328 protein-coding genes, 2 tRNA genes, 1 pseudogene and 2 riboswitches (1 of these 333 cut by a window edge) are annotated in these 347259 nt (G+C 62.2%); of the genes and pseudogenes, 149 read left to right on the top strand and 182 right to left on the bottom strand.

From position 1 onward, the window contains the following. The first annotated feature begins 64 nt into the window (after positions 1-64). Entirely contained in the window at positions 65-1189 is a 1125-nt protein-coding gene (locus ABNU55_RS03000; RefSeq protein WP_348764216.1) for a PQQ-dependent sugar dehydrogenase, read from the top strand. A gap of 45 nt (positions 1190-1234) precedes the next feature. Here ABNU55_RS03000 and ABNU55_RS02995 read toward each other — a convergent pair whose 3' ends face one another. The 4 genes from ABNU55_RS02995 to ABNU55_RS02980 form a co-directional block, all read right to left on the bottom strand. Further along, entirely contained in the window at positions 1235-1966 is a 732-nt protein-coding gene (locus ABNU55_RS02995) for an RluA family pseudouridine synthase (RefSeq protein WP_290751694.1), read from the bottom strand. Between the two features lie 127 nt (positions 1967-2093). Next, on the bottom strand, positions 2094-5201 hold the full coding sequence (locus tag ABNU55_RS02990; protein ID WP_290751696.1) for a TonB-dependent receptor: 3108 nt from the start codon (positions 5199-5201) through the stop codon (positions 2094-2096). A 202-nt stretch (positions 5202-5403) separates the two neighbouring features. Further along, positions 5404-6453, bottom strand: a complete 1050-nt coding sequence (locus ABNU55_RS02985) for a DUF3667 domain-containing protein (RefSeq protein ID WP_290751699.1) — start codon at positions 6451-6453, stop codon at positions 5404-5406. A gap of 30 nt (positions 6454-6483) precedes the next feature. Continuing rightward, complete coding sequence (locus ABNU55_RS02980) at positions 6484-8157, bottom strand: peptide ABC transporter substrate-binding protein (RefSeq protein ID WP_290751701.1); 1674 nt, start codon at positions 8155-8157, stop codon at positions 6484-6486. Positions 8158-8239: 82 nt separating this feature from the next. On the opposite strand from ABNU55_RS02980, the gene ABNU55_RS02975 reads away from it, so the two are divergent. After that, entirely contained in the window at positions 8240-8791 is a 552-nt protein-coding gene (locus ABNU55_RS02975; protein ID WP_290751704.1) for a hypothetical protein, read from the top strand. An 86-nt stretch (positions 8792-8877) separates the two neighbouring features. Here ABNU55_RS02975 and ABNU55_RS02970 read toward each other — a convergent pair whose 3' ends face one another. From ABNU55_RS02970 to ABNU55_RS02960, 3 genes are all read right to left on the bottom strand, one after another. Then, positions 8878-9531 carry a redoxin domain-containing protein gene (locus tag ABNU55_RS02970; RefSeq protein ID WP_290751707.1) on the bottom strand — a complete coding sequence of 218 codons (654 nt, stop codon included), beginning with the start codon at positions 9529-9531 and terminating at the stop codon, positions 8878-8880. A gap of 31 nt (positions 9532-9562) precedes the next feature. Continuing rightward, positions 9563-11698, bottom strand: a complete 2136-nt coding sequence (locus tag ABNU55_RS02965; protein WP_290760427.1) for a thioredoxin family protein — start codon at positions 11696-11698, stop codon at positions 9563-9565. A 188-nt stretch (positions 11699-11886) separates the two neighbouring features. Then, complete coding sequence (locus ABNU55_RS02960; RefSeq protein ID WP_290751711.1) at positions 11887-12714, bottom strand: SapC family protein; 828 nt, start codon at positions 12712-12714, stop codon at positions 11887-11889. Between the two features lie 120 nt (positions 12715-12834). Between ABNU55_RS02960 and ABNU55_RS02955 the strand changes: the two genes are divergently transcribed. The 7 genes from ABNU55_RS02955 (at position 12835) to ABNU55_RS02925 (ending at position 20330) form a co-directional block, all read left to right on the top strand. Next, a complete protein-coding gene (locus ABNU55_RS02955; RefSeq protein WP_290751712.1) occupies positions 12835-14703 on the top strand; it encodes a DUF885 domain-containing protein in 1869 nt (622 codons plus the stop codon). Positions 14704-14899: 196 nt separating this feature from the next. Further along, entirely contained in the window at positions 14900-16048 is a 1149-nt protein-coding gene (nadA, locus tag ABNU55_RS02950) for a quinolinate synthase NadA (RefSeq protein WP_290751714.1), read from the top strand. Between the two features lie 65 nt (positions 16049-16113). After that, on the top strand, positions 16114-16575 hold the full coding sequence (locus ABNU55_RS02945; protein ID WP_290751716.1) for a hypothetical protein: 462 nt from the start codon (positions 16114-16116) through the stop codon (positions 16573-16575). Further along, positions 16572-17042 (top strand): hypothetical protein, encoded by a 471-nt coding sequence (locus ABNU55_RS02940; protein WP_290751719.1) that lies wholly within the window; start codon positions 16572-16574, stop codon positions 17040-17042. Before ABNU55_RS02945 ends, ABNU55_RS02940 begins: the two co-directional genes overlap by 4 nt. 20 nt (positions 17043-17062) lie before the next feature. Then, positions 17063-18607 carry an L-aspartate oxidase gene (locus ABNU55_RS02935; protein ID WP_290751722.1) on the top strand — a complete coding sequence of 515 codons (1545 nt, stop codon included), beginning with the start codon at positions 17063-17065 and terminating at the stop codon, positions 18605-18607. Further along, positions 18607-19458, top strand: a complete 852-nt coding sequence (gene nadC / locus ABNU55_RS02930) for a carboxylating nicotinate-nucleotide diphosphorylase (protein WP_290751724.1) — start codon at positions 18607-18609, stop codon at positions 19456-19458. The genes ABNU55_RS02935 and nadC overlap by 1 nt, the downstream gene beginning before the upstream one ends. Before the next feature lie 62 nt (positions 19459-19520). Next, positions 19521-20330, top strand: a complete 810-nt coding sequence (locus tag ABNU55_RS02925) for an SDR family oxidoreductase (RefSeq protein ID WP_290751726.1) — start codon at positions 19521-19523, stop codon at positions 20328-20330. A 19-nt stretch (positions 20331-20349) separates the two neighbouring features. On the opposite strand, the gene ABNU55_RS02920 is transcribed toward ABNU55_RS02925, so the two are convergent. The 6 genes from ABNU55_RS02920 to ABNU55_RS02895 form a co-directional block, all read right to left on the bottom strand. Further along, positions 20350-21009 carry an O-methyltransferase gene (locus tag ABNU55_RS02920; protein ID WP_290751729.1) on the bottom strand — a complete coding sequence of 220 codons (660 nt, stop codon included), beginning with the start codon at positions 21007-21009 and terminating at the stop codon, positions 20350-20352. 31 nt (positions 21010-21040) lie between these two features. Next, entirely contained in the window at positions 21041-22033 is a 993-nt protein-coding gene (locus ABNU55_RS02915; protein WP_290751731.1) for a cell wall hydrolase, read from the bottom strand. Between the two features lie 360 nt (positions 22034-22393). Continuing rightward, entirely contained in the window at positions 22394-25084 is a 2691-nt protein-coding gene (ppdK, locus tag ABNU55_RS02910) for a pyruvate, phosphate dikinase (RefSeq protein ID WP_290750133.1), read from the bottom strand. A 5-nt stretch (positions 25085-25089) separates the two neighbouring features. Beyond that, on the bottom strand, positions 25090-25485 hold the full coding sequence (locus ABNU55_RS02905; RefSeq protein WP_290750131.1) for a hypothetical protein: 396 nt from the start codon (positions 25483-25485) through the stop codon (positions 25090-25092). Between the two features lie 27 nt (positions 25486-25512). Next, the gene (glyS, locus tag ABNU55_RS02900; RefSeq protein ID WP_290750127.1) at positions 25513-27786 is read right to left on the bottom strand and encodes a glycine--tRNA ligase subunit beta; all 2274 of its coding nucleotides are present in this window, start codon (positions 27784-27786) and stop codon (positions 25513-25515) included. A gap of 53 nt (positions 27787-27839) precedes the next feature. Beyond that, positions 27840-28376, bottom strand: a complete 537-nt coding sequence (locus tag ABNU55_RS02895; RefSeq protein ID WP_290750124.1) for a hypothetical protein — start codon at positions 28374-28376, stop codon at positions 27840-27842. Between the two features lie 169 nt (positions 28377-28545). Between ABNU55_RS02895 and ABNU55_RS02890 the strand changes: the two genes are divergently transcribed. Continuing rightward, the gene (locus tag ABNU55_RS02890) at positions 28546-29361 is read left to right on the top strand and encodes a hypothetical protein (protein WP_290750121.1); all 816 of its coding nucleotides are present in this window, start codon (positions 28546-28548) and stop codon (positions 29359-29361) included. Positions 29362-29370: 9 nt separating this feature from the next. Here ABNU55_RS02890 and ABNU55_RS02885 read toward each other — a convergent pair whose 3' ends face one another. The 3 genes from ABNU55_RS02885 to ABNU55_RS02875 form a co-directional block, all read right to left on the bottom strand. Then, positions 29371-30270: a glycine--tRNA ligase subunit alpha gene (locus ABNU55_RS02885; RefSeq protein ID WP_290750118.1), complete on the bottom strand. Its 900-nt coding sequence runs from the start codon at positions 30268-30270 to the stop codon at positions 29371-29373. 719 nt (positions 30271-30989) lie between these two features. Continuing rightward, complete coding sequence (locus tag ABNU55_RS02880) at positions 30990-31784, bottom strand: methyltransferase (protein ID WP_348764215.1); 795 nt, start codon at positions 31782-31784, stop codon at positions 30990-30992. Continuing rightward, complete coding sequence (locus ABNU55_RS02875; protein WP_290750113.1) at positions 31726-31935, bottom strand: DUF2007 domain-containing protein; 210 nt, start codon at positions 31933-31935, stop codon at positions 31726-31728. Before ABNU55_RS02875 ends, ABNU55_RS02880 begins: the two co-directional genes overlap by 59 nt. Before the next feature lie 101 nt (positions 31936-32036). On the opposite strand from ABNU55_RS02875, the gene ABNU55_RS02870 reads away from it, so the two are divergent. The 5 genes from ABNU55_RS02870 (at position 32037) to ABNU55_RS02850 (ending at position 38855) form a co-directional block, all read left to right on the top strand. Beyond that, complete coding sequence (locus ABNU55_RS02870) at positions 32037-33050, top strand: polyprenyl synthetase family protein (protein WP_290750110.1); 1014 nt, start codon at positions 32037-32039, stop codon at positions 33048-33050. A gap of 103 nt (positions 33051-33153) precedes the next feature. Further along, positions 33154-35118 (top strand): hypothetical protein, encoded by a 1965-nt coding sequence (locus tag ABNU55_RS02865; RefSeq protein WP_290750108.1) that lies wholly within the window; start codon positions 33154-33156, stop codon positions 35116-35118. Positions 35119-35220: 102 nt separating this feature from the next. After that, complete coding sequence (locus ABNU55_RS02860; RefSeq protein WP_290750105.1) at positions 35221-36966, top strand: tetratricopeptide repeat protein; 1746 nt, start codon at positions 35221-35223, stop codon at positions 36964-36966. Next, a complete protein-coding gene (locus ABNU55_RS02855; protein ID WP_290750103.1) occupies positions 36966-37826 on the top strand; it encodes a 4-(cytidine 5'-diphospho)-2-C-methyl-D-erythritol kinase in 861 nt (286 codons plus the stop codon). Before ABNU55_RS02860 ends, ABNU55_RS02855 begins: the two co-directional genes overlap by 1 nt. A 9-nt stretch (positions 37827-37835) precedes the next feature. Then, entirely contained in the window at positions 37836-38855 is a 1020-nt protein-coding gene (locus ABNU55_RS02850; RefSeq protein WP_290750100.1) for a hypothetical protein, read from the top strand. A gap of 544 nt (positions 38856-39399) precedes the next feature. Here ABNU55_RS02850 and ABNU55_RS02845 read toward each other — a convergent pair. Then, a complete protein-coding gene (locus tag ABNU55_RS02845; protein ID WP_290750097.1) occupies positions 39400-41082 on the bottom strand; it encodes an electron transfer flavoprotein-ubiquinone oxidoreductase in 1683 nt (560 codons plus the stop codon). A gap of 98 nt (positions 41083-41180) precedes the next feature. Here ABNU55_RS02845 and ABNU55_RS02840 point away from each other — a divergent pair, with 98 nt between their 5' ends. Beyond that, positions 41181-41975 carry a uracil-DNA glycosylase gene (locus tag ABNU55_RS02840; protein ID WP_290750094.1) on the top strand — a complete coding sequence of 265 codons (795 nt, stop codon included), beginning with the start codon at positions 41181-41183 and terminating at the stop codon, positions 41973-41975. Between the two features lie 173 nt (positions 41976-42148). Here ABNU55_RS02840 and ABNU55_RS02835 read toward each other — a convergent pair whose 3' ends face one another. Continuing rightward, entirely contained in the window at positions 42149-42625 is a 477-nt protein-coding gene (locus ABNU55_RS02835; RefSeq protein WP_290750092.1) for a hemerythrin domain-containing protein, read from the bottom strand. 112 nt (positions 42626-42737) lie between these two features. Here ABNU55_RS02835 and ABNU55_RS02830 point away from each other — a divergent pair, with 112 nt between their 5' ends. From ABNU55_RS02830 to ABNU55_RS02810, 5 genes are all read left to right on the top strand, one after another. Beyond that, positions 42738-43421 carry a TIGR04283 family arsenosugar biosynthesis glycosyltransferase gene (locus ABNU55_RS02830; protein WP_290750089.1) on the top strand — a complete coding sequence of 228 codons (684 nt, stop codon included), beginning with the start codon at positions 42738-42740 and terminating at the stop codon, positions 43419-43421. 2 nt (positions 43422-43423) lie between these two features. Continuing rightward, positions 43424-44035 carry a TIGR04282 family arsenosugar biosynthesis glycosyltransferase gene (locus tag ABNU55_RS02825; protein ID WP_290750086.1) on the top strand — a complete coding sequence of 204 codons (612 nt, stop codon included), beginning with the start codon at positions 43424-43426 and terminating at the stop codon, positions 44033-44035. 78 nt (positions 44036-44113) lie between these two features. Beyond that, complete coding sequence (locus ABNU55_RS02820; protein ID WP_290750084.1) at positions 44114-44527, top strand: BLUF domain-containing protein; 414 nt, start codon at positions 44114-44116, stop codon at positions 44525-44527. Positions 44528-44624: 97 nt separating this feature from the next. After that, positions 44625-45758 (top strand): PA0069 family radical SAM protein, encoded by a 1134-nt coding sequence (locus tag ABNU55_RS02815; protein ID WP_290750081.1) that lies wholly within the window; start codon positions 44625-44627, stop codon positions 45756-45758. Between the two features lie 186 nt (positions 45759-45944). Then, a complete protein-coding gene (locus tag ABNU55_RS02810) occupies positions 45945-47027 on the top strand; it encodes a site-specific DNA-methyltransferase (RefSeq protein WP_290750078.1) in 1083 nt (360 codons plus the stop codon). A 19-nt stretch (positions 47028-47046) separates the two neighbouring features. Here the strand turns inward: ABNU55_RS02810 and ABNU55_RS02805 are convergent, their stop codons facing one another. After that, positions 47047-47646, bottom strand: a complete 600-nt coding sequence (locus ABNU55_RS02805; RefSeq protein ID WP_290750076.1) for a LysE family translocator — start codon at positions 47644-47646, stop codon at positions 47047-47049. Between the two features lie 164 nt (positions 47647-47810). Between ABNU55_RS02805 and ABNU55_RS02800 the strand changes: the two genes are divergently transcribed. After that, positions 47811-49556 carry a cation:proton antiporter gene (locus ABNU55_RS02800; protein ID WP_290750073.1) on the top strand — a complete coding sequence of 582 codons (1746 nt, stop codon included), beginning with the start codon at positions 47811-47813 and terminating at the stop codon, positions 49554-49556. On the opposite strand, the gene ABNU55_RS02795 is transcribed toward ABNU55_RS02800, so the two are convergent. After that, positions 49551-50615, bottom strand: a complete 1065-nt coding sequence (locus ABNU55_RS02795; RefSeq protein ID WP_290750072.1) for an A/G-specific adenine glycosylase — start codon at positions 50613-50615, stop codon at positions 49551-49553. The genes ABNU55_RS02800 and ABNU55_RS02795 overlap by 6 nt on opposite strands. A gap of 19 nt (positions 50616-50634) precedes the next feature. Here ABNU55_RS02795 and ABNU55_RS02790 point away from each other — a divergent pair, with 19 nt between their 5' ends. The 8 genes from ABNU55_RS02790 to ABNU55_RS02755 all read left to right on the top strand — a co-directional run bounded on the left by ABNU55_RS02790 (position 50635) and on the right by ABNU55_RS02755 (position 58410). Continuing rightward, positions 50635-51201: a DciA family protein gene (locus ABNU55_RS02790; protein WP_290750070.1), complete on the top strand. Its 567-nt coding sequence runs from the start codon at positions 50635-50637 to the stop codon at positions 51199-51201. A 44-nt stretch (positions 51202-51245) separates the two neighbouring features. Beyond that, positions 51246-52031 (top strand): thioredoxin domain-containing protein, encoded by a 786-nt coding sequence (locus ABNU55_RS02785; RefSeq protein WP_290750068.1) that lies wholly within the window; start codon positions 51246-51248, stop codon positions 52029-52031. Positions 52032-52058: 27 nt separating this feature from the next. Continuing rightward, positions 52059-55520, top strand: coding sequence for a chromosome segregation protein SMC (gene smc, locus ABNU55_RS02780; protein ID WP_290750065.1), 3462 nt, complete (start codon positions 52059-52061; stop codon positions 55518-55520). 153 nt (positions 55521-55673) lie between these two features. Next, complete coding sequence (locus ABNU55_RS02775) at positions 55674-56033, top strand: AtpZ/AtpI family protein (protein ID WP_290750062.1); 360 nt, start codon at positions 55674-55676, stop codon at positions 56031-56033. 20 nt (positions 56034-56053) lie between these two features. Further along, on the top strand, positions 56054-56812 hold the full coding sequence (locus ABNU55_RS02770) for a FoF1 ATP synthase subunit a (protein ID WP_348764224.1): 759 nt from the start codon (positions 56054-56056) through the stop codon (positions 56810-56812). A gap of 112 nt (positions 56813-56924) precedes the next feature. Further along, positions 56925-57161, top strand: a complete 237-nt coding sequence (locus ABNU55_RS02765) for a F0F1 ATP synthase subunit C (protein WP_018146608.1) — start codon at positions 56925-56927, stop codon at positions 57159-57161. 91 nt (positions 57162-57252) lie between these two features. After that, a complete protein-coding gene (locus ABNU55_RS02760) occupies positions 57253-57801 on the top strand; it encodes a hypothetical protein (protein ID WP_290750049.1) in 549 nt (182 codons plus the stop codon). Between the two features lie 6 nt (positions 57802-57807). Next, on the top strand, positions 57808-58410 hold the full coding sequence (locus tag ABNU55_RS02755; RefSeq protein ID WP_290750048.1) for an ATPase: 603 nt from the start codon (positions 57808-57810) through the stop codon (positions 58408-58410). Between the two features lie 61 nt (positions 58411-58471). Here the strand turns inward: ABNU55_RS02755 and ABNU55_RS02750 are convergent, their stop codons facing one another. Beyond that, entirely contained in the window at positions 58472-58816 is a 345-nt protein-coding gene (locus ABNU55_RS02750; RefSeq protein WP_290750046.1) for a hypothetical protein, read from the bottom strand. 205 nt (positions 58817-59021) lie between these two features. On the opposite strand from ABNU55_RS02750, the gene ABNU55_RS02745 reads away from it, so the two are divergent. Then, positions 59022-60212 (top strand): acyltransferase, encoded by a 1191-nt coding sequence (locus ABNU55_RS02745; protein WP_290750044.1) that lies wholly within the window; start codon positions 59022-59024, stop codon positions 60210-60212. Between the two features lie 35 nt (positions 60213-60247). On the opposite strand, the gene gcvPB is transcribed toward ABNU55_RS02745, so the two are convergent. From gcvPB to ABNU55_RS02715, 6 genes are all read right to left on the bottom strand, one after another. Beyond that, positions 60248-61813, bottom strand: coding sequence for an aminomethyl-transferring glycine dehydrogenase subunit GcvPB (gene gcvPB, locus ABNU55_RS02740; protein ID WP_290750042.1), 1566 nt, complete (start codon positions 61811-61813; stop codon positions 60248-60250). After that, complete coding sequence (locus tag ABNU55_RS02735) at positions 61810-62121, bottom strand: hypothetical protein (RefSeq protein ID WP_290750039.1); 312 nt, start codon at positions 62119-62121, stop codon at positions 61810-61812. The genes gcvPB and ABNU55_RS02735 overlap by 4 nt, the downstream gene beginning before the upstream one ends. Next, positions 62118-63464 (bottom strand): aminomethyl-transferring glycine dehydrogenase subunit GcvPA, encoded by a 1347-nt coding sequence (gcvPA, locus tag ABNU55_RS02730; RefSeq protein ID WP_290750036.1) that lies wholly within the window; start codon positions 63462-63464, stop codon positions 62118-62120. The genes ABNU55_RS02735 and gcvPA overlap by 4 nt, the downstream gene beginning before the upstream one ends. 2 nt (positions 63465-63466) lie before the next feature. After that, entirely contained in the window at positions 63467-63856 is a 390-nt protein-coding gene (gene gcvH / locus ABNU55_RS02725; protein WP_290750033.1) for a glycine cleavage system protein GcvH, read from the bottom strand. A gap of 14 nt (positions 63857-63870) precedes the next feature. Beyond that, positions 63871-65025, bottom strand: a complete 1155-nt coding sequence (gene gcvT / locus ABNU55_RS02720) for a glycine cleavage system aminomethyltransferase GcvT (RefSeq protein ID WP_290750030.1) — start codon at positions 65023-65025, stop codon at positions 63871-63873. 61 nt (positions 65026-65086) lie between these two features. Further along, a riboswitch (glycine riboswitch) is annotated at positions 65087-65189 on the bottom strand. A gap of 3 nt (positions 65190-65192) precedes the next feature. Further along, positions 65193-65288, bottom strand: a riboswitch (glycine riboswitch). Positions 65289-65416: 128 nt separating this feature from the next. Further along, positions 65417-66727 (bottom strand): acyl-CoA dehydrogenase family protein, encoded by a 1311-nt coding sequence (locus ABNU55_RS02715; RefSeq protein ID WP_290750027.1) that lies wholly within the window; start codon positions 66725-66727, stop codon positions 65417-65419. A gap of 239 nt (positions 66728-66966) precedes the next feature. Between ABNU55_RS02715 and ABNU55_RS02710 the strand changes: the two genes are divergently transcribed. Next, the gene (locus ABNU55_RS02710) at positions 66967-67269 is read left to right on the top strand and encodes a hypothetical protein (protein ID WP_290750024.1); all 303 of its coding nucleotides are present in this window, start codon (positions 66967-66969) and stop codon (positions 67267-67269) included. Positions 67270-67358: 89 nt separating this feature from the next. Here the strand turns inward: ABNU55_RS02710 and ABNU55_RS02705 are convergent, their stop codons facing one another. Genes ABNU55_RS02705 through ABNU55_RS02695 form a run of 3 tightly spaced genes read right to left on the bottom strand, consistent with a single transcriptional unit; the run spans position 67359 to position 68735 of the window. Then, on the bottom strand, positions 67359-67763 hold the full coding sequence (locus ABNU55_RS02705) for a VOC family protein (RefSeq protein ID WP_290750021.1): 405 nt from the start codon (positions 67761-67763) through the stop codon (positions 67359-67361). Between the two features lie 57 nt (positions 67764-67820). Then, a complete protein-coding gene (locus tag ABNU55_RS02700; protein WP_290750018.1) occupies positions 67821-68321 on the bottom strand; it encodes a DinB family protein in 501 nt (166 codons plus the stop codon). A 39-nt stretch (positions 68322-68360) separates the two neighbouring features. Further along, positions 68361-68735 (bottom strand): DUF4112 domain-containing protein, encoded by a 375-nt coding sequence (locus tag ABNU55_RS02695; RefSeq protein ID WP_290750015.1) that lies wholly within the window; start codon positions 68733-68735, stop codon positions 68361-68363. 159 nt (positions 68736-68894) lie between these two features. Here ABNU55_RS02695 and ABNU55_RS02690 point away from each other — a divergent pair, with 159 nt between their 5' ends. The 3 genes from ABNU55_RS02690 (at position 68895) to ABNU55_RS02680 (ending at position 71263) form a co-directional block, all read left to right on the top strand. Next, entirely contained in the window at positions 68895-70103 is a 1209-nt protein-coding gene (locus ABNU55_RS02690) for an acetyl-CoA C-acyltransferase (protein WP_290750012.1), read from the top strand. Positions 70104-70145: 42 nt separating this feature from the next. Next, positions 70146-70469 carry a hypothetical protein gene (locus ABNU55_RS02685; RefSeq protein WP_290750010.1) on the top strand — a complete coding sequence of 108 codons (324 nt, stop codon included), beginning with the start codon at positions 70146-70148 and terminating at the stop codon, positions 70467-70469. Positions 70470-70573: 104 nt separating this feature from the next. Continuing rightward, positions 70574-71263 carry a TlpA disulfide reductase family protein gene (locus ABNU55_RS02680; protein ID WP_290750006.1) on the top strand — a complete coding sequence of 230 codons (690 nt, stop codon included), beginning with the start codon at positions 70574-70576 and terminating at the stop codon, positions 71261-71263. On the opposite strand, the gene ABNU55_RS02675 is transcribed toward ABNU55_RS02680, so the two are convergent. Further along, entirely contained in the window at positions 71227-72030 is an 804-nt protein-coding gene (locus ABNU55_RS02675) for a sterol desaturase family protein (RefSeq protein WP_290750004.1), read from the bottom strand. The genes ABNU55_RS02680 and ABNU55_RS02675 overlap by 37 nt on opposite strands. Positions 72031-72217: 187 nt before the next feature. Here ABNU55_RS02675 and ABNU55_RS02670 point away from each other — a divergent pair, with 187 nt between their 5' ends. Next, positions 72218-73486, top strand: coding sequence for a hypothetical protein (locus ABNU55_RS02670; RefSeq protein ID WP_290750001.1), 1269 nt, complete (start codon positions 72218-72220; stop codon positions 73484-73486). 6 nt (positions 73487-73492) lie between these two features. Here the strand turns inward: ABNU55_RS02670 and pbpC are convergent, their stop codons facing one another. Together pbpC and ABNU55_RS02660 are read right to left on the bottom strand one after the other, a co-directional pair. Then, complete coding sequence (gene pbpC, locus ABNU55_RS02665) at positions 73493-75556, bottom strand: penicillin-binding protein 1C (RefSeq protein ID WP_290749998.1); 2064 nt, start codon at positions 75554-75556, stop codon at positions 73493-73495. Continuing rightward, positions 75553-80511 (bottom strand): alpha-2-macroglobulin, encoded by a 4959-nt coding sequence (locus ABNU55_RS02660; RefSeq protein WP_348764214.1) that lies wholly within the window; start codon positions 80509-80511, stop codon positions 75553-75555. The genes pbpC and ABNU55_RS02660 overlap by 4 nt, the downstream gene beginning before the upstream one ends. Before the next feature lie 93 nt (positions 80512-80604). Between ABNU55_RS02660 and ABNU55_RS02655 the strand changes: the two genes are divergently transcribed. Next, positions 80605-81804, top strand: coding sequence for an NAD(P)/FAD-dependent oxidoreductase (locus tag ABNU55_RS02655; RefSeq protein ID WP_348764223.1), 1200 nt, complete (start codon positions 80605-80607; stop codon positions 81802-81804). Positions 81805-81965: 161 nt separating this feature from the next. Next, positions 81966-82325, top strand: a complete 360-nt coding sequence (locus ABNU55_RS02650) for a YbaN family protein (RefSeq protein WP_290758254.1) — start codon at positions 81966-81968, stop codon at positions 82323-82325. On the opposite strand, the gene ABNU55_RS02645 is transcribed toward ABNU55_RS02650, so the two are convergent. The 5 genes from ABNU55_RS02645 to ABNU55_RS02625 are packed head-to-tail and all read right to left on the bottom strand — an operon-like array spanning position 82292 to position 84290. Continuing rightward, positions 82292-82570 carry an HNH endonuclease signature motif containing protein gene (locus tag ABNU55_RS02645; RefSeq protein ID WP_348764213.1) on the bottom strand — a complete coding sequence of 93 codons (279 nt, stop codon included), beginning with the start codon at positions 82568-82570 and terminating at the stop codon, positions 82292-82294. The genes ABNU55_RS02650 and ABNU55_RS02645 overlap by 34 nt on opposite strands. Next, positions 82567-82758: a hypothetical protein gene (locus tag ABNU55_RS02640; RefSeq protein WP_290749986.1), complete on the bottom strand. Its 192-nt coding sequence runs from the start codon at positions 82756-82758 to the stop codon at positions 82567-82569. The genes ABNU55_RS02645 and ABNU55_RS02640 overlap by 4 nt, the downstream gene beginning before the upstream one ends. Positions 82759-82814: 56 nt before the next feature. Further along, a complete protein-coding gene (folD, locus tag ABNU55_RS02635; RefSeq protein ID WP_290749984.1) occupies positions 82815-83702 on the bottom strand; it encodes a bifunctional methylenetetrahydrofolate dehydrogenase/methenyltetrahydrofolate cyclohydrolase FolD in 888 nt (295 codons plus the stop codon). Further along, positions 83695-83982 (bottom strand): DUF167 family protein, encoded by a 288-nt coding sequence (locus ABNU55_RS02630; protein ID WP_290749981.1) that lies wholly within the window; start codon positions 83980-83982, stop codon positions 83695-83697. Before ABNU55_RS02630 ends, folD begins: the two co-directional genes overlap by 8 nt. Next, on the bottom strand, positions 83982-84290 hold the full coding sequence (locus ABNU55_RS02625) for a YggT family protein (protein WP_290749978.1): 309 nt from the start codon (positions 84288-84290) through the stop codon (positions 83982-83984). Before ABNU55_RS02625 ends, ABNU55_RS02630 begins: the two co-directional genes overlap by 1 nt. A gap of 166 nt (positions 84291-84456) precedes the next feature. Here ABNU55_RS02625 and ABNU55_RS02620 point away from each other — a divergent pair, with 166 nt between their 5' ends. After that, a complete protein-coding gene (locus ABNU55_RS02620; protein ID WP_290749975.1) occupies positions 84457-85677 on the top strand; it encodes an MFS transporter in 1221 nt (406 codons plus the stop codon). A 59-nt stretch (positions 85678-85736) separates the two neighbouring features. Further along, on the top strand, positions 85737-86324 hold the full coding sequence (locus ABNU55_RS02615; RefSeq protein ID WP_290749972.1) for a hypothetical protein: 588 nt from the start codon (positions 85737-85739) through the stop codon (positions 86322-86324). Positions 86325-86383: 59 nt separating this feature from the next. On the opposite strand, the gene ABNU55_RS02610 is transcribed toward ABNU55_RS02615, so the two are convergent. After that, entirely contained in the window at positions 86384-86755 is a 372-nt protein-coding gene (locus ABNU55_RS02610) for a VOC family protein (protein WP_290749969.1), read from the bottom strand. 186 nt (positions 86756-86941) lie between these two features. On the opposite strand from ABNU55_RS02610, the gene ABNU55_RS02605 reads away from it, so the two are divergent. Beyond that, the gene (locus tag ABNU55_RS02605) at positions 86942-87190 is read left to right on the top strand and encodes a hypothetical protein (RefSeq protein ID WP_290749967.1); all 249 of its coding nucleotides are present in this window, start codon (positions 86942-86944) and stop codon (positions 87188-87190) included. Here ABNU55_RS02605 and ABNU55_RS02600 read toward each other — a convergent pair whose 3' ends face one another. Beyond that, a complete protein-coding gene (locus ABNU55_RS02600) occupies positions 87191-87964 on the bottom strand; it encodes an SDR family oxidoreductase (protein WP_290749964.1) in 774 nt (257 codons plus the stop codon). 164 nt (positions 87965-88128) lie between these two features. On the opposite strand from ABNU55_RS02600, the gene ABNU55_RS02595 reads away from it, so the two are divergent. Together ABNU55_RS02595 and ABNU55_RS02590 are read left to right on the top strand one after the other, a co-directional pair. Further along, positions 88129-88716, top strand: a complete 588-nt coding sequence (locus tag ABNU55_RS02595) for a histidine kinase dimerization/phospho-acceptor domain-containing protein (RefSeq protein ID WP_348764212.1) — start codon at positions 88129-88131, stop codon at positions 88714-88716. After that, positions 88716-89804 carry a response regulator gene (locus ABNU55_RS02590; RefSeq protein WP_348764211.1) on the top strand — a complete coding sequence of 363 codons (1089 nt, stop codon included), beginning with the start codon at positions 88716-88718 and terminating at the stop codon, positions 89802-89804. Before ABNU55_RS02595 ends, ABNU55_RS02590 begins: the two co-directional genes overlap by 1 nt. Before the next feature lie 4 nt (positions 89805-89808). On the opposite strand, the gene ABNU55_RS02585 is transcribed toward ABNU55_RS02590, so the two are convergent. The 10 genes from ABNU55_RS02585 to ahcY all read right to left on the bottom strand — a co-directional run bounded on the left by ABNU55_RS02585 (position 89809) and on the right by ahcY (position 100858). Next, complete coding sequence (locus ABNU55_RS02585; protein ID WP_290749959.1) at positions 89809-90102, bottom strand: 4a-hydroxytetrahydrobiopterin dehydratase; 294 nt, start codon at positions 90100-90102, stop codon at positions 89809-89811. A gap of 4 nt (positions 90103-90106) precedes the next feature. Continuing rightward, positions 90107-90724, bottom strand: a complete 618-nt coding sequence (locus tag ABNU55_RS02580; protein ID WP_290749957.1) for a hypothetical protein — start codon at positions 90722-90724, stop codon at positions 90107-90109. Further along, positions 90706-91359 (bottom strand): HAD-IA family hydrolase, encoded by a 654-nt coding sequence (locus tag ABNU55_RS02575; RefSeq protein WP_290749954.1) that lies wholly within the window; start codon positions 91357-91359, stop codon positions 90706-90708. The genes ABNU55_RS02580 and ABNU55_RS02575 overlap by 19 nt, the downstream gene beginning before the upstream one ends. Positions 91360-91430: 71 nt before the next feature. Then, positions 91431-93875: a PAS domain-containing sensor histidine kinase gene (locus tag ABNU55_RS02570; protein WP_290749950.1), complete on the bottom strand. Its 2445-nt coding sequence runs from the start codon at positions 93873-93875 to the stop codon at positions 91431-91433. Between the two features lie 99 nt (positions 93876-93974). After that, entirely contained in the window at positions 93975-95672 is a 1698-nt protein-coding gene (locus ABNU55_RS02565; RefSeq protein WP_290749947.1) for a DUF2785 domain-containing protein, read from the bottom strand. Positions 95673-95807: 135 nt separating this feature from the next. After that, the gene (locus ABNU55_RS02560) at positions 95808-96074 is read right to left on the bottom strand and encodes a DksA/TraR family C4-type zinc finger protein (protein ID WP_290749944.1); all 267 of its coding nucleotides are present in this window, start codon (positions 96072-96074) and stop codon (positions 95808-95810) included. A gap of 107 nt (positions 96075-96181) precedes the next feature. Then, positions 96182-96958 (bottom strand): hypothetical protein, encoded by a 777-nt coding sequence (locus ABNU55_RS02555; RefSeq protein WP_290749941.1) that lies wholly within the window; start codon positions 96956-96958, stop codon positions 96182-96184. 54 nt (positions 96959-97012) lie between these two features. Continuing rightward, positions 97013-98053, bottom strand: coding sequence for an SO2930 family diheme c-type cytochrome (locus tag ABNU55_RS02550; protein ID WP_290749938.1), 1041 nt, complete (start codon positions 98051-98053; stop codon positions 97013-97015). Next, positions 98050-99333 (bottom strand): parallel beta-helix domain-containing protein, encoded by a 1284-nt coding sequence (locus ABNU55_RS02545; protein WP_290749935.1) that lies wholly within the window; start codon positions 99331-99333, stop codon positions 98050-98052. Before ABNU55_RS02545 ends, ABNU55_RS02550 begins: the two co-directional genes overlap by 4 nt. 124 nt (positions 99334-99457) lie before the next feature. After that, positions 99458-100858 (bottom strand): adenosylhomocysteinase, encoded by a 1401-nt coding sequence (gene ahcY / locus ABNU55_RS02540; protein WP_348764222.1) that lies wholly within the window; start codon positions 100856-100858, stop codon positions 99458-99460. Positions 100859-101177: 319 nt separating this feature from the next. Between ahcY and ABNU55_RS02535 the strand changes: the two genes are divergently transcribed. From ABNU55_RS02535 to polA, 3 genes are all read left to right on the top strand, one after another. Further along, entirely contained in the window at positions 101178-102050 is an 873-nt protein-coding gene (locus ABNU55_RS02535) for an EamA family transporter (RefSeq protein ID WP_290749929.1), read from the top strand. 94 nt (positions 102051-102144) lie between these two features. Further along, a complete protein-coding gene (locus ABNU55_RS02530; RefSeq protein ID WP_290758229.1) occupies positions 102145-102729 on the top strand; it encodes a hypothetical protein in 585 nt (194 codons plus the stop codon). A gap of 125 nt (positions 102730-102854) precedes the next feature. Next, on the top strand, positions 102855-105647 hold the full coding sequence (gene polA / locus ABNU55_RS02525; protein WP_290753290.1) for a DNA polymerase I: 2793 nt from the start codon (positions 102855-102857) through the stop codon (positions 105645-105647). Here the strand turns inward: polA and ABNU55_RS02520 are convergent. The 3 genes from ABNU55_RS02520 to ABNU55_RS02510 form a co-directional block, all read right to left on the bottom strand. Further along, on the bottom strand, positions 105644-106321 hold the full coding sequence (locus ABNU55_RS02520) for a hypothetical protein (RefSeq protein WP_348764210.1): 678 nt from the start codon (positions 106319-106321) through the stop codon (positions 105644-105646). The genes polA and ABNU55_RS02520 overlap by 4 nt on opposite strands. 437 nt (positions 106322-106758) lie before the next feature. Next, positions 106759-107169, bottom strand: coding sequence for a GFA family protein (locus ABNU55_RS02515; RefSeq protein WP_290753293.1), 411 nt, complete (start codon positions 107167-107169; stop codon positions 106759-106761). 291 nt (positions 107170-107460) lie between these two features. Further along, entirely contained in the window at positions 107461-107868 is a 408-nt protein-coding gene (locus ABNU55_RS02510; protein WP_290753296.1) for a c-type cytochrome, read from the bottom strand. 736 nt (positions 107869-108604) lie between these two features. Between ABNU55_RS02510 and ABNU55_RS02505 the strand changes: the two genes are divergently transcribed. The 4 genes from ABNU55_RS02505 (at position 108605) to ABNU55_RS02490 (ending at position 110692) form a co-directional block, all read left to right on the top strand. Further along, positions 108605-108727 (top strand): hypothetical protein, encoded by a 123-nt coding sequence (locus ABNU55_RS02505; RefSeq protein WP_290753298.1) that lies wholly within the window; start codon positions 108605-108607, stop codon positions 108725-108727. Between the two features lie 84 nt (positions 108728-108811). After that, positions 108812-109495: a hypothetical protein gene (locus ABNU55_RS02500; RefSeq protein ID WP_290753300.1), complete on the top strand. Its 684-nt coding sequence runs from the start codon at positions 108812-108814 to the stop codon at positions 109493-109495. A 38-nt stretch (positions 109496-109533) separates the two neighbouring features. Then, entirely contained in the window at positions 109534-110280 is a 747-nt protein-coding gene (locus tag ABNU55_RS02495) for a VOC family protein (protein ID WP_290753303.1), read from the top strand. A gap of 40 nt (positions 110281-110320) precedes the next feature. Beyond that, complete coding sequence (locus ABNU55_RS02490) at positions 110321-110692, top strand: hypothetical protein (RefSeq protein WP_290753306.1); 372 nt, start codon at positions 110321-110323, stop codon at positions 110690-110692. Here ABNU55_RS02490 and ABNU55_RS02485 read toward each other — a convergent pair whose 3' ends face one another. From ABNU55_RS02485 to ABNU55_RS02465, 5 genes are all read right to left on the bottom strand, one after another. After that, positions 110693-111949: a sensor domain-containing diguanylate cyclase gene (locus tag ABNU55_RS02485; RefSeq protein ID WP_290753307.1), complete on the bottom strand. Its 1257-nt coding sequence runs from the start codon at positions 111947-111949 to the stop codon at positions 110693-110695. A gap of 152 nt (positions 111950-112101) precedes the next feature. Next, complete coding sequence (locus tag ABNU55_RS02480) at positions 112102-113451, bottom strand: sensor domain-containing diguanylate cyclase (protein ID WP_348764209.1); 1350 nt, start codon at positions 113449-113451, stop codon at positions 112102-112104. Between the two features lie 139 nt (positions 113452-113590). Next, on the bottom strand, positions 113591-114361 hold the full coding sequence (locus tag ABNU55_RS02475; protein ID WP_290753311.1) for a phosphatase PAP2 family protein: 771 nt from the start codon (positions 114359-114361) through the stop codon (positions 113591-113593). Between the two features lie 92 nt (positions 114362-114453). Further along, entirely contained in the window at positions 114454-116121 is a 1668-nt protein-coding gene (gene ettA / locus ABNU55_RS02470) for an energy-dependent translational throttle protein EttA (protein WP_290753313.1), read from the bottom strand. Positions 116122-116233: 112 nt separating this feature from the next. Next, complete coding sequence (locus ABNU55_RS02465; RefSeq protein ID WP_290753314.1) at positions 116234-117037, bottom strand: hypothetical protein; 804 nt, start codon at positions 117035-117037, stop codon at positions 116234-116236. Positions 117038-117194: 157 nt separating this feature from the next. Here ABNU55_RS02465 and ABNU55_RS02460 point away from each other — a divergent pair, with 157 nt between their 5' ends. From ABNU55_RS02460 to ABNU55_RS02430, 7 genes are all read left to right on the top strand, one after another. Beyond that, entirely contained in the window at positions 117195-119453 is a 2259-nt protein-coding gene (locus tag ABNU55_RS02460) for a DPP IV N-terminal domain-containing protein (RefSeq protein WP_290753316.1), read from the top strand. 113 nt (positions 119454-119566) lie between these two features. Continuing rightward, complete coding sequence (locus ABNU55_RS02455) at positions 119567-120934, top strand: trehalose-6-phosphate synthase (protein ID WP_290753318.1); 1368 nt, start codon at positions 119567-119569, stop codon at positions 120932-120934. Beyond that, positions 120934-121662, top strand: coding sequence for a trehalose-phosphatase (gene otsB / locus ABNU55_RS02450; RefSeq protein WP_290753320.1), 729 nt, complete (start codon positions 120934-120936; stop codon positions 121660-121662). Before ABNU55_RS02455 ends, otsB begins: the two co-directional genes overlap by 1 nt. Continuing rightward, positions 121659-123428 (top strand): glycoside hydrolase family 15 protein, encoded by a 1770-nt coding sequence (locus ABNU55_RS02445; RefSeq protein ID WP_290753321.1) that lies wholly within the window; start codon positions 121659-121661, stop codon positions 123426-123428. The genes otsB and ABNU55_RS02445 overlap by 4 nt, the downstream gene beginning before the upstream one ends. Positions 123429-123475: 47 nt before the next feature. Further along, a complete protein-coding gene (locus ABNU55_RS02440) occupies positions 123476-123895 on the top strand; it encodes a DUF1330 domain-containing protein (protein WP_290753323.1) in 420 nt (139 codons plus the stop codon). A gap of 41 nt (positions 123896-123936) precedes the next feature. After that, complete coding sequence (locus ABNU55_RS02435) at positions 123937-124668, top strand: HAD family acid phosphatase (RefSeq protein WP_290753325.1); 732 nt, start codon at positions 123937-123939, stop codon at positions 124666-124668. Beyond that, positions 124668-125657: a glutathione S-transferase family protein gene (locus ABNU55_RS02430; protein WP_290753327.1), complete on the top strand. Its 990-nt coding sequence runs from the start codon at positions 124668-124670 to the stop codon at positions 125655-125657. Before ABNU55_RS02435 ends, ABNU55_RS02430 begins: the two co-directional genes overlap by 1 nt. On the opposite strand, the gene ABNU55_RS02425 is transcribed toward ABNU55_RS02430, so the two are convergent. Beyond that, a complete protein-coding gene (locus ABNU55_RS02425; RefSeq protein ID WP_290753329.1) occupies positions 125654-126121 on the bottom strand; it encodes a GAF domain-containing protein in 468 nt (155 codons plus the stop codon). The two genes, ABNU55_RS02430 and ABNU55_RS02425, sit on opposite strands and share 4 nt — an antisense overlap. 146 nt (positions 126122-126267) lie before the next feature. Here ABNU55_RS02425 and ABNU55_RS02420 point away from each other — a divergent pair, with 146 nt between their 5' ends. The 7 genes from ABNU55_RS02420 to ABNU55_RS02390 all read left to right on the top strand — a co-directional run bounded on the left by ABNU55_RS02420 (position 126268) and on the right by ABNU55_RS02390 (position 133298). Further along, entirely contained in the window at positions 126268-127002 is a 735-nt protein-coding gene (locus ABNU55_RS02420) for a hypothetical protein (protein WP_290753331.1), read from the top strand. Further along, positions 126999-128207 carry a DUF4350 domain-containing protein gene (locus ABNU55_RS02415; RefSeq protein WP_290753333.1) on the top strand — a complete coding sequence of 403 codons (1209 nt, stop codon included), beginning with the start codon at positions 126999-127001 and terminating at the stop codon, positions 128205-128207. Before ABNU55_RS02420 ends, ABNU55_RS02415 begins: the two co-directional genes overlap by 4 nt. Beyond that, positions 128197-129153, top strand: a complete 957-nt coding sequence (locus ABNU55_RS02410; RefSeq protein WP_290760458.1) for a MoxR family ATPase — start codon at positions 128197-128199, stop codon at positions 129151-129153. Before ABNU55_RS02415 ends, ABNU55_RS02410 begins: the two co-directional genes overlap by 11 nt. Next, the gene (locus tag ABNU55_RS02405) at positions 129150-130463 is read left to right on the top strand and encodes a DUF58 domain-containing protein (RefSeq protein WP_290747701.1); all 1314 of its coding nucleotides are present in this window, start codon (positions 129150-129152) and stop codon (positions 130461-130463) included. The genes ABNU55_RS02410 and ABNU55_RS02405 overlap by 4 nt, the downstream gene beginning before the upstream one ends. After that, positions 130460-131461: a stage II sporulation protein M gene (locus tag ABNU55_RS02400; RefSeq protein WP_290747702.1), complete on the top strand. Its 1002-nt coding sequence runs from the start codon at positions 130460-130462 to the stop codon at positions 131459-131461. The genes ABNU55_RS02405 and ABNU55_RS02400 overlap by 4 nt, the downstream gene beginning before the upstream one ends. Beyond that, on the top strand, positions 131461-132408 hold the full coding sequence (locus tag ABNU55_RS02395; protein ID WP_290747703.1) for an RDD family protein: 948 nt from the start codon (positions 131461-131463) through the stop codon (positions 132406-132408). The genes ABNU55_RS02400 and ABNU55_RS02395 overlap by 1 nt, the downstream gene beginning before the upstream one ends. 221 nt (positions 132409-132629) lie before the next feature. Then, positions 132630-133298: a Crp/Fnr family transcriptional regulator gene (locus ABNU55_RS02390; protein WP_290747704.1), complete on the top strand. Its 669-nt coding sequence runs from the start codon at positions 132630-132632 to the stop codon at positions 133296-133298. A 3-nt stretch (positions 133299-133301) separates the two neighbouring features. Here the strand turns inward: ABNU55_RS02390 and ABNU55_RS02385 are convergent, their stop codons facing one another. After that, the gene (locus ABNU55_RS02385) at positions 133302-133568 is read right to left on the bottom strand and encodes a hypothetical protein (RefSeq protein ID WP_290747705.1); all 267 of its coding nucleotides are present in this window, start codon (positions 133566-133568) and stop codon (positions 133302-133304) included. Between the two features lie 141 nt (positions 133569-133709). Next, positions 133710-133786, bottom strand: a tRNA-Ile gene (locus ABNU55_RS02380). Between the two features lie 117 nt (positions 133787-133903). Here ABNU55_RS02380 and ABNU55_RS02375 point away from each other — a divergent pair. Further along, the gene (locus ABNU55_RS02375) at positions 133904-134686 is read left to right on the top strand and encodes an SIMPL domain-containing protein (protein WP_290747861.1); all 783 of its coding nucleotides are present in this window, start codon (positions 133904-133906) and stop codon (positions 134684-134686) included. Between the two features lie 91 nt (positions 134687-134777). On the opposite strand, the gene panD is transcribed toward ABNU55_RS02375, so the two are convergent. Continuing rightward, positions 134778-135143, bottom strand: a complete 366-nt coding sequence (panD, locus tag ABNU55_RS02370; RefSeq protein WP_290747864.1) for an aspartate 1-decarboxylase — start codon at positions 135141-135143, stop codon at positions 134778-134780. 261 nt (positions 135144-135404) lie between these two features. Here panD and ABNU55_RS02365 point away from each other — a divergent pair, with 261 nt between their 5' ends. Beyond that, positions 135405-137168: an SLC13 family permease gene (locus tag ABNU55_RS02365; RefSeq protein WP_290747867.1), complete on the top strand. Its 1764-nt coding sequence runs from the start codon at positions 135405-135407 to the stop codon at positions 137166-137168. Between the two features lie 32 nt (positions 137169-137200). Here ABNU55_RS02365 and ABNU55_RS02360 read toward each other — a convergent pair whose 3' ends face one another. The 3 genes from ABNU55_RS02360 to ABNU55_RS02350 form a co-directional block, all read right to left on the bottom strand. After that, positions 137201-138208 (bottom strand): NAD(P)-dependent alcohol dehydrogenase, encoded by a 1008-nt coding sequence (locus ABNU55_RS02360; RefSeq protein WP_290747870.1) that lies wholly within the window; start codon positions 138206-138208, stop codon positions 137201-137203. Between the two features lie 75 nt (positions 138209-138283). After that, a complete protein-coding gene (locus ABNU55_RS02355) occupies positions 138284-138679 on the bottom strand; it encodes a VOC family protein (protein WP_290747873.1) in 396 nt (131 codons plus the stop codon). Between the two features lie 5 nt (positions 138680-138684). Next, a complete protein-coding gene (locus ABNU55_RS02350) occupies positions 138685-139104 on the bottom strand; it encodes a secondary thiamine-phosphate synthase enzyme YjbQ (protein ID WP_290747875.1) in 420 nt (139 codons plus the stop codon). A 170-nt stretch (positions 139105-139274) separates the two neighbouring features. On the opposite strand from ABNU55_RS02350, the gene ABNU55_RS02345 reads away from it, so the two are divergent. Next, positions 139275-140564 carry an O-acetylhomoserine aminocarboxypropyltransferase/cysteine synthase family protein gene (locus ABNU55_RS02345; protein ID WP_290747878.1) on the top strand — a complete coding sequence of 430 codons (1290 nt, stop codon included), beginning with the start codon at positions 139275-139277 and terminating at the stop codon, positions 140562-140564. Between the two features lie 143 nt (positions 140565-140707). Next, the gene (locus ABNU55_RS02340; RefSeq protein WP_290747881.1) at positions 140708-141553 is read left to right on the top strand and encodes a neutral zinc metallopeptidase; all 846 of its coding nucleotides are present in this window, start codon (positions 140708-140710) and stop codon (positions 141551-141553) included. Positions 141554-141572: 19 nt separating this feature from the next. Here the strand turns inward: ABNU55_RS02340 and ABNU55_RS02335 are convergent, their stop codons facing one another. Then, the gene (locus ABNU55_RS02335) at positions 141573-141956 is read right to left on the bottom strand and encodes a hypothetical protein (protein ID WP_290747884.1); all 384 of its coding nucleotides are present in this window, start codon (positions 141954-141956) and stop codon (positions 141573-141575) included. 68 nt (positions 141957-142024) lie between these two features. Then, positions 142025-142822 (bottom strand): transglutaminase family protein, encoded by a 798-nt coding sequence (locus ABNU55_RS02330; RefSeq protein ID WP_290747887.1) that lies wholly within the window; start codon positions 142820-142822, stop codon positions 142025-142027. Between the two features lie 175 nt (positions 142823-142997). Here ABNU55_RS02330 and ABNU55_RS02325 point away from each other — a divergent pair, with 175 nt between their 5' ends. Both ABNU55_RS02325 and ABNU55_RS02320 read left to right on the top strand, forming a co-directional pair. Next, a complete protein-coding gene (locus ABNU55_RS02325) occupies positions 142998-143423 on the top strand; it encodes an organic hydroperoxide resistance protein (protein WP_290747896.1) in 426 nt (141 codons plus the stop codon). A 13-nt stretch (positions 143424-143436) separates the two neighbouring features. Further along, the gene (locus ABNU55_RS02320) at positions 143437-143901 is read left to right on the top strand and encodes a MarR family transcriptional regulator (protein WP_290747898.1); all 465 of its coding nucleotides are present in this window, start codon (positions 143437-143439) and stop codon (positions 143899-143901) included. On the opposite strand, the gene ABNU55_RS02315 is transcribed toward ABNU55_RS02320, so the two are convergent. From ABNU55_RS02315 to ABNU55_RS02300, 4 genes are all read right to left on the bottom strand, one after another. Beyond that, a complete protein-coding gene (locus ABNU55_RS02315) occupies positions 143902-144654 on the bottom strand; it encodes a DUF72 domain-containing protein (protein WP_290747900.1) in 753 nt (250 codons plus the stop codon). It abuts the gene before it with no gap. Positions 144655-144806: 152 nt separating this feature from the next. Further along, complete coding sequence (rpoD, locus tag ABNU55_RS02310) at positions 144807-146771, bottom strand: RNA polymerase sigma factor RpoD (RefSeq protein ID WP_290747902.1); 1965 nt, start codon at positions 146769-146771, stop codon at positions 144807-144809. A gap of 60 nt (positions 146772-146831) precedes the next feature. After that, positions 146832-148649: a DNA primase gene (dnaG, locus tag ABNU55_RS02305; RefSeq protein ID WP_348764208.1), complete on the bottom strand. Its 1818-nt coding sequence runs from the start codon at positions 148647-148649 to the stop codon at positions 146832-146834. Positions 148650-148755: 106 nt separating this feature from the next. Further along, positions 148756-149244, bottom strand: coding sequence for a GatB/YqeY domain-containing protein (locus tag ABNU55_RS02300; RefSeq protein ID WP_290747907.1), 489 nt, complete (start codon positions 149242-149244; stop codon positions 148756-148758). 132 nt (positions 149245-149376) lie between these two features. Here ABNU55_RS02300 and carA point away from each other — a divergent pair, with 132 nt between their 5' ends. Genes carA through ABNU55_RS02285 form a run of 3 tightly spaced genes read left to right on the top strand, consistent with a single transcriptional unit; the run spans position 149377 to position 151994 of the window. Next, positions 149377-150549: a glutamine-hydrolyzing carbamoyl-phosphate synthase small subunit gene (carA, locus tag ABNU55_RS02295; protein ID WP_290747910.1), complete on the top strand. Its 1173-nt coding sequence runs from the start codon at positions 149377-149379 to the stop codon at positions 150547-150549. Between the two features lie 18 nt (positions 150550-150567). Next, a complete protein-coding gene (locus ABNU55_RS02290) occupies positions 150568-151320 on the top strand; it encodes a CPBP family intramembrane glutamic endopeptidase (RefSeq protein WP_290747913.1) in 753 nt (250 codons plus the stop codon). Between the two features lie 32 nt (positions 151321-151352). Continuing rightward, positions 151353-151994, top strand: a complete 642-nt coding sequence (locus ABNU55_RS02285) for a 2OG-Fe(II) oxygenase (RefSeq protein ID WP_290747916.1) — start codon at positions 151353-151355, stop codon at positions 151992-151994. A 31-nt stretch (positions 151995-152025) separates the two neighbouring features. Here the strand turns inward: ABNU55_RS02285 and ABNU55_RS02280 are convergent, their stop codons facing one another. Further along, positions 152026-152931, bottom strand: a complete 906-nt coding sequence (locus ABNU55_RS02280) for a M48 family metallopeptidase (protein WP_290747919.1) — start codon at positions 152929-152931, stop codon at positions 152026-152028. A 160-nt stretch (positions 152932-153091) separates the two neighbouring features. Here ABNU55_RS02280 and ABNU55_RS02275 point away from each other — a divergent pair, with 160 nt between their 5' ends. The 3 genes from ABNU55_RS02275 (at position 153092) to ABNU55_RS02265 (ending at position 154901) form a co-directional block, all read left to right on the top strand. Then, a complete protein-coding gene (locus tag ABNU55_RS02275) occupies positions 153092-153559 on the top strand; it encodes a GFA family protein (protein WP_290747923.1) in 468 nt (155 codons plus the stop codon). Positions 153560-153629: 70 nt separating this feature from the next. Beyond that, positions 153630-154157 carry a paraquat-inducible protein A gene (locus tag ABNU55_RS02270; RefSeq protein ID WP_290747930.1) on the top strand — a complete coding sequence of 176 codons (528 nt, stop codon included), beginning with the start codon at positions 153630-153632 and terminating at the stop codon, positions 154155-154157. Positions 154158-154163: 6 nt separating this feature from the next. Continuing rightward, positions 154164-154901: an MBL fold metallo-hydrolase gene (locus tag ABNU55_RS02265; RefSeq protein WP_290747938.1), complete on the top strand. Its 738-nt coding sequence runs from the start codon at positions 154164-154166 to the stop codon at positions 154899-154901. On the opposite strand, the gene ABNU55_RS02260 is transcribed toward ABNU55_RS02265, so the two are convergent. Continuing rightward, positions 154902-155378, bottom strand: coding sequence for a Gmad2 immunoglobulin-like domain-containing protein (locus ABNU55_RS02260; protein ID WP_290747940.1), 477 nt, complete (start codon positions 155376-155378; stop codon positions 154902-154904). Between the two features lie 99 nt (positions 155379-155477). On the opposite strand from ABNU55_RS02260, the gene ABNU55_RS02255 reads away from it, so the two are divergent. The 10 genes from ABNU55_RS02255 to ABNU55_RS02210 all read left to right on the top strand — a co-directional run bounded on the left by ABNU55_RS02255 (position 155478) and on the right by ABNU55_RS02210 (position 167566). Continuing rightward, entirely contained in the window at positions 155478-156704 is a 1227-nt protein-coding gene (locus ABNU55_RS02255; RefSeq protein ID WP_290747942.1) for an acyl-CoA dehydrogenase family protein, read from the top strand. 140 nt (positions 156705-156844) lie between these two features. Next, the gene (locus tag ABNU55_RS02250; protein ID WP_290747944.1) at positions 156845-158332 is read left to right on the top strand and encodes a pilus assembly protein TadG-related protein; all 1488 of its coding nucleotides are present in this window, start codon (positions 156845-156847) and stop codon (positions 158330-158332) included. 139 nt (positions 158333-158471) lie between these two features. Further along, on the top strand, positions 158472-158810 hold the full coding sequence (locus ABNU55_RS02245; protein ID WP_290747946.1) for a glycine zipper family protein: 339 nt from the start codon (positions 158472-158474) through the stop codon (positions 158808-158810). A 226-nt stretch (positions 158811-159036) separates the two neighbouring features. Beyond that, positions 159037-162315, top strand: coding sequence for a carbamoyl-phosphate synthase large subunit (gene carB, locus ABNU55_RS02240; protein WP_290747949.1), 3279 nt, complete (start codon positions 159037-159039; stop codon positions 162313-162315). 69 nt (positions 162316-162384) lie between these two features. Further along, positions 162385-162858, top strand: a complete 474-nt coding sequence (greA, locus tag ABNU55_RS02235; RefSeq protein ID WP_290757657.1) for a transcription elongation factor GreA — start codon at positions 162385-162387, stop codon at positions 162856-162858. Positions 162859-163005: 147 nt separating this feature from the next. Beyond that, positions 163006-164103: a mitochondrial fission ELM1 family protein gene (locus tag ABNU55_RS02230; RefSeq protein WP_290749461.1), complete on the top strand. Its 1098-nt coding sequence runs from the start codon at positions 163006-163008 to the stop codon at positions 164101-164103. Positions 164104-164181: 78 nt separating this feature from the next. Further along, positions 164182-165105, top strand: coding sequence for a cation diffusion facilitator family transporter (locus tag ABNU55_RS02225; RefSeq protein WP_290749463.1), 924 nt, complete (start codon positions 164182-164184; stop codon positions 165103-165105). A gap of 142 nt (positions 165106-165247) precedes the next feature. Continuing rightward, positions 165248-166216: a thioredoxin-disulfide reductase gene (gene trxB / locus ABNU55_RS02220; protein ID WP_290749466.1), complete on the top strand. Its 969-nt coding sequence runs from the start codon at positions 165248-165250 to the stop codon at positions 166214-166216. Positions 166217-166301: 85 nt separating this feature from the next. Continuing rightward, positions 166302-167408, top strand: a complete 1107-nt coding sequence (locus ABNU55_RS02215) for an NAD(P)/FAD-dependent oxidoreductase (protein ID WP_290749468.1) — start codon at positions 166302-166304, stop codon at positions 167406-167408. A gap of 81 nt (positions 167409-167489) precedes the next feature. Further along, a tRNA-Met gene (locus ABNU55_RS02210) sits at positions 167490-167566 on the top strand. Positions 167567-167814: 248 nt separating this feature from the next. Here the strand turns inward: ABNU55_RS02210 and ABNU55_RS02205 are convergent. From ABNU55_RS02205 to ABNU55_RS02195, 3 genes are read right to left on the bottom strand one after another with little or no spacing between them, the layout of a single operon-like run. Beyond that, entirely contained in the window at positions 167815-169308 is a 1494-nt protein-coding gene (locus ABNU55_RS02205) for a PepSY-associated TM helix domain-containing protein (RefSeq protein ID WP_290749471.1), read from the bottom strand. Between the two features lie 13 nt (positions 169309-169321). Continuing rightward, positions 169322-169909: a hypothetical protein gene (locus ABNU55_RS02200; RefSeq protein ID WP_290749474.1), complete on the bottom strand. Its 588-nt coding sequence runs from the start codon at positions 169907-169909 to the stop codon at positions 169322-169324. 24 nt (positions 169910-169933) lie between these two features. Continuing rightward, positions 169934-172099 carry a TonB-dependent siderophore receptor gene (locus ABNU55_RS02195; protein ID WP_290749477.1) on the bottom strand — a complete coding sequence of 722 codons (2166 nt, stop codon included), beginning with the start codon at positions 172097-172099 and terminating at the stop codon, positions 169934-169936. Between the two features lie 347 nt (positions 172100-172446). Between ABNU55_RS02195 and ABNU55_RS02190 the strand changes: the two genes are divergently transcribed. After that, the gene (locus tag ABNU55_RS02190; protein ID WP_290749479.1) at positions 172447-173289 is read left to right on the top strand and encodes an alpha/beta fold hydrolase; all 843 of its coding nucleotides are present in this window, start codon (positions 172447-172449) and stop codon (positions 173287-173289) included. Here the strand turns inward: ABNU55_RS02190 and ABNU55_RS02185 are convergent, their stop codons facing one another. From ABNU55_RS02185 to ABNU55_RS02165, 5 genes are all read right to left on the bottom strand, one after another. Next, positions 173290-173880: an ATP-dependent Clp protease proteolytic subunit gene (locus tag ABNU55_RS02185; RefSeq protein ID WP_348764207.1), complete on the bottom strand. Its 591-nt coding sequence runs from the start codon at positions 173878-173880 to the stop codon at positions 173290-173292. It lies immediately after the preceding gene. Positions 173881-173952: 72 nt separating this feature from the next. After that, complete coding sequence (locus ABNU55_RS02180; protein ID WP_290754338.1) at positions 173953-175908, bottom strand: hypothetical protein; 1956 nt, start codon at positions 175906-175908, stop codon at positions 173953-173955. A 24-nt stretch (positions 175909-175932) separates the two neighbouring features. Continuing rightward, positions 175933-176460, bottom strand: a complete 528-nt coding sequence (locus ABNU55_RS02175; RefSeq protein WP_290754339.1) for an adenine phosphoribosyltransferase — start codon at positions 176458-176460, stop codon at positions 175933-175935. A gap of 45 nt (positions 176461-176505) precedes the next feature. After that, a complete protein-coding gene (locus tag ABNU55_RS02170; RefSeq protein WP_290754340.1) occupies positions 176506-177501 on the bottom strand; it encodes a hypothetical protein in 996 nt (331 codons plus the stop codon). 163 nt (positions 177502-177664) lie between these two features. After that, on the bottom strand, positions 177665-178537 hold the full coding sequence (locus ABNU55_RS02165; protein WP_290754341.1) for an S-methyl-5'-thioadenosine phosphorylase: 873 nt from the start codon (positions 178535-178537) through the stop codon (positions 177665-177667). A gap of 115 nt (positions 178538-178652) precedes the next feature. Here ABNU55_RS02165 and ABNU55_RS02160 point away from each other — a divergent pair, with 115 nt between their 5' ends. Then, complete coding sequence (locus ABNU55_RS02160) at positions 178653-179453, top strand: DUF1206 domain-containing protein (RefSeq protein WP_290754342.1); 801 nt, start codon at positions 178653-178655, stop codon at positions 179451-179453. Here the strand turns inward: ABNU55_RS02160 and ABNU55_RS02155 are convergent. The 4 genes and pseudogenes from ABNU55_RS02155 to petA all read right to left on the bottom strand — a co-directional run. Beyond that, positions 179450-179782, bottom strand: a pseudogene (locus ABNU55_RS02155) (GNAT family N-acetyltransferase); the annotation flags it as partial. The gene ABNU55_RS02160 and the pseudogene ABNU55_RS02155 sit on opposite strands and share 4 nt — an antisense overlap. Positions 179783-179973: 191 nt before the next feature. Next, positions 179974-181092: a cytochrome c1 gene (locus tag ABNU55_RS02150; protein ID WP_290754343.1), complete on the bottom strand. Its 1119-nt coding sequence runs from the start codon at positions 181090-181092 to the stop codon at positions 179974-179976. Between the two features lie 13 nt (positions 181093-181105). Beyond that, positions 181106-182560, bottom strand: a complete 1455-nt coding sequence (locus ABNU55_RS02145) for a cytochrome b N-terminal domain-containing protein (protein ID WP_290754344.1) — start codon at positions 182558-182560, stop codon at positions 181106-181108. A 21-nt stretch (positions 182561-182581) separates the two neighbouring features. Beyond that, a complete protein-coding gene (petA, locus tag ABNU55_RS02140) occupies positions 182582-183151 on the bottom strand; it encodes a ubiquinol-cytochrome c reductase iron-sulfur subunit (protein WP_290754345.1) in 570 nt (189 codons plus the stop codon). Positions 183152-183426: 275 nt separating this feature from the next. On the opposite strand from petA, the gene hemF reads away from it, so the two are divergent. After that, positions 183427-184311, top strand: coding sequence for an oxygen-dependent coproporphyrinogen oxidase (gene hemF / locus ABNU55_RS02135; RefSeq protein ID WP_290754346.1), 885 nt, complete (start codon positions 183427-183429; stop codon positions 184309-184311). Positions 184312-184342: 31 nt separating this feature from the next. Further along, positions 184343-184840 carry a TspO/MBR family protein gene (locus ABNU55_RS02130; protein ID WP_290754347.1) on the top strand — a complete coding sequence of 166 codons (498 nt, stop codon included), beginning with the start codon at positions 184343-184345 and terminating at the stop codon, positions 184838-184840. Here ABNU55_RS02130 and ABNU55_RS02125 read toward each other — a convergent pair. Genes ABNU55_RS02125 through ABNU55_RS02100 form a run of 6 tightly spaced genes read right to left on the bottom strand, consistent with a single transcriptional unit; the run spans position 184837 to position 188439 of the window. Further along, the gene (locus ABNU55_RS02125; protein ID WP_290754348.1) at positions 184837-185223 is read right to left on the bottom strand and encodes a type II toxin-antitoxin system death-on-curing family toxin; all 387 of its coding nucleotides are present in this window, start codon (positions 185221-185223) and stop codon (positions 184837-184839) included. The two genes, ABNU55_RS02130 and ABNU55_RS02125, sit on opposite strands and share 4 nt — an antisense overlap. Then, positions 185220-185513 carry an AbrB/MazE/SpoVT family DNA-binding domain-containing protein gene (locus tag ABNU55_RS02120; protein ID WP_290754349.1) on the bottom strand — a complete coding sequence of 98 codons (294 nt, stop codon included), beginning with the start codon at positions 185511-185513 and terminating at the stop codon, positions 185220-185222. Before ABNU55_RS02120 ends, ABNU55_RS02125 begins: the two co-directional genes overlap by 4 nt. A 54-nt stretch (positions 185514-185567) precedes the next feature. Beyond that, a complete protein-coding gene (locus ABNU55_RS02115) occupies positions 185568-186764 on the bottom strand; it encodes a CCA tRNA nucleotidyltransferase (RefSeq protein WP_290754350.1) in 1197 nt (398 codons plus the stop codon). Next, on the bottom strand, positions 186761-187213 hold the full coding sequence (locus ABNU55_RS02110; protein ID WP_290754351.1) for a hypothetical protein: 453 nt from the start codon (positions 187211-187213) through the stop codon (positions 186761-186763). The genes ABNU55_RS02115 and ABNU55_RS02110 overlap by 4 nt, the downstream gene beginning before the upstream one ends. Next, the gene (locus ABNU55_RS02105) at positions 187210-187845 is read right to left on the bottom strand and encodes a CoA pyrophosphatase (RefSeq protein WP_290754352.1); all 636 of its coding nucleotides are present in this window, start codon (positions 187843-187845) and stop codon (positions 187210-187212) included. Before ABNU55_RS02105 ends, ABNU55_RS02110 begins: the two co-directional genes overlap by 4 nt. A 6-nt stretch (positions 187846-187851) precedes the next feature. Continuing rightward, the gene (locus ABNU55_RS02100) at positions 187852-188439 is read right to left on the bottom strand and encodes a DUF1285 domain-containing protein (RefSeq protein WP_290754353.1); all 588 of its coding nucleotides are present in this window, start codon (positions 188437-188439) and stop codon (positions 187852-187854) included. A gap of 67 nt (positions 188440-188506) precedes the next feature. Here ABNU55_RS02100 and ABNU55_RS02095 point away from each other — a divergent pair, with 67 nt between their 5' ends. Genes ABNU55_RS02095 through ABNU55_RS02075 form a run of 5 tightly spaced genes read left to right on the top strand, consistent with a single transcriptional unit; the run spans position 188507 to position 195706 of the window. Further along, positions 188507-189496, top strand: coding sequence for a MoxR family ATPase (locus ABNU55_RS02095; RefSeq protein ID WP_290754354.1), 990 nt, complete (start codon positions 188507-188509; stop codon positions 189494-189496). Between the two features lies 1 nt (position 189497). Continuing rightward, on the top strand, positions 189498-189956 hold the full coding sequence (locus ABNU55_RS02090; RefSeq protein ID WP_290754355.1) for a hypothetical protein: 459 nt from the start codon (positions 189498-189500) through the stop codon (positions 189954-189956). Then, positions 189946-190809, top strand: coding sequence for a DUF58 domain-containing protein (locus tag ABNU55_RS02085; protein ID WP_290754356.1), 864 nt, complete (start codon positions 189946-189948; stop codon positions 190807-190809). The genes ABNU55_RS02090 and ABNU55_RS02085 overlap by 11 nt, the downstream gene beginning before the upstream one ends. Further along, entirely contained in the window at positions 190806-193670 is a 2865-nt protein-coding gene (locus ABNU55_RS02080) for a DUF4159 domain-containing protein (RefSeq protein ID WP_348764206.1), read from the top strand. The genes ABNU55_RS02085 and ABNU55_RS02080 overlap by 4 nt, the downstream gene beginning before the upstream one ends. After that, positions 193667-195706 (top strand): hypothetical protein, encoded by a 2040-nt coding sequence (locus tag ABNU55_RS02075; protein WP_348764205.1) that lies wholly within the window; start codon positions 193667-193669, stop codon positions 195704-195706. The genes ABNU55_RS02080 and ABNU55_RS02075 overlap by 4 nt, the downstream gene beginning before the upstream one ends. Positions 195707-195713: 7 nt before the next feature. Here ABNU55_RS02075 and ABNU55_RS02070 read toward each other — a convergent pair whose 3' ends face one another. The 5 genes from ABNU55_RS02070 to ABNU55_RS02050 form a co-directional block, all read right to left on the bottom strand. Next, positions 195714-196910, bottom strand: coding sequence for a reverse transcriptase domain-containing protein (locus ABNU55_RS02070; RefSeq protein WP_290749121.1), 1197 nt, complete (start codon positions 196908-196910; stop codon positions 195714-195716). An 806-nt stretch (positions 196911-197716) separates the two neighbouring features. Further along, the gene (locus ABNU55_RS02065; protein ID WP_290749126.1) at positions 197717-198118 is read right to left on the bottom strand and encodes an arsenate reductase family protein; all 402 of its coding nucleotides are present in this window, start codon (positions 198116-198118) and stop codon (positions 197717-197719) included. Then, positions 198115-199143, bottom strand: coding sequence for an ACR3 family arsenite efflux transporter (gene arsB, locus ABNU55_RS02060; RefSeq protein ID WP_290749128.1), 1029 nt, complete (start codon positions 199141-199143; stop codon positions 198115-198117). The genes ABNU55_RS02065 and arsB overlap by 4 nt, the downstream gene beginning before the upstream one ends. A 9-nt stretch (positions 199144-199152) precedes the next feature. Then, on the bottom strand, positions 199153-199638 hold the full coding sequence (locus tag ABNU55_RS02055; RefSeq protein ID WP_290749130.1) for an ArsI/CadI family heavy metal resistance metalloenzyme: 486 nt from the start codon (positions 199636-199638) through the stop codon (positions 199153-199155). After that, a complete protein-coding gene (locus ABNU55_RS02050) occupies positions 199635-200009 on the bottom strand; it encodes a metalloregulator ArsR/SmtB family transcription factor (RefSeq protein ID WP_290749132.1) in 375 nt (124 codons plus the stop codon). Before ABNU55_RS02050 ends, ABNU55_RS02055 begins: the two co-directional genes overlap by 4 nt. Before the next feature lie 156 nt (positions 200010-200165). Between ABNU55_RS02050 and ABNU55_RS02045 the strand changes: the two genes are divergently transcribed. From ABNU55_RS02045 to ABNU55_RS02035, 3 genes are all read left to right on the top strand, one after another. Continuing rightward, positions 200166-200513 carry a hypothetical protein gene (locus tag ABNU55_RS02045; RefSeq protein ID WP_290749135.1) on the top strand — a complete coding sequence of 116 codons (348 nt, stop codon included), beginning with the start codon at positions 200166-200168 and terminating at the stop codon, positions 200511-200513. Positions 200514-200705: 192 nt separating this feature from the next. Continuing rightward, a complete protein-coding gene (locus ABNU55_RS02040; RefSeq protein ID WP_290749138.1) occupies positions 200706-201494 on the top strand; it encodes a hypothetical protein in 789 nt (262 codons plus the stop codon). A gap of 88 nt (positions 201495-201582) precedes the next feature. Further along, on the top strand, positions 201583-202140 hold the full coding sequence (locus ABNU55_RS02035) for a YetF domain-containing protein (RefSeq protein ID WP_290749141.1): 558 nt from the start codon (positions 201583-201585) through the stop codon (positions 202138-202140). Here ABNU55_RS02035 and ABNU55_RS02030 read toward each other — a convergent pair. The 12 genes from ABNU55_RS02030 to dapB all read right to left on the bottom strand — a co-directional run bounded on the left by ABNU55_RS02030 (position 202137) and on the right by dapB (position 212876). Beyond that, on the bottom strand, positions 202137-202631 hold the full coding sequence (locus ABNU55_RS02030) for an N-acetyltransferase (RefSeq protein ID WP_290749144.1): 495 nt from the start codon (positions 202629-202631) through the stop codon (positions 202137-202139). The two genes, ABNU55_RS02035 and ABNU55_RS02030, sit on opposite strands and share 4 nt — an antisense overlap. 45 nt (positions 202632-202676) lie before the next feature. After that, the gene (locus tag ABNU55_RS02025) at positions 202677-203666 is read right to left on the bottom strand and encodes an alpha/beta hydrolase (protein WP_290749146.1); all 990 of its coding nucleotides are present in this window, start codon (positions 203664-203666) and stop codon (positions 202677-202679) included. 19 nt (positions 203667-203685) lie between these two features. After that, a complete protein-coding gene (locus ABNU55_RS02020) occupies positions 203686-204120 on the bottom strand; it encodes a PaaI family thioesterase (RefSeq protein ID WP_290749148.1) in 435 nt (144 codons plus the stop codon). Between the two features lie 42 nt (positions 204121-204162). Continuing rightward, positions 204163-204906, bottom strand: coding sequence for a CPBP family intramembrane glutamic endopeptidase (locus ABNU55_RS02015; RefSeq protein ID WP_290749150.1), 744 nt, complete (start codon positions 204904-204906; stop codon positions 204163-204165). Positions 204907-204915: 9 nt separating this feature from the next. Next, entirely contained in the window at positions 204916-206271 is a 1356-nt protein-coding gene (locus tag ABNU55_RS02010; RefSeq protein WP_290749152.1) for an AarF/UbiB family protein, read from the bottom strand. Positions 206272-206331: 60 nt separating this feature from the next. Next, positions 206332-206802, bottom strand: a complete 471-nt coding sequence (locus ABNU55_RS02005; RefSeq protein ID WP_290749155.1) for a VOC family protein — start codon at positions 206800-206802, stop codon at positions 206332-206334. Then, entirely contained in the window at positions 206799-207269 is a 471-nt protein-coding gene (locus ABNU55_RS02000) for a hypothetical protein (protein ID WP_290749156.1), read from the bottom strand. Before ABNU55_RS02000 ends, ABNU55_RS02005 begins: the two co-directional genes overlap by 4 nt. A gap of 51 nt (positions 207270-207320) precedes the next feature. After that, positions 207321-208205: a methylated-DNA--[protein]-cysteine S-methyltransferase gene (locus ABNU55_RS01995; protein WP_290749159.1), complete on the bottom strand. Its 885-nt coding sequence runs from the start codon at positions 208203-208205 to the stop codon at positions 207321-207323. A gap of 68 nt (positions 208206-208273) precedes the next feature. Then, a complete protein-coding gene (locus ABNU55_RS01990) occupies positions 208274-208939 on the bottom strand; it encodes an FkbM family methyltransferase (protein WP_290749161.1) in 666 nt (221 codons plus the stop codon). Between the two features lie 126 nt (positions 208940-209065). Continuing rightward, positions 209066-210535, bottom strand: a complete 1470-nt coding sequence (locus tag ABNU55_RS01985) for a sigma-54 dependent transcriptional regulator (protein ID WP_290749164.1) — start codon at positions 210533-210535, stop codon at positions 209066-209068. 173 nt (positions 210536-210708) lie between these two features. Continuing rightward, positions 210709-211959, bottom strand: coding sequence for an acetyl-CoA C-acetyltransferase (locus ABNU55_RS01980; protein WP_290749166.1), 1251 nt, complete (start codon positions 211957-211959; stop codon positions 210709-210711). Between the two features lie 107 nt (positions 211960-212066). Beyond that, positions 212067-212876, bottom strand: coding sequence for a 4-hydroxy-tetrahydrodipicolinate reductase (gene dapB, locus ABNU55_RS01975; RefSeq protein WP_290749169.1), 810 nt, complete (start codon positions 212874-212876; stop codon positions 212067-212069). Positions 212877-213020: 144 nt separating this feature from the next. Here dapB and ABNU55_RS01970 point away from each other — a divergent pair, with 144 nt between their 5' ends. The 3 genes from ABNU55_RS01970 to ABNU55_RS01960 are packed head-to-tail and all read left to right on the top strand — an operon-like array spanning position 213021 to position 216300. Further along, the gene (locus ABNU55_RS01970; RefSeq protein WP_290749172.1) at positions 213021-213524 is read left to right on the top strand and encodes a hypothetical protein; all 504 of its coding nucleotides are present in this window, start codon (positions 213021-213023) and stop codon (positions 213522-213524) included. 53 nt (positions 213525-213577) lie between these two features. Beyond that, positions 213578-214438: a 50S ribosomal protein L11 methyltransferase gene (locus ABNU55_RS01965; protein WP_290749175.1), complete on the top strand. Its 861-nt coding sequence runs from the start codon at positions 213578-213580 to the stop codon at positions 214436-214438. Positions 214439-214482: 44 nt separating this feature from the next. Continuing rightward, positions 214483-216300, top strand: coding sequence for an aminopeptidase P family protein (locus tag ABNU55_RS01960; protein ID WP_290749178.1), 1818 nt, complete (start codon positions 214483-214485; stop codon positions 216298-216300). 17 nt (positions 216301-216317) lie between these two features. Here ABNU55_RS01960 and ligA read toward each other — a convergent pair whose 3' ends face one another. The 3 genes from ligA to ABNU55_RS01945 are packed head-to-tail and all read right to left on the bottom strand — an operon-like array spanning position 216318 to position 220993. Continuing rightward, positions 216318-218423 (bottom strand): NAD-dependent DNA ligase LigA, encoded by a 2106-nt coding sequence (ligA, locus tag ABNU55_RS01955; RefSeq protein ID WP_290749181.1) that lies wholly within the window; start codon positions 218421-218423, stop codon positions 216318-216320. After that, the gene (recN, locus tag ABNU55_RS01950) at positions 218420-220120 is read right to left on the bottom strand and encodes a DNA repair protein RecN (RefSeq protein ID WP_290749184.1); all 1701 of its coding nucleotides are present in this window, start codon (positions 220118-220120) and stop codon (positions 218420-218422) included. Before recN ends, ligA begins: the two co-directional genes overlap by 4 nt. Before the next feature lie 54 nt (positions 220121-220174). Beyond that, the gene (locus ABNU55_RS01945) at positions 220175-220993 is read right to left on the bottom strand and encodes an outer membrane protein assembly factor BamD (protein ID WP_290749186.1); all 819 of its coding nucleotides are present in this window, start codon (positions 220991-220993) and stop codon (positions 220175-220177) included. A 200-nt stretch (positions 220994-221193) separates the two neighbouring features. On the opposite strand from ABNU55_RS01945, the gene ABNU55_RS01940 reads away from it, so the two are divergent. Next, positions 221194-221637: a helix-turn-helix transcriptional regulator gene (locus ABNU55_RS01940; protein ID WP_290749188.1), complete on the top strand. Its 444-nt coding sequence runs from the start codon at positions 221194-221196 to the stop codon at positions 221635-221637. A gap of 40 nt (positions 221638-221677) precedes the next feature. Here the strand turns inward: ABNU55_RS01940 and lpxC are convergent, their stop codons facing one another. The 5 genes from lpxC to ABNU55_RS01915 all read right to left on the bottom strand — a co-directional run bounded on the left by lpxC (position 221678) and on the right by ABNU55_RS01915 (position 227341). Continuing rightward, positions 221678-222592, bottom strand: a complete 915-nt coding sequence (lpxC, locus tag ABNU55_RS01935; RefSeq protein WP_290749190.1) for a UDP-3-O-acyl-N-acetylglucosamine deacetylase — start codon at positions 222590-222592, stop codon at positions 221678-221680. Positions 222593-222731: 139 nt separating this feature from the next. Further along, the gene (ftsZ, locus tag ABNU55_RS01930; protein WP_290749193.1) at positions 222732-224186 is read right to left on the bottom strand and encodes a cell division protein FtsZ; all 1455 of its coding nucleotides are present in this window, start codon (positions 224184-224186) and stop codon (positions 222732-222734) included. Between the two features lie 94 nt (positions 224187-224280). After that, a complete protein-coding gene (gene ftsA, locus ABNU55_RS01925; protein WP_290749196.1) occupies positions 224281-225576 on the bottom strand; it encodes a cell division protein FtsA in 1296 nt (431 codons plus the stop codon). A gap of 2 nt (positions 225577-225578) precedes the next feature. After that, the gene (locus ABNU55_RS01920; RefSeq protein ID WP_348764204.1) at positions 225579-226445 is read right to left on the bottom strand and encodes a cell division protein FtsQ/DivIB; all 867 of its coding nucleotides are present in this window, start codon (positions 226443-226445) and stop codon (positions 225579-225581) included. Then, entirely contained in the window at positions 226433-227341 is a 909-nt protein-coding gene (locus tag ABNU55_RS01915; protein ID WP_290753104.1) for a D-alanine--D-alanine ligase, read from the bottom strand. Before ABNU55_RS01915 ends, ABNU55_RS01920 begins: the two co-directional genes overlap by 13 nt. Positions 227342-227492: 151 nt before the next feature. On the opposite strand from ABNU55_RS01915, the gene ABNU55_RS01910 reads away from it, so the two are divergent. Further along, a complete protein-coding gene (locus tag ABNU55_RS01910) occupies positions 227493-228347 on the top strand; it encodes a formate/nitrite transporter family protein (protein ID WP_290753102.1) in 855 nt (284 codons plus the stop codon). Here ABNU55_RS01910 and murB read toward each other — a convergent pair. Both murB and murC read right to left on the bottom strand, forming a co-directional pair. Further along, positions 228344-229309, bottom strand: a complete 966-nt coding sequence (gene murB, locus ABNU55_RS01905; RefSeq protein WP_290753098.1) for a UDP-N-acetylmuramate dehydrogenase — start codon at positions 229307-229309, stop codon at positions 228344-228346. The genes ABNU55_RS01910 and murB overlap by 4 nt on opposite strands. After that, on the bottom strand, positions 229310-230719 hold the full coding sequence (gene murC / locus ABNU55_RS01900) for a UDP-N-acetylmuramate--L-alanine ligase (protein ID WP_290753095.1): 1410 nt from the start codon (positions 230717-230719) through the stop codon (positions 229310-229312). It lies immediately after the preceding gene. A gap of 177 nt (positions 230720-230896) precedes the next feature. Between murC and ABNU55_RS01895 the strand changes: the two genes are divergently transcribed. Next, positions 230897-231382 (top strand): DUF3291 domain-containing protein, encoded by a 486-nt coding sequence (locus ABNU55_RS01895; RefSeq protein ID WP_290753093.1) that lies wholly within the window; start codon positions 230897-230899, stop codon positions 231380-231382. Here ABNU55_RS01895 and murG read toward each other — a convergent pair. From murG to ABNU55_RS01845, 10 genes are read right to left on the bottom strand one after another with little or no spacing between them, the layout of a single operon-like run. After that, positions 231379-232470, bottom strand: a complete 1092-nt coding sequence (gene murG / locus ABNU55_RS01890) for an undecaprenyldiphospho-muramoylpentapeptide beta-N-acetylglucosaminyltransferase (RefSeq protein WP_290753090.1) — start codon at positions 232468-232470, stop codon at positions 231379-231381. The two genes, ABNU55_RS01895 and murG, sit on opposite strands and share 4 nt — an antisense overlap. After that, positions 232463-233614, bottom strand: a complete 1152-nt coding sequence (ftsW, locus tag ABNU55_RS01885) for a putative lipid II flippase FtsW (RefSeq protein ID WP_290753088.1) — start codon at positions 233612-233614, stop codon at positions 232463-232465. The genes murG and ftsW overlap by 8 nt, the downstream gene beginning before the upstream one ends. Next, positions 233611-235038 (bottom strand): UDP-N-acetylmuramoyl-L-alanine--D-glutamate ligase, encoded by a 1428-nt coding sequence (murD, locus tag ABNU55_RS01880; RefSeq protein ID WP_290753086.1) that lies wholly within the window; start codon positions 235036-235038, stop codon positions 233611-233613. Before murD ends, ftsW begins: the two co-directional genes overlap by 4 nt. Before the next feature lie 10 nt (positions 235039-235048). Further along, positions 235049-236242, bottom strand: a complete 1194-nt coding sequence (mraY, locus tag ABNU55_RS01875) for a phospho-N-acetylmuramoyl-pentapeptide-transferase (protein ID WP_290753082.1) — start codon at positions 236240-236242, stop codon at positions 235049-235051. Then, entirely contained in the window at positions 236232-237725 is a 1494-nt protein-coding gene (gene murF / locus ABNU55_RS01870; RefSeq protein ID WP_290753079.1) for a UDP-N-acetylmuramoyl-tripeptide--D-alanyl-D-alanine ligase, read from the bottom strand. The genes mraY and murF overlap by 11 nt, the downstream gene beginning before the upstream one ends. Beyond that, positions 237722-239158, bottom strand: a complete 1437-nt coding sequence (locus ABNU55_RS01865) for a UDP-N-acetylmuramoyl-L-alanyl-D-glutamate--2,6-diaminopimelate ligase (RefSeq protein WP_290753076.1) — start codon at positions 239156-239158, stop codon at positions 237722-237724. The genes murF and ABNU55_RS01865 overlap by 4 nt, the downstream gene beginning before the upstream one ends. Next, the gene (locus ABNU55_RS01860) at positions 239155-240807 is read right to left on the bottom strand and encodes a penicillin-binding protein 2 (RefSeq protein ID WP_290753074.1); all 1653 of its coding nucleotides are present in this window, start codon (positions 240805-240807) and stop codon (positions 239155-239157) included. Before ABNU55_RS01860 ends, ABNU55_RS01865 begins: the two co-directional genes overlap by 4 nt. Beyond that, positions 240800-241126, bottom strand: coding sequence for a septum formation initiator family protein (locus ABNU55_RS01855; protein ID WP_290753071.1), 327 nt, complete (start codon positions 241124-241126; stop codon positions 240800-240802). Before ABNU55_RS01855 ends, ABNU55_RS01860 begins: the two co-directional genes overlap by 8 nt. After that, positions 241123-242118, bottom strand: coding sequence for a 16S rRNA (cytosine(1402)-N(4))-methyltransferase RsmH (rsmH, locus tag ABNU55_RS01850; RefSeq protein ID WP_290753069.1), 996 nt, complete (start codon positions 242116-242118; stop codon positions 241123-241125). The genes ABNU55_RS01855 and rsmH overlap by 4 nt, the downstream gene beginning before the upstream one ends. Further along, entirely contained in the window at positions 242118-242636 is a 519-nt protein-coding gene (locus ABNU55_RS01845; protein ID WP_290753066.1) for a division/cell wall cluster transcriptional repressor MraZ, read from the bottom strand. The genes rsmH and ABNU55_RS01845 overlap by 1 nt, the downstream gene beginning before the upstream one ends. Positions 242637-242990: 354 nt before the next feature. On the opposite strand from ABNU55_RS01845, the gene ABNU55_RS01840 reads away from it, so the two are divergent. The 8 genes from ABNU55_RS01840 to ABNU55_RS01805 all read left to right on the top strand — a co-directional run bounded on the left by ABNU55_RS01840 (position 242991) and on the right by ABNU55_RS01805 (position 250982). Continuing rightward, a complete protein-coding gene (locus ABNU55_RS01840; RefSeq protein WP_290753063.1) occupies positions 242991-244445 on the top strand; it encodes a TrkH family potassium uptake protein in 1455 nt (484 codons plus the stop codon). Positions 244446-244516: 71 nt separating this feature from the next. Continuing rightward, a complete protein-coding gene (locus ABNU55_RS01835) occupies positions 244517-245803 on the top strand; it encodes a glutamate-5-semialdehyde dehydrogenase (protein ID WP_290753060.1) in 1287 nt (428 codons plus the stop codon). Positions 245804-245818: 15 nt separating this feature from the next. Next, complete coding sequence (gene nadD, locus ABNU55_RS01830; protein WP_348764203.1) at positions 245819-246448, top strand: nicotinate (nicotinamide) nucleotide adenylyltransferase; 630 nt, start codon at positions 245819-245821, stop codon at positions 246446-246448. 116 nt (positions 246449-246564) lie between these two features. Further along, a complete protein-coding gene (gene rsfS, locus ABNU55_RS01825; protein ID WP_290753057.1) occupies positions 246565-246894 on the top strand; it encodes a ribosome silencing factor in 330 nt (109 codons plus the stop codon). A 15-nt stretch (positions 246895-246909) separates the two neighbouring features. Beyond that, positions 246910-247374, top strand: a complete 465-nt coding sequence (gene rlmH / locus ABNU55_RS01820) for a 23S rRNA (pseudouridine(1915)-N(3))-methyltransferase RlmH (RefSeq protein ID WP_290753055.1) — start codon at positions 246910-246912, stop codon at positions 247372-247374. A gap of 65 nt (positions 247375-247439) precedes the next feature. After that, entirely contained in the window at positions 247440-248252 is an 813-nt protein-coding gene (locus tag ABNU55_RS01815; RefSeq protein ID WP_290753052.1) for an SDR family NAD(P)-dependent oxidoreductase, read from the top strand. Positions 248253-248358: 106 nt separating this feature from the next. Then, entirely contained in the window at positions 248359-249093 is a 735-nt protein-coding gene (locus tag ABNU55_RS01810; protein ID WP_348764202.1) for a TorF family putative porin, read from the top strand. A 140-nt stretch (positions 249094-249233) separates the two neighbouring features. Next, a complete protein-coding gene (locus tag ABNU55_RS01805; RefSeq protein ID WP_290753047.1) occupies positions 249234-250982 on the top strand; it encodes a cation:proton antiporter in 1749 nt (582 codons plus the stop codon). 92 nt (positions 250983-251074) lie between these two features. Here the strand turns inward: ABNU55_RS01805 and ABNU55_RS01800 are convergent, their stop codons facing one another. Then, a complete protein-coding gene (locus tag ABNU55_RS01800) occupies positions 251075-251599 on the bottom strand; it encodes a GcrA family cell cycle regulator (protein ID WP_290753045.1) in 525 nt (174 codons plus the stop codon). 229 nt (positions 251600-251828) lie between these two features. Between ABNU55_RS01800 and ABNU55_RS01795 the strand changes: the two genes are divergently transcribed. Together ABNU55_RS01795 and ABNU55_RS01790 are read left to right on the top strand one after the other, a co-directional pair. Next, complete coding sequence (locus tag ABNU55_RS01795) at positions 251829-252668, top strand: ABC transporter permease (protein WP_290753043.1); 840 nt, start codon at positions 251829-251831, stop codon at positions 252666-252668. A 48-nt stretch (positions 252669-252716) separates the two neighbouring features. Then, positions 252717-254546: an ABC-F family ATP-binding cassette domain-containing protein gene (locus ABNU55_RS01790; protein ID WP_290753041.1), complete on the top strand. Its 1830-nt coding sequence runs from the start codon at positions 252717-252719 to the stop codon at positions 254544-254546. A 60-nt stretch (positions 254547-254606) separates the two neighbouring features. Here the strand turns inward: ABNU55_RS01790 and ABNU55_RS01785 are convergent, their stop codons facing one another. Both ABNU55_RS01785 and ABNU55_RS01780 read right to left on the bottom strand, forming a co-directional pair. Beyond that, positions 254607-254741 carry a hypothetical protein gene (locus ABNU55_RS01785; protein WP_290756878.1) on the bottom strand — a complete coding sequence of 45 codons (135 nt, stop codon included), beginning with the start codon at positions 254739-254741 and terminating at the stop codon, positions 254607-254609. A 158-nt stretch (positions 254742-254899) separates the two neighbouring features. Further along, the gene (locus ABNU55_RS01780) at positions 254900-255169 is read right to left on the bottom strand and encodes a hypothetical protein (RefSeq protein ID WP_290756875.1); all 270 of its coding nucleotides are present in this window, start codon (positions 255167-255169) and stop codon (positions 254900-254902) included. A 403-nt stretch (positions 255170-255572) separates the two neighbouring features. Between ABNU55_RS01780 and ABNU55_RS01775 the strand changes: the two genes are divergently transcribed. Continuing rightward, positions 255573-255800: a hypothetical protein gene (locus ABNU55_RS01775; RefSeq protein ID WP_290756873.1), complete on the top strand. Its 228-nt coding sequence runs from the start codon at positions 255573-255575 to the stop codon at positions 255798-255800. Positions 255801-255807: 7 nt separating this feature from the next. Here the strand turns inward: ABNU55_RS01775 and ABNU55_RS01770 are convergent, their stop codons facing one another. Then, complete coding sequence (locus tag ABNU55_RS01770) at positions 255808-256041, bottom strand: BolA family transcriptional regulator (protein ID WP_290755231.1); 234 nt, start codon at positions 256039-256041, stop codon at positions 255808-255810. Positions 256042-256120: 79 nt separating this feature from the next. On the opposite strand from ABNU55_RS01770, the gene ABNU55_RS01765 reads away from it, so the two are divergent. Then, complete coding sequence (locus ABNU55_RS01765) at positions 256121-257095, top strand: M20/M25/M40 family metallo-hydrolase (protein ID WP_290755234.1); 975 nt, start codon at positions 256121-256123, stop codon at positions 257093-257095. Positions 257096-257179: 84 nt separating this feature from the next. On the opposite strand, the gene ABNU55_RS01760 is transcribed toward ABNU55_RS01765, so the two are convergent. Both ABNU55_RS01760 and purL read right to left on the bottom strand, forming a co-directional pair. Beyond that, a complete protein-coding gene (locus ABNU55_RS01760) occupies positions 257180-259054 on the bottom strand; it encodes a M2 family metallopeptidase (RefSeq protein ID WP_290755236.1) in 1875 nt (624 codons plus the stop codon). 294 nt (positions 259055-259348) lie between these two features. After that, positions 259349-261604, bottom strand: a complete 2256-nt coding sequence (gene purL / locus ABNU55_RS01755) for a phosphoribosylformylglycinamidine synthase subunit PurL (RefSeq protein WP_348764221.1) — start codon at positions 261602-261604, stop codon at positions 259349-259351. Positions 261605-261874: 270 nt separating this feature from the next. On the opposite strand from purL, the gene ABNU55_RS01750 reads away from it, so the two are divergent. After that, on the top strand, positions 261875-262498 hold the full coding sequence (locus ABNU55_RS01750; protein WP_290754660.1) for a hypothetical protein: 624 nt from the start codon (positions 261875-261877) through the stop codon (positions 262496-262498). Positions 262499-262597: 99 nt separating this feature from the next. On the opposite strand, the gene ABNU55_RS01745 is transcribed toward ABNU55_RS01750, so the two are convergent. Next, positions 262598-262822, bottom strand: coding sequence for a DUF2945 domain-containing protein (locus ABNU55_RS01745; protein ID WP_290754658.1), 225 nt, complete (start codon positions 262820-262822; stop codon positions 262598-262600). Positions 262823-262994: 172 nt separating this feature from the next. Between ABNU55_RS01745 and ABNU55_RS01740 the strand changes: the two genes are divergently transcribed. After that, the gene (locus ABNU55_RS01740) at positions 262995-264131 is read left to right on the top strand and encodes an FAD-dependent oxidoreductase (RefSeq protein ID WP_290754656.1); all 1137 of its coding nucleotides are present in this window, start codon (positions 262995-262997) and stop codon (positions 264129-264131) included. Between the two features lie 86 nt (positions 264132-264217). Continuing rightward, entirely contained in the window at positions 264218-265339 is a 1122-nt protein-coding gene (locus tag ABNU55_RS01735; RefSeq protein ID WP_290754654.1) for a hypothetical protein, read from the top strand. Between the two features lie 37 nt (positions 265340-265376). On the opposite strand, the gene purQ is transcribed toward ABNU55_RS01735, so the two are convergent. Continuing rightward, the gene (gene purQ, locus ABNU55_RS01730; RefSeq protein ID WP_290754653.1) at positions 265377-266039 is read right to left on the bottom strand and encodes a phosphoribosylformylglycinamidine synthase subunit PurQ; all 663 of its coding nucleotides are present in this window, start codon (positions 266037-266039) and stop codon (positions 265377-265379) included. Positions 266040-266160: 121 nt separating this feature from the next. On the opposite strand from purQ, the gene ABNU55_RS01725 reads away from it, so the two are divergent. The 4 genes from ABNU55_RS01725 (at position 266161) to ABNU55_RS01710 (ending at position 268410) form a co-directional block, all read left to right on the top strand. Continuing rightward, the gene (locus ABNU55_RS01725) at positions 266161-266301 is read left to right on the top strand and encodes an entericidin A/B family lipoprotein (RefSeq protein ID WP_290754652.1); all 141 of its coding nucleotides are present in this window, start codon (positions 266161-266163) and stop codon (positions 266299-266301) included. 84 nt (positions 266302-266385) lie between these two features. Beyond that, on the top strand, positions 266386-267351 hold the full coding sequence (locus ABNU55_RS01720; RefSeq protein WP_290754650.1) for a rhodanese-related sulfurtransferase: 966 nt from the start codon (positions 266386-266388) through the stop codon (positions 267349-267351). Continuing rightward, complete coding sequence (locus ABNU55_RS01715; protein WP_290754648.1) at positions 267344-267745, top strand: GFA family protein; 402 nt, start codon at positions 267344-267346, stop codon at positions 267743-267745. The genes ABNU55_RS01720 and ABNU55_RS01715 overlap by 8 nt, the downstream gene beginning before the upstream one ends. Then, positions 267745-268410, top strand: coding sequence for a glutathione S-transferase (locus ABNU55_RS01710; protein WP_290754647.1), 666 nt, complete (start codon positions 267745-267747; stop codon positions 268408-268410). The genes ABNU55_RS01715 and ABNU55_RS01710 overlap by 1 nt, the downstream gene beginning before the upstream one ends. A gap of 19 nt (positions 268411-268429) precedes the next feature. Here ABNU55_RS01710 and alaS read toward each other — a convergent pair whose 3' ends face one another. Together alaS and recA are read right to left on the bottom strand one after the other, a co-directional pair. Further along, positions 268430-271081, bottom strand: coding sequence for an alanine--tRNA ligase (gene alaS, locus ABNU55_RS01705; protein WP_290754645.1), 2652 nt, complete (start codon positions 271079-271081; stop codon positions 268430-268432). 167 nt (positions 271082-271248) lie between these two features. Continuing rightward, positions 271249-272352, bottom strand: a complete 1104-nt coding sequence (gene recA / locus ABNU55_RS01700) for a recombinase RecA (RefSeq protein WP_348764201.1) — start codon at positions 272350-272352, stop codon at positions 271249-271251. Positions 272353-272535: 183 nt separating this feature from the next. Here recA and ABNU55_RS01695 point away from each other — a divergent pair, with 183 nt between their 5' ends. From ABNU55_RS01695 to ABNU55_RS01675, 5 genes are all read left to right on the top strand, one after another. After that, complete coding sequence (locus ABNU55_RS01695) at positions 272536-273327, top strand: hypothetical protein (RefSeq protein ID WP_348764200.1); 792 nt, start codon at positions 272536-272538, stop codon at positions 273325-273327. A 78-nt stretch (positions 273328-273405) separates the two neighbouring features. Further along, a complete protein-coding gene (locus ABNU55_RS01690) occupies positions 273406-273624 on the top strand; it encodes a DUF2093 domain-containing protein (RefSeq protein ID WP_290748931.1) in 219 nt (72 codons plus the stop codon). Continuing rightward, positions 273621-274517 carry a M23 family metallopeptidase gene (locus tag ABNU55_RS01685; RefSeq protein WP_290748930.1) on the top strand — a complete coding sequence of 299 codons (897 nt, stop codon included), beginning with the start codon at positions 273621-273623 and terminating at the stop codon, positions 274515-274517. Before ABNU55_RS01690 ends, ABNU55_RS01685 begins: the two co-directional genes overlap by 4 nt. Before the next feature lie 14 nt (positions 274518-274531). Next, a complete protein-coding gene (locus tag ABNU55_RS01680; protein WP_290748928.1) occupies positions 274532-275380 on the top strand; it encodes an SDR family oxidoreductase in 849 nt (282 codons plus the stop codon). Between the two features lie 106 nt (positions 275381-275486). Further along, the gene (locus tag ABNU55_RS01675; RefSeq protein WP_290748926.1) at positions 275487-275696 is read left to right on the top strand and encodes a dodecin; all 210 of its coding nucleotides are present in this window, start codon (positions 275487-275489) and stop codon (positions 275694-275696) included. Between the two features lie 34 nt (positions 275697-275730). On the opposite strand, the gene ABNU55_RS01670 is transcribed toward ABNU55_RS01675, so the two are convergent. Beyond that, on the bottom strand, positions 275731-276702 hold the full coding sequence (locus tag ABNU55_RS01670; protein ID WP_290748924.1) for a quinone oxidoreductase: 972 nt from the start codon (positions 276700-276702) through the stop codon (positions 275731-275733). Between the two features lie 52 nt (positions 276703-276754). Here ABNU55_RS01670 and rnhB point away from each other — a divergent pair, with 52 nt between their 5' ends. The 10 genes from rnhB (at position 276755) to ABNU55_RS01620 (ending at position 291044) form a co-directional block, all read left to right on the top strand. Beyond that, entirely contained in the window at positions 276755-277321 is a 567-nt protein-coding gene (gene rnhB / locus ABNU55_RS01665) for a ribonuclease HII (protein ID WP_290748921.1), read from the top strand. Positions 277322-277418: 97 nt separating this feature from the next. After that, complete coding sequence (locus ABNU55_RS01660; protein WP_290748919.1) at positions 277419-279050, top strand: acyl-CoA synthetase; 1632 nt, start codon at positions 277419-277421, stop codon at positions 279048-279050. A gap of 299 nt (positions 279051-279349) precedes the next feature. Continuing rightward, on the top strand, positions 279350-281671 hold the full coding sequence (locus ABNU55_RS01655; RefSeq protein WP_290748917.1) for a TonB-dependent receptor: 2322 nt from the start codon (positions 279350-279352) through the stop codon (positions 281669-281671). Between the two features lie 428 nt (positions 281672-282099). Further along, positions 282100-282609: a hypothetical protein gene (locus tag ABNU55_RS01650; protein WP_290748914.1), complete on the top strand. Its 510-nt coding sequence runs from the start codon at positions 282100-282102 to the stop codon at positions 282607-282609. Between the two features lie 83 nt (positions 282610-282692). Beyond that, positions 282693-283715 carry a UbiA family prenyltransferase gene (locus ABNU55_RS01645; protein WP_290748912.1) on the top strand — a complete coding sequence of 341 codons (1023 nt, stop codon included), beginning with the start codon at positions 282693-282695 and terminating at the stop codon, positions 283713-283715. A 56-nt stretch (positions 283716-283771) separates the two neighbouring features. Next, a complete protein-coding gene (gene ttcA / locus ABNU55_RS01640; protein WP_290748909.1) occupies positions 283772-284650 on the top strand; it encodes a tRNA 2-thiocytidine(32) synthetase TtcA in 879 nt (292 codons plus the stop codon). Between the two features lie 190 nt (positions 284651-284840). Beyond that, positions 284841-287060, top strand: coding sequence for a carbohydrate binding family 9 domain-containing protein (locus ABNU55_RS01635; protein WP_290748907.1), 2220 nt, complete (start codon positions 284841-284843; stop codon positions 287058-287060). Positions 287061-287118: 58 nt separating this feature from the next. Beyond that, positions 287119-288330, top strand: coding sequence for a permease (locus tag ABNU55_RS01630; RefSeq protein WP_290748905.1), 1212 nt, complete (start codon positions 287119-287121; stop codon positions 288328-288330). 162 nt (positions 288331-288492) lie between these two features. Then, a complete protein-coding gene (locus ABNU55_RS01625) occupies positions 288493-290589 on the top strand; it encodes an amidohydrolase family protein (RefSeq protein WP_290748902.1) in 2097 nt (698 codons plus the stop codon). 5 nt (positions 290590-290594) lie between these two features. After that, positions 290595-291044 (top strand): YaiI/YqxD family protein, encoded by a 450-nt coding sequence (locus ABNU55_RS01620; RefSeq protein WP_348764220.1) that lies wholly within the window; start codon positions 290595-290597, stop codon positions 291042-291044. 81 nt (positions 291045-291125) lie between these two features. Here ABNU55_RS01620 and ABNU55_RS01615 read toward each other — a convergent pair whose 3' ends face one another. Together ABNU55_RS01615 and ABNU55_RS01610 are read right to left on the bottom strand one after the other, a co-directional pair. Continuing rightward, positions 291126-291767, bottom strand: coding sequence for a class I SAM-dependent methyltransferase (locus tag ABNU55_RS01615; RefSeq protein ID WP_290748897.1), 642 nt, complete (start codon positions 291765-291767; stop codon positions 291126-291128). A 24-nt stretch (positions 291768-291791) separates the two neighbouring features. Continuing rightward, positions 291792-292949, bottom strand: coding sequence for an alpha-hydroxy acid oxidase (locus ABNU55_RS01610; RefSeq protein ID WP_290748895.1), 1158 nt, complete (start codon positions 292947-292949; stop codon positions 291792-291794). A gap of 145 nt (positions 292950-293094) precedes the next feature. Between ABNU55_RS01610 and ABNU55_RS01605 the strand changes: the two genes are divergently transcribed. Beyond that, positions 293095-293259: a hypothetical protein gene (locus tag ABNU55_RS01605; RefSeq protein ID WP_290748893.1), complete on the top strand. Its 165-nt coding sequence runs from the start codon at positions 293095-293097 to the stop codon at positions 293257-293259. A gap of 80 nt (positions 293260-293339) precedes the next feature. On the opposite strand, the gene ABNU55_RS01600 is transcribed toward ABNU55_RS01605, so the two are convergent. The 15 genes from ABNU55_RS01600 to ABNU55_RS01530 all read right to left on the bottom strand — a co-directional run bounded on the left by ABNU55_RS01600 (position 293340) and on the right by ABNU55_RS01530 (position 310970). Continuing rightward, complete coding sequence (locus tag ABNU55_RS01600) at positions 293340-294827, bottom strand: hypothetical protein (RefSeq protein WP_290748891.1); 1488 nt, start codon at positions 294825-294827, stop codon at positions 293340-293342. Between the two features lie 258 nt (positions 294828-295085). After that, positions 295086-295754 carry an HAD family hydrolase gene (locus ABNU55_RS01595; RefSeq protein WP_290748888.1) on the bottom strand — a complete coding sequence of 223 codons (669 nt, stop codon included), beginning with the start codon at positions 295752-295754 and terminating at the stop codon, positions 295086-295088. Continuing rightward, entirely contained in the window at positions 295755-297638 is a 1884-nt protein-coding gene (mutL, locus tag ABNU55_RS01590; protein WP_290748886.1) for a DNA mismatch repair endonuclease MutL, read from the bottom strand. 165 nt (positions 297639-297803) lie between these two features. After that, positions 297804-299291, bottom strand: a complete 1488-nt coding sequence (locus ABNU55_RS01585; protein ID WP_290748884.1) for a pitrilysin family protein — start codon at positions 299289-299291, stop codon at positions 297804-297806. After that, the gene (locus ABNU55_RS01580; protein ID WP_290748881.1) at positions 299284-300672 is read right to left on the bottom strand and encodes a pitrilysin family protein; all 1389 of its coding nucleotides are present in this window, start codon (positions 300670-300672) and stop codon (positions 299284-299286) included. The genes ABNU55_RS01585 and ABNU55_RS01580 overlap by 8 nt, the downstream gene beginning before the upstream one ends. Before the next feature lie 44 nt (positions 300673-300716). Then, complete coding sequence (locus ABNU55_RS01575) at positions 300717-301214, bottom strand: DUF3035 domain-containing protein (protein WP_290748878.1); 498 nt, start codon at positions 301212-301214, stop codon at positions 300717-300719. 16 nt (positions 301215-301230) lie between these two features. Next, on the bottom strand, positions 301231-301788 hold the full coding sequence (lspA, locus tag ABNU55_RS01570) for a signal peptidase II (RefSeq protein WP_290748876.1): 558 nt from the start codon (positions 301786-301788) through the stop codon (positions 301231-301233). Then, on the bottom strand, positions 301788-304727 hold the full coding sequence (gene ileS / locus ABNU55_RS01565) for an isoleucine--tRNA ligase (RefSeq protein ID WP_290748874.1): 2940 nt from the start codon (positions 304725-304727) through the stop codon (positions 301788-301790). Before ileS ends, lspA begins: the two co-directional genes overlap by 1 nt. Before the next feature lie 209 nt (positions 304728-304936). Continuing rightward, on the bottom strand, positions 304937-305404 hold the full coding sequence (locus tag ABNU55_RS01560) for a YbjN domain-containing protein (RefSeq protein ID WP_348764199.1): 468 nt from the start codon (positions 305402-305404) through the stop codon (positions 304937-304939). 65 nt (positions 305405-305469) lie between these two features. Continuing rightward, positions 305470-306396: a riboflavin biosynthesis protein RibF gene (gene ribF / locus ABNU55_RS01555; RefSeq protein WP_290748871.1), complete on the bottom strand. Its 927-nt coding sequence runs from the start codon at positions 306394-306396 to the stop codon at positions 305470-305472. A gap of 9 nt (positions 306397-306405) precedes the next feature. Next, positions 306406-306837: a MaoC family dehydratase gene (locus ABNU55_RS01550; RefSeq protein ID WP_290748869.1), complete on the bottom strand. Its 432-nt coding sequence runs from the start codon at positions 306835-306837 to the stop codon at positions 306406-306408. A gap of 54 nt (positions 306838-306891) precedes the next feature. Next, a complete protein-coding gene (locus ABNU55_RS01545) occupies positions 306892-307746 on the bottom strand; it encodes a TIGR01459 family HAD-type hydrolase (RefSeq protein ID WP_290748862.1) in 855 nt (284 codons plus the stop codon). A gap of 53 nt (positions 307747-307799) precedes the next feature. Next, on the bottom strand, positions 307800-309026 hold the full coding sequence (locus tag ABNU55_RS01540) for an EAL domain-containing protein (RefSeq protein WP_290748859.1): 1227 nt from the start codon (positions 309024-309026) through the stop codon (positions 307800-307802). Positions 309027-309328: 302 nt separating this feature from the next. Then, the gene (locus ABNU55_RS01535; RefSeq protein WP_290756791.1) at positions 309329-310108 is read right to left on the bottom strand and encodes a hypothetical protein; all 780 of its coding nucleotides are present in this window, start codon (positions 310106-310108) and stop codon (positions 309329-309331) included. A 4-nt stretch (positions 310109-310112) separates the two neighbouring features. Continuing rightward, positions 310113-310970 carry a fumarylacetoacetate hydrolase family protein gene (locus tag ABNU55_RS01530; RefSeq protein ID WP_290756788.1) on the bottom strand — a complete coding sequence of 286 codons (858 nt, stop codon included), beginning with the start codon at positions 310968-310970 and terminating at the stop codon, positions 310113-310115. A 119-nt stretch (positions 310971-311089) separates the two neighbouring features. On the opposite strand from ABNU55_RS01530, the gene ABNU55_RS01525 reads away from it, so the two are divergent. Then, the gene (locus tag ABNU55_RS01525; protein WP_290756785.1) at positions 311090-312751 is read left to right on the top strand and encodes a DUF262 domain-containing HNH endonuclease family protein; all 1662 of its coding nucleotides are present in this window, start codon (positions 311090-311092) and stop codon (positions 312749-312751) included. Between the two features lie 20 nt (positions 312752-312771). Here ABNU55_RS01525 and ABNU55_RS01520 read toward each other — a convergent pair whose 3' ends face one another. Then, positions 312772-313386, bottom strand: a complete 615-nt coding sequence (locus tag ABNU55_RS01520; RefSeq protein ID WP_290756783.1) for a hypothetical protein — start codon at positions 313384-313386, stop codon at positions 312772-312774. Between the two features lie 127 nt (positions 313387-313513). On the opposite strand from ABNU55_RS01520, the gene pip reads away from it, so the two are divergent. Beyond that, on the top strand, positions 313514-314470 hold the full coding sequence (gene pip / locus ABNU55_RS01515) for a prolyl aminopeptidase (RefSeq protein ID WP_290755089.1): 957 nt from the start codon (positions 313514-313516) through the stop codon (positions 314468-314470). 83 nt (positions 314471-314553) lie between these two features. Here the strand turns inward: pip and ABNU55_RS01510 are convergent, their stop codons facing one another. The 9 genes from ABNU55_RS01510 to ABNU55_RS01470 all read right to left on the bottom strand — a co-directional run bounded on the left by ABNU55_RS01510 (position 314554) and on the right by ABNU55_RS01470 (position 325558). Then, positions 314554-315969, bottom strand: coding sequence for a sodium-dependent transporter (locus ABNU55_RS01510; protein WP_290755090.1), 1416 nt, complete (start codon positions 315967-315969; stop codon positions 314554-314556). A gap of 81 nt (positions 315970-316050) precedes the next feature. Then, positions 316051-317223 carry a rod shape-determining protein RodA gene (rodA, locus tag ABNU55_RS01505; RefSeq protein ID WP_290755091.1) on the bottom strand — a complete coding sequence of 391 codons (1173 nt, stop codon included), beginning with the start codon at positions 317221-317223 and terminating at the stop codon, positions 316051-316053. Next, positions 317223-319145, bottom strand: a complete 1923-nt coding sequence (mrdA, locus tag ABNU55_RS01500; protein ID WP_348764198.1) for a penicillin-binding protein 2 — start codon at positions 319143-319145, stop codon at positions 317223-317225. Before mrdA ends, rodA begins: the two co-directional genes overlap by 1 nt. Further along, on the bottom strand, positions 319142-319702 hold the full coding sequence (locus ABNU55_RS01495; protein ID WP_290752799.1) for a hypothetical protein: 561 nt from the start codon (positions 319700-319702) through the stop codon (positions 319142-319144). The genes mrdA and ABNU55_RS01495 overlap by 4 nt, the downstream gene beginning before the upstream one ends. Before the next feature lie 3 nt (positions 319703-319705). Next, complete coding sequence (mreC, locus tag ABNU55_RS01490; protein ID WP_290752796.1) at positions 319706-320629, bottom strand: rod shape-determining protein MreC; 924 nt, start codon at positions 320627-320629, stop codon at positions 319706-319708. 112 nt (positions 320630-320741) lie between these two features. Further along, positions 320742-321782, bottom strand: a complete 1041-nt coding sequence (locus ABNU55_RS01485) for a rod shape-determining protein (protein ID WP_018149535.1) — start codon at positions 321780-321782, stop codon at positions 320742-320744. Between the two features lie 454 nt (positions 321783-322236). Then, positions 322237-323772 (bottom strand): 2-isopropylmalate synthase, encoded by a 1536-nt coding sequence (locus tag ABNU55_RS01480; protein WP_290752791.1) that lies wholly within the window; start codon positions 323770-323772, stop codon positions 322237-322239. Between the two features lie 155 nt (positions 323773-323927). Beyond that, the gene (locus ABNU55_RS01475) at positions 323928-324671 is read right to left on the bottom strand and encodes a VTT domain-containing protein (protein ID WP_290752788.1); all 744 of its coding nucleotides are present in this window, start codon (positions 324669-324671) and stop codon (positions 323928-323930) included. 68 nt (positions 324672-324739) lie between these two features. Further along, positions 324740-325558, bottom strand: coding sequence for a methyltransferase domain-containing protein (locus ABNU55_RS01470; RefSeq protein WP_290752785.1), 819 nt, complete (start codon positions 325556-325558; stop codon positions 324740-324742). A 210-nt stretch (positions 325559-325768) separates the two neighbouring features. Here ABNU55_RS01470 and ABNU55_RS01465 point away from each other — a divergent pair, with 210 nt between their 5' ends. From ABNU55_RS01465 to ABNU55_RS01445, 5 genes are all read left to right on the top strand, one after another. Then, positions 325769-326368, top strand: a complete 600-nt coding sequence (locus ABNU55_RS01465; protein WP_290752784.1) for a hypothetical protein — start codon at positions 325769-325771, stop codon at positions 326366-326368. Positions 326369-326376: 8 nt separating this feature from the next. Next, positions 326377-326778, top strand: a complete 402-nt coding sequence (locus ABNU55_RS01460) for a VOC family protein (protein WP_290756767.1) — start codon at positions 326377-326379, stop codon at positions 326776-326778. Between the two features lie 58 nt (positions 326779-326836). Next, entirely contained in the window at positions 326837-327613 is a 777-nt protein-coding gene (locus ABNU55_RS01455; protein ID WP_290752779.1) for a GGDEF domain-containing protein, read from the top strand. 78 nt (positions 327614-327691) lie between these two features. Continuing rightward, on the top strand, positions 327692-328702 hold the full coding sequence (locus tag ABNU55_RS01450; protein ID WP_290752777.1) for an LLM class flavin-dependent oxidoreductase: 1011 nt from the start codon (positions 327692-327694) through the stop codon (positions 328700-328702). Positions 328703-328766: 64 nt separating this feature from the next. Then, positions 328767-329681: a DMT family transporter gene (locus tag ABNU55_RS01445; protein ID WP_348764197.1), complete on the top strand. Its 915-nt coding sequence runs from the start codon at positions 328767-328769 to the stop codon at positions 329679-329681. A 12-nt stretch (positions 329682-329693) separates the two neighbouring features. Here ABNU55_RS01445 and eda read toward each other — a convergent pair whose 3' ends face one another. The 6 genes from eda to ABNU55_RS01415 form a co-directional block, all read right to left on the bottom strand. Continuing rightward, entirely contained in the window at positions 329694-330335 is a 642-nt protein-coding gene (gene eda, locus ABNU55_RS01440) for a bifunctional 4-hydroxy-2-oxoglutarate aldolase/2-dehydro-3-deoxy-phosphogluconate aldolase (RefSeq protein ID WP_290752772.1), read from the bottom strand. Next, positions 330332-331312, bottom strand: a complete 981-nt coding sequence (locus ABNU55_RS01435) for a glucokinase (protein ID WP_290752769.1) — start codon at positions 331310-331312, stop codon at positions 330332-330334. Before ABNU55_RS01435 ends, eda begins: the two co-directional genes overlap by 4 nt. Next, complete coding sequence (gene edd, locus ABNU55_RS01430; RefSeq protein WP_290752767.1) at positions 331305-333149, bottom strand: phosphogluconate dehydratase; 1845 nt, start codon at positions 333147-333149, stop codon at positions 331305-331307. The genes ABNU55_RS01435 and edd overlap by 8 nt, the downstream gene beginning before the upstream one ends. Further along, a complete protein-coding gene (gene zwf, locus ABNU55_RS01425; RefSeq protein WP_290752764.1) occupies positions 333146-334615 on the bottom strand; it encodes a glucose-6-phosphate dehydrogenase in 1470 nt (489 codons plus the stop codon). Before zwf ends, edd begins: the two co-directional genes overlap by 4 nt. 125 nt (positions 334616-334740) lie before the next feature. Continuing rightward, the gene (locus ABNU55_RS01420; RefSeq protein ID WP_290752762.1) at positions 334741-335199 is read right to left on the bottom strand and encodes a DUF3617 family protein; all 459 of its coding nucleotides are present in this window, start codon (positions 335197-335199) and stop codon (positions 334741-334743) included. A 40-nt stretch (positions 335200-335239) separates the two neighbouring features. Continuing rightward, positions 335240-336250: a phosphatidylglycerol lysyltransferase domain-containing protein gene (locus ABNU55_RS01415; protein ID WP_348764196.1), complete on the bottom strand. Its 1011-nt coding sequence runs from the start codon at positions 336248-336250 to the stop codon at positions 335240-335242. A 217-nt stretch (positions 336251-336467) separates the two neighbouring features. Between ABNU55_RS01415 and ABNU55_RS01410 the strand changes: the two genes are divergently transcribed. Beyond that, positions 336468-336647, top strand: coding sequence for a hypothetical protein (locus tag ABNU55_RS01410; RefSeq protein WP_348764195.1), 180 nt, complete (start codon positions 336468-336470; stop codon positions 336645-336647). Positions 336648-336911: 264 nt separating this feature from the next. Here the strand turns inward: ABNU55_RS01410 and ABNU55_RS01405 are convergent, their stop codons facing one another. From ABNU55_RS01405 to miaA, 6 genes are all read right to left on the bottom strand, one after another. Continuing rightward, positions 336912-337178, bottom strand: a complete 267-nt coding sequence (locus tag ABNU55_RS01405; RefSeq protein ID WP_290752757.1) for a hypothetical protein — start codon at positions 337176-337178, stop codon at positions 336912-336914. A 2-nt stretch (positions 337179-337180) separates the two neighbouring features. Further along, positions 337181-338200 (bottom strand): ketol-acid reductoisomerase, encoded by a 1020-nt coding sequence (ilvC, locus tag ABNU55_RS01400; protein ID WP_290752754.1) that lies wholly within the window; start codon positions 338198-338200, stop codon positions 337181-337183. A 39-nt stretch (positions 338201-338239) separates the two neighbouring features. Beyond that, a complete protein-coding gene (locus tag ABNU55_RS01395) occupies positions 338240-339049 on the bottom strand; it encodes a hypothetical protein (RefSeq protein ID WP_290752751.1) in 810 nt (269 codons plus the stop codon). 14 nt (positions 339050-339063) lie between these two features. Beyond that, complete coding sequence (ilvN, locus tag ABNU55_RS01390) at positions 339064-339615, bottom strand: acetolactate synthase small subunit (protein WP_290752748.1); 552 nt, start codon at positions 339613-339615, stop codon at positions 339064-339066. 147 nt (positions 339616-339762) lie between these two features. Next, positions 339763-341541: an acetolactate synthase 3 large subunit gene (locus tag ABNU55_RS01385; protein WP_290752746.1), complete on the bottom strand. Its 1779-nt coding sequence runs from the start codon at positions 341539-341541 to the stop codon at positions 339763-339765. A gap of 205 nt (positions 341542-341746) precedes the next feature. After that, positions 341747-342661 (bottom strand): tRNA (adenosine(37)-N6)-dimethylallyltransferase MiaA, encoded by a 915-nt coding sequence (miaA, locus tag ABNU55_RS01380; protein ID WP_290752743.1) that lies wholly within the window; start codon positions 342659-342661, stop codon positions 341747-341749. Between the two features lie 66 nt (positions 342662-342727). On the opposite strand from miaA, the gene serB reads away from it, so the two are divergent. Continuing rightward, positions 342728-343657, top strand: coding sequence for a phosphoserine phosphatase SerB (serB, locus tag ABNU55_RS01375; protein ID WP_290752740.1), 930 nt, complete (start codon positions 342728-342730; stop codon positions 343655-343657). Between the two features lie 9 nt (positions 343658-343666). On the opposite strand, the gene ABNU55_RS01370 is transcribed toward serB, so the two are convergent. After that, complete coding sequence (locus ABNU55_RS01370) at positions 343667-344518, bottom strand: prephenate dehydratase (protein WP_290752737.1); 852 nt, start codon at positions 344516-344518, stop codon at positions 343667-343669. A 239-nt stretch (positions 344519-344757) separates the two neighbouring features. On the opposite strand from ABNU55_RS01370, the gene ABNU55_RS01365 reads away from it, so the two are divergent. Continuing rightward, positions 344758-345627, top strand: a complete 870-nt coding sequence (locus tag ABNU55_RS01365; protein ID WP_290752734.1) for a cytochrome c family protein — start codon at positions 344758-344760, stop codon at positions 345625-345627. A gap of 3 nt (positions 345628-345630) precedes the next feature. Here ABNU55_RS01365 and ABNU55_RS01360 read toward each other — a convergent pair whose 3' ends face one another. From ABNU55_RS01360 to ABNU55_RS01350, 3 genes are all read right to left on the bottom strand, one after another. After that, complete coding sequence (locus ABNU55_RS01360) at positions 345631-346467, bottom strand: NlpC/P60 family protein (RefSeq protein ID WP_290752732.1); 837 nt, start codon at positions 346465-346467, stop codon at positions 345631-345633. A 37-nt stretch (positions 346468-346504) separates the two neighbouring features. Beyond that, the gene (locus tag ABNU55_RS01355) at positions 346505-346888 is read right to left on the bottom strand and encodes a MarR family transcriptional regulator (RefSeq protein ID WP_290752729.1); all 384 of its coding nucleotides are present in this window, start codon (positions 346886-346888) and stop codon (positions 346505-346507) included. 118 nt (positions 346889-347006) lie between these two features. Then, positions 347007-347259 carry the 3' portion of a Do family serine endopeptidase gene (locus ABNU55_RS01350; protein WP_290759702.1) on the bottom strand. 1214 nt of this gene lie beyond the right edge of the window, so 253 of the gene's 1467 nt are visible here — the last part of the coding sequence; its start codon lies beyond the right edge, outside the window; it ends in the stop codon at positions 347007-347009.

Genomic DNA, 347259 nt, shown 5'->3' with positions numbered 1-347259 from the left:
TGCAGCCTGAAAGGTTTCACCATGCCCACCCGCATTTCCCGTACACTCCTCGCCGGCTGAGACGATGAGCGTGACCGGCACCAACGGCACCGAACTCACGGCGGAAGTTCTTGAAAGCTTTGACCATGGCTGGGCGATGACCTTCCTGCCGGATGGGCGCGCGCTGGTCAGCGAGCTGACGGGCAGCCTCTGGCTGCTGGACGAGGATGGCTCGAAGATCGCAGAGATCGCCAATGTGCCGGAAACGGAAATGCGCAATCAGGGCGGTCTGGGCGACATCATCATCCACCCGGACTTTGCCAATAACAACACCGTCTTCCTGTCCTATGTCGAGCGCGACGAGGCCGATGACACGCTGAGCGGCGCGGTCGTCGTCAAAGCGACGCTGGAGCTGACCGAAGACGGCGGCAGCCTGAGCGACGTGACCCGCATCTGGGAGCAGTCGCAAAAGCTCAAAGGTAATGGGCATTACAGCCACCGGCTGGCTGTCGCGCCGGATGGCAATCTCATCATCACATCGGGCGAGCGCCAGCATTTCAGCCCGGCGCAGAATATGGACATCAATCTCGGCAAGGTGATCCGTGTGACCACTGATGGCGAGCCGGTGGAAGACAATCCCTTCTATGGCAATGGCGGGATTGCGGACACGATCTGGTCGCTAGGCCATCGCAATATGCTGGGCGTGGCCTTTGACGGCGACGGTCAGCTCTGGGTGCATGAGATGGGACCGAAAGGCGGCGACGAACTCAACCGCATCGTTCGCGGCGAGAATTATGGCTATCCCATCGTGTCGAATGGCGAGCACTATAATGGCAAGCAGTTCTTCGGAAATCATGAGGATTTCCCGATCTATGAGAACCCGGCCATTTCCTGGACGCCGGTCATCAGCCCCGCCGGCCTTATCATCTATGATGGCGACACCTTCGGCGACTGGCAGGGCGATGCCTTTATCGGCGGGCTCTCTTCGCGCGCGCTGATCCGGGTGGAATTTGTCCAGACGCCGCTCGATAATCAGGGCTCAGGCGGCGAGTCGAGCACGATGGAAACCACCGCCAATGAGGCCGAGCGCTATGAGTGGGACAAGCGTATCCGCGAGGTCGAGCAAGGCCCGGACGGCGCCATCTATGTTATCGAGGACAAGGAAGGCGGACGTCTTCTGAGGCTGACGCCCGCAGCCGCAAGCGAATAGACCTGGGCCCCGAAAATTCGCGGGTCGAATGAGAGGCCGCCCGGTTCAGATGGACAGGGCGGCCTCTTCTGCTTTGTGGACGAAGTCCGCCGGGGGCCGCGCTTCCAGGCTCAGGGCGCTGCCATCAGGATGGGTGATATCGAGCCGGGCGGCATGCAGCATCAGCCGGTCTGCCGAGAGCTTTCCGGAACCGTAGATCCTGTCGCCCAGGATCGGACAGCCGAGGGCGGCCATATGGGCGCGGATCTGGTGCATGCGGCCGGTAACTGGTCGCGCCTCGACCAGGGCCGCGCCTTCGCCGCGCGAGAGGATACGCCACTGCGTCTCTGCGCTAAGCGCGCCCTTCTGGCCGGGGCTTGCCGGGATCATCTTTTCGCGCCCGCCGCAGTCTGAAGGCACTTTCAGAAGGGCTTCGGTACAGGCGCCTTCATCAGTGGTGGGCAGCTGGCCGGACACGAGAGCGAGGTAGGTCTTGCGGGCATGGCGGCCTGAAAACTGCGCCGAGAGATGGGCTGCGGCAGGCTTGGTGCGCGCAACGACAAGGACGCCGGACGTGCCGGAATCGATGCGGTGAACGAGGCGCGGGCGTTTGCCATTGGATTTTGCAAAGGCCCAGAGAAGGAAATCGAGCGACTTGCCGCGCCCGCCGGCAATCTGGACGGCGAGGCCCGGCGGCTTGTTGAAAGCGAGGACATCAGCATCCTCATGAATGAGCAGGCTGTGCACATAGGCGCGGTCTTCATCGGAGATATTCGGGATGGGCGTGTTTCTGGCCATGGCCCGCTCTTAGCGCGCCCGGCCCCGTCCGGGCAATTGACCTTCGGCGGCAAAGACGAAGGGCAAAAGAAAAGGGCGGCCCGAGAGCCGCCCTTCCCTGATTTCGTTTTCGGAGTTTCCGAAGGACCTAGAAGTCCACCGTGGCGCCGAAGAAGACGTAACGACCCATCGCGTCGTACACTTGCGGGTAGGTGTTACCGTTACCCGGTGCGGTACCGACGACCGACGACAGCGGCGGATCTTCGTCCGTGACGTTGTTGACGCCAGCGCGGACCGACATGTTGTCGAGCAGCTGATAGCGGCCGGCAAGGTCGAAGTAGCTCTGGCTGTCGAGCGTCCCGTTGATGCCCGAACCGTCGGTGCCATCAAGCGTGACTTCGTCGTAATAGCGCCAGGTACCGGTCAGCGAGTAGGCGTCGAGGCCCCAGGTCACGCTGGCCTTGTGGCGCCATTCCGGGTTTGCACCCGAACCGAAGTTGGACTGGCAACGGCCGCCGTAGAGACCGGCACAGTCGAACTTGCCGCCGACTTCAACGTCCGGAAGCGGTTGCACTTCCAGGCTTTCAAGCCAGGTGCCGACAAAGTCGAAGTTGAACATACCGACCGTACCAGCGTCGTAGACGTAGTTGGCCAGAAGATCGATACCGCTGGTGGAGATTTCACCGGTGTTGATGTTGGTCGCGGTGATGTAACCGGTCTGGTTGGCCCAGAGCGTACCACCGTTACCGCGGTTGACGAGCGAGCAGAAGAACTCGTCACCGGACAGGGCACACTGGTCGAGTGCGAGTTCCTGCGGCACCGTGTTGATGTAGTCCTCAACCGTGATGTCGAAGTAGTCGACAGACACCGTCAGGTTGTCGATGAAACGCGGGGTCGCAACGAAACCGTAGGTGAAGGTGTCAGAGGATTCCGGCTCAAGCGACGGGTTACCACCGGTCAGCGTGTTGAACTGACCAGCCGGGTTATCGATGATGTTGCCGTACTGAGCAGCGGTCACGCCGGTGTTGGCACACTGGGTTGCCGTGTACTCAGGATTGGAGCCGGCACAAGGATCGAACAGACCGTTGTCACCTGCCGTGAGATCGAACAGGCCGATGCTCTGCGCTGCGAAACGCTCGAAGACGTTCGCGGCACGAACGGCACGCTGGTAGGACCCGCGGAAGCGGATGTCCGTGGACGGCGCGTAGTCGATACCGATCTTGTAGGAGTCGGAGTCAACTTCGTCGTAGTAGGACTTACGATACGCAGCGTCGAAACCGAGGGTCTCGATGCCCGGACGACCCTGGATGAGCGGGACGTTGATCTCGCCGAAGAGGTCGACAACGTTTTGCGAACCGCTGATGCCCGTGGTCGGACCACCTTGACCAGCACCGTCGCCCGTCAGGAACGGAACGTCCGGATTGGAGTCGATGGTGTCGCGGCGGTACTCAGCACCGAAGGCCCAGCCTGGTGCGTCGGTAGCCATCGGGCTCTGGAGACCCCAGTCGCCGAAGGAACCGAACAGACGGCCGTTGATGACGGTCTGGGTGGTTTCACCGTCACGCAGCAGCGGGATGGTCACGTAATCGAAAGCACCATTGGTAACCGGCTGGCCGGAATAGATGTCCAGCGGGATACATGACGGATCGTCATTGGTCGGATCGTCGTCGACATTGACGTTACAGACCGTTTCGCCGGTGTCCGGATCGGTGACGGCATAGAGTGCCTTCTGGATACGGCTGATCGACAGGTCGTTATTGTAGACTTCCGAACGATGGACGTTGGCGAAGCTTGCCGACACGTCGTAGCCAACCGAGGTGCCCTCGAGATCGCCACGGACGCCAAGCACACCGCGCCACGTGGTGTGACGGATGTCATTGTTCCGCGGGCCGGCTTCGACAGCGCGGCGCAGCGAGAGAACGTTCGGCACGATGGCATCAGCAGCCAGGGCCTCACGGTCAGGCTCGCCGTCGAAAACCGGGTTGCCATCTTCGTCGGTATCAACCGCGCCGTCTGCGATCGCGCCGCAGAGGAAGTCGACCTGCTGAGCCGACAGGAACGGGTTGTCACAGTTGATGCCACCGGCATCGCCATTCACGCCCAGACCGAAGACGCCCGAAGGAGCGATCTGCGAGTTGGTGCGGTTGTCCATGAACATGAGCTCGGAATAAGCTTCGATGTTGTCCGCGATGTCATAGCGAGCGAACACGCCGAAGTTATAGCGCTCGTTCGGACGCTGGAAGTGGTTGAACGGGTTGAAGTTGAACGTGTCGGTTACGTTGTTCCGGTCGATGAACTCACCCGAGCCGTCCGGATTGACGCGTGCGGTGCCGTTCCCGTTCGGGAAGACATAGTCGCCATCAAGGTTCAGCAGGTTGGTGAATTCGTTCGTGGACGAACCCGAGCAGGTGAACTCAGAACCGCCATTACGGGTACCGAGGGCACACTGCGAGTAGTCGCGGTCGCCCTGCAGGACTTCGTTTGTGTTCTGGTAGCCGGCAAAGCCCATGATGTGGCCACGGCCATTGGCGATCTCGCCGCCGAACATGGCGGTGACGTCGACAGCTTCGCCATCAACGGTCGAGCCGCTCGGCACGCGGTACTGGCCCGGGTTCAGTGCGGAGAATTCTTCCAGAAGACCCTGCAGCTCACCATCATTGTCGTGCTGGTAGAAGCTGTAGTTGCCGTCGACGCGAACGCCTTCGAAGTCGTCGTTCAGAACGAAGTTGACGACGCCGGAAATAGCGTCCGAACCGTAGGTTGCCGAAGCACCGCCGGTCAGGATGTCAACGCGCTCAACGAGCTGCGACGGAATGAAGTTGATGTCAGCAGCCGGCGTGTTCAGCGAGCCGTAAGGCAGACGGCGGCCGTTGAGCAGGACCAGCGTACGCTCGGAACCAAGACCGCGAAGGTTGACCGAAGCGGTACCGGTTGCGCCGTTGGCGAGGTTCGAGCCCTGAGCGCCGAAAGCCTGCGGAAGCGTGTTGACGATGTCTTCAGCGCGGACGGCGCCGCGGATATCGAACTCTTCCGAGCCGATCTCAGAAACCGGGCTGGTTGCGACAAGGTTGCCGGACTGCGGGATGAGCGAGCCGGTAACGACGACAGTTTCCTGACGCGCTTCAGCATCAGCTGGCGCAGCTTCGACGCGCTCGACGTCATCCTGCGCGAACGCAGGTGCGGCGAACACCGTCATGGCCGCACCGGCGAAAACCGCAGATGTCAGCAGGTGTTTCTTGAGTGTAGTTCCGTTCACAGTTGAACCTCCAGATTAACTCTCATATGCCTGTGGCAATTGGCGACCGCCCCCTCTGAGAACGGTACTGCGACAACTGCTAGCGAAAGAGTTTTCGTCAGGTCAATCAAAAGTGACCGACCCGTCACAATTTTGGCCAAGCAGTGTTGCTTAAATGTCGTAAAGACCTGCTAGTAGGCTGCGCCGCTTTTCTTTGGCCTGTTCAGACCGAAAGTATGGAGACGAGCAGGATGATCGTCATCAGCGCCACAAGACAGATCGCCCAGAAAAGGACGAGCAGCAGCATGCGCAGGAAGCTGCTGAGATAGCCTGATCCATAGGCACCGCGCAGGCTGAACAGCACATAGACAGGAATGATCAGCATATACAGGCTGGCGAGCCAGCTGCCAGCCCATATCGAAAGCACGATGACGAGCGTCGTCGTCAGATACATCCAGCTGTGAAGATGCAGCGCGTGGATCGCGTGATCATAGATATAGATACGCCGGCGCCAGGCATAGATGAGGGAAAGGGCGAGAACCGTCATCGGCACCAGCAGAAGGCTCAACCGGGGCGCCCAGGACTGAAGCGCCATGAAAAAGAGACGGGGGTTGTCGATGACCCGGCCGATGGCTTCGTCGGCCTGCTTTCCAAGACCGGACTGGACAGCGACCTCGCCGTTCTCAGCAATGCCCGCAGTGGGCTCATCCCGCACCGGCTGCCCGACCTCCGACACACCGGCACCCGAGTTCTCGCGCGCGCGGACACTGCCGAGCAATTCCTGGAGATCTTCGTCCTCCACCGTCTCGTCGCCCGCAAAATACTCGATCAGGGCTGTGCGTTCCGCCGGGCTTAGCCCCCGGCCGCCAGACGTCTGAAACTCTGCATTATCAAGGAGTCCCGACGATCCAACAAAGGCGAAAAGCACAAAATAGAAGAGCAGACTGGACAGAAGGAAGAGGCGGAAGGGGGGCACATAGCGGGCGCGTTTGCCTTCGCTATAGTCCCGGCTGAGGCGACCGGGCCGGAACATGAGCAGGGGCAGCGTGCGCGCGATACGCCCGTCCAGCGCGAGGCTGTCGGAGACCGATTCGGCAACGAGGGCGTAGAAGGGACGGTGGAAGCTGGCGGCAAGCTGGCCGCAGCGCGGACAATGACGTTGCTCGACCAGTTCCCCGCAATTGCGGCAGGGCTGGCCCTTGAGGTCGGCATTGCCGCCCGGCGAAAGCGCGCCCACCGAAGCAAGCCCGGCCGCCTCCATTTCGTCGCTCATCTCGCCAGCCCCCTTCAGACCCGCCGCGTCCTATTCCTCGTCGGCCTCGGCGCCGGCGTCTGCCTCTACGGACGGCTCAAGACCCGGCCGGCACAGCCAGCGCGAAAGGTGATCGTTCTGGGCATTCTCGGCCCAGCCGGTCAGCTCCGGATCGACGAGATTCTTCGTCACCTGTATCCACATCGGCGTGATCGGGTAGTCCTCGAGCATCATCTTCTCGGCGCGGGCAAAGATTTCGGCCCGGGCATCAAGATCGCGGGTGCGGCTCGCCTCTTCCAGAAGCGCGTCATATTCCGGGTTGGAGTAGCGGCCATAGTTCTGCTGGCCGGTGTCCGATTCGAGCAGGTAGAGGAAGTTGACCGGGTCGTCGAAGTCCGCAACCCAGGCCCCGTCCGCGACCTCGAAATCGGACTGGCGCAGGCGCGCATAGAGCACCTTGGTGTCCTGGCGCAGGATCTGCGCATTCACCCAGGGCGCAATCTCGTTCCAGTTGGCCTGTGCCACGGGCGCCGCCTTGGGATTGTCGTCCGTGGAGCGGTGGATGAACTCAAAGCTCAGCGGATTGTCCGGCCCATATCCAGCCTCTTCCAGCAGGGCGCGCGCCTCTGCCAGACGCTCCTCACGCTGCATGCCGGCAAAGTCGACTTCCGGACGCTCGGTATTGTAATTGCTCATCTTTGGCGGAACGAAGGAATAGGCCGCGACGAAGCCGGGGGTCAGCACCCGGTCGACAATGAAGTCACGGTCGAGCGCGAGGGCGAGGGCCTTGCGGACCCGTACATCATCGAAGGGCGGCTGGCTGGAATTGAAGGTCCAGTAGGTGGTGATCAGGCCCGGCGTCGTGCGCACCCAGCCTGGAAATTTAGCCTCAAGCTCCTCGGTGCGTCCGCCATCGAACCCGTTATTGATGTCGAGTTCGCCCGATTCGATCCGGCGCTCGACGGCCGCGGCATCCTCGATCTCGAAATAGGCGACCCGGTCGAAGCAAAGCTCATCGGCTTCGTAATAAAGCGGGTTCTTCTCGGCGACGAGCTGATCCCCGGTGCGCCAGTAGGCGAGCTTGTAGGGGCCGTTCACCTCAATGTTCTCCGGCTGGATCCAGGCCTCGCCATACTGTTCGACAATATGTTTCGGGACCGGATAGGTGGTGTAGTGGGTCAACAGGCCTAGAAGGTAGGGAGCCGGCTCTTCCAGCGTGATCTCGAACGTATGGTCATCAATGGCGCGCACACCGAGCTCTTCCGGCGGCAGCTCACCGGCATTCACCTCAGCGGCGTTCTTCACAATGTAGAGAAGCGAGGAATATTGCGAGGCGATGGCCGGGTCCTGGATGCGGCGGAAGGCATAGACAAAGTCGTCTGCCGTCACGGGCTCACCATCGGACCACTGGGAATCGCGCAGTTTGAAGGTCCAGGTCAGGCCGTCCTCGCTGGTCTCCCAGCTGGTCGCGACCCCGGGGATAACTTCACGGTCCGGCGTAATGGTCATCAGGCCGACAATCATGTCGGAAATGACGATGTTTTCCCACTTGGCCGAGGAGCGGTGCGGGTCGAGCGTGTCGACCTTGGCGGAGATGCCGCGGCGCAGGACAGCGGCTTCCTCGCCATTTGCGTCATTGCCGCCGCCACCACCGCCGCACGCGGCGACAGCAAGAACAAGGCTGGCCGCACCGGCGGCGAGAAGAGTACGCTTGAATGATTTCATCGTCTGAATTCCATGACTTTCCATGATGTCGTGTCTCGCTTTAGTGTTCCAGACCCGTGCGGACTTGGAAAGAGAGCGCGGCATGTCTGAGCAGGAGATGAACAGGATGAAGCACGTATTGCCAGCAATGGCCATTTTCACCGCAATGGCAGCCCCTGCCCTGGCCCAGGCGCCGGACGAAGCGCCTGTCTCCACCGCGACCGTCTATGCCTGCGCGGACATCGAAAGCGATACCGACCGCCTCGCCTGCTATGACAGCGCCGTTGGCCGTCTGAAATCTGCTGAAGAGTCGGGCGACGCCGTTGTCGTGACCCGGAGAGAGGTCGAGGAAGTCAGGCGCGACTCCTTCGGCTTTTCCATTCCGAGCCTGCCGGGGCTTGCCTCTTCGGTCTTCGGCAAGGACGAAAAGATCGACGAGGTCACCTATCCAATCGCCTCGGTCCAATCGACTGCGCGCGGCAAGTTCTATGTCACGCTGGAAAACGGGCAGGTCTGGCAGCAGATCGACAACAAGTCGGTCTACTATTCCGCCAAGCGCGGCGTCGAAAACGCGACCATCAAGTCGGCAGCCCTTGGCAGCTATATGATGAAGTTTGACGACGGTGTCCTGTTCCGCGTCGAACGGGTAAAATAGACGCGCCCGCGACGGCCATCATTACAGCAAGAGAAAGCCCCCGCAGAGCGAGTCTGCGGGGGCTTTTTCATGATGTCTGAGGCTGGCTACTTATACTTCACCGAGCAGCCATAGGGTTTTGCCCATGTCGTCTGGACCGGCTCTCCGGCGGCCATCGCATCAAGCGCGGCGGTGACATAGTTCTCGGCCTCATCAATATCGGCGACCCGCGCTGACGGAATGGAATCGATGGCGCCCGCATAGGCGATGTCCCTGTCAGGCTCGATCACGAACATGTGCGGCGTGGTCTTGGCCTCATAGAGTTGGCCGATATCGCCTGAAGGATCGAGAATGACATGGGTCGGGCTTGCATCGCGCCCGGCATTGATCTCTTCCGCGCGCGGCCCGTCGACATGGCCCTGCTTGCCGGGCGCCGACGAAATGATCTGAAGCCAGACAATATCTTCCTCGCCCGCACGGGCCTGGAGCGACTGCATGTTCTTCGGCGGGTCGGAATAGTGTTTCTGCACGAAAGGACAGCCATCATTGGTCCATTCCAGAATGACCGTCTGGCCTTCGAAATCGGAGAGGGAAACGGTCTCTCCGCTTGTCGTGGTGCCGGTAAAGTCTGGCGCCTCCATTCCCGGTTCAGCCGCAGGCGAGGCGGAGGCCGAGAAAGCGATGAGCGCGCCGGCGCTCAGCGCGACAGCCGCGGCCATGCCGGAGGCCAGTCCCAGATTTCGGCGGGTGAGGGTCTGCATGACAAGGGTCCTTTCCGGGGGTGAGGGAGAGTCAGAAGGCGGCGAGTTTCTGTTTCATCATGGACGGGCTGAGCAGGGTCGGCAGGACTTCCGGCTCGCTTTCGCCCGGTCCATAGAGAAGATACATCGGCACGCCCGGACTTCCACGACGTTTAAGCTCATCGGAAATCTGCTCATCCGGACGGGTGAAATCGGCGATCAGGAAACTGACATTGGCATCGGCCATCGCCTCAAGCACCTCCGGCTTGGTGAGCGTGGTGCGCTTGTTGACCTGACATGTCGCACACCAGGAGGCGGTAAAGTCGACGAAGACCCCGCGCCCCTGTGACACGAGTTCGTCCACACGCTCTGGCGACCACGGCTCTGGCTGGAGGCTCGCATAGGAGGTCATCGTGCCTTCCTTGGGCGCATCCTGAAGACCGGCCGATACCGGCCAGACGATCCCGAGGACCGCCAGGACCGCACCGAGCGTCATGACGCCTGCACGAAGACGCCCGCCCGCGACGCTGAGCAGCCAGACCCCGAAAGCGAGGATCACGGCGCCGAACGCCGTTGCCCCTGCGGCCGGATGATTGCCGAGCACGGTCACAAGCCAGGCCGCCGTCAGGAACATCGGGAAAGCGAAGGCCTGTTTCAGCCGCTCCATCCACAAGCCGGGCTTGGGTAGCGCGCTGTGCAGGCCCGGCACGAAGCTGAGGACGAGGAAAGGCAGCGCAAGCCCGAAGCCGAGCGTCAGGAAGACCAGCATGACGATGGGCCAGGGCTCGTTCATGACGGCGCCAAGCGCGCCGACAAGAAAGGGGCCGACGCAAGGAGCGCCGACAACCGCCGCCAGCACGCCGGTAAAGAACGCGCCCGCACTGCCCTGCTTTGCGGCAAGACCAGAGCCGACATTCTGCATCGAGGTGCCGAGATTAAAGACGCCAAGCAGCCAGAGACCGATCAGCACCATGACCAGCGCGAGCGCGGCCACCACGGAAGGGTACTGAAGCTGGAAGCCGAGGCTGACGAATTGTCCGGCGGCGCGCAGGGCGATGAAGACGAGACCGGTCGCCGCAAAGCTCAACAGGACACCGGCGGTGTACCAAATGCCATGCTTGCGAAGCTCGCTGCGCTCCCCGCTCGCGGCGGCCTGCACCATGCCGATGGCCTTGATCGAAAGGACCGGCAGGACGCAGGGCATCAGGTTGAGGATGAGGCCGCCAAGCAGCGCCGAACCGATCAGGATAAAGAAATTGAGGCCCGGCCCGCCTGCTCCGCCACTGGCCGCATCGCCGCTTGCGCCAGCGCTGGCGCTGCCAGCGGAACTACTGACGCCGCTTGTGCCGGCAATCACGTCGCCGCGGCTGGCCGATATGCGGACGGCGACCGGGGGATCGCTGCCTGTCGCAACGCGGATCACGCCGGACAGGGCTTCAGGCGGCTCTCCGCGGCCGGGCGTCAGCTCCAGCGTCAGTCCATTCTCGCCGAAGGTCGCCGGCTGGTCGGCAGCATGGATGATATCATGTGTGTCGGGAAAGAAGCGGGCATTGCCGGAGAGGCCCGCCAGCTCTCCGCCAGCAGCTGACAAGACCCATGCCTCACCGTCTGGGGTCAGGCGTGTCTCGCCTTCGAAGAGCGGGGGCACCTGAGACAAGGCTTCTGCGATGCGTTCGGCGTTTTCGCGGTCCGGCTGCTGGCTCTCGCCAATCTCCAGCGCGGTCGACACGTCGACAGATTCGGGAATGCAGATGTCCTTGCAGATCAGGTAATCGATGGTGGCGCTGAGCCGGACCGGCCCGTCAGACGATTGCGGCATCTCCACTGGAAACGGCAACACGACCCGGTCGCTATAGCCGTAATCCATGATTTCGCCTTCAACGACGGGGATCAGCTCCGGCAGCGGCCAGTCGATCTCGCCAATAGCCCCTTCATCGACACCGATATCCTCATCCCAGAAAGCGGCCGGCGGGATGCCCGCATCGCCCGCATTCTTCCAGTAGATGTGCCACTCATCATCCATCTGGAAGCTGAGGCCGAACCACACGGTCTCACCGGGGGTCGCCACCTCGCGCTCAGAAATGAGATCGACACGGGCATGACCACCATCGACCGGCTGGGCGAAAGCACTGAACGCCGGCATGAGAGCCATGGCGGCGCTGAGAAGTCCTGCAGGAAATTTCATCATCTCGGCAAATTTAGCATTTTCTTCCAAGTGTGTAAGCCGCGAGCCCGTGAAACTGCATGAGACGTGGCGTCCCTCTCGCAATTGTGATCCGGCCAGCTCCCTCCAGTGGCGGCGCTAATACGAAAACGGCCAGATCCCCGATGCGAGGACCTGGCCGCTTCTTGAATGCGAATTCTCGCGAGGTGCGACTAGATCTGCAGGCTCGGGCCGTCCGAACCGCCTTGCGGCTGCTGGACCGCATCGGAGGATTGCTGGCGCATGGCGCGGTTGATGACGCGCGACCAGTTAAGCAGCGAGATCGAGTGCGCCGTGCAGGCGCCGAGCATGCCGTTGCGCTGCATTTCGCAGAGCTTCTCATCAGGCAGCTGTTTCACCTTCTCTTCGTCGATGGCCCAGTATTTGGCGAGAACCTGCGGCTCACCGACATTGTTGCCCTTCTGGTCGCGTGGCTGGAAGCTCGCCGTGCGTTCAGCGAAGAGGCCGAGCTTGTCGATGTCCTTGACGAATTCGGCTGTCTGACGGCGCTGGCGTTCAAATTCCTGGCAGAACTGCATGGCGTTCTGGGTGAAGTCGGACGGCTGGCCATTCTCGAAGAAGGGAATTTCCGGCTTGTTGGTGACCATCGGCGCATCGCGGTCGACGCAGAGCAGAAGACGGTCTTCCTTGGAATCATTTGCGAAGACGAAGGGATAACGGCGGGCAAAGGCCGGGACATAGAAGTCCGGATCGACGGTGCCATCTTTCTTGACGAAGAGATTCTCATCCTGACGCAGGCCCATGGCCCCGATCGGCATCTTGTCGGACCCGACAAAGATCACCGGATAGGAGGTCGCCGCCAGACCAAATTCCTGAACAGTCAGAGGCACAGCATGTGCCTTGCCAAGGAACGAGAATGGCTTTTCGATCTGCTTGAGGCCGAGACCGGCATGCTTCTCTGCCGAAAGCGGCTGCGGGTTGGAATAGAAAAGCACTTGCCCGCTCAGTTGAGAGGGCTGGGCCGACTGAGAATTTGCCACGGGAACACTCCATTGATTGACCGGCGCGGTTTACCGGATAAGCCAGAAGCTCACAACAGCCGAGCAGCTATTCGGCTGGGGGCCTATCCCCTGTCTTTTCCGAGCAGATTATCGCGCCTTATGACACTTCCCGAACCGCTTGCAAGACTGCGACCAATCCTGTGTCTGCTTGGCCTTGGACTGCTGGCTTCATGCGGGCCGGCCGTCAATGAGGACGGCATTGCCCGGCGCACCGTCCGCGACATCAACAGTGTGTTTGATGATACGGCACGCGCCGAACTTGCCCTCTCCCCGGAAACGGCGACGCGTCTCGGGCTTGAGGAAGACGCGCTGCGCCAGACATTCAACGATGTGCTGGATGACCGCTCGCAGGCCCGCTTCGAACGCACCCGCCTGTTGCGTATCGAACTTCTCAACCGGCTCTCCTCGACACCCGATATACCCCAGGACAGCCAGCTTGCCCGGCACCTTGAGATCGCGCGCGAGCAATATGAAGCCCTCACAGAGCTGGAGGCCTATGGCTTCGGACGTTATGGTCTGGGGGTCGCGCGCCCCTATGCCGTCGATCAGCTCAGCGGCGCATGGGTCGATGTGCCGGACCTGCTGATCTCAAGCCAGCCGCTGCGCTCCCACAAGGACGCCGAGGACTATCTCGACCGTCTCGCTGCCCTGCCCGACGCGATTGCGGACGAGAAACGCCGCCTTCTGTCGGATGCAGACAGCGGGATCCTGCCGCCACGGCGCGTGCTCGAAGCGCTTGAGCGGCAGTTGCGCACTTTCGTCAGCCAGCCGGTCCAGACACATCCGCTGATCCAGACGTTCGGGAATGTCGTGGGCGGGCTCGATCCGAGCAAAGGGCGGCCGGCCAATGAGTACCGTCAAGCGGCTGCTCGCCTGATGCTGGACGAGGTCATACCCGCTTATCTGGACTTTGCCGATACGGTCCATCGTCTGCAGCTGGGCGCCCCAGTCACGGCCGGCCTCTCGGCCTTGCCCGATGGGGAAGACTATTATCTTGACCTGCTCGCCTTCTATACACGCTCCGATATCGATCCCGATTTCCTGCATGAGGAAGGACTTCAGGCGGTTGCGCAGATCGAAGCGGAAATCGATGCGCAGTTCGAAGCCCTCGGCTTTTCAGGCGGCACCGTGGCCCAACGCCTGGCTTATCTGGCAGAGCTGCCCGAAGAGACGCCCGCGCTGACGGCCGAGACCCGGCCCGTCCTGCTCAAGCGGCTGCGCGCTCTCGTCGCCAAGGCGAATGACGCCCTGCCCGAAATCGTGAAAGACGCCCCGCAGGCCAGTCTTGTCGTGACGCGTATGCCGGCCTTTGAAGAGGCGACCTTTGCCGGAGCGTCCTATGTTGCGGCAACAGCAGACGGCTCCAGTCCGGGCCTCTTCCAGATCAATCTCGGCGATGATGAGACCTGGCCGGCTTTCACCCTGCCCACGCTGGTCTATCATGAAGGCGTGCCGGGCCATCACCTCGAAAGCACGATTACCGCCCAGCAGACGCGCAATCCGCTTTTGCGCCAGATGATCTGGGACGCCTCCTATGGGGAAGGCTGGGCGACCTATGCCGAAGACCTTGCCGACAGCGCCGGGCTTTATGGCGACGATCCGCTGGGCCGCATCGGCTATCTTCAGTCGATCCTTTTCCGGGCCGCCCGCCTCGTGGTCGATACCGGGCTTCACGCGCGTGGCTGGTCCTATGACCGCGCGGTGGACTATCTGGTCGAGACAACCGGCCAGCCCAGGCGCGCCATGGAGGAGGAAGTGCTGCGCTACATGGTCTGGCCGGGCCAGGCCGCGTCCTACTTTACGGGGCGCCGGCGCATTCTGGACATTCGCACACGGGCTGAAGCGATCCTTGGCGAGCGTTTTGACGAGGCGGCCTTCAATGCCGTCATCCTGGCTGGCGGCCCCCGTCCGCTTCATCTTGTCGAGGCCGATGTCGAGGCCTGGTATGGCGAGCTCCTGAGCGACTAGCCCTGCGCCGTTTTGTCTTAAAACCGACATAAGTCTTGCAAGCCCGGAACGTGTCGCCTAAATCGGCTTTTGCTCACCCTGCCTATAAGGGCGGGCAAGGCGTGATTTCCTTCCTTTCTTTCGCAGAAAGACTTGAAATCGCGCCTTTGGACACCCAAGTAATGCTCATATTGAGCAAAAGCGTGGAGGACACGATATGGCCAGACTGATCGATTCCGGACCGGGTTGCCCGACTCCGACGCCGCTTCGAGCGCAAAACGCTGCCGAAGCGCGTGGCCTGTCCTATACAGATGAGGTCAAAGCAGAGACCGAAGCGCTCTATCCGCTTGTGTCGGATTTCATCACGCCGATGGAGTGGCCGGCGATTGCGCCTCTGGTGGCTGAGATCAACCGCCTCAAAAAGGCGAAGAACGCGGTCATCCTTGCCCATAATTACATGACTCCGGACATCTTCCGTCTGGTTGGCGATTTTCGCGGCGACTCCCTGCAGCTCGCCCGCGAAGCGGCAAGTGTCGATGCCGATGTGATCGTCCAGGCAGGCGTGCACTTCATGGCCGAGACCTCCAAGATTCTCGCGCCTGAGAAGACCGTTCTCATTCCGAGCCTGGAGGCCGGCTGTTCGCTGGCGGCCTCCATCACTGGCCCGGATGTCCGCCTGATCAAGGAACGCTATCCCGACTATCCGATCGTCACCTATGTGAACACGACCGCCGACGTGAAGGCCGAGTGCCACATTACCTGTACAAGCTCCAACGCGGCGCAGGTTGTCGAGGCGATTGCGAAAGAGTGGAACACCGACACCGTCATCCTGGTGCCGGACCAGTATCTTGCGAAAAACGTCGCCGCCCAGACCGACATCCGCATCATCACATGGCCGGGCGCCTGCGAGGTGCATGAACTGTTCAGCGCAGACGATGTCAGCCAGCTGCGCGAAGCCCATCCGGGCGTCGTGATCCTGGCCCACCCCGAATGCCCGCCGGACGTCCTCGAGGCAGCCGACTTCGCCGGGTCCACTTCGGCGCTCGCGAGCTATGTCCAGGACAACAGCCCGAACAAGGTGGTCCTGCTGACAGAGTGCTCGATGAGCGACAATGTGGCAGCGGAGAATCCGGGCGTGGACTTTGTCCGGCCCTGCAATCTCTGCCCGCACATGAAGCGGATCACGCTGGAGAACATCCTCGACTGCCTGACCGAGATGAAACATGAGGTCGAAATCGACGAGGAGACCCGTGTGAAGGCCAAGGCGGCCATCGATGCCATGCTGGCCTTGCCGAAGACGGAAAAGCCGCTGGCCTTCGAAACCGGACTTGCCCCACGTGAAATCGAGGTGATTTCCGCATCCTGATGCTTGAAACTGGACGCCTGCCGGGCTTTGCTGTGGACAGGGTCAGATTCAGCCAGGGACATCGCATGCTGAGACGCGCCAGCCTCGCTCTCCTGACGGCCGCCCTTCTGGCCGTCACGCCTGCAATGGCGCAGGACGCTCCGGAGAGCGATCCCGGCGACATTCTTGGCAACTGGACGTTTCAGACCAAACCCTATCGCGATGGCGAATGCATCATGTCCGGCACGGCCCGCCTTACCCCCCATCCCGAAGAAGGGCTGTATAATTGCGAACTCACCGCCATTGAGGTCTGCTCGATGTGGGGGCGGTCCGTGGTTGTGCAGAGCTGCAAGGCGCGCCGGTTCGGCAATCAGGTCTCGATCCGGTCCGAAATCGAGCAGTTTCTGGAATCAAAGGCCGAAGGTCTGCTCTATGTGCCAGACAATTTTGCCCTGACCATCCAGAACGCGAAACGCATGTATGGATCACTCGTCTCGGCGGCGACTGCGCCGGTTGAATTCCGGCGGTCCGAAGAAGGTATTTCATGAGCGGGTTGCGCGTCTTCGTGGCTGCTGCGGCAGGACTTGCGCTCACCTCGGCGCCTGCATCGGCAAGGCAGGACGATGCAGCAGAGGCAGCAGAGGCAGCGCCAGATATCGCCGGCAACTGGATGTTCGAAGCCGACCTTCGCCAGGCCTGCAGCTTTGGCGGTCAGGCCCGGCTGATGCCCACCGACACGCCCGGCACCTATGATTGCGAGCTGACCGCAAGACAGCACTGCCCGACCATCGACACGACCTATGTCGTCGCCCAGAGCTGCACCGTCAGCGTCGAGGGCGAAGACATCATGGTCCGATCCCGTATAGAGACCTTCCTGGAAGGAGAGCCAACTGCCTTCTACACGCCGGACAGTTTCCAGCTTCGTCTCGACAGCCCCTCGCTCATGAGCGGGCTGCTGCTGGGCGCCGACATCTATGAAGCCGAATGGCGGCGCGCGGACGGGGCCATTTCATGAGCTGGGCGCGGACCTGAACCATGGCTTCACCGACCTCTCTGAAAGCCGGACCCCCGACCGGTGACCGCGATATTCTGATCGTGGGCGCCGGGCTGGCCGGCCTGTTCCTGGCCTTGAGGCTTGCCCCGCGCAAATGCACCGTCATCGCCCCGGCGCCGCTCGGCGAAGCAGCCTCTTCCGCCTGGGCGCAAGGCGGGCTGGCCGCCGCGCTGGATCCGCTCGACACCGCCGAGGCGCACGCAAAGGACACGGTGGTCGCAGGCGCTGGACTGGTGGATCCCGTCATTGCCCGCCTCATCGCGGAAGAAGGCCCCTCCCGCGTCCTTGACCTCATCGAACTGGGTGTCCCCTTCGACCGCACGCCGGAAGGCGCCTTGTCGCTGTCGCTCGAGGCGGCGCATTCTGTCCCGCGGGTCGCACGCGTCGCGGGCGATCTGGCCGGCAAGGCCATCATGGGCGCGCTGACCACAGCCGTACAGGCAAACCGCCATATTGAACTGGTTGAACCCTTCCGGGCCGTTGGCTTGCTGCAGGACGACAATGGCCGGGTGGCGGGCGTTGTCTCGCGCGACGAAAAAGGCCGTCTGCACCCGATGACGGCGCGCGAGACCATCTTCTGTACCGGCGGCTCTGGCGGACTTTTCCGGGTAACGACGAACCCGCCGCAATCGCGCGGCGATGCGCTTGCAATGGCCTGGTCGGCCGGCGCGCTGCTCGCCGATACCGAATTTGTCCAGTTCCATCCGACCGCCATGGATGTCGGCCTAGATCCTGCTCCGCTGGCGACAGAAGCCCTGCGGGGCGAAGGCGCGGTCCTGCGTGACAGGTCAGGTGAGCTTTTCATGGCGCGCTACCATGAAAAGGCCGAGCTTGCCCCGCGCGACGAGGTTGCCCGCGCCATCGACAGCGAGATCAAGGCCGGTCGGGGCGCCTTTCTGGACGCGACAGAAGCGGTTGGCAGCGAATTTCCCGCCCATTTCCCGACAGTGTTTGCCGCCTGCATGGCAGCGGGCATAGACCCGCGCACTGAACCCATCCCCGTCGCGCCGGCCGCGCACTATCATATGGGCGGTGTCGTGGCCGATACCTGGGGCCGCGCCACGCTGGACGGGCTGTCGGTTTGCGGCGAATGCGCCTCGACCGGGGCGCACGGGGCCAACCGGCTTGCCTCCAATTCGCTCCTGGAGGCGGTCGTTTTTTCTCACCGGATCGCTGAGCGCCTGAAGGAAGGTGAGCTTGGGCAGCCCGGCCCCTCCCAAGCGACTGTTCCCGAAGAGCTGAGCGATGACAGCCTGCTGGAGCTGCGCCGTGACATGGCCGACAATTGCGGCGTCGTGCGCAGCGGCGAGGGTCTGAAAGGGCTTCTCACCCGGCTGGACGCCCGTATCGAAAATGAAGGGCGCGCGCATGCGTTGATCGCCGCGCAGCTTATCGCCTCTGCCGCATTTGCCCGCGAGGAAAGCCGCGGCGGGCATTTCCGCACCGACTTTCCCGAGCGCCGCGATCCTGCGGAACGCTCATTCCTTAAAGCTGCCGGTTCGTCCGTCTTCAGGGAGCCTATCTGATGCCGCCGCCCCCGCCATTGCCCGACCTCATCCTCGACCCCATCGTCCGCCTGGCCCTGACCGAGGATCTTGGACGCGCAGGTGACCTGACCACCGATGCCACGATCGCACCGGGCACGCAGATGCGGGCCGAAATCCGGGCCCGAAAGGCAGGCATCCTCGCCGGGATGGACGCGGCGGCCTATGCGCTGAAACTGGTCGACCCGGCTGTTGAGCTGGACGTGCATATCAATGATGGCGGCAAGCTGGCGCCGGGCGCGGCAATTGCGGCCCTGTCCGGGCCGGCCCGCTCTATCCTGACGGCAGAGCGGACCATGCTGAACTTCCTCGGCCGGCTGTCGGGCATCGCCACGCTGACCGGGGAATTTGTGGAAAAGGTCTCCGGCACGGACGCCACCATTGTCTGCACGCGAAAAACCACGCCGGGCCACCGCGCGGTGGAAAAGCGCGCCGTCCGCTGCGGCGGCGGCACCTCGCACCGCTATGGCCTCGATGACGCGATCCTGATCAAGGACAATCATATCGCCGCCTGCGGTTCTATTTCAGAAGCGCTGAAACGTGCGCACGCCTATGCCGGCCATCTTCGCATGATCGAGATCGAGGTCGATACGCTGGAGCAGCTTGAAGAGGCCCTGCCCCACAAGCCGCATGCCGTTCTCCTGGACAATATGGATACCGGCACGCTGAAAAAGGCCGTCGCCATGATCGATGGCACCTGCAAGGCCGAAGCATCCGGCGGCGTGAACCTCGAGACCGTCGCCGGGATCGCCGCCACGGGTGTCGACTATATCTCTGTCGGCGCGCTCACTCACTCTGCGTCAAACCTTGACGTCGGCCTCGACGTGGCCTGAGTTACACGCTTCGAACGTCGGCCTGAATTTATAAGAGCCTGCACCCCGGGGAGGAGCGTTCCATGAGCAAGTCGATAGGCCGCAAAAGTATTTTCGTAACCGGGGCCGCATCTGGAATCGGCAAGGCAACGGCGAAGCTATTCGCTGACCGCAGCTGGTTTGTCGGCCTTTACGACATTGACGAGACGGGCCTCAAAACCCTTGTTCAGGAAATCGGCGAAGAAAACTGTGTCTGGAAAAAGCTGGATGTGCGGTCCCGCGAAGACTGGGCCGCCGGTATGGAGCATTTTTCTGAAGCCACAGGCGGCAAGCTGGACGTACTGTTCAACAATGCCGGCATTGCCCGTCATGGCTGGTTCGAAGCTATCTCTGGCGAAGACAATGACCTGATGGTCGATATTAACGTTAAAGGCGTGCTGAATGGCGTTGGTGCGGCGCTGCCCCTTCTTCGCAACACGACAGGCGCCCGCATCGTAAACACGGCATCGGCGGCAGGCGTCGTCGGCGGACCGCAAATGGCTGTGTATTCAGCAACGAAGTTCGCCGTTCGCGGCCTGACGGAAGCGCTGGATGTCGAGTTTTCAAACATGGGCATTCGCGTGACAAGCCTGATGCCATGGCTGATCGATACGCCGATCCTCGACATGTTCTCTGGCGACCGGACCAACGCCAAAGTAAGCGATGAGCTACGCGACCAGGGCCAGGACGTCTATCCGGTCGAGCTTGCCGCAGAGCGCGCCTGGGATGCCGCCCATGGCGAAGAAGTTCACTATATGGCCGGTAAGCGCGCCCAGCAGGCAAAGTTTGCCCAGCGCTTCATCCCGGGCCGGCTGCGCCGTCAGCTTATCAAGAGTTTGCCGCCGCGCGCCTGATACCTGCCTTACCGGCAGATCAGTCCTTCACGCGAGCGATGGCAAGGCCATCATGGCCCTTGATGCCGACCTGCTGGAGCACGATGGCTTCAAGATCCGCATCGCTTGCGAGCGCCTGATTGAAGGCTGCCGCACCAATCGCATTCGGATCGACTTTGGACGGGTCCAGCACGGCGCCCTCGCGCACAACATTGTCTGCAACGATGAGCCCGCCCGGACGCAACAGGCGTTTGGCCTGTTTCAGATAAGCCGGATAGCCGTCCTTGTTGGCGTCGAGAAAGACAAGATCGAAGCTCGGCTCCAGCGCCCGCATTTCATCGAGCGCCTTGCCCTCAATTACCTCGCAGCGAGCCTGCAGCCCAGCATCCTTGATCGTCTCGCGGGCGATGGCGGCGTGGTCAGGCTCCAGCTCGATCGTCAGGAGTTCGCCATCCTCAGGAAGTGCGCGCCCCAGCCAGACGGTCGAATAGCCGCCCAGCGTCCCGACCTCCAGCACACGCCGCGCGCCGATCATCTTAGCCAGAAGATAGATCAGCTTGCCCTGTCCGGGAGAGACCTGGATTTCCGGCAGACCGGCGCGACGGGCGCGCTCCACGGCGCGATTGAGCACCGCGTCATCTGCGGCAAACAGGCTGTTGATATAGGTATCTACAGCCTCGAAAAGCTGGGTCTCGGACATGCAGGGGCCTTTCTTCGCTTTGAAGGGAAGCTTAAGGCGCCGGGCTTAGCACATTTAGTGACTTCGCGTTGAGATCCTGTGTGCTGTCCGCCTCCAGGGTCATGATCGAGGCATCGCCGACCTCTTCCTGCGAATTCTCGCTGGCGATGCGGGCCCGTTCGGCCGCTTTCGCGCTCGCCCACTCGGCGCCGCGCGGGAAGCGGTAGAAGATATGTGTCCCGATGCGCGATGTCTGGATCAGCCCGGCATTCCAGACCGGATTGACATAAGTCGCGTGATAGTGGGTCGCTCCGCCCGTGCGCGGTTCATCAAGGTTCAGGAAGACGTGCGCAGCGACAGATTTCGCCGCTTCCCAACGCGATCCCCGCGGGCTACGCGCCATGGCGCCGTCGCAGGTGAAGGTAAACTGGCAGCCTGTGGTGCGCGTGGCGCCCTGATAGACCACGCCGCAGGCCGAATTCGGATAGCGATGATCGCGCACGCGGTTCATGATGACTTCTGCGACAGCGATCTGCCCTTCGGCCGATTCAGAACGGGCCTCGTAATAGACCGCCTCGGCGAGGCATTTCATCTGGCCGCTCATATCCTCGGCACGCTTCAGGTGCGAGGGATCAAAACTCTTCATCCCGGCCAGCACGGCGGCATCACGCTCCAGACCGCCATAGCGGGTCAGCGCGGACTCCGGGTCGCGCTCGAGCGAGTATTCAACATTGCGCAGCCATTCATGCTGCATGACGGCTGGCGCGGACGGGTCACGGCGAACGGCTTCGCCGCCATCCTGTGCCTCTGCGAAACGCAGGGTCTGCTCGCGGAAGTCGGCTTCTTCCTCTTTCTGCGTATTGGCGGAGGAGATTGCAGGCAGCGCGAAGGTCAGCCCCATGGCGCAGGCGGTCACAAGGGCCGCGCGCGAGACTGCGGAACGCTGTTCGGAATCGCTTTTGGCCAGCCACCAGCGGCGCACACGATTGCGAAGCGATGTGTTCGCAATGAAGTGCGAACTTTGTCTTCTGGTCTTGAGTGACATTACTGTCCCCTGTTCAACCCGGCTCAATTTATACAGGCCGCAAGATTCAGGCTTAATTGTGCCTTTTGCGACCGGCATCAGTGCCCATCAACTCCGGCACCGATATTGGACGACGGGCGGCTATATCAACGATTAGCTGTCACACAAGACTTACATTTCCGTTAGAGGCGGAACCAATCTGCCGCCGCTTTGTTGAGATACGTTGGCCAACGGATCGGAAAACGGCGTGATTTCAGCCGTTTCCGAGCGCCGTTCAGGAATATCTCGTATTTGCCGGGAAAATACACTGTTGCTGGGAAAACACAGTTCCTCGCACACGCTTTGCGTGTGCACCTTCCCTGCTTACGCACCCGATTCGGGTCAGGCCTGCTCTTTTCCAAGGGCCGCATGCGCTGCTGCCAGCCGCGCAATTGGCACGCGGTAAGGCGAACAGGACACATAATCGAGCCCGATTGAATCGCAGAACATGACCGAAGCGGGATCGCCGCCATGCTCGCCGCAGATGCCGAGCTTGATGTCAGGCCGGGTCTTGCGTCCGCGCTCCGTGGCGATCTGGACAAGTTCACCGACACCGGTCTGGTCCAGCGTGACGAATGGATCCTTCTCATAGATGCCCTGCTCCTCATAGGCCTTGAGGAAGCGCGTTGCATCATCACGGGAGATGCCCAGGGTCGTCTGCGTCAGGTCATTCGTCCCGAAAGAGAAGAAGGCCGCCGATTCCGCGATCTTGCCGGCCTGCAGCGCAGCGCGCGGCAACTCGATCATCGTGCCCACGAGGTATTCAAGCTCTACGCCCGTCTCCTTGAAGACTGCCTGCGCCTCGGCGTCGACCTTGGCCTTCAGGATGTCGAGCTCTTTCTTTGTGGCAACCAGCGGGATCATGATCTCGGGCACCGGTTTGTAGCCGCTTTCCTTGGAAACCTCGACTGCGGCCTCGAAAATCGCGCGCGCCTGCATCTCATAGATCTCAGGATAGGTGATCCCGAGACGGCAGCCGCGATGGCCGAGCATCGGATTGCTCTCATGCAGCTCATCGGCCTGGCGCTTCAGCGTCTCGACACTGACACCGGCAGATTTGGCAACTTCGGCCATTTCCTCTTCCGAATGCGGCAGGAATTCGTGCAGCGGCGGGTCCAGCAGGCGGATCGTGCAGGGCCGGTCCTCCATGATGCGGAAAATCTCGGCAAAGTCGCCGCGCTGCATGGGCAGAAGTTTCGCAAGCGCCGCCTCACGGCCCTTCTTGTTTTCCGCCAGGATCATGGACCGGACGACCGGGATACGCTCGGCATCGAAGAACATGTGCTCTGTGCGGCAGAGTCCAATGCCTTCCGCGCCAAACTTCTTCGCCGTTTCGACATCTGCCGGGGTCTCGGCATTTGTGCGCACCTTGAGGCGGCGCGCGCGGTCTGCCCATTCCATCAGCTTGCCGAAGTCGCCGGACAGGTCCGGCTGGACCATGTCGATGGCGCCGGCGAGAACTTCGCCCTCTGCGCCATCAATGGTGACGACATCGCCTTTCTTGAACTCACGACCGCCTGAACGGAAGACGCCCTTGGCCGCGTCGATCTGCAGCCCGCCTGCCCCGCAGACGCAGGGACGGCCCATGCCACGGGCGACCACGGCGGCGTGCGAGGTCATGCCGCCGCGCGCGGTCACGATGGCGCGGGCCGCGTGCATACCGTGAATGTCTTCCGGTGAGGTCTCGACCCGCATCAGGATGACGTCTTCACCCTTCTCGGCGAGTTCGGCAGCCTCATCGGAATCGAAGACAACCTTGCCGACAGCCGCGCCGGGGCTGGCTGGCAGACCTTTGACGATCACGTCGCGCTTGGCGTCCGGCGCGATGGTCGGGTGAAGCAGCTGGTCGAGCTGGCCCGGCATAAGGCGCAGGACCGCTTCTTCCTCATTGATCAGCTTTTCCTCGGCCATGTCGACGGCGATCTTGAGCGCCGCGGCAGCGGTCCGCTTACCATTGCGGGTCTGCAGCATGTAGAGCTTGTTGTCCTCGACCGTGAACTCAATGTCCTGCATGTCACGGTAATGCGCTTCCAGCGTATCGGCGACCTCCACCAGCTCCTCATAGACTTTCGGCATCGCCTCTTCGAGCGGGGCCTCGTCAGAGCCGAGCGCGTCAGCGCGTGAGCGGGAAATCGGCGCCGGCGTGCGAATGCCAGCCACCACGTCCTCGCCCTGCGCATTGATCAGGAACTCACCATAGAAGGTCTTCTCGCCGGTCGACGGGTCGCGGGTAAAGGCAACGCCGGTCGCCGAGGTGTCGCCCATATTGCCGAACACCATGGACTGCACGTTTACGGCCGTGCCCCATTCGGCCGGGATGTCATTGAGCTTGCGATAGAGGATCGCGCGGTCATTCATCCAGGAGCCGAACACCGCCGTGATCGCGCCCCAGAGCTGTTCGCGCGGATCGTCCGGGAAAGGCTTGCCGAGCTGCTTCTTCACCGCCGCCTTGTACTGGACGATGATCTCTTTCCAGTCATCGGCCGACAGGTCGGTGTCGAGATTGTAGTCGTAGCGCTCTTTATAGTCGTCCAGGATGTGCTCGAACGTGTCATGCTTCAGGCCGAGCACGACATTGCAGTACATCTGGATGAAGCGGCGATAGCTGTCATAGGCAAAGCGCTCACCGGCTTTCTTGGCGAGGCCCTGAACGGTGACCTCGGAGAGGCCGAGATTGAGGACCGTATCCATCATGCCGGGCATGGAGGCGCGGGCGCCTGAGCGCACAGAGACCAGAAGCGGATTGTCCGCATCGCCAAAGACCTTGCCGGTCTCTTTCTCGACCTTGTCGAGGGCGGCATTCACTTCTGCCTCAAGCCCCTCTGGATAGGTCTCGCCATTGTCATAATAGGCGGTGCACACAGCCGTCGTGATCGTGAAGCCGGGGGGAACCGGAAGGCCAAGCGTTGCCATCTCGGCAAGGTTGGCCCCCTTGCCGCCGAGAAGGTTCTTCATCCTGGTATTGCCGTCGGCTGAACCTCCACCGAAGGAATAGACCCATTTTTCCTTCGACTGCTGAGCGGTGTCACCCATGATGCTTACTCTCCACACTCTTTGTTCTCTTCCGCCAGGCCCTCGGCCAGGCGCGCGGCTTCCTCTGTAAGGCGATACCGCCCCGGTTCAAAGGATACCAGTAATTTTAATTGCGGCAGTCTGACGCCAAGCTCCTCGACATCGTCCAGCCGCGACGGTGTCACGCCGAACCGGCGCGCCGCTGATGGGTCGAGTACCTTATCCCTGATTGCCTTCAACCTGAAGTCCTGTACCCCAAACCGGCTATAAAGGTCGCAAACCCAGGCGCGGTCGCGGTCTGAAATGGCCTCGGGGCTGCGCCCCTGGGCGTCAAAAATGGCGCGTGCATGGTTTGAAGGCATGTTGATGAGGCAGTAGATAACGAACACGATCACGCCGACAATGAAGACGATGATGATCATGGGTTAAGTGTCTTCCTGCCTCTGGGCTTAGCCTGCAATCTTTGAAAAATCGGCCACGCGCGAGAGCGCGGCCCGAATCGATGTGAGCAATCGGAGGCGGTTTGCGCGAAGCTTTTCATCCTCAGCATTGACCTGCACACCCTCAAAGAACGCATCGACAGGCCCGCGAAGTTCCGCGAGCGCGGCCATGGCCGCCTCGAAATCCTCAGCCTCCAGCGCCGCGTCGGCGCGCGATACGGCCGTCTCGATAGCGGTATGGAGCGCGCGTTCCTCGTCCTGCTCGAACAGCGACGGATCGACATCGCCTTCAATGGCGGCGCCATCCTTCTTCTCTTCGGCTTTCAGGATATTCGCCGCGCGCTTGTAGCCCGCGAGCAGGTTCGCCCCGTCTTCGGTCTCAAGGAAAGCGGCCAGCGCCTCGACCCGTTTGACGATGAGGACGAGGTCATCTTCGCCCAGCGCGAAGACCGCATCGATGAGGTCATGGCGCGCGCCCTGGTCGCGGAGGTATTGTTTGAGGCGGTCGGCGAAGAAAGCGAGGAGGTCGTCGGCGCGAGAAAATGCTAACTCTAGTTCTGGCCGCATATTTCGGTCGAATGCATGCCACTCAAAGAACTGTTTAATCTCGCTGCTATTCACGAAGCGTACTCGAGTTTGGAATTTCGCCAACGTCCGCGCAAATCTGGCCTCGTCGAACTCGCGGCCTTCCGGTAGCTCGTACTCAAACGGACCATTCTCATAAAGCGCCCGCAGATACTCAAAAATCCCGTGCACGCTAGGAGGCATGATCGCAAATTCTTCATCGAGTATTTCGAGCAGTTTTAGCCGAACCCCATTCTCCAGAATGATCCGCACCACACCCAGCGCCGCCCTGCGCAGCGCAAACGGGTCTTTCGACCCTGTCGGCTTCTCATCAATCGCCCAGAAGCCGACCAGCGTGTCGAGCTTGTCGGCCAGCGCGACAGCAATGGCGACCGGCTCGGTCGGCACGGCGTCGGAGGGCCCCTGCGGCTTATAATGTCCGGCAATGGCGGTCGCGACAGCGTCTGTCTCGCCTTGCGCGCGCGCATAGTAGCCGCCCATCACGCCTTGCAGCTCAGGGAATTCCCCCACCATGCCGGAGACGAGGTCCGCCTTCGCAAGGCGCGCCGCGCGTTCGGCCATGTCCGGATCGGCACCCACAGGCTCAGCAAGCTCCCGCGCCAGTGCGGCGACGCGCTCCACCTTGTCGGCAATCGTGCCCAGCTCTTTCTTGAAGTCGATGGTCTTGAGCTTGTCGGCCATCTTCTCCAGCGGCGTCGCCTTGTCCTGCTCCCAGAAGAAGCGCGCATCATCGAGACGGGCTGAGAGGACGCGGGCATTGCCGGCGGCAATCGCTTTGCCGCCATCGCTGGCTTCGATATTGGCGACCACCACAAAGTTCGGCGCAAGCTCTCCGGTCTTCGGGTCGCGCACGGCGAAATATTTCTGGTGCGTGCGCATGGAGAGCTGCACGACTTCCGGCGGCAGGGACAGGAAGGCCGGGTCCATCTCGCCCAGGATGACGACCGGCCATTCGGCAAGGCCCGTCACTTCGTCCAGAAGACCCTTGTCCTCAACCAGTTCGAGGCCCGCCTGCGCGCATACCATCTGCGCCTGTTCCTCGATGAGCAGCCGGCGGTCCTCGCGTGAAAGGGCAACGAAGCCCTTTTCCTGCAGCATCTCTTTATAGTCTGCAAAGGAGGTGAGCTTGAACGGCCCGCGCCCATGGACGCGGTGGCCTTCGGTCTCACTGCCGGATTTCAGGCCATCGATTTCAAATTCGACCGTCTTGCCATCGAAGACGCAGAGGATGCGTTGTAGCGGGCGCACCCAGCGAAGCTCTCCGCGCCCCCAGCGCATGGATTTTGGCCAGTGAAAGCCGCGCACGATCTCTGGCACAAGGCCTGCAATGATGTCTTCCAGCGGACGGCCCGGGATTTCGCGCACGGCGACATAAAAATCGCCTTTCTTCGGGTCGCTCCGCACCTCTGCCTGATCGATCGAGGTGAGACCGGCCCCGCGCAGGAATCCCTCGATCGCCTTTTCCGGCGCATCGACCTTCGGACCCTTCTTCTCTTCGCTGACATCGGCAGACTTTTCAGGCAGTCCGGAAATCGCGACCGTCAGACGTCGCGGGCCGGACAAGGCGACCACATCGCCGTATTCAACGCCCGCCTCAGCAAGGCCCTTTGTCAGCGCATCGCGCAAATCGCCCTCGGCTTTCGCCTGCATGCGGGCGGGGATTTCTTCACAAAAGAGTTCGAGGAGGAGTTCAGCCATGAGCGGATGTCAATTCGAGCAAAAGGATTTGAAGGCGTGGATGGCGCAGACGATCAGACGCCGCAACTGCCCTTTACCCGCATTCTTTCAGTTTCTGCAGGTTCTGTGATCGCCATCGTGCCTTCGTAATCTGTGTGTTCAGGCCCGCTATCGGTCGCCTTGAGGCGGAATTCAACAAGAATGCCGCGATTTGTGGAGCGGTAGTGCCAGGTCTCGATCCCCTCATCATTCGTCGAGAGGTCGGCCTGCTGGAAGGTCAGCACGTCTTCATTGATCTTGATCTGCCCCTCTGGCGGGGCGCCCTCCATCTCGCGCAGGAAGACAAACCGCCATGTGGCCGGGTCGTCATAGGTGAAGGTGTGAGACGCCTGCATGAAGGTGCAATAGGCGTCGGTTTGCGGCGCATGCATGACGCCGATCTGCAGCGCCTGCGGATTGGTATCCGCGACCTTTTCCGGGTCCGGCGTCGGCGCGTCGGCACTCTGGCGCAGCTCATTGCCTGCCGGCTCGCCGGTCGTCTTGTCAGGCGAGCAGCCGGCAAGCAGCAGGCCAGCCAGAAGGCTTCCACAAACGAAATAAGCCGGCTTCATTCTGTACGCTCCTGTTTCATTCCAGCCCATTTTTCCTGCGCGCCGCGCGCATCGGCAAGGTTTGGGACGCAGATGCGCCTTTCGGCCCGGCATGTCGTGGCCGGGTGACTCGTCCGGGCTAGATGCGATATTCCGACTGGCAAGGCAAATCATGACAGAAACGGACGATATGACCGCTTCAACAGCTTCGCACAGAGCCCTTCTTACCGCTTTCACCCTGGCCCTCGCCTGTCCGCCGCTGGCCGCACTGGCAGAGGAGTCAGAGACGGAGGTTCCGGTCATAGAGACCTGTGGCGGCTACCGGCTGGAAGCGGAGATAAGCGATCCCGCAAAGCGGGAAGATCCAGACCTCATCAAAGCCGTCGGCGAGACACTCAGCCGCCGCGTTGCCAGCCTGGACAAGCTGCTGGCCCGCACTGAAGTAACTGACGCTGGCCATTTCCGGATCGAGATTCCGGGCGAGCAGGACATCGACCGCCTCAAGACATGGCTGGCGCAGCCGGGCGACACGGCCTTTTACCGCATTCTCGCAGACGGGGAGCAGGAGACGGCCAGCGAGGCAAGCGGCCTGACCCTTCCGGCCACGCATAATCCACCGGCCGAATACCGTCTCGACCCAGACCCCATCCTGACAGGAAGCGAGATCAAAAGCGCGGACGTCACATGGGACCGTACAAACCAGCCATCTGTCCTGCTGGCCCTGGATGAGGAGGGCACACGCCTTCTGGCGGAATTCACCGGCTCGCATGTCGGAGAGCAGCTGGCGATTGCGGTCAATGGCAAAGTGGTCTCAGCACCGCTTGTTCACGCCCCCATCACTGAAGGACGCCTCATGATCGGCGGTCAGCCCAGCCTGGCCGAGACCCGCGAGCTGGCCCTTGATCTGGATGCCGGTGTGCTGCCCGCGGAGATCGATTATCTGAACACGCAGACCTATGAGCGTGCCGATGACGCCCCGGCCGCGATGTGTGACCTCATCGACTGAGGGATACGCTTACGCGGCGCGCTCTGCTTCCATTTCGGCCCATTTTTCGGCTGCACCGCGTGCAAGGTCGCGCACGCGGGCGATGAAGGCCTGACGCTCTGTCGGCGAGATGGCGCCGCGCGCATCGATCAGGTTGAAGACGTGGCTGGCCTTCAGGGCAAAATCATAGGCTGGCAGCGGCTTGCCCGCCTCGCGCAGGGCGGTGGACTGTTTCTCGCAGCCTGCAAACCAGGTCTGCAGCATTTCGACATCGGCCAGCTCGAAATTGAAGGCCGACTGCTCGATCTCGTTCTGCAGGAAGACGTCGCCATAGGAGAGCGGCGTTTCCGAAGCCGGGTCGTTGAAAGGCAGGTCGTAGACATTGTCGACGCCGAACACATACATGGCGAGGCGTTCGAGGCCATAGGTCAGCTCGCCCGAGACGGGGAAGACATCGAGCCCGCCGACCTGCTGGAAATAGGTGTACTGGCTGACTTCCATGCCGTCGCACCAGACTTCCCAGCCAAGCCCCCAGGCACCGACAGTCGGGTTCTCCCAGTCATCCTCGACAAAGCGGATGTCATGGACGGTCGGGTCGATCCCGATCTCATAGAGGGAATTGAGGTAAAGGTCCTGAAGGTTCGACGGGTTCGGCTTCAGGATGACCTGATACTGATAGTAGTGGCCGAGCCGGTTCGGGTTCTCGCCATAGCGCGCATCGGCCGGGCGGCGCGAGGGCTGCACATAGGCGGCGCGCCAGTCCTTGGGCCCCAGCGCCCGCAGAACTGTGGCCGGGTGAAGCGTGCCTGCGCCGACTTCCATGTCATAGGGCTGCAGAATCGCGCAGCCCTGCCCGGCCCAATAGGCCTGCAGACGCAGGATCAGATCCTGAAAGGAAGCGGGTTTTTCGCGGGCGGTCGCAGCGGTCATGGGGCGCCTAAGTCGGTGGCCAGAATGAAAGGCTTCCGGCCTACTCCCACACGCCTATTTCCGCAACCGTAACCCGCGCCGGGAACTGCGCGGACTTCTGCCATACTTTTCAGCGATAAGGCGGTCGGCCCTGTCCTCTCCCAGCTTGTGATCCATATCTGCGGCGTCCTTCACTGAAATGGCGTGACTGCCAGGCGAGAAGCGACTGGAGGACGCGCCCCTGCCCCGACTGCGCCCAATGATCAGAACCGCAATGAATGTAGAAACCGCGATCAGAAAGATCGCCATCGCCATAATCCAGCTCGACATGGTCACCTCCGGAGACTGTTCGAATGATCTGCACCTGCAAGGTTTATCAATAAGACCGGGTAAACAGGGCTGATACCTATGCTCAGAAAATCATAAAGCAAGCAGGCTACAAGGGATTCGGCGCCTGTCACTCTGGCGACCGCCCAATTGATGCGCTGACGGAAGTCTGGCCTCCACTGCGTGGTTACGCCGAACGCTTAGATTTGCAGGCCTTCGACGCAGAGGGCCTCCAGAAGGATCATGAGCTGCTGGTGAATGGAGCCAAAGTTACCGGCACACTCTCCGGCCCGGCAAAAGTCTTTCAGCAGCAAGACACGATGCTCGACCGGGAGGGTTTCATTGTTATTGGGGATTACTGATGAAATCACCGCATTCCACGTAGAGAATGCTGAGCTTAGATCAGGACGAACTCAACCCCAGTCGAGCCCTGCGTCTGACCGCGCGATCGCCTCAAGCAGCTCTGTGCGCTCGCCGCCCTTTTCCTTGTAGATATTGATCCCGTCCAGAAGGCGCATTGCGCCGGAGCGCAACCCCTTTCTTGCCCGCACGATGACACGCTTTGCATCCGCGCCGGGATAGGAGCGCACGGGCATGACCTCGATCTGGCCGGTGCGGTGTTCGATCAGCGCCAGGATACGCGCCAGTTCGGATGCGCGGTGGATCATGACAAAACGGCCCCGCGGCTTCAGGACGTGCAGCATCTGGCCGATCCAGTCCTTCAGTGGCACGGTTTCCATATAGGCATCCTGCTTGCCCTCACCCGGCGCACTGATAGAGCCGCCGCGAAAGAAGGGCGGGTTGGAAAAGCAGAGATGGAAGCGGTTTTCCATGGCGCGGGGTAGCGCGCCAATGTCCTGAAGCTCTATCGACATGCGCTCGCCAAAGCCGTTGGCCTCAACGCCGAGACGCGCTAGCCCGGCAAGGCGGATATCGCGCTCATAGCCGGTAAAATTCATGCCCTTGAGGCGGTAGGCCGCCGGCAGGAGCGCGCCGCCTGCCCCGCAGCCGAATTCAGCCGCATCGCCAGTCATCGCCGGGTCGAGGGCGGCTGATAGAAGCACGCTGTCGGTGCCGGCCCGAAAGCCCTTTTGCGGCTGGAAAACCTTTACCAGACCGCCAAGAAATGCGTCTTCAGTGACCCCTTCCTCAGCCATCCTGGTCCAGTTCAGCCAGGGCCCGGCGGGCATCGCCTGCATCATCCTCATGCACGACCACCCGGATCGGCACGAGTGGTCCGCGCCCGTCGATATAGGCGGTGTGCTCATCAAGGACGAAAACCTCGATCCCTGCTTCGGACAGAAGATGCCGGATATAGCTCAGCTTGACGGGATCATTGGTGCGGAACACTTCTTCCATGCCAAGTCCCTTCCTCTCATGCGGTCCTGTACCGCAGCGCTGGACCGCGGACCTATTCGTATGCATATGACCTAGTCAATTGAGCTTAGCAGGAAAACCTTGTGACCACACCAGCGACAGCGCGCGAAACGACCTCCGGAAAAACAGTAGTCGACCGGCTTTCAAGCCTACTTGAAGGCGATCTTGCCTCGGTCGAAACCCTGCTGAAGTCGCGCGCAGCCAGCCCGGTCGACGTTATTCCGGACATGTCCGACTATATCGTGTCGGCGGGCGGAAAGCGGCTTCGCCCGATCATCACGCTGGCCGCGGCGCAGGCCGTCGGGGAGACGAACCCCTCCACTCATTCGCTGGCGGCGGCTGTCGAGTTCATCCACACCGCCACCCTGCTGCATGACGATGTCATCGACGAAAGCGACCTTCGCCGCGGGAAACCGGCGGCAAAGTCGGTCTGGGGCAATTCGGCCTCTATCCTCGTCGGCGACTTCCTGTTCGCGCGCGCCTTCACCCTGATGGTCGATACCGGCTCGCTGGAAATTCTCGAGATTCTCTCCAACGCCTCGTCGGTGATCGCTGAGGGCGAGGTGCGCCAGCTCGCGGCGCAGGGCAAGCCCGACCTTCCCACCGAAGACTATCTCGCCATTATCGAGGCGAAGACCGCCGCCCTCTTCGAGGCGGCTGCCCGCGCCGGGGCGATCTCTGGCGGCGGGGCAGACCATGCCGATGCGCTCGCCACCTATGGCAAGAATCTCGGCCTCGCCTTCCAGATCGTGGACGATGTCCTCGACTATGGCGGAACGACCTCCGTGATCGGAAAGGTGGTCGGCGACGATTTCCGGGAAGGCAAGATCACCCTGCCCGTGATTATTGCCCGCCGGCGCGGACGCGCCGAGGATCAGGCCTTCTGGGCACGCGCCTTCGATCTCAGCAAGCAGGAAGAAGGCGATCTGGCCCGCGCCATCCACCTCATCCGAACCACCGGGGCCGCCGAAGCGACCATTGCAGAGGCCGAGGCCTATGTCGGCCTTGCCAAGTCCGCGCTCTCCAGACTGCCCGATACGCAGTGGCGCCACCTCCTGGCAGAACTCGCCGATTTCTGCATCCGCCGCGTCAGCTAGACGCGCGCGGTCCGGACTGAAACGGACTGGCGCCCTTGCTGGACAGGCCGGACACAAACCTTACCCTCTCAAGGGACCAGACCGCCGCCGAAAGGACCGCTTCATGAAACCGCAACTGACTTCTGCTTTCGCCCTGTTCGCGATGGCGCTCACCGGTTGCGAAAGCATGAGCGCAGGTCAGCCTGAGCCCACCCCGCAGATGAGCGATGCCGACCGCGAGGCCGTCAGCGAGCGCAAGAAAGCCATTATCGGTGCGCTGTCGGCTTATGAAGGCGTCTATGATGTCTCCGAAGCCGCAATGGCGACAGCCGTGCTGGACGAGGATGGCGAACCAGTCGGGCTTCTGGCCTATGCATCACCCGTCGAGGCGATCAAGGCTGGCGACATGGCCGCCTTCGTCGCCGCGATGAAGAACACGCTAGTCCGCGACGGCGAGAGCCAACCTTTCGCGGCCGCAATCGCATCCATCGATGCTGCCGCCGCAGGCGACTATGAGACTGCGCTGACACTCGCGGAGACGACAGCCGATGACGAGAACATGGCGCAGCTCGGCGGTTTTCTGGAGGCCTGGTATCTGGCTCTCGACGGCCAGTTCGATGCCGCCATCGATGCGCACCGCGCAGTCGGGTCCAGCCTGCCGGGCCTGACCGGCGACCTGTCGCTGGCTGCCATGCTCGAAGCGGCCGGCCGGGAGGAAGAGGCGCTAGCCGTCTATTCGGCGATCACGCCGTCAAAGATTGAGGCGCCGGAACACGAATTCGATCCGCAATCGATCCTCTATAACCATGTACGTCTCGTTATCTCGCGTCAGGCGCTCCTGCTGCGGCAGATGGGGCGCGTGGATGAGGCCAAGGCGCTCTATTCACGGCTCGCAGACGCCGAGCCCGAGCAATCCGCCAGCTTTGCGGCGGCGATGGAGCAGATCGAGTCCGGCCGTGGTCTGGATGAGGACATGCTGGAAACCGACCAGGCCTTCGCCCGGACCCTGTCGGACTACTCGCTGGCGCTTGCCTATCAGCGGATGATCCGCTCTGCCTTTACCGGCCAGCAGCCGGGCGGCTTTGACGACACGAAAGCCGCATTCGACCAGCTCGCGCTCCTGATCGATCCTGACAATGAATCGCTTCGCCTCTCGGTCGTTGGCGACCTTTACGACGAAACCCTCTTCGAAGCGGCCCTGCATGTCGCCTCTGCCGCGCCCGAGCCGACGGCCGGGCTGAAACTATCTGAAGCCCAGTCCCTGGTCCGTCTGGGAAAGACCGATGCGGCCCGCAGCGCGCTTGCCACAGCGATTGAACTTGCAGAGGAAGACGAGGAGCTTGGCACCTATTCCAACGCCATGCTCATCTATGCGCTGCTCGATGACCGCGAAAAGGCGACAGAACTTGCTGAAAGCACGCCCGGTCTTGCCGAGACGGATGCGGAGAAGGCGGGGGCCCACTCGACCAGCGCGGCCATCTATTCGCAGTTCGGCCAGTTCGATAAAGCCCTCTTCCATGCCCGCGCCGCGCAAGAGCTGGATGACACGCATGAACGCCGCATGGCGCTCGCCAATGCACTGGCCGATGCAGACCAGACCGACGAAGCCCTGAGCCTCATCCGCGAAGAAGCCCTTCGCCGGCCGAATGACCCCTATATGCTGAACACGCTCGGCTATTTCCTGATCGAGAATACCGACCAGTATGCCGAAGCCTTCAAGGTGCTGGCCCGCGCCAACGCGCTTGCCCCGAACGATCCCTATATCGCCGACAGCTATGGCTGGGCCCGCTACCGGCTGGGGGACCTGGAAGGTGCGCGCCGCTATATCGAACAGGCCCAGCGTGCCCTCGCCCCCAATACGCATTGGGAGATCGAGGATCATCTGGGCGACATCTACTGGCATCTCGACCGCAAGGATGAGGCCCGCGAGGCCTGGCAGACCGCCCTCGATGACTATCCGCGCGAGGAGAAACGCCGCGAGCTGGTGGACAAGCTCGAAAACGGCCTTGAGGGCCCGCCGCCTGAGAAACAGCCCCTGCCGGACGTCTCTCTTGGCGACGATACCGAGGTAAACCGTCAGGATATCTGACCGGACCCGAAGGCGCGTTTCACTCAGCTGTGATCGCTATTATCTATGGCAAATCGTGCGTGCGCGGTTATGCTGATCTGTCAGAGTTGATAAAACCACGCCATGATCAAAGCGCGACACTTTACGGCAAGTCTTGCGGGCCTCACGGCCCTGCTTTCGGCATGCACGATGATGCCGCAGGCGGACTCCGCCCTTGCCGGCGAGGCCGCTTTCGCTGAAGCCGATGGTGCCTTCCATTCGCAGGCCGGAGACATGGGCGACTTCCTCATCGCGCGCTATGCCTCACTGACGAATGACCCGGAGGCGGCCGCTGAAAACTATGCCCGCATTGCCCGTATTCATCCGGGCGACCGGTCGATCACCGAGCGGGCGGTCTTCTCGGCGCTCCTCGCCAACGACTTTCCGCTCGCCCTGTCGATATCCTCGCAAGCGGGCAAGTCCGTCCTTGACGAAACCAGCCTGTTGCGGCTGACCCTCGCGGCTGACGCCATCGCCTCGGAAAACTTTCTGGCTGTGAGTGATCTGACCGCGCGCAGCCAGTCCGGACCGTTTCACACCATGGTGCTCGGCTCTCTGGAGGCCTGGGCAGAGTTCGGACTTGGCAATCTTGCCCAGGCCGAGCTGAAGCTGATGGATGCGGCCGGAGAAGATGCCTATCTGCGCGGCATCATGCTCAATTCGCTCGCCTTGATGGAAGTCGCCGGCGGGCAGGATGAGGAAGCGCTTGAAACACTTGAGGTTCTTTCGGCGAATGGCACGCTGATCGCCTCGACCGCGGACACTTATGCCCGCCTTCTGGCAGAAAGGGGCAAACGGGACGCGGCGCGGGATGTCCTTCAGACCTATCTGGAACAGACGGGCCATAATCCACGCATAACAGATGTGCTGGAGCGCCTTGAAGCCGGTGAAGAGCTGGGCATGAAGCGCCTGACCGCGCGGGAAGGCGCCGCACTGGCCATTTACGTGCCGGCGGCCGCCCTCGCCGCCCAGTCCGCCGATGATCTGCCCGGCGTCTATTACTCCATCGCGCTCCACCTCGACCCCGACCTGCAGGCAGCCCGCGCGCTGTTCGCCGATGCGCTCGACCGCTCCGGGCGCAGCGAAGAAGCCATCGCCATGCTGGAAGCCATTCCGGCAAGCTCTCCCTATCATGTCTCCGCGACCGGCCAGCTTGCCTGGGCGCTTTACCGCGCGGGCCGCAAGGACGAGGCGCTCGACCTGGCGCGCCGGACGCTGGAGGGCGAGCCCCAGCGCGACCTCAAGATCCAGATGGCCGACCTTCTGAGTTCGCTCAATCAGGACGAGGAGTCGCTTGTCGTCTTCGATGAGATCATCAGGAGCGACGAAGCCAGCGGCATTGATGACTGGCGCCTCTATTATGCGCGAGGCACACTGCACGAGGCGCTTGGGCGTTGGCCGCAGGCCGAAGAGGATCTCCTCAAGGCCAAGACGCTCAATCCAGACTCCCCGGAAGTGCTGAACCATCTTGGTTATAGCTGGGTCGACCGGGGCCTGCACCTTGAGCGCGGCATGGACCTGATCCGGCAGGCGCTATCGCTTCGCCCCAATAGCGGCGCCATCACCGACAGTCTTGGCTGGGGGTATTACAAGCTTGGCGATTTCGAACGCGCCGTTCACTATCTGGAGCTTGCTGCCGAAATCCAGCCGGACCTTGCGGAGATCATCGACCATCTGGGTGACGCTTACTGGATGACAGGCCGGCGTCTGGAGGCGCGGTTCCAGTGGGAGCGCGCCATTACCCTGCTGGAGGATGAGCAGGACATCCACAGGATCGAACGCAAGATGCTGACCGGGCCGGAAACACAGGCCGCAAGCCGGACGCCCTGATGCTTGCTCCAGCGAAGATCAATCTCTTCCTCCATGTCGGCGGCGTGAAGGAAAATGGCCGCCATGACCTCGACTCCCTGGTCATGTTCGCCGGGCCTGAAGCGTCGGACCGTGTCGAAGCGCGCCGGGCCAGCGAGGCAAGCTTCACTCTGGACGGGCCCTTCTCGGCGCCGGACCTTGCCTCGCCCGAAAATCTCGTGCTGAAAACCATCGCCGCCTGCCAGGCGCGCGGCTTCAAAGTGCCGCCGCTTGCCATCACCCTGTACAAGCACATTCCGGTGGCAGCAGGCCTCGGCGGCGGCTCTGCCGATGCAGGCGCGATGCTGCGCCAGCTGGTCCGGATCGGAACGCTGACCGAGCAGGTCGGCTGGACCTTGTCGACCGGGCTCGGCGGCGACGTGCCGGCGGCCTACACTTCTCAGGCCTGCCGGATGCAGGGCGAAGGTGAGATCATCCGGCGCGTGGCAGATTTGCCGGACCTGCCCACCCTCCTCATCAATCCCCGCCTGCCCTGCCCGACCGGCCCTGTCTTCCAGGCTTTCGATCAGACCGGAACAGGCCCCGGCCTCTCTTCTCTGGACCTGCCAGTGTTTGAGACACCGCCTGAAATGATCGCCTGGCTGCGCACTCACACGCGAAACGACCTTGAAAGCCCCGCCATCGGCCTTGTCCCGCAGATCCGTGACGTCCTTGACAGTCTGGACACCATGACCGGCTGCAGTCTTGCCCGCATGTCTGGTTCAGGGGCGAGCTGTTTTGGCCTGTTCGAAACGCGGCGCGAGATGATGTCGGCCGCCGAAACCCTCAAAGCGCGGCATCCCGGCTGGTGGATAGCTCCCACGCTTCTCAAAGGCGGCTAGTATCGCACCATGGTCCAACTGATTCTTCTCGCCGCGGCTTTCCTCGCAGCTGCGCTTGTTTCCTTTATTGCCTGCCATGTCGTGCGCCGGCTGGGAGTCGTCGATGCGCCGGACGGGGAGCGGAAGTTTCAGGCCGCCCCGGTCCCGCGCCTTGGCGGGCTTGGCATTGCCATCGGCTTTACGCTGGCCGCGCTGGCCACGTCATTTTTCGTACCGCTCTGGCCGGAGGAGAGCGGGCTGTGCGCCGCGCTGCTGATTGCAGGCGCCTTCACGCTGATCGGTCTGGCGGACGATGTGACGAACCTTTTTGCCAGACCGAAACTGACCCTCCTTCTCGCGGCCTGCATCGGTGCGCCGCTGCTTGGCCTCTCGCCTTCAGCGCTGGATACACCTTTCGGCCCGGTGAGCGCGCCCTGGCTGCTTTTTTCCGGCACCGCGCTCTGGCTGCTCGTCTTTTCAAATGCCGCGAACTTCATGGACGGGTCGAACGGGCTCTCCATGGGCTCGCTTGCGATCATGTTTGCCGGGCTTGGCGCAAGCGTAGCGTTCACAGGCGACTCCGGCTTTCCGCCAATCCTGATTGTCATCGCTGGCGCGATCTTCGGATTTCTCATCCACAATATGTCCGGCAAGCTCTATGCGGGTGATGTCGGCGCGCTGGGGGTCGGGGGATTGTTCGGCGTCTTTGCTCTCGTGCCGGACCTACCAGTCTGGACGATTGCGACGCTCGCGCTTCCCTTCCTGGCCGATACGCTTCTGACACTGATCTTGCGGGTCCGGCGCGGCGAAAGCCTGCTGCGGGCGCACCGCGATCACGCCTATCAGGCGCTGATGAAAGCAGGCTGGGGCCACTGGGAGGTCGCCATACTCTGGTGGGGGCTGGCGGCCGCCTGCGCGGCCGCTGCATCAGTCGGCGCGGCCGGTGGCGGCGCCCTGCCCTTCATCGTCTTCTGGTGCCTCGCCCTGTTGCTCAGCGCCGGATGGGTCGCCATCCAGCGACAGGCTGGCCACGTAATCGCGCGCCTCTGAGACATTCAGGCGTTTCGGGGCGACCCAGGGACGGAAGAAGAAGGCGAGAGCCGCGCCGCCGAGAGTGAGAACAGCCCCGGCGGAAAGGGCATAGACCTCCAGAGCGGGCGCAATCAGCCCGCCCGGAACAGCGCCCAGCGCAGCAAGACCGGCCACTACCCCGATTATACCAAGCAGAAATACCGCCCAGCGCGACCCGCCGCCGGTGGCACCGACCGAGACCTTCATCTCAGGTTTGAGAGCGGCCAGCGCATCAAGCGTCTCGCGGTAAAGCGCCAGACACTGCTCACCATTCTCGTCGCCCGCCGGCGCCGTACAGGATATGCGGCGCCTCGTGTTGTCCGCGGCCTTCAGGTCCAGCCAGGTCGTGCGGCTTTGCTGCGCCTCCATCTCAGCGAAATGCGCCTGCTCGACATTGGCAAGGCTGCAGAAAAGCTCGCCATTGCAGGTGAGCATTCCGCTATCGATGGTCCAGTTGTCGCGCTCCCTCAGGAGCGAAGGCTTGAACTCGAAGCTCTTCATGGGGCTTCTCCCTCAAGTGACTCTACATGTTCGGATAGGCAGGCCCACCGCCGCCTTCCGGCGTCGTCCAGTTGATGTTCTGGTTCGGGTCCTTGATATCGCATGTCTTGCAGTGGATGCAGTTCTGCGCGTTGATCTGGAAGCGCGGCTCCTTGCCTTCTTCCTCAACCCACTCATAGACCCCGGCCGGACAATAGCGCGCGGACGGGCCTGCATAGACATCGTGCTCTGACTTCTTCTGAAGCTCCATATCCTTCACGATCAGATGCACCGGCTGGTCTTCAGCATGGTTGGTGTTGGTGAAGGAGACATTGGTCAGCTTGTCGAAGCTGATCTTGCCATCCGGACGCGGATAGTCGATCGGCTTGTGCTTGGAGGCCGGCTCGAGCGCTGCCGCATCGGTCTTGCCGTGGCTGAGCGTGCCGAAGAAGGAGAAACCGCCGAGCAGCTTGGTTGTCCACATCTCGAGACCGCCAAGCAGCGTGCCGAACATGGTACCGGCCTTGGAAAGCAACGGCTTCACATTCCGCACCGCGAACAGCTCCTTGCGGACCGAGGACTTCTCATACGCTTCCTGATAGGCCGTAAGCTCATCGCCCTGACGGCCCTCCTTGATCGCGGCGAAAGCGGCTTCTGCACCCATCATGCCGGTCAGGATGGCGTTGTGGCTGCCCTTGATGCGAGGCACGTTGACGAAACCGGCCGAACAGCCGATCAGCGCACCGCCCGGGAAGGTCAGCTTCGGAAGCGACTGATAGCCGCCTTCAGTGATCGCGCGCGCGCCATAGCCGACGCGCTTGCCGCCCTCGATGAATTTCAGGATGTCCGGATGGTGCTTCCAGCGCTGCAGCTCCTGATACGGAGAGAGGTACGGATTCTTGTAATTGAGGTGCACAACGAAGCCGAGCGAGACAAAGGGCTCGCCGCCATCGCGGAAATGATAGAGGAAGCTGCCGCCGCCAGTCTTGTCGTCGAGCGGCCAGCCGAGCGTGTGCTGAACGTAGCCTTCCTGGAAATTCTCTTCCGGCACCGACCAGAGCTCTTTCAGGCCAATGCCGTATTTCTGCGGGTCGCGGTCTTTCGAGAGATCAAATTTCTGGATCAGCTGCTTCGACAGCGAGCCACGCGCGCCTTCGGCGAAGAAGACATATTTGCCGAGAAGCTCCATGCCCGGCTCATAGTCAGGCTTGTGGCTGCCATCAGCGGCAATGCCCATGACCCCCGCGACAACGCCTTTCACTTCACCATTATCGCCATAGACGATGTCGGATGCGGCAAAGCCCGGGAAAACATTGATGCCGAGATTTTCAGCTTCCTGGCCCAGCCAGCGGGTCACATTGGCAAGCGAGCCGGTATAGTTGCCATGGTTCTTCATATAGCCCGGCATCGGAAGCCAGGAGATATCCATGGAGCCTTTGGGGCCAAGCCAGATGAACTTGTCACCGGTGACTTCGGTCTTCAGCGGTGCGTCATCGCGTTCGCGCCAGTCGGGGATCAGCGCGTCGAGACCCGATGGGTCCACCACAACGCCGGACAGGATGTGCGCGCCAATCTCGCCGCCTTTTTCCAGCACGACGACTTCAAGCTCTTCGCCCGCTTCATTGGCCAGCTGTTTCGCCCGGATCGCAGCTGACAGGCCTGCAGGCCCACCGCCAACGATCACCAGATCGAATTCCATGGATTCGCGTTCCACCGCTTCGCTCATATCTTGTCTCTCCCGGCTGAGGCCACGTGTGATAGCCCGCTTTGTACATAGTCACAGTCCGGTCTACAGTCGATTTGCCAGAATTCCAAAGGGTCTCGATGTCTCAGCCGGAACAAATTCAGGCGCTTAAGGCGCTCCGCGACTGGTGGGCGGAGATGGGGGTCGATGCCGACGAGGCCGAAATCCGCGCCCTGACCAAGGCCGCCCGCACCTCTGTCGGCCCGGCCGCGCCGCCGCAGACCGCGCGCCGTCCCCGGGCAATCCCGAAAGAAAAGCGCCATGAAGACTGGGTCGAAGAGGCCAGAAACCTTGCCCGTGCCGCCGCCACGATGGCCGATCTCAAAGCCGCCATCGAAGGCTTCGACGGTTGCCTGTTGAAGGAAGCGGCACGCAATGCGGCCTGTTATGACGGGGTGGAAGGCGCGCCAGTCATGGTCATCGGTGAAGGGCCCGGCGCAGAAGAGGACAAGCAGGGCAAGCCCTTTGTCGGGCGCGCCGGACAGCTCCTCGACCGGATGCTGGCGGCGATTGGCCTCTCTCGCGCCACCAATGTCTTCATCACCAATGTCAATTACTGGCGCCCGCCGGGAAATCGCAATCCGACTGACGACGAACTCGCGCTCTGCCGTCCTTTCGTCGATCGGATGGTGGAGATCGGCCAGCCGAAACTCATCATCGCGGCAGGCGGTGTGTCTGCGAAATCGCTTCTGAATGCCTCAATCGGGATCATGAAACTGCGCGGCACCGAACAGATGCTTGAAACACCTGGCGGCTATTCAGCCCCGCTCTTCCCCATCTTCCACCCGGCCTTCCTGCTGCGCCGCCCGGAAGAAAAAAGCCGCGCCTGGCGGGATCTCTTGCAGATTCAGGAAAGGCTGGAAGGGCTCAGCTGACCGGCACGCGTCGGGAAATTTCTTCCGCACATAGAAAAACCCCGGAGCGTGAGGGAGGGGAGGGGTACGCTCCGGGGTCTTTTGGAGAGGAAAAGCGTGAGGGGGAGGGAACGCTTCAGCCTCTTTGATGGACGTTCGCTGGATGTGCGGTCCAGCTTCCTTTGGTGTCCACTCTACTCTTCGAGCTTCTCTTCGGCTTTCTCCTCGACAAGCTCGATCTCGTCGTCCTTACGCTTCTTGAACGCAGCTCCCAGCTTTTCGTTCCCGTCCTTGCCGACAGTTTCCTTGGCGACCGGGAAGACGTCGTTTTCTTCTTCTTCCATATGGTGCTCATAGCGCTCTTTCAGCTGCTTGAACTTGGTCAGCCAGCCCGGGGACGACATGTCGGTGTCGTTGAGTTCTTCCATGAGATCGTCGAGCTCCTTGTGCTCGGCGACGGAGTGGCGCCCTTCCGGCTGGCCCTCCTCGGTGGCGATCAGCTTGGAATAGAATGTCTCTTCCTCGGCTGCGGCGTGCGCGCTGACATCATGGTAGAACTTGTCCCAGACGTCGCGGCGCATCTCATTGTCGCCGCTCGTGCTGACGATGAGGTCGAGCATCTTGCGGTGCTTGTCGTGGTCTTTCTTGAGTGTTTCGTAGATCGTGGACATAAGGGTCCTTCCTTCGCGTTTCGAACACTGTTTAAACGCCTTTGTACACGGCCCGTTCCGCCGGGTCCGGCGCGCCATGGCGCGACAATCTGAACCTTGTCGAGATCCGCCTATGCCTGCGCCTCTATCAGTCATCATCCCCACCCTGAATGCCGGCGAAGACCTGCCCGCCTGCCTGGCCGCCCTGATGCCCGGCGCCGAAAGCGGGCTTGTCCGTGAAGTCATCATTGCCGATGGCGGATCAGAGGACGCAACGCCCGCCATCGCAGACTCCGCAGGCGCAGACGTCATTGAGGGGCCCGCGGGCCGGGCCAAGCAGCTGATTTCAGGCGCCTCCAGAGCGCGCGGGGACTGGCTGCTCTTCCTGCATGCCGATACCGTCCTCAGCCGGGACTGGGCAGAACGCGTGCGCGATCATATTGCCGACAGGCCCGGTAAGGCCGCTGTCTTCACGCTCGCCTTCCGGTCCGACCATCCGATGGCAAGCCGTGTCGCAAGACGTGCCAATCAGCGCGCCCGCTTCCTCGCTTTGCCCTATGGCGATCAGGGCCTGCTCATCTCCCGCAAGCTCTATGACGAGACCGGCGGCTATGAGGACCTGCCCCTGCTGGAGGATGTGCGCCTTGTTCAGGCCGTCGGCCGCAAGCGTCTTTCCATCCTGTCGGCGCAGGCCCGCACGTCTGCAGCCAAGTATGAGCGTGATGGCTGGCGCCGGCGCAGCTGGAAGAATGCCTGGATCATTACAAGATATCTGTTGGGCGCCAGCCCCGCATCGCTTGCCAGATCCTATCGCTGACCATGCACAGACCGACCCTGCTTATCCTGACCAAGCCCCCGCAAATGGGCGTCTCCAAGACGCGGCTGGCCGCAGATGCCGGCCGGGTGACGGCGCGGCGTCTGTCACGGGCGATGACAGCCCATACGATGCGTCAGGCCGCTCATCCTGCATGGCGCACCCGCCTCCTGATCGCCCCCGCCAGTGAAACGGAGAAGACACTTGGAGGCCTCTGGCCGTCCCAGTTTGAGCGCCGGGCCCAGTCCGGCCGCGGGCTGGGCGAACGTCTGACCCATGGCATGATGGACGCCCCGCCCGGCCCCGTCATCTTCATCGGGACAGACGCGCCCGGCCTGACGAAAAGCCTGCTTCTTGACGCTGTACGCCAATTGCGGCGCAGCGATGCCGTGTTCGGACCTGCCCGGGATGGCGGTTTCTGGCTGTTCGGCCTCAGCCACAGATTGCGATCTCCAGGTGTTTTCGAAGCTGTGCGCTGGTCCAGTCCGCACGCCATGGAAGATGTGTGGAGTAATCTGCCGCCACACGCCAAGGTTTCGCTCCTCCCTGATCTTGTGGACATAGACACATGGCGTGACTGGCAACTGTATAAAAAACAGTGCAGAACCCGTTTCTGAACACAGATATTGATACAAGTTATCGACGTGCAGTGTCGAATGGCTCCATGTCCCCGTCCCGAACAAGAAGGGTCCGTCATGTTCAAACTCGCCTATGTCAGCGTTGCGACGCGCACGTTGTCCTCAGTCGACCTCCAGAACATCCTCGAAACTGCCATTACCTCCAATCGCGATGCCGATATTACCGGCATCCTCCTCTTCAATGGCACGAATTTCATGCAGGTTCTCGAAGGCCCTCAGGAAGAGGTCGAGAAGATCTTTGCCAAGATCTGCGATGATGACCGCCATCGCAATGTTGTGGTCATCTACCGCGAAAAGACGGGCGCGCGTGAGTTCGAGGAAGCGCCCATGCTGCTGCAGATCGTCCCCGCCTCTCATGGCGTGGCGCCGGATGGCATGACGATTACCAAGGACATCGCCCTCTTCCTGCCATCGACGCTGGCACGCCACTTCCGCACTATCCTCGAAAGCTTCGACACAAAGGGCGGCTAGACCCTAGACCGCGCGGCGCGCCATTCCCTGTGGATCGCTGCTTTTCCACGCGCTAACTGTTCTTGTTTTGTTCCGGTCTTCATGCTTTCTTCGAAATATGAGGCTGAACCAGAAACTTCCATCCAAGGGCCGCGTCACCCTGCTTGATGTGTCGACCGCCGCCGAGCGGCCGGAGCATCGCGGGCGTGGTGCGATCTCCAACCAGACCGGCCGTTTCGAACGTGAAACCCGCGACCCCTTCGATGATGGCTGGGGCACTGTGGAGGAGTCAGCGGCGCGGCTTCGCACGTCGCTGACCCGGGAAGCCGCCAGAACCATCATCACCTATAATCGCTCGCCCGATATTTCCTTTGACCGCACGATCAATCCCTATCGCGGCTGTGAGCATGGCTGCGTCTATTGTTTCGCCCGGCCTACCCACGCCTATCACGGCCTGTCGGCGGGGCTGGATTTCGAAAGCCGGCTTTTCTTCAAGCCGGACGGCCCGGCGTTGCTCAGGAAGGAACTATCGAGACCCTCCTATGTCCCGCGCCCGATCGCCCTTGGCATGAATACAGACGCCTATCAGCCAGTCGAACGTCAGCTGAAACTGACCCGGGCATTCCTTGAAGTCCTGTCAGAGCACAATCATCCCGTGACGCTGCTGACCAAGTCGGCGCTCATCCAGCGCGACATCGATATCCTGGCGCCCATGGCAGAAAAGGGACTTGCCCGTGTGGGTGTCTCGCTGACCTCACTGGACCCACGTCTTTCGCGCCTGATGGAGCCGCGCGCCGCCGCGCCCTATCGCCGGCTTCAGACAATCTCAGCGCTTGCCGATGCGGGCCTGCCTGTCATCGCCATGACGGCCCCCATCATCCCAGCCCTCAATGAGCCGGAGATGGAAGACCTTCTTGAGGCATCCGCCGAGCACGGCGCCGTGAGTGCCGGCTATGTCCTTCTTCGCCTGCCATTTGAGTTGAAGGACATCTTTCATGAATGGCTGGCCGCCCACTATCCCGACAGGGCCGCCAAGGTGATCAATATCCTGCGGGACATGCGCGGCGGCCAGGATTATGATGCCAACTGGTTTGAGCGCGGGCGCGGGCGCGGAGTGCATGCCCGCCTGATCTCTCAACGCTTCAAGAAGACGGCCCGGCGCCTTGGCCTTGATGAGCCCCGGCCCCGCCTTCGCACCGATCTGTTCCGCCCGGCCGAGCCGCCGAACGGGCAGATGAAGCTGGAGTTCTAGTCATGACGGGCTTTCCCGCGCCCGATCGCTGCAAACTTGTCCACAGGCCCTCAGAGCAGTTATTACGGAAGCGAAACGACGTTTCGGGCAACGATCTGCAGCCACCGCGAAACATGTAACGATTGAATAACCAAATTCCTGCGGGATGCGCGCCTGTAACCGAATCGCGCAAGAGGCAAGCAAGGTATGGATCTGGTCCGCAATACGATCATCGAAGGTGAATCTGTCGACGTGCTGTCGCGGCTGCCGGACAAGTCCGTTGACCTCGTCTTCGCCGATCCGCCCTATAATCTGCAGCTTGGCGGCGGGCTGACCCGTCCGGACCAGTCGTCTGTCGCCGGCGTCGATGACGCCTGGGACCAGTTCGACAGTTTCGATGCCTATGACCTCTTCACCCATCAGTGGCTGACTGAATGCCGCCGCGTGCTCAAGGATGATGGCGCGATCTGGGTCATCGGCTCCTATCACAACATCTTCCGGGTGGGCGCCATCCTTCAGGACTCAGGCTTCTGGATCCAGAACGATGTGATCTGGCTGAAATCCAATCCGATGCCGAACTTCAAGGGCACACGCTTCCAGAATGCGCATGAGACGCTGATCTGGGCGGCCAAGAATGAAAAGTCGCGCGTCACTTTCAATTATGACGCGCTCAAGGCCTTCAACGAAGACAAGCAGATGCGCTCCGACTGGACGATCCCGCTCTGTACCGGCGCTGAACGCCTCAAGGACGCCAAGGGCAAGAAAGCCCATCCGACGCAGAAGCCGGAAGCGCTGTTGAAGCGCGTCATCCTGGCCACCACCAATCCCGGCGATGTCATCCTCGACCCCTTCTCCGGCACCGGCACCACAGCGGCCGCCGCAAAGATGCTGGGCCGCGACTATGTCGGGATCGAACAGGACCCGGCCTATATCCGCCTCTCGCGTGCCCGCCTCTCGGCCATTACACCGCTGAATGGCGACGCGCTGGAAACCCAGAAAGGCGCTCGCGCCCTGCCCCGCGTGCCGTTCGGGGCGCTGGTCGAGACAGGCTGGCTGAAACCCGGCGACCGCCTCTGGTCTCCCAAGAAGCGCCATCATGCCCGCATCCGTGTCGATGGCAGCCTGTCCTCCGGCGATGCCACGGGCTCCATCCACCGGCTGGGCGCCCATGTCATGAAACAGCCGGCCTGCAATGGCTGGACCTTCTGGCACTATGAATCGCCCAAGGGTGATCTTGCCCCCATCGACCTTCTGCGCCGCCGCTATCGCCAGGAAATGGGGCTGAACTGAACGCTGTGCACGTTCAGACCTAGGCAAACATCATCCAGACAGCGACCAGCGCAAGCACGCCGCCAAAAAGCCTGTTGAGAAGGTCCGCCCGGGCCTCATCCCTGAACAGCGACGCGATCCGTCCGCCAAGGAGCGTCCAGATCGTGAAGGCAAGCAGATTGTTGAGGGTGAAGACCGTACTGATCCAGCCAACGGCAATGGCATTGCCCGAAGCGGAGCCCGCGTCCAAAAACTGGCTGAACATAAGCGCGATGATCACATAGGCCTTTGGATTGAGCAGCAGCAGGACTGCGCCGCTCCAGATACCGGCCGGACGGGCTTCACCGACGGAGTCCATGGCACTCGCCCGGAACAGTTTCCAGGCGAGGTACAGGACATAGATCGAGCCGGCCCATTTGATGGTCTGAAACAGGACAGGAGAGCGCTGAAGCGTCATCTCAAACCCGAAGCCGATGGCCAGCGTTACCAGCAATGTCGCGATGTGGTAGCCCGCGCTGGCCGGCAGGGTCGCTACCAGACCGAACCGGGCCCCATTGGCGGCAAAGAACATATTGCCCGGCCCCGGACTATAGGCCAGCGGGAACAGAAAGACGATCAAGGCTGCGGTCAGGTCGAGCATCACTTTCCTCCATCGGTTCGGAAAGAGGTTTTGCGCTTCCAGCCCATGCGAGCGACCCGAATCTTGCGATCATCCACCTTCACCTCCACAAAGGCTGACGATCCGCGAAAGCGGCCCTATGGTGGACGCATCACGTTCTAGGCAGACCAAAAGGAGCGCTCGGCATGGGGCATGAAGGCCAGGAAATCTTCCTGAAGGACATGCTCGTCTTTCTGTTCGCCGCTGGCGTCATCGTGCCGGCACTGCGAATGCTGCGCATCCCTGCCGTCGCGGGGTTCCTTATTGCTGGCGTTGTGCTTGGCCCTTATGGCCTTGGCACGCTCGAAGACCTGTGGGCGCCGGTCCAGTTCGTCACAGTCGCAGAGCCGGAAGCGGCCGAACCCTTTGCAGAGCTGGGCATCCTCTTCCTGCTTTTCTTGATCGGCCTGGAGCTCTCCTTTGAAAAGCTCTGGCGCATGCGCCAGGCCGTCTTCGGCACGGGCGCGCTTCAGGCGTTCGCCAGTTCCACCGCCATTGGGACGGGCCTCTGGCTGCTCGGCCTCGAACCTGCCGCCGCCGCCGTGATCGGCCTTGCCCTCGCGCTCTCATCGACGGCCATCGTGATGCAGACGCTGACCACCGAACACCGCGCCACCGGACCGACAGGACGCACCGCTCTTGGTGTCCTCCTTTTTCAGGACATTCTGGTGGCCCCCATCCTAATCCTCATCGGTTTCCTTTCAGCCGAAAGCGGCGACGGAGGGCTGGCAGGCGACGTTCTACGCGCCCTCGGTGAAGGGCTGCTGGCGCTCGTCGTCATTGTTGCCATCGGCCGGTTCGCGGTACGCCCGGCCTTCCGGCTTGCGGCAAAAGCGGGCGGACGCGACTTCCTGATGGCCGTCACCCTCTTTACGGTCATCGGAGCCGCCGTGATTTCGGCGACGGCAGGCCTCTCGGTCGCGCTCGGCGCCTTCCTCGCCGGCCTCCTGCTTGGCGAAACGGAATTCCGTCACCAGACAGAGATCGACCTCGATCCATTCAAGGGACTGCTTCTCGGCATCTTCTTCATGACGGTGGGCATGAGTATCGACCTTGCGGTCGCTCTGGAGCTCGCGCCGCTGGTCCTTGGCGGGCTTGCCAGCCTTATTGCGCTCAAGCTGGTGATTGCCTGGGTAAGTACCCGCCTCTTTGGCGCCTCAGCTGGCGTCGCGACCGAATCTGCCTTTCTTCTCGCTCCGGCGGGCGAATTCGCCTTTGTCGTGATGGCGGCTGCGACGGGGGCGGGCCTGCTCACCACTCAGCTCGCAACACCCGTCACCGTCATTGCCGGGCTCTCCATGCTGCTTATCCCGCTGACCTCCAAGATCGGACAGATGATTGCCGCGCGCTATCAGGAGGCCGACGAGACCGAACACCCGCCGACACAGGATTTCTCCGAACTGGACGGACATGTCATCATTGCCGGCTTCGGACGGGTCGGCCGCACGATTACCCGCATCCTCGATGAGACCAATACAGACCTCGTCATCCTTGAGCGCGATCCCGCCCTCGTGCGTGCAGGACGCCAGGATGGCTGGCAGGTCTCATTCGGGGACGCGGCCCGCCCTGAAATGCTGGAGGCGGCTGGCCTGGACGGCGCGTCCATGGTCGTCATCACCGTGGACGATGCCGACGCTGCGCGCGACATGGTGGCCGCCGTGCGACGGCTTCGCCCGGCCTTGCCCATCCTTGCCCGCGCCCGCGACGCCGAACATGGCCGTGACCTCGAAGCCGCTGGCGCCACCTTCATCATTCCCGACGCCATTGAGGCCGCGCTCCAGCTTTCCGGCCGCGTGCTCAGCGAATTTGGCTATGCCAATGAAACCGTGCGCGACCTTCTCGCCAGCGAGCGCGAGGAAGCCTACCGCCAGGGCACGCGCGAGCCCTCATGACGCGAGTTTCAGCGCCTTCCTGAAAACCGTTGGCAAGGCCGCAGCCACGTCCCCGGCCGACTGGAACTCGATTCCGGTGGGCAGTTCGCTGGGGCTCTCAATCACGAGGACATCCAGCCGAAGCTCAAAATGGGTGAAGACATGTTTCACTCCGCCAATAGAGGTGGCGTCCACCATCGCCCAGTCCGCCCGATCCGGTACGCCGCCCTCACGCCAGTCTGTTGTCGGCAGGCCCAGCATCCCGCCAAGCAGCCCGCTTGAGGGTCTGCGCTCAACTGCCACCTCGTCCTCCCGCCAGATTATATAGACTTCACCAAACCTGACCGGTTTCGCTTTCTTGGCGGGCTTTATGGGGTACTGCTCAGGCACCCCCTCTGCACGTCCCATGCACCACTCATGCACCGGGCAAATCAGGCAATTGGGCCGCTTCGGCGTGCAGACCGTCGCCCCAAGATCCATCAGGGCCTCAGCAAACTCCCCCGGCCGATCCGCCGGAACCAGCGCCCGCACCGTCTCGGCGATCCTGCGCTTTTCGTCCTTCCAGTCACCTTTGGCCGCCAGAAGCCGCGCAAATACCCTGTCGACATTACCATCCACCGCCGCCGCCGGTTCGCCAAAGGCCAGCGCGGCGACCGCACCTGCGGTATAAGGCCCGACACCGGGTAGCTCCCGCAGGCCCGCCTCCGTGCGTGGCCACTCGCCGCGCGCAGTCACCTCACGGGCGCATTTCAGGAGGTTTCGGGCCCGTGCATAATAGCCAAGCCCGGCCCATGCGGCCATCACATCGCTATCCTCAGCCCCGGCAAGAGCTTCAACGCTGGGCCAGGTGCGCGTGAACTTGTCGAAATAGGCCGCCGCATGCGGCACCGTTGTCTGCTGCAGCATGATCTCAGCCAGCCAGACGCGATAGGGGTCCGGCACCACGCCGCGCGCTCGCTCACCCGGGCCGATACGCCAGGGCAAAGTGCGTGCGTGACGCGCATACCAGTCCAGAAGGGCAGCAGGCAGACCCGCAAAGCGCAAGGCTTCGGCAGAATCGGCCTTTTCTCGGTTCGCCATGCAGGGCACAATCGCCATCATGGTTATGAGATCAAGCCTCGATCCGCTGGAAGAAGCGCGCGCCCGCATCCGGCTGCGCCATGCCCGGGCAAAACCCGTCAAACCGATTGCAAAGACGATCGGCACGCTTAGCCAGCGCATCACCCGCGACCGGCTGCCAAAGAAGGGGCCCGCCATCGGGCGGCTTAAACTTGTCTGGGCAGAGATTGTGGGCCCGCAGATCGCCCGCGTCTGCGAACCGGAGAAAATCGGCTCTGGCGGCAAGGGCAAAGGCCGCGTGCTGACCGTGCAGTGTATCCCGGCTGCGGCAACCATGATCCAGCATCAGAGCGAGCTCATCCGCCAGCGTGTCTCGGTCTCGCTCGGCGGCGACATCGCAGAAATTCGCATCAAGCAGGGCCCGCTGAGCCGGCAGGCTGCACCAAAGCCCGTGCGCGCCCTTCGTCCCCTCACATCTGAAGAGCGCGCCTCACTGGAAGCCTCGGTGGCCCGGATCGAGGATCGCAGCCTGCGCGAGGCGGTTTTGGCACTGGGCGAAGCTGTGCTAGCGACAGAAGAGAGAACCCAAGAGCCTGATCGGCGCTGACAGGCCCTGCCAACCTATCCATCTCACAAATACAGGTCATGATGATGAAACTCGTTTCCCGCCGGTCCACCCTTCTGGCTTTTTCCTTCCTGATGATGGCCGCATGCGGCGCGTCAGGCGATGAGACCGCCGAGACAGGCGGCACATCCAGCGCGGCCCTGCAGGAAATTGCGCTCGGCGAAGACGATGCGCCCGTGACGATTATCGAATACGCCTCCTGGACCTGCCCGGCCTGTCTTCAGTTCCACACCGATGTCGTCGGTAATATGAAAGAAGAGTACATCGACACCGGCAAGGTGCGTTACATCTTCCGCGAATTCCCGACAGCGCCCGCGCAGATCTCGGTCGCCGGTTTCGCCGTTGCCCGCTGCGCCGGTGAGGACAAGTATTATGACGTCCTCAACGAACTCTTTTCCCGTCAGACCGCCATTCTCAGCCTTGCACGTCAGGGCGGCCAGGTGAAACAGGCGCTCCAACAGGTCGCCGCCAATCACGGCATCAGCGACCCGGAAGAGTTTGATGCCTGCCTTCAGAACTCCGACATCCGCCGCGCCATTTCGGCCTCTGTTGCTGCCGGCGAGCGCGATGACGTCACCGGGACGCCGACAGTCCTGCTGAACGGCGAAAAGCTGGAAGGTTACGCTTGGCGCCAGTGGCCAGGCATGCAGGAAACGCTGAACGAGGCGCTCGGCGAAGACGCCCCGCAGACAGTCAGCGAAGAGGCTGAAACCCCCGCCATGACTGATGAGGGCGACACGACAGACGAATCCATGAACAGTGACGCAGAGTCCATGGACGAAACCGAAGGTGAGGCTGCTCCGCAGCAATAAGCCTTCCATTCAGATGGGGAGCCTGCATTGCACATTTCAGAACTGCGCATTGCAGGCTTCAAATCCTTTGTCGAACCCCAGGAAGTTCCCATCCATCCGGGCCTGACAGGCATTGTCGGCCCGAATGGCTGCGGCAAGTCCAATTTGCTTGAAGCCCTGCGCTGGGCCATGGGCGCCAATTCCGCCCGCGCCATGCGCGGCGGGGAAATGGACGACCTCATCTTCTCCGGCTCTCAGTCGCGCCCGGCACGTGAGCTGGCTGAAGTCACACTTGTTCTCGACAATTCAGACCGTACCGCGCCGCCGGAATTCAACGCCTCCGACACGCTTGAGATCATGCGCCGGCTGAAACGCGGCGCAGGCTCCACCTACAAACTCAATGGCCGTACGGTTCGCGGCAAGGATATCCAGCTTATCTTTGCCGATGCCTCCACGGGGGCGAACTCGCCCTCTCTGGTGCGCCAGGGCCAGATTTCCGAACTGATCGGCTCCAAGCCCCAGAACCGGCGCCGCATTCTGGAAGAAGCCGCTGGCATTGCCGGCCTCAACACCCGCCGGCATGAGGCAGAACTGAAACTGCGCGCGGCCGAGACCAATCTTGAACGTCTCTCGGAAGTCTCCGCCGAGGTCGAGCGCCAGCTTGAAAGCCTGAAGCGTCAGGCCCGCAAGGCACGCAAGTACAAGGAGCTTTCGGATCGGATTTCCGCGCTCGAAGCCTTCCTCGCCCATCTGCGCTGGCAATCGGCCCTTGAGGCCAGGACGCTGGCCGAAGCGGAACTCAAACGCTGCAGTGAAGCCGTCGAAACGCTGACGCGCGCGTCCGCCGTTGCAGAAACCCGCCGCATCGAAGCGGGCGAGGGCCTCCAGCCGCTGCGCAATGCCGAAGCTGAAATCTCGGGCAAGCTCGGCCAGGCGAAAATCGACCTCGCCCGCCTTGAAACCGAGAGAAAGACCGCTGCCGACTTACTGGCCCGCCATGAAAGCGAGGCGCGCCGGATCATGAGCGATATCGAGCGTGAGCAGGCCCAGAAGGACGAAGCCGAAGGCGCGCTGGCCGAAGCGCACGAAAGCCTCGCTGCCCTGCCGACCGAAGACCCACAAGCCAATGAGGCGCTTGAGGCAGAAGCAAAACAGAAACTCGAACAGGCCCGCCAGGATCTCGCCACCGCGCAGGAACGCGCCGATGATCTGGGCGCCCAGCTTGCTGAAATGAAAGCCGCCCGGCAGGCGGCCGAAGCCAATGCGAACGCACAGCGCCGCCGCAGGGACGCACTCGAGGCCGACGCCAAGCGCCTGCGTGAACAGCTGGGCACGATGCCTGATACGGATGCACTGGCCGAAAGACTGACCGCCGCCGAAAAGACCGAAGAGGCGGCTGAAATCGCGCTGCACGATGCCGAACGCGCGGTCGACGCTGCCGAAGAAGCGCTCAATGAAGCGCGCACGGCCGAAACCGCCGCGCAGGCGCCGCGCGATGAGGCCGACAAGGTTGTACGCACGCTGGAATCGGAAATCGGCGGCCTGAAAAGGCTGCTCCAGCCGGCGTCCGGACCGAAGGCACCCCCGGTCATCGACCGTATCCGCTCCGACGATGGCTATGAAAAGGCGGTCGCCGCCGCGCTTGGCGATGATCTGCAGGCGTCCACACGGTCTGATTCGCCGCTCTACTGGTCGGGCAGCTCGATTGAGACGCCGCAGCTCCCCGAAGGGGCAGAACCGCTTGCAAGCCATGTCGAGGCGCCGGTGGAACTTGCCGTACGCCTGTCGCAATGCGGCGTGGTCGATGCCGGCCTCGGCCCGCGCCTTGCCGCCCATCTGAAACCCGGTCAGCGCCTTGTCTCTGTCGAAGGCCATCTGTGGCGCTGGGACGGTTTCGTGCGCACACCTGACGCCCCTGTGTCAGCCGCAGAACGCCTCGCCCAGCAGGCCCGTCTCGATGCCGCAGAAGCCGAGATCGAACCAGCTCGCGAGCGGCTAGCCACGGCAAAGGCCACCCTCGCTGAAGCGCGCGAGACCCGCGAAACGGCCGAGCGCGACCTGAAGGCGGCCCGCCAGCAGGTTTCTCCCAAGGCGGCGGACCTCAACCGCGCCCGTTCAGCCACAGCAGAAGCCCGTCAGGCCGCAGAGCGCGCCGATGTGAAGCGCGAATCGGCTGCCGAAGCGCTGGCTCGCGTCGAATCGGACCTTCGCGGTGTGGAGGATACGCTCGCTGACATCACGGTCGGCGGAGATCCTGAAGACCTCGCCGCGCGCGAGGAGGAGCTGGCAGCCGCGCGCGAGGCACTTGGCCGGGCACGCGCGGAAGAAACCGAATATCGCGGCCAGCTGGCCGATATCACCCGCAACCGGGAGCAGGCGATTGCGCGGCGCGAAGGACTCGCCCGCGATTTCGAGCGTTGGGAGCGCCGCTTTGCCGCCAGCGAGCAACGCCTGGAAGACCTGCTGGCAAGGCGCCGCGAAGCGGCCGCCGAGGCAGAAGCCGCCCGCGCAAAGCCGGAAGAGATGCAAGGCGATATCGACGCGCTCGCCCAGCGTGTCGAAACCCTCGAAGACGACCGTAAGACAGCCGCCGACGCGCTGGCTGAAAAGGAAGCGAGCCTTCGTGAAAGCGAGACCGAGGCGCGCGACGCCTCCAATGCCGCCGTTGAGGCGCGTGAGGCCCTGGCTGGCGCCAAGGTCCGTGTCGAGAATGCCGAAACACGCCTCACTGACGCGGTCGAAGCAGCCCGCAACCAGTTCCAGCGCGCCCCTGAAGGCCTGATCACGCTTGCAAAAGCAGGGATCGAGGAAGAGGAGCTGGAGACGCTCGACCCCGCTGAAGCCGAGCGCCAGCTCGATTTCATGCGCCGCGACCGCGACCAGCTGGGCGGCGTCAATATGGAAGCCGAGACCGAGGCCGAGGAGCTCGCCGAGCGCCTTGGCACCCAGGCCACCGAGAAAGACGACCTTATCAAGGCCATCGCCCGCCTGCGCGAAGGCGTGACCGCCCTCAATGATGAAGGCCGTGCGCGTCTGCTGGAGGCGTTCGACCGGGTGAACGAGCATTTCAAGGCGCTCTTCACCACGCTTTTCCGGGGCGGTGAGGCAGAGCTTCGTCTTGTCGATGATGAGGACCCGCTGAATGCCGGGCTCGAGATCATGGCACAGCCGCCGGGCAAGCGTCTTGGCACGCTCTCGCTCATGTCGGGCGGGGAGCAGGCGCTGACGGCGACAGCCCTTATCTTCGCCGTCTTCCTGTCGCGCCCGGCCCCGATCTGTGTACTCGATGAGGTCGACGCGCCGCTCGACGACGCCAATGTGGATCGCTACTGCCGTCTTCTCGATGAGATGCGCCGGCGCACGAATACGCGCTTCATCGTCATCACCCACAATCCGGTCACGATGAGCCGGATGGACCGGCTTTTCGGTGTCACCATGCGGGAAAAAGGCGTTTCCAAACTCGTCTCTGTCGATCTGGATGCCGCTGAAGAGCTGGTTGCCGCCGAATAGGCTGATGCGTCAAAAGCGCAGCGCCCGAATAATATATATATTTCAATTATTTGCGCGCGATTTACTCAACTTGACTTGGACACCCCGCTTCAATAGCTTCGCGGCGAGTCAGACGGGCGCGCCCCGTACCCATCCAGCGATCCAGGTAATGTCATGACCGGTCAGGACCCGAACGATCTGGATGAGCGTATCGCAAAGGCGCGCGCGGCCCACGATGCCCGGGAGGCCCGCAAGCGGGAACAGGAAGCACGCAATGACGGATCGGCTTCGGCCGGCGCTCTCGCCCTGCGCTATGGCGCGGAGTTTGGCGCCTCGGTCTTTGTCGGCATCATGCTCGGCCTGTTCATCGACCATGTCTTCCACACGAAGCCATGGGGTCTGCTGACAATGCTGGGATTCGGCCTTGCAGCCGGAATCCTTAATGTTATACGCGCCTATCGCCAGATAACGGCATATGCGGAACTTCAGGGAACGGACCAGACCAAGGGTCCGGAAAACGGGAAACAGGGCTGATGAACCTATCCTTCCACCAGATGGCTGATCCCATGCACCAGTTCGAGGTGCAGAAACTTTTCGACCTGCAGGTTGCAGGCTTCGATCTGTCCTTCACGAACGCAGCCTTCTACATGCTTGTGAGCGTTGCGCTCATCATCATCTTCTTTGGCCTAGCTGCCTCGCGCGGCAAGCTGATCCCGTCGCGCTCGCAGTCGATTGCCGAGATCGGCTATGGCTTCGTTGCCAATATGGTGCGCAGCACGGCAGGCGAGGAAGGCCTGAAATTCTTCCCGTTCGTGTTCACGCTCTTCTTCTTCGTGTTTTTCGCGAACATGATCGGCATGGTGCCGTACGCGTTCACGACAACCAGCCACCTTGTGGTGACAGGCGCGCTCGCCCTGCTCGTCATCTCGATCGTGATCGTCTATGGTCTCTTCAAGAATGGCCTGAAATTCTTCAAGCTTTTCGCCCCGTCGGGCGCCCCGTTCCTCATCTATTTCCTCCTGGTGCCGATTGAGGTCGTGTCCTTTATCGCGCGTCCGATCACGCTTGCCCTTCGTCTTTTTGCGAACATGCTGGCCGGCCACATCATGCTGAAGCTGTTTGCCACCTTCGCCGCGCAGCTCTTTGCCGCCGCGATTGCCGGCACGGCCCTGCTTGGCGTTGTCGGCGTGCTCGCCTTTACAATGGGCGTCGCGCTCAACGCGCTCGAGCTTCTCGTTGCCGGTCTGCAGGCGTACATCTTCGCCATTCTGACCTGCGTCTATCTCAACGATGCGCTCCACCCGTCGCACTAGTTCTTCGCCGGTGCGGCCAAACAAGCCGCGCCTCAACTCTTGACGCGCCCCGCCGAACAGGCTTCACGGGCATCAAATCGAACCAACGCCAATCCCTCAAAGGAGACACGAAATGGAAGGCGATATCGCTCTTGGCCTCAAATATGTTGGCGCAGGCCTCGCAACTCTCGGCATGATCGGCGCCGCGCTTGGTGTGGGCAACATCTTTGCCAGCTTCCTCGACGCTGCCATGCGCAACCCGTCCGCTGCCCCGCAGCAGACCGGTAACCTCTTCATCGGTATGGCCCTTGCTGAAGCTCTCGGCATCCTGGCCTTCCTGGTGTCTGTCCTGATCCTCTTCGTCGTCTAGGCGACAGGAACCGGACCAATCGATATGGACTGGCCCCGCGTGGCAAACACGCAGGGCCAGTCTTCACCATCCAGACTGACAAGGTCGCGCCATGTATTTCCTGTCGCTTGCTGCTCCGGCTGCTCACGGCGAAGCCGCCGGTGGGGCCGCCTTTCCGCCATTTGATCCGTGGCACTTCCCGTCACAGCTCTTCTGGCTGGCCATCCTGTTTGGTGCTCTCTACCTCGCGCTGTCGCGTTTCATCCTGCCCAAACTCGGCGGTGTGATCGAAAGCCGCGAAGACACGATTGCCGACTCTCTGGATGAGGCCGCACGGCTCAACGAGCAGTCGAAAGAAGCCAAGCAGCAACAGGATCTTGCCCTGGCTGAAGCGCGCGCAAAGGCCCGCGAAACCGCTGACAAGGCCCGCGCCAAGGTCGAGGCCGAGATTGCCGCTGAGACCGCCAAGGTCGACGGCGAACTTGCCGAACGCCTCGCAGAAGCCGAATCCCGCATTCAGACCATGCGCACCGAAGCCATGTCGAATGTCGAACAGATCGCGACGAACGCGACCCAGGCCATGCTTGGCCGTCTCGGCATCGCGGTGAACGAGGCTGAGGCCCGCCAGGCCGTCGCCCGCAACACACAGCAGGAGGGCTGATCCACCATGATGAACGGACGTCTCTCACTCATTCTGTCGCTCGCTGCTGCGAGCGCGCCTGTGGCCCTGGCCGCGCCGGCTGAAGAAGGCGGCCATGGCGGCACGACCGGCTTTGGCAATCTCGTCGCGCCTTTCCTGGATCCGGCAACGAACTTCGCCTTCGCCGCTTTTGTCGTCTTCCTTCTCATCGCTTTCTCGATGGGCGCGTTCGGCTACATCACCAAGTCACTGGACGACCGCGCCGCCGGCATCAAGAAACAGCTGGACGAGTCGCGCCAGCTTCGTGAAGAAGCCGCTGCTGCCCTGGCTGAGGCCGAGCGCCGCCAGAAGGAAGCCGATCAGGCCGCCGAGGAAATGATCAAACAGGCCAAGGCCGACGCGAAAATGATGGTCGAGCAGGCCCGCAAGGATCTCGCCGAGAAAGTCGCCCGCCGCGAAGCGCAGGCAGAGGCGCGTATCGCTCGCGCCGAAGCTGAAGCCACGGATGATGTACGCCGCGCCGCCGCCGATGCAGCAACGCGCGCCTCCAAGGACATCGTTGCAGGCTCGTCCAAGGGTGGGGAGCTTTTCTCCGAAGCGCTGGGCGAGATCGAGAAAGCGCTGAACTAGGCGAAAGCGCTATATCGCAAACGGTATAAAGCCCCGCAGTCTTCTGCGGGGCTTTTTCGTTTCAGCGATGCGTCTTCTCACGCCGGAAGACAGCGCGCATCAACCAGGCGGGCGCGAAGCGTTCGAGGCGCGGATTACGGGCGAGCACGCCCTCCATCCAGCGCCGCCCCCAGACCGCGTTCCGGCCGAGGAGGACGACACCGAGGATCGCCAGCGGCAGGCCAATGGGCAGGATCGGCGTGACAATGCCGATCGGTACCGCAATGACGATCAGACAAAGGCCAAGTACCGCGAGACACTGGCGCACAAGATTGCGAAAAAGCCCGGGGACTGCGAACTCGCTTCGAAGGCTGGCGCACTGCCCCGCCTGTGGCTCCATGTCTGGCATATGCTGGACTATGCTCATTCCCATCTCTCTGGCTAGATTCAAGAAAGAAATGGCCTCACGCTTTTAACGTTCCCTTGGGACTGAATTGGCATTTTGTAAGAAACTGCCAAAGTGCGCGTTCGCCACTAGGCGGGTACCGTAACTGCAACTAAGGCTGTATCGGTTGTCCGGTTGGCGGGCTCATCGCCTCGCCTCGTATGTGTACAGAGAACAGAGTTTTCCCTTGAAACTTACCTCTATTCAGTCTCTGCGCGCCCTCGCAGCCCTTCTGGTCCTTGTCTACCATACGCGTGCCCACGAAATCCTTGCCATGGACCAGAACGGCCTGACCGAGCTGCCGCTGATCAATTTCATGATCGACAATGGCTATTCGGGCGTCGACCTCTTCTTCGTCATTTCGGGCTTCATCATGGTCTATGTGACCGGACAGGTCCTGCCACGACCGATGACATCACTGGCTTTCCTGTTCGCCCGCGCCGCCCGCATCTATCCGCTCTGGTGGTTCTTCGCGGGTCTGATGATGGCCTATTTCTACGTAACCTACGGGGTACCGCTCGACCCTGGACGCTCCCTTGGCCAGGGCGATTTCATCCGGGAGAATCCGGTTCAACACCTCTTTCTCTCACTGGCCCTCCTGCCGCAGCCAGCCATTCCGGTCTACGGCCTCGGCTGGACGCTGGTGCATGAGATGCATTTCTATCTCGTCTTCGCGCTCATCATCCTTCTGCCGCGCCGTTTCCTGCCAGCCATCCTGACCGTCTGGGCGATTGGTGTGTTTGCGGGCGCCATGGCCGGCCTCGCCGCACCGCACGCCATCGACTATGTCTCTCTCGCCTTCCACCCGCTTTCGCTGGAATTCATCGGCGGCTGTTTCGCCGGACTTCTGGTGATGAGCGGGCGCCGCTTCAACCCGCCCCTGGTGCTCGGTCTCGCCGCCGCTGTCTTCATCGCCGGGCTCATAATCCAGGGTGAGGTGACGCCCTTCACAATGGTCTGGGGACGTGTCCTCTGGTTCGGACTGCCAGCCATTGCCATCGTCTATGCGCTCGCCTCGATGGAGGCGAATGGCCGCCTGAAGGTGCCGGGCTGGATGGTCACGCTGGGCGACTGGTCCTATGCCATCTATCTCTGTCACATCCTCGTGCTGAGCGTCATCCGGCGCGTTTTCCTGATGCTTGCCGCCCAGCTCGAGGGCACGCCCTATGCGGACTGGTTCACGGTCGGTGCGCCCGGCATTATGGACAATATCCTGTTCTATCTGCTCTGCATCAGCCTCAGCATCCTGACCGCCGGCCTCGTCTTCCGCCTGTTTGAGACGCCGGTCATAAAACTGACCAGCAAGGCACGCCGGCGCCTCTTCCGCGATACGAATGCGCAGCTGAAGCCAGCGCCCGTCAAGGCGGCCATCTGGTAAAAAACGGCCGGGACATCGCCCGGCCGTCTTGCATCTTATTCGGCTGCCACCTTGTCCGGTTCGCTCCAGCGAAGCTCTGGCTTCCGGGCGGCCTGGGTCTCATCGAGCCGCCGCATCGGCGCAAGATAGGGCGCGCCCTTCAAGCTCTCATCGCCAGCCTTCGCCTTCTCCGCAATCGACAGCATGGAGTCGCAGAAGCGGTCGAGCTCGGCCTTGGACTCGGTCTCTGTCGGCTCAATCAGCATGGCGCCATGCACAACCAGCGGGAAGTACATCGTCATCGGGTGGTAGCCCTCATCGATCATCGCCTTGGCAATATCCAGCGTCTCGATACCTTCTGCCGTGAAGGCGTCGGAGAACAGCGCCTCGTGCATGCAATAGCCGTCAAAGGCCGGCGTCATGACGCTCTTGAGGCGTGACTGGATGTAATTGGCGTTGAGCACAGCGTCTTCCGCCGCCTGTTTCAGGCCATCTGCGCCATGGCTCAGCATATAGGTGAGCGCACGGGTGAACATGCCCATCTGGCCGTGGAAGGCGCAGAGGCGGCCGAAGGCGTCCGAGCCCTCATCTGTCCGCTGTTCAACGAGGTGGAAGACGCCGTCTTCCTCAACAACGAATGGCACCGGCGCATAGTCCGCCAGCGCCTCAGAGAGGACGGTAGGTCCTGCGCCCGGCCCGCCGCCACCATGCGGGGTGGAGAAGGTCTTGTGCAGGTTGATGTGCATCGCATCGACGCCAAGATCGCCGGGACGTACCCGGCCGACAATCGCGTTGAAATTCGCCCCATCGCAATAGAAATAGCCGCCCGCCTCATGGATGAGATCGGCAATCTCGCGGATGTCGGTTTCAAACAGGCCGCACGTATTGGGATTGGTCAGCATGATACCGGCAATGTCGGAGCTGTCTTCCAGCTTCGCTTTCAGGTCTTCCATGTCGACGCGGCCGCGTGCATCTGCCTTGATCTCATCGACCTTGAAGCCGCACTGGACCGCCGTCGCCGGATTGGTGCCGTGGGCTGACGCCGGGACCAGCACCCGTGTGCGTGTCTCGATCTCGCCGCGGGCCATAAGGGCCCCGCGGATCGCCATCATGCCGCAGAACTCACCATGCGCGCCGGCCTTCGGGCTCATCGCCACCGCTGGCATGCCGGTCAGCGTCTTCAGCCAGGTGGCCAGCTGATCGATCAGCTCCAGCGCGCCCTGAACGGTGGCCTGGGGCTGCATAGGGTGAATGTCGGCAAAGCCAGGCATCCGCGCGACTTTTTCATTGAGACGCGGATTGTGCTTCATCGTGCACGAGCCGAGCGGGAAGAGGCCAAGATCGATGGCATAGTTCTTCTGGCTGAGGCGCACATAGTGGCGCACGGCTTCAGGCTCTGACAGGCCTGGCAGGCCAACGCTCTGTTTGCGGGTAACCCCGCCCAGACGGTCCATGCCGCCCTTGGGCGCCGGCAGGTCAACGCCGGTCTTTGCCGTCGAACCGGTCTCGAAGATCAGGTCTTCGCGCTGCTGCAGACCGCGCGAGCCGGAGACCGTGTGCACGTCGGAATGAGGGGTCGCCTCGGAGGGCGTGGTCGAACGGCCTTGTGAATTCATGCTCATGCCTGAGCCTCCACGAAATGCTGAGTGTTTGGTCCGAATGTTTCTTTCAGACGCTTGTTGGCGGCGCTGACATGGATCGCGCCGAGCGAGAGGATCTCGCGGCGCAGGTCAGCGTAGAGTTTTTTGAAATCCTCTGGGTGACGCCAGGTCGAAGGATCTTCATAGATCGCCTGGAACTGCGACTTGCGGCGGCCAACCGCCGCCTTGTCCGCGCCCATCCGCACGAAGATTTCCTCAAGAAACGCCTCATAGGCGCGGATAGCCTGCTTATGCTCCCAGGCTTCCTGATGCTGAGGCGCCTCGTTCATGCCAGCACCTTTGTGAGCGCATCGGCATAGGCCTTGATGTCGGCGTCGCTGGTGCACTCGGTGGCGGCGGCGATGATGACATCGTCCATGCCCTTGCCCGGATAAAGACGCGACGCACGCACGCCGCCAACAACGCCAAGCCCATCAAGCTTTTCCAGAACCTCGCCCGCATTGTCCGGAATGCGGAACGCAAACTCATTGAAGAAGCGCGGGGTAAGGATCTCGACCCCGTTCACGCCTTCCAGTGCATCAGCCAGCTGGCAGGCGGCTTCATGATTGAGCTGGGCGAGATGGGTGAAGCCCTTCTCCCCGAGCAGCGTCATGTGGGCGCTGAAGGCCAGCGTGCAGAGGCCTGCATTGGTGCAGATATTCGACGTCGCCTTGTCGCGGCGAATATGCTGTTCCCGCGTCGACAGGGTCAGTACGAAACCGCGCTGGCCGTCGGCATCGACCGTCTCCCCGCAAAGCCGGCCCGGCATCTGACGCATGAGCTTCTTCGAACAGGCGAACAGACCGACATAAGGCCCGCCAAAATTCAGCGGATTACCGATGGACTGGCCTTCGCCTACGGCGATGTCGGCGCCCATTTCGCCAGGCGGCATGGTCATGCCAAGCGCCACAGCCTCTGTGAAGACAGAGACCAGAAGCGCCTTCTTCTCATGCGCGGCATCGGCGACCGGCGTCAGATCGGTGACTGTCCCAAAGACGTTCGGGCTCTGACCGATGACGCAGGCCGTTTCGTCATCCACGGCCTCGCTCAGCGCAAGCTCATCATCGACGCCCGGTTTCAGCTGGACGATCTCGATGCCCTGGGCTTCGCAGACTGTGCGTGTGGCGGCGGCATAGTGCGGATGCAGGCCGCCAGACAGAACCACTTTCTGGCGTCTGGTGACACGGCACGCCATAAGGGCCGCTTCCGCGCATGCCGTCGAGCCGTCATACATGGAGGCATTGGCGACTTCCATCGCCGTAAGGGATGCCACCTGACTCTGGAATTCGTAGAGGGTCTGAAGCGTACCCTGCGCGATTTCTGGCTGGTAGGGGGTATAGGTGGTCAGGAATTCAGAGCGCTGGATGATATGGTCCACCGTCGCCGGCACATGGTGCTTATAGGCACCGCAGCCGACAAAGAATGGGCCCTCGGATGCGGTCCGGTTCTTCGCAGCCAGCCCCGCCATATGGCGTTCGACGGCAAGCTCCCCCTGATGGTCAGGCAGACCTTCGACCGTGCCGCCAAGGCGCGCAGCCTCTGGCACATCGGCATAGAATTCATCGACGGACGCCGCACCGATCGTGGCCAGCATGGCCTTGCGGTCTTCTGGTGTCAGGGGGAGGTAACGCATGATTATTGGCCTTTGCAGAACTCGAGATAGGCATCCTTGTCCATGAGGTTCTTGGTCTCGGCACCATCGGAGAATTTGATGACGCAGAACCAGCCCTCGCTCTCGGGATGCTCATTCACTTTTTCGGGCGCATCGGCGAGGTCACCATTGGTATCGATGATCTCACCTGACAGAGGGGCATAGACGTCGGAAGCGGCCTTGACGCTCTCGACCACAGCCATCTCGTCGCCTTTTTTGAAGGTCTTGCCGACTTCTGGAACCTCGACAAACACGACATCGCCGAGCTGATCGGCAGCAAATTTCGTGATACCAACGGTGGCAAGGTCGCCATGCACCGTCACCCACTCATGGTCTTCGGTGTAGAATGTCGATTGCTGGGTAAAATGCGTCATCTGGCTTGTAGTCCTCAACGTTTATAGTTTGGTTTGACGAATGGCAGGTCGGCGACCTCACCGGCGCGGGCCTTGCCGCGCACCATGAGGTCTATTTTCGTTCCGGCTTTGGCAAGATCGGCGCGCACATAGCCCATGGCGACAGGACCGTCCGTGCTGGGCCCGAACCCGCCAGAGGTCACCATGCCGACCTTCTCACCATCGACATGGATTTCGGTTCCCTCGCGGGCCGGCGCGCGCTCGAGCGGGAGGATACCGACGCGCTTTTCGGCCGGGCCGTCCGCGATCTGTTTCAGGATCCTGTCTGCGCCGGGAAAGTCGGCGCGCTCACGGCGGGACTTCTGGATCACCCATTGCAGGTCCGCTTCGACCGGCGTGCGGCTGGCATCCATGTCGTGCCCATAGAGGCAGAGCCCCGCCTCGAGGCGCAGACTGTCACGTGCGCCAAGGCCGATCGGCTTCACGCGCTCATCGGCCAGCAGGCCCCGCACATAGGCAAGGCCGGTTTCATTGGCCGGCAGCAGGAGCTCAAACCCGTCCTCACCAGTATAGCCGCAACGCGAGACCATATAGCGCTCGCCATCCTTCTGGACGTGCGCACAGCGCATGAAGCTCAATTCGCTGGCTTCCGGAAAGTGTGGAGAGAGAACCGCTTCGGCCTCAGGCCCCTGCAGCGCGACAAGGATGCGGTCATCGGCGGTCTGCAACTCAGCCTCATCGCCCAGTTTCTCGCGGATCAGCGCCCAGTCTTCCTGCTTCACCGCACCGTTTACAACGATGTAGAGCATGCCCGCGAGGTTCTCATCCGGCATGCGTGTAATGATCAGGTCATCGAGAATGCCGCCTTCGTCGTTGAGCAGGACGGTGAGACGCCCCTGCCCCGGCTTCAGCGTCGCGATTGCGCTCGGCACCAGCCGTTCAATCAGTGCGGAAATCTTCTCATGCGCTCCGGGCTCACCCAGACCCTCTTTCAGATACAGAAAGCACGGGCCCATATGTGAGACATCGAACAGGCCGGCATGTTCGCGCGTCCACAGGTGTTCGGGTTTCACACCTTCGAACTGGACGGGCATTTCATAGCCCGCGAACGGCACCATCTTGCCGCCCATCTCTTCATGGATCGCGTGAAGCGGGGTCTTGCGAAGTGTATCGATTGCTTGTTCGGCCATGGCACCCTTTGACAGTTGAAACGGCCATTCGCTCCGGAATATCCGGAGTGTAGGCCGCCCCCGCTGTCTCGGCGCCTGAGAGATTCCGCCAGACGCCCAATGGGCCGGCTTGCTCCTTCGGCGAGGCTTTGGACACGGCAATGCGGGCCCGCCTCTTTCCAGCGTTTAGATCCTTCCCGGTCCTTTTGCCTGAGCGTTTCCGGGGCGGTTGCGCCTTCGGCGGCAGACTAAAAAAACAGCCTGCTCTCTCCCGGGGAGGAGGTTTCTATCCGGCAAACCTATTTCGGTTGCGCCGGTTGGGCAAGCGCCGGACGCGGTCAATCCTTGGGAAATTCCGCCTCCGGCCCTGCTGACAGGCAGGTTGTGCCCGTCTTCTGTCCATCCTGATGATCTAGCGCACCGCGAAATCGAATGGCTCGTTGCGGTTTGCGCCCTTGTTCGGGCCCATGAAGCCAAAGAGGTGGCCGGCGACCTTGCGCATCTGGATCTCTTCTGAGCCTTCCGTGATGCGGTAGCGGCGGTGGTGGCGATAGATATGCTCGAACGGCTTGTGGCGCGAATATCCCATACCGCCATGCACCTGCATCGCCCGGTCGGCCGCATCGCAGCAGAGGCGGTTGGCGTAATAGTTACACATCGAGACCTTGTCGGAGAGATAGATCGCGACGTCCGGCTTGGACATCTGGTCGATCTCCCAGGCTGTCTTGAAGATCAGGAGGCGCAGCATCTCCGCCTGCGTCGCCAGCTCCACCAGCGGGAACTGGATCGCCTGATTGTGCGACAGCGCCTTGCCGAAGGGCTTGCGCTCATTGGCATAGTTGATCGCCTCGGTGATGCAGTACATCGCCGCGCCGACGGAGCTTGCCGCCTGCCGGATTCGGTTCTCGTGAACAAAGTGCTGGGCGAGTGCGAGACCGCCCTCCGGTGGGCCGAACACCGCATCCTCAGGGACCCAGAGGTCCTTGATATAGAAGCGGGCGTGGTCCGTCGGCATGTTGAACGTCCACATATATTCGTCGATCTCGATTGCCGGGTCCTGCGCCGGTGTAATGAGACAGGTAATGCCCTTGGCGTCGCCGTCGTTTCCGCTGGTGCGGCAGAACATCATGATGTGGCTGGCGGCATGCATGCCCGTGATCCACATCTTCGCGCCATTGATCAGCCAGCCATCCTTGCCGTCTTTCTTATGGCGGACGGCGCGCGTTTCCATGTGGGTGGCGTCAGAGCCGTGGTCCGGCTCGGTGAGGCCGAAGCAGGCGCGGAACTCGCCCTTCAGCGCGGCATCGGCAAGGTGTTTCTGATCGGGCCGCGCAAAATCACGCAGCATCAGGATCTGCGGAAAGTTACCGACAATGGAGTGCTCATTCTGCAGGTCGTTGTGCAGGCCAAGTCCCTTGCGGGCGAAATGCTCGCGGATGATCGCCATGCCGAGATTGGTACCGTCCTGGCCGCCAAACTCCTTTGGCAGGGCGTAGCGAAGGTGGCCGGCTTCATCGGCGAGCTTCTTGGCTTCGCGCAGCAGGTTCTCCCATTCCGGCCGTGGCAGCCCATCATTCTCAAAATCGGTCCGCGCCCATTCGCGCCGGTGGTCGAAGAAGCGGATATTGTCGTCCTTGTTCTCCAGCGGCTTGATCTTGTCCTCGATGAACTTGTCGAGGACGACGAGGTAATCGGCAATCTCTTCCGGAATTCTGAAATCCATACTGGCTCTCCCTGAACGATGGTCTGCTTATTAGTTATCTGAACCAAGGATACCGGCCCCGCTGGCCGCATCAATGCGGGCCGTTGCGTCAAGCAGATACGTATTTAACGGGGCTTCATGCCCATGCAGGGAAAATCCGCGCTGCGGTCATCACTGAACAATTGACAAATTATTCAGCACTCATTAGATGAGACCTACAAGACAATAAGACAGCCACGCATCCTAGAAGGTTTCCTCCCATGATCCGCTCTGTAACCCTCTCTGCCGCTTTTGCAGCCATCGCCCTCCCGGCCGCCGCCTCAACTGCCTTCACCGCCAAGCTTGCCACGCCGGCTGAGGCGCAGGACAGCGTTGTCGCCGCCAGCGCGGTCTGGACTTGTGACGGTGAGACCTGCGTGGCCGAACTCAATCGCCGCACCGCCACAGTGCGGACGTGCAAGAAAGTCGCCTCGGAAGTTGGCGAACTCGTCGCCTTTGGCTCAGCCGATGACAGCCTCACAGAGGAAGAAATCGCTGAGTGCAACAGCGCTGCGAAAAACTAAGTAAACTTTCATCTCACTTCTCTGAATAACTCAGCCGTCCTTCAGCCGAAGGGCGGCTTTTTTATTCCGTGATGAGCAAAACGGCCGTTTCAATCTTGGGGAGTCTCAGCCGGCTCCTTCGGTTCCCACAGCTCCACCTTCCGCCCATCCGGGTCCATCAGCCACGCGAACCGGCCATAATCATAGTCCTCACCGGGCTGGACCTGCCGGGCGCCCGCGGCTTCTGCATGGGCCAGGATACCATCGAGATCATCGACCATGAGATTAAACATGACGTCCCGGTTCGACGGGCTGAAATAGCCGCTATCGCCGCTGAAAGGCGAAAAAATAGTCCTCGCACCCTTGGGAAAGCACGCCGCGGACGCGGCATGGGCAAAGCTGAAGCCGCCATATTCTGTTGCCTCGATGCCCAGCACCTCACTGTACCAGGCCTGCGTGACCTCAGGGTCCTCACATAGAAAGAAGACCCCGCCTAAACCGATCACCTTCGCCATTCCCCCTCCCCTCATGACTGCCGGGCACAGGAATATACCTCAAAAGGATCGCAGCTGTTATCCCTCCAGAAGGAAGAGATCGGTATCGTCCGGTTTTGCCCCTGCCGCCGTCAGCATTGCGTGCGCCTGCCCCCGATGATGGGTCTGATGATTGAAGATATGGGTGACGAGGACCCAGACCGGTTTCGTCATCTCCCGTCCAGCCGCGCTGGAATACCAGCTCAGCGTCTTCTCAAGCCTTGCGGGAGTGAGGCTGCTCGCCCACCGGTCAACCGTATCGTCCATGTCCTTGCGGGCCATGACCAGCCCCGCCCAGTCGGGATAGAGGGTCAGCGCCTCATTGCCCTTGCAGCCCGGCTTGTCGCACATGGAGAACCGCGAGAGCCATATCTGGTCGGCCCACAGGATATGCGCCAACGTTTCATGTATGGAGCTGAAGAAGGCGCCCCGATCCTTCAGGCGCTCGCCATCGCTGAGTTTATCGGCCGCGCCATAGAGGCTCTCATTCTGCCAGCGATTGTAACGCGCCATAAGCTGCGCATGGTCCGGCGATATCATTTGCGCCTCCCCCACAGATCCAGACAGCAGGCCTAGCGCCTAGGCCTTGCCACGTCCAACATGTTTGGCGTGTTTCGCCGCATGATTGTCCAGATGCTCCTGAAGCATTCGCGCATTCTTTGCATTGGCCTTGTGCGCAAAGTCGAAAAGGTCGCCGACCAGCGGGATGGCGCCGAGTATCGTATCGACCAGCAGGTTCCAGATCATCTTGAACATCATCCCGCCGGAGGCGCCCTCCTGACGCGCGCGATGTACGATATAGAGCCCCAGTCCGCCGGAAATCGTATCGCCGACACCGGGAACAAGACCAATGATCCCATCCAGACCGAACCGGAAATTCGTGCCGGGCAGCTTGAACTGCGTATCGAGAAGTTTGGCGAGCCGGTCGATATCGGCGCGGTTTCCAGTAGGCATATATGACGTTCCTTTCATGTTCGGAAACTCGCGCCCCAGGCTTCTGTTCCAGCCCGCCGGGGCGTTTGCCAGTCCGCGCTCAATTAATACTAGCCTCCAGGCAACGGCCTCGTTAGGTTGCAGCGCAACAAACCAGAACCTGTCCGGAGGAGACTTATCATGAGAGAAGCAGTCATCGTTTCAACGGCCCGCACGGCCATGACCAAAGCGGGCCGCGGCGCGCTTAACGACACGCACGGCATCAAGATGGCCGGCCATGCGATCAAGGGCGCCATCGAGCGCGCGGGCATCGATGCCGCCGAAGTCGAAGATGTCTTCCTTGGCTCGGCTCAGCCTGAGGGCGCCACTGGCCACAATGTTGCCCGCAATGCTGCCCTCTGGGCCGGCTGCCCGTCCTCGACGGCTGGTGCAACCATCAACCGCTTCTGTTCCTCCGGCCTTCAGGCCATTGCGAACGCGGCCCACACCGTGACCAATGAAGGCGCGCCGGTTGCGATCGGCGGCGGCGTCGAGTCGCTCTCCCTCGTCTCGCGCTCGGGCCACATGAACACCTTCCGCTATACCGAAGAAGAGCTGATGCAGAAGTGGCCGGCGATCTGGATGACCATGATCGAGACCGCTGAAATCGTGGCTGACCGCTACAATGTCTCCCGCGAAGCGCAGGACGAATATTCCGCAGAGAGCCAGCGCCGCACCGCCATCTTCCAGGAAAAGGGCTGGATGGCCGAAGAGATCGTTCCGCTCGAGACGAAGATGAAGCTCGTCAACAAGGAAACCGGCGAAGAGACCTATCAGGATGTCGTCGCCGACCGTGACGACTGTAACCGTCCTGGCACGACCTATGAGACGCTTGCCGGTCTGAAGCCTGTCTTCTCCGGCGGCATGGTCGTCAAGGAAGGCAAATATGTCACCGCTGGTAACGCCTCCCAGCTTTCCGATGGCGCAGCTGCCGTCGTCGTCATGGAAGCGGCCGAAGCGAAGAAGCGCGGCATCGAGCCGCTTGGCCGTTTCGTCGGCTTCAACGTGGCCGGTTGCGATCCGGACGAGATGGGCATCGGCCCGGTCTTTGCCGTTCCTCGCCTGCTGGAGCGTCACGGCCTGAAGGTCGACGATATCGACCTCTGGGAGCTGAACGAAGCCTTCGCCTCGCAGTGCCTTTACAGCCGCGACCGCCTCGGCATCGACCCGGAGAAGTATAACGTCAATGGAGGCTCCATCTCCATCGGCCACCCCTTCGGCATGACCGGTGCACGTTGCACAGGCTCGATGCTGCTCGAAGGGCGCCGCCGTGGTGCAAAATGGGGCGTTGTGACCATGTGTGTCGGTGGCGGCATGGGCGCGGCTGGCCTTTTCGAAATCTATAGCTAAGATACCGATTATCGATAATCTAGCTGATCTGGAGATCTCACCATGAAGAAAACCGCGCTTTTTGCCGGCCTTATCCTTGCTGGTCTTGCGTCTGCAGCCTGTACAAATGGGCAGACGTCACAGCAGGCCACCCTGTCGAACGGACAGAGAGTGGCTGAGATAACGCCGGCTATCAGAGCGGACCTGCGTGCGCAGGGCCTCGACCCCGATGAGGAAGTCTGCAAACGCGACGATGAGATCGGTTCGGTAATTCCGAAACGGACCTGCGCCACCCGCGCCATGTGGGCCGCCCGTTCGGGAGCCAGCCAGCAATATACCAGCGACATCCAGCGGGACGCCCTGCGCACCCGCGCACCTGGAAGCTGATTATCTAAGCTAATCCAACAGTTAAGCCCCGGTCGTCTGGCCGGGGCTTTTTCTTTGCCGGCTGCTCTTTACCTTGTGACCTCGAAGCCAAGGAAAGACCGCTTATGACCCGTGCCCTGCTCGCTGCCAGTTCCATCGCGCTCCTCGCTGCCTGCGGTGGCGGCGCCAATGAAGAGGCGGGCGACAGCGCCACCGGCTTTATCACGCCCGGCGCAAGCGTCCCTGAGACAGCCGAGCGCGGTGATGATGGGGTGCCCCGTGACGATTATGGCCGACCCTATGACTATATGTATCTCGGCCGCGAGATACCGGCCTTCAGCGGCACGATGGTCGCAGGTCCTCTCTTCTCCACGCAGGAGCTTGAGAACCAGTGGACGCTCATTGACGTCTGGGGCCTCTGGTGCGGCGACTGCATGGCAGACGCGCCCTATGTCGAAGAGCTGTGGAATGAAGTCAAAGGCAGCGACGAGCTCGCCTTCCTGTCGATCCATACCCCGCCCAACGCACAGCGCATCGACGAAGCCTATGGCCGATACGGCTCGGTGGAGGCCTATTTTGAGGAAAAGGGCTATTCCTATCCGACCCTGATCGACGAAGACGCCTCGATCCGTGACACGCTGGAGATCGCCTGGACGCCAAGCTATATCCTCGTCGCGCCCGACCTTACCGTTCAGGGGTTCCGCTCAGAACTCGCCGCCGCCAGCTCCGATGATCCGGTACAGGACCTGCTCGACGATATTGCGGCGGTAAAGGCGAACTACGACCCGGACGCCCCGCGCCCCGTCGAGGACTGACGGCCCGGCGATTTGAGCGGCTGCATCAATAGCGGCAGCGGGGCCTGATCCCCCGCGCCGCGCCAGTCCGTCTGGCCGATTGTCATGCCCTCATGCCCAGCGTCCGGTCTTTCCTTATAGAGCCTGAACAGCCTGTCCCAGACCGACAGGCAGAAGCCGAAATTGCGGTTGACCTCATGACGTTCGACCGAATGGTGCACGCGGTGCATGTCCGGTGTCACCACGAGCTTGCGCAGCAGGCTGTCAGCCCGCGGCGAGAGCTTCCAGTTGGCATGATTGAACTGCGCGAAGGCATTCAGCGCCACTTCAAAGATAAAGGCCGCCCAGGCCGGAATGCCAAAGACAAAGACCACCGCGCCCTTCCAGAACAGGGAGACCAGCGTCTCTGCGGGGTGGAAGCGCAGCGCTGTCATCACATCAATATGCGGGTCTGAATGGTGGACCCGGTGCATCCGCCAGAGAAGCGGCACACGGTGCATCAGCACATGCTGGGCCCAGACTGACAGGTCGAGCAAGACAAAAGCGGCCAGCCCGACACCCCACGCCGGTAGCTTCACCAGGTTGAACACCCCAAACCCAAGCCGGTCGGCAAAGAGCGCGACCCCAGCGAGACCTACAGGCAGGACAAGCCTGCCAAGTACAGCGCACACGACAAAGATCGCCGCTTCGCCCGGCCAGCGGTCGCGGCGAGACAGCGCCGGCTGCCTGCGCGGCGCCAGCGTCTCCAGCAGCGCAAGCGAGGCGAACACCGCTGCGAACACGCCCATCCTTATGTAAAGCTCATGGTTCACCCGCCCTATCTGGACGCATGGCCAGCAATAGTGAAGCGCTGGCGGCGTGTGGAACCGGGCAAGGCTGAAGAATTGTGGTCAAGCCGGACAGGATGGCTTTGAACCGCGCCCCATCGGAGCTAGTGTTAGAGGTCCCCCTCCCAGCCTGACGGACGATAGGCCCATGCTTCATCCCTCGACACAGAAACTCATCGACAAGCTCGCCGAAATGACGGCGCTCAAGCAGATCGACTGGGCCGAGGCGCGCGAAGGCGGCGTCATCTACGCCACAGAGGGCTATGCGGTGAAACTGAGTGAAAGCCCGCCGCGCGTAACCCTGACGACCGAAAAGGGCCGCATTCTTGAGGAAGCCTCCGCCAGCGTGCTCAAGGAAACCCCGCATGAGGACCGCGGCACCTATAGCGACCTCATCGTCTCGGTGGTCAAGGAAGCCTCCCGCATCGCCAAGGGCACGGAAGCGGCCATCGACGCCCTGCTGGCCGGGCTGAGCGGGCATGCCACGAATGCCAGCAAGCCTGGAGCCGCGCAACCGCCTGCAGAGAGCGAGACATCTGCCCCGCCGCAATCGCGCGAAGCCGCTACGCCCAACCTCGAGGAAGAGACCCCGCCGGTCGATGCCAGCGTCCCGGAAACGGCTATCATCGAAGACGACATCATGCCGGAAGGCGAGATCACCGGTTTCGACGAGGAAGATGTCGGGGGCGCTGTCGCCCGCCTGGCGGACGAGGTCAATGGCAGAGGGTCCAGCGCTGGCTCTGCCTATCGCAATCTCAGCCAGGGCGATGAAGTCACCGCCTTCTCTGCCGCGTCGGAAACGACGTCCTCGCCCGCCGAAAAGCCCGATGTCTGGGACCGGGCCGGTCCGGATGCGGGCCCTGCGGACATCAGGTCCGAAAACCGGAGGCCTGCCCGCCCCTATGTCCCCTTTGGTCTTGGCGACGCCCAGGTAATCGGCGCCGAGATATCGGACGAGGCCGCAGCCGAGGAGGACACAGAGTCGGAACTCGGCGCCGCCTCCACAGGCATGAGGCTAGGCGCAACCGCGCGCAGCACGACCCGCTACGACTACTCGGAGGACGACACCGTCCCCGGCAGGCCGCCGCCCAGCTTCCCCTTGAGCCTGCGCGGCTTTCGCGCCCGGATTGAGGAAGAGTTCTCCGTATCTGACGAGACCGGACACGGCTTCAAAGCCGCCCCCGTTTCATCTTCAGCCGAGGAGGATGATACAGACCAGCCCGATGAGGTCTCTCCCGCAGACCTCGACGCCGTGTCGCCTCCGGATGAAGAGGCAGGCTCGCAGAGCGCCGACGAAGATCTTTTTGCCGAAGGGGACGCACCAGCCCCGGAGCGCAAGCGCGAGAAACGGAGCGGCAAGGACAGCAAGCCCGAAAAACCGGTCCGGCGCAAATCCCGCTTCAATCCCTGGAGCTGAGGCGCTTTAACTCTCTCCGATCCCGATGACCCGAACCTGCACGCGGCTTTCGCGGCCCGACGCGTCGACAGCGCTGATCGTATAGAAACCCGGCTTCCGAGGTTGCCAGACAGGCAGGCCCGCAGCATCGGTTTCGCACGCCTGCCCGTCGACAAACCAGCTGAGTGTGCCTTCGCCGCGTCCGGCCAGCACGAAGGGCCGCGCCGGGGCACCATTGATCCGTCCCGACCAGAGCTCTGCATCCTTCGGTGGAAACAGGATATGCGGGGCGCGGTCTTCGCCCCTGTCAAATGCAGACAGCGCCCCGTCCGGTTGCTTTGGCACCTGTCTCATCAGGCGCGCGGCAGCATCCCCATCCCCGCCCAGATGATAGGCTGCACGGTCCGCGACCTCATAGAGGATAGGCAGTGCATCACGCCGTCCCGTCGCCCCCGGACGCGGCGCCCCGTCCGCGCGGCCGACCCAGACGACAATCGCATGGTCGCCCGAAACCCCGGCAGCCCAGGCATCGCGGAACCCATAGGAGGTTCCCGTCTTGAAGGCGATCTGGGGGGCATTGGCCGTAAGACGTCCGGGCATGCGTCCCTCAGGGGTCGGCGCACGTCTCAGGATGGAGAGGATCTCGCCCGCGCTTTCCGCTTCCATGAGATGGAAGCCTTTTGCCTCGCGGCTGGCTGCCTCGTCTTCAACGGTCCAGACCAGCGGTTTCGCGCGGCCGCCATCGCCCAGCGCGGCATAGAGCACGCCCAGCTCCCGGGCTGTCAGGCCCGCCCCGCCCAGCGCCAGGGCAAGGCCTGCCTCATTGTCCGCCCCGCCATGAATGCGCGGGGGCGCGCCGGCGAGGGCCAGCGTCGCGGCAAAGCGCTGCGGCCCTATCCGGTCCAGCGCCAGTACCGCCGGCACGTTGAGCGAATGCTGAAGCGCATCGGAAACCCGGACATCGCCCCGGAACATGCGGTCGAAATTGTCTGGCTGATAAGAGGCAAAGCGTTTTGGAAGGTCCGCAATCTTCGTCGATCCATTCGCCTCGCCATCGTCGAAGGCCATGGCATAGATAAAAGGCTTGAGCGTGGACCCCGGTGAGCGCGCCTGCGCCGTCAGGTCCAGCCAGCCGCCAGGCAGATCGCGCGAAGCCGACCCCACCGCCGCGCGCACCCCGCGCGTCGGAATATCGATGACGAGAATGGCGACCTGCGTCTCCCGGCCGAATTCCTTCGCATGCGAGAGCGCCAGCGCTTCCATCTCGGTCTGCAAACGGCTGTCGAGGCTGGAGCGCACATCGCCCCCCTTCCCGCGCGCCGCCCTTTCAGTGGCGTGCCAGGCCCGCACGGGAAAGGCGTAAGCGCCCGTCGGCATTTCACTCATGCGCGCATCCTCGGCGCGGACGGCATCGAGATAGCCGAGCCGTTCGAGTTTGGAGACAATCGCCTTGCGGCCCTTGTCAGCCCCCTCCGGGCGAAGGTCTGGCCGGCGCACTTCCGGGCTCTGCGGCAGCGCAATCAGCAGCGCGATCTGGTCATCCGACAACCGGTCCGGCGCCCGCCCGAAATAGCGCCAGCTTGCCGCCCGTATCCCCTCTATATTGCCGCCATAGGGCGTCAGCGTGAGGTAGAGTTCGAGGATTTCTTCCTTGGAAAGCCGCGCCTCGATCTGATGGGCGCGAAACATCTCGATCAGCTTCGACGCCACCGTACGCGGGCGCGGCTCCAGCAGGCGTGCGGTCTGCATCGTGATGGTTGATCCGCCGGACACCACACGGCCCGCCAGCGCTGAGCTCCACGCCGCCCGCACCATGCCCAGCCAGTCGACCCCGCCATGGCGCCAGAAGCGCTGATCCTCCACTTCCAGAAGTGCCTCGATGAAAACCGGGTCGATCTCATCGAGATCGGCTGCAAAGCGCCAGTAATTGTCGGCTGTCGGGATCGCGCGCAGCGGGTGCCCATCCCGGTCGCTGACCAAGACCGAAACCCCGCTCGCCCGCTCCAGCGGCGGCGGAAACAGCCGGTCGAGCGCGAACAGCACGGCCAGCCCTGCCACGAGGGCAATGGCTGACCGCTTGAGCCAGATCATCTCTGCCCGCCGGTCGCCGCATTCACCGTATCGATGGTGATGCGGCCGGGAGTGGAGCGGGCAAAGACGCTGGGCCTGTACATGTCTTCTGCATTGACGCCCGGCATGACGAACTCGCCCGGCGTCACCGCCCGCACGACATAGGCGAGCCTTACCGGCTCATCGCGCACGTCGATGGCGGCGACGAAGCGGTCATCGCGCGCCTCGGCTGTCTTCGCCTCATCGATCTCCCCGGCCCAGGCAAAGACACCGTCCGTGCCGTCCTCCCGCGCGCCATCGGCGGGTTTCAGGACCGTCTCGATCTCGAACCCGGCCGGCAGAAGATCGGCCACGATAACCGGATTGGTGCGGCGCTGTTCAGGCGTGATCTTTACGGTCACGACAAGCTGGTCACCCTGATCGATACCGGAAAGGTCGACATCCCCGCCCTGAAGCGTCCGGATATTCTTGGTAACGCGAAGGTCCGAGGAGACAGCAGGCGGCGGCGAATCCGGGGCCCCGCGCACCATCACCGTGCGGAACATGGAGGCCCCGTGCGGCCCCAGTGTGAAGCTCACATCGCTCGTCGCCTGATCCGCGCTCAACTGATAGCGCCGGTCATTATTGTTTCCGTTGCCGAGACCCTCAACGATCATGCGATAGTCCTCGCCGCCATCATTCATGGCATTGAGTGCAAGAAGCGCAAACGCCTTTTCCTGGGTGCTGAACTCACTCGGGTCCGGCGCATCCTCTCCCAGCTTCTCGGCCAGACGCGACGCAATCTCGTTAAAGTCCGCTTCTGCGGCCAGCGCGATAACCCCGGCAAGATCGCGCAGCGGCGTCTGATAATAGTCGCCCGTATTCTGATAACCGAGCGCCTCTTCAGCCGCTTCGAAAGCGCTGAAGGCGCGCGAGCGATCCCCCATGAAGGCCAGCGCGGCCCCAAGGTGCGCGCGTGCCAGCGGGCTTTCGATCCGGTTCAGTTCACGATCATGCAGATAGCGCAGACGGCTCATATCGGCCTTGCCGGCCTTCGCGAGCACATAGAGCGCATAGGCCGAGGCCCGCCGCATCAGGCGCGCTTCGGTATCGTTGTGCCACTCGCTCTCCCAGACATTGGTGTCATAGCCATAGGCCCGCCAGGCATCCCCCTGCGCCACCGCCCGCATGGACTCAAAGGCGCGGTCGAGGGAGGCTTGCGGCACTTCATAGCCGGCCTCGCTGGCGCGGTAGACAAAGTCCGTCGTATAGGCGCCAAGCCAGGGCGAGGCATTGCCGTCCCCCTCGCGCCAGAGACCGAACGCGCCTTCCGACGACTGGCGGTTCAGCACGGCGGTGACCGCTTCCTGAATCTGCGTACCGGCCGGTTCCCGCGCGTCCTCATCGGCGCCCATGGCGACAAGCTGCTCTGAATAAAGCAGCGGCATCGCCCGGCTCACCGTCTGTTCGGTACAGCCATAGGGATAGCGCGCCAGTGATGTGTAGAGCGCATTGGCATCGAGCGGCAGCGCCGAGAAGCTCACCGTCACCTCCGCCGTTCCCGGCACATAGCCAGACAGGATGTCATCGGGGATGGACCAGCTGTCGCCCGGCGACATGGTGGCGGTCGAAATCCGCGTGGCCGGAAGCCAGGGCGAGCGCGTCTCGATCTGATAGTTGCGGCTGACGCGGTAGCCTTCAGGCCCCTGCACATCGAGCCGCAGGCTCGAAATCCCTGTCGCGTCGGTGGTGAGCCGCAGGCCCTCATCGGCCCGCTGGCCTGCCGGAATGGTATGCGACAGTTCGCTTGCTGCCACACTAACCGGGTCGGTCGCATCGAGAGAGGCGGTAAAAGTTCCGCCTTCAAGCTCGATATTGTCAATCGAGACGGTCGCGACCGCCTCATCGCCCGGCGCCAGGAAGCGCGGCAGGATCAGCTCTGCCGGCGCTGGATCGCGCACGGTCAGCGGGCGGCTGGCAGAGCCAAGCCCCGTCTGGGACCACACGACCGCCATCAGGCGAAGCTCACCATTGAAGTCCGGCACATCAAAGGTGACCTCTGCGCGCCCGGAGCGCCCGACATCGAGCTTGCCCGAGAACAGCGCCACCGTTTTCGTCGGGACAACGCTCAAGCCTTCCCCGCCCAGCTGGTCGCCGCCTGTGCGCACTTCGGCGGGCAGCCCCATATTGGGGTCCAGAAGGCGTCCATAATCGTCATAGATATCGACACCCAGCGCCTTCTTGCCAAAATAATAGTCCACCGGATCGGGGCTCTGGAATTTGGTGAGCTGCAGGATCCCCTCATCGACAGCCGCCAGCGTCATGTAGACGCCTTCACGCGGCCCATCGCCAATATCGACCCGGATCGTCTGCTCGCGTCGCGGGCGCACAATATCGGGTGCGTCGATCTCCACATCGAACGTGCGGGCATCCATATCGACCGGGATATAACCAACACCCACGGCCCGGCGCGGCTTGGCCTGCAGCACCGGGTCACGCGGCGTGTAGACATTGACGAGCACATAGGCACCCTCGCCCCATTCCTCGGTCACCGGCAGGGTAAACTGCGTGCCTTCGGCAGAGACGTCGCGCGTCTCGACGCGAAGGATCTTGTCGGTGGCGACCACGATCTGCGCCTCGCCATCATAGGGGGCGACAATCGTGACAGCAGCCGGACGGCCCGGCACGATGGTCTGCTCGTCGATCACGACTTCCACCCGGTCCGGCGCTTCGACGCCGTCATCCGAGACAGAGCCGCCCCAGCCAACCTGAAAGGCGGTGCTCGCCTCTGCGCTTCCATCTGCGGCGCTGACGATCAGCTCATGGCGGCCCCATTCCAGACCGTCGACGCTGACCGACTGCGTCGTTCCGTCGGTGTCCACGACACCCTCATTTACCGTCCGCACCGTGCGCGAACGCCGCCAGCGCCACTGCCCGTCCTCGCGGTACCAGTCATAGTGATAGTCGATGGCGATGACCCGCCAGTCGAGCCTGGTATCAAGGACATCCCCGGAATCGCTGAGAGCCGCCAGCTCGAAGCGGGCCGGTCCGCCCTCTTCGGCGCGGCCCTCGAAATCCTTGCGGATACCGAGATATACATCCCGCGGCCGGTAGGGGATGCGCACACTTTCGGTTACCGCGCGTCCACCAGGCTCCATCACACTGACATTCGCATTGAGACGCAGGGGATAGCTGGACTCATCGCCCCGCCCGCCGGGATCAAGGCGCACGGTCGCGCGGCCCGCCCCATCGGTCGTCTGGGGTTCGAACTCGATGATCTCCTCGCGGAACTGTTCGTCGGTACGGCCAAATTCAAAGCCGTCAAACGCCTCGAACGGGCTCGGATCGGTTTCAAGCCGCGCCTGTCCCTCAACCGTCAGGCCCGCGCCTGGCGCGCCATAGAGAAACCGGCTTTCCACCGAAATCAGCCGCGAGCCGCCCGCCGGGATATAGTCATCCTCATCGGCGTCCAGCTCCACTGCGATCCGCTGCGGCACGAAGTCCTCAACCGAGAAACGCAGCGAGCCGGCCTCCGGGGCGCCGTCGATTTCCAGCACGACCCGCCACATGCCGCGCGAAGCGGTCTTTGACAGCTCATAATCCCAGACCAGCGCGCCGCCCTCAGCGGCCGTAAAGCGCATCCGGTCAGCCTCCACACCGTTCGGACGGTACATGACCAGCTGGCCGGCCCGGTCAGAGATCGCCACTCCGCTACGGTCGCGCATCATCGCCGTCAGGTGCACCGTCTCACCGGGCCGGAAAATGCCGCGGTCGGCATAGAGATAGCCGTCGACAGGCCCCGGCGTCGTGCGCCCGCCCGTGCTCATCTCTGACAGGTCAATCGGCGCGCGCGACAGGTCCAGAACGGCAAGGTCGCCCTTCGCTCCGAACGCCATAACCATGCGCGGCGCCGAATTGCCGGTTCCGGCCAGAAGCGGCGCATCAAAGCGCACGCGGCCATTTTCGCCGGTTTCGGATTCGGCCAGCACCTCATTGTTGAACGCCACCAGCTGCACGCGCGTATTGGACAGAACCTCACCATCCTGCAGAGAGCGAAGCGTCACATCGAGACCATTCTCTCCACGATAACCGGTCAGCGCCAGATTGGTCAGCATGATCCAGCGGCGCGCGGACGCGGCCGGACCATCATAATCGCTGAGCTCCCGGGCATCCTGGATCTCGACGAAATACGAGCCGGGCTTCAGCTCTCCAATCACATCCTGCAGCGGGAAGACCGTGGTCACCGGGGCATTGGTGACATTGTCGATATCCATGCTGCCCGACCAGATCTCGGTCGAGACATCGCGCGGGTCTTCCTCACCATAGAGGTATGAATAACGCCCCTGCGCGGCCTCATCGCCCTGGCTGATGGATTTGAAAGCCAGCGCGCGGTCATTGACGCGGTAGACCGTGACATCGACCTCATCGACATTCACCGTCTCAATGGGCAGGCCGTCGGCATTCTCGCGCGGCAGGATGACACCTGCGCCCTTGAACCCGACATAGGCCGGACGGTCCTCAAAGCTGATCTGGACCTCTTCCTCACGCTCGATCCCGGCGCCCTCAACCGAGGGCAGACCTTCAAGGATTGTCGCCGTATAGGATTGGGCAAAATCCAGACCTTCAAGACAAAGTTCGCGCCCCTCCACCGCATAGGCCGGACGTACCTTCGGCTTCATGCGGATATAGGTCGCGTAGTCGATCTCCGGATCCAGCGGCTGGGAGAAGACGAGACAGGCGCGCGGCTGTTCACCGCTGGTATCGGGCGCATAGCGGAAATAGACAAAGCGGCCTTCTTCGGCCTCGGCAAGCGCCTGACGCTCGCGCTCGCGCCGCTCTGCAGCGGCCTGCGCCGAGCGGGAGCGTTCGACCACCTCACCGCCTGCCGTCTCTGGATTAACCGGCGCAGGCGGTTCATCTCCGCCGCCGCAAGCCACCAGCAGCGCGGCAAGCCCCGACACCAGAATTCCCCTCGCTCTCAAGGTCAGCCCTGCCATAACCTGCGTCCTTCTCCTGGTGCGTTCTTCCCTTTACAGGAGTTTGCTATGCCGCGAACAGGGCCAGATTGAGACTTTTTAGGGATTTGGATCCTGTCTGAGGTGATCGACACACTGGTACTTGGCGCAGGCGCGGCCGGGCTTTTCTGCGGCGCGCGCGCGGGTGAGCTCGGCCAGCGCGTCCTTGTCGTGGACCATGCCCGCAAGCCTGCCGAAAAGGTGCGGATCTCCGGGGGCGGGCGCTGCAACTTCACCAATATCGAGACCGGCCCGAACAATTTCGTCTCGCAGAACCCGCATTTCGCCAAATCGGCGCTCGCCCGCTACAGCCCCTGGGACTTCTGCGACCGCGTCGCCAAGGCCGGCCTCACCTGGCACGAAAAGACGCTCGGCCAGCTTTTCTGCGACCAGAGATCTGGCGCCATCATCGACATGCTCGTCGGAGATCTGAAAGCCGCCGGCGGCGAGATGCGGCTGGAGACCCAGATTGGGGAGGTCGAGCATCGGGATGGTCTTTTCCATGTGGCCACAAGCGGCGGCCCGCTGAAGGCACGGACACTCGTCGTCGCCACAGGCGGACTCTCCATCCCGAAAATGGGCGCCAGCGGTCTTGCCTATGATATCGCCCGCAAGTTCGGTCATGACATCGTCCCGACCCGCCCTGCCCTCGTGCCGTTCACCTTTACGGGCGCTTTCAAGGACGCCTTTTCAGAGCTTTCCGGGGTCTCCTGCATGGTCGATGCGAAGGCGGGGAGCGGCCCGGATTTTCACGAAGCCATGCTGTTTACCCATCGCGGCCTTTCCGGCCCCGCCATGCTGCAAGCCTCGACCTACTGGCACGAAAGCGAGCCGGTGGAGATCGATCTCGCGCCGGGCACCACGCTGATGGATGAACTCGCCGAAGACCGCAAAGCCCACCCGAAACAGGCTTTCTCAACCTGGCTGTCGGGCCGCTTTCCCGCCCGGCTTGGCCAGTACATTTCAGGCTGGCCCGGCATGCCTTCAGGCAAACAACTCGCTCAGCTCTCGAAGGCGGAAATGGACGCCGTCGCGACCGCCCTCAAACACTGGAAACCGGTCCCGGCCGGAACCGAAGGCTACCGCACCGCAGAGGTCACAGCAGGGGGCATCGACACAGACGGGCTTTCCTCAAAGACGATGGAAAGCAAGCTGGTGCCCGGCCTCTATTTCATCGGCGAATGCGTCGACGTCACCGGCTGGCTCGGCGGCTATAATTTCCAGTGGGCCTGGGCGAGCGCGGACGCCTGCGCTCGCGCCATCGCTGATAGATAGGCGGCGCACAAAAGCGCGGCCTGCCCAGAAAATCAGCCAGGGCTCGCCCGCAGACATCAGCCATCTACATCCAGCTTGCCCGGGCGCGGCACATCTGGCACCTGCCAGGGAATGCCGCTCACCCGGCCCGCCGCATTCATGAGGAGCGCGAAGACACTGCCATGCTGATCGCCCGTGTCCTCGGATTCCTGCTGCTTGGCCTTGGCGCCATCGGCATCTTCCTGCCGGTCTGGCCGACCACCATATTCTGGATCGGCGCCGCCCTCTGTTTTGCCCGTTCCAGCCCCGCCATGCGCGACTGGATCTACGGGCGCCCCGGCTTTGGCCCGCCCATCCGCAGTTTCATCGAACAGGGCACGCTGTCGCGCAAGTCGAAATCCGGCGCCATTTTCGGCATGGCGCTTGCCAGCGGGATCTCCACAGCGGTGCTCTGGGGCCGCTGGGCCTGGCTGGCGGTCGCGCTTGCGCTGATCGCCTGCGGCATGGCCTATGTGGCTACCCGCCCGTCTGACCCGGCCTGACGCCTGCCCTTACGCTTGTTGCAATCGGCATGGGCCAGCTGGAGATTGTCCGGATTGTCCGGCCCGCCTGCGGCAAGCGGAACTATGTGATCGAAGGTGGGGCGCCGCCGCTTCCAGATTGAGGCGTGCGCCACCGCGAACCGGCTCTGCGGCATCGGCCCGCCGCAAAGCGCGCAACAGCCTGACTGCGCCTCCCAGAGCTGACTGAAAAACTCTGTGTTCGGCGGGCTGATGCTCTGGCTCACTCTATTTCCCGGCTTTTTTCCGCTTTGCGCTTGGCGAGCAGCAGGACCAGCGCGATCACCGCACCGAGGATCGCGACCCCCGCCACGACAACAAAGGCAATACTGGCCGCCAGCATCACGATGACGGCAATCACCGTCAGCATGAAAACCACGCCTGCCCATCCAAGGAATGTCTTCGGCTTTTGCATAGTGTTTCTCCGTGCAACCGCCTTCCAAACGCACAAGGGCGCCAGGGCGTTCGCACCTAGCCGAGGTTTTGCGGAATATCCCAGCCGCGGCGATAACACGCGGCGATCACCGTATTGCGCAGGAGGCAGGCAATCGTCATCGGTCCGACACCGCCCGGCACGGGCGTGATATGACCGGCCACGGCTTCGCAGGACGCAAAGTCCGCATCGCCGACGAGCCGCGTCTTGCCCTTCCCCTTCTCCGGCGCGTCGATGCGGTTGATGCCGACATCGATGAGGACAGCACCCGGCTTCACCCAGTCGCCCTTGACCATTTGCGGGCGCCCCACAGCCGGAACGAGGATGTCGGCCGTCCGGCAGAGCGCCTCAAGGTCCTTGGTCCGTGAATGCGCAATCGTCACGGTGCAGTGCTCTGCAAGGAACAGAAGCGCCGCAGGCTTGCCGACAAGGATGGAGCGGCCAATGACGACGACATTCTTTCCGGAAAGGTCATCCCCCAGGACCGATTTCGCCAGGATGACACAGCCCGTCGGCGTGCAGGGGCGTAGGCCGTCCTTGCCAAGGACCAGCCGACCGGCGCTCGCCTCGGTCAGGCCATCCACATCCTTGGCAGGCGCGATGCATTCAATCGCCTTCTGCTCGTCGAGGCCCTTGGGCAGCGGCAGCTGCAGCAGGATACCATCGACGTCTGCGTCATGGTTGAGATCAGAGATCAGCGCCTCGACCTCGGCCTGTGTCGCGTCGGCGGGCAGGTGATGATGCAGGGAGCGCATGCCTGCCTCTTCAGTCTGGCGTACCTTGTTGCGGACATAGACCTGGCTTGCCGGATCTTCGCCAACCAGCACAACGGCCAGTGCCGGTGCTGCCGGCAGTGTCGCCACCGCAGCGCCGACGCGCGCTCGAACCTGTTCTGCGACCTCTTTTCCGCTGATACGTTCACCCATCGCCCATCCACTCCTCGATCTGGCGCGCCGCGGCGCTGCCGGGTTCGGTCTCGATGTCCACGCCCTTAATCCGGCTCGTTTCGCCGGTCACCACCTTCACGGCAGATTTTGGCAGGCCGAGCGCCTTTGCCAGCAGCTTTTCGACGGCCCGGTTGGCCTTGCCCTTTTCCGGCACGGCGCGCACGCGCATCTTGAGCATGTTGCGGCCGGTCTCATCCGGCATAACGTCCTCGATCCGGTCCGCCGAGGATTTCGGCGTCACGCGGACCGCAAGCCGCATCAGGCCGGCGTCGCAAAGATGAGCTGCGGGAACAGCCAGTCGCGGAAGAACAGGATCAGGAGCGCCAGGATGAAAACCGACAGGTCGAGCTGTCCGAGTGGCGGGATCGTGTTGCGGATCGGGCGCAAAAAGGGCTCAAGCACCGATTCCAGCATGGAATAGATCTGCCTGGCGACCTGGCCATAGGGCGAAAGAACATTGAACATGAACAGCCAGCTCATGATCACATAACCAAACAGCGCGAACAGCAGAAGCGTCAGGATCGGATAGACGAAATACTGATAGAGCGCCACGACGAGTTCGTGCACGGATCTGTTCTCCTTCAAACTGAAGGCCTGACTAATCTGAATGGACCGCGCTCTGCAATACGAAAGCTGCGCCGCTTCACGCAGGGGCAAGCTCGCAATTGCCGGAATGGCGCTTGCAGCTCTGGCGAAACCCCGCCATCTTCAACTCTGACACGAGGCGGGGAATATGCGTCATCAGACCGGTAGCGAGCAGCCGCTCCGCCCCTTGAGCGGCTGGCAGAAAGGCGTCATCGCCTTTTCAAACGTTGCGATGGGCGCCGGTATGACCATCAATTTCGTGGTTGTCGCCCCGCTTGCTCGGGAAGCGGGCCTTACAGAAATCGAAGTCGCTGGCATTCTCACCCTTTCGGCGGCCATCTATGCCCTGATGATCCCGCAATGGGGGCGCTGGGCCGACCGTTTCGGGCGCAAGCGCGTCATGGTCTTTTCCCTGTTCGCGATGGCGGGGTCGAACATGATCTTCCTCTTCGCGCTGCAGGCCGCCCTGGTGGGCATCGTCACAGGACTGTCGACCTTCTTCCTTCTGGTGTTTACGCGCCTCTGGTTCGGCCTTCTCGCGCCCGGGCTCCAACCCGCCGCGATGGCGGCGATGACCGATGCAACAACGAGCGCAACGCGCGCGGGCGGGCTCGGCATGCTGAGCGCCGCCATGGCGCTTGGCTCCATTCTCGGCCCGGCCGGCTCCAGTGTCCTTGCAGAATTCGGCGCCCTCGCCCCGATCTGGGGCTCCATCGTCTTCTGTGCCATTGCCGGGCTCTTCGTCAGCTTTGCGCTGCCTAAATCGCGTGGCAACCGCGACCGCAGCCGCCCGGAACCTTTGCGCATGCGCGATCCGCGCGTGCTGCCGCACCTTCTTTTCCTCCTCTGCTATTTCATCGCCGTGGGCGCGATCCAGCAGACCCTTGCCTGGCTGATGGAAGACCGGTTCGCAATTGCGGAGGCAGAGACCGTGCAGGCTGTCGGAATCGTTTTTTCCTGTATGGCGGTCATGCTCATTACTGTTCAGTTTGGTTACGTACAGCGGGTTCATCCTTCCCCTCGCCGTCTTCTTCCCCTGGGGCTGGGGTTGATCGCCACCGGCTATACCGCCGCCGCGCTGCTCAACAATTTCCCCGCCATGTGCGCTGCCTTCGCCCTCGTGGGCGCGGGCTCTGCCATGTCGGTGCCGGCGGCCAATGCCCTTGGCAGCCTGTCCGTCGAACGTCACGAACAGGGCAGCGCCGCCGCCCTCCTGGCCGCAGCCCCGCCCTCCGGCTTCATCTTCGGTCCGCTTCTCGGCGCCGCGCTTTACACGCTCGACACGCACCTGCCCCTCATCTTCAGCGCGGCCATGATGGTGGTTCTCCTTGCCTACCGGCTCTATCGCGAGACGCGCCGGGCGGCCTGAACTTGCCCGCAGGCTGAACGCGGCTACCTCTAGGGGGGATGACCAAAGGAGATACCGCCATGAAACGTACCCCTATCGCCATTGCCACCTGCTCTGCCGCACTGCTGCTGGCCGCCTGCGGCGGGCCGGACACCGCCGAAGAAACACCCCCGGCAGACGGCGCCATCGAAAGCGAAGGCTCGCTGACCGACGATCCGGCCGTCGGCCTCGAGGAGGCACCCGGCGGCGATATGGAGACCAGCTCCGAAACCGCCGGCATGAGCGACGGCGCGGTCACCGAGAGCGGCATGGACATGCCGGAAGGCGACACCACGATGGATGATCTTCAGGGCAACTGGATTTCCGGCGAGGACGATCGCTCCGAAATGTCGATCATCGATGGCACAGTCACCATGATGTATGATGATGAGTTGCTCAGCACCGAAACGCTCGAACTGGTCGACACCTGCGAGGATGCGCCGGACGAGACCGCCGACATGCCACTCCTCACAATGACGTCGACCGACACGGGCGAGGAGCTCTGCTACGGCATCCTGGAGCTGAATGACGAGACTCTGGAGCTGACATCCTATCCACGTGGCAACACACTGACCTATAGCCGCATGCCCGTCGGCAGTGAGCCGGACATGGACAGCGACACCCAATAGTCCAGACGCCTGTTCAGACGATAGAAAGGCCGGAGGGTGACCCTCCGGCCTTTTCAGGTTCAGCCCATGGTAAAGGCGTTCAGCTTGTTGCCGTCAGGGTCGCGGAAATAGCCGGCATAGAAGCCATCCTCCCCGCGCGGGCCGGGCGCGCCTTCATCGCTGCCGCCATTGGCGAGCGCGATCTCATAGATCCTGTCGACCTGGGCGCGGTCTTTGGCCTGTAGCGCCACCATGGTGCCATTGCCAACCGTGGCCGGCTGGCCATCAAACGGCTTCGTCGCGGCAATCCCCGCCGGACCGTCCATGCTTCCCCAGGCGATATAGGTCTCGAACTCCATCATCCGCCCGGTGCCCATCTCGGCAGCGATGGCGTCATAGAATTTCGCCGCGCGATCGAGGTCATTTGTCCCGAAAGTCACATATCCAATCATCTGTCCCACCTTTCCTGATAAGGCATGGAACATATCATGAACACACGGCGCCCAGCAAGCGCTATTTGGGCCATCTCCTCGGCCATGTCAGGCTCCGAGCCATCTCAACACTACGCACGCCGGTCCGGAACCCTGCCTCTGCCTGCAGGGTTGCAATGCAATGAACCCGGACCTGTGCAGCCCCCAATGACCAATCGTTCAGCGATCAGCTTCCTCATCTGTGGGATGGCACAGGCGGTCCTTTTCGGGATCGGCATGATCGTCGTGCTGGTCACGCCCCTTGCCGGCTACCTCGCCTATTCCATTCCGGTTGTCGTCGTGGGCAGCGCGCTTCTGGCGGCGCTTGTTGCCTGGAAGGTCGCCCCGCTCATGCGGGCCCGCCACCAGCGCCGGCTCGCCCGGGAGAACAAGCTCGGCGAGCCAACGCCGCACTGACTACATCGCCGAGATACCGCCATCCACCTTCAGCTCGATACCGGTGACGAGCTTGCTCTCATCTGAAGCGAGGTAGAGAACCGCATAGGCGATATCGTCAGGCTCTCCCACCTTGCCGAGCGGGATCTGCCTGCCGAGCTTCTTCAGCGCCTCTTCCTCGCCGAACATCTCCTTGGTGTGATCAAGGATCGGCGTGTTGATGAAGACCGGGTGGACCGAATTACAGCGGATCTGCCCGCCCGTCTTGGCGCAGTGGAGCGCAATCGACTTCGACATATGCCGCACCGCCGCCTTGGCCGTATTGTAGGCAATGTAATTCCCGCTCGCGATGATACCGGCAATCGAGGAAATATTGACGATGGAGCCAAGGCCATGCTCACGCATCAGCGGAATCGCGTATTTGCAGCCATGAAAGATCGAATCGACATCGATCTCCTGCACCTTGCGGAACATCTCGTAATTCTCGTCCTCGACAGAGCCGAGTGAGCCGATACCGGCATTATTCACCAGCACATTCAGCCCGCCCATCGCGTCATGGGCCTCTTTGAGGACAGTCTGCCAGCGCTCCGCGTCAGTGACATCGTGCTGCCAGGAGAAGGCCGTCCCCTCACCCAGATCGGCATTGATCGCCCCGGCCACCTTGGCCGCACCGTCGCCATTGATGTCTGTCACCGTCACTTTCGCGCCCTCGCGCGCCAGCATCCAGGCCGTGGCCTCGCCAAGGCCCTGCGCGCCGCCCGTGATGAATGCCTTCTTTCCCTCGACCCGTCCCATATCGGTCCTCCCTCGGTCCTGTTTGCTGATCTCAACTTCTCCAGTTTCAGCTTGCAGCATCGGCGTCAAGCGACGCTCTACCTGTGATTCGTCTGCTGCAACATGAAGGGTTTTTAAATGAATCGGGCCGACAGTCCGGCCGAGAACAAGGGGGAAAGAGTGCCGTGCCGCAGAACAGAGAACTCAGTCTCACACTGGAGCAGCTTCTAGAGGCCGTCGAACGCGTCGACCATGGCGTCGCCATCCACCGCGAGGATTTCAGCCTCGTCTATGTAAATGAAAAGGCGCGCAGCCACTATCCGACCCTGTTCGCCGAACTTGAGAAGGGCACAGAGCCTTTTCAGGCCATGTATGCGTCCGTCCTCGACACGCTTGAGGAGAAAAGCGGATACGATCCCCTTCAACTCGCCACGGATCTTTACCGCAAGATTCTCGCCTGTGAGGATCTCGATATGTGGACACGTTCGGGGCGCCATATCGAGGTCAATTTCTGCCGCCTGCCCGACGGCGGAATCATGAGCCTCAGCGCCGACGTCACCCATCTGCGCGACCGTCAGCGCGAGCTGCGTCATGCCAAACGCGAAGCTCTGGCCGCAAGCGAGGCAAAGTCGGAATTCCTCGCCGCGATGAGCCATGAAATCCGCACGCCGCTCAACGGCATTCTCGGCATGGCCCAGGCGCTCACGGGCCGCCAGATCGGCGCCGATGAGCGTGAAATGTCACGGCAATCCTCGACTGCTCCAAGTCGCTGATGACCCTTCTCAATGACATTCTCGACCTGTCAAAGATCGAGGCGGGCAAGCTCGACATCGCCCCTATCGCCGATGATTTCCGCCACAGGATGAAACGGACCGAGAGCTTCTACCGGCCCAAGGCCGACGAGAAAGGTCTGTTCCTGCGCGTCATCGTCGACAAGTCGGTCCCCTCCATCCTCGAATTCGATCCTGTCCGGTTCCGCCAGTGCATCGACAATCTTGTCTCCAACGCACTGAAATTCACCGCCGAAGGTGGGGTCATCGTTGCGGTTACCTCTGAGCCTGGCGAAACGCCGGATCACCTTCGTCTCAGGATACATGTTTCCGACACCGGGATCGGCATGGATGAGGCGCAGATTGCCCTTCTGTTCGAGAACTTCCAGCAGGCGGATCGTTCAACCACCCGGAATTTTGGCGGCACGGGGCTTGGCCTCGCCATCACGCGTAAACTCGCCCAGATGATGGGCGGGGACGTGTCTGTGGTCAGCAAGCCGGGCAAGGGCTCTATCTTCACACTCTCCTTTAACGTGGGCGTGCCCGAAGCGGCCAAGGCCGGTGCTTCGGCAGAGCTCGGCGCTGATCAGGACTCCGAGCCAAAGGCGCGTGACAACCGCGTTGTCGACTTCCACGGCAAGACAGCACTCATTGTCGATGACAACCGTATCAACCGCCGCGTCGCCCGCCTTTTTGTCGAACCGGTCGGCCTGCGCGTGATAGAGGCAAGCAGCGGAGCCCAGGCTCTCGACCTGTTGGAGAAGGAGCGTATCGACCTCGTTCTTCTGGACATTCACATGCCTCAGATGGACGGCCCTGAAACCCTGAAGCATATCCGCCAGATGGGCGGCGCGTGCGAAACACTACCTGTAATCGCACTGACGGCCGATGCCATGGCCGGCGACAGGGAGCGCTATCTCCGGCTCGGCATGTCTGATTATGTCTCCAAGCCGATTGATGAGCGCCAGCTCATCACGGTCCTCAGCCGGTGCCTGGCGGAGGCGCACTCAGAAAGTGCACCGCACCCAACAGGCGAGGAGAGCGAAGCGCTCGGCGAAATCGACTCTTTTCTCCAGCGTCTCAGCGCCTGAGCGATCAGCTCAGCTTTGCCGCGAACCCGTCCATCTTGCTGGCAAGATCGATATCCTTCTGCGTGACACCGCCGGCGTCATGCGTGGTCAGCGTCACCTCAACCGTATTGTAGACATTGAACCATTCGGGATGGTGGTCGGCCTTCTCGGCCTGGGTCGCGCTCGCGCTCATGAAGGCGAAAGCGGTTGCGAAATCGTCGAACTTGAACGTCTTGGTGATCGCATCGGTGTCGCCATCGGCCGCTTTCCAGCCATCGACCTTTGCCAGCACGTCTTCAACTTTCATCTTGTCAGCCATGTTCTTACTCCTCGCCTGAAACTTCGTGGACATAATAGAGCCAGCGTCCATCCTCGGCGATTGCGGTACGGATGCCGGGATAGCCGCGCCCTTCCCTTATCTGTGCAATCCCTGTCTCCCCGACCAGTTCCTCCAGCCGCGCGCGCTGGCTGAAATTCAGCCGCTCCGGCGTCAGCGCTTCAGGCTCCAGCGCGGCAAGGTCCGGCCAGACATACCAGGTCTCCCCCGCCACGGACTTCGTGCCATATGGCCCGGCCAGAAGCTCTTCCAGGCGAAGGATCGGGTCGAAGCCGGTGCGCCTCAGCAAATCCCAGTGATCGCTATGGGAGGCACCGGCAAAGTTGGAGACAAAGCCGGGCTGGGCCTCGGCAAACGCCGTCAGGCGGCGAAGCGAATTGCTTTCGATAATCTGCTGAAGGCGCGCCATCGTCGACTGCGCTGCCTCGCTGAGCCCCGCCGGTCCCCTGTCCGGGCCTGCATCCGGCATCATGTAGTCGGGCGCTTTTTCGACCTGCAGGTGCACCTCTTCACGCGGCAGCTCATCGCTGCAGCCAGCCACAAGAGCTGCGAGCGCCAGGAGGCCCGCCGCCCTCCAGAAGGGGCCTACGCGGTCAGCTGCCATCCGGTTGCCGACTGAAGGTCTGTCAGAAGCTGATCCTCATTGAGGACCTTGATCGTTGTCATCCCCATGGCGCGGGCCGGTTTGAGATTGATGCCCAGATCGTCGAGATAGACACACTGCTTCGGGTCCACATCCAGCGCCTCGCACATCAGCGCATAAATGCGCGGATCGGGCTTGCGGATACCGAGCTTGGAGCTTTCGATCACCTCGTCGAAGAGGTCGAACACTTTCTGGATTTCGCCCGCACGGCCCTCGTCGGCCTGCATGCCGGCCCCCTTGCCGACAGGCGCATTATTGGTGATGCAGCCGACCTTCACCTTTGCCTTGCAGCGTTTCAGCGCCTCGACCACGCGCGGGCGCAGATTGCCAGACAGCAGGCCGAGAATGTCCTTGCCCGGCACCGAATGGCCAAGCGCTTCGGCCTCTGCGCGGAACAGGGCGTCAAACTCCTCGGCGCTCACCTTGGACTGCTCCAGCTTGGCCCAGGCATTGGTGTCGCCATTCACGGCATTGACGCCCCGGATGAAGTCCTTTGGCAGGCCCTTTTCTTCCTCATAGCGATTGAAGGCTTCGAAGGGAGAGGAGGTGATCACACCGCCAAAGTCCCAGATCACGGCTTGGATATTGTCTGTCATGCGAAAGCTCTAGCTTGCGGTTCGCGAGGTGTCGACCATGCCCTTCGGAGAGATCGGGACTCCGGCGCCGATCATGCGCTCGCGCGCGCGGGCGTGACGTCCCAGTCCGGCTGACGGGTCACGACAGCCTTGACGGGCAGCCAGCAGACCACTTCGGTCCCGCCGCCCGGCACAGACTTGATGCCAACCGAACCGCCATGCAGGTCGACGAAATTCTTCACCAGCGCAAGACCAAGGCCAGCGCCGCGCTGGTCGGATGAGGTAAAGCTGTCAAAGCTCGCCGCCTGACGCTCCACCTCGATGCCCTTGCCATTATCCTTCACCGAGAGGATCGCCATCTGGTCGACCCGGCTCGCAGAAATGGTGACTTCTCCGCCCGGCTCGGTAAAGCGCATGGAATTGGACAACAGATTGAACAGGACCTGCCGGATGCGGCGCTTGTCGGCATGGATGGTGCCCAGCCCATCCTCGATCTCGGCATGGACATGGATCTCGGTATCGGACGCCTTGCCGACGATGAGGTCGACACTCTCCTGCACCACGTCGGCCAGCTTGAAGTCTTCCAGATCGAGATCCATCCGTCCGGCCTCGATCAGGGCGAGGTCGAGGATATTCTCAATCAGCTTGTTGAGATGATCGGAGGCGGTCAGGATGGAATTCACATTGTCCATCTGACGCGAATTTAGTTCACCATTGGTTTCCGACTGAAGAAATTCTGCATATCCCAGGATCGTCGTCAGCGGTGAGCGCAGCTGATAGCTCACATTGCGTACGAATTCGGTCTTCAGACGGTCAGCCGCCTCAAACGCCTCTGCGCGGCCCCGCAGGGCGCCCTCAACCGCCCGCTGCGCCGTCTCGTCGGCAAAGGCGATCAGCGTGTTCCCGTCAGGCAGCGGCTGGGTGATATAATGCAGCGTCGTGCCATCGGTGCGCTGCATCTCGCCTTCAGTCGGCCGGCGCGCGGCCGCGGACGGATCGGTGATATGGCCCTTGATCTCGCTCCACAGCATCCGGTCACTGAAAAGCGGCAGGCAGGCTTCGATCACATCGTCATAATCGGGCGTATTCTTCACATCCTGCGGGTCGAGCGCCCAGAGCGATTCGAAGGCCCGGTTCGAAAGTTTCAGCCGGCCGTCAGACCCGAACACCGCCACCGCCTGGCGCAGACTGTCGAGCGTGGAGGTCTGTGTCTTGATCAGCGCGTTGAATTTCGTCTGCAGGTCAAGCTCACCGGTAATGTCCTTGAACAGGAGCAGCAGGCCGCCCATCGGATGGCGCTGGCGCGTCACCTGCAGCGTGCGCCCGTCGGGCAGCGACCACTTGTCTTCCTCGATGCCGGAAATGTCCTGATAGTGCGCCAGCTCATCGGCGCGCCAGCGGGCATATTCGGCCTGCGCGGGCAGCTTGCGGTCCTGACGCAGCCGGTCCAGCAGCTCGCCATGGGTCGGCGAGTCGAGCAGATAGCCTTCCTCAAGATCCCAGATCGACGAGAAGGCCCGGTTATAGAAAGTCAGCCGCCGGTCCGGCCCGAAGATCGCCACCCCGTCGGCGACATGGTTCAGCGTCTCATCATGCGCCTTCACATGGCGGTTCAGCTCCTCACGGGCGGCTTCCTGTTCGGACACGTCGAACGCCATCGCCCCGGCCCCGCCTGAAAGCGGAAAGCTCAATATGCGCATGGAGCGGCGCTCGCCGTCGACCACCAGATTGCGGATCGCGTCGATGTCGCGACCCTCGGCAATCGTCTTGTGCAGCTGTTCGGACGCCTTGTCATCAAGCTGAAGCTGCTTGTCGAGCGCGTGATCGAGCGACTTGCCATCGACCGCCTCGATATAGGCCTCGTTCGCCCATTGCAGGCGGCCGACGCCGGACACCCGCCAGGCCGGGAAAGGCGACTTGCCCAGCATGTCGAGAAAGGCTGTGGGATCGCGCGCAATGATCTGGCGCGCCTCTTCCAGCTTGCCGCGCGCAGAGCTTTCTTCCAGCCCCTTGATGGTGGAATCGGTGATCCAGACGACGGCCCGCGCACCAGCTGTGCGCCCGTCCGCCTCAAGGAAGCGCCCGGACGGCCCGATCAGCGTCAGCGAGAAAGGCTGGCCATGTTCACGCAGCTCGCGCAGGCGTTCGCGCAGCGTCGTGTCCTTGCCCGCCCCGTCGCGCGCTTCCAGGTCGGCAAGGCCCTCAATGATACGGATCGCCGGATCGTCGGAGACCGCATCGTCGGTAAATTTCAGGAGGCCTGCCAGCGCGACCGGCGAGCCGTGGATTTCCGGCGCCGCGATGTCGTCATCCTCATCCTCCAGCACGTCGCCCTGCCAGACGAGGATCACGCCTGGATGCGCGCCCAGAACAGACTTCAGTTCGGCGAGCCCACTCTCTGCGTCCGCGGCTTTCTCGCGATACTTGCGCGCCGCCCCGCGTGCGCCGTCAGAGGTGCGCAGCGCCCACAGGATAAAGGCCAGCCCCAGCGCCAGCGCGCCGGCCGCGATGATCAGGGAGACGTTCTCAGCGGTCATCCTTACCCTTTACCCGAATCGTGGGGCCCGGAAGGCCCAAGTCCAATCGTTAACCGAATGCCCCGCCCGCGTTAAGTCCGGGTTAATAGCGCGGTAACCTTATGGCACGCTCGCCAACAGCCGCGTCGCGCCGGGTTTCACCGCATCCAGCGCGCCATCCTCCTCTTCGCTCGCGGCAATCAGCAATGCCGAGGCGAAGGCGCGCACATTATGGCGCCGCGCCAATGCCTCCTCTGAGCCGAACGCCGCCTGCCAGCTTTCAAGCGGTGCCGGATCGGCCAGCATGTCCAGCCAGGCTGAAAGCTGCGCCTCATTGAGCAGCCCACGCCGCGTCAGGATGATCAGCGGGCGCGCCAGACGCGCCGGCTCATCGAAGACCAGCGCCGGGGCCTCCTCGGCCATCAGCGCCTCGAAGATGGCCCGCGCCATCACAATGGCCTCGCCCTCGCCGATCTCCTCATTCAGGCTGAGCTGCATGAGAAGGTCTGCGCCATGCGCCAGACCATGGCGCCAGCCTTCGCCCTCTATGAAGCCGCGATAGTCGCGCACCGAACGGACATAAGCGGCGCCTGCCGCCACCAGCATGCGCCGCTCACCCGAGCTCATCCAGGGCGAAATACGGTCCGTGCGCGCCACCTCCGACAGGACAAGCGCCGCGAAGGGTTTCGAAAAACCGTCCGGGTCCGCTGCATCCGCTGCCATCCGCACCAGCAGCTCGCCCTTCAGCGCCCGCAAGGTCTCATCGTCCGCAACGCCGTCGCGCAGGATATGGGCGATCCCCGAATAGGCGACCTCATCGCGCAGGACCGGGTCCGGCTCTCCAAGGCAATTTTCCAGATGCATCAGCCGGGCTGCAATATCGGCGTCCTCCTCCAGCTCGAACCCGCGTGCGCGCCAGGCCAGCAGCTCGTCGCGCGTCCCCTCATCGCGAAGGCAGAGCTGCTCCACCCGGGCGGCCTGTTCCGCCTCGATCGCCGCGCGCAGCAGAACCAGCGGCAGCTCCCGGCCCTTGCCAGCATCGGACGCGGTCCAGAGGCAGTCGGGATTGATGCCAAGGACATAGTCGGTCAGCCAGTTGATCTGCGGGGCGGCGACATCCCCCTCGAACCCGCGCGGCTGGGCATCGCGCGCCTCAACATAGGCGGCCAGATAGCGCGAGGCAGTCGGGATGTAGGACCAGTGCCAGCGCTCCGGTTCATAGCCGGTCTGCCGCCGTCCATCGCGCGCCGAATAGACCTCGCAGAAACCATATTCGGCCGCATGCGCCTTCATCCAGTCATAGACGGGCTTGCCCTCGGGCGTGTCGAACCAGCGATTGTTGAGCGCATTGATATCGAAATCGGTGCCCCAGTGGTGACGCGACGTGCCGGGCATGGAGCTGTAGCGCATGATATGGGTGGCAAGATCGCGCGGCGCTTCGAACGCGCCGCTCTTATAGCGCTCGCGCCATTTGGCCTCCCAGATCCAGCGCTGATGGTTGAAGGAGCGGAAAGCCGAGAGAATGAGCAGTTCCACGCCTTCGCGCGCCGCCGCTGCCCGCATCTTACCAAAGGCCTGCAGCGCTTCAGCCTCGGCATACATGCCGGGATGGCTGGCCCAGCTTTCGGGCACCTCCACCAGAAGCTCACGCGGATCAATGTCACCGCGCAGAAGCTTCGCCTTGTCGGGATAGGCATCGGGTAAGGCGCCGGGCGGATAGGATGGCGCCGGGCGCTCTTCAGGCTCGGCTTCCGCCTCTAACGCTACGCCTGCCTCTGACGCACTGGAAGACAGGTCCTGGGCAACGGCAGCCGACAAGCCAGAGCACCCGGCAGCCGCCGCCAGAAGAAAGCAGATCCGCCGCGAAACCCTATGCATTCGCCTCAAGACATCCCTCATCTACGCGCGTCATCATGCGGGCGAATCGAGGGGCGGGCAAGCAGCCGCCAGACGCTATTTCAGCTGGCTGTCCTTGGAGCCGCGCCGGTTGATGCCACCGCGCATGGCCGCCGCGCCATCGCGCTCCTGCTGGCAGTCGACACAGAACTTCACGCCTGCAATCAGCTTGCGGCGTTTTTCAGGGATCGGCTCACCGCACTCAATGCAATGCGACAGGCTTTCGCCCGCCGGACGGCTGGCCTGTATACGCGCCAGCTCATCGCGGATCGAATCCTCGATCTGGTCGTGCACCGCGCCATCGCGCGACCATCCACCTGCCATGTGAGCCTCCGCTATCTGGGGTTGGTCTTTCAATATAGGAAACGGTGTAGGCGTCAGAAGGTTTCGGTTTCAGTGCTTGTGCCCAAGCGGGCCTGCAAGTTGGCCAGCTATTTTTGGCACTCGCCAAATGTTTCTATCGGCGCCCTATTCAATTCATCCACAGAAGCGGTCCTTACGACCCTATATTTCTCGATGAATTCGAACGCTTCTTTGTTTGAGAACAAGTCCCCACTGTCTGGCCAATCCCCCGATACGTCGATGCCCCGATAGTGATTGAATACGTCTTCATCAGGCATCCAGTAATGTGCCTCAGCGCGGCTTAGATATCCGGCCACCAGACCACTGTCGGTCGTTATCAGCCGCCCATAGCACACAGGTCTGATTTCCCGCATTGCCTGCTCGAAGAATGCTGCAGTCCTGCCCGCCTGCTGCAGCAGGCGACTTTCTTCGGCAGCGTAGAAGTTCAGTGCTTCAAACCTTTCCTCACCCAGGTCGAACTCTCCCGCGCTAAGCACATATTTCATACCCAGAGATGTTCGGTGCACCGCTATGAACGCGCCTTCGGTAATCCGCAGATTATCAGTTGCGAACGCCAGCGACGCACATGCAGAAACACATTTCCCTACGACGACGAGCTGCGTGAGATCCTGATTGTTCAGGGCATTCGCGGCTTGCAGGGCCCAGACATTGTCTCCGCCAGACGATTCGATGTGGATTTCTTCGACGTGGGTCCGAATGGCAAGCTCCACCTCAAAATAGAACTCTTTGTTGATCTCTCCTGACAGATCCACCCTTGAGACCTCTGCCGAAGCAAAACAGGGAAAAACCCACCACAGAAGCATCAGGACCAGGCGGGGGAAACGAACACACAGCGGACGTCTCACTCTTTCTCTCCTTCAGAACAGTCCATCAGTTTCGGGTCGAGCAACCGGCGACGCCTACCCCTTCTCCATCCCGGCAATCCAGGCCCGCACCAGTTCGACGCCGTCCTCATCCACCAGCGCGCGGCCAAGCTCCGGCATGGCGACGCCGGCTTCGGTCGAGGCCATGCGATAGGTCAGGATGGAGCTGTCCGGCGCGCCGGGGGCCACCACATAGATTGCATCGCCAGAGCCCCGGCCCGCCGCAGTTGGATGTTTGCCGATGCCGATCTTGGTCGCATCCGCCACCTCCCAGCCAAGCCACAGGCCGGAATTCGACGCAGAGCCTTCGGCCCGGTGGCAATGGGCGCAATTGATGTCGAGATAGGCGCGCGCCCGCTCGGAGACCGCCATCCCCTCATCTGCAACATCGGCCACCGCCGCGACCTCCTGCGGCACACCCTCCAGCATGCCGCGCTGGACCCAGTCCGAGATCTGGTTCGCGCCATTGGGGCCGGCATGGTTGAGGTTGCGCACCTTCGGCCCGATCGGCGCGATCACAGCCCCAAGCTGATGGCAGGTCTTGCACTGGTTCTGGTTCGGCACGCGATAGTCGATGGAGACCGCCTCCCCCGAAGGATCGATGAAATCAAGGTCCAGCCAGTCGCCCGCCGGGGCATAGCGCGCTTCGGTCTGTTCGGCGTTCCAGACATAGGGATACGCCGTCCAGCCCTCTTCCTTGCGGATAAGCAGCCGCGTCTCGCGGTAGCGCTCCTCCACCTCCGGCGTGCGCATGTCGGGGGCAAAGGCAAATGTCTTCACCAGCACCGTGCCGACCGGGAAATCCAGCACCGCCGCCTCGGTATACCGGGCGGTCTCTCCCGGCGGCAGGAAGACATAGCGGTGCTTGCTCGCATGATCTGAAAAGAGCGGATTGATAAGGTCATAGGCCACCACGCCGGAGGCGGGCTCGCGCGCCGCCACATCGGCAAACAGGCCATAGGCCGCCAGCGTCGCCGCCGGTGCCTCTGCCAGGATCACCTCCATGTCCGGCCCGGCCGCCTCGCGCCCGCAGGCGGCCAGCGCCAGGAAGAGGAGGGCTGAAAGCGCGCGCCTCATTCTGTGTGCGGCAGGCTGACCGGCTCAAGCTCCCCGAACGGGTCGCCGCCCGGGCGGTCCATGCTGGGGGAGACGTTCGCCATGTCGATGGGATAGGTGCCGAGCCCCAGATTCACGAAGCCGACCTCCTCAGCCTCATCCACGACGATATTGGCGCCTTCGGTCTCGCCGCCTTCCCAGCGTGTGACGCCGTCCCAGACAATCTCCGGCAGGCTACCGCCAAGCACCATGGCGAAAGGTGCAAGATCGCCCTGCGGATTGTTTCCGCCCTCGCCATATTCATTGCTGCGCACCACGATGTTGCGCGCCAGCGGATTATAGTCCTCGTCGGAGAAGTCTTCGGAATACGCGGTAATCAGCACCTGCACCGTCTGGTTATTGTCGAAGCGGTTATTCTCCACCACGACCTTGTCATTCGCCATGATGATGACGCCCGTGCCCGACGGCACGCCGGCGACGATATTGCCGGGCGGGGCAAAGTTGCGCGTATTGTTGTCGATAATGTCATTGTCATGGATGCGCGTGGAATTGCCGCCCATCACCGGCAAATCCGGCAGGTCGAAGACAAGGATACCGCCTGCATTGTGGCGCGCGGTATTGCCATAGACATCCGCATGGGCCGAATTCTCGATCTCGATCCCGGCCACATTGTATTCGGCAAGGCTGTCGCGAACGATGATATTGCTCGACTGGCCGACATAGATGCCCGCATCGGAGGCCCCGCGCACGGTTACATCCTCGACCAGCACATCGCTGCTCTCGACCGGATAGACGCCGTAGGCCCCGTTTTCCTCGTCCGGCTCGCCCAGCCATTCCACGGTGAGGTCGCGATAGATGATCCGGTCGGCGCCCTTGGACTTGATGCCGTCGCCCTTTGTCTCCTGGATGGTGAAGTTCGACAGGGTGACATCGTCAGAAGTGACGAGCAGCCCCTCGCCCGATCCGCGCTGACTGGAAAAGTCGAGGATCGTCTCGCCCTCCCCGGCGCCTGTCAGCGTCACGCCATTCACGTCCAGCGACAACCCGTCCGTCATCTCGAACGTGCCGGCCGGCAGTGTGATGGTTGCTCCCTCGCTTGCCTGGATCAGCGCGGTCTGAAGGTCGCTCTGGAAGCTCTCGCTGGCCTGAAGCGTCACATCCCCGGTCTGGCCGGCAGCGCCTTCCGCCATTTCGGCGGGCGGCGAAGCTGCCTCAACCTCTTCAGCCCCGCTCTCCTCTGCCGGCCCGTTACACGCCGCCAGCAAGGCCAGACCCGACATCGCAACCAGGACATTCCGCATGACTTTCCTCCCGTCATTTTATTGACGCGAGTGTCACGTTTTTTCGCGCGTTCGGCAAGCAGCCCCAAAAAAAAGACGCCGGATCTCTCCGGCGCCCTTGATGTTCTTGAGGTCGGTTCAGGACCTAGTAGCGGTAGTGGTCCGGCTTGTACGGGCCTTCCGTCGTCACGCCGATATAGTCGGCCTGCTCGGTCGAGAGCTCGGTGAGGCCAACGCCCAGCTTGTCGAGGTGAAGGCGCGCGACCTTCTCGTCGAGGTGCTTGGGCAGCGTGTAGACATCGTTCTTGTACTCGCCCTCATTCTTGTGAAGGGCGATCTGGGCCAGCGTCTGGTTGGTGAAGGATGCCGACATCACGAAGGACGGGTGGCCCGTCGCATTGCCGAGGTTCACCAGACGGCCTTCCGACAGAAGGATGATGCGCTTACCATCCGGGAAGGTGATCATGTCGACTTGCGGCTTGATATTGTCCCACTGGAAGTTGCGCAGGCCCTCGACCTGAATCTCATTGTCGAAGTGGCCGATATTACAGACGATGGCCATGTCCTTCATCTTGCGCATATGGTCGACGGTAATGATGTCCTTGTTACCGGTCGCCGTGACGAAGATGTCGGCCTTGTCGACATAATAGTCGAGCGTCTGCACATCGAAGCCATCCATGGAGGCCTGCAGCGCGCAGATCGGGTCGACTTCCGACACGGTGACGCGTGCGCCAGAGCCTGCGAGTGAGGCGGCAGAGCCCTTGCCCACATCGCCATAGCCAGCGACGAAAGCCTTCTTGCCGGCCATCATCACATCGGTGCCGCGGCGGATCGCGTCGACCAGCGATTCCTTACAGCCATACTTGTTGTCGAATTTCGACTTGGTGACCGAGTCGTTGACGTTGATCGCCGGGAAAGGCAGCTCGCCCTTCTTGGCCAGCTGATAAAGGCGGTTCACGCCGGTCGTCGTCTCTTCGGACACGCCCTTGATCTCTTTCTTCACCTTGGCAAACCAGCCCGGCGTCTCGGAGATACGCTTCTTGATCTGCTTGAAGAGGGCAATCTCTTCCTCGGACTTCGGATTCTCCAGCAGTGAGGCGTCCTTCTCGGCCTTTTCGCCAAGGATAATGTACATGGTTGCATCGCCGCCATCATCCAGGATGAGGTTGACGAGCTTGCCATCCGGCCACTGGAAGATCTTGTCACAGAACTGCCAGTACTCATCCAGCGTCTCGCCCTTATGGGCGAAGACCGGCGTGCCACTGTCGGCAATCGCGGCGGCGGCATGGTCCTGCGTCGAATAGATGTTGCAGCTTGCCCAGCGCACTTCTGCGCCCAGGGCTTCCAGCGTCTGGATCAGCACAGCGGTCTGGATGGTCATGTGCAGCGAACCGGCAATGCGCGCGCCCTTCAGAGGCTGCTCGGCGCCATACTCTTCGCGCGCCGCCATCAGGCCCGGCATTTCGGTCTCGGCAATCGCGATTTCCTTGCGGCCATATTCGGCCAGGGAGAGATCGGCGACAGCGTAGTCATTAGCCATATCAATGATCCTTTATACGTTTATATGTCCCTGCCGGACTTACCGGAGAGTGGGCGAAAATGCAAGCAAGCCGGCGGCACAAATAGCAAGCGTCCGGGCTCTGGCGCAGCTGGCGGTCGGACTTCACGGCTTGATTTCTTTGACAGGCTCGGGATATCGCCCCCGATATCGACTGAGTGGCAACTAGGGTTCCGGACGGCACGCCGTCGCTGGACCGAGCGTTGCGGAAACCGCGGCGTCCGTGCGCGGCTGCACCCAAGGGATAAAAACCCAGGGGAGGAGACGTCGAGATCAACCGGCGCATTGCGCGCGAATGGAGGTCTCCATGACATTTACCTCGCTCCTCCTCGTCGTCCTCGCAGCCTTCATCCATGCAGGATGGAATCTGCTCGCCAAGCGGGCCGCGCCAGTCGGGCCCGTCTTTGTCTTCGCCTATAATCTCGTCTCGTGCGTCGCCTATGCCCCTTGGGTGGTCATGATCCTCGTCAGGGGCACAATAGACTGGGGGTGGGTAGGCGCCGGCTTCGTCATCCTCAGCGGCCTGATCCATCTCGCCTACAGTCTTTTTCTCCAGCGCGGTTACCAGGTGGCGGACCTCTCGGTGGTTTATCCGGTCGCGCGCGGCACCGGCCCCCTGCTCTCGAGTTTCGGGGCCTTCCTCTTCCTCGGTGAATCGCCAACAGGTCCCGGCCTCGCCGGGCTTGGCCTGGTGATCATCGGCATCGGACTGATCGCGACAGGGGGCAAACTTTCGGCGTTCCGCCGTCCGGGTGGACAGGCGGGCCTTCTATGGGGTGTTCCGACCGGCGGGCTCATCGCCTCCTATACGGTTGTGGATGCCTATGCGGTAAAGGCGCTCGGCATCGCCCCTGTCGTCCTGGACTGGTTTTCGAACCTGTTGCGTTTCTTCCTTCTCCTGCCCCTGGTGGCGGCCAATCCGCGACGCGCGCTCGCCCGGATGAAAGGATACTGGTGGGTCGCTGTCTGTGTCGGCCTGCTCTCACCGCTCTCCTACATACTCGTCCTGGCGGCGCTGACATCGGGGGCACCGCTCAGCCTCGTCGCACCGATGCGCGAGATGTCCATGATGGTCGGGGCACTAATGGGCATGCTGATCCTGCGCGAGGCGGTCGGGCCCTCGCGGCTGACGGGCTGCGCCATACTTGTCGCCGGTGTGATTCTCCTGTCGGTGGCCTGATTTCACGCGGCCGCGCGCCCGCCTCGCGAATTAGTCATGTGGCATTCAGGTAACACTCCCTATATGATAGGGGTTTGATCCCGCTGGAGACGTCATGATCCGATCCATCGCCGCCTGTCTGCTTCTCGCCCTGCCATTTGCCGCGTCCGCGGCCGCACCGGCTGTCCCCGCCGATGATGAGATCGTCCGCCTGCCCGCCTCGGGCGAAGTGCGCTCGCAGGAAGATCGCGAACGCCTGCGTGCCGATCGTCTGAAACCCGGCGGCGGCCTGCTCGCCTCGTTTGACAGCAATGGCGATGGCCGCATCAGCCGCGCGGAACTGAAAACCGGCATCGCCGCCGCCTTCGAAGCAGCAGATGCGAACAGCGACGGGGAACTGACCGCGCTGGAACAGAAGGCCTGGGCAGACAGCCTGCCGACGCGCGACAACTCCCTCGCCAACCCGGTCCGGTTCGACCCCAATCTCGACCGCCGCGTGAGCCTGGCCGAGTTTTCCGCCGTCATCACCAACCTCTGGGCCGACTACCGCGACGATGGCGACCGTGAGCTGCGCGTCGCCTCGCTCAAGGCGCCAAAGGATGAGCGCCGCGAGACGCGTCTTGGCAAGCCGGAGGAATATCGCGGCGCCCTGCCGGGAGAGCCGGCGGCTGACACCGAACCGGAAGAAAGCGACCTCTAGGCGCCCTCCCCCAGCCGGCACGTCCACACCCGCCTTGCACCCCGCACACACTTAGAGCCGTTGCACCTGATACCCGCAGGCGGCTAAACCCTGTGCTGGCCCAGCCGACGCAAGGACACCGCCCCATGCCTACCGCACCGATCACTGAAGACAGCCACCTCTACCTGATCGATGCGAGCGCCTATATCTTCCGCGCCTTCCACGCCCTTCCCCCGCTGAGCCGCGCCTCTGACGGCCTGCCGGTCGGCGCGGTCGCCGGCTTCTGCAACATGCTCTGGAAGCTTCTGGAAGAGCTGAAAGGCGACGAACGCCCCACCCATTTTGCCTGCGTATTCGACAAGGGTAGCTACACGTTCCGCAACGATCTCTATCCCGACTACAAGGCGAACAGGGACGAGCCGCCTGAAGACCTTCGCCCGCAATTCCCGCTGGTGCGCGAAGCCTCCATCGCCTTTGCCTGCCACGCGCTTGAGATTGAAGGCTACGAAGCCGACGACCTCATCGCCACTTATGCCCGCCAGGCCGAGGCCAAGGGCGCGCGCGTCACCATCGTCTCGTCCGATAAGGACCTCATGCAGCTGGTGACGGACAAGATCACCATGCTCGACACAATGAAGAACAAGACGCTCGGGCGCGATGAGGTCTTCGAGAAGTTCGGCGTCGGCCCGGAAAAGGTCGTCGATGTCCAGTCGCTCGCAGGCGACAGCACCGATAACGTCCCCGGCGCCCCCGGCATTGGCGTGAAGACCGCCGCCCAGCTGCTGGACGAATACGGCACCGTCGAGGAGCTTCTCAAACGCGCCGAAGAGATCAAACAGCCCAAGCGCCGCCAGACCCTGATCGAGCACGCCAATCAGGTCCTCATCTCGAAGAAACTCGTCCAGCTCGATGAGAACGTGCCCGTAGAGGTCCCCGTCGAGGACCTTGCCGTCTGCGATCCGGACCCGAAAACCCTCATCGACTTCCTCGAGAAGATGGAGTTCCGCACCATCACCCGCCGCGTGCGCGAAACGTTCGAGGCCGAAGGCGTCATCGAGGAAACCACCGCCGGCGATATCGGCTTCGACCGCGAGGCCTATACCTGCATCCGCGACTTCAAGACGCTCGAGGACTGGATCGCCCGCGCCTATGAGGCCGGCGTCATCGGTGTCGACTGCGAGACCAACAGCCTCGACTGCCAGACCTGCGACCTGGTCGGCATTTCCATCGCCCTCGCGCCGAATGAAGCCGCCTATATCCCGCTCGGCCATATCGATCCGGACCATTCGGGCGGTGACGACATGTTCGACGCCGCCCCGCCGCGCCAGGTCCGCAAGGAGGATGCGCTAAAGGCGCTGAAACCCCTGCTCGAAGACCCCGGCGTCCTGAAAGTCGGCCAGAACTTCAAATACGACCTCACCGTGTTCCAGAGGAACGGCATCGAGGTCACCCCCGTCGATGACACGATGCTGATCTCATTCGCCCTGCATGCCGGCATGCATGGCCATGGCATGGATGAGCTGTCGGAACGCTATTTCAGCCACTCCCCCATCCCGTTCAAGGATGTGTGCGGCAGCGGCCAGAAGCAGATCACCTTTGACCGCGTGCCGCTCGACAAGGCGACCGAATACGCTGCCGAGGATGCCGACGTCACCTTGCGTCTCTGGCAATATCTGAAGCCCTATCTCCACAAGGAGAAGGTCACCACGGTTTACGAGACACTCGACCGCCCGCTGATCCCTGTGCTGGCCGACATGGAACGTCACGGCATCAAGGTGGACCGCGACTTCCTCTCGCGTCTTTCTGCCGACTTCCAGCAGCGCATGGCCGGCTATGAGGACGCCGCCTACAAGGCCGCCGGACAGGAATTCAACATGGGCTCGCCCAAACAGCTGGGCGACATCCTCTTCGGCGAAATGGGCCTTCCCGGCGGCAAAAAGACCAAGACCGGCAACTGGTCGACCGATGCCAGCCAGCTCGAATTCCTCGCCGCGCAGGGCCATGAACTGCCGCAGATCATCCTCGACTGGCGCACCCTCTCAAAGCTGCGCTCGACCTACACAGAGGCCCTGCAGGACGCGATCAACCCGCAGACGAAACGCGTTCACACCTCCTATTCCATGGCGGGCGCGCAGACCGGCCGCCTCTCCTCGACCGACCCGAACCTTCAGAACATCCCGATCCGCACCGAAGAAGGCCGCAAGATCCGCGAAGCCTTCATCGCCGAAGACGGCAATGTCCTCATCAGCGCCGACTACAGCCAGATCGAGCTTCGCCTGCTCGCCCATATCGCAAACATCGACGCGCTGAAGGCCGCCTTCAATGAAGGCCTCGACATTCATGCGATGACGGCCAGCGAGATGTTCGACACCCCCATCGAAGGCATGGACCCGATGGTGCGCCGCCGCGCCAAGGCGATCAATTTCGGCATCATCTACGGCATCTCCGCCTTCGGTCTTGCCAACCAGCTCGGCATCGATCGCGGCGAGGCGTCGGACTATATCAAGGCCTATTTCCAGAAATTCCCCGGCATCCGCAAATACATGGATGAGACGAAGGAATTCGCGAAGGACAATCTCTACGTCCAGACCGCCTTCGGCCGGAAGCTGCACCTGAAAGAGATGAACTCCAAGAACGGCGCCATGCGCGCCTTCTCAGAGCGCCAGGCCATCAACGCCCCCATCCAGGGCTCTGCCGCCGACATCATCAAGCGCGCCATGATCGCCATGCCGGAAGCTTTGGCGAAGAAGAAGCTCGACGCAAAGATGCTGCTACAGGTCCACGACGAACTGGTGTTTGAGTGCCCCGAGGATCAGGCCGAAGACACCATCGCAGTGATCCGGAGAGTGATGCAGAAAGCGCCACTTCCTGCGCTGGATTTGTCCGTGCCGCTAGACGTCGATGCGAACGCAGCGAAGACATGGGCTGAGGCGCACTAACAAAAGGGCCGAGTCTGTCCGTCACTTTCACCTTGTTTTCGGCGCCGGATGCAACCTTTACATCCTCCAAGGTTATCCCAGTCTATTTCAAAGTCAGGATCGCCGTAAAGTTTGCCCACTTCCCAACCACTTTTTCGGATCCATTCTTCAAATCTGGGGAAGTATCGATGATTGGCGGCTTTTCGATGCCCCTGATTCTGATGAACTATTCCGAGCAAGTCTGAAGGCAGCTTTTTGGCTTTCTTCCCAAAATAATAGAAATCTCGACTTATAAGGACATTCTGGCCACTCAGGTCCGTTTTCCGATTCCCATGATCATGCACGCTTCTTCGAAGTCGCGGCTCACTTCCGGAACTAAAGTCGTAAATACAATCGCCAAGACGATCTCGATGATCGGAAGTTTCAAAGTCAGGCAGGCGGGGCCAGGAATTCGACCGGACGAGCCTGTCATAATCACGCAGTGTGACTACACGTTCCACTTTCATAGCATAGACTATTTTGCCTGATAGATCGCCACTTGGGGCCCTCTTAGAGCCTAGGCCTGCGATCCAATCGCCGGGCTTTGCAGTCCTTCGGATTACTGGCTTGCAAATGGCAAGCGTGCAAATACCCCCGAAGGGGTTAGGTGCTGCGCCGTCGTCAACCGGAATTATGTAACTGAACAATGAAGGCATAGTGGCATATTGAGCTGCGGTTCGCCCTTCCGCAAGTTGGGCATCTTTGCCAGCCTAACATCCTCTGCCATTCGGCCACAGCCAGCCCTCGCCCGGCCTGTTTCAGGCGGTCAAGGCTGCCGAAGGCACGGCGCCAGCCGCCCGGCCTTGAGGGCCTGCAACAGGCCGGGCACCTCACTCACATCTCACTCAAAACCCACCCTCTCCGAAGACCCCTGTGAAAACAGGGGTCCATGGTGGACGACATCAACATGGCGTGACGCTGAAAAGGACCATTATGGATACCTGCCTGCGCAGGTATCTGCGGACAGGGTGGTGCATGAGACGCGAGCCTTTCCTCCCGCGTCACACTCGATGCTTGCCAAACCCGCCGCCTGCGCCCGTGATGATGATGGATTTGCCGGTCACATGATTGGTCATGACATCGTCCCCCTGGATCAGGCTGACGGCGCATTCTTCGCAAAGCCCGGAATACTCTCCGGCAGGACCACCCAGTCCTGCTTGCTGTCGCAATAGACCTGCGCGGCGGGTTTGAGGCCGGACGCATCATCCAGTGTGCCGGCCTTGATGGCGATCATGCCGGGTGAGGCCGCAAGCTCTGAAATGATCGGTGACCCGCACGTGTCGCAGAACTTCCGCCACACCTTGTTGCCGCTGTCGCCCTTGTCCTCAAAGGTTTTCAGGTCGCCCTCAATGGTGAGTTGCGCTTCCTTGACGAGGACATTGACCGAAAACGCCGCCCCGCCCTGCTTCTGGCAATTGGTGCAGTGGCAGAGCGCGGTAAACATCGGCTCGCCCTCGATCGCGTAGCGCACCTTGCCGCAAAGGCATCCTCCGGTTTTCGACATCTTCGCTTTCCTCCGTCATCGATTTTCCACCACCATGGAGGGGCAGCCTTGATCGCGTCAACGCAAATCGACTGGGGCTGCAGGGCTGAACCGGCCGGCCGGTGCTTCCCCTTGGCCCGAAAACCCACCCTCCCGAAGACCCCTGTGAAAACAGGGGTCCATGGTGGGCCATCGCATCTAGCGCAACACTGAAAACGACCATCATGGATACCTGCCCTCATCCTGAGCCTGTCGAAGGACGCAGGTATCTGCGGTGAGGTCGCCTGTGACCCCGCCCCAGGAGGCAGCCCCTCATCCCTCTTCGGGCACCTGTACCGTTTCCAGATAGGCGAGCAGCGCGTCGATCTGTTCGGGCTCGAACTCCCATTGCGGCATCTTTGGATGGGCGACCATGATGCCCTCGGCCAGCGGTTCGGCCAGCGCCTCAACTGGATAGTGCCAGGAAATCTGCCTGAACGGCATCGCTTCTGGCTCGGGACTTTCCCCGGTCAGGCCGATGGCATGGCAGCCCGCGCAGAGCGTTTCGGCCATCGCTTCGCCCTGCCCCACAAGCTCGCTCGCAGGGATGGGGGAAGCGGCGTCTTCGGTCGGCGGTGCGGCCAGTTCCGGCGCGGCCATGTCTTCCTGCGTCCCGCAGGCGGCCAGCGGCAACAGACCCAGCCCCAGCACGGCGGACATCCGTCCAAATGTCTTCATCATCCTCTCGTCTCCATTTCTTTCAACGCCCGCCCCATCCTGCGGCGCTGCTCGCCGTCTGTCCATCCGCCTCCCAACGGCTTTGCATCCCGGCGGGCGGCGCGAGGCCTCTCGCACAACCTGTCGTAAATTTCATTCGCGCACGGCCCGCGCACCTCTTGCGCGCCGGGCACACCAGGCAGATATTTGAAGGGCGCGGCGCACAGGCAATTCGCTCTCGCCTGGCGAGCCCCCGCGTGCCTCTGCCCGCCTCGACATGACGTCCCCGCGGTCTCCGGAAGGCAAGCCTTCTGCCTGTTTCCCCGGTGCTCAGACCAGCGCCGGCAGGCAGTTTGAGGAAAGTGAGTGAACATCATGGCCGAACAGAAAAAGAACCAGCCGAGCAAGCCCCAGGCCGGCAAGCCCAGCGCCGCTTCGCCGCAGAAGAAGCCGGGCATTTCGAAAGAGCAGGACCGCTCGCGCAAATAGGCCCTGCCCCGTTGAGATGGATAAAAGCCCCTCTTCCGGCCAGCCGGGAGAGGGGTTTTTACTTGCGTCCGCCGTCATGCTGCCGGCGCACTTGCCCATTGTATTTCACCGCAGGGCGCACGATATATCCGGTACGCCTTTTGCGGCCCACGTCACACTAAAATCCGCAAAGCCTTTCTGGCGCTGCCCCTGCCTGATCGACCATTCCGGTCGCCGGCCTACAGGGGCAAACCGCATCGCTGGCTGCGATACTTGAGAAGTGACCATCCCCATGTCGAAACAACAGAAATCGAACCGCGAAATCCGTAAGCCCAAGAAGGAAAAGCCGAAGACGAATGCGTCTAACCCGTCGGTGAAAACCGGTGTGCAGAACGTCTTCGACCAGCGTAAATAGACGCCGCCTGAAAGGCCTTCCCCCCTCACCGTCGGGGAAGGCTTTTATCCTACACCTGCACCTGCCGTGTACTGTCGCTGCACCATGAGCGACCCTGTAACGGCCCTTTCCCCTCTGATCGCCCGCGTCTGGCCGCGCCTTGTGGCGCTTGTCGCCCGGCTGGCAAAGCTCGCGGCGCAGGCAGGGGCGACGGGGGACCGCGGGCTTCGCCTTCAGGCCTTTCGCCTGCTGCGTCCCGCCGAAGCGCTCGCCCGGCGTATCATCATGCGTCTCGCAGAGGAGATCGATGCCGGCGACCTTCAGGCATTGAGCGCCTCTCCGGCACGCGCGGCCTCGCCCCGCCCGGCCCACAAGGCGGCCTGCAGCTTCTGCCTGTTTGAGCCGGTGCCGACATTTGCCGCCTGTTTCGGCCTATCAAAAGGCCGCGGCCGCTTTCGCGCCGCCCCGCGCATCCTCGACCTCGATGCCCCCTCTCTATCTCCCGCTGCCGCTCCAGCGCCCGCGACCGCCGACACGCTCACCGGCCGGATCGAGGCGCTTCAGCGCGTCCTGGACGCCCCGGACCGCTCGGCCAGACGGCTCGCCCGGCGCATCGCGCGCACGCTCGCCGCGCCTGCCTCTGACCGCCGGATCACACCACTTCGCCCCGGCTGGCCGCCGGGCCTTAGATCGCTCGATACACCCGACTGGCTGAAAGCCGTCCTGCTCGATCTCAACCATGAGCTCCGCTCGCGCCCGCCGCCGGGCATCATGAAAGAAGTGGCTTAGTCACCGGGACCTGTGTTACCCCATCGGGCATGACACGGATGCGCCTTCGCCAGCTCGTTATTGCCGCAGAAAGCCTTGCCACGGCCGACCGTCTCCGCACGGTCCTCGGCCTCGGCAAGCCGTTCGCCGATCCCGGCGTCAAGGAATTCGGCCTCGAAAACGCCGTCTTCGCCATGGGCGATCAATTCATAGAAGTTGTCGCGCCGGTCACGCCGGACGCGCCCGTCCGCCGCTTCCTCGATAAGCATGGCGAGGGCGGCTATATGGCGATCTTCCAGACCGAGGATCTTGAGGGCGCGCGCGCCCGCCTCGACAATGCCGGCATCCGGCGGGTCTGGAATATCGACCTAGACGATATCGCCGCCAGCCATGTCCACCCGGCCGATGTCGGCGCGGCCATCCTGTCGCTGGATGAAGCCCACCCCTGGGACAGCTGGCGCTGGGCCGGGCCGAAGTGGAAGAAACACGCCATAGACGGGCATCTCGGCGGCGCAATCTTTTCCGCGCCCGACCCGCGCGCCCTGGCGGCCCGCTGGTCGGCAGCGCTCGGCCAGCCCGCCTCCACCAGCAAGGGCCAGACCGTCATCCAGCTTGAAGGCGAAGGCCGCATCGTCTTCGAAGAGGGTTCCCATGAAGCTCTCTCCACCTTCTGCATCTCCGTGAACAACGCCATGAAGGCCCTGGAACGGGCCGACAGGCTGGACCTCGCCACCGATGGTGACGGGGTCATCATTGGCGGGGTGCGTTTCGAGCTCAACAATCTGGAAACGGCGGACGCGAAATAGCGCGCGCTCTTTACCAACCCTCCAGCGCAGGAGACACCGGATGGACTGGTTCAACGAACTTTTCGACCTTGCCGCCGTGGCCTCCGGGGCCGGTCTTGGCGGCGGCGTGATCGCCGCACTCGTGGTGACGGCGTTTTCAGGCGCGGTCCTCAAATTCATCATCCGGATCGTGGTCACTGCCATCATTACCGGCGTCGGCTTCTACTATCTGCTCGGCTGGCTCGGCTTTGAAATCGTGCCCCGCGATGAGGTCGCCGCAGCCGCGCCCGCGCCATCGGCCTCTATCTATGCCCGCAGCGAGAGCTTCCTGCCCGAAGGCGATGACGAACTGGCTGGCGCCGCGCCCGCCAGGTCGGAAGAGGAACCGGCCCGGCGCCTCATCGTCTCCTCGCCTTTCCGGCGCGGCGACTGACTATTTGAAGTCCACCTCAAGATGCGTTGGCGTGCGGGACGTCACCCTGCACCGCGCATCAAGGCCATCGGAGCGGATAACAAGCTGGAACCGGTCTGGCACATCCGTCGTCGAGATCATGTTGAGCCCTGCCCCTGCCGGACCGAGCGTGCGGACCGAACAGGCTATCGGAGCCCCGTCACCCTGGAAATCGATCTTCCCTGCCTTAAGCACACGTCGGCGCAGCGCCTTGGTAGCGGCCTCTCCTCCGTTGCCGACCACCACCCTGTCGCGCCCGTCACTCTTGGCCTGATAGAGCGCCGTATCGGCGCAGGTCAGCAGCGTCTCGATATCGCGCGTTCCCGGCTCCAATCCGGCAACCCCCATGCTGCAGGTCACCCCGATTGTATGGCCGCCGAAGTCAAAGCGCAGGTTCGAAATGTCCTTGCGCAGCTTTTCTGCAACGTCGGCTGCACCCTTGAGCGCTGTCTGCGGCAGCAGGACGGCAAATTCCTCACCGCCGAGTCTCGCAAAGAGGTCGCTCTCGCGCATATGCGTCCTCACCGTTTCGCCGACGCGGCTCAGCACCTCATCGCCGGCGGGGTGCCCATAGGTGTCATTGACCGATTTGAAATGGTCGAGGTCGAAGCAGATAACGGAGAGATTCTGGCTGTGCCGGACAGCAAGCGCAACGGCCCGTCGGGCTTCCTCCCGGAAAGCGCGCCGCGAGAAGGCGCCGGTGAGGGTATCAGTCATGGCCTGCTCACGCAGCTCCATATAATCGACTGCAAGATCTGCAAAATCGCTCAACGTCTGCAGATCTTCTTCAGAAAAACGGCGTGGGCGCGAATCGATGGCGCAAAGCGTGCCAACCGCGAAGCCGTTTTCCATCTTGAGCGGCACGCCTGCATAGAAGCGTAGATGCGGGGCGCCGGTCACATGGGGATTGGACGCAAAGCGCGGGTCGCGTGTGGCGTCCTCGACGACCAGCGGCCTGTCAAACATCAGCGTCTTGCGGCAAAACGTGTCGCTCAGCGGAACGCTGAGGCGCTCTGTCCCCTGGGCTGCCTTGTGCCACTGCCGGTGCGCGTCGATGAGCGAGACCATGGCCGCTTCAACCCCAAAAACCCGGCAGACGAGCCCCGCAATCCGGTCAAACGACGCCTCAGGCGGCGTATCCAGCATGTCGAGACAGGCAACCGTTTCCAACCGCCTTGGATCGAAGACCGGGTCTATCTCCCCGCTTGCCGGCGTCAGGTCGGCTGATGCGCTTGCCATGGATCTCCTTCCGGCCGCCAGAGCAGAATGGTCGCTTGGCGCCGCAATTTCCTTTGGGATCGCTATACTATGGGACCATGGTTAGGAGGAGCTTACAACAGCTGTCATTTCCTTCAGTGGCGGGTAACATCGCTTGCCGCCCCAGCCCCCGGCTATTTGAAGTCGACCTCAAGATGCGTTGGCGTGCGCGACGTTACCCTGCACCGCGCATCAAGGCCATCGGAGCGGATAACAAGCTGGAATCGGTCTGGCACATCCGTCGTGCTGGTCATGTCGACCCCCGCGCCATCCGCGCCCAGTGAGCGCACCGTACAGTCGATGGCCGCGGAATTGTGGGCAAAGACCACCTGGCCGGCTTTCAGGACACGCCGGCGGCGCCCGGCATCCGGATCGCTTGAAACGCCAAGCGCCACACAGCAATTGCGCCCGCGCTTCTTGGCCCGGTACATCGCCGCATCCGCCCAGCCCATCAGCTTGGAGAGATCGTGGCGGCGATTACGGTCACGGGCCACGCCGAAGCTTGCCGTCACGCCGACGACCTTGCCCTCAAAGGTGAATCTCAGCTCTGAGACCGCCCGGCGTATTTTTTCCGCCACCAGAAGGGCGCCGCGGCGGCTCGTTTCGGGAAGCAGGACCCCAAATTCCTCACCCCCCACACGTCCGAACAGGTCGCTTTCGCGAAGCAGCGACTGGCAGGCCGCAGCCACCTCGGTCAGAACCTTGTCCCCTGCCTGGTGGCCATATGTATCATTGATGGCCTTGAAGTGGTCGAGGTCGAAACAGATGAGCGACAGGGCGTGACGATGACGCGAGCAGAGCGCGGCGAGGCGCTGGCCTTCGGTCTCGAATGCCCGCCTCGTAAGAACCCCCGTCAGCCCGTCGGAGACGGCCAGCTTTCGCAGGGCAAGATGGTCGGTCAGGACGCGCGCCATGTTCTTGAGCGCGTCGATCTGGTGGGGCTGGACATGCCGGGGCGTGCGGTCAAGAACGGCCAGCGTCCCCACGATCTGTCCGTCCGCGCTGCGTACAGGAAGGCCGAAATAGAAGCGGACGCCATCCTCGCCGCGGACCAGGGGGTGGGTGCTGAAATGACGGTCCGTAAGCGCGTCCGGCACATGCAGCATTTTTCCGGTTTCAACCACCTTGTGGGAAAAGGCGTCCTTGCGGGCAACCTCGATACCGCCAAGCCCGGCCGACGCCTTCGGCCAGCTGCGGTGACCGTCAACGAGCGCGATGATCGCCATATCGACGCTGAACATCCGGCGCATCAGTTCAACGATGTTGTCGAAGAAAGGCTCGTTCGGCGTATCGAGAATATTGAGGTCTTGCAGGGCTTTCAGCCTGTCGGCTTCGCGCTGCGCCTCGACATGCCCCTCCTTGGCCGGAGAAGGCGGTGGCAGCACACCTGGACGTTCGACAAGGGAGTCCTTGGTCTCGGGCGTACGAATAAGAGGCGGCGGCACAGGGGTTCTGCGCATGAGCCGGTTGACGGCCTTAGACATCTTTTTCTCCGTGGGCGCCCCCCAAATTCCGGCACCTCACTCAGCGTTTCAGTCCACCCTCAATCTATGCGATAAATACAACCTCTTTAGATAGTATTACCCTGAAGTAATTTTATTGCAAGAACCATAAACCTTGAGTTTATGGCGTGACTGGCTCCACCTCGATCGTGCCCTGCGGTGTGACATCGAGCGCGTACATGTCGAGGGCGACCTCCAGCGTCACAAAGCCATAGACGCCCCAGATCGCGGCCATCACGATCATGACCAGAGCGAACGACCGCGCGCACCGCCCTTCTCCCGGCAGCTGATCAAATCCCCAGGCCACAAGAAACAGCATCATGCTGGCGAGCAGGACCGCCCCGATCACATCACTTGGCCAGTGCGCGCCGAGATAGACGCGCGAGAAGCCGATCAGCGCGATCAGCAGAACGAAGCCGCCCACCGCCAGTTTCTGCGGCACACCCTTGAGCGCGTGGGCGGCAAAGATGGCCAGCGCGCCATAGATGACGGTGGAGTTCGTCATATGGCCTGACGGGAAGCTGAAGCTCTCCACGCCGGAATAAAGATCCGCCGTCGGCCGCTCCCGGCCTATAAAGGTCTTGATCAGCTTGACGATGATCGGGGTGGAAATGAAAGCGAGCGCACTTAACCCGGCCGCGGCCCAGGCCCGGCGCAAGAGAAGGGCAAGAACGACAGAAATGGCGATCAGGGTCAGCGCCGTCGCATCACCCAGCAGGGTAACCAGGACGACCATCCAGTCGGTTGCCGCGCTGCGGGCAGACTGAACCCAGTCGCTGATGGTGACGTCGATACCAACCAGCATCGCCTCATTGGCGACACTGAAGGCAAGCGCAATAAAGGCGGCGGCCGCAAGGCCGGCGGGAAAGAGGTGGGATCGTGTGTGACGCATACGGACGAATTGGCAGGCCGAACGGATTTTTCAAATCGTGCATGTGCACGCCCCCAAGGGGACGCACCATGTAGCGGCTCGCCAGCCCGGCCCTAGTCGCGCTGGAACTTCTTGAATTTCAGCTTTTTCGGCTCCACTGCTTCCGGGCCAAGGCGGCGTTTCTTGTCTTCCAGATAGGACGAGAAATCCCCCTCGAACCATTCGACATGGCTGTCGCCTTCGAAGGCCAGGATGTGGGTCGCCATACGGTCAAGGAACCAGCGGTCGTGCGAGATGACCACGACGGAGCCCGGAAAGCCATCAAGGCCTTCTTCGAGCGCCTGCAGCGTCTCAACATCAAGGTCGTTGGTCGGTTCGTCCAGCAGGAGGCAGTTGGCACCCTGGCGCAGCATCTTGGCGAGATGCACGCGGTTCCGCTCACCGCCCGAAAGCAGGCCGACCTTCTTCTGCTGGTCGGAGCCCTTGAAGTTGAAGGCGCCTACATAGGCGCGCGAGTTCACTTCGACCCCGCCAAGATCGATGACATCGAGCCCGTCGGAAACCTCTTCCCAGACATTCTTCTTGTCATCGAGCTGGTCACGGCTCTGGTCGACATAGCCGAGCTTCACCGTGTCGCCGACACGGATCGTCCCGGAATCGGGCTCTTCCTTGCCCATGATCATCTTGAACAGGGTGGACTTACCGGCCCCGTTCGGACCGATCACGCCGACAATGCCGCCGGGCGGCAGCTTGAAAGAGAGATCATCGATGAGGAGGTTGTTGCCGAATGCCTTGCGCAGGTCTTCGGCTTCGATGACGATATTGCCAAGACGCGGCCCCGGGGGGATGCGGATCTGCGCGGTCGAGACCTTCTCGCGCTCAGCCTCTGCGGCGCGTTCCTCATAGGCGGAGATACGGGCTTTCGATTTGGCCTGACGGGCCTTCGCGCCGGCACGGACCCATTCAAGTTCCTTGGCGAGCGTGCGCTTCTTGCCGGCGTCCTCGCGCGCTTCCTGCTCCATCCGCTTGGCCTTCTGCTCGACCCAGTCGGAATAGTTGCCCTTGTAAGGCATGCCCCGGCCGCGATCGAGCTCGAGGATCCAGTCGGTAATCTTGTCGAGGAAGTAGCGGTCGTGCGTGACAAGGATCACGCAGCCCGGGAAGTGGATCAGATAGTTCTGCAGCCAGTCCACAGTCTCGGCATCGAGATGGTTGGTCGGTTCGTCCATCAGGATCATGTCGGGCTTCGACAGGAGCAGCTGGCAGATCGCGACCCGGCGGATCTCACCGCCAGAGAGGTTGGTCACGGACGCATCCCCCTCAGGGCAGCCGAGCGCGACCATGGCCATCTCGATCTTGGAATCGATGTCCCACGCGTCGGCCTGGTCGACCTCTTCCTGGAGCGCGGTCATCTCTTCCATCAGCTCATCGGTATATTCCTCACCGAGCTTCATCGAGATTTCGTTGAACTTGTCGAAGATCTGCTTTTCCGGGCACTGCGAGGCGATGTTCTCGAAGACCGTCTTGCTCTCGTCGAGCTTCGGCTCCTGCGGCAGGTAACCGACCTTTACGCCCGGCGCCGGATTGGCCTCACCATTATACTCGGTGTCCTGGCCCGCCATGATGCGCAGCAGGGTCGACTTACCCGCGCCGTTGACGCCGACCACGCCGATCTTGGCATCGGGCAGAAAGGAGAGATGAATGTTCTCGAACACCTTCTTGCCGCCCGGATAGGTCTTGGTCAGGCCCTGCATGTTGTAGACGTATTGTTGACCGGCCATGGGGTGAGAACGCTCGCTGATCTGGAATGGGATTTGGAAACCGCCGATGTAGGCGTTGGGGGGCCTCAAGATCAAGGTGAAAGGTGAGGCCAGGCGCTCAAACCACGGGCGGTCAGTCCATTTTGGCGGACCCGCGCTGCAGACTGATCTGATAAAGACCATCCAGCGCGCCCGCGACCTGATCGGCCAGGGCGGCCACCGCCCGTTCCTGGGCCGTATCCGCCAGCTCGGTGCGGGTGGAGCGGCTGGAGACAGCGCGGCTGACCGAGGATTTGCGGGCATGCCCGGTAAGCGTCGCATAGGGATACCCATTGCGGACATCGAGCAGCAGGCCGCTGGCAGACGCCTCAACATCAACCGTGCGCGTGGGGATCACGAACATGCCGACAATGGTCAGGTCCGCGAGGGAGAGGAGATTGGCCTTGTCCCGTGTGGACGCGCCCACTTCATAGACCAGCACATAATCCAGATGCTGGCGGGCCGCCCCGCGGCGAATATCGGCGAGGATGGCCTGCGTGCGGTCCGTCCCCCTCGCCGCCGGCTTTGATACCATAGAGGCGACCAGGGGACTGACCGGAACAAACTCGCCATATTGCTCACCGACGCCCTCGAGGGCCGCCTGCCAGATCTGCACTTCATCGCCCGGAAGCGCAGTTAGCCCCGACCGTCCGACACGGGCCAGACCGATACGGGCGGGAAATTCGAGATGGGGCTCCACGCTGGCGATCTGGCGAATGTCGGCGTCGACATCCGCATTCGCCGCAGGCGCTCCAGCGGCGGCTGCCCCGCCCCCATAGCCCAGCCGGTCATAGCGGGCGAGGTAGTCGCTGCCCGATGTCCCCTGCAGCGTGGCACTACAGGCGCCAAGGCCAAGGGCGAGCACAGCAGCAAGAGCGGATTTGCGATTGAACGACATTATGTGAACCTCATTAGTTAGTAAGCGCTTGCTCACTATCTCTCCAAATTACCGCCGTCAAGCCGTTTGCGTGTGGCGGCCGCCCGCGCATGCCGTGCATATGCAGAAGAGGCGCCCCGCCTGCTGACACGGCAGAAGAAGGCGCTATGGTCGCGCCATGCGAAATCTGACGACGCTTGCCGCCCTGACCGCCGCGACCCTGTTCGCCCTTTCCGCCAACGCGCAGCCCCAGCCACAGCAGGAGCCCATGCCTTCCAAAGAGCTTACAATCGACCGTCTCTACGCCTCACCCTCGCTGAACGGACCGTCGCCAACGGGCGTGAAGTATGCGCCCGATGGCAAGCGCGTCACCTTCCTGAAGGCGCGCGAGGAGGATTCCAGCCGCTACGATCTCTGGCAGTTCGATGTGGAGACGGGCGAGCAGTCGATGCTGGTCGATTCGACCCTGCTGGAGCCCGAAGAGGTCGAGCTGTCGGAAGAGGAAAAGGCGCTGCGCGAGCGAAAGCGCATCGCCGGGCGCAAGGGGATTGTCGACTATGACTGGGGCACGGCGGACACGATCCTCGTTCCCCTTGGCGGCGACCTTCACCTCGTCACCCTCACCGGTGACGGCCCGCAGACCCGCCAGCTGACCAAGACCGAAGCCTTCGAATATGACGCCCGTGTCTCCCCCAAGGGCCATTATGTGAGCTTCGTGCGCGATGGCGCCGTCTTCGTGATCGACCTTGCAACTGGCGAGGAACGCCAGATCACGCCGGATGCAGAGCCTGACAAGGCGATCTCCTATGGCGTCGCCGAATTCGTGGCGCAGGAAGAAATGAGCCGCTACACCGGCTACTGGTGGAGCCCGGATGAGCGCCACATTGCCTTCACGAAGGTCGATGAAAGCCCGGTAGATGTGATCGAGCGCTTCGATATCGCCGCCGAGAAAACCACCGTCATCGACCAGCGCTATCCGCGTGCCGGGACGGCGAATGCGCTTGTGGACCTCTTCGTCCACGACCTGAAAAGCGGCGAGGACACACGCCTTGCCAGTGTCGGGCCGGACACCTACCTGGCCCGCGTCAACTGGATCTCGGACAGCCTGTGGTTTCAGACCGTCAACCGCGACCAGACCGAAATCCGCTATAACCAGGCGGACGGCGCCCCGTGGGAGGTCACGACGCCAATGGCCGAGTCGCAGGACAGATGGGTCAATCTGTCGAATGACTTTGTCGGCCTTGAAGACGGCATCCTGCTGACGACCGAGGAAAACGGCTACCGCCATATCGCGATCTCTCCGGATGGCAGCGACAGGGGCGAGCTTCGCTTTCTGACCAGCGGCGACTGGGCCGTCGACAGCGTGAAAACGGTCGATAGCACAAACGGCCTCGTCTACTTTACCGGCTACAGGGACACGCCCCTGGAGCAGCACCTCTACTCGGTGCCGCTCGCTGGCGGCGAGCCGGCGCGCATCACAGAGGCCGGCAAGTCCTGGACGGTGAGCATGTCGCCCGACGGGCAGTCTTTTGTGGGGACGTCCTCTTCCCCGACCCAGCCCCCACAGACGGGGCTCTATACCTCTGAGGGCGACCTCATCGCCTGGATCGAAGAGAACGCCCTCGATGAGGGCCACCCCTACTCTCCCTATCTCGCCGATCACGCTGTGCCTGAATTCGGCACGCTGAAGGCAGAGGATGGCCAGACCCTCTATTATTCCATCCTGAAGCCGGCAGACTTCGACCCTTCGAAAACCTATCCGGCCATCGTGGAAGTCTATGGCGGCCCGCACGTCCAGACGGTGGATCGCGACTGGGAAAGCCTGTCGGACCAGTATCTCGCGCGTCAGGGCTATATCGTCTTCCGCCTCGACAATCGCGGTATGGCGAACCGGGGCAAGGCGTTCGAGGATGTCATCTATCGCCAGACCGGGGGGCCCGAAGTTCGCGACCAGCTGCGCGGTGTCGACTGGCTGAAATCCCAGCCCTTCGTGGACGCAGACAGGGTTGCCATCCAGGGCTGGTCCTATGGCGGCTATATGACGCTGATGACCATCTTGCAGGCGCCTGAAGGCACATTCGCCGCGGCGGCGTCTGGCGCGCCGGTCACGGACTGGTCGCTCTACGACACCTTCTACACAGAGCGCTATATGGACACGCCCGAGGACAATGCGGATGGCTATGACAAGTCATCGGTCTTCTATCATCTGGACCGGCTGGACGGAGATCTTCCCCCGCTCCTCCTGATGCATGGGATGGCCGACGACAATGTGACCTTCGACAACTCCACACGGCTGATGGCGAAGATGCAGGAGAAGGGGATCGTCTTCGACCTCATGACCTATCCCGGCCAGCGCCACGGCATCCGCGGGCAGGCGCTGCAGACACATCTGATGAAGACGCGCATGGCGTTTCTGAACCGGGAGCTGAAAGACTGAGCGAAGTGGGCAAGCGCGCGGCGACTGCGCAAAAAGTAACGTGAAATCGAACGATTGGGGTTGATGCGCTTTCCTCCTGCGGCATCTTCAGTTTCGAGAAGGAAGGGTTTTCCATGGGCCGACTGATCGCCATTTCCAACCGGACCGCCGCAGACCCCAGCGCCCGGGCCGGCGGCCTTGCCGTCGCCGTCTGGGAATCGCTGACCTCCACAGGGGGCATGTGGTTCGGCTGGTCGGGCAATATCGTCGAAGAGGTCGGCCCGCCCGACCATATCGAGGATGAGGGCGTCGAATTCGTCGTCACCGACTTCACAGAGGCCGAACATGAGGGCTTCTATCTTCAATATGCCAACCGGGTCATCTGGCCGGTCTTCCACTACCGGGTCGATCTCGCCCATTTCGGCGATACCGATTTCGACGCCTATGCGAGGGTCAACAGGCGGATTGCGGAGATGGTGCTCCCGCATCTCAAAAGCGGCGACAGCGTCTGGGTGCATGACTATCACTTCCTGCTGATGGGCGACTATCTGAGGAAAGGCGGCTGGGACGGGCCGATCGGTTTCTTCCTGCATATCCCTTTCCCCTCGCCGGAAGTCTTCCGGGCCCTGCCCGAACATGAGCAGATCGCCAGGGCGATGTGCGAGTTCGACGTGCTGGGTTTCCAGTCGGAGAATGACCGCTCGAACTTTGTGCAATTTCTCGTTCGCTCATGTGACGCAACCGACGAGGGCGACGGCTGGATCAGTGTCTTTGGCAGACGCATCAGGGCCAATGCCTATCCCATCGGAATCGAGGCAGAGAGTTTCGCCAAAATGTCGATCAGCCAGCGCGCTCAGACGGCCGCGTCGCGCATCGGCAAATTCCTTGGCGGGCGCAAGCTCGTCCTCGGCGTCGACCGGATGGATTACTCAAAGGGCCTGCCGCAGCGATTTGAAGCGGTCGGCAAGATGTTCGACAATTTCCCTTCCACACGTGGACGCGTATCGGTCACCCAGATCGCGCCGCCGTCGCGCTCCAAGGTGGAGGAATATCGTGACCTGCGTACACAGCTCGACGGGCTCGCCGGGCGCATCAATGGCGACTATGGCGACCTCGACTGGATTCCGCTTCGCTATCTTGCCCGCTCCTATGACCGGCGGGAGCTTGCAGGCCTCTACCGCATTGCCGCGGTCTGCCTGGTCACACCGCTCCGGGACGGGATGAACCTCGTTGCGAAGGAATTCGTGATGGCGCAGGACCCTGACGACCCGGGCGTCCTGATCCTGTCGCAGTTTGCAGGCGCCGCCGAGCAGCTTGCCGATACGCTGATCGTCAATCCGCATGACCGCTATCATGTGGCTGAAACCATCTACCGGGCGCTTGAAATGCCTCTGGAAGAACGTCAGGAACGCTGGCAGAAGCTGCGCAAGACCGTCGTCGAGCAGGATATTTCCTGGTGGCGGCAGAAATTCCTCGATGATCTGGACGTCGACACCGCCTGATGCACGCCCCTGCCAACCTGCCCCGACTGACCGACAGGCACGCCCTGTTTCTGGATTTCGACGGAACGCTCGCCCCGATACAGGACGACGCGGACACGGTGCGCCTGCCTGATGGCCTCGCCGATAGTCTGGCCCGTCTTCAGGATTATCTCGGCGGCGCGATCATCATCATCAGCGGGCGCGACATACGCGACCTTTCCTCCCGCGTGCCGGGCTCGCTCTGGCGTGCAGGCGGTCATGGGCTGGAGATCTGCGCGCCGGGCGAAGCGCCAGCCGATGGACAGCTGGAGGCCCCAGCCGGCCTCATGGCTGCGATGGATCAGGCCGTGGAGGGGCTCGAGGGCGTCAGGACCGAACCCAAGGGGCCGGTCGTTGCGGTTCATTACCGCCAGAACCCGGACATCGCCCCTTTGTTGAAGGCCCGGCTCGAGGCCAGTATCGCCGACACGAAGGGCTACAAGCTGCAGGCGGGCAAGATGGTGTTTGAGGCCAAGCCCGGCAGTGCCAATAAGGGCAAGGCGGTCGAAAGCCTGCTCACCCAGGACGCGCTGAAGGACCGTATTCCTGTCATGATCGGTGATGACACGACCGATGAAGACGCCTTCGATGTCGTCAACCGGCTGGGCGGTGTGTCGATAAAGGTGGGCGACGGCGAGACGCGCGCCACCTATCGTCTCTCCAGCCCGCAGGACGTCGCGAGCTGGATCAATGATCAGGGGATTAAATGAGCAATCTCGAACTCGGCATCATCGGCAATGGCACGGTCGCAGGGCTGATCGACGAGCACGGCGAATGTACGTGGCTCTGCCTGCCGCGTTTCGACGGCGAGCCTGTCTTCAACAGTCTGCTCGGCGGGCGCGGCAAGTTCGCGATCACGCTGCAGGGCCACTGCAAGAGCACGCAGCGCTATCAGCGCAATACCGCCGTCATCGAGACAGAGCTGGAAGCCGAGGACGGCTCGGCCATCCGGATTACCGATTACTGCCCGCGCTTCATGGACCGGGGCCGCATGTTCCGGCCCGCCTCCATGGTGCGGCGGATCACACCGCTTCGGGGCATGCCGCGCATCCGCGTGGAGCTGTTCGCCCAGAGCCAGCGCGGCGACTACAACATGGTGACGCGGCGCGGCGTCAATCACATCAAATTCCTCGATGAGAATGCAGGCTTTCGTATCACCACAGACGCGCCGGTCTCCTATGTCATGGATGGGCGAGACTTTGTGCTGGACCGTGAGGCGAGCTTTGTCCTCGGGCCGGATGAGAGCCTCTCGGACCGGGTCGGCGTCGTGGCGCTGGAATGGCTGGAGCGCACAGCCGACCAGTGGATGAGCTGGTCGCGGCGTCTCGCCACCCCGCCGGACTGGCAGGAGGCGGTCATCCGTGCGGCGATTACGCTGAAGCTCTGCGTCTATGAGGAAACCGGCGGCATTGTCGCGGCGCTCACGACATCCATCCCCGAACATGAAGGCTCACAGCGCAACTGGGACTACCGTTTCTGCTGGCTGCGCGACGCCTATTTCACTGTGACGGCGCTGAACCGGCTCTCGGCGGTCGGTACGCTGGAATATTATCTCGCCTATCTGCGCAACACGGTCGCCCATACGCGCGGCGGCCATATCCAGCCGGTCTATGGCATCGCGCTGGAGCATGACCTCACCGAAAGTTTCGCTGGTGCCCTGCCCGGCTATCGCGGCCATGGACCCGTGCGGTTCGGCAATCAGGCCGCCGAGCATATCCAGCACGATGTCTATGGTCATGTGATCCTCGGCGCGAGCCAGGCTTTCTTCGATGACCGCCTGCATGCCAAGGCGGGCGCGCTGGAGTTCGAGCATTTCGAAGGTGTGGGTGAGCGCGCCTATGCAGTCTGGAACACGCCCGATGCCGGGATCTGGGAATTTCGCGGCAAGGCGCACATTCACACATCGTCCGCGATTATGTGCTGGGCAGCCTGTGACCGGCTGGCCCGGATCGCGACCCAGCTCGGCAAGCCGGACCGCGCCGCCTACTGGAACGCCAAGGCCGACGAGATCCGCCAGGGCGTGCTGAAACTCGCCTGGAATGAGGAGCGTCAGGCCTTTACCGGGGCCTTTGGCGAGAACGCGCTCGACGCCTCTGTCCTGCTGATGGCGGAGATCGGCTTTATCGAGGCCAGCGATGAGCGCTTCATCAAGACGGTCGAGCGGATCGATGAGGAGCTGCGCGACGGCTATCACGTCTACCGCTACCGGGTGGAGGATGATTTTGGCCTGCCGCAGACAGCCTTCACGGCCTGCACCTTCTGGCATATCGACGCGCTCGCACGCATCGGCCGGATCGAGGAAGCACGCGCGATGTTCGAGGATGTCCTGGCCCACCGCACAAAGCTCGGGCTCCTGTCGGAGGACATCGACACAGCTTCAGGCGAGCTATGGGGTAACTTCCCCCAGACCTATTCCATGGTCGGCATCATCAACGCAGCCAACCGGCTTAGCCGTGACTGGGATGAGGTTGTCTGAAACGCGCTGATCGGCGACAGTCGCCCCAGAAAAAGGGAGCGAAGAGAATGCCAGCGCTACAACCGAACACAGAGCAGATGACCCGCTTTGCAAAGGATGCGCATGACGGCCCCATCGTCATGATCAACCTTCTGAAATTCAAGGATAAAGCCGAGTACAAGGAAGGCGATCCGGAAGCGAAGGAAGCCCTGACGGGCGAGGAAGCCTATAACCGTTATATTCAGGGTCTGGTCGAACTGAGCAAAGACCCGCAGATCGGTCTGAAGACGATCTATGGCGGCGCAGGCAAGGGCTATCTCATCGGCGGCGGCGAGGAATGGGACCGGGTGCTGGTCGTGCATTACCCCTCCCGCCATCACATGCTGCGCATGATGCGCGATCCGCGCTATCAGAAAGCCCACCGCAACCGCGAGGCAGGCCTTAAATACCAGGAACTGATCGAGACCCACCCGATGGACCAGGCGTAAACCGCCTCATTTCAACACCTCCCCCTCTCAGGACGCCCCCGATGACAATCTCCCCTTTCCTTAAATCCATTTTCGTCGCCGCCGCGCTGGCCGCCTGTACGACCCCGCCGGCCACCACGCCACAGGACAACAGCTTTGCTCTCAGCGAAGGCGTCGACTGGGTCGCCAACAATCCCGAATGGGGCGAGAAGGCCGAAGAGGTCTATGCGCTGGCGACCGACTATGTCGAAGAGGTCGCCAGTGAGCGGCCGGCAAATAGCTGGGCAGTTGTCCTCGACATTGATGAAACCGTTCTCAACAATGTCGACTATCAGATCCGGCGCGAGCGTCTGGGAGAAGGTTATACGCCGGAAAGCTGGAGCAACTGGACTGCGGAGAAGTCGGCCACGCTGGTGCCCGGCGCGAAGGAGTTCATCGAACGCGTCAACGCGCTTGGCGGCCATGTGGCCCTTGTTACCAACCGCGCCGATACCCAGCAGCTCTGGACCGAGGAGAACCTTGCCGCGGTCGGTCTCGAACGCAATGAGGATTTCCGCGTGCTTCTGACCAAGGCCGAGCCAGACGGCGCGTCGGAGAAGGATGCCCGCTATGAGCTGGTGCCCGCCATGCTGGCGGTGCAGGGCTATCCGGATGTCGAGATCGTCGCCTATATCGGCGACAATCGCTATGACCGGCCCATGCCCGTGCGCGAGGAAGACAAGTTCTTCTGCATCGACCAGGGCGGCATGTATGGCACGCCCTGCGCGAAGGACCCGCAGCCGGTGATGAATTGATGACCACGCCATACAAGGTCCACGGCGCGCTCGGCTCGCCCTATTCGATGAAAGTGCGCGCCGCGATGCGCGCCAAGCGCCTGCCCCATGTCTGGGTGCCGATGACCGCTGACATTCGCGGTGATGTGCTCTCAAAGGTAAAGGCGCCGGTCATCCCTGTGATCCAGACGCCGGACGGGCACTGGACCAATGACTCCACGCCTTTCCTGCTGGCGCTTGAGGATGAGGGCCGCGCCCTGCTGCCGCCCGATCCGGTCCAGCGCTTTGCCTGCCTTCTGCTGGAGGACATGGCCGATGAATGGACGATGAAGGCGATGTTCCACTATCGCTGGCACTATGCAGAAGACGCCGAATGGTGCGCCAACTGGCTGATGTATGACAGCCTGCCCCTGGCAGGACGTGAGCAGGTCGAGGAGGCCGCCAGGACGATCCGCGAGCGCCAGATTTCCCGTATGGCGCTGGTCGGCTGCACGCCGGAGACCAAGCCGGTGATCGAAACCTCTTTCAAGCGCGTGACTGGCCACCTTGAAGAAGTGGCGGAAGGCGGCACCCTCTTCCTCTTCGGCAACCGGCCCTCGCTCGCAGACCTTGCCTTCTATGGGCAGGTCAAGGTGATGAGCGTCGATCCGACGCCGATGGCCTTTTTGCGCAAGGACCGGCCTTACTTCTATCGCTGGCTGGACATGGTGGACGATGCGTCCGGCATCGAAGGCGACTGGACAGAGGCGCCCGGCGCACCGGTAAAGGCGCTTCTGGCGGTGGCGGGCGACACCTATCTGCCTTTCCTTGCGGCCAATGAAGAGGCGCTGAACGCGGGTGAGGAAACCTTCAGCCTGGAGCTTGATGGCAAGCCCTATACCCAGGGCGTGTTCAAGTATCAGCTGCGCTGCCTGACGACGCTGCGCGAAGCATGGCGAGACCTGCCGGAAGATGCGCGTGAAACGCTTTCGGCCATGATCGGGCCGAACGCCGATATTCTGAGCGGCTAGGCCGTCAGCAGGATCTCGCAGATCGCTTCCAGCCCGGCCTGATCCACCTCATCGAAGGCATCATGGTCTGTGGAGTCGACATCCAGCACGGCGGCAAGCTTGCCGTCCGCGTCGAAGACAGGAACCACGATCTCCGAATTGGATCGGGAGTCGCACGCGATGTGGCCCGGAAAGGCATGAACGTCGGCGACAAGCTGCGTCTTGCCCTCGGCAGCGCAGGCCCCGCAGACGCCCTTACCGAACGGGATACGCAGACATCCAAGCGTGCCCTGATAGGGTCCGACGACCAGCTCTTCCGGTTTCTGCGGGTCCACGACATAGAAGCCGGTCCAGAAGAAACGCGGGCGGAACGCCTCAGCCAGAAGGCAGGCAGCGGACGCATAGCGCGCCGGGACATAGGTCTCTCCGGCAACCAGGCTTTCGATTTCCTGTTTCAGCTCTGCATAGCGTTCGGCGCGGTCCATTGGCGGTCTCCTTGAGGACAAGACCCCGCATATCGGTGATGCGGACCATAATCTCAATGCCCCATGGACGCCGCGCTGCGGCTCTGAAATAGTCAAATACTTCTGGGGGGCTGGCACATGACGAGACGGCGACAGGAGGCGGTCGATTGAAGTCCATTCTGCTCAGCGCAGCCCTCATCATCGCCTGTCTGGCCGGCGCACCTTCGGGGAACGCGGCCCTCGCGCAGGAGAAGGACTCCGCAAGCAGGACGGACGTCGAAACCCTCGTGGAAGCGCACAGGGCCAATAGCCGTATCCAGACAGAGCGGCCCGATTTCGAGCCCGAGGAAGACGAGGTGCGCGAACCGCGCGACAATTCCTTTATCGAGGCTATCGGCAAATTCTTCGCCCGGCTGTTCCGGGATTTCGGATGGCTGTTCCGCTATCTGATCATTGCGGCCATCGCTGCCGTCATCTGCTATGCCCTCTGGTACATGCTGGGTGGGCTGACCCTGCCAGGCCGCAAGCGGCGGCGGGAGAAGGATGCGGCTGATGTGTCCTATAATGATGACGCCGTCCCGGACCGGGGCCGGGCCGAGGCCCTGCTGGAAGAAGCCGACGCGCTCGCCGCTGACGGGCGTTATGCCGAAGCAGTGCATCTCCTGCTCTTCCGCTCCATCGCCGACCTCAATGCCCGCCGGGAAGGCGGCGTGCCGCAATCGCTGACCGCGCGGGAGATCGAGGCGCTGGGCGACCTGCCGGATCGCGCGCGCAAAGCCCTCTCACCGATCATCCGCCTTGTCGAGAACTCCTTCTTCGGCGGCCGGCCGGTGGACCAGTCAGGCTGGCAGGCCGCACGAAGCTCTTATGAGCAATTTGCCTTCAGGGGGGCGCCTGCATGAGCGAACGCCTCCCACAGACAGCCGCCCCCTTTACCGGGCGCGTGGCCGTCACGCTGATCATTGCCGCACTGCTGTCGCTTGGCGCCGTGCTGGCGCTCATGGGCTGGGCCCCGGAGCTTGCCTCGCGCGACCGGGCGGGCCCCACGCCCTATTCGCCCTCCTCGACGGGCTATTCCGGTCTTGTCGACATGCTGGAGGCGCAGGGACGCGACATCAGCGTTTCACGCCTGCCGCAGACGCTGGAAACGGGCGGGCGGCGGCTGATGATCGTCACGCTCTCTGTTCATGGCCGCAGCGCCGAGCTGAGCGAGATCGGCGAGCCGACCCTCATCGTACTGCCCAAATGGACCTACACCACCAATCCGGCGCGCAAGAACTGGGAGAAGGACGCCGAGCTTGCTTCGGCCGAGCGCGTCATGATCCATCTGCGCGAATTCGACGAGGATGGTGAGATTATCCGGGGCCCCAATCCAGACCGGCTGAACGTCGGCGCGGACCGTTTTCGACCGGATTTCGAAGACCAGATGCAGCTTATAAAAACCGACCGGCTGCGACCTGTGATCGAGGCCGAAGGCGGCGCGCTCCTGGCGAAACACCCCAAGCGGGAAATCTATATCCTCTCCGATCCTGACCTTCTCAATAATTTCGGGCTGGCCCGGCTGGAGAACGCAAAGGCGGGGCTTGGTCTCATCGGGCAAGTGAGCCGGGACGGCACGCAGCCCATCGTCTTCGATGCAACGCTTCACGGCTTCGAGCGCTCGACCAACCTCCTCAAGATATTGCTCGATATCCCGTATCTGGGTGTGACGCTTGTAGCCTTGGCCGCCATGGCACTGATCGGCTGGGCCGCCGCCGTCCGGTTCGGCGCGCCAGAGCGTGAGACCCGCGCGATCAAGGCAGGCAAGCAGGCACTTGCGGACAATTCGGCCGGTCTCATCGCCATGGCCAAGCGCGAGCGGCGAATGGCGCCCGGCTATCTCGCTCTCAGCCGGCGTGCGCTCAGCCGGGAGCTGGGCCTGCCGCGCACCTTGCCGGAAGCGGAGTATCAGGCCCTGCTCGACCGCATGGCCGCTCAGAACGGCATCGAGACAAGTTTTTCAGAGCTTGAGGCAGGTCTTTCCTCGCCCGCAAGCTCCCGCGATGACCTCAGGAACAAGGCCCGCGCCCTCTGGCGCTGGCGCAAGGAGATGACCCATGAGCAATGAGACGGTGCAAGCCCTGGCAGCCCGGATCCGGTCGGAAGTATCCAAAGCCGTGATCGGCCAGTCCGACACGGTGGACCTTATGCTGACGGCGCTGTTTTCGGCTGGCCATATCCTGCTGGAAGGCCCGCCCGGCACAGCAAAGACGCTTCTGACCCAGTGCTTTGCCGCCGCCATCGACCTCGACTTCGGCCGTATCCAGTTTACGCCCGACCTGATGCCGGGCGACGTTCTGGGCACCAACCTCTTCAATTTCCAGACAAATGAGTTCTCGCTGACCAAGGGGCCGATCTTTACCGACATATTGCTGGCCGACGAGATCAACAGGACCCCGCCCAAGACGCAGGCCGCCCTGCTGGAAGCGATGCAGGAGCGCAAGGTCACCATCGATGGCAAGCCGCATTCGCTGAATGACCGCTTCATGGTGATCGCCACCCAGAACCCGATCGAGCAGCAGGGCACTTATCCCCTGCCCGAAGCCCAGCTCGACCGTTTCCTGTTCAAGCACGTCCTCGACTATCCGAGCCGGGAGGAAGAGCTCGCCATCGTGACAGGCCATGGCAACCGGACCGGCATGCGCACAGCTGCCACATTCGGTGTCTCCGCCGTGGTGACGCCCGCAGAGCTGAACGAGGCCGTCGCAAGCGTCGCCAATGTGAAAGTGAAAGAGGATATTGCGGGCTATATCGTCGACGTGGTCCGCGCGACGCGCCAGACCCCCGCACTGGAGACCGGCGCCAGCCCGCGCGCCGCTGCGGCCATCGCGGCGGCCGCCCGCGCCCGTGCCGCGCTGGACGGGCGCGACTTCGTCATTCCCGACGATGTGAAGACGCTCGCACGCCCGGCCCTGCGCCACCGGGTCATCCTGTCACCTGCTGCAGAGATCGAAGGGCGCAGCACTGATGAGACCCTCGCCACTATCATAGACCAGACACCCGCGCCGCGATGATCTCTCCGACCCTGCGTGCTGTTTTCCTGATGCTGGCCGGGCTGCCTGTGCTTGTGGTGATCGCGGTGGCGGCGCCTGAGCTCTGGACGCTCTCGGCTGGATGGATCGCAGGTGTGCTGGGGCTGATGCTGGCCGATACGGCGTTGGTCGCGCGCGCGGCCGATCTCGACATAGAGGTCGATGCGCCGCCGCTTCTCTATATTTCCGGCAGTGACCCGGTGAGCGTGACCTACAGGTTCCGGCGGGGCCCTGTGCCCGGCCAGGTCGAAACCGAGCTTGAGACCAATGACCTGATCGAGCCGCCCCCGCGCAAATGGCTGAAGGGGTTTCGGGACAGAACCCATGTGGCCGACTACGTCCTCACCCCGCTTCGCCGTGGCACCGGGCGGCTGGAGCGGGTCTGGGCACGCTGGAAAGGTCCGCTCGGTCTCGTCACCATCCGCAGGACGTTCACGCCGCAAAAGGAGATGGCCATCACGCCCAATACACGCTGGGTAAAGGATGAGGCGGTGCGGCTTTATCAGCGCGACGCCGATTTCGGCATCAAGATGCAGATTGACCGGGGCGACGGATCCGAATTCGATGCCCTGCGCGAATTCACCGCTGGCATGGACCGGCGCGCCATCGACTGGAAGCATTCAGCCCGTCACAATACGCTGCTGGCAAAGGAATTCCGGACCGAGCGCAACCACAATATCGTCTTTGCCTTCGATACGGGACGGTTGATGAGCGAACCGCTGCGCGGGGTGCCCAAGATCGACCGCGCCATCAATTCGGCGCTTCTTCTGGCCTATGTTTCGCTGCGCTCAGGCGACCGGGCCGGTATATTCGGCTTCGACGCCCGGCCAAGTGTCACCTCAAACCTGCTGACGGGGACAGGCGCCTTTCCGCATGTGCAGAAGCTTGCCGCAGAACTCGACTATTCGGCGGAGGACGCCAATTACACGCTGGCCCTGACCTCACTTGCCGGGCGGCTGGAGCGGCGCTCTCTCATCATCCTGTTTACCGATTTCGTCGACACGATCTCAGCCGAACTAATGCTGGAGAATGTCCGCCGCCTTACCGACAAGCACATCGTCGTCTTCGCCACATTCGAGGACGAGGCGCTGTCTTCCATGATCAACGCCGAACCGGCCGAGCCGGAAGATGTCAGCCGCGCCGTCATTGCCGATACGCTGCTGCAGGAGCGCGAGGTGGTCTTCCGCAAGCTGCAGCGCATGGGCGTCCAGATCATAGAGACGACACCGGAGAAATTCGGCGCCGAGCTGGTCTCGCGCTATCTCGACATCAAGCGGAGGGAGCTCATTTGAACGACCGCGTGATGAAATCCTATCGCTTCCGTGAGGAGCGCGAGGCCGACTGGCGGGCTCTGGACCAGATCGTGACCCGCGCCGAGCGCCGGGGGGTCAAGCGCCTGTCCGATGAAGACATGCTGGCCCTTCCCCGGCTCTATCGCCAGGCGGTGTCCTCGCTATCCATGGCCCGGTCCATTTCACTGGACCAGAACCTCCTGGCCTATCTGGAGACGCTGTGTGCGAGGGCCTATTTCTTCGTCTATGGCACGCGCGCCAGCATGGGCGAGCGGATCGCACAATTCTTTCGCCGCGACTGGCCGGAGGCGGTCTCACGCGCGGCCCTGCCGACGCTGCTTTCGGCCATCTGCCTGATCGGCGGCGCGGTGCTCGCCTTTTTCCTGACCCTGCAGGACCCGGAATGGTTCTGGACGTTCAATGCCGGCGGCGACAGCCGCAATCCGGACGCGAGCTACGCCTATCTGCGCTCCACCCTCTATACCGAGGACACAAATATCGCTGACATGCTGGGCGCCTTTGCCGCCCAGCTCTTTTCCCATAACAGCACGATCGCCGTGATGGCCTTCGCGCTCGGCTTCTGCCTCGGCATTCCGACGGCGGTCCTGCTGGTTTATAATGGCGTCAGCATCGGCAGCTTCTTTGCGGTTTTCTGGGCCAAGGGGCTCGGCGCAGAGATGACCGGCTGGCTGTTCATCCATGGGGTGACGGAGCTTTTCGCGATTATCCTTGCGGGCGCGGCGGGCTTCATGATCGGCGGCGCGGTGGCCTTTCCGGGCCGCAGGACGCGGATGCAGTCCCTTCGCGAGACCGGCAATCATGCAGCCCTCGTCATCATGGGCGCGGTACTCATGCTGTTCGTCGCCGCCCTGATCGAGGGCTTTGGGCGCCAGCTCATCAATAGCGATACGACCCGCTATGTCATCGCCCTGTCCAGCCTCGCCTTCTGGCTGGTCTATTTCTACTGGCCGCGCCGCCAGAAGCCAGGAGCCGGCTGATGGCGCGGCGGCTGAAACCTTCCGAGAATGAGGCTGTGCAGGCCCGGCGCGAGGCACTGCGACGGCGGGAGATGCGCCTCAAGGAACAGGCGCGTCAGGCAAAGCGTATCCGCCCGCTGGTGACGCCGGAGGGCGCCGCGCTGAACCTTCGCATTGCCAGTGCGTCCGAGCGCGCGGGCGCCTTCCTGCTGGATTTCTCGCTGCAGATCATGGCGATGATCATATTCAGCTGGCTGCTCGCCGTCGCTTTTTCCGAAATGGGCTTTCGCGGCTGGCAGGTTGCAGGCTCTATCGCCGCCGTCGTCATCTTCCTGCTGCGGGTGTTCTATTTCGTCTTCTTCGAGATCGGCCGCAAGGCCGCAACGCCGGGCAAGCGGGCACTCGGCCTGCGTGTCGCGGCACGCGATGGCGGGCGCCTGACGGCCAATGCCGTACTGGCCCGAAACTTCATGCGCGAGCTTGAAGTCTTCCTGCCGCTGACGCTGCTGGTGATGGGCGCCGAGGACGATATCAGCAACTGGATCCGGCTGCTGGCGCTGGTCTGGGCCGGCATCTTCGTTTTCTTCCCCCTGTTCAATTCAGAGAAGCTGCGCGTCGGCGACCTGATCGCCGGTACCATGGTCATTCATGCGCCGCGCGTGAAGCTGAAGCGGGACATCACCTCTGTCGATCCGCTGCCCGCGGCCGAAAAACATGCCTTTACGACCGCAGAACTCGACGCCTATGGCATCCATGAACTCCATGTCCTGGAAGACGTGTTGCGCCAGTCGACGCCGGACATCAAGACAAGGGTCGCTGACCGGATCCGCGCCAAGATCGGACGCGACAAAGCTGAAGGCGAGGACGATCTTGCCTTCCTCGAAGCCTATTACGCCGCCCTGCGCGCGCGCCTGGAGCAGCGTATGCTGTTTGGCGAGCGCAAGGCCGACAAGTTCGATACGAGATAAACCGATTGTTCGGGCCTCCGGCTTTTTAGCCGGCCTCGGAACACCTGAAGTTCCGCCGCGTTCGAGCCCGTAGAGCTCGAAAAACTATTGGCGCACGAGCGCCCCACAACCGCAGGAGAAGACCCATCAAGTCCCAGAATGAGGATATATGTGCAGGCGCAGAGTCCTGCATTGCCGCCAAATTGCAAAAGCTCGCGCCGCTGAATGACAGGCAGGTCGCAATGCTGGCATCCTTGGAAAAGGAGCAGGAAGAGGTCAGTGAAGGCGACTTCCTGGCGAAAGAAAACACAAGGCTGGATGAGCTTTTCATCCTGAAAAAAGGCTGGGTGATCGCGACACGCGAAGAAGCAAGCGGGCGCGCTCACATACCCACCGTCTACCATCCCGGCGATGTGATCGGGCTAAGCGATGTGGCTTTTACCCACACCCCAAACACGATCGTCGCCGCCACACAGCTGACCATCTGCCGGTTTCCGCGCGAGAAGCTGACCGACGTGTTGCGCCAGTCGCCGCGCGTGAGCGGGCTTTTCCTTGCGCTCAGCATGATCGACCAGGCGCTGATGAATGACCGCCTGATCGTCAGCCGGCGCACGGACGGGTATCTTCGGCTCGTCCTGTTCCTGCTGCAGACCATGTCGCGCCTGCGCCTGATGGAGCCACGCCTTCATGACCAGTTCTACTGCCCGCTCACGCAGGAGCAGATCGGCGCGGCCACGGGCCTGTCGGGCGTTCATGTCAGCCGGTCTATCAAGAAGCTGCTTGAGCTGAACCTTATCGAGCGGCACAAGCGTTTCTTCCGTTTTGCCGATGAGCCGGGGCTGAACAGTCTTGTTGGCTATGTGGATCGCTATGAGTCTCTCGACCTCAGCTGGCTGCCCGAAGGCGACTGAGACTCAGGCCCTGCCGGGCGCTTCGGGCCTGCTCCGGACCGGATGCCAGAGATAGCGGTACACACCGAACAGGTTGATCCCCAGGAGCACCATGTTCTGGATGGCGAGGGGCGACTCCCCCTCCATCGTGGCCGCCGCGATCCAGGCCGCCGAGGAGATCGAAAACACGATGAAGCCAAAGCCGGAAATCTTGCGCCCTGCATTTATCGACACAAGCAGGGCCGCGGCGATACAGGTCAGAGAGGCAAACCAGTTCAGAAAATCGGTCATATGAGACAGCCGGTCCTTGCGAAGCTACTGTCCAGCAAGTCGCCTGTGCCCCCCCAGGTTCCACATGGCGGCCCCACAACACCAGGAAGCCGACCGCGAGTTTACCTCGATCAGGTCATGAAAATCCGATGGGGGAAGACATGGTGGGCCCGGAGGGACTTGAACCCCCGACCAGACCGTTATGAGCGGTCCGCTCTAACCAACTGAGCTACAGGCCCTTTGCCGCGAGAAGCGCGCTTTTCCAACATGCCGCTGTCACGATGGTGCCGCAATGGCCTAATTGAATGGTGACTGCAAGTCCGGATCTGCCCGGACGCAAAAGGAGACAGATGACCATGAAAATCCCTGCACCCCGCACCCTACTGGCAAGCGGCGCAATGATCGGCCTGGTCGCCGGCGGCGCGGCTATCGCCCAGCAATCGGCCCAGCCTGCACAGATGCCGGGCGAGCACCCCGTCCCGTCAGACCACGCCAATTCGATCCAGCCGGAAACGACGCTGTCGGTCTCAGCCAGCGGAGAGGTTTCGCGCGCGCCGGACATCGCGACGATCACAGCCGGCGTGCAGACCGATGCCGACACGGCCTCTGCCGCCATGAGCCAGAATGCCTCTGCCATGGACGGTGTCTACAACGCGCTGGAAGAGGCCGGTGTGGCGGCGCGCGACATGCAGACCTCCAACCTCTCCCTGCAGCCGCGCTATGACTATTCCAACAATGATGGCCAGCCGCCGCGCGTCACCGGCTACACCGCCAGCAACCAGCTGAGCGTTACCGTTCGCGACCTCGACAATCTTGGCCGGACCATGGACGCCATCGTCCAGCAGGGCGGCAATACGATTTCGGGGCTGCAGTTCAGCCTGGATGATCCGAGCGAGGCACGTAACGAGGCCCGCCGTCAGGCCATCCAGACGGCGGTGAAGCGCGCCAATCTCTATGCGCAGGAGACCGGCTACCGGGTCGCCCGCATCGTCACCATCAATGAGCAGAGCGGCGGCTATCAGGGCCCCCAACCCATGATGATGGCGCGGGCTGAATCGGCAGACACCTCCACGCGCGTTTCCAGCGGTGAAGTGAATTACTCCGTCACCGTCGATGTGACGTTCGAGCTGCGCAAATAGGGCGGCCCGTCCGCCGCGAGGCAACATGTGAAAAGGGCGGATCCGGGTAACCGGGTCCGCCCTTTCTTATTTTCTGGTGGAGGCGCGCCGGTTAGTAGGCTGCGCTTGGCGTCTTCTGTTCATTGGCGTCATCCAGCAGCACAACCGTCGGGGCATGCTGACGGGCCTTTTCCGCGTCAATCGAGGCGAAGGCCGCAATGATCACCTTGTCGCCGACCGAGAAGTGACGCGCCGCCGCGCCGTTCACACCGATCGTGCGCGAGCCGCGCGGCGCTTCGATGGCATAGGTCTGAATGCGGGCGCCATTGGTGACGTTCCAGATATCCACACGCTCATTCGGCAGGATGCCGGAAGCGTCCAGCAGCGCCTGATCGATGGAGACAGAGCCTTCATAATGAAGGTCGCACTGCGTCACCGTTCCGGAATGCAGTTTTGCTTTCAGCATGTTGAGAAGCATGTTCGGTCTCCAATCGCTCTCTACATTTTGCCCTGCACTGATATGGGAATTCCTTCCCCGGCGTAAAGGCAGATGATGCGCCTCAATAATCAGCGCCTTAAAGCATAATGGGTGAAGGCCGTGAAGGGTTTCACGAAAGGGACTTATGAAAATGTGGATGAATACGCTGTAAGTTTGCCACATTCAGCATAGATGATCGAAGCTCGCGTGGCGCATGAGAGGCATGGCCAGCCGCCCGCAGATGTGACCCCTGGAGCTTCAATGATTTCCGCCTACTCCGAATGGATTGCCATCGCGATCATCCTGGTAATGTTCGTCAGCTTCCTGCTGGAACGCCTGCCGCCGGCAGCGACAGCCATTGCCGGCGCGGGCGCATTCCTGCTGCTCGGCATCGTCGGAGAGGAAGGCGCACTTGGCGCGTTTGCCAATAGCGCGCCGATCACCATTGGCGCCATGTTCATTCTGGCCGCAGCCCTGCAGCGCACAGGCGTGCTTGAACATCTCGCCTCACGCATCCTGTCTGTGGCCGACACCTCCCGTATCGGAGCGATCCTGCTCATCGCGGTTGTCGCCATTATCGGCTCTGCCTTCGTCAACAATACGGCCGTGGTCGTCATTCTGGTGCCGGTCGTCATGGCCCTTGCGCAGAAACTGTCGCTCTCAAAGAAGCAGGTGCTCATTCCGCTGTCCTATATCTCTATCCTCGGCGGGACGCTAACGCTCATCGGCACCTCGACCAACCTCATCGTGGCCGGGGTCGCCTATTCCAGGGGGCTGGAGCGGTTCACCATCTTCGAGATCACGGGGATTGGCCTGGTGACGCTGGTTATCGGCCTTCTTCTTCTACTTCTGCTGGGGCGCTGGCTTCTGCCGTCAGACAAGCCCGATGAGGAAGCCGAAGCGCAGCCCCAGACCTTCCTCACCGACGTCTTCCCCAATGAAGGGACAAAGGCGATTGGCGTGACGCCGGATGATCTGCCGGCGCTCAAGGTGAAGGGGGTGCGGCTTGTCTCACAGCGGCGCGGCAACCGGATCCTCTCGCCGGGCGATGAGGACCGCGCCCTTGCCGCCGGAGACCGCCTGACGATCCGGGCGACGCTGGAGGAATTGCTGACCTTTGCCCATAGCGAAGCCTTCAAGACAGGCCTTCGCCTTCGCCGCCACCAAGAGGATGAGCCCAGGGAAGCGCAGGCAACGATCACGCCGACCGATTCCAATATCGGCCGCCCGCTGTCCCAGCTCTCTTACCTGTCGGACTATCAGATCACGGTGCGCGGCCTGGCGCGGCCCGGAAACCAGCCCGGCCCGACACTTGCCAGCTGCCGCATTCGCGCTGGCGACCGGCTTCTTATCGAGGGAAGCGAGGGCACGCTGCGCTCACTTGCCAACTCAACCCCGCTTGTCGTCGAACATGAGGTCGATGCCGTTCCCTTCCGGCGCGGTCATGCCCCCATTGCCATCGGCACACTGGCCAGCGTCATCCTGGCGAGTGCGTTCTTCAGCTTCCCCATTGTGCTCTCGGCCCTGATCGGCGTGGGCGTCGTTTTGGCGACCGGGTGTATCACCGCCAATGATGCATGGCGCTCGCTACAGGCCAATGTGCTGGCCCTGATCGTCGCCATGCTGATTGTCGGACAGGGGCTGGAACAGGCAGGCGCGGTCGACCTTATCGTCTCTGCAGTTTCCCCGCTTCTGATGGCCGCCTCGCCCTTTCTGGTCCTGCTGCTGATCTATGCGCTGACCTCGGTGCTGACGGAGCTGGTCACGAATGCCGCTGTCGCGGTGATCATGACCCCGCTTGTGATCGGGCTTGCCGGCAGCCTCGGCATGGAGCCGCGCGCGCTGGTTCTGGCCGTCATGTTCGGCGCAAGCGCCAGCTTCGCCTCGCCCATCGGCTATCAGACCAACACGATTGTCTACACCGCAGGCGGCTACAAGTTCGCTGACTTCCTGAAGGTCGGCCTGCCGATGAATATCGTGGCAGGCATCGCGTCCTGTACGGCGATCTGGATGTTCTTCCTGTAGCGAAGGCGGCCGGCGAACCGTCAGCTAACCGGCTACCACTCGCAGACGATCTTGCCAAAATGGTCACCGTTCTGCTGGTGACGGAAAGCGTCGCCCAGCGCATCGAGACCGAAGCTGCTGTCGATAACGGGCTCCATACCGCCATGCTCGATAGCGCGGATGAAATCTTCCTGATCGGCGCGCGAGCCCACAATGAGCCCTTCGACGCGCGCCTGCTTCTGCATGAGAAGCGCTGTCGGCACATCCCCGCTGACACCCGTCAGGACGCCGATCAGGGCGATATGGCCCCCGATGCCGACCGCCTTGATCGACTGCGACAGCGTGCCCGCGCCGCCAACCTCGACCACGATATCAGCGCCGCGCCCACCTGTGAGCTTTGTGACCGTCGAGCCCCATTTCTCGTCGCTCTTGTAGTTGATCACATGGTCGGCGCCGAGCTTCTTCACATGTTCGAGCTTCTCATCGGAGGATGAGGTCGAGATGACTTCAGCGCCCATCATCTTGGCGATCTGGACAGCAAAGATGGAGACACCGCCGGTGCCGAGCGTGAGGACGGTGTCCCCCGCCTTGAGGCCGCCATCCACAACAAGCGCGCGCCATGCGGTCAGGCCTGCTGTTGTGATGGTCGCCGCCTGTGCATGGCTCCAGCCCTTTGGCGCCCGGGTAAAGCTTGTTGCCTTTGCCACCACGGCCTCCCGCGCATAGCCGTCGATGCCGTCGCCGGGCGTGCCGGAAAAGTCCGAGACGCGCGCCGGTCCGGCGAGCCAATCCGGGAAGAAGGTAGAGACCACATGGTCGCCTTCCTTGAATTCGTTCACACCTTCGCCAACCGCTTCGATGACGCCTGCCCCGTCGGACATGGGAATACGGCCATCGGCCGGCTTGCTCTGGCCCGAGCAGACAATCAGGTCGTGAAAGTTGAGGGAGGTCGCATGCAGGCGGACACGGATTTCGCCCGCGCCCGGCTGGCCCGGGTCGTTGATGTCAACGAGGTTGAGTTTGTCGAACCCGCCGGGGGCGGCAATCTTGACGGCTTTCATGGCATGTCTCCCTTGGAAAAGGTCTTCGTCCCAGGGAGGTTGGGCCGCGCAGCGGGTGCGACAAGCCCCTGCCCCTCAGTTTTCCTGGATGCGCCAGGGTGGAAAGCGCCGGTTTACCCCTGCTTGATAAAGGCAGATGCGATTGCCCGCCGGATCCTTGAGATAGGCCTCGCGCCAGTTCCAGCTCTGGTCCTGCGGCGCGCTTTTGAACACCAGCCCCGCATTGCGCAAGCGTTCAAACTCGCTGTCGAGGTCCTCCACCTCGAAATAGATCAGAGGCTCGTCACAGCCGCTCCAGCCCTCGACATGATGCAGCGAGAAGGTCGCCGGTTCGCCTCCGTCGCCTGCCGGGCATTCGAACCGGGCATAGCGCGGCGGACTGTCGACAATCTGGATAAGGCCGAGCGCCTTGTAGAAGGCGACACTTCCCGCATAGTCGATGCAGGGAACCGTCACCTGATTGAGACGCATGAGTTTCAGTCTCCTATATGCAACACGACCTGCCGCCGGTGCGGGCGGTCGCGATGTTCGAACAGGTAGAGCCCCTGCCAGGTGCCGAGCATCATGCGTCCATCCTGCACCGGGATGGAAAGTGATGTCTGGCTCAGCGCGGCCTTGATATGGGCGGGCATGTCGTCCGGGCCTTCGGTCCGGTGACGTATCCAGTCCATCGACGGGTCGTCACTATGCGGGACAAGGCGGCGAAAAAAAGCCTGCAGGTCAGCCAGCACATCCGGGTCGGCATTTTCCTGTATAAGCAACGAGCAGGAGGTGTGGCGGACGAAGAGCGTAAGCAGGCCTTCGGCGACGCCGGCCTGCGCAACGAAATCGCGCGCGGCATCGGTGAACTCAAACAGGCCGGGGCCCGTACTCTCGAGGGTCAGGGTCTTGATCATTCACTTACAAGGATAGGTGTTGCAGGCGCCTCTGTCAGCCACAGCGTTTTTATCTCTTCAGCAGGTGGCCCCGCGAGATCCCCCCAGAAAGCATTGGACATTGCCGCCTCCAGTGCAGAAAACGGCCGCGAGGCGCGAAGATGCCGCCATGCAACAGAGGGAACGCCAAGATGACCGACACACCGATGAATGACTTCGAGACGCTGCAGATCCATGCCGGCACTGAGCCGGACCCGGCAACCGGCGCGGTGCAGACACCGATCTACCAGACGACCTCCTATGTCTTCCGCGATGCCGACCATGCCGCCAAACTCTTCGGCCTGCAGGAAGTCGGCTATATCTATTCGCGTCTCACCAATCCGACGGTTGGCGCGCTGCAGAACCGTATGGCAGCGCTCGAAGGCGGCGCTGGCGCAGTTTGCTGTTCGTCCGGTCACGCCGCCCAGATCATGGCGCTCTTCCCGCTCATGATGCCTGGCTGCAACGTGGTCGTGTCCACCCGGCTCTATGGCGGCACGATCACCCAGTTCAGCCAGACCTTCAAACGGTTCGGCTGGTCAGCCCGTTTTGTCGATTTTGACGATACCGACGCGATCAAGGCCGCCATCGACGAGGATACGCGCGCGATCTTCTGTGAGACGATTGCCAATCCCGGCGGCTATGTCACAGACCTCGACGCCATTGCGGAGATTGCCGATGAGGCCGGCCTCCCCCTGATTGTCGACAACACCACGGCCACTGCCTATCTCTGCCGCCCGATTGAGCATGGGGCGACGCTGGTGGTCAGCTCCATGACGAAATACCTGACCGGCAACGGGACCGTCACCGGCGGCGTAGTTGTCGATAGTGGCAAGTTCGACTGGTCGGCCTCTGACAAGTTCCCCTCCCTCTCGCAGCCGGAGCCGGCCTATCACGGCCTGAACTTCCATGAGACCTTCGGGCCGGCAGCCTTCATGTTCCACGGCATTGCGGTCGGTCTTCGCGACCTCGGCATGACACTCAACCCGCAGGCTGCGCATTATACGCTGCTCGGCATCGAGACGCTCTCGCTGCGCATGGCAAAACACGTCGAGAATGCGCAGACCATCGCCGAATGGCTTGAGAAACACCCGGCTGTCGCCGCCGTCACTTATCCGGGCCTCGACTCCTCGCCCTATAAGGAACGTGGGAAACGCATCTGCCCAAAGGGCGCAGGCGCGCTGTTCACGATCAAGCTCAAGGGCGGTTACGAGTCCTGCGTAAAATTCGTCGAGAGCCTGAAGCTTTTCAGCCATGTTGCCAATCTCGGCGATGCGCGGTCGCTGGTCATCCACTCGGCCTCCACCACGCACCGCCAGTTGACAGAGGAGCAGCAGGTCGCCGCTGGCGCCGCGCCGGACGTGGTGCGCCTGTCCATCGGCATCGAAGGCGCGAGCGACCTCATTGCCGACCTCGACCGGGCGCTGAACGCCGCGAGCTGAGGCGTCAGTCCAACGCCGCGACTGACGCCGCCCTTCAGAATTGAAGGATGACGATTGGCGCGGCCGGGTCTAGAGTTTCCGTCGCAACAGCAACAGATACTCAGCCCGGTCCTTTTTGCAGGCGCGGCTAAAAGGAGATCGGCATGAAGTGGAAAGGTGGGCGCCGCGGCGGCAGGGTTGAGGACAGGCGTGGCATGAAGTCGGCGGCCGCTGGCGGGGGGCTTGGCGTGATCGTTCTCGCCCTTGCCGGATATTTCTTCTTCGGCATCGACCCGCAGACCACCCAGCAGATCGCCAGCCAGTTCGGCGGAGCCGGCACGCAAGAGCGCGGCGACGTTGGGACGCCGGAAGATGAGGCGGGCCTGTTCGTGGATGTCGTCGGCTCGAACATCAATGATGTGTGGTCGGGCCTCATGGACGGCTACACGCCGCCGAACACGGTGCTCTACACACAGGGTACCAATACAGGCTGCGGCTATGGTCAGGCCGCCATGGGGCCTTTCTACTGCCCCTCAGACCAGACCGTCTATCTGGACCTCTCCTTCTGGCGCCAGATGGAGACAGAGCTTGGCGCCTCAGGCGCGGACTTCGCCAAGGCCTATGTGATCGGCCACGAATTTGGCCACCATGTGCAGACCCTCACCGGCGCCTCACAAAAAGTGCGGGATGCCCAGCAACGCGCCGGCAGCCAGGCTGAAGCCAATGAATACACCGTGGCGCTGGAACTTCAGGCGGACTGTTATGCCGGTGTCTGGGCCGCCAATGCCTCTGCCGCTTCCGGCGGCAGGGTGGCGCTTGAGGAAGGCGACATCGAGGAAGGCCTGCGCACCGCCAGCGCCATTGGCGACGATGCCCTTCAGCGCCGGGCCGGGCGTAACGTGAACCCGGAGAGCTTCACCCACGGCTCCTCTGCCCAGCGCAAAGAATGGCTGCTGCGCGGCTACCAGACAGGAAATCCCAATAGCTGCGATACGTTCGCCAGCCTGTGAAAGGCGGCCGCTTCGCGGCTCAGTTCGGCGTGAAGAGGCCCTGAATACCGACAATGATGGCGATGACGCCGAAGATGGCGACAAATGTCTGGAACGCGCTGGCGCCTTTGCCGACCGGGTCTGACGTGTCGCGTCCGGCATTCACCCGGTCCATGAGGAGCAGGATGCCCGTGATGAGGCCGACCACCTCATAGTGGAACAGGCGCGGTCCGCTGGTCAGGTGAACGAGGATGAAATAGCCCGCGCAGACAAGCGCAGCGACTGCGACAAGCCAGCCAAAGGGCGCGATTTTAGCCGCACCTTTTGCGAGGCTGCCGCCCGCATCGGGTATTTTGACGAGAAGGCCAATGGCGAGCAGGAAACCGCCAATGATGTTTGCAAGGTCCAGAAGAAGGCTGATCATGGGCGCTATCCTTTCAGCATGAGCTGGAAGGAAAACCACTCAAACCGCGCCAGTGTTCCGGGCCTTCTTTAGGCGGCGTACTCGACCGCTTTCTCGTCCCTGGCCGAAACCGACTGGCTAATGAGCTCGGCCTCTCCAAAAATGGTCATGAAACTGATGTCAGCGGCGTCGCGGCCGCAGATGATACGCACCAGTTTTTCCGGCGGCGCCATGCCTGTCGGATCGACAATATGCCAGTCACCATCGAGCCACACATCCACGACCGCGTGGAAATCCGGCGGGTTGAGGCCCGGTGCATAAGCCGACACCATGCGCGCAGGAATACCGACGGCGCGGCAGAAGCTGATCAGGACATGAGAATAGTCGCGGCAGACGCCAGCGCGCGAGGCGAAGGTGTCGGCGGCAGTCGTCTTGGCATTGCTGGCCCCCGGCGCATAGGTGAAGGCGTTACGGATCCAGTCGATCATCGCAACGACCTGATCGCCGCCATGCAGATGACCGAACTGCGACCAGGCGAAATTCTCAAGCGCGGCCCCGGCCGAATAGTGGCTGGGCATGAGGTAGCCGATCACGCTGGCCGGCAGCCGCGGGCGGCGCGGCACGGAGCGCCCATGCAGCGCGAGTGGTGCGCGGCTGACCTCCACGCTGGCCGTATAGCGGATCGAGACCTCTCCCTCGGCCACCATCCAGTTGCGCCGGTCATTCTGAGTGGCATAGCGCACGTCAAGCAGACGGCTTTGCCCCGTCGAGGAGAGACGCTCTTCTGCCACATACTGGTCGCTGCCCGGTCTTGCGCGCAGCGCGAGCAACACGTCGCATTCCCGCGGGAAGCGGTAGTCGAGTTGAGCGTCGATCGTCACGCGCATGGGAAAGCTCCCTTTCATTGTCGGATGGCCGCTGGCGGCGCGCTGATATATCTTCTGATAACGCAGCTCAACCCCTTAGGGTTTCGACAACTGTACGCAATTGGCTTGACGAAATAAAGTCCGCTTCCTTTATATGTTGTGCACAATTTAATTGCGCACCATAAAGGAGACGACAATGAGTGAACTTTATTCAACGAAAGTAACGGCCACTGGCGGACGCCAGGGCGAAGTGCGGTCCGAAGACGGTATTCTGTCGCTGGATCTGGCTCCGCCGCAGGGACTTGGCGGCCCTGGCGGCAAGACCAATCCCGAGCAGATGTTTGCCGGCGGCTTTGCGGCATGTTTCGGCAATGCCGTCATCCATGCCGCCCGCGCCCAGAAGCTGTCTGTGAAGGACCGTGATGTCGAGGTGATCGGCAAGGTCGGCATCGGGCCGAATGCGTCCGGCGGCTTTGGCCTGTCGGTTGCGCTGGAGACGACGATTGCCGGCCTCTCGCAGAGCGAGGCGGAAGACCTCGTCGAGGCAGCAGAGAAGGTCTGCCCATACTCGAACGCCGTGCGCGGGAATATCAATGTTGCCTATACGGTCAAGACACGGTGATATCGCGACCATCATGACCGACTCACAGCACCCGGACGATCCGCTTCGCCTCGACCGTCAGATCTGTTTTCCGCTCTATGCGGCCTCCAATCTGATCAACAGGCTGTATCGTCCGGTGCTGTCGAAGCTCGGCCTGACCTATCCGCAATATCTCGTCATGCTGGCGCTCTGGGAAAAAGCCCCGCGTACAGTCGGGGCCCTTGGGGAGGCGCTCTATCTCGACAGCGGGACACTGACGCCGCTGCTTAAACGTATGGAACAGGCCGGCCTTATCACCCGTGCCCGCGACCCGGAGGATGAGCGCCGGGTGCAGGTGGAGCTGACGAAAAAAGGCCGCAACCTCAAAGCTGACGCCCTGACAGTCCCTGAGACCCTGACAGAAGGTTTTGAGGGTAACCCAGCTGAGGTGGAGAATTTGCGCGAGAGTGTGCAGGCCCTGGTGGCCACGCTTGCCCGTCACGGCAAGGAGCGCGGCTAGTTAGTCATCCGGCCGGCCTGTGCGCTTGATCAGCTCCAGTGCGGCGAGCGGATCGCGCGCCTTCGCGCCCGAAATGAAGAAGGCATAGACCTCGCGCGACTTTGCCCAGTCCTTCAGCGTGTCGGCCCACTCATCGAGAGCGGAGGGCGCATAACCGGCCTTGTAGGTCTCGCGGCTGTCCTGGAGGCGCGCATAAGCAAAATCCGCCGTCTCCACATCCGGCATCGGCCAGTCCTCGGCGTCGGAATAGACAAGCGCGCAGCCATGCCCCCGCAGCATGTCGGTGAATTCTTCCGTCTTGAACGTGTCATTGCGCACTTCGATGGCGTGGCGCAGGCCCAGCCCATCCTGCTCTTGCGGCAGCGCGGAGAGAAAGGCGGAAAAATAATCGGGATCGAATGTGCGGCTTTCGGGAAACTGCCAGTTGATCGCGCCAAGCCGGTCGCCAAGCTTGGTAACGCCGCCAGAGATAAACCAGTCGACGGCCTCCTTCATGTCATCAGCCGTTTTGCGCGATGTGGTGAAGCGCTGGGCCTTCACCGTAAACTTGAAGCCGTCCGGGGTTTGCTCGGCCCAGTTCTCAAAGACATGCGGCTTCTGGTTGCGATAGAAAGTGGAGTTGATCTCGATCGCCGTCAGCTGGCGCGAGGCATATTCAAGCTGGCGTTTCTTGGCGAGATCATCCGGATAGAAGGTCTCTTCCCACGGCTCATAATTCCAGCCGCCAATACCTATGCGTATGGGGTGGGTCATTGGGCGCTCCGCGATCTCCTGAAGATGAGGCTATCGCAGGACGCCGATGCCGGCGACCTGTTTCTTGCGGTGATTTATTCCTCGAACCAGTCCTCGCGCCCGTGACGGATACTGACATAAAAAAGGCGGCCCGTGAGGCCGCCTTTTCAAACTTAAGTATCCAGGAAGCTCCGCAGCTTCCGGCTTCTGCTCGGGTGCTTCAGCTTGCGCAGCGCCTTTGCCTCGATCTGACGGATGCGTTCGCGGGTCACGCTGAACTGCTGGCCGACTTCTTCGAGTGTGTGGTCGGTGTTCATGCCGATGCCGAAGCGCATGCGCAGGACACGTTCCTCACGCGGGGTGAGCGAGGCGAGCACACGGGTCGTCGTTTCGCGGAGGTTGGACTGGATCGCGCTGTCGACCGGCAGCAGCGCCATCTTGTCCTCGATGAAGTCGCCGAGGTTGGAGTCCTCGTCGTCGCCAATCGGCGTTTCGAGCGAGATCGGCTCCTTGGCAATTTTCAGCACCTTGCGGATCTTTTCCAGCGGCAGGCCGAGCTTCTCGGACAGCTCTTCCGGCGTCGGCTCACGGCCGATTTCGTGCAGCATCTGGCGCTGGCTGCGGACGATCTTGTTGATCGTCTCGATCATGTGCACCGGAATACGGATCGTGCGGGCCTGGTCAGCGATAGACCGGGTAATGGCCTGGCGAATCCACCAGGTGGCATAGGTCGAGAATTTGTAGCCGCGGCGGTATTCGAACTTATCGACCGCCTTCATCAGGCCGATATTGCCCTCCTGGATGAGATCCAGGAATTGCAGGCCGCGATTGGTGTACTTCTTCGCGATGGAAATCACGAGGCGAAGGTTTGCCTCGACCATTTCCTTCTTGGCGACGCGGGCTTCGCGCTCGCCTTTCTGGACGCGCTGAACGATCAGGCGGAAATCATCGATCGGGATACCGATTTCCTGCGAGACGGCGGTGATCTCCTCGCGGATTTCTTCGATCTGCTCGGCCTGGCTTTCGAAGAAGCTTTCCCACTTCTTCTTGGACTTCGACCGGTCGAGCGTCTCTTCCTTCCAGTTCGGATTGAGCTCGTTGCCGAAATAGCTTTCCAGGAATTCCTTGCGCGGCACACCCTTGGCATCGGCGAGACGCATGAGCTTGCCTTCAAGGCCCATCAGCTTCTTGTTGATCGCGTAAAGCTGTTCAACCAGTGCCTCGATACGGGCATTGTTGATGTGCATCGTCTTGAGATTATCGACGATGGACTGGCTGAGCGCGTCATATTCCTCACGCGCCTTTTCGGTGAGCGCCTTGCCTTCAAGGCGGCGCTCGACCAGCCTTTCCTGCAGCTTGCGGTACTGGCCGAAAGCGAGCGCGATTTCATCGAGCTTGCCAAGCACGCCGTCACGAAGTTCAGCCTCCATGGCCGACATGGACATGGCCTGGCCTTCTTCCTCATCCTCGCGCTCTTCGCGGGCAAGGCGTTCCTCGGTCGTTTCGTTCTCGCGCTCTCTGGCCTCGGCTTCTTTTTCTTCCTCGGTCTTCTCGCGCGGTTCCGGCGTCGGGTTTTCCGCGCCATAGGTTGTCTCAAGGTCGATGAGGTCGCGCAGGAGGATGCGCTCATTCATGAGCTCATCGCGCCAGACCATCATGGCCTCGAATGTCAGCGGGCTTTCACAGAGGCCGCGGATCATTGCATCGCGGCCAGCCTCGATACGCTTGGCGATGGCGATCTCGCCCTCACGCGAGAGAAGCTCGACGGCCCCCATTTCGCGCAGATACATGCGGACCGGATCGTCGGTGCGGTCAGAGCCGCGCGCATTGCCCTTCTTGGCAACGGCGCCAGAGCCGGTCTTGGTGACGGCCGTGCTCTTGGACGAGGACTCGACCTCATCCTCATTTTCCACGACCTGGATGCCCATCTCGGACAGGGCCGACATCGTGTCCTCAATCTGGTCGGAGGTCAGCTCATCCGACGGAAGGACATTGTTGAGTTCCTCATGCGTGACATAGCCTTTCGACTTTGCCTGCTTGATGAATTTCTTGATGTTGGAGTCATTGAGATCGAGAACCGGGCGGTCCTCGGTCTCGACTTCACCGCCCTGATTGTCACGCTTCTGGGCTTTCGCCATCTAAATCTCCCGCCTGTCGCAGCTCGCCCTCTGCAACATTCAAACCATTTCTACGGCCGATCAATCCTGATCGGTTTGTTCTGCCGCCTCATTGAGACGCGCCACCCGTGCCTCTCGTTCCGCTACCTCATGGCGCCGGCGACGCCAGTTTTCAGGTGAAGCGGTAACTTCATCCCTTGCCCCCGTAATCTGGGCGCCAGGGTCGTCGCGGGCCACATATTGCTCCAGGGCGATAAGCCATTCCCGTTCCTCTGCTCCATCTGGAGCAATTACAGCTGTTGCGGGATAAGAATTGAGCAAGTCAGCAGCGCGCATTTTTCCTAGCTCATGTAAATGGGTCGCGATCACGCTGCGGTCAACACCTGCGCCTGCGTCAGGCCAGGAAATGATCACGTCCCGCAGCGTTGCCACATCCTCATCGAGAAAGACCGCCATGGAAAGCGTCTCAAACCCGACATCGATCAAGTGGGGAGAGTCGATGGCGCGCACAAGAAGGCCAAGGCCGCGCGTCTTTGCGGGCGCGCTGGTCTGATGGGCGCCCTTTGTGGGCATGTCCGGCCGTCCCGCGCCGCCCCGCGCGCGGCGGCGCATCTGCCAGAGATGGTCATTCTTGCGCGATTTCAGCTCTCGCTCATAGGCCGCGCGCACGCCGGCATGCTGGATCGTGGCAGCCGCCTGCATCAGGCGCGCCTCAAGCCCGGCCTGACGCTCAGGCGTGTCCAGGGGCTCGGCATCGCGCTCACGCCGCCAGAGCACCTCGATAAGCGGCACGGAATTGGCGAGGGCCTGTTTCATGGCTTCGGGGCCGGACTGGCGGATGAGGTCGTCCGGATCCATGCCGCCAGAGAGGAGGCAGAAGAACAGCGTGCGTTCCGGCTGTAGATGCGGGAGCGCCCGCTCAATGGAGCGGTAAGCGGCGCGAAGACCGGCCGCGTCGCCATCAAAGCAGAGGACAGGCTCCGGCCCCGCACGCCAGAGAAGACCGAGCTGGTCTTCGGTGAGCGCCGTGCCCAGCGGGGCAACGGCATGACCGATCCCGGCTTCGGCCATGGCGATGGCATCCATATAACCTTCAGTGACGATCAGCCCGCCCTCATCGGTGCTGCCAAAGGCTTCGCGCGCATCCTTGTAGCGATAGAGGACGCGCCCCTTGTGGAAAAGTTCGGTGTCATTGGAATTGAGATATTTGGGCTTCGCATCCGGCTGCAGACCCCTGCCCCCGAAGGCGATGACCTGGCCGCGCACATCTGTGATCGGGAAGATGACGCGTCCCCGGAAGCGGTCATATGGGTCGCCCCCGCCTTCTTTCACGACGGCAAGACCCGCATCGATGATTTCCTGCATGCCGAAGCTTTCGGCTTTCAGGTGGTCGATGGTCTTGCGCCAGTCATCGGGCGCATAACCCAGGCGGTGGCGTGCCCACGCCGCGGCGCCGAGACCGCGCCCTTCCAGATAGTCGCGCGCCTCTGCCCCCTCGCTGGCCCGCAGGCGGGCTTCAAAGAAGGCGCAGGCCGCCTCACAGCAGGCATAGAGCCGCTTGCGCCGGTCATAGGTCTCTTCGTCCTGCGGCGTGGCCTTTGGCAGCTGCATGCCCGCCTCGTCGGCCAGCTTTTCAACCGCCTCCATGAAGGACAGCCGCTCTGTCTCCATGACAAAGGCGATGACATCGCCGCCAATGCCGGAGGAGAAATCCTTGAAGATACGTTTCTGGTCGTTGACGTAGAAGCTTGGGCTTTTCTCATTGGTGAAAGGTGAGAGGCCCACCCATTCCTTGCCCTGCTTCTTCAGCTTCACCTTGCGCCCGATCACGTCCGAAGGCCGGACACGGGCCTTCAGCTCCTCGACAAAGCCATCGGGTATGCGAATGGATGCTGGCATGAACCAACCATTGTAGCGCTTTTTACCATGGCTGTGCGAGTCACGAGTGAGACCATGCACAGATGACTGGCAGCCTGTGGAATTCTAAAATGTGGTTTGGCCCGACCTAGCAGAGAGCGCGGCGGACGGCCTTGCCGGCGGGGCCCGTCTCGATACGGCCTGGATAGCGGTTCTGCAGCTCTGCCATGCAGCGGCCCATATCCTTGAGCTTGGTCGCCTCAAGATCGTTGACCACGGCGTCTACAGCGTCCTCAAGCGCGTCGCCTTCAAGCGGCTGAGGCAGGAAGGACTGGAGAATTTCCATCTCCTCACGCTCACGCTCGGCATCGGAGATACGGCCCGATTCGTCATATTCGCGCGCCGAAACCTCGCGCTGCGCCACCATGACCTCAAGCAGCTTGCGCACTTCTGCATCCTCGCAGCCGGCACAATTGCCCTGACCGCGGGCTGTCACGTCACGGTCGCGCATGGCACAGGCAACCAGGCGCAGCGTCCGGGCGCGGATACCTTCCGCATCATCGGATTCAGCTGTCTGGAGAGCGGCCAGTATGCGCTCGCGGATCGTGGTAACTGGAGAAACGTCTGTCTGTCCCATACCTGCATCTTTTTACATGGACCTCGAACTTGACGCTCGGGTCGCTGCACGCCTATCTCACGCCGTCGAGGATGAGGTCAGTTGGTGACCGAAATCCTAATGGCGCCCGACAGGACGCGAGGAGATACGCCCATGGCTACCGGAAATCAACCTGAATCACCAGCAACCGGAGCGATCGCGCTGGCAGATGGAACGGTCTTCCTCGGTCACGGTTCCGGCGCTGTGGGCATCGCGGTTGGCGAACTCTGCTTCAACACATCGATTACCGGCTATCAGGAAATCCTGACCGACCCGTCCTATGCAGGCCAGGTCGTGCTGTTCACATTTCCGCATATCGGCAATGTCGGCGCGAACCCGGATGACCACGAGGAGTCCTCGCTGGAGGGCGCGAAAGCCGCGACTGGCGCAGTCTTCCGCGAGCCGATCTCGCCGCCCTCCAACTGGCGCTCGCGCGATCATTTCGATGCATGGCTTGCAAAGAAGAACATCACGGCGGTGTCCAATGTCGACACCCGCGCCCTCACCCGCATCATCCGCGAGGGCGGCATGCCCAAATGCGCCGTCGCCTATGCCCCGGATGGTAATATCGATGTCGATGCGCTGATCGAAGCGGCCCGTGCATGGGAAGGGCTGGAGGCGGCCGACCTCGCCCTCAATGTCGTCAGCGATGCGGCCTATGACAATTCAGAGCGGCTGTGGGACCTCGCCACCGGTTTCACCAATAATGACGCGACCGAGTTTCATGTCGTGGTGCTCGACTATGGCGTGAAGAAGAACATCCTGCGCAATCTCGCCCAAGTGAATGCGCGCGCAACCATTGTGCGCGGCGACACGCCCTTCGACGAGATCATGAAACTCAAGCCCGACGGGGTCGTCCTCTCCAACGGCCCGGGCGACCCGGCCGCCACGATCAATCGGTGCGGTGACACGATCCGCCAGCTCATCGACAGCGGCATCCCGCTGCTCGGCATCTGTCTTGGCCACCAGCTTCTTGCGCTGGCGCTCGGCGCGAAGACGCAGAAGATGCCGCAAGGCCATCATGGGGCGAACCACCCGGTCAAGGATTTCGAGACCGGCAAGGTCGAGATCGTCTCTATGAACCACGGCTTCACGGTGGATACAGCGACGCTGCCCGATGGTGTCGAGGAAAGCCACAGATCCCTGTTTGACGGTACAAATGCAGGGCTTCGTGTGAACGGCAAGCCGATCATCTCGGTTCAGCACCACCCCGAAGCAAGCCCCGGCCCGCAGGACAGTTTCTATCTGTTCGACCGCTTCGCCAGCTTCATGCGTGGCAACACCTAGACCGCGTATGCGCGCTGGATGATTCAAGCCTGGCTGGTCTTTCTTGGCGCCTGCGCCCTAATTGCCCATCAGATCTGGCGTGACCGGCGCACCTTTCCGGCTTTCGAAGCGCTGAGAGATACAGCCAGCCGTCAGCGCGCCTTCCGCAAATGGACGCTCACCTCCTTCATCCGCTACGGCGTGCTTGGGGTCGCAGGGTTGATGCTCATGGATGCGACGCCCGCGCTCTGGCAGTTGCCTGCCAATATGGAAGCAAGCCTTGTCGGCCTGTGCGACGCAACCGGGATCAGCCGTCGCGACATTACCCTCTTCGGGCTTTCCGTGGCCGGGGTCGTAACCCTCGGCATTTTTGCCGGCGGGGCGGCCGGGTTCTTTCTGAAGGCCGGCGACATCCCCCAGCACGGCGTGGGCGCGCTGCTTGCGCGAAACCGGCAGGAAGCCTGGTCGGCCTCGCTCATCTCCATAAATGCCGGCCTGGTTGAGGAAATCTTCTTCCGCGCCATGCTGTTTGTCGCGATCTATCATATTACAGGCAGCGTGCTCACAGGCATGCTCGGCTCGACGGCGCTCTTTGCCGTCGCCCATGCCTATCAGGGCCTGGCGGGCATTCTGTCATCGGGGCTTATCGGCGCCCTCTTCATGGTGATATATGCCGCCACGGGCGCGCTCTGGCTGGTTATCCTGCTGCATGCGCTGCTCGATCTTCGCGGGCTGGTCTTCCTGCCCTGGTCTCTTGGCTGGTTATCGCCTGAGAAGGAAACACTGAGCTGAACGCCACCTCTCCTGTTCTGGACGCGCCTTCCATGGGCGACAACCGTCTGGGCGCCATCGCCGACGATCTTGCCACCCAAGGTTGGAGCTGGCAGCCAGCCCTCATGCCGGAGGCGTTGACCCGTGCCCTGCGCGAGGAACTTGTCGCCCGTGAGGCAGCCGCCGCCCTGGAAGCGGCCGGAATTGGCCGCGAGAGCGACTACCAGGTCGACCGCACCATCCGGCGCACGCGCATCACCTGGTTCGACGGCTCGACACCGGCTCAGCAGGACTTCCAGATGTGGACCGAAGCGCTGCGTGCCTCACTCAATCGCGAGCTGATGCTTGGCCTGTTCGAGATGGAAGTCTGCTTCGCGGTATATCCGCCGGGCGGCTTCTATGAGCGCCACCTCGACAGTTTCGCAGGCGCGCGCAACCGCGTCGTCTCGCTGGTCGCCTATCTCAATGAGGATTGGGACGAGGCCCGCGGCGGCGCGCTCGCCGTCTGGAATGAAGGCGCGGCTGACGGTGCTGACCCGGCGGCGCGGATCGTCCCGCAGCCGGGCGGCGTGATGCTGATGCTGTCGGAAGCGATCCCGCACGAGGTCGAGGTCACCCACGAGACCCGCTATGGCCTGGCCGGCTGGTGGCGCGTCAACCAGTCCGGCATGGACCGTATCGATCCGCTGAGTTAGAGCGCCAGTCTGCTACTTATGCGAGGCGAAGCTATCCCAGGGGCCCGCAATTGGCCTCGTATTTCTCGATATATTCCGGCATCCAGTCGCGAAAATTCTGGGCGCGGGTTTCAGAAGCCGGGTGGGTGGAGAGCCATTCAGGCGGACGCTGACCGCCGCCAAGGCGGCCCATCCGTTCCCAGAGCTCCGGCGCTTCGCGCGGATCGTAGCAGGCGCGCACCAGCAGCTCGAGACCGATCCGGTCGGCTTCGGTCTCATGCTGGCGCGAGAAAGCCATGAGGCCGCCCTGCGCGGCAACGCCCATCGCGCCCAGGACGAGCTGGCGCTGGCCAGGGTCCATGTCCCCGACGCCAGCGCTCGCAGCAACCAGACCAAGCTGCGCAAGCTGGCTCTGACTCATCCGCTTGGCGCCGTGATGAGCCATGGCGTGGCCGATCTCATGGCCCATGACCACGGCCAGCTTGTCGGGGTCCTCAAGGTCGGCCAGCGTGACTTTTCCGTCGAAATTGCCGGTCACATCCATGATGCCGGTATAGACCGCCACATAGCCGCCCGGCAGGCAGAAGGCATTGGGCTGGTCCGACTGGATGACATTATAGGTCCAGGCGAAATCTTCTGAGACCGGTGTAAACTCCCAGCCCTCCTCCAGAAGGTCGCGCTCATACTCTATCGCGGCGCGTTGAAGCCGCTCTCCGATGGCGCGCACCTCGCTGACAATTTCGCGGGCGGCCGCATCCTCGCAATTGTCGAGGCAGAGCACGTTCGCGCGTTCCTGCTGCAGGATCTGCGCATAGGACTGCGCGCCAAGCTCGCTCGCCTGTTCGATGGAGATCGCATTGAATTCGCGCTCTCCGGAGAAGGGATTCACCTCCTGATTGGTGAAGTAGTAGAAGGCGAGCCCCAGAAGGCCCAGCAGGATAATGATGATGCGTCCCAAATGCCTGCCCCGAATTTCTTTGTCGTCCAGTTAGGGTGAACCTAGTTCCAAACCCCCGGCCTTGGAAGCGTCGTCATTTTTGTCGCAAGACGAGCTGGCGGGCAGGCCCAGGCTCGGCTACAGGACTGCCAGGAATGGAGCCGGACAGGAAGCAGACACCATGAAAGACCCCGCCCTCCCCTTGCAGGGTAGCTGCCGCTGCGGCGCTGTGCAGTTTCGCGTCACGGCTCCGCCGATCGCGACCATGGCCTGCCATTGCACCGGCTGCCAGAAAATGTCTGCCAGCGCCTATTCGCTGAGCGCCGCCTTCCCGGTCGAGAGCTTCGAGCTTCTGAGCGGCGAGCCGGTCCTCGGCGGCCTCAAGGGTGAGGAGATCCATCACTATTTCTGCCCGTCCTGCATGAGCTGGATGTATACGCGGCCGGACGCCCTGCCCTATATGGTCAACATTCGCGCCACCATGTTCGATCAGACCGGCTGGTATGCGCCCTTCATCGAGACCTTCACCCGCGAGAAGCTGTCCTTTGCCGAAACCGGCGCGCCGCACAGCTTCGATGAGTTTCCGACAGTGGAAGACATTGAGCGGCTGACGCCTGCCTTTGAGAAGGAAATGGGCCGGTCGGCCTGATCCGGCCCTCGCACCCGTCTCACCTTTGCGGCGTTGACAGGCGGTGATTGTCTGCCAAACCTCGCGGGCAATGACCGACACCACACATCATCAGGCACGCCGCAAGCTGAGCCGTTCGCCGCTGCCCAGCAAGATACTCGACGTCCTCGCCGAATGGGCGCTGTACGCGTCTACCGCGCTCATCATCATGGGCATCTCACAGCCCTCCATCATGAAGCCCAACTATGTGGGCCTGATGATCGAGTACAATCTCTGGGGCCTGGTTGAGACGCTGATCGAGCTCGATCTCTTCTTTCTCGGCATGGTGGTGGTGTTCTTCTCCGGCGTCTTTCCGCTCACCAAGACATTGGTCGCCGCGATAATCTTCCGGCGCGGCGCGCCGCCAAGCCCGAAACTTGCCTGGTGGCTCAACGTGCTCGGCAAATGGTCTATGCTGGATGTCTTCCTCGCCGCGCTCCTCATCGGCCTCTCCCAGACCATGGCCTATGTGGGCTTTCATCCACGCATCGGGCTCTATTATTTCGCCGCCGGTGTGATCCTCAACAACATCTCGACCATGCGCCTGTCCTTTTCACGCTGGAAGCCAGTCGCTACATAGAGACCCATGACAGACCAAGCCCAGAACAAGCCCAAGCTCGAAATCCGCGTCATCCCGACGACGCCGCTGCAGCAGAACACCTCTCTCATCTGGTCGATCGAGAGCAAGGAAGGTGTCTTCGTGGATCCGGGCGGCGATATCGACAAGCTGATGGGCGCGGCAGAGGAGTTCGGCGTGAAGATCGTCGGCGTCTGGCTGACCCATGGCCATATGGACCATGCCGGCGCGGCCGCCGCCGTGAAGGAGCGCACCGGCTGTGAGATCATCGGCCCGCACAAGGATGACCAGTGGCTGCTCGACATGATCGAGGAGTCCGGCAAGCGCTATGGCATCGCCGACGGCAAGAACGTCACGCCGGACCGCTATCTCGATGATGGCGATGTACTGGAGCTTGACGGCGTGAAATTCGGCGTGGCCCATACACCGGGTCACACGCCGGGCCATGTCGTGATCTATAATGAAAGCGGCGCCCTCGCCTTTGTGGGCGATGTGCTGTTCCGCGGCTCGATTGGGCGGACGGATTTTCCGCGCGGCAACCATACGCAGCTGATCGATTCGATCACCTCAAAGCTATGGCCGCTCGGCCCGGAAATCCGCTTCATCCCCGGCCACGGCCCGATGAGCACCTTCGGCCAGGAGCGCCAGGACAATCCCTTCGTCGCGGACTCCCTGACAGGCTATGCCGGCGCGGAAAAACAGGCTGCGAGCGAAATCGACCAGAAACTGTCGAAGCGCTACAGCTAGCTAGTCCTCAGCTGGCAGCAGAACGAGCGGGACCGGATGTTCGGCTGGCACTTTCATGCCGCTCGGATCATCTTCCTGAAAGATCAGCGTCGCCTCTGTCGGTTCCGTCACCTCAAACCTGATCTCGCCTTTGAAGGGCACCTGTTCTTCCGTCATCCAGTCCGATTGAGAGGCGGCATAGGATTCAGCGATCACCGTCCCTGTGCCATCGACAAGGCGGACCGGAAAATCCCCTTCGAAATACCACAGCCCTGACGCGCTGCCGGAAAAGCTGAGCGGCGAGGTGACCTCTGCTCCAGGTTCCAGCTCGTCCAGCGTCAGCTCCATTGAGACATCGCCGCTGGAATCTGCATTGCCACCCGCTTCATCGGGGGGCTGCGGCGCGGTCAATTCACCATCGGAGGCGGCCTGATCCTGCTGGTCTGGCATGTTCGGGGAACAGCCAGCGAGCGCCAATGCAATGAGGTAGCGTTTCATGGTGGACTCTTTCGCTTCCTGATCTGCTTTGGCTCAGCCTTAACACAGCAAAGGGGCAGTCTCCCAGCCTCCTCTGACCTTGGGTCATGGCTGACGCTCGTGCCTGTCTCGTCTATCCTTTCCGGTATGGACCTCAAGACAGACCCCAAGCTTGAAGATTTCCGCGCAGAGGTGCGTGCTTTCTTCGAGAACGAATTTCCCAAGGACATTCTCGCCAAGACGGCGAAGGGCGCCTCCCTTACCACCGAAGAGGTCCGAAAATCGGAACAGGCCCTGGGCGAGAAGGGCTGGCTCGCCGCTGGCTGGCCTGCTGAACATGGTGGCCCCGGCTGGTCTCTTGAGGAGCAATATGTCTTCGATGAGGAGCTGGAGCGCGCAGGTGTGCCGACGGTGACGCCTATGGGCGTCGTCTATGTCGGCCCCATCATCTACACTTTCGGCACCGAGGAGCAGAAGCAGCGCTGGCTGCCCGGCATCCGTGAGGGCCGCGAAGGCTGGGCACAGGGCTATTCAGAGCCTGAAGCGGGCTCCGACCTCGCCTCGCTGCAATTCTCGGCTGTCAAAGAGGGCAACGAATACGTCCTCAACGGCACCAAGATCTGGACCTCAGCGGCCCAGCACGCCGACTGGATCTTCTGCCTCGCCCGCACCGACAATTCCGGCAAGAAGCAGGAAGGCATCAGCTTCATCATCGCGGAGATGGACCGGCCAGGCATCACGGTGACGCCGATCATCACCATTGATGGCAAACATGCCCTCAACCAGGTCCATTTCGACAATGTGCGCGTCCCGGCCGATTATCTCATCGGTGAGGAGGGCAAGGGCTGGACCTATAGCCAGTATCTGCTCGGCCATGAGCGCACCTCCTATGCCCGCATCGGCGGCAAGCGCAAACAGCTCGCCCATATCCGCAAGATCGCCTCTTCGGTGCCCGATGGCGGCAATCATCGTCTCATCGATGACCCTGCCTTTGCCCGCAAGCTGGCCGAAGCCGACCTCGCCGTGGATGGCCTCGAAATGACTGTGCTTCGGGTGCTGTCCGCGGTGAAGGATGGCGGCGCGCCCGGCAAGGAGGCGTCCATCGTGAAGATCCTCGCGACCGAAACGGCCCAGCAGATCACGACGCTCTATCTTGATACGGCAGGCTTCAATGCAGAGCGCGGCTTTACCGATTCGGTCAGCCCGGACTGGCTGGATGGCGGCCTCGCAACCGCCCACGCCGCGCCCGGTGTCTCCACCTATTTCGGCACCCGCGCCCAGTCGATCTATGGCGGGACGAACGAAATCCAGCACAACATCATCGCCAAGCGGGTGCTTGGACTTTAACTTAAATCAATGCGGCAAGATTGATTCAATTTATCTATTTCCGGTAGCGTCGTTTTTAGAGGCCTGTGTGATAAAACAGTATGTACGCAAAGTGCCGACTGTTTTCCCGCAGATTCTGTGCTGCCCGTTCTGGCAGCACAATGCCGGTATTTGCCATCTCCATAATGGCCATCCTGTCGCTTGTCGGCGCCACGCTCGCGCTCGGCATGGACTCCCGTTCGGGCCACCAGGTCCAGCAAGCCGCCGATGCGGCCGCGCTCGGCGGCGCGACAGCCTTTCTCAACACGCAGTCGCCGCGCGCCCAGGATCGGCTTGAAGCTGCCCGCATACAGGCAAAGGCGCTTGCGGCCCGCAATTCGAATTATGAGCTTGCCGATCTCGTTGTGGATGCGGTCTCCGAAGATGCCTTCGGCCAGCATACCCGTCTCGCGGTGGAGCTGCAATTTGAGCCGGTGAACTTCTTCTCCCGCTTTACCGGCAATGCCACCACGGCGCCGATCCGCCGCCGTGCCGTTGCCAGCTCCACCTGGGGCTTTCCGCTTTGCATGCTTGCACTCAATGCCGACAGGGAAAGCGGGCTGGCCATCAAACATATGGCACGGCTCGTCGCCGATGGGTGTATTGTATGGTCCAACGCCGCCGGCAGCGAATCCATGCAGTTCCTGGGCGGCTGGTCCAAAGCCAAGAGTTTCTGCGCAACCGGAACGGCCGACCGTTCCCATCTTGCAAACGTCTCTCCCCTGCCAGACCAGAATTGCAATCCCCTGCCCGATCCGCTCGCAGACTGGACGCCGCCCCGCCCGGATACATGCCAGCCCGATCCGGATTTCGATCCGCCGCTAAGCATAAGACGGTCCGCCGACCGGATTCTCGCAGGCCTCGCGCGGGAGTCCCGCCCAAGCTTCCGGAGAGGCGAGGATGAGGATGAAGGCGCAGGCCCGTTTGGCCATGCCGGAAAGGCAGCCCCTTGCGATACACCTGCCGGCCGTTCGAACCCGCACTGCCCGGCAAACTCCGCCACGGGCGCGGGTCTTCCGGATTTCGACCTTCTCGCCCTGACCGATAATCTGCTTGATGTCCTCTACGCCATGGACCGGCGCTACGACCTTCCGACCGAGAAGCTGACGCCAGGCACCTATTGTGGCCTCGACATCGCCTACGGGCACGTCGAGATGACTCCAGGCACCTATTTCATCAAGGGCGCGCCCATGCAGGTGACGCGCAAGGCCACGGTCACGGCTGAAGGCGTTACACTCATCTTCACCGGACCGGGCGCCTATCTGCGTGTCAGTGACGAGGCCCGCATGACGCTCAAGGCACCGACAGAAGGTGACCTCGCCGGCATCGCGGTCGCCGAACGGCGCAATACGCGCACCAATGGGTTGCCCGTTGCCTCCCGCCTTACCGGAACCGGAAAGCTGAGCATTATCGGCCTCATCTATCTGCCGACGCAGAACTTCTTCATAAGCGGGTCCGGGGCGGGCGATCAGTCCTCTCCCCTGCTCCAGATTGTGGCCAACCGGATCGCGATTCGCGATACCGGACGCCTGCGGATTGACTTCGAGCCGGGCAAGACCGATGTGCCCGTCGCCATCAAACCGGCAAGAATTGCCCGGCTTGTAGAATGAAGACTTACACAACTCTTTGTTGTGCTCTGTTCATCTAAAACAATTTTAACGCAAATACCGTTTTTTCTCGCTTGCGCGCAGGGAACCCCGGGATTTTAACTTCGTTTGAGTTGCCTCAATACAAGAAAAGGGGATTCCCATGAAGACGCTTCTGAAGACCACCGCACTTGCCGCCACCGGCCTCCTGATGGCCGCCTGCACCCAGTCCGGCTATACCGAACGCAACGCCGCTGTTGGCGCAGGTCTGGGTGCCGTTGCAGGCGCCGTTGTGGGTAACAATGTCGGCGACGGCGATGCAGGACGCGGCGCCCTGATCGGCGGCGCACTCGGCGGCGCCGCTGGCGCAGCCAAGGGCTGTACCGAAGCGGGCGACTGCGACATGCCGGGCGTGCGCGACCAGTCCGACGAACAGGACTATGACGGCGACGGCTATGCCGATGCCTATGACCGCTACCCGACCGATCCGCGCCGCTGGTAGTCGCCAGTGGCCCTGATACAGGCTTGAATCAAAAGGCCCCCTGTTCGCAGGGGGCCTTTTTTCTTGGCCGATAAACCTCCGCCGCAGTTCGTTGAAAGTTCCCCTCCGGGGACTTCACCGGACCGTGATAAACAGTTTTGTCGGATTGCGGTCTTGCCCCCTCCCCTCAAGCGCCGCTATAGCGCACCCGTTTGACCAATGGTCATGAAGAAGACGAGGAACCGAGATGCCAAAACGCACCGATCTGAAATCCATCCTCGTTATAGGTGCTGGCCCCATCATTATCGGTCAGGCTTGCGAGTTCGACTATTCCGGTGTCCAGGCGATCAAGGCCCTCAAGGATGAAGGCTACCGGGTCATCCTGGTGAACTCGAACCCCGCCACAATCATGACCGACCCGGACATGGCGGATGCGACCTATGTCGAACCGATCACGCCCTACTTCGTCGAAAAGATCATCGAGCGCGAGAAACCCGACGCGATCCTGCCCACAATGGGCGGCCAGACCGCGCTGAACTGCGCGCTCGACCTCTACAAGGACGGCATCCTTGAGAAATATGGTGTGGAACTTATCGGGGCGCGCGCCGACGCCATCGAGATGGCTGAGGACCGCCGCCTCTTCCGTGAGGCGATGGACCGGATCGGCCTCGAAAACCCGCGCGCCGCCATCGTCGCCGCGCCAGAGATCAAGAACGAGGCCGGCAAGGTCATCGGCTATGACCGGATCGGCGGTCTGCAGCAGGCCATGGACGTGCTTGAGGAAGTGGGCCTGCCAGCCATTATCCGGCCCGCCTATACGCTCGGCGGGACAGGCGGCGGTGTCGCCTATAATATTGAGGAATATGAAGAGATCGTTCGCTCCGGCCTTGCCGCCTCTCCGGTCGCGCAGGTCCTGATCGACGAGAGCCTTCTCGGCTGGAAAGAATTCGAGATGGAGGTTGTCCGCGACAAGGCCGACAACTGCATCATCATCTGCTCGATTGAGAATATCGATCCGATGGGCGTCCACACCGGCGATTCGATCACGGTGGCCCCGGCCCTGACGCTGACCGACAAGGAATACCAGCATATGCGCAACGCCTCGATTGCGGTGCTGCGCGAGATCGGGGTGGAGACGGGCGGCTCCAACGTTCAGTTCGCCGTCAATCCCGACAATGGCCGCCTCGTCGTGATCGAGATGAACCCGCGCGTCTCGCGCTCATCCGCCCTTGCTTCCAAGGCGACAGGCTTTCCCATCGCCAAGATCGCGGCCAAGCTCGCCGTCGGCTATACGCTGGATGAGCTCGACAATGACATTACGGGCGTCACGCCCGCCTCCTTCGAGCCGACCATCGACTATGTGGTCACCAAGATCCCGCGCTTTGCCTTTGAGAAATATCGCGGCTCTGAACCTTTCCTGACGACCGCCATGAAGTCGGTCGGTGAGGCCATGGCCATCGGCCGCAACTTCCAGGAAAGCGTCCAGAAAGCGCTCTGCTCGCTGGAGACAGGCCTCAGCGGCTTTGACGAGCCTGAGGTGACCGGAACCGAAGCGCTTCATTCAGCCCTCGCCCGCCCGACGCCGGACCGTCTGCTGCACGTCGCACAGGCCTTGCGCGAAGGCTTCACTGTTGAAGACATCTACCGCATCACAGGTATCGACCGCTGGTTCCTGCGCCAGATCGCGGCCATCATAGAGACCGAAGCCCACCTTCGCCGCGACGGCCTGCCTGAGGACCGCTACAGCCTGACAGAGCTGAAATCCTCGGGCTTCTCCGATGCGCGGCTTGCAAAGCTCACTGGCCGCTCTGAGGCAGCCGTCCGCACCGCCCGCCATCAGGCCGGCGTGCGCCCTGTCTACAAGCGGATCGACACCTGCGCGGCCGAATTTGCGGCGAAGACGCCCTATCTCTATTCGACCTATGAACACCCGCCCTTTGGCAAGACAGAGGCCGATGACGAGGCGAATGTCTCTGATCGCAACAAGGCCATCATCCTCGGCGGCGGCCCGAACCGTATCGGCCAGGGCATCGAGTTCGACTATTGCTGCTGTCACGCGGCGTTCGCCATGGAAGAGATTGGCATCGAGTCGATCATGGTGAACTGCAACCCGGAAACCGTCTCGACGGACTATGACACATCCGACCGGCTCTATTTCGAACCGCTGACCGAAGAACACGTCACAGAGATCATTGCCAAGGAACAGGGCAAGGGAAAGCTGGAAGGCGTCATTGTCCAGTTCGGCGGTCAGACACCGTTGAAACTCGCGACCCCGCTGCACGACGCTGGTGTCCCGATCCTGGGCACCAGCCCGGTCTCCATCGACCTTGCCGAAGACCGCGAGCGCTTCGCCGCCCTTCTGGACCGGCTCGACATCAAGCAGGCCCCGTCCGCCACCGTGCGGTCAGAAGAAGAAGCCCTCGAAGTGGCCGGCAAGCTCGGCTATCCGATCATGCTGCGCCCCTCTTTCGTGCTGGGCGGGCGCGCGATGGAAATCTGCCGCGACGACGCAGACGTCAAAGCCTTCGCAAAGGAAGCGATGAAGGTCTCTGGCGACCAGTCGCTCTTCCTCGACCGCTACCTTTCCGACGCCATTGAAGTCGACGTAGACGCGCTCTGCGACGAGACGAACGTCCACGTCGCGGGCATCATGGAACATATCGAGGAAGCCGGTGTGCATTCGGGCGACAGCGCCTGCGCCCTGCCCCCCTACACGCTTTCGCAGGATGTCATCCAGCGCCTCTCGGACTCTGCCGCAGCGCTGGCGAGAGAGCTGAAAGTCCGCGGCCTCATCAATATCCAGTTTGCGGTCAAGGATGATGAGATCTTCGTCCTGGAAGCCAACCCCCGCGCCTCGCGGACGGTGCCTTTCGTCGCAAAGGCCGTCGGCGCACCGATTGCCAAGATCGCGGCAAAGGTCATGGCGGGGGCTTCCCTCACTGATTTCGATCTCAGCAAGGCCAAGCCACGCCGCGTGGCGGTCAAGGAAGCGGTCTTCCCGTTCGCCCGCTTCCCGGGTGTGGACCCGGCGCTCGGGCCGGAAATGCGCTCGACCGGCGAAGTCATGGGCTGGGACGACGATTTCGGCGCGGCCTTCCTGAAGTCGCAGATCGCCGTCGATGTCTATCTGCCGCGCGAAGGCTCGGTCTTCATCTCGGTCAAGGACAGCGACAAGCCACTTGTGCTTGAGCCAGCCCGCGAGCTGATCGAAATGGGCTTCAAGCTGATCGCGACCAGCGGCACCGCGACCTATCTCGAAGGTCAGGGCCTGCCGGTGGAACGCATCAACAAGGTGATCGAGGGCCAGCCCCATGTTGTCGACCGTATGATCAACGGGCAGGTCCAGCTCGTCTTCAACACGACCGAAGGCGCCCAGTCGCTGAAGGACTCCGCCTCGATCCGCCGCACAGCCCTGACGCGAAAAATCCCGTACTTCACGACACTTGCTGCCTCACGCGCCTCGGTCCAGGGTATTCGCACCCTTCGTGAACGCGAGCTTGATGTCCGCCCCTTGCAGCAGGCCTGATACATCCCTACTTGACGAAAAACGCGTTTGGACAGACGCTGACACGTTAAACAGACGGTTATCCAGAACATGCAAAGAACACCCATGACCGCCGAAGGCCATGCAGCCCTCGACGCAGAACTCAAGCATTTGAAGTCGGTCGAACGCCCGGCCGTGATCGCTGCCATCTCAGAAGCGCGCGAGCATGGCGACCTGTCGGAGAATGCCGAATACCATGCTGCCAAGGAAAAGCAGAGCTTCATCGAAGGCCGCGTGGCTGAGCTTGAAGACAAGCTCGCGCGTGCCGAAGTGATCGATGTGACCAAGCTGAAAGGCGACAAGGTCGTCTTTGGCGCGACCGTCACACTGATCGATGCAGACACCGAGAAGGAAGTCACCTACCGCATCGTCGGTGAGGATGAGGCTGATATCTCGAAGGGCAAGGTCTCTGTCGGCTCCCCTATCGCGCGCGCGCTCATTGGCAAATCTGTCGGTGACGAGGCCGAAGTCGCCGCCCCCGGCGGCGCCCGCGTCTACGAAATCGAAGCCGTCGAGTTCAAATAGACGAGATTTTCCCTTCTCAGGGATCAAGGCCGGCAGGGTTCGCCCCGTCGGCCTTTTTATTTTCCACAGGAAAGCGCGGATGCATGCCGCCGGGAAAACTGGCAATGTCCGGCTTAACCCTGACCGACGACAGAAGGCGCAAAACCCATGGCTTCCCCGGCCCCATCTGCAAGCACACCGAATGGCCCCTCCATCTGGGGCGTCTCCGATGGGCGGGCGGGAAATGCGGCGCAGGTCCGCGCTGTGATGCGCGCCCTCGCCAGCCCTGGCCGCTGGATGCAGATCGCGCATATCGCCGGTGAAGGCCATCACGAAGCGCCCATCACGCTGAGCCCGCGCGCGCCCTGGACGCTGCTGCCCGGCAGCAACTGGCCCCTTCCCCTGCGGGCCCTCCCGGCAGAAGAGCGCACGCTTTTCCAGCCGCCCTGGCCCGATGTCTGGATCGCCGCAGGCCGGCGCAGCGCGCCCTATACCCGCCTTATCCGGGACCTCTCAGGCGGCAAGACGCTGACTGTGCAGATCCTCGACCCCAAGACAGATCCTGAAAACTTCGACCTCCTTGTTGTGCCTGAACATGACGGCCTCACCGGCGCCAATGTGATCCAGACGGTTGGCTCTCCATCACATTTTGCCCCCGATGACATCGAAGCGGCCGGACAGGCTTTTGCCGACCTTGCCGACGAGGCGGGCCAGTCCTGCATCGTCATACTGGGCGGCGACTCCAGGGCCCACACCTTCACCGAAGAGGCCGCGAACCACCTCGCCAGCCAGCTTGAAACCCTCGCACAGCAGAAATGGCGTCTTCGCATCACCACGTCCCGGCGCACGCCCGTGCCGGTTATCGCGAAGATGCGCGCGCTGGCGGACCGCATCGGCGCGCGCTTCTGGGCGGGGCCGGAGGATGGCGCGAACCCCTATCTCGCCTGGCTGATCTATTCCGATGCCGCCATCGTCACCGAGGACAGCGCCAACATGCTGTCGGATGCCGCCTGGCATGGCTTGCCGGTCCATATCGCACGCCTCAAGGGCTCCAGCCCGAAATTCGACCGGCTGCATGAAAGCCTCATCGCCCGCGGCTGTGCCCGCTGGTTCGAGGGCGAGCTTGACCTCTGGACCTATCCGCCGCTGCGGGAGGCCGCGCGCGTCGCCGATGCCATTGTTGCCCGGCTGCTGGAACGCCATCCCCAGCCCGCAATGAAAGGTGAGCAAGAACAGTCGGTTGTGCTTCCCGACTGGCTGGAATGAGACGTAATCACATTCTCAACTGACTGTTTTTTCTGCACTTTTTCTTGACTTTGCGGCGAACTTCCCGATTTAGGGAGCATGGCACACACCCATTCCCACGGTCATGGCCTCGGCAGTCATGAACACAAGCATCACCATGCGGTGACAGAGACGGCAGATGCGCGCAAGCGGGTCGCCTTCGCCGCCGCGCTGACCTTTGCCTTCATGATCGCGGAAGTCATCGGCGGCGTTGTGTCCGGCTCGCTCGCGCTTCTCGCCGATGCCGCCCATATGCTGACCGATGCCGGCTCGCTGGCGCTTGCCTGGCTCGGCTTCAAGCTCGCCGAACGCCCCGCCGACTCAGCCCGCAGCTTTGGCTGGGCCCGCTTCAAGATCCTCGCCGCCTTCGTGAATGGCATCCTTCTTCTGCTGCTCGCCGCCTGGATCATCTTCGAGGCGATCCAGCGCCTGCTGGACCCTGCCCCTGTTATGGGCGAGATTCTGATGGGCGTCGCCGTGGCGGGCCTTCTCGTCAACATCATCGCCTCTTTCCTCCTGCATGGCGGCGATCAGGAGGACCTGAACCTTCAGGGCGCGCTCTGGCATGTGGCAGGCGACCTTCTGGGGTCGGTGGCCGCCATCGCCGCCGCCTTCGTCATCATGTTTACCGGCTGGATGCCGATTGACCCGCTCCTGTCCATGCTGGTCGCGGGCCTCATCATCTTTGCCGGCGTGCGGATCACGCTGCAGTCGGCCCACATCCTGATCGAGGGCGTGCCCTCCGGGCTCAGCCCCGGCGATATCAAGGCCGACCTTGAGGCCAATCTGCCCGATGCGGCCAAGGTGACCCATATTCACGCCTGGGCCCTGACCGAGCAGAAGCCGCTGGTCACGCTGGAAGTCGTTGCCCGCGACGGCGCCTGCCTCGACACGCTGCGCCGCGAGGTAAAGATGCGCCTTCAGGAGACGTTCGGCGTCGACCATTCGACGGTCGAGGTTCACAAGGCGCCGCACCTCCCCTGAGGGCGTCCCACACCTGCAGCGCACTTCAGGGGCTTTATTCGCGGGCGAAGAATCCCCATACCTGTAAGCCAGAAACGTAAGACCGGCCCAAGGGCTGGCCACACAATTTGCCAGAGAACTGGCCAGAGAACTGGAGCGGGTGATGAGCGAGACAATCCATTCTGAAATCCTGATCGTCGGGTCCGGCCCGGCCGGCTGGACGGCTGCGATCTATGGCGCCCGCGCCCTGCGCGACACCCGCGTCGTCGCCGGTCTGCAGCCGGGCGGCCAGCTCACCATCACGACCGAGGTTGAGAATTATCCGGGCTTTGCCGAGATCCAGGGCCCGGAACTCATGGAAAAGATGCGCGACCATGCCGAGAAGATGGGCGCCAAGGTTTCCGAGGATCACATCGCCGAAGTCGACTTCGAAAGCCGCCCTTTCCGCGCGGTGGGCGAAAGCGGAACGACCTATACGGGCGACGCCGTCATCATCTGTACGGGCGCCCAGGCCAAATGGCTCGGGCTTCCGTCTGAGGAAAAATATCAGGGCTTCGGCGTCTCCGCCTGCGCGACCTGCGACGGCTTTTTCTATCGCGGCAAGGAAGTCATCGTCGTCGGCGGCGGCAATACCGCTGTCGAAGAAGCGCTCTTCCTCACCAATTTTGCCTCCAAGGTCACCGTCGTGCATCGCCGCGACAGTTTCCGCGCCGAGAAAATCCTGCAGGACCGCCTCTTCAAGCACCCCAAGGTCGAGATCCTCTGGGACACGGTACTCGAAGAAGTCATCGGTGAGGATAACCCGCCCGGCGTCACCGGCGCACGCCTCAAGAATGTGAAGACCGGCGAGGAAGAGACCCGCGACGTGCACGGCGTCTTCATCGCGATCGGCCATGCCCCGCAGACCGATCTGTTCAAGGGCAAGGTCGACATGAAGGCCAATGGCTATCTCATCACAGAGGCCGGCACGACGAAGACCAATATTCCGGGCGTCTATGCGGCCGGCGATGTTACCGATGAGACCTACCGCCAGGCGGTCACCGCCGCGGGCATGGGCTGTATGGCCGCGCTTGAAGCTGAACACTGGCTGGAAGAACAGGTCGCCATCAACGAAGCGGTCGCCGCCGAATAGAGCCGGGCACGCCCTGGCCCCTGCCGGAGGTCCCAGCCCGATTTGTCCTGTCGCGCAGGTCCGCGCTTTTCGTTAGGGAATGGGTATGGAGAGGCTGGAAGCAGATCTTGTCGTCATCGGCGCCGGCGTTATCGGTCTGGCGGTTGCGCGTGCCTGCGCCCGCAAGGGGCGCGACGTCATCGTGCTGGAAGCCGAAGACCTCATCGCCAGCCACACCTCGTCCCGCAACTCAGAAGTCATCCATGCGGGGCTCTATTACCCGAAAGACTCGCTGAAAGCCCGCTTCTGCGTCGAAGGGCGCCGCAAGCTCTACGCCTATCTTGAAGACCACGGCGTCACCTACAGGAATTGCGGCAAGCTCGTCGTCGCCCATCCCGATGAAGCCGGCCGCCTGGAAGACATTCTCGCCCGCGCCCGCGAAAACGGCGTCGAGGATCTGAACATCATCCCCGGCGTCGAGGCACGGCGGATGGAGCCTGCGCTTGCCGAAGACATCGACGCGGCCATCCACTCCCCCGTCTCCGGCATTTTCGACAGCCATGGCTATTTCCTGGCCTTGCAGGGAGAGCTGGAAGACGCAGGCGGCATGATCGCCTTCGGCACACCGGTCACAGACGGCGCGCGCACGGCCGGCGGCGTTGAGCTGATCACTGGCGGCGAGAGCCCGTCAAAGATCACCGCGCGCACCGTCATCAATTGCGCCGGCCACCGCGCCATAGAGCTCGCCCGCCTGATCGATGCCGATATCGACCTGCCAGAGCCGCATTATGTCAAAGGCAGCTATTTCAGCATCCTCGGCAAGACGCCTTTCTCGCGCCTCATCTATCCCATGCCGGGGCGCGCCAGCCTTGGCCTGCATCTCACCGTGGACCTCTCCGGGCGCGGACGCCTCGGTCCCGACGCCCAATGGCTGCCGGACGATGCAAAGCCGCCTTTCGACTACCGTGTCGACGCGGCCCGCGCGCCGCTTTTCTATGAGTCGGCCCGCCGCTACTGGCCCGGCCTGCCGGACGGCGCGCTTGCGCCCGACTATGCCGGCGTGCGCCCCAAGATCGTCAAACAGGGCGAGCCCTCCGGCGACTTCATGATCCGCGAGGAGAGCGAACACCTCATCCACCTCATCGGCATAGAGAGCCCCGGCCTCACCTCCTCGCTCGCCATCGCAGATCATGTGGCAGACCTGCTGGATTAGGCGGTTGCGCCGCCCGCGCGCAATGTGTATTCAGCCCGCTTCGGACGGGCCTTGCATCGCCAGGGCCCCCGGCCTGAATGTGGTTGGGTAGCTCAGCTGGTTAGAGCGCATGACTCATAATCATGAGGTCGGGAGTTCAAGTCTCCCTCCAACCACCACTTCATTTGCAGTTCGCCTCCGGCGAAAAAATCGATCCAGTGGATCGATTTTCGCGAATGAAGGCCACGGCAGTGGCATGAACCCGCTTCTTCAATGAAGGCCGCGGCAGAGGCTTTTAGGTTTTGCTTACGTATCAACGCTGCGCGCCGCACACAAAGCCCGCTCAGAGCTGCTCACTTTCCCTCCGATGGGCCTGCAAGCTTCCTCACCCCAGCTTGTTGCGGCGCCGCTGCAGCTAGCTCCCGGCTCAAGGCCGGGATGACGCCAGATGGTGCGGCGATGTTGAACGCGCATCACGCAGCCCCATCAGCGGCCGCCCGACCAGAACCAGCCCCGCCACCACAAAACACGCGCTGACCGCCCAGACATGCGGCCACTGATAGCTCTCTGCGAACCGCACCGCATGCACCCCAACGGCCAGCAGCAGGGACACGCCAAGCCCCAGCCGCATCCAGCGCGCGGTCTTCACTTGGTCCTTCACAGCAAGGCCAAGCGCGCAGAGCGCCAGCGCGCCCAGCCAGAAAATACCTGTCAGGGCCACCATGCCGGCACCCAGCAGGCTGATCGCGAGTGTCGCTGCCAGAAGGGCCGGACTGCCCCAGACAAGGGCCGCCCAGGCCGCCTCGAGCCGGGGCAGCCCGCGCCCGGCCTCTGCCCGTTTCAGGAAATAGATATTCAGCCCCGCTGCCACCGTGATGCAGAGCGCCAGACCGAAGACGAAATAGGCCACCTTCATGGCGAGCCCGCCAAAGTCACCAAAGTGGAGCCTGTAGGTCGACATGGCGATCTGCTTGCCGGCCTCCCCGCTGGTAAAGCCCGAATCGCCGACCAGCGCGCCGCCCGCGTCGAACTCATACATCTCGCCATAGACAAGCCGGTCGGTATGTTCGCCATAGATGGTGGTGTGCTGGCTCGCCGTGCCGGGGTCATGCACGATGGCGAGGAAAGGCGATGCCTCCGGGGCGACCTCTTCCAGCGTGATGAGGGCCGCGCCGACATCGGCAAGCGCTGCCGGGCTCTCGTCGATTTCGCCTTCAGCCCCGAAGATGGCCTCGCTGAGCGCCCGGTTGTCGCCATCAAAACTGGTCTGCGCCAGCACCATCGCCACCACGGCGAAAAGCCCGATCATCGCGCCCGTAATGGCGACAGCGAGCGTGAAGGGCGCGGTCCACACGCTGAGCCGGTTATGAAGATCGGCCTGGACCAGCCGGGCCTGTCCCTTGCGGCGCAGGCGGAAGGCGTCGCGGAAGATGCGCGGATGGGCAAGGAAGCCCGATATCGCCATCGCGACCAGCATCACACCAAGGATGGCCACGACGATCATGCCGAAACTGGTCGGCAGGCTGAGATAATAGTGAAGGTGAATGAGGAAGTCATTCCACGGCGTCTCATACCCGCCGCTCATCTCCCCTGCGGCCGTCGCGGTCTCAAGCCCGTCATCGCCGCCAATGACAAAGCGCTGCCAGTTGTCGCGCGGCAGGTAGAGATAGAGGTGCGTCGTGTCCGGCTGCTGGGCCATGACATTGCGGGCGGCTGTCTGCGCCGCCTCTGGCGAGACGCTGGCGACCGGCGCCTGGACCGGGTTCTCCCACCAGCCGATCTCATCCTCGAACATGGCCACGGTGCCCGACAGGCAGACGATGAACATGAGCGCGCTGATGACCAGCCCCATGACGGAATGCGCCGACAGGGACCGTGCGACACGCACCTTGCTGGATTTTGGCCAGATCGAACTTGCCATGGGACGCGCCTTTCTAGACCGGGATGAACGCGACAGCGAAACCGAGCACCAGTCCGGCGCCCGCATAGAGGGAACGCCGCCCGGCCCTTGGTTCAATCAGTAACAGCGTGGAGACAAGCGCCCAGAGCATCACCGCCGCGATAATGGCGCTTGCCCCGGCTGTGGCAATACTCACCGATGCGGCCCGCAGCGCCTTGAACAGGCCCGCCGATGCCAGCAAGGCGATGATGCCGGCCACAGGTCCGCTCAGCAGGAACGTCCAGACCCCCGAAAGGGCGGCGAGGAGCGGGCTGCGCCTTGCCGCACTGGCATCCGCCGCCCCCTCGCGCACGCGCTGCGCCGACACGGGCGGGGCAATCCCGCGCATCATCGGGACCGCAAAGAAGGCGCACGCACCCGCCATCGCGATCACACAGACCTGCGCAAGCCCTCGGTCGCCATTCGCGATCAGGCCAGCACCCAGCCCGGCCAGAAGGAGACCCCAGCCTGCCAGCACATGAAACGGCCTGCCCGGCTCTCTCCACGCCGCGTAAAGGGCGTAGAGCCCGCCGAGGCTGGCCGCCCCGGCGCTGGCAAGCAGGCTCCATTCAAATGCTGTCATGGCGAGGGCTCCCTGCCTGCCTGGCTAGAAGTCGTAGCTGAGGCTCGCAATCACGGTCCGGCGCAGGCCCGGGAAACAGTCACCCCGCGTCAGACAGCCGGTGAGATAGTCCTCATCGGTCACGTTGCGGGCATTCACCGCGAAGTCCCACTGGTCCCACTCATAGCCGACCATCAGATCGCCCAGCGTATAGTCCGGCGTTGTATAGGAGATGGTGCCATTGTCCGAGACAGTTTCTCCGACATAGCGGATACCGGCGCCGGCCTTGAAGCCTTCCCACGCGCCATCCGGGCGCCACGTCGTCCAGACAGAGGCCTGTTCTTCCGGGATCGCCGCCAGTTGCCGGCCATTCGGGTCCTCTGCATCGATGGTCGAAGCTGCCGCCTGGAAATAGACCTCACCGAATTGCAGCCGCGCTTCGGCCTCAAACCCTTTCAGCTTGGAGACGCCCTGCTGCTGGGCCGCATCCCCCGGCAGGGAGTTCGGATTGGGCAAATTGGAGATCTCGATATCGTAATAGGCCGCCGTGATGAGGCCCGGAATGCCGCGCGGCTCATATTTGAAGCCGGCCTCATACTGGCGCGCTTCTTCGGGATCGAGCTGGTTACCGCTTCTGTCAGTCCCGACCACCGTCTCGAAGCTTTCGGCATAGCTCACATAGGGCGAGAACCCATTGTCGAAGCGGTAGAGCGCGCCAAAGCTGGTGGAGACAGCGTCATCATCCTGGCTGACGGCACCGACCTCATTCTCGACGCTATCGAGCCGCACACCGGCGGTGAAACGCCATTTGCCCACCGCGATCTGGTCGGACACATAGACGCCGAGATCCTCGACCACATTTGCCGGCGTATCGTTGAGCAGCGCATCGAAGACACTCTGGTCGGGATAATTGCCATAGACGGGGTTCTTGAGGTCCAGCACATAACGGAAATCGCCCTGCAGCGCGCCGCCTGCATAGAGGTTTGCCGTATCGCTGTCGGTCTCGACATCCTGATACTGCACACCGGCCAGCAGCTCATGCTCCAGCGCGCCGGTCTCGAATTTGGCCCGCAGGCGCACATCGGCGGCCAGCTGGTCGAACGTATTGTCGCCCTGATAGAAGGTGCGCGGCACGGTCGTGTCGGTAAAGGTCAGCCCCTGCATGGCCGCCGCAGCGGCGAGCGCGGGCTGGGTCTCGAAAATACCATTCAGATACCGGCTCTGCCCTGCCCCGGTAAAGGCTGCCCAGGCCTGATGATAGTCCGCCTCGCCCGAGCGCCAGAGGGCGGTGCCTTCCAGCATCAGATTCTCGTTGAATTCATGCTCGCCCAGCAGGGTCACCTGCTGGCTTTCGGTATTGTAGCGGTTGAAGCCCGGCTCACCCACATAGACTTCCGGGTCGAGATAGCTGCCATCTTCCAGCGGGAAAAGCGTGCCTTCGACCGGAATGAACTGCGCGGCCGTATCGCTGTCTGTGTCCTGCAGGAGGCCGATCAGCGTGAACTTGGTCGCCGGGCTCGCCTGCCAGGAAAGAGACGGCATGAAGACCTTGGTCTCTTCGTCCACCTGATCGATCTGCGTGCCGGTATCGCGATAGAGCGCGACGAGACGATAGGCGAGCTTGCCATCGGTCCCGGCAATCGGGCCGGTCACATCGCCCGCGACCTCATAGCGGTCGAAATTGCCGACCTCGGCGTTCAGCTCACCGCCAAACGTGTCCTTCGGCGTCTTGGAGACATAGTTGACGATACCGCCCGGAGAGCCCTGCCCGTAGAGTACAGAGGCCGGGCCTTTCAGCACCTCGATCTGCTCGACCGTATAGAGGTCAGCGCGGGTCGAGTTGTAGCTGCCGAACAGCTCCTGGATGGAGTCGCGATAGCGCGGCAGTTCCAGGCCCCGTGACTGGGGAAAGTCGCCGCGCGTGGAAAAGCCATAGGGCTCTGCGGTAACGCCCGCCACATAAGTCAGCGCGGAGGCGAGGTTGAGCGCGCCCTTGTCGATGAACATTTCCGATGTTTCGACGGACAGCGTGCGCGCGGTCTCGACAATCGGCGTGTCCGACTTCGTTGCCCCGAATGCCGTCGTGCCGGTGACAATGACTGTCTCCTGACGGTTTTCCGCCTCATCTGCCGCGCCTGTAACCTGCGCTGCCGCCAATGCGGCCGGGCTTGCCGACACGATCAGCGCTGCCACCAGATTCCTGTACCCCATGATCCCTCAACTTTCGAGAATGCGAATGATTATCAATATCGCGCGGCTTATCGGGATGGATTTTGCAAGTCAATCGCAGCCGCAGCATTTTTAGCGGCGACACAGTGGCGAACGTTTCAAAATGGAGCAATCCAGTACGCTGCGTATCAGCTCTGGATGTTTTATAACGAACGCGCTACAGTGTATAAACTTGTAGAGTACCCAGAGTAGAGTGGATCAGGGAGACCAGTTTGGTCTCCCTTTTTCTTTGCTGCACCTGCGAAAGCGGCTCTTGCATCCTCTGGCAAAGTGGCTCCATGATAACAGGGGATCGCAAGCGTCCGCGACAGGATAGGCCAGAAGGTAGAGTGCCAGAGTATAAACCAACCCAGCCGGCCGAATACTGGCACCATGCGGGCGATGCGCATCTGCGTATCCATGTCTGGAATGAGGCCGCAGCTGGCCGCCCGCTCGTCTTCCTGAACGGCATAGGATCGCCGCTGGAGCTGATCCCGCCCTTCGCCGCAGAGTTTCCGGACACCCGGCTCATCGCCATTGAAATGCCGGGCAGTGGCCGCACGCCAGAGACCGACATGGTCTATCCGCCTGCCCTGCTCGCGCGTCTGGTGGTGCAGGCCTGTGCAGGGCTTGGGGCCGATGAGTTTGACCTTATGGGCTTCTCACTCGGCGGCGCGCTGGCCCAGCAGGTTGCGCTTCAATACCGCGCGCAGGTGAAACACCTGATCCTGGCGGCAACATGCAGCGGCTTCACCATGCTCTCGCATGACTGGAGCGATGTGCCCCTCTTCTCTTCGGCCTTCCCTTTCCTCAAACTCTGGAATGATCTGGAGCGCGATCTCAAGAAGCTCCATATTGCGACCGGGCCGGCGACCTTTGCCGCGCCAGACGCCATGTCGCGCCAGCTTCTGGGCTTTGCCGGCTGGTCCAGCCTCGCCTTCCTGCCGCTAATCGGCCAGAAAACGCTGGTTCTCGCGGGCACGCGTGACAGCATCATCGCCCCCTCAAACTCGCTCCAGCTATCGGCCTTCATCCCGAAGGCGCGCCAGGAATGGGTAGAGGATGGCGGACACCTCTTCCCCTTTCTCAAGCCTCAGATCACGGCAAAAAAAATCCGGCCCTTCCTGGGCCGGACCTTGATTGAGCCTGTCGAGCCGCTGGGCGCTGCCCCGACGAGCAACGCCCTGCACTGATCAGGAAATTTCCTTGCGGCTGGTGATGATCTTGCCGACCAGACCATAGGCCACGGCTTCTTCGGCGCTCATCCAGTGATCGCGGTCGGTATCGGCCTTGATCTTTTCCAGCGGCTGGCCGGTGGCTTCAGCAAAGATCTTGTTGAGCCGCTCGCGCATCCGCACGATCTCACGCACCTGGATGTCGATGTCGGACGCCTGTCCGCCAAAGCCGCCGCGCGGTTCATGAAGCAGGAAGCGTGTATTCGGCAGCGAGAAGCGGTTCTCTTTCTTGGCGGCCGCATAGATCAGGGCGCCGGCAGACGCGACCCAGCCAGAGCCAAGGATCTTCACCTCGGCCTGCACGAACTTGATCATGTCGTGGATCATGTCGCCGGATTCCACGTGCCCGCCAGGGGAGGACACGACCAGCAGGATCGGCTTGTCGCTTTCGGAATCGAGCGCCAGCAGGCGCTCGCAGACCCGGCGGGCAAGCTTGTCGTCCACGCCGCCGGTCAGCATGATGGTTCTGGCTTTGAACAGTGCCTCTTCCAGAAAGGCGTTGGGCTCATTCTGCGGCTTCTGTTCGGTCTCATCGTCGAGGCGATACATGACGTCTCCCGTGCATTCAGTCAGGGACCATAGGTGAGGCGCCCCAGCGCTCCGGTCAAGCACCTCACTCACCTATTCGGGCGTGTGCGTGACACTGATCCCGAGTTGTTCGACGATAGCCTCATCATCATTTAACGCGCCCAGTTCATCCATCCTCTCGACAGTGAGCGCCTCGGACGGCTCGACACGGATATCCAGGCTCCCGCCCGGCGTCTCGATATAGGCCGCAAGCGACTCGATCCAGTCGGCCGCCTGTGGGACTTGCGCCTGCACATTGCCTTTCGATGAGCGGACCATTGTGGCGATAAACCTGCGAAGATCTTCGGGCGGCATGCCCGCCAGCGTCGCCCCCCAGCCCTGGTCGGCATGCTGTTCGCCAATCGCGTGAAGATAGCCGAACAGCTTGTCATAACCGCCTTCATCGGACTCATAGAGCCGGGCGCTCACAAAGCTGAAATACTGTTCGAAGAGGTCCTCGAAAGCGGCATCGAACGACCCGGCCTCGTTTGACTCGACCGTTTCTGCCATGGGCTCATAGGGCGGGATCGTGATGTCCAGCCGCGCGATCCGCTCGCCAAATCCCTCCGACTGGCCGGCAAGGCGGAACCGCGTCGCCCCGGTTTCCTTGTCCCAGCTTGCGAGCGCCTGAATATCGACCGGAATATCTGCCAGACCATGCTCATCGAGAAGATCGACAGCTGTTTCGATATCGCTGCGCACGGCCTCGATCTCTTCATCGTCGCCCGATGGCATCAGGCCCAGTGTGAACTGCCCGATCTCTTCGGGCCGGATCATCATGCCCGTCAGATCATAGCTGATCTTTTCAGGCAGGAACCATTCAAACTCCGACGCATCGACGCTTGCGCTTTTGATACGAAGGACATCCGCCTCGTTCATGCGATAGATAAAGCCCGTCACGGTGCCGGAGCCGAGGCTCAAAAGGTCGCGTTCTTCCATGCCGGGAAATTGCGAGCGGACAAGATAGCCAGCGAGCTTGTCGAGCTTCAAATTCCGCCAGACGCTGAAATCGGAGGCGTAGACCTGATCGATGTCGAGCCCGTCCGGATAGGGCCAGTCCTGCGGCTCGTCTGAAGGGGCACGCATCGTCATCCCCTGCGACTGGCTCATGCCGGCATAATAGACCGCGTCGAGATCATAGCCGGAGAGCCCCTCAAGACCGTAAAAGTCGATTGTGTAGGACAGATCCTGATCGACCTCATCACTATTGATGTCGAAAGCCATGGTGAAATTGCTGGCTGTCGCACGCTCCACCTTGATTGAACGTCCAACAGCGATGACCTGCTGGGCAAGCTGGATGGCCTTCAGGCTATCCTTGGCGGACTCGGCGCCTTCGCCCTCCATGTCCCGGTCCAGAAAGCCCATCATCCCGGCAAACTGCGCGTCAGATAGCGGGACATATTCGAAGGGCCGCAGGGACAGCTCGCCGGTCACCGTTCTGTCGACGTTCAGGTCGAACCGCTCGACCCCGAAATCCACCTCACTGGCATCCTCTGCCTCGATCTCTGATTCGAGGACATCAAAGGCGGCGTTCATCGCTCCGGCAGCGCCAAAGGCAGAATAACCATCGGCCTCAAGCCGGTCGAAGACGACGCCCGTCTCGTCCAGCCGCTCCCCGGCAAGGCGCGCCATCAGCAGGTCGTCGTCAAACCCCCAGACACGCGCCTCCTCCATGGCAAGCCCGAAGGCCGGCTCGCTGTTGACGGTAAGACGCAAATTCTCAAACACGGTCGCGCCTGTCGCCTCATCGAAGGATTTCGCGTCCCAGCTCAGCGCCACCAGATCCGGCAGCACACCCTGTATCGCGGAGAGGTCGGCTTCCTCTGCGTCTTCGTCGACATAGCTCGCCGCCTCGAAATCCCTGAGCGATGACAGCGCCCGGTCCCAGCCCGATTGCGATTGTAGGGCCTGTCGGCTTGCTTCATCAGCAGGCGGCGCGTCCTGCTCGCCGCTGCAGGCGGCCACAGAAACCGCCAGAAAAACTGCACTGCCTGCGATAATGGATTTCATGGCTCTGCTTCCTTTCAGAGCGTCTCAGTCTCCCTCGAAAGAGATGAGCGCGTTGACTTCGACCCCCATATTGCGCACCCGGCGCACGCCGCCAAGGTCCGGGAGCTTCACCAGGAAGACAGCCGAAACGATATCGGCCCGTCCCCGGCGCAAAAGCTTGACCCCCGCTTCGGCCGATCCGCCCGTCGCGATAAGGTCATCGACCAGAAGGACCGGCTCGCCTTCTTCAACGCCATCGACATGCATATGCAAGGCGTCCGAACCATATTCCAGTTCATAGCTTTCGCTGAATGTACGGTAGGGCAGCTTGCCGGGCTTGCGAAGCGGCAGGAAGCCGGCGCCCAGCCTGACGGCCATCGCACCGCCAAGGATAAAGCCGCGCGCATCGATACCGGCCACTTTCGAAATCTCGAACCCGTCAAAGGGGGCACAGAGTTTCTCAATCGCCGCAGCGAAAGCATCGGCATCCGCCATCAATGTCGACACGTCCCGGAACATGATTCCCTGGCGTGGATAATCGGGGATCGTTCTGATCTTAGATTTAAAGTCCATTCGAAAGCTCTTATCGTTTTTTGGCGTTTTCGTATCGCCTGATTTTCACCGGCGCCGGGAACGCCGGCGCCGGCTTGGCGCAGAGGATAAGTCGCCCGTCTCATCCTCGCCGGGCACCTCATCGCCGGTTTCCTCATCTGCCTCTGATGAGGCAAAAGGCGCCGGATCGTGCGGATAGGGCGGCTCTTCGCTCGCGGTCGTTTCCTCAGGCCGCGGGTCTAGACCTGGCCTGCCGTCATGGCGAGACGTTTCATCGCTTGGATCGACTTCAGGGCCTTGATCGCCCCCTTTTTGTGCACCGGACTCCACGTCCGTATCGGCGGCGCCGGCCTCAACCTCAGCGTTTCCCTCCCCCGCCGCGTCCCTGGCCTCCTCTTCACTCGCAGCCTCCGGCGGCGGCGAGGTATCCTCATCAAGGGCCGGCATGCTGATCGGGCGCGGCTTGAGCGCCGTACCGCCGTCCTGCAAGGCACGAATGACCGCGTCATGAAGGTCCCGGCCCTCGACCGCCTCGCGGGCAAAGCCGTGCGATGTCAGCCAGCGGTGCACGGCCGAAGCCCGGGGTGAGCGGGCCTTGCGCGGCAGGCGCCCGCCATGCCGGTCCCATAGATAGGCCGTCGCAATCGCATGCACCGCGCTGTCGGTGAGCTCGTCTATCGCCCCGGTCGCATTGCGCCCATGGGCCGCCCGCTCGCGAATCCGCATCCGGTAAACCTCAAGCGACCGATAGGCAGAATGCACGCCCGAAAGCGCCCGCTTGTCGGTTGCCATGGGGTGGGCGATCACCCCGTCCAGCTGGGGATGGGCAAGCGGTACCAGACCCTGCACGCTGCCGGGCACGCCGGCCTTCAGGCGCGCAATCTCCACCAGCACCTGATGCAGATTATGGACGAACTCATAGCCGACACCTGCCAGCGCCACCCCGATCGACATCTTGCGCGCGCGCCGCTCCTGCCAGAGCAGCCAGGCGATCATCAGCGTCGTGACGACAAGCAGGCCAAGCCCGCCGACAAGGAATGTCTCGAGATAGTCTTCGCGCATGTCCGTGTGCCCCCGCCCAGTTAACCCAGGTTAACAAAAGAGCGGCTGAGGCGCGAGCTGGTTCGCGTCTCAAGCGTATTCTGCGCAGCGCCTGGCCGGGCCGGCGGCGAAACACCGCCCGTGCACCGTCAGGACACCGCCCATACACCGTCTATGACCCGCCTCAGAGCACCCGCCCGGCCACCGCGTCCAGCTTGCGCAGAAGATTGGGATCGCGCGCATCCGGCGCAGTAATCAGCGCATAGTCCAGGCAGGTCTCGATCGCCTGCGGAGACGCCGTGCGCGGCACCCCGGAAAGCGCGCGCGCCAGTTCCGCCAGCGCCTTTTTCGCGGCCGCCGTGTTCGACTTCATGATCTCCAGCACATTGGCCACCGAGACCGCCTCGCTGGTGTCATGCCAGCAATCATAATCGGTCACCATCGCCATGGTCGCATAGGGCAGTTCGGCTTCCCGGGCGAGCTTGGCTTCAGGCATATTGGTCATGCCGATGACGTCGCATTCCCACTGGCGATAGAGGAAACTCTCGGCGCGCGAGGAAAATTGCGGGCCTTCCATGGCGAGATAGGTGCCGCTGCGATGCACCGTGACGCCGGCCGCTTCGGCTGCATCGCCCGCGATTTGCGAGAGGCGCTCGCAGACAGGGTCTGCCATGGAAACATGCGCAACCATGCCCGGCCCGAAGAAGCTCTTCTCGCGTGCAAAAGTGCGGTCAATGAACTGGTCCACCATGACAAAGTCGCCCGGCGCATAGCGTTCGCGCAGCGATCCGCAGGCCGAGATGGACAGCACGTCGGTGCAGCCTGCCCGCTTCAGCGCGTCGATATTCGCGCGGTAAGGGACATGGCTCGGCGTCAGCCTGTGGCCCCGTCCGTGGCGCGGCAGAAAGACAAAGCGCACATCGCCGATCCGCCCCGTCACCAGCTCATCCGACGGCTCACCCCATGGCGTTTCGACGTGCCGCGTCTGCCTGTCCTCAAATCCGTCCACCTCATAGAGGCCGGAGCCGCCGATAACGCCGATGACCCATTCACTCATAGTCTCAAACTCCTGACTGTCTGCCTTAGGCTGAAAGCAGTCTGCCCCCTTTAAATCAAGCGCTGTCGCCGGCCCGGCACGGGAACGCATGCGCTGTGCCGCGCGTCATTGCATCATGAGCGCGTCAGACACACCCCGCCCGGTCTCGGGTGCCCTCGCCCGGATCGGCCTCGGCGCACGTGCCTTCGTCTATTTCGCCGTCTGCTTCCTGCTTCTGAAGGGCGCCTTCACGAGTGAGCAGGATGATGGCGCCACACCCGGCGAAGCCTTTCGCATGATCGAGGCCACAATGGGCGGTCGTGTTCTTCTCATGGCCCTTGCGGCCGGCCTCTTTCTCTACGCACTCTGGCGCTACCAGCAGGCCGCCTTCGATACCGACGGACAGGGCAATGACGCAAAAGGCATCCTCGCGCGCCTCGGCATGGTCTCCTCCGGCACCAGCTATGCCCTTGTCGGTTTTGCCGCGGGGGCCGTTGCCATTGACGCCAATGATGGCGGGGGCGGCGGCAAGACAGAGGAGACCGCAAAGTGGCTGATGGAACAGCCCTTCGGCGCCTGGCTTGTCGGGCTTGGCGGCCTCGCCCTGATCGGCATCGGCATTGCCCAGGTCTGGCGCACCCACTCTGACCAGTGGAAGAAAAGCCTCGACCTTTCAGGATGGGTGCAAAAGATCAAACCGGTCATTGAATTCGGTATTGCCGGGCGCGGAATTCTCTTCGGCCTGATCGGCATATTCCTGATCATCGGCGCCTCGAACGCAGACGCATCCGATGTGAAGGGGCTCGCGGCCACACTCGGCTGGATAAGACACCAATCCTTCGGCCTGCCCCTCTTCATCGCGGCGAGCGCGACCATCGGCGCCTATGGCGTCTATTCGGGCGTCCAGTCGCTCCGCCACCGCTTCGCGGACGGTTAGGCCCGCCGGAACCATTTGCGCATGCCCGTTGGTTCAGGTGAACGCGGGTTTGGCGTCGTCAGCATGACATCCCCCGCCAGCGCATAACCGCAGGCGAGATAGTAATCGACCAGCCGGGGCTGATCGGTCCGCACGGCAAGTTGCGCGCCTTCCGCGCCCGCTTCGCGCCCCGCTGCCTCCAGCGCCGTCAGGATCATCCGCCCCAGCCCTGCCTTCTGGCGCTCAGGCAGGACGCCAATCCGCTTTATCTCGATCCAGCGGTTCTTCCCTGATATGGGCGGCGGCACAAAGACGAAGCGGCCCGCCCCAATCGGCTCACCTTCATCCTCAAGGACGACGGCCCCCCTTTAGCGATCTGCGCGGCGACTGTCTCAGGCGTTTCCCTGAACACAGTCGATTCGATGGAAACCCGGCCGGACCAGATCGCCTGCGTCAGCTCATGAATCAAAAGACCATCCGCCAGCCTAGCTGAGCGGATGGTCAATCTGGTTTCCACGATGCTGTCGCGGGGGCCTGCGGCCTAGTGCTCGACGTTCCGCCAGATGCGGTGGAACGAGAACCAGAGCAGGACCGCGAAGATCAGCAGATAGATCATCACGGCAAGACCGGTGGACTTGCGCTGGCTCTGCTTGGGCTCACCGGCCCATTGCAGGAAGTTGGCAACATCCTTCGCCATCTGCTCAACGGTCGCCTCGGTGCCATCCATATAGGTGACGCGGCCATCGGAGAGCTGCGGCGGCATGGCGAGGAAGCCACCCGGAGGGGTATGCCGCGGGTCGCCGCGCCACTGGGCCGTGGTGTCGCCAGACATATACGGGTTGTAGTACTGGCCAACCGGCTGGACGAGTTCGCCCTCATAATGGCCGCCGCCATGGTGAAGCGCCTCAACCGCGGACACATCGATGACCGTCTCGGTCTCGGTGCGGGCCGGGGCAGCCTCTTCGGCATCGGCCGTCTCGGTTTCGCCTTCACCAGCGGCGGTTTCGCCTTCAGCACCGGCCATTTCAGCCGCTTCGGCCTCACCGGCTTCGGCTGCTTCAGCACCGTCGCCTTCCGCCTCGGCTTCGGACTCAGCAGGCTCCACCTCTTCGACAGGAACCTCACGCGTGCTGAAGGCATCCTCTGACGGATAACCGGACAGCAGGCTGTAGATATAGCTGGCGCCGCCATGACGGGCCTTGGTGATCACCGACAGGTCTGGCGGAAGTGCGCCGCCATTGGCCGCGCGGGCCGCTGCCGCATTTGGATAGGGCGACTTGAACGTATCCGAGGTGCGAGCCGGACGATAATCATAATCGCCGACATCATTCGGCTCCGTGCTCAGGATTTCATCCTGGGCCGCGAAGGATTTCACCAGCGGGTTGTTGTTCGCATTCGGATATTCCGGATCGTAGAACGGGCCGCCCGGCTCACCGAGATTACGATAGCTCATAAGGCGCATCGAGTGGCACGAGGAGCAGACCTCGCGATACACCTGATAGCCGCGCTGGACGCTGGCCATATCAAGCTCGCCAACCGGGCCTTCGAAGGCCCAGCCACCTTCAGGCTCGTGCGCATGCAGTGCACCGCCAGCGGCGTGGGCCGACGCAGCGATTGCAGCCGCACCGAGACCAGCAGAGATAAAACGCAGGAATTTCATGTGCTTTGACCTCTTATTCGGCAGGGGCCGGGGCAGCGCGGTCGTGACCGAGCACTGCCTTGTGGATTGAAGCCGGCTCATCCTTCGGATTCTCGCGCAGGCCGAGAAGCGGCAGGATCACCAGGAAGTAGGCGAAATAGTAGAGCGTCAGCAGCTGGGCGAGGTGCACGAAGCGGAAGGCCGGCGCCTTGTCCACTGTCATGGTTGCATCCACACCTTCGGCCATCTTCTGTTCGCGGAATTCGGCAGCAGCCTCATACTCTTCATAGGTCTGGCTCGCCGTGTTGCCATTGGCGTCTTCATAGCTGACGACCAGCTTGTCGGAGCCCATCGGGATGATCGGATCGTCCGGATTGGACGCGCCGCACCAGCCCAGAAGCAGGCCTGCCACGACGAAGCCGAAGAAGAACTGACGGGCCACCGGACGGTAGCGCATCGATTTGACCTTCGACGTGTCCAGCCAAGGCAGGAAGAACAGGATGGCGATCGAGCCGAACATCGCGATGACACCGAGCAGTTTCGCGTCGATCGGACCGATATTGAAGGTGATGGCGCGCAGGATGGCGTAGAAGGGCAGCAGATACCATTCCGGCACAATGTGCGCGGGCGTCACCAGCGGGTTTGCCTCGATATAGTTATCGGCATGACCCAGCACATTCGGCATGTAGAAGACGAAAGCGGCGAAGATGATCAGGAAGACCACGATCGCGAAGCCGTCCTTCACCGTATAATAGGGGTGGAAAGGAACCGTGTCCTGCTTGAGGCCTTCCGGATCCTTGCGGGGCTCGACCCCAGTCGGGTTGTTGTTGCCCGGCACGTGCAGCGCCCAGATGTGAAGGACGACGACACCGGCGATCATGAATGGCAGCAGATAGTGCAGCGAGAAGAAGCGCTGGAGCGTCTGGTTGCCGATGGACGGGCCGCCCATGAGCCAGGCCTTGATGCTGTCGCCAACAACCGGAACGGCACCGATGAGGCCAGTGATCACGTTTGCGCCGTGATAGGACATCTGCCCCCATGGCAGCACATAACCAAGGAAGGCCGTACCCATCATGAGAAGGAAGATGACCACACCGAGAATCCAGAGAATCTCGCGCGGGGCCTTGTAGGAGCCGTAATAGAGGCCGCGGAACATGTGGATGTAGACCGCGAGGAAGAACATCGATGCGCCATTGGCGTGGATGTAGCGGATCAGCCAGCCATAAGGCACATCGCGCATGATCCGCTCGACTGACGCGAACGCGCTATCGACGCTCGCGGTATAGTGCATGGCAAGAACCACACCGGTCAGGATCTGCGTCATCAGGCAGACCGCCAGAATGCCGCCAAACGTGTACCAGTAGTTCAGGTTTTTCGGCGTCGGGAAGTCGACGAAGCTGTCATAGGCCAGCCGGACAACCGGCAGGCGCGAATCGAGCCATTTCGTGAAGCCGGTCTTCGGCTCGTATGTAGAGGCATGTCCGCTCATGGCTTTGTTACGTCCTCTTCCTTAAAGCGAAATGTTAATCACGGCCGGGCTGACCCAGTTATAGTCCGGAACCGGAAGGTTCGCCGGAGCGGGTCCGCGGCGGATGCGGCCTGAGGTGTCGTAGTGCGAGCCATGGCACGGGCAGTACCAGCCGCCAAAGTCACCTGTATTGCCCTGGGCTGGACCGACCGGCACACAGCCGAGGTGGGTACAGCTGCCCGAGGTCACGAGGATGGCGCGGTTGAGCTCACCATTCTGCATCGGCACAAGGCGTTCGTCGTCGGTCTGCGGATCGCGCAGGCTGGACACGTCGACCGCTTCGGCCTCGCGGATTTCCTCAGGCGTACGGTGACGGATGAAGAAAGGTTTGCCGCCGATCAGGACGCGGATTTCTCCGCCCAGCGGCACCTTGGAGACATCAACATCGAGGCTGGATGCCGCCTTGGTGTCACTCGCTGCATTCATCTGATCGATGAAGACATATGCCAGCGCACCCGCGCCAGCCACGGCTGTGGCAGCCGTTGCGATGTGAATGAAATCGCGACGATCCTCGTCGATCGTCTCGTGTGGTGTGGTTTGCGCGTCGCTCACTCTTCCAGTCCTCTGGCCAAGGATTTCTCCGAGATGCATACATTAACGGGGCGGAAAATCATTGCGGCGCAACGCCGCAAACTATGCCTCCCCGCATATATCTGCGCTGCGGTTAGCGCGAGCGCACGGGCTTTGCAAGGCGCACATGTGCGTCAGCCATGCGACGCAGCGGCGCGGGCAGCCGGCCAGAGCAAGGTGCGGCAAAGAGGTTACGCGGCTGGCGGTTTGCGCAAGCGCTCTCTTCCTTTATGCCCGCCCTGCAAGGAAGGTAGCCCATGACCGATACCGAACTCGAATCACGCAAGACCAGGGCCCGGACCTGGTTTGAAGCCCTGCAAGGCGAGATTATCGAAAGCTTCGAAGCCCTCGAGAGGGAAGCCCAGCCCCCGCTCTATAGCGGGGAACCGGCGACTTTCATGCGCACCCCCTGGACGCGCGGCGATGGCAGCGAAGACCTTGGCGGCGGTACGATGGCGATCATGAAGGGCAAGCTCTTCGAGAAAGTCGGCGTCCATGTCTCCTGCGTCTATGGTGACTTTTCCGAAGCCTTCCGCGCGCAGATCCCCGGCGCCGACAAGTCCGGCGGGCGCTTCTGGGCCTCCGGCATCTCGCTCATTGCCCACCTTCGCAATCCGCGCGTGCCCGCCGTACACATGAATACGCGCATGCTGGTGACCAGTGAGAGCTGGTTTGGCGGCGGCGCAGACCTCACCCCGCTCCTGACCTATCAGAGAGAGCCGGACTTTCCCGATACGGTGGATTTCCACGCGGCGCTGAAAGAGGCCTGCGACCGCCATGACCCGGCCTACTATCCGCAGTTCAAACAGCAGTGCGACGAATACTTCCACCTCGCCCACCGCGATGAGCCGCGCGGTACGGGCGGCATCTTCTATGACCGCCACAATACAGGTGACTGGGAGGCCGATTTCGCCTTCACACAGGATGTCGGCCGCGCCTTCCGGAACATCTATCCGCAGCTTGTGCGCCGGCGCATGAAGGAAAGCTGGAATGAGGATGAGCGCGAGGAGCAGCTTGTCCGGCGCGGGCGCTATGTGGAGTTCAACCTCCTCTATGACCGCGGCACGACATTCGGACTGAAGACGGGCGGAAACGTCAATTCCATCCTGTCTTCCATGCCGCCGGTCGTAAAATGGCCGTGACCCGCCCCCAGCGCCCTGTTATGACAGCAAAATGACCGAGACAGAGCATTCCAGCAAGAACAGCCCGTGGCCCATCATCCTGGCGGTGATCGTGCTGACCGTCGCCGTCGCCGCCCTTGGCGGACTGGTCTCCGGCGGCAGTCAGGACCCCTGGTATGCGGCGCTGGACAAGGCGCCCTATAATCCGCCTGACCGGGCCTTCGCCATTGTCTGGCCGATTCTCTACACGCTCATGGCCTTTGGCGCGATCATCGTGCGGCTCAAGGCAAAATCCTTCGCCCGCGCCAGCGCCGCCTTCGGCCTCTTCTTCACGCAGCTTGCGGTGAACCTGTCCTGGAGCTGGGTCTTCTTCGGCTTTCAGTCGCCGCTGATCGCCCTCATCATCATTGCGATCCTGCTGCTTCTGATCGTGCTGATGATTCGCGCCTTCAACCGCCACTCAATCATCGCCGGCATCCTGCAGGTCCCCTACCTCGCCTGGGTCTGCTTCGCGGCCTATCTCAACACCTATATCGTGATCGCGAACTAGACCGGCAGGGCATTGGCGCGCAGCCAGTCGGCATATTCCGCGTGTCCGATCTCACCGGCTGCCAGCATCAGCGTCCATGCCAGACGCTCTGCCATGGGCGCAGTCAGACTGAAGCCGTTTGCCCGCAGGAAGGTAAGACAGGCGACATAGCCGGTCCGCTTGTTGCCATCGACAAATGGGTGGTTCTGGATAATCCCGGCACCGTAGAGCGCACCGAGCATGCACGTGTCGCTCTCACCATAGCCATAGGCATTCAGCGCCCGGGCAAGAGCACTGTCCAGCAACCCTTCATCTCTAAGTCCACGTGCGCCGCCATGCAGCTCCAGCTGTCGGTCATGAACTCGCAAGATGAAGGACTTGTCGAGCCAGCGCGGCTCGCTCATTTGGCAAGCGCGCGCAGGACGGCGCGGTTCTCGGCCATGATCTCTTCAGCCATGTCCATGAGGTCATCTGCTTCACGGTCCACTGCCGCAAGCTCGATCCGGCCATCCTCGGTCTGAACGACATCCACTGTATCGCCCTCTTCCACGCCAAGTGCCATGAGCAGGTCGCGCGGCAGGATCACCCCAAGAGAATTGCCGACCTTCCGGACTTTCATGCTGGCCGACACAGGCGGTGTGATCGGGGCTGCCCCCGTTTCTCTAACGCCCTTATCTTTCTTGCGCTCAACCATCGCGAACCCCGTCGTTGCAACGCAGGTTATAACAAGATCGCGCAAGGCGTGCAATCAGGACCTTTTCGCCATCCGAGACAGCAATTCCTCCCGCTCCGGCTGGAAGTCCTGCTCCATCCACCATTCTTCCAGCGCGCGTAGGACTTTGCCGATCTGAGGCCCTTCAAGGCCCGCCGCCAGCGCATCGTCTCCGCCCACCGGGAATTCAGGCCGCTTCCAGGCGCGGATGGCGAAGAGATGGTCGCGCACATTGTCACCAGAGGTCAGCGCCCGGTCCACGACGGCCTGCTTGCCGTGCCAGTAGAGGGTCCGGCGAAGCTCCGCGCCAGTCATGCCCGGGATTGCCGGCAGATTGTCGGCCGCCCACATGGTCAGGCGGTCTGCCTCTGCATTGGACAGACGCAGACGCTTTGACACAGCCATGACCGATGGTGCGCTACGGTCGATCAGCGCCATCAGCCGCAGCATCGGGTCGGCTCCCACACCCGCCAGCGTCTCGCTCACCCGGAGGTCATGCAGCCCGTCCAGCGTTGTGCATTCCGGCAAGAGAAGGCCCAGCACGCCGCTCTCTGCCATGGCGTTCACCGCCTCGGTCGGGTCCGGTGCGGCCAGTAATTTGCGCAGCTCCTTCCAGATCCGCTCCACCGCGATCTGGTGCAGGCCATCCTTCTGACGCGCGCAGGCAGCCTGGCCTTCAGGGTCGATCCCGGCGCCATACCAGGCATTGAAGCGATAGAAGCGCAGGATACGAAGATAGTCCTCGCGAAGCCGGGTATCGGCGTCACCGATAAAGATGACCCGGCCCGTGGCCGCATCTTCCAGCCCGCCACCTGTCGGATCATGCAGCGTCCCGTCCGGTTCGGCATAGAGCGCGTTCAGACGGAAGTCGCGGCGCGCCGCATCCTCGGCCCAGTCGCGCGTGAAAGCCACAACGGCCCGGCGGCCATCGGTCTCGACGTCCCGGCGCAGCGTGGTGATCTCGAACGGCTTGCTGTTCTCGACCGCCGTGATCGTACCATGCTCGATCCCGGTCGGAATGGCGCGGATACCGGCCGCCTCCAGCGCCGCAACCACCGCTTCGGGCTCCAGCCGTGTCGCAATATCGATGTCGTCCACCGGCTTGCCCATCAGCGCATTGCGCACGCAGCCGCCGACAAAGCGGGCACTCCCGGCCTCTGCGGCTTCAAGCGCAGCGATAACGGCGCGGGTTTCGGGCGCGCCGATCCACTCTGTTGTCTTCAAACTTGTCATTGGGGCTCGGTAATCTCGTTTTCGGGCCCGTCTTCTGCCGGGTCCTCGTCATTGATCCGTGCCTCGGGGTCACGCGGGCCGGGCGCGGTGTTCGGTCCGGCCGGATCACTTCCGCCAAGGCCGCGGGCGCGGCTGCCCGGGTCGCGGTTTGCCGGCAGGCCAAGATCCTCCCGGTGTTTCTCGCAGGGCACCTCGCGCGCCTTCACGATCTGGCCTGTTTCAGGGTCGGTATAGGCCCGCTGGATACAGGTATCGCGCCCGCCCCGGTCAACAAAGATCAGGACGATCCAGGCAAGCACCGCGAGACCAGCACCGACAGCGAACAGGATTGTGATCGGCCACGGCTTGCGGCCTTCCTCAATGGCTTCCTGCCGGGCCAGCCGCCAGACACCATAGGCCAGGAAGGGCAGCAGGAACAGAACGAGCTGGAAGATGATCCGGTAGGTCATGCAGCCTCCTCTCCGGCCTCGTAAAGGCGCTCATATAAACCCCGTATGATCCCGGCCGTCACGCCCCAGATGCGGTGGCCTTCATAGGGCATTTCATAATAGTGGCGCAGCTGCCCCTTCCAGCGTGTCTGCTGGCGCTGGTGATTGGCCGCCTTCATCAGGAAGGAGAGCGGCGTCTCGAAGACGCTGTCCACCTCCACCGGGTCCGGTTGCGGGACAAAGTCTGCCGGCAGCACACCGACCACCGGAACGATGCGAAAGCCTGTCCCGGTAATATAGGGCGCCCCGCGCGCGATCAGGTCGACATTGTCCGGGTCGACGCCCACTTCCTCCTGCGCCTCACGCAGGGCCGCCTCGATCTCGTCGGCATCGACCGGATCGACCTTGCCGCCCGGAAAGGCCACCTGCCCGGCATGGGTCTTCATCGTCTGCGGGCGATGGGTCAGCAGGGTGACAGGGCCCGCCGGGCGCGGAATGATCGGCACCAGAACGGCGGCGCGGCGGATATTTGCAATCCCGTCGGCATCGAGAAACTCGATATCGCCGCCTTCGGACAGGCGCTCCTCACCCTCGACGGGGTCAAGCCGCAGGCGCGCACGCCCCAGAAAGTCTTCGAGATCGACAAATGCCATTCAGATTCAGCCCTCAGCCGGCCCGATATCGAAGAACATGCCGTTCGACCAGACACCGAGGCGGGTTTCATCCTCAGGCGACGGCACGGCCATCTCAGCCAGCTCATAGAAGACAGGCCGCGCCAGCTTTGCCTCCAGACGTCCGCGAACGAGAATATAGGGCGAGGGCTCCAGCGTCTGCGGGTCGGTCTCGATCCGCAAGGGATGGTCCGGCCCTGCAATCGCCACATCGCCGAGATTGGTCACAAAGGCCAGAGTCTGATCCTCGCCTGCCTCACCGGCCCGGTCCACGCGCGTTGCGATGAAAGGCGCATCCTCGACATGGACCACGACTTTTTCATAAGGCGTCACCAGCCAGAACGAGCCGTCCTCATCCTTGCGCAGGATGGTGGAGAACAGTTTCACCAGCTTCTGGCGATTGATTCGCCCGCCCTCATGCCACCAGCTGCCATCGGCGCGGATTTCCATATCGATATCGGCCGAGCGCTCCGGCGACCACTTCTCCACGGGGGGCAGTTTCCGGCCGCTCGGGTCCGGCGCGATCACTTTCAGCAGATCGTCCAGGCTGATTGCAGTGTTTTCATTGGATTTCACGTCGCGCTCCGCCATCATTTTGCCTAGACGTAGGTCTGAACTGGGCCGGAGCAAAGACGGAGACCTCATGGCAGACGATAATGACGCGGTTGTGCAGGAGGCCGAAGCGGCTGGCGAAACGCTGGAAAAGGTCAAAGCCGAGATCGCGAAAGCCGTCTACGGTCAGGACCGCGTGATCGAACTTGCCCTCTCTGCCATCCTTGCTGGCGGTCATGCACTGCTGATCGGCGCGCCCGGCCTTGCCAAGACCCGACTGGTTGAAGCGATGGGCACCGCGCTCGGCATCAACTCCCAGCGCATCCAGTTCACACCGGACCTCATGCCATCGGATATCCTCGGCTCGGAAGTTCTGGACGAAGGATCTACCGGCGAACGCAGCTTCCGCTTTATCAAAGGGCCGATCTTCACCCAGCTTCTGATGGCGGACGAGATCAACCGCGCCTCGCCGCGCACCCAGTCTGCCCTGCTGCAGGCCATGCAGGAACGCCATGTCACCGTCGCGGGCGTGCGTCATGACCTGCCCGCGCCTTTCCATGTCCTCGCCACGCAGAACCCGATCGAGCAGGAAGGCACCTACCCCCTGCCCGAAGCCCAGCTCGACCGTTTCCTTCTCAAGATCGATGTCAGCTATCCCGACCTCGACACCGAGCGCCAGATTCTGGTGCAGACGACCGGCCTCTCCGATACCGCCGTCAATCCGGCCATCAATGGCGAAGAGCTGATGAGCCTTCAGCGCCTCGTCCGCCAGATGCCGGTGGGCGAAAAAGTACTCGCCGCCATCCTTGCGACGGTGCGCGAAGCACGGCCCGAACAAAGCTCTGACGAGCGCGTCAAACGCTATGTCGACTGGGGCCCGTCGCCCCGCGCCGGTCAGGCCCTGATGCTGGCCTGCCGCGCCCGTGCGCTGCTGCGCGGCCGGCTCGCGCCATCGCTCGAAGATGTCGAAGCGCTTGCAGAGCCCTGCCTCGGCCACCGCATGGCCATGCGCTACGACCCGACGGGGCAGGCGCCCACCATGCGCGCGCTCATCGAAGATCTCGCCAGAACGACAGGCTGATATGCAGGCTGCCGCGCCACAGCTTGGCCGTCTGGCCGCAGGCCTGACCCTCGGCGCCATCCTTATGGCGGGCTGCGAGCGCGACCCCGGCATGCCGTCCGGCGATGCGCTTGCCGACTGTTACCGCACCATCCAGCGCGCCCAGCTCGCCCTCGAGGTCGGCGGAACCGGCCTCAGCGCCTCGGATCGCCGGCTTGTGCGCGCTGAACTCGATGCAGCGAATGTCGAGGTCCTTCATGCCTGGTCGACCCGCGAAGGGGTCAATCTCAGCATTGCCAGCATCGAAGAGGAATCAGAAGAGGCGCGCGGCTTTCTTGCCGGGGTCGAGGCCGAAGCAGGCCTTGGCGAACAGGACCGGCTGAGCGAGCGTACGGATGCCTCCGCCGCGCCCACGGCCTGGCGTGCCAAATTCGATGCCGCCCTCACCTGCACTGAAGAGGTGTCTGTCGATGGCGCCTGATGCCCTGAGAGCCGAAGCTGAAGAGGTCGCCCGCAGCCTGCCCGGCCTCAACCTCAAGGCCCGTGCCGCCGACGCTGCCCATCTCGGCGCAGCCGGCCGCAAGCGGGCCGGCACGGGCGAACAGTTCTGGCAGTACCGCCACTATTCGCAGGAAGACACCGCCCAGCGCATCGACTGGCGGCGCTCCGCACGCGGCGACGACGTCTTTGTGCGCGAGACAGAGCTGGAGACCGCGCGGACCATCCTCTTCTGGTGCGATCCGCATCAGGGGTTCGACTGGACCGGCGCGCCCGCCCGGCACACCAAGGCAGATGCCGCGCGCATCATGATGCTCGCCAATGGGCTTCTTCTATCCAAGGCAGGTGAACGGATCGGCGTCCTTGGCAGCGGGCGCAATGCCAGCTTCGGCAAGGCCGCCGCCGACAAGCTGGGCGAAGACCTGACCAATCCCGCCAGCCAGACCTTTCCGCCCCCGCCGCGCGCCCGCGCCATCTTCACCATTGCCAGCGACTTCTACGACCCGGTGGAGGTCTGGCGCGAACGTCTCGCCCCGCTGGCGCGCGCCTCAAAGGAAGGCATCCTTCTGTCCCTTTCGGACCCGATAGAAGAAGACTTCCCCTGGCAGGGACGCGTCCGCTTCTCCCGTCCGGGCGAAGCCATGTCGCGCATCTTCGGCCGGGCCGAAAGCATCCGTGAAACCTATCTTGCCCGCTACCGCGAACAGGCCGCCCGCATGGAAGCGCTCGCCGCCAGTCTCGGCTGGCAATATGTGCGCCACTCCACCGGCAGCGATATCGCGCTAGGCGCCGCCGGTCTGAAACAGGCCTTTGAAACATTCGGGGCGCGCCTGTGACGCTTGGCCCCTTCCTCTTCGGCGCGCCGCTGGCGCTTCTCGGTCTTCTCGCCCTGCCGGTGATCTGGTTCGTCCTGCGCGCGACACCGCCCGCCCCGCAGGACGCCGCCCTGCCATCGCTGCGCCTGCTTGACGATGTCCAGCCAGAGGACGAAACCCCCGCCCGCACGCCCTGGTGGATCCTCCTCCTGCGTCTTCTGGCGGCTGCCGCCATCATTGCCGGCCTTTCCAAGCCGATCTACGCCCCCGGCGCAAAGGCCAGCGGCGAGGCAGGCGGCCCGGTCCTCATCGTCATGGACAATGGCTGGACGAGCGCGCCCCGCTGGAGCGAGATGCGCGCGGCGGCCTCTGGCGCGCTCAACAGCGCCGGGCGCGACACGGCCGCCCATCTTCTGCTGACGGCGCCGCGCAGCCTCAACATGGACCCGGCTCAGCGCCTCTCCCGGACAGAGCTTTCCGCGCGCATCAGCTCGCTTGACCCTCTCTCATGGCCGGTTGACCGGGCGGACGCGCTTGAGCGCCTCGAAGAGTCGGACCTCCAGCCCGGCCGCATTCTCTGGGTCAGCGACGGGCTTCAGTCTGAAGGCGCAGAGGCGTTTGCCGCCGCTCTCGCAGAGCGCGCGCCGCTCAGCGTCTATGCCGCCCCGCCGCGCGGGCCGTTTGCGATCAGCGCGCTCGGCTCGGATGCCAATGGCGCCACTCTCACCCTCCAGCGGGTCAACGTGGACGAGGCCGCCGAGACCTATGTCTCCGCGCTGACACTGGACGGCGCCGCCCTCGCCACCGCAAACGCCAGCTTTGGGGCGGGCGAGACCACCACACTGGCGCGCTTCGACGTGCCCGCTGCCGCGCTCGCCCGTGTGGAGCGTTTTGCCATTACCGGCGTGCCGAGCGCGGGCAGTATCTGGCTCTGGGATTCAGCGGACCGGTCCCGCAGGGTCGGGCTTGTCTCGGGCGAATCCACCTCCCAGCCGCTCCTTTCCGACATGAACTATGTGCGCAAGGCGCTTCAGCCCTTCGCGCATATCACCGATGGCTCGATTGAAGAGCTGATCGCCGCCGATCCGGACGCCATCATCATGACCGATGTCGGCCAGCTCGCCCCAGAGCTTGAAGAGAAGATGGCCACCTGGGTAGAGGATGGCGGCGCGCTCATCCGCTTTGCAGGCCCGCGCCTTGCGGCTCAGGCAGATGCGCTTGTGCCCACGCCGCTGCGCCGCTCCTCGCGCGCTGTTGGCGGCGCGCTGACATGGGAAGAGCCGCAGAGCATCGGCAGCTATCCCGAAACCTCTCCCTTCGCCGGCCTCTCTGCCCCCTCCGACATCAAGATCCGCCAGCAGGTCCTCGCGCGTCCAGACCCGGAGCTTGCGAGCCGCACCTGGGCCCGCCTGCAGGATGGCTCGCCGCTCGTCACTGCCGCCAGCCGTGGTGAGGGCATGCTGGTCCTTTTCCATGTGACGGCAGGCCCGGACTGGTCGGACCTCCCCTATTCCGGCACCTTCGTGGAGATGCTGCGCCGCGCCATCGCCGCAGGGCGCGGAGAAACGGCGCAGGAAACCGAAGGCACCTATACGCCTGACATCGTCGTCAACGGCTTTGGCCGCCTCGTCAGCCCCGGCCCGAACGCCTCGCCGGTCGACGCGGGTGAGTTTGCAGACATCACCCCGACCGAAGCCCACCCGCCGGGTCTCTATCGCGGCCCGTCCGGCACGCGCGCCATCAATGCCGGCAAGGACGCCGCGCCCGCCCTGATGACCAGCTGGCCGGCGGGTACCGAACTCCTCGGCGACGCCGAAGCCCGGACCATGCGTCTCGGCGGCCTTCTCCTCGGGCTCGCAGGCCTTCTCGTCGCGCTTGACCTCATCATCGCGCTTGCCATTGCAGGCCGCCTGCCGCGCCTTGGCCGCAGCAGCGCGGCTGCTGCCCTCATCATCACCGCCCTCGCCGCAGCCCCGCTTGCCCGCGACCCGGCCAGCGCCCAGCAGTTCAACACCCAGCCCGCCCCCAACAGCTACGCCATCGCGCCCAGCTATGGCACGGAAATCCAGCAGACCGGCGAGATCGACAAGGCGATGGAAGCGGCGCTCGACATGCGCCTTGCCTATATCGAGACCGGCAGCGCTGAGGTCGACCGCATCACACGCGCCGGCCTGCGCGGCCTCTCCATGGTGCTGACCCAGCGCACCTCGGTCGAACCGGCCGAACCCCACGCCGTGGACCCGGAAACCGACGCGCTTGATGTCTATCCGATGATCGCGCTCGCCCTGCCAGAGGGCGCCGCGCCGCTCAGCTCCCGCGCCGTCGAACGCCTCAATGACTATCTGCGCAATGGCGGCGCGCTCTTCATCGACACGCGCCGGGGCGGTGATATCGCCGGCAGCGACAGTTTCGCAGACCTCGACCGCGTGCTGCCCGGCCTCGACACCCCGCCCCTCCAGCCTGTCAGCCAGGACCATGTCCTCACCCGCAGCTTCTATCTCATCGACGGTTTCCCCGGTCGCTACCAGAACCGCCAGCTCTGGATCGAGACCTCTGCCGGCGCCGGCCAGCCGGCCAACCGGCGCGGCGACGGTGTCTCCGGCCTCATCATCGGCGATGCCGACTATCTCGCCGCCTGGGCCGTCGATGACAGGGGCCGCCCCCTGCTCAGCGTCGATGGCGGTGACCAGCAGCGCGAAATGGCCAGCCGCTTTGGTGTGAACCTCATCATGTACGTGCTGACCGGCAACTATAAGGAAGACCAGGTCCACCTGCCCGCCCTGCTTGAACGCCTCGGCGAAGGCGGCGAGGACGACGATCAGGACGGCCCGGCCCGCATTGAGGAAATGCTCCAGCGGCCCGAAGGGGTGGAGCCGGAATGATCGAAGCTGGACGCATCTCTTTCGACCCGCTTCTGGGCTGGCCGCTCCTCTGGGCGCTGCTGGCGGTCTGCGCGCTATCCTACATCGCCTATCTGCGCTGGCGCGGCCGCGCCTGGCTCACCCGCGCTGCCGCCCTGACCGCGCTGGCCGCCGCGCTCGCCAACCCCGCCTATGTGCGCGAGGAACGCGACCCGCTGCCCTCGGTCGCCGCCATCGTGGTGGACCGCTCTGAAAGCATGAGCTTTGGCGAGCGCGATGCCATCGCCGACGCCGCGCTTGAGAAACTGCGCGCCGACATGGACGCCGATGAAAGCCTCGAAGTCCGGTTCGCCGAAACCAGCTCCAATGCGGACGGCACCAGCCTCATTGCCTCGCTCGAAGGTCTGATGGCCGATGTCCCGCGCGACCGGATCGCCGGCACCGTCCTTGTCACCGATGGGCAGGTCCATGATGTCCCGGACGACCTGTCCCGCCTTGAACAGCTCGGCCCCATTCACAGCCTGATCACCGGTGACCCCGATAGCGGCGACCGGCGCATCTCGCTCGTGCGCTCGCCCGATTTCGGCATTGTCGGTGAGGAGGCCGAATTCGTTGTGCGCGTCGATGACCCGGCGAGTCCGCAGGCCATTGTCAGCTTTTCCCTGAATGGCGGCGAAACCCGGCAGATCACCGTCGAAACGGGAGCCGACACCCCGCTGCCGGTCGAGATTGAGCGGCGCGGTGACAATATCCTCGTCGTCGAGACCCCGCCCGGCGAGCAGGAGCTGACCCTCGCCAATAACCGCACCGCCGCCACCCTCTCTGGCGTGCGCGACCGCCTGCGCGTCCTCCTCATCACCGGCAAGCCAAACGCGGCGGGCCGGGCCTGGCGCGACCTTCTCAAATCCGACCCGTCCGTCGATCTCGTCCACTTCACCATCCTGCGCCCGCCCTTCAAGACAGACCGCACCCCGCTTGAGGAAATGGCGCTGATCGCTTTCCCGACCGAGGAATTGTTCGAAGGCAAGCTCGATGAGTTCGACCTCATCATCTTCGACCAGTATGAGCGGCGCACCGTCATCACCATGTCCTATCTCGCCAATATGGCGCGCTATGTCGCCGATGGCGGCGCGCTGCTTATCGCGGCGGGCGAGGACTTTGCCGGCCCCGCCAGCCTCGCCAATACGCCGCTCGCCAGCGTGCTGCCTGCCCTGCCCACCGGCCTCATCAATATCGGCGCCTTCACGCCGAAGCTCTCCGACACGGGCCGGCGCCACACCATTACCCAGTCCCTGCCGGACCAGTCCTGGGGCGACTGGGTGCGCTATATTGATGCCGAGGTGGAGGCCGGCGATGTCCTGATGACCGCCCGCAATGACGATCCGCTCCTCGTGGTCGACAGGGTGGGCGAAGGCCGCGTCGCGCAGATCCTCTCGGGCCAGGTCTGGCTCTGGGCGCGCGGCTATGATGGCGGCGGCCCCTTTTCCGAACTGATCCGGCGCACCGTCCACTGGCTGATGAAAGAGCCCGAACTTGAAGAGCGCCAGCTCCTGCTCGAAGCGCAGGGCGACACGATGCGCGCACGCCTGCGCACCCTGTCGGACACCGCCCCGGCGCTGTCTGTGGAGACCCCGGACGGCGAAACCCTCACCCCCCGCTGGACTGAGACCGGCCCGGGCGAGTTCACCGCAGAGCTTGCCATAGACCAGCTCGGCCTTTTCCGCGCAGAGGCGGGCGGCCTCGAAGCCGTCGCCCTCAACGGCCCCGCCAACCCCAAGGAATACGCCTCGCTCGAGGCCACAGGCGAGGTGCTCGCCCCCCTCTCAGCGGCGACCGGCGGCGGCGTCTATGAACTGCCCCGCCCCGGCGCCAGCCCGCCGGACATCCGCCGCGTCGGGCAGAATGCCAACGCCTCCGGCAACAGCTGGATAGGCCTGCGAGAAAGAGGCGCCTATGCCGTCCGCAGCTCCACCTCCATGCCGCTACTGCCGGGACTCCTGGCGGTGCTGGCTATTCTGGCTTTCCTGTTGCTGGCCTGGCGGCGGGAGGGGCAATAGGACCTCACTAAATGCCAAAAAGTCGCAAAAGCGTATCGGCCGAAGCTCTCTTTTCCGCATGTGAAAGCTGCGCGACAATACGCCGACACATGGCCAATTGAAGTTGCTTCAACGTCTTCTCGAATTGGGGCCAGTCGCTGCAGAAGCCATAAGCACCGCGGTAGTTTCGAACTAGATTATTTGCCTTGTTCGCTGAAGTCAGAAGCCAATTTTTTTGCTTTCGAGCATCTCCGAGATCTATCTCACACGCCTCCAGCACTTCGGTTTCAATTCGTTTTCTCGAAGTGGGCGGAATTTCGAACCGAATGGCGCCAGGCCCGGCTCGCACAAGCTTGATCCCCAAGAAGTCAAAATTGTTGCGCGGCCCAATCAATACCGTCTTGGGCTTTTCCTTTGGGGTGCCCATCTCGTGGACTCGAAGCCCACGCTTCGTAACAGCGGCTCGGTAAGCCTGAAAGTGGCTCTCAACTGTGAGCTTGTCTGCACCGAAGAAAAGAAGGTCGTCAACGTATCGATGGAATCCTCCTTCCACTTGCCGATCAACATTTAATAGAAAGAGATAAGAGAAGATCGGAGAAAGAGGCATCCCCTGCCGAATACCGCAGCCCGCTTTTAGACCAGCTTTCTGAAAAATCGCTTTTTCTTCGCCGCTCCTGATAGCTGTTTCACAAGCCAAAGCGCCAAAAAGCAACTCATGAAGTGATCTATGCCGAACCTTGCTCTTTATTACTTCGCGCATTTGAGGTCGGTCTATGGTGTCGAAGTACTTCGAGAGGTCGGCACGGATCACAAAGTCAGTTGGCTTGAGCAGTTTCCTCACCGTTTCGAGGGAGTTCTGAACACCATCCCCAGTCCCTTTCAAAGAACTGAAACTAGAGGGTACTTTCCAGCTTTCTCCGTATTGCTCAGACAGAAATCTGACCAGAACCTTTTGTACAAACCTATCTCGGATCGTCGGCACGTTTATCAGCCGAATTCCGCCGTTCTCCTTTGGAATAGCTATCGGCCTCAGCTTGCTGAACCCAAATGCCTTGAAGCGTACGCGTTCGGATATGTCGGCGACTTGTTGCTCGATTGTATTGGCAAAGTCTGTGCGTGTAATGCCGTCGACACCTGATAGCGTTCGCTTAGGGAACGAAGCCTTGTGTTCTTCCCATGCATCTAAAAGTGATTGTTTGGCGAAGAGACGATCCAGCGTATTCATACTTACCGATTAGCGGAAATTGCGTGTAGCGCTAGGTAAGGTGAGGGGAGCCACAACCCTACTTCGCCAATCCACCGAACAACATGCTCGCGTGTTCGTGACGGGCGCTTGGGCTGCGCGGCCGAAGGAACTGCAGGTCGCCAACTTTCAGATTGGGTGTGAACCCGATCCATGCGAAAGTCCAAGCGAAATTCGACGCCTCCGGCAATCTCAATTTTAGAGCGACTGAAAGCCCAGTTCAATGCCCTCCAAACACGAAGAACAAATCATGAACAAACATTTGCCCGCGCGCAGCCTCGGATGGCCCGCCGTTCTGAAAATTGGTACATGGCCCTCATTTCCATAGCTACACATTGGGCCACCTGACCCACCTTCCTCGTTAGACACAACCCTACTTCGCCAATCCACCGAACAACATGCTCGCGTGTTCGTGACGGGCGCTTGGGCTGCGCGGCCGAAGGAACTGCAGGTCGCCAACTTTCAGATCCGAAGAGAATCCGATTCGCTCGCGGAAGTAGAATACGACGAGGGAGCAAACTCGTCAATGTTCATGTTTCATTCTTTTTGCAGTCATTGCTCACCATTCCTATACCTACCCAGTGGCAAGCGTGGAGACAGCGGGGGTAAAAATCGTAAATCTCCTCCCCAGCCCTCGTCTACATGGAGCTGACCCTTCCGATCATATGGAGCTGTCTGATGCGGGTGCCGGTGCGGCACTGGCGGACGCTGTTTCATTATCTTGGCCGCCTCGACGCGGCCTTTGCCGAAGCGCGGGGCGACAGCCGCACCTTCGTCACCTGTTCACGTCAGGGCGCGAACAGGACCTCGCCGCTCTCATCATAGATTACCCGTCCCGGCAGAACTGGCAGCAGATCGATCGCGCTCGAACTAGGCCTGCAAAGGCGCACGCCGAGCGGAGAACAGACGATTGGGCGGTTCACCAGAACGGGGTGCTGCAGCATCGCCGCCATGATCTTTTCTTCGTCAACAGCCGGGTCCAGCAGGCCGAGCGCTTCGGCGGGCGACTTTGTTTCCCTGAGGGCCGCGCGCGGCGTCAGTCCGGCGGCCGCGAACAGGCCGAGGAGCTGCGGGCGCGTCCACCCCTCTCTGAGATAGTCCACCACTTCAAATGGCTCACCGGTCGCCTCGATCAGGCGGAGCACATTGCGGGAGGTGCCGCAGTCGCGATTGTGGTGAATGACGATCATTCGGCCGCCTCCGCAAACGCCCCCTTCGTCCGGTTGGCGAGCGCGACCAGCGACAGCATGACCGGCACCTCTACCAGGACACCGACAACGGTCGCCAGCGCCGCGCCGGAATTCAGCCCAAAGAGGGAGATCGCGACAGCAACGGCCAGCTCGAAGAAATTCGACGTGCCGATCAGTGCGCAGGGCGCGGCGATGCTGTGCGGCACTTTCAGCGCCCAGGCCGCCCCATAGGCGAGCGCGAACATGCCATAGGACTGGATCAGGATCGGCACGGCGATCAAGGCGATGACCAGAGGCTGAGACAGGATCACCTCGCCCTGAAAGCCAAAGAGCAGCACCACCGTCAGCAGCAGGCCGAGCACGGAGGCCGGTTTCACCCGCTCGATGAATCCATCGACCGCTGCACCCCCGCCCCGTGCCTTTAATAGCTGCCGCGCGGCGATCCCCGCAATCAGCGGCACAACGACATAGAGCGCGACCGACAGGAGCAGCGTTTCCCACGGCACGATGATGTCGGTAACGCCCAGCAAAAACGCCACGATGGGTGCGAAGGCCACCACCATGATCGCGTCATTCACACTGACCTGCACGAGGGTGTAGTTCGGGTCCCCGCGCGTGAGCTGTGACCAGATAAAAACCATGGCCGTGCAGGGCGCCGCGCCCAGCAGGATAAGGCCTGCAATATAACCCTCTGCGTCCGCGTCCGGGATCAGACCTGCAAACACATAACGGAAGAAGAAAACCCCCAGCGCCGCCATGGTGAACGGCTTGATCAGCCAGTTGACCACCAGCGTGATGATGAGGCCTTTCGGCTTTTCACCGGCCCGCGCCAATGATGAAAAATCCACCCCGATCATCATCGGCCAGACCATCGCCCAGATGAGGATCGCGACCGCGAAGTTCACATTGGCATACTCAAAGCCTGCCAGCGCGCCAAAGACGCCGGGGAGCACCTGTCCAAGCGCGATCCCCGCAACAATGGCAAGCGCGACCCAGACCGACAGGTATCGTTCAAAATTGCCCATGGCTTGCGCCTAGCAGCAGGACGCGCTGGCAGACGCAGACGGCTGGGCCGGTGCGCAACACGCCGCCTCTGGCCGCCCGGTGGGCGTCACGGCGAGACGCGCCTCCTCTGCGACCACGCCGCCGCCATAGGAGGCCGCCTCGCCATGGGTTTGGAAAACCTCCCACGGCACGCCCGCCGGATCGGTCACCCAGCTCTTCTCCGAGCGCGCATAGCAGCAGACCGTCTCGCCCTCCTCGAGCACCGGCGCGTCGGCACGCTCGAGACGGCCATAGACCTCCGCGAGCTCCTCACTGTCCTCTACCTGGATGCCGAGATGCTCCACCCCGGCCTTCGCCCCGCGGGCACTGATCGCGAAATTGACCCGCGGATCGTCCAGCATCCACTTGGCATAGTCGTTCTTCACCACGCTTGGCGCGGTCGCAAACAGCGTCTCATAGAAGGGGATGGCGCGGGCAAGGTCATCGACAGCGACATGGATGTGAAGGCGTTTCATGACAGGATTTCTTTCTCCGGGGCACAGCCGGGGCTACAATAGAGAGTTCGTTCAGCAGCAGCCTGCACACTCGTCACGACGCAAGCCTCACCGGCGCAGCAGTCTTCCATCAGGTAGACGATGAGATCGCTCACCCGGTCGAAACTTGCCGAATAGATGATGGACCGCCCCTCGCGCCGGCTTTCAATCAGGCCGGCCTGTGAGAGCAGATTAAGCTGCACCGAAAGCGTGTTGGGCGCGCGGCCGACAGCCTCGGCAATTGCGCCAGCGGCAAGTCCCTCCGGCCCTGCCCGCACCAGCAGGCGGAACACATCGAGACGCCCCTCCTGAGAGAGGGCAGAGAAGGCGTTCAGGGCGTCCACTTTATCCATATTTCAATATTCGTTGAACTGTTGAATAAAGTCAATCCTGTTTTCCGCTTTCGATGGCGCCCCCCTCGCTCCCGCCATTTCCATCCCCCTCCCCCAGCCCTCCGTCTATAACCCCGCCGCATGGAGCTGACCTGGGCGATCATATGGAGCTGTCTGATGCGGGTGCCGGTGCGGCACTGGCGGACGCTGTTTCATTATCTTGGCCGCCTCGACGCGACCTTCGCTGAGGCGCGGGCTGAGGGCCGCCCCTTCGTCAACTGGCACCTGCGCGAGGATGGCGTCATCTGGGTGTCGGACTGGGGCCTCACCGAAGGCGAGCAGGAACGAAGCTGCGCCCTGCCGGTCGCTCTCGATCCCGCGCCCTGGACGCGCGCCGCCCTCGCGCTCGACCCGCCCAGCACCCTGCACCCTGCGTGCACCGCAACTGTCCTTGTCCTGCACCATGGCTGGACGCGCCCTGCTCCATGTCTGGGCACAGCCCCCACCGCGCTCAAGCCGCCCTGACGGCTGCCCCACATCCAGAAAACCGCACCGCCGCGCTCCCTATACCGGAGTCTGCGGCCGCTGGTGCTGGTGCTGGTGAAGCACTGGCGAACTTCGTGCACGGCCAAGCGGGCAAGGATGGCGACATCCGGGTTCCGGCCTAGTATCCTGCCCAGGACGAGCTGAGACGCCGCGAGGGGGGACGCGCCTGACATGAGAGAGATTGCCGACGCCCTGCTGCCCTTACTCGAAGCCGAAGCCAGCAAGGCGGAACGTGGTCCCCGCACCATCTTCATCTCCGGCGCGCAAGGGATCGGTAAATCGACCGCACTGGCACGGGCCCTCAAGAGGCTGAATGTCCCGGCCATCGGCCTCGGCATCGATGATTTCTACCTCCCGAAAACCGCCCGCCAGCGCCTCGCGCGCGATGTCCATCCGCTCTTCGAAACACGCGGCCCGCCCGGCACGCATGACATTCCGCTGCTGACCGACACGCTCTGCCTGCTGCAGGCGGCTGAACCCGGCATGCAGATTGCGCTCCCCCGCTTTTCAAAGCGCGCCGATGACCGGCAGGCAGAACCGCACTGGCTGGCCCTCCCCGCCCGCCCGAAACTCATCCTCCTGGAAGGCTGGCTGATGGGTGTGGCGCCGGACGCCGCCTCGCCGGATGACGTCCCGCTCAACAGGGTGGAAGCCGAAGACACCCAAGGCGACTGGCGCCGCTATCAGGAAGACCAGCTCGTCGGGCCCTATCGCCGCCTCTGGGACATGGCAGACAGCTTCATCCATATCGAGGCGCCGGGTTTTGAAACCGTTCTCGGCTGGCGGCTGGAACAGGAAGCGGCCAATCTCGGCAAGCCACCCGGCACGCTGAGCGCCAATGAAGCCGCATGGGTCGAGCGCTTCATCCAGCACTATGAGCGCCTGACGCGCCGGCTCCTCACGGGGCAGAGGCGGGCCGGCGCCACGATAAAGGTCGGCGCCGGCCGGATGGCCGAATAGACGGCTGGTTTCTCTGCGCGCCGACGGAACGCCGCCGCCCGCCCACCCATTGAGAAGGATAGCCCAAACCCTCACCGGAGCACGCCCCATGGACCCCATCCTCCTCGATCAGGAAAGCGATCTTGTCCGCGTCCTCATCTCCGCGCCGATCATGTACCTCACCATCGTGCTGGCGATCCGGCTCTCGGGAAAACGGGCAACCTCCCAGATGAACAATTTCGACTGGATCGTGACCGTGGCCATCGGCTCTCTTGTCGGCTCCGGCATCGTGCTGAAAGGCGTCACTGTGCTGGAATCGGTGGCGGCCATCATCACGCTTCTGGCGCTGCAATGGGTTCTGACCAAATCAGTGCTCCACAGCAAGCTCCTCTCGAAACTGGTAAAGGCAGAACCTGTCGTCCTCTTGGATAGCGGTGTCTTCGATGAAAAGGCGATGCGGCGCGAACGCGTGACCAAGCGCGAAGTCATGTCGGCTATCCGCCAGCACGGCCTTGTCGATCCCGATCAGGTCCGCTGGGTCATTCTGGAGACGAATGCTGCCTTCAGCGTTGTCCCCAAAGGCGCCAACAGTCAGCATATCCGCGCGCTTGAGGATGTCGACGGCATCGAGACTGTGCCACAGGCAGGCCGCGCCCAGACCTCCTAGGCGCCAGTCACCAGACCTTCAAGGACACTGGCATCCCCGGCCAGATCGCGCACCATGACCCGCGACTGGTCCTGCGGCCCCGGAAAGGTCAGGCGCCCGCGCGGGGTCACGGTAAAGCCGATCCGTCCGAAATAGGCCGGCGCGCCGATAAGCACGGCCGCTGGCCAGCCAGCTGCCTTGCCCGCCTCCAGCGCCGCTTCGGTCAGCTTCAGGCCAAGCTCGCCGCCACGCCAGGCGGGCGAAACGGCGACCGGTCCATAGAACAGCGCCCGGTCGCCCCGCTTGCCGACCTTGAGCGGCCAGACCCTGCAGACGCCCACCACGGTGTCCCCATCGACCACGGCCACGCGGTTCACCTCCGGCACTGAGGCTGAATACTCGCGCAGCCGCTCTGCGGTCTTGGCAAAGTGGCCAGGCCCGAAGGTGCGGTCAAAAAGGTCTTCAATCGCAACCGCATGCAGGGCGGGCGTTTCCGGGACGATATCGATCATGGGGCGGGTGTTTAGGGCGCGTTCGGCCCGGTTGCAAACGCCAAATCAATCACGGTCCGGCCAGACGGCCAGCAGGCTGCGAATGGCCGACACAAAAGCCAGCGGCTGGTCCAGCATCACATGGTGATAGGCCTCCGGCACCGTAATCATCGGAACCGGCGGCTCCTGAAGCGACGACATATAATCTGCGACCCGGTCCGGCACGAGGTCGGACAGCCCGCCGCGCATGAAGACGATCGGGCAGCGAGTGGCGAGCGACGTCAGGTCTACCTCGTTCCACTCCTCCATCAGCGAGTTGAAGATGAAGGGGTCGAACTTCCAGGAATAGCCCGCCTTGCCATCCTCGCCGCTCGTCTCGCGGATGCTGTGGCGCGCGATATAGTCGACGATATAGTGGTTCTCACAGGGCTGAGACGGGGCAAGCCGAAAGCGCGCCAGCGCCGCGTTGAAGTCCTCATAGACGCGGTTCGGCTTTGTCCGGCGCGGCGGGCGCGGGCGCTCCTCACCCGGTGGTTCGATATGGCTGTCGACGATGACGGCGCCGCCAAATTTGTCCCCGCCTTCCCGGATGGTGGTAAAAAGGGAAATGATACCGCCAAAGGAATGGGAGATGATGATGGGCTTTTCAGCATGTGCGAAAAGTCCCGCATGCTCGGCCACCGCGTGCTGCTCGCGGCTGAACAGGGAAAAGGCATAGGCATCTCGCCAGTCGCTGTCGCCCATGCCTGAAAAGGTGGGCGCGACGACGTGATAGTCGCCTGCGAAATAAGGCGCGATGAAGTCCCACCAGCGGCCATGGGCGCCGTTGCCATGGGCCAGAAGAAGGCCGGGCTTGTCCGGGTCGCCCCAGCTTCGATACGCGATGGAGGCGCCTTCGACATCGACGCTGGACGTACGCGCGTCCTGGCGAATGGCCCAGTTGAACCAGTCCGGCGCTGGCGGTTTTTCCCCGCCATACCGGGCAAGCGTCATCTCGTCTTCCGCCGGAACCGGATGAATGTCCTGCGCCTTGCCGGGGTGATTGCCGTCACTCATGAAGCCTGCCTGCCCTGTTCTATCCGCGCCGCTCAATGACCTTGAAAATACCGGTGCCGGTCAGCAGCGTGCGGTCCCCGGTCCAGATGCGGCCCTCCACGGTGTAGAGATTGTTTTCAACCGTCACGATACGGGCATTGCCCTCGACAAACTCGCCATGCTTGGCGCCCGACAGAAAGTCACAGAGAAGCCGGATCGTGACCCACCAGCTATCCTCATCCTTTTCCACCGCCGCGCCCCAGGCCATGTCCGCAAAGGTCATCAGCATGCCGCCATGCGCGTTCATCATGCCATTGGTGTGATGCTCTTCCACACGGAAGGCACGGGTTACACCCTCGGGCTCGCGCTTTTCGAAAAGCGGGCCGACCTGACGGCCAAAGCCCCTGTGCCAGGGCAGAAGCTGGTAGCCTTCGGGAAGATCGAATGTCTGGGAGCGGTCGAGATCATCTGTCATTTGCCGAGCGGTTTGCCGCAAGCCGCAAGCGCCAACAAGGCCTCACCCAGCGGGAGGCGACAGGCTGGCGAGAAAGGTAATCATCCCATTGGCCGCGATGTGGGCGAGAATGGGCACAAGCATGGTCCCGCTTTTCATCCGCAGCCAGGCAAAACCAAGGCCCGCAACGAACACGACCAGCAGCGCCGGCACGCTGTATTGAAGGTGGAGGAATGTAAACGCCGCCGAGGACAGGACCGCCGCCATGATGGGCGGCACACCGCGTGTGAGCATCGCGCCCAGCGCCACACCGCGGAACGTCACTTCTTCAAGGATCGGCGCGAGAACGAGCGCAAAGACGAGATAGGCGATGCCCCAGTTTTCCCGCGCGAAGAAACTCGTATCGACATCGCGCGAATACTCCCAGCCCTGCTCCCCGCCCGCCAGAAGCGCGGCAATGAGGTTGGGTGCGATAAGGATGACCGGGCCAAGCAGGATCGCCGCGACAATCCAGTTCTGGGAAGCCTTCATCGATCCGGCAAAGGCGCCTGCCCCGATCTTCTCGCTCCAGATGCTGAGGATGGCGAAATGGACAAGGTGAATGGCCGCCAGCGCGGTCCAGAGCTGGCCGATACTTTCCGCCGAGCGCTCATCACCATTGATGACCTGGTTGAAGCCTGGCCAGACGAGGCCGATCAGGAACGCCCCGATCACCGGAAACAGGAAAGGTGCGCAAAGCGTCCAGAACGCCGCGGTGAACGGTTCACGGGCCAGGGCGGGCGGCGTATTATAGGGGGCAGTTTCCATTCGCCCCGACTAGACCGTCAGCCCCGCCTTGGAAAGCGCGTCGGACTGGCGCGCTGCGACAGCCGCCTCATCGAAACCTTCAAGACTTTCCTCGAAGAGCTGGTGATAGTTGAGTTCGGCGCCGAGGCGGAGATAGGCCGCGCCAAGTCCGATGGCCGCCCGGTCCATGAAGACAAATTCGCGCGGAATGGTGACCGGGCCCTTTTCCTTGAGCTTCTTGCGCACCTCAAAGGCCTGTTTGCGGCCATACTCGCCGGGCGCGACGCCATCGGCGACGCTGCGGACGCGGTCTTCGAGCAGCGGGCCATAGATGAACTTCGCCCAGATATTGAGGATTTCGACCAGATCCTTGTTGAGATTGCGAAAGCCCCATTTTTCATAGGCGGCGTAGGCGGCGTCGAAATCATCGGCTCGGATGGCGCGGTAGAGATCGACCACACCGCCAACGAAGTTCGGCGGGAAAATGCGGATACAGCCAAAGTCGAGAAGGTTGAGCCCTTCCCCGCCTCTGGTCACCTGATAATTGCCCAGATGCGGATCGCCATGGATCACGGCGTAGCGGGTTACCGGCAGCCACCATGTCCAGAAGAGGCGTTTGGCGATGCCGTTACGCACCTCCTGCGACGCGTCCTGCCACACGTTCAGCGGATCGCCGCTGACCCAGTCCATGGTGAGGAGCCGGTCGGTGGAAAGCTCATCGACGGGCTGCGGAATATGCACGAAATCCTTCGGCTCCAGCATCTCGCGATAGAGATACATGGCCTTGCGTTCGCGCTCATAGTCGAGTTCCTCGCGCAGCCGGTCGGAGATTTCCTCGATGATCTCTTCGGGGTCGATGGAGCCATCGAAGCGGCGGAACATGCCAAGCAGGCTTTTCAGCTGACCGACATCGCTTTCGACCGCACTTGCCATATCGGGATATTGCAGCTTGCAGGCGACTTCGCGCCCATCCGGCAATGTCGCCTTGTGGACCTGGCCGAGCGAGGCTGCATGGGCGGCGTCCTTGCCGAAATCGGAAAACCTGTCCTGCCAGTCTGCGCCGAGTTCGGCGCGCATCCGGCGTTTGACGAAGGCCCAGCCCATGGGCGGAGCCTGCGCCTGGAGCTGGGAAAGCTCATCGGCGTACTCTTCTGGCAGCAGGTCGGGGATCGTGGACAGGATCTGCGCGACCTTCATCAGCGGCCCCTTGGTCTTGCCAAGGGCCGAGGCGAGCGCCCGGGCGGTCTTCTCGTCGCTGTCATCGCCGCCGAAGAACCGGTTCGCTGCAAAGGCCACACCGGCCCCGGAGAGGTTGGAGCCGACCTGTGCGGTCCGCTTCAACCGGGCGCTGAACCTGTTTCGTTCGCGGTCTTTCTCGTCTGTCATACCGAGCGATCTATGTTGGCGCGCAAAGCGAACAACGGTTTATTTTGCCGCGCCAGCCGCCTACCAGGTGCCGATATTCTCGGCGCTCGCCCAAGGCTCTTTCGCCGGCAGAGGATCACCCTTCTGGAGAAGCTCGACCGAAATGCCATCCGGCGAGCGGACAAAGCACATGCGGCCGTCGCGCGGGGGGCGGTTGATCGTCACACCGATCTTCTGGAAGCGCTCGGTCGCGGCATAGATGTCATCGACCTTGTAGGCGAGATGGCCAAAATTGCGGCCACCCTCCAGCTCTTCAGGGTCCCAGTTATGGGTGAGTTCAACCATAGGAAGGCCGGGCGGCAGGCCCGTTTCATTCGGGTCCGGCTGATGGCGGGCAATGTCCTCCGGCGAGGCCAGAAAGATCAGCGTAAAGCGGCCGCCTTCATTATCGACCCGGCGGATTTCCTTCAGCCCAAGCCCGTCACAAAAGAATTTCAGGGCCGCATCGACATCGCTGATGCGGATCATTGTGTGGAGGTATTCGACACTCATTCGCGCTCTCCTTCGAGCCGCCGAATTTCAGATTTGAGCGATGGCGGCGCGTTTCGATAGTAATGGGAGGTCACCGCGTAGAGGAAAAGAACCACGGCGCCCATGACAAAGACAAAGGTCATGAAGACGTTGAACATATAGCCACGCTCCATAGGGCCTGGGACAGAGCCGCCCATGCGCCACATCAGGTCCCAGAGGCTGTTAAACCCCATGACAAGAAGCGGCAGGGCAAGCAGGCTGACCAGCGCTGCACCCCACCGGTAGGAGGCCGCCAGGGGCGCTTCGGTGCGGATGAAGATTTCCTTGAAGTCTTCCTGCGAGACGCGGTCAGAAAGAAGCTTCTTCTCGCGCATGGAGTCGTAGACGGCCTTGGAGAAGGTGGGCAGTTCGCGCCACTTCATCAGGATCCAGATGCCCCACAGCCCCAGCGCGACAAACATCAACGCGTAAAATGTAAGATATCCCATATCTCTTCCATTGGCTGGGCGCTCCGCCGGTCCCGATCGGGCCTGAAGCCTTCAGGCGGCGTGCGCGCGCTCAAATGTCAGCATGGCGCGCTTTCGCGCCACACCCCAATGGTAATTATGCAGCCGCCCATCCGACGCAAGGGCCCGGTGGCAGGGAATGAGCCACGATATCGTGTTCGCACCAATCGCCGTTCCCGCCGCGCGCGCCGCCTTTGGCTGACCGGCCGCTGCGGCCACCTCGCCATAGGTGCGGGTTTCCCCCGCCGGAATGTCCAGCAGGGCGCGCCAGATCTGGCGGCGGAACGGCGTGCCATAGAGCGCGACTGGCACAGGCTCCCCGCCATCGAAGATGCGCCTGGCCCAGATCAGCGCCTCATTATTGTCGAGGCGGATCGACGCGTTGGGATAGCGGTTCGCAAAATCGGCCTTGACCGCCTCCTTGCCATAGCCGGGATGCTCAAAGCCGGATTTCGCATCGGCGCCGTCATCGGCAAAGCCAAGCCCGCAAAGCCCGCGCGGCGAGATGACGAGAATGGCTGTACCGAAAGGCGTGTCGGCCTCGCCCATGACAAGGTCTGCCCCCTCTCCCCCGGATTTGGCTTCGCCGGGGGTGAGGCCCTCATGCGCGATGAAGAGATCATGCAGACGCGACGGGCCGGAAAGGCCGGTCTCAAGCGCCGTATCGAGCACGCTTGCGCCCTGCCGCAGGAGGTCGCCGGCCTCTGCATGGGCCAGCGCGGCCTGATACTGTTTCGGGCTGATGCCCGCCCAGCGGGTAAATTCGCGCTGGAAGTGGTGCGGCGACAGCCCGACCGCGCGGGCACATTCGGAAAGGTCCGGCCAGTCACGCCAGGTATCACCGAGATGCGACAGCGCATCGGCCATACGGGCATAGGCAATCGAACGTTCAGAGAGGGAGGGCAGCGTCTTCGTCATGGCCAGAGTTTGGCGCGGCCGAGGGCACTCTTCCACCCGTTTCTTGCGGCCCGGGCTCCGAAAGCTGTCTAGTCTGTCAGGCGGTCTGAGCCCCGCGGCGACAGGTAGAAGGTATTGCTCTTTCCCCGCGCCCCTTCCTGCAGCCTACCTCCGGCATAGGCCAGACGCCGCCAGCCTTTCCCTGTCAGCCAGGCATCGGCGGCGTCATTATTCTCCAGAAGGATCAGTGGATTGTGTTTTTCCAGCATCTCCTCCCCGCCCTTGAGGACATTTGCCTCAAAGCCCTGAACGTCGATCTTCAGAAAGGCTGGCGCGAAATCAAATGCGTCCAGGCGCTCTGTGACACAGACTGTTTCACGGACGTCGAGATGCGAGGGGTCAAAGCCGGCAACGGTTTCAGCATTCAGCCATCCCGCGGCTTCCTCACGGTCGAACGATGCCAGCCCATCATAGGGAAAATCGCGATAGACAGGCAGATAGAGGACCCGTTCCTCAGCCCTCTCCGACAGGCCGCAATTATGAATGGTGACCGCCGCGCTATTGCCGTAGCGCTGGCGCAGCCTGTCGGCGAGCAGCGTTGAGGGTTCAAAGGAATGGATGGGCAGAGCGGGCTGGTAGAGGCGAATGGCATCGATGCTCTGGCCGCGATTGGCGCCGACATCGATGGCGCACTCTCCGGGGCGGACCTTGAGCCGCGCGAGCACTTCGAAGTCCCGCTCAAAGGGGCGTTTCATGGCTTGGCGCATGAGGCGCTGGGCCCCTGATTTCATGCTGAGCAGAGCCGGAAAGCGTGACTGCAGCGCCCGAAGTTGGGGATAAAGCTTCATGTCTGTCTGTGTCTCAATGACGGATCAACAATATCAGCCGGTCTTCTTGTCGTCGCTATCCAGCTCATATTCGCGGATCTTGCGGTAAAGCGTCGAGCGGCCAATGCCGAGGCGGCGGCTGACTTCCGACATATGGCCCTGATAGAAGTCGATCGCATATTCGATCACATCGCGCTCGATGTCCGAGAGCGGGCGGATTTCGCCCTCCTCATCCTTTATGGCGATGGGGCCGCTTTCACGCGAAGGGGCAACCGCAGGCTCGCCTGTCTCCGGCATGTCATTGGCCGGCGGGGCGCGTTCCGGCACAGGCGGCAGGTCCACCATTTCAGGCATGATGCCGGAAATCTGCGGGAAATCGTGCGGCTGCAGCTCTGTTCCTTCACACAGGATCACAGCGCGGAAGACAGCATTTTCCAGCTGGCGCACATTGCCCGGCCAGTCGAAGGCGCACAGCATCTGCAGCGTTTCCTCGCTGGCATTTTCGATATCGCGGCCTTCAGAGGCGTTGAAGCGCGCGATGAAGTGCTCGACCAGCGCCGGGATATCCTCGCGCCGTTCGCTCAGGGAGGGCATGTCGATGGGGAAGACGTTGAGCCGGTAATAAAGGTCCTCACGAAAGCCGCCGGCCTTCACCTGTTCGGCAAGGTCACGATTGGTCGCCGAGACGATGCGCACATCGACCTTCGTCGGGCGGCGCGAGCCGACCGCGTCGACCTCGCCTTCCTGCAGCGCGCGCAGGAGCTTTACCTGCATGTCGAGCGGCAGCTCGCCGATCTCATCAAGGAAGAGCGTGCCGCCATCGGCCTCAACGAACTTACCGAGCGACTTGGAGACCGCGCCGGTAAAGGCGCCCTTCTCATGGCCGAACAGGATGCTCTCGACCAGATTCTCGGGGATGGCGCCGCAATTGACGGTCACGAACGGCTTGCCCGCGCGGTCGGACGCGCCCTGGATACAGCGGGCGATGACTTCCTTACCCACGCCGCTCTCACCCAGGATAAGGACGGGAATGTCAGAGCTTGCCGCACGCTGGCCAAGACGGACCACCTGGCGCATGGCGGGCGCGTCGGCGATCATGTCGTTGAAGTCCATGCCGCCTTCGGACTTGCGCGTCAGGCGTTTCACTTCGCCGGTCAGCGAAGACATTTTCAGCGCATTGCGGATGGAGACGAGAACGCGTTCAGGATTGGCTGGCTTGACGATGAAGTCGACAGCGCCGGCGCGCATCGCGGTCACAATCGTGTCGATGCCGGAGGTGGCGGTGAGCATGATCACCGGCACATCGGGAATGCGTTCGGACAGTCGCTCCAGCGTCTCGATCCCCGACAGGCCGGGCATGGTGAGGTCCAGCAGGATGACATCGGCGCCCGCTTCCGTCGCGGTGGTAAAGCCGCTCTCTCCGTCCGGCGCCGTGCGGCAGGCAAAACCTGCTTTTTCCACGGCAGCCTGGATCAGCCTGCGCTGGGTTGGATCATCATCGATGACCAGAACCGTCTTTGCCATATCACATCACTCCTGAACGCCTCGCGACCTCTGCTGGGTCATTTTGCTACGGCCCGATATGGCACACAGGTGTGGAGTTATGGTTCAGCAGGCATTTGAAATTTCACGCAAATAAAAACCCCGCCCCGGGAGATCCGGAACGGGGTTCTTCAAGTCTTGTCTATCGAGGGGGACTAGGCGTCCAGACGCTCGATGATGATGGCCGGAGCCATGCCGCCAGCTGCACACATGGTGACGAGACCATATTTGCCGCCCGAACGCTCAAGCTCATCGAGGGCAGTGCCGATCAGGATGGAGCCGGTCGCGCCAATCGGGTGGCCGAGGGCCATGGCGCCGCCATTGATGTTCACTTTTTCGCGGTCAAGCTTGAGGTCGCGGATGAATTTCTCTGCAACGACAGAGAAAGCCTCATTGATCTCATAGACGTCAATATCGTCGGTCGTCATGCCGGCTTTTTCGAGGACTTTCTTTGCCGCCGGAACCGGTGCGTTGAGCATCAGGGTCGGATCGTCGCCCATATTGCAGGTCGCGACGATACGCGCGCGCGGCTTCAGGCCGTGCTTGTCGGCATATTCCTTCGACGTCACGAGGATCGCAGCGGCGCCGTCGACGACACCGGAAGAGTTACCGGCATGATGGACGTGCTGGATGTTGCCCTTGAGCTGCGGGTACTTCTTCTCGATCATGTTGCCATAGGTCAGGCCCTTGTCGTCGACAGGGACATCCCAGAACATGTTGAAGACGGTCTTCAGGTTCGACAGGCTTTCCATCGTCGTGCCCGGACGCGGGAACTCATCCTTGTCGAGGGCGAGCGAGCCGTCACGGTTGTAGACCGGAATGACGGACTTGTCGAAGCGGCCTTCATCCATGGCTTTCTTGGCACGCTCCTGAGAGACCACGGCGAGCTGGTCGACAGCTTCACGGTCAATGCCTTCGAGCGTTGCGATTGCGTCCGCGCAGCAGCCCTGCTGGGATTGCGGGTGCATCTCACGAAGATGCGTGTTGCCAGCGTCCATCATCGGCGGGTTCTTCGGGTCCGCGGTGGAGGCCGTGTAGCTCATCATCTCACAGCCGCCTGCGACGACGCAGTCTTCCATGCCGGACATGATCTGAGCGGCGGCGAGGGAAACGGTCGTGATGCCCGAGCCGCAGAAACGGTCGAGCGTGACACCGGAGGCCTTGACGTCATAGCCTGCGTCGAGGGCAGCCATGCGGCCCATGTCTGCGCCCTGGGCGCCGCGCTGGGAGCTGGTGCCCCAGATGACATCGTCGACCGTGGCGGTGTCGAGATTGTTGCGGTCGCGGATCGCGCCAAGAACGGTCGCGGCGAGATGCTGCGGGTGAAGATGGGCCAGCGAGCCCTTCCCGACCTTGCCAATGCCGCGCGGCGTGCGGACCGCGTCGATGATATATGCTTCAGCCATAGAAATTCCTCCCGAACATGCTGAATTGAGCCTGATAGGAGTAGCTAATCCCCCTTCCGTTTGGGGAAGGCAATCTCTGCCCCAGCGTCAAAGACTGAGGAAGATTTTCAGAGGCCGAGAACATCGTTCATGTCATAGAGGCCGGGCGGCTGGCGGAGCGCCCAGCGCGCGGCGGCAAGCGCACCATGCGCGAAGACCGAGCGGTCGAGCGCAGAATGCGCCAGTGTCAGGACTTCCTTTTCCGAGCCGAACGTCACCTCGTGCTCGCCGATCACCCCGCCGGAGCGGCGCACCGAAAAGCCGATCTTGCCCGCCTCCCGCGCCGCATCCGGGCCGTCATAGGGCGGCTGGCGCAGGGTCTTGAGGTCCGCGCCGCGCCCGGCAGCGGCTGCGTCCCCCAGCATGAGAGCGGTGCCCGATGGCGCATCGACCTTGCGGCGGTGATGGGTTTCCAGCACTTCGATATCCCAGTCCTCGCCGAGACTTTCGGCGGCCCGCTTCGTCAGCGCGCACAGGAGATTGACGCCCAGCGAATAATTGCCGGCCTTGACGATGGAGAGCTCACTGGCGGCTTCCACGATCTCTGATTCTTCGCCCGCGTCGAACCCTGTGGTGCCGATCACAACGGCTTTCACGCCGGCGGCCTTGAGCTGTTTCAATGCCTCAAGCGTCGCGGCCGGGCGCGTGAAATCAATCCAGACATCTGCGCCTTTGGCTGCCTTTGCGACGTCAGCGTGCGGCGTGACATCCCCGGACGCGCCGGGAATGAGCTTTGCCAGCGGTGCGCCAATGGCATCGCTGGCGGGCGCTTCGCTGGCGCCAGTGATTGTGTGACCTGCTTCCAGCGCGGCACTGGCAAGCTGGCGGCCCATGCGGCCGGCAACACCGGCAATGGCGAGTTTCATCTTTGCTGTCATGCCTCGTCCTTAGCGCCAATTGGCCGCCCCTGAACAGACCGCGCGCGCGCAAAAGTTTCCCGGACGGCGGAACCGGGAGCCGCCCAGCAGACTTTTGTGTTAACTATCTGTTTACCTACCATTGCAGCAGCGGGAGGATCAGCGATGCGCTTCATCGATCTTACAGGAGCGGGCTTTGTCGCAGCCCTATTCGTGATGCCAGCGGCTGCGGATGGCTATCGCCACAGCGCGCAAGCCACGAGCTATGGCTATGACCGCCAGACGGCGGCCTCTCCGGCGTGCGTGACCAGCTGCTGCTGCGGATATCAGGTAAGAACCTACACTACCGCGCCTGTCGTACGGCATTACACAAAGACCTATACGCGTCTCGCGCCGCCGGACTGTTATCACACCGGCGATGCAGGCTACGGTTCCTATGCCAGCGGGTATGAGACAGGATCCAGCTACTCAACGAGCCGGGCGACCACCCGGTACGCATATGAAGACAGCTATGATCATGCGGGTGTGGGCACCTATGCCTATGAGGACGGGTATTACGCCGAAGATGATTATGGCGATGCGGGCTATTACAGGCCCTATCCGGCGACGTCCTATGGCGCAGAACTAAGCCTCGACCGCGAAAACCCCTGGAACGGCTATCACCGTTAGGGCTGAACGCGCCCCTACCCGCCTGTGCGCGGCTCTGCTATGGGCGAGCCACCATGTATCAGATTTCCGCAAAAGGCCCGCGCGCGGCCATCGAACCGGCCTGGGACGCCCTGGCCTGGACCGACCCTTCACCAGCAGGCGCTGTCGACGCCAAGGAAGACGGCCGCCACGCCTGGCGCCTCGACGCCTATGCCGAGAGCGAAGAAGATGCCGAAGCCTGCAAGGCCCTCATCATCGAGACCTCGCCGGAGCTGAATGTCGTCATCGAAGCGCTGGAAGACCGCGACTGGGTCACCCTGTCGCTGGAAGGTCTGCCGCCTGTGGAGGCTGGCCGTTTCATCGTTGCCGGCAGCCATGTTCTGGCGAAGTCTGCGCCCGGCAAGACGCCCATCCTGATTGAGGCTGGCCCGGCTTTCGGTACAGGCCATCATGGCACCACGCTTGGCTGCCTCATCGGCCTTGAACATGTTCTGCGCCGGACGCGCCCCAGAAAAGTTCTGGATATCGGGACTGGGTCCGGCCTGCTTGCCATCGCCGCCATCAAGTCTGGCGCCCAGCGCGCCTGGGGCACCGAGATCGATGCAGACAGCGTGCGCGTCGCCAATGAGAACGCCGCCAAGAACCATGTCGCCAACGCCTTCCAGACGTTTGAGACGGGCGGCGGGATGAATGCCACGATCCGCAGCGACGCGCCCTATGACCTTGTCTTCGCCAATATATTGTTCCGACCGCTTGTCGGCCTCGCCCCGGATATCGAGCGGCTGACGGCCCCCGGCGGGCATGTCATCCTGTCGGGTCTGCTGAACCCGCAGGAGCCGCTGGTGCGCAAGGCCTATGGCGACCGGGGCCTGTCGCTGACCAAGCGGGTGCGCAAGGATGGCTGGTCCAGCCTGGTTTTCCGCAAGCCTGGCTGATGCGGCACCTTCCGCTGGGGCGTGTTTCGCACTAATTCTCTAGCATGAGACAGAATTTCGACGTGAAGGGCGGCCCGCAGCTTGGCCGCAAGAATATCCCCCTCCTGCGTGAGGCCATGAAGGCGCAGGGGCTCGACGGGCTCTATATCCCGCATGAGGATGAGTATCAGAACGAATATCTGCCGGCCTGTAATGACCGTCTGGCCTGGGCGACGGGTTTTACCGGCTCTGCCGGCGCCGCGATGGTGTTTCAGGACAGCGCCGTCATCTTTGCCGACGGACGCTATACGCTGCAGGTGCGAGACCAGACCGACCGCGAATTTCTCGAGATAGAGGGTCTGCCGGAACCCGGTCCGTTCGGCTGGCTGGCCAGGCAAAGCCGTAAAGGACAGACGCTCGGCTATGACCCGAGGCTGATGACGCCGAACGACCTGGCGACGCTGGAAGAGAGTGCCAAGAAGGCTGGCGTCACCCTGAAAGCCGTCGAGACCAATCCGATCGATGAAGCCTGGCAAGACCGCCCGCAAGAGCCGGTCGCGCCAGTTGTGCCCCATTCGGTCACCAATGCGGGCGAGGATGCAGAGGCCAAACGCGAGCGGATCGCGGCGGCCCTGAAGGAAGATGGCGCCGACGCCGCGGTGATCACATCGCCGGCCTCTGTGGCCTGGGCGTTCAATATTCGCGGCGGCGATGTCGCCTGCTCGCCCCTGCCGCTCTCGCGCGCCATCCTGAAAGCGGACGGCACAGCCGATCTCTTTCTCGATAGCCGCAAGGCGAGCGACAAGCTGCGCGAGCATCTTGGCAACAGGGTCCGCCTGCGCCCGATGGAAGAGGTGGAGCCGGCGATGGCTGAGCTTGCCGGCCGGACGGTGAGCCTCGACCCTGCCCTCGCCTCGGCCTGGTTCTTTGGCGAGCTGGAAAAAGCCGGCGCGAATATCGTGCGCCAGCGTGACCCGGTCCTGCTGCCCAAGGCCTGCAAGAATGAGACGGAGATTGCAGGCACCGAAGCGGCCCATATCCGCGACGGGGCGGCGCTGACGCGCTTCCTGCACTGGCTGGACACCGACGCCCAGTCCGGCGAGATGACCGAAATTGATGCCGCGCTTAAGCTTGAGAGTTTCCGCGAGCAGCTTGGCGACCTCAATGACCTCTCCTTCGAGACAATTTCAGGGGCCGGCCCGCATGGCGCCCTGCCCCATTACCGCGTCTCATCGGCCTCCAACCTCAAGCTGGAACGGGGCACGCTCTATCTTGTCGATAGTGGCGGACAGTATCTGGACGGGACCACAGATGTGACCCGCACCGTGCCCATCGGCACGCCCTCGGCGGATATGCGCCGGCATTACACGCTGGTCCTCAAGGGACATATTGCGCTCGCCGAAGTGCGCTTTCCGGAAGGCACGACCGGCACCCATCTCGACGTGCTGGCCCGCCACCCCCTCTGGCAGGCGGGTCTCGACTATGACCATGGCACGGGCCATGGGGTCGGGGTCTATCTCGGCGTGCATGAAGGCCCGCAGCGGATCGCGAAACCCTGGAACAGCGTTGCACTGCGCCCCGGCATGATCGTCTCGAACGAGCCGGGCTTCTACCGCGAGGGCCAGTACGGCATCCGGATCGAGAATCTGCAATATGTGACCGAGCCGGCCGAGATCGAAGGCGGCGAGCGCAAGATGCTTGGTTTCCAGAATCTCACCTGGGCGCCGCTGTCACGCGACCTCATCGATCTGGACCTGCTGAGCCCGGCAGAGCTTGCCTGGGTCAATCGCTATCATAACGATGTTCTGGCCAGGATCGGCCCGCTGGTTGAGGGCGAAGTCCTGGACTGGCTGAATGCGCAGTGCGCGCCGCTCAGCCAGTAGGCCGGTAGATCTGATTTTTATTGAAGGCCGGCGAGCTCGAGCCAGTCATCCTCGGTGATGACGCGGACCCCGAGTTCTTCGGCCTTTTTCAGTTTTGAGCCTGCGCCCGGCCCGGCCACAAGGATGTCGGTCTTGCCAGACACAGAGCCGGAGACCTTGGCGCCGAGCGCCGTGGCGCGCGATTTCGCTTCGTCGCGCGTCATCTTTTCGAGGGTACCGGTGAAGACAATTGTCTTGCCGGAAACGGCGCTATCACTGGCGGCCGCCTCGGCCGGTTCAATCTCGATCTCGGCCAGAAGCGCTTTCAACATCTCCTGATTGTGGCTTTCGGCGGCAAAGTCCTTGAGGCTGGTAACCGCCGTCTGGCCGATCCCGTCAATGGAAAGAAGATCGGCTTCGGCAGCCTCGTCGCCGTTCGCGGCCTTTTCCACCACCTGCCAGAAACTCTCCCAGTCGAGATAATAGCGCGCGAGCAGGCCTGAGGTGATCTCGCCGACATGGCGGATGCCGAGGCCGTTGAGGAAACGCTGGAAGGGCGGACGGCGGCGTGCATCTATGGCCTCGAAGAGGTTGCGCGCGGAGGTCTCGCCAAAGCCCTCCCACTCCTTCAGCGGGGGCAGACCCTCTTCTTCGAGCCGCTGTGCCAGGCGGAAGATATCCTGCGGGCCTTGGACGGCGCCTCTGGAATAGAAAAGCTCCACCTGTTTGGCCCCAAGCCCGTCAATATCGAGCGCCTTGCGGGAAACAAAATGCTTCAGCCGTTCGACAGCCTGCGCCGGACAGGTCAGCCCGCCGGTGCAGCGCCGGCGAACATCTTCCTCGCCCTTGTCATCTATTTCCCGGACAGCCGCCGACCCGCATTCGGGGCAGGTTTCGGGCATTTCATATGGCGGCGGACGGTCCTTGTCCGGGTCGACCACGCCCAGCACCTGCGGAATGACATCGCCGGCCCGCTGGATTTCCACCATGTCGCCGGGGCGCACATCGAGGCGGGCGATTTCATCTTCATTATGAAGCGTCGCATTGGAGACAACGACACCGCCCACGGTGACCGGTGTGAGCCGCGCAACCGGCGTCAGCGTGCCGGTGCGCCCGACCTGGATCTCAATTGATTCCAGTTTCGTGACGGCCCGCTCGGCGGGGAATTTGTGGGCGATTGCCCAGCGCGGAAAGCGCGAGACGAAACCTAGCCTTTCCTGCCAGTCGAGCCGGTCGACCTTGTAGACGACCCCGTCAATATCATAGCCCAGCATGGCGCGGCGTTCGGCAAGCTCGCGATAGGCCTCCAGAAGCCCTTCTACCTTGTCGTGCGGCGCGAAGAAGTCATTGGTGACGAACCCCCATTCATTCAGCTTCTCTATCGCTTCGGTCTGGGTTTCGGCGAATTTGCCGGAGGTCTCGCCCCAGGCGTAGGCAAAGAAGCGCAAGGGTCGCGAACGGGTAATCGCGACGTCGAGCTGGCGAAGACTGCCTGCGGCAGCGTTGCGGGGATTGGCGAAGACTTTCTTTCCGGCCTCTTCTTGGCGGGCATTGAGGTCCTTGAAGGCCTCGCCGGTCATATAGACCTCGCCGCGGACTTCGATGCGGGCGGGCCAGTTCTTGCCGTTCAGACGGTCAGGAATGTCCTCAATCGTCCGCGCATTGGCGGTGACATCCTCGCCAGTCTGGCCGTTTCCGCGCGTGGCGGCGCGCACCAGCTGGCCATCTTCATAGAGGATATTGAGCGAGAGCCCGTCGATCTTGGGCTCTGAGGTGATGATAAGGGCCTCATCGCCATCGAGGCCCAGAAATCTGCGGATGCGGGCGGCAAACTCTTCGACGTCTTCATCGGAAAAGGCATTGTCGAGCGACAGCATCGGGATGCCGTGGTCGACCTTGCTGAAGGCGTCCGAAACGTCCGCACCAACCCGGTCGCTGGGACTGTCGGAGCGTTTGAGGTGCGGGAAAGCCGCCTCGATATCCTCATTGCGCTTGCGGAGCCTGTCATAGTCCGCATCACTGAGGTGCGGGGCGTCCTCCTTGTAATAGGCAATGTCGGCAAGACGGATTTCAGTGGCAAGACGGGCAAGCTCCCGGCGTGCTTGCTTTTCAGTGAGCGATCCGGCCGGGGGTTGCGAACTCATACATCTTCAAGAAGCCTTGTTGCTGCGGCCCTTGCCTCTTCGGTCACTGTGCTGCCTGACAGCATGCGGGCGATTTCCTCATGCCGTTCGCTTGCATCTAGCCCGGTGAGACGCGTCTCGCCAAGACCGTTGCGCTTCACACCTGACTTTGACACCAGCCACTGGTTCGAGGCCGAGGCGGCGACCTGCGGACTATGGGTGATGGCGAAGACCTGGCGGCTGTGGGCAAGGCGCGAAAGACGCTCGCCAATCGCCGCCGCCACGGCGCCGCCCACGCCCTGATCGGCCTCATCGAATACGAGAACGGGAACCTGCGTGGTCTCGGCCAGCACGCACTGAAGCGCCAGCGAGAACCGTGCAAGCTCACCGCCCGACGCAATCTGGCGCAACGGTCCGAAGCCCGCGCCCGGATTGGTTTCAACCTCGAACTCGGCCTTTTCACGGCCGGCATGACCGGACTGGCTCTCGGAGATCTCATCGAAGCGGACCTTGACCCGCGTGCGCTCCAGCTTGAGCGGCTTGAGCTCAGTGGCAATCGATGTCTCCAGACGTTTGGCGGCGGCCTTGCGCGCCTTGGTCAGACGGTCCGCGGCCGTGCGCCAGCGCGCCGCAGCGGCTTGCTCATCGGAGCGGGCCTTCTTCAGTGAACCGTCAGGGGCATCGCAAAGCTCGAGCTTCTCACGCGTCTCAGCCCAGAAGGCCGGAAGTTCATCCGCGTCAACGCCGTATTTGCGCGAGGCCGACCGCAGGGCGACGATGCGCTGTTCTGTCTTTTCGAGGGCGTCCGGATCGTGGACGGCGGCAAGCCCGAGACTTTCCAGCGCCGCGCTCGCTTCCCCGGCCTCAATGAGCGCCCGGTCCAGCGCTTCAGCGGCAGCGCGGGCCGCCTTTGAAAGCTCGCTCTCCATTGCATCGAGGCCATCGATGCGAAGGATACGCTCTGCCGACCGGCTGGCCTGCGCCAGCACAGTTTCGACATCCCCTGCCTGGAAAGCCTCAAAGGCTTCGGCTGCGGCTTCTGCAATCTTCTCAGACTGCATCAGGACGCCGCGCTCTGCGCTGAGCCGGTCGAATTCGCCCTTCTCAGGGGCGAGCGTATCCAGTTCCTCGACCGTCTCGACGAGCCAGGCATGATCTTCTTCGGCGCGGGCAAGTTCTGCCTCAAGACCGGCACGAAGGTCGCGCGCTGTCTCATAGGCGTCCCAGGCTGTGCCACAGTCGGCGATCAGGCTTTCATTGCCTGCATAAGTGTCGAGCAGGTCGCGGTGATTAGAAGGTTTCATCAAGGTCGATGCCGCGTGCTGGCCGTGGATTTCCACCAGCAGCTCTCCCAGCTGGGAAAGAAGCGCCGCACTTACCGGCTGATCATTGACAAAAGCGCGGGCCGGGCCCGTCGCTGAGACCACCCGTTTCAGGGTCAGCGTCTCCTCCGGCGAGGCATCGACGCCCGCTTCGGACAGGATCGGCCAGACAGGGCTGTCCGCGCCGAGGGCAAATTCGGCAAGGATGCTCGCCTGGTCGGCGCCCTTGCGCACCAGCTTCTTGGACGCTGTCGCGCCCAGCACGAGGCCGAGGGCATCGAGGATGATGGATTTACCCGCACCGGTTTCCCCGGTCAGGGCGGTGAAGCCATCGGTCGACTCAATATCGAGACGCTCGATGAGCAGGAAGGATCGAATCGAGAGCGCAGTGATCATGCCCTCTCAATACCACCGGAACAAACTGAGAACAAGCCTGTTCTCGCCCTGTTCCTACCAGGGCGTGATCCGGCTGAGCCAGCCTTTGCCCCCGGCTTGCCGCCGGCTGCCATTGGAGCCCTCGATCAGGGCGTAGCTGTTCTCGTACCAGTCGCTGTCGGGATAATTGTACTGGAGGACCGAGGCCGCCGCCACCGCCTGATCGCGCAGGCCGAGAGACAGATAGGCCTCCACCAGCCGGTGCAGCGCTTCGGGGGTGTGCGAGGTCGTATCGAAGTCGTCGATGACGGTCTTGAACCGGTTTACGGCAGCCAGATGCTGGTTATGGCGCAGGTACCAGCGGCCGATCTCCATCTCCTTGCCGGCAAGCTGGTCGCTGACCATGTCGAGCTTCACACGCGCGTCGCGGGCATAGTCGGTGTCGGGAAAACGGCGGACGACGTCATTGAGGGCGTCACGTGCCAGTTCGGTCGTGCGCTGGTCGCGGCCAACGTCGACGATCTGCTGGAAATAGCTGAGCGCGATCAGATGATAGGCATAAGGTGCGCCCTCACCGGCCGGGTTCAGGGAGAGATAACGCTGGGCCGTGGAAATCGCATCGTCGTAACGGCGCGAGCGGAAGGAGGCATAGGCCGACATCAATGTCGCGCGGCGCGCCCATTCCGAATAGGGGTGCTGGCGCTCAACCTCATTGAACAGCTCGATCGCGCTGACATAGTCGCGGCTGTCCATCTCATCGGCCGCAGCGTTGTAGAGGGCCTCGACAGGGCGCTCGACATAGGCCAGCTCGCGTGCCTGACGGTTCGAATTGCAGCCTGCGAGCACAAGGGCGACGGTGAGAACTGAAAGGGAGCTGACAAGCGAGCGCTTCATTACATATACCGGTCTTGAGATCGAACTGCGCCGCACTTTGCCGCTGGAAGCGAGCTTGTAAAGGCATAGGCTACAGGAAGAGGGGCGCGAATTCCTTGTTAGTCTGGTATATTAGACTAACTGAGGTTAAACTTAACGCCTAGCCCGAAAGATTCTCTCGAACCGCCCGAAAAGGCACAAACGCCGAAGAGGCACAAAACATGTCCGTAGATCCGTCAAATTTCACTGCGTCCGAAGTCGACACCATTGTGGGTGAGCGTATTCGCAGACGCCGAATTCTGGCAGGTCTGACGCAGGATCAGCTGGGAGAGGCCCTGGGCGTTTCCTATCAGCAGATCCAGAAATACGAGACGGGCGCCAACCGCGTGAGCGCAGGACGTCTCTATCTGCTCGCCGAGCGGCTAGATGTCTCGCCAGGCTGGTTTTTCGAGGGTCTGAATGATCTTGACGGTGATGATGGCGATGAGGAGCTTCAGTCCTCCTCACGTTTCACCATTGAATGCGTCCGCAGCCTGACCCGGATCAGCGACGAACGGGTTCGCACCTCGGTGCTGAACATGATCCGTGCGCTGGCGGATGCAGATCAGGGCGGCGAGGCGCCAAAACGCGCCGTGTCGAACGGACATCAGCCGCGCGCCGACTAAAGCGAGCAGCTCTCCGGTTTAAATGGGTTAGAGTGGGTGCCTAACCGGCGGCCGAAGCTGCAGGCTGGGCGCTCAGTTGATCGGCATCGCTTTCCCAGCACCAGGCGTCAGTATCCTCAAGCAGAGCGCGCACAAGCTTGTTATTAAGCGCGTGACCGGGCTGGCGGGCTTCATAGACGCCGGCAATCGGCGCACCGGCCAGCATGAGATCGCCCACCGCATCAAGGATCTTGTGACGCACGAACTCATCGCTTGAGCGAAGGCCTTCCGGATTGACGATATTATCGCCATCGAGGACGACCGCATTTTCCAGTGAGCCGCCGCGGGCAAGGCCCATCGATTTCAGTTTCTCAACGTCCTTTGCAAAACCGAAGGTGCGGGCAAACGCGATGTCACGGGCAAACATGCCGGGCAGCATGCGCAGCGCCATCTGCTGGGTGCCGATTGCGCGGCTCTCAAATTCGATCTTTGCATGGATCGACAGATAATCGTCCGGCGCCGGGCTGAGGCTGGCGCGCTTGACACCATCTGACACCTCAACCGTCTCAAGGATACGGATACGGCGACGGAAGGCGCGCTGCTGGCGAAGCCCCGCTGCGAGCATAAGTTCACAATAGACAGCCGAAGAGCCATCCATAATCGGCACTTCGGGGCCATCAATCTCAATGATGAGGTTGTCGACGCCGACACCGGCGCAGGCGGCAAGCAGATGCTCCACCGTCGCGACGGACTGGCCAGCCTCATTGGTCAGCGTGGTGCCGAGCTGGACTTCGGTTACAAAGTCGCCCCGCGCGATAATGTCCTCGCAGCCATCAATATCGGTGCGGCGAAACCGGATCCCCGTTCCGGCCGCGGCCGGCTTCATCACGATGCGCGCACGCGCACCGCTGTGAACACCGACGCCGGCGCACACCACGGGGAAATTGATGGTTTGCTGGTATTGCAGACGGCTCATACGGACCTCTTCTCTCAGGGTCCTAAGAAAAGGATGTCGGGCCAAGATTCAAAACAATGAATATTGCGCATTATTACAATGCGAAAGGGCGCCCGGATGGACGCCCTTCCTTATCCTCGTTTACACGCCTTGTTACTGCCTAGCGGTTAGCAGAGCGGCGGAGAAATGCCGGGATTTCAAGGTCGGCATCATCGAAGGGCGCGGCGTTCGGATAGTCGTCCGGCGAAGACACGATGTCTTCCTCCACGCTTTCCGAACCGGTGTCATTGTCGCCCTGGCCAGCCGATTTGGGCCAGCCGAACAGATTGCCGAACCCGGCCTTGCCGGAGGACGCCGGCTTGGAGGCGGGGCGGCTGAATACGTCGCCTGCGCTGACGCGGTCGTCGCCCTTGGCCGAGTCAAGGTGGGCCGCCGGGAGCTTCCGGCCTGCGAAATCCGGGCGAGGGTCGGCCTCGACCTTGTCATCGTCGTCGAGGTCGCTGATCACGACGCGTGGGCGTTCGATCTCTGCCTCATCCTCGCTCTTGGATTCGGCAGCCGCTGGCGCAGCCTCTTCCTCAAGCGTTTCCGTTTCAACGGCGAGCGGCGACGCAGCGGTCGTGCGCTCTGGCTGAGGTGCGGCAACGTCGTGGTCACTTGCGACCAGGCCGTGCGCGGCATCGATGCCAGCGGCAACGACGGAGACACGCAGCTTGCCTTCAAGCTCCGGATCGAATGTGGAGCCCAGAATGATGTGGGCGTCCGGATCGACTTCCTTGCGGATTTCATTGGCCGCTTCATCGACTTCGAAGAGCGTCATGTCATAGCCGCCCGTGATCGAGATCAGCACGCCGCGGGCGCCTTTCATCGAGACATCGTCGAGGAGCGGGTTGTCGATGGCGGCGCGGGCCGCATCGAGCGCGCGGCTTTCGCCTTCGCTCTCGCCCATGCCCATCATGGCAGCGCCCATACCCTTCATGATTGTGCGCACATCGGCAAAATCGAGATTGATGAGGCCAGGCATGACCATGAGGTCTGTAATCCCGCGGACGCCGGAATAGAGCACATCGTCGGCCATGCGGAAGGCGTCGGCGAAAGTGGTGCGCTCATTGGCAACGCGGAAGAGATTCTGGTTCGGCACGACGATCATGGTGTCGATCGCCTTGCGCATTTCGGTCAGACCATCTTCTGCGATGGTCATGCGGCGGTTGCCTTCAAAGCTGAAAGGCTTGGTGACAACGCCGACGGTCAGGATGCCGCGCTCATGGGCAGCGCGCGCGATGACAGGCGCCGCACCGGTGCCCGTGCCGCCGCCAAGACCGGCAGCGATGAAGACCATGTGCGCGCCCTCAAGGCACTTGCTGATTTCCTCAATGGATTCTTCGGCCGAGGCGGCGCCGACTTCAGGCTTGGCGCCTGCCCCGAGTCCGGCTGTCGTTTCTGGACCAAGCTGGATGCGCGTCTCGCATTTCGAGCGCTCCAGAGCCTGCGCGTCCGTGTTTGCCACGACGAACTCAACCCCCTGAAGGTTCGCCTCGATCATATTGTCGACTGCGTTGCCGCCAGCCCCGCCGACACCGAACACGACGAGCCGCGGCTTGAGTTCCTGAGTCATGAATAGTCCGCCTTTGCCAATCTACCTGTGAGGGTCCATAGGCGCAGACTGCATGCGTCTGACTAAGAGAGGGTTAAGGGATTCTGCCTCGCTGTTAAAAATTTTCATTCAACCAGCGAAAGAGTTTGTTCACCAAACCTGTCTTGCCCGAGGACTCTCCTTGTCCTGATGAACCGCCAGCCCGCGACACATCAATGAAACCCCGTGATTCGTACGATAACAAACCCGCGGCGGTGGAAAAGACCGGACTTGCATGCGTTTCACCAAGAACATCGGCGTCCACCGGCTTGCCGAGGCGGACCGGCTGACCGAGGACGCGCGAGGCGACATCACGCACCCCTGGCATGAGGCTTCCCCCGCCCGTCAGGACGGTGCGGCGGGGCATGATTCTCTTGAGCTCACTCTTTGCGATGAGACCGGCAGCGTACTCAAATGTCTCATCGATCCGGGGGGCAATGAAGGCCGCCAGTTCGCCGCGCGTCATATGGCTGGCGCACAGCCGACCATCGTCGCCAAGACGGGCAACCTCCACCTTTTCAGAGAGGCTCGCGCTCGCAAGGTCGGCATTACCATAAATGGTTTTCATCCGCTCGGCCGCAGCGAAGGTCGTACCAATGCCCTGGGCGAGATCGCCCGTCACCTTTGCGCCGCCGGCGGGAACCACACCCAGCCAGGCCGGCACGCCATTCACGAAGGCGCAGGCCGTTGTCACGCCGGAGCCCATATCGATGCAGATCGCGCCATTCTCGACCTCGTCATCGATCAGCGTCCCTGCCCCGCTGGCGAGCGCCGACGGGATGAGACGGTCGACATTGAGGTGCGCCCGCCCGACGCATTCCACCAGATTGCGCACAAGCGATTGCGGCGCGCTGATCACCGAGAGCAGAACGCTCAGCTTCTGGCCGATCATGCCAATCGGATCGGTAATGCCATCTTGCTCGTCGAGGCGGTAAAGAACCGGATGGGCGGTGAGGATTTCACGCTGGCGTGCGTCGATCTTGCCGAGCGCCTGGGCATGCAGTTTTTTCAGGTCCTTGGACGTGACCTCACGGCCGCCAAGATCATTAAGGGCGCCCACGAATTCGCAGGTGACCCGTGCACCAGTGACACCGAGGACGACTGAATCAATGCGTTCACCGGCCTGGCGCTCTGCGTCCTCCACGGCGAGGCGGATGGAACGCTCCAGCGCTTCCATGTCCGTGATCGAGCCATCCTTGAAGCCGCGCGACTGCTGACGCCCGCCGCCGAGAAAGGAAAAGCCGGCGCGCGCCTGGGGATCATACCGTCCGATCAGACATGTGATCTTGGAGCTGCCGATATCGAGCGATGCAACGGTCTGGCCGATTCGGGCGGCGCGGGAGGGTTTAAGTCTAAGGTCTGCCTTGGCCATGCTCAGCTTTCTGCGGGGACGCCGGCCGCGTCCGTTTCGTCTAGGGGTTCAAGGAATGTGCGTTCCGGCACACGAAGGTCGATCCGGGCGAGCGAGCGCTCGGTCAGGCGCGCCGACCCATCCAGAGCGGCGAGTTCTTTCGCCGCCCGTGCCACACTTGTATCCGGCGGGAGCCGGATGAGGAGACCGTTGCGCAGCCTGATGTCCCAGCGCCGGCGCGAAACGCGCTCTGCGTAGGAAAGGCGTTCGGACACACTGCCAGCCTCCGCCAGAAACCGGAGAAGTGCGGGCACGCCGGCCGGCGCTTCCGCGCCCGAAAGCCGGATGAGGTCCGCATAGTCCTGCGCGGCCAGACCTTCCATGATCTGACCCGTGCCGTCGATGACACGCCAGGCTTCACCATCATGCCAGACAGCCGCCGCACGCGCGGGCGAGGCGTGAATGAGGATCTGGTTCGGCCAGAGGCGATACACCTGCGCGCTGGTGACCTGACCGCTGGAAAGGATACGTCTGCGAATCGTGTGCGGGTCGGCGCGGAACATGTTGTCGCCTGTCTCGATCCCGGCCGTCTGTTGAACGAGGCGAGCGCGGCGCGTGTCCTGCTGCAGGCCGACGATCCGTACGTCCTGCACGGCAAAGCCCAGGCTTGCTGCCGTGCTGTCGACTGCGCCAGAGACCCCTGCGCCGAGCTTCGACATGGAGCCGCCAAGCAGCGCAGCGCCAGCCACGATAACAGCCACGACCAGCACAAGCCCCGTCACGATGGAGGCGGGATCAGCACGCGATGGCTCGACCTGGGGCGGCGGCGGCGCGGTGCGCCGGCGGCCCTGCGGGGCCCGTTTCTGTGTCTTGCCCTTTACCTTCGGCATGAAGCGTCCTCGATCATCCAGCTCACCAGGGCTTCGAAGGTCATGCCTGTATAAGCGGCCTGCTCGGGGACGAGAGAGGTCGGAGTCATTCCTGGCTGGGTATTTGTTTCCAGGATCACGAGCCGGTCCTTCTCCTCGTCAAAACGAAAATCGGACCGCGACACCCCCCGGCATCCGAGGGATTGATGCGCCTTCAGCGCGGCTTCCAGAGCTGCGTTGGTTACCCGCTCCGGAACGTCTGCCGGCACCACGTGACGCGATCCACCTGCAGCGTATTTTGCATCAAAATCGTAAAACTCTCTTAATGTTGTGATCTCGGTTACAGCCAGTGGCCTTTCGCCCAGAACAGCAACGGTTAGCTCCCGGCCCGGAATGTATTCCTCGGCCATGAGATTGTCGCCATAGGCCCAGTCAGCAGAGGTAAGCAGCTGCGAGGGGCCGTTATTGTCCTTGCGCACAAAGACGACACCGAAGCTGGAGCCTTCGTTGACTGGCTTGATAACATAGGGCGGCTCTATCGGGTGGGCGCGCGCCGCCTCTTCACGGGTCACGGCAACGTCCCTGGCGATATCGAGACCGGCCTGGCTGTAGACCGCCTTCGACTTGCGCTTGTCCATCGCAATGGCAGACGCCGTAACACCCGAATGTGTGTAGGGAATGTCGAGGATCTCAAAGAGGCCCTGAACGCAGCCATCCTCGCCCCAGGGGCCATGCAGACCATTAAGGATCACATCCGGCTTTGCCGCCTCGATCTGGCGGGCAAGCTCTCGCGTCGCGTCGATACCGACAGCGTCATAGCCGGCCGCCTTCGCCGCGCGCAGCATCTGTTCGCCCGAGGACAGGGAGACTTCGCGCTCGGAAGACCAGCCTCCATAGACGACAGCAACGCGTTTCATGGCTCACCTCCAGACTGTGAAAGGCCCCGAAGCAGGGCTTGCCAGACACAAACACGTAGCAGGCGAGAAATTAAGGCAGTCCTTCCATAAGCGCGCATCGACTGCAGATGCCCACGCTTGAACATAGCGAACGCTGGCGCGTTCGCTTCTGATGTCCGTAGATGATGCAAAGCCTGTCGAGCACGAAGACGAAGAACACATTACCGAGGAGGAGCGCGAGGAAGCGGCCACGCTGACACGGCTGAAATCGCGCATTGTCTATGAGATTATCCGCCAGGAGGGCCGCGCGGAGCTGTCGCGTCCGCAAAGCTCCATCTGGTGGTCGGGCATCGCGGCGGGACTGGCAATTTCCATGTCGCTGGTGATGGAAGCCTATCTGCGAAAAAGCCTGCCGGACACGGACTGGCGGCCGCTGGTAGAAAATTTCGGTTATGCGGCGGGCTTTCTGCTCGTGATGCTGAGCCGGCTGCAGCTTTTTACCGAGAATACGGTGACAGCTGTTCTGCCCACGCTGGCTGACCCCTGCAGGCGAACTATTCTCGGCACGACCCGGCTATGGGGTACGGTCTTTCTTGCCAATATGGCGGGCACGCTGATCGCGGCGATCTTCTGGACCTATTCCGGCGCCATGTCACAGGATGTCAGCGCTATCGCCCTTGAACTCAGCCTTCATGTTGCCCACTGGGGCCCGGGCGAGACCTTTGTGCGGGCCCTGCCGGCAGGGTTCCTGATCGCCGCGCTCGTCTGGATGATGCCAAGTTCAGAGGGCAGCGAGTTCTGGGTCATCCTCTTCTTTACCTATCTCATCGCGCTGGGAGAATTTGCCCATGTCGTGGTCGGCTCCGCAGAGCTCTTCATGGTGGCTCTCGCCGGTGAACAGGGCATTTTCAAACTGATCGGCGTAAATCTGCTGCCAGCACTGTTCGGCAACATCATCGGCGGGGCTGGTCTGTTTGCCATTCTCGCCTGGGGTCAGGTTCACGAGGAAATGGAAGAGCAGGACTAATCGGCGCGGCGGGGCGCCTGTAGTCGGCCAATCCGGCGGATTTCCCAGCGCAGGTCGACGCCTGTGACGTCAAGGACCCGGGCGCGGACCAGTTCGCCCAGCGCTTCAATGTCTGCCGCGCTCGCTTCGCCTGTATTGATCAGGAAGTTGCAGTGCTTTTCGCTGACCTGCGCGCCGCCGACGCGAAGGCCCCGGCAGCCGGCCGCATCGACCAGTTTCCAGCTTGAGCGCTGGTTCGGTGTGCCGGGGGGGTCGGGATTGGCGAAGGTCGAACCGCCCGTCTTGTCCTTGATCGGCTGTGTCTCAGCCCGCCGGGCCTGATGGTCGGCGATTTCCTGCTCCAGGGCTTGAGGATCGCCGTCGCCCGACCCCGTCAGCAAAAGACCGGTAACGATAATGTCGTCTGGAAAGTTCGAATGGCGGTAGGAAAAGTCCACCTTCGGATCACCATATTGCGCGATCTCAGCCTCGAAACGGACCTTCTCGCCGGACCGGGTGATGCCCTCGATCTGATTGGCGACGTCCTTCAGCTCGCGCCCATAACAGCCGGCATTGGTCCTGACCGCTCCGCCAATGGAGCCAGGAATCCCGGAGAAGAAGGTGAGGCCCGCAATACCGTGCTTTGCCGATGCCTTGGCAACGGCAAGATCGAGCGCGCCTGCACGGGCAAAGAGCGAGTGCGGCCCGATCGGCTCAACGCTGCCCCAATAACCACCCATCAACCTGATCGTCACGCCCTCTACGCCGCCATCTCGGATAATGGAGTTGGAGGCAACGCCCATGAAATGAACGGGCACCTCTTCCGGCAGAGCTTTCAGGAAATCGGCAAGGTCATCCTCGTCCTTGGGCAGGAAAAGGACGTCGGCAGGCCCGCCAACACGAAACCAGGTATAAGGCGCCAATAGCTGGTCGTGGAGGAGCTTGCCACGGACATCGGGAAGGTTATCGCGCCAGCTTGCCATCTAGCCAGCCAGTTTTCCGGCCAGCGCATTCGCATGCACGGTGATATCGCCAGCCCCGAGGCAGACAATCAGGTCTCCCGGACGGGCGATGTCCCGGATCGTGTCCGGCAGGGTATCGAGCGTATCCATGGCGCGCGCATCGGGATGGCCGTTCTCAGCGATAGCCCGGACCAGCGCCTCATGCGTGGCACCCTCAATGGGGTCCTCGCCAGCGGCATAGACCGGGGCGATGAGGGCGATATCCGCGTCATGGAAGCAGCCGGAGAAATCCTTGAAGAGGTCGTGCAGACGTGAATAGCGGTGCGGCTGGGCCACAGCGATGACACGATTGTCGCCCTGCATGGCGCGGGCGGCCTTCAGGACGGCTTCGATCTCTACCGGGTGGTGCCCATAATCATCGATGATCCGGACACCGTTCCATTCACCGGCAGGCGTAAAGCGGCGCTTCACGCCGCCGAAATTGGCAAAGCTCTTGCGGATCTGATCGGGGCTCGCCCCAAGCTCAAGCGCGACGCAGATTGAGGCGAGCGCGTTAGAGACATTGTGGTCCCCCGCCATCGGCAGGCGCACCCCTTCTATCGAGGAGACGCCCCTGCCCAGCCGCTCACGCAGGACGACGTCGAAGGTCACCCCGTCCCGGTCGGAGGAGAGATTGATGGCCCGCACATCGGCCTGGCGGTTGAAACCGTAGGTCAGGATGCGGCGGTCGGAGACGCGCGCCACCATGGAAGAGACTTCCGGATGGTCGGTGCAGAGCACGCCGAACCCGTAGAAGGGGATGTTCTTCACATAGGTGTCGAACGCGTCGCGCAGCGCCTGCATTGAGCCGTAATGCTCCATATGTTCAGGATCCATATTGGTGACAATGGCGATGGTCGCGCGAAGCTTGGTGAAGGTGCCATCGCTCTCATCTGCCTCCAGCACGATCCAGTCGCCCGTGCCCGCCTTCGCATTGGACCCATAGGCGTTGATGATGCCCCCATTGATGACGGTCGGGTCGATACCAGCCCCATCGAGCAGCGCGGCGACCATGGTCGTGGTGGTCGTCTTGCCATGCGTGCCCGCGACGGCAACGGTCCATTTGAGGCGGATGATCTCTGCCAGCATGTCAGCGCGCCGCACAACCGGAATTCCTGATTCGCGCGCGGCAACGACTTCCGGATTGTCGTTCTTGATGGCCGAGGAAATGATCACCGCCCCGGCCCCGATGACATTCTGCGGCTTGTGGCCGATATGAACGGTTGCGCCTTTGGCGCGCAGGCGCTCCACATTGGCGCTCTCTTTTACATCCGAGCCCTGAACCTTGTAGCCGAGATTGATCATGATCTCGGCGATCCCGGACATGCCGATCCCGCCTATACCAACAAGATGGGCCGGACCGAGATCAAAGGGCGAAGGTTTGTTTGGCATTCGGGATGAGACTTCAAAAGGCATGGGACAAAGGGACTTCCGCAGTAGCGTGGGGAGACCAGACTAGGCAAGCACCTGCATGCTGACATGGCTGCGAGGGGGCGATTTAAAGGCAGGGTCGGCTTGCGCCTCTCTCGCGGCCACGCCAGTTATAGCGAGGATGAGGAGAACAGGCTGATGAACATGCATCTCGCTGAACTGAATGTCGGGCGGCTCGTCGCCCCCACGGACGACCCAAGGGTCCGCGAATTCATGGACAATCTCGACATGGTCAACAGCCTCGGCAAGCGCATGCCGGGCTTTGTCTGGATGATGGAAGGCTCCGGTGAACCGGGAACCGGCAACACCGAGGCAAAGATCGGCGGCGACCCTCAATATGTCTCCAATCTCACCGTCTGGAAGGATGTCGAAAGCCTCGAACGTTTTGTCTGGGGCACAGTGCACAAGAAGTTCTATGAACGCCGGGCTGAATGGTTTGAGCTCATGGCGGAAATGCACTTCGTGATGTGGTGGGTGCCCGAAGGCCACGAGCCCACACTGGAGGAAGCCCTTGAGCGCCTGGATCTTCGGCGCAAGCATGGGGATAGTGAAGACGCCTTTGGCTGGGAGTGGCTCAAGCAGGCGACGATGCACCGTACGCATGCCTGCCGTGAGGTCGCCTAGCGCCCGGCGGCCTTCTCTGCGAGGTCCGCAAGGTCGCGCGCGGCGGTCACCGTGCCTGCAGCTTTCGCCCGCTCTGCCCGCTCCTTCAGGCCCGCCTCGTCCTCAAGGCGCACCTTGATCAGTTCGCCCAGCAGATTCGGGTAGAGATTGTCCTCCAGAACGACATCGGCAGCGCCAGCCTCCACCAGCGCTTCTGCATTCGCGGTCTGGTGATCGTCCATAGCGATCTTGAGCGGGATAAGGATGGAGGGGCGTCCGACCGCCGCGATCTCGCTCACCGTGCCCGCACCGGACCGCGCCATGATGAGATGGGCGGCAGCAAGCCGCTCCGGCATGTCGGAAAAGAAAGACTTCAGCTCATGGCGAACGGCGACATTGTCATAAACGGCGCGCACATCATCCAGCTGTTCTTCGCGAACCTGCTGAACGACTTTCAGCCGCGCCCGGAGCGGTGCCGGCAGATGGTTGGCAATGGCAAGCGGAATGATCTCACCCAGGATACGGGCCCCCTGGCTGCCGCCGGTTATGAAGATCGTCAGCTCGCCATCGGTGGGCGGGAATGGCACATCACGCTTGGCCGCAATGGGCGCGCGCACGGGATTGCCGACCGGGGCATGCCGCACTCCGTCTGGCAGACGGTCGAGACGCGGAAAGCCTGAGGCAACCACCTTCGCTTTCGATGCAAACTGGCGGTTCACCCGTCCGAGAACGGCGTTCTGTTCATGGATAAGGATCGGGATCTTGCGCCGGCGCGCCGCGCTGAGCGCCGGGAAGGCCGGATAGCCACCAAAGCCCGCCACAAGAGCCGGTCTGGTCTCCTTCATCGGGCGCGTCGCCCGTGAAATACCACGCCAGATTTTCAGGGCAGCGCCCGGCAAGGTCCAGGGCTTGCGCAGATTCGGGCTGGCCGCACCGACTTCCTGCTTCCAGTCGGCCGGAAATTCACTGGCATAGGAAAGCCCGCGCGCATCGCTGATAAGACCAACCTGCCAGCCGCGCGAACGCATCTCCTCTGCGAAGGCGGCCGCCGGAAACATGTGTCCGCCTGTGCCGCCGGCAGCTATGATGACGAGAGGTTTGTCAGCCATACCGCACCCATGCGGACGAACTCTGTCGCCGGATGAGCGCCAGGGCGAGGCCGAGCGTAAGCGCAATGCCGATCATGGAAGACCCGCCATAGGAAATAAAAGGCAGCGTCATGCCCTTGGGTGGAATGAGGCTGACATTGACCCCGATATTAATCGCCGCCTGCAGCCCGAACAGGGTAAAAAGGCCGGAGGCGGCGGCACGCGGATAGGGATCGCGCACCCGAGAGGCCGCGCGCAGCCCGCGCCAGCAGATATAGCCGAAAAGCCCGATCACCAGGAGCGCAGCCACATAGCCGAATTCCTCGCCAAGCACAGCATAGATGAAGTCGGTATGGGCGTCCGGCAGACTGGTCTTCACCGTCCCCTCGCCCGGCCCGGCGCCCAGGAAGCCCCCGCGCGCAATCGCCTCCGACGCCTTGTCGATCTGGTAGGTGTCATAGTCGGATGGGTTGATGAAGCTGTTCACCCGGTAGCGCACGTGCGGCAGCAGGGCGTATAGCGCGCCGCAGAGTGCGACACCCCCGGCAAAGAAAGCCGCCGCCCAGCGCCAGGGCAGGCCAGAGACAAAGAAGGTAGCGATGAAGGCGGCTGTCAGCAGGGCCGACTGGCCGACATCCGGCTGGAGCAGCAGAAGGCCAAGGATCACGACATAGAAGACCAGAGCGATCACGCCCCATGGCCCGCCAGGATAGAGATTGCGCTGGGCCAGCAGCCAGCCCGTCAGGACGATCAGTGCGGGCTTCACAAATTCCGATGGCTGCAAGGTGAACCCGCCGATCTGCACCCAGCGCTCTGCGCCCTTGGCTTCGTGGCCAACAAGGAGGATCGCGACGAGCAATACGAAAGATCCGGAAAAGATCAGCGCAGAGGCCCGCCGGACCCAGACCTGGCTCAGCATGCTGGAGAGGGTCAGCACGGCCACAGCGCCAGCGGCAAAGACGCAATGGCGCTTCACGAAATGATAGGGGTCGGCGTAACCGAGGCGCTCTGCGGCAGGCGGCCCGGCGGCGAGAGACAGCATGAGGCCAAGCCCCAGAAGCGTCAGCGCGGCGGCAAGGATGGGCCAGTCGACACTGAGGCGCCACTCACTGACCGCTGAACCGGACCGGGGCAGGACCACCGTATTGCCGAGCGACACGCTCATGCCGACTCCTGCATGACAGGCCGAAGTGCGTCACCGCCCAGCGCCTCGACGGCTTCGCGGAACGAGTCGCCACGCGCCTCGAAATCCTTGAACTGGTCAAAGCTCGCGCAGGCAGGCGACAAGAGGATGATCGGATTTTCATCGCCGGAGGCTTTGGCGTCCCGAAACGCATCGGCCACCGCCTTTTCCAGGGTGCCTGTGGTCTCATGCGCCGTCTTGCCGTCCAGCGTCCGGGCAAAATCGTCGGCCGCTTCACCGATCAGATAAGCCTTGGCGACATGATCCATCAGTGGAAGCAGCGGCTCGATACCGCCTTCCTTGGCACGCCCCCCAGCGATCCAGTAGACGCGTGGATAGGCACGAAGAGCCTGTTCGGCGGCCTGCGCATTGGTGGCCTTGGAGTCATTGACGAACCGCACGCCATCAATCTCGCCGACCTGCTCCATACGATGGGCAAGGCCCGGAAAGGTCGTGATGGCGGCGAAAATACGGCCCGGATCAAGACCCAACGCGCGGCAGGCGGCATAGGCAGCCGCCGCATTCTGCCAGTTGTGGCGACCCGGCAGTGTGGCAGACTCGCCAAGGTCACCCACGCGGACCGCATTACTGGCAAGGCTGTCGAACAGTTTGCCATCGATGGCGCTGACGCCCCGGCCGAGCGCGAATTCGGACGACACGCGCGCCAGACGGACATCGCCGCGCCCGGCCAGCTCCATGGCGATGCACTGAGTGTGTTTGTCATCGACCGCCACCACTGCCGTGTCGCCGCGCGTCTGATTATTGAAGATACGTTTCTTGGCCGCGACATAGCCGGACATGTCGCCATGGCGGTCCAGATGGTCAGGCGACATGTTGAGCAGAACCGAAACGTCACAGCGCAGGCTTTTGACAAGGTCGAGCTGGTAGGAGGAAAGCTCCAGCACATAATAGGCATTGGCGTGCAGCGCCGGCAGGTCGAGCACGCCTGTACCGATATTGCCGCCGACATGCACGTCGAGCCCGCACTCCTTCAGGATGTGACCGATAAGGGCGGTGGTCGTGGATTTGCCGTTGGTGCCGGTGATACCGATGACTTTTGGACGCCCCCTTTCCGGCAGGGACTGAACGGCGCGCGCAAAGAGCTCCATATCGCCGACCACCGGGACATTGGTCATCTGCGCCAGGCGGACCAGACGGTGTGGCTGGGGGTGTGTCAGCGGTATTCCGGGCGAAAGGACAAGGGCGGCGAAGTTCTGCCAGTCGCGTTTGTTGAGATCCGACACCGGAATGCCTTCGGCTTCCGCCCTGGCCCGGCTGGCCTCATTGTCATCCCAGGCATGGACCTTTGCCTTACCGGCTTTCAAGGCGCGCGCAGCCGCGAGGCCTGTCCGGCCGAGGCCGTACACCGCAACGTCTCTTCCAGCATATTCGGTAATAGGGATCATCGGGTGCGGGCTACCTCAGCTTCAGCGTGGCAAGGCCCGCGAGGGCGAACAGGACAGACAGGATCCAGAAGCGGACGACGACCTTGGTCTCGGGCCAGTTCTCCTTCTGGAAATGGTGGTGGAGCGGGGCCATCAGGAAGACGCGCTTGCCGGTGCCCGTGAGGCGCTTGGTGACCTTGAACCAGCCCACCTGGATCATGACGGAGAGCGCTTCGATAACGAACAGGCCGCCAATAATCGCAAGGGCGAACTCATGCTTGACGGCGACGGCGACGACGCCGATCAGCCCGCCGAGGCCAAGTGACCCGGTATCGCCCATGAAGACAGTCGCCGGATAGGCGTTGAACCATAGAAAGCCCATCCCTGCCCCGATCATCGCGCCGAGCAGGACACCCATCTCTCCAGCCCCAGGCGTGAACTGGATGCCGAGATAGTCGGCAAAGATGATGTTGCCCGTCAGATAGGCGATGAGCGCATAGGAGGCAGCGGCAAACATCACCGGAACGATGGCAAGGCCATCAAGGCCGTCGGTGAAGTTCACGGCATTGGCCGAGCCGACGATGACGACCATGGCAAAAAGGATGAAGAAGCCGCCGAGCGGGACGAAATAGTCATTCACGAACGGGACGGCGACCCCGCCGGAAAAGCTCTGATCATTCGGGTCGAGGCTGGTCTGAGGCGCTAGCGAGGCAATGTACTGCGCGACGTCGTTGAGTGGGCCCCATTCAGCGTGACCAAGCGGCGTGTTCGCGCCGTGAAGTCCCATGATGAAAGCACCAGCCAGCGCGGCCACGAGAAACTCCACCATCAAGCGGACCTTCGCAGAAACACCCGCGTCGGTCTGCTTGGTCACCTTTGCATAGTCATCGAGGAAACCGAGGAAAGCGAAGGCGACCGTCACGAACAGGACGGTCCAGATGTATGGGTTGCCGAGGTCAGCCCAGAGAAGGGTCGCCAGCAGGAGCCCGATCCAGATGAGGAAGCCGCCCATTGTGGGGGTGCCGCGCTTTTCAAGCTGGGCCTGAAGCGACAGGTCCCGGATCGGCTGGCCCTTGCCCTGACGCTCTCTCAGCTTGGCAATGACCCAGTCGCCGGTGAGCACGGAAAAGAGGAATGCGGTGACGATCGCGCCGCCTGTACGGAACGTCGTGTAGTTGAAAAGACGGAAGAGTCCGTCATCCGCCGCCAGCAGCTCATACAGCATCGCGACCCCCTGCAGCCCCGTTGGAGCCGCTGTCCATCACCTGCCCGTCTGCGGTCTTGCTCCACTGGCGCAACCTGTCTGCGAGCTTGCCCATCCCGGAGGCATTCGAGCCTTTGATCAAGAGGAGATCGCCGTCTTTCAGAGAGTTTTTTACTGTCGAATCCAGCCCGTCAGCCTTCTCAGCCCAGTGCGATTCTATCTGTGATTCGATGACGCCCTGCAGCGGCCGCATTCCTGCGCCCGCCAGGAAGGCGACGGCCGCACCCGTCTCAATCAGAGGTTTTGAGAGCGACATATGTTCTTTTTCGGAGGTCGCGCCGACTTCCAGCATTTCCCCGAGCGCAACCAGCCGCCGCTTTCCCTCTCTTGAGGCAAAACTCTTCAAGGCGGCGCGCATGGATTCCGGGTTGGCATTGTAGGCGTCATCCACGAGGACGAAGGCCCCGCCGCCGGGAATAGCGAGCAATTCCGCTGTTCCGCGCCCGGCCGGCGGGGAATAGCCGGAAAGGTCCAGCGCTGCCTGATAGAGGTCGACGGAGCTGTTGAGGCCCGCGGCCAACAGGGCGCATGCCACATTCTCAGCCCAGTGCTCGCCCACAGCATGGATTTCTACGTCCAGCTTGCAGGTCAGCGTATCGAGCGCGATGTGGCTCATCCCGCCGGCGCTGCCATAGGCCTCGATCCACGATCCCCCGTCACGATTAGGAATCCAGTCCAGCTTTGCGCCATCTCCCTCGTGTCCGAACACAGCAATCGGGGCATTCGGTTTCAGTTCACGCACGCGCTCCACAAGCGTCGGAAGCCATTCATCTGCCGCAGGCAGAACGACAACGCCGTCCGGCTCCATGAGGCCCGCCGCGATATCTGACTTTTCCCGCGCCACACCTTCTATAGAGCCAAGACCCTCGAGGTGAGCGGGAGCGATCTTGGTGATCACGGCGACATGCGGGGCGACCATTTTCGAGCGCGGCGCGATCTCACCCGGCGTCGACATGCCGATCTCGAAGACGGCGAATTCGGTATCGGCCGGCATCCGGGCGAGCGTGAGAGGCACGCCCCAGTGATTGTTGAAACTCTTGACCGACCAGTGCGCCCGGCCGGCGCCGCGGTGGATGCGGGCGATCATTTCCTTCACGCTGGTCTTGCCGACAGAGCCGGTCACGGCGATGCGGACCGCATCCGCCGCCCGTTCGCGGGCATAGATACCGAGCGCCTCAAGCGCCACCATGACATCATCGACGATGATCAGCGGGCCCGTCGCACCCTCCACCTCACGGCTGACCAGCGCGGCACTCGCACCCGCCTCGAAAGCGGCCGGCACAAAATCATGGCCATCACGGACGTCTTTCAGCGCAACGAACAGGTCGCCGCTTGCAAGCGAACGCGTGTCGATGGAGACGCCGCCGGCTTCGAACACGCCAGTCACGCGCCCTCCAGTAGCCTCAGCAATCTCTTCGGACGTCCAGAGCGGCCGGGTCGTCATCCCTTACGCTCCTTCAGCGCTGCAAGCGCTGTATCCTGGTCAGAGAACGGGTGGACCTTGTCACCGACAATCTGGCCGGTCTCATGGCCCTTGCCGGCAATAAGAAGTGTGTCGCCCGCCTTCAGTTCAGCCACGGCATGATGGATGGCTTCGGCGCGGTCGCCGATCTCAAGCGCACCCTTCGCGCCTTCCAGAACCGCCTTGCGGATGTCTGCAGCGTTTTCAGATCGCGGATTGTCGTCCGTAACGATGACCACGTCGGCCTGCTTAACGGCGACTTCGCCCATGATGGGGCGCTTCTTGCGGTCACGATCACCGCCGCAGCCGAAGATCACAAAGAGACGGCCCGCCGTGTGCGGACGCGCCGCACGGATCAGCGTGTCGAGGCCATCCGGCGTGTGCGCATAGTCCACGAATACGCCGGCGCCCGCGTCCGTCTCCCCGACAAATTCCAGCCGGCCCTTGACCGGCTTGAGAGCGGCAAGTCCCTTGCGGATATCATCGAGCGATGCACCGAGCGCCAGCGCAAGGCCTGCAGCCGTGAGCGCATTCAGCGCCTGGAACTCCCCAATGAGCGGAAGGTCGACCTCGGTCTCTTCGCCGCGCCATTTGAGGAAGAGCGTCTGCCCCGTCGCCTTGGGCATCAGTTCACAGATCTTGAGGTCATCGCCGCGCCAGCCCACCGACAAGGGGGTCAGGCCATGCGCCTTCGCGCCCGCCTCAAAAGCGTTTCTTTCCGGGCTGTCGGCATTGATGATGGCCGGGGCGCCCTCAGGCAGGAGCTCTGAAAAGAGCCGCATCTTGGCTGCCCGGTACTCGTCCATGTCGGCGTGATAATCGAGATGGTCCTGCGTCAGATTGGTGAAGGCACCAGCCGACAGCTTCACCGCATCGAGGCGGTACTGGACGAGGCCATGTGAGGATGCCTCCATTGCGCAATGCGTCACGCCCTGGTCGGCAAGCTTGGCAAGCGTCTCATGAATGGCGACGGGGTCCGGCGTGGTGTGGCCAAGATCGATATGCCCCTGAGGCCCGATAGCGCCGAGCGTCCCCATGGAGGCCGCGGTCAGACCGGCGCTTTCCCAGATCTGGCGCAGAAAATCGACAGTCGAGCTTTTGCCATTCGTGCCCGTCACGGCGACAACATGCTGAGGCTGGCGCGCATAGAAAGCCGCCGCAGCCGTCGCGAGCGCAAGGCGCGGTTCCTCGACCTCGATGGCCACAGCGTCGCCAGTATCGGGCAGATCATGCCCGATGATCGCCGCCGCGCCCTTTTCGATGGCCTGTGGAATAAACTCCCGCCCATCGGCGGCCACGCCTTTCAGCGCGGCAAAGACAAAACCCGGCCTGATCTTGCGGCTATCAGCAGAAAGACCGGTCACCTCGACCGTTGCAGGCAGGTTCTTTCCGGGGAACAGGGCAGCGAGGTTCACAGCGCGCCTCTCCTTTCTGCGACAGAGCGTACAAGCGGGTTCTCAAAGCGGTCGGGATCGTCGAAATACGGCTCCACACCCAGCGCAGGCGCGATCCGGTTGATGACCCGCCCGGCAGTCGGCGCTGCATTCCAGGCCGCGGTGCGTCCACGTCCGACAGCCGCCTTGGGAGAATCCAGCACGATCAATACGACATATTGAGGACGGTCGGCGGGAAAGACCGCCGCAAATGAGGCAATATTGGCGCTGTGCGAATAACCGCCAGGGACAGGCTTCTCCGCTGTCCCGGTTTTCCCGGCAACTCTGTAGCCTGCGACTTCGGCCTGTTTGCCCGTGCCCGTCAGCACAGCGTCGCGCAGCATCTGCGTCACCAGAGACGCCGTGGGCGCGGAAACGACGCGGTGCACGTCGCGTGTTTTATCTGGATCGATGATGAGGGTCGGCTCTACGACCTCGCCGCTATTGGCGAACATCGAGAAAGCCCCGGCAAAGGAAAGCGGGGAGACGGCGATACCGTGACCATAGCTGATGGTCGCGGCGTGGATTTCGTCGAAGCGGGAGGGCAGGATGGGATCGGCGCTGCCCGCCAGCTCAACCGGCGAGCGCTCCATCAGCCCGAGACTTTCAAGCGCATCCTGCTGACGGCGCGCGCCAAGCATCATGGCCACCTTGACGGTGCCGATATTGGAGCTCTGGGAAACGATTTCCGCAGGCGAAAGCGGGCCGGGGATATGATGGGAATCGGAGATGCGCCGCCCGGAAATCACGACCGGCTCATCGACATCAAAACTGTCGGATGGGCGGATGGCGCCAGTGTCGATCCCCGCCGCGATGGTGATCGGCTTGAAGACTGACCCCAACTCAAAAACGGAACTCACAGCGCGATTTGTCCGCGCCGGGTCATCGCCCGCCAGTTTGTGGGCCCGGTTCGGATCAATCGGCGGCCAGCTGGCCAGACCAAGCACCTCGCCTTCGCGCGCATCAAGGATGACACCTGCCGCGCCCTCGATCTCATACTCTACAGCGGCAGCCGACAGCTCTGTTTCCAGCATGTGCTGGATGCTTGAATCGATTGTGAGACGCAGGGGCTCGCCGCCGGCGGCGAGCTTTTCATCCTGCGCGAACTCAACCCCGGCGATCCCCTCTCCATCCGTATTGGCATAACCGAGCACATGGCCGGCCAGGGAGCGGCGCGGATAGACGCGGCGGCTCTCCTCACGAAAGCCGAGCCCCTCAAGATTGAGATCAAAAACAGCCTTTCGCTGGCGCGGGGTGAGGCCCCGCCGGATCCAGACAAAGGCGCGGTCATTGTCCGAAAGCCTGGCTGTCAGGGCCTCTGCATCCATGTCGGGAAAAACACTGACAATACCCTTCGCCACCGCGCGCGGATCCCAGATCGCCCGCGGGTCGGCAAACAGGGAATAGACCTGCACGGAGGTCGCCAGCAGGACGCCGTGCCGGTCCACAATATCGGCGCGCGGCACCTTCTCCTCAAAGACGTGCGCGACACCGGTGCCTTCAGAGGCGCCGGCGAGCGAGACCAGCCCCGCCTTGAAGGTGACGGCGGCAAAGCCGAAGCAAAGGACGAGCGAAACAATGCGCGCCCGCAGCGCCGAGCCCTCTGGTCTGTCGAGCGATGCATCAGTCATCCGACACCTCCCCTGCTTCAGGCGGTGCGCTGTCTACGGGGCCAAGAATGTGGGGGAGATCCTCTTCGCGGATGAACTGGTCAGCGCGCGGCGGCGCCATGCCAAGCTCATTGCGGGCATATTCCTCGATCCATTCCTGACGGGAAAGGTGGCTCAGCTCCCCAAGCAGGAGCTTGCGTTCGGACACAGCCTCCTCGATCCGGGATTCAACCCGGTCGATCTCCTCGGCGCTTTCGCGGGCGCCATATTTTGCTCGGTAGAGGCTGAAAACGAGCAGGGCGACAACGCCCAGCCCGACCAGAAAGGCGCGGCGGCTCATGAGGAGACCTCCACGCTTTCAATTGAAGGAAGGTCGAGACCGGTATCGACCGGTTCGCCCCATGCCGGCGCATCTGTGCGGGTCGCAAGACGAAGCCTTGCCGACCGGGCACGGGGATTGGCAGACACTTCGGCCTCGCCCGGCTCTATGGCCTTGCGCTGAACAAGGTTGAAACTCGGCTCGGGCCCCTCTTCGGGCGCGGGCAGGTAGCGTGAGCCTCCGCCCGTCTGGCCAGCCCTTTCTTTCAGGAACTGCTTGACCATCCTGTCCTCCAGCGAATGGAACGTCACGATGGCCAGGCGGCCTCCAGGTTTCAGCAACACCTCGCAGCCATCCAGCGCTCTGGCGAGTTCACCAAGCTCGTCATTGACGAACATCCTGATCGCCTGAAATGATCTGGTGGCCGGATGCGTCCGCGCGCCCCGGCGCCCGCCCATCGCGTCTTCTATATGGCTGGCAAGATCGAGGGTTGTGGTGAATGGAGCCTTAAGACGCCGCTCGCAGACAGACTTTGCAATACGGCGCGACTGGCGCTCTTCACCCAGCCGGAAGAGGATGTTGGCAAGGTCGCGCTCCCCCAGGGTATTAACGACGTCAGCGGCCGTCGGCCCGTTACCGCCCATACGCATGTCGAGCGGCCCATCGCGCATGAAGGAAAAGCCGCGCTCTGCTTCGTCGATCTGAAAGGACGAGACGCCGAGGTCGAGCGTGACCCCGTCAACGCCCTCGTGACCAAGGCCCGCAACCAGCGCCTTCATGTCACCAAAACAGCCAAGCGCTGGCGTGAGGCGGTCAAAACCGGGTTCGGTCGATTGTTCGGCGCGGCGGATTGCGGTCTCATCGCGGTCGATGCCGATCACGCGGCAGTCGGCCGCCTGCAGGATCGCGCGCGTATAACCACCGCCACCCAGCGTGCCGTCAACGATGAGATCGCCATCACGCGGCGCAAGCCCGGCGACCACTTCATTCAGAAGAACGGGAACATGCCCCATCAGTCACCCCCCGCGCCGCCAGCCGGCACGCTGGGCAGGTTGCCTGCATTGAGGGCCTGCTGGAACGGCTCATTGAGCGCATCCTGATTTTCCAGAGCTGTCTGCGCCATCTTCTCATCGAAGGCCTGGAAGCGGTCCGGCTCCCAGATATGGAAGCGGTCGAACGCCCCGGCAAAGACCAGTTTCTTGGTGATGCCGGCGGCCTCCAGAAGGTGGGCGGGCAGCGTGATCCGGCCGGTATCGTCCATCTTGAGATCGGCCGAGCGGGTGAAGATCGCATGCATGAAGGCGCGCCGCTTGGGGTCTGTGGGCGCCATCCGGGCCAGCGTCTGGCGGTAGACGGCCATCAGCTCATCGCCGCCGCCCTCAAGGCATCCCGACCCGTCGAGCGCAGGCCAGACAAAGATGCGTGAGCCGCCACCCAGAGCTGCGCGGAAAGACGCCGGGACGGAGACCCGGCCCTTCGCATCAAGCGCAGTTTCATAGGTAGAGACAAACACCGCGAGAAACCCTTGCACCCATCATCCCGCCATTGGGACAGCTTTAATATGATTTGGGATAGCATGGGCAAGCTAGGGCACCAATGGGCAGAGATGGTGTTTGGCGCCATCCACAAGCGGCCATATTGGGAACATAAAAGGAATAAACCGGAACATGTGACGCGCGATTTGGTCAGCACCCAGCCTAGGGCGTTGAAATATCATCGTTTACAGACCGTTAACTTCTGACGTTTTGCTGACTAATTTTTTTTGCAGCCTTTTTTAACTTTTTCGCAGGCAGGGCGCCTTCCCCTGCGCCCGTGCCCTTCATGGAACCCGCCGATGAAGAAATTCTCCGCGCAGGCCTGCAAACGATGCTAAAGGCACCGCGCGATGCAGATTAGAGCCGTCATCTTCGCAATAGGCATCATGGTCGCCCTGCTGGGCGCGGCCATGATCCCCTCTGCCCTGCTCGACATTGCCGACCAGTCGGACCAATGGCCCATCTTCCTTGTGTCGGCGGCTGTGAGCATTCTGATCGGTTCTGGTCTTGCCGTCCTGTCCGGCGGCGCACCGCCCTCTTCCGGGGCCCGCGAAGCCTTTCTCCTGACGGTCGTGATCTGGATCGCCCTGCCGCTGATCGCGACGATACCGTTCATCAGCTATGGCATGTCCTTTACGGACTCCATGTTCGAGACGGTATCGGGGCTTACGACGACGGGCGCCACCGTGATGACGGGGCTCGATACGACAGCGCGCGGCATCCTTCTCTGGCGGGCTATCCTGCAATGGATCGGCGGTATCGGCATCATTGTGACCGCCATCGTGATCCTGCCGATGCTTCGCGTCGGCGGGATGCAGCTCTTCCAGATCGAGAGCTCTGACATGTCCGGCAAATTCCTGCCGCGTATCACGGAAATTACCGCGCAGACGGGCATCGTCTACCTTGTCATCTCCATGATCTGCGCGATGACCTATGCTTTCTGCGGCATGACGGCCTTTGACGCCATCACCCATTCCATGACGACTATGTCCGCGGGCGGCTTTTCCACCCATGATGCGTCATTCGGCTATTTTGCCGATACGCCTGCCGCCTATGCCGCCACCGTCTTCATGTTCATCGCCGGGCTGCCCTTCAGCCTGCTGACCCTGCTCATCCTCCACGGCAGGTGGCGCCCTTTCGCAAACGACCCCCAGCCCCGGCTCTATTTCTGGCTGGCCGTAGGCTTTGCCACGGTCATCGTGGTCTGGCATGAGGCGGTGGTCGACCCGCCGGTCTTCGACCACATCTTTCACGGCTTCCGGCAGGCTCTGTTCAACATCATCTCGATCATGACGGGGACAGGCTACGCGTCGGCCCCCTATGACACCTGGGGTGGCCCTGCCGCCGTCATCTTCCTTATCGCAACCTTCCTTGGCGGCTGCGCAGGGTCTGCGGCCTGTGGCATCAAGATGTTCAGGCTGGAAATCAGCTTCAAGGCAGTGACCGCCTATGCTGCCCAGATCGTCAGGCCCAACCGTATTGTCCGGGTCCGCTATGCCGGGCGGGTCGTCTCCTCCGACACGCTGCAGTCGGTCATGGTGTTCGTCTTCCTCTACATGGCGACATTCGTGATCGCAGCGGTTCTCCTCTCGCTGACCGGTATGGATACCCTCTCGTCAATCTCGGGCGCGGCAACGAGCATTTCCAATGTGGGCCCCGGGCTTGGCCCGGAGATCGGCCCTTCAAGCACCTTCCAGGGCATTCCCGAGCCGGCGAAATGGGTTTGCCTGACCGCCATGCTGCTTGGCCGCCTCGAATTTGTTTCCGTCTTTACGCTGATGACTGCGCGCTTCTGGCGCGGCTGACGCAAAGGGACCGGCGCGCCGATTGGACAGCCGTCTTGCGCGCACCTTCTGTTTCCGGCACACAGCCTGTCATGAGCCGGATCATGCGTTCTTCTGAAACAAGCCTTGCCGACACCATGCTGGAAATGGGTCAGCGCGCACGTGCGGCATCATCCCGCCTGTCACAGCTTACAGCGGACAGCCGCACCAAGGGTCTCAACGCGATGGCAGATGCGCTGGAAACCTCCAGCGAGGACATTCTGAAATCGAATGCACGTGACATGGAAGGCGCCAGGCAAAAGGGCCTCAGCGAAGCCATGCTCGACCGCCTTCTTCTCACACCGGACCGTATGCGCGCCATGAGCGACGCTGTCCGCAAGATTGCAAACCTGCCTGATCCGGTCGGCGAAACGATTGCAAACTGGCAGGTCCCCTCAGGGCTGGATATTTCGCGCGTGCGCACCCCATTGGGCGTCATCGGCATTGTCTATGAATCCCGGCCCAATGTGACAGCCGATGCCTCGGCACTTTGTCTGCGGTCCGGCAATGCGGCGATCCTGCGCGCCGGCAGCGAAAGTCTCAATTCGGCCCTGGCCATCGCGACGGCGCTGCGTTCAGGACTTAAGGGGGCGGGCCTGCCGGCCGATGCGATCCAGCTGGTCGATACGCGCGAGCGTGAGGCTGTTGGCCATATGCTGTCAGGCCTTGGCGGCAATCTCGACGTGATCGTCCCGCGCGGTGGCAAGGGCCTTGTGGCCCGGGTGCAGCAAGACGCCCGCATCCCGGTCATCGGCCATCTGGAAGGTCTCTGCCACGCCTATGTCGACGCGGACGCCGACCCGGAAAAGGCGGTCAACCTTGTCTACAACGCCAAACTCCGGCGCACGGGTGTGTGCGGGGCACTTGAGACCCTGCTGATAAATTCATCCGTTGCCAGCAAGCTACTGCCAGCGATCGCCGCACCGCTGCGCGACAGTGGCTGCGAGCTGCGCGGCGATGCGGCCGCACGGAAAATCCTGCCGGATATGGAAGCTGCCACAGAAGAAGACTGGCGGACTGAATACCTCGCCCCCATTCTGTCGATAAAGATTGTCGACGGTCTGGACGGCGCCCTGGCCCATATCTCGAACTATGGCACAGGCCATACCGAACTGATTATCACAGAGAACGGGTCCACCGCTGAACGCTTCCTGCGCGAGGTCGATTCCAGCATCGTGCTTCATAATGCCTCCACCCAGTTTGCCGATGGCGGAGAGTTCGGCATGGGCGCGGAAATCGGTATCGCGACTGGCCGGATCCATGCCCGCGGGCCCGTTGGCGCCGAACAGCTGACGACGTTCAAATACGTCGTTCGCGGCCATGGCGAGACCCGCCCTTAAGGGCGCCTGACCTTTGTGAGCAGCCCGACCACCTCTTTCCTTCCGCCCGTGCGGACCTTGCCCCCCTCTCAGACCACCCAGAGGATCGGTCTTTTCGGTGGGTCTTTCGATCCGCCGCACTCAGGCCACCTGCACGTCGCGAAGACAGCAATGAAGCGGCTTGACCTCGACTGGGTGTACTGGCTGCCTGCCCGCGGCAACCCACTCAAGAGCAAACCCGCCGACTTCTATGAGCGCGTGCATGCCGTGCGCGAACTGATTGGCCACAACCCAAAAATGTTCGTCAGCGACTTCGAACACTGGGCCGGGCTTCGCTATACGGTGGACGTCATCAATGGCTTTACCGCCCATTGCCCGCGTGCCCGATTTGTCTGGCTTATGGGGGCCGACAGCCTTCAGAACTTCCATGACTGGAAAGCCTGGCAGTCGGTGGCATCGATGTTACCGCTCTGTGTCGTTTCACGTCCTGACGCCGGCCCGCGCGCCCTGCGCTCGCCCTTTGCCAGGCGGTATGCGGCCAGCAGGCTGAGGGAGAGGGATGCCGGGCTGCTGCCTTTTGCCGAGCCGCCTGCCTGGGTATTCCTGAAGGCGCCATTCGACCCGGCTTCCTCAACGCAGCTGCGCGCACGCGCGCAAAAAGGCTAGAGCCGCTGCAGTGAGCGTGTTATATTCCTTCCGGAATCGGAAAAAAGGATTACGCCCTGCCCTCTTCAAGCCCGCAGCCGTTAAAGGCCGCCAAAGCCAGCGCTGATGACATTCGCGTGATCGCGGATACGGTCATCAACAGTCTCGAAGACGATAAGGCCGAAGACATCATTTCAATTGATCTTCAGGGAAAGTCGTCCCTCGCCGACGTGATGGTTATCGCGTCCGGCCGGTCAGCGCGTCATGTTGCTTCCATTGCGGACCATCTTGCGCAGACCATGAAGGATGCGACGGGCCGGCCAGTCAAGGTCGAAGGCCTGCCGAATGCCGACTGGGTACTGCTCGATATCGGTGACATCATCGTTCACCTTTTCCGTCCGGAAGTGCGCAGCTTCTACAATCTGGAAAAGATCTGGGCTGACGACAGCACGCACGGTCACGCCTGATCGGGCGACGGCTGCATGCGGATTACAATCCTTGCGGTCGGCCACCTCAAAAAAGGCCCTGAGCGCGAGCTTTTCGACGATTATCTTGACCGTTTCCGCAAAGCTGGCCGCCAGCTCGGCTTTCGCAGCGCCGACCTGATCGAGGTCGACTCCTCCGGCGGCCTGGATGCCGAAGCCGACAGGCTGATGGCAAAGGTGCCCGATGGAGCACACGTCATCCGGCTTGATGAGTTCGGCACCCAGCACACCTCCACCGCGTTTTCCAGCATGCTTTCGTCCGCCCGCGATGACGGGCTCTCCGATCTCTGTTTCCTGATTGGCGGGGCCGAGGGATATGGCGACGCCATCCGCACCGCCTTTCCGCAGACAATGGCCTTCGGACCGCAGACCTGGCCCCACAGGCTGGTGCGGGTCATGCTGGCCGAACAGCTCTACCGCGCAGCAAGCCTTGAGGCAGGTCTGCCCTATCACAAGGCCTGATCCTTTATTGACGGCACGGCTCGCGACGGGGCAAGTGACAGTCACAAAAAGGGAAGGACACAGGCATGGCAGAGAAAGACCTGGCAGGGCGCAAGGCTATCGTCACAGGATCGGCAACCGGGCTTGGACGCTCGATTGCGCTTCGTCTCGCGGAACGCGGCGCCGACGTCATCATCAATTGCACACGCAGTATCGACGAGGGCGAAGCGACCGTGGCCGCCTGCAATGAGGCCGGCGCACAGGCTCAGCTTGTGGCGGCGGATGTGTCCACGGAGGAAGGCGCAGCCAAGCTCGCCGAAGCCGCTTCCGCCTGGGGCCGTCTCGACATCCTTGTCAACAATGCCGGCATAACCCGCCACGCACGCGACCACTCGGACCTCGATGCACTCAGCCGCGCGGATTTCATCGACACATATGCAGTCAATGTCGCCGGGCCTTTCCTCGTGATGCAGGCCTGCAAGGAGCTCATGGTAAAGGCCTATGAGCAGACAGGGCGCGCCTCTGCCGCGTTGAATATCTCATCCATCGCGGGGGTAACGGGGATCGGGTCCTCGGTGGCCTATGCGGCCACGAAAGGCGCGCTGAACACGATGACGCTTTCTCTTGCCCGCGCGCTGGCACCGGCCATTCGGGTCAACGCAGTCTGTCCCGGCTTTATCGGCACGCGCTGGTTCAAGAATGAAATGGATGCCGAACAGTATGAGCGTCTTGAGGCGAGTGTTGCAAAATCGACGCCCCTAAATGCCGCGAGCGGGCCGGACGACATCGCTGATTCTGCAGTATTCTTTCTCACAGATGCTTCACGCCACGTCACGGGGGAAACCTTGCTCGTGGATGCTGGCACCCACCTCGGATTCGCGCCGCTTACGGCCAGATAGCATGTTGAATCAGCTCTTTTGACAGGCGATTTTTGCGCCGTCTGCCCGTTTTTCGTGCTGGCACGCAATATTTTGCGGTTACATTTAGTTCACAATAGCTGTGAGCATGGCGCGCCTTCACTTTGGCCCTCGAGATGAGGATGCAAAGGAGGAAGAATTCATGCTCAAATCAATCACACGTTTGGCTGTATTAGGGGCCGCAGCTGCAGCGATGGCCGCTCCGGCTCTTGCCCAGGATGCTGGCGAGTGGAGCGGCAACGTCACGCTCACCTCGAACTATGTCTTCCGCGGCATTACCCAGACCGACGAAGCCCCGATGGTACAGGGCGGTTTCGACTGGGCGAGCGACAGCTTCTATGTCGGGACCTGGGCATCCGGCGTCGACTTCGGTGACGGCACGTCGACAGAAATCGACCTCTATGCCGGCTGGACGCCGACCGTTGGCGTATTCGATCTCGATCTCGGCGTCATTTATTACTGGTATCCGGACGCCCCGGACGATCCAGAGCAGAACTTCTTCGAAGCCTATGCCGGTGCAAGCACCACGCTGGGTGACACGCTTGAAGTGGGCGCATCCGTCGCCTACTCGCCGGAATTCTACTATGAGATTGGCGACGCCTTCTACTATTCCGGCAGCGTCGGTCTGCCGATCAACGAGATCTTCTCAGTCGACGCGACGCTCGGCTATTCCGATTTCGTTGACGCAGGCGGCGACTACACCGACTACTCGCTTGGTCTGACGACCTCGTTCGAAGGCTTCGACCTCGACTTCCGCTTCATCGGAACCGATGATGATGACCTTGATGAGTACTTCGTCGTCTCGGTCAGCCGTTCGCTCTAGGGCGCAAAGAGCTTCTTATCTGCCGGACGTGCACCTTGGGGTGCATGGCGGCCTCAGGACAAGGCCGCCGCTTCCAATCGAAGCGGCGGCCTTTCTTTCGTCGCACAACAAGCCAATATAGTCCCCGAAGGAGGACGGCCATGGCGGATGCCGCAACAGCACCAGTCGACGCACTCATCCCGGCCATGACGCTTCTGGCGGCGGGCGGGGCGGCAGCTCTGGCCTCAAAAGCGCTCAAACTTTCTCCCATCGTGGGGTATCTTGCCGTCGGCATCCTCATCGGGCCGCACGTTTTCGGACTGATTGAGGAAAGCTCGACCACGCACCTTCTGGCAGAGCTCGGCGTGGTGTTCCTGCTGTTCGATATCGGCCTGCACGTCTCCCTGCGGGAGCTTCGCGAAAGCCGGCGCGACCTGATGGGTCTTGCGCCGGCGCACCTGGTTCTGACCAGCGTCCCGTTCACCATCGCGCTCACCATGTTTGGCCTCGACTGGCCCATTGCGCTGGCACTCGGCATCTCTTTTGGTCTCTCTTCTACCGCTGTCGTCTCGCGCGTGATGGTGGAGCGGGGGCTTGGCTCCTGCCCCCTTGGTCGCTCGACCACGCATGTGCTGATCTTTCAGGACATCGTCGCCATCTTCCTGCTGATCTTCGCCAATTCGCTCGGCGGCGACGGGGACGGGATGCAGCTTGCAATGACGCTGGCAAAAGCGGCCGGCGTCGCCATTCTGGCTTTCGGTGTGGCGTTCGCGGCCGGCCACTATCTCATGGGGCCTGTCCTGCGGGGCCTCGCCCAGACGCGCAATCAGGAAGCTTTTACAGCGGTGACCCTGCTGCTCGTGCTGGGGGCTGCCTCGGCCACGGCCTATCTCGGGCTTTCGCTGACACTCGGCGCCTTTCTGGCTGGTCTCGCCGTTTCCGGTACCGCATTCCGCCATCAGGTCCAGATGGAAACAGGGCCTTTCCGGGGGCTGCTCCTTTCCTTTTTCTTCATGTCGGTTGGCCTGTCGGTCGACCTTGGCGTGCTGATCAATCGCTGGCCGATTGTCCTTGCCGTCACACTTGCCATCCTCGTTGTGAAAACGCTGACCGGCTTTGCTGCGGCCCGGCTCAACAAATGGAGCAATCCGGGCAGTATCCAGCTCTCCTTCCTGCTGGCGCAGGGGTCTGAATTCACCCTGGTCGTCCTCTCCATCCTTGTCATGACGACCGACGCCGTTCCGGCCGCCCTGGACACGATCGCCGTGGCCTCCATCGCGCTGTCCCTTGCCATTGCCCCCTTCTGGGCAGCAGGCGGGATGAAGCTGTCGCGCAAGATCGCCAACATGTTCAAGGGACAGACGCGGCCCGTCAACGAGATCACGCCTATCGGGCCGGACAGGCCGGTCATCATCTTCGGCATGACCCCGGCCGGCCGTCTGGCTGCCGATGCGCTGGCCGACCACAATATCCCGCATGTCTGTCTCGATGCCGAACCTGAGCGTTTCGTCTCTGCCATTGCCGACGGCTACAAAGTGTCGTTTGGCAATGCTGCCAATCTGCGTCTGGTGGAAGCGGTCGCCGGGCCCAATCCACGCGCGGTCGTTATCGGTGCCCCGCGCTATGAGGTCTCCCGGGACCTCACCCCCGCCGCCCAGCGCGAATTCCCTGACACGCCCCGCTTTGTCTCGGTCGACAATGAAGCCGACCGCCGCCGCTTCGCAAACCTCGGGATGCGGGCCTGGCTTGCCATGGGTGAACCCAAGGGGATTGAGATGGCAGCCGATATCCTGCGCCAGCTTGGCGTGGAAGAGGAAAAGGTCGCCGACTGGATGTCGCGTGAAGCGGACCTGTTTGAGGTCCAGGAGCCCAAGGATCTGGGTGAGAAGGTCGAGACCGAGGCGGCCTGACCCTGACCGGTTTTCCACACGTCCCAAAAAAAGGCCGGACCCGCGCAAGGCAGGTCCGGCCTTTTTTATTCATGCCTGAAGGCGAACGCGCCCTAGCCAGCGATCTTGCGGGCTTCCTGTTCATCCTCGCGCTTGCGCTCACGCTTGCGTTGGGGCTGGAAGGCGACTTTCGCATGTTCGGCGCAGTAAGGACCGCAATCGGATTTGCGCCCGCAGAAGGCAAATTGCGGGTCGGCCGGATCGCCAATCGGCCATTTGCACATTGAGTCGCGCAGCGTCAGGATTGTCGCCGCTTCCCCGTCGGCCACCGGCGCCGGGGCGAGCGCGGACAGAATTGCCTGCTGATCGGAGCGGCGAATCCGGTTTTCGTCGGTTGGTGATGATGTCTGAGCCTGCACGGTCCCCTCTGTCTGCAGCTGCGGCTTCGGCCGGGCCAGACGCGGCGGGCGTTTCACCGGGCGCGACGGCGTGGCGCGGCCCGACAGACCAAGACGGTGCACCTTGCCGATCACAGCATTCCGGGTCACGCCCCCGAGCTGTTTTGCGATCTGGCTGGCTGAGTGACCTTCTGCCCACAGTTTTTTCAGAACATCGACGCGATCTTCGGTCCAAGACATTGAATGGCCTCCTGGCGTTATGCGACCCTAGATATTGTGACGACAGAAATTCGCCGCCGTGCTGAACACCTAGATATCGTACCGAAGCCGAAACGAAACACAATATGCTGATACGGGTTCTCCACAACCTTTCTATATATAGTATCAGCCTGTGGACAGAACGGAAAAATCCTTGCCAAAGCGTCTTTTAGCTATCGTCATTGCGGGGCCGAGCCCCTAAATAGCGCGCATGAGCGATCAGATTTCTGCAGATGCCCGCCCGCTTCCTGCCCCGCCACGCAATTATGGTGCGATCAACTGGATCGGCCTCTGGACCCTCTACAAGCGTGAGGTGGGCCGGTTCCTGAAAGTCTGGATGCAGACGCTGTTTGCGCCGGTCATCACGACGCTTCTCTTCATGACCGTCTTTAAACTCGCCTTCGGCAATCGCGGTGAGCTGACGGGGGACTTTGCCGGGCTGGATTACAATGCCTTCCTGGCGCCTGGCCTCATCATCATGTCGATGCTCCAGAACGCCTTCCAGAATACGTCTTCCTCCCTGACCATCGCCAAGGTACAGGGTAGCCAGGTCGACTTCCTGATGCCGCCTCTCTCGCCGCTTGAGCTGACGCTTGGATTTATCTTCGGCGCGGTGACCCGCGGTATCATGGTCGGTGTGATCGGCGGGCTCGCCATACACTTCTCAGGGCTTGCAAGTCTCAACATCGCGATGATCTGGCCGATCATCTGGTTCAGCCTGATGGCAACCATCTTCCTTGCCGCGCTGGGCGCGATTGCTGGTATCTGGGCTGAAAAGTTCGACCACCTGGCCGCCATCACCAATTTCGTGATCGTGCCGCTGACCTTCCTGTCCGGCACTTTCTACGACATCAAGGTCCTGGTTGAACCCTTCCAGACGGCTGCGCATTTCGATCCCATCTTCTACCTGATCGACGGCTTCCGGGCAGGTTTCATCGGCGTGTCCAACACGGCCCTCTCCACAGGCGTGATCACCACCGCCGGCTTTACCCTTGCCAGCTGTGTCTGGGTCTGGTGGCTGTTCAGAACAGGCTACAAGCTGAAATCCTGATCAACACCGCTTGACTGGGAGGCCCACCCGGCCACACCTCTCGCCACAATGGCTGACCTTCCGATCCTACGCCTCGCTGATGTCGAGCTCACTTTTGGTGGCACACCGATCTTCACCGGTGTGACCTTCACGCTGGCACGCGGAGAGCGCGCGGCCCTTGTCGGGCGCAATGGCGCGGGCAAATCCACGCTGATGAAACTCATAACGGGAACGCACGCGCCCGATGCCGGAGATCTCTGGCGCCAGCCGGGCGTGGAGGCGGCCACCGTCGAGCAGGAGCCCGACCTTTCTTCCTTCGCCACTGTCCTCGACTATGCAGCCGAGGGCCTCGAAGCGGTCTGGATGGCAGAGGCGGAACTTGGCCTTTTCGGTATCGACCCAGACGCAGACCCTGCGACGCTGTCAGGCGGACAGATTCGCCGCGCGGCGCTGGCGCGTGCTTTTGCCCAGGATCCAGACATCCTGCTCCTGGATGAGCCGACCAACCACCTCGATGTGCCGATGATCGAAACACTCGAGACACGGCTCAAATCCTTCCCCGGCGCCGTACTTCTGGTCAGCCACGACCGGCGTTTTCTTGAAAACGTGACCACGACGACGCTCTGGCTGCGGCAGGGTAAAGTCTGGAAGTCGCCCAAAGGCTATGCCGATTTCGACGAGTGGGCCGCCGGTATCGAAGCTGAAGAGGAAAAACAGCTCCAGCGAATGAAGACCCACCTCAAAGAGGAACAGCACTGGCTGGCCCGGGGTGTGACGGCGCGGCGCAAGCGGAATATGGGCCGCCTCGCCCGCCTGCATGAGCTTCGTGCCCAGCATGCAAAACAGCGCAGCGCCCTCAATGAGGCCAAATCCACCGCTGGCCTCAGCGCCGAGAGCGGCGATAGCCAGAGCCGCAAGGTGCTCGAAGCCTTCGGCATCTCAAAACGCTTCGGCGACACGATTATCGCTGAAGACCTATCGCTGCGCATCCTCAAGGGGGACCGGATCGGCATTGTCGGCCCGAACGGCGTCGGCAAGACGACGCTTTTGAAACTGTTGCTTGGCGAGCTTGAACCCGACAAGGGATCGGTGAAGATCGGCCAGACTCTCTCGGTCACATATCTCGACCAGACCCGCGAGACGCTGAAAGCCGATGATACGCTCTGGGAAGCGCTGACGCCGGCAGGCGGTGACTCCATCATGGTCCAGGGCCAGCCCAAACACGTCGCGGGCTACGCAAAAGACTTTCTGTTTTCGCCTGAACAGCTGCGCCAGCCTGTCTCTGCCCTTTCAGGCGGGGAACGCAACCGGCTGACCCTTGCCATCGCGCTGGCCCAACCGGCCGATGTCCTGGTGCTGGACGAGCCGACCAATGATCTCGACATGCAGACCTTGGACCTGCTTGAGGAGATGCTGAGCGATTATGACGGCACGTTGATCCTCGTCAGCCACGACCGCGCCTTTCTCGACGCGATTGTCACTAGCTGTCTTGTGCCCATGGGCAATGGCCGCTGGGTGGAAACGTCAGGCGGGTGGAGCGATGCGGCCCGACAAGTCCCGTCCCTCTCCAGCCGGACAGCGGCAAAACCCGCCGACAAGGCACAGAAGAAACCGGCAGGCCAGACCTCAAGCCATGCGCCCCAGCGCGAGGCGAAGCTTTCCTTCAAGGACAAGCACCGCCTGAAGGAAGTGGAAGCGGCCATGCCGCGGCTGGGCGCCGAGATCGAGAAGCTGGAAGCCGAACTGTCCGACCCGGAGCTGTTCAATAGCGACCCTGCCCGCTTTTCAAAGATCAGCGACCGGCTCGCGGCCGCGCGGGGCGAACTCGAACAGGCCGAAAGTGACTGGCTTGAGATCGAAGCGCGCAAGGAAGAGCTGGAAAAGGCCAATCAGGCCTAACCATCGCTTAATCCATAGGGCCTAGATTCTGCGCTTATGACGTTCAACATGCGCCATCGCCTATACAATACGGGCCGTCTTTCGGGTCTTGCCGCCCTGGCCTGCCTTCTCTCGGGGCTCGCAGCCGCCGATATCACAATGGCGGCTGACAATGACGGCATCCCGGCCGAAACCGACACCTACCGCGTCGGCCATACCTACCAGTCCATGCGCTCCAGCGGCCTGCAGGCCTGTGCGGCCGCCTGCGCGGAGGATCAACGCTGCGCGGCCTGGTCGATCACACCGCCTACATTCCGCATCGGGCCGAGATGTGAGCTGAAAAGTTCTGCCGGCCAAAGCCAGCCAAGGGCTGGCTATGTCTCGGGGCTGAGCGCGGATGTCGTGGCAACACAGCAGGCAGCCGCCGCGCCGCGAACCAATACCGCGGTGGCTGCTGCGACCTCGCCACCTGTCGAACGCCGGGAGATGGCATCCAGCTCATCCGTGCCGCCGAACGAGGCCGCTGTCAGCCACCTGCTTCCGACACCGGTGGGTCCCTCTGCCGAGCCCGCGCCGCAAACGCCCACACCCATAAGCCGGGCCACGAGACGCCCTGCGCCCGAACCGGGGCAGGTGACATCCACGCCCGCTCCTCGCACCGCTGATACGCCGACGACTGTCAGGCCTTCTCCGGCACCTGCGCCTCGTCAAAGCCGACCGCCTCGCAACCTGACGACCCGGCCCGTGCAACCGCCTGTCGCCGATGCCGTCACAGAAACACGCGGGCCAGCAAGCGCCGCCCAGCCTCAACAAGCGCCAGCAAGAGATGTGACAAGTCGCCCAGCTTCAATGGCGCCGGCCCCATCCACAGCAACACCGCAGACGCAGCCGGACAGACCTGCAGATTCGGCGGCAGCCCCGCAGGCAAACAGCCAGCAAACCGCTCAGCCCACCCTTCCACGTACGCGCCCCCTCCCCTCACGTGCCAATCGCCCGGCCCTGCCCACTCCGCGCGAGCGTGGCGGGCCGGCCTATTCTGTTCAGAAGATGGGTGATTTCCCCGGCGATTATGATGCCACAGCTGGCTATGTCGACGGGCTGCCGGAGAATGCCCGCGTCGAACCCATTCAACGCGACGAGGACGACGCAACCGACCAGAGCGCATCAGACAATGATGGCGAGCGCGAGAGCAGGAATGACGACTGGGAAGGCTATCCGGAATATCCAGATCCGCTGGGCGGCCCGATTGGCAGCGCGGACGAGGACGACGACTAGCGCTTGCCTAGTCGGGGGCGCGCGTCTTCAGCGCGAGGGCATGTAGCTCACCGCCCATTGTGCCCTTCAAGGCAGCATAGACCATCTGGTGCTGACGCACCCGCGGTACGCCCTTGAACTGCGGCGATACGATTTCAGCCTGCCAGTGATCATTGTCACCGGCGAGGTCGGTCAGGACGATCTCCGCCTCCGGAAAAGCATTCTTCAGATAGGTTTCGAGTGTGTCTCGGTCCATCGCCATAGCAGCTCTCCTTTGCCGCTCGCACATGGCGGCCAATCGCCCTATGGTCAAGACAATGCCTGATAGGAGCTCCATGCAGATGATCCGTACTGCCCTGATCGCCGGCCTTTTGCTGGCTGCCTGTTCCAGCCCCGCGACGCAGACGGCACCGGTCTCACCTTCCCCCAGCATCCAGGAGGGCACTTATCCGGCCCAGTACCATGACGCCACACGCGCCAGTGCCGCGCTGGAAACCCTGTCCTCGGACGCGTTTGAAGGCCGCAAGACGGGCGAACCTGGCAATCTGAAGGCGCAGGACTGGATTATCGGCCGGCTTGAGACCTTTGGCGTCGCGCCGCTTCAAAACGGCGACTATCGCGCCGCCTTCGAGACGCCGGATTTTTCCGGGCGGCAGATAGAAGGCACGAACATCCTGGCTGTCATTGATGGACGCCGGGGCCAGGATGCCCCGGTCATCGTGATGTCCGCGCATTACGACCATCTCGGCACAGGTGAGGACGGCATCTATAACGGCACCGATGACAATGCCTCCGGCGTCGTGGCCTTGCTGGAAACCGTCGCCTGGTTTCAGGAGAACCCGCCTGAGAATGACCTGGTCTTTGCCTTCTTCGATGCCGAGGAGCAGGGCCTTGCCGGATCGGCAGAGTTCGTCCGTGATCTTCCAGACGCAATCGCGGGCAGGCTCGCCTTCAACCTGAACCTCGACATGGTCTCGCGAGCCGACAAAGGCGAAATCTTCGCAGTCGGAACGCACCATTATCCCGACTTGATCCCGCTTGTTGACGGGGTGGCCGAGCGCGCGCCTCTCAAGCTGAGCCGGGGTCATGACAGCCCTGAATGGGGCGATCAGGACTGGTCTACCATGTCGGACCATGCCCCTTTCCTGCGGGCCGGGGTCCCGTTCATCTATCTCGGCGTCGAGGACCATGCCGATTATCACAAGGTGAGCGACACCTTCGACAAGGTCGATCCGGAGACGTTCGCAAGGTCGGTCGATACCGTTTTGATGGTCGCGGAAGCCGTGGATGAATATGTCGCCGCCGAGGCGAACTGAAAAGCCACCACCCTCGGCGCCGCTCAGAAAAAAAGCCCCGGACCACACTGGCCCGGGGCTTTTCAGTTCAAGGGGTCAGAGCCGCTAATCCCAGCCGCAGCTACGGCCGGCATTCTGCTCTTCAAGATAGCCCATCAGCGGATCGAAATACTCGATGATCGCGGAGCCATCCATTTCGCGGGTGCCCGTGAAGGTCTCCAGCACATCCGGCCACGGCTCAGATGCCCCCATTTCCATCATCGCATTGAAGCGCGAACCGACTTCCTCATTGCCGTAGATCGAGCAGCGATGCAGCGGGCCTTCCCAGCCAGCCTGCTCGCAGGCAGCCTTATGGAACTGGAACTGCATGATATAGGACAGGAAGTAGCGCAGATACGGCGTATTGCCCGGGATATGGTACTTCGCCCCGGGATCGAAGGCGTCCGCCGGACGCGGCCCCGGCGGGACGATGCCCTGATAGTGGGTCCGCTTGTCCCACCAGGCCTCATTGTAGTCGGCGGGCATCGTTGTCCCGTCCAGAACATCCCACCGCCAGCTATCCACCGTCAGGGCAAAAGGCAGGAAGGCAATCTTGTCGAGCGCGGTATTCATCAGAAGCGAGATGTCGGCCTCTTCACCGGGCACCTGCTCCTCAGTGATCAGACCAATATCAACAAGGTAGGATGGCGTTATCGAGAGCGCGATAAAGTCGCCAATGGCTTCGTGGAAGCCGTCATGGGCGCCGTCCTTGTAAAGATAGTCCACGTCCTTATAGGCGCGCTGGTAGTAATTGTGCCCCAGCTCATGGTGGACCGTGTAGAAGTCCTCGGCATTCACTTCTGTGCACATCTTGATGCGGACATCCTCTTCGTCATCAAGGTCCCAGGCGGATGCATGGCAGACGACCTCCCGGTCATCCGGGCGAACGATCATTGAGCGCTCCCAGAAGGTTTCAGGCAGCGGGGCGAGACCAAGCGAGGTGAAGAAGCCTTCGGCGGTCTCGACCATCCTTATCGGCGTATAGTCTGCCTCAACCAGTTCCTCGGTGAGGTCATAGCCCTGCCCCGGCAGGCCTTCCGGCTGGACGAGCGGATAGATGTTTGACCAGGACTGCGACCACATATTGCCGAGAAGGTCCGCGCGGATCGGACCGTTTGCCGGCTGCACCGCATCGCCATATTCCTCATTGAGTTCGGCGCGGACGTAGCAATGGAGCTGCTCATAAAGCGGCTCGACCTGGCCCCAGAGGCGGTCCACCTCGGCAGCCATTTCCTCCGGTGGCATGTCATATTTAGAGAGCCACATCGTCTTGAGATTATCATAGCCAAGCTCTTGGGCGCCCTCATTGGCGATCTCGACCATGCGGGCGTAATCATCCTTCATCGGCGGGGAGACCGTACGCCAGCCTTCCCACACAACCTTCAACTCTGCCGGGTCGCGGCTAGTCTCAATGATGGTCGAGAGCTGGTCGAGGTTCAGCTCTTCGCCCTTATAGGTGAAAGTGCCGGTGCCATAGGTCGCTTCCAGACCGGTGGTGATCTTCGACAGTTCTTCCGCGGCGCCCTCGCTGGAGGGCGCTGGAATGGTCACGCCCGACTGAAGCCGCTTCATCTTTCGGGCAAGATCGGGCGGCAGGTCGACATCATTGAACTGTTTGGACTCATTGGCGAGCGACACAGCCAAGGTCGTGGCGCGCGCACCGGCTTCGGCCGCCGCCGCATTCGTCTCGTCGGTAATGTTGGTGGCCTGCTCCCAAAAGACCGGGCTCACTTCCTTGGACATCTGGCCAAGCTCTGCATCGGCGCGCTCAAGGAAAGCCCGGGCTTCGGCGACCCTGGTGTTTTCCTTGTCGACGGGATCGCCGGCCATAGGCGAGGCAGGTGCATCAGCCCTGGACGCCTGGCCTGGATCGTTGCTGCAGGCCACGAGCATTGCCGTGCCAAGCGCGATGACGCTGGTTGAAATCAGACTCTTTTTCATCGGGAAACCTCCATGATGAAGGCAGCGAAGCGCTCCCCGCATCAAAGGTCAATGGCCGTAATCGCGGAAGTTAACCCGCAGGATCGGCAGAGCCGAAAAGCTGGAGCCGGAGGGCTAGGCGCGCCAGTGCTCAGAGGGCACTGGCGCGCGGGCGGGAAGAAAGAGGCGTATCGCCATCCATCGACGGATTTCCTCCCCGCACTAAGGGAAATTGCTTAGTGCGTTATGGATAAGAGAATAGTGAAATTTTGTACATTTTTTCAGGGTTGAGATCGTCGCAGCCGGATAAGACCCTCAGCCTTCGCCCTTCATATAGCGCGGCAGCCAGCCTTCATGGGCCTCGCGGAGCGCAGCAAGCGGCAGGCTGGTCGCCTTCCCGGTCCGCGCATCGTGCACCAGGCTGATCTCAGCTTCACCGTTTTCCTGGACATAACCGAGATAGAGGCACTTCACCTTGTCGCCTTCGGCTTCGATGAAATCGAAGACGGGGTCTTCGCTCCCCTTGGCCACGACGACATAGCGCGCCGCGCCCTCGCCAAACAGCAGCGACAGGGCCGGAAAGTCAGCGAACCGTTCGCTGATGTCCATGACGACACCTGCATGGCTGGCAAGCGCGATTTCAGCCAGCGCGCAGCCCACACCGCCATCACTGACATCGTGGACAGCATTGACGAGGCCCTGCTCGATCAGTTTGCGCACAAGCGCGGCATTCGCGGCTTCCTCGGCGAGGTCGATACGCGGTGAGGGACCAAGCGCGTCACCTTTCAGCCCCAGCCATTCGCGCGCATAGAGAGAGGCGTCCATGGCGGCGTTTTCGAAGTTTCCAATCAGGATGAGCGCATCACCCGGCTGCGCGCCCTTCAGGGTCGCGATCTTCGACACATCCTCGATCAGGCCTACACCGCCGACGACGGGCGTTGGCGGAATAGCCTTGCCATCGGTCTCATTATAGAGGCTGACATTGCCCGATACGACAGGGAAATCGAGCCCGCGGCAGGCTTCAGCCATGCCCTCGATGGCCTTCACGATATAGCCCATCGTGGCGGGCTTTTCCGGATTGCCGAAATTGAGATTGTCTGTGATGGCAATGGGCATCGCGCCAACGCTTGAAAGGTTGCGATAGGCCTCTGCCACTACGGCCTTGCCGCCTTCATATGGGTCGGCTGCCACATAATGGGGGTTGCAGTCCGAACAGATCGCCAGCGCCTTGTTCGTGCCATGGATGCGCACAATGGCCGCATCGCCCATACTCTGTGAGCTGTCGATCGTATCGCCCATCACATGGCGGTCATACTGCTCCCAGATCCAGCGTTTCGACGCCATGTCCGGCGAGGACATCAGCTTCAGCAGGACCTCGCCATAGTTCTTTGGCTCCGGGTATTTCGAGATATCGAGGGGCGCACGAACCTTTGGCTCAACCCAGGGACGGTCATAATTTGGCGCATCTTCGGCGAGAGGCGGCACAGGAATATCGCAGACCACCTCACCGAACTGCTTCAGCACCATGCGGCCCGTATCGGTCGTCACGCCAATGACTTCGGCATCGAGGTCGTATTTCTCAAAGATGGCCTTGGCGACATCCTCCTTGCCGGGCTTCAGCACCATGAGCATCCGCTCCTGGCTTTCCGACAGCATGATCTCATAGGCGGTCATGCCGGTTTCGCGCTGAGGCACCTTGTCGAGATCCATCTCGATACCGATGCCGCCCTTGTCGGCCATCTCGACCGATGAAGAGGTGAGACCTGCGGCGCCCATATCCTGAATGGCCTGGATCGCGTCGGTCGCCATCAGTTCGAGGCAGGCCTCGATCAGCAGCTTCTCGGTGAACGGGTCGCCGACCTGGACGGTGGGGCGCTTTTCCTCGTCGCCTTCAGAGAACTCTGCCGAGGCCATGGTCGCGCCATGGATGCCGTCGCGGCCCGTCTTGGAGCCCACATAGAAAATCGGATTGCCGGGCGTGGCGCCGCGCGCATAGAAAATCTTGTCCTGGTCTGCGAGGCCGACCGCCATCGCATTGACGAGGATATTGCCATTATAGCCCTCGTCGAACTGGGTTTCACCCGCAACCGTCGGCACGCCAACGCAATTGCCATAACCGCCAATGCCCGCGACCACGCCAGCGACCAGGCTGCGCGTCTTTGGGTGGTCAGGCGAACCAAAGCGCAGAGCGTTGACCAGCGCAATCGGCCGCGCGCCCATGGTGAACACGTCGCGCAGAATACCACCGACGCCGGTCGCCGCGCCCTGATAGGGTTCGATGTATGACGGGTGGTTGTGCGACTCCATCTTGAAGATGGCTGCCTGCCCGTCGCCAATATCGATGACACCGGCATTCTCACCGGGTCCCTGGATGACGCGGTCATTCTTGGTCGGGAATTTCGACAGGTGCCGGCGCGAGGATTTGTAGGAGCAGTGCTCGGACCACATCACCGAATAGATGCCAAGCTCGACAAGGTTGGGGTTGCGCTCAAGCCGCGTCACCAGCCGGTTCCACTCCTCGGCATTGATGCCGTGGCCGGCTGCGTCAGTTTCGGATTGCTCGGCCTGCATGGCCGCGACGATCCGGGCTCCAAGGTCAGTTGTGTCGGTCAATTTTGGTCGCCAGGTCCTGAATGGGTCTATGAAAAGCTCGATACTGGGCGCACGGCTTCGGGACAATGCACCTTTGCGCGAATTACAGCGTTCAATCCAGTCGTCTTTGCCGGGCACATACAGTGAGTCTGCTGCCGGTCGGCAGGAATTTGCTTCTTTTCGAAACCGATAAGGGGTCGCTGCGTTGGTTCCACGGTTCTTGGATACGTGAAAGAAAGGATACCTTCCATGCGACTGATCCTGCTTGCCCTTCTCCCAGCGGCCCTCGCGGCCTGTGGAGACTCCACCGGCTACAGCAATGAGGACGGCACGATGCCGGCTCCCGGCCCCACAATGGAAGAAGCAGCCGCCGAAGCGGAATCGAATGCAGGCGTTTCGCGCGAAATGCCGGAACCGATGGAAGGCAGCTGGACCACATCAACGGATCGCGGCGACCCGTCTGTCAGCTTCGGCCCTGAAGGCGAAACCCTGCTGACCCTGATCTGCCGTTCCGGCGCCACCGAGGATGAAAGTAACTCCCTCGTCATTCAGCGTGCGCTCAGCGAAAGCGAGGCAGGCGAATCGATCGACTTCCTGACCTCAGCGGGCAATGTCAGCATTGATGCTGTGGCTCTCGAGACGGAAACGCCGATGATTGGCGGCTCGATCGACCCCGCCGCGAATGGTGTTGCGACCCTGATCAATGCGGGCGATGCGATCCGCGTGCGTTCCGGCAGTGACGAGATTGTCGTGCCAGCAGACGACGCCATGAAGACCCTGGTCAGCGATTGCCGTCCGGAACCCGAAGCCCAGCCGGAAGAAGAGGCTGAAGGCGAAGAAGGCGAGACCGCCGAAGAGGAATCCGAGGAATAGGATTTCCCTTCCATATCTCAGTTGAATTGAAAGGCCGGTGCGGGCAGTCCCGCACCGGCCTTTTTACTAGATTGTGTGCCCCGGCGATGAGGCTTCATCTCATGAGGCCTTGCGAAGCTCAGATTGGCCTTTCAGGACCTCGGCATCATCCTGCTCGATCAGATAGGCGGGCTCTTCTTCACTGGCCTCCCGCGTGACCTCCTCCCCCTTGATCTTGACCGTCCGCTTTTGGGTGTAGACCTGCCTGATCGTGCCCGCCCCGGTGCCGTTGCCCCAGTCCCATTCGACCTTGTCACCCACATTATAGCCTTTGCCTTTGGACATCCGCCTGCTCCTTTATCTTTTGCGCCTGACTATGAACCGTGCGCGCGCCGGTCAGTTCCGGTGACCTGAACTAGATTTAAGATGAAACAGGCGGGCCGTATCTTGCCCGCAGAAAAGCGCCCGGGCACTGTCGCGCCCTACGGTCCTGATCCTGGAAAAGAGGAAGTCTTTCATGCGGCGACGCGAATTCGTGAGCGGCCTTGGCCTTGCAACACTCGGCGCCTGTGCCACTGCGCCCTCCGCCAGCCCCGTGCAGGCCTCAGCAGGGCCCGATCCCTATGCGAACTATGTCCCGGTGAACTCAACCATGTCCCGTGTCACGCGGACCGTGGTAGGACTCCGCCCCTATCGCCCCGCCGGCTACCGGCTCGAAACCGAGCGGCTTGGCGACAAGACCGTCATTCACAATTACGGCCATGGCGGCTGTGGAGTCACCATGTCCTGGGGCACAGCCAGCGTGGCCGCCGATGAGGCCAGCGCCACAGGGCAGCGCGATATCGCTGTCCTTGGCTGCGGCGTGCAGGGCCTGACGAGCGCGCTCATCCTTGCCCGGCGGGGGCATAATGTCACGATCTACGCAGAAAACCTGCCACCGCACACCACATCGAACGTGGCCGGCGTCCTTTGGATGCCGACCGGATATTTCGACTACGAACATGTCAGCCGTGAATGGCTCGCCATGAACCGCAAGCTGATCCGCCTCGCCTATTATGGCTTCCTGCCTTATGTGAACCGGCCCGGTTATGGCGTCTACTGGGCCGACCATCACAGTCTCGGGCGCCGCGTCCCGACGGACCGGAAGGAGCTGCCGGGCGGTGACGACATCTACCCGGAGCTGAGGATGTCGACCGAGAACAACTTGTTCGGCTATGCCTATCAGGAACGTTTCAAGGCGATGATCATCGATCCGGACTATTATCTCGACGCCATCCTTCAGGATGCCCAGCTCGCAGGCGCGCGCACTGAACGTGTTCGCTTTGCTTCGGTGGAAGACGTCATGGCACTGGATGAGAAAACCATCGTGAACTGTACTGGGCTCGGCGCCTCTCAGATCTTCGGCGATGAGCAGTTGATGCCGGTGAAGGGCCAGCTCAGCCATCTCCTCCCCCAGCCGGACGTGACCTATTCCTATGTCGCCTCGACCTCGAAGGGCGTCCTCTACATGTTCCCGCGCAAGACCGGTCTGGTCCTTGGCGGCACCCATATCGAGGGAGATGGCAGTATGGAGGTGGACCCTGCACAGGTCACCCGCATGGTCGAGGGGCATGCAGAACTGGCGTCCCGCCTGCGCGCACCAGCTACCGCATGAGCTGTCCGGCCGGGTACGTTTCCTAAACTTCCGCGTGCTATCAGCGTCTCGCCCTCAACTCCGAGAGGGCGAGAGCGGGTAGAAACGTGACCGAGATCAGGCCGATTCAGCCAGAGGACATTCCGGGCCTGATGGGTCTCGTCGCCAGGGTCGATTTTCCCTATCGAAGCCATACCGGCTGGCACTGGGCGCTTTTCGAAAATCCCCAGCAGGCAGGCTTTCCGGCGGGGTTTGTCGCTGTCCGGGACAAGAAGGTCGTCGGCGTCGTTGGCTTTCAGGTCCGGGATTTCATTCATCAGGGTACGCCGGTTCATTGTGCGACGGGTCACACCTTCATCACGGGACCTGAAGGGCGCGGCTGCGGCGGCGCTCTCGCCCTGACCGCGATCAATCATCCTGGCATGGCGGCCGTCTATTCAATCAACAACAATGCAAGGTCCGCCGGCCTCTACAAGAAAATTGGCATGAGGGCCTGGCTTGGCGCAGGGGGCCGACGCCGGATGGAATGGCCCATAAGACCAGCCGCGATGTGGACCGGTATCGGTTTTTCGCGCCTCGCACGCCACCACGACAAGCTCTATGATCTTCTCTCCGCTCGTGAGCGCTTCAGGACACGCGCTGCCACGCTCGCAGATATTGCAGCGGATGTGCTGCCTGCTGAGGAGGTGCTGGGCCTGGAGAATCCGGCTGACGCGGACCTCATCGACCAGTTCGGCAAGGCTGTCTGCGATGCACGAACCACAGCGCCGGTCCGCACCCCCGCTTTCTACGCCTATCAGGCTTCAGATCCTGATGCACCGGGACGGACCGTTCTGCTCGCCGCCCGCGGCGAAGGAAAACTCGCAGGGCTCATGCAGGTCATCCTGACAAAGCCCAATGCGTTCGAGCCCGCTGAGCTGGAAATCACCGATCTTGAGGTGCATCCGGCGGCTGCGCGCGCTGAGACGCTGGCAGATCTTGTCGGCAAGGCCTGCAAACTGGCAAAAACGGCCGGGGCGGCACGCCTGCGGCTTCTATATGCGGGCAGGTTCTCCAGCGATGACCTGAAAAAGACCGGATTCAGGCTGGCCCGCCAATATGGCTACGACCCGGCTCACGCTTCATTTGCCCCCGGCATGGAGGGCTTTGCCGGGAAATGGCAGCCGACAGGCTTTGAAGGAGACTTTCATTTCGCCTTGAGAGTCGCACCGCAAACAAAGCCCGGATAAACCGACGGCACGTTGGGACCTCAGTTCTTGAAAACCGCTAGATGGCGGCAATCAGGCTCTCAAAAATACCGCGCCCGTCACTTCCGCCTTCATGACCGCCAATGGCGCGCTCCGGGTGAGGCATCAGACCAAGGACGCGGCCATTCTCCGAAAGCACGCCTGCGATATCGCGCGCAGAGCCATTAGGGTTGCCGGCATAGCGGAAGGCCACACGGCCTTCGCCTTCCAGCCGGTCCAGCGTGTTTTCATCTGCGACATAATTGCCGTCATGGTGGGCAACGGGGATGGTGACCTCATCGCGGTCGCCATAGGCGCTGGTGAATGCAGAATTGGAGGTCTCGATCCGAAGCGGCTGCGGACGGCAGACAAAATCCAGACCGGCATTGCGAAGAAGGGCGCCCGGCAGCAACTGTGTCTCGGTCAGAACCTGAAAGCCATTGCACACGCCCAGCACATAGCCGCCGCGCTCGGCATGCCGGCGCAGACCCGCAATCACTGGCGAATTCGCGGCCATGGCGCCGCATCTGAGATAATCGCCATAGGAAAACCCGCCGGGCACCACAACGAGGTCTACGTCGTCGGGCAACTCGCCATCCTTGTGCCAGACCATCGCCGGGGCTTCGCCCGTCACTTCTGTCAGGGCGGTCTGGGCGTCGCGGTCGCAATTCGAGCCGGGGAAAACAATCACAGCGCTTTTCATGTGGCCCCAATAACAAGGAGTCGATGGGTTTGGGAACCAATTATGTCGGTGGGATTTAATTAGCGGTCAGGTCGGGAGGTCCGGCCCGACATTGGTGGATTATCCGCAAAAGGAAATCGAAATGAAAAAGATCTCTCTTGCTCTCGCTGCCCTGCTCACGCTCGGCGCTGTCACCGCCTGTAACACCGTCGAAGGTGTTGGCGAAGATGTCCAGGCAACTGGTGACGCGGTCAGCGAAGCTTCCCGCGAAGCCCGCAACTAATCAGATTACGAGTTCAGGCGGCACCCAGCGCCCCTGAACCTCGTTCTGGAAGCTCATGGCCAGCTCTGGCATAAGGAGCCGGTCATGAGCTTTCGCGTATCTGCCTTCTATAAATTCGTGCCTTTCGACGACCCGCAAGCCATTCGCGCGCAGGTGGCCGAGGGCTTTTGCCGTCTTGGCGTGAAAGGGACCGTCCTTGTCGCCGCCGAAGGTCTGAACGGCACCATTGCCGCAGAAGGGGGCGCGCTGGATGAAGCGATGGCCATCCTTCGCGCTCTGCCTGGATGCAGCGACCTTGAGCACAAGGAAAGCCACGCCGACCAGATGCCGTTCTGGCGGCTGAAGGTCAGGCTTAAACGCGAAATCGTCACTATGGGCGTGCCGGGCACCGATCCCAACAGCCTCGTCGGCACCTATGTCGATCCGGAAGACTGGAACGCGCTGATCTCCGATCCGGACACGGTCCTGATCGATACCCGAAATGATTATGAGTACGGCATTGGCACCTTTGAGGGGGCGATAGACCCCGAAACCACCACCTTTCGGGAGTTTCCGGACTGGTTTCGCGATTTCCGCGAAAAACTCCAATCAGAGGGCCGCAAGCCCAGGATCGCCATGTTCTGCACAGGCGGCATTCGCTGTGAGAAAGCGACAAGCTTCGTTAAGTCCGAAGGCATAGATGAAGTGTTCCACCTGAAGGGCGGTATCCTCAAATATCTGGAAACCGTGCCCCAGCCTGACAGCAAGTGGCAGGGCGAGTGTTTCGTCTTCGACCAGCGTGTATCTGTCGGCCACGGGCTTGAGATCGGCAATTACGAGCTTTGTCATGGGTGCAAGCGGCCCGTCAGCGAGGCTGAACGCCTCGATCCGCGCTATGAGGAAGGTATCTGCTGTCCCGCCTGCCACGACACGGTCACCGATGAACAGCGTGCGCGTTTCGCCGAGCGTCAGAAACAGGTCGAGCTGGCAGAGCAGCGCGGCGAAGCGCATATCGGGCGCAAGGGGACCAAATCGGAAATAGGGGCAGGAAAGGGAGCTGGGGATGATTGAGGGAAGCTGCTTGTGCGGGACGGTACGCTACAGGGTGGACGCGCCGGAGGGGCCGATCATTCACTGCCACTGCGAGACATGCCGGAAAGCGCATTCGGCTGCCTTTTCGACGCTGATGCCTGTTCCGCGCAATGCGTTTCAGTGGATCGAAGGCGAGAGCCATCTCGGCAGTTATGAGTCGAGCCCGGGTAAGCTCCGCAAATTCTGCAGCCTCTGCGGCTCTCACCTCGTCGCCGACCGGCCTGACCAACCGGTCATCTTGCTGCGTCTCGGCTGCGTGGACAGCGAAATTGCCGGTCGTCCGCAAGCGAGTATCTGGCGTTCTGATGGTGCGGACTGGTATGATCCAGCAGCATCGATCCCGGAGTTTCCGAAAGGTATCCCTTCTTCCTGATGCCCTCTTCAAGGCTTCCAGTCCTGTACTCTTTCCGCCGCTGCCCCTATGCGATGCGCGCCCGGCTTGCCATTCAGGCGGCCGGTCTTGAATGCCGCCTCCGGGAGGTCGTCCTGCGGGATAAGCCGCAGGAAATGCTCGAGGTTTCGCCCAAGGGGACAGTGCCCGTGCTGATCCTGGAAGACGGCCGCGTCGTGGATGAGAGCCTCGATGTCATGCTTCACGCGCTGGAGGGCAATGACCCGGAGGGCTGGCTCAACCCGGAGGAAGGCACGCGGGATGAGATGCTGGACCTCATCGCCGCCTGCGATGGCCCGTTCAAGCATCATCTCGACCGCTACAAATATGCCAGCCGCTATGAGGAGGAGGGCGCGGTCTCGGAGGACCATCGCAAGGCGGGGTCGGCTTTCCTGGAAACGCTCGACGCGCGTCTTGCGACGCGCGATCAGTTATTTGGCACGCGGGTCTCTCTCGCCGATATGGCGGTCATGCCTTTCATCCGCCAGTTCGCGAACACGGACAGGGACTGGTTCGACGCCTCGCCCTATCCAAACCTCAAGGAATGGCTGGCGGCGCACCTTGCCAGTCCGCGCTTCAAGTCCGTCATGCCCAAATTCGAACAGTGGAAGACGGGCGACACGGAGCCGGTCTTTCCATCTGCCTGATCGGGTCTGCTGGCGGCGTTTAACCGGCGAGTGACTTTCTAACGGCGTCCAGCGCCGCTTCTGCCTTGTCGCCATCGGGGCCGCCAGCCTGGGCCATATCCGGACGCCCGCCGCCGCCCTTGCCGCCGACTTCAGCGGCCGCCACACGAACGAGATCGACAGCCGAGACCTTGTCTGTCAGATCGTCCGTCACACCCACAGCGACAGCTGCCTTGCCTTCATTCACCCCAATGAAGACGGCGATGCCTGAACCAAGCTTGCCCTTGGCCTCATCAACCAGGCCGCGAAGATCCTTGCCGCCCACGCCTTCGGCAACGCGCGCGATCAGCTTGAACCCGCCAATGTCTTCAGGACCGGACGGCGCAGCGCCGCCGCCCCCACCCATGGCGAGCTTGCGCTTCGTCTCGGCCAGTTCGCGTTCAAGATTGCGGCGCTCTTCCATCAGGCTGCCCACCTTGCGGCTGACATCCTTGAGCGGGACCTTGAGCTGGTCTGACAGGTCCAGCGCAACCTGGGCCCGGCCTTTCAGGAAGGCGAGCGCCTCAGCGCCTGTTGCCGCCTCGATCCGGCGTATACCGGCAGAGACACCGCCCTCTGACGTGATCACGAACGCGGCGATGTCGCCTGTGCGGGCCACATGGGTGCCACCGCACAGCTCCACTGAATAGGCCGGTTTTTCCTCATCCAGCGGCCGTCCCATTGAGAGGACACGAACCTCATCGCCATATTTTTCGCCGAAGAGGGCAAGGGCACCGGCCTCAATGGCCTTGTCCGGCGCCATGGTCTGGATCCGCGCCTCGTCATTCTGGCGGATCACCTGGTTTACCTCGTCCTCGATTGCCTCAATTTCGGCACTGCTGAGCGGGCCTCCATGAGAGAAGTCGAACCGCAGGCGGTCCTCTTCGACCAGCGAACCTTTCTGGGTGACATGCGGGCCAAGCACATTGCGAAGCGCGGCATGAAGAAGGTGCGTTGCCGAATGGTTTGCGCGGATACGCTGGCGCCGCGCGGCATTGGCGATCAGCTCGGCCTCATCGCCGGTCTTTATGCTTCCGTCGGTCAGCTCGCCGACATGAACGTGAAGATCGCCGGCGCGCTTCTGAACGTCGCGGACGATGAAACGCGCTCCGGATGCAAAGTGAATCTCGCCATGATCGCCAGCCTGCCCGCCGCTTTCGGCATAGAAGGGTGTACGGTCAAAGACGAGCTGGCAGTCACCGGGGCCAGCCTCGTCCGCAATTTCGCCCGATGTGACAATCGCCTTCAGCGTGCCCTTGTCCTCAGTGCCCGCATAGCCAAGGAAATTGGTTGCGCCGATCTTGTCGCGGACCTTGAACCATACGCCCTCAGACGCGGTATCGCCGGATCCGGACCAGGCATCGCGCGAGGCGGATTTCTGCTCGGCCATCGCCGCATCGAAGCCGGCCTGATCGACGCTCATGCCGCGCCCGCGCAGGATATCGGCCGTAAGGTCCAGCGGGAAGCCATAGGTGTCGTAAAGCCTGAACGCTGTTTCACCGGCAAGCTCGCTGCCTTCGCCAAGGCCTTCGGTGGCGTCATCCAGCAAGGCAAGGCCCCGGCCGAGGGTGCGCTGGAAGCGGGCTTCTTCCTGCTCAAGTGCCGCTTCGATGGCGGGCTGTGCGCGGCCAAGTTCCGGGTAGGCCTCACCCATTTCCTGGGTAAGCGCCCCGACCAGCCGGTGCATCATGGGTTCGCGCGCGCCAAGAATATGGCCGTGGCGCATGGCCCGGCGCATGATGCGCCGCAGGACGTAACCACGCCCTTCATTCGACGGGGTCACACCATCAGCGATCAGGAAGGCGGATGTACGCAGATGGTCCGCAATCACCCTGAACGAAGCGAGGCTGTCGCCTGCCGCTTTCGCCTTGTAGACTTCCTCTTCGGCCGCAATCAGCGACTGGAAAAGATCGATCTCATAATTATTGTGGACGCCCTGAAGAACAGCGGCCATGCGCTCGAGCCCCATGCCGGTATCGATGGAGGGCTTGGGCAGGTCCTTGCGCGTGCCATCGGCCTGCTGCTCATACTGCATGAAGACCAGATTCCAGATCTCGATGAAACGGTCGCCATCTTCATCCGGAGAGCCGGGCGGGCCGCCGGGGATCTTGTCGCCATGGTCAAAGAATATCTCTGAGCACGGCCCACACGGACCGGTGTCGCCCATCGACCAGAAATTGTCGGAGGTCGCGATCGGAATGATCCGGTCGTCGGGAAGACCGGCCACCTTTTTCCAGAGCGCAGCCGCCTCGGTGTCTTCGGAATAGACCGTCACCAGGAGCCGGTCCTTGGAGAGGCCAAACTCCTTCGTCACCAGCTCCCAGGCGAAGGAGATGGCGTCATCCTTGAAATAATCGCCAAACGAGAAATTGCCGAGCATCTCGAAAAATGTGTGGTGCCGGGCCGTATAGCCGACATTGTCGAGATCATTATGCTTGCCGCCGGCGCGCACACATTTCTGTGAACTTGTCGCGCGCGGTGCGAATGGTGTCTCGGCGCCGGTGAAGATATTCTTGAACGGGACCATGCCCGCATTCACGAAAAGCAGGCTCGGGTCATTGTCCGGCACAAGCGGCGCCGAGGCCCGGCGTGCATGACCCTGACGCTCGAAATAGGAAAGAAATGTCTCTCGAAGCTGATTGACGCTTGTCATCGTGTCGTCTGGTCCGTTCCTGCCGCTCGTTCAAAATCCGAGCGCCCGGCCGATACCGGCCGGGCGCCTTACAGGATGGATATAAAGGGTCGGGCGGGACACGCCAAGAAGAAGGCGCTTTCCCGCTTCAGTTCAGCGCAGCCGCGCAGGCTGTTCCCCATGCCGGATCACCCGGCTTCAGCCTGATCGTCGTCTTCCTTGGCCGCAGCCTCTGCTTCTTCCTCTGCAGAGAGCATTTCGCCCGACAGGAGCCCCGACTGACGGCGAATTTCCATCTCGATTTCATTGGCGATATCGGGATTGTCCTTGAGGAATTGTCGGGTCTTCTCGCGGCCCTGGCCAATCCGCTCTTCCTTGTAGGAATACCAGGAACCGGCTTTCTCCACGACTTCACATTTGACGCCAAGGTCGATGAGTTCGCCTGTCTTGGAAATCCCCTCACCATAGAGAATATCGAATTCGACCTGCCGGAAAGGCGGCGCCACCTTGTTCTTGACCACCTTGACCCGGGTCTGGTTGCCGATCGTCTCGTCGCGGTCCTTGATGGCACCGATGCGGCGGATATCGAGACGGACAGAGGCGTAGAATTTCAGGGCGTTCCCGCCGCTGGTGGTTTCCGGGCTGCCGAACATCACACCGATCTTCATACGGATCTGGTTGATGAAGATGACCATACATTTCGACTTGGAGATCGAGGCCGTCAGCTTGCGCAGCGCCTGGCTCATCAGGCGGGCCTGCAGGCCCGGCAGCGAATCGCCCATCTCGCCCTCAATCTCGGCGCGCGGCGTCAGCGCCGCCACGGAATCGATAACCAGCAGATCGACGGCGCCGGAGCGCACCAGCGTGTCGGCAATCTCAAGTGCCTGCTCACCGGTATCGGGCTGGGAAACGAGGAGATCATCAAGATCGACGCCCAGCTTGGCGGCATAGGAGGGATCAAGCGCATGTTCCGCATCAATAAAGGCGCAAACCCCGCCATCCTTCTGCGCTTCAGCGACCGCATGCAGCGACAGCGTCGTCTTGCCGGAGCTTTCAGGCCCGTAAATCTCGACGATCCGGCCCTTGGGCAGGCCGCCGATACCGAGCGCGATGTCGAGGCCCAGCGAGCCGGTCGAGACCGCTTCTATGTCGAGCGCCTTCTGATCGCCCAGCCGCATGACCGAGCCCTTGCCGAAAGAGCGCTCAATATTGGACAGCGCTGTTTCCAGTGCCTTTTGCTTATCCACGCCGGATTCCTTGTCCACGAGTTGCAGATTGCCGCGTTTGGCCATGTTCAGTCTCCTCATATATGGCCTCGCTTTGCAAGGCCGGCGTCTGTGACGGAGCGCAGTCTGTACCACACTTGTTCACGAGAACAAAACAAAAACTTTGAGGCGCATCCAGATGCTTGCCCAAGGCCATGAAACCCGCCTAGTGTCTGGATGAGACCCAAGCAGAGCGGCAGTGCGAGCCATATGACATCGATTCGAGCCCTTCGTCGCGGGCTACTCTCCAGTGCGGGCCTGGCACTCGCCCTCAGCCTTCCGTCGGCGGGCGCCCAGGAGAATGAGGCCCCTCCGACGACGCTGCCCTTCGAGCCGACCGTGCCTTCGGCGCCGCCAGGCTTTGAGCCTGCCCCGTCCAGTCCGGGGGGCCAGGACCAGTCACGCCAGCCATCCCCGCAGCCCGCGCCACCCCCTCCCCCGCCGCCAGGCGACGCGCTTTGCTATGAGGTTGGCCCCTATATCCGCGCGGGCGCATCCGCCGCCCGCTTCGCCGCACTCAGCCCGGCAACCGCTGCGGGCCGCGCGATTGGCAGCTTCGAGGCCGGCGACGCACTGAAAGAACTGGGCGCAGGCCAGTGCGTTGTCGTCATTCCGGGCGCCGAACCTTTCAGTGCGGGCGCACCCTACAATCAGGTCACCTGCACGCTGGCCATCGAACAGTCCGACCAGACCGGCCTTGAGGCCCTCCGCAGCCAGCGCGACCGGCTGACGGACCGTATCGCAGAGTGTCCCGATATGGCCGAATGGACAGCCGAACTCGTCAACACGTCTGGCGAGCGCGAGGACACGCTGACGTCCGATCAGGTTTTCAGCCACCCGGATGTTGAGGTCGAAATGGTCGTCCGGGCCAGTCAGCGGCTGAAATCGGGCCAGTGGCCAGACAATTACATCCGTACGCTGGCGCTCATCCTGCGCACGCCCAATCCCGACCGTCCCGAACCGGAGGCCCTGCCGGAAGACCCCGGGACCGGGCCGGACTGACCGCCCCACCTATATAAGCGACCAGAAAGCTGTAGGTGCGGCCTTTGCAATCGGCGCGCGCGGGACCATTATTGGCCCATGCTTTCCAGAACCGGACCTGCTGGCGGCGAGGCCAGACTCTATTATCTCGACGGCGACATCGAAGTCGTCGAACCCGGCGATTATGTCACCTGCGCGGTGACAGGCCGGAAAATCCCGATTGCGGCCCTGCGCTACTGGAGCGTCGATCTTCAGGAGCCCTATATCGACGCTGCCGCAGCCGCGTCCCGCATGGTTGACGGCAAGACACCCGGATGAGGGCGCTCTGCCTCGCGGGCCTGACGCTGGCGGCGCTGGCCGCAAGTCCCGGCCATGCCAGCGCACAAGCCGCCTCATCCCTTTCCTGCTCGGGTATCGCAAAACAGGGCGGCCTTCTGACATGTACCGGACCGGCAGATGTCCGCATCCGCGTCGCCGGTGAAGACGGCAGCGGCGCGCGCACCGTCCGCAGTGATGAGCGCGGCACCTTCACCGTGGGCCTCACGCGTAAGGAGCCGAGCCCGCTGATCCTGACCGCTACCGAGGCCGGCATCCCCCCGCTTGCCGTTGATATCGCCCCACGCAATGACGATTTCCGCCTTCTGCGTGGGCTGGACTGCGACAAGGTGGATGCGCGCACCGAAGCACAGCTCAAACATGTCGAGGAAAGCTGGCTGAAGAAAAAGGCCGCGTTCGAGACCTTTAATGATGGCCCCGGCGCCAGCGAAGGCTTCATCCGGCCGGCGGAAGGGCGCGCAAGCTCCCCCTTTGGACCGGAACGCAAATATGTCGGCACCGGCGCCGACGGCGAAAGCTGTGAAAAGGTCTCGGTGCATGAGGGCTATGACATCGCTGCGCCCGTCGGCACACCGATAAAGGCGCCCGCCCCCGGAACGGTCATTCTCGCCGACCCGGATCTTTATTATGAAGGCGGAAGCATCTTCCTCGACCACGGCCGCGGCCTCGTCTCGGTCTTCATGCACATGTCGAAGGTGGACGTGGAAGCCGGCGAGCAGGTCGAGGCAGGCGACCCGCTTGGGCTCACCGGAAATACCGGCCGCACGACCGGGCCCCACCTCCACTGGGCGGTGAAGTGGAGAAATCAGGAAACTCAGGAGAGGGATGGGGATTTCTATATAGACCCGGCGCTTCTTTTAGCGCTCGAGCCTTAGACAGGAGATACCTCATGACCCAGACCAAGAATGCCGTCGTGACGGGCGGTGCCTCCGGTATGGGCCTCGAAATGGCCCGCTGCATCATCGAACGCGGCGGCAGGGTCCTTATTGCCGACATGGATGACAAGGCGCTCGCGAAGGCCGCAAAGGACCTTGGCGACAGTGCCGTTACACAGAAAGCCGATGTCTCGAAGCCCGGAGATATCGAGACCCTGGCCGAAAAAGCCTTTGATGAGCTTGTCCATGTCGATCTCGTCTTTGCCAATGCCGGCCTGCAATTCGACGCGCCGGTGATCGAGGCGACGCCTGAAGAGTTCGATCTTCAATATGGGACGAATGTGAAAGGCAGCTGGATGACGGCCCGCGCCTTCGCACGCCGCTGGATCGACCGGAGCGAGGAAGGCCGCATCTGCTTTACCGGGTCGGAACACAGCCTCGGCTTCCAGCATGATGGTGCAGCGCTCTACACGGGCACCAAGCATGCCATCCTTGGCCTCGCCGACGTCATGCGCCGGGAAATGCCTGAAAATGTCGGGGTAAGCGTCTTCTGCCCCGGCCTTGTGAATACAGGCTTCTATGCCAGCCGCGAGAAGGCCGGCCTCGATGAGGACGACGAGGCGCTGAAAGACGGCGAGAAACTCATGTCTATGGGCATGCCCGCGGCCAAGGCAGCGCGCGCGGCCGTCGAAGGCGCCCTGATGGGCGAATGGCTGATCATGACCCATGCGGTCGCCCGCGAGGGCGCAGAGGCGCGCTGGGAAGAGATCGACGATGCGTTCCGCCGGCAGGCGCCGCCCGGCTCCGATGACAGCAATTACAAGGTCCAGGAGCTGAAGAAGCAGATCAGCGCCGGCGGCTGACAGGGCCAGGGGGTCCGCGACGACAGGTCACGAATTTTCGGGTCTTTTCTGGAACATGCCGCGCCGCGCACCAGTTTCTTTCGGCGAAGCCATGAAAGGAAACACTATGTCCACCGATACATTTGCAATGACCAAAGTTGTCGGCACCTCGAAGACCTCAATCGAGGAAGCCATTGATGGCGCCCTGAAGAGCGCCAGCAAGACCATCCGCAACATGGACTGGTTCCACGTCACCGAGACGCGCGGCTATATCGAAGATGGCAAGGTCGCCTATTACCAGGTCTGCATCGAGATCGGCTTCAAATACGAAGGCTAGATCACCCCAGAAATCGATATCCCTTTTGACCGGCTCAAGGCTTCAGCAGCGTTGAGCCGGTTGTCTTTCCGCTTTCGATTGCCCGATGGGCCTCTGCCGCATCTTCAAGATTGAAGGTCTGGCCGATATTCGCCTTCAGCGTCCCGGTTCGAAGCGCGCCGAACAGGGCTGCGGCCCCGCGCTTCAGCCCTGCTTCATCGGCCACGAAATGGAACAGGCCCGGCCGCGTCATCACAAGCGATCCGCGGCGGTTCAGCTCTGTCGGGGCAAGCGGCTCAACAGCGCCCGACGCATTGCCATAGGTCACGAACCAGCCACGGCTCTTCAGGCTGTCGAGCGAGGCCTTGGCAGAATCCTTGCCCACGCTGTCATAAGCGACATCGACGCCCTTATTGTCTGTCAGCGCCCGCACGCGGCTTGCCACGTCTTCATTCGACAGGACAACTTCATCGGCGCCGAGCCCGCGCGCCATGTCTGCCTTTTCCTCACTGGACGTCACCGCGATGACGCGAACACCCATCGACGTTGCCCACGGCAGAAGAAGCGAGCCGACGCCCCCAACCGGCGCCCAGACCAGAGCGGTCTCGCCGGGCTGCGGGCGATAGACTTCAAACAACAGCATCCATGCGGTCAGGCCCTTGAGAAGCACGGCGGCGGCCTCATCCTCGGAAAGCCCTTCGGGCAGCTTCAGCATGCGCGCAGCCGGACCGGTGAAATGCGTCGCATAGGTGCCCTGCCCCAGATAGCAGACGCGGTCGCCAGCTTTCAGATCCTCGACGCCGTCGCCGACGGCCTCAACCGTGCCGGCGCCTTCCTGTCCGGGGGTGAAAGGCAGCTTCGCCGGATAGAGCCCGGTACGGAAATATGTGTCGATGAAGTTCAGGCCGATGGCGCTCTGGCGCACCAGAACCTCGCCCGGGCCGGGGTGGCGGGGCTCCATCTGTGTCTTTTCGAGCACATCCGGGCCGCCAAGTTCCCTAATCTGCACGCAATAGGCATCGCTCATTGGATTTTTCTCCCTGAATCGTGATTCTCTTCTGCTGATGAGGGAGATAGGAATGATCTGCGGCGTTGACGAGGCCGGACGCGGACCGTGGGCCGGCCCGGTGACGGCGGGCGCGGTCATTCTGGACCCTGCCCAGCCGATTGAGGGGCTAACAGATTCCAAGAAGCTGAACGAAGCCCACCGCGAAGCCCTATACCCGGAAATACGCGCCAAGGCGGTGACATTCGGAATCGGCTGGGCAAGCCCGGCAGAGATTGACCGGCTGAACATCCGCGAAGCCACCTTCCTTGCCATGACCCGCGCCATTGCCATCATGGGTCTGGTGCCGGGCGAAATCATCATTGATGGCAACTGTATGCCCAAACACCTGCCCTGCCCGGGCCGGGCCATTGTGAAGGGCGACCTTACCGAGCCTGCCATCTCTGCGGCATCCATCCTCGCCAAGGTCGCGCGTGACCGTGCCATGGTGGAGCTTTGCCATCGCTATCCCGGCTATGGGTTCAGCCAGCACAAGGGCTATGGCACGCCGGGCCATTCGAATGCGCTTCAAGAGCTCGGACCCTGCGGCTGCCATCGCAGGAGTTTCGCGCCTGTAGCCCGCGCCCTGAGCGCCGCCTGAAAACCGCGCCCCCGACGCCACGTAACCCCTCGTGAAGACGCTGGTTTGAGCCTACAAAGGGTCAAAACAAAAATGTTCATCGGAGGAAATAATCGTCATGGGCGACAGCATCTACAATCTGGGTGATCTACTCGACGCCGTCGGCGCCGAGCTCGGGGAAGAACATCCTGCCCTCATCCATGGCGACCGGGTCATAAGCTGGCCTGAAATGACCAGACGCTCGAACAATCTTGCGCGGGCCCTGCGTGAAATGGGCGCCGAGACGGGCGACAAGGCCGGTTTCTATCTGCGTAACCAGCCAGAATATATGGAAGCGCTGGCCGCCTGCTTCAAAGGCCGCTTCACCCATGTGAACGTCAATTATCGCTATCTCGACGATGAGCTGACCTATATTTTTGACAATTCAGACTCCGCCATCGTCTTTTTCGACAGGGAATTTCGCGAGCATGTCGAGCGCGTGCGCGACCGCCTGCCCAAGGTGAAGGTCTGGGTCGAGATTGGCGGCGATGGCGCCGATACACCTGACTTCGCCGTCGGATACGAAAGCCTCGCCACAAAGGGGAATGGCAAGCCGCTCGATATCGAACGCTCCGACGACGACCTCATCTTCCTGTATACAGGCGGCACGACCGGCATGCCGAAGGGCGTGATGTGGAGCCACAAGATCTGGCGCGAAAGCGGGCGCCAGTCGATGATCACGATCTATGGCTACGCCCCCGACACGATGGAGCAGCATCTGGGCTTCGTTCACGAGGTCGGAAGGTTCGGCCGCCAGCTCCCCGCCTGCCCGCTGATGCACGGGACCGGCCTCTTCACCGCCATGGGCGCGATCATTGCCGGCGGCTGCATTGTGACCCTCCAGAACACCAAGACATTTGACGCTGAAGAGCTCTGGGCCACCGTGGACCGGCGCGGCGTGACCGCCATGGCAATTGTGGGCGATGCCTTTGCCAAGCCCATGCTGCGCGTCCTGAATGAAAACCCCGGCAAGTATGACCTGTCTTCGGTCCAGACCATCACCAGTTCGGGCGTGATGTGGTCCATGGAGGTCAAGCGCGGCCTGATCGAACATATGCCGCAGGTCGCCCTGATGGATACTTTCGGCGCGTCTGAAGCTGTCGGCTTCGGCATGTCGGTGACGACGGCCGAAGGCACCCAGCAGACGGCGAGGTTCACTCTTGGGGAGAATTGCAAGGTCTTCACCGAAGACCGGCGCGAGGTGAAACCCGGCTCTGGTGAGCCCGGCTTTATCGCCCGGGGCGGGGCTGTGCCGCTTGGCTATTATAAAGACCCGGAGAAGACCGCGAAGACCTATTGGGAAGTAGATGGCGTGCGCTACGCCGTGCCGGGCGACTGGTGCACGGTTGAGGAAGACGGCACGATCACACTGCTTGGCCGCGGGTCGAACTGTATCAATTCGGCAGGTGAGAAGATCTACCCTGAAGAGGTGGAAGAGGCTCTGAAAAACCACGAAGCGGTACGCGATGCCCTCGTGGTCGGCCTGCCCGACGAGAAGTGGGGCCAGGCCGTGACCGCCGTGGTCGAGCTTAATGACGGCGCCGAGGTCGATCAGGACACGCTGAAAGCCTTCGTGCAGACGCGGCTTGCCCGCTACAAGGCCCCGAAGAGCATCCTGTTCAAACCAAGCCTTGGGCGCGCGCCGAACGGGAAGGCCGATTACAAATCGATCAAGGCCTTCGCCATGGAAAGCCTTGGCGTTTCAGCTTGATGAATCGTATTTGAGGCGGGCTCTACCGCATTATTGCAAGGCTCGCCTCAACTTTCAGGACCGATTTTTCCTCACTCCTTCTACCCGAGCGTGCGGATCGGCCTTATACTGTTGCAGGTTGGCCTCATTTGGCCTTTTTCTAACATCGCTCGTTCCTTGTGCTGGACCGCAGCAGCCGTGTCCAAACCCCATGCAAATTCAAATAGCTGTTTTATTTCCCACCTTATTTAATTGAGGGCGGTCTTCGCATTCCCTCTGCTCGGCCTCGAGGTCTGGTTAACAAGCAGAGGGGCTTTCCCATGAAACTGAAGCAATATGCATTACGCAGCTCGGCTATAGCTGTCGCTTTCCTGCTGCCCGTCGCGCCTTTCGCGGCGTCCGCGCAGGAAGAAACATCCGCAGAAGAGGCGCGCCAGGAGACCGTTTTCATCACGGGCCGGCGGGTTTCCACCACGGATGAGGCCATCGGCCTCGACGAGGCCACCAATACGGTCGCTGTGACGCGCGAAGAGCTGCTCTCGGCGCCATCCGGGATTTCCGGGCTCAAGATGCTTGAGAGCCTGCCGGGCTTCAACGTGCAGACCGACGGCGCGCTCGGGCTTTATGAGTTCGGCAACTCGGTCACGGTCCGCGCCTTCAACCTGCAGCAGATCGGCTTCGTCCTGGACGGCGTGCCGATGGGCCGCTCCGACGCATTCGGGGGCAGTCCGATCTTCCGCTATGTCGACAATGAGAACCTTGGCTCTGTGGTGGCGTCGCCCGGCGCCGGGGACGTCTCGCTGCCAAGCTATGCCTCGCTCGGCCCCATCGTGTCCTATAATACCGTTGCGCCGTCGGATGAGGCTGGCGGCATGATCGCCTACACAATCGGCGACGACAATCTGGAGCGCAGCTTCATCAAGCTTGAAACCGGCGACCTCAACGGCCTCTCTGCCTATATCAGCCGCTCCAAGACAGACAGCGACCTCTGGCGCGGCCCCGGCTCCATCGACCGTGAGCATATTGAAGGCAAGGTGGTGTATGAATTCGACGCCGATACCATCCTGTCGGCGGGCTATGTGGCGAACGAATTCTTCGACTATGACTCCCCGTCCGGCCCGGAGTCCCTGTTCGAGGATGACTATTATTACGGCTACCTTCCAGCCGTTCCAGACAGCTGTATCGATCCCCAGCCGGGCGTCTACGACTATAATGGCGACGGGACGGTCGATGGAGATGATTTCACGCCGGTCTTCACCGACAGCTCGTGTACCCAGTATTATGAGGACCGCATCAATATCCGCCAGGACGCGCTCTACCGGGTCAGTTTTGAAACTGACCTCACTGAAGGGCTCGACTTCAAGGCGACCTATTATTTTGAGGACAAGGACGGCTTCGGCGTTTCGCCCGACAGCTATGGCAACTCGCTCGGCATCTATCTCGACCAGGCGGAGGCCGGCCTCGATGTCGTCTGGCCGCGCGGCGTGCAATATGGCCTGTCGGAAGTCGGCGGCGAGCGCGAAGGCGTGGTGGGCGGCCTCACCTGGGCTGTGGCAAACCACACGGTGGAAGCCGGCGTCTGGTATGAAGACGAAACCTATAACCGCACTCAGCAGCGGCTGAACAAGACCGCCGGCAGCGCCGATGGCGATGTGCTCTTCGATGAGGTGGCCTATTACCGGCGCGACTACACCACCCAGCGTGAGACGGTGCAGCTCTATCTGAAAGACACGATCAGCCTGATGGATGACCGGCTCAATGTCGAAGTCGGCATCAAGAGCCTGCAGGTCGATTATTCGCTGGACGGCTACCGCGACTATAATGACTACGAAATCGATGGAGAGCCCGGCTACGGTCCGCAGAGCATAGATGCGGAATATGAGGACAATTTCCTGCCCATGATCGGGGCGGTTTATGATCTCAATCCGAATGACCAGATCTTTGCGTCCTACTCGCAGAACTATGCCTTGCCGCGCGGCGCCGACGACATTTTCGACAATGCGACCGCAACGCCGCTGCCTGCGCCCGAGGGCGAAGAGTCCGAGAACTTCGAGATCGGCTTGCGCACCAACAGGCCGTCCTTCTATGGCGCAGCCTCGCTCTACTACACGGCATTCGACAACCGTCTTCTGGAGAGCAGTGTCATCAACCCGGCCACCGGCCAGCCGGAAGCCTTCTATATCAATGGCGGCGAGACGACGGCTTACGGCGTTGAACTTTCAGGCGTTTATCAGCCTGATGTCTTCAATGACCAGCTCTACTTCACCGGCAACCTCACCTATAACAAATCCGAGGACGAGGATGGCTTCACACTGGCCGACAGCCCGGAATGGCTGGTCACCGGCGGTCTCACCTATGAGCCGACGACATGGCTGATTGCAAATATCTCCGGCAAGCACACCAGCGAGCGCTATGCCACCTTCACCGAAACCGGTGAAATGGAAGCCTTTACCGTGTTTGACGGCTATCTCGATATCGGTGGACCGAATGATTTCGGTCTGCCGGAAAATGTCGGGCTGCGGCTGAATGTCAGCAATATCTTCGACGAGGAAGTTCCGACTGCCTTCGTCTTTGCCGGCTCGGCTTTCTACCGCCCGCTCAATCCGCGCACATTCCAGGCGACCCTTACCGTTCACTTCTAGGACGGGCTTGTCCCAGACCAGAGAGCAGGCAGCCGGCACAAGCCGCGCTGCCTGTTTTCTTTTGGGCAGGATAAGGGGGATGCGACGCTGTCTGAGACAGGCCGGATTATCCAACCGGACGTAGCGGATCCATCCAGCGCAAAATGGCTCAAAATCACGGTGCATGGACGGTGCACGGGTGGTGCATGGGCGGTGTTTCCGGAGGCCATCTGCCGGTGGCCGGACGTGTCCCCCTCGCCGCCTTTTTGAAAATTTCGTGATCTTGCCGCAAAAGAGACCGGTCGCGCTTGGCAACCGCATCCAATTATCCGACCTTCAGGCCAACCGGTCCATAATTCGACAAGCCGGGGCACCTGCCTCTCACCGGTCAAGTCCGGGCCACTTATGCTCGCCCGTGTTCAGCCCGCCTATCTGAGGAAGCCATCATCATGCATCGCAGTCTGCCCCCGGCTTTCGGTCTTCTTCTGGCCGGTCTCACCCTGGCCGCGGGCTGGACATTCCTCAAGCCGGATAAAGCCGCAGGGCCGGAGGACGGCGTGACCGATCTGCCCGGCGCGCCCACCGCAAAGATCGCCGGTGACCCGGCCCGACCAAGTACCGAAACGGTCACCTATCTCATCGGCGACCGGGCAAGCTTCAATCCCGCCGATCTTGCTTCAGAGCTGACACTCGCCCTCTCACGCGGCAAGCCTGCCGACATTCGCGTGGACACCCATACCGATACTCTGCTTGAGAAGCCCGATAGCCAGGCGATGACCGACCTCTGGGCCGCTGAAGTGGACGAGCTTCTTGTCCTCCTCGGCGCCGACCCGACGATCATCACCACGACCGCGCATGGTGAGACCGATCTTGCTGTCGAGACAGAGGACGGCGTGCGGGAGCCTGCGAACCGGCGCGTGGTGGTGACGGTGGTGTATGGTCAGGGCCCGCCCGGCTGAGCGGCGGTTTGCATGGCAGGCCAGAGTTGATAGAGAGCGTGACCCGTGAAATTGCGCGTAGATTGGGGCGAATTAGCCAAGTCATGTCAAAGTCTGTACTGGTCCTGGACCTTGATGGCACGCTCATTCGCGGCGACATCACCCAGGAACTCCTGATCCTCTGCGCAAGACGGATGCCGCTGCATCTTCCCTATGCAATCTTGCTGCTCATCGTGAACCGGTCGAAGGCCAAGCGCTTCATGTCGGAGCGGTTGCACCAGTATATCGACCCGGCGCTTCTACCCTATGAACCGGCCGTCTTCGACCTTGTGGAAAAATACCGCAAGGACGGTCACAAGATCGGGCTTGTTTCCGGGACAGACGAGATCCTTGTCGAGAAGATCGCCGGCTATCTTGGTCTCGATTTCTTCAAGGGGTCGACGCCGGGTGTGAACCTCACCGCGCACCGCAAGGCGAAATTCCTGACCGACAATTACGGCGAGAACTTCATCTATGCCGGCAATTCGAAAGCCGACTTCGCTGTCTGGAAACTTGCCGAAAAGGGCTATGGCATCAATGCGCCGGGCAAGTCCTATCGCCTGCGCCGTGCGTCGGAAGTCGAGGCCGAAGTCGAACAGCTGGTGAAGAAGCGGGGCGAAATCCGGGCCCTTTTTACGGCGATGCACCCACAGCGCTGGGCGCTGAGCCTTCTGATCTTCCTTGTGCCGCTGATTATGCGGGACCAACTGGCGCCTGATGACTGGCGCCTTCTGGTGGCGGGCCTGATCGCTTTTTCGGTATTTTCCAGCGCGACCTATATTCTGGACGATCTGTTCGACATAGCCGATGACCGCGCGCATCATTCAAAACATGCCCGCCCTCTTGCCAGCGGCGCGCTGAGCATCCGCACCGCGCTGATCTTCATTGCCATCGCCTTCCCGCTATCCATTGCCGGCGCTTTTGCGATTGCGCCCCTGTTTGGAATTGTCACCATCGCCTATGGGCTGCTCGTTACCGCCGCCCTGTCGCGGCTGAAACGCGTGCCGGTTCTCAATATCGTTCTGTTTGCGAGCCTCTTCGTCATGCCAGTCCTGGGCGGCGCCGCAATTGCGGGCGCCCCGTTCTGACCGGCCCTGCGGGGCCCGGGATGACGCTTGAAAGCGAATGTGGCACAAGCGGCGCCATGGCTGACGATGTGATGACGGGGATGGTCCCGCCGCTTTTTGCCGATGTGCCGAAAAGCGTGTCCTTCAAGAAATTGCGCAAGCGGATCGTGCGCAGCGCGCTTCAGGCGGTGGACCAGTATGGCATGGTCGACCGAAGCCGAACGGGCGAGCCGCCGAAATGGCTGGTCTGCCTGTCGGGCGGCAAGGACAGCTATGGGCTGCTGGCGGCGCTGATCGACCTGAAATGGCAGGGCGCGCTTCCGGTGGAGCTGATCGCCTGCAATCTCGATCAGGGCCAGCCGGGCTTTCCGAAACACGTCCTGCCGGAATGGCTGGACAGGGTCGGCGTCAGATACCGGATCGAGACCGAAGACACCTATTCCATCGTGACCGAGAAAGTGCCGGAAAACCGCACCTTCTGTTCGATGTGCTCGCGCCTGCGCCGGGGCATTCTTTACCGGATCGCGCGCGAGGAAGGCTGTGAGGCCATCGTTCTGGGGCATCACCGCGACGATGCGCTTGAGACCTTCATGATGAATCTGGTGCATGGCGGGCGGATGGCGGCGATGCCGCCAAAGCTGCTCAATGATGCGGGCGATCTTTTCGTGCTGCGCCCGCTCATTACCTGCGCCGAGGATGATCTGGCAAAGTTCGCAGAGGCGATGGAATTCCCGATCATCCCCTGCAACCTTTGTGGCTCGCAGGACGGGCTGCAGCGGCAGGCGATGAAGGCGATGCTGGATGAGTGGGAGCGCAAGAAGCCCGGCGTGCGCCAGGTCATGGCGCATGCGCTGGCCACTGTGCGGCCAAGCCATCTGCACGATCCGCGTGTGTTCGACTTTGCGGGCCTCGCCCTTGGCGGCGCCGGCGAGGACGACCCGAACGTGCCGTTCTGATTCCGGCGCCTGATTTGCCCGGAAAATGAGCAAAAGGCCCGGTTTCGAAATCACGGGCGCTCAAACCGGCATCATCCCCCAAACTGCGTGCATGATCCCGCACGCGCCGAATGCCCTTCCAAACGGCTTTCTCTAGGGTCCGCCGGACTGATAAATGCCGGGCCTGCCTGCGCCCGCAGGGGGGACGACCGTGTTCAGAACAGCGGCCTTTGCCGTGATGTGCATGTTTTTTGCCGCGCCAGCTGTGGTGGCGCAGGAGGCATTTGACCGGGATTTCCAGACCTATACACCGCGCGTGACGCCCACCCGTATCGATAGCGCGGACGCGCCGGTGATCGATGGCAAGCTGGACGATGATGCCTGGGCCAAGGCGACGGTTCTGACGGAATTCTACCAGGTCGAACCGGAGATTGCCTATCCCGACGTGGAGACCCGGGTCTATCTCGCCCATGACGAGAACAATCTCTATGTCGGCGTCTATGCCTATGACGATGAGGTGGAGAATATCTTCGCCACCATCCTGGAGCGCGATGGCCAGGTCTGGCGCGATGACATGCTGCGCTTCTATATCGACCCGTTCGACACAGGCATCAGCGGCTTCGGCTTTGACGTGAATGCCCTTGGCGCGCGCGCCGAACGCCTCGTCCAGGCCAATCGCCCGCCCGTCGATGAATGGGATACGATCTGGGATTCGGCCGGGCAGATCGTCGAGGATGGCTGGACCGCCGAACTGGTCATTCCCTTCCGGTCGCTGAGCTTCGACCCCGGCGGAGATGGCTGGGGCCTGATGATCACACGCGAGCGCTCTCACAAGGCGCAGGAAATCCGCTGGGCGGCGATCGACCAGTCGGTCAACAAGTTCGGCTTTTCACGGGCCGGTCGACTTGAAGGCATTACCGACATCAATCGCGGTCATGGTCTCGACGTCCAGCTCCAGGCCGGCGTCACCGCCAATCGGGACTGGACTGAGCCGCGCGATGACGATGTCCGCCTCGAGCCGAGCGCCAATATCGCCTACAAGATCACGCCAAGCATGACCGGGCTGCTGACGCTCAATACCGATTTCTCGGACACGCCGCTCGATGCCCGCCAGATCAATACCGGCCGGTTCTCGCTCTTCTTTCCGGAGACCCGCGACTTCTTCCTGCAGGATGCCGCCTTCTTCGAGTTTGGTGGACAGACCTTCACACGCGGCTCCCAGTCGGTGCGCGCGATGTCCAATGTCCCGAATGGTCAGCCCTTCTTTTCACGGCGCATCGGTATCGTGAACGGCGAACGGGTGAAGATCCGCGGCGGTCTGAAGCTCAGCGGTGAAGCGGGCGGCTTCGAGATCGGCGCGCTGACCGCCCGGACGGGCGAGGCGCAGGGCATCGACTCCCAGACGCTTTCGGTTGCCCGAATTGCGACAGACCTTGGCCGCCAGCACCGTGTCGGGATTATTGCCACCCATGGCGACCCGACAGGGCGCACCGACAATACGGTCGCTGGGGTCGACTATCTCTACCAGACGCCGTCCTTTCTGGGGGGCAGCCGGATGCAGACGGACGTCTATTATCTCCTCTCCTCATCCTCGACCCGCGGGGATGACAGCTCCTTCGGGTTCAGGAGCGATTACCAGGGCGATGCGCTCGCCGGGGGTATTGAATTCCGTCAGATCGGCGATGATTTTGCCCCGGCCCTTGGCTTTGTGAACCGGGCGGGCACGCGCAACTATTCGGCCGCGATCAACCGTCGCCTGCGCCAGGGGCCGGACTGGATGCGCTGGTGGCAGTTTGGCACGCGCCACGAGTATATTACCGACCTCGACGGGCGCATGGAGACACGGCGCAATGAGCTTGTGGCCGGGCTCCAGACCCGCTGGACCGACGATCTGACGCTCTCACTGTCGGACGAACGCCAGGTCATCTTCACGCCGTTTTCCCTGCCGGGCGGTCTGGTGGTGCCGGTGGGGTCCTATGACAATGACGGGGCTACGCTGACCTTCCAGTCTTCCCTGACGCGGCCCTATGGCACGAAACTGGAGCTCAGCCATCAGGACTTCTATGGCGGGGACTCGACCAAATTCGCGAGCGATTTTCTCTACCGGCCCAATGCGCGGATCGACCTTCGTGCGTCCTATTCCATCGAGGCGATTTCGGTGCCGGCGGGCGATGTCGATGTGCAGATCGGCTCGGTCAACACGGTGTTCAATCTGAGCCCGGACCTCTCCATCTCGACGCAGACGCAATATGACAACATCTCCCACAGCCTCTCCTTCTTCGGCCGGGTCAACTGGGAGCTGAGGCCGCAGACCGAGCTTTTCATAGGGCTCGGCCATGGCGCGATCATCGAGGGAGACGACTTCCGCAGCAATTTCCGCTCAGTCCAGACGAGCGCGATCATCCGGCTGGGGAATACATTCAGGTTTTGAGGAACTTGCGGCACGTGCCGCCCATTTGCTCCGAAGAGCAAGGCTGGAGGCTGCCCCCATGAACGAGTTCCTGACGACCTGGCATGAGGCCGCGGTGACGAGCGCCGGCCTGTTCTGGATGGCGCTATGGGCGTTCGGGCTCGGCTATCTCATTTCCTCGATGATCCAGGTCTTCGTGACGCGGGAGCGGATGAAGCAGACCATGGGCGGTGAGGGCCCCAAGCCCATCGCGCTCGGCACGTTTTTCGGTTTCATTTCAAGCTCCTGCTCCTTCGCGGCACTGGCGACCACGCGCTCGCTCTTTGCCAAGGGGGCAGGCTTTGTCGCCTCGCTCGCCTTCCTGCTGGCCTCAACCAATCTCGTCATTGAGCTCGGGATCATTATCGCGGTCTTCCTCGGCTGGCAGTTTGTTGTGGGCGAATATGTGGGCGGTATCCTGCTCATCCTGTTCACCTGGATGATCGTGCGTCTGACCGGCGCGTTTGGCCTTGCCGAGAAGGCCCGTGAGCGGGCGCGCGAGGCCGAAGGGTCACAGGAAGAGGGCGAGGTCCCCAACTGGAAGAAACTGATCCAGAGCCGGGAAGGCTGGCGCAAGGTGTCCCACCGCTATGTCATGGAATGGGGCATGGTTTGGAAGGATGTGACGGTCGGGTTCACCGTGGCGGGGATCATCGCCGCCTTTGTGCCGCGCGCCTTTTTCGAGACGCTATTCATCGGGTCCGGCTCTGACGATCCGGCCTTCTGGCAGGTGCTGGCCCAGACCATTGTCGGGCCTCTGGCGGCGTTCTTCACCTTTATCGGCTCAATGGGGAATATTCCGCTGGCCGCGGTCCTCTTCTCGAACGGCGTCGCCTTTGCGGGCATCATGGCCTTCATCTTCTCAGACCTGATCGTCCTGCCCGTGCTGCGCATCCAGGCGAAATTCTATGGCTGGCCGATGGCGCTCTATATCATGGGCGTTTTCCTGATCGCGCTGGTCGGGACGGCGCTGGTCCTGCACTACGCCCTGAGCGCGATGGGCCTCCTGCCGGACCCCTCCGGCGTTCAGGCGGTGACCGACCGGGAGTTCTTCAAGGTCGACTATACGCTGTTCCTGAATCTGGCTTTCCTGGCACTGTCGGGTGTCTTCCTCTGGTGGAAGGGCGTGACGGCAGGCTTCGGAAATCCGGTGGGCGAAGGCGCGACGGAGAAAATCCTCTTCGTTCTGGCTGTGATTGCCTATCTCTGGCTGGCAGGTGGACTGGTCATAGCGCCTATGCTGGCGGGTTAGAGGCCTGCCCAGCCCAGCCGAGATACAGCGTTGGCGACTGCACTGCGCCGACGGGTCCGGGCTATAGAAAATTCAGAGCCAATCCATGGCGCTGCCCTCGCTTTCTGGTAGCCGATCTGCTTTGATGGGGGCTTGTTGAGTTGGGCAGGAGGATACTTCCAGATGACGTATAGATGGCTGGCCGCACTAGGCCTCGTGGCGCTTGGCGCGTGTTCGAACCCCTCAGGCGGGGACGCGGGCGAGGCGCCCGAAGAGGCGGCGAACGAGACCCCGGCGGCGGAGAGCCAGTCTGTCTATACGATCCTGACCAGCGGCACGAAGATCGGCGACATGGTTGTCGACCGGGCGGGCAATGAGATCACGGTCGATTATGAGTACCGCAATAATGGCCGCGGCCCGACCATGGCCGAGGAAATCACGCTGAACGAGGACGGTGTCCCGGTCGCCTGGAGCGTGAAGGGCAATACGACCTTCGGCAATGCCGTCGATGAGAGCTATTCGGTCACAGACGGGACGGCGAACTGGACCGATTCCACGGGCACGGGCGACGCCGCGATCGACCAGCCGAGCGTCTATATCGCCCAGTCGGGCACGCCCTATGCGCTGGCCGTCTATGCAGGCGCCCTGCTCGGCGATGACGACATGTCGATGCCGGCGCTTCCCGCGGGCACGCTCAGCATGGAGGAGCTGGAGAGCTTCGAGATCGAAGGGGCGGACGGCGCGCTGGATGCGACCGCCTATGCGCTGATCGGGCCGGAACTCGACCCGACCTATTTCCTGATGGATGCAGACGGCGAGGAGTATCTCGCCCTGATGACGCCGGAATTCCTGATCGTGAAGGAAGGCCTGGAGGGCAATGACGAGATGTTGCGCCAGAAGGCAGTCGATTATTCGACGCAGCGTTTCGAGGATCTGCAGGCCGAATATGCCCACAATTTCGACGGGCCGGTGCGGATCACCAATGTGCGCGTCTATGAGCCGGAAACGATGGCGCTGAGCGAGCCGTCCTCGGTCCTGGTCGAGGATGACCGGATCACGGCCATCGAAGCAGCCGATGCCAGCGGCGAGGGCGAATATGTCATCGATGGCGAAGGCGGGACGCTCATCCCCGGCCTTTCCGACATGCATGGCCATATGGGACAGAATTCAGCGCTCCTGAACGTGCTGGCCGGTGTCACCTTTGTGCGCGACATGGGCAATGACAATGAGGTTCTGGACGAGCTGATCGGCAAGATCGAAAACGGCACGCTGGCCGGCCCGCGCATTGTCCGCTCCAGCTTCATCGAGGGCAAGAGCCCCTATAATTCCAATAACGGCATGATCGTCAGCAATCAGGAAGAGGCCAATCAGGCCGTCCGCGATTCCTGCGAGGCCGGGCATTTCTTCCAGATCAAGATCTACAACTCCATGAAGGGCGAATGGGTGCCCGAAATGGTGGATCTCGCGCATGAGTGCGGGCTGCGGGTCGCGGGCCATGTGCCGGCCTTCTCGCGCGCCAATCAGATGATCGAGGCCGGCTATGACGAGCTGACCCATATCAACCAGGTCATGCTGGGCTGGGTGCTGGAAGACGATGAGGACACGCGTACCCTGCTGCGTCTCACCGCCCTGCAGCGCCTGCCGAATGTCGATCTCGACAGCGAGCAGGTTCAGGAGACCCTCGACCTGATGGTCGAGAATGACGTCTCCATCGACCCGACGCTGGCGATCCATGAAGCGCTGCTGCTGTCGCGCAATGGCGAGACGCGGGCGGGTGTCGCCGACTATGTCGACCATATGCCGGTCGGTGTGCAGCGCGAGGCCAAACAGGCCTGGTCCAATATCGAGACGCCTGAAGACGATGAAGCCTATGCGGGCGCCTTCGACCAGATCGTCGAGACGCTGTCGCGGATGCGCGAAGCGGGCATCACCATCTGGTTCGGCACCGATATGGGCGGCGCGTTCAACCAGCACCGCGAGATGGAGCTCTATCAGGATGTCGGCTTCACCCCGGCGGAGATCCTGACACGGGCCACGCAGGAGGCGGCTGACTATCTGGAGATGGGCGATGAGATCGGCTCCATCGAAGAGGGCAAGAAGGCCGACTTCTTCCTGGTTCCGGGCAATCCGCTTGAGGACCTTGCTGCCATCAAGACGGTCGAACTCGTCATGAAGGATGGCACGGCCTACTTCCCGAGCGAGATCTATCCGGCCTTCGGGATCGAGCCTTTTGTGGACGCGCCTGAAGTCGTCGCGCCAGAGGCCGCCAACGCAGAGTGAGCGGGATCGTCATCCATGTCGATGCCGACGCCTGTCCGGTAAAGGATGAAGTCTACAAGGTGGCGCTGCGCCACGACCTGCCGGTCAATGTCGTCGCCAACAGTTTCATGCGGGTGCCCCAGCACAGGCTGATCACCCGCGTGACGGTGCCGGAAGGCCCCGATGTTGCCGATGACTGGATCGCCGAGCGGGCCGATGCGCACGCCATCATTGTGACGAGCGACATCCTGCTGGCCGAGCGCTGCCTGAAGGCGGGGGCGCGCGTCCTCTCGCCCAAGGGCAAGGCGTTCACCGAAAACTCCATCGGGCAGGCCGTGGCGACGCGGGCCATCATGGAGGACCTGCGCGGCATGGGCGAACAGACGAGTGGGCCGGCCAGCTTCAAGCCGGCGGACCGGTCGAATTTCCTCTCCGCGCTGGAAGTGGAAATCCAGAAGCTGAAGCGGGGGCGTTGAACCCGAGAACGGCCGAGCCCCTTCGACCCGCAGGCGCGGGCCACTTCCCCCCCAAGCGGGGGAAGACCTAGCCGAAGGGGCTTAGCCTTCTGGCTTCTGCGCCACGTAGAAATTGGCGGCCATGCTGCTGTCGGTACGCAGGCTCTCCGTGAGAGTGAAGCCGTTGCTGTCCAGCATGGAAAGGATGTCCTCTTCTGAAAGGAAGCTGACATGGGGCGCCTTGCCTATGGCACGCATCAATGGCACGGCCACACGCAGGATGGGCGAGGCATCCTTCAGGCAGGCTGTGCTCTGGATGAAATAACCGCCGGGCTTCAGCAGGGCATGAATCTTCTGCGTCACGCCTTCCGGGTCCCGGCAGAGATGAAGGATGTTGAGACCGAGAACGACATCGAATTGCTGGCCGCGCGGTTCATATTCCTCAATGCCGGTCTGCCTGAAATCGATATTGCCGATGCCGGCATCTGCCGCCCGCCCACGTCCGACATCGAGCATGTTCCCGGCGACGTCGGTTGCGAGGATGTATCTGACATGCGGCGCGTGCAGGAGCGCGGTTGAGCCGGTGCCACAGCCGAACTCGAACACCTCGCTTTCGGGCGTCAGATATTTTCGTGTGATAGCGAGCTTCTGCTCATAGGTTGCCTGATCGGCGATGGGCTGGCTGGCATATTTTTCCGCGAGCCTGTCCCAGAAGCGCTGGTCGCCTTTTGATGTCGCTTTCATTCGTCCCCCTGAAGAAGCTTTCCGCTAGAATTTCGGCACCCTCATCAGCTCCGGCTCGAGCTCTCCGATACTGGTTGCGCCGAGCAGGGCCATTGTGCGGCGCAACTCATCCTCAATGATGGAAAGCGCGCGTTCGACGCCGGGCTGTCCGCCTGCCCCGAGGCCGAAGAGAGATGCGCGCCCGAGGGCCACGCCGGTGGCGCCGCGCATGAGGAGTTTGGCGACATGACTGCCCCGGCGCACACCGCCATCGGCTATGATGTCGGCGCGCCCGCGCACGGCGTCGGCAATCTCTGGCAACAGGTCGATGACGGGCACGGAGCTGTCGAGCTGCCGCCCGCCATGATTGGAGACCCAGACCGCATCTGCGCCGATCTCGATGGCGTTCTTTGCGTCTTCGGCGCGCGAAATGCCCTTGATGGCAAAGCCGCCCTCCCAGGCATCGCGCATCCATCTGACATCGTCCCAGGTCACCGAGCGGGAAAACTGCTCATTCACAAAGCCGATGACACCGCCCGTCTCGCCGGCATTGCCGCCGCGCAGATGGGTGAAATTGGCAGGCGTAATCTTCGGACTGCGCACCAGGTCCCATAGCCATCCCGGACGCGCGAGAACCTGACGCGCAATCTTGAGGTTTGGTGTGGGCGGCACGGCGAAGTGATTGCGCGGGTCGCGCTCCCGATTGCCCGCCACGGGCATGTCCACGGTCAGGATACAGCCCGTAAAGCCAGCCGCCCTGGCGCGTTTCAGGAAGGTCTTCACGATCTCCTTGTCGTTCCAGACATAGAGCTGGACCCATTTCGAGCCCGGATTCGCCTCTGCGATATCCTCTAGCGTCTGGGAGGCGAGCGTCGAGCAGGCATAGATCACCTTCTTCTCATGCGCCGCGCCCGCCATCGCGAGCTCGCCTTTGGCGGGATGGAAGAGACGCGTTGAAGCGGTCGGCGAGATGAAGAAGGGAAGCCGTGTCTTCTGGCCCATGATCGTGGTGGAGCAGTCGATTTTCGACACATCACGCAGGGTGCGTCCGGTAAGCTGATAGTCGTCAAAGCGGCTGACCGAATGCTTCAGCGTGACCTCATCATCGGCCCCGCCGTCGATATAGTCGAACACCATGCGCGGCAGCCGGGCCTTCGCCATGGCGCGCAAATCGTCGATGTTGATCGCGCGGTCGAGTTTCATGTCTGGCAGCGGCCTCCCACCGGGCTTTTTCTTATCCCTTCAGCGATAAGCGCGCGAGCGCAGCTGCGTCAATCGCGCCGACGTCCGGGAACGGGGCCGGTCAGGTAACGTTTTTCAAGGCAGAGACACTGAACTGGAGAGCGCCATGAAAGATAAAGAGATCGAGAAGGAAGCCTCCGAAGGACTGGAGGACCAGCATGTACGGCCCGCCGGCAAGGAGGCCCAGAAGAATCCGCCTGAGGACTGGGACAAGCAGGATGAGGAACTGGACGAGACATTTCCGGCCAGCGACCCGCCCGCCAATTACTAGGCTTGCCTCGAAGGACGTTACGAAAACGCCCGCGCGCCTTGAGGGCACGCGGGCGTTGTCTTGTTGGCGTTCTGAAAACCCTAGAAGGCGGTGTGCGCGCCCACCAGGATCACATCGGTCTTGGCATCATTGTCGGCCCAGGTGCTGCCATCGGGGAAGTTGCCGCCGCTGAGGAAGTTGAGCGGGGCAAAGCCATCGACATGGATCGCCTCAGCAAAGAGGTTCACATTGTCGATGAGATAGCGCGAATAGCCCAGAACGAACTGGTTCTGGCGCTCCCATGGCGCGCCATCATCGCCCGCGCGGAACTGGCTGAACTCAAGCGAGACATAGTTGGTGCGCTTGTCAGACAGCAGGAAGTCGCCAAAGCCATAGCGTCCACCGACGGTCCATGAGCGGGTTTTCTGCGCTTCATAGACGCTGAGCGGGTTGGTCGGGATCGGGACAGCCGAGCCCGGCCATTCCTCTGTGGTCTCTGCGAACTCACCCAGAAGCTCGAACGCGCCAAGCTGTGTATGGGCATAGGCGGCCCAGGCCGGATTGTTGTCGCCGCACGGATTGAAGTGGAAGACCGGATAGCTCTGGCAATAGGGTGACCCATGCTCATAGCTGGCGCCGAGCATGACCCAGTCGGCGTCATTCAGGTGGAAGGTGTAATTGGCATCGACCGCAAAATTGTTGACGCGGGACGGGACCACTGTGCCTTCGACCGGCGCATTGGCGGCGCGGAACTGCGCCCCGCCCTGGATGGCCATGGCCCGGACCATGAGGTTTTCATCGACATAGCCGACCTGAGCGCCATAGGCGAGACCGGCGAAGGAGTGCCAGCTGGTCGAATTGGTGAAGGGGCTGACCGTGTCATTGAGGCCGAATGGCGTGTCCACCTTGCCGATCACGGCGAAGAGCGGCGAGCGCTCCAGATTGCCCAGCATCAGGTAAGCGCGCTGCATGACGAGCTGATTGCGGTCGAGACTGGTGATCGTGCCGGAGGCAAAGTTCTGCTGCGGATTATAGAGAATTTCTGCATAGCCGGTCAGCCAGTCAGAGAAATTGGCGGTGAAACCGAGCTGGGCTGAGTGGATCAGCGCTTCGGAGACATGATCGCCGATCTGGTTGGCGGAGGTCGGGTTGCGCATCAGGTAGCCGAACTTGGAATCCCTGTTGCTGTCCTGATAGTTGGCGATGCCGATGATCGAGCCGCTGACGGTAAGCGGGGTGGCCAGGCGGTCTTCGGCGCGCGCCTTGAGCTGGACGATCGGCTTCTTGTTCACATATTCCGCGGCATCGAGAACATCGAAGCCATAGGCGGCATCGGTGCCGACAAAGCCGGTGCGGTTGACCAGCGTATCGGTGGCGAGTTCCGGACCATCGCTGGCCGGGACGCGTTCGATGTCGTCTTCGTCCAGCATCCGGTCGAGACGCGACATCAGCGCGGCGTTCTGTGCCTCAAGCTTCTCGATCCGCGCAAGCAGGTCTTCATTGCTGGGTGACTGGGCGCTGGCGACAGGTGCGAGCGAGACGAGCGCGGCGAGTGCAACGCCGGAGGTGAGCCAGGTGGCGCGTTTCATGAGTTTTCCCCTTCTGATCAAGGGCCGCCCTCACAGCCCTTGCCCTCAGCGGCCGGTGTCAGACCGGGCGCAGATTTTGGTGGGCGGCTCATGGCACGAAGCGGCGATTCTGGGAAGCAAAAACGCGCTAAGCACATGAAAATATATAATATTTTCCAGATGAATAATGCCGCCACCCTTCCCATGCGGAAGCCCAATGCACCATCTCCCCATTTCACGGAGCGGCAGGCTGGAAATGTTCAGGGCCTTGCCGGCCTGTTAATCTGAAACGGAATATCGGATGTCTGGAAACGTACCTGCCACCTGGTGGGCCCCGGCCGCTTTCAGCCGGTCTGCGAGCCCGGCATCGGCATGTCCGCCGCCGGTAAACCCGCAGACCCGCATGCCCGCGGCAAGGCCCGCACGCACGCCGTTCTCACTGTCCTCGATCACCAGACATGAGGCCGGTTCTACACCCAGCTTCCCTGCCGCGTAGAGAAAGAGGTCCGGCGCGGGCTTGCCGTGCTCTACCCTGTCGGAGGAGTAGACATGGGCGCCGAAAAGCGGGGCGAGGCCTGTGATCTCAAGCTTGCGATGGAGCTTGTCCTGCTCTGAGGAGGAGGCCACGGCGACCGGGCCGTTAAAAGCTTCGGCGAGATCGCGCGCGCCTTCTATGGCGGTGAGCTCTGTCTCGAAGCGGGTCCATATCGCTGACTGGATAATCGCCGGGAAATCTGAAGGCAGGTCTATGCGCCGGTCTTTGGCGTCCTGCCGGAGGGCCGCGTGATAGTCGCGATTATGAAGGCCGACAAAGCGCGAGAGATAGGTCTCAGTGTCATAGACGAGCCCCCAGCCGGAGAGGTGTTCGCGCTCGACCGCAATGGCGATGACTTCGGAATCTACCAGCACGCCATCACAGTCAAAGATGATGGCCTGCGGCGCGCCCACCTAGCGCCGCCCGAACAGTTTTTCGATGTCGGCGAGTTTCAGCTCGACATAGGTCGGGCGGCCATGATTGCACTGGCCTGAATAGGGGGTCGCTTCCATCTGGCGGAGCAGCGCGTTCATCTCATCGGCGTTGAGGCGCCGCCCGGCGCGCACGGCCCCGCCCTTGCAGGCCATATTGCCCATGATGTCCTCAAACCGCTCTTTCAGGGCGAGGCCTTCCTCATATTCGGCGAAATCGTCGGCCAGATCCTTGATGAGGCCGGCAGCATCCATATTGCCGAAGAGGGCCGGCGTTGCGCGCACGCAGACAGCCCCTGCCCCGAAGGCTTCGATCTCAAGGCCCATTTCAGCGAGCTCATCGGCGCGGTCGAGCACGCGGGCGGCTTCATCTTCGGTGAGCTCGACAACTTCAGGGATGAGGAGCGCCTGGCGTTTGACGCCATCGGCGGCCATCTGCGCCTTCATCTGCTCATAGACGAGCCGCTCATGGGCGGCGTGCTGATCGACGATGACGATGCCGTCGCGCGTCTGGGCGACAACATAGGTTTCGTGCAGCTGGGCGCGGGCGACACCGAGCGGGAAATCGTGCTGCGTGGGTTCAGGCTGAGGCTCGAACCGTGCAGACGGGGCGTCGTAGCGGGCGATGTCTTCGGCAACACCGGACGAGGCAGGCTGTTGCGGCGCGGCCCAGTCCGGCATCGGCTGCGAAGGGGCCTGCGGGCGTGGCGGCGTGCTGCCATAGGAGTCGCGGAACAGGCTGGAGCGATCCCAGACAGAGGGTTGCGGCAGGGGCTGGTCCTTGGGCCGGGTCTCCTCGCCCTGCATCTTGCCAAGGGCATAGCCTGCAACCGTGGTGCTGGCGCGGTGGCCTGCGGCGGCCAGCGTATGGCGCAGCGTGCCGATGATGAGGCCGCGCACATTGCCGGCATCGCGGAAGCGGACTTCAGTCTTGGCCGGGTGGACGTTGACGTCAACGAGTTCAGGGTCGCAATCGACAAAGAGGGCGGCCATGGGGTGGCGGTCGCGCGCGAGGAAATCCTGATAGGCCGCACGGATGACGCCGGTCAGCATGCGGTCCTTTACGGGGCGGCCATTCACGAAAAGGAACTGGTACTGCGCATTGCCGCGATTGAGGGTCGGCAGGCCTGCAAAGCCTGTCAGCGTGACCCCGTCGCGTTCGGACTCAATAGCGAGCGCATTCTCACGGAATTCGCGGCCCATGATGGCGCCGAGGCGTTCAAGGTCGCCGTCGGGAGTGGCCTGGTGGGCGGCATAGCGGAAGACGTTGCGGCCATTGCTTTCAAGCGAGATGGAGACGTCTGCGTTCGCCATGGCGAGGCGTTTGACGGCATCGGTCACCGCCATCGTCTCGGCACGTTCCGACTTCATGAATTTAAGGCGCGCGGGTGTGGCGTGGAAAAGGTCACGGACCTCAATACGGGTGCCGGTCTCTCCCCTGCCCGCCCAGGCGGCGGGTTTCGGGCCTTCGACACGGCCTGCCTCAACGAAGACTTCAGACGCGTCCTCGCCGTCTGCCTTTGAGGTGAGCGTCATGCGCGAGACACTGGCGATGGAGGGCAATGCCTCACCGCGAAAGCCCATTGTGTGGATGTTGAGAAGATCGATGCGGCCATCCTCACCGGGCGCAAGCTTGGATGTGGCGTGGCGTTCCAGCGCCATAAGGATTTCAGGCCCGCTCATGCCGCAACCATCATCCTCCACGATGAGGCGTTTGAGACCGCCGCCCTCAATGGTGACGGAAATGGCGCGCGCGCCCGCGTCCAGGGCGTTCTCGACCAGCTCCTTCACGGCGGCGGCGGGCCGTTCCACAACCTCACCGGCCGCGATGCGGTTGACGGCATCGGGCGGGAGCTGGCGGATCATGGGCCGGGGCGTGAGGCGAGCAGAATCAGGCATTGACTGGAGAGTGTATCAGGCTTTGCCACGCGGCTGCAGGGGGAAGAGGCGGCGAGATGTGGACAGGCATGACCAACGAAAAAGGGCGGCCCGGAAGAGCCGCCCTTTTGAGCATTCGACAGGATTGCAATCCTAGCGGTTCGGATCGCGGGTGGCGTCCGGGGTTTCGTTGACATCGCTTTCTTCCATGTCGCCGGCTTCATCGACATCGATCTCACCAAGGACCGGCATCGGCAGGGTCGCGGTTTCCTCAATGCCTTCCGGCTGGCCGACGACCACGAAGGTGAAGTTCTCCGGCTGGAGGTATTCGGCCGCGATGCGATTGACGTCTTCAAGCGTGACGGCTTCGACCATGGCGTTGCGGCGGTCGAAATAGTCGATGCCGAGGTCTTCGAGCCGGGCGGTCATCAGGCCGGAAGCGATCTTGGCGTTGCTGTCAAAGGCCAGCGGGTAGGAGCCGGTGAGATAGGCCTTGGCGTCTGCCAGTTCCTGCTCGGTGACGCCGTCGGCCACGATCATTTCCATCTCGTCCGTCAGACCATCGATGAAGTCGCCTGCGCTTTCATTCTTGGTCTGCCCGCCGCCTGTCCAGAGATTGAGGTGATCGCTGGTCGAGAGGCTGGTATAGACGCCATAGGTGAGGCCCTTTTCCACGCGCAGATCCTTCATGAGGCGGCTTTCAAATCCGCCGCCCCCGAAGGTGTAGTTCAACACATAGGCGGGAAAGAAGTCGTCATCGTCGCGCGCCATGGCAGGGGCGGCGAAGGTCACGAGACTTTGCGGCTGGGGCAGTTCAACCACGACCGGCGCGGGCAGCGGGTCGTTGAGGGCCACGTCCTCGATGGCCTCCACGCTGGAGCTCTGCGGCAGGGCGGCCAGCGCATCGTCGAGAAGCGGCGCGAGCTCTTCCGGCGACATGGCACCCACGGCGGTGACGTAGAGCTTGTCGCCGGTCATGATCGCGTCCTTGCGGGCGCGGACCATATCCGTGGTGAGGGCGTTGATGCTCTCTTCGGTCTTGATGCGCGAGAAGGGATGGTTCGGCATCAGGGCCTGTGCCCGTGCGCGGCTGGCAAGAAAGCTCGCATCGGTCTCGCGCGTGCGGATACCAATGAGCTGTTCACGCTGGAACCGTTCGAAAGGCTCTGCATCGAAGCGGGGCTCATTCAGCGCCATGGCAATGAGGTCCATGGCCTCTGCGGCATTCTCAGTCAGCATATTGGCCGAGCAATACGTCGTCTCGTCATCGGCGCCACAGCCAAAGCTCATATTGAGCTCTTCCATACGGGTCGCGAAGTCGAGCGAGGTGAGATCGCCGGCGCCCTCATTCATGAGATAGGTCAGCGCGTCGGTGAGACCTTCCATGCCGTCCGGGTCGGTCGCAGCGCCCGTCTCCCAGGCCATGCGCAACGCCATGATCGGGATGGAGGGCTCTTCGACCAGCCAGACCGAGACACCGCCCGGTGTGGTGAATTGCTGGATCGTGGCAAAGTCGCCTTCATGGACCGTCACATCGAGCGCGGGCGCTTCGGTGGTAGCGGTGTCCTGGGCGTGCGCCAGCGGCGCTGCAAGCAGGATGGCGGCAAGGGCGCCACCAGCAGCGGATTTGAGCTTATTCATCGGTCTGGCCCTCCTCTGCGGCCGCCTCTTCCTCAGGCAGAAGATGGGCCTCGATATAGTTCTTGTCCTCGCCGAGCACGCGGCGCAGGGCGGCGATGGCATCATCCGCGCTCACTTTGCGGATGTCTTCGGGATAAGCCATGACATCCTCAACGCTGCCGCCAACCGCTAGCGTGCTGCCATAGAGATTGGCCATGCCGGCCTGGCTGTCGCGCTGATAGATCGAGGACGCAGCGAGCGAGTTGCGCGAACGCTCTACCTCTTCCTCGTTAAACCCGTTTTCGAGCACGTCGTTCACGACAGTCATATAGGCCGCCTCAAGCTCTTCGAGGCTGACCCCGTCGCTTGGCGACGCCGACAGGACGGCCGGGGCGCGGTCATGCAGGGAGAGCCAGGCATTCGCGGACGCCTCACTGGCGATCTTCTGCTCCTCCACCAGGGCCTGATAGAGGCGGCTGGTACGGCCGCCGCCGAGCACATCCATGGCGACATCAAGCGCATAGGCGAAATCACGGTCGCGCGTATAGGAGGTGGAAAGATACCAGCGTTCCCATTCCGGCTGGCGGACCTTGGGGTCTCTATGGGTGATGAGCTGGGTTTCGTCCAGCGGTTCGACATCCTGCCAGCCGCGCTGCGGAATCTCCTCGCTGGCCGACTCGATCTGTCCGTAGGTGCGTTCTGCCAGTGTGCGCACGTCCTGCGGCGTGACATCGCCCGCCACGACCAGGATCGCTTCGGATGGCGTGTACCATTTGCGATAGAAGTCGAGACCGTCCTGCGGCGTCAGCGCGCCGACTTCGTCCATCTTGCCGATCACGGTGATGGCATAGGGATGGTCCTGATAGAGCGCGGACATGACCTGCTCCTGCAGGATGACGCCCGGATTGTTGTCGATGCGCTGGCGGCGCTCTTCCTTGACGACATCGCGCTCTGAGATGAACGGGCCTTCGGGATCGTCATTGATGATGAGGTCGGTCATACGCTCAGCCTCAAGCTCCATCATGCGCTCGAGCTGGCTTTTCTCCACGCGCTCATAATAGGCGGTGTAGTCCCAGGAGGTGAAAGCGTTGAGCTGGCCGCCATTGCGCTGGACGATGGTGGTGAACTCTTCAGGGCCGATATCGTCGGTTTCCTTGAACATGACGTGCTCAAAGAGGTGGGCGATGCCGGACTTGCCGGGGTCTTCATCGACCGCGCCGACCTTGTACCACACCATATGGGTGACGACGGGCGCGCGATTGTCCGGAAGCACGACGACTTCCATTCCGTTTTCGAGTTCGAACGTTGTCGGCGACCATTCGGCCTCCGCCGTGTCGGCATAAGCGAGGCCGGTGCCTAGACTTACCGCTGCCAGCCCCCCCGCAAGAAATGCTTTCATCATATCTCCTCCGTCAGACTGTCTGGTAAATTGTGGCTGTCCGCGCGTCAGGTCCCCGGAAGTTTGATCCGGTCACCGCTGCCGCGGGCAATCGAGACTTCCGCGTCGCCAGTCGCGCTGTCAGCCACGGCCCCGTCCGGCGTCGAAGAGAGGATCTGGTCTGCATCCTCGCTCGTCTTGCGGACAAGGCGGCCTTCTTCATAGTCGACAATGGCGCGGATACGCGGGTCGGTCGCATTGGCGCCGGCCGCATCGACGAGCGCGCGCTCGACCGGGCTGGCATCGGCGCCGATATTGGTCCCGAAAGCGGTCACGGTCGTCTCACGCGAGGTGTCGGCCTCACGCGGGACCGAGCTGCCAGCACGCGGCGGACGGAGGCTATATTCAGGCGGCACCGAAAGCGGCGCCTTTGTCACGACGCGAAACTCGTCAGGGCCGGCGTCACCGCCGCCGCCCCCGCCGGGAAGCAGCGAGCATCCGCCTGCGGCGAAGGCCAGTCCAAGGGCTGCAAGGGTCAGGGTCGAATGTGTCTTCGGCGTCTTCATAGGTCTCCAGCTCCACTCAGGCGGGATCGTGTTCTTCCGGTTTCGATCGCGACATTAAAAACTGATCGAAAAACAGCAAGAGCGCGCCCACAGTAATTCCCGCGTCGGCGATATTGAACACCCATGGGAAGCCAAGCGGGAAGCCGCCAATATAGGTGCCGAACCACGGGCCCGAGAAATCGAGAAAATCGACCACGGCGCCAAAACGCACGCGGTCAATGAGATTGCCGATGGCCCCGCCAATGACCAGCGACAGCGAGAGCGCGGTCAGCCAGCGTTCTGCCCGCTTCAGCCAGAAGGCAAAACCCACGGCAATCGCCATGGTGAAGGCCACAAGCACCCAGCGCATGAGGCCGGTCGACTGCATGGTGCCGAAGCTGACACCGCGATTCCACAGCATGGTGAGGTCGAAGACCGACGAAATCTCGATCCGCCCGCACAGCACGACCGGGTCGAGGCAGGCAAGCGCGTTGAAAGCCGGGGTCTGGAGCACCATCCACTTGGTCAGCTGATCTGCAATGATCATCAGCACGATGAGCGCGCCCCATCTCCAGACATGCCCGGCAGCGTTCATCAGTCCTGTCCTCTCATCTCGCGGACCGCTTCGGCGTCGCGGGGGGTGATATCCGGGAAGGCCGGATCGGCAGTGGCCGGATCGAAATATTTCCAGCTGCGCGCGCACTTCACGCCATCGGCCTTTTTCGGGACGACGGAAACACCCGGCGTATCTTCCAGCTTGTAGGCATCCGGCGGCCCGGCCCCTTCGATCAGGCGTGCCCCGGAGGTGATGAAGATATCGGCGGGGCTTTCGCCCTCGAACGCGTCGATGAGCGCCTTGTCCTCGATATAGACCTCAGGGGCCGCCTCCAGCGAGGCGCCGATACGTTTCTCGCGGCGCTCAACCTCCAGCGCGCCGGTGACGACGCGGCGGACCTTGAAGATCTTCTCCCAGCGTTCGGCGTGAGCGGGGTTGAGCCAGCTGTCGGGCGTATCCGGGAAGGTCAGCAGGTGCACGCTGTCGGCCTTGCCTGCGATATGGCTCACCAGGAAGGCTTCTTCGGTGGTGAAGGGCATGATCGGGGCAAGCCATGTCACCAGACGCTCCAGGATCAGCGCCATTACGGTGCGGGTCGCCCGGCGGCGAAGCGCGGACGGCGGATCGCAATAGAGGCTGTCCTTGCGGATGTCGAAATAGATCGCCGACAGGTCCACGCCGCAGAAATTCAGCATGGCCGCCATGACGCGCTTGAAGTCATAGGCCGCATAGGATTTTCGGATCAGCGCGTCGCTTTCGGCAAGGCGGTGCAGGACCCAGCGTTCGAGACCGGGCATGTCCTTCGCCTCGACGGCCTCATCCTCGCTATAGTCATCAAGCGCACCGAGCAGATAGCGCAGCGTGTTGCGCAGCCGCCGATAGCTCTCGGCATTCGTCTTCAGGATGTCGTCCGAGATGCGCAGGTCTTCGGTGAAGTCCGAGCTTGCCGTCCAGAGACGCAGGATCTCGATGCCGAACTTGTTGGCGACTTCTTCCGGTTCGACCGTATTGCCGAGCGATTTCGACATCTTCTTGCCGTCGGAATCGACAATGAAGCCATGGGTGACGACGTTCTTATAGGGCGCCATGCCGCGCGTCGCGCAGCATTCCAGAAGCGAGGACTGGAACCAGCCGCGATGCTGGTCGGAGCCTTCGAGATAGACGTCCGCCTGCCCTGTCGCCTCGTCGATCACACCGCGGTCGCGCAGGGTGAAGGCGTGGGTCGTGCCGCTGTCGAACCAGACGTCCAGAACATCAGTCACCTTCTCCCAGCCGGCCGGATCGGTGATGCCATCGAGGAATTTTGCCGCATCGGCAGAGAACCAGGCTTCGACACCTTCGGCGGCGATGGCGTCCAGGATGCGGGTGTTCACTTCTTTCGCCTTGTCTTCCGGCAGGGCGTAGGTGTGCGGCTCACCCTTGGGGCTGACCAGAAGCGTGATCGGCACGCCCCAGTTGCGCTGGCGCGAGATCAGCCAGTCGGGACGGTCTGCGACCATGGAGGTGATACGGTTGCGGCCCGAGGCCGGCACGAAGCCGGTCTCCTCAAGGGCTTTCAGCGCCATCTTGCGCAGGGCCGGATTGCCGTCGCTGCCCGGCTTGTCCATGGCGATGAACCATTGCGGGGTCGCGCGGCGGATAACCGGCGCCTTGCTGCGCCAGGAATGGGCGTCGCGGATCATGGTCACGCCGCGCGAGAGGAGGTTTCCAGCCTCGGTCAGCAGGCGCATGACCTCCTGATTGGCCTTGCCTTGCTCGCCGCGCTTCTTGCCGGAGGTGCGGATGATGTCGAGGCCCTGAAGGGCTTCGGGGAGGTCGGCGTGCTCGTAGACGCCGTCTTCGTTGACGATGTCGCGGATGTCGCTGGCTGTACGGCCTGACGCGATCCAGACGAGGAAGTCATCCTCACCATGGGCGGGCGCAGTGTGCACGAAGCCCGTACCGGCATCATCGGTGACGTGGTCGCCAGCGAGCATGGGGATGTCGTGGGTGTAGAAGTCTGAGAGCTCGTGGAGCGGGTGGCTCAGCGTCCAGCCCTTGGGATCGGCATCCGAGACGCGCTTGAAACCAGAGACCTTGGCGCTCTCCATGACGCTATCCGCCAGAGCGTCAGCCAGAACATATTTGTCGCCTGGCGCCGCGAAAGGCGCAAAGCCAAGCTCTTCCTCGCTCATCACACTTTCGACCTCATAGAGGCCATAGGAGATGTTCGGGTTGAAGCTGACGGCCTGGTTGGCCGGGATGGTCCACGGCGTGGTTGTCCAGATGACGACCGAGAAGTCTTCGCCCTGAACCGGAAACTTCACCCAGATCACCGGCACCTTACGGTCGTGATACTCGACTTCAGCCTCGGCGAGCGCGGTGCGTTCCACCGGGCTCCACATGATCGGCTTGGAGCCGCGCACGAGGCGGCCGGACATGGCAACGCGGAGGAATTCGCGCACGGTTGCCGCTTCCGAACCGTAATTCATGGTCAGATAGGGATGGTCCCAGTCGCCCTCGACGCCGCAGCGGCGGAAGCCCTGTTTCTGGACCTCGATCCATTTTTCGGCATAGGCGCGGCAGGCGCGGCGGAATTCATCGCCCGGGACATCATCCTTGGTGCGGCCCTTGGAGCGGAACTCCTCCTCGACCTTCCATTCGATCGGCAGGCCGTGGCAGTCCCAGCCGGGGATGTAGGAGGCGTCATAGCCCAGCATCTGGTGGCCGCGAACGACAAGGTCCTTGAGGATCTTGTTCATCGCCGTGCCAAGGTGGATCGGCCCGTTCGCATAGGGCGGGCCGTCATGCAGGATGAAGGGCTTGGCGCCACGCGCCTTCGCGTCCTCACGCATGCGGTCATAGAGGCGCATTTCGTCCCAGCGCTCGATCCATTTCGGTTCGGCCTTGGGCAGCCCCCCGCGCATGGGGAAATCGGTTTTGGGCAGGAAAAGCGTGTCGCGATAGTCGTTCGCGGCTGTCTTGGTCTCGTCGGTCATATCAGGAAAGTCAGTCTCGAATTAGCAGCGTGGTTGCAAGCGGAAATAACAAGGCCCCGGCACCGCGCTGGAGGCTGTTTCACATCAACAGCTCAGCACGCCGCCGGGCGGCTAATTCGAATTATGCGGACGCATGCGAGAAATATCATGGCGCATGCCTCTAGCAGGGCCGTTCCGGCCTGTCACCCGGCAAAGACCGGGCGGGCCGCCTACTCGGCGAAGAAGAAGTTCACCACACCGGGGACGATGGCGAGAAAATTCTCAAGATTGGTGGCGATGTTTGCCTTTGTCATGCCGCCATCAAGGATCACATAGCGCGAGACACCCACCGAATCCTCAAGCCGCCAGACACTGACGGCGGCGCGTTCGAGATTGGCCTGGTTGACCTTTTCCAGTGTCACCGTGTCATCGGCCTGAAAACGCGAACTCATGATGATGCCGCGGCAGGCGCCCGCTTCGCAGGCGGTGCCTTCCATATAATAGGTCACGCCGTTCGGCGTCTCGGCACGCAGGGAGTTTTCCGTCGTCTCGCCGAAGGCAAGGACCTTGTGGCCCGCATCGGTGACGAAGCTTTCAAGGTCATCAATCGTCACCGATTGAACGGTCTCCGCCGTCTGTGCAGCGGCCGTGCCGGCAAGAGCTGCCACGCCAGCGAGCGCGTAAGCGAGTTTCATCATGGGTGTCCCTTCCAGTGTGCGTCTTGTCTTCTTTTTATACGAACGACGCAGAAAGTCAGCGGTTGCTAGCGCGCTGCGGACAGAAGGCGGCGGGCTTCGGCCTTGTCCTTGTGCATCTGCTCGACCATGGCGTCGAGCGAGGGAAAGTGCACTTCGGGGCGCAGATAGTGGACCAGTGCGACCTCAAGGAACTGACCGTAAATGTCACGGTCGAAGTCGAAGATGAACGTCTCCAGCAACGGATCGCGCAGGCCCGTGGTGGGGGTGCGGCCGAAATTGGCGACGCCGTCCATCCATTCGCCGGTCCCGGCAATCCGCGCGCGCACGGCATAGACACCGTGGCGCGGATGGATGAGCGTACCGAGGCGGATATTGGCAGTCGGAAAGCCGATGGTGCGCCCGCGCTTCTCGCCCGCCTCGACATGGCCGTCTGCGATCCAGTCATGGCCAAGCATTTCTGCGGCGCGCTGTGGGTCGCCTGCGATCAGCGCTTCGCGGATGGCGGTCGAGGAGGCCTTGATCGCTTCGGGACCTTCGACTTTCTCGACAATGGTGACATCAAACCCGAAGGAGCGGCCAAGCGAGGACAGCCTGTCTGCGTCGCCCATGCGCCCGCGCCCGAAGCGGAAATCGAAACCGACGGCGACATGCGCCACGCCGAGCCCGTCATGCAGGACTTCGCGGCAGAATTCCTCATCGGTCATGGAGGCCATCTGCGCGTTAAAAGGCAGCTCGAAGACGGCCTTTGCGCCAAGCTCGACAAGGCGCGCATTCCGACGGGCGGGCCGGTAAAGCCGGAAGGGCGGGTCGTTCGGGCGAAAGAAAGCACGCGGCGGCGGCTCAAAGGTGGCGACGCCCAGCGGATGCGCCTCCACACGTGCAGCATCGATCACGGCCCGGTGGCCAGGATGCACCCCATCGAAATTGCCGAGCGCAACCGAATAGCCGCGCGCGGAAGCGGGAAGGTTACGATAGTCGGCATGCACCGCCATTCCGCGCGCCTAGCCTTCCTTGCTCGGGACCATGACCTTGGCTTCGCCGGCCACGACAGCCTTGTCATTCACAAGACAGGTAATCTTGAGGGTAATGCGGTTGCCGCGCTCGAACATCTCAGTGATCTCGGCCCGCGCGGTTACCGTATCGCCGATAAAGACCGGGCGGCGGAAGCGCATTTCGAGGTGCGTGAAGATCGCGCCGGGCCCCGGAAGGTCATTGCCCAGAATGCCGGAAATATAGGACGCGGTCAGTGCGCCATGGGCGATGCGCTGACCGAATGCGGTCTTCTTTGCGTATTCCTCATCCATATGGATCGGGTTGTAGTCGCCCGACACCTTGGCGAAGAGATCGATGTCTTCCTCGGTAATCGTATGGACGGTCTCATGCGCCATACCGACGCTGAGTTCCTCAAACTTGTATCCATCCTTGGCGCTCATACACCTGTCTCCGAAAGCTATTTTGCGGTCTGTTACAATGCGAGGACCGTTTCGTCACCACTTTAGCGCGGGCATCGCCCAGCGGGCTTCAGCCTCATACTCGCCGAGCAGGGTTTCAAGCTCACTTTCGAAATCATCCCCGTGATCGGCAAGCCCTGTGCCCACATAAAGGGCATCAAAGCCCTGGCTGGCGGCACCGCGCATGTCGGTCGCCGGACTGTCGCCTATGCAGAGAACGTTCTCCGGCGCCTTGCCGCGGATCTCCCGCGCACGCTCCAGCGAGAGCCGGTAGATCGGATCGTGCGGCTTGCCCGGATAGATGACGCGCCCGCCCTCTTCTTCGTAGATCGCGGCGAGTGCACCGGCGCACCAGATAAGCTGGTCGCCCACGCGGACCTTGATGTCGGGATTGGCGCAAATCATCGGCAGGTCGCGCCCTGCCCCGACTTTGAGCATGCCGCGATAGGATTCCGGGTCGTCCTTCTTCTCGTCTTCCAGCCCGACGCAGAGGACGGTCTCTGCCTCCTCGGGCGGCGCGAAACTGAGGTCCAATCCCTCATAGAGAAATTTGTCTCGCTCCCAGCCGCTATCGACGCCGAGGCGCCAGATCTTTTCATGGCGGCGGCGGGCAAGTTCATCGCGGGTCGCATCGCCGGAGGAAACGCAGTCATCAAAGGCGCCATCAGGCACGCCCATGGGCTCGAAATAGGAAATGACCTGCTGTTTGGGGACCGGCGCATTGGTGATGAGAACCACCGTGCCGCCCGCCTCACGGAAGTTCACCAAGGCCTCGCAGGCCGGCTCAAAGGCGCTGCGGCCATTATGGATCACGCCCCAGACATCGCAGAGGATCGTGTCGTACTGCCCGGCAATCTCGCCGAGCCCCGGAATATGCTGAGGTTTCGTCATGGCCGCTCAACTAGCACCGCAGGACCTGCGGTCAATCTGCCTGTTGCGTGCACTCAGCCAAAGGCGGACAGGCGGTCGATGAATTCCTGCGGCGGAGCGGTTTCCTGCATCAGAGAGGATTTGATGGGCTTGGGCGCGCCAAAGACATGGCCCTGGCCGAAGGGAATGTCGTATTCCAGCACTTCGACGACGCTGACTTCTTCTTCCATCTTCTCCGCGATCAGGGTCACCCCGAAACGCGAGCAGACGGCAGCGACTTCCTCACCGGCCAGACGGCGGTTGATGTTGGACTCTGGACGCGGGCCGTAGGGGTCACCGAGCTGGGCGATGAGATCGTCGCCCTTCATCTTGATAAAGCGCACACCGGCTTCCTGCAGACGCGGAAGGTTAATCGCAAGGTCGTGGGCATGGTCGATGGAGAAACGGAAACCAAGCTGGGTCAGCTTTTCCATACTTTCGCGCATCTGGCGCGAGCGGTTCTCGAACCGGTCGGCGGGAATCTCGAAAATGAGCGCGCCGGCAAGGTCGCGGTTCTCCTGCATGAATTCCAGAAAATGCGGGAAGAATTGCGGATCAGTCAGCGAGTTTGGCGAGATATTGCAGAAGACACCGACGCGGCGATCACGCTCTGCCAGGCGCCGGACAATCTGCACGCAGCGGAACAGGAGCATATTGTCGACAAGGCCCAGAAGACGCGCCCGGCGGGCCGCCTCAAGGAAATCGGCCGGCAGGATCAGCGTGCCATCAGCCTCCCGCAGGCGGGTGAAGCCCTCATAGAAGGCAACGCGGCGCTGGGGCAGCGACACGATGGGCTGGAGGTGGAGGTCCACGCGGCCATCCTGAAGGGCCGCCTTCACATTGCGAAGCAGCGCGTCCTCACGCGGGGCCATCGGCTCACGCGCTTCGCGCGACAGCTTTGACTCAAAGCTTTTTGCCAGACGGTCGATCAGACCTTCCAGCTGGCGCATCTCGCTGACCAGCGCATCGCGGCGCTCTGAAAGCTCATGTTTGAGAGAGGTTTCGACTTCTTCGCTGCGCGCCTCGATCCGGGTCATCCGGCGGCCGGTCTCTTCATAAGAGAGTTCCAGCGCGTCCATCCTGTCGGAACTGTCTGCCGTATGGATGACATGCGAAAAGAGAAGGTGAAACTGGCCGAGCAGCGTCGTGGTGACGGCCCCCAGCGCGACGGCGACGGGAATGCTCAATCCTGCATAGGAAACCAGGCCGAAACCCAGCGCGCTGCCCAAGGCTATGTACAGGATGAAGAGAATTCCGGTCATATCGCGTGTCTGGCCCCGTGCTTTTAAACTTAACAATAAGCCCAAAATTATTAACGAATTGGTAGTTTAAGAACTGATTTGCCTGACTTGCCAATGCGCGAGATGGCAGCTGGCTCCGTGGCAAACATGACACAGTCTTAATAATTGACAGCATTTCGCACGCTTTTCGCTTTCTCCTGACCGGTAAAGACTGTAACCACCATTGCGTAGACCGAAGCCTGAATGTCCGCGGCCAATTTGGCCGGACGGGGGCGTCTCGGGGGAGACCGGGGTCCTGCTCGATGCAGGACCCCGATGCTTTTCTAGCCACCGGTTTTCACCAGAAAGCGCGTCCGGGTGAACGGCCAGTCCGTGCCGAACGAGCCATCCGTGCACGCAATCTGGGCACTGTTCTCCGGCGTGGTTTCAACATCCAGTGCCGGGATATCAGGCGCGCCGCAGGGCTGCAGCCGAAGGCTGTGCCAGACCTCGTCGAGATCGCGGTACACCACACGGTAGCTGACCCGGTCATTGGGGCCGGCCATCGCTTCAACCTTGAGGTCGCCTGTATCGAACACGCCGATCTGGCGCGTGACCTCAGCGTCCGTCTGCAACATGGCCGCATCGAACCCGCCGGCCGGAGCGCCATCCTCAACGAAGATGAGGGCGTCCGACACTTCATAGGCGCGGTTCAGCCCGTCAATCAGGCCGCTTGTGCCCTCTGGCCCGATCACACCCAGATTTTCCGGGCGGCCCGCCTGCCAACTGAGATTGCGCACCTCATCCAGCCCCTCCACCTCTTCGGGACGCAGCGAGAAAAGGAAAAGCCCGTCGAGGCGGGCAAGCTCTTCCCGCCCGATCACATTGCCGACCCCCGCTGGCGCGCCGAAGAGCAGACGCTTGCCCCCTGCCAGCACGAGCACGCACGGCGTGGCTTCATTCTGGCTGCAGGGCCTCATGGCGAAATCTGCCGGCTGCACAGGCGGATCGGTCTCGACCTCCGCGCTGAGACGGGTCGCGGCGTTTTCATTGTTGCCGGGCGTTGGCGCGTCGCAGGCTGCAAGCATCAAGGCAATAGCGAGCGCGGGCGCGATCCTGCTCATATATCTATCCTAACCGGTCGGTATCCGGTTCTGCTATGACATGATTTTCCAGTGTGCCGACACCCTCAATCTCCACACGGATACGGTCACCTGGCACAAGCCATCTGGGCGGCGTATGCCCGGCCCCGACCCCGGCGGGTGTCCCGGTAAAGAGGACATCGCCCGGCTCCAGTGTAAAGGCCGCCGTCAGATGCGCGATCTGCTCGCTGATCGTGTGGATCATGTCCGACAGGCGTGCCTCCTGGCGCAGCTCATCATTCACCCAGCCCCGGATCGCCTGGGGGCCGAGCGGCCCGGTCTCATCCAGGGTGACCATATAGGGGCCGAACGGCGCATGGGTGTCGAACCCCTTGCCCATGATCATTGTGGGGCTCGCCTTCTGCCAGTCGCGCACCGAACAGTCGCAGCCACAGCTCACACCGGCGACGATCTCCATCGCGCGGGCGGCGGGGACGTGGCGGCCATGACGGCCGATGATGACGACCAGTTCGGCCTCATAATCGAGCTGTGACGACACACGGGGCACGTGGACCGCACCGCCAGGCCCATTGGCGGCAGTCGCCTGCTTGTTGAACCATTTCTGAACTTCGGGCTTGTCGTTCTTTATGAAGCTGACGCTCTCAGCCACATGCGCGGCATAGTTGAGGCCGATGGCGAGGATCTTGCCGGGGCGGATGACAGGCTGGCGCAGATGCGCTTCGGACAGCGCAATCCGCCGGTCACTGCGCCGGGCAGCCGCTTCCAGCGCGCCAAGATCGGCCAGATGTTGGCTTAGGCAGCCTTCGGCGGCCGGCAGGACCGCATCGCCCTCGACAAGTCCGCACCAGACCTTGCCCTCGATTTCGACATTCGCCCATTTCATGTGGCTATTTGGCCTCCCATGGCAAAAATCCGGCCGGAACGTGTGAATTCAAGGTGTCAACGCCCGGCCCGGCCCGCTAACGATGGGCCACAGGTCTAGTGCGAATTGCAGGGAGTGCAATGGAGTCCGGGATAAGGGCGCGCGAATGCGGTCTCTCGGCGATCCTCTCGCCGGGGACCGAGCTCAGAATGCCGCCTTACCAGAGAAGCTATGCCTGGCAGGGCGAGGAAGTGCTTGAGCTTCTCGACGATCTCTGGCGTACGACCGAGCGGGGCAGATACCACTTTATCGGGGCGATCGTCCTGGTCGAGATGGAGGATGGCACCTATCTCGTCGTGGACGGACAGCAGCGGCTGACCACCTTCTCCATGATCCTCGCTGTGCTCCGCGATCTGGAGGAAAACCCCCACTACAAGGCGCTGGCCCATGCGATGATCGGCGATCCCGACCGCGCCAATCGCGGCGAAGCTACTGCCTGGCGCCTGACCCTCAACCAGATTGACACCCCCTATTTCCGGGAGGCCATACAGACAGAAGGGGCCACACTGAACCGCGACACAGCGGCCGCCCAGTCGGCCAATCACGGCCGGATGGCAAATAATCTGGACCTGATCGAAACCTATTTGAGGCGACTGTCGGCGCAGGAGCGGCGCAAGCTGTTCGAAACCATCCGCGACCGCATCATGCTGGTCAGGGTGTCAGTGCCCGACTGGGATGGCGGCTATGACGTCTTCCGGGTTCTGAACACGCGCGGCAAGGCGCCCAACACGCATGACATCATCAAGACGGAAATCCTGCAGCGCGGCAATTTCACCGTCGAGGAGGCCAGCGCCTATGCCCGCCAGTGGCTCGATCATGAATCGGTGCTTGGCGCCAATGCGCTGGACGATCTGCTCAACTATATCCGTCAGCTTCACTCGCGAAGCTCCAAGGGGAAGGTCGCGGCTGAGTTTTCAAAGGCTGTCCTGTCAAAGATCGATGCGCGCACTTTTCTGGACAGTCATCTGCCAGACTATGTCGATGCCTACCGCGCGATCCTGCGGGGGGATCCGGGCTATGGCGAACATAGCGCAGCGGTGCGTGGCCCGTTAAACCATCTGAGGCTGCTGGATCACCAGCTCTGGCGGGTACCTGCCCTCGCCTATCTCTATCGCCAGCGCGAGAATGGCGAGGAAGCGGCAATCTTCTTCAGCCTGCTGGAACGGTTCGGCTATGTGATGATGCTGAACGTCACCAACAGCGATGCGCGACGCAAGCAATATGCCCGGCTCACCAAGGCCATCCTCGATGGGAAGCCGCTTTTCCATCGCAATGGCGCACTCAATTTCTCGCGCGAGGACAAGCGGCGCATCCGCGAGCGTCTGACCGGGCGGTTCGTCAATTTCATGCAGCGCCGCGCCATCGCGCTGCGGCTGAATGCGGCGCTGGAGAATGGCGAGCAGATCGGCCCGGATCAGGATGCGAGCATCGAACATGTCCTGCCCCGCACGCTGAGCGAGGAGAGCCACTGGAACAGGATCTGGCCGAGCCAGGCGGTCCAGCGTGAACTGGCAGAGACAGTGGGTAATTTCGTGATCGTGCCGCGGCATGTGAACCGGCTGGCCGACCGGCTGGAGTTTCGTGAGAAGAAGAAGCTCTATTTTGCTGAAGGTGTTCGCGTCTTCGCGCTGACGGAAGACCTGCGCGAGCGCGAAACCTGGACGCCGGACGATGTGCGGGCGCGCACCGAGCAGCTCGTCGATATCCTGATGAATGTCTGGTTCCCGGAGACCGCCGGCTGAGCGGTGCTAGCCCGGCCGGGCTAGCTCAGCGGATCGGCTTCGCCATTATCGGCATAGGCGCCCGCCATGAGGTCCGCCGAGGCGCGCGCACCGTCGATGGTGCGGGCAAACTTGCGAAGGGCGTCTTCCGCCGCAGGCAGGCCGTCCTTCCCGCGCGTTTCCACCAGACCGGTCGCTTCGGCAAAATTACGGTAGCTTTTCTGCGCGGTGACAAGCGCGCTTTCAAAGCTGATGAGATCGATGCGCGCCACATTTCCATTGTCCAGAAGGGTGTCGGCAAGGCGGTCAAGTTCGCCAAGCGTTGCGGCTGCGCGCGTGGCATCGTCCGCGACAGCGCTGTAGACCTCTGCCGGGTCTCCACTGGAGGCAGCGACCTTTTCAGCATAGGTCTGCGCGGAACTGGCCTGTTGTTTGCCATCAGAGCCGAACAGCATGTGGGCAAGTCCGGCCATTCCGCCGGTCTCACTGACCCAACCTTCGTTCTGTGCGAGCGTCTCAAACGCCTCCGACTTCTGGCGGACCTCAGACTGGTTCTGCGTAATCTCGGTCTCGACAATAGCCTGTTTGGAGACCATGGACACAGTGGCACAGCCTGAAACAAGCAATGTTGTGAGACAAAGAAGGAGTGGTTTCATCAACTGATCGGCCCACGCGGTCTTAAGACTTTACTGCTGTTACACATACAGGTTGGATATTTAACGTCCAGACCCTTATCCGGTTTCATGACACCTAAGCCGGAAAGCGTTCAAACAAGGTTTACACATGCTCAAACTTTACCCACCAATTGATGCCAACAGATCAGGGCGGCTGCGGGTTTCCGACCTGCACGAAATCTACTGGGAAGAATCCGGCAATCCGGACGGGCTGCCCGTGATCGGCGTACATGGTGGGCCGGGCGGCGGGTGCAGCCCGGAGATGCGCCGCTTCTTCGATCCGGATGTCTATCGCATCATCCTGTTCGATCAGCGCGGCTGCGGACGCTCCACCCCGCATTCGGAACTTGAAGAGAACGATACCTGGGCGCTGGTCGCCGATATGGAACGCCTGCGCGAGGTGCTGGGCATCGACAAATGGATCGTGTTCGGCGGCTCCTGGGGCTCGACCCTGTCGCTGTCCTATGCCGTGACCCATACCGAACATGTGCTTGGGCTTATCCTGCGCGGCATCTTCCTGATCACGGATGCTGAGATCCAGTGGTTCTACCAGGATGGCGCGAGCCGCATCTTCCCCGATGCCTATGACCGGTATGTCGCGCCCATTCCGGAAGAGGAGCGCGGCGACCTGCTGCACGCCTTCCACAAGCGGCTGACCGGCGATGACCGAACGGCCCGGATTGAGGCGGCAAAGGCCTGGGCCTGCTGGGAAGGCGAGACGATTTCCATCAAGGGTCCGTCCTCCCGCCCGGCGCGCTTTGAGGAAGACAGTTTTGCCGACGCCTTTGCACGGATCGAGTGCCACTATTTCGTCAATAAGGGCTTCTTCCCCGAAGATGGATGGCTGCTGAAAAAGGCCGAGGAGAAGCTGGGCGGCGTGCCGGGTATTATCGTTCATGGCCGCTATGATGTCGTCACCCCGATCGGGACGGCCTGGAAGCTGACCAAGGCGTGGCCCGACGCCAAGCTGCATATCGTGCCGGATGCGGGGCATTCCAGCCTCGACCCCGGCATAGTGGATCAGCTCATCACGGCGACACGGAGTTTTGCCAAGAAGTTCAAATAAGGCGGTCCTTTCGCCTCCCCTCAGCTACGAAAAAGGGCGCCTCTGTTATGAGGCGCCCTTTCTTTTTGTCTGCTGGCGAGTGCCTACTGCGAGGGCAGCTCATTGTTCGGGCCCAGGAGGGACGTCATGAAGCCTGGCAGCTGGACATTGTATTGCTGCTGGATCTTGTCGAAGAAGCCGAAGAACAGGACGAAAGCCAGGAAGATTGGCACCGGCCAGCGCATCAGGAAGCGCCAGACATTCATGATCGAGCCTTCGCCGATCTCGCTTGTCATCATCTCGCGCGAGAGAATCCAGCCGGCAAAGATAACCGCCAGAAGACCGCCCAGCGGCAGCAGGATATTGCCGGTCAGGAAGTCCACAAAGTCGAGATATTCCAGCGAGAAGACATAGGCCGCGCCGACGACAAAAAGGATGAAGCCCATCCCGGTCGCGGCGCCGAACCGGGTGACGCCCTGACGCTCTTCCAGCCACGAGACCGACACTTCCATAAGAGAGATGGAAGAGGTGAAAGCGGCAAAGAGAGCGAGCCCGAAGAAGACAACGGCCACGATGGCGCCGCCCGGAATGGCACCGAAGGCGACCGGCATCGAGATGAAGAAGAGGCTGGGGCCGCCAGCCGGGTCGAGCCCGGCGGCGAAGACGACCGGGAAGATCGCGAAACCCGCCACAAGGGCGACCAGCGTATCGGAGCCCGCAACGATGCCTGCAGATTGTGGAATATTGGTTTCGCGTGAGAGATAGGCGCCATAGGTGATCATCAGGCCGACACCGATGCCGATAGAGAAGAAGGCCTGCCCAATCGCTTCCAGGAAGGTATTGAAGCCCACTTCATTCCATTTCGGCGTCAGCAGGAAGGAAGCCGCCCGTGCGGCATCGCCATTGGCAAGGCCGAAGCCGACCACCACGACCAGCATGACGAAGAAGGCGGGCATGAGGACCGTCGCCGCCCGTTCAATCCCGCCTTTGACGCCGCGCCCGACAATGAAGATGTTCGCGACAAGAAAGATGGCGAGCAGGAGCAGCATATACCATTTGGAGACGAGCGGGTGCTCGCCCTGACCGATCGTATTGTTGAAGTTCGCAGCAGATCTCGCTGCGTCCATGCCTTCAAAGCTGCCGCCCAGCGCCTGAATGGTGAAGGCCATCAGCCAGGCCGAGATGACCATGTAGAAGCTGAGGATGAAGGTCGCGGTCAGCGTGCCGACCCAGCCGACGATGCCCCAGTTGAGAGATTTCGATTCGGCGCGTGCCAGCGACTGCACACCCTCAATAGCCGACATGCCCGATTTGCGGCCCATGGAGTATTCCGCCATCAGAAGCGGCAGGCCAACAAAGGCCACACAGACCAGATAGATCAGGATGAAGGCCCCGCCGCCATTCTCGCCAGCGGTATAGGGAAAGCGCCAGAAATTGCCGAGACCGACAGATGAACCTACGGCGGCCATGATGAAGCCGAATTTCGACCCCCATGTCTCAGTCTTGCGGCCAACTTCCATATTTCGCACCCCTCGTGAAATGAATTTCGGCGGACACTAGCTTTAGTGGGACAAAGGTCAACGCATCTCGCCGCGTAGAGGTTAAATTGCCCCTTGGGTCGCGAGCCTGTCGTCGCGTCCGATATGGACGGAGAGAAGGATGCCGAAGCAAGCCATTGTCGTGAACATGACTGTGCCGCCATATGAGACAAGCGGCAAGGGGACACCCACCACAGGCACCAGACCGAGCACCATGGCGACGTTGAAAAGGATGAAGAACGCCACCGTGGCCACACAGCCCACAGCCGCGAACCGCCCGAACAGGCTCGTCGAACGCCCGGCAATATAGAGCCCCCAGGCGAGAATCGCCGCCCAGAGCAGAAGCAGCCCGGTCGCGCCAAGGAAGCCGAACTCCTCTGCGATGACCGTAAGGATGAAGTCCGTATGCTGTTCGGGAATATAGTCGAGCTGAGCCTGCGTGCCCTCCATGAAGCCCCTGCCCTGCCAGCCGCCGGAGCCGATGGCGATCTTTGCCTGCTCGATCTGGTAACCGTCATCAAGCGCGTTGACGCTCTGCCCGGTCAGCTGGGCGAGGAAGGTGTTCACCCGCTCGCGCTGATAATCCTGCAGCACGAACATGTAGACCGGCCAGGCGCTGGCAATACCCGCCACAACGACGGCAATGATGACGCGGTAATAGAGCCCCGCGAGAAAGATCAGGACGCCGCCCGATGCGATGAGGGCGAGCGTGGTCCCGAAGTCCGGCTGTTTGAAGATCAGCGCGGCCGGGACAAGGATCATGAAAAGGGCGGGGAGGTGGATGAAGAAGCGGCCGGACTGGAAGGTCAGGTTATTGTGGTAATAGCGCGCCAGCGCGAGGGTCAGGGCAAGCTTCATGAACTCCGAGGGCTGCACATTGATCGGGCCAAGCGGCAGCCAGCGCGTCGCGCCGCCGCCCGTGACACCGAAGAATTCCACGCCGAGCAGCATGGCGAGCGTCACGAAATAGGCTGGCCAGGCCGCTCGTAACCAGATCCCGATGGGAATGAAGGCGATGACAAACATGAGGCCCAGTGAAATCGCAAAGCGCACGGCATGACGTGCTGGCAGAGCCGCCTCGGGCGGGTTGGTAAAGGTCGAGGAATAAAGCGCCGCGACGCCGATCGCCGCGACAGTGATCAGCATCAGGACAAGGCCCCACGGCAACTCGCCCAGCACGCTTGAAAAGGTGCGGTCTTCGAATCGGATAGCAGAGGCGCGCGCAGCCCGCGCCATCAAGGATTACCGCCGCCGCTTCTGCCGGAGGCGCCGGTCGAAGCGGTCTGCTGCCAGCGGGCCGGAGCGCGTGAGTCGCGGCGAATGGCTGTCGCGAGGATATCTCGTGCCACGGGAGCGGCCGTGCTGGAGCCGCCCTCGCCGTGTTCCACAACTACGGAAATAGCGTATTTCGGGTCGTCGGCCGGCGCATAGGCGACGAAAAGCGCATGGTCGCGCAGGCGGCGGTCGATCTCGTCGCCCTTTAGGACACCGGAGCGGCGCTCTGCCTCGCTGATGCGGCGCACCTGGGCGGTGCCGGTCTTGCCGGCAAGGCGCGGCCCGCCAAGGCCAAGGTCGCCGGACCTCCAGGCCGTCCCGCCCGCTTCGGAGGTCACGCCATACATGCCATCCATCATGCGCTGCATATGGTCGGGATCGAGCGGGGCCGCATCCGGAATGGGCTTGTCGGGGCGTGGCCCCTCGCCAATGATGAAGGGCTCGATCAGGCGGCCCTTGGCGGCAATGCGCGCGGACATGAGCGCGAGCTGAAGCGGGGTTGTCGACAGATAGCCCTGGCCGATGCCGTAATTGAGCGTCTCGCCCTCATACCAGGGCTCGCCCAGCGCCTTGCGCTTCCAGGCATCGTCGGGGACGGTGCCCCCGCGACCGCCCGTCATGCCAAGGTCCCAGACCTGGCCGAAGCCGAACCGGCGCGAAACGTCCGCGATATGCTCCACACCGACACGGCGGGCGATGTCGTAGAAATAGACGTCGCAGGAGCCCTTGATCGCCCAGTGCATGTCCACCGCCCCATGGCCGCCGGGTTTCCAGCAGTGCCAGGTGCGGTTACCGAAACGGTAGTAGCGGTTGCAATAAACCCGTTCATTGGGGTCGATACCCGCTTCCAGAGCCGCTGTCGCAACGACCATCTTGAAGGTAGAGCCGGGCGGATAGGTGCCGTCATAGGCCTTGTGATAGAGCGGCGAGCGATCATTGTCGCGCAAGGCATTATAGTCGGCATAGGAGATGCCGTTCACGAAATCATTCGGGTCGAAGGCAGGGGTCGAGACGAAGGCGAGGATAGCGCCCGTCTCGATATCGAGGACGACGGCCGCCCCGCTCTCGTCACCGAACCGCTCAATGGCGGCGCGCTGCAGCTCCGCGTCCACCGTCAGACCGATATCGCGGCCCGGCGTTGGCGCCAGATCGTCGCTTTCAAGCTCGCGGATGACACGGCCAGCGGCGTTGGTTTCGAGCCGGCGGAAACCCGGCTGACCGCGCAGCCAGCTTTCGGCTGCCCGTTCGATGCCCGAACGGCCGGTTCTCATGTCCGGATGTTTGAAAAGACGCGACAGGAGCGCGGCCTCTTCCGGCGAGACATTCTCCGTCAGCCGGGCAAGGTCGTCACTGCTGGCCTTGGCGACATAGCCGAGCACATGGGCAAAATCGCGCCCGCGCGGATAGGAGCGCGTGGCCGCCATATCGGCATGGACACCCGGAATATCCGCGGCCAGCAAAGTCATGCGGGCGAACTCTTCATAGGTGAGCTCGCTCTTGACGATGGTGGACTGGAAGGCCGCCTGGGTGCGGGCCTGTTGCATCACGCGCTGGCGCTCGTCCATGGGCAGGTCGATATGCCGGCCGATCTCCGCCAGCGTCGCCTCCATGTCTCGGGCCTGTTCGCGGATGATGGAGATACGTCCCGCCTGACGATGAGAGGCGAGACGGACACCGAAACGGTCAAAGATGGCGCCGCGCACCGGCGGGGCGAGATCCAGTTTTACGCCATTCTCATTGGCGATTTCCTTGTAGCGCTCACCCTCAAAAAGCTGCAGCTGGACAAGCCGCGCGACGAGGCCGGAAAACATGACGCCGCCAGCCGCGCCCGTCAGTATGGTGCGGCGGTTGAGGCGGGATTCGAAGTCGAGTTCTGTGCTCATGTCAGTTTCCCCGTGAGCGGGCCGACCATGCGTCCGAGGTCGAAAACGGGTGCGATCAGGATATGAAGAATATAGGTCACGACAAAGACATTCACCAGTGGCGCGAGCTGTACCAGGTGGTTGCCGCTGAAGCTGGCAAACAGCCAGACGAGGAGGAAAGCGACCGCATAGAGCACCACCGGCGCAATCGTGCTGATCAGCGGATTGCGGTCCCGGTCAAAGGCGCGCGCGATGGCGGAACTGGCCCCGAACGTCGCAAGATTGATAAAGCCGAAACAGCCGAGCGGCGCGTAAGCACTGACATCCTGGGCGAAACCGAACAGGATCAGGACAGCCATCGGGCGAAGGCCAAGGCCGCTGCGTCCCCATCCCACAGCCGCAACGAAAGTGGCATACGGCCAGACCAGCTCTGTGTTGAACAGCGTTTTCGGGGTGAGGCCGACAAGACCGATGGCCGCAACGATGAGCGTGCCAATCAGGAAGCGGCTCGTCGGACCGGTCTCAGCCCAGATCCGCGCGATGCCGTTCAATCTCTCGATCTGCCTGCGCCGCGCCATGGCCTAGTCGCCTCCCGGCGTTGCGGTCTGGCTGTCCGAAGCGGCTGTTTCGTCCTCAGCCCCATCGCCTTCCACACCGTCGCCACCGGCCGCCGCATCGGGATCTTCCTCAAGCGGGAAGGCTTCCGGTTTGGGAATTTTCATGCTCGGCATCAGCCGGACAAACCCGCCGCGCCCGCGCGTCATGCCGAACTCCACACGCAGGTCGCCGCCGCGCTCGACCACCTCACCCACAACGATGCCGCGCGGAAAGACGCCGCCCTCACCGGAGGTCAGCACGCGCTCACCAAGAATAAAGCTGCCCCGTTCGGGAAGGTCGGTCAGCGTGCCGAGATCGTCGCGGTCGCCGAACAGGATGGCCCGCATGCCGCTCGCCTCGCCCATGACCGGCACGCGCGAATTGAAGTCAGTGACCAGCAGCACCCGGGACGACCGCTCGCCAAGCTGGACGACGCGGCCGACCAGCCCGCCTTCATTCTCGGCATAGGATCCTTGCTCGACCCCCTGCAGGCTGCCGGCATTGACCAGGATCGCCTCCCGGAAAGGCCCGTTTGTCTCTGAGGTGATGCGGGCGGTGACACCCCGAACGGGCGGTTCGCCCATGATGTTCAGCATGTCCTCATAGGCTTCAAGCCGGGCGGCCATGGATATGGCGACAGAGCGGTAACGTGTCAGCTCCCGCACTTCGGCTTCCAGTTCGCGGATACGTTCGTCGCGCGCGGCCTTGCCGGTGATACGATCCCAGAGACCGGGACGTGCAGAGCTGGCGAGCTGATCGGCAGCGACCGTCCGGGCCGGATCGATCCACGCCTGGAGGCGCGGTGAGGTCTGGGCGAGGAGGATGGCAAACAGCACGACGAGCGCCACAATGAGGGCGTAACGGCGTACGGGCCGGGCCTTCAGACGTTTTCCGCGCAGACGGGCCATAGCTGTCCCTTATTGCCTCCCCACAGGCTGTAATCCTGAAGTGACGCGCGCAGGCGTGCAACTGGGTTTTCAGCGGTGCTGTCGTGCTTTCCGCGCCGCGCGCGGGCGGGCCCTAGACCTCTGGCGACAGAACGTTCTTCATGCGCACGAGGTTTTCCAGCACATAGCCGCAGCCCTGCGCGACACATTTCAACGGATCGTCGGCGATCATGACCGGCAGCTTGGCCTGCTCGCGGATCACGACGTCGAGGTTACGCAGAAGCGCGCCGCCGCCCGTCAGCACGATGCCGCGGTCGACAATGTCAGCGGCAAGCTCCGGCGCCATGGCTTCAAGCGCCAGACGGATGGCATCCACGATTTCATTGACCGGATCGGCAAGGGCTTCGGCCATCATGGCCTCATTGACCTCAACCTCATTCGGCACGCCGTCAATCGTGCCACGGCCGCGGACCGTCACGGTCAGGCCATCGCCGCTTTCGGGTGCCTTGGCCGAGGCGATTTCTTTCTTGATGCGCTCAGACGACATTTCGCCGATCATGATCTGCTGGTTCTTGCGCAGATAGGACATGATGGCGTGGTCCATCTTGTCACCGCCAACGCGGACCGAACGCGAATAGACGATACCGCCCAGCGACAGCACGGCAACTTCTGTCGTACCCCCGCCGATATCCACAACCATGGAGCCGGCCGGCTCCTCAATCGGCAGGCCCGCACCGATAGCGGCGGCCATCGGCTCTTCGATCAGCTGGACCTCGCGCGCACCGGCGGCCAGCGCCGACTGGTGAATGGCGCGGCGCTCAACGTTCGTGGCGGAGCTTGGGACGCAGATGATGATGAGCGGGGAAACGAAGGCGCGGCGATTGTGCACTTTGCGGATGAAGTGCTTGATCATCTCCTCGGCGACTTCAAAGTCGGCGATCACACCATCGCGCATCGGGCGGATGGCTTCCATGTTGAGCGGGGTCTTGCCCAACATCTGCTTGGCCTGGTTACCCACGGCATAGACGACCTTGCGTCCGCCCTGGTTCATATAGGCCACAACGGATGGCTCATCGAGCTTTATGCCCTGCCCCTTAACATAGACCAGCGTGTTCGCTGTCCCGAGGTCAATCGCCATATCTGTGGAGAGCATGCCGAGAAGGCTACCGATCATGAGCAAGGTCGCTTCTTACTGAGTGCACGGCGATCTTTGCGCCGCCATGCGAGATTATCTGTTCTAGCCAGCCCACTTCCCCCATGCCGCCTATCGCGCGCGAAAGCAAGTATAAGACTGTTTGAAAACGGTACGGATCGTACATCAATAAAATCTTGTTAGTTTCGGGGTCTTTGCCCCGGTTCACTCATGACCGCCCTCCGGCGACAGACGGAACGGAACGTACAATATTATATGCCGCGCAACAGGGCTTAGCGGCTCAATTCCCGGTTGGCGCGCCTAAATCATCGGCGTCAGAGCCAGCCTGCCCGTGCAGCCACTGGGTTAGATCGCGTGTGTCGCGCCTGCGCTGACCGCAAGTTCCAGTTCATGAATGGATATGCCTACAAACGCCTACTGCCCGGCGACCCGATCAGCAGGTCCCCGGGCAGTAAGTGCATGCGTAAAAAGTGGGTCAGGCCGCGAGGCGCTTCATCCGTCTGGCCTCAAGCTTGTTGAGGGCATGGATATAGGCTTTCGCGCTGGCGACCAGCGTGTCGGGGTCCGAGGCCCGGCCCACGGCCATGATGCCTTCGCCATTCAGCCGGACACTGACTTCGGCCTGCGCATCCGTACCGCCTGTCACCGCATGCACCTGATAGAGGTCCAGCTTGGCGTCATGCTTCACAATCGTGCGGATGGCGTTGAAGACGGCATCTACCGGGCCATTGCCCGTGCAGCTGGCGTCCAATAGTTCGCCATCCACGCGCAGGGAGAGGTCTGCCTTTTGCGGGCCGACTGACCCGGCAATCACCCGAAGGCTGTCAAAGCCGACCCGTTCACCCATAGCCGAAAGCTGATCGTCGACCAGCGCCAGGATGTCATCGTCAAAGACATGTTTCTTGCGGTCGGCCAGATCCTTGAAGCGGCGGAACGCCTCATTCAGGGAGTCCGGATCGAGTTCGTAGCCAAGCGCCTTGATCTTGTCGCGGAAGGCATTGCGGCCCGACAGCTTGCCCATGACGAGCGAGCTTTTGGACACGCCGACATCTTCCGGCTTCATGATCTCATAGGTCTCGGTATTCTTCAGCATGCCATCCTGGTGGATGCCGCTTTCATGCGCGAAGGCATTCTTGCCGACGATGGCCTTGTTATACTGGACCGGAAAACCGGTAATCCGGCTCACCATCTGGCTGGCGCGGGCAAGGCGTGTGGTGTCGATGCCCGTTTCGAAGGGCAGGGAATCGCCGCGCACCTTGAAGGCCATGACGATCTCTTCCAGCGCGGCATTTCCGGCACGTTCGCCAAGACCATTGATGGTGCACTCGATCTGACGCGCGCCGTTCTGCGCGCCGGCGATGGAGTTCGCGACCGCAAGGCCAAGGTCATTATGGCAGTGGGTGGACCAGATCACCTTGTCGGAATCGGGAATGGCTTCGCGCAGCGACCGGATCAGGGCGCCATATTCATCGGGATGGGTATAGCCGACCGTGTCGGGCACGTTTATCGTGGTGGCGCCCGATGTGATGGCCGCGTCGATACACTTGCAGAGAAAGTCGAACTCTGTGCGCGTCGCATCCTCTGCCGACCATTCGACATCATCGACGAGGTTGCGGGCATGGGCGACCGAACGCCCGACCGCCTCAAGCACGGCGTTCGGTCCCATCTGGAGCTTGTGCTTCATATGGACGGGGCTGGTGGAGATGAAGGTATGGATACGCGGGCGGGCGGCGTGACGCACAGCCTCGCCGCACCGGTCGATATCCTCAAGCTTCGAGCGTGAAAGCCCGGTGATCACCGAAGACTTGGAGCGGCGCGCAATCTCGCGCACGGCCTCGAAGTCGCCCTGTGAAGATGCCGGGAAGCCGGCTTCAATGATGTCGACGCCCATCGTCTCGAGCAGGTCGGCAAGCTCAAGCTTTTCATTATGGGTCATGGATGCGCCGGGCGATTGCTCGCCATCACGCATCGTCGTGTCGAAGATGAGAATACGGTCTTTTTCGGTTGTCATGGACGCGCCTGGAAGTCTGGAAAAGTGTCAGCGAAAGAGCGAATACGATCCCCTGACCAGGCGCCAGACCATTAGTGTCCGGCGGCGACCAGCCAGGGGCTGGTAAGTAGCAGGGCGGTCATTCCGCTGAGAGGCAATTTCTTGCGCATGTGGCCCTATTCCGGCTTTTCACTTGCCGTGTCAACCGAGCCTATGCCCATGGGCGAAATAATCTTGCCAGTTTTCTGGCGATGATGGACGTATAGCCACAGCCCGCCGAAAATCAGCGCCGCAAGCGCGGCCAGACCAAGGGCGAGAAGCGGGGAGCCGGTGATGGCAGAGATCAGGCTCTGGCCCGCAAACGTCACGAGCAGGATTTTCGGCAGGGAGCCGATCGCCATCCCTCCCAGAAAGGCCAGATAGTTCGCCCGCAATGCGCCGAAAGCCATGTTCACGATCAGGAAGGGCCCGGTCGGCACATTGCGCACGATAAGGCTGGCGGCAAAGGCATTCCGGCTGACGAAGTCCGCAAAGCGCGCGGTGCGCCTTCCTGAAAAACGGGCGACGGCCGCTTCGCCGCTAAACCTCCCCAGCCAGAAGGTGATCGTCCCGGAGACCATTGTGGCAACCCAGGAATAGAGCGCGCCATTGACTGGCCCGAAGGCCACAACGGCCGCCCCGATCAGGCCGAATTGCGGCAGGCCGACAAAAGCGGCGCCGGTAAAGAGGGCGATGACCGCCGGCAGCGCCCAGGGCGTATCGGCCATGTCCTGCATGTGGGCAATGAAAGCCTCAAGCGAGCCGAGGACGCCTGTCTTGCCAAGCAGGAAGAGGGTAATGACCGCCGCACCAAGCGCGACGCCCAGCCAGAGCGCCTTGCGCGAACGCGCGGCAGGAATGTGGTCAGAGGTCGTCGTCATCACCGCTGTCCCTCTCCCCCACGCCTTAAAGACGGTCAAGCGTGCCGCACAGCCCGGTGCACGCCCGCTTACTGCGGTGCGCCGGCGGGCTTTTCGAACTTCATCAGGAACTGGTCGGTGCGTCCGCGCACAGCCTCATCGAAGACGCTGGCATTGAGATCGTCGCCCGGATTGTCGAGGATATCGCTTTCCGACACGAGCACGAAGCCGGCCTCGCGGCCAAGGTCGCGGACAATCTGCGGGTCGATGCGATGAGTGTCCCCGCCAGTGGTAGCCGGCGCACCTTCAGGGGCCGTATGGTCGAGCACAATAAACGTGCCGCCCGGCTTCAGGACGCGGTAGATTTCCGGAAAGGAGTCATCGGGGTTCGACACCAGCGGTTCCCCGTTCTCCGGCGTGTACCAGAGTTCGTGCGGGCCCTGAATCCAGGTGGCCGCGTCGACGCTCTCATCGGGGAGCGGAATATTGTCGAAGTCGGAGCGGACATATTCGACATTCTCCAGGCTCTCCATTCGCATTTCGGCCGCATCCCCGAGAAAGCCGTCAAAGGCCGCCGGGTTCTGCATATAGAGTGTCGTCTCAGCGGTGAGATAGCGCGAGAGGATTTCCGTGAAATACCCGCCGCCCGCTTCGAGCTCCAGCACAGTATCGCCCGGCTGCAGCGCCATGAACTCCATCACGGCGGCTGGCTGGCGAAGTTCATCGCGCTCGACATCAGTGTCCGGACGCTCCGGACTGGTAATCGCGGCATTGAGACGCGCCGCATCGACACGCTCGCCAGAGACCATGGGCGGCGGCGGTGCCTCAACGTCCGGCAGGTCCCTGTCAGCTTGTGTTGCGCAGGCGCTTAACAGGACAAGCGCGCTCAATCCAGTCAGAATTCGCATGGGATCTGGCCCCTCTTTGTCGTCTTCGGCCCGATTGGCCAGTTCCTCTCCGAATACGCCCTCGCGCCTCTCCAGACAATGAAAAACCGGTAAGCTGAAGGCCTGCGTCATGATGGCTGAACAGATCGCGCTTTCAGGAGCGGACAGGAAACCGCCACAATTGTGGCGTGTTATAATGTGCCTGAACAAGATGTGGAGGCGAGGCCTATCATGACGAAACCGACATTTCTCCTAGCCAGTCTTTTCACGATTGCGGCAAGCGCGCTTGCACCCGCTGCATCTGCCCAGTTCGGCGCCGACCGCGTTGCCAAGCCGGATGCCGACGAACTCTATGCCGACCGGGCGATGAAGAATGGCTGGTATGACGATGCAGAAGAGCGCTACAGCGCCGCCTGCGAGGACAAGAGCCGCCAGACCGAGGTCTGGGCGCGCAATTGCCGCAAGCTGGCGCATATCTATCGCCGCGGCCTGCTGGACGGGCAGGATTATGAGCGGTCCAAGGCCCTCTATGACGAAGCCTGCTTTGACGGGCGCGATGCCGACAGCTGTCTTGAACAGGCGCATGTCAGCTTCAAGGGCAATGACGGCAATCAGGATTACGAATATGCCCGCCGCCTCTATGAGCGCGCCTGCGACCTTGGCAACCAGACCGGCTGCGCGGCCTATGGCTCCATGCTCTATCGCGGCCAGGGCGGCATGATGAAGCGGGATGAAGGCAAGGACTATATCCAGCGCGCTTGCGAAACCGGCGATAGCTGGGCATGCGAACGTGCGCGCGGCTTTGGCTTTCCGGACCGGCGCGGCCTGTAAGGCGCCCCGTGTCCGATCAGCCTTCCCCAACCGCGCTGCATCGCGGGATCAGTGCGCTGACCTTGGCCACACGCGATATGGCGCGGGCGATTTCCTTCTATGAGAGCCTCGGCTTCCGGCTGGACTTCCGGGCGGATGACGAGAGCTTTGCGACCCTCTGGGCCGGACCGACCGCGCTGAACCTGACCACAGAAAGCGGCGATGGCGCACATTTCTGGGGCCGGGCCATCTTCCATGTCACCGACGTGGATGCCTTCCATGAAATCTGCATCAAAGCCGGCCACGCCCCGGAATTTGCGCCGCGTGACGCCCCGTGGATGGAGCGATATTTCCATATGCGCGATCCGGACGGGCATGAGCTCAGTTTCATGACCCCTCTGCCGGGAAAAACCTATCCTTTTTCCGGATAGATAAAATTTAAAAGATCGGCTTACGGCAATGTTCGCATCCATGAGCTAGACCGCGCTCATGTCGCAGAGCTATCGTCTCCTTCAGGCCGACAACGGCGCCGTCTCGCGAGCCCTGATCTTCTTCGGGTTCGTGATCGCCGCAGCGCTTTCCCTGGCGGTTCTCTTCGCGGTCGCGATCACACAATTCTTCGGTGTACCGGCAGGCCAGGACGACTTCATGCTCACCACCGTGGTTATCGCTGCCTGTGTCGCCAGCCCCATGGCGGCCTTGGCTGCGCAGAACCAGTATCGGGTAGACCGCTACCAGACGACGCTCGAAGCCATGGCGTCCACAGACCCCCTCACCGGGCTCCTCAACCGGCGCGCTTTCAAGAGCCTTGCCGAGGAGGAACTGGAAAGGATGCGCAGGACCGATAGCGGCGTCTGCCTCGTTCTTTTCGACCTCGATCATTTCAAACAGGTCAACGATACGCATGGTCACGCCTTTGGCGACCGCGTACTCACCTCCATCGCCAATATCAGCCATGGCGCCCTGCGTGGACCGTTCGACCGGCTGGGCCGCTGGGGCGGGGAAGAATTCATCATCCTCCTCAGCAATGTCACCCTGGAACAGGCCAGCGGCGTCTGCGAACGGCTGCGCAAGCGGATCGCAGGCTCGGACCTGACCTTCAACGGCCAGTCCGCACGCGTCACCGCAAGCTTCGGCGTCGCGCAGCTGCACCCCGAGATGGGCCTTCAGGACTGCATAGAAAAGGCCGACAGGCTGCTCTATGAGGCAAAGAAAAACGGGCGCAACTGCGTGCGCTGCGAACCGCGGATCCGCACGGCCGCCTAAAGCCCGGCGCGGGTCTTCCGGACCTGCCCGCGCCCCTCACCTATTGAGAAGCGTCCCGCCGCTCCATACATCCTGGGCATGATACCGTTTTCCGTGCTCGACCTCGCCCCGATCGTTGAAGGCAGCAATCCGCAGGATGCGCTGGCCCGCTCAAAGCGCCTGGCAACCCATGCCGACCGCCTTGGCTACAAACGCTACTGGCTGGCAGAACACCACAACATGCCGGGCATCGCGAGCGCTGCAACCGCCGTAATGATCGCCCATGCAGGACAGGACACAGAGAATATCCGCCTCGGCGCGGGCGGCATCATGCTGCCCAATCACGCGCCGATCATGGTCGCCGAACAGTTCGGCACGCTTGAGGCGATGTATCCCGGACGGATCGATCTTGGCCTGGGCCGCGCACCCGGCGGCGACCAGCTGGTCTCGCAGGCGCTGCGCCGGACCATGGTTGGCGGAGAAGACCGTTTCCCGCGCGAAGTGATGGAACTTCAGGCCTTCCTCGGCCCCGTTCAGCCCGGCCAGCGCGTGCAGGCCGTGCCCGGTGGCAATACGAATATTCCGCTGTGGATCCTCGGCTCCTCGACTTTCGGCGCGCAGCTCGCCGCCCATCTCGGCCTGCCCTACGCCTTCGCCTCGCATTTTGCGCCCCAGCAGATGATGCAGGCCATCTCCATCTATCGTGAGACCTTCCAGCCCTCCGAACAGCTGAAAGAGCCCTATGTGATGCTGGGCTTCAACATGATTGCCGCCGAGACGGATGAGGAAGCAGACCGGCTCGCCTCTTCCCTGCGCCGCACCTTTGTGAACATGCGCCGCGGGAAACCGACGCAGCTTGCCGCCCCGGACCCCAGCTTCGATGAACAGATCCAGCCGCATGAACGCGCGATGCTGGACACGATGCTCTCCTGCTCTGCTGTGGGTTCACCGCAGACCGTATCGAAGAAACTGGACAGTTTCATTGCAGAGACCGGCGCGGACGAACTCATCCTCTCCGCGCATATCTTCGATGAGAAGGCCCGTATGCGCTCCTATGAGATTGCCGCTGAGGTTCGCGAGAGCCTTGGTGCCGCCAAGGCCGCTGAATAGACGCCTGCTCTAAAGAAAAGCTGGCTGCCGGCAGGCGCGCGCGTTAAACCCCGCGCCCATGCTGATGTCACGCCTCCTTGCCATGCCGGTTCTCATCGCCACCGTCGCCATCGCGATGGGGACGTGTATCGATGCGCTGGTCAAAGGCGTGGCGCCGGGCGCTGGTCTACACCATTTGCTGGCCTGGCGCTTCCTCTTTGGGGCGATCATTGCTGGCGCTGTCTTCCTTGCAAAGAAGCGTCCACGCCCCTCCACGGAGGCGATCCGTTTTCATACGATGCGCGGGCTGCTTCAGCTGTTCTGCGCCGTGACTTTCTTTTACGCCCTCACCCAGCTCAAGCTCGCCGAGGCGACAGCGCTCGGCTTTACCGCCGCGCTTCTGGTTGCGCCCGTGGCGCGCCTGGTTATCGGAGAACGCCTCAGCCCTGTCGCCGTGCTTGCCGCCATACTCGGCTTTGCCGGTGTTGCCCTCGCCGTCTTCGGCTCCAACTCCGACGGTGGCGGCGGAGAAGACCAGCGGCTTTATGGCTATATCGCCCTCTTCAGCTCCACGATTGGCTATGCCTTCGTGCTGGTTTTCCTTCGTCTGCGCGCACGCCATGAAGACGCAACGACGATTGCCCTGTTCACCAATGCGGTCCCCGCCATTGCGCTTCTGCCCATTACGCTCGGCCTCTTCGGCTGGCCGGCCCTCTGGTATATTCCGTTTTTCCTGCTGCTCGGCATTCTCGGTTATTCGGTCTGGTATCTGATGACGCTTGCCTATGCGCAGGCCGAGGCGCAGTTGCTTGCGCCGCTAGAATATACATCGCTTGTATGGAGCGCCCTGCTGGGGCTCGTCTTCTTCGATGAGTGGCCCGGGCCCGCGCTCTGGATTGGCGCGGTCATCATCATCGCGAGCTGTTTGCTGGTGGCCTTTGAAAGCCGGTTCAGAACACGGCGAGGCGCGAGAATGCCCGCCAGCGACCTGCCCGAATAAGCGCCTCGAAGCCTAGCCGCCACGCCCGATCTTCACCGCATGGGCCGCCTTGTCGGCAATCGCATCCCAGTCGCCCTTCGCCATCTCGTCGGCGCTCGCGATCCATGACCCACCGACAGCCACCACATTGCGAAGCGCGAGATAGTCGGCGGCATTTTCAGGCGTAACCCCGCCTGTCGGCATGAAGTCGATATGGGGCAGCGGTCCGCCCAGTGCCTTCAGGAAATTCACTCCGCCCGAGGCTTCGGCCGGGAAAAATTTCACGACGCCATAGCCTTCATCGAAGCGGGCCATGGCCTCGCTGACGGTCGAGACGCCGGGCAGGATGACACCGTCATGGCTGCCAAGTGCTTCCAGAAGCAGGGGCGAGGCGCCAGGTGTCACGAGGAAATCGGCCCCGGCCTTCAGCGCCGCATCGACGTCTCCTTCGGAGATGATCGTGCCCGCCCCGACGAGCAGGTCATTATCCATCTGCCCCATGCGGCGGATGACTTCCAGCGCGGCTGGTGTTCGAAGCGTGATCTCGACAGAGGTCAGGCCGCCCCGCGCCAGCGCTTCGCCCAGTGGCTCTGCATGGCTGACATCGTGCACGGTCAGGACGGGCACGACAGGGGCTTTCTCGATTGCGGCGCGGAAGGCTGTCATCGTTTTCATCGTACAGGCACCTCGTCGAATTGCAGGGCAGCAGCCCCGATAAGCGCGGCCTCACCGGACATCAGGATCCGGATCGGTATGGGGCGCATATAGTCGCTCATTGGCCCGCGTTGCATGAACCGGTCAATGGCCTCAGGCGCAGCCAGCCAGTCGGCGAGCTGTTCAGCCACCCCGCCCGTAATGACAACACCGCCGCGTGTGCCGTTCATCAGCGCCGCATCGCCCAGCGCATAGAGCGTTCCACGCGCCTTGATCTCACAGATGTCGCGGCAGATCGGATCGCCCTGACGGGCAAGCTCCAGCACGCGGGCCGGCGCGGTCTTCTGCCAGCTCACACCATCGATATCACAAAGCGCCTTGTGGACCGCATCTAGGCCTGAACCGGAGAGGACAAGCTCCCGCGAGACATAAGGATGGGTCTCGCGCAGCTTCTCGGCCAGCGCCCATTCGCGCGGCGTCGCCGGCGCAAAGGCCGCATGCCCGCCTTCGCCGGTCAGCACGTGCCATCCTGCTGGCTCGGCAGGGATAAGCGTCGCCATGCCAAGACCGGTGCCCGGGCCGGAAACCAGTATGGGCTGGCGCGAGGATGGCTCGCCATCACCTTCATGAATGAGCCGGAATGCATCCTCCGGAAGCTCCGGAATGGAGCGCGCCATGGCCGCGTAATCATTGACCAGCTCCACCCGCTCGAGGCCGCAGTTTTCCTGCAGGCGCGCCGTATCGACAGTCCAGTCGCGATTGGTCAGGGTAACCCGGCCCTGCTGAACCGGCCCTGCCAGCGCGATCAGCGCGCGGTGCGGAGCATCCTTGCCCAATCTCTTGAGGTACACCGTTAAAGCGTCATCGAAAATCTTGAAATCATCGCCGGGCATGACAGAGACGTCAGAGATGATCGGGCGGCCCGCAAAGCCCTCCCGCGCGACAGCGAACCTCACATTCGTCCCGCCAATATCGCCAACAAGAACAGGATCAGCCATGGCTGGTCCCCGGCAGTGGCAGGAAGAATTCAAACAGGCTCCCGCCCGCATCGGGGCGGCTCGCATTGTTGCGGAAGGCGCCGAAAAGCTCGCGGCCAAGGCCCTGCCCCTGAATGTTCGGGCGGTACTGGGCGGGCTCGCGGGCCTCGAAGACCGACGGATCGCAGTAGATGTCCAGCTCACCGCTCTCAGCGTCCAGCCGGATCATGTCGCCATCCTGCACGCGGGCCAGCGGGCCGCCGCGCGCCGCTTCCGGGCTGACATGGATGGCGGCAGGGATCTTGCCGCTCGCGCCCGACATGCGTCCATCGGTGACGAGGGCCACCTTGAAGCCCTTGTCCTGCAGCGCACCGAGGGCCGGTGACAGCGCGTGCAGCTCTGGCATGCCATTCGCCGCCGGGCCCTGAAAGCGCACCACCGCGATGAAATCCTTGTCGAGTTCGCCGGCCTTGAACGCCTCCTTCAAGGCCTCCTGATCGTCAAAGACGCGGGCCGGCGCTTCAATGATGCGGCGGTCTTCCTTGACCGAGGAGACCTTTATGACGCCGCGCCCCAGCGGCCCGCTGAGCATGCGAAGGCCGCCCTCTTTCTGGAACGGATCGCTTGCAGGCCGTACGATATCCATCTCGCCGCTCTCGCCCGGTGCATCCCGGAAGGCCAGTTTTCCATCGTCCAGCCAGGGCTCCCGTGCATGATCGGAAATCGTGCCCATCACGCCGCGCGCCTCACCGTTCAGAAGGCCGGCTTCCAGCAGCTCCTTCATCACGAAGCTCATGCCGCCCGCGGCCTGGAAATGGTTCACATCGGCCGGTCCGTTCGGATAGATGCGGCAGAGAAGCGGCGTGATCGCGCTGACCTCCTCAAAATCCTCAAGCTCAATCTGATAGCCGCTGGCGGCCGCCATGGCCGGGATATGCAGCGCGTGATTGGTCGAGCCACCGGTCGCCATCAGACCGACCAGCGCGTTGACCCAGCTGCGCGCATCGATCATCTCGCCCATCGGCGTGTAGTCGCGCTTCACCGTCAGCTCCACGACCCGTTCCACAGCGGCGCGGGTCAGCGCTTCGCGCAGCGGTGTGCCAGGGTTCTCGAATGCGGCGCCGGGGATATGCATCCCCATGACTTCCATCAGCATCTGGTTGGAATTGGCCGTGCCATAGAAGGTGCAGGTCCCGGGGCTGTGATAGCTCTCTGCCTCGGCCTTCAGCAGGGCATCGCGACCGACATTGCCGAGGGCATATTCCTGCCGGATACGTTGCTTCTCCGGGTTTGGCAGGCCCGAGGGCATAGGCCCGCCCGGCACGAAGATGTGCGGCAGCCAGCCGAAGCGCAGCGCCGCAATCATCAGCCCCGGCACGATCTTGTCGCAGATGCCAAGATGCAGCGCGCCATCGAACATGTCGTGGCTGAGCGACACCGCAGAGGCGAGCGCAATCACATCGCGCGAGAAGAGCGATAGCTCCATGCCTTGCTGGCCCTGTGTGACGCCATCGCACATCGCTGGCACGCCGCCCGCCACCTGCGCGGTCGCATTCACCTTCCGGGCCGCATCGCGGATGATCTCGGGATAATGCTCATAGGGCGCATGCGCCGAGAGCATGTCATTATAGGCGGTGATGACGCCGATATTCGGCCAGTTGGCGCCGAGAAGCTGCGTCTTGTCCATGACCGCGCACCCTGCAGAAGCATGGGCGAGGTTGCCATCCGCCAGTTTCTGGCGCGCAAAGCCGTCAGGCTTGCGGCCGCGGATCAGCTCCAGATAAGTCGCGCGTGTTTCGGCGGACCGCTTCTCGATCCGCTCTGTCACTTCCTCAATTTTCGGGTGCAGGGTTGTCATTTGCCATTGCTCCACCAGTCGCGCCCGTCCTGGCGCAGCAGCATGCGCGCCTCAACCGGGCCATCCTCCAGCCCGGCGGAATAGGTGAAAACGGGCGTATTGGCCGCCGACCAGCTTTCCAGCAGGCCGTCCACCCATTCCCAGGCTTCCTCGACCTCCTCGCGCCGCATGAACAGGGCGAGATTGCCACGCACCACATCCATGAGCAGGCGCTCATAGGCATCGGGGTATCTCACCTGAAACGTCTCAGCATAGGAGAGGTTCAGCGGCAGCGACTGCACCCGCAGACCGCCAGGCCCCGGCTCCTTGATCTGGACATAGAGCTGCACGCCCTCATCGGGCTGAAGGCGGATGATGAGGCGGTTGGAATGGGCCTGATCCTCGCCGAACATGGCATGCGGGGCCTCGCGGAACTGCACCACGATTTCAGAATGGCGGGTACGCATCCGCTTGCCGGTGCGAAGATAGAACGGCACGCGCGCCCAGCGCCAATTGTCGACCCAGGCCCTCACCGCGACAAAGGTTTCTGTGTCGCTTTCTCCGTCTTCCAGCTCTTCAAGATACCCTTTGACCTTCTCGCCGCCGACCGTGCCGGGACCATACTGCGCGCGTACCGTATCCTCACCGACGCATTTGGCCTCCATCGGACGCAGGGCATTCAGAACCTTGATCTTTTCGGTCCGGATCTCATCGGCATTGATGGAGTTTGGCGGCTCCATCGCGATGAGGCAGAGAAGCTGCAGAAGGTGGTTCTGCAGCATGTCGCGCACCGCCCCTGCACTGTCATAATACCCGGCCCGGTCGCCGACGCCTACATTCTCGGACACGGTGATCTGGATGTGATCGATGGCCGTGCGGTTCCAGAGCGGTTCGAACAGCGTATTGCCAAAGCGAAGCACGAGGAGGTTCTGCACCGTCTCCTTTCCGAGATAATGGTCGATCCGGTAGATGCGGTCCTCGCTGAAGACCTCGCCGACACCGGCATTGATCGTGCGAGCGGACTCCAGATCGGTGCCGATGGGCTTCTCCAGCACGACACGCGCATCGCCATCAGCAAGCCCCGCTTTCCCGATGGCCTCACAGATCGGCACATAGATTTTCGGCGTCACCGCAAGATAGAAGATCGCCGGCCGGTCATCGTCGCCCAGACGCGCCTTCAGGCCCGACCAGTCCGCGGACGGGTCCGTGGCATCGAGCGTTGCGAAGCTGAGCAGTTTTTCGAACGCGGCCCAGCAATCCTTGTCGATGGGGTCCTTGGTATGCGCCTCGCACGCCTCGAAGGCAAAGGCGCGGAATTCTTCATCCGACATCTCCGTGCGGGAGACCCCGACAATGCGCGACTCCGCGGGGATCTGCCCGTCGGCATAGCGGTGATAGAGCGCGGGCAGCAGCTTGCGCTGACTGAGGTCGCCCGTGCCCCCGAAAATGATGAGGTCGAACGTCTCGACAGGAATGAATTTGGCCATTGTGACAACCCATTAGCCAGGGCGCGCGCCCTGTCAAAGTACAGTTCCGTGAAATCGGCGGGATTGAACAGTCTGGGCGTTTTCAAACCACTGGACGTCCTCGCCGCACGATCTTCCACCGCCGTCTAGCAGGAGGGCCCGATCCGGCGCGCCGTCGCCTGCAGCAGGACCGGCACGTTTTCCTGCGCGGTCCCTGTCCAGCCAGACGCGCTGAGCGCGGCCTCGCCATTCCCGACCTGAAGACGGCCATCCAGCGCGCCATCCGGCCCACCCTGACAGACGAGCGTGAACTTATAGCCCGCCGCGCCGCCCTCACTCGAGGCAATCTTGCAATTGTCGTTGATCTCATTGAACAGCGCATCCAGCGAGCGGCTCGCCATGTCCGGATCGACGCAATAGGTCCCGCTATCCTTCATCGGGATGGGGCCGAGCGCATATTGCGCCTGATAGGACCAGAGGCCCGGCGCGATCTCGGCCCCCGCCGGAGCCGCGAAGGACAGGGCAAGGAGCGGCGCGGTCAGGAACGGAAAGCGCATGTCGTGAAATCCCTTCTGGAGGAAGCCGCAAGCGTGACGCGCGATCATGGCGAACTCAAGACGCCGCTGCGCCCTGCGGCACCCATGCTCAGCTGCTGGAGGGACGCTTCAGCAGGCCTCTCAACCCACCGCTTGTAAGAAGCGCGACATCGGCCAGCGCGAAGGCAAGGTTCTGACGCTCCGGACCGCAGAGATAGAGCGGCTGCCAGTCGGGCTGGAACTTCTCCTTATACCGGCGAAGCCCGTCAAACCCGTAGACCTCACCGCCATGCGCATAGATGAAATTGCCCAGCCTTGCGAGCGCGTTGGCCTCTCTCTCGGACGCCAGCCCGGAGAGCGGCGCCATGCCAAGATCGAGCGTTTTCGCGCCCTCGTCTCTCCCCCATATCGCAAGCTCTGCGAACAGGGCATCCATCACCGCTGGCGGCGCGTCTGGCGCGACCCGCATAAGATCGATGGAGAGCGCCTTGCCATCGCCGGACCGCCAGACATTGGCAAAGGCCCAGAGCCTGTCGTCCTGCCAGATGGAAGCGATGGGAAACCGGCGCAGATAATCGGGATCAAAGCGGCCCAGCGTGAAGGCTTTCTCCTCGCCCGCATGGTGGTTGAGCCAGGCATCGGAAACGCGCCGCATTTCCTCCTGATGGGCATCGAAGGCCCCGACGGGAAGAACCTCGAAACGCCCGCCCTCCCGGTTCAGACGGTTGACCGCATGGCGCAGCTTGGCGCGCGCCGGACCTTCCAGCGAGAAGTCCTCAAGCGGCAGAATGGCCGTCTCGCCAATCTTGCGCGCCACAAGGCCGAGATCGAGCGCCACGGGCAGGAAGCCTGTCGGCACCGCGTAGAAGACAAGATTGGCATTCGCGCGGTCCGCCTTGCGTTTCATCGCAAAGGCGAGCGTGCGGCTGGCGTCTTCCGGTCCCATGGGCGGGCCCATTGTGATCCAGTTCCGACCCCGCACGCCGTACATGATGAAGGCCCGCCCATCCTCCGAGAATTCGAACCGCTTGTCCGACAGCCAGGCGAGGGCTGCCTCCGGCTGCGGGGTCTCTGCGCCGTTCGTCACGGCGGCAATGCGCGCCTCCAGCTGAGGCGTCATTTCCTGCTGGCGGGGGGGCCGCTGGCGGCTGCAGCAGACGCCAGAAGAAGAAGAGCACCATCGTCACCGACATGACGACAAGCGCACGGAAGAAGCGCGATACGTCCGAATCCAGCGCGAAAGTCCACCAGAGATCATCGCGATAGGCGACATTGCGATAGGCAAAGAAGCCGAGCCAGGCGAGGCCGGCCAGCATGAGGATGAGGATCGAGAGACGTTGCGGCGACAGCCATATCCGCGAGAGCGCGCCGCTGCGATAGAAAGCCGGACGCGCGGCGAAGAGGCCAAGCGCCGCCACGCCGAGCGCAATCGCCAGCAGGACATCGCGCCCCGCCACAAGGCTGAGACCAGCCAGCAGGATAAAGGCCACAAGCGCCATGACCCAGGCGCTGTGTAGCCGCTGGCGAATGCCAAGCGACAGGATCAGCAGGGCTGTGCCGACAATGGAAGAAACAAAGTGGGAGGCCTCCAGAAGAGGCAGAGGCAGATCGAACGGCACCCGAGACACCTGCCCCGGGATCATGAGCGCGGCCAGAACGATCAGGCCGGAGAGCGCCGTGACGGCAGCAAATACAGGCGGCGCGACGAGGAAGACCAGTTCCCGCCCGAGCTGGTGAATCATGTGCGGCGGACGCGGCTGGCTATCGCTCATGGGCAATCCCTACAGATCCTGCAGGGGCTTATAACCAAGAACGAAAGAAATAACTTTCTCTTTCGGCATTTCGCAGGGTTTCAGGCGCGGCCGCCCGCCGACATGGTAGAGGTTGAAGCTGACATGGTCACTGTCGCCAAGCGCCTCGCCGAAAAGCTTCAGCCGGCGCCCGTCGCTGGACCGTTCCACCGTTACGCCCCACTGGCCCCCGCGATAGCTGCCCCGGCTATAGCCAGACGGCAGCCCCGCGAGGGCGCTGAGAAAGGCGTCATCCAAGCCTAGTTGCGGGACTTGTCCACCAGGCGGTCATTCTGCGCCCAGTGCATCATGCCGCGCAGCTTCTCACCGACTTCCTCGATGAGATGGGAGTTCATGCGGGCCCGCTTGGCGTGGAAGCCCGGCGCGCCGGCCTGGTTTTCCAGAACCCAGTTGCGGGCAAAGGTGCCATCCTGGATGTCTTCCAGAACCTTCTTCATCTCTGCCTTCGTCTCAGAGGTCACAACGCGCGGACCGGAAACATACTCACCGAACTCGGCAGTGTTGGAGATGGAGTAGTTCATGTTTGCAATGCCGCCCTCATAGATGAGGTCGACGATAAGCTTGGTCTCATGAAGGCATTCGAAATAGGCCATTTCGGGGGCATAGCCCGCCTCGACCAGCGTCTCGAAGCCCGCCTTGATCAGCTCGACAATACCGCCGCAGAGCACGGCCTGCTCGCCGAAGAGGTCGGTTTCGGTCTCTTCGCGGAAGCTGGTTTCGATAACGCCAGCGCGGGTGTTGCCGATGGCTTTCGAATAGGAGAGCGCCACGTCCTTGGCCGTGCCGGTCGCGTCCTGATGAATGGCGACGAGGCCCGGCAGGCCGAAGCCGCGCTGATACTGGTCACGCAGCGTGTGGCCCGGGCCTTTCGGCGCCGAGAGCGACACGTCGACATTCGCCGACGGGCGGATGAGGTTGTAGTGGATGTTGAAGCCGTGGCCGAACATGATGTGCTGGCCATCGCGGATGTGCGGCTCGATCTCGTTGGCCCAGAGTACGGACTGCTTCTCATCCGGGATCAGGATCATCACGACATCGGCCCATTTGGTAGCTTCTGCCGGGGTCATCACTTTCAGGCCCTCGGCCTCTGCCTTCTTGCGGCTGGAAGAGCCTTCCTGAAGGCCCACCACAATATCGGTGACGCCGCTATCGCGTGCGTTCAGCGCATGGGCGTGCCCCTGGCTGCCATAGCCGATGACGGCAACTTTTTTCTTCTGGATCAGGCCGAGATCGGCATCCTGCTCGTAATAGACTTTCACTGTGGGTTACTCCTTGGTCCTCTTGAATCGTCAAATATCTCAGTCGCTCGGCGAATTTGTATCCGGCTGATCGGGAGCCCAAATACAGGTGCGTAAATCAACGGATTGTTCGCCGAGAGTTATCATGGTCTGGCTGAAGCGACTGACGCCGTCATCAACGCCACACTCCCTAATGTAGATTGCAGATTTGGTCGGAGGGTCGCCCGCGCCCGAATGATCGACATACGAAACCTCCGTGAATGTCGGCGCCCCATCCAAACAAAGACCCGAGCCGCCGATCATGCTGTCGGCAAATGCAGACGGGGCGGCATCTACTAAAAGTTTAATCTCGCGAGACGACAATTCACGCTCCGTCCGGCAGTCGTTTCTAAGAATTCTACCTGCTTCATCGTATCGGGGGGCCGTTGATATACCACGGGTGTCAAGTAACCAGCGCCCATCCTCGATATGAAGGCGATAACTCCAGAACCCGGAGACACTCCTTACCTGGCTGGGCTGCACGACACGGGCACCGCGCAACCTGTCAGTCGGCTCGAAAACACCGGGACTGCTATCATTTGCCATTGGCATGAATTCATGTCCGACGGCTCTCTGAACGGCTCTCGCCGTGTTCCTAAGACACGAAAGATATGCGAGCTGCTTATCCAGACTGTCTGCAAACGATGTCTCGGGGAAAATACAGATAGCCCGCGCCGACCACCCATGCTCCTTGTTCGATGGCCCACCTTTTGTGAATGGCTCGAAATCCAGTACCTCGCTGAGTTGATCTGGAAGGTGATCGCGCGGATCGTAGACTTGCTCACCTTGCGCAACGCCTGAAAGCGCGAAACCAGCGTAAAGGCAGATCATTAGACCGCACCTGATCATCCCGCATCCTTCCCGCGCCGGATAGACAGCACGCCTGTGCGGCTCACTTCGACAAGACCGAGCGGCTCCATCAGGTCGGTGAACTGGTCGATCTTTTCCGACGCGCCGGTGATCTCGAAGATGAAGCTCTCATTGGTCGTATCGATCACGCGGGCGCGGAAGATTTCCGCGATACGCAGCGCCTCGACGCGGGGTTCGCCCTTGCCGGCCACCTTGACCAGCGCCAGCTCACGCTCGATGCCGCGCTTGGACTTGGTAATGTCGATGACAGCCGCGACGGGCACGAGCCGGAGCACCTGCGCCTCAATCTGCTCCAGCATATGGGCCGTGCCGGTCGTCACGATGGTGATGCGCGAGCGGTGCTTGCCGCGATCCACCTCAGCGACGGTCAGGCTCTCAATATTATAGCCCCGCGCCGAGAAGAGGCCGACGACGCGTCCCAGGACGCCCGGCTCATTGTCGACCAGGATGGCCAGCGTGCGGCGCTCTTCAGCCTCCTCGGCATGATCCATGTCATAGGCGCTGGCGGGGATGGGTTCCTTGCTCATGCGCGGGCTCCTGCGGTGTTGGGCGTGACGGCTTCATCCTTCGACAGGCTCAGGATGAGGCGGCCTATAGCTGCCCGATCCGCAAAGAGAAACCTCATGGCCGGCGTCTCAAGCCAGCTATGTCTGGATGCCTGAAAAATCATCGCCTCACACCATCCTGCGGCCGTCTTCGCCGATCTCGTCGCCCGAAATCTTGCCGAGGATCATCTCATTGTGCGGCGCGCCCGACGGGATCATGGGCAGGCAGTTCTCCGCCTTTTCCACCAGGCAATCAAAGATCACCGGCCCGTCATGGTCGATCATTTCCAGGATCTTCGCGTCAAGTTCAGCCGGGTCAGAACACTGGATGCCCTTGGCGCCATAGGCTTCGGCGAGTTTCACAAAGTCCGGCAGGCTTTCTGAATAGGAATGCGAATAGCGCTCACCGTGCAGCAGTTCCTGCCACTGGCGCACCATGCCCATCCATTCATTGTTGAGAATGAAGACCTTGATCGGCAGCTTGTGCTGCACAGCGGTCGAGACTTCCTGCATGACCATCTGGACCGAGGCTTCGCCGGCAATGTCGATGACGAGGCTGCCCGGATGCGCTGCCTGGATGCCGACCGCCGCCGGCAGGCCGTAGCCCATCGTGCCGAGGCCGCCCGAGGTCATCCAGCGGTTCGGCTCCTCGAAATGATAGTGCTGGGCGGCCCACATCTGGTGCTGGCCAACTTCGGTGGAGATATAGGTGTCGCGATCCTTGGTCAGCTCATAGAGCCGCTCGACGGCATATTGCGGGCGGATCGCGCCATTGTTCGGCGGATAGGAGAAACAATCGACCGCCTTCCACTTCGCGATCTGCTCTTTCCAGTCCTCGATGTCCGGCTTTGCCAGCTTGCGGCGTTTCCAGCCACCGAGCAGCGCTTGCAGCGCCGCCTTGCAGTCGGCGACCACCGGCACGTCGACGCGGATGATCTTGTTGATCGAGGAGGGGTCGATATCGATGTGGATCTTGCGTGAGCCGGGGGAGAAGGCCGAGACCTTGCCCGTCACGCGGTCATCGAAACGCGCCCCGATGCAGATCATGAGATCGCAGTCATGCATGGCATTATTGGCTTCATAGGCGCCATGCATGCCGACCATGCCCAGCCAGTCCTCATGGCCTGCCGGGAAGGCGCCGAGCCCCATCAGCGTGGAGGTCACCGGAAAGCCGGTCGCTGCCTGCAGCTCCCGCAGCAGCTTCGAGGCTTCCGGCCCGGAATTGATCACGCCGCCACCTGTATAGAAGACAGGCCGGCGCGCCGCCGCCATCATGTCCAGCGCGTCGCGGATGGCGTGGTCGCTCGGCTCGGTCTTCGGCTGGTAGGTCGGCTTGTAGACGCCTTCCTTGCCGATATAGGGGCCCGTCGCGAACTGCACGTCCTTCGGGATATCGATGACCACAGGCCCCGGACGCCCTGACGTGGCGATCAGGAACGCTTCGTGGATCGTATGGGCAAGATCGTCCACATCAGTGACGAGATAATTGTGCTTGGCACAGCAGCGCGTGATCCCCACCGTGTCGCACTCCTGGAAGGCGTCCGTCCCGATGAGGTGGCTGGGCACCTGGCCGGTAATGACGACCATCGGAATGGAGTCCATCATCGCGTCGGTGATCGGGGTGACCATATTCGTCGCGCCGGGCCCGGAGGTCACCAGTGCCACGCCGCACTTGCCGGTGGAGCGGGCATAGCCTTCGGCGGCATGGCCGGCGCCCTGCTCATGGCGCACCAGGATGTGGCGGATGGAATCCTCTGAATAGAGCGCGTCATAGATCGGTAGAACCGCCCCGCCGGGATAGCCGAACATCGTGTCGACCCCCTGTTCCTTCAGCGCCGTGACGACGATCTCCGCACCGGTCATCGTGCGCTTCGTGGTCTGCGTATCTGTCAGGGTATGGGTATCCATGATCTGCTCTTTGCCTGGTTTACTAAATCACTTCTGTGTCCGGGCGGTCCTGCCCAAAAAAGAAAAGGGCCTCCTTGGAGACCCTTCCATGCGCACCCGCGCCAGCATCTAATGGATGCTGGTCACGGGCTGATAAGTACGACGACAATCTGATTGCGCAAAACTGTTTCCTCACGGTGCTGAAGCCGCAATAACGTGCCTCAAGCTAGCGGTCAACCTCCTTGTAAAGGGCAGAAATGACCCGCATGCGGATATTTGTCTCTGCCGACGGGATGCGCGGCCAGAACGGAAACTGCCGCCCGATCCAGGTGAACTGGCGCTTGGCATAGCGGCGGGTGTCGCGCTTGGCGTTTTCGGCGGCCGTGGCCGAGTCGATCTCGCCGCGAATAAAGGCCGTCAGCCAGGGCATGCCATGCGCCTTCATGGCCGGCAGCTCCGGATCGATGCCGAGCCGGTCGAGCTCACGCGCCTCTTCCATGGCGCCCTCCATCAGCATGCCTTCGAACCGGCGGTCGATACGCGAATAGAGCTTGGAGCGCGGCGGGGTAAGCGCCACACCCAGCCATTCATCAGGGTTCAGGACCTGGTTTGTCTTGTTGTTCTGGAAGCTGGTCAGCGGCCGGCCGGTCGCCAGCCAGACCTCATAGGCGCGGGTCAGCCGCTGGCGGTCATTGTCGTCAATGCGCGCGGCCGCGTCCGGGTCGACCACCTGCAGGCGGATCTTGAGGCCGCGCACGCCCTCGGCCTTGGCGATCTCCAGCACTTCGTGGCGGGTTTCCTCGGGCACGGGCGGGATATCGGAAAGCCCTTCGGTCAGCGCCAGCAGGTAAAGGCCCGTACCGCCCACAACCACGGCGGTCTTGTCGCGCTTCTGTATATCCTCGATCACTGCCCGTGCCTGCTCCAGCCACTCGCCCGTCGAAAATCGCGTATCGACCGGCACATGGCCGAACAGATGATGCGGCACGCCTTCCATCTCTTCTTCAGAGGGGCGGGCTGAAATCACCTTCAGTCTGTCATAGACCTGCATGGAATCGGCATTCACGATCTCGCCATCGAACTTGCGGGCAACGCTGATCGACAGCGCTGTTTTGCCGCTCGCTGTTGGTCCATGGATCAAGATTGCGGGTTTCATGCGTTTAGACGTAAGGACTCTCTCTGTGAAGGTTAAGTAAGGACCGCCGCAATGGATAGAAAAACCACTGACTTTGCCCATGTGGCGGTCATCGTCGCACGGGCAGACAAGAGCCTGCAACACATTGGAGACAGGCTGGAATCCGTGCTGGCCTCCGCCACTGACGGCGCACGCGCACCCGTCCGCATGCTGAGCGGGGAGCGTGAATTCACAGCCATCGAACAGGCCGGCAATTTCGAGGACAGCCAGGCGGTCCGCAAGGCGCTCGAGGCTGAATTCGAGGGCGAGGCAGACATCTGCATCACGTCGACCGAAGACCGCCGAAAGCGCCTGCTTATCTGCGATATGGATTCCACCATCATCCAGCAGGAATGTCTGGATGAACTCGCTGATTTTGCCGGGCTCAAGGCCGAAATCTCGCAGATCACCGAACGCGCCATGCGCGGCGAGCTTGAATTCGAGGCGGCCCTCACCGAACGGGTCGGCAAACTCAAGGGTCTGGACCTCAGCGCACTCGAACAATGCCACCGTGAGCGCATCACGCTGACGCCCGGCGCAAAGACGCTCATTGCCACCATGAAAGCAGAGGGTGCGCGCAGCGTTCTGGTCTCGGGCGGCTTTTCCTTCTTCACCTCCCGTATCGCCGAAGCTGCAGGCTTTGATGCCCATCGCGGCAATACACTGCTCGATGATGGCAACGCACTCACTGGAAAGGTGGGCGAGCCCATCCTCGGGCGCGAAGCGAAACTGTCCGCCCTGCAGGAAGAAGCAAGAAGCCTCGATATCCCGGTTTCCGGCGCGCTCGCCATGGGCGACGGCGCCAATGACCTTGCCATGATAGAGGCAGCCGGTCTTGGTATAGCTTACCGCGCAAAACCCGTCGTCGCCGCCGCTTCGGACTGCGCGATCAAGGTCACCGACCTGACGGCCGCGCTATATTTCCAGGGCTATAGCGACAGCGAAATCGTCTGGAAGCACTAGGCGCCGCGCCTATCGGTGGCGGTATCGCGCCTCATTGGCGGGAAAGACGCCCATGATCTTCAGCGAGGTCGAGAAGAAGCCAAGCTCCTCCAGCGCCAGCTGCACGCGCCGCTCATCAGGATGGCCCTCGATCTCGGCATAGAACTGTGTGGCCGTGAAGGAGCCGTCGATCTGATAGCTCTCAAGCTTGGTCATGTTGACGCCATTGGTCGCAAAGCCGCCCATCGCCTTATAGAGCGCGGCCGGGATATTGCGCACCTGGAATAGGAAGGATGTCACGGCGCCTGCGCCGACATCTTCATGTTCCAGCGGCTCGGGCGCCATGATGAGGAAGCGGGTCGTATTATGCTCTGCGTCCTCAATGTCGCGGGCGAGGATGTCGAGCCCATAGACCTCTGCAGCCAGTTCCGGCGCAATCGCCGCCGTTTCCGGGTCGCCGAGGTCGCGGACAATACGGGCCGCACCTGCCGTGTCGGCGGCGACGACGGGATCGATGCCGTGCTCTCGCATGAAGGCCCGGCACTGGCCAAGCGCCATGATATGCGAATGGGCGCGCTTCACCTCCTCCAGCTTCACCCCCGGCAGGGCCATGAGCTGAAAGCGGATCGGCATGAAATGTTCGGCGATGATATGCAGCGTCGTTCCGGGCAGGAGGTGGTGGATATCGCCAACGCGCCCGGCAATCGTGTTCTCCACCGGGATCATGGCAAGGTCGGCTTCGCCGCGCTCAACCAGCGACAGGACATCCTCAAACGTCTTGCAGGCGACCGCCTCCATTCCGGGAAAGGTCTCATTGCACGCAATATGGGAATTGGCTCCCGGTTCGCCTTGATAGGCGATACGGCCTGTTCGCGTTTCCATGGCGTGTCCTCGTCCTGACTTGTCGCTTGTGGCAGAAACAGCGGCCTGCCATGCGGGAGGCGCGAGCATTTGGCAAGCCCTGTGGCAATAGATGCCGCGCGCAGCCATGACGCCCCCCTGCGCCCTTTCGCCGCTGTATTCGCCCGCGCATCCTTCAACACATCCGCTTATATTGCCAGCGACTCGATAGCGTGCCAGAAGGCGCGCAAAGACTGATTACAGACACAAGGATGATCCCGATGGGCGATCTCTTCTGGAACAAGGTATTCGGCGCACTTCTCGCTGTTGTTCTCGGCGTCATGGGTCTCCAGACCCTTTCGGACATGGTTTTCTCCTCTGGCGAGGGTGGCCATCATGGCGAAGAGGAACAGAGCCTGAATGAATGGGCCCAGAGCCGTTTCAACTATTATACCGAGATTGCTGAGACCGGCGGGGCCGGCGGCGAAGCCGAGGAAGAGGTCTATGACCTTGGCGCCCTGCTCGCCGCGGCAGACCCGTCCAATGGGGAGCGGACCTTCCAGGCCAAGTGTTCCACCTGCCACACCATCGCAGATGGCGGCGCAAACGGTACCGGTCCGAACCTTCATGGCATCATCGGGGCCAGCCACGCCCACATGCCGGGCTTTGGCTATTCCTCCGCCATGCAGGCGACCTCCGGCGAAACCTGGAACTATGAGAATATCGACCACTGGCTGGAGAACCCCTCCTCCTATATCCGCGGGACGTCCATGGCCTTCGCCGGTCTTCGCCGCGACGATGAGCGCGCCAATGTGATCGCCTATCTTGCGCAGAATACGCCGAACGCCCCGGCCTTCCCGGAACCGCTTCCTGAAGAGGAAGAAGGCGGCGCTGCGGCAGAAGGCGAAAGTGAAGGCGAAGCGACCGACGCAGCCGCAGAGGGCGAAGGTGAAGCTGTCGAAAACACGCTGGAGTCCGAAACGGTCGAAGATTCACCGACCGAGGCGACGGGTGTCATCGAGACCCAGGACGTCGTCGACGATGAGGATTCTCAAGCTGAGGGCAATGCCAGCGAAGTCGAGATGGCCCCCGACTCTACTCTTTCGGAAGAAGACGATCTCGACACGATCGAACCTGAAAACGAGGAATAGGCGCTAGCTGTTCCGGCCATCCGCCAGCCAGTCTGGCACGCGACCTCTTTCAAGCAAGATATCGATACGGCGGGCCCCTGTGGGCTCGCCGTATTCTTTTGCGATCCTTGGAATCGCCTCCGAGAGGGGCTCCTGCGCAACCGCCATATGATAGCCATTGGCGTGAAGCAGCACTGCCGCGTCCAGCATGATGCCGACATGGCCCTTCCAGAAAACCAGGTCATTGCGGCGCAAGGCCCCGGGCGCCGTCCAGTCTGCTATGGCCTCCCCGCACCAGGCAAACTGCATGTCGCTGTCGCGCGGCAGCGTGACGCCGCAGGCTTCGAAGGCCGCCCGGGTCAACCCGGTGCAGTCAAGGCCGAGGCTCTCGCACCCGCCCCAGAGATAAGGCGTATGCAGAAAACGCGCGGCCGCCGCAGCGGGATCATCTTCTGCCTCATCAAGAGGCGCAGCATGACCGGATGTGACCCACCCGCCGCGCGATGTCCGAAGGAAGCCATTCTCCTCGCCCGTCACCGTAAGACGGCTTCCCATGGAGATCAGCCCATGCGGCGCGGATTTCAGGTGCGGCTTCGAATATATATAGGTGCGCAGCGCAGAGACGCGATGCGTAGGCATCGTCACCTCATCGCTCAGCCCGGCCATCCGAGTCCAGCCGACATAGCGGTCGCGGTCCAGCTGAACGAGGGCGAAGTCCCCCTCTTCCCTGATCAGGCTGACGGTTTCGCCGTGAAGGGCCTGCGTCACCATCTCAGCGTCAGCCACAGGGGCATCGCGGAGTGACGCCACACTGGCCGTCACCTGCATCTGCAAGCCGCGCCCGTCACGCGGCGGGCTCAACCGGGGATCATTGAAGTCTGGCACAGGGCTACCTCAATCAGGCGGCCAGCCCCTTGTCCAGTGTCGCTTTGTTAACCGCTGGCCGGCCTTCTTCGCCTCTCTCGGCGGCGATGATAAGGTCCGCGAAATCACGCAGCCAGGTCATGCCCTCGACGGTCCGTTCGATAAGCACGCTGCGCAGATCGTTTTCGTCCCGGCGGCGGCGCACGAAGCCGGCCTTCTCCAGTGCATCGAGTGCGCGCGTCACGGCGGGCTTGGCGAGGTCGAGGTCTGCGGCAAGGCCGCGAACGGTGTGCGGCCCCGCAGAGAGGGCCACCGTCATGAGGATCGCCTGTTGCCGGGCGGTCAGATCGCCATCGGATGTCCGCACATAGGAAGACAGGGCCCGCCGCCAGAGATTAAGCGCGTCTCTTTCACTCATGCCCATGTGTCGAACTCCTACCGGACACTCCTCTCCCCACAGGAATGATGAAAGGGTGATTTGCCGGTGGCGTAAAGACACAGAGACCGCGCCGCTTTACCAGGCACCTGAACGAGGGCTATCGCTCAGTATCGATGGTAAAAAACATGGTTTGTCCGGCGCGGCTGACCCGCACCAGAAGCGGCGCCCCTGCCGGCGCATTGCCGGGCTCCAGCGCCTCATAGGCATCCTGCAGGGAGGCGATCCGCTCAAATCCCATCTCGATGATGACATCGCCCTTGCGCAGCTTGCCGAAGCTTGGCCCGTTCGCCGCCACGGAGTTCACCAGCACCCCTTCGACACTGCGCGCAATGCCATAGCGCCGGCGCGCA

The sequence above is a fragment of the uncultured Henriciella sp. genome, assembly GCF_964005855.1.
GTDB lineage: Bacteria > Pseudomonadota > Alphaproteobacteria > Caulobacterales > Hyphomonadaceae > Henriciella.
The sequence above is the reverse complement of the archived record's forward strand: the minus strand, read 5'-3'. Positions and strand labels throughout refer to the sequence as shown.

Excerpts from the sequence above, each read along its gene's own strand:
- ABNU55_RS03000 (WP_348764216.1), top strand. The coding sequence starts at position 65 with ATGAGCGTGACCGGCACCAACGGCACCGAACTCACGGCGGAAGTTCTT.
- ABNU55_RS02995 (WP_290751694.1), bottom strand. The coding sequence starts at position 1,966 with ATGGCCAGAAACACGCCCATCCCGAATATCTCCGATGAAGACCGCGCC.
- ABNU55_RS02985 (WP_290751699.1), bottom strand. The coding sequence starts at position 6,453 with ATGAGCGACGAAATGGAGGCGGCCGGGCTTGCTTCGGTGGGCGCGCTT.
- ABNU55_RS02980 (WP_290751701.1), bottom strand. The coding sequence starts at position 8,157 with ATGAAATCATTCAAGCGTACTCTTCTCGCCGCCGGTGCGGCCAGCCTT.
- ABNU55_RS02975 (WP_290751704.1), top strand. The coding sequence starts at position 8,240 with ATGTCTGAGCAGGAGATGAACAGGATGAAGCACGTATTGCCAGCAATG.
- ABNU55_RS02970 (WP_290751707.1), bottom strand. The coding sequence starts at position 9,531 with ATGCAGACCCTCACCCGCCGAAATCTGGGACTGGCCTCCGGCATGGCC.
- ABNU55_RS02965 (WP_290760427.1), bottom strand. The coding sequence starts at position 11,698 with ATGATGAAATTTCCTGCAGGACTTCTCAGCGCCGCCATGGCTCTCATG.
- ABNU55_RS02955 (WP_290751712.1), top strand. The coding sequence starts at position 12,835 with ATGACACTTCCCGAACCGCTTGCAAGACTGCGACCAATCCTGTGTCTG.
- nadA (WP_290751714.1), top strand. The coding sequence starts at position 14,900 with ATGGCCAGACTGATCGATTCCGGACCGGGTTGCCCGACTCCGACGCCG.
- ABNU55_RS02945 (WP_290751716.1), top strand. The coding sequence starts at position 16,114 with ATGCTGAGACGCGCCAGCCTCGCTCTCCTGACGGCCGCCCTTCTGGCC.
- ABNU55_RS02940 (WP_290751719.1), top strand. The coding sequence starts at position 16,572 with ATGAGCGGGTTGCGCGTCTTCGTGGCTGCTGCGGCAGGACTTGCGCTC.
- ABNU55_RS02935 (WP_290751722.1), top strand. The coding sequence starts at position 17,063 with ATGGCTTCACCGACCTCTCTGAAAGCCGGACCCCCGACCGGTGACCGC.
- nadC (WP_290751724.1), top strand. The coding sequence starts at position 18,607 with ATGCCGCCGCCCCCGCCATTGCCCGACCTCATCCTCGACCCCATCGTC.
- ABNU55_RS02925 (WP_290751726.1), top strand. The coding sequence starts at position 19,521 with ATGAGCAAGTCGATAGGCCGCAAAAGTATTTTCGTAACCGGGGCCGCA.
- ABNU55_RS02920 (WP_290751729.1), bottom strand. The coding sequence starts at position 21,009 with ATGTCCGAGACCCAGCTTTTCGAGGCTGTAGATACCTATATCAACAGC.
- ABNU55_RS02915 (WP_290751731.1), bottom strand. The coding sequence starts at position 22,033 with ATGTCACTCAAGACCAGAAGACAAAGTTCGCACTTCATTGCGAACACA.
- ppdK (WP_290750133.1), bottom strand. The coding sequence starts at position 25,084 with ATGGGTGACACCGCTCAGCAGTCGAAGGAAAAATGGGTCTATTCCTTC.
- ABNU55_RS02905 (WP_290750131.1), bottom strand. The coding sequence starts at position 25,485 with ATGATCATCATCGTCTTCATTGTCGGCGTGATCGTGTTCGTTATCTAC.
- glyS (WP_290750127.1), bottom strand. The coding sequence starts at position 27,786 with ATGGCTGAACTCCTCCTCGAACTCTTTTGTGAAGAAATCCCCGCCCGC.
- ABNU55_RS02895 (WP_290750124.1), bottom strand. The coding sequence starts at position 28,376 with ATGAAGCCGGCTTATTTCGTTTGTGGAAGCCTTCTGGCTGGCCTGCTG.
- ABNU55_RS02890 (WP_290750121.1), top strand. The coding sequence starts at position 28,546 with ATGACCGCTTCAACAGCTTCGCACAGAGCCCTTCTTACCGCTTTCACC.
- ABNU55_RS02885 (WP_290750118.1), bottom strand. The coding sequence starts at position 30,270 with ATGACCGCTGCGACCGCCCGCGAAAAACCCGCTTCCTTTCAGGATCTG.
- ABNU55_RS02880 (WP_348764215.1), bottom strand. The coding sequence starts at position 31,784 with ATGAGGATGATGCAGGCGATGCCCGCCGGGCCCTGGCTGAACTGGACC.
- ABNU55_RS02875 (WP_290750113.1), bottom strand. The coding sequence starts at position 31,935 with ATGGAAGAAGTGTTCCGCACCAATGATCCCGTCAAGCTGAGCTATATC.
- ABNU55_RS02865 (WP_290750108.1), top strand. The coding sequence starts at position 33,154 with ATGAAACCGCAACTGACTTCTGCTTTCGCCCTGTTCGCGATGGCGCTC.
- ABNU55_RS02860 (WP_290750105.1), top strand. The coding sequence starts at position 35,221 with ATGATCAAAGCGCGACACTTTACGGCAAGTCTTGCGGGCCTCACGGCC.
- ABNU55_RS02855 (WP_290750103.1), top strand. The coding sequence starts at position 36,966 with ATGCTTGCTCCAGCGAAGATCAATCTCTTCCTCCATGTCGGCGGCGTG.
- ABNU55_RS02850 (WP_290750100.1), top strand. The coding sequence starts at position 37,836 with ATGGTCCAACTGATTCTTCTCGCCGCGGCTTTCCTCGCAGCTGCGCTT.
- ABNU55_RS02845 (WP_290750097.1), bottom strand. The coding sequence starts at position 41,082 with ATGAGCGAAGCGGTGGAACGCGAATCCATGGAATTCGATCTGGTGATC.
- ABNU55_RS02840 (WP_290750094.1), top strand. The coding sequence starts at position 41,181 with ATGTCTCAGCCGGAACAAATTCAGGCGCTTAAGGCGCTCCGCGACTGG.
- ABNU55_RS02835 (WP_290750092.1), bottom strand. The coding sequence starts at position 42,625 with ATGTCCACGATCTACGAAACACTCAAGAAAGACCACGACAAGCACCGC.
- ABNU55_RS02830 (WP_290750089.1), top strand. The coding sequence starts at position 42,738 with ATGCCTGCGCCTCTATCAGTCATCATCCCCACCCTGAATGCCGGCGAA.
- ABNU55_RS02825 (WP_290750086.1), top strand. The coding sequence starts at position 43,424 with ATGCACAGACCGACCCTGCTTATCCTGACCAAGCCCCCGCAAATGGGC.
- ABNU55_RS02820 (WP_290750084.1), top strand. The coding sequence starts at position 44,114 with ATGTTCAAACTCGCCTATGTCAGCGTTGCGACGCGCACGTTGTCCTCA.
- ABNU55_RS02815 (WP_290750081.1), top strand. The coding sequence starts at position 44,625 with ATGAGGCTGAACCAGAAACTTCCATCCAAGGGCCGCGTCACCCTGCTT.
- ABNU55_RS02810 (WP_290750078.1), top strand. The coding sequence starts at position 45,945 with ATGGATCTGGTCCGCAATACGATCATCGAAGGTGAATCTGTCGACGTG.
- ABNU55_RS02805 (WP_290750076.1), bottom strand. The coding sequence starts at position 47,646 with ATGCTCGACCTGACCGCAGCCTTGATCGTCTTTCTGTTCCCGCTGGCC.
- ABNU55_RS02800 (WP_290750073.1), top strand. The coding sequence starts at position 47,811 with ATGGGGCATGAAGGCCAGGAAATCTTCCTGAAGGACATGCTCGTCTTT.
- ABNU55_RS02795 (WP_290750072.1), bottom strand. The coding sequence starts at position 50,615 with ATGGCGAACCGAGAAAAGGCCGATTCTGCCGAAGCCTTGCGCTTTGCG.
- ABNU55_RS02790 (WP_290750070.1), top strand. The coding sequence starts at position 50,635 with ATGGTTATGAGATCAAGCCTCGATCCGCTGGAAGAAGCGCGCGCCCGC.
- ABNU55_RS02785 (WP_290750068.1), top strand. The coding sequence starts at position 51,246 with ATGAAACTCGTTTCCCGCCGGTCCACCCTTCTGGCTTTTTCCTTCCTG.
- ABNU55_RS02775 (WP_290750062.1), top strand. The coding sequence starts at position 55,674 with ATGACCGGTCAGGACCCGAACGATCTGGATGAGCGTATCGCAAAGGCG.
- ABNU55_RS02770 (WP_348764224.1), top strand. The coding sequence starts at position 56,054 with ATGGCTGATCCCATGCACCAGTTCGAGGTGCAGAAACTTTTCGACCTG.
- ABNU55_RS02765 (WP_018146608.1), top strand. The coding sequence starts at position 56,925 with ATGGAAGGCGATATCGCTCTTGGCCTCAAATATGTTGGCGCAGGCCTC.
- ABNU55_RS02760 (WP_290750049.1), top strand. The coding sequence starts at position 57,253 with ATGTATTTCCTGTCGCTTGCTGCTCCGGCTGCTCACGGCGAAGCCGCC.
- ABNU55_RS02755 (WP_290750048.1), top strand. The coding sequence starts at position 57,808 with ATGATGAACGGACGTCTCTCACTCATTCTGTCGCTCGCTGCTGCGAGC.
- ABNU55_RS02750 (WP_290750046.1), bottom strand. The coding sequence starts at position 58,816 with ATGAGCATAGTCCAGCATATGCCAGACATGGAGCCACAGGCGGGGCAG.
- gcvPB (WP_290750042.1), bottom strand. The coding sequence starts at position 61,813 with ATGAGCATGAATTCACAAGGCCGTTCGACCACGCCCTCCGAGGCGACC.
- ABNU55_RS02735 (WP_290750039.1), bottom strand. The coding sequence starts at position 62,121 with ATGAACGAGGCGCCTCAGCATCAGGAAGCCTGGGAGCATAAGCAGGCT.
- gcvPA (WP_290750036.1), bottom strand. The coding sequence starts at position 63,464 with ATGCGTTACCTCCCCCTGACACCAGAAGACCGCAAGGCCATGCTGGCC.
- gcvH (WP_290750033.1), bottom strand. The coding sequence starts at position 63,856 with ATGACGCATTTTACCCAGCAATCGACATTCTACACCGAAGACCATGAG.
- gcvT (WP_290750030.1), bottom strand. The coding sequence starts at position 65,025 with ATGGCCGAACAAGCAATCGATACACTTCGCAAGACCCCGCTTCACGCG.
- ABNU55_RS02715 (WP_290750027.1), bottom strand. The coding sequence starts at position 66,727 with ATGGATTTCAGAATTCCGGAAGAGATTGCCGATTACCTCGTCGTCCTC.
- ABNU55_RS02710 (WP_290750024.1), top strand. The coding sequence starts at position 66,967 with ATGATCCGCTCTGTAACCCTCTCTGCCGCTTTTGCAGCCATCGCCCTC.
- ABNU55_RS02705 (WP_290750021.1), bottom strand. The coding sequence starts at position 67,763 with ATGGCGAAGGTGATCGGTTTAGGCGGGGTCTTCTTTCTATGTGAGGAC.
- ABNU55_RS02700 (WP_290750018.1), bottom strand. The coding sequence starts at position 68,321 with ATGATATCGCCGGACCATGCGCAGCTTATGGCGCGTTACAATCGCTGG.
- ABNU55_RS02695 (WP_290750015.1), bottom strand. The coding sequence starts at position 68,735 with ATGCCTACTGGAAACCGCGCCGATATCGACCGGCTCGCCAAACTTCTC.
- ABNU55_RS02690 (WP_290750012.1), top strand. The coding sequence starts at position 68,895 with ATGAGAGAAGCAGTCATCGTTTCAACGGCCCGCACGGCCATGACCAAA.
- ABNU55_RS02685 (WP_290750010.1), top strand. The coding sequence starts at position 70,146 with ATGAAGAAAACCGCGCTTTTTGCCGGCCTTATCCTTGCTGGTCTTGCG.
- ABNU55_RS02680 (WP_290750006.1), top strand. The coding sequence starts at position 70,574 with ATGACCCGTGCCCTGCTCGCTGCCAGTTCCATCGCGCTCCTCGCTGCC.
- ABNU55_RS02675 (WP_290750004.1), bottom strand. The coding sequence starts at position 72,030 with ATGGGCGTGTTCGCAGCGGTGTTCGCCTCGCTTGCGCTGCTGGAGACG.
- ABNU55_RS02670 (WP_290750001.1), top strand. The coding sequence starts at position 72,218 with ATGCTTCATCCCTCGACACAGAAACTCATCGACAAGCTCGCCGAAATG.
- pbpC (WP_290749998.1), bottom strand. The coding sequence starts at position 75,556 with ATGATCTGGCTCAAGCGGTCAGCCATTGCCCTCGTGGCAGGGCTGGCC.
- ABNU55_RS02660 (WP_348764214.1), bottom strand. The coding sequence starts at position 80,511 with ATGGCAGGGCTGACCTTGAGAGCGAGGGGAATTCTGGTGTCGGGGCTT.
- ABNU55_RS02650 (WP_290758254.1), top strand. The coding sequence starts at position 81,966 with ATGCTGATCGCCCGTGTCCTCGGATTCCTGCTGCTTGGCCTTGGCGCC.
- ABNU55_RS02640 (WP_290749986.1), bottom strand. The coding sequence starts at position 82,758 with ATGCAAAAGCCGAAGACATTCCTTGGATGGGCAGGCGTGGTTTTCATG.
- folD (WP_290749984.1), bottom strand. The coding sequence starts at position 83,702 with ATGGGTGAACGTATCAGCGGAAAAGAGGTCGCAGAACAGGTTCGAGCG.
- ABNU55_RS02630 (WP_290749981.1), bottom strand. The coding sequence starts at position 83,982 with ATGCGGCTTGCGGTCCGCGTGACGCCGAAATCCTCGGCGGACCGGATC.
- ABNU55_RS02620 (WP_290749975.1), top strand. The coding sequence starts at position 84,457 with ATGCGTCATCAGACCGGTAGCGAGCAGCCGCTCCGCCCCTTGAGCGGC.
- ABNU55_RS02615 (WP_290749972.1), top strand. The coding sequence starts at position 85,737 with ATGAAACGTACCCCTATCGCCATTGCCACCTGCTCTGCCGCACTGCTG.
- ABNU55_RS02610 (WP_290749969.1), bottom strand. The coding sequence starts at position 86,755 with ATGATTGGATATGTGACTTTCGGGACAAATGACCTCGATCGCGCGGCG.
- ABNU55_RS02605 (WP_290749967.1), top strand. The coding sequence starts at position 86,942 with ATGACCAATCGTTCAGCGATCAGCTTCCTCATCTGTGGGATGGCACAG.
- ABNU55_RS02600 (WP_290749964.1), bottom strand. The coding sequence starts at position 87,964 with ATGGGACGGGTCGAGGGAAAGAAGGCATTCATCACGGGCGGCGCGCAG.
- ABNU55_RS02590 (WP_348764211.1), top strand. The coding sequence starts at position 88,716 with ATGACCCTTCTCAATGACATTCTCGACCTGTCAAAGATCGAGGCGGGC.
- ABNU55_RS02585 (WP_290749959.1), bottom strand. The coding sequence starts at position 90,102 with ATGGCTGACAAGATGAAAGTTGAAGACGTGCTGGCAAAGGTCGATGGC.
- ABNU55_RS02580 (WP_290749957.1), bottom strand. The coding sequence starts at position 90,724 with ATGGCAGCTGACCGCGTAGGCCCCTTCTGGAGGGCGGCGGGCCTCCTG.
- ABNU55_RS02575 (WP_290749954.1), bottom strand. The coding sequence starts at position 91,359 with ATGACAGACAATATCCAAGCCGTGATCTGGGACTTTGGCGGTGTGATC.
- ABNU55_RS02570 (WP_290749950.1), bottom strand. The coding sequence starts at position 93,875 with ATGACCGCTGAGAACGTCTCCCTGATCATCGCGGCCGGCGCGCTGGCG.
- ABNU55_RS02560 (WP_290749944.1), bottom strand. The coding sequence starts at position 96,074 with ATGGCAGGTGGATGGTCGCGCGATGGCGCGGTGCACGACCAGATCGAG.
- ABNU55_RS02550 (WP_290749938.1), bottom strand. The coding sequence starts at position 98,053 with ATGAGGCGCGCGCTTTCAGCCCTCCTCTTCCTGGCGCTGGCCGCCTGC.
- ABNU55_RS02545 (WP_290749935.1), bottom strand. The coding sequence starts at position 99,333 with ATGCGGAATGTCCTGGTTGCGATGTCGGGTCTGGCCTTGCTGGCGGCG.
- ABNU55_RS02535 (WP_290749929.1), top strand. The coding sequence starts at position 101,178 with ATGACATTTACCTCGCTCCTCCTCGTCGTCCTCGCAGCCTTCATCCAT.
- ABNU55_RS02530 (WP_290758229.1), top strand. The coding sequence starts at position 102,145 with ATGATCCGATCCATCGCCGCCTGTCTGCTTCTCGCCCTGCCATTTGCC.
- polA (WP_290753290.1), top strand. The coding sequence starts at position 102,855 with ATGCCTACCGCACCGATCACTGAAGACAGCCACCTCTACCTGATCGAT.
- ABNU55_RS02520 (WP_348764210.1), bottom strand. The coding sequence starts at position 106,321 with ATGCCTTCATTGTTCAGTTACATAATTCCGGTTGACGACGGCGCAGCA.
- ABNU55_RS02515 (WP_290753293.1), bottom strand. The coding sequence starts at position 107,169 with ATGTCGAAAACCGGAGGATGCCTTTGCGGCAAGGTGCGCTACGCGATC.
- ABNU55_RS02510 (WP_290753296.1), bottom strand. The coding sequence starts at position 107,868 with ATGATGAAGACATTTGGACGGATGTCCGCCGTGCTGGGGCTGGGTCTG.
- ABNU55_RS02505 (WP_290753298.1), top strand. The coding sequence starts at position 108,605 with ATGTCGAAACAACAGAAATCGAACCGCGAAATCCGTAAGCCCAAGAAG.
- ABNU55_RS02500 (WP_290753300.1), top strand. The coding sequence starts at position 108,812 with ATGAGCGACCCTGTAACGGCCCTTTCCCCTCTGATCGCCCGCGTCTGG.
- ABNU55_RS02495 (WP_290753303.1), top strand. The coding sequence starts at position 109,534 with ATGCGCCTTCGCCAGCTCGTTATTGCCGCAGAAAGCCTTGCCACGGCC.
- ABNU55_RS02490 (WP_290753306.1), top strand. The coding sequence starts at position 110,321 with ATGGACTGGTTCAACGAACTTTTCGACCTTGCCGCCGTGGCCTCCGGG.
- ABNU55_RS02485 (WP_290753307.1), bottom strand. The coding sequence starts at position 111,949 with ATGGCAAGCGCATCAGCCGACCTGACGCCGGCAAGCGGGGAGATAGAC.
- ABNU55_RS02480 (WP_348764209.1), bottom strand. The coding sequence starts at position 113,451 with ATGTCTAAGGCCGTCAACCGGCTCATGCGCAGAACCCCTGTGCCGCCG.
- ABNU55_RS02475 (WP_290753311.1), bottom strand. The coding sequence starts at position 114,361 with ATGCGTCACACACGATCCCACCTCTTTCCCGCCGGCCTTGCGGCCGCC.
- ettA (WP_290753313.1), bottom strand. The coding sequence starts at position 116,121 with ATGGCCGGTCAACAATACGTCTACAACATGCAGGGCCTGACCAAGACC.
- ABNU55_RS02465 (WP_290753314.1), bottom strand. The coding sequence starts at position 117,037 with ATGTCGTTCAATCGCAAATCCGCTCTTGCTGCTGTGCTCGCCCTTGGC.
- ABNU55_RS02460 (WP_290753316.1), top strand. The coding sequence starts at position 117,195 with ATGCGAAATCTGACGACGCTTGCCGCCCTGACCGCCGCGACCCTGTTC.
- ABNU55_RS02455 (WP_290753318.1), top strand. The coding sequence starts at position 119,567 with ATGGGCCGACTGATCGCCATTTCCAACCGGACCGCCGCAGACCCCAGC.
- otsB (WP_290753320.1), top strand. The coding sequence starts at position 120,934 with ATGCACGCCCCTGCCAACCTGCCCCGACTGACCGACAGGCACGCCCTG.
- ABNU55_RS02445 (WP_290753321.1), top strand. The coding sequence starts at position 121,659 with ATGAGCAATCTCGAACTCGGCATCATCGGCAATGGCACGGTCGCAGGG.
- ABNU55_RS02440 (WP_290753323.1), top strand. The coding sequence starts at position 123,476 with ATGCCAGCGCTACAACCGAACACAGAGCAGATGACCCGCTTTGCAAAG.
- ABNU55_RS02435 (WP_290753325.1), top strand. The coding sequence starts at position 123,937 with ATGACAATCTCCCCTTTCCTTAAATCCATTTTCGTCGCCGCCGCGCTG.
- ABNU55_RS02430 (WP_290753327.1), top strand. The coding sequence starts at position 124,668 with ATGACCACGCCATACAAGGTCCACGGCGCGCTCGGCTCGCCCTATTCG.
- ABNU55_RS02425 (WP_290753329.1), bottom strand. The coding sequence starts at position 126,121 with ATGGACCGCGCCGAACGCTATGCAGAGCTGAAACAGGAAATCGAAAGC.
- ABNU55_RS02415 (WP_290753333.1), top strand. The coding sequence starts at position 126,999 with ATGAGCGAACGCCTCCCACAGACAGCCGCCCCCTTTACCGGGCGCGTG.
- ABNU55_RS02410 (WP_290760458.1), top strand. The coding sequence starts at position 128,197 with ATGAGCAATGAGACGGTGCAAGCCCTGGCAGCCCGGATCCGGTCGGAA.
- ABNU55_RS02405 (WP_290747701.1), top strand. The coding sequence starts at position 129,150 with ATGATCTCTCCGACCCTGCGTGCTGTTTTCCTGATGCTGGCCGGGCTG.
- ABNU55_RS02395 (WP_290747703.1), top strand. The coding sequence starts at position 131,461 with ATGGCGCGGCGGCTGAAACCTTCCGAGAATGAGGCTGTGCAGGCCCGG.
- ABNU55_RS02390 (WP_290747704.1), top strand. The coding sequence starts at position 132,630 with ATGCTGGCATCCTTGGAAAAGGAGCAGGAAGAGGTCAGTGAAGGCGAC.
- ABNU55_RS02385 (WP_290747705.1), bottom strand. The coding sequence starts at position 133,568 with ATGACCGATTTTCTGAACTGGTTTGCCTCTCTGACCTGTATCGCCGCG.
- ABNU55_RS02375 (WP_290747861.1), top strand. The coding sequence starts at position 133,904 with ATGAAAATCCCTGCACCCCGCACCCTACTGGCAAGCGGCGCAATGATC.
- panD (WP_290747864.1), bottom strand. The coding sequence starts at position 135,143 with ATGCTTCTCAACATGCTGAAAGCAAAACTGCATTCCGGAACGGTGACG.
- ABNU55_RS02365 (WP_290747867.1), top strand. The coding sequence starts at position 135,405 with ATGATTTCCGCCTACTCCGAATGGATTGCCATCGCGATCATCCTGGTA.
- ABNU55_RS02360 (WP_290747870.1), bottom strand. The coding sequence starts at position 138,208 with ATGAAAGCCGTCAAGATTGCCGCCCCCGGCGGGTTCGACAAACTCAAC.
- ABNU55_RS02355 (WP_290747873.1), bottom strand. The coding sequence starts at position 138,679 with ATGCGTCTCAATCAGGTGACGGTTCCCTGCATCGACTATGCGGGAAGT.
- ABNU55_RS02350 (WP_290747875.1), bottom strand. The coding sequence starts at position 139,104 with ATGATCAAGACCCTGACCCTCGAGAGTACGGGCCCCGGCCTGTTTGAG.
- ABNU55_RS02345 (WP_290747878.1), top strand. The coding sequence starts at position 139,275 with ATGACCGACACACCGATGAATGACTTCGAGACGCTGCAGATCCATGCC.
- ABNU55_RS02340 (WP_290747881.1), top strand. The coding sequence starts at position 140,708 with ATGAAGTGGAAAGGTGGGCGCCGCGGCGGCAGGGTTGAGGACAGGCGT.
- ABNU55_RS02335 (WP_290747884.1), bottom strand. The coding sequence starts at position 141,956 with ATGATCAGCCTTCTTCTGGACCTTGCAAACATCATTGGCGGTTTCCTG.
- ABNU55_RS02330 (WP_290747887.1), bottom strand. The coding sequence starts at position 142,822 with ATGCGCGTGACGATCGACGCTCAACTCGACTACCGCTTCCCGCGGGAA.
- ABNU55_RS02325 (WP_290747896.1), top strand. The coding sequence starts at position 142,998 with ATGAGTGAACTTTATTCAACGAAAGTAACGGCCACTGGCGGACGCCAG.
- ABNU55_RS02320 (WP_290747898.1), top strand. The coding sequence starts at position 143,437 with ATGACCGACTCACAGCACCCGGACGATCCGCTTCGCCTCGACCGTCAG.
- ABNU55_RS02315 (WP_290747900.1), bottom strand. The coding sequence starts at position 144,654 with ATGACCCACCCCATACGCATAGGTATTGGCGGCTGGAATTATGAGCCG.
- rpoD (WP_290747902.1), bottom strand. The coding sequence starts at position 146,771 with ATGGCGAAAGCCCAGAAGCGTGACAATCAGGGCGGTGAAGTCGAGACC.
- dnaG (WP_348764208.1), bottom strand. The coding sequence starts at position 148,649 with ATGCCAGCATCCATTCGCATACCCGATGGCTTTGTCGAGGAGCTGAAG.
- ABNU55_RS02300 (WP_290747907.1), bottom strand. The coding sequence starts at position 149,244 with ATGGGACAGACAGACGTTTCTCCAGTTACCACGATCCGCGAGCGCATA.
- carA (WP_290747910.1), top strand. The coding sequence starts at position 149,377 with ATGGCTACCGGAAATCAACCTGAATCACCAGCAACCGGAGCGATCGCG.
- ABNU55_RS02290 (WP_290747913.1), top strand. The coding sequence starts at position 150,568 with ATGATTCAAGCCTGGCTGGTCTTTCTTGGCGCCTGCGCCCTAATTGCC.
- ABNU55_RS02285 (WP_290747916.1), top strand. The coding sequence starts at position 151,353 with ATGGGCGACAACCGTCTGGGCGCCATCGCCGACGATCTTGCCACCCAA.
- ABNU55_RS02275 (WP_290747923.1), top strand. The coding sequence starts at position 153,092 with ATGAAAGACCCCGCCCTCCCCTTGCAGGGTAGCTGCCGCTGCGGCGCT.
- ABNU55_RS02270 (WP_290747930.1), top strand. The coding sequence starts at position 153,630 with ATGACCGACACCACACATCATCAGGCACGCCGCAAGCTGAGCCGTTCG.
- ABNU55_RS02265 (WP_290747938.1), top strand. The coding sequence starts at position 154,164 with ATGACAGACCAAGCCCAGAACAAGCCCAAGCTCGAAATCCGCGTCATC.
- ABNU55_RS02260 (WP_290747940.1), bottom strand. The coding sequence starts at position 155,378 with ATGAAACGCTACCTCATTGCATTGGCGCTCGCTGGCTGTTCCCCGAAC.
- ABNU55_RS02250 (WP_290747944.1), top strand. The coding sequence starts at position 156,845 with ATGCCGGTATTTGCCATCTCCATAATGGCCATCCTGTCGCTTGTCGGC.
- ABNU55_RS02245 (WP_290747946.1), top strand. The coding sequence starts at position 158,472 with ATGAAGACGCTTCTGAAGACCACCGCACTTGCCGCCACCGGCCTCCTG.
- carB (WP_290747949.1), top strand. The coding sequence starts at position 159,037 with ATGCCAAAACGCACCGATCTGAAATCCATCCTCGTTATAGGTGCTGGC.
- greA (WP_290757657.1), top strand. The coding sequence starts at position 162,385 with ATGCAAAGAACACCCATGACCGCCGAAGGCCATGCAGCCCTCGACGCA.
- ABNU55_RS02230 (WP_290749461.1), top strand. The coding sequence starts at position 163,006 with ATGGCTTCCCCGGCCCCATCTGCAAGCACACCGAATGGCCCCTCCATC.
- ABNU55_RS02225 (WP_290749463.1), top strand. The coding sequence starts at position 164,182 with ATGGCACACACCCATTCCCACGGTCATGGCCTCGGCAGTCATGAACAC.
- trxB (WP_290749466.1), top strand. The coding sequence starts at position 165,248 with ATGAGCGAGACAATCCATTCTGAAATCCTGATCGTCGGGTCCGGCCCG.
- ABNU55_RS02215 (WP_290749468.1), top strand. The coding sequence starts at position 166,302 with ATGGAGAGGCTGGAAGCAGATCTTGTCGTCATCGGCGCCGGCGTTATC.
- ABNU55_RS02205 (WP_290749471.1), bottom strand. The coding sequence starts at position 169,308 with ATGGCAAGTTCGATCTGGCCAAAATCCAGCAAGGTGCGTGTCGCACGG.
- ABNU55_RS02200 (WP_290749474.1), bottom strand. The coding sequence starts at position 169,909 with ATGACAGCATTTGAATGGAGCCTGCTTGCCAGCGCCGGGGCGGCCAGC.
- ABNU55_RS02195 (WP_290749477.1), bottom strand. The coding sequence starts at position 172,099 with ATGGGGTACAGGAATCTGGTGGCAGCGCTGATCGTGTCGGCAAGCCCG.
- ABNU55_RS02185 (WP_348764207.1), bottom strand. The coding sequence starts at position 173,880 with ATGTATCGCCTCGACGATGAGACCGAACAGAAGCCGCAGAATGAGCCC.
- ABNU55_RS02180 (WP_290754338.1), bottom strand. The coding sequence starts at position 175,908 with ATGAAATCCATTATCGCAGGCAGTGCAGTTTTTCTGGCGGTTTCTGTG.
- ABNU55_RS02175 (WP_290754339.1), bottom strand. The coding sequence starts at position 176,460 with ATGGACTTTAAATCTAAGATCAGAACGATCCCCGATTATCCACGCCAG.
- ABNU55_RS02170 (WP_290754340.1), bottom strand. The coding sequence starts at position 177,501 with ATGCGCGAAGACTATCTCGAGACATTCCTTGTCGGCGGGCTTGGCCTG.
- ABNU55_RS02165 (WP_290754341.1), bottom strand. The coding sequence starts at position 178,537 with ATGAGTGAATGGGTCATCGGCGTTATCGGCGGCTCCGGCCTCTATGAG.
- ABNU55_RS02160 (WP_290754342.1), top strand. The coding sequence starts at position 178,653 with ATGAGCGCGTCAGACACACCCCGCCCGGTCTCGGGTGCCCTCGCCCGG.
- ABNU55_RS02150 (WP_290754343.1), bottom strand. The coding sequence starts at position 181,092 with ATGAAATTCCTGCGTTTTATCTCTGCTGGTCTCGGTGCGGCTGCAATC.
- ABNU55_RS02145 (WP_290754344.1), bottom strand. The coding sequence starts at position 182,560 with ATGAGCGGACATGCCTCTACATACGAGCCGAAGACCGGCTTCACGAAA.
- hemF (WP_290754346.1), top strand. The coding sequence starts at position 183,427 with ATGACCGATACCGAACTCGAATCACGCAAGACCAGGGCCCGGACCTGG.
- ABNU55_RS02130 (WP_290754347.1), top strand. The coding sequence starts at position 184,343 with ATGACCGAGACAGAGCATTCCAGCAAGAACAGCCCGTGGCCCATCATC.
- ABNU55_RS02125 (WP_290754348.1), bottom strand. The coding sequence starts at position 185,223 with ATGAGCGAGCCGCGCTGGCTCGACAAGTCCTTCATCTTGCGAGTTCAT.
- ABNU55_RS02120 (WP_290754349.1), bottom strand. The coding sequence starts at position 185,513 with ATGGTTGAGCGCAAGAAAGATAAGGGCGTTAGAGAAACGGGGGCAGCC.
- ABNU55_RS02115 (WP_290754350.1), bottom strand. The coding sequence starts at position 186,764 with ATGACAAGTTTGAAGACAACAGAGTGGATCGGCGCGCCCGAAACCCGC.
- ABNU55_RS02110 (WP_290754351.1), bottom strand. The coding sequence starts at position 187,213 with ATGACCTACCGGATCATCTTCCAGCTCGTTCTGTTCCTGCTGCCCTTC.
- ABNU55_RS02105 (WP_290754352.1), bottom strand. The coding sequence starts at position 187,845 with ATGGCATTTGTCGATCTCGAAGACTTTCTGGGGCGTGCGCGCCTGCGG.
- ABNU55_RS02095 (WP_290754354.1), top strand. The coding sequence starts at position 188,507 with ATGGCAGACGATAATGACGCGGTTGTGCAGGAGGCCGAAGCGGCTGGC.
- ABNU55_RS02090 (WP_290754355.1), top strand. The coding sequence starts at position 189,498 with ATGCAGGCTGCCGCGCCACAGCTTGGCCGTCTGGCCGCAGGCCTGACC.
- ABNU55_RS02085 (WP_290754356.1), top strand. The coding sequence starts at position 189,946 with ATGGCGCCTGATGCCCTGAGAGCCGAAGCTGAAGAGGTCGCCCGCAGC.
- ABNU55_RS02075 (WP_348764205.1), top strand. The coding sequence starts at position 193,667 with ATGATCGAAGCTGGACGCATCTCTTTCGACCCGCTTCTGGGCTGGCCG.
- ABNU55_RS02070 (WP_290749121.1), bottom strand. The coding sequence starts at position 196,910 with ATGAATACGCTGGATCGTCTCTTCGCCAAACAATCACTTTTAGATGCA.
- ABNU55_RS02065 (WP_290749126.1), bottom strand. The coding sequence starts at position 198,118 with ATGATCGTCATTCACCACAATCGCGACTGCGGCACCTCCCGCAATGTG.
- arsB (WP_290749128.1), bottom strand. The coding sequence starts at position 199,143 with ATGGGCAATTTTGAACGATACCTGTCGGTCTGGGTCGCGCTTGCCATT.
- ABNU55_RS02055 (WP_290749130.1), bottom strand. The coding sequence starts at position 199,638 with ATGAAACGCCTTCACATCCATGTCGCTGTCGATGACCTTGCCCGCGCC.
- ABNU55_RS02050 (WP_290749132.1), bottom strand. The coding sequence starts at position 200,009 with ATGGATAAAGTGGACGCCCTGAACGCCTTCTCTGCCCTCTCTCAGGAG.
- ABNU55_RS02045 (WP_290749135.1), top strand. The coding sequence starts at position 200,166 with ATGCGGGTGCCGGTGCGGCACTGGCGGACGCTGTTTCATTATCTTGGC.
- ABNU55_RS02040 (WP_290749138.1), top strand. The coding sequence starts at position 200,706 with ATGAGAGAGATTGCCGACGCCCTGCTGCCCTTACTCGAAGCCGAAGCC.
- ABNU55_RS02035 (WP_290749141.1), top strand. The coding sequence starts at position 201,583 with ATGGACCCCATCCTCCTCGATCAGGAAAGCGATCTTGTCCGCGTCCTC.
- ABNU55_RS02030 (WP_290749144.1), bottom strand. The coding sequence starts at position 202,631 with ATGATCGATATCGTCCCGGAAACGCCCGCCCTGCATGCGGTTGCGATT.
- ABNU55_RS02025 (WP_290749146.1), bottom strand. The coding sequence starts at position 203,666 with ATGAGTGACGGCAATCACCCCGGCAAGGCGCAGGACATTCATCCGGTT.
- ABNU55_RS02020 (WP_290749148.1), bottom strand. The coding sequence starts at position 204,120 with ATGACAGATGATCTCGACCGCTCCCAGACATTCGATCTTCCCGAAGGC.
- ABNU55_RS02015 (WP_290749150.1), bottom strand. The coding sequence starts at position 204,906 with ATGGAAACTGCCCCCTATAATACGCCGCCCGCCCTGGCCCGTGAACCG.
- ABNU55_RS02010 (WP_290749152.1), bottom strand. The coding sequence starts at position 206,271 with ATGACAGACGAGAAAGACCGCGAACGAAACAGGTTCAGCGCCCGGTTG.
- ABNU55_RS02005 (WP_290749155.1), bottom strand. The coding sequence starts at position 206,802 with ATGAGTGTCGAATACCTCCACACAATGATCCGCATCAGCGATGTCGAT.
- ABNU55_RS02000 (WP_290749156.1), bottom strand. The coding sequence starts at position 207,269 with ATGGGATATCTTACATTTTACGCGTTGATGTTTGTCGCGCTGGGGCTG.
- ABNU55_RS01995 (WP_290749159.1), bottom strand. The coding sequence starts at position 208,205 with ATGACGAAGACGCTGCCCTCCCTCTCTGAACGTTCGATTGCCTATGCC.
- ABNU55_RS01990 (WP_290749161.1), bottom strand. The coding sequence starts at position 208,939 with ATGAAACGCCCCTTTGAGCGGGACTTCGAAGTGCTCGCGCGGCTCAAG.
- ABNU55_RS01985 (WP_290749164.1), bottom strand. The coding sequence starts at position 210,535 with ATGGCAAAGACGGTTCTGGTCATCGATGATGATCCAACCCAGCGCAGG.
- ABNU55_RS01980 (WP_290749166.1), bottom strand. The coding sequence starts at position 211,959 with ATGGCTGAAGCATATATCATCGACGCGGTCCGCACGCCGCGCGGCATT.
- dapB (WP_290749169.1), bottom strand. The coding sequence starts at position 212,876 with ATGACAGCAAAGATGAAACTCGCCATTGCCGGTGTTGCCGGCCGCATG.
- ABNU55_RS01970 (WP_290749172.1), top strand. The coding sequence starts at position 213,021 with ATGCGCTTCATCGATCTTACAGGAGCGGGCTTTGTCGCAGCCCTATTC.
- ABNU55_RS01965 (WP_290749175.1), top strand. The coding sequence starts at position 213,578 with ATGTATCAGATTTCCGCAAAAGGCCCGCGCGCGGCCATCGAACCGGCC.
- ABNU55_RS01960 (WP_290749178.1), top strand. The coding sequence starts at position 214,483 with ATGAGACAGAATTTCGACGTGAAGGGCGGCCCGCAGCTTGGCCGCAAG.
- ligA (WP_290749181.1), bottom strand. The coding sequence starts at position 218,423 with ATGAGTTCGCAACCCCCGGCCGGATCGCTCACTGAAAAGCAAGCACGC.
- recN (WP_290749184.1), bottom strand. The coding sequence starts at position 220,120 with ATGATCACTGCGCTCTCGATTCGATCCTTCCTGCTCATCGAGCGTCTC.
- ABNU55_RS01945 (WP_290749186.1), bottom strand. The coding sequence starts at position 220,993 with ATGAAGCGCTCGCTTGTCAGCTCCCTTTCAGTTCTCACCGTCGCCCTT.
- ABNU55_RS01940 (WP_290749188.1), top strand. The coding sequence starts at position 221,194 with ATGTCCGTAGATCCGTCAAATTTCACTGCGTCCGAAGTCGACACCATT.
- lpxC (WP_290749190.1), bottom strand. The coding sequence starts at position 222,592 with ATGAGCCGTCTGCAATACCAGCAAACCATCAATTTCCCCGTGGTGTGC.
- ftsZ (WP_290749193.1), bottom strand. The coding sequence starts at position 224,186 with ATGACTCAGGAACTCAAGCCGCGGCTCGTCGTGTTCGGTGTCGGCGGG.
- ftsA (WP_290749196.1), bottom strand. The coding sequence starts at position 225,576 with ATGGCCAAGGCAGACCTTAGACTTAAACCCTCCCGCGCCGCCCGAATC.
- ABNU55_RS01920 (WP_348764204.1), bottom strand. The coding sequence starts at position 226,445 with ATGCCGAAGGTAAAGGGCAAGACACAGAAACGGGCCCCGCAGGGCCGC.
- ABNU55_RS01915 (WP_290753104.1), bottom strand. The coding sequence starts at position 227,341 with ATGAAACGCGTTGCTGTCGTCTATGGAGGCTGGTCTTCCGAGCGCGAA.
- ABNU55_RS01910 (WP_290753102.1), top strand. The coding sequence starts at position 227,493 with ATGTCCGTAGATGATGCAAAGCCTGTCGAGCACGAAGACGAAGAACAC.
- murB (WP_290753098.1), bottom strand. The coding sequence starts at position 229,309 with ATGGCAAGCTGGCGCGATAACCTTCCCGATGTCCGTGGCAAGCTCCTC.
- murC (WP_290753095.1), bottom strand. The coding sequence starts at position 230,719 with ATGCCAAACAAACCTTCGCCCTTTGATCTCGGTCCGGCCCATCTTGTT.
- ABNU55_RS01895 (WP_290753093.1), top strand. The coding sequence starts at position 230,897 with ATGAACATGCATCTCGCTGAACTGAATGTCGGGCGGCTCGTCGCCCCC.
- murG (WP_290753090.1), bottom strand. The coding sequence starts at position 232,470 with ATGGCTGACAAACCTCTCGTCATCATAGCTGCCGGCGGCACAGGCGGA.
- ftsW (WP_290753088.1), bottom strand. The coding sequence starts at position 233,614 with ATGAGCGTGTCGCTCGGCAATACGGTGGTCCTGCCCCGGTCCGGTTCA.
- murD (WP_290753086.1), bottom strand. The coding sequence starts at position 235,038 with ATGATCCCTATTACCGAATATGCTGGAAGAGACGTTGCGGTGTACGGC.
- mraY (WP_290753082.1), bottom strand. The coding sequence starts at position 236,242 with ATGCTGTATGAGCTGCTGGCGGCGGATGACGGACTCTTCCGTCTTTTC.
- murF (WP_290753079.1), bottom strand. The coding sequence starts at position 237,725 with ATGACGACCCGGCCGCTCTGGACGTCCGAAGAGATTGCTGAGGCTACT.
- ABNU55_RS01860 (WP_290753074.1), bottom strand. The coding sequence starts at position 240,807 with ATGACTGATGCATCGCTCGACAGACCAGAGGGCTCGGCGCTGCGGGCG.
- ABNU55_RS01855 (WP_290753071.1), bottom strand. The coding sequence starts at position 241,126 with ATGAGCCGCCGCGCCTTTCTGGTCGGGCTGGGCGTTGTCGCCCTGCTC.
- rsmH (WP_290753069.1), bottom strand. The coding sequence starts at position 242,118 with ATGGGGCATGTTCCCGTTCTTCTGAATGAAGTGGTCGCCGGGCTTGCG.
- ABNU55_RS01840 (WP_290753063.1), top strand. The coding sequence starts at position 242,991 with ATGCAGATTAGAGCCGTCATCTTCGCAATAGGCATCATGGTCGCCCTG.
- ABNU55_RS01835 (WP_290753060.1), top strand. The coding sequence starts at position 244,517 with ATGAGCCGGATCATGCGTTCTTCTGAAACAAGCCTTGCCGACACCATG.
- rlmH (WP_290753055.1), top strand. The coding sequence starts at position 246,910 with ATGCGGATTACAATCCTTGCGGTCGGCCACCTCAAAAAAGGCCCTGAG.
- ABNU55_RS01815 (WP_290753052.1), top strand. The coding sequence starts at position 247,440 with ATGGCAGAGAAAGACCTGGCAGGGCGCAAGGCTATCGTCACAGGATCG.
- ABNU55_RS01810 (WP_348764202.1), top strand. The coding sequence starts at position 248,359 with ATGGCGCGCCTTCACTTTGGCCCTCGAGATGAGGATGCAAAGGAGGAA.
- ABNU55_RS01805 (WP_290753047.1), top strand. The coding sequence starts at position 249,234 with ATGGCGGATGCCGCAACAGCACCAGTCGACGCACTCATCCCGGCCATG.
- ABNU55_RS01800 (WP_290753045.1), bottom strand. The coding sequence starts at position 251,599 with ATGTCTTGGACCGAAGATCGCGTCGATGTTCTGAAAAAACTGTGGGCA.
- ABNU55_RS01795 (WP_290753043.1), top strand. The coding sequence starts at position 251,829 with ATGAGCGATCAGATTTCTGCAGATGCCCGCCCGCTTCCTGCCCCGCCA.
- ABNU55_RS01790 (WP_290753041.1), top strand. The coding sequence starts at position 252,717 with ATGGCTGACCTTCCGATCCTACGCCTCGCTGATGTCGAGCTCACTTTT.
- ABNU55_RS01785 (WP_290756878.1), bottom strand. The coding sequence starts at position 254,741 with ATGGCCGACGCGGTAGGTGTCGGTTTCGGCCGGGATGCCGTCATTGTC.
- ABNU55_RS01775 (WP_290756873.1), top strand. The coding sequence starts at position 255,573 with ATGGGTGATTTCCCCGGCGATTATGATGCCACAGCTGGCTATGTCGAC.
- ABNU55_RS01770 (WP_290755231.1), bottom strand. The coding sequence starts at position 256,041 with ATGGCGATGGACCGAGACACACTCGAAACCTATCTGAAGAATGCTTTT.
- ABNU55_RS01765 (WP_290755234.1), top strand. The coding sequence starts at position 256,121 with ATGATCCGTACTGCCCTGATCGCCGGCCTTTTGCTGGCTGCCTGTTCC.
- ABNU55_RS01760 (WP_290755236.1), bottom strand. The coding sequence starts at position 259,054 with ATGAAAAAGAGTCTGATTTCAACCAGCGTCATCGCGCTTGGCACGGCA.
- purL (WP_348764221.1), bottom strand. The coding sequence starts at position 261,604 with ATGCAGGCCGAGCAATCCGAAACTGACGCAGCCGGCCACGGCATCAAT.
- ABNU55_RS01750 (WP_290754660.1), top strand. The coding sequence starts at position 261,875 with ATGCGACTGATCCTGCTTGCCCTTCTCCCAGCGGCCCTCGCGGCCTGT.
- ABNU55_RS01745 (WP_290754658.1), bottom strand. The coding sequence starts at position 262,822 with ATGTCCAAAGGCAAAGGCTATAATGTGGGTGACAAGGTCGAATGGGAC.
- ABNU55_RS01740 (WP_290754656.1), top strand. The coding sequence starts at position 262,995 with ATGCGGCGACGCGAATTCGTGAGCGGCCTTGGCCTTGCAACACTCGGC.
- purQ (WP_290754653.1), bottom strand. The coding sequence starts at position 266,039 with ATGAAAAGCGCTGTGATTGTTTTCCCCGGCTCGAATTGCGACCGCGAC.
- ABNU55_RS01725 (WP_290754652.1), top strand. The coding sequence starts at position 266,161 with ATGAAAAAGATCTCTCTTGCTCTCGCTGCCCTGCTCACGCTCGGCGCT.
- ABNU55_RS01720 (WP_290754650.1), top strand. The coding sequence starts at position 266,386 with ATGAGCTTTCGCGTATCTGCCTTCTATAAATTCGTGCCTTTCGACGAC.
- ABNU55_RS01715 (WP_290754648.1), top strand. The coding sequence starts at position 267,344 with ATGATTGAGGGAAGCTGCTTGTGCGGGACGGTACGCTACAGGGTGGAC.
- ABNU55_RS01710 (WP_290754647.1), top strand. The coding sequence starts at position 267,745 with ATGCCCTCTTCAAGGCTTCCAGTCCTGTACTCTTTCCGCCGCTGCCCC.
- alaS (WP_290754645.1), bottom strand. The coding sequence starts at position 271,081 with ATGACAAGCGTCAATCAGCTTCGAGAGACATTTCTTTCCTATTTCGAG.
- recA (WP_348764201.1), bottom strand. The coding sequence starts at position 272,352 with ATGGCCAAACGCGGCAATCTGCAACTCGTGGACAAGGAATCCGGCGTG.
- ABNU55_RS01695 (WP_348764200.1), top strand. The coding sequence starts at position 272,536 with ATGACATCGATTCGAGCCCTTCGTCGCGGGCTACTCTCCAGTGCGGGC.
- ABNU55_RS01690 (WP_290748931.1), top strand. The coding sequence starts at position 273,406 with ATGCTTTCCAGAACCGGACCTGCTGGCGGCGAGGCCAGACTCTATTAT.
- ABNU55_RS01685 (WP_290748930.1), top strand. The coding sequence starts at position 273,621 with ATGAGGGCGCTCTGCCTCGCGGGCCTGACGCTGGCGGCGCTGGCCGCA.
- ABNU55_RS01680 (WP_290748928.1), top strand. The coding sequence starts at position 274,532 with ATGACCCAGACCAAGAATGCCGTCGTGACGGGCGGTGCCTCCGGTATG.
- ABNU55_RS01675 (WP_290748926.1), top strand. The coding sequence starts at position 275,487 with ATGTCCACCGATACATTTGCAATGACCAAAGTTGTCGGCACCTCGAAG.
- ABNU55_RS01670 (WP_290748924.1), bottom strand. The coding sequence starts at position 276,702 with ATGAGCGATGCCTATTGCGTGCAGATTAGGGAACTTGGCGGCCCGGAT.
- rnhB (WP_290748921.1), top strand. The coding sequence starts at position 276,755 with ATGATCTGCGGCGTTGACGAGGCCGGACGCGGACCGTGGGCCGGCCCG.
- ABNU55_RS01660 (WP_290748919.1), top strand. The coding sequence starts at position 277,419 with ATGGGCGACAGCATCTACAATCTGGGTGATCTACTCGACGCCGTCGGC.
- ABNU55_RS01655 (WP_290748917.1), top strand. The coding sequence starts at position 279,350 with ATGAAACTGAAGCAATATGCATTACGCAGCTCGGCTATAGCTGTCGCT.
- ABNU55_RS01650 (WP_290748914.1), top strand. The coding sequence starts at position 282,100 with ATGCATCGCAGTCTGCCCCCGGCTTTCGGTCTTCTTCTGGCCGGTCTC.
- ABNU55_RS01645 (WP_290748912.1), top strand. The coding sequence starts at position 282,693 with ATGTCAAAGTCTGTACTGGTCCTGGACCTTGATGGCACGCTCATTCGC.
- ttcA (WP_290748909.1), top strand. The coding sequence starts at position 283,772 with ATGGCTGACGATGTGATGACGGGGATGGTCCCGCCGCTTTTTGCCGAT.
- ABNU55_RS01630 (WP_290748905.1), top strand. The coding sequence starts at position 287,119 with ATGAACGAGTTCCTGACGACCTGGCATGAGGCCGCGGTGACGAGCGCC.
- ABNU55_RS01625 (WP_290748902.1), top strand. The coding sequence starts at position 288,493 with ATGACGTATAGATGGCTGGCCGCACTAGGCCTCGTGGCGCTTGGCGCG.
- ABNU55_RS01615 (WP_290748897.1), bottom strand. The coding sequence starts at position 291,767 with ATGAAAGCGACATCAAAAGGCGACCAGCGCTTCTGGGACAGGCTCGCG.
- ABNU55_RS01610 (WP_290748895.1), bottom strand. The coding sequence starts at position 292,949 with ATGAAACTCGACCGCGCGATCAACATCGACGATTTGCGCGCCATGGCG.
- ABNU55_RS01605 (WP_290748893.1), top strand. The coding sequence starts at position 293,095 with ATGAAAGATAAAGAGATCGAGAAGGAAGCCTCCGAAGGACTGGAGGAC.
- ABNU55_RS01600 (WP_290748891.1), bottom strand. The coding sequence starts at position 294,827 with ATGAAACGCGCCACCTGGCTCACCTCCGGCGTTGCACTCGCCGCGCTC.
- mutL (WP_290748886.1), bottom strand. The coding sequence starts at position 297,638 with ATGATCCGCCAGCTCCCGCCCGATGCCGTCAACCGCATCGCGGCCGGT.
- ABNU55_RS01585 (WP_290748884.1), bottom strand. The coding sequence starts at position 299,291 with ATGAATAAGCTCAAATCCGCTGCTGGTGGCGCCCTTGCCGCCATCCTG.
- ABNU55_RS01580 (WP_290748881.1), bottom strand. The coding sequence starts at position 300,672 with ATGATGAAAGCATTTCTTGCGGGGGGGCTGGCAGCGGTAAGTCTAGGC.
- ABNU55_RS01575 (WP_290748878.1), bottom strand. The coding sequence starts at position 301,214 with ATGAAGACGCCGAAGACACATTCGACCCTGACCCTTGCAGCCCTTGGA.
- lspA (WP_290748876.1), bottom strand. The coding sequence starts at position 301,788 with ATGAACGCTGCCGGGCATGTCTGGAGATGGGGCGCGCTCATCGTGCTG.
- ileS (WP_290748874.1), bottom strand. The coding sequence starts at position 304,727 with ATGACCGACGAGACCAAGACAGCCGCGAACGACTATCGCGACACGCTT.
- ABNU55_RS01560 (WP_348764199.1), bottom strand. The coding sequence starts at position 305,404 with ATGATGAAACTCGCTTACGCGCTCGCTGGCGTGGCAGCTCTTGCCGGC.
- ribF (WP_290748871.1), bottom strand. The coding sequence starts at position 306,396 with ATGGCGGTGCATGCCGACTATCGTAACCTTCCCGCTTCCGCGCGCGGC.
- ABNU55_RS01550 (WP_290748869.1), bottom strand. The coding sequence starts at position 306,837 with ATGAGCGCCAAGGATGGATACAAGTTTGAGGAACTCAGCGTCGGTATG.
- ABNU55_RS01545 (WP_290748862.1), bottom strand. The coding sequence starts at position 307,746 with ATGACGAAACCTCAGCATATTCCGGGGCTCGGCGAGATTGCCGGGCAG.
- ABNU55_RS01540 (WP_290748859.1), bottom strand. The coding sequence starts at position 309,026 with ATGACCGGAATTCTCTTCATCCTGTACATAGCCTTGGGCAGCGCGCTG.
- ABNU55_RS01535 (WP_290756791.1), bottom strand. The coding sequence starts at position 310,108 with ATGAGCAGGATCGCGCCCGCGCTCGCTATTGCCTTGATGCTTGCAGCC.
- ABNU55_RS01530 (WP_290756788.1), bottom strand. The coding sequence starts at position 310,970 with ATGAAATGGGCGAATGTCGAAATCGAGGGCAAGGTCTGGTGCGGACTT.
- ABNU55_RS01525 (WP_290756785.1), top strand. The coding sequence starts at position 311,090 with ATGGAGTCCGGGATAAGGGCGCGCGAATGCGGTCTCTCGGCGATCCTC.
- ABNU55_RS01520 (WP_290756783.1), bottom strand. The coding sequence starts at position 313,386 with ATGAAACCACTCCTTCTTTGTCTCACAACATTGCTTGTTTCAGGCTGT.
- pip (WP_290755089.1), top strand. The coding sequence starts at position 313,514 with ATGCTCAAACTTTACCCACCAATTGATGCCAACAGATCAGGGCGGCTG.
- ABNU55_RS01510 (WP_290755090.1), bottom strand. The coding sequence starts at position 315,969 with ATGGAAGTTGGCCGCAAGACTGAGACATGGGGGTCGAAATTCGGCTTC.
- rodA (WP_290755091.1), bottom strand. The coding sequence starts at position 317,223 with ATGGCGCGGGCTGCGCGCGCCTCTGCTATCCGATTCGAAGACCGCACC.
- mrdA (WP_348764198.1), bottom strand. The coding sequence starts at position 319,145 with ATGAGCACAGAACTCGACTTCGAATCCCGCCTCAACCGCCGCACCATA.
- ABNU55_RS01495 (WP_290752799.1), bottom strand. The coding sequence starts at position 319,702 with ATGGCGCGGCGCAGGCAGATCGAGAGATTGAACGGCATCGCGCGGATC.
- mreC (WP_290752796.1), bottom strand. The coding sequence starts at position 320,629 with ATGGCCCGTCTGCGCGGAAAACGTCTGAAGGCCCGGCCCGTACGCCGT.
- ABNU55_RS01485 (WP_018149535.1), bottom strand. The coding sequence starts at position 321,782 with ATGATCGGTAGCCTTCTCGGCATGCTCTCCACAGATATGGCGATTGAC.
- ABNU55_RS01480 (WP_290752791.1), bottom strand. The coding sequence starts at position 323,772 with ATGACAACCGAAAAAGACCGTATTCTCATCTTCGACACGACGATGCGT.
- ABNU55_RS01475 (WP_290752788.1), bottom strand. The coding sequence starts at position 324,671 with ATGACGACGACCTCTGACCACATTCCTGCCGCGCGTTCGCGCAAGGCG.
- ABNU55_RS01470 (WP_290752785.1), bottom strand. The coding sequence starts at position 325,558 with ATGCGAATTCTGACTGGATTGAGCGCGCTTGTCCTGTTAAGCGCCTGC.
- ABNU55_RS01465 (WP_290752784.1), top strand. The coding sequence starts at position 325,769 with ATGACGAAACCGACATTTCTCCTAGCCAGTCTTTTCACGATTGCGGCA.
- ABNU55_RS01455 (WP_290752779.1), top strand. The coding sequence starts at position 326,837 with ATGTCGCAGAGCTATCGTCTCCTTCAGGCCGACAACGGCGCCGTCTCG.
- ABNU55_RS01450 (WP_290752777.1), top strand. The coding sequence starts at position 327,692 with ATGATACCGTTTTCCGTGCTCGACCTCGCCCCGATCGTTGAAGGCAGC.
- ABNU55_RS01445 (WP_348764197.1), top strand. The coding sequence starts at position 328,767 with ATGTCACGCCTCCTTGCCATGCCGGTTCTCATCGCCACCGTCGCCATC.
- eda (WP_290752772.1), bottom strand. The coding sequence starts at position 330,335 with ATGAAAACGATGACAGCCTTCCGCGCCGCAATCGAGAAAGCCCCTGTC.
- ABNU55_RS01435 (WP_290752769.1), bottom strand. The coding sequence starts at position 331,312 with ATGGCTGATCCTGTTCTTGTTGGCGATATTGGCGGGACGAATGTGAGG.
- edd (WP_290752767.1), bottom strand. The coding sequence starts at position 333,149 with ATGACAACCCTGCACCCGAAAATTGAGGAAGTGACAGAGCGGATCGAG.
- zwf (WP_290752764.1), bottom strand. The coding sequence starts at position 334,615 with ATGGCCAAATTCATTCCTGTCGAGACGTTCGACCTCATCATTTTCGGG.
- ABNU55_RS01420 (WP_290752762.1), bottom strand. The coding sequence starts at position 335,199 with ATGATCGCGCGTCACGCTTGCGGCTTCCTCCAGAAGGGATTTCACGAC.
- ABNU55_RS01415 (WP_348764196.1), bottom strand. The coding sequence starts at position 336,250 with ATGACGCCTCAGCTGGAGGCGCGCATTGCCGCCGTGACGAACGGCGCA.
- ABNU55_RS01395 (WP_290752751.1), bottom strand. The coding sequence starts at position 339,049 with ATGATCTGCCTTTACGCTGGTTTCGCGCTTTCAGGCGTTGCGCAAGGT.
- ilvN (WP_290752748.1), bottom strand. The coding sequence starts at position 339,615 with ATGAGCAAGGAACCCATCCCCGCCAGCGCCTATGACATGGATCATGCC.
- ABNU55_RS01385 (WP_290752746.1), bottom strand. The coding sequence starts at position 341,541 with ATGGATACCCATACCCTGACAGATACGCAGACCACGAAGCGCACGATG.
- serB (WP_290752740.1), top strand. The coding sequence starts at position 342,728 with ATGGATAGAAAAACCACTGACTTTGCCCATGTGGCGGTCATCGTCGCA.
- ABNU55_RS01370 (WP_290752737.1), bottom strand. The coding sequence starts at position 344,518 with ATGGAAACGCGAACAGGCCGTATCGCCTATCAAGGCGAACCGGGAGCC.
- ABNU55_RS01365 (WP_290752734.1), top strand. The coding sequence starts at position 344,758 with ATGGGCGATCTCTTCTGGAACAAGGTATTCGGCGCACTTCTCGCTGTT.
- ABNU55_RS01355 (WP_290752729.1), bottom strand. The coding sequence starts at position 346,888 with ATGAGTGAAAGAGACGCGCTTAATCTCTGGCGGCGGGCCCTGTCTTCC.